Origin of the sequence: Pseudomonas sp. TWR1-1-4 (assembly GCF_049897165.1) — a bacterium.
GTDB lineage: Bacteria > Pseudomonadota > Gammaproteobacteria > Pseudomonadales > Pseudomonadaceae > Aquipseudomonas > Aquipseudomonas canadensis.
In genome coordinates this window covers 280,684-736,344 of record NZ_JAFCVS010000002.1, presented here as the reverse complement: position 1 = coordinate 736,344, position 455,661 = coordinate 280,684, and the positions used below count along the sequence as shown (strand labels likewise).

General features: G+C 60.0%; 403 protein-coding genes, 1 tRNA gene and 9 pseudogenes (1 of these 413 only partly in view). 190 read left to right on the top strand and 223 right to left on the bottom strand.

All coding sequences use genetic code 11. The features are described 5' to 3' along the window. The 3 genes from ACP7C6_RS08085 to ACP7C6_RS08075 all read right to left on the bottom strand — a co-directional run. Positions 1-1,078, bottom strand: partial view of a TonB-dependent siderophore receptor gene (locus ACP7C6_RS08085; RefSeq protein WP_426108588.1) — the 5' end (the start) only. 1,151 nt of this gene lie to the left of the window's left edge; the window shows 1,078 of its 2,229 coding nt (coding positions 1-1,078); the start codon lies at positions 1,076-1,078; its stop codon lies beyond the left edge, outside the window. Positions 1,079-1,192: 114 nt separating this feature from the next. Continuing rightward, entirely contained in the window at positions 1,193-2,941 is a 1,749-nt protein-coding gene (locus ACP7C6_RS08080) for a phosphoethanolamine transferase CptA (protein WP_028615893.1), read from the bottom strand. 160 nt (positions 2,942-3,101) lie between these two features. Beyond that, positions 3,102-3,281 (bottom strand): DUF6026 family protein, encoded by a 180-nt coding sequence (locus ACP7C6_RS08075; RefSeq protein WP_205032473.1) that lies wholly within the window; start codon positions 3,279-3,281, stop codon positions 3,102-3,104. Between the two features lie 270 nt (positions 3,282-3,551). On the opposite strand from ACP7C6_RS08075, the gene gnd reads away from it, so the two are divergent. From gnd to ACP7C6_RS08060, 3 genes are read left to right on the top strand one after another with little or no spacing between them, the layout of a single operon-like run. After that, positions 3,552-4,535, top strand: a complete 984-nt coding sequence (gene gnd, locus ACP7C6_RS08070) for a phosphogluconate dehydrogenase (NAD(+)-dependent, decarboxylating) (protein ID WP_021491799.1) — start codon at positions 3,552-3,554, stop codon at positions 4,533-4,535. Continuing rightward, positions 4,532-6,055, top strand: a complete 1,524-nt coding sequence (gene zwf, locus ACP7C6_RS08065; RefSeq protein WP_426108587.1) for a glucose-6-phosphate dehydrogenase — start codon at positions 4,532-4,534, stop codon at positions 6,053-6,055. Before gnd ends, zwf begins: the two co-directional genes overlap by 4 nt. After that, positions 6,052-6,876: an HAD family hydrolase gene (locus ACP7C6_RS08060; protein ID WP_236321061.1), complete on the top strand. Its 825-nt coding sequence runs from the start codon at positions 6,052-6,054 to the stop codon at positions 6,874-6,876. Before zwf ends, ACP7C6_RS08060 begins: the two co-directional genes overlap by 4 nt. A gap of 66 nt (positions 6,877-6,942) precedes the next feature. Here ACP7C6_RS08060 and ACP7C6_RS08055 read toward each other — a convergent pair whose 3' ends face one another. Further along, the gene (locus tag ACP7C6_RS08055) at positions 6,943-7,203 is read right to left on the bottom strand and encodes a hypothetical protein (RefSeq protein WP_028615896.1); all 261 of its coding nucleotides are present in this window, start codon (positions 7,201-7,203) and stop codon (positions 6,943-6,945) included. 342 nt (positions 7,204-7,545) lie between these two features. On the opposite strand from ACP7C6_RS08055, the gene ACP7C6_RS08050 reads away from it, so the two are divergent. Then, positions 7,546-8,871: a sigma-54 dependent transcriptional regulator gene (locus ACP7C6_RS08050; RefSeq protein WP_122685332.1), complete on the top strand. Its 1,326-nt coding sequence runs from the start codon at positions 7,546-7,548 to the stop codon at positions 8,869-8,871. Between the two features lie 85 nt (positions 8,872-8,956). Here the strand turns inward: ACP7C6_RS08050 and ACP7C6_RS08045 are convergent, their stop codons facing one another. The 7 genes from ACP7C6_RS08045 to ACP7C6_RS08015 form a co-directional block, all read right to left on the bottom strand. After that, positions 8,957-10,261: a hypothetical protein gene (locus tag ACP7C6_RS08045; protein WP_426108586.1), complete on the bottom strand. Its 1,305-nt coding sequence runs from the start codon at positions 10,259-10,261 to the stop codon at positions 8,957-8,959. 49 nt (positions 10,262-10,310) lie between these two features. Continuing rightward, positions 10,311-11,054 (bottom strand): hypothetical protein, encoded by a 744-nt coding sequence (locus tag ACP7C6_RS08040; protein WP_068937922.1) that lies wholly within the window; start codon positions 11,052-11,054, stop codon positions 10,311-10,313. A 38-nt stretch (positions 11,055-11,092) separates the two neighbouring features. Continuing rightward, the gene (locus ACP7C6_RS08035; protein ID WP_028615900.1) at positions 11,093-11,773 is read right to left on the bottom strand and encodes a C39 family peptidase; all 681 of its coding nucleotides are present in this window, start codon (positions 11,771-11,773) and stop codon (positions 11,093-11,095) included. 60 nt (positions 11,774-11,833) lie between these two features. After that, the gene (locus tag ACP7C6_RS08030; RefSeq protein ID WP_028615901.1) at positions 11,834-12,574 is read right to left on the bottom strand and encodes a hypothetical protein; all 741 of its coding nucleotides are present in this window, start codon (positions 12,572-12,574) and stop codon (positions 11,834-11,836) included. A 67-nt stretch (positions 12,575-12,641) separates the two neighbouring features. Continuing rightward, positions 12,642-13,193 carry a hypothetical protein gene (locus ACP7C6_RS08025; RefSeq protein WP_028615902.1) on the bottom strand — a complete coding sequence of 184 codons (552 nt, stop codon included), beginning with the start codon at positions 13,191-13,193 and terminating at the stop codon, positions 12,642-12,644. Next, positions 13,193-13,648 (bottom strand): hypothetical protein, encoded by a 456-nt coding sequence (locus tag ACP7C6_RS08020; protein ID WP_028615903.1) that lies wholly within the window; start codon positions 13,646-13,648, stop codon positions 13,193-13,195. The genes ACP7C6_RS08025 and ACP7C6_RS08020 overlap by 1 nt, the downstream gene beginning before the upstream one ends. Before the next feature lie 329 nt (positions 13,649-13,977). Next, positions 13,978-14,973 (bottom strand): FecR family protein, encoded by a 996-nt coding sequence (locus ACP7C6_RS08015; protein WP_122726151.1) that lies wholly within the window; start codon positions 14,971-14,973, stop codon positions 13,978-13,980. A 142-nt stretch (positions 14,974-15,115) separates the two neighbouring features. Between ACP7C6_RS08015 and ACP7C6_RS08010 the strand changes: the two genes are divergently transcribed. Further along, positions 15,116-15,385, top strand: coding sequence for a PepSY domain-containing protein (locus tag ACP7C6_RS08010; RefSeq protein WP_016979404.1), 270 nt, complete (start codon positions 15,116-15,118; stop codon positions 15,383-15,385). A gap of 55 nt (positions 15,386-15,440) precedes the next feature. On the opposite strand, the gene ACP7C6_RS08005 is transcribed toward ACP7C6_RS08010, so the two are convergent. Then, positions 15,441-20,516, bottom strand: a complete 5,076-nt coding sequence (locus tag ACP7C6_RS08005; RefSeq protein ID WP_426108585.1) for a dermonecrotic toxin domain-containing protein — start codon at positions 20,514-20,516, stop codon at positions 15,441-15,443. A 210-nt stretch (positions 20,517-20,726) separates the two neighbouring features. On the opposite strand from ACP7C6_RS08005, the gene ACP7C6_RS08000 reads away from it, so the two are divergent. After that, positions 20,727-21,764: an Ldh family oxidoreductase gene (locus ACP7C6_RS08000; RefSeq protein ID WP_426108584.1), complete on the top strand. Its 1,038-nt coding sequence runs from the start codon at positions 20,727-20,729 to the stop codon at positions 21,762-21,764. Positions 21,765-21,798: 34 nt separating this feature from the next. On the opposite strand, the gene ACP7C6_RS07995 is transcribed toward ACP7C6_RS08000, so the two are convergent. Continuing rightward, positions 21,799-22,119: a DUF883 family protein gene (locus tag ACP7C6_RS07995; RefSeq protein WP_016979401.1), complete on the bottom strand. Its 321-nt coding sequence runs from the start codon at positions 22,117-22,119 to the stop codon at positions 21,799-21,801. A gap of 163 nt (positions 22,120-22,282) precedes the next feature. Here ACP7C6_RS07995 and ACP7C6_RS07990 point away from each other — a divergent pair, with 163 nt between their 5' ends. Next, on the top strand, positions 22,283-22,537 hold the full coding sequence (locus ACP7C6_RS07990) for a hypothetical protein (protein ID WP_003190904.1): 255 nt from the start codon (positions 22,283-22,285) through the stop codon (positions 22,535-22,537). On the opposite strand, the gene ACP7C6_RS07985 is transcribed toward ACP7C6_RS07990, so the two are convergent. Continuing rightward, positions 22,530-23,423, bottom strand: a complete 894-nt coding sequence (locus ACP7C6_RS07985) for a LysR substrate-binding domain-containing protein (RefSeq protein WP_426108583.1) — start codon at positions 23,421-23,423, stop codon at positions 22,530-22,532. The two genes, ACP7C6_RS07990 and ACP7C6_RS07985, sit on opposite strands and share 8 nt — an antisense overlap. 82 nt (positions 23,424-23,505) lie before the next feature. Here ACP7C6_RS07985 and ACP7C6_RS07980 point away from each other — a divergent pair, with 82 nt between their 5' ends. Then, positions 23,506-24,432 (top strand): carbon-nitrogen hydrolase family protein, encoded by a 927-nt coding sequence (locus tag ACP7C6_RS07980; protein WP_068937918.1) that lies wholly within the window; start codon positions 23,506-23,508, stop codon positions 24,430-24,432. Between the two features lie 98 nt (positions 24,433-24,530). On the opposite strand, the gene ACP7C6_RS07975 is transcribed toward ACP7C6_RS07980, so the two are convergent. The 3 genes from ACP7C6_RS07975 to ACP7C6_RS07965 are packed head-to-tail and all read right to left on the bottom strand — an operon-like array spanning position 24,531 to position 26,983. Continuing rightward, positions 24,531-25,076 carry a GNAT family N-acetyltransferase gene (locus ACP7C6_RS07975; RefSeq protein WP_028615909.1) on the bottom strand — a complete coding sequence of 182 codons (546 nt, stop codon included), beginning with the start codon at positions 25,074-25,076 and terminating at the stop codon, positions 24,531-24,533. 5 nt (positions 25,077-25,081) lie between these two features. Then, positions 25,082-25,543 carry an LEA type 2 family protein gene (locus ACP7C6_RS07970; protein ID WP_426108582.1) on the bottom strand — a complete coding sequence of 154 codons (462 nt, stop codon included), beginning with the start codon at positions 25,541-25,543 and terminating at the stop codon, positions 25,082-25,084. Positions 25,544-25,555: 12 nt separating this feature from the next. Then, a complete protein-coding gene (locus ACP7C6_RS07965) occupies positions 25,556-26,983 on the bottom strand; it encodes a nucleobase:cation symporter-2 family protein (protein ID WP_028615910.1) in 1,428 nt (475 codons plus the stop codon). Positions 26,984-27,218: 235 nt separating this feature from the next. Between ACP7C6_RS07965 and ACP7C6_RS07960 the strand changes: the two genes are divergently transcribed. Beyond that, entirely contained in the window at positions 27,219-28,844 is a 1,626-nt protein-coding gene (locus ACP7C6_RS07960; RefSeq protein ID WP_028615911.1) for a methyl-accepting chemotaxis protein, read from the top strand. A 73-nt stretch (positions 28,845-28,917) separates the two neighbouring features. On the opposite strand, the gene ACP7C6_RS07955 is transcribed toward ACP7C6_RS07960, so the two are convergent. From ACP7C6_RS07955 to ACP7C6_RS07935, 5 genes are all read right to left on the bottom strand, one after another. Next, the gene (locus ACP7C6_RS07955) at positions 28,918-29,895 is read right to left on the bottom strand and encodes a 2-hydroxyacid dehydrogenase (protein WP_426108581.1); all 978 of its coding nucleotides are present in this window, start codon (positions 29,893-29,895) and stop codon (positions 28,918-28,920) included. Further along, a complete protein-coding gene (locus ACP7C6_RS07950; protein ID WP_028615913.1) occupies positions 29,892-31,184 on the bottom strand; it encodes an MFS transporter in 1,293 nt (430 codons plus the stop codon). Before ACP7C6_RS07950 ends, ACP7C6_RS07955 begins: the two co-directional genes overlap by 4 nt. Before the next feature lie 45 nt (positions 31,185-31,229). After that, on the bottom strand, positions 31,230-32,171 hold the full coding sequence (locus tag ACP7C6_RS07945; protein WP_028615914.1) for a sugar kinase: 942 nt from the start codon (positions 32,169-32,171) through the stop codon (positions 31,230-31,232). Beyond that, positions 32,164-32,946: a sugar phosphate isomerase/epimerase family protein gene (locus tag ACP7C6_RS07940; RefSeq protein WP_028615915.1), complete on the bottom strand. Its 783-nt coding sequence runs from the start codon at positions 32,944-32,946 to the stop codon at positions 32,164-32,166. The genes ACP7C6_RS07945 and ACP7C6_RS07940 overlap by 8 nt, the downstream gene beginning before the upstream one ends. A gap of 128 nt (positions 32,947-33,074) precedes the next feature. Continuing rightward, complete coding sequence (locus ACP7C6_RS07935) at positions 33,075-34,088, bottom strand: LacI family DNA-binding transcriptional regulator (protein WP_122685342.1); 1,014 nt, start codon at positions 34,086-34,088, stop codon at positions 33,075-33,077. Between the two features lie 246 nt (positions 34,089-34,334). On the opposite strand from ACP7C6_RS07935, the gene ACP7C6_RS07930 reads away from it, so the two are divergent. The 3 genes from ACP7C6_RS07930 to ACP7C6_RS07920 all read left to right on the top strand — a co-directional run bounded on the left by ACP7C6_RS07930 (position 34,335) and on the right by ACP7C6_RS07920 (position 40,319). Further along, the gene (locus ACP7C6_RS07930) at positions 34,335-35,618 is read left to right on the top strand and encodes a hypothetical protein (protein WP_426108580.1); all 1,284 of its coding nucleotides are present in this window, start codon (positions 34,335-34,337) and stop codon (positions 35,616-35,618) included. A 230-nt stretch (positions 35,619-35,848) separates the two neighbouring features. Continuing rightward, on the top strand, positions 35,849-37,831 hold the full coding sequence (locus ACP7C6_RS07925; protein ID WP_426108579.1) for a hypothetical protein: 1,983 nt from the start codon (positions 35,849-35,851) through the stop codon (positions 37,829-37,831). Between the two features lie 220 nt (positions 37,832-38,051). After that, complete coding sequence (locus tag ACP7C6_RS07920; protein ID WP_426108578.1) at positions 38,052-40,319, top strand: autotransporter outer membrane beta-barrel domain-containing protein; 2,268 nt, start codon at positions 38,052-38,054, stop codon at positions 40,317-40,319. Between the two features lie 55 nt (positions 40,320-40,374). On the opposite strand, the gene ACP7C6_RS07915 is transcribed toward ACP7C6_RS07920, so the two are convergent. The 4 genes from ACP7C6_RS07915 to ACP7C6_RS07900 form a co-directional block, all read right to left on the bottom strand. Continuing rightward, on the bottom strand, positions 40,375-40,836 hold the full coding sequence (locus ACP7C6_RS07915) for a hypothetical protein (RefSeq protein WP_426108577.1): 462 nt from the start codon (positions 40,834-40,836) through the stop codon (positions 40,375-40,377). Positions 40,837-41,041: 205 nt separating this feature from the next. After that, positions 41,042-41,683, bottom strand: coding sequence for a DUF1345 domain-containing protein (locus ACP7C6_RS07910; protein WP_028615921.1), 642 nt, complete (start codon positions 41,681-41,683; stop codon positions 41,042-41,044). A gap of 138 nt (positions 41,684-41,821) precedes the next feature. Next, the gene (locus ACP7C6_RS07905) at positions 41,822-44,920 is read right to left on the bottom strand and encodes an efflux RND transporter permease subunit (RefSeq protein WP_028615922.1); all 3,099 of its coding nucleotides are present in this window, start codon (positions 44,918-44,920) and stop codon (positions 41,822-41,824) included. 6 nt (positions 44,921-44,926) lie between these two features. Further along, the gene (locus tag ACP7C6_RS07900) at positions 44,927-46,069 is read right to left on the bottom strand and encodes an efflux RND transporter periplasmic adaptor subunit (protein ID WP_426108576.1); all 1,143 of its coding nucleotides are present in this window, start codon (positions 46,067-46,069) and stop codon (positions 44,927-44,929) included. Positions 46,070-46,354: 285 nt separating this feature from the next. Between ACP7C6_RS07900 and ACP7C6_RS07895 the strand changes: the two genes are divergently transcribed. Both ACP7C6_RS07895 and ACP7C6_RS07890 read left to right on the top strand, forming a co-directional pair. Continuing rightward, on the top strand, positions 46,355-47,056 hold the full coding sequence (locus tag ACP7C6_RS07895; RefSeq protein ID WP_010210801.1) for a response regulator transcription factor: 702 nt from the start codon (positions 46,355-46,357) through the stop codon (positions 47,054-47,056). 3 nt (positions 47,057-47,059) lie between these two features. Then, positions 47,060-48,361 (top strand): ATP-binding protein, encoded by a 1,302-nt coding sequence (locus ACP7C6_RS07890; protein WP_426108575.1) that lies wholly within the window; start codon positions 47,060-47,062, stop codon positions 48,359-48,361. Here ACP7C6_RS07890 and ACP7C6_RS07885 read toward each other — a convergent pair whose 3' ends face one another. The 3 genes from ACP7C6_RS07885 to ACP7C6_RS07875 are packed head-to-tail and all read right to left on the bottom strand — an operon-like array spanning position 48,362 to position 50,115. Beyond that, the gene (locus ACP7C6_RS07885) at positions 48,362-49,030 is read right to left on the bottom strand and encodes an anti-sigma factor (protein WP_028615924.1); all 669 of its coding nucleotides are present in this window, start codon (positions 49,028-49,030) and stop codon (positions 48,362-48,364) included. Continuing rightward, positions 49,027-49,542, bottom strand: a complete 516-nt coding sequence (locus ACP7C6_RS07880; protein ID WP_122726188.1) for a sigma-70 family RNA polymerase sigma factor — start codon at positions 49,540-49,542, stop codon at positions 49,027-49,029. Before ACP7C6_RS07880 ends, ACP7C6_RS07885 begins: the two co-directional genes overlap by 4 nt. Positions 49,543-49,593: 51 nt before the next feature. After that, a complete protein-coding gene (locus ACP7C6_RS07875; RefSeq protein ID WP_028615926.1) occupies positions 49,594-50,115 on the bottom strand; it encodes a DUF3455 domain-containing protein in 522 nt (173 codons plus the stop codon). A gap of 138 nt (positions 50,116-50,253) precedes the next feature. Here ACP7C6_RS07875 and ACP7C6_RS07870 point away from each other — a divergent pair, with 138 nt between their 5' ends. Both ACP7C6_RS07870 and ACP7C6_RS07865 read left to right on the top strand, forming a co-directional pair. Beyond that, positions 50,254-51,024 carry a class I SAM-dependent methyltransferase gene (locus tag ACP7C6_RS07870; RefSeq protein WP_426108574.1) on the top strand — a complete coding sequence of 257 codons (771 nt, stop codon included), beginning with the start codon at positions 50,254-50,256 and terminating at the stop codon, positions 51,022-51,024. A gap of 91 nt (positions 51,025-51,115) precedes the next feature. After that, a complete protein-coding gene (locus ACP7C6_RS07865; RefSeq protein ID WP_095015948.1) occupies positions 51,116-51,901 on the top strand; it encodes a sulfite exporter TauE/SafE family protein in 786 nt (261 codons plus the stop codon). A gap of 733 nt (positions 51,902-52,634) precedes the next feature. Here ACP7C6_RS07865 and ACP7C6_RS07860 read toward each other — a convergent pair. Next, positions 52,635-53,867 carry an acyl-CoA dehydrogenase family protein gene (locus tag ACP7C6_RS07860; protein WP_028615928.1) on the bottom strand — a complete coding sequence of 411 codons (1,233 nt, stop codon included), beginning with the start codon at positions 53,865-53,867 and terminating at the stop codon, positions 52,635-52,637. 255 nt (positions 53,868-54,122) lie between these two features. Between ACP7C6_RS07860 and sfnG the strand changes: the two genes are divergently transcribed. Next, entirely contained in the window at positions 54,123-55,247 is a 1,125-nt protein-coding gene (gene sfnG / locus ACP7C6_RS07855) for a dimethylsulfone monooxygenase SfnG (RefSeq protein ID WP_028615929.1), read from the top strand. 58 nt (positions 55,248-55,305) lie between these two features. On the opposite strand, the pseudogene ACP7C6_RS07850 reads toward sfnG, so the two are convergent. Next, a pseudogene (locus tag ACP7C6_RS07850) lies at positions 55,306-55,749 on the bottom strand (GNAT family N-acetyltransferase); the annotation flags it as partial. Positions 55,750-55,843: 94 nt separating this feature from the next. On the opposite strand from ACP7C6_RS07850, the gene ACP7C6_RS07845 reads away from it, so the two are divergent. Next, on the top strand, positions 55,844-57,430 hold the full coding sequence (locus tag ACP7C6_RS07845) for a RimK family protein (protein ID WP_426108573.1): 1,587 nt from the start codon (positions 55,844-55,846) through the stop codon (positions 57,428-57,430). 7 nt (positions 57,431-57,437) lie between these two features. Continuing rightward, positions 57,438-58,376, top strand: coding sequence for a magnesium transporter CorA family protein (locus ACP7C6_RS07840; RefSeq protein ID WP_028615931.1), 939 nt, complete (start codon positions 57,438-57,440; stop codon positions 58,374-58,376). A gap of 101 nt (positions 58,377-58,477) precedes the next feature. Here ACP7C6_RS07840 and map read toward each other — a convergent pair whose 3' ends face one another. Both map and ACP7C6_RS07830 read right to left on the bottom strand, forming a co-directional pair. Continuing rightward, entirely contained in the window at positions 58,478-59,233 is a 756-nt protein-coding gene (gene map, locus ACP7C6_RS07835) for a type I methionyl aminopeptidase (protein WP_122684135.1), read from the bottom strand. Beyond that, a complete protein-coding gene (locus ACP7C6_RS07830; protein ID WP_003190946.1) occupies positions 59,233-59,433 on the bottom strand; it encodes a ParD-like family protein in 201 nt (66 codons plus the stop codon). Before ACP7C6_RS07830 ends, map begins: the two co-directional genes overlap by 1 nt. A 252-nt stretch (positions 59,434-59,685) precedes the next feature. Here ACP7C6_RS07830 and ilvA point away from each other — a divergent pair. Together ilvA and ACP7C6_RS07820 are read left to right on the top strand one after the other, a co-directional pair. Continuing rightward, a pseudogene (ilvA, locus tag ACP7C6_RS07825) lies at positions 59,686-60,672 on the top strand (threonine ammonia-lyase, biosynthetic); the annotation flags it as partial. 258 nt (positions 60,673-60,930) lie between these two features. Continuing rightward, positions 60,931-61,197, top strand: coding sequence for a DUF1652 domain-containing protein (locus ACP7C6_RS07820; protein ID WP_028615933.1), 267 nt, complete (start codon positions 60,931-60,933; stop codon positions 61,195-61,197). A gap of 65 nt (positions 61,198-61,262) precedes the next feature. Here ACP7C6_RS07820 and ACP7C6_RS07815 read toward each other — a convergent pair whose 3' ends face one another. The 12 genes from ACP7C6_RS07815 to ACP7C6_RS07760 all read right to left on the bottom strand — a co-directional run bounded on the left by ACP7C6_RS07815 (position 61,263) and on the right by ACP7C6_RS07760 (position 81,842). Next, entirely contained in the window at positions 61,263-61,532 is a 270-nt protein-coding gene (locus ACP7C6_RS07815; protein ID WP_028615934.1) for a DUF2790 domain-containing protein, read from the bottom strand. A 90-nt stretch (positions 61,533-61,622) separates the two neighbouring features. Beyond that, positions 61,623-64,226: an autotransporter outer membrane beta-barrel domain-containing protein gene (locus tag ACP7C6_RS07810; protein ID WP_426108572.1), complete on the bottom strand. Its 2,604-nt coding sequence runs from the start codon at positions 64,224-64,226 to the stop codon at positions 61,623-61,625. A 143-nt stretch (positions 64,227-64,369) separates the two neighbouring features. Further along, positions 64,370-65,308, bottom strand: coding sequence for a carbohydrate kinase family protein (locus ACP7C6_RS07805; protein WP_426108571.1), 939 nt, complete (start codon positions 65,306-65,308; stop codon positions 64,370-64,372). 12 nt (positions 65,309-65,320) lie between these two features. Then, positions 65,321-66,802, bottom strand: a complete 1,482-nt coding sequence (gene xylB, locus ACP7C6_RS07800; RefSeq protein ID WP_426108570.1) for a xylulokinase — start codon at positions 66,800-66,802, stop codon at positions 65,321-65,323. A gap of 141 nt (positions 66,803-66,943) precedes the next feature. After that, complete coding sequence (locus ACP7C6_RS07795; protein WP_028615938.1) at positions 66,944-68,425, bottom strand: mannitol dehydrogenase family protein; 1,482 nt, start codon at positions 68,423-68,425, stop codon at positions 66,944-66,946. An 18-nt stretch (positions 68,426-68,443) separates the two neighbouring features. Continuing rightward, complete coding sequence (locus ACP7C6_RS07790; RefSeq protein ID WP_311892139.1) at positions 68,444-69,547, bottom strand: ABC transporter ATP-binding protein; 1,104 nt, start codon at positions 69,545-69,547, stop codon at positions 68,444-68,446. A gap of 22 nt (positions 69,548-69,569) precedes the next feature. Then, a complete protein-coding gene (locus ACP7C6_RS07785) occupies positions 69,570-70,400 on the bottom strand; it encodes a carbohydrate ABC transporter permease (RefSeq protein ID WP_003173672.1) in 831 nt (276 codons plus the stop codon). 10 nt (positions 70,401-70,410) lie between these two features. Further along, on the bottom strand, positions 70,411-71,301 hold the full coding sequence (locus tag ACP7C6_RS07780) for a carbohydrate ABC transporter permease (protein WP_032864136.1): 891 nt from the start codon (positions 71,299-71,301) through the stop codon (positions 70,411-70,413). A gap of 135 nt (positions 71,302-71,436) precedes the next feature. Next, positions 71,437-72,720 carry an ABC transporter substrate-binding protein gene (locus ACP7C6_RS07775; protein ID WP_426108610.1) on the bottom strand — a complete coding sequence of 428 codons (1,284 nt, stop codon included), beginning with the start codon at positions 72,718-72,720 and terminating at the stop codon, positions 71,437-71,439. A gap of 288 nt (positions 72,721-73,008) precedes the next feature. Then, on the bottom strand, positions 73,009-79,410 hold the full coding sequence (locus tag ACP7C6_RS07770; RefSeq protein WP_426108569.1) for a hypothetical protein: 6,402 nt from the start codon (positions 79,408-79,410) through the stop codon (positions 73,009-73,011). A 122-nt stretch (positions 79,411-79,532) separates the two neighbouring features. Then, positions 79,533-80,480, bottom strand: coding sequence for an AraC family transcriptional regulator (locus ACP7C6_RS07765; protein WP_068937896.1), 948 nt, complete (start codon positions 80,478-80,480; stop codon positions 79,533-79,535). Positions 80,481-80,552: 72 nt separating this feature from the next. Beyond that, positions 80,553-81,842: a glycosyltransferase gene (locus ACP7C6_RS07760; RefSeq protein WP_068937895.1), complete on the bottom strand. Its 1,290-nt coding sequence runs from the start codon at positions 81,840-81,842 to the stop codon at positions 80,553-80,555. Positions 81,843-82,000: 158 nt separating this feature from the next. Here ACP7C6_RS07760 and tpx point away from each other — a divergent pair, with 158 nt between their 5' ends. The 7 genes from tpx (at position 82,001) to ACP7C6_RS07725 (ending at position 95,016) form a co-directional block, all read left to right on the top strand. Beyond that, on the top strand, positions 82,001-82,501 hold the full coding sequence (tpx, locus tag ACP7C6_RS07755; RefSeq protein WP_028615942.1) for a thiol peroxidase: 501 nt from the start codon (positions 82,001-82,003) through the stop codon (positions 82,499-82,501). A 231-nt stretch (positions 82,502-82,732) separates the two neighbouring features. After that, on the top strand, positions 82,733-84,037 hold the full coding sequence (locus ACP7C6_RS07750) for an MdtA/MuxA family multidrug efflux RND transporter periplasmic adaptor subunit (protein WP_068937893.1): 1,305 nt from the start codon (positions 82,733-82,735) through the stop codon (positions 84,035-84,037). After that, positions 84,034-87,135: an MdtB/MuxB family multidrug efflux RND transporter permease subunit gene (locus ACP7C6_RS07745; protein ID WP_016980347.1), complete on the top strand. Its 3,102-nt coding sequence runs from the start codon at positions 84,034-84,036 to the stop codon at positions 87,133-87,135. The genes ACP7C6_RS07750 and ACP7C6_RS07745 overlap by 4 nt, the downstream gene beginning before the upstream one ends. Continuing rightward, positions 87,132-90,239 carry an efflux RND transporter permease subunit gene (locus ACP7C6_RS07740; RefSeq protein ID WP_028615944.1) on the top strand — a complete coding sequence of 1,036 codons (3,108 nt, stop codon included), beginning with the start codon at positions 87,132-87,134 and terminating at the stop codon, positions 90,237-90,239. The genes ACP7C6_RS07745 and ACP7C6_RS07740 overlap by 4 nt, the downstream gene beginning before the upstream one ends. Then, positions 90,236-91,816, top strand: a complete 1,581-nt coding sequence (locus tag ACP7C6_RS07735; protein ID WP_426108568.1) for an efflux transporter outer membrane subunit — start codon at positions 90,236-90,238, stop codon at positions 91,814-91,816. Before ACP7C6_RS07740 ends, ACP7C6_RS07735 begins: the two co-directional genes overlap by 4 nt. A gap of 302 nt (positions 91,817-92,118) precedes the next feature. Then, on the top strand, positions 92,119-94,215 hold the full coding sequence (locus ACP7C6_RS07730) for a putative bifunctional diguanylate cyclase/phosphodiesterase (RefSeq protein WP_426108567.1): 2,097 nt from the start codon (positions 92,119-92,121) through the stop codon (positions 94,213-94,215). 54 nt (positions 94,216-94,269) lie between these two features. Further along, positions 94,270-95,016 (top strand): SDR family oxidoreductase, encoded by a 747-nt coding sequence (locus ACP7C6_RS07725; protein WP_426108566.1) that lies wholly within the window; start codon positions 94,270-94,272, stop codon positions 95,014-95,016. Between the two features lie 8 nt (positions 95,017-95,024). On the opposite strand, the gene ACP7C6_RS07720 is transcribed toward ACP7C6_RS07725, so the two are convergent. From ACP7C6_RS07720 to ACP7C6_RS07705, 4 genes are all read right to left on the bottom strand, one after another. Further along, entirely contained in the window at positions 95,025-95,483 is a 459-nt protein-coding gene (locus ACP7C6_RS07720; protein ID WP_426108565.1) for a hypothetical protein, read from the bottom strand. A 68-nt stretch (positions 95,484-95,551) separates the two neighbouring features. Further along, positions 95,552-96,961, bottom strand: a complete 1,410-nt coding sequence (gene mapR, locus ACP7C6_RS07715) for a GntR family transcriptional regulator MpaR (RefSeq protein WP_426108564.1) — start codon at positions 96,959-96,961, stop codon at positions 95,552-95,554. Between the two features lie 97 nt (positions 96,962-97,058). Then, positions 97,059-98,468 carry a cytochrome c oxidase accessory protein CcoG gene (ccoG, locus tag ACP7C6_RS07710; protein WP_426108563.1) on the bottom strand — a complete coding sequence of 470 codons (1,410 nt, stop codon included), beginning with the start codon at positions 98,466-98,468 and terminating at the stop codon, positions 97,059-97,061. Positions 98,469-98,652: 184 nt separating this feature from the next. Beyond that, positions 98,653-98,892 carry a DUF3203 family protein gene (locus ACP7C6_RS07705; RefSeq protein ID WP_028615951.1) on the bottom strand — a complete coding sequence of 80 codons (240 nt, stop codon included), beginning with the start codon at positions 98,890-98,892 and terminating at the stop codon, positions 98,653-98,655. Between the two features lie 121 nt (positions 98,893-99,013). Here ACP7C6_RS07705 and ACP7C6_RS07700 point away from each other — a divergent pair, with 121 nt between their 5' ends. Continuing rightward, the gene (locus ACP7C6_RS07700; RefSeq protein ID WP_012723945.1) at positions 99,014-99,505 is read left to right on the top strand and encodes an MgtC/SapB family protein; all 492 of its coding nucleotides are present in this window, start codon (positions 99,014-99,016) and stop codon (positions 99,503-99,505) included. On the opposite strand, the gene ACP7C6_RS07695 is transcribed toward ACP7C6_RS07700, so the two are convergent. Then, complete coding sequence (locus ACP7C6_RS07695) at positions 99,483-99,659, bottom strand: hypothetical protein (protein WP_162834919.1); 177 nt, start codon at positions 99,657-99,659, stop codon at positions 99,483-99,485. The genes ACP7C6_RS07700 and ACP7C6_RS07695 overlap by 23 nt on opposite strands. Positions 99,660-99,863: 204 nt before the next feature. Here ACP7C6_RS07695 and ACP7C6_RS07690 point away from each other — a divergent pair, with 204 nt between their 5' ends. The 4 genes from ACP7C6_RS07690 (at position 99,864) to ACP7C6_RS07675 (ending at position 108,786) form a co-directional block, all read left to right on the top strand. After that, on the top strand, positions 99,864-101,852 hold the full coding sequence (locus tag ACP7C6_RS07690) for an alpha-1,4-glucan--maltose-1-phosphate maltosyltransferase (RefSeq protein ID WP_068937890.1): 1,989 nt from the start codon (positions 99,864-99,866) through the stop codon (positions 101,850-101,852). Between the two features lie 134 nt (positions 101,853-101,986). Beyond that, positions 101,987-105,334: a maltose alpha-D-glucosyltransferase gene (gene treS / locus ACP7C6_RS07685; RefSeq protein WP_068937889.1), complete on the top strand. Its 3,348-nt coding sequence runs from the start codon at positions 101,987-101,989 to the stop codon at positions 105,332-105,334. Further along, positions 105,331-107,568 (top strand): 1,4-alpha-glucan branching protein GlgB, encoded by a 2,238-nt coding sequence (gene glgB / locus ACP7C6_RS07680; RefSeq protein ID WP_426108562.1) that lies wholly within the window; start codon positions 105,331-105,333, stop codon positions 107,566-107,568. The genes treS and glgB overlap by 4 nt, the downstream gene beginning before the upstream one ends. A gap of 51 nt (positions 107,569-107,619) precedes the next feature. Beyond that, positions 107,620-108,786, top strand: a complete 1,167-nt coding sequence (locus ACP7C6_RS07675) for a diguanylate cyclase (protein WP_426108561.1) — start codon at positions 107,620-107,622, stop codon at positions 108,784-108,786. A gap of 196 nt (positions 108,787-108,982) precedes the next feature. Here the strand turns inward: ACP7C6_RS07675 and ACP7C6_RS07670 are convergent, their stop codons facing one another. The 3 genes from ACP7C6_RS07670 to ACP7C6_RS07660 form a co-directional block, all read right to left on the bottom strand. Further along, complete coding sequence (locus ACP7C6_RS07670) at positions 108,983-111,163, bottom strand: ATP-binding protein (RefSeq protein ID WP_028615956.1); 2,181 nt, start codon at positions 111,161-111,163, stop codon at positions 108,983-108,985. Between the two features lie 152 nt (positions 111,164-111,315). Then, a complete protein-coding gene (locus ACP7C6_RS07665) occupies positions 111,316-112,167 on the bottom strand; it encodes a CAP domain-containing protein (protein WP_028615957.1) in 852 nt (283 codons plus the stop codon). An 81-nt stretch (positions 112,168-112,248) separates the two neighbouring features. Further along, positions 112,249-113,463, bottom strand: a complete 1,215-nt coding sequence (locus tag ACP7C6_RS07660; RefSeq protein ID WP_426108560.1) for an MFS transporter — start codon at positions 113,461-113,463, stop codon at positions 112,249-112,251. 112 nt (positions 113,464-113,575) lie between these two features. On the opposite strand from ACP7C6_RS07660, the gene ACP7C6_RS07655 reads away from it, so the two are divergent. Further along, positions 113,576-114,484, top strand: a complete 909-nt coding sequence (locus tag ACP7C6_RS07655) for a LysR family transcriptional regulator (protein WP_068937885.1) — start codon at positions 113,576-113,578, stop codon at positions 114,482-114,484. A 20-nt stretch (positions 114,485-114,504) separates the two neighbouring features. Continuing rightward, positions 114,505-115,173, top strand: coding sequence for a GNAT family N-acetyltransferase (locus tag ACP7C6_RS07650; RefSeq protein ID WP_426108559.1), 669 nt, complete (start codon positions 114,505-114,507; stop codon positions 115,171-115,173). Positions 115,174-115,237: 64 nt separating this feature from the next. Here ACP7C6_RS07650 and ACP7C6_RS07645 read toward each other — a convergent pair whose 3' ends face one another. Further along, positions 115,238-115,831 (bottom strand): TetR/AcrR family transcriptional regulator, encoded by a 594-nt coding sequence (locus ACP7C6_RS07645; RefSeq protein WP_028615961.1) that lies wholly within the window; start codon positions 115,829-115,831, stop codon positions 115,238-115,240. Between the two features lie 69 nt (positions 115,832-115,900). Between ACP7C6_RS07645 and ACP7C6_RS07640 the strand changes: the two genes are divergently transcribed. Next, positions 115,901-116,500, top strand: a complete 600-nt coding sequence (locus ACP7C6_RS07640) for an NAD(P)H-dependent oxidoreductase (protein WP_028615962.1) — start codon at positions 115,901-115,903, stop codon at positions 116,498-116,500. Between the two features lies 1 nt (position 116,501). On the opposite strand, the gene ACP7C6_RS07635 is transcribed toward ACP7C6_RS07640, so the two are convergent. From ACP7C6_RS07635 to ACP7C6_RS07620, 4 genes are all read right to left on the bottom strand, one after another. Then, the gene (locus ACP7C6_RS07635; protein WP_028615963.1) at positions 116,502-116,891 is read right to left on the bottom strand and encodes a hypothetical protein; all 390 of its coding nucleotides are present in this window, start codon (positions 116,889-116,891) and stop codon (positions 116,502-116,504) included. Between the two features lie 32 nt (positions 116,892-116,923). Continuing rightward, positions 116,924-118,180: a 3-phosphoshikimate 1-carboxyvinyltransferase gene (aroA, locus tag ACP7C6_RS07630; protein WP_311892155.1), complete on the bottom strand. Its 1,257-nt coding sequence runs from the start codon at positions 118,178-118,180 to the stop codon at positions 116,924-116,926. 536 nt (positions 118,181-118,716) lie between these two features. After that, positions 118,717-119,271 (bottom strand): UPF0149 family protein, encoded by a 555-nt coding sequence (locus tag ACP7C6_RS07625; protein WP_236321826.1) that lies wholly within the window; start codon positions 119,269-119,271, stop codon positions 118,717-118,719. 98 nt (positions 119,272-119,369) lie between these two features. Next, entirely contained in the window at positions 119,370-120,617 is a 1,248-nt protein-coding gene (locus ACP7C6_RS07620) for a chloride channel protein (RefSeq protein WP_426108558.1), read from the bottom strand. 192 nt (positions 120,618-120,809) lie between these two features. On the opposite strand from ACP7C6_RS07620, the gene ACP7C6_RS07615 reads away from it, so the two are divergent. Both ACP7C6_RS07615 and nudC read left to right on the top strand, forming a co-directional pair. Next, a complete protein-coding gene (locus ACP7C6_RS07615) occupies positions 120,810-121,622 on the top strand; it encodes a crotonase/enoyl-CoA hydratase family protein (protein WP_426108557.1) in 813 nt (270 codons plus the stop codon). Positions 121,623-121,627: 5 nt separating this feature from the next. After that, complete coding sequence (gene nudC / locus ACP7C6_RS07610) at positions 121,628-122,461, top strand: NAD(+) diphosphatase (RefSeq protein WP_308908783.1); 834 nt, start codon at positions 121,628-121,630, stop codon at positions 122,459-122,461. Here the strand turns inward: nudC and ACP7C6_RS07605 are convergent. From ACP7C6_RS07605 to ACP7C6_RS07595, 3 genes are all read right to left on the bottom strand, one after another. Then, on the bottom strand, positions 122,429-123,208 hold the full coding sequence (locus tag ACP7C6_RS07605; protein ID WP_028615969.1) for a TSUP family transporter: 780 nt from the start codon (positions 123,206-123,208) through the stop codon (positions 122,429-122,431). The two genes, nudC and ACP7C6_RS07605, sit on opposite strands and share 33 nt — an antisense overlap. A 196-nt stretch (positions 123,209-123,404) precedes the next feature. Beyond that, positions 123,405-124,121 carry a phosphatidylcholine synthase gene (gene pcsA / locus ACP7C6_RS07600; protein ID WP_028615970.1) on the bottom strand — a complete coding sequence of 239 codons (717 nt, stop codon included), beginning with the start codon at positions 124,119-124,121 and terminating at the stop codon, positions 123,405-123,407. A 149-nt stretch (positions 124,122-124,270) separates the two neighbouring features. Beyond that, positions 124,271-125,185, bottom strand: coding sequence for a class I SAM-dependent methyltransferase (locus ACP7C6_RS07595; protein ID WP_426108556.1), 915 nt, complete (start codon positions 125,183-125,185; stop codon positions 124,271-124,273). Between the two features lie 191 nt (positions 125,186-125,376). On the opposite strand from ACP7C6_RS07595, the gene mdeB reads away from it, so the two are divergent. Next, the gene (mdeB, locus tag ACP7C6_RS07590; protein WP_426108555.1) at positions 125,377-128,043 is read left to right on the top strand and encodes an alpha-ketoglutarate dehydrogenase; all 2,667 of its coding nucleotides are present in this window, start codon (positions 125,377-125,379) and stop codon (positions 128,041-128,043) included. A gap of 49 nt (positions 128,044-128,092) precedes the next feature. Here mdeB and ACP7C6_RS07585 read toward each other — a convergent pair whose 3' ends face one another. Then, positions 128,093-128,581, bottom strand: coding sequence for a DUF1289 domain-containing protein (locus ACP7C6_RS07585; RefSeq protein ID WP_311892159.1), 489 nt, complete (start codon positions 128,579-128,581; stop codon positions 128,093-128,095). Positions 128,582-128,681: 100 nt separating this feature from the next. Then, positions 128,682-129,932, bottom strand: a complete 1,251-nt coding sequence (locus tag ACP7C6_RS07580) for a ribonucleotide-diphosphate reductase subunit beta (protein WP_005788524.1) — start codon at positions 129,930-129,932, stop codon at positions 128,682-128,684. 395 nt (positions 129,933-130,327) lie between these two features. Here ACP7C6_RS07580 and ACP7C6_RS07575 point away from each other — a divergent pair, with 395 nt between their 5' ends. Next, positions 130,328-130,984: a hypothetical protein gene (locus tag ACP7C6_RS07575; RefSeq protein WP_311892160.1), complete on the top strand. Its 657-nt coding sequence runs from the start codon at positions 130,328-130,330 to the stop codon at positions 130,982-130,984. A 33-nt stretch (positions 130,985-131,017) separates the two neighbouring features. Continuing rightward, complete coding sequence (locus ACP7C6_RS07570; protein WP_028615978.1) at positions 131,018-131,644, top strand: helix-turn-helix transcriptional regulator; 627 nt, start codon at positions 131,018-131,020, stop codon at positions 131,642-131,644. Here the strand turns inward: ACP7C6_RS07570 and ACP7C6_RS07565 are convergent. After that, positions 131,632-132,011, bottom strand: a pseudogene (locus ACP7C6_RS07565) (RidA family protein). The gene ACP7C6_RS07570 and the pseudogene ACP7C6_RS07565 sit on opposite strands and share 13 nt — an antisense overlap. After that, complete coding sequence (locus ACP7C6_RS07560; protein WP_311892162.1) at positions 132,008-132,973, bottom strand: threo-3-hydroxy-L-aspartate ammonia-lyase; 966 nt, start codon at positions 132,971-132,973, stop codon at positions 132,008-132,010. Before ACP7C6_RS07560 ends, ACP7C6_RS07565 begins: the two are co-directional and overlap by 4 nt. 112 nt (positions 132,974-133,085) lie before the next feature. Here ACP7C6_RS07560 and ACP7C6_RS07555 point away from each other — a divergent pair, with 112 nt between their 5' ends. The 3 genes from ACP7C6_RS07555 (at position 133,086) to ACP7C6_RS07545 (ending at position 135,228) form a co-directional block, all read left to right on the top strand. Further along, positions 133,086-133,703, top strand: coding sequence for an LpxA family transferase (locus ACP7C6_RS07555; protein WP_311892163.1), 618 nt, complete (start codon positions 133,086-133,088; stop codon positions 133,701-133,703). 92 nt (positions 133,704-133,795) lie between these two features. Then, positions 133,796-134,314: a sigma-70 family RNA polymerase sigma factor gene (locus tag ACP7C6_RS07550; protein ID WP_028616016.1), complete on the top strand. Its 519-nt coding sequence runs from the start codon at positions 133,796-133,798 to the stop codon at positions 134,312-134,314. Continuing rightward, the gene (locus ACP7C6_RS07545) at positions 134,311-135,228 is read left to right on the top strand and encodes a FecR domain-containing protein (protein WP_236321304.1); all 918 of its coding nucleotides are present in this window, start codon (positions 134,311-134,313) and stop codon (positions 135,226-135,228) included. The genes ACP7C6_RS07550 and ACP7C6_RS07545 overlap by 4 nt, the downstream gene beginning before the upstream one ends. Here ACP7C6_RS07545 and ACP7C6_RS07540 read toward each other — a convergent pair. Genes ACP7C6_RS07540 through ACP7C6_RS07530 form a run of 3 tightly spaced genes read right to left on the bottom strand, consistent with a single transcriptional unit; the run spans position 135,225 to position 137,726 of the window. Next, complete coding sequence (locus tag ACP7C6_RS07540; RefSeq protein ID WP_028616018.1) at positions 135,225-135,941, bottom strand: ABC transporter ATP-binding protein; 717 nt, start codon at positions 135,939-135,941, stop codon at positions 135,225-135,227. The genes ACP7C6_RS07545 and ACP7C6_RS07540 overlap by 4 nt on opposite strands. Then, complete coding sequence (locus ACP7C6_RS07535; RefSeq protein ID WP_028616019.1) at positions 135,938-136,759, bottom strand: ABC transporter permease; 822 nt, start codon at positions 136,757-136,759, stop codon at positions 135,938-135,940. Before ACP7C6_RS07535 ends, ACP7C6_RS07540 begins: the two co-directional genes overlap by 4 nt. Before the next feature lie 10 nt (positions 136,760-136,769). Next, positions 136,770-137,726 carry an aliphatic sulfonate ABC transporter substrate-binding protein gene (locus ACP7C6_RS07530; RefSeq protein ID WP_028616020.1) on the bottom strand — a complete coding sequence of 319 codons (957 nt, stop codon included), beginning with the start codon at positions 137,724-137,726 and terminating at the stop codon, positions 136,770-136,772. 318 nt (positions 137,727-138,044) lie between these two features. Between ACP7C6_RS07530 and ACP7C6_RS07525 the strand changes: the two genes are divergently transcribed. Next, positions 138,045-138,260, top strand: coding sequence for a TOBE domain-containing protein (locus ACP7C6_RS07525; protein WP_003173733.1), 216 nt, complete (start codon positions 138,045-138,047; stop codon positions 138,258-138,260). Positions 138,261-138,378: 118 nt separating this feature from the next. Here the strand turns inward: ACP7C6_RS07525 and ACP7C6_RS07520 are convergent, their stop codons facing one another. The 10 genes from ACP7C6_RS07520 to ACP7C6_RS07475 all read right to left on the bottom strand — a co-directional run bounded on the left by ACP7C6_RS07520 (position 138,379) and on the right by ACP7C6_RS07475 (position 150,936). Beyond that, on the bottom strand, positions 138,379-141,729 hold the full coding sequence (locus ACP7C6_RS07520) for a hypothetical protein (RefSeq protein WP_426108554.1): 3,351 nt from the start codon (positions 141,727-141,729) through the stop codon (positions 138,379-138,381). Positions 141,730-141,816: 87 nt separating this feature from the next. Next, positions 141,817-142,968 (bottom strand): MalY/PatB family protein, encoded by a 1,152-nt coding sequence (locus tag ACP7C6_RS07515; protein WP_236321547.1) that lies wholly within the window; start codon positions 142,966-142,968, stop codon positions 141,817-141,819. 59 nt (positions 142,969-143,027) lie between these two features. After that, complete coding sequence (locus ACP7C6_RS07510) at positions 143,028-143,621, bottom strand: FMN-dependent NADH-azoreductase (protein ID WP_426108553.1); 594 nt, start codon at positions 143,619-143,621, stop codon at positions 143,028-143,030. Further along, positions 143,618-144,058, bottom strand: coding sequence for a GNAT family N-acetyltransferase (locus ACP7C6_RS07505; protein WP_028616024.1), 441 nt, complete (start codon positions 144,056-144,058; stop codon positions 143,618-143,620). The genes ACP7C6_RS07510 and ACP7C6_RS07505 overlap by 4 nt, the downstream gene beginning before the upstream one ends. Before the next feature lie 735 nt (positions 144,059-144,793). Continuing rightward, positions 144,794-145,870: a nucleoside hydrolase gene (locus tag ACP7C6_RS07500; protein WP_426108552.1), complete on the bottom strand. Its 1,077-nt coding sequence runs from the start codon at positions 145,868-145,870 to the stop codon at positions 144,794-144,796. A gap of 26 nt (positions 145,871-145,896) precedes the next feature. Beyond that, on the bottom strand, positions 145,897-147,207 hold the full coding sequence (locus ACP7C6_RS07495) for an MFS transporter (RefSeq protein WP_311892167.1): 1,311 nt from the start codon (positions 147,205-147,207) through the stop codon (positions 145,897-145,899). 228 nt (positions 147,208-147,435) lie between these two features. Continuing rightward, entirely contained in the window at positions 147,436-148,068 is a 633-nt protein-coding gene (locus ACP7C6_RS07490; RefSeq protein WP_028616027.1) for an N-carbamoylsarcosine amidohydrolase, read from the bottom strand. A 173-nt stretch (positions 148,069-148,241) separates the two neighbouring features. Next, a complete protein-coding gene (locus tag ACP7C6_RS07485) occupies positions 148,242-148,994 on the bottom strand; it encodes a maleate cis-trans isomerase family protein (RefSeq protein ID WP_010210656.1) in 753 nt (250 codons plus the stop codon). Positions 148,995-149,008: 14 nt separating this feature from the next. Beyond that, positions 149,009-149,806: an alpha/beta fold hydrolase gene (locus tag ACP7C6_RS07480; RefSeq protein ID WP_426108551.1), complete on the bottom strand. Its 798-nt coding sequence runs from the start codon at positions 149,804-149,806 to the stop codon at positions 149,009-149,011. Next, positions 149,803-150,936, bottom strand: coding sequence for an FAD-dependent monooxygenase (locus ACP7C6_RS07475; protein ID WP_068933471.1), 1,134 nt, complete (start codon positions 150,934-150,936; stop codon positions 149,803-149,805). Before ACP7C6_RS07475 ends, ACP7C6_RS07480 begins: the two co-directional genes overlap by 4 nt. A 307-nt stretch (positions 150,937-151,243) precedes the next feature. Here ACP7C6_RS07475 and ACP7C6_RS07470 point away from each other — a divergent pair, with 307 nt between their 5' ends. From ACP7C6_RS07470 to ACP7C6_RS07455, 4 genes are all read left to right on the top strand, one after another. After that, complete coding sequence (locus ACP7C6_RS07470; protein ID WP_236321243.1) at positions 151,244-152,296, top strand: 2,5-dihydroxypyridine 5,6-dioxygenase; 1,053 nt, start codon at positions 151,244-151,246, stop codon at positions 152,294-152,296. A gap of 160 nt (positions 152,297-152,456) precedes the next feature. Then, on the top strand, positions 152,457-152,891 hold the full coding sequence (locus tag ACP7C6_RS07465) for a MarR family winged helix-turn-helix transcriptional regulator (RefSeq protein ID WP_016977981.1): 435 nt from the start codon (positions 152,457-152,459) through the stop codon (positions 152,889-152,891). Between the two features lie 329 nt (positions 152,892-153,220). Next, positions 153,221-153,703, top strand: a complete 483-nt coding sequence (locus tag ACP7C6_RS07460) for a (2Fe-2S)-binding protein (RefSeq protein ID WP_028616030.1) — start codon at positions 153,221-153,223, stop codon at positions 153,701-153,703. A 5-nt stretch (positions 153,704-153,708) separates the two neighbouring features. Continuing rightward, positions 153,709-157,236, top strand: coding sequence for a molybdopterin cofactor-binding domain-containing protein (locus ACP7C6_RS07455; RefSeq protein WP_426108550.1), 3,528 nt, complete (start codon positions 153,709-153,711; stop codon positions 157,234-157,236). A gap of 84 nt (positions 157,237-157,320) precedes the next feature. Here the strand turns inward: ACP7C6_RS07455 and ACP7C6_RS07450 are convergent, their stop codons facing one another. Next, positions 157,321-157,986 (bottom strand): TetR family transcriptional regulator, encoded by a 666-nt coding sequence (locus tag ACP7C6_RS07450; RefSeq protein ID WP_426108549.1) that lies wholly within the window; start codon positions 157,984-157,986, stop codon positions 157,321-157,323. Positions 157,987-158,147: 161 nt separating this feature from the next. On the opposite strand from ACP7C6_RS07450, the gene ggt reads away from it, so the two are divergent. Next, positions 158,148-159,872 carry a gamma-glutamyltransferase gene (ggt, locus tag ACP7C6_RS07445; RefSeq protein WP_095016062.1) on the top strand — a complete coding sequence of 575 codons (1,725 nt, stop codon included), beginning with the start codon at positions 158,148-158,150 and terminating at the stop codon, positions 159,870-159,872. A 136-nt stretch (positions 159,873-160,008) separates the two neighbouring features. Here the strand turns inward: ggt and ACP7C6_RS07440 are convergent, their stop codons facing one another. The 3 genes from ACP7C6_RS07440 to ACP7C6_RS07430 form a co-directional block, all read right to left on the bottom strand. Next, positions 160,009-160,527 carry an AAA family ATPase gene (locus ACP7C6_RS07440; RefSeq protein ID WP_028616034.1) on the bottom strand — a complete coding sequence of 173 codons (519 nt, stop codon included), beginning with the start codon at positions 160,525-160,527 and terminating at the stop codon, positions 160,009-160,011. After that, a complete protein-coding gene (gene pnuC, locus ACP7C6_RS07435) occupies positions 160,524-161,087 on the bottom strand; it encodes a nicotinamide riboside transporter PnuC (RefSeq protein ID WP_016977988.1) in 564 nt (187 codons plus the stop codon). Before pnuC (ACP7C6_RS07435) ends, ACP7C6_RS07440 begins: the two co-directional genes overlap by 4 nt. A 253-nt stretch (positions 161,088-161,340) precedes the next feature. After that, positions 161,341-162,975, bottom strand: coding sequence for a methyl-accepting chemotaxis protein (locus tag ACP7C6_RS07430; protein ID WP_426108548.1), 1,635 nt, complete (start codon positions 162,973-162,975; stop codon positions 161,341-161,343). Between the two features lie 218 nt (positions 162,976-163,193). On the opposite strand from ACP7C6_RS07430, the gene ACP7C6_RS07425 reads away from it, so the two are divergent. Further along, positions 163,194-164,024 carry an undecaprenyl-diphosphate phosphatase gene (locus tag ACP7C6_RS07425; RefSeq protein ID WP_028616036.1) on the top strand — a complete coding sequence of 277 codons (831 nt, stop codon included), beginning with the start codon at positions 163,194-163,196 and terminating at the stop codon, positions 164,022-164,024. Further along, entirely contained in the window at positions 164,021-164,437 is a 417-nt protein-coding gene (locus ACP7C6_RS07420) for a DUF1294 domain-containing protein (protein WP_426108547.1), read from the top strand. Before ACP7C6_RS07425 ends, ACP7C6_RS07420 begins: the two co-directional genes overlap by 4 nt. Positions 164,438-164,678: 241 nt before the next feature. Here ACP7C6_RS07420 and ACP7C6_RS07415 read toward each other — a convergent pair whose 3' ends face one another. Both ACP7C6_RS07415 and ACP7C6_RS07410 read right to left on the bottom strand, forming a co-directional pair. Next, the gene (locus ACP7C6_RS07415; protein WP_028616038.1) at positions 164,679-165,035 is read right to left on the bottom strand and encodes an MmcQ/YjbR family DNA-binding protein; all 357 of its coding nucleotides are present in this window, start codon (positions 165,033-165,035) and stop codon (positions 164,679-164,681) included. Next, the gene (locus ACP7C6_RS07410; protein WP_028616039.1) at positions 165,032-165,940 is read right to left on the bottom strand and encodes a LysR substrate-binding domain-containing protein; all 909 of its coding nucleotides are present in this window, start codon (positions 165,938-165,940) and stop codon (positions 165,032-165,034) included. The genes ACP7C6_RS07415 and ACP7C6_RS07410 overlap by 4 nt, the downstream gene beginning before the upstream one ends. A gap of 125 nt (positions 165,941-166,065) precedes the next feature. On the opposite strand from ACP7C6_RS07410, the gene ACP7C6_RS07405 reads away from it, so the two are divergent. Next, on the top strand, positions 166,066-166,677 hold the full coding sequence (locus ACP7C6_RS07405) for an FMN-dependent NADH-azoreductase (RefSeq protein WP_028616040.1): 612 nt from the start codon (positions 166,066-166,068) through the stop codon (positions 166,675-166,677). A 228-nt stretch (positions 166,678-166,905) separates the two neighbouring features. After that, positions 166,906-167,943, top strand: a complete 1,038-nt coding sequence (locus ACP7C6_RS07400) for an alpha/beta hydrolase family protein (RefSeq protein WP_028616041.1) — start codon at positions 166,906-166,908, stop codon at positions 167,941-167,943. Here ACP7C6_RS07400 and ACP7C6_RS07395 read toward each other — a convergent pair. The 6 genes from ACP7C6_RS07395 to ACP7C6_RS07370 all read right to left on the bottom strand — a co-directional run bounded on the left by ACP7C6_RS07395 (position 167,937) and on the right by ACP7C6_RS07370 (position 173,461). Then, positions 167,937-169,112, bottom strand: coding sequence for an MFS transporter (locus tag ACP7C6_RS07395; protein ID WP_122685200.1), 1,176 nt, complete (start codon positions 169,110-169,112; stop codon positions 167,937-167,939). The genes ACP7C6_RS07400 and ACP7C6_RS07395 overlap by 7 nt on opposite strands. A gap of 295 nt (positions 169,113-169,407) precedes the next feature. Continuing rightward, positions 169,408-170,994, bottom strand: coding sequence for an ABC-F family ATPase (locus ACP7C6_RS07390; RefSeq protein ID WP_028616043.1), 1,587 nt, complete (start codon positions 170,992-170,994; stop codon positions 169,408-169,410). A gap of 20 nt (positions 170,995-171,014) precedes the next feature. After that, positions 171,015-172,208: a tyrosine-type recombinase/integrase gene (locus ACP7C6_RS07385; RefSeq protein ID WP_426108546.1), complete on the bottom strand. Its 1,194-nt coding sequence runs from the start codon at positions 172,206-172,208 to the stop codon at positions 171,015-171,017. Between the two features lie 258 nt (positions 172,209-172,466). Next, positions 172,467-172,652 (bottom strand): hypothetical protein, encoded by a 186-nt coding sequence (locus ACP7C6_RS07380; protein ID WP_426108545.1) that lies wholly within the window; start codon positions 172,650-172,652, stop codon positions 172,467-172,469. A gap of 132 nt (positions 172,653-172,784) precedes the next feature. Beyond that, the gene (locus ACP7C6_RS07375; protein WP_426108544.1) at positions 172,785-173,000 is read right to left on the bottom strand and encodes a hypothetical protein; all 216 of its coding nucleotides are present in this window, start codon (positions 172,998-173,000) and stop codon (positions 172,785-172,787) included. Beyond that, the gene (locus ACP7C6_RS07370) at positions 172,997-173,461 is read right to left on the bottom strand and encodes a hypothetical protein (protein WP_426108609.1); all 465 of its coding nucleotides are present in this window, start codon (positions 173,459-173,461) and stop codon (positions 172,997-172,999) included. Before ACP7C6_RS07370 ends, ACP7C6_RS07375 begins: the two co-directional genes overlap by 4 nt. Positions 173,462-173,589: 128 nt before the next feature. Here ACP7C6_RS07370 and ACP7C6_RS07365 point away from each other — a divergent pair, with 128 nt between their 5' ends. Next, the gene (locus tag ACP7C6_RS07365; protein WP_426108543.1) at positions 173,590-174,630 is read left to right on the top strand and encodes a GTP pyrophosphokinase; all 1,041 of its coding nucleotides are present in this window, start codon (positions 173,590-173,592) and stop codon (positions 174,628-174,630) included. Between the two features lie 233 nt (positions 174,631-174,863). On the opposite strand, the pseudogene ACP7C6_RS07360 reads toward ACP7C6_RS07365, so the two are convergent. Then, a pseudogene (locus tag ACP7C6_RS07360) lies at positions 174,864-175,265 on the bottom strand (DNA cytosine methyltransferase); the annotation flags it as partial. Positions 175,266-175,315: 50 nt separating this feature from the next. Between ACP7C6_RS07360 and ACP7C6_RS07355 the strand changes: the two are divergent. Beyond that, positions 175,316-175,738: a hypothetical protein gene (locus tag ACP7C6_RS07355; protein WP_148852463.1), complete on the top strand. Its 423-nt coding sequence runs from the start codon at positions 175,316-175,318 to the stop codon at positions 175,736-175,738. Between the two features lie 22 nt (positions 175,739-175,760). Here ACP7C6_RS07355 and ACP7C6_RS07350 read toward each other — a convergent pair whose 3' ends face one another. Further along, entirely contained in the window at positions 175,761-175,886 is a 126-nt protein-coding gene (locus ACP7C6_RS07350; protein WP_426108542.1) for a hypothetical protein, read from the bottom strand. Between the two features lie 11 nt (positions 175,887-175,897). Beyond that, positions 175,898-176,149, bottom strand: a complete 252-nt coding sequence (locus ACP7C6_RS07345; RefSeq protein WP_426108541.1) for a hypothetical protein — start codon at positions 176,147-176,149, stop codon at positions 175,898-175,900. A 96-nt stretch (positions 176,150-176,245) separates the two neighbouring features. Between ACP7C6_RS07345 and ACP7C6_RS07340 the strand changes: the two genes are divergently transcribed. Further along, complete coding sequence (locus tag ACP7C6_RS07340) at positions 176,246-176,737, top strand: hypothetical protein (RefSeq protein ID WP_426108540.1); 492 nt, start codon at positions 176,246-176,248, stop codon at positions 176,735-176,737. Between the two features lie 89 nt (positions 176,738-176,826). Beyond that, positions 176,827-177,369 carry a hypothetical protein gene (locus ACP7C6_RS07335; protein WP_426108539.1) on the top strand — a complete coding sequence of 181 codons (543 nt, stop codon included), beginning with the start codon at positions 176,827-176,829 and terminating at the stop codon, positions 177,367-177,369. A gap of 171 nt (positions 177,370-177,540) precedes the next feature. Here ACP7C6_RS07335 and ACP7C6_RS07330 read toward each other — a convergent pair whose 3' ends face one another. Further along, entirely contained in the window at positions 177,541-177,741 is a 201-nt protein-coding gene (locus tag ACP7C6_RS07330; RefSeq protein WP_426108538.1) for a hypothetical protein, read from the bottom strand. A 159-nt stretch (positions 177,742-177,900) separates the two neighbouring features. On the opposite strand from ACP7C6_RS07330, the gene ACP7C6_RS07325 reads away from it, so the two are divergent. Together ACP7C6_RS07325 and ACP7C6_RS07320 are read left to right on the top strand one after the other, a co-directional pair. Further along, entirely contained in the window at positions 177,901-178,293 is a 393-nt protein-coding gene (locus tag ACP7C6_RS07325) for a hypothetical protein (RefSeq protein ID WP_426108537.1), read from the top strand. Between the two features lie 104 nt (positions 178,294-178,397). Continuing rightward, on the top strand, positions 178,398-178,652 hold the full coding sequence (locus ACP7C6_RS07320; RefSeq protein ID WP_426108611.1) for a hypothetical protein: 255 nt from the start codon (positions 178,398-178,400) through the stop codon (positions 178,650-178,652). A gap of 732 nt (positions 178,653-179,384) precedes the next feature. Here the strand turns inward: ACP7C6_RS07320 and ACP7C6_RS07315 are convergent. After that, a complete protein-coding gene (locus ACP7C6_RS07315; protein WP_426108536.1) occupies positions 179,385-181,526 on the bottom strand; it encodes a DNA cytosine methyltransferase in 2,142 nt (713 codons plus the stop codon). A gap of 82 nt (positions 181,527-181,608) precedes the next feature. Here ACP7C6_RS07315 and ACP7C6_RS07310 point away from each other — a divergent pair, with 82 nt between their 5' ends. Further along, positions 181,609-181,815 carry a hypothetical protein gene (locus ACP7C6_RS07310; RefSeq protein WP_426108535.1) on the top strand — a complete coding sequence of 69 codons (207 nt, stop codon included), beginning with the start codon at positions 181,609-181,611 and terminating at the stop codon, positions 181,813-181,815. Between the two features lie 19 nt (positions 181,816-181,834). On the opposite strand, the gene yejK is transcribed toward ACP7C6_RS07310, so the two are convergent. Further along, positions 181,835-182,842, bottom strand: coding sequence for a nucleoid-associated protein YejK (yejK, locus tag ACP7C6_RS07305; protein ID WP_426108534.1), 1,008 nt, complete (start codon positions 182,840-182,842; stop codon positions 181,835-181,837). 299 nt (positions 182,843-183,141) lie between these two features. On the opposite strand from yejK, the gene ACP7C6_RS07300 reads away from it, so the two are divergent. Next, positions 183,142-183,236: transfer RNA gene (locus ACP7C6_RS07300), tRNA-OTHER, on the top strand. On the opposite strand, the gene ACP7C6_RS07295 is transcribed toward ACP7C6_RS07300, so the two are convergent. From ACP7C6_RS07295 to ACP7C6_RS07280, 4 genes are all read right to left on the bottom strand, one after another. Next, positions 183,197-183,568: a hypothetical protein gene (locus ACP7C6_RS07295; RefSeq protein WP_426108533.1), complete on the bottom strand. Its 372-nt coding sequence runs from the start codon at positions 183,566-183,568 to the stop codon at positions 183,197-183,199. The two genes, ACP7C6_RS07300 and ACP7C6_RS07295, sit on opposite strands and share 40 nt — an antisense overlap. A 72-nt stretch (positions 183,569-183,640) precedes the next feature. Continuing rightward, positions 183,641-184,153 (bottom strand): hypothetical protein, encoded by a 513-nt coding sequence (locus tag ACP7C6_RS07290; RefSeq protein ID WP_426108532.1) that lies wholly within the window; start codon positions 184,151-184,153, stop codon positions 183,641-183,643. A gap of 7 nt (positions 184,154-184,160) precedes the next feature. Further along, a complete protein-coding gene (locus ACP7C6_RS07285; RefSeq protein ID WP_426108531.1) occupies positions 184,161-184,724 on the bottom strand; it encodes a siphovirus Gp157 family protein in 564 nt (187 codons plus the stop codon). After that, positions 184,721-185,446 (bottom strand): hypothetical protein, encoded by a 726-nt coding sequence (locus ACP7C6_RS07280; protein ID WP_426108530.1) that lies wholly within the window; start codon positions 185,444-185,446, stop codon positions 184,721-184,723. The genes ACP7C6_RS07285 and ACP7C6_RS07280 overlap by 4 nt, the downstream gene beginning before the upstream one ends. 123 nt (positions 185,447-185,569) lie before the next feature. Here ACP7C6_RS07280 and ykgO point away from each other — a divergent pair, with 123 nt between their 5' ends. Beyond that, a complete protein-coding gene (ykgO, locus tag ACP7C6_RS07275; RefSeq protein ID WP_017255737.1) occupies positions 185,570-185,725 on the top strand; it encodes a type B 50S ribosomal protein L36 in 156 nt (51 codons plus the stop codon). On the opposite strand, the gene ACP7C6_RS07270 is transcribed toward ykgO, so the two are convergent. The 12 genes from ACP7C6_RS07270 to ACP7C6_RS07215 all read right to left on the bottom strand — a co-directional run bounded on the left by ACP7C6_RS07270 (position 185,726) and on the right by ACP7C6_RS07215 (position 193,214). Next, the gene (locus tag ACP7C6_RS07270) at positions 185,726-185,917 is read right to left on the bottom strand and encodes a hypothetical protein (protein ID WP_044287521.1); all 192 of its coding nucleotides are present in this window, start codon (positions 185,915-185,917) and stop codon (positions 185,726-185,728) included. A 356-nt stretch (positions 185,918-186,273) separates the two neighbouring features. Further along, positions 186,274-186,489 (bottom strand): hypothetical protein, encoded by a 216-nt coding sequence (locus ACP7C6_RS07265; RefSeq protein WP_177049250.1) that lies wholly within the window; start codon positions 186,487-186,489, stop codon positions 186,274-186,276. Next, positions 186,486-186,923, bottom strand: coding sequence for a hypothetical protein (locus tag ACP7C6_RS07260; RefSeq protein WP_426108529.1), 438 nt, complete (start codon positions 186,921-186,923; stop codon positions 186,486-186,488). The genes ACP7C6_RS07265 and ACP7C6_RS07260 overlap by 4 nt, the downstream gene beginning before the upstream one ends. A 554-nt stretch (positions 186,924-187,477) precedes the next feature. Continuing rightward, positions 187,478-187,651 (bottom strand): hypothetical protein, encoded by a 174-nt coding sequence (locus ACP7C6_RS07255; RefSeq protein WP_426108528.1) that lies wholly within the window; start codon positions 187,649-187,651, stop codon positions 187,478-187,480. A gap of 705 nt (positions 187,652-188,356) precedes the next feature. After that, positions 188,357-188,608, bottom strand: coding sequence for a DUF1654 domain-containing protein (locus ACP7C6_RS07250; RefSeq protein WP_323986439.1), 252 nt, complete (start codon positions 188,606-188,608; stop codon positions 188,357-188,359). Positions 188,609-188,777: 169 nt separating this feature from the next. Next, entirely contained in the window at positions 188,778-189,188 is a 411-nt protein-coding gene (locus tag ACP7C6_RS07245; protein WP_426108527.1) for a VOC family protein, read from the bottom strand. Positions 189,189-189,422: 234 nt separating this feature from the next. After that, a complete protein-coding gene (locus ACP7C6_RS07240) occupies positions 189,423-189,896 on the bottom strand; it encodes a hypothetical protein (RefSeq protein WP_426108526.1) in 474 nt (157 codons plus the stop codon). A gap of 81 nt (positions 189,897-189,977) precedes the next feature. Continuing rightward, a complete protein-coding gene (locus ACP7C6_RS07235) occupies positions 189,978-190,304 on the bottom strand; it encodes a DUF2388 domain-containing protein (RefSeq protein WP_426108525.1) in 327 nt (108 codons plus the stop codon). Between the two features lie 149 nt (positions 190,305-190,453). Continuing rightward, entirely contained in the window at positions 190,454-190,798 is a 345-nt protein-coding gene (locus ACP7C6_RS07230) for a hypothetical protein (RefSeq protein WP_275622268.1), read from the bottom strand. 88 nt (positions 190,799-190,886) lie between these two features. Beyond that, positions 190,887-191,723: a DUF3037 domain-containing protein gene (locus ACP7C6_RS07225; protein ID WP_426108524.1), complete on the bottom strand. Its 837-nt coding sequence runs from the start codon at positions 191,721-191,723 to the stop codon at positions 190,887-190,889. Next, positions 191,720-192,463, bottom strand: a complete 744-nt coding sequence (locus tag ACP7C6_RS07220) for a HipA family kinase (protein ID WP_426108523.1) — start codon at positions 192,461-192,463, stop codon at positions 191,720-191,722. The genes ACP7C6_RS07225 and ACP7C6_RS07220 overlap by 4 nt, the downstream gene beginning before the upstream one ends. 82 nt (positions 192,464-192,545) lie before the next feature. After that, positions 192,546-193,214 carry a LexA family protein gene (locus ACP7C6_RS07215; protein WP_426108522.1) on the bottom strand — a complete coding sequence of 223 codons (669 nt, stop codon included), beginning with the start codon at positions 193,212-193,214 and terminating at the stop codon, positions 192,546-192,548. A gap of 87 nt (positions 193,215-193,301) precedes the next feature. On the opposite strand from ACP7C6_RS07215, the gene ACP7C6_RS07210 reads away from it, so the two are divergent. The 13 genes from ACP7C6_RS07210 to ACP7C6_RS07150 all read left to right on the top strand — a co-directional run bounded on the left by ACP7C6_RS07210 (position 193,302) and on the right by ACP7C6_RS07150 (position 199,902). Beyond that, complete coding sequence (locus ACP7C6_RS07210; RefSeq protein ID WP_003218319.1) at positions 193,302-193,517, top strand: YdaS family helix-turn-helix protein; 216 nt, start codon at positions 193,302-193,304, stop codon at positions 193,515-193,517. A gap of 54 nt (positions 193,518-193,571) precedes the next feature. Further along, positions 193,572-194,186, top strand: a complete 615-nt coding sequence (locus tag ACP7C6_RS07205) for a hypothetical protein (protein WP_426108521.1) — start codon at positions 193,572-193,574, stop codon at positions 194,184-194,186. 65 nt (positions 194,187-194,251) lie between these two features. Then, the gene (locus ACP7C6_RS07200; RefSeq protein ID WP_426108520.1) at positions 194,252-195,097 is read left to right on the top strand and encodes a replication protein; all 846 of its coding nucleotides are present in this window, start codon (positions 194,252-194,254) and stop codon (positions 195,095-195,097) included. After that, positions 195,087-195,896, top strand: coding sequence for an ATP-binding protein (locus ACP7C6_RS07195; protein WP_426108519.1), 810 nt, complete (start codon positions 195,087-195,089; stop codon positions 195,894-195,896). Before ACP7C6_RS07200 ends, ACP7C6_RS07195 begins: the two co-directional genes overlap by 11 nt. Beyond that, positions 195,896-196,366: a hypothetical protein gene (locus tag ACP7C6_RS07190; protein ID WP_426108518.1), complete on the top strand. Its 471-nt coding sequence runs from the start codon at positions 195,896-195,898 to the stop codon at positions 196,364-196,366. The genes ACP7C6_RS07195 and ACP7C6_RS07190 overlap by 1 nt, the downstream gene beginning before the upstream one ends. Beyond that, positions 196,363-196,938: a recombination protein NinG gene (locus tag ACP7C6_RS07185; protein ID WP_426108517.1), complete on the top strand. Its 576-nt coding sequence runs from the start codon at positions 196,363-196,365 to the stop codon at positions 196,936-196,938. Before ACP7C6_RS07190 ends, ACP7C6_RS07185 begins: the two co-directional genes overlap by 4 nt. Next, positions 196,935-197,480, top strand: a complete 546-nt coding sequence (locus tag ACP7C6_RS07180) for a hypothetical protein (RefSeq protein WP_426108516.1) — start codon at positions 196,935-196,937, stop codon at positions 197,478-197,480. The genes ACP7C6_RS07185 and ACP7C6_RS07180 overlap by 4 nt, the downstream gene beginning before the upstream one ends. Positions 197,481-197,737: 257 nt before the next feature. Further along, positions 197,738-198,250 carry an acyloxyacyl hydrolase gene (locus ACP7C6_RS07175; protein WP_032880685.1) on the top strand — a complete coding sequence of 171 codons (513 nt, stop codon included), beginning with the start codon at positions 197,738-197,740 and terminating at the stop codon, positions 198,248-198,250. Between the two features lie 79 nt (positions 198,251-198,329). Beyond that, the gene (locus ACP7C6_RS07170; protein ID WP_081044268.1) at positions 198,330-198,515 is read left to right on the top strand and encodes a zinc finger domain-containing protein; all 186 of its coding nucleotides are present in this window, start codon (positions 198,330-198,332) and stop codon (positions 198,513-198,515) included. Between the two features lie 10 nt (positions 198,516-198,525). Then, positions 198,526-198,858: a hypothetical protein gene (locus ACP7C6_RS07165; RefSeq protein ID WP_058423763.1), complete on the top strand. Its 333-nt coding sequence runs from the start codon at positions 198,526-198,528 to the stop codon at positions 198,856-198,858. A gap of 195 nt (positions 198,859-199,053) precedes the next feature. Further along, entirely contained in the window at positions 199,054-199,377 is a 324-nt protein-coding gene (locus ACP7C6_RS07160) for a phage holin, lambda family (protein ID WP_038861473.1), read from the top strand. Further along, the gene (locus ACP7C6_RS07155) at positions 199,374-199,760 is read left to right on the top strand and encodes a hypothetical protein (RefSeq protein WP_426108515.1); all 387 of its coding nucleotides are present in this window, start codon (positions 199,374-199,376) and stop codon (positions 199,758-199,760) included. Before ACP7C6_RS07160 ends, ACP7C6_RS07155 begins: the two co-directional genes overlap by 4 nt. Beyond that, positions 199,720-199,902 carry a hypothetical protein gene (locus tag ACP7C6_RS07150; protein WP_426108608.1) on the top strand — a complete coding sequence of 61 codons (183 nt, stop codon included), beginning with the start codon at positions 199,720-199,722 and terminating at the stop codon, positions 199,900-199,902. The genes ACP7C6_RS07155 and ACP7C6_RS07150 overlap by 41 nt, the downstream gene beginning before the upstream one ends. Positions 199,903-199,940: 38 nt before the next feature. Here the strand turns inward: ACP7C6_RS07150 and ACP7C6_RS07145 are convergent, their stop codons facing one another. Further along, positions 199,941-200,192 carry a YceK/YidQ family lipoprotein gene (locus tag ACP7C6_RS07145; RefSeq protein WP_426108607.1) on the bottom strand — a complete coding sequence of 84 codons (252 nt, stop codon included), beginning with the start codon at positions 200,190-200,192 and terminating at the stop codon, positions 199,941-199,943. 522 nt (positions 200,193-200,714) lie between these two features. Between ACP7C6_RS07145 and ACP7C6_RS07140 the strand changes: the two genes are divergently transcribed. Genes ACP7C6_RS07140 through ACP7C6_RS07120 form a run of 5 tightly spaced genes read left to right on the top strand, consistent with a single transcriptional unit; the run spans position 200,715 to position 205,594 of the window. Next, the gene (locus ACP7C6_RS07140) at positions 200,715-201,338 is read left to right on the top strand and encodes a putative metallopeptidase (protein ID WP_426108606.1); all 624 of its coding nucleotides are present in this window, start codon (positions 200,715-200,717) and stop codon (positions 201,336-201,338) included. Positions 201,339-201,369: 31 nt separating this feature from the next. Next, positions 201,370-201,831, top strand: a complete 462-nt coding sequence (locus ACP7C6_RS07135; protein ID WP_154845443.1) for a DUF2280 domain-containing protein — start codon at positions 201,370-201,372, stop codon at positions 201,829-201,831. Further along, on the top strand, positions 201,818-203,119 hold the full coding sequence (locus tag ACP7C6_RS07130; protein WP_323986406.1) for a terminase large subunit domain-containing protein: 1,302 nt from the start codon (positions 201,818-201,820) through the stop codon (positions 203,117-203,119). Before ACP7C6_RS07135 ends, ACP7C6_RS07130 begins: the two co-directional genes overlap by 14 nt. Next, complete coding sequence (locus tag ACP7C6_RS07125) at positions 203,116-204,534, top strand: DUF4055 domain-containing protein (RefSeq protein WP_426108514.1); 1,419 nt, start codon at positions 203,116-203,118, stop codon at positions 204,532-204,534. The genes ACP7C6_RS07130 and ACP7C6_RS07125 overlap by 4 nt, the downstream gene beginning before the upstream one ends. Further along, entirely contained in the window at positions 204,509-205,594 is a 1,086-nt protein-coding gene (locus ACP7C6_RS07120) for a minor capsid protein (RefSeq protein WP_426108513.1), read from the top strand. Before ACP7C6_RS07125 ends, ACP7C6_RS07120 begins: the two co-directional genes overlap by 26 nt. A gap of 1 nt (position 205,595) precedes the next feature. On the opposite strand, the gene ACP7C6_RS07115 is transcribed toward ACP7C6_RS07120, so the two are convergent. After that, positions 205,596-206,090, bottom strand: coding sequence for a hypothetical protein (locus ACP7C6_RS07115; protein ID WP_426108512.1), 495 nt, complete (start codon positions 206,088-206,090; stop codon positions 205,596-205,598). A gap of 129 nt (positions 206,091-206,219) precedes the next feature. Here ACP7C6_RS07115 and ACP7C6_RS07110 point away from each other — a divergent pair, with 129 nt between their 5' ends. The 15 genes from ACP7C6_RS07110 (at position 206,220) to ACP7C6_RS07040 (ending at position 217,146) form a co-directional block, all read left to right on the top strand. After that, positions 206,220-206,948: a hypothetical protein gene (locus tag ACP7C6_RS07110; RefSeq protein WP_426108511.1), complete on the top strand. Its 729-nt coding sequence runs from the start codon at positions 206,220-206,222 to the stop codon at positions 206,946-206,948. A 12-nt stretch (positions 206,949-206,960) separates the two neighbouring features. Continuing rightward, complete coding sequence (locus ACP7C6_RS07105) at positions 206,961-207,926, top strand: major capsid protein (protein WP_017528141.1); 966 nt, start codon at positions 206,961-206,963, stop codon at positions 207,924-207,926. 47 nt (positions 207,927-207,973) lie between these two features. After that, the gene (locus tag ACP7C6_RS07100; protein WP_426108510.1) at positions 207,974-208,555 is read left to right on the top strand and encodes a hypothetical protein; all 582 of its coding nucleotides are present in this window, start codon (positions 207,974-207,976) and stop codon (positions 208,553-208,555) included. 58 nt (positions 208,556-208,613) lie between these two features. After that, a complete protein-coding gene (locus ACP7C6_RS07095; RefSeq protein WP_122814723.1) occupies positions 208,614-209,117 on the top strand; it encodes a DnaT-like ssDNA-binding protein in 504 nt (167 codons plus the stop codon). Positions 209,118-209,154: 37 nt separating this feature from the next. Then, on the top strand, positions 209,155-209,319 hold the full coding sequence (locus ACP7C6_RS07090) for a hypothetical protein (protein ID WP_156046218.1): 165 nt from the start codon (positions 209,155-209,157) through the stop codon (positions 209,317-209,319). A gap of 61 nt (positions 209,320-209,380) precedes the next feature. Further along, a complete protein-coding gene (locus ACP7C6_RS07085) occupies positions 209,381-209,749 on the top strand; it encodes a hypothetical protein (protein WP_426108509.1) in 369 nt (122 codons plus the stop codon). After that, positions 209,746-210,342: a hypothetical protein gene (locus ACP7C6_RS07080; RefSeq protein ID WP_426108508.1), complete on the top strand. Its 597-nt coding sequence runs from the start codon at positions 209,746-209,748 to the stop codon at positions 210,340-210,342. The genes ACP7C6_RS07085 and ACP7C6_RS07080 overlap by 4 nt, the downstream gene beginning before the upstream one ends. Then, positions 210,339-210,767, top strand: coding sequence for a phage tail terminator-like protein (locus ACP7C6_RS07075; RefSeq protein WP_426108507.1), 429 nt, complete (start codon positions 210,339-210,341; stop codon positions 210,765-210,767). Before ACP7C6_RS07080 ends, ACP7C6_RS07075 begins: the two co-directional genes overlap by 4 nt. A gap of 39 nt (positions 210,768-210,806) precedes the next feature. Then, a complete protein-coding gene (locus ACP7C6_RS07070) occupies positions 210,807-211,466 on the top strand; it encodes a phage tail protein (RefSeq protein ID WP_426108506.1) in 660 nt (219 codons plus the stop codon). A gap of 9 nt (positions 211,467-211,475) precedes the next feature. Continuing rightward, positions 211,476-211,856, top strand: coding sequence for a phage tail assembly chaperone (locus tag ACP7C6_RS07065; protein ID WP_426108505.1), 381 nt, complete (start codon positions 211,476-211,478; stop codon positions 211,854-211,856). 17 nt (positions 211,857-211,873) lie between these two features. Continuing rightward, positions 211,874-212,179 carry a DUF1799 domain-containing protein gene (locus tag ACP7C6_RS07060; protein WP_426108504.1) on the top strand — a complete coding sequence of 102 codons (306 nt, stop codon included), beginning with the start codon at positions 211,874-211,876 and terminating at the stop codon, positions 212,177-212,179. 27 nt (positions 212,180-212,206) lie between these two features. Further along, on the top strand, positions 212,207-215,269 hold the full coding sequence (locus tag ACP7C6_RS07055; protein WP_426108503.1) for a phage tail tape measure protein: 3,063 nt from the start codon (positions 212,207-212,209) through the stop codon (positions 215,267-215,269). Next, the gene (locus ACP7C6_RS07050) at positions 215,269-215,607 is read left to right on the top strand and encodes a phage tail protein (protein WP_426108502.1); all 339 of its coding nucleotides are present in this window, start codon (positions 215,269-215,271) and stop codon (positions 215,605-215,607) included. The genes ACP7C6_RS07055 and ACP7C6_RS07050 overlap by 1 nt, the downstream gene beginning before the upstream one ends. A 10-nt stretch (positions 215,608-215,617) precedes the next feature. Then, complete coding sequence (locus ACP7C6_RS07045; protein ID WP_426108501.1) at positions 215,618-216,370, top strand: phage minor tail protein L; 753 nt, start codon at positions 215,618-215,620, stop codon at positions 216,368-216,370. Positions 216,371-216,372: 2 nt separating this feature from the next. Beyond that, positions 216,373-217,146 (top strand): C40 family peptidase, encoded by a 774-nt coding sequence (locus tag ACP7C6_RS07040; RefSeq protein ID WP_122555097.1) that lies wholly within the window; start codon positions 216,373-216,375, stop codon positions 217,144-217,146. On the opposite strand, the gene ACP7C6_RS07035 is transcribed toward ACP7C6_RS07040, so the two are convergent. Both ACP7C6_RS07035 and ACP7C6_RS07030 read right to left on the bottom strand, forming a co-directional pair. Then, on the bottom strand, positions 217,122-217,721 hold the full coding sequence (locus tag ACP7C6_RS07035) for a hypothetical protein (protein ID WP_426108500.1): 600 nt from the start codon (positions 217,719-217,721) through the stop codon (positions 217,122-217,124). The genes ACP7C6_RS07040 and ACP7C6_RS07035 overlap by 25 nt on opposite strands. 74 nt (positions 217,722-217,795) lie before the next feature. Further along, positions 217,796-218,572 (bottom strand): hypothetical protein, encoded by a 777-nt coding sequence (locus ACP7C6_RS07030; protein ID WP_426108499.1) that lies wholly within the window; start codon positions 218,570-218,572, stop codon positions 217,796-217,798. 66 nt (positions 218,573-218,638) lie between these two features. Between ACP7C6_RS07030 and ACP7C6_RS07025 the strand changes: the two genes are divergently transcribed. Both ACP7C6_RS07025 and ACP7C6_RS07020 read left to right on the top strand, forming a co-directional pair. Continuing rightward, a complete protein-coding gene (locus ACP7C6_RS07025) occupies positions 218,639-219,112 on the top strand; it encodes a hypothetical protein (protein ID WP_426108498.1) in 474 nt (157 codons plus the stop codon). A 131-nt stretch (positions 219,113-219,243) separates the two neighbouring features. Then, positions 219,244-219,699: a hypothetical protein gene (locus ACP7C6_RS07020; RefSeq protein WP_426108497.1), complete on the top strand. Its 456-nt coding sequence runs from the start codon at positions 219,244-219,246 to the stop codon at positions 219,697-219,699. A gap of 128 nt (positions 219,700-219,827) precedes the next feature. Here ACP7C6_RS07020 and ACP7C6_RS07015 read toward each other — a convergent pair whose 3' ends face one another. From ACP7C6_RS07015 to ACP7C6_RS06995, 5 genes are all read right to left on the bottom strand, one after another. Beyond that, entirely contained in the window at positions 219,828-220,955 is a 1,128-nt protein-coding gene (locus ACP7C6_RS07015; RefSeq protein WP_426108496.1) for a hypothetical protein, read from the bottom strand. 141 nt (positions 220,956-221,096) lie between these two features. Then, on the bottom strand, positions 221,097-221,360 hold the full coding sequence (locus ACP7C6_RS07010; RefSeq protein ID WP_426108495.1) for a hypothetical protein: 264 nt from the start codon (positions 221,358-221,360) through the stop codon (positions 221,097-221,099). Positions 221,361-221,404: 44 nt separating this feature from the next. Beyond that, on the bottom strand, positions 221,405-222,208 hold the full coding sequence (locus ACP7C6_RS07005) for a hypothetical protein (protein ID WP_426108494.1): 804 nt from the start codon (positions 222,206-222,208) through the stop codon (positions 221,405-221,407). A gap of 53 nt (positions 222,209-222,261) precedes the next feature. After that, positions 222,262-222,561 (bottom strand): hypothetical protein, encoded by a 300-nt coding sequence (locus ACP7C6_RS07000; protein ID WP_426108493.1) that lies wholly within the window; start codon positions 222,559-222,561, stop codon positions 222,262-222,264. Between the two features lie 60 nt (positions 222,562-222,621). After that, complete coding sequence (locus tag ACP7C6_RS06995) at positions 222,622-223,131, bottom strand: helix-turn-helix domain-containing protein (protein ID WP_426108492.1); 510 nt, start codon at positions 223,129-223,131, stop codon at positions 222,622-222,624. Between the two features lie 112 nt (positions 223,132-223,243). Between ACP7C6_RS06995 and ACP7C6_RS06990 the strand changes: the two genes are divergently transcribed. The 14 genes from ACP7C6_RS06990 (at position 223,244) to ACP7C6_RS06925 (ending at position 234,288) form a co-directional block, all read left to right on the top strand. Beyond that, positions 223,244-223,408 carry an Arc family DNA-binding protein gene (locus tag ACP7C6_RS06990; protein ID WP_426108491.1) on the top strand — a complete coding sequence of 55 codons (165 nt, stop codon included), beginning with the start codon at positions 223,244-223,246 and terminating at the stop codon, positions 223,406-223,408. Further along, positions 223,389-224,312 (top strand): BRO-N domain-containing protein, encoded by a 924-nt coding sequence (locus ACP7C6_RS06985; RefSeq protein ID WP_426108490.1) that lies wholly within the window; start codon positions 223,389-223,391, stop codon positions 224,310-224,312. Before ACP7C6_RS06990 ends, ACP7C6_RS06985 begins: the two co-directional genes overlap by 20 nt. Continuing rightward, the gene (locus tag ACP7C6_RS06980; protein ID WP_426108489.1) at positions 224,309-224,527 is read left to right on the top strand and encodes a hypothetical protein; all 219 of its coding nucleotides are present in this window, start codon (positions 224,309-224,311) and stop codon (positions 224,525-224,527) included. Before ACP7C6_RS06985 ends, ACP7C6_RS06980 begins: the two co-directional genes overlap by 4 nt. Next, the gene (locus ACP7C6_RS06975; protein ID WP_426108488.1) at positions 224,524-225,021 is read left to right on the top strand and encodes a KilA-N domain-containing protein; all 498 of its coding nucleotides are present in this window, start codon (positions 224,524-224,526) and stop codon (positions 225,019-225,021) included. Before ACP7C6_RS06980 ends, ACP7C6_RS06975 begins: the two co-directional genes overlap by 4 nt. A 75-nt stretch (positions 225,022-225,096) precedes the next feature. Then, a complete protein-coding gene (locus ACP7C6_RS06970) occupies positions 225,097-225,573 on the top strand; it encodes a hypothetical protein (RefSeq protein WP_426108487.1) in 477 nt (158 codons plus the stop codon). 480 nt (positions 225,574-226,053) lie between these two features. After that, the gene (locus tag ACP7C6_RS06965) at positions 226,054-226,656 is read left to right on the top strand and encodes a tail assembly protein (protein ID WP_339550717.1); all 603 of its coding nucleotides are present in this window, start codon (positions 226,054-226,056) and stop codon (positions 226,654-226,656) included. Positions 226,657-226,889: 233 nt separating this feature from the next. Further along, a complete protein-coding gene (locus tag ACP7C6_RS06960; protein WP_426108486.1) occupies positions 226,890-227,033 on the top strand; it encodes a hypothetical protein in 144 nt (47 codons plus the stop codon). A 60-nt stretch (positions 227,034-227,093) separates the two neighbouring features. Continuing rightward, positions 227,094-230,798 carry a TipJ family phage tail tip protein gene (gpJ, locus tag ACP7C6_RS06955; protein ID WP_426108485.1) on the top strand — a complete coding sequence of 1,235 codons (3,705 nt, stop codon included), beginning with the start codon at positions 227,094-227,096 and terminating at the stop codon, positions 230,796-230,798. Positions 230,799-231,337: 539 nt separating this feature from the next. Further along, on the top strand, positions 231,338-231,817 hold the full coding sequence (locus tag ACP7C6_RS06950; RefSeq protein ID WP_426108484.1) for a hypothetical protein: 480 nt from the start codon (positions 231,338-231,340) through the stop codon (positions 231,815-231,817). A gap of 594 nt (positions 231,818-232,411) precedes the next feature. Continuing rightward, positions 232,412-232,723: a hypothetical protein gene (locus ACP7C6_RS06945; RefSeq protein WP_426108483.1), complete on the top strand. Its 312-nt coding sequence runs from the start codon at positions 232,412-232,414 to the stop codon at positions 232,721-232,723. Beyond that, the gene (locus ACP7C6_RS06940; protein ID WP_426108482.1) at positions 232,723-233,082 is read left to right on the top strand and encodes a hypothetical protein; all 360 of its coding nucleotides are present in this window, start codon (positions 232,723-232,725) and stop codon (positions 233,080-233,082) included. The genes ACP7C6_RS06945 and ACP7C6_RS06940 overlap by 1 nt, the downstream gene beginning before the upstream one ends. Continuing rightward, positions 233,075-233,281 carry a hypothetical protein gene (locus ACP7C6_RS06935; RefSeq protein ID WP_426108481.1) on the top strand — a complete coding sequence of 69 codons (207 nt, stop codon included), beginning with the start codon at positions 233,075-233,077 and terminating at the stop codon, positions 233,279-233,281. Before ACP7C6_RS06940 ends, ACP7C6_RS06935 begins: the two co-directional genes overlap by 8 nt. Positions 233,282-233,341: 60 nt before the next feature. Further along, positions 233,342-233,767 (top strand): structural protein, encoded by a 426-nt coding sequence (locus ACP7C6_RS06930; RefSeq protein WP_426108480.1) that lies wholly within the window; start codon positions 233,342-233,344, stop codon positions 233,765-233,767. Next, positions 233,764-234,288, top strand: a complete 525-nt coding sequence (locus ACP7C6_RS06925) for a lysis protein (protein ID WP_426108479.1) — start codon at positions 233,764-233,766, stop codon at positions 234,286-234,288. Before ACP7C6_RS06930 ends, ACP7C6_RS06925 begins: the two co-directional genes overlap by 4 nt. 32 nt (positions 234,289-234,320) lie before the next feature. Here ACP7C6_RS06925 and ACP7C6_RS06920 read toward each other — a convergent pair whose 3' ends face one another. The 3 genes from ACP7C6_RS06920 to ACP7C6_RS06910 form a co-directional block, all read right to left on the bottom strand. After that, a complete protein-coding gene (locus tag ACP7C6_RS06920; RefSeq protein ID WP_426108478.1) occupies positions 234,321-234,833 on the bottom strand; it encodes a GAF domain-containing protein in 513 nt (170 codons plus the stop codon). Between the two features lie 88 nt (positions 234,834-234,921). Next, a complete protein-coding gene (locus tag ACP7C6_RS06915; protein WP_068936675.1) occupies positions 234,922-236,547 on the bottom strand; it encodes a methyl-accepting chemotaxis protein in 1,626 nt (541 codons plus the stop codon). A 372-nt stretch (positions 236,548-236,919) separates the two neighbouring features. Next, the gene (locus ACP7C6_RS06910) at positions 236,920-237,663 is read right to left on the bottom strand and encodes an SOS response-associated peptidase family protein (RefSeq protein WP_426108477.1); all 744 of its coding nucleotides are present in this window, start codon (positions 237,661-237,663) and stop codon (positions 236,920-236,922) included. An 82-nt stretch (positions 237,664-237,745) separates the two neighbouring features. On the opposite strand from ACP7C6_RS06910, the gene ACP7C6_RS06905 reads away from it, so the two are divergent. From ACP7C6_RS06905 to umuC, 3 genes are all read left to right on the top strand, one after another. Further along, positions 237,746-237,955: a hypothetical protein gene (locus tag ACP7C6_RS06905; protein ID WP_426108476.1), complete on the top strand. Its 210-nt coding sequence runs from the start codon at positions 237,746-237,748 to the stop codon at positions 237,953-237,955. A gap of 97 nt (positions 237,956-238,052) precedes the next feature. Further along, positions 238,053-238,478, top strand: a complete 426-nt coding sequence (locus ACP7C6_RS06900; protein WP_100490742.1) for a LexA family protein — start codon at positions 238,053-238,055, stop codon at positions 238,476-238,478. Continuing rightward, complete coding sequence (gene umuC / locus ACP7C6_RS06895) at positions 238,471-239,745, top strand: translesion error-prone DNA polymerase V subunit UmuC (protein ID WP_426108475.1); 1,275 nt, start codon at positions 238,471-238,473, stop codon at positions 239,743-239,745. Before ACP7C6_RS06900 ends, umuC begins: the two co-directional genes overlap by 8 nt. A 3-nt stretch (positions 239,746-239,748) precedes the next feature. Here the strand turns inward: umuC and ACP7C6_RS06890 are convergent, their stop codons facing one another. Both ACP7C6_RS06890 and ACP7C6_RS06885 read right to left on the bottom strand, forming a co-directional pair. Beyond that, on the bottom strand, positions 239,749-239,958 hold the full coding sequence (locus tag ACP7C6_RS06890) for a hypothetical protein (protein WP_426108474.1): 210 nt from the start codon (positions 239,956-239,958) through the stop codon (positions 239,749-239,751). A gap of 402 nt (positions 239,959-240,360) precedes the next feature. Then, on the bottom strand, positions 240,361-241,599 hold the full coding sequence (locus ACP7C6_RS06885) for an MFS transporter (protein WP_028616044.1): 1,239 nt from the start codon (positions 241,597-241,599) through the stop codon (positions 240,361-240,363). 154 nt (positions 241,600-241,753) lie between these two features. On the opposite strand from ACP7C6_RS06885, the gene ACP7C6_RS06880 reads away from it, so the two are divergent. Further along, positions 241,754-242,566, top strand: coding sequence for a class I SAM-dependent methyltransferase (locus tag ACP7C6_RS06880; RefSeq protein WP_068933462.1), 813 nt, complete (start codon positions 241,754-241,756; stop codon positions 242,564-242,566). A gap of 8 nt (positions 242,567-242,574) precedes the next feature. On the opposite strand, the gene ACP7C6_RS06875 is transcribed toward ACP7C6_RS06880, so the two are convergent. After that, entirely contained in the window at positions 242,575-242,961 is a 387-nt protein-coding gene (locus ACP7C6_RS06875) for a TIGR03067 domain-containing protein (protein ID WP_426108473.1), read from the bottom strand. A 292-nt stretch (positions 242,962-243,253) separates the two neighbouring features. Here ACP7C6_RS06875 and lpxO point away from each other — a divergent pair, with 292 nt between their 5' ends. Continuing rightward, positions 243,254-244,153 carry a lipid A hydroxylase LpxO gene (lpxO, locus tag ACP7C6_RS06870; protein WP_122726845.1) on the top strand — a complete coding sequence of 300 codons (900 nt, stop codon included), beginning with the start codon at positions 243,254-243,256 and terminating at the stop codon, positions 244,151-244,153. A gap of 21 nt (positions 244,154-244,174) precedes the next feature. On the opposite strand, the gene ligD is transcribed toward lpxO, so the two are convergent. Next, on the bottom strand, positions 244,175-246,634 hold the full coding sequence (gene ligD, locus ACP7C6_RS06865) for a DNA ligase D (RefSeq protein WP_426108472.1): 2,460 nt from the start codon (positions 246,632-246,634) through the stop codon (positions 244,175-244,177). Between the two features lie 3 nt (positions 246,635-246,637). Beyond that, complete coding sequence (locus ACP7C6_RS06860; protein ID WP_028616049.1) at positions 246,638-247,468, bottom strand: Ku protein; 831 nt, start codon at positions 247,466-247,468, stop codon at positions 246,638-246,640. Positions 247,469-247,652: 184 nt separating this feature from the next. Here ACP7C6_RS06860 and ACP7C6_RS06855 point away from each other — a divergent pair, with 184 nt between their 5' ends. Beyond that, a complete protein-coding gene (locus ACP7C6_RS06855) occupies positions 247,653-247,967 on the top strand; it encodes a hypothetical protein (RefSeq protein ID WP_426108471.1) in 315 nt (104 codons plus the stop codon). A gap of 12 nt (positions 247,968-247,979) precedes the next feature. Next, positions 247,980-249,137: a PQQ-dependent sugar dehydrogenase gene (locus tag ACP7C6_RS06850; protein ID WP_426108470.1), complete on the top strand. Its 1,158-nt coding sequence runs from the start codon at positions 247,980-247,982 to the stop codon at positions 249,135-249,137. A 91-nt stretch (positions 249,138-249,228) separates the two neighbouring features. On the opposite strand, the gene ACP7C6_RS06845 is transcribed toward ACP7C6_RS06850, so the two are convergent. Beyond that, positions 249,229-249,708, bottom strand: a complete 480-nt coding sequence (locus ACP7C6_RS06845; protein ID WP_028616052.1) for a DUF1348 family protein — start codon at positions 249,706-249,708, stop codon at positions 249,229-249,231. Positions 249,709-249,762: 54 nt separating this feature from the next. Beyond that, entirely contained in the window at positions 249,763-250,326 is a 564-nt protein-coding gene (locus tag ACP7C6_RS06840; RefSeq protein WP_426108605.1) for a TetR/AcrR family transcriptional regulator, read from the bottom strand. Between the two features lie 125 nt (positions 250,327-250,451). On the opposite strand from ACP7C6_RS06840, the gene pssA reads away from it, so the two are divergent. Then, entirely contained in the window at positions 250,452-251,795 is a 1,344-nt protein-coding gene (gene pssA / locus ACP7C6_RS06835) for a CDP-diacylglycerol--serine O-phosphatidyltransferase (RefSeq protein ID WP_311892212.1), read from the top strand. A 385-nt stretch (positions 251,796-252,180) separates the two neighbouring features. Further along, positions 252,181-255,639 carry a hypothetical protein gene (locus tag ACP7C6_RS06830; protein ID WP_426108469.1) on the top strand — a complete coding sequence of 1,153 codons (3,459 nt, stop codon included), beginning with the start codon at positions 252,181-252,183 and terminating at the stop codon, positions 255,637-255,639. Between the two features lie 44 nt (positions 255,640-255,683). Here ACP7C6_RS06830 and efeO (ACP7C6_RS06825) read toward each other — a convergent pair whose 3' ends face one another. Genes efeO (ACP7C6_RS06825) through efeU form a run of 4 tightly spaced genes read right to left on the bottom strand, consistent with a single transcriptional unit; the run spans position 255,684 to position 259,900 of the window. After that, positions 255,684-256,502, bottom strand: coding sequence for an iron uptake system protein EfeO (gene efeO / locus ACP7C6_RS06825; RefSeq protein ID WP_028616056.1), 819 nt, complete (start codon positions 256,500-256,502; stop codon positions 255,684-255,686). A 26-nt stretch (positions 256,503-256,528) separates the two neighbouring features. Beyond that, a complete protein-coding gene (gene efeB / locus ACP7C6_RS06820; protein ID WP_028616057.1) occupies positions 256,529-257,827 on the bottom strand; it encodes an iron uptake transporter deferrochelatase/peroxidase subunit in 1,299 nt (432 codons plus the stop codon). A 14-nt stretch (positions 257,828-257,841) separates the two neighbouring features. Continuing rightward, the gene (gene efeO / locus ACP7C6_RS06815; protein WP_236318960.1) at positions 257,842-259,044 is read right to left on the bottom strand and encodes an iron uptake system protein EfeO; all 1,203 of its coding nucleotides are present in this window, start codon (positions 259,042-259,044) and stop codon (positions 257,842-257,844) included. Between the two features lie 10 nt (positions 259,045-259,054). Continuing rightward, positions 259,055-259,900, bottom strand: a complete 846-nt coding sequence (gene efeU / locus ACP7C6_RS06810) for an iron uptake transporter permease EfeU (RefSeq protein ID WP_028616059.1) — start codon at positions 259,898-259,900, stop codon at positions 259,055-259,057. Positions 259,901-260,069: 169 nt separating this feature from the next. Here efeU and ACP7C6_RS06805 point away from each other — a divergent pair, with 169 nt between their 5' ends. Continuing rightward, positions 260,070-261,086, top strand: coding sequence for an AraC family transcriptional regulator (locus tag ACP7C6_RS06805; RefSeq protein WP_426108468.1), 1,017 nt, complete (start codon positions 260,070-260,072; stop codon positions 261,084-261,086). A gap of 117 nt (positions 261,087-261,203) precedes the next feature. On the opposite strand, the gene ACP7C6_RS06800 is transcribed toward ACP7C6_RS06805, so the two are convergent. The 14 genes from ACP7C6_RS06800 to ACP7C6_RS06735 form a co-directional block, all read right to left on the bottom strand. Continuing rightward, the gene (locus ACP7C6_RS06800) at positions 261,204-262,442 is read right to left on the bottom strand and encodes an MFS transporter (RefSeq protein ID WP_426108467.1); all 1,239 of its coding nucleotides are present in this window, start codon (positions 262,440-262,442) and stop codon (positions 261,204-261,206) included. Next, a complete protein-coding gene (locus ACP7C6_RS06795) occupies positions 262,439-263,419 on the bottom strand; it encodes a ThiF family adenylyltransferase (RefSeq protein WP_426108466.1) in 981 nt (326 codons plus the stop codon). Before ACP7C6_RS06795 ends, ACP7C6_RS06800 begins: the two co-directional genes overlap by 4 nt. Further along, the gene (locus tag ACP7C6_RS06790; protein ID WP_426108465.1) at positions 263,412-264,845 is read right to left on the bottom strand and encodes a hypothetical protein; all 1,434 of its coding nucleotides are present in this window, start codon (positions 264,843-264,845) and stop codon (positions 263,412-263,414) included. The genes ACP7C6_RS06795 and ACP7C6_RS06790 overlap by 8 nt, the downstream gene beginning before the upstream one ends. 39 nt (positions 264,846-264,884) lie before the next feature. Continuing rightward, a complete protein-coding gene (locus ACP7C6_RS06785; RefSeq protein WP_311892231.1) occupies positions 264,885-266,114 on the bottom strand; it encodes a hypothetical protein in 1,230 nt (409 codons plus the stop codon). A 165-nt stretch (positions 266,115-266,279) separates the two neighbouring features. Beyond that, positions 266,280-267,269 (bottom strand): cupin-like domain-containing protein, encoded by a 990-nt coding sequence (locus tag ACP7C6_RS06780; protein WP_426108464.1) that lies wholly within the window; start codon positions 267,267-267,269, stop codon positions 266,280-266,282. 90 nt (positions 267,270-267,359) lie between these two features. Next, the gene (locus ACP7C6_RS06775) at positions 267,360-267,500 is read right to left on the bottom strand and encodes a hypothetical protein (protein WP_311892235.1); all 141 of its coding nucleotides are present in this window, start codon (positions 267,498-267,500) and stop codon (positions 267,360-267,362) included. Between the two features lie 431 nt (positions 267,501-267,931). Then, positions 267,932-269,347 (bottom strand): efflux transporter outer membrane subunit, encoded by a 1,416-nt coding sequence (locus ACP7C6_RS06770; protein WP_028616061.1) that lies wholly within the window; start codon positions 269,345-269,347, stop codon positions 267,932-267,934. Then, entirely contained in the window at positions 269,344-272,523 is a 3,180-nt protein-coding gene (locus ACP7C6_RS06765) for an efflux RND transporter permease subunit (protein WP_426108463.1), read from the bottom strand. Before ACP7C6_RS06765 ends, ACP7C6_RS06770 begins: the two co-directional genes overlap by 4 nt. Before the next feature lie 15 nt (positions 272,524-272,538). After that, positions 272,539-273,780 (bottom strand): multidrug efflux RND transporter periplasmic adaptor subunit MexE, encoded by a 1,242-nt coding sequence (gene mexE / locus ACP7C6_RS06760; protein ID WP_122555266.1) that lies wholly within the window; start codon positions 273,778-273,780, stop codon positions 272,539-272,541. A gap of 232 nt (positions 273,781-274,012) precedes the next feature. Then, a complete protein-coding gene (locus ACP7C6_RS06755; RefSeq protein WP_122685181.1) occupies positions 274,013-275,626 on the bottom strand; it encodes a dipeptide ABC transporter ATP-binding protein in 1,614 nt (537 codons plus the stop codon). Beyond that, positions 275,623-276,522 (bottom strand): ABC transporter permease, encoded by a 900-nt coding sequence (locus ACP7C6_RS06750; RefSeq protein WP_068937488.1) that lies wholly within the window; start codon positions 276,520-276,522, stop codon positions 275,623-275,625. Before ACP7C6_RS06750 ends, ACP7C6_RS06755 begins: the two co-directional genes overlap by 4 nt. 3 nt (positions 276,523-276,525) lie before the next feature. Then, on the bottom strand, positions 276,526-277,476 hold the full coding sequence (locus ACP7C6_RS06745; RefSeq protein WP_122685179.1) for an ABC transporter permease: 951 nt from the start codon (positions 277,474-277,476) through the stop codon (positions 276,526-276,528). Continuing rightward, positions 277,473-279,083, bottom strand: coding sequence for an ABC transporter substrate-binding protein (locus ACP7C6_RS06740; protein WP_068937486.1), 1,611 nt, complete (start codon positions 279,081-279,083; stop codon positions 277,473-277,475). The genes ACP7C6_RS06745 and ACP7C6_RS06740 overlap by 4 nt, the downstream gene beginning before the upstream one ends. A 44-nt stretch (positions 279,084-279,127) precedes the next feature. After that, a complete protein-coding gene (locus ACP7C6_RS06735) occupies positions 279,128-281,548 on the bottom strand; it encodes a TonB-dependent receptor (protein ID WP_122685177.1) in 2,421 nt (806 codons plus the stop codon). A 241-nt stretch (positions 281,549-281,789) separates the two neighbouring features. On the opposite strand from ACP7C6_RS06735, the gene ACP7C6_RS06730 reads away from it, so the two are divergent. Next, positions 281,790-282,236 carry an anti-virulence regulator CigR family protein gene (locus ACP7C6_RS06730; protein WP_028616069.1) on the top strand — a complete coding sequence of 149 codons (447 nt, stop codon included), beginning with the start codon at positions 281,790-281,792 and terminating at the stop codon, positions 282,234-282,236. Here ACP7C6_RS06730 and ACP7C6_RS06725 read toward each other — a convergent pair. From ACP7C6_RS06725 to ACP7C6_RS06655, 15 genes are read right to left on the bottom strand one after another with little or no spacing between them, the layout of a single operon-like run. After that, positions 282,217-283,602 (bottom strand): isochorismate synthase, encoded by a 1,386-nt coding sequence (locus tag ACP7C6_RS06725; RefSeq protein WP_426108462.1) that lies wholly within the window; start codon positions 283,600-283,602, stop codon positions 282,217-282,219. The genes ACP7C6_RS06730 and ACP7C6_RS06725 overlap by 20 nt on opposite strands. Then, entirely contained in the window at positions 283,599-283,907 is a 309-nt protein-coding gene (locus ACP7C6_RS06720) for an isochorismate lyase (RefSeq protein ID WP_311892249.1), read from the bottom strand. Before ACP7C6_RS06720 ends, ACP7C6_RS06725 begins: the two co-directional genes overlap by 4 nt. Then, complete coding sequence (locus ACP7C6_RS06715) at positions 283,904-284,662, bottom strand: thioesterase II family protein (protein ID WP_426108461.1); 759 nt, start codon at positions 284,660-284,662, stop codon at positions 283,904-283,906. The genes ACP7C6_RS06720 and ACP7C6_RS06715 overlap by 4 nt, the downstream gene beginning before the upstream one ends. After that, positions 284,659-286,257, bottom strand: coding sequence for a (2,3-dihydroxybenzoyl)adenylate synthase (locus ACP7C6_RS06710; protein WP_426108460.1), 1,599 nt, complete (start codon positions 286,255-286,257; stop codon positions 284,659-284,661). Before ACP7C6_RS06710 ends, ACP7C6_RS06715 begins: the two co-directional genes overlap by 4 nt. Continuing rightward, a complete protein-coding gene (locus tag ACP7C6_RS06705) occupies positions 286,250-286,969 on the bottom strand; it encodes a VOC family protein (protein ID WP_028616073.1) in 720 nt (239 codons plus the stop codon). The genes ACP7C6_RS06710 and ACP7C6_RS06705 overlap by 8 nt, the downstream gene beginning before the upstream one ends. Further along, positions 286,966-288,111: a Gfo/Idh/MocA family oxidoreductase gene (locus ACP7C6_RS06700; RefSeq protein ID WP_426108459.1), complete on the bottom strand. Its 1,146-nt coding sequence runs from the start codon at positions 288,109-288,111 to the stop codon at positions 286,966-286,968. Before ACP7C6_RS06700 ends, ACP7C6_RS06705 begins: the two co-directional genes overlap by 4 nt. After that, complete coding sequence (locus tag ACP7C6_RS06695) at positions 288,108-289,286, bottom strand: cytochrome P450 (protein WP_426108458.1); 1,179 nt, start codon at positions 289,284-289,286, stop codon at positions 288,108-288,110. Before ACP7C6_RS06695 ends, ACP7C6_RS06700 begins: the two co-directional genes overlap by 4 nt. Next, positions 289,283-290,953 (bottom strand): methyltransferase, encoded by a 1,671-nt coding sequence (locus ACP7C6_RS06690; protein ID WP_426108457.1) that lies wholly within the window; start codon positions 290,951-290,953, stop codon positions 289,283-289,285. The genes ACP7C6_RS06695 and ACP7C6_RS06690 overlap by 4 nt, the downstream gene beginning before the upstream one ends. Then, positions 290,950-291,984 carry a class I SAM-dependent methyltransferase gene (locus ACP7C6_RS06685; RefSeq protein WP_426108456.1) on the bottom strand — a complete coding sequence of 345 codons (1,035 nt, stop codon included), beginning with the start codon at positions 291,982-291,984 and terminating at the stop codon, positions 290,950-290,952. Before ACP7C6_RS06685 ends, ACP7C6_RS06690 begins: the two co-directional genes overlap by 4 nt. Beyond that, a complete protein-coding gene (locus ACP7C6_RS06680; protein ID WP_153351213.1) occupies positions 291,981-293,084 on the bottom strand; it encodes a saccharopine dehydrogenase NADP-binding domain-containing protein in 1,104 nt (367 codons plus the stop codon). The genes ACP7C6_RS06685 and ACP7C6_RS06680 overlap by 4 nt, the downstream gene beginning before the upstream one ends. Beyond that, positions 293,078-294,823, bottom strand: coding sequence for an ABC transporter ATP-binding protein (locus ACP7C6_RS06675; protein WP_311892266.1), 1,746 nt, complete (start codon positions 294,821-294,823; stop codon positions 293,078-293,080). The genes ACP7C6_RS06680 and ACP7C6_RS06675 overlap by 7 nt, the downstream gene beginning before the upstream one ends. Beyond that, positions 294,820-296,553 carry an ABC transporter ATP-binding protein gene (locus tag ACP7C6_RS06670; protein WP_426108455.1) on the bottom strand — a complete coding sequence of 578 codons (1,734 nt, stop codon included), beginning with the start codon at positions 296,551-296,553 and terminating at the stop codon, positions 294,820-294,822. The genes ACP7C6_RS06675 and ACP7C6_RS06670 overlap by 4 nt, the downstream gene beginning before the upstream one ends. Beyond that, positions 296,550-302,006: an amino acid adenylation domain-containing protein gene (locus ACP7C6_RS06665; RefSeq protein WP_426108454.1), complete on the bottom strand. Its 5,457-nt coding sequence runs from the start codon at positions 302,004-302,006 to the stop codon at positions 296,550-296,552. Before ACP7C6_RS06665 ends, ACP7C6_RS06670 begins: the two co-directional genes overlap by 4 nt. A 38-nt stretch (positions 302,007-302,044) precedes the next feature. Continuing rightward, complete coding sequence (locus ACP7C6_RS06660) at positions 302,045-304,783, bottom strand: non-ribosomal peptide synthetase (protein ID WP_426108453.1); 2,739 nt, start codon at positions 304,781-304,783, stop codon at positions 302,045-302,047. A gap of 15 nt (positions 304,784-304,798) precedes the next feature. Then, on the bottom strand, positions 304,799-308,464 hold the full coding sequence (locus tag ACP7C6_RS06655; protein ID WP_426108452.1) for an amino acid adenylation domain-containing protein: 3,666 nt from the start codon (positions 308,462-308,464) through the stop codon (positions 304,799-304,801). A gap of 295 nt (positions 308,465-308,759) precedes the next feature. Here ACP7C6_RS06655 and ACP7C6_RS06650 point away from each other — a divergent pair, with 295 nt between their 5' ends. The 3 genes from ACP7C6_RS06650 to ACP7C6_RS06640 are packed head-to-tail and all read left to right on the top strand — an operon-like array spanning position 308,760 to position 314,875. Further along, complete coding sequence (locus ACP7C6_RS06650; protein ID WP_426108451.1) at positions 308,760-309,644, top strand: ABC transporter ATP-binding protein; 885 nt, start codon at positions 308,760-308,762, stop codon at positions 309,642-309,644. Further along, the gene (locus ACP7C6_RS06645) at positions 309,641-312,694 is read left to right on the top strand and encodes a hypothetical protein (RefSeq protein WP_426108450.1); all 3,054 of its coding nucleotides are present in this window, start codon (positions 309,641-309,643) and stop codon (positions 312,692-312,694) included. Before ACP7C6_RS06650 ends, ACP7C6_RS06645 begins: the two co-directional genes overlap by 4 nt. A gap of 33 nt (positions 312,695-312,727) precedes the next feature. Then, on the top strand, positions 312,728-314,875 hold the full coding sequence (locus tag ACP7C6_RS06640; RefSeq protein WP_426108449.1) for a TonB-dependent receptor: 2,148 nt from the start codon (positions 312,728-312,730) through the stop codon (positions 314,873-314,875). Positions 314,876-314,956: 81 nt separating this feature from the next. On the opposite strand, the gene ACP7C6_RS06635 is transcribed toward ACP7C6_RS06640, so the two are convergent. Continuing rightward, positions 314,957-315,415 carry an REP-associated tyrosine transposase gene (locus tag ACP7C6_RS06635; RefSeq protein WP_426108448.1) on the bottom strand — a complete coding sequence of 153 codons (459 nt, stop codon included), beginning with the start codon at positions 315,413-315,415 and terminating at the stop codon, positions 314,957-314,959. 204 nt (positions 315,416-315,619) lie between these two features. After that, the gene (locus ACP7C6_RS06630; protein WP_426108447.1) at positions 315,620-317,671 is read right to left on the bottom strand and encodes a TonB-dependent receptor; all 2,052 of its coding nucleotides are present in this window, start codon (positions 317,669-317,671) and stop codon (positions 315,620-315,622) included. 232 nt (positions 317,672-317,903) lie between these two features. Between ACP7C6_RS06630 and ACP7C6_RS06625 the strand changes: the two genes are divergently transcribed. Continuing rightward, entirely contained in the window at positions 317,904-318,893 is a 990-nt protein-coding gene (locus ACP7C6_RS06625; RefSeq protein ID WP_073859997.1) for a helix-turn-helix domain-containing protein, read from the top strand. 673 nt (positions 318,894-319,566) lie between these two features. Here the strand turns inward: ACP7C6_RS06625 and ACP7C6_RS06620 are convergent. Both ACP7C6_RS06620 and ACP7C6_RS06615 read right to left on the bottom strand, forming a co-directional pair. After that, positions 319,567-319,923, bottom strand: a complete 357-nt coding sequence (locus tag ACP7C6_RS06620; RefSeq protein WP_122815095.1) for a type II toxin-antitoxin system RelE/ParE family toxin — start codon at positions 319,921-319,923, stop codon at positions 319,567-319,569. A gap of 2 nt (positions 319,924-319,925) precedes the next feature. Beyond that, positions 319,926-320,216: a type II toxin-antitoxin system ParD family antitoxin gene (locus ACP7C6_RS06615; protein ID WP_305385314.1), complete on the bottom strand. Its 291-nt coding sequence runs from the start codon at positions 320,214-320,216 to the stop codon at positions 319,926-319,928. Positions 320,217-320,632: 416 nt separating this feature from the next. Here ACP7C6_RS06615 and ACP7C6_RS06610 point away from each other — a divergent pair, with 416 nt between their 5' ends. Together ACP7C6_RS06610 and ACP7C6_RS06605 are read left to right on the top strand one after the other, a co-directional pair. After that, the gene (locus tag ACP7C6_RS06610) at positions 320,633-321,574 is read left to right on the top strand and encodes an MFS transporter (RefSeq protein WP_250883723.1); all 942 of its coding nucleotides are present in this window, start codon (positions 320,633-320,635) and stop codon (positions 321,572-321,574) included. After that, positions 321,571-321,798: a hypothetical protein gene (locus tag ACP7C6_RS06605; RefSeq protein WP_250883722.1), complete on the top strand. Its 228-nt coding sequence runs from the start codon at positions 321,571-321,573 to the stop codon at positions 321,796-321,798. The genes ACP7C6_RS06610 and ACP7C6_RS06605 overlap by 4 nt, the downstream gene beginning before the upstream one ends. A 188-nt stretch (positions 321,799-321,986) precedes the next feature. Here the strand turns inward: ACP7C6_RS06605 and ACP7C6_RS06600 are convergent, their stop codons facing one another. The 15 genes from ACP7C6_RS06600 to ACP7C6_RS06530 form a co-directional block, all read right to left on the bottom strand. Next, positions 321,987-322,721 (bottom strand): UTRA domain-containing protein, encoded by a 735-nt coding sequence (locus tag ACP7C6_RS06600; RefSeq protein WP_426108446.1) that lies wholly within the window; start codon positions 322,719-322,721, stop codon positions 321,987-321,989. A gap of 81 nt (positions 322,722-322,802) precedes the next feature. Further along, positions 322,803-324,176 (bottom strand): LLM class flavin-dependent oxidoreductase, encoded by a 1,374-nt coding sequence (locus ACP7C6_RS06595; RefSeq protein WP_214498236.1) that lies wholly within the window; start codon positions 324,174-324,176, stop codon positions 322,803-322,805. Between the two features lie 27 nt (positions 324,177-324,203). Next, the gene (locus ACP7C6_RS06590) at positions 324,204-325,034 is read right to left on the bottom strand and encodes an amino acid ABC transporter permease (protein ID WP_185710955.1); all 831 of its coding nucleotides are present in this window, start codon (positions 325,032-325,034) and stop codon (positions 324,204-324,206) included. Further along, positions 325,031-325,849 (bottom strand): transporter substrate-binding domain-containing protein, encoded by an 819-nt coding sequence (locus ACP7C6_RS06585; protein ID WP_214498237.1) that lies wholly within the window; start codon positions 325,847-325,849, stop codon positions 325,031-325,033. Before ACP7C6_RS06585 ends, ACP7C6_RS06590 begins: the two co-directional genes overlap by 4 nt. A 62-nt stretch (positions 325,850-325,911) precedes the next feature. Next, entirely contained in the window at positions 325,912-326,505 is a 594-nt protein-coding gene (pnuC, locus tag ACP7C6_RS06580; RefSeq protein WP_305385327.1) for a nicotinamide riboside transporter PnuC, read from the bottom strand. Positions 326,506-326,520: 15 nt separating this feature from the next. After that, complete coding sequence (locus tag ACP7C6_RS06575) at positions 326,521-327,357, bottom strand: 5'-nucleotidase, lipoprotein e(P4) family (protein ID WP_214498239.1); 837 nt, start codon at positions 327,355-327,357, stop codon at positions 326,521-326,523. A 12-nt stretch (positions 327,358-327,369) separates the two neighbouring features. After that, entirely contained in the window at positions 327,370-329,517 is a 2,148-nt protein-coding gene (locus tag ACP7C6_RS06570) for a TonB-dependent siderophore receptor (protein WP_426108445.1), read from the bottom strand. A 125-nt stretch (positions 329,518-329,642) separates the two neighbouring features. Continuing rightward, positions 329,643-330,515, bottom strand: coding sequence for a sulfurtransferase (locus ACP7C6_RS06565; RefSeq protein ID WP_305385330.1), 873 nt, complete (start codon positions 330,513-330,515; stop codon positions 329,643-329,645). After that, positions 330,512-331,624 (bottom strand): phosphotransferase enzyme family protein, encoded by a 1,113-nt coding sequence (locus ACP7C6_RS06560; RefSeq protein ID WP_150675461.1) that lies wholly within the window; start codon positions 331,622-331,624, stop codon positions 330,512-330,514. The genes ACP7C6_RS06565 and ACP7C6_RS06560 overlap by 4 nt, the downstream gene beginning before the upstream one ends. Then, the gene (locus ACP7C6_RS06555) at positions 331,621-332,541 is read right to left on the bottom strand and encodes an ABC transporter substrate-binding protein (protein WP_150675462.1); all 921 of its coding nucleotides are present in this window, start codon (positions 332,539-332,541) and stop codon (positions 331,621-331,623) included. Before ACP7C6_RS06555 ends, ACP7C6_RS06560 begins: the two co-directional genes overlap by 4 nt. A 128-nt stretch (positions 332,542-332,669) precedes the next feature. Further along, complete coding sequence (locus ACP7C6_RS06550) at positions 332,670-333,992, bottom strand: amidohydrolase (RefSeq protein ID WP_426108444.1); 1,323 nt, start codon at positions 333,990-333,992, stop codon at positions 332,670-332,672. A 9-nt stretch (positions 333,993-334,001) separates the two neighbouring features. Beyond that, a complete protein-coding gene (locus ACP7C6_RS06545) occupies positions 334,002-335,186 on the bottom strand; it encodes an acyl-CoA dehydrogenase family protein (RefSeq protein WP_093545062.1) in 1,185 nt (394 codons plus the stop codon). Between the two features lie 20 nt (positions 335,187-335,206). Next, positions 335,207-336,520: an MFS transporter gene (locus ACP7C6_RS06540; RefSeq protein ID WP_426108443.1), complete on the bottom strand. Its 1,314-nt coding sequence runs from the start codon at positions 336,518-336,520 to the stop codon at positions 335,207-335,209. Further along, positions 336,520-339,045, bottom strand: a complete 2,526-nt coding sequence (locus tag ACP7C6_RS06535) for a TonB-dependent receptor plug domain-containing protein (RefSeq protein WP_426108442.1) — start codon at positions 339,043-339,045, stop codon at positions 336,520-336,522. The genes ACP7C6_RS06540 and ACP7C6_RS06535 overlap by 1 nt, the downstream gene beginning before the upstream one ends. A 105-nt stretch (positions 339,046-339,150) precedes the next feature. Next, complete coding sequence (locus ACP7C6_RS06530; RefSeq protein WP_305385338.1) at positions 339,151-339,852, bottom strand: enoyl-CoA hydratase/isomerase family protein; 702 nt, start codon at positions 339,850-339,852, stop codon at positions 339,151-339,153. 148 nt (positions 339,853-340,000) lie between these two features. Here ACP7C6_RS06530 and ACP7C6_RS06525 point away from each other — a divergent pair, with 148 nt between their 5' ends. Both ACP7C6_RS06525 and ACP7C6_RS06520 read left to right on the top strand, forming a co-directional pair. After that, positions 340,001-341,023: an alcohol dehydrogenase catalytic domain-containing protein gene (locus ACP7C6_RS06525; RefSeq protein ID WP_101272077.1), complete on the top strand. Its 1,023-nt coding sequence runs from the start codon at positions 340,001-340,003 to the stop codon at positions 341,021-341,023. Positions 341,024-341,025: 2 nt separating this feature from the next. After that, positions 341,026-342,504: a class I adenylate-forming enzyme family protein gene (locus ACP7C6_RS06520; protein WP_150675469.1), complete on the top strand. Its 1,479-nt coding sequence runs from the start codon at positions 341,026-341,028 to the stop codon at positions 342,502-342,504. Here ACP7C6_RS06520 and ACP7C6_RS06515 read toward each other — a convergent pair. The 3 genes from ACP7C6_RS06515 to ACP7C6_RS06505 form a co-directional block, all read right to left on the bottom strand. Further along, the gene (locus ACP7C6_RS06515) at positions 342,501-343,283 is read right to left on the bottom strand and encodes an IclR family transcriptional regulator (protein WP_012723440.1); all 783 of its coding nucleotides are present in this window, start codon (positions 343,281-343,283) and stop codon (positions 342,501-342,503) included. The two genes, ACP7C6_RS06520 and ACP7C6_RS06515, sit on opposite strands and share 4 nt — an antisense overlap. Before the next feature lie 102 nt (positions 343,284-343,385). Further along, positions 343,386-344,219 (bottom strand): CmcJ/NvfI family oxidoreductase, encoded by an 834-nt coding sequence (locus ACP7C6_RS06510; RefSeq protein ID WP_043205147.1) that lies wholly within the window; start codon positions 344,217-344,219, stop codon positions 343,386-343,388. Positions 344,220-344,234: 15 nt separating this feature from the next. Next, positions 344,235-344,963 carry an SDR family NAD(P)-dependent oxidoreductase gene (locus ACP7C6_RS06505; protein WP_093545079.1) on the bottom strand — a complete coding sequence of 243 codons (729 nt, stop codon included), beginning with the start codon at positions 344,961-344,963 and terminating at the stop codon, positions 344,235-344,237. 303 nt (positions 344,964-345,266) lie between these two features. Here ACP7C6_RS06505 and ACP7C6_RS06500 point away from each other — a divergent pair, with 303 nt between their 5' ends. Continuing rightward, positions 345,267-346,346 (top strand): sigma-54 interaction domain-containing protein, encoded by a 1,080-nt coding sequence (locus ACP7C6_RS06500; protein WP_214498248.1) that lies wholly within the window; start codon positions 345,267-345,269, stop codon positions 346,344-346,346. A gap of 7 nt (positions 346,347-346,353) precedes the next feature. On the opposite strand, the gene ACP7C6_RS06495 is transcribed toward ACP7C6_RS06500, so the two are convergent. Genes ACP7C6_RS06495 through ACP7C6_RS06465 form a run of 7 tightly spaced genes read right to left on the bottom strand, consistent with a single transcriptional unit; the run spans position 346,354 to position 355,166 of the window. Then, positions 346,354-347,490: an LLM class flavin-dependent oxidoreductase gene (locus ACP7C6_RS06495; RefSeq protein WP_150054153.1), complete on the bottom strand. Its 1,137-nt coding sequence runs from the start codon at positions 347,488-347,490 to the stop codon at positions 346,354-346,356. Further along, complete coding sequence (locus tag ACP7C6_RS06490; RefSeq protein ID WP_093545150.1) at positions 347,483-348,460, bottom strand: LLM class flavin-dependent oxidoreductase; 978 nt, start codon at positions 348,458-348,460, stop codon at positions 347,483-347,485. Before ACP7C6_RS06490 ends, ACP7C6_RS06495 begins: the two co-directional genes overlap by 8 nt. Positions 348,461-348,476: 16 nt before the next feature. Further along, a complete protein-coding gene (locus tag ACP7C6_RS06485; protein ID WP_426108441.1) occupies positions 348,477-349,454 on the bottom strand; it encodes an LLM class flavin-dependent oxidoreductase in 978 nt (325 codons plus the stop codon). Beyond that, positions 349,451-350,431 carry an LLM class flavin-dependent oxidoreductase gene (locus tag ACP7C6_RS06480; protein ID WP_426108440.1) on the bottom strand — a complete coding sequence of 327 codons (981 nt, stop codon included), beginning with the start codon at positions 350,429-350,431 and terminating at the stop codon, positions 349,451-349,453. The genes ACP7C6_RS06485 and ACP7C6_RS06480 overlap by 4 nt, the downstream gene beginning before the upstream one ends. Beyond that, a complete protein-coding gene (locus ACP7C6_RS06475; RefSeq protein WP_214498252.1) occupies positions 350,428-351,342 on the bottom strand; it encodes a 5'/3'-nucleotidase SurE in 915 nt (304 codons plus the stop codon). Before ACP7C6_RS06475 ends, ACP7C6_RS06480 begins: the two co-directional genes overlap by 4 nt. Next, positions 351,339-352,673 (bottom strand): LLM class flavin-dependent oxidoreductase, encoded by a 1,335-nt coding sequence (locus tag ACP7C6_RS06470; RefSeq protein WP_150675475.1) that lies wholly within the window; start codon positions 352,671-352,673, stop codon positions 351,339-351,341. The genes ACP7C6_RS06475 and ACP7C6_RS06470 overlap by 4 nt, the downstream gene beginning before the upstream one ends. Before the next feature lie 57 nt (positions 352,674-352,730). Beyond that, positions 352,731-355,166, bottom strand: coding sequence for a TonB-dependent receptor plug domain-containing protein (locus ACP7C6_RS06465; protein WP_426108439.1), 2,436 nt, complete (start codon positions 355,164-355,166; stop codon positions 352,731-352,733). 310 nt (positions 355,167-355,476) lie between these two features. Here ACP7C6_RS06465 and ACP7C6_RS06460 point away from each other — a divergent pair, with 310 nt between their 5' ends. Beyond that, on the top strand, positions 355,477-356,469 hold the full coding sequence (locus tag ACP7C6_RS06460) for a P1 family peptidase (protein WP_150054148.1): 993 nt from the start codon (positions 355,477-355,479) through the stop codon (positions 356,467-356,469). Between the two features lie 103 nt (positions 356,470-356,572). On the opposite strand, the gene ACP7C6_RS06455 is transcribed toward ACP7C6_RS06460, so the two are convergent. Continuing rightward, on the bottom strand, positions 356,573-357,913 hold the full coding sequence (locus tag ACP7C6_RS06455) for a tetratricopeptide repeat protein (protein ID WP_426108438.1): 1,341 nt from the start codon (positions 357,911-357,913) through the stop codon (positions 356,573-356,575). Between the two features lie 317 nt (positions 357,914-358,230). Between ACP7C6_RS06455 and ACP7C6_RS06450 the strand changes: the two genes are divergently transcribed. Genes ACP7C6_RS06450 through ACP7C6_RS06430 form a run of 5 tightly spaced genes read left to right on the top strand, consistent with a single transcriptional unit; the run spans position 358,231 to position 364,126 of the window. Next, positions 358,231-359,814, top strand: a complete 1,584-nt coding sequence (locus tag ACP7C6_RS06450) for an ABC transporter substrate-binding protein (protein WP_308908823.1) — start codon at positions 358,231-358,233, stop codon at positions 359,812-359,814. Continuing rightward, positions 359,811-360,788, top strand: coding sequence for an ABC transporter permease (locus tag ACP7C6_RS06445; protein WP_308908824.1), 978 nt, complete (start codon positions 359,811-359,813; stop codon positions 360,786-360,788). Before ACP7C6_RS06450 ends, ACP7C6_RS06445 begins: the two co-directional genes overlap by 4 nt. Further along, positions 360,788-361,615, top strand: a complete 828-nt coding sequence (locus ACP7C6_RS06440; RefSeq protein ID WP_012723455.1) for an ABC transporter permease — start codon at positions 360,788-360,790, stop codon at positions 361,613-361,615. The genes ACP7C6_RS06445 and ACP7C6_RS06440 overlap by 1 nt, the downstream gene beginning before the upstream one ends. Further along, positions 361,612-363,258 carry a dipeptide ABC transporter ATP-binding protein gene (locus ACP7C6_RS06435; RefSeq protein WP_426108437.1) on the top strand — a complete coding sequence of 549 codons (1,647 nt, stop codon included), beginning with the start codon at positions 361,612-361,614 and terminating at the stop codon, positions 363,256-363,258. The genes ACP7C6_RS06440 and ACP7C6_RS06435 overlap by 4 nt, the downstream gene beginning before the upstream one ends. Further along, on the top strand, positions 363,251-364,126 hold the full coding sequence (locus tag ACP7C6_RS06430; protein ID WP_426108436.1) for an alpha/beta fold hydrolase: 876 nt from the start codon (positions 363,251-363,253) through the stop codon (positions 364,124-364,126). The genes ACP7C6_RS06435 and ACP7C6_RS06430 overlap by 8 nt, the downstream gene beginning before the upstream one ends. Here ACP7C6_RS06430 and ACP7C6_RS06425 read toward each other — a convergent pair. Continuing rightward, positions 364,114-364,263: pseudogene (locus ACP7C6_RS06425) on the bottom strand (helix-turn-helix domain-containing protein); the annotation flags it as partial. The gene ACP7C6_RS06430 and the pseudogene ACP7C6_RS06425 sit on opposite strands and share 13 nt — an antisense overlap. 323 nt (positions 364,264-364,586) lie before the next feature. Here ACP7C6_RS06425 and ACP7C6_RS06420 point away from each other — a divergent pair. The 4 genes and pseudogenes from ACP7C6_RS06420 to ACP7C6_RS06405 all read left to right on the top strand — a co-directional run. Beyond that, positions 364,587-366,647, top strand: a complete 2,061-nt coding sequence (locus ACP7C6_RS06420; protein WP_426108604.1) for an ATP-binding cassette domain-containing protein — start codon at positions 364,587-364,589, stop codon at positions 366,645-366,647. A 14-nt stretch (positions 366,648-366,661) separates the two neighbouring features. Continuing rightward, on the top strand, positions 366,662-367,711 hold the full coding sequence (locus ACP7C6_RS06415) for a glycine betaine ABC transporter substrate-binding protein (protein WP_426108435.1): 1,050 nt from the start codon (positions 366,662-366,664) through the stop codon (positions 367,709-367,711). Continuing rightward, the gene (locus ACP7C6_RS06410) at positions 367,708-368,628 is read left to right on the top strand and encodes a homocysteine S-methyltransferase family protein (protein WP_012723460.1); all 921 of its coding nucleotides are present in this window, start codon (positions 367,708-367,710) and stop codon (positions 368,626-368,628) included. Before ACP7C6_RS06415 ends, ACP7C6_RS06410 begins: the two co-directional genes overlap by 4 nt. After that, a pseudogene (locus ACP7C6_RS06405) lies at positions 368,625-368,807 on the top strand (peptide-methionine (S)-S-oxide reductase); the annotation flags it as partial. The gene ACP7C6_RS06410 and the pseudogene ACP7C6_RS06405, both read left to right, overlap by 4 nt. 303 nt (positions 368,808-369,110) lie before the next feature. Here the strand turns inward: ACP7C6_RS06405 and ACP7C6_RS06400 are convergent. Together ACP7C6_RS06400 and ACP7C6_RS06395 are read right to left on the bottom strand one after the other, a co-directional pair. Continuing rightward, positions 369,111-370,379, bottom strand: coding sequence for a tyrosine-type recombinase/integrase (locus ACP7C6_RS06400; RefSeq protein ID WP_426108603.1), 1,269 nt, complete (start codon positions 370,377-370,379; stop codon positions 369,111-369,113). Positions 370,380-370,532: 153 nt separating this feature from the next. Beyond that, entirely contained in the window at positions 370,533-371,447 is a 915-nt protein-coding gene (locus tag ACP7C6_RS06395) for a LysR substrate-binding domain-containing protein (RefSeq protein WP_028616088.1), read from the bottom strand. Between the two features lie 247 nt (positions 371,448-371,694). Between ACP7C6_RS06395 and ACP7C6_RS06390 the strand changes: the two genes are divergently transcribed. From ACP7C6_RS06390 to pgm, 4 genes are all read left to right on the top strand, one after another. Beyond that, positions 371,695-372,717 carry a zinc-dependent alcohol dehydrogenase family protein gene (locus tag ACP7C6_RS06390; protein ID WP_236319943.1) on the top strand — a complete coding sequence of 341 codons (1,023 nt, stop codon included), beginning with the start codon at positions 371,695-371,697 and terminating at the stop codon, positions 372,715-372,717. 703 nt (positions 372,718-373,420) lie between these two features. Continuing rightward, positions 373,421-374,830, top strand: a complete 1,410-nt coding sequence (locus ACP7C6_RS06385) for a hypothetical protein (RefSeq protein ID WP_028616089.1) — start codon at positions 373,421-373,423, stop codon at positions 374,828-374,830. Then, entirely contained in the window at positions 374,827-376,233 is a 1,407-nt protein-coding gene (locus ACP7C6_RS06380; protein ID WP_068933235.1) for a PLP-dependent aminotransferase family protein, read from the top strand. Before ACP7C6_RS06385 ends, ACP7C6_RS06380 begins: the two co-directional genes overlap by 4 nt. Before the next feature lie 106 nt (positions 376,234-376,339). Continuing rightward, positions 376,340-377,983 carry a phosphoglucomutase (alpha-D-glucose-1,6-bisphosphate-dependent) gene (pgm, locus tag ACP7C6_RS06375; protein WP_426108434.1) on the top strand — a complete coding sequence of 548 codons (1,644 nt, stop codon included), beginning with the start codon at positions 376,340-376,342 and terminating at the stop codon, positions 377,981-377,983. 76 nt (positions 377,984-378,059) lie between these two features. Here pgm and ACP7C6_RS06370 read toward each other — a convergent pair whose 3' ends face one another. Then, positions 378,060-378,755, bottom strand: coding sequence for a pirin family protein (locus ACP7C6_RS06370; protein ID WP_028616091.1), 696 nt, complete (start codon positions 378,753-378,755; stop codon positions 378,060-378,062). Between the two features lie 218 nt (positions 378,756-378,973). Between ACP7C6_RS06370 and ACP7C6_RS06365 the strand changes: the two genes are divergently transcribed. After that, entirely contained in the window at positions 378,974-381,421 is a 2,448-nt protein-coding gene (locus ACP7C6_RS06365; RefSeq protein WP_426108433.1) for a UvrD-helicase domain-containing protein, read from the top strand. A 135-nt stretch (positions 381,422-381,556) separates the two neighbouring features. Here the strand turns inward: ACP7C6_RS06365 and ACP7C6_RS06360 are convergent, their stop codons facing one another. Then, positions 381,557-381,829: a DUF1652 domain-containing protein gene (locus ACP7C6_RS06360; RefSeq protein WP_014718395.1), complete on the bottom strand. Its 273-nt coding sequence runs from the start codon at positions 381,827-381,829 to the stop codon at positions 381,557-381,559. A gap of 257 nt (positions 381,830-382,086) precedes the next feature. Between ACP7C6_RS06360 and ACP7C6_RS06355 the strand changes: the two genes are divergently transcribed. From ACP7C6_RS06355 to ACP7C6_RS06340, 4 genes are read left to right on the top strand one after another with little or no spacing between them, the layout of a single operon-like run. After that, positions 382,087-382,896 (top strand): helix-turn-helix transcriptional regulator, encoded by an 810-nt coding sequence (locus ACP7C6_RS06355; RefSeq protein WP_122685123.1) that lies wholly within the window; start codon positions 382,087-382,089, stop codon positions 382,894-382,896. 49 nt (positions 382,897-382,945) lie between these two features. After that, positions 382,946-384,352, top strand: a complete 1,407-nt coding sequence (locus ACP7C6_RS06350) for an NAD(P)/FAD-dependent oxidoreductase (protein WP_068933227.1) — start codon at positions 382,946-382,948, stop codon at positions 384,350-384,352. A 27-nt stretch (positions 384,353-384,379) separates the two neighbouring features. Continuing rightward, a complete protein-coding gene (locus ACP7C6_RS06345) occupies positions 384,380-384,721 on the top strand; it encodes a cupin domain-containing protein (protein ID WP_122685122.1) in 342 nt (113 codons plus the stop codon). A 60-nt stretch (positions 384,722-384,781) separates the two neighbouring features. After that, entirely contained in the window at positions 384,782-385,861 is a 1,080-nt protein-coding gene (locus tag ACP7C6_RS06340; RefSeq protein WP_028616096.1) for a polyamine ABC transporter substrate-binding protein, read from the top strand. A 202-nt stretch (positions 385,862-386,063) separates the two neighbouring features. On the opposite strand, the gene ACP7C6_RS06335 is transcribed toward ACP7C6_RS06340, so the two are convergent. Continuing rightward, a complete protein-coding gene (locus ACP7C6_RS06335) occupies positions 386,064-386,849 on the bottom strand; it encodes a helix-turn-helix transcriptional regulator (protein WP_068933223.1) in 786 nt (261 codons plus the stop codon). 198 nt (positions 386,850-387,047) lie between these two features. Between ACP7C6_RS06335 and ACP7C6_RS06330 the strand changes: the two genes are divergently transcribed. The 10 genes from ACP7C6_RS06330 to ACP7C6_RS06285 all read left to right on the top strand — a co-directional run bounded on the left by ACP7C6_RS06330 (position 387,048) and on the right by ACP7C6_RS06285 (position 403,901). Further along, complete coding sequence (locus ACP7C6_RS06330; RefSeq protein ID WP_028616098.1) at positions 387,048-388,412, top strand: APC family permease; 1,365 nt, start codon at positions 387,048-387,050, stop codon at positions 388,410-388,412. Positions 388,413-388,421: 9 nt separating this feature from the next. Continuing rightward, positions 388,422-389,525, top strand: a complete 1,104-nt coding sequence (locus ACP7C6_RS06325; RefSeq protein WP_028616099.1) for a P1 family peptidase — start codon at positions 388,422-388,424, stop codon at positions 389,523-389,525. A gap of 365 nt (positions 389,526-389,890) precedes the next feature. After that, positions 389,891-391,339, top strand: coding sequence for a serralysin family metalloprotease (locus ACP7C6_RS06320; protein ID WP_068933220.1), 1,449 nt, complete (start codon positions 389,891-389,893; stop codon positions 391,337-391,339). A 49-nt stretch (positions 391,340-391,388) separates the two neighbouring features. Further along, a complete protein-coding gene (locus ACP7C6_RS06315) occupies positions 391,389-391,757 on the top strand; it encodes an AprI/Inh family metalloprotease inhibitor (RefSeq protein WP_426108432.1) in 369 nt (122 codons plus the stop codon). A 102-nt stretch (positions 391,758-391,859) separates the two neighbouring features. Then, positions 391,860-393,611: a type I secretion system permease/ATPase gene (locus ACP7C6_RS06310; protein WP_122685118.1), complete on the top strand. Its 1,752-nt coding sequence runs from the start codon at positions 391,860-391,862 to the stop codon at positions 393,609-393,611. Beyond that, a complete protein-coding gene (locus ACP7C6_RS06305; protein WP_028616103.1) occupies positions 393,608-394,921 on the top strand; it encodes an HlyD family type I secretion periplasmic adaptor subunit in 1,314 nt (437 codons plus the stop codon). The genes ACP7C6_RS06310 and ACP7C6_RS06305 overlap by 4 nt, the downstream gene beginning before the upstream one ends. A gap of 2 nt (positions 394,922-394,923) precedes the next feature. Then, positions 394,924-396,258: a TolC family outer membrane protein gene (locus tag ACP7C6_RS06300; RefSeq protein WP_028616104.1), complete on the top strand. Its 1,335-nt coding sequence runs from the start codon at positions 394,924-394,926 to the stop codon at positions 396,256-396,258. Between the two features lie 30 nt (positions 396,259-396,288). Beyond that, positions 396,289-399,246: an autotransporter domain-containing protein gene (locus ACP7C6_RS06295; RefSeq protein WP_426108431.1), complete on the top strand. Its 2,958-nt coding sequence runs from the start codon at positions 396,289-396,291 to the stop codon at positions 399,244-399,246. Between the two features lie 43 nt (positions 399,247-399,289). After that, on the top strand, positions 399,290-402,400 hold the full coding sequence (locus ACP7C6_RS06290; protein WP_426108430.1) for an autotransporter domain-containing protein: 3,111 nt from the start codon (positions 399,290-399,292) through the stop codon (positions 402,398-402,400). An 88-nt stretch (positions 402,401-402,488) separates the two neighbouring features. Beyond that, positions 402,489-403,901 (top strand): polyurethane esterase, encoded by a 1,413-nt coding sequence (locus ACP7C6_RS06285; RefSeq protein ID WP_236320951.1) that lies wholly within the window; start codon positions 402,489-402,491, stop codon positions 403,899-403,901. Between the two features lie 39 nt (positions 403,902-403,940). On the opposite strand, the gene ACP7C6_RS06280 is transcribed toward ACP7C6_RS06285, so the two are convergent. Then, positions 403,941-404,165 (bottom strand): YgdI/YgdR family lipoprotein, encoded by a 225-nt coding sequence (locus ACP7C6_RS06280; RefSeq protein ID WP_028616108.1) that lies wholly within the window; start codon positions 404,163-404,165, stop codon positions 403,941-403,943. A gap of 185 nt (positions 404,166-404,350) precedes the next feature. On the opposite strand from ACP7C6_RS06280, the gene ACP7C6_RS06275 reads away from it, so the two are divergent. The 3 genes from ACP7C6_RS06275 to ACP7C6_RS06265 all read left to right on the top strand — a co-directional run bounded on the left by ACP7C6_RS06275 (position 404,351) and on the right by ACP7C6_RS06265 (position 409,261). Then, positions 404,351-405,997, top strand: coding sequence for a VRR-NUC domain-containing protein (locus ACP7C6_RS06275; protein WP_323985809.1), 1,647 nt, complete (start codon positions 404,351-404,353; stop codon positions 405,995-405,997). After that, the gene (locus ACP7C6_RS06270; protein ID WP_122726976.1) at positions 405,994-408,249 is read left to right on the top strand and encodes an ATP-dependent DNA helicase; all 2,256 of its coding nucleotides are present in this window, start codon (positions 405,994-405,996) and stop codon (positions 408,247-408,249) included. The genes ACP7C6_RS06275 and ACP7C6_RS06270 overlap by 4 nt, the downstream gene beginning before the upstream one ends. Before the next feature lie 79 nt (positions 408,250-408,328). After that, positions 408,329-409,261, top strand: a complete 933-nt coding sequence (locus ACP7C6_RS06265) for an alpha/beta fold hydrolase (RefSeq protein WP_426108429.1) — start codon at positions 408,329-408,331, stop codon at positions 409,259-409,261. Here the strand turns inward: ACP7C6_RS06265 and ACP7C6_RS06260 are convergent. Both ACP7C6_RS06260 and ACP7C6_RS06255 read right to left on the bottom strand, forming a co-directional pair. After that, the gene (locus ACP7C6_RS06260; RefSeq protein ID WP_426108428.1) at positions 409,224-410,690 is read right to left on the bottom strand and encodes a sensor histidine kinase; all 1,467 of its coding nucleotides are present in this window, start codon (positions 410,688-410,690) and stop codon (positions 409,224-409,226) included. The two genes, ACP7C6_RS06265 and ACP7C6_RS06260, sit on opposite strands and share 38 nt — an antisense overlap. Further along, a complete protein-coding gene (locus ACP7C6_RS06255) occupies positions 410,687-411,397 on the bottom strand; it encodes a response regulator transcription factor (protein ID WP_028616113.1) in 711 nt (236 codons plus the stop codon). Before ACP7C6_RS06255 ends, ACP7C6_RS06260 begins: the two co-directional genes overlap by 4 nt. A 317-nt stretch (positions 411,398-411,714) precedes the next feature. Between ACP7C6_RS06255 and ACP7C6_RS06250 the strand changes: the two are divergent. The 3 genes and pseudogenes from ACP7C6_RS06250 to msrA all read left to right on the top strand — a co-directional run. Then, positions 411,715-411,816: pseudogene (locus ACP7C6_RS06250) on the top strand (peptide-methionine (R)-S-oxide reductase); the annotation flags it as partial. A gap of 32 nt (positions 411,817-411,848) precedes the next feature. Further along, a pseudogene (locus ACP7C6_RS06245) lies at positions 411,849-412,430 on the top strand (cytochrome c biogenesis CcdA family protein); the annotation flags it as partial. Between the two features lie 63 nt (positions 412,431-412,493). Further along, positions 412,494-413,189, top strand: a complete 696-nt coding sequence (gene msrA, locus ACP7C6_RS06240) for a peptide-methionine (S)-S-oxide reductase MsrA (RefSeq protein WP_028616115.1) — start codon at positions 412,494-412,496, stop codon at positions 413,187-413,189. Here msrA and ACP7C6_RS06235 read toward each other — a convergent pair whose 3' ends face one another. The 3 genes from ACP7C6_RS06235 to ACP7C6_RS06225 all read right to left on the bottom strand — a co-directional run bounded on the left by ACP7C6_RS06235 (position 413,190) and on the right by ACP7C6_RS06225 (position 416,089). Beyond that, a complete protein-coding gene (locus ACP7C6_RS06235) occupies positions 413,190-413,618 on the bottom strand; it encodes a nuclear transport factor 2 family protein (protein WP_068933196.1) in 429 nt (142 codons plus the stop codon). Between the two features lie 108 nt (positions 413,619-413,726). After that, positions 413,727-414,677, bottom strand: a complete 951-nt coding sequence (locus ACP7C6_RS06230; RefSeq protein WP_426108427.1) for an alpha-E domain-containing protein — start codon at positions 414,675-414,677, stop codon at positions 413,727-413,729. A gap of 2 nt (positions 414,678-414,679) precedes the next feature. Beyond that, complete coding sequence (locus ACP7C6_RS06225; RefSeq protein WP_068933194.1) at positions 414,680-416,089, bottom strand: circularly permuted type 2 ATP-grasp protein; 1,410 nt, start codon at positions 416,087-416,089, stop codon at positions 414,680-414,682. 521 nt (positions 416,090-416,610) lie between these two features. On the opposite strand from ACP7C6_RS06225, the gene ACP7C6_RS06220 reads away from it, so the two are divergent. The 3 genes from ACP7C6_RS06220 to ACP7C6_RS06210 all read left to right on the top strand — a co-directional run bounded on the left by ACP7C6_RS06220 (position 416,611) and on the right by ACP7C6_RS06210 (position 417,534). After that, positions 416,611-417,156 carry a hypothetical protein gene (locus ACP7C6_RS06220; RefSeq protein WP_028616118.1) on the top strand — a complete coding sequence of 182 codons (546 nt, stop codon included), beginning with the start codon at positions 416,611-416,613 and terminating at the stop codon, positions 417,154-417,156. Positions 417,157-417,226: 70 nt separating this feature from the next. Further along, positions 417,227-417,388, top strand: a complete 162-nt coding sequence (locus ACP7C6_RS06215; RefSeq protein ID WP_010210501.1) for a hypothetical protein — start codon at positions 417,227-417,229, stop codon at positions 417,386-417,388. A gap of 11 nt (positions 417,389-417,399) precedes the next feature. Next, on the top strand, positions 417,400-417,534 hold the full coding sequence (locus ACP7C6_RS06210) for a hypothetical protein (protein WP_256581760.1): 135 nt from the start codon (positions 417,400-417,402) through the stop codon (positions 417,532-417,534). Here the strand turns inward: ACP7C6_RS06210 and ACP7C6_RS06205 are convergent. Both ACP7C6_RS06205 and ACP7C6_RS06200 read right to left on the bottom strand, forming a co-directional pair. Continuing rightward, positions 417,525-418,877, bottom strand: coding sequence for a cation:proton antiporter (locus tag ACP7C6_RS06205; protein ID WP_028616119.1), 1,353 nt, complete (start codon positions 418,875-418,877; stop codon positions 417,525-417,527). The two genes, ACP7C6_RS06210 and ACP7C6_RS06205, sit on opposite strands and share 10 nt — an antisense overlap. Before the next feature lie 57 nt (positions 418,878-418,934). After that, positions 418,935-419,861 (bottom strand): LysR family transcriptional regulator, encoded by a 927-nt coding sequence (locus ACP7C6_RS06200; protein ID WP_028616120.1) that lies wholly within the window; start codon positions 419,859-419,861, stop codon positions 418,935-418,937. A gap of 113 nt (positions 419,862-419,974) precedes the next feature. On the opposite strand from ACP7C6_RS06200, the gene ACP7C6_RS06195 reads away from it, so the two are divergent. The 6 genes from ACP7C6_RS06195 (at position 419,975) to ACP7C6_RS06170 (ending at position 426,374) form a co-directional block, all read left to right on the top strand. After that, complete coding sequence (locus ACP7C6_RS06195) at positions 419,975-420,958, top strand: aldo/keto reductase (RefSeq protein WP_426108426.1); 984 nt, start codon at positions 419,975-419,977, stop codon at positions 420,956-420,958. Positions 420,959-421,095: 137 nt separating this feature from the next. Further along, on the top strand, positions 421,096-423,090 hold the full coding sequence (locus ACP7C6_RS06190) for an aminotransferase class I/II-fold pyridoxal phosphate-dependent enzyme (RefSeq protein ID WP_028616122.1): 1,995 nt from the start codon (positions 421,096-421,098) through the stop codon (positions 423,088-423,090). Positions 423,091-423,115: 25 nt separating this feature from the next. Then, entirely contained in the window at positions 423,116-423,970 is an 855-nt protein-coding gene (locus ACP7C6_RS06185; RefSeq protein WP_028616123.1) for a transporter substrate-binding domain-containing protein, read from the top strand. Continuing rightward, positions 423,970-424,674 (top strand): ABC transporter permease, encoded by a 705-nt coding sequence (locus ACP7C6_RS06180; protein ID WP_028616124.1) that lies wholly within the window; start codon positions 423,970-423,972, stop codon positions 424,672-424,674. Before ACP7C6_RS06185 ends, ACP7C6_RS06180 begins: the two co-directional genes overlap by 1 nt. A gap of 6 nt (positions 424,675-424,680) precedes the next feature. After that, a complete protein-coding gene (locus ACP7C6_RS06175) occupies positions 424,681-425,379 on the top strand; it encodes an ABC transporter permease (RefSeq protein WP_028616125.1) in 699 nt (232 codons plus the stop codon). Beyond that, a complete protein-coding gene (locus ACP7C6_RS06170; RefSeq protein WP_426108425.1) occupies positions 425,376-426,374 on the top strand; it encodes a DMT family transporter in 999 nt (332 codons plus the stop codon). The genes ACP7C6_RS06175 and ACP7C6_RS06170 overlap by 4 nt, the downstream gene beginning before the upstream one ends. Here ACP7C6_RS06170 and ACP7C6_RS06165 read toward each other — a convergent pair. Further along, positions 426,330-426,869: pseudogene (locus ACP7C6_RS06165) on the bottom strand (TetR/AcrR family transcriptional regulator); the annotation flags it as partial. The gene ACP7C6_RS06170 and the pseudogene ACP7C6_RS06165 overlap by 45 nt on opposite strands. Positions 426,870-426,959: 90 nt before the next feature. On the opposite strand from ACP7C6_RS06165, the gene ACP7C6_RS06160 reads away from it, so the two are divergent. After that, positions 426,960-427,958 (top strand): succinylglutamate desuccinylase, encoded by a 999-nt coding sequence (locus ACP7C6_RS06160; protein ID WP_426108424.1) that lies wholly within the window; start codon positions 426,960-426,962, stop codon positions 427,956-427,958. Here the strand turns inward: ACP7C6_RS06160 and ACP7C6_RS06155 are convergent. Then, positions 427,920-428,777, bottom strand: a complete 858-nt coding sequence (locus ACP7C6_RS06155) for an AraC family transcriptional regulator (RefSeq protein ID WP_068933187.1) — start codon at positions 428,775-428,777, stop codon at positions 427,920-427,922. The genes ACP7C6_RS06160 and ACP7C6_RS06155 overlap by 39 nt on opposite strands. Before the next feature lie 141 nt (positions 428,778-428,918). Between ACP7C6_RS06155 and ACP7C6_RS06150 the strand changes: the two genes are divergently transcribed. After that, a complete protein-coding gene (locus ACP7C6_RS06150) occupies positions 428,919-429,719 on the top strand; it encodes an alpha/beta hydrolase (protein WP_323985830.1) in 801 nt (266 codons plus the stop codon). 272 nt (positions 429,720-429,991) lie between these two features. Here ACP7C6_RS06150 and ACP7C6_RS06145 read toward each other — a convergent pair whose 3' ends face one another. From ACP7C6_RS06145 to ACP7C6_RS06135, 3 genes are read right to left on the bottom strand one after another with little or no spacing between them, the layout of a single operon-like run. Next, positions 429,992-431,200 (bottom strand): EAL domain-containing response regulator, encoded by a 1,209-nt coding sequence (locus tag ACP7C6_RS06145; RefSeq protein WP_122685091.1) that lies wholly within the window; start codon positions 431,198-431,200, stop codon positions 429,992-429,994. A gap of 9 nt (positions 431,201-431,209) precedes the next feature. After that, positions 431,210-431,593, bottom strand: a complete 384-nt coding sequence (locus tag ACP7C6_RS06140) for a response regulator (RefSeq protein ID WP_028616131.1) — start codon at positions 431,591-431,593, stop codon at positions 431,210-431,212. After that, positions 431,578-432,918, bottom strand: a complete 1,341-nt coding sequence (locus ACP7C6_RS06135) for a sensor histidine kinase (RefSeq protein WP_305385438.1) — start codon at positions 432,916-432,918, stop codon at positions 431,578-431,580. Before ACP7C6_RS06135 ends, ACP7C6_RS06140 begins: the two co-directional genes overlap by 16 nt. 281 nt (positions 432,919-433,199) lie before the next feature. Here ACP7C6_RS06135 and ACP7C6_RS06130 point away from each other — a divergent pair, with 281 nt between their 5' ends. Genes ACP7C6_RS06130 through xylB (ACP7C6_RS06110) form a run of 5 tightly spaced genes read left to right on the top strand, consistent with a single transcriptional unit; the run spans position 433,200 to position 439,161 of the window. Then, positions 433,200-434,732, top strand: a complete 1,533-nt coding sequence (locus ACP7C6_RS06130; RefSeq protein ID WP_028616133.1) for a sugar ABC transporter ATP-binding protein — start codon at positions 433,200-433,202, stop codon at positions 434,730-434,732. Continuing rightward, positions 434,725-435,702 (top strand): ABC transporter permease subunit, encoded by a 978-nt coding sequence (locus tag ACP7C6_RS06125; RefSeq protein WP_068933179.1) that lies wholly within the window; start codon positions 434,725-434,727, stop codon positions 435,700-435,702. The genes ACP7C6_RS06130 and ACP7C6_RS06125 overlap by 8 nt, the downstream gene beginning before the upstream one ends. Before the next feature lie 34 nt (positions 435,703-435,736). Continuing rightward, positions 435,737-436,669 carry an ABC transporter substrate-binding protein gene (locus ACP7C6_RS06120; RefSeq protein WP_308908851.1) on the top strand — a complete coding sequence of 311 codons (933 nt, stop codon included), beginning with the start codon at positions 435,737-435,739 and terminating at the stop codon, positions 436,667-436,669. A 22-nt stretch (positions 436,670-436,691) separates the two neighbouring features. Then, a complete protein-coding gene (locus ACP7C6_RS06115) occupies positions 436,692-437,693 on the top strand; it encodes a LacI family DNA-binding transcriptional regulator (RefSeq protein ID WP_426108423.1) in 1,002 nt (333 codons plus the stop codon). A gap of 7 nt (positions 437,694-437,700) precedes the next feature. Next, positions 437,701-439,161, top strand: coding sequence for a xylulokinase (gene xylB, locus ACP7C6_RS06110; protein WP_426108422.1), 1,461 nt, complete (start codon positions 437,701-437,703; stop codon positions 439,159-439,161). A gap of 222 nt (positions 439,162-439,383) precedes the next feature. Here the strand turns inward: xylB (ACP7C6_RS06110) and ACP7C6_RS06105 are convergent, their stop codons facing one another. Continuing rightward, a complete protein-coding gene (locus ACP7C6_RS06105; RefSeq protein WP_426108421.1) occupies positions 439,384-439,842 on the bottom strand; it encodes an REP-associated tyrosine transposase in 459 nt (152 codons plus the stop codon). 287 nt (positions 439,843-440,129) lie between these two features. Next, positions 440,130-440,570 carry an Lrp/AsnC family transcriptional regulator gene (locus ACP7C6_RS06100; RefSeq protein WP_028616139.1) on the bottom strand — a complete coding sequence of 147 codons (441 nt, stop codon included), beginning with the start codon at positions 440,568-440,570 and terminating at the stop codon, positions 440,130-440,132. A 109-nt stretch (positions 440,571-440,679) separates the two neighbouring features. Between ACP7C6_RS06100 and ACP7C6_RS06095 the strand changes: the two genes are divergently transcribed. After that, the gene (locus tag ACP7C6_RS06095; RefSeq protein WP_028616140.1) at positions 440,680-441,582 is read left to right on the top strand and encodes a DMT family transporter; all 903 of its coding nucleotides are present in this window, start codon (positions 440,680-440,682) and stop codon (positions 441,580-441,582) included. Here the strand turns inward: ACP7C6_RS06095 and ACP7C6_RS06090 are convergent. From ACP7C6_RS06090 to fabF, 3 genes are all read right to left on the bottom strand, one after another. Beyond that, complete coding sequence (locus tag ACP7C6_RS06090; RefSeq protein WP_426108420.1) at positions 441,560-443,539, bottom strand: peptidase U32 family protein; 1,980 nt, start codon at positions 443,537-443,539, stop codon at positions 441,560-441,562. The genes ACP7C6_RS06095 and ACP7C6_RS06090 overlap by 23 nt on opposite strands. 70 nt (positions 443,540-443,609) lie before the next feature. After that, positions 443,610-443,990 (bottom strand): RidA family protein, encoded by a 381-nt coding sequence (locus tag ACP7C6_RS06085; RefSeq protein WP_028616142.1) that lies wholly within the window; start codon positions 443,988-443,990, stop codon positions 443,610-443,612. A gap of 65 nt (positions 443,991-444,055) precedes the next feature. Beyond that, on the bottom strand, positions 444,056-445,324 hold the full coding sequence (fabF, locus tag ACP7C6_RS06080) for a beta-ketoacyl-ACP synthase II (RefSeq protein ID WP_426108419.1): 1,269 nt from the start codon (positions 445,322-445,324) through the stop codon (positions 444,056-444,058). Positions 445,325-445,431: 107 nt separating this feature from the next. Between fabF and ACP7C6_RS06075 the strand changes: the two genes are divergently transcribed. Further along, positions 445,432-445,920, top strand: coding sequence for a winged helix-turn-helix transcriptional regulator (locus tag ACP7C6_RS06075; RefSeq protein ID WP_028616144.1), 489 nt, complete (start codon positions 445,432-445,434; stop codon positions 445,918-445,920). A gap of 123 nt (positions 445,921-446,043) precedes the next feature. Then, on the top strand, positions 446,044-447,399 hold the full coding sequence (locus ACP7C6_RS06070) for a methyl-accepting chemotaxis protein (protein WP_311892362.1): 1,356 nt from the start codon (positions 446,044-446,046) through the stop codon (positions 447,397-447,399). Between the two features lie 46 nt (positions 447,400-447,445). On the opposite strand, the gene ACP7C6_RS06065 is transcribed toward ACP7C6_RS06070, so the two are convergent. Then, a complete protein-coding gene (locus ACP7C6_RS06065; RefSeq protein ID WP_426108418.1) occupies positions 447,446-448,768 on the bottom strand; it encodes an OprD family porin in 1,323 nt (440 codons plus the stop codon). Positions 448,769-449,156: 388 nt separating this feature from the next. Between ACP7C6_RS06065 and ACP7C6_RS06060 the strand changes: the two genes are divergently transcribed. Then, on the top strand, positions 449,157-450,071 hold the full coding sequence (locus ACP7C6_RS06060) for a LysR family transcriptional regulator (protein WP_099492049.1): 915 nt from the start codon (positions 449,157-449,159) through the stop codon (positions 450,069-450,071). Here the strand turns inward: ACP7C6_RS06060 and ACP7C6_RS06055 are convergent. Both ACP7C6_RS06055 and ACP7C6_RS06050 read right to left on the bottom strand, forming a co-directional pair. Next, positions 450,056-450,829 carry an SDR family NAD(P)-dependent oxidoreductase gene (locus tag ACP7C6_RS06055; RefSeq protein ID WP_426108417.1) on the bottom strand — a complete coding sequence of 258 codons (774 nt, stop codon included), beginning with the start codon at positions 450,827-450,829 and terminating at the stop codon, positions 450,056-450,058. The two genes, ACP7C6_RS06060 and ACP7C6_RS06055, sit on opposite strands and share 16 nt — an antisense overlap. Positions 450,830-451,014: 185 nt before the next feature. Next, complete coding sequence (locus tag ACP7C6_RS06050; RefSeq protein ID WP_426108416.1) at positions 451,015-451,884, bottom strand: isocitrate lyase/PEP mutase family protein; 870 nt, start codon at positions 451,882-451,884, stop codon at positions 451,015-451,017. A gap of 202 nt (positions 451,885-452,086) precedes the next feature. Here ACP7C6_RS06050 and ACP7C6_RS06045 point away from each other — a divergent pair, with 202 nt between their 5' ends. Then, positions 452,087-453,526 carry an ATPase domain-containing protein gene (locus tag ACP7C6_RS06045; RefSeq protein WP_323985848.1) on the top strand — a complete coding sequence of 480 codons (1,440 nt, stop codon included), beginning with the start codon at positions 452,087-452,089 and terminating at the stop codon, positions 453,524-453,526. A 23-nt stretch (positions 453,527-453,549) separates the two neighbouring features. Beyond that, positions 453,550-453,912, top strand: coding sequence for a response regulator (locus tag ACP7C6_RS06040; RefSeq protein ID WP_028616151.1), 363 nt, complete (start codon positions 453,550-453,552; stop codon positions 453,910-453,912). Positions 453,913-453,930: 18 nt separating this feature from the next. On the opposite strand, the gene ACP7C6_RS06035 is transcribed toward ACP7C6_RS06040, so the two are convergent. Next, positions 453,931-454,062, bottom strand: coding sequence for a DUF2256 domain-containing protein (locus ACP7C6_RS06035; protein ID WP_078048468.1), 132 nt, complete (start codon positions 454,060-454,062; stop codon positions 453,931-453,933). 85 nt (positions 454,063-454,147) lie between these two features. Here ACP7C6_RS06035 and ACP7C6_RS06030 point away from each other — a divergent pair, with 85 nt between their 5' ends. Beyond that, on the top strand, positions 454,148-454,759 hold the full coding sequence (locus ACP7C6_RS06030; RefSeq protein ID WP_426108415.1) for a dTMP kinase: 612 nt from the start codon (positions 454,148-454,150) through the stop codon (positions 454,757-454,759). 110 nt (positions 454,760-454,869) lie between these two features. On the opposite strand, the gene ACP7C6_RS06025 is transcribed toward ACP7C6_RS06030, so the two are convergent. After that, positions 454,870-455,619: an SDR family NAD(P)-dependent oxidoreductase gene (locus tag ACP7C6_RS06025; protein WP_426108414.1), complete on the bottom strand. Its 750-nt coding sequence runs from the start codon at positions 455,617-455,619 to the stop codon at positions 454,870-454,872. Between the last annotated feature and the right edge of the window lie 42 nt (positions 455,620-455,661).

The following is a 455,661-nucleotide window of genomic DNA, read 5'->3' as shown; positions in this document are numbered from 1 at the left end:
CCATCTTCGATGTGCCGACCATCTGGTTGGTCCAGGCGGTCATGCCGCTGCCGTCCGGATTCGGGAAACCCGCGCCGCCGTAATAGACCTTGCCATCAGTATCGCTTTGTCGGTGGGTGTAGGCGGCTTTCAGGCGCCAGTCCTCGGACAGTTTGTGATCGAGCGAGGCAAAGGTGGTCTTGTCCTTCAGCGGCCAGGAACTCCAGTCAGTGGCCATATTGGCGGAGCGCGACAAGCGAGCCTTGCCGCCAGCGCTGTTCCAATAGGGCAGTGTGCCCCATGAGGTGCCCTGCACATGTTTGTTCTGATAGTCGAAGCCTACGGCGACCACGGTATCGTCTGTCAGGTCGGCCTCGAGAATGCCGTAGCCGACTTCCCTTTGCAGGGCGTAATTATCGCGAAAGGATTGGCTGTCGCGGTAAGCCATCACCGTGCGTCCGCGCAGGCGTCCGTCAAATGCCAGCGGGCCGCCCACATCCAGATAGCTGTAGTAGTTGTCATGGCTGGCACCGCTCACGCCGGTCTTGGCTTGCCACTGTGACGTCGGGCGCTTGCGGATCATGTTGACCGTGGCCGAGGGATCGCCCGCACCCGTGGTCAGGCCGGTCGCACCGCGCACCACTTCGATACGGTCGTAGATGATGGTGTCGGAGTCGGACTTCATGCGCCCAAAGGTATTGAGCATGCCATCCACCTGGAAATTGTTGATGGAGTAGCCGCGCGACGAGTAGCCGGCGCGGTCCGAATCCAGGTGTTGGACCGTCACCCCGGTGGTCTGGCGCAGAGCATCGGTGAGTGTATTGAGATTGAAATCATCCATCTGCTGGCGAGTGATCACCGAGATCGATTGCGGGGTGTCCTTGACCGACAGGTTCAACCGGGTGGCGGTGCTCATGGAGCTGGTGGTGTAGGCCCCGGTGTGCTCGGTGGTGGCACCCAGGCCTTCAGCGGTGATGCTGGTGGAGCCGAGTTCGAGGGCTTTGTTTTCGGGGTCGGTTTCAGCCAGTAGATCCGGGCTCACGACCACACTGAAGAGGCCGAGGGTGAACGTCATGGAACGGGTGAAGGGCGCGAACATCGCGGAAGACTCCTTGTCGTCTTTGCAGCCTTCTCAGTAAGAGAAGGCCTTGGCTCAAAGACGAAAGGAGGCGAGGAACTTTAGGGCTAAACGAGAATGATTGTTATCTTTCTGTTACAAGGGCTCTTGAAGTACCACTTCGGTGGTGTTCTTTTTCGGTTTGATCAGGCTGAAGTCGATCAGGCCTTTCTGTTGACGCTCGTAGGGGTTGCCGATCATCAAGGGGCGAGGCTTGAAGCTGTCGCTGACCAGGCTCTTGCTACGGTCCCACTCATCAAAACTCAGGCCCGCCAGGTCGGCCCAGGTGTGGATCAGTTGGGAGCTGCTGTACGGGCGCTGCAGGTCGCCGGCAAAACTCCAATCGTGGGTTTCGCGCCATTTGGGGGAGGCATAGGCCATGAACGGGATGGTGTACATCGGCGCCGTCGGCTTGCCTTCGTTGCGTCCCAAGGTGCTGTGGCCGGCGGAGTCGAAGACGTCTTCGCCATGGTCCGACAGGTACAACAGGAAACCATTGGGGTCGGTCTTGGCGTAGTCCTTGATCAGGCTAGACACCACAAAGTCGTTGTACAGCACCGCATTGTCGTAGCTGTTGTAGGTCGGCAACTGCGCATCGCTGACGCCTTCAGGTACGCCTTGGCGATCAGTGAATTTGTCGAAGGTCGGCGGATAGCGGTACTGGTAGCTCATGTGAGTGCCCAAGAGGTGCACCACGATGAACTTGCGTTCGGTGGGATCAGCCAGCGCCTTGGAGAAGGGGGCAAGCACGTCACCGTCGTACTGGCGTGCGTTCTGGTTGCGGTTGTTGTTCAGGTACACCTGCTCGTCGGCCTGTTCGGAAAAGGTCGTGAGCATGGTGTTGCGTTTGGTCATGGTCTGCTGGTTGGTGATCCAGTAGGTCTTGTAGCCGGCCTGCTTCATCACGCTGACAATCGACGGGGTCTTGAGGTACAGATCCGGATTTTCTTCGTCGGCGAAGGTCAGCACCTGTTGCAACGCTTCGATGGTGTAGGGGCGTGGAGTGATGACGTTGTCGAACACAGCCAGTTGGTCGCGCAGCTTGTCCAGTTCGGGCGTGGTGTTGCGCGGGTAGCCGTAGAGGCTCATGCGCTGGCGGTTGGTGGATTCGCCGATCACCAATACCAATGTAGATGGCTGGCCGGCCATGCTGTCCTTGAGGTTTTTCAGGGGCGGGATCTGGCTGGCACTGGTGAGCATGCCTTGCATGTTGTCCAGTTGTTCGGTGTAGCGGCGATAGGCAACAATCATCTGCCATGGCACAGCAGGCTCGATGCGGGTTTCGAAACGATCGATGGCCTGTTCCATGTTGTCGCTGGTGGCGATCTGCTTGACCAGCGGATAACCCACCACAGCCAGCACGATGGCCGCCGCAGCCAGCATCGACTGACCGCGAGGCAGATAGACCGGGCGCAAACGGGTCCAGAGGAATACAGCGAAGGCGGTGTGAGCGATGAACGCCAGCACGATCCACCAGGCAAAATACTGGGTGGCGTATTCACCGGCTTCCGAGATGTTCGACTCGAACATGATGAAGATGACGCTTTGGGAAAATTCCTGCTGGTAGATGAAGAAATAACCCAGGCTGGCCATGGAACACGCCCACAACACGACGCCGATCAGCGCGGCGAGCAGGCGTGTACGGCGCGGGAACAGCAACATGGGCGCCAGCCACAGGGCGCTCATGAAGAAGGCTTGGCGAAAGCCACTGAAACCGGAGGTCCCGGTCAGTTGGATCAGCAGTTGGGTAATACCCGAGAAGTACCAGAAGAACAGAAACAGCCAACCAAGACCGGCCCAATCAAAGCCTTTCGCAGACGCAGTGCTGCGTTTGAACATCGCCATCCAGCGCTCCAACCCGATAATTTTTCAGTTGACGCGCAGAGGCGCACGCAACAGAGGCCGCCCTTGCATGGGGCGGCCCTTCGGGCGGGAGTATCGGGAGGTGCATGTGAAAACTTTGTGAGATTTTCGTAGACGTTATCTTACAAAGTGATGACCGGGCTTAGCAGAGGGCAGGCTGGGCGCTGGAGGGCTGGTCCAACTGAGCCTGGATGATATGCGAACGCAGGCGCAGGACTTCCTGCTGTAACTGTTCGCGTTCGTCTTTCAACTGGCGCAACTCGTCGCGTCGGATGGAGACGTAGAGGGTCTGTGGAGGACGGGTCATCTGTGCAGTGCTCATTGCTTACCTCGCAAATAGCCGGTGTGTCGCGGTGTGCCAGAACGCTTGAGTCGAGGTTCTCGGCAGCAGTCAGGGTAATTCTGAATTCTTTTTGCGAGCAATGGAACTTTTTTATTTTTGATGGTCGTGTGACTTTTTGTACCGTGATGCTCAATTGATGGCTACTTTTTTGTCATGAAACTACAGGGATCCGCTCTGGACTAACCCTCATTAGCCTCATTGCGCTATAAACTATGCACACATTTTTTTAGTAGTTAGGAGCATCAGCACATGCAACTGGGGATTATCGGACTAGGCCGCATGGGCGGGAATATTGCACGGCGCCTGATGCTCAATGGGCATACCACCGTTGTTTACGACCGTAACGAAGCCTTTGTAAAAGGCCTGAGCGAAGAGGGCGCCACCGGCGTTGCCGACCTCAAGGCCTTGGTGGCCGGGCTGCAAAAGCCGCGCACCGTGTGGGTGATGCTGCCAGCCGGCGCACCGACCGAAGACACCATCAATGAATTGAGCACGCTGCTGGAAGACGGTGACGCAATCATCGACGGCGGCAACACCAACTATAAGGACGACGTCCGCCGGGCCAAGGCCCTGGCGGAAAAAGGCCTGCACTATGTCGATGTCGGCACCTCCGGCGGCGTCTGGGGCTTGGAGCGTGGCTACTGCATGATGATCGGTGGCGACGCCGAGACCGTGCAGCGCCTCGACCCGATCTTCAAGAGCCTGGCCCCGGGCCTGGGCAACATCCCGCGTACCAAGGACCGTTCAGACAGCGCTGACCCGCGCGCCGAGCAGGGCTATATCCATGCCGGTCCTGCGGGTTCCGGGCATTTCGTCAAGATGATCCACAATGGCATCGAGTACGGGATGATGCAGGCGTTTGCCGAAGGTTTTGACATCCTCAAGACCAAGAACTCGGAGAACCTGCCGGAAGACCAGCGCTTCGACCTGAATGTGGCCGATATCGCTGAAGTCTGGCGCCGTGGCAGCGTGGTTTCGTCCTGGCTGCTCGACCTGACCGCGGATGCCCTGGCGACCGATCCGAAACTCGATGGTTACTCGGGTTCCGTGGCCGACAGTGGCGAAGGCCGCTGGACCATCGAAGCCGCCATGGAACAAGCCGTGCCGGTGCCAGTACTGTCTACCTCGCTGTTCGCACGCTTCCGCTCGCGCCAGCAAAGCACCTACGGCGACAAAATGCTCTCAGCCATGCGCTTCGGCTTTGGCGGCCACGTGGAGACTTCCAAAAAATGACCGCCAACGGCAAGAAACCCAAGGCCGAACCTGCTCCGCCCACCACACTGTTTCTGTTTGGTGCCCATGGTGATCTTGTCAAGCGCCTGCTCATGCCGGCGCTGTACAACCTCAGCCGGGATGGCCTTCTGGGCGATGGCCTGCGCATTGTCGGCGTTGATCACAACGCCATCAGTGATGCGGACTTCGCCAAGAAACTTGAAGACTTCATCCGCACCGAAGCGGCGAGCAAGGTCAAGGGCAATGGCGAAAACGCCCTGGACCCGCAGTTGTGGGCGCAATTGGCCAAAGGCATCAGCTACGTCGAGGGCGACTTCCTCGACGACAGCACCTATGCGGACATCGGCATGAAAATTGCCGACAGTGGCACCGGCAACGCCGTGTTCTACCTGGCCACTGCGCCGCGCTTCTTCAGTGACGTAGTGCAGCGCCTGGGCAGTGCCGGCCTGCTGACGGAAACCGACGACAGCTTCCGTCGCGTGGTCATCGAGAAGCCCTTCGGCTCAGACCTGGCTACCGCCGAGGCGCTGAATGCCAGCCTGCTCAAGGTGATGAGCGAGAAGCAGATCTATCGCATCGACCATTACCTGGGCAAGGAAACGGTACAGAACATCCTGATCAGCCGTTTCTCCAACGTGCTGTTCGAAGCCTTCTGGAACAATCATTACATCGACCACGTGCAAATCACCGCCGCTGAAACCGTCGGCGTTGAAACCCGTGGCAACTTCTTCGAGAAGACCGGCACCCTGCGCGACATGGTGCCCAATCACCTGTTCCAGTTGCTGGCGATGGTGGCGATGGAGCCGCCCGCTGCCTTTGGCGCCGATGCCGTACGCGGTGAAAAGGCCAAGGTGATTGGCGCGGTGCGCCCCTGGTCCCTCGAAGATGCGCGGGCCAACTCGGTACGCGGGCAGTACACCGCCGGTGAAATCGGCGGCAAGCAACTGCCGGGTTATCGCGAAGAAGCCAACGTAGCGCCCGACAGCAGCACCGAAACCTTCGTCGCCCTCAAGGTGATGATCGACAACTGGCGCTGGGTCGGTGTGCCGTTCTACCTGCGCACCGGCAAGCGTATGAGTGTGCGTGACACCGAGATCGTCATCTGCTTCAAGCCTGCCCCGTACGCGCAATTTCGCGATACCGAAGTGGATGAGCTAAAGCCCACCTACCTGAAAATCCAGATCCAGCCTAATGAAGGCATGTGGTTTGACCTGTTGGCGAAAAAGCCTGGGCCGACCCTGGACATGGCCAATATCCAGTTGGGTTTTGCCTACAAGGACTTCTTCGAAATGCAGCCATCGACGGGGTATGAAACCCTGATCTACGACTGCATGACCGGCGACCAGACCTTGTTCCAGCGTGCGGACAACATCGAGAACGGCTGGCGTGCGGTGCAGCCATTCCTGGATGCATGGAAGGAAGACGACGGAATCCAGGCCTATAAGGCCGGTGAAGATGGTCCGGCTGCCGCCGACGCCTTGCTGGCCCGTGACGGCCGTACCTGGCATAGCCTCGGATGAGTGACGCGGCGATTCATCCCGTCCGTTTTATTCTCAGTGATGTGGACGGCACCTTGCTGCATCCGGATCACAGGCTTAGCCCACGCACCATCGATGCTGTTCGTGCATTGCGTGAGGCGGAGGTGTTTTTCAGCCTGGCCAGTGGGCGGCCGCCCAAGGCCATGCTGCATCTGATCGAGACATTTGGTATTGATGTCCCGGTGGCAGGCTTTAATGGCGGCACCTTGATCAACCCGGACGGCAGCATTCTGGTTGCCCATCATCTGCCGGCTGAAGCGGCGCTGGTCACGCTGGCGCTGTTTTCAGCAGAGCCGGATGTGGAAGTCTGGGTGTTTGCCGACGGTGACTGGCTGCGCCGCGACCCGCCAGGGCCGATGATGAAGCGCGAAGCCGATGGCTTGGGCTATGGGCCGATTGTGGTAGAGAGTTTCGAACCCTACCTGGACCGTGTGGACAAAATCGTCGCGGCCAGCAACAACACGCAATTGCTGGTGGAGCTGGAAGCGCAGCTGCAGCCTAAGGTGCAGGGTCTGGCTCAGGTATCGCGTTCGCAACCGGTTTACCTGGACGTGACGGCGATGCTGGCCAACAAGGGCGAGGCCTTGAAGACCTTGGCGGCGCACCTTGGCGTTCCCATGGAACAGACGGCAGCTATCGGTGATGGCGGCAATGACCCGGCCATGTTTCATGTCGCCGGGTTGTCGATTGCCATGGGCCAGGCGGAAGAAGCCGTCAAGCGCCAGGCCAGCGTGGTAACGGGCAGTAATGTCGATGACGGCGCGGCAGAAGCAATCGAGCGGTTTATTCTGGCCGCTCAATAAGCTTTACGCGGACTAACACTGAACTTGCGCTTATCTAAACCGATAAGCGCAAGTTACAGTGCCGGATTACTTCGGCATCGCCCAGGATTGCAACTGGTGGCCATCTTTATCGAGCTCGGCGCGGGCTTGCAACAGCAAGTTTTCCAACTGCGCCGGGTCGCTATAGGTACTCGACGACAATTGTTTGCTGCCGATACGATTGTTGGTGCGGTCGATGACGCTCAGGCTGAGGGCGCCATTGCCGTCATGCCAGGCCACGCACTGAAAGGGCTGGAAGGCACGGTCTGCGATCAAAAGAGCTTCGTTGATGCGGAGCGGGGCGTTCATGTGGGGTTCTCTCTCATTGCCCATTCAAGTGAGTGCCGGCGGTTGGGCTGACCGTGCGGCGGGTTACTTGTACTGATGCACGATGGCGGGGTACGGGTCACATGTTAGAGCAACTATTTTCGATGTTTAGTGATTAATGTCATGTAAGCGGCTGTTTTGAAAGCTGAATGAAAGTTTCGGTGTCGCGTAACTTTTTTGCGTAAACACGCACAGATTGCTTTTTGCCGAGGCTTATAGCGAAACGGTACAAGGTCGGCGTCAAGACCTTGCTAGTGTTAGCGCCAGGCGTCACAAACCGTTGTTTCTAAATAACTTTAACAATTTTGACGCCAAGGAATAGTCATGGTCGTTACACCTGTGCAGCGTCGCTTGCTCGTGGTCGACCCCTGTGACGACTGCCATGGGCTATTGCCTGGTTTGCGTACCGCCGGGTGGGAGGTGGACAGCTGTACGCTGGAGGCCGTGGGCGACCGATCCTGCGATGTCGGGCTGCTGCGCCTGCAGCCCTACCACCTGGAGCGTCCGGAAGCGGTCAAGGAACTGATCGGCCGCAGCGGCACTGAATGGATCGCCGTACTCAGCCAGGACGTGCTCCGCCTGCAGAACGTGGGTGACTTCGTCTGCGAATGGTTTTTCGATTTCCATACCTTGCCCTTCGATGTGGCCCGTGTGCAGGTCACCCTGGGCCGCGCGTTCGGCATGGCACGCCTGCGGGGCAAGGGCCATATGCCGGTGGATGAGCCCGAGCACGAGTTGCTGGGGGACAGTCGACCGATCCGCGAACTGCGCAAGTTATTGTCCAAGCTTGCACCCACTGAATCTCCGGTGTTGATCCGCGGCGACAGCGGTACCGGTAAAGAATTGGTGGCCAAGACCCTGCATCGTCAATCCCAGCGTCACGCCAAGCCGTTTGTGGCGATCAATTGCGGGGCGATTCCTGAACACTTGATCCAATCGGAATTGTTCGGGCATGAAAAGGGCGCATTTACCGGCGCCCATCAGCGTAAGGTCGGGCGTATCGAGGCCGCCAACGGTGGCACGTTGTTCCTCGATGAAATCGGCGATTTACCGATGGAATTGCAGGCCAATCTGCTGCGGTTTCTGCAGGAGAAACAAATTGAACGCGTCGGCGGCAGCCAACCGATTCCCGTGGATGTGCGGGTATTGGCGGCCACTCACGTCGACCTGGAGGCAGCGGTAGAGAAGGGCACCTTTCGCGAAGATCTGTACTACCGCCTCAATGTCCTGCAAGTGGTCACGGCGCCGTTGCGTGATCGCCATGGCGACGTGGCGATGCTGGCCAATCACTTCTCACGTTTCTACAGCCAGGAGACCGGCCGCCGCCCGCGCAGCTTCAGCGCCGATGCGCTGGTGGCAATGGGTGAACACGCCTGGCCGGGTAACGTCCGCGAGCTGGCCAACCGCGTCCGTCGCGGCCTGGTGCTGGCCGAAGGGCGCCAGATAGAAGCCGTTGATCTGGGATTGCACGGCCAACAGGCAATTTCGCCGCCGATGGCTACACTGGAAGACTATAAACACCGCGCCGAGCGCCAGGCGCTGTGCGACGTGCTCAACCGGCACAGCGACAACCTGAGTGTTGCCGCGCGTGTCCTAGGGGTTTCCCGGCCCACGTTCTACCGGTTGCTGCACAAACACCAGATCCGCTAGGGCGGGTAAACCGAAAAGCCCCGCAACGACCCTTATCGTTGCGGGGCTTTTCCTTTTGCTGTCGGCAATTGTGATCTTGAGGCCGCTAGAAGTAGTAAGGGAATTTCAGGCTAAACGTAAAGTCCGGCGCATCATCCGTCATCCCGATCGCCAGGTTCGGCACAATCGTCAGATTATCCGACGCCGCAATCGTCATGCCCACGTTGAAGTAACCGGCGTTGGCATCGCTGGACACCACCGACTGCCAGTCCCCGCCATTGGGCTTGAGCTTGCTTTTACGCTGGATCAGGTCGGAGACCGAAAACGACATACTCATCTTCTCGTTCAGCGCAAAGGCCACGCCGACACCCAGTTGGAAGCTGTCACCCAGGCTGACTTTGCCGCCGACTTTCTGGTTGACGTCACTGCTGATGTCGTCGAACGACTCTTCGAAGTTGTGGGTGTAGGAGAACGAGCCAAACAGCACGGCGGGGTCGAAGGTCTTGACCAGCGAGATCCCCGGCGTGATCGACCAGACTCCATTACCCGTCGGCAGGTTTTCAGGCACGTACAGGTTGTCGTTGGCGGTTGAGCGCACCAGCTTGATGCCGAACGGTTCTTTGCCCGTCGGCGCCTTGACGCGCACCGACACCACAGCATCCGGCAGGGTGGGGGTTTCGTCGAGGAACTTGTAGGCCACACCGAAGTTGACGTCGCCGATGGTCGGGTCGCGGCTCACCGACTCTTCCGAGGTGGCGTTGGCGTTGTTACCCGCACCGCCGGACTGGTAAGTCGATTCGCGGTACACCACCGGCACGTTCACGTCGAACTGCCAGCGGTTGTCGACGTTGTAGCGACCGGTCAGGTCAAGCGTCCAGTTATCCGCCTTGATTCGATCCAGGTTGATATTGCCGAGGAAGATTGAGTCCAGCGCCAGGAAACCGTTGAGCGTGAGCTGGCGTGCATCGTAGCGCGCGTAGGTAATACCGGTTTCAAAGCTGAACTTGCCGTTGCCAAAGAAACCGCTGGCTTCGTTGTAGAGGTTGCTCACGCTCTGCGCCGGCGCCGAATCATCCTTCAGCGACTGGCCGTAAGAACTGCCGCCGCCGCCCGCACCACCGGATGCCGCTGCCGCGCCAGTACCGGCGACGGTGGCGCCGCTGGCTTTCTGGAAGTCCGCTGGGGATTTGGCCAGGCGTTTCGGTGGTGAGGCCGCCGGTTGATCTTCCACCTGACGCACCCGTTGCTCCAATACTGCCAAGGCTTTTTGCTGCACTTCGTAACGCTGCTTGAGTTCCAGAAGCTCCTGTTTGAGAGTCTCGATATCGGCGTCCGGCGCAGCATACAGAACGGATGCGGGCAAGAGCGTACTTAAACAGACCACCGCACGTAGTGATAACGATCGATGCATGAAATAAGCCGTCCTTTTCTAATGCGTAAGTGTCGAGGGTCAGCGTAGTTCAATAACCGAGAGTGCGTAGGCCTTTGAGTTGATCCAGATTGCAATTCAATGCCGGGTTGTTCAGCCCGTTATTCATCACCACATTGAGTTGCGTCATGTTGCTGACGAAGTTTCTGTCACCCGTCAATACGGTGCCTTGCAGCACCTGGCCGCCGCCAATCTGCTGGAGGCTATTGCCTTGGTTGTGGTTGCCCTGGATCGCCATCTGCAAGCCGCCATTGTTGGCCGACACACTCACCCGGCCTGCGGCGCTGTCACCGGTGACGGTGCCGCCGGCAACCAGCACTTTTCCGGATTGCACAGCGTTGGAGGGCGCGAAGCCGTTCTCGGTGACGTTAATGCCGACATTGTTGTAGGCGGTGTTGCCGTCGCCGGCAGCGCGCACGCTTTGGGTCACGCCTGTGCCGGTGCCCAGGCCGGCGCCTCCGCTGACGTTACCGGTGCCAGTGTTCGGAGGGGTGCCCGTACCTGCCGAACCGGTGGTCTGCACGTAAAATTGAGGGGTGATGGTGGAGGAGTCGACTTGCATGCTGGCCTTGCCGGTAATGGTGTCACCCACGGCATTGGTCCAGGTGCTGCTCATGACAATACCAAAGCTGATAATCCGCCCCGGCATCACATAACGACCCCGCAGCTCGGCCATTTCCGAGTCCTTGAGTTCGATCGGCTTGAATGCCGATGAAGCATAAGCGGGCATTGAGGCTGCCAGACACAAGACCGTCAGCCAACGGGAAGTGTTCATCTTTTGCTCCTGGAGCGTCCTGCCCCTTATTGCGCTTCTTAGAAGAAGTCGCTCTGGATGAAACCGAAGTCCATCAGCTCGGCATCGCCTACGGGCCTGAACTCATTCAACTGGTTCTTGGCGGTCAGCGGCATGGGTGGGTCGAGCAGGGCGTTGGCCTTGTCGTAACCTTCACCCAGCACGGCGAAGACGATGCCATTCCAACCTTTGATGAAGTCGTCATGTGAGTAGCGCTTGTGGCCCAGTACCGGGTCGCCGATATAGACCCAATCTTTGTCCGCGCGCTGAAGTACCACGAAATGCTTGTAGCCACGAATCTCCAGCAACACCACCACAGGGATCTTCACGGTAGCCAGCGTGTCTGGCCCGATCTTGTAGCCCCGGGCACGCATGCCGATGCTTTCGAGGTAGCGCTTCATGTCCAGCATGGAGAAGCCCTGGGTACGTACCAGGTCCTGGTCTGCATTGACCAGCATGCCTTTGATGACGTGGTCTTCGTCGACATCCAGCCAATAACCCTGGCGCAGAATGGTGGCGAGTGCCGCAGCACCGCAGCTGAAATCGGTTTTCTGTTCCACCAGGTTGGCGAACCGGCGTTCACGGATACTCTCGACCTTCTTGAAGATGACTGCACCGCCAGGCATGGCGGAGATCGCCATGGTGCCTGCCCAGGTCGGGCCGGTGAGCAGCATCAAGAGGGTGAGGGTCGCGAGGCGCATGATCGTCTGACCTGATGGACACTGAAATAAAAAGGGCCTTGTTGCCAAGGCCCCGTTGGATCAGAAGCGCACGCCGCTGCTGCAGACGCTGCAACCTTGGCCTACCGAGAGGCTGTTGCTGGCTTGGTTGCCTGCACCAGATTGCAGGTTCACACCGATGTTGCCGGAGTTGTTGTTGATCGAGTTGTCAGCACTGGCGTTGTTCGAAACGTATTGAGGTTTGCCGCCATGATGGCCGTACCCGGTGGCAGCGGTGTTGAGGTAGTTGTTGGCGAGCGAGTTTTGCTCGGTGTTGGCAGCCGCTGCGATGTTTTTGCCATCAGCGGTGGTGATTGCCAGGTTGTTTTTGCCTTGGTTGCCTTGACCGGCCTGGCCGTTGTAACCCACGTTGCCGGAGTTACGATTAACGGAGTTATCCAGGGAGGCGTTGTTTTGCGTGCCTTTGTTGACGAAGTTGTTCAGACCGCTGTTTTGATTCACATCGACTACGGCAAACACGGTCAAGAAGTCGCCTTTAGCGCTGGAGATGGCGCCAGAGTTGTCCGCTTGGTTACCACTGCCGGATTGAATGTTTACGCCGACGTTACCGCTGTTGCTGTTGACCGAGTTATCAGCTGAGCTGTTATTTTCGGTTTTTGTATCGTCGAATTTGTTGCCGGCGCTGTTCTGCACATCTGTCACCACGGAGGCAACCACACCGGTTGGTTGAGGCGCAGGGTGCCAGCCACCTGCTTGAGCAGCAGCAGCCATGAGTGCGGCGAGAGCGAAAACCATTGGTTTCAGGGCCATTTGAGGTTTCATGGTGTTTCTCCTTGCTTCTAATTAGTTGGTTAAGTGTTGGTACGGTCTAACTAGTGCTACCAAGCGGTTACTTGATAGTGATGCCCAGGGTGTTAGCCACTCGGTTCCCCACCCCGGCACTCTGGTTCACCTGAATCACTCCTCGGCTGCCGGTGAAGGCCTGGTCGCTTGTCACGACCTGGCGGCTGCCAGTGGTGGGGGTGAGCCCTGAGTCGGTTGCCAGCGTCGTCGTGTTCTGTTGCAACAGGACGCTGTCGTCGATGCTTTGCGGGCCAGGGTTGACGCTGATCCGCACGGCATTGACTAATTGGTTGTTGGCCCCGGCGGACTGGTTGATGCCCAACATGCCGTTGCCATTGCTGAAAGAAGTGCCCTCGATCGCCGCGTTGGCGTTCAGGGAAGGGTCGACGTTGCCGTCCATCCTTTGGATATTGCTGGTGGTGGCCTGGCCGCCGAGCGCGACGGCGCGGTTGTTGGCGGTTTGCTGCTGATTGCCCGCGGCCTGGTTGACCATCAGGTTGCCGCGGTAGTCTTTACCGCTGTTGTTGATCACTGCGGTGTTGTCCGCCATTACCGCGGTGCTGCCCAGCAGGGCCAACAGGAGAAGGGGACGGTTCATTATTTGCCCCCCATCATGCTGCCGATGTTGTTGAGGGGCGCAAGGCCACGCTGGATCGAGTCGCTGATCTGACCGCCCATGCTGCCGCTGCCACCCGAGCGGCTGGCGGCTGCGCCAGCGCCCAGGGTGGACATACTGTTTTGTGTGGCACTCAAGCCGGTGAGGTTGCCGTTGGGCTGCATGGCCCGAGTGATGCCCAAGCCGCTATTGATGTTTCCGAAGTCACGGTCACTCAACTCGCCCGACAGGGCGCCAATGATTTCTCGGCTGGGATTGGCATTGGCGGTCTGGGGATAAGGGTCGGGGCCAAAGGAGGCTCGGCCATACATGTGGCCTTGTACGTCTCGGCCCGTCACGATCACGCCGTCACCCGCCAGGGCTGGAACACTGATGCTGGCGCTTAGTACACAGCTGATCAGCAGTACCTGCATCGAACCTTGAGTGAGTGTCATCACGGCGGCATTCCTTATTCTTCGCGCTGACCCTAAACAGCGCTGTAAGGGATAGAGCAGAAGCCGTGCCGCTTTTTATTTTGTTTTGTTATTCAAGGTGTTGAAGATATTGATGGGCAAAGTGATCGCAACGCTGTTTCAGGCATGAAACAGCACCCCAGCCATTCGCACCTCTCCAGGCACTGCGCAAACGCTTCACTCGGTTGTATCAGCGCTGTAACACCACCGATGACGAAACGATGAATGCGCTACGCATGGGCGCCTCAGGGCAGGGGGGTGTTAAAAAAACGGACACTTCAGGCGTGGCGAAGCCCACAGCTGTGGGCAGCGGCTCAGCCTTTCGGCGTTTTACGCGGGATGGCGTTGAGTACGGGGTTGCCGTCCTGGTTCTGGGTCAGGTAGACCGGCAAAACCTTGGGCAGGGAGGGCACGAGGTTGTTGACCTCGTTGATGTTGTAGATGCCGCCGATGCGAATCGTGCCGGTGTTGGCGTCGGCCAGCATCACCGGTTTGCTCAGGTAGCGGTTGATCAGCGGCAACGCGTCGGCCAGGGCCAGGTTGTCGAGGATCAGCTTGCCTTGGCGCCAGGCCAGCGCGGTGTCGTTCGGCGTGATCGCCCTTACGCGTGGCGTGGCATCGCCTTGTTGGTAGTTGGCCTGCATGCCGGGGGTGAGCGGCACGCTGCCATGCACCTTGTCGCTGGATATCTGCACCGAGCCTTCGAGCAGCATCACGCGCACCTGGTCTTCATACTTCCACACGTTGAACTGAGTGCCCGTCACCCGCACCTGGCCTTCGCCAGCGTGCACGATAAAGGGGTGGGCGCTGTCATGGCTGACTTTGAAGAACGCTTCACCTTTTTTCAGCGTGATACGGCGCTGGTCCTTGTAGTTGCTGTAGACCAGTTCGGTGCCCAGGTTCAGCTCCACCTGGCTGCCATCACCCAAGGTGATCTGGCGCAGACCATTGGCGGCATCGTAGCGTTCATAGGAACTGGGCAGCCAGCCGGCTTCCCAACCGGTAAAGGCTGCCAAGGGTAGGACGGCCAGGCAGATCGCCGCTGCCACGGCGTAGGTGCGTAAGCGGCTGCGGGGTTTGAACGGCACCACGACCGGCGTGGGTTCGTTGCGGGGGAGGTGGTCGGCAACGTCCCAGATCTCCAGCATCGCCGCGTATTCAAAGGCATGCAGCGGGTGGGAGTCGTGCCATTGTGCAAAAGCCTGACGTTCACCCGTGGTGCAATCACCCGCGTGCAGGCGCATGCACCAATGCGCGGCAGCGTCGGTGATGGCGTCGTATTCGGCTTCTGAAAGGGACTTTTCGGTCATTGACTCATCCTGATTTCCCACATTCTAACCTCCGCACGCGGGCGGCGAGAACAGCCGTCATGGCGATTGCACATCAATTGGAACTTATTCTCGTTTGAGAGCACCTAAAAAATTCAGGACATTCCCACCATGGAGAACGAAAATGCTGAAGAAAACCTTAGTCGCGTTGTGTGCAACCACCGCTCTGCTCAGTGCTGGCGCCGCCCTGGCTGATAAACCGGGCGCGGGCTGGATTACCATTGAAAAGGCCATCGAAGTCGCCAAGACCAAGGCGGGCTACGTGGAAGTCTACGCTGCCGAAGCCGACGACAATGGCTATTGGGAAGTCAAAGGGCGCAAGTCCGATGGCACGGTCTATGAAGCGCGCATTGATGGCGCATCGGGCAATATCCTGCGCGATCAGAAAGACTGACGCTGCCTGCCGGGAGCCCGCTCGGGCTCCCTGCTCCCATGCGTTGCCGTGACATTCAAGGTGCGCCCTGTGCAGGGTCGAGTACGCGGCCCATTTCACAAATAAGCCTGGCAATGGAGTCGGCGTTGCGAAGAATCGTGTCGATGCGCTTGTCGGGTGATGCGGCATCCAAAAACGCATCACGGGCCGCGTCGAGAGTCGGGCGGGATGTAATTTCCTTGACGGCTTTGAAGGTGCGGTCCTCCGAGCTGTCGGAGTCCATGCTCTCCCATATACCTAGGAAAGAATTCCAGCGTGAGAACAGCCGATGACGTGGCGTACCCAATGACAATGCGTCGCGTTGGACACCCTGCAACCAGTTTTGTGCTGCCCTGCCTTTAGCCGTCAGGGTTTCGATCAGGTCCGCAAACGGCAGCCGGGCTTCTGTGCTCGCGATGTCTTCGGCGCGCCCGTAGATATGGGCGAATTCGTGAATCAGTGTGGCTGCTCGCGCATGGCCGTCAATGTCGAACGCTTCAGTCAATAGGTTCGCATACTCCTCCAGTTGTTGATCAAAGAACAACTCAGTAAAAAACACCTGCTTTGTCCTGTCGCTGGCGATGGTGAACGCAATCACCTTCTGGTTGGGATCACCGCTCGAGCCGACTACGAAACGTGAGGTGTCCCACCCGTCAAGGTCGGGATCTACCAAGGCTTTGCACAGAGGGATGAGGGTGTTTCGCACCTTTTGCAGAATGCCGTCATCCACACTGTTGACGTCAAACATCTGCTTCAGGAACCCCTCCAAGCGAGTGCCGGGAGTCAGGTGTCGCAGTTGCACCAGGTTATGCATCGCACGGAATGCATAAGTTCGCGCGATATCGAGTGCTTCGATAATCTGCCGGGCCTTGGTTGGGTAAAGCTGACGAATCTCGTCCATGCCGGTGGCGCCGATGTTCATTACCGTCTTGGCGGTATGCCGGGTGACATAATAATTGCCCAGCCGCGAGAGCGCTTTGCCGTACTGCAGTGTGTGGCTCTGTGGGGCCAACACCAGCTGTTTTTGGACAGTACTGGACACCAGGGGGCCGTCGTTGCTGGCAATCCGCAGCTGTTTGGCTTGCTCGATTGGATAGACCTTGCCCTCCACGGCTCCATAAAGCGTCTTGCCGTCGGCAGTGGCGTAGAGGCCTGTGCCTGGTCGCTTTTGCAAGTCTTTCAAAGATACCTGGCTGGCTTCCAGAGATTGCAGGCGAGTGCGTCTGGGGTCGGTTACGTCGATGTCCCGAGCGGTCGGCGCAACGGCGGTGTCGGAGGGGGGCAGGTCGCTTTCGTGCACCTCCTTGTACGCCGGGGGAGAAGGTTTGGGCACGGGTGTGCGAATCAGTCGCTCCAGCCCCGCCATCGTCGCAATACCGAAAATGAACGAACGCAATGCATCCCGCCAATGATGCTGTTGCAGGGCCTCGGCAGAGTCTTTGAACAGTCTATAGCTCTGCCAGATCAGAACCGGTATCCGCAGTTTCCCCGGCAAGAATTGCGCGGCGATCTGCACGCCGCTGCTCAAGAGACTTTTGATCGTGTTCCAGCGGCTCTGCTCGTCGGGGGCTTGCTGAGCTTTAAGCATTTGCCCCATCACCACCTGGTTGTCCTGATAAAACTGCTTGAAGGCGTGGCCTTTGATCGGTTGATTGGCCAAGGTGATTTCGGAGGTGGTACCTGCGGTGCTGGCCAGTAGATTTTTATATTTCGCCTTGTCAGCAACCGGTAGATGGGCAGTGATCCAGTCTTGCAGTTTGCCAGGTACATTCAGATGGCTGAGAAACTGCGCAAGGTTTTCAAACTCTATGAAGCACTGGCCTGGGTAGTAAGGCGCGTAGAGAATCAACGGCCCAGTGGCGCCTGCGCTGATCACGTAAAGCCCAAGCGCCTTGACGATGCTCGCGCCTGGTGTGGCGATCATCTCAAGGGGACGAATGGTCGCATTGGCACCTGCGATCGTGGCCCGTGCGATGGCGTCCGGCATGTCGACGACCTGCCGAATCAGGTTGTAGCCAGTCTCCGATAGCCGCTCTTGCAGTTTCAGTGCGTGGGCGTGTTGCAACAGCTGCCACGGTAATTGCCGGATAAAACGCAGCTCACGCAACAGTGCGCCTGGTTGGTCGGGGGCCAGTTTCTCTTTCAGGTAGTCGTGAGCGACCTGGGCGATGTTCAATTTGAGCAAGAGTTGCCGGATCGTCGATTCGGTCAGTCGCGTTGCGCCAGCCTCCACGATAAAGGAACTTACCTGCTCGTTGATGTGAGCCAGGGCGTAGTCGATAAGGTTCTGTCGTTGACCGCCCAAGGCGAGCCGTGGCGTGATAAAGACGTCTTGCGGGTCAACGGAATAACCCACCAGCATGTCGCTCAGCTTGTCGTGAGCCTGCTGGCGTAGCGATAAAAACTCATACAGATAGTCTTTTTCAGACTGGGTATTGAGGCGATATTGCTCAAGTAGCTCAGCATGGTGCTGCTGTTCAGCAGGGCTTGCCATGCCCAGCCAAACGGGTAGCGAGCGTTGCGCGACAAAATGATGGGCGAGCTGTGCAGCCCCTCCAAGGACAGGGCTAGGCATCACCGCCATAAGCTTCAATAGTGCTTTGCCGGTGGGTTTCCGTGCCAGCCAATGGGCCCGTTGGGCGATGTAGTGGTCGATCCAGGACTGCTGGCGGTTTTCGCTGATCGGTTCGGTGATCAGCCAGAATGCCCCCAGGGTGTAGTTGGTATGCGGCTGGCGTAGACGCGGATCAAGATTTTCCAACAGTGCCAAGCATGCGGTGGGGTCTTTCAGGCGCTCCTCAAGTTGCTGTTCTGCCACGGCTGGAGACACGAAGGTTTCCAGGCCCCAGGCCGGCGTCCAGAGAATCGCGTGGCCGGAATGGTGGTGATCCAGTCCGCCGCGCTCGGTGATCATCAAGCAATTGGCCAGGTTGTGACGCGGTTCTTCTTCATCGCGTTGGACAGTGATGCGATAGACATCCGGGATAAACCCTTCCAGGTCCTCCCGCCGACGACGGTCAGGGTTGAAGGGGTCAAACACGGCTTGAATGATGGCGTCGTCCCGGGCGTCCAGTGTCTTGTTGAGGCGTCGCAGGTAGGCCTGGTTGCGCATCGCGCTGGACATCATGGTCCCCATCTGCGGCAGCAGGTCCTGGAGGTGTTTGCGGGGGATGTCGTAGATGTCATGCTCTTTGTAATGAGCCAACACTTGATTGACGATCTGATTGAGCGTTTTGACGTCCACGTGAGACAGTTCTTGCCCATAGGCAGTGTGGTCTGGCTTGTAAACGCCGTAATGCCGGGTTTCAGGCACCGGGCCAACCCCTTCGGCCAGACGCTCGAGGAAGTGATCCTCCAGGCTTTGGCTTTCCAGTGGTGCCACAATAGGGTAGGGGGCCGCCTCTTCGGTGTAGCGATTGATGAACACCCGCACCGGGTCGAGTGCCTGTCGTTCGTGACTGGCCAAGGCATCGGCCAGCGGGGTCATGATGGACGGCAATGGTTTGATCAGATTTTCCAGCGCGAGTGGGATATCAATTAGCTGTTTATGCAGCTGCTCCGCTCGTTTAGCGGCGACCGAAATGGGCCGCAGAGGGTCAGCCAACACTGTGTGGGTGGTCCAGCGGTGTGCAGTGTCCAGCGTCAAGAGCTTGTCATCGACCATGAAGCGCACATCCATGGCGTGATCCAGCAGTGCCGACAGGTTGATGTCGCCGCGTTCACGGCGGAATTGGCCGAGGACGTAGATCAGGTTTTGCTGCTGTTTGTCGATGATGCCCTCCATCAGGTGTTCAAATACGTTTCCGTCAATCAGGTTGCCGCTGACTGATGGTTGGGTAAAACCGATAAATAACAGGCGCTCCTCCAGGGACAGGAAGTTGTAGGCATCGTCTTCGTAGGCGGGCGCCTTGACCATTGCCTTTAAGAACTGAATCAGGCCGTCGTGATCGGCCAGTACCTGCAACCCCTTGGGCGGCGAGTAAAACCAGGTATGCGCATTGGCAATCATCACCGAACTGGTTAGCTCAACGAAATGAGTCGGATGCTCCCAGAACCGCACCGTCTCGAAGCGTAATCCGTCACTGGCTTGAGTGCGCGGCGCGCCGTTTGGTCGATAGAGCGCGGCTAGTTGATCGGCTTGTTCAGGCGTAATGATTTCACTCTGGCGCTTGAGCAATAGATCGACTCGGGCCTTGTGCGCCATGGTTTGCGCCAGGAATGTGCGACGCGAGGCACCGTTTGGTAGCTCGGTGTTCCAGAACGTCTCAAGGGCATTTTGCAAGAACGACGATAATTGTTCTGATGCCTGTTTAAGGCCGTCTTCCCAGCCTGCTGCGTTGTTGGAGGCGGTGGTGGATTGGGGATGGAAGAACTCGCGGGTTTGCCCTACCGGCCAGGCTTGCTGACGGTAAAGCATCAAGAGCGCTTCGCTGATCGACAGCGAATTGATCCATTGCCGTGGTTCCCGTTCGGTGGGCGGCAATTTGAAAAAATTGACTTGGGTCCGGTTGGGGTCAAGCCTGGGGAAGAGTGGGTAAAACACGGATCTAAGCAGCGCTTGTAGCATTGTGTCGAGGTTGGGCAATTTCACCAGCTCGGCGAGCACGGCTTGCAGGTTGAGCGTTTGCTGGTGGTTCAGGGATTTTTTCTGTTCGTCGAATACATCGCCCTCAATATCCACGGGTGTCAGCACCAGGGGGGTGCCCAGCTTCAATCCCGAACGTATACCCAGAGCAATGAACTGCAAGAGCTCATCGGCTTTGGCCGGCGTTTTGAGGCGTTCAGTCAGCGCGCTGAGTAATAGTGCCCGACCGTCGAATTTTTCCAGTCCGCGATACGGCGTGTAGAGGAAGGCGCTTGTGTAGGTGCCGGTTGAACTCATCATGAAACTGCCGACCAGCTCCAGGGCCGCCGGGCTGTTTTTATTCAGCCAGAGCGATTGGGCGATCATGGGCGGAGTCTGCTTGCGCCGCACCTCATTGCTGCTCAAAGGCAGATTGCGCAGGAAACTCCTGTCGTTGGCATTGATGCCGAAGTGGCGTTCGCGTTCGCGTTCCTTCCAGCCACTGCGCAGGACTTCAGGAAAAAAATAGGGTGGTTGTACCTGACTCATTGGATAGACCCTCAAGGGCAAGGGGGCGGTGAGAACAGCCCCTCCGGGAAGTAGTGATCCTAGAGTCGTGATACCAGGGTTCGGCAGTAGATATGTCTGACACGCCGGGCTGCGTGTCGTGGTCGACAGTCACGCGCGAAACACTGTTTAATCGTCACTGCCGATTGTTCGTACGCAGTGCCCCTTCCAATAATTAAACGGGAGCTACCGATGTCTGCATCGCCTTTGGATCACGACGTTTCAACCACGCACCTGAGCTACGAGACATTGACGCTACTGTTGCAGCGCATCCTTCTGCGGCACGGCGCGTCTGAATCGGTGGCTCAGGTACTGGCCGAGAACTGCGCCAGCGCCGAGCGTGACGGGGCCCATAGTCACGGGGTGTTTCGCGTGCCTGGCTATGTGTCGACGTTGAACAGTGGTTGGGTCAACGGCAAGGCAGTGCCCATCGTTGAAGACGTTGCCAGCGGCTTTGTTCGGGTAGATGCGGCGAATGGTTTTGCCCAACCGGCTCTGGCTACGGCCCGCTCACTGCTGGTCGACAAGGCGCGCAGTGCCGGCATTGCGCTGCTGGCGATTCATAACTCCCATCACTTCGCCGCGTTGTGGCCGGACGTCGAGCCCTTTGCCGAAGAAGGCCTGGTGGCATTGAGCGTGGTCAATAGCATGACCTGTGTGGTGCCCCATGGCGCCGACCGGCCGTTGTTCGGCACCAACCCGATCGCGTTCGCTGCGCCACGGGCGGACGGTCCACCCATTGTGTTTGACCTCGCCACCAGCGCCATCGCCCACGGCGACGTGCAGATTGCCGCACGCAAAGGCGAGCGCCTGCCACCGGGCATGGGCGTCGACAGCCTGGGTCAGCCGACCCAGGACCCCAAGGCCATTCTTGAAGGCGGGGCGCTATTGCCATTTGGCGGGCACAAGGGCTCGGCGCTGTCGATGATGGTCGAGTTGCTGGCGGCGGCGTTGACGGGCGGTAACTTTTCGTTCGAGTTCAACTGGTCGGAGCATCCGGGGGCACGTACGCCCTGGACCGGCCAGTTGGTGATTGTGATCGACCCGAGCAAAACCGCCGGGCAAAGCTTTGCCGAGCGCAGCCAGGAACTGGTGCGGCAGATGCATGCAGCGGGGTTGCGGCGGTTGCCGGGGGATCGACGTCATCGCACGCGCGCGAAGTCCCAGCAGACAGGTATTGAAATGGACACGAAAGATCTTAGGCAGTTGCAGGCACTGGCGGAAGGTTAAACGGGGCTGCGCCTGTTGCGCAGCCCCGATTGTTTCAGTTGCGACGGCCGAGCAGCAGGCCTACGACCAGGCCGAAACCGGCAGAAATCGCCACGGTCTGCCATGGGTGGCCACCGATGTAGGTTTCGGTGGCATCGACCACAGGCTTGCTGCGCTCGCGCACATTGGACACCGAGTCCAACGCTTGCTTGAGTTTGATGGCGACCTGCTCGCGCAGGGTTTCACCTTCCTCGCCGACCAGGGAGGCGCTGCTCTTGAGCAGTTTGTCCGATTCTTCGATCAGCGCGGTGAGTTCGCTGAAGGCTTGGTCCTTGATTTGGTCTTCGACGGCTTGGGCAGCAGTTTTGCGGGCCATTGTGTGACTCCTTGCGAGTGAATGTGACAGTGAACAATGGAGTATCGGGCGTTGGCAAAAGTTGCAGTTTTTTTGCCGACCGGCCGTTTCGAGCAAAATCCGGATCAGGAAAATTCGACCTACAGTGTAAGATGTCGCCTATTTGTGCAGCAGGTAAATCAACATGAGCTTCAATCTGGCCAACAAGACCCTCGCCGAACGTGCCGAGCTGGAAGATGAAAAGTCCCGCCTCTATGACCTGTGGCAAACCAACCTGGGCAAGGCCAAGGGCGAAGCGGCCCGCTTGTTCGGTGAGCGCGCCAAGCGCAAGGGCAAGTGGGCCGAGTGGGTGCGCGCCGAACTCGACGGCATGTCGCCGCCGGAGTTTTCCAACATGGTACGCAGTGAGGTCAACAAGTTGATGGCGGCGGCTAAGTAAAGCTCGCCACAATCGCTTCACGCACTTTCAGCAGCAGCGGATCCAGCTGTGCTTGGGTGCGCCAGCCCAACTCCACCGGGTAGCGCGGCAGGGCCAGTGGGCAAGCCAGCACCCGCAACCCGGTCATCGCGCCGATGGCCTCGGCGGCGTGACCGGGAATGGTCGCCACCGCTTGGCTGCCCTTGAGCAGAAAAGGCAGCGCCGCGAAGTGGCTGGTGGACGCACACACTTGTCGGCTCAGCCCTTGCGCCGCTAAACCCTCATCGGTAATCCCTATGAATCCACCTGACGACACCAGCACGTGCTCGCGAGTGACGAAATCCTCCAGGCTGATGCTGGCCTGATCCGAATCCACCAGGCAGCGGTAATCGCCTTCTCCCAATACTTGGCGACTTAACCGGCCCTGGGCAAAGCCACCGGCTGTGATCGCAAGATCCAAGGTGCGGTCGAGCAGGGCGCCTGCGACGATCTGGCTATGGGTCTGGCGGAAAATCACCCGTAGTTTCGGTGCGCGCCGGGCGATCTCATCCATCAGCCTGCGGCCGTAGGCAATCTCGAAATCATCCGACAGCCCCAGCACTACGGAGCGCCCCTGATACTGCTGATTGTGCGGGTCGACCATGGCCAGGCTCTGCCGACAGCGATCCAGTGCTTCACTGATCAGCGGTTTCAATTGGTTGGCCCTCAGGGTCGGCGCCAGGCCACGCCCGGTGCGCACGAACAATTGATCGCCATACACCTCGCGCAAGCGCCGCAACCCCGCGCTGATGGCCGACTGCGTCACGCCCAGGCGCAAGGCCGCGCGGCTGGCGCTGGATTCGTCGTGCAGGGCTTCAAAGGTTTTCAACAGGTTCAGATCGACCTGGGCGATATTGATTTGGCTCATATCATTCAGCACTGAGGTGGGCTTTATTCATGATCGAGGCTGGCGGGAGAATGGGCAACCCCCATTACCTGGAGTGAACACGATGCCTGTTTCTACTGTGGCGGCCCTGCAAATCGGTTCCTTGCCTGATGGCAAGGGCGAAACCCTGGCGCAGATCCTCAGTTATGAAGACGAGATCCTGCGCAGCGGAGCGCAACTGGTGGTAATGCCCGAGGCGTTGCTGGGTGGCTATCCCAAAGGTGAGGGGTTTGGTACGCAGTTGGGGTATCGCCTGCCGGAGGGGCGCGAAGCCTTCGCGCGCTACTTTGCCAATGCTATCGATGTGCCGGGCCCTGAAACGCAGGCACTGGCCGGACTGTCGGCGCGCACGGGCGCTAGCCTTGTTCTTGGCGTGATCGAGCGCAGCGGTAGCACGCTGTATTGCACCGTGCTGTATTTCGAGCCGGCGGGTGGGCTGGTGGCCAAGCATCGCAAGCTTATGCCCACTGGTACAGAACGGCTGATCTGGGGCAAGGGCGACGGCTCGACCCTGCCGGTGATCGATACGGCAGTGGGGCGTGTCGGCGGCGCGGTGTGCTGGGAAAACATGATGCCGTTGCTGCGTACGGCAATGTATGCCAAGGGCGTGGAGGTCTGGTGTGCGCCGACGGTAGATGAGCGCGAGATGTGGCAGGTGAGCATGCGCCATGTGGCCCATGAGGGGCGCTGCTTTGTGGTGAGCGCGTGCCAGGTACAGGCGTCGCCGGCAGCGCTGGGGATTGAGGTCGCCAATTGGCCTGCCGAACGCCCGTTGATTGCGGGGGGCAGCGTGATTGTCGGGCCCATGGGCGACATTCTGGCGGGACCGTTGCTGGGAGAAGCCGGGCTGCTGACGGCGCAAATCAATACCGATGAATTGGTGCGCGCGCGGTATGACTATGACGTGGTGGGCCACTACGCCCGGCCGGATGTATTCGAGTTGGTGGTGGATGAGCGCGCCAAGCCAGGCGTGCGCTACATCACCGACTAAAACACGATAGCCCCTGTAGAGCCGGCTTGCCGGCGATAGCGTCGGTTCAGCCAGCCAATGCAGTGACTGATACACCGTTATCGCCGGCAAGCCGGCTCCTACAGAGGATGTGATGCCAGCCATTCTTCACGGGTCATTTCCCAGATGTCCCGTGGGAAAGTGCCTGCTACAAACGCTCCTTCATCCGTCCTGATCAAGCGCATCCCCGTGCGTTCTGAAATCCGCCGCGACCCCAGGTTGGGCGCAGCCTTGGGCACACGCATCAATGGCCGCTTGAGCACGCCGAACCAGTAATCGGTGACTGCGGCACTGGCTTCGGTCATCAGTCCCTGGCCCTGCCATTGCCGGCCCAGCCAAAACCCACGGTTGTCGTCCTCGGTATCCGTCAGGCAGATATTGCCGATCAGCGCGTCAGGCGCGCTTTTCAAACGGATCGACCAGTGCCATTCCTCGCCCCGTGCCATGGCCGGCAAGGCCACATGTTCAAGGAAGCTGTGCGCACCGTCGGCGGGGTAAGGCCAGGGCACCTCGGCGGTGAGATAGCGCACCACTTCCCAGTGGGGAAAGAGCTGCTGGATGACCTCGGCATCGTCCAGGGTCAGCGGGCGCAAGATCAAGCGTTCGGTGTAAAGCGTCGGTTGCATGGCGTTTACCAGGTGGCCGTATTCGGCAGGTCCAGTGTGCCACGGTCAACAAAGCGCATCGTGCCAAACAGCCCACCCGCCAGTTTGCCCCGCAGCACATAAGGCAGGTTGTTCAAACTCTGTTTTTGGCTCAGGCCCAGGGTTTGACGCAACACCGAAAACGCCGAAACACTTACCGGCACCATCAGCACGGTCTCGGAAAAGCGTGGGATGGAGCCGCGTTGATCACTCACCCCTGACGCCAGCGGCCGGCCATTGACCTCCAGGTCCAGGGCTACGCCGTTGTAGTCGATCGCGGTTTCATTGGGGTTCTGCACCCGCAGCTTCACGGCGAAGCGCACTTCCAGGTCCTGGCTCTGCAGGGGCTCGATGCCCACCACATTGATGTTCACCGGGTCACGGTTGGGGAACAGCGCGCAGGCGCTCAGGGTCAGCAGCAACAGCGATAGAACCATGAGCTTGCGCATATAAAAGTGCTCCTATTTCGTGACGTCCGGATCCTGCATCACTTTGAGGGTCGAGGACTCTGGATCAAATTCATCTTCTTCCAGCTCTATGAACTCTTCCGGCAGGAAAATGTTCAGCAGGATTGCACAGAAAGCCCCCACGGTGATCGGCGACTCGAAGATGTTGTGCAGCGCCTTGGGCAGGTCGCGCAACACTTCCGGCACGGCGGCCACGCCCAGGCCCATGCCCAGGGAAATCGCCACGATCAGCACATTGCGGCGGTGCAGCCCGGCTTCGGCGAGGATCTTGATGCCCGCCACGGCCACGGTGCCGAACATGATCAGGGTCGCGCCGCCCAGTACCGGCTTGGGCATCAGTTGCAGCACTGCGCCGATCATCGGGAACAGCCCCAGCAGCACCAGCAGACCGGCGATGAAGTACGCCACATAGCGGCTGGCCACGCCGGTCAACTGAATCACCCCGTTGTTTTGGGCGAAAGTCACCATCGGCAGGCTGTTGAAGGTGGCTGCCATCGCCGAGTTGAGGCCGTCGGCCAACAGGCCCGATTTGATGCGCTTGATGTACAGCGGGCCCTTGACCGGCTGCTGGGAAATCATCGAATTGGCGGTCAGGTCACCGGCCGCTTCCAGGGGCGAAATCAGGAAGATCACCGCCACCGGAATAAACGCCACCCAGTCGAACGAGAAACCGTATTTGAACGGCACCGGCACGCTGATCAAGGGCACCTGGGGCAATGCGGCCATGTCCACGCGTCCCATCAGCCAGGCCACGACAAAACCCAGGGTCAGGCCGATCACGATGGAGCCCAGGCGCAGGAACGGGTTGTTGAAGCGGTTGAGCACAACGATGGTCAGCAGTACCAGCGCTGCCAGGCCCATGTTGCTGGCGGCGCCGAGGTCGCTGGCGCCGAAACCGCCGGCCATGTCGGTGACCGCCACTTTGATCAGCGACAAACCCATCAAGGTAATGATGGTGCCCGTGACCACCGGGGTGATCAGTTTGCGCAGCTTGCCGATGAACTGGCTCAGCACCACCTCGATAAACGCGGCGAAAAAGCAAATGCCAAAGATCGTCGAGAGAATCTCATCGGTGCCGCCGCCCCGCGCCTTGACCATGAAGCCCGCGCTGAGAATTACGCTGATAAAGGAAAAGCTGGTGCCCTGAAGGCACAACAGCCCGGAACCGATCGGGCCAAACTTGCGCGCCTGCACAAAGGTGCCGAGCCCCGACACGAACAGCGCCATGCTTACCAGATACGGCACTTCGCTTTCCAGGCCCAGCACGCCACCGACGATCAGCGTGGGGGTGATGATCCCGACGAAACTCGCCAGCACGTGCTGCAACGCGGCAAAAATCGCCGCGGTGAAGTGTGGGCGGTCTTCCAGGCCGTAGATCAGGTCGGATTTATAGCGCGGGCGGGGGGCTTGAGCGTCAGACAAAATACGGGCTCGGGTCAGAAAATGGAGGCGCAGGATGCCAGAAAGCGCCGGTCGTCAGAAGTGTAAAAAAATATTTATGAATGACCTGCGGGAAACCCCAGGCCCTGCCGATACCGAGGATAGGCCCACATACCAACGACAACAGTGGTGACCACAGGTCGGAACGGCGCGTTGACGCCGACTGATCGTTTCGCGGCAGGGACGCTTGCAAACACTACTTCTGAGAGCACTCCCTATGTCCCTGCGCCAGTTGAACATTGCCCCTCGAGCGTTCCTCGGTTTTGCATTCATTGCGTTGTTAGTGGTTTTACTGGGGGTGTTTGCGGTCAACCGCATGGCACAGATTCGCCAATCCTCAGTGGAAATGACCGCGACCCAACTGCCCAGCGTGACCTCGCTGGGCATCATCACCGAGAACGTACTACGCCTGCGCATCCTGTCGTTCCGCGTGCTGGTCAACCGCGAGCCGGCCAGCCTGCAAGAGGCTGAAACCCGCATGGGCGTGCTCGCCGACAAGGTCAAGACGGCCCAAGCCAGCTACGCAGCTCTACCTGCCGGCCCGGAAGAAGCCGCGCTGTACAAAACCTTCGTGGTCACGCTGGACAACTACTTCAAGGCACAGGCCGACATGCTCGCGCTGTCCAAGCAGGGCAAAGTGGATGAGATGCGCGCACTGATCAACAGCCGCATCAAGGACGGCACCGACCAGATGGGCGAGCAACTGAACAAGCTCATCGCTATCAACGCGGCCGATGCCAAGACCGCTGACGCTGAAGCCGGGCAGAGTTATGACGGCGCCATTACGGGCGTCATTGCAGTTTCCGTGGCTGCCGCATTGCTCACCGTGCTGCTGGCGTGGTTGTTGACCCGCAGCATTGTCACGCCGCTGCGCAAAGCTGTGGAGGTTGCCGAAACCATCGCCGGTGGCAACCTGAGTAAAGCCATCGAAGATGACGGCAAGGACGAACCGGCGCGCTTGCTCGGCGCCTTGGCGGCCATGCAGGCCAACCTGCGCCAGACCATCCAGCAGATCGCCGGCTCGGCCACTCAGCTTGCCTCGGCAGCGGAAGAGTTGAGCGCGGTCACTGAAGAAGCCTCCAAAGGCTTGCAGCAACAGAACAATGAAATCGATCAGGCGGCCACGGCGGTCAACGAGATGACGGCGGCGGTGGAAGAAGTGGCGCGCAACGCAGTGTCCACCTCCGAAGCGTCCAGCCAGTCCAACCAGGCTGCCCGTGAAGGGCGCGACCGTGTGGTGGAAACCGTCGGCGCGATCCAGACCATGACCCAAGACGTACAAAACACCGCCGCGATGATTGAAGGCCTGGCCACCCAAGGCCGCGACATCGGCAAAGTGTTGGACGTGATCCGCGCGATTGCCGAGCAGACCAACCTGTTGGCGTTGAACGCAGCCATTGAAGCGGCCCGTGCCGGTGAAGCCGGACGTGGCTTTGCCGTGGTGGCAGACGAAGTGCGAGCGCTGGCCCATCGCACCGCGCAGTCGACCCAGGAAATCGAGAAAATGGTCGCCGGCATCCAGAACGGCACCGGTGAAGCCGTGCAATCGATGCAGCAAAGCAACCAGCGCACCCAAGACACCCTGGAAATGGCCCGCGCCGCCGGTGTGGCCCTGGAACAGATCACCCAATCCATCAGCCTGATCAACGAACGCAACCTGGTGATCGCCAGCGCGTCGGAAGAGCAGGCTCAAGTGTCCCGCGAAGTGGACCGCAACCTGGTGAACATCCGTGACCTGGCGACCCAGTCGGCGGCCGGTGCCAACCAGACCAGTGCGGCCAGCCACGAACTGTCGCGCCTTGCGGTGGACTTGAATGGGATGGTGGCGCGTTTTGTGATCTGAATGCGTCAGAAACCTGCTTTTAGTGGTGAGCGGGCTTGCCCCGCGCGAGGCAAGCCCGCTCACCACAGTAAAATCAGTTTTTCCACACTGCTGCATTCACCAGGTTTTTTGGTCGCTGGCCTGCCAACGCCTGCAACAGATTATCCACCGCACATTTGGCCATGGCCTCCCGCGTTTCATGGGTGGCCGAGCCGATATGCGGTGTCGCCACCACATTGTTCAAGCGCAACAACGGCGAGCCGTGATCCAGCGGCTCCTTTTCAAACACATCCAAACCCGCCGCCCGAATGGTGCGCTGCTGCAACGCTTCCACCAGCGCCGCTTCATCCACCACCTTGCCCCGCGAAATATTGATGAAGATCGTCTCCGGGCCCATGAGCGCAAATTGTTCTGCGCCAATCAACTTCTCGGTTTCGGCGGTAAGTGGCAAGGTCAGGCAAACAAAGTCGGCCTGTTGCAGCAAGTCATTCAAGCTGCGGTACTGCGCGCCGAAACGTGCCTCCACCGCCGGCTTGGGCGAGTGGCTGTGGTAGATCACCGGCATACCAAAACCAAAATGCCCACGCTGGGCCAAGGCTTCACCGATGCGGCCCATGCCGATGATGCCCAGGGTCTTGCCATGCACATCGCTGCCGAAATGCGCTGGGCCGATGTTTTTGTTCCATTGACCGGCGCGCACCATGTCGGCCAATTCGACCACACGCCGGGCGGTGGCGAGGATCAGCGCAAAACCGGTGTCGGCGGTGGTTTCGGTGAGCACGTCGGGGGTGTTGCTGAGCAGGATGCCGCGCGCAGTCAGGTAGTCGATGTCGTAGTTGTCGACGCCGACCGATACGCTGGCCACGGCCTCCAGCTGCGGCGCCAGATCAAGCAGCTTGGCATCCAGGCGCAGGCTGGCGCCGAGCAGGCCGTGGGCGCCGGGCAGGGCGTCGCGCAGCTTGGCCAGGCCAGTGTCATCCAGCGCTTCGACCAGCGTGACCTCGGCCTGTTCATGCAGGCGGGCCATCAGTGGCGCGGAGAGTTTTTTGTACAACACGACAGACTTTTTCATGCGGCTTTTACCTTCAATTCCAGATTGGGCGCCGGCGTGCGGTCACTCGCGCCGGGCTTGAGAAAAATCGTCAGTACCACCGACAGCAGCAACGCGCCGCTCATCAGCAGGTACGAAGCGCCGGGCGAACCGGTGCTGCTATTGAGGTAGCCCACCAGGTACGAGCCGCCGAATGAACCCAGGGCCCCCATGCTGTTGATCAGCGCCATGGCACCCCCGGCGACATTGGCCGGCAGGATCTCCGGGACAATCGCGAAAAACGGACCGTACGGCGCGTACATGCAGGCCCCGGCAATCACCAGCAAGGTGTAGGACCACCAGAAGTGTTCGGCGCCGAGCACGTAGGACGCGTAGAAAGCAATCGAGGCAATCAGCAGCGGCGGCCATACGAAACGCTTGCGCTTTTGCAGCTTGTCCGAGCCCCACGACACCACCAGCATGCCAATCACCGCCGCCAAATAAGGCAGCGCCGACAGCCAGCCGGCCTCGACCATGTCCATCTGCAAACCCTGCTTGAGGATCGACGGCAGCCACAGCACAAAGCCGTACACGCCAATGCTCCAGCAGAAAAATTGCAGGGCCAGGATGATCACTTTGGGCGAACGGAACGCCTCAGCGTAGTTCTTCACCGCCTTGATCCCGACTTGCTCGGCGGCCAGCGCGGTTTCCAGGTCCTGTTTCTCAGCGTCGCTCAGCCACTTGGCATCCTTTGGACGCTCATCGGCCAGCTTCCACCAGATAAAGGCCCACAGCACGGCCGGCAGGCCTTCGATGATAAACATCCAGCGCCAGCTGAAATGCTGCACCAGATAGCCCGACACCACCGACATCCACAGCATGGTCACTGGGTTGCCGAGGATCAGGAAGGTATTGGCGCGCGAGCGTTCGGCACGGGTAAACCAGTGGCACAGGTACACCAGCATCGCCGGCATCACGGCGGCTTCGACCACGCCGAGCATGAAGCGAATCACGATCAGCATGTAGGCGTTGGACACCACGCCGGTGAGGGTGGCGAGGCCGCCCCACAGGATCAGGCTGACGAAGATCAGCTTCTTGACACTGCGTTTCTGCGCGTAGATCGCCCCCGGCACCTGGAAGAAAAAGTAGCCAAGGAAAAACAGCGCGCCCAGCAATGACGACATGCCGGGAGTGATCATCAGGTCCTCGGCCATCCCGGAGGCGGCGGCGAAGCCGTAGTTGGCGCGGTCCAGGTAGGCCAGGCTGTAGGTGATAAAAACGATGGGCATGATGTACCACCAGCGGCGGGTGGCGAGCTTCACGGTTTGCATGGGGTTGCTCCTGAGCTTGTTGTAGTTGTGGCAACAGGTAGTGGGTTAGGCAACGGATCGGATCGGTAACTCTGAACGGGTGGGCAGGCCTTCCATATCGCCACGGCTTTGCACGGCGCGACTGCCGATCCAGTTACCGCGCTGTACCGCCTCGGGGAAGCTGAGGTTTTCCAGCAGGGCGCTGATCATGCCCACGGCAAAACCGTCGCCGGCACCGACCGTATCCACGACTTTTTCCACCCGCACGGCGGCGACAAAGCCCTGGTCCATCTGGGTGCGGTAGTAGGCGCCATCCGGGCCGAGCTTGATCGCCACGGCTTCGGCGCCCTGGTCGAGGTAGAACGCGGCGATGTCGGCCGGGTCATCGAAACCGGTGAGCAGGCGGCCTTCGCCCAAGCCTGGAAAGACCCAGTCGGCCAGGCCGGCGAGTGCGTTGATTTCGCGGATCATTGTCTGTTGGCTGGCCCACAACGACGGGCGCAGGTTGGGGTCGAACGACACGCTGCGCCCGGCCTTGCGCATCTGGGTCATCAGCTCGACGGACAACTCGCGCGTCGCCTCGGACAATGCGGGCGGAATGCCGGTGGCATGCAGATGGCGGGCTTGCAGCAGGGCAGGGCTGATGGCGGCGATAGACAACTGACTGGCCGCCGAACCCTTGCGGAAGTACTCCACCTGGGGATCATCGCCCGCTTCTTCACGAGACTTGAATTGAAAACCGGTGGGGTGTGCCGGATCGACCGCCACATGCCGGCAATCCAGGCCCTCCTGGGTCAAGGTGTCGACCACAAAGCGCCCGAGCGAATCATTGCCCACTCGGCTCAGCCAGGCGACGTTGAAACCCAGGCGCGACAAGCCGATGGCGACATTGCTGTCGGCACCCGCGATCCGTTTATGGAACTGAGCCACCTGGGCCAAATCGCCGGTCTGTTCGGCGACAAACATCGCCATGGTTTCACCAAACGAGAGGATATCGATCTCAGACATGCGCATGCTCCGAACGAGGTTGGCCCAGCAGGGTGAGGGTGGCGACCTGCTGCGCAGTGACCGCGACCAGGTCATCGCCTTGCAGCGGGAATTCCACGGCCCGGTTAATACCTGGAGTCATGTGCTTGAGCAGTTGTTCCCACAGATGCAGGTCGGTGGCGCCAGGCGGCAGGGCGACCAGCTTGCCGTCGGCACGCCGCGCCACCGCCTTGCAGTGCAGGTAATCCACATGCCGGCCCAGCAGGCGCGCGGCGGTGAGGGCGGATTGGTCTTGCCACTGCCAGTTGCCGATGTCGAAGGTCATCTTAACCGGCAGGCCCAGGCGTTCCACTTCGGTGAAAAAGCGCTGCATGGGTTCGATGCGGCCACCGTGCAGGGTCTGGTCGTTCTCTACCAGCAGGCGGACCGGGTGGCGGTTGAGCAGGGCGTGCAGGCTTTCCAGGTCGTTGGTGTCGGTGAAGTAGCCGAGGGAGACTTTCAGCCAGCGTGAGCCAAACGCCTGCGCCCGATCCAGGGTGGCCGCGAGTTCGGCATTCGCTTGGGCACGGCCGGCGACCCACAGTTCCAAAGGCGATGAGAACACCGACTTCAAATGCTGTTGCGCTGCTGCCTGGGCCAGTTCGGTGGGCTGTTCGTCCGTTAAAAGCTCTTCGCGCCATTCAATGCACTGGGCGCCGGCGGCGGCGAGGACTTCGACGAAACTAAGCTGGCCCTGCTGACGTACCAGCTCGGCGCCGTAGCTGGAAAGGCTGATGGAGACGGGGTATTTATGCATTGTTGTTTACCTCTGAAACCGGTTTCATTTTTATACGTAAACCAACATCTGTAGGAGCCGGCTTGCCGGCGATAGCGTCCTTGAAATGGACGCTTGCCTCAAGAACCCCATCGCCGGCAAGCCGGCTCCTACAAGGGGGTTGTGGAGCCTCGGATGATCAGTTGGGGCAGGAAGTCCAGGGTGCGTGTCGGCTCGGTATCGCCGCGCAAGCGCTTGAGCAGGCAGTCGAATGCGCTGGCGCCGATGGCTTCGGTGGGCTGGGCGAGGGCGGTGATGCCCGTGCCTACCAGCGGATACCACTCCAGGTCATCCAGGGCGATCAGGCCGATGTCATCGAACAAGTTGCAACCGAGGGTTTTCAGTGCGCGGGTGCAGGCCAACGCCGCGACACCGTTGGCGCAGAACAGCGCCTTGGGGCCAGGTTTTGCGAGAAAGGTTTTCAGGTGTTTTTGCAGCGTTTCATCCAACTCCAACACAGCGCCGGTCAATGCCGGGCGGCTAGCGATTTCAGCCTTGAAACTGTTCAGGCGCTCCAGGCGCGAACTAGTGCCATCGGTGGCTTCACTCACCATTAGCACATCGCGATAACCCTGTTGCTCCAGGTGCTCCACCGCCATACGCACTGCCGCCGGGTTGTCCAGGCCGACCAGGTCGCTGTGCAGCGGTTCGACCTTGCGGTCCACCAGCACCAGGGGCATTTCCCGTTGCAGTTCCAGCAGTTGGTCAAGGTGATGGCCGAGGGTGTTCACGATCAACCCTTCGATGTTGTACGAACGCAGCGCTGCCAAGTGCTGGCGTTCTTGCTCGTCATCACGGTCGGTGTTGCACACCACCAGGCTGTAGCCGTGTTGACGGCAAGCGGTTTCGACACCGTGCATCACGGCAATGGAATAGGGGTTGCGGATATCGGCCACCAACATGCCGATCAGGCGCGTGCGCCCACGTTTCAGGCCACGGGCCATCTGGTTGGGGCGGTAGCCGAGTTGTTCGATGGCTTGCTCGATGCGCAGGGCAATGGCATCGGAGAGCAGGGCGCGGTCGTCGCCGATAAAGCGCGACACGCTGGCTTTGGACACGCCGGCGTGTTGGGCCACGTCGAGCATGGTCACGCGGCTGCGTTGGGCGGCGGAAAATGAAGTCACGGTGGAGCCTTTCTTATTGGAATTCGGATTGCACTGAAACCGGTTTCAGAAGACACCAGCCATTGCTTGCAGTCAAGAGGAAATTCGCAGGATGACACCGTGTTCAGGTTGATGAGTCCGACGGGTGGCAATTGCACCTGTTAGTTCTGACAGTATCCGGGCGGGCGTTTCGGGTGTTCAATCGGCTTCAAGTTAACGGCATTACCGCATTAAGCGTGTTGGATGTTGGGTCCATTGGAGGGCGGCATGAGCAAGCCAAAATCGATAAAATCAAAGCCCAAAAAATCACAGGCGGGTAAGGGTGCTGCTGGTTCTGAGGCCGTCCTGGCTTTTGATGGCCCCCGGGTGGTTCGCGCGCTGCCAGATGGATTAGTGCCTGCGCAGTACTATTTCAACGATCTGGAGTGCGAAATCGTTACTCCATGGACCTTTCTGCCCGAAGCTGGCGAGACTCATTACGTCGTACCCGTATGGGATGACCACAGCGCCGCACCCGTCGACGTGCTACCGGCCTTGCGACTGGATGGCCCACTCACCGCTGGGGACTTTCCTTATCCATTTGAAATTCCCCAGGCTTTCCTGCTGAGAAGTGCGATTGTCGATCTCTCTTTTCGAATCCATCTCGACTCGCCAACCTCACCAAATTTCGATACTTCTTTGCCCACGCTGCTCAGAATAGACCGCGATGCGCCTGGGGTGGGAGGGCCGCTGCCACCCGCCATTTTTCCGGTTGATCCGATCACTGACGCTTACTTGGGCATGACGCCACTGGTGCCCATGGAAGTTCCCGGGGGTTATCTGGGACGTGAGATTGGTGATGAAATACTGATGTATTTTTCGGATATGAACACATTACCGACCGGTGCTCCCGCTGTGGTTTCCCCGCCGCTGATCAGTGCTACTGGGCAAATATTCGTGAATGTCCCCAATACGGTGTTCCAGAATTTCCCGGGTGCTGCTTTTATTTTTTGCTTCTACCGGCTGCGCGATCGCGCCGGTAATCTCAACCCAGAGTTTTCCCTGGTAGCGCAGGCCGCGCTGCGAGCGGGGCTGCCCGCCCCGACTTATATGCGGCCGCGCTTTCCGCAGGCTGACTCCGAACCGATAGCGAACCCGAACAGATTTATGACGTGCGCCTGCACACCCAAAATCTGGTTCGGCGTCGAAATTCGCATTGACCCGAATACAGGCCCGGGCACGGGTATCCAACACGGGGACTTGGTCGTGATGCACTTTCAGGGATACGGCCAGGCCCCCGATGTGAATCCACGTCCTGACATCGTCGATACACAAAGTCACATTTGGGACGGGGTGGCAGACGCCTTGGGTTACTCCTTCTGGATTCTCGATGTAGAACGTTTGATCCGCCCGCTCAAGGAAAATGCGGGGGGGGAGGCGAATTACAGGGTGTACAGGGGGGGGGGATTGATTGGCCGGTCTGCCTCCCGGTTCGCACGGTTTGACCGCGTAGTGTCGTCGGCGCCACCCACTCGCTATTGCTGGATTGACGGCAATGCGCCCGAGCCCTGACCCCGGGGCGCACACGCACAGCCTCCTGTGTGTTTAGCGCTATCGGGGCACCGAGGCGGATTTCATTGCAAGCATTTAGTGTTTTGGCTATGCCGCATATGAAGCGGTAGGGAGAGGTATTGCCGGGAAATGAGTTCGTTGGCACTTGAGGTCGGAGGTCGAACGCAGCCCGGCGGATGAGTGGTTTTTTGTAAGAAACCTATATTGGACGAACGTGGAGATCATCAAAAATGAGCAGCAATCCGAATGTGCCACTGACCCCCCGGGCAGCCCCAGCCGCTCCCACTATTGTGGGGGCATTGGATGATGCCACCGGGACGATTTTGGCCCGTAATGCGACGGCCGACCTCACTGTACGATGCAAAACTGGCGACATTTCAGATTACGATGATTTTATCCAAGTCGAAATGGCGGACGATTCGCAACCGATAAAGGTCTGGGTTGCTGTGACACCGCCGATGCAAATGAGTACGGACCCTGCTTTCCCTATCCCTGATAGGTTCAATATCACCGTACGCGCGCCAGCAGGTGGTTTCCGGCATGGTTTCTATCTGCTACGTAGCGTTCAATACCTCAACATCGGTGGTGTACCGGCAGCGATGGGAGAACCCTCGGACCCTGGTAATTTTACCGTTGACCTGCTTTCGCCCTATTCCGATGCCACCTTTCGTGATCAGCCCGATGCAGTAGGATGGCCCGCAACGCTTCCCGTAGGTGCGGTGATCGACAACGCATATTTGGTCATGCATGGCGGGGTGCAGTTCGGTATTCCCGATAACACCTTCGTGCCTGTCCCAGGCAGGTGGCAGGCCGGTGACTTCATTACCTTCTACTGGAGCCCGGTGATGTTCCCGCGCCCAGCGGACATCGTCAGCCCCCTCGGTGGGATTCCAATGCTGGAGACAGGCAATACGTTTTTCCTACCGGCAGCAATGATTGATTTGAGTGGGGACTACTACGCGTTCTACACCCTCACAGACCGGGCGGGTAACGTCAGTCGCCCTTCGTTCGTCGAAACTCGGCGCGTTGCCTTGATCGACGATCCGGAACGCGGAACCCCGCATTTACCGCTGGCACCTGTACCCGATCCTGGTGAAACAGACAACTTGATTGATATCAAGGATTACCTGCTTAACCCTGAAGTATGGGTCAGGACGTATAACAATCACGCCCCCTTGCTTGATCGGCTGGAAGTGAATATTGGTGGCCGGGGTTACAACGGTCTGGGAATGCCATTCACAACGTTCCCGCAGAAATTCGGTAATTTGCAGGCTGAATTCCGTGCCGCTTATACCCAGGCCATTGGGCCACAGCCGACGACCGTACAGTATCGGATTTCCCGCAATGGTACTTTTTTCCCTTCGTTCATTCACACGTTCATGCTCGATTTGTCGGTAGGCGGTCCCGTCAACCCTGGGGAGCCGGGTTCACCCAACCCCAACCTTAACCAGGCCCACGTATTCGGTGCTGGCTCGACGACTCCGGACGTATTGCTGCCTGCCCATGCTAATCAACCGGTACGCGTGGACATCGCGCCGTGGACCGTTGCAGAGTTGCCGCATCCGGGACAGTCGATCATCTTCCTCTGGGAGGATGAGCGGGTCGGACCGTTCCCTGTCAGCGCGACGGCCAATCCGATCTCGTTCTTTATTGACTGGGACGTAGTCGCCCGTCATGGCAACGACATGAAGACCATCAAGTATCTGGTCCTCGACCCGGCGACAACCAACGAAAACGAGTCGCCACCCACCACGGTCGATGTGCAGGGCGCCGTCGTCGTGGAGTTGGCGAAAGCACAGTATGTGGTTACGACTGCGGGTCGTTGGTTCTGTTCGGACTTGGAGACTCGGTCGCCCGGCACTCCGCCCGTGCTGTTTGGTAAGGTTCATGTGCCAGGCGATACACGCATGGCCGTCGGTGTGCCACTGACATTGACGTTGAGCCTTCACAATACCTACGCCGGCCTGCCAGCCGGGCCGTTCCCGTTGACGCTTACTCACCCGAGCTTGAGCCAAGCCGACATCGACAACGGGATCACGTTCGAAATTGACTACCAGCCTTACCTGGCTCAGGCCCCGAGGGGGACGTGCGTGGCGACCTATGAGACGGTTTTGAGCAATGGAGTGACCGGCCATGGTGAGCCATCGGATATACGTAGCACGCTGGCGAACACCCACTACTTCTGCGATGGGACCAATATTCCCTCACCTTGATCAAGCCTGAAAAGAATAGGGGAGCGCAGCTCCCCTTTTTTGCTTTGCGCAAGTATTTCCCCCTGCCCTGACCGCTGCCGGTTCACTCGCCTTAATAAGATAAATCCTACATAGATTGGGATGCTTTATCCGTACTCTCTGCGCCGCACAGGTAAGGCTCCATTCCTTGGGAACGAGCCAAACCGTTTTCATCGGCTCTACCCCCAGAGAGTGAACGACCATGCACGTACCAGCCCACTTCAAGCTCAAGCCCCTGAGCGCGATTATCAAAGTCCCGACCATGACCCTGCTTATGTTTGCAGCTGTTCATGGGGCTGCCCACGCCGATCATTTGATTGGCGAACAAAAGACCATTGACGCCAGTGAAACGTCCAAAGACTGGCAACTGGATCATAAGTCCGAACTGACCCTTAATGGCGCCGCTGCACAGAGTATCCTGGCCAATGATTCGGCGTTGATCGTGAACGCCGGCAGTCGAGTGAATGATATCCGCGCTACGCAAGGCTCGACTGTCAGTCTCACTGGTGCACATGTGGAGTCGAGCAACCCGTCGTTTGGCGCCGTACGCCTGGATGACAGCACCGCAACCATCACCGGCAGCACCCTGATCAGCCATACCAATTTTGGCTTGCAGGCGTTCCAGAGTGCCGGTTCGCTTAAGGGTGGGGTTGCTGAAGTGTTCAGCAGTGTCATCAAAGGCGCTACTGCCGGTGCGCTTGCGCAAGGTAACAGCGAGCTGCATTTCAACCAAAATACCTGGGTTGAAGGCACCGGTGCCGACAGTGCCGGCGTTCGACTGGACAGCGGCGCGCTCGTAACCGCCAGCCAAAGTACATTGATCGGTGGCAAGAACGGTGTACTCATGACGAACCTGTTGAACAGCGCTGAAACCGGCAAGCTGGTGCTGGACAACTCGCATGTCGAAGGCCGCACGGGTTCCGCGATTCTTGTAGAAGGCAGGCCGGGTCGTGTTCCGACGGTCGACATCGACGTACGCAATGGTTCGACCTTGACCGGTGGTAACGGCACGCTGTTGGAAGTGAACGGTGGCGCGACCGCCAATATGAATATCGATAACAGTCGTTTGAACGGCAATGTGATTGTCGAGGATGGCAGCACCGCGCATTTGAGCCTGCAGAACAATGCCGGCCTTACCGGCCAGTTGAAAAATGTCACCAGCCTGAACGTGGGCGATGCATCGTTTTGGGAGTTGACCGGCGACAGCCAGGTGGGCGCCTTGAACCTGGCTGGTGGCACGGTGAAGTTTGGTGCCACTGATGCGTTTTATCAGTTGGACCTGGACACCCTGGAAGGCAACGGCACCTTTGTCATGGGCACCGATTTTGCCCGTGGTATCACGGACTTTCTTAACATCGAAGGTGAGGCCAAGGGCAATCACAGCCTGTTGCTCGCTGCCAGCGGTGCGGAGCCGGTCAACCCCGAAGACATTCGCATCGTGCACACCGGTGGCGGCGACGCCCATTTCTCCCTGGTGGGCGATGTGGTCGACGTAGGTGCCTACTCTTACAGCTTGAAAAAGGAAGGGACCGACTGGTTCCTTGACCCGAACAATCGCGTAATCAGCCCTGGCACGCGTTCGGTAATGGCGCTGTTCAATACTGCACCTACCGTGTGGTACGGCGAGGCAACTTCACTGCGTACCCGTATGGGTGAATTGCGCTTCGAACCGGGCCAGTCGGGTCTGTGGATACGCGGTTATGGCAACAAATACAAAGTGTCTGACAGCACGGGCGTAGGCTACGACCAGACCCAACAGGGCTTTACCCTGGGCGCCGACATGCCGCTGGCCGATAGCCAGTGGTTGGTGGGTGTGATGGCCGGTCACAGCACATCTGACCTGAACCTCAAACGCGGTACGTCCGGTAACGTGAAAAGCTACTACCTGGGCGCTTATGCCACCTGGCTGGACGAGGAGAGTGGCCTGTATTTCGATGCGGTCGCCAAGGTCAACCGGTTCCACAACGAGTCCAAGGTCGGTTTGAGCGATGGCACCACGTCGAAAGGCAAGTACAACAACACCGGTGGAGGTTTGTCGGCTGAGTTCGGTCGCAACATCAAGCTCGATGACGGCTTCTTTGTTGAGCCGTATGCCCAGGTGTCGACCGTGGTGATCCAGGGTGCCAATTACAACCTGGACAATGGCCTGCAAGCCAAGGGTGAGCGTACTCGCTCGATCATGGCCAAGGCCGGTGCAACGGTTGGGCGTGATATCCAACTCGACAGTGGCAGCGTGGTCCAGCCCTACCTGCGGGCGGCAATGGTGCACGAGTTTGCCAACAACAATAAGGTGTCGGTGAACAACAATGTATTCAACAACGACCTATCTGGCTCGCGTGCCGAGTTCGGTGCGGGGGTGGCGGTGAAGCTGTCGAAGAACCTGCAACTGCATGCTGACCTTGAACACAGCAGCGGCGGCAAAGTTGAACAGCCTTGGGGTGCCAACGTGGGTGTTCGTTACACCTGGTAAATCCCGATCAGGAAAAAGCCCGTATCGCTAGATACGGGCTTTTTTGTTTGCTGGTTCAGGTGTGAATGTTGAAGTTAATGATCAAGTCGTGTTCCTGTCCGTTCGGGTCGGTATCGGTGCGAGCAACGGCGGCGCCTTGTACCTTGATAAGCTGCGGGGAGATTTGTTGAATGGACAAGGTGCCGGTCATGCCGCGAACAGCGTAGGATTCGGTCGCTGTCTTGACCGATAGCCAAATTCTGGTGGGGGTGAATTCACTCTGCGCCAAATTGAACGTCGTGCCGGGCGGCGTGTGATCCGCAAACTCAATGTCGATTTCCCGCACTGTATCCTGGCCCACGGTGTTGCGCCCGGTAATACGCAGAATGTGTTGGGAGGGGTCATTCACAATAGTGATGGTTTGGATGTCGATTGCCTGGCCATCCAGGAACACAGAGAAGGTTCCCTCTGCCTTAAGTGGCCAGGGGTACAATACGCTCTGTTGGCGGGGAGTCAGCGTTGCAGTTTGTGCTGGCATGATTGCGTCTCCATCTTTGATGAATAGGTCAAAACACTGAACGGTGCCTGGCTTTATCGACAACTGTCCTCGAATCAGCCAACGTACCTGGGTTTCAATTAGACGCGTTTTCTTGAATAAATCTACTGTCAGATATGACAGTTCGATAGATCGGTTCTTTATTTCTTTTAGGCTTAAGCAAGTGCTCAGCACGAGGGGGTATCGCTTAGCCGAAGAGCCCTGCCGCAATATTGATCGAGAATCCCAGGATCGCTGTATTGAACAGAAACCCGATCAACGACTGCCCCAGCACCACCTTGCGCATGCTTCGCGTGGCCACACCCACATCCGAAGTCTGCACCGCCACGCCGATGGTGAACGAGAAATACAGGAAGTCCCAGTAGTTGGGCGTCGTCAGGCCCTCGGCAAAACGCAGCGCCGGCTCCTTGCCGTCCCAGGTGTAATAAAGGCGCGCGTAATGCACGCTGAAGATCACTCCGATCAGCAACCACGAACCGATGACCGTCAGCCCGGTGAAACCGTAGTGCAGCAGGCGTTCCGAGGTGGCCAGGTCTTTGCTGCCCACCAGTTCGAAGGTGATGGTCGCCAGGCTGGCGAGGGCGGCGATGCACACCGTGAACAGCACCAGGCCGGCATTTTCATCTTCGATCTCGGCGATGCGTTTGACGTCTTCGGCTTTGGCGCGGCGGGTCAGCCACAGCATCAGCACCAGGTAGGTCCAAACCCCGGCGTTCCAACCTATGAGGATTTTGCTGATGAGGCTGTCGGCCGGCGCCAGGATGCCCAAGGTAATCCCGAACACGGCAGCAGCGGAGAGGCGAGGGTGGGTGCGGGCGAGGAAGGGCATGGAGGCTCACAGGCAGTTGTATGTGAACACCATAACCCTTGTAGGAGCTGGCTTGCCAGCGATCGCATCGACTCGGTGTGTCTGAAAGACCGAGGTGTCTGCGTCGCTGGCAAGCCAGCTCCTACGGTGGGGCGTTGATCAGTCTGTTTTGTGGCGTTTACGCACCAACTTCATCACGACCACAAAGAACACCGGCACAAACACCACCGCCAGCGTTGCCGTGATCATGCCGCCAATCACCCCCGTGCCAATCGCTTGCTGGCTGGCGGAACTGGCGCCCGTGGCAATCGCCAACGGCACCACGCCGAGGATGAACGCCAGGGACGTCATGATGATCGGTCGCAGACGCAAGCGTGCGGCTTTCAAGGTGGCGGTGACCAGGTCTTCACCCTGGTCATACAGGTCCTTGGCGAACTCGATGATCAGGATCGCGTTCTTCGCCGACAGGCCGATGATGGTGATCAGGCCGACCTTGAAGAACACATCGTTGGGCATGCCACGTAAGCCCACCGCGACGACCGCGCCGAGCACACCGAGCGGCACCACCAGCAACACCGAGGTCGGGATCGACCAGCTTTCATACAGCGCCGCCAGGCACAGAAACACGATCAGCAGCGACAAGCCCAACAGCAAGGGTGCTTGAGCGCCGGACAGACGTTCCTGCAACGACAAACCGGTCCACTCCTGGCCCAAACCTGCCGGCAACTGGCTGACCAGGCGCTGGATCTCCTCCATCGCCTCACCAGTGCTGTGTCCCGGTGCCGCTTCGCCGGAAATCGCGATGGCCGGGTAGCCGTTATAGCGCGTCAGCTGGGTCGGGCCCTGGGTCCATTTGGCTTCGACAAAGGACGACAGCGGCACCATCTTGCCAGCGTTGTTGCGCACGTTGATTTTCATCAAGTCCGCCACCTGGCTGCGTTGGTCGCCCTCGGCCTGCACCACCACCCGCTGCATGCGGCCCTGGTTGGGAAAGTCGTTGATATAGGCCGAACCGATGGCCGAGGACAGCACGTTGCCCACGTCCGCAAAGGACACGCCCAGTGCGTTGGCCTGCTTGCGGTCCACTTCCAGCTGCACTTGCGGTGCTTCGGCCAGGGCGCTTTCGCGCACGTTGGCCAGGATCGGGCTTTTCTCGGCGGCGGCCAGCAATTCAGTACGCGCCGCCATCAGTGCGGCATGGCCGACGCCACCCCGGTCTTGCAGGCGGAACTCGAAGCCGCTGGACGTGCCCAGGCCGTCCACCGGCGGCGGCAGGATCGCGTAGGCAACCGCGTCCTTGAGCTCGCTGAAGGCCATGTTGGCGCGGTCGGCAATCGACGAGGCCGAATCATCGCTGCTGCGTTGCGACCAATCCTTGAGCGTGGTAAACGCCAGCGCGGCGTTCTGCCCTGAACCGGAGAAACTGAAGCCCATGATCATGGTGGTGTCACCCACCCCAGGTTCCTCGGCGTTGTGCGCTTCGATCTGCTCGGCCACGTGCACCGTGCGGTTCTTGCTCGCACCCGGTGGCAACTGGATGTCGGTGATGGTGTAGCCCTGGTCTTCCACCGGCAGGAAGGAGGAAGGCAGGCGGCTGAACATCCAGCCCAGGCCCACCAGCAGCACCAGGTAGATCAACAGGTAACGCCCGCTGCGCTTGAGGGCATACGCCACCCAGCCTTCATAACGGTCGGTGAGGCTTTCAAAGCGCTGGTTGAACCAGCCAAAGAAACCGCCCTTGGCATGGTGTTCGCCTTTGGCGATCGGCTTGAGCAAGGTGGCGCACAGGGCCGGGGTCAAGGTCAGGGCGAGGAATGCCGAGAACAGGATCGAGGTGGCCATCGACAACGAGAACTGCTGGTAGATAACCCCCACGGAACCGGCCATGAACGCCATCGGCAGGAACACCGCCACCAGCACCAGGGTAATGCCGATGATGGCCCCGGTGATCTGGCCCATGGCTTTTTTCGTCGCTTCCTTGGGCGACAGACCCTCGGTGGCCATGATGCGTTCGACGTTCTCCACCACCACAATGGCGTCGTCCACCAGGATGCCGATGGCCAGTACCATGCCGAACATGGTCAGTACGTTGATCGAGAAGCCCAGCAACAGCATGGTGGCAAAAGTGCCCATCAGGGCAATCGGCACCACCAGCGTCGGGATCAAGGTGTAGCGCACGTTCTGCAGGAACAGGAACATCACCGCAAACACCAGTGCCATCGCTTCGAGCAGGGTGTAGACCACCTTGGTGATCGAGACCTTGACGAACGGCGAGGTGTCATACGGGATCTTGTACTCCACGTTGGCCGGGAAGTAGCGCGACAGCTCGTCCATCTTTGCCCGCACCAGGGTGGCGGTGCTCAGCGCATTGGCGCCGGGCGACAACTGCACGCTGACGGCGGTGGACGGCTTGCCGTTCAGGCGGGTGGAGAACTGGTATTCCTGGCTGCCGACTTCCACCCGCGCCACATCGCCGATGCGCACGGTCGAGCCGTCGGGGTTGGCCTTGAGCACGATGTCGGCAAATTCGGCTGGCGTTGAAAGCTGGCCCTTGACCAGGATCGCGGCGGTGATTTCCTGGGTGTTGGTGCCCGGCAAATCACCGATGCTGCCCGCCGAGACCTGGGCGTTCTGCGCGCTGATCGCGGCGTTCACGTCGGCCGGCGTCAGGTTGAAGCCGATCAATTTCTGCGGGTCGATCCAGATGCGCATGGCGCGCTCGGCACCATACAGCTGAGCTTTGCCCACACCGTCGAGACGCTTGAGTTCGTTCATCACGTTGCGCGCCAGGTAATCACTCAGCGCCACGTCATCGAGCTTGCCGTCGTTGGAGGTGAGGGTTACCAGCAGCAGGAAACCGGCGGAGACTTTCTCCACCTGCAAGCCTTGCTGGGTCACCGCTTGCGGCAGGCGCGGCTCGACCGCTTTGAGGCGGTTCTGCACGTCCACCTGGGCCATTTCCGGGTTGGTGCCCGGCTGGAAGGTGGCGGTGATGGTGGCCGAACCCAGGCTGCTCTGGGACTCGAAATACAGCAGGTGATCGGCGCCGTTGAGCTCCTGCTCGATCAGGCTCACCACGCTTTCATCCAGGGTCTGCGCCGACGCACCGGGGTACACCGCATAGATCTCGACTTTCGGCGGAGCCACGTTGGGGTACTGCGCCACCGGCAATTGCGGGATTGCCAGCAGGCCGGCCAGCAGGATAAACAGGGCGACCACCCAGGCGAAGATCGGGCGGTCAATAAAGAACTGCGGCATGGCGGGTTATTCCTTTACGAGCGGGCTGTCGTCCACTTCAACTTTTTCACCGGGGCGCGCGTGTTGCAGGCCTTCGACGATGATGCGGTCACCGGGCTTGAGGCCACTGCTGACGATCCAGCGGTCATTGATCACTGCACCCAGTTCTACCGGCTGCTGGCTCACGGTCTGCTCGGCGTCCAGCAGCAACACCATCGGGATACCGGCGCTGTCACGGGTGATGGCGCGTTGCGGCACGCTGATACCTTGCTTGTCGACAGCCTGTTCCAGGCGCACACGCACAAAACTGCCGGGCAGCAAGTCAAGGTCCGGGTTGGGGAACTCGCTGCGCAGGATGATCTGCCCGGTGCCGGGGTCGACGCTGATCTCGGCGAACAGTAACTTGCCCGGCAGCGGGTAGAGGCTGCCGTCGTCCTCGATCAGCGTGGCCTTGGCCTGGTCCTGGCCGACCTGCTTCAAACTGCCGGCACGGAAGGCGCGGCGCAGGTCGTTCAGCTCGCGGGTGGACTGGGTCAGGTCGGCGTGGATCGGGTCCAGTTGCTGGATTAGCGCCAGCGGCGTGGCCTCGTTCTGGCCGACCAGTGCGCCTTCGGTGACCAATGCGCGACCAATGCGACCGGAAATCGGCGCAGTCACGGTGGCGTAGCCCAGGTTCAAGCGGGAGCGTTCGACGGCAGCCTTGTTGGCGGCGACTTCGGCGTTAGTCTGGCGCACGGCGGCGCGGGCGTTATCGTAGTCCTGGCCGCTGATGGCATTGCCTTCCACCAATTGGCTGTAGCGCTGTTCCTGCAGGCGCGCCTTGAAGGCATCGGCCTCGGCCTTGCTCAGGTTGGCCTGGGCGCTGTCGAGGTCGGCCTTGAACGGCGCGGGGTCGATGCGAAACAGCACGTCGCCCTGTTTCACGTCATGGCCTTCCTTGAACACCCGTTGCATCACCACGCCTGCAACCCGTGCACGCACTTCGGCGATGCGCGGTGCGGCAATACGCCCGCTCAATTCGCTGGTAATGGCCAGGGGCTTTGCTTCAAGGGTTTCGACGCGCACTTTGGCCAGGGGCATTTGCGGCGCTTCGGCGGCGGAGTCGCCACATGCGCTCAGGGCCAGGGTGAGGGCCAGCAGGCAAAATGGCGCAAACAGATTCTTCGACATGCTCTTATCCCAATATTGACTGGCGCATCCTAAAGTCACCTGCGCCGTGGTGCTGTGAAGCTGTGTAGCTCGTCTGTGAAGAAATGTAAGGTGCGACCCATAGTCGGCAGAGGGCGTATATCCTTGCACGATCCTGCAAACACTGGAGATCAAATGTGGGAGCGGGCTTGCTCGCGAAGGCGGCGTATCAGCCAACAAATCTGTTAACTGAACCACCGCTTTCGCGAGCAAGCCCGCTCCCACATTGGATTTATGTACGACCATGTATTTTTTGGAAACACCTTAATGCCCAACATCCTCCTGGTGGAAGACGACGCCGCACTCTCCGAGCTGATTGCCAGCTACCTGGAACGCAATGGCTACCACGTCAGCGTGCTCAGCCGTGGTGACCACGTCCGTGAACGCGCGCGCCTGAACCCGCCGGACCTGGTGATCCTCGACCTGATGCTGCCAGGCCTCGACGGCCTGCAAGTCTGCCGCCTGCTACGCGCCGACTCGGCAGGGCTGCCGATCCTGATGCTCACCGCCCGCGATGACAGCCACGACCAGGTGCTGGGCCTGGAAATGGGCGCCGACGACTACGTGACCAAACCCTGTGAGCCACGGGTATTGCTGGCGCGGGTGCGTACGTTGTTAAGGCGCAGCAGTCTGTCCGAACCCCAGGTGGCCAATGATCAGATCATCATGGGCAACCTGTGCATCGACCTGTCGGAGCGCACGGTGACCTGGCGCGAGCAGCCGGTGGAGTTGTCCAGCGGCGAATATAACCTGTTGGTGGTGCTCGCCCGGCATGCCGGCGAAGTCCTCAGCCGTGACCAGATCCTGCAACGCCTGCGCGGTATCGAGTTCAATGGCACCGACCGCTCGGTGGATGTGGCCATCTCCAAGCTGCGCCGCAAGTTCGACGACAATGCCGGTGAAGCGCGCAAGATCAAGACGGTGTGGGGCAAGGGCTACCTCTTCAGCCGTTCCGAGTGGGAATGCTGAGCCATGTTCAGAGTACTGCTGCGGCTCTACCTGATCACCATCGTCACCTACAGTCTGGCGATCTACCTGATTCCCTCGCTGGTGATCCAGCTGTTCGAACACCGCTACATGAACTACAACATCGAGCAGACCCGCGGCCAGCAGAAACTGATCGTCAAGCAATACCTGCGGGCGCCGGTAGAGCGCTGGTCACAGGTGACCGAGCAACTGGGGCGCGATTTTGCACCGCTGAAAGTGCAATTACTGCTGCGCCAGGACGCCAGTTACACCCCGGCGGAAGAACAACTGCTGGAGCAGGGCAAGTCGGTCGTGCGCTTGGGGGAGTGGGGCTGGATGAGCGAAATCAGCTCGCCGGTCAACGAGCAGTTCGCAGTCAAGCTGACCATACCGCCCGACCCACTCGACATGAACGCACTGTACTGGGCGATCAATGTGTTGATCGTGGCTGCGTTACTGGCCTGTCTGCTGATGTGGCTGCGCCCCCACTGGCGTGATCTGGAACGCCTGAAAAACACCGCAGCCCAATTAGGCAAGGGCAATCTGAGCGAACGCACACACATTCCCCCAAGCTCCAACATCGGCAGCCTGGCCACGGTGTTCGACACCATGGCCGACGACATCGAACACCTGCTCAACCAGCAACGCGACCTGCTCAATGCGGTCTCCCACGAACTGCGCACGCCGCTGACGCGCCTGGATTTCGGCCTGGCCCTGGCATTGTCCGAAGACTTGCCCGAAGCCAGTCGCGAACGTCTGCAAAGCCTGGTGGCGCATATCCGCGAGCTGGATGAGCTGGTGCTGGAGTTGCTGTCCTACAGCCGCCTGCAAAACCCGGCGCAGTTGCCGGAGCGGGTCGAAGTGGTCCTCGATGAATTCATCGACAGCGTGCTCGGCAGCGTCGATGACGAATTGGAAAACCCCGAGATCGTCATCGACGTGGCGCTCGACTGCGCCGTGGAGCGCTTCAGCCTCGACCCACGCCTCACCGCCCGCGCGTTGCAGAACCTATTGCGCAATGCCACGCGTTACTGCGACAAGCGTATCCAGGTCGGCGTGAAAGTGTGTGCCAAGGGCTGTGAAATCTGGGTGGACGACGACGGGATCGGCATCCCTGTGGACCAGCGCGAGCGCATCTTCGAACCGTTCTACCGCCTGGACCGCAGCCGCGACCGCGCCACGGGTGGTTTCGGCCTGGGCCTGGCCATCAGCCGGCGCGCCCTGGAAGCGCAGGGCGGCAGCCTGACGGCGTTGGCTTCACCGCTGGGTGGTGCGCGGTTTCGCGTGTGGTTGCCCACCGTCGCCTGATCAGAGCACCTTCACCGCGCGGCCGATCGCCTGGATCGGCCCTGTGGGTTTGCCGGTCGGCGAGCCACGCGGGTCTTCCAGGGTCAGTTCGAACAGCTGGTTTTGCGTGAGCGGCGGCAGCTTGTCCAGCGGCACCGACAGCGTCTGGCCCGGTTTGACCAGGCCGAGGGACACTGGCCCTTGCCAGCCGTCGCCCTTGGTCCAGAACTGCAGGGCCTTGTCGGACGGCACTTCCATCACGCCCAACGGGATCAGCTGAATCTGCTGATCATGACTGGCCTGGATTACCCAGCCCGGTGCCTGGCTTTGCGGCGCGACCAGCACGACCACGAAGCTTGGGTCGGCAGTGGGCGGGCGGGTCAGTAGCAACCCGGCCAGTACCAGCGTGGTCAAAAGCCCGGCACCGGCCAGGCCGCGCCACACGGCCAGCAGGTCCCACCAGTGCGTGCGGGCAGTGGCGATGTTACGTTCGATACGCCGCCACAGCTCAGAGGAGGGCGGTACGGGTTCCGCCAAGGCGGTCAGCGGCAACAGGCGTTGCTCCCAGGCGTCCACTGCAGCGCGTAGTTCGGCATCGTGCTTGAGGCGTTGTTCGACGTCGGCGCGTTGTTCGCCGGGCAAGGTGCCCAGCACGTATTCGCTGGCCAGTTCGTCCAGTGGGTCGTTCATGCCATGCACTCCCGCAGCGCGGCGAGGCTACGTTTGATCCAGGCCTTGACGGTCCCCAACGGGGTGTCGAGTTTCTGGGCGATTTCACTGTGGGAATAACCGTCGACATAGGCATGCAGGATGCACGTGCGACGGGCCGGGTCGAGTTGCTCCAGGCAGGTGTGGACCTGTCCCGAGCGCGCGCTGAATTCAAAGGTTTCGGTTGCGGCGACTTGCTCGTGTTCGTCGCCCAAAGGCACTTCGCGGTAATGGTTACGCACCACGTTGAGCGCCAGGTGCCGGGTCACGCTGAACACCCAGCCACGGGCCGAGCCGCGACTGGGGTCAAAACTGCCGGCGCCTCGCCAGATCTTGATAAACGCATCATGCACAATATCTTCGGCCAGGGATTTGTCCCTGGCGATGCGCAACGCCACGCCGAGCAGATGGCTGCTTTCCTGCTCATACAGCTGGCGCAAGGCGCGTTGATCGCCACGGGCGCAAGCCTGCAGACAGGCTTCGTAATCAAACACGGATGGCTACCCCCCAATGATCGGCATGGGGGGCAGCGTAGACGACTTTACTCAGTTGGCCGCCCAGAAAATGTAATCCGCCTGGTACTTCACCACTTCCTGCTTGCCTTTGTTGGCTGCGGTGCACTCGCTGCTCGGCGCCACGCCGCCCTTGAGGGCCACGCGCTGGATGTAACTCACGCCGCTCATCGCGCCTTTGCCTTCAGCGGGGTTGGCCTTGACCAATTGATACGGCAAGTTGCCCGCACCGGATGGCGCCACGGCCAATTGGGTGCCGGTGATTTTCGAACCGTCCTTGGCCTGCCAGGTGGCCGGCGGGCCGAAGTAAGTACCGACTTGCTTGCCGCTGCGGTCATTCAACACGGCCTTGGGCCCGACGAAGGTCCACTCGGTCTGGCCGACGGCGTTGGCTTTGTCGCGGCACTCGTAGGTGATTTCGCCGACGCCGGTGGTTTCCATCGCCACCTTATGGCCGTCCGGCACCTTGATGCTGTCGGGCAAGCCGGTCTGGGCGAACGCTGCGGGGGTGGCAGCGAGCAGGGCGGTGAGGCAGAACAGTGCTTTAGCGTTCATGGGTACTTCTCCATTTCAGTCAAACAGCGGGGGTTCTGAAAGGACTACCCAGGGCCTGCGCGATTGGATGCAGCGATTAGAAAATAAAGGTGAGAGGGCGCACACTGTGCCCCCGCTTTACCCGAGGAGAGATTGGCAATGACTGGTGTTCACACGTCTGCTCAACAGGGTTTTTCGACCCAGGCCGTCACCTACGCCCAAGGTCGGCCGGATTATCCAAGACAACTTACGGGCTGGCTCGCCGACACACTGCACATCGACGCGCTATCCAGTGTGATCGATCTGGGCGCCGGCACTGGCAAATTCACCCGCTTGCTCAGCACCTTGGCGCCGACCTTGATTGCCGTCGAGCCGGTGGCGGCGATGGGCGCGCAGTTGACCAAGCTGCTGCCCGATGTGCGCCTGGTCAATGGCACGGCTGAATCCATCCCGCTGCCGGCCGCCAGCGCTGACGCGGTGGTGTGTGCCCAGGCGTTCCACTGGTTCTCCACCGAGGCCGCGCTGGCGGAAATCCATCGCGTGCTCAAGCCCGGCGGCCGACTGGGCCTGGTGTGGAATGTGCGGGATGAGTCGGTGGATTGGGTCGCCGCCATCACTGACATCATTACTCCGTACGAGGGGGATACGCCGCGTTTTCATACGGGGCGTTGGCGTGAGGCCTTCACTGGCGAGTATTTTTCCGAGCCTGAAATGACCTGTTTTCCCTACAGTCATGTGGGCAGCCCTCAGGAGGTGATCATGGATCGCTTTCTCTCCGTGAGCTTTATTGCTGCGCTGCCGGAGGCGTCCAAGGCTGTGGTGGCCGCGCAACTGCAGGCACTGATCGACACGCATCCTTCACTGAAGGGGCGCGACACCGTGGCGTTTCCGTATCAAACCCAAGCGTATGTCTGTCATCGACTGAGCTAAAAGGCATAAAGTCAGATCATATTGATATAAGTCGTTATAAGAAAAATCGCTATCCTGCGGCCAGAAATTTATAAGGCCGCAGGTAGCTGGAATGGATGTGGGTAATTTTGGTTTTGTGGTGGCGGGCCTGATCGTTGGTTTTATCGTGGGCATGACCGGTGTGGGTGGGGGGTCGCTGATGACCCCGATCCTGTTGTGGTTCGGTATCAACCCGGCCACCGCCGTGGGCACTGACCTGTTGTATGCCGCCATCACCAAATCCGGTGGCGTGCTGGTGCATAGCAAGAACAAGAATATCGATTGGACCATTACTGGCTGGCTGACCCTGGGCAGCGTGCCTGCGGTGCTGTTGACCTTGTGGTTTCTGGCCAGCCTGCATACTGATCCCAGTGTGATGAATGCGGTGATCAAGCAGGCGCTTGGGGTGGTGTTGCTGTTGACGGCCCTGGCGATTCTGTTCAAGAAGAGCTTGTTGGCGTTTGCCCAGCGGCATGCGGGAGACAGCTATCACATGAGCCCGCGCAATTTGAATGTGTTGACGGTGGTGACGGGGGCAATCCTCGGAACCATGGTGGCGCTGACGTCCATTGGTGCGGGTGCGTTGGGGACGGTGGCGTTGTTTATTTTGTATCCGTTTCTGGCGACGCGGCGGTTGGTGGGGACTGAGATTGCGCATGCGGTGCCGTTGACCCTGGTGGCGGGGTTGGGGCATGCCAGCATGGGGAATATGGACTGGCATTTGTTGGGGTTTTTGTTGATGGGGTCGTTGCCGGGGATCTATGTGGGTAGCCATATGACGGGCAAACTGCCTGATGGCGTGTTGCGGCCTTGCTTGGCGGTTATGTTGATGGCCATTGGTTATAAGTTGGCGTTTTGATTGGGGGCATATCCGTTGTTTGGGTGATGGCGGGTATTGGTTCCGCCCTTACGGCGGGTCACTTTTGAAAAGAGCCCAAAAGTAACCAAAAGGCTCTTGCCCCAACACTCGGCACCTCGCTTAGGCTCGGTGTGCCCTCACTCCGGCTTTGGAGCGTGGGCCGCCGCGATGGGCCATCCTTGGCCCAGCGCGGCTAACCCGGCGTCCTGCCGGGTTACCCACGCTCCAAAGCCTGCGTTCGGCCAGCGTGTTTGACGGGGCGCCTCAGATCAAGATCAAGAGCGACTCGCTTCGCATCGTGGATACGCGGTTCCTTGTAGGAGCCGGGGGGACGCCTAGTTCTTGCCGGCGAAAAACGTGAGACCGCCGCGTTTTGTCTGGTTCCCCGCGTCATCGTTGAAGACCATCGCCGGCAAGCCGGCTCCTACAGTGGACCGCGTTGCCCTTTGCCTTTGCTCTACACCACTCAAGCCGGCTGTCAGGCCGCTGTGCTTTTGCTTTTGATTTTGATCTTAGCCGCCCCGCGCCATGGATGGCGCGGGGCGGCGGCCCCCCAAATCACTGTCGGATTACGGGCACACCGAGCCTAGGCGAGGTGCCGAGTGTTGGGGCAAGAGCGTTTTGCTTACTTTTGACTGGGCCGGCATTCCGGCTTTTCAAAAGTGAGCCGCCGTAAGGGCGGAACCCATAGCAGCCGTTACCGCAGCAACGGATATACCCTCAAAACCCAGGCTCAACCCCGCCCATTCCCAATCTGCCAAACAAACGGTGGCTCCACCCCATTAACCACCCAATCCCCCACAATCCGAGCCTTATAAATCACCGGATTATGCGACGACACCGTCCGCGCATTCCGCCAATGCCGATCCAGCGCCTTACCCTGCCGCACATCCGAAGCCCCCAGTGCATTAAACAACTCACTGGTAGCCCGCTGAATCAACCCCGACACCACCACCTGCGCCGTAGCCGACTCAATCTCTGCAGCCACATTGGCTATACGCTCAGCAGCATCATCCCCCCCAAACCGCGCCAAATACGCCCGTTGCGCCGGCAGCGTCGCCCTCAGCGCACTCGCCTCAGCGGCATACACCAGCGCCGCCACTTCCCCCACCACCTGTTGAACCTGCGCATCCTGGCTCACATGCGCCGCATTGCCATGGCTGTAGATGCGCTTACGGCTGCGCACCTGATGCGCCACATCGCGCAAGGCCGCACGCCCAATCCCCGCCAAACTGGCGAGCAACACCAACTGATAGAACGCCGTCTGGTATTTAAACCGGCTGGCAAAGTCGATGACGTTTTCCGCATCCACCACCGCGTCGGTAAAGCGCGACGTGCCGCTGCCGGTGGTGCGCTGGCCAAAGCCGTCCCAGTCATCGCTGTGTACCACCCCAGGCTGACGGGCGCGGGTGGCGGCGATCACATCACCGCCGGTGTCGCTGCGTTGGGCATACACATCAATCCAGTCGGCAAAGATGCTGCCAGTGCTGTAGAACTTCTCTCCGTTGAGCTTCCAGCCATCGCCGTCAGGGCTGACCTGGGTGACCACATCGCCGATCGCCACGTTGCCAATCTCGGTCCAGGCGCAGCCGACGATATCGCCGTCCACGAACCGCTTGAACCACAGGTCCCGGCCGGCACTGGGCGGGGCGTTCAGACGATCTTCAGCAAATGCAAAGTGCCCGCGCAGGGCCTGGGGTACGTTGGAATCGGCTTCGGCCAATTCGATCAGCAGTTCAAACAGCTGCGGCAGGGAAGCACCGCCGCCGCCATATTCCACCGGCACGCGTACTGCGCCAAAGCCTGCTTCCTTGAGCCACTGGATCGGTTCATGGGGCAGGGTGCGCGACTGTTCGCGTTCTACAGCGCCGTCGGCGATGCGTTGGAAGATCGGGCGAAAGCGCGCGGCCAAGGTCGAATAGTCGACGCCAGTGGACAGCGGGTTGATGACGTGTTGTTCGGTCATGGGCAAGGTTCCTGGGCAGTGATCAATGCAGGGGAGATTGCATACTCCGTGCCGGGTATCGGCGCCCGTATTTACGGGCCAAAGCGTTCAGCCACTGTTGCCCTGGCAACAGCTGATCGACAAACCCGTACACTCTGCGACATCGACGCCCGCACGCAGTATTGCGCGCAACGCCCCTGGCCCGGGCGTTTTCACGGCCTGGCACGCTTGCTGCTCAAGCCCTGGGTACATCCCCTTTGTGCGAGGAAACGCGAGATGAGTCAGCAAGCCGTGAAATTTGCCTACTGGGTGCCCAACGTCAGTGGTGGGTTAGTGGTCAGTAAGATCGAACAACGTACCCACTGGGGCATCGACTACAACCGCAAACTGGCGCAACTGGCGGAGGCCGCCGGCTTCGAATACGGCCTCACCCAGATCCGCTTCACCGCGGGCTACGGTGCCGAAAACCAGCATGAGTCCGTAGCATTCAGCCATGCGCTGCTGGCCGCGACCACCACGCTCAAGGTGATCGCCGCGATCCTGCCAGGCCCCTGGCAACCGGCGTTGGCGGCCAAGCAACTGGCGACTATCGACCAGCTCACCAACGGCCGTATCGCAGTGAATATCGTCAGCGGCTGGTTCAAGGGCGAGTTCCAGGCCATCGGCGAACACTGGCTGGAGCACGATGAGCGTTATCGCCGTTCCGAAGAGTTCATCCGCGCCCTCAAAGGCATCTGGACCCAGGATGAATTCACCTTCAAGGGCGACTTCTACCGCTTCAACAACTACACCCTCAAGCCCAAGCCACTGGGCCAACCGGAGGTGTTCCAGGGCGGCAGCTCGCGGGCCGCGCGGGACATGGCGGCGCGGGTGTCGGACTGGTACTTCACCAACGGCAACACCCCGGAAGGCATCAAGGCCCAGGTCGATGACATTCGCGCGAAAGCGGCGGCGAACAACCATTCGGTCAAAGTCGGCGTCAACGCCTTCGTGATAGCCCGCGACACCGAGGAAGAAGCCCGCGCCGTGCTCGCGGAGATCATCGACAAGGCCGACCCGGAGGCGGTGAATGCCTTTGGCGATGCAGCGAAGCAAGCGGGCAAGGCATCGCCGGAAGGCGAGGGCAACTGGGCCAAGTCCAGCTTTGAAGACCTGGTGCAGTACAACGATGGCTTCAAGACCAACCTGATCGGCACGCCCCAACAGATTGCCGAGCGCATCGTCGCGCTCAAGGCGGTGGGGGTGGATCTGGTGCTGGCGGGGTTCCTGCACTTCCAGGAAGAAGTCGAGTACTTCGGCAAGCGTGTGTTGCCACTGGTGCGCGAGCTGGAAGCCAAGACCACTGTAGGAGCGAGCTTGCTCGCGAAAAACGTCAACGATGACGCGAGACTCCTGGTTTAACGCGGCGTCTGGTGGATCTTCGCGAGCAAGCTCGCTCCTACAGGATGCTGAGTCTGGACAAGGTCTTTTCTAACCGAAGGGCGGCGGTGTGGTCTTCGTAATAGGCGTCGATCAAGGCAAAGCGCCGATAACCGTTGCGCTCATAAAGGCTGAGAGCGTCGGGGTTGTCGGTGCGTACTTCCAGGCGTAGGCGCGTGCAACCCTGTGCCACGGCGAAAGCTTCAACGCGGCTCAGCAACTGTTTGCCCAGCCCCGTGCCACGCGCAGGTTCGGTAACGGCGATGGAATACAGACGCGCCAACGAGGTGCCACGGCGCAACAGCACCAGCGCATAACCGAGCAATTGCCCGTCATTGTCCGCCACCAGCAACTGGCCATGGGCGCGGCTGACCATCCACTGGAAACTGCGCTGTGACAGCCGGTCAGTGGTGAAGCAGTGCTGTTCCAGTGCCACTAATCCGGGCACATCCAAGAGGGTTGCAACGCGAAAGCAAAGAGCCATATGACCGCCGTAAAAGTTGCGTAACGAAACGGGACTTCTCTAAAAGATCGTGCTTAATAGAAAAGGTCGAGTTCTCTAAAGCGGATCAAATATTATGTCGGCGGTACAAGGTCATTGGCGTGAAGTATCCGAGCAAACCCTCGCGGCGACAATAACTAATAAAAGTTATTTTTCCGCACCACCGAAAGCTAGCAGTCAAGTCGTGATCATTGTCGAGCGCAAGGAAGATTGGGCCTCCTACTTTCCCAGCGAAGACATCGTCACCGCCCAGGAATACCTGGAACAGACCCGTGAAAACGAGAGTGGCAAGCGCGTACAGGTGATCAACCTGTGCCGCAGCTACAAGTACCTGGGGCACGGTTATTACTGCTCGCTGCTGGCCGAAGCCCGCGGGCACAAGGTGATTCCGTCGGTGCGCACCATCAGCGAACTGACGAAGAAGTCGCTGTACGGCCTGGCCTTGGACAACCTGGATAAAACCCTCGATAAAGCCTTGAGTCATCATCTTTACAGCAATACCGAAGGCTTTACCCTGACACTTTATTTTGGTCGGACCAATATAGAGCCGTTGCAAGATTTGGCCCGTCAGTTGTTTGAAGCCTTTCCGTGCCCGATCTTGTTAGTTGATTTTAAAAAGAATAACGGTTGGCACATTGAAGGCGTTAAATCGGGCGTGCTGCACAAGTTGCGCGACGATCAGGAAGATCAATTCGCCCACGCGCTGGACAACTTCAGCCGCAAGATCTGGCGCCAGCCGCGTTCACGTCGCCTGGCCCGTTATGACCTGGCCATCCTGCACGACCCTCAAGAGCAATTGCCGCCTTCCAATGCCAAGGCCCTGGATAATTTCATCCGCGTTGGCAGGGGCCTGGGCATCGATGTGGAGCTGATCGAGCGCAAGGACTATTCGCGCCTGGCCGAATACGACGCCTTGCTGATCCGCGAGACCACCAGCGTCGATAACCACACCTACCGCTTCGCCAAGAAAGCCGAAAGCGAAGGCCTGGTGGTGATGGACGACCCGGCGTCAATCCTGCGCTGCACCAACAAGGTCTACCTCACCGACCTGCTCAACAGTCACCAACTGGGCATGCCCGCCACCGAAATCCTCTACAAGGAGCGACCGGAAGACTTCGAACGGGTTGGCGAGCGCCTGGGGTTCCCGCTGGTGCTGAAGATCCCCGACGGCTGTTTTTCCCGCGGCGTGATCAAGGTCGAAAGCCAGGAAGCCTTGCTCAAGGCCACTGCCGAGTTGTTCGAACATTCGGTGCTGTTGCTGGCCCAGGAGTTCTTCTACACCGAGTACGACTGGCGCATCGGCATCCTTAATCGCAAGCCGATCTTTGCCTGCCAGTACTTCATGTCCAAGGGCCACTGGCAGATCTACAACCACAAGGCCATCGGCCAGGACATCAACGGTGAATGCCGTACCCTGGCGGTCCATGAAGCGCCCAAGGCGGTGGTGGAGCTGGCCGTGAAGACCGCCAACCTGATCGGCGATGGCCTCTACGGCGTCGACCTCAAGCAGTCCGGCGACAAGGTGGTGGTGATCGAAGTCAACGACAACCCGAACCTGGACGCAGGTATCGAAGATGCCTATTTGCAGGACGATCTGTATGGGTTGGTGCTGGAGGAGTTTGTGCGGCGCCTGGAGTTGAAGCGTCAGGGCCAGGTCTGGTGACCCGGCGATGATCCAGCGTTTTCAACTGACCGATGGCAAGCTGCACAGTGGGGAAAGTGATGATGCCCCGATCCAGTTGTTCAACAACCCTGACCTTGCCGAGCGCGAGTGGCTGCGCGACCACCACAAGCTCGACGAGCACGCCCTGGCCTCGGCGCTGGACCCCGATGAGGTCTCGCGCATCGAGTTTCACCCGGACAATCTGTTCCTGATCTGGAAACGCCCGGAAAACTACTCCGGTGGCGGCAACCTGGTGTTCGAGGTGTCGTCCTGCGGCCTGCTGTTTTCGCCTGGCCGCCTGCTGGTGATCGCCACCGACGAAACCCCGCTGACCGGCCTCGGCAAGCGCCGCCCGTTACACACGCCGCTGGATGTATTGCTCGACTTGTTGCTCAACAACATTCACCACTACCTGGGCCACCTCAAGGTGATCAAGCTGGTCGCACGGGAATTGCAGCAGCAGTTCAATGCGTCCATGAGCAACCACCACCTGATGCAGATGTTCAGCCTCAGCGAAAGCCTGATCTATTACATCAACGCGCTGCACAGCAACGGCGCGGTGCTGTCGCGGCTGCGCAATCATGCAGAAAAGGAACACTTCAGTGCGCAAATACTCGCGCTGATCGACGACCTGATCATCGAGAACCACCAGTGCTACAAACAGGCGGAGATCTATTCCAACGTGTTCTCCGGGCTGATCGACGCCCGCGGCAACCTGATGAACAACAGCATGAACAACCTGCTGCGCAAGCTCACGCTGATCAACGTGGTGTTCCTGCCGCTGAACCTGATTGCGAGCATTGGCGGCATGTCGGAGTTCAGCATGATGACGGCGGGGACGCCGTGGTGGGTGTCGTATCCGTTGTTTCTGGCGGCGATGGGGCTTGGGGCGGGCTTGATGGTGGTGGGGCTGAAGCGGATAGCGGGCGGCGCCAATGTCGTGTGAACACCGGTCCTTGTAGGAGCTGGCTTGCCGGCGATGCAGGCAACGCGGTGTTTCCGGCGATGCCATCGCCGGCAAGCCGGCTCCTACAGGGGTTGCGTCGTTCAGGCGCTGGGTTGCAAGGTCAAGACCTCGAACCCATCCGCCGTCACCGCCACGGTATGTTCCCACTGCGCCGACAGGCTGTTGTCCTTGGTCACCACCGTCCAGCCATCCTTGAGGCTGCGTACTTTCGAGCTGCCCTGGTTGAGCATCGGCTCCACGGTAAACACCATGCCTTCACGCAGTTCCAACCCGGTGCCGGGACGGCCAAAGTGCAGGACCTGTGGTTCTTCATGCATCTGTCGGCCAATGCCATGGCCGCAATACTCGCGGACCACGCTGTAGCCGTTGGCTTGCGCATGGCTCTGGATAGCGTGGCCAATATCGCCCAGGCGCGCGCCGGGCTTGACCTGGCGGATGCCGGCCCACATCGCTTCGAAGGTCTTCTCGACCAGGCGCTGGGCCTTGGGCGTAACGCTGCCGATCATGTACATCTTGCTGGAGTCGGCAATGAAGCCACCTTTTTCCAGGGTGATGTCGATGTTGATGATGTCGCCGTTCTTGAGGACGTCCTTGGCGCTGGGCATGCCATGACACACCACTTCGTTGATCGAGGTGTTGATGGAGAAGGGGTAGTCGTATTGCCCCAGGCTGGCGGGGCGGGCCTTGAGGTCGTTGCGGATGAAAGCTTCGACGGCGGCGTCCAGCTCCAGGGTGGAGCGGCCAACGGCGACAAACCCGTCAAGCATGGTAAAGACCTGAGCCAGCAGGCGCCCGGATTCACGCATCACGGCCAGTTGGGCGGCAGTCTTGATCATCAACTGCGCCCCCGGATCAGGTCGGGTTTGTCCAGCAACAGTTTGTTGATCAATTCATTGTAGGGCAGGTGAGGATTGAGCTCGGCGAGCAGGCCGATCTTGATCCAGAATTCGGCCTGGGCGTTGATGGAACGGTCCATCGCAGCGCTGGCCAGGCGCAGTTGTTCGTGCAGTTGGTCGGTGATCTTGACGATGCCCATCGGGTTCACTGTGCTAGGTTGATATACAAAGCGTATACGTTTCGTATGTTCCAAGTAAACCTTTTGTTGACTTGTCCGGCCGGGGACGGTTAATTTCGTGGCATGACCTTTCAACCTTTTCGCAGCCAGCCAAGCATTATTACCGCCATTCCTCATTTGGCGGGATAGCGCACGGCTGTACCCAAACCCGCCCTAGAGGCGGGTTTTGTTTTTCCGTCTCCTGGGCCTTGAACAAAAAGCCAGGAAACACCTATGAGCACCTGCACCGCCGACTCGGCACTCCTTGAGCATTACGTAAAAAAGATTCTCGCCGCGCCGGTCTACGACCTGGCAGTGCGCACGCCGTTGCAACCCGCACCTGCATTGTCAGCGTTGCTGGGCAACCAGGTGCTGCTCAAGCGCGAAGACTTGCAGCCAACGTTTTCCTTCAAGATCCGGGGCGCCTACAACAAACTGGTGCAGTTGAGCGACGAGCAAAAGGCGCGCGGCGTGGTCACCGCATCGGCTGGCAACCATGCCCAGGGCGTGGCGCTGGCAGCAAGGGAGTTGGGGATCCAGGCGCGGATCGTCATGCCCAGCACTACGCCAGAGTTGAAGGTGCTCGGCGTGCGTTCACGTGGCGCTGAAGCCGTGCTGCATGGCGAGAGTTTCCCCTTTGCCCTGGCCCACGCGCTGCAACTGGCTGAGTCATCCGGTTGCACCTTTGTCTCGCCCTTCGACGACCCGGATGTGATCGCCGGTCAGGGCACCGTCGCCATGGAAATTCTGCGTCAGCAACAGGGCCCGTTGGATGCGATCTTCGTACCGGTAGGCGGTGGTGGGCTGATTGCTGGGGTTGCCGCCTACGTCAAATACCTACGGCCCGAGGTGCGCATCATCGGCGTCGAGCCCGAGGGTTCAAGCTGTCTGTTGGCAGCGCTGCGTGCCGGCGAAAGGGTGGTGCTGCCCAGTGTCGACGGGTTTGCCGACGGCACGGCGGTAGCGCAGGTAGGGGCCTACGGGTTTGAAATCTGCCGGGATTGGGTGGATGACGTTATCACGGTCACCAACGACGAACTGTGCAGCGCCATCAAGCTGATCTACGACGACACGCGCTCAATCACCGAGCCTTCTGGCGCGTTGGCAGTGGCGGGCGTGCGCAAGTACGTCGCCCATCATGGCCTGCGCAAACAGACCTTGGTGGCGATCAATTCCGGAGCGAACATCAACTTCGATAGTTTGCGACATGTTGCCGAAAGGGTCGCCGCACAGGCCTGCAATGAATTTTGAGTCCAGAGTTAAACGTTTAATCGCTGAGGTTCGACGAAGATTCAAACCGCAGGCTTTTACTTATATATCTCGGCATGTGGCTTATGAGGAAAAGTTACAACGAAGGCCGATTTTGCCGAGTAGGCTTGGGTGTTACAAGCGTCTTCCAGGGCCGGCAAGGCGCGGCGGGCATGAGCTCGTCGGATACACAACAATCTGTTGGCAGTCTCAGAAAAGGAGAGGTTGACCATGCTTTCGGAATTAGAACTTCGCAGCATTATTGAAGGAAGTTTCCTGCCTAAACGGTGCGAATGCACCAAAGCCGAAGATGCTTCGCTGACGATCAAGGTTTACGACGACCGTGATCGTGACCGGGTCGATTTGGAAGTCAAAGGGATCAACGCGGACAAACTCGACAGCAGTCGAGCGATTTGCAACCTGATCGCCGGGTTGCGTGAGGACCTGAAACACGCACATACCCCCATCCTGCAACGCGTAGGAGGGCGCGCTTACTGAAAATGCTTGATGCTTGACCTGTGGGCCTGGTGATTGCCAGGCCCAATGCTGTTCAGGCCTGTCGATCAGTTCTGGAAATCGCAGGCTTCGGACATCTTCCGGTAGCTGACATCTTCCACTTTCCCGGCCTTGTCCAGGAACTTGATATCGGCCTTGATGACTTTGCAGTCATTGGTCGGGGTTTCGTTCATGGCCAATACCTTGGCGATATCCATCGGCATGCCGTACTGGTAAGGCACGGTTTTGACGGCGTTTGTCTGATCGTCAGCCTGGGCCAGGCCTGACACTGCTGCCAGTGCCAGGGTGCCGCCGAGCATAAACGTGCGCAGTTTCATGGTGGTTCTCCGCAAGTGGGTACAGCTTCACTCTCGACTCGCGGGATTAACCATCGATTAATGTTTGCCTGGCTGACAAAACCTTCATCTTTACCAACTCATCCGCACCCCGGCATTACCGCTGACACCCTCCATCGCGTTGCCGTCCAGGTTGGTGTTGTAGTCTGCGGCCAGGTAGACGCTCACCGAAGGCGACAGCCGAGCAACCGCGCCCACACCCACATCCGCCGTGGATGACTTGTGATCGCTCTTGATGCGGTCCACATCATCGTAGGTCACCGTGTCGCTGCCACCGAAGGTGCGCCAGGCATTGGCCCGAAGATAAGGTTCGACAGGCGTGTTATTCACCAGGTAGCGGCCCTTGAGGCGGGCGCCGAGGCGGCCGGTCCAGTAATCCTGGGAGTCGAATGACACCCTGGAAATACCGTCGTTCTGGCTGTCCAGGTCGATCGTCTGGCGGATTACCTGGACCTGCGGTTCCACGACCCAATGCTCGGATACGGCAATCGGGTAGCCGGCTTCGGCGGACAGCGCCAGGGCATGGCCCTTGGTGTCCATCTTTATGCCCCGCTCGGACTTGTTGTCGCCCTTCAGGCGCGTGCCCATCGCAACCAGATCCACATACCCGCCGGTCGGATCGGTGAGCGTCCAGTAGGCACCGAAGTTATCGCCATCGAGTTTGACCCGCCCGGAGCGATTGTTCTGCCAGCCCATCGAGAATCCTTTCACGTCCCCGCTCAGGCGACTCTGGCCGATAAACAGCCCGAAGCGCTGGATCTGCCCGCCGCTGGTTTCGGATGCATACAGGTCATGACCGACCTGATAGCCCTTGACCGAGCCGTCGAAGCTTGGCGCCACGGTGCCCGACCAGTGCTTGTTGAAGTCGCTGCCATAGGCACGCCCCCAGCCAGCCGGTACCGCGCCGCTTTCGGTCAGCAGGCTTTGCTCGCCTTGGCGATCATGAAAGGTGCCCAGCGCTTGCAGGGTCATCAACTGTGCGGCGGGCACCACCACCGAATACACCGGCACTTCCAAGCGGTACAGCGGGATGGGCTCGGCACCGGCAATGGCGGTCGGCAGCGCCGGGTTGCTCGCGGCGGATTCCGGCGAGTTGCCTGCTGCAACCTGGCTGGGCGGCGGGGCGGGGGGCTCGACCGGCGCGACGGGTTGCGAGGTCGGCGGTTCCACCGGCGGCTCGTCGGAGTCGACCACCGGCGGTGTCGCTGGAATCGGCGGTACGGGCACCACCACCGGTGGTGTCGGTGGCACGGGTGGCACCGCCGGCGGTTGCACGGCAACCACCGACGAGCGCAGGTACCAGTTGTTTTCGGTGCCGTACACCACGCCGCCCTTGAACAACAAATATTGATAGGGCCCGGCCGAGACCGAGCCCTTCAACGAGAAAGCATCGGTACTGCTCACCGCGCCGTTGAGCGCCTGCACCACCTCGATCCCGTTATTGCGGGTAAGGCCCCCGACGCCGCCGAGGTTGCTCACCGCCAATTCGGTATGACCGCTCAGCGTGCCACCGGATACCACCAGCTTGTCCGTCGCGGAGTTTTCATCGCCCAGCACGGTTTGCAGCCACAGCTTGCCGTTATTGCCCACGTAATTGCCATGCACCGTCAGTGCATCGTTGGCGGTGGCGCTGCCGGTGGTCATGTCGATCTTGCCGGCGTTGCTCAGCGTCGCCAGCTGGCCGGCGAGATAGGGCCGCACGCTGCCTTGGGTCACGGCCAGCGTACTGCTGCCGTCAATGTTGAAGGTGCCGGTATTGCTCGCGCTGTCACCCAGGAAAAAATCTCCCGCCAGGTCGAAGTGCGAACTGTTGTTGAGATTGACCGTTTCCCAGCCGATGTAGCGGGCCGCCGTGCTGGACGTCGTGCTGTCGAAGGTCAGTTGATCGTTGCCCAGGCCGCCGTCGATGGAGGGCGTGGCAGCCAGCAGGCTTTCGCTGAGGCCGCGCAGCAGCGCGGTGTCGTTGCCATCGCCCATCAGCACCGCCGATTTGATCTGGCCGGCATTGAGCCAGTTGAACGTGTCATTGCCGACGCTGGCACGGATCTCGCCATTGATCACGCCGCCGCTGACCGTGATGCTGTCGTCGCCGCCGCTGGTGCTGATATTGCCACCAATGCTGCCGCCCGAGATGTTGATCGTATCGATATCGAAACCGGTGACCAGGTTGCCCCGGATCATGCCGCCAGACATGTAATAGAAGTTCTTGTCGAGCTTCATGTCGACGCGGTCGATGATGCCACCGGTTTGCTCAGCCACGTCGCCGTCCTCGAACGCACCGACGATGGTGCCGCCCGTCATCCGGAAGGTGTCACGGCCGTCGCCCTGTGCCAGGGACTGGATTTGCCCGCCGGTCATGATGAAATCATCGCTGCCGGCGCCTTGCTGTAAAGCACCGGTGATCTGGCCGGAGTCGATCCGCACGGCGTCTGTCCCCGGACCGAAGATGACGCTGCCGTTGATGATGCCGCTGCTACCTTCAGGCAGGGTCAGGCGGTTATTGCCAAGGAGATCGGTCAGGCCGGCACTGGTGCCGCTGTCGCAAATAAATGTGTCGTTGCCCGGGCCGGGCGTGAGTGTGCAGGCAGCGTAGGATTGTGGTGGTGTGGTGTACTGCAGTGAGAGGAGGCCGACAGCTAAAACGGCGCGGGTTGAAAAACCGTTGCTCTTTTGCATGGGTCTGTCCTGCATGTGTTGTAATTACTGCTCCTGTTGTGGGTTTAGCACAGTTTTCCCACATGGCAATTTTTATATAAACGCGCGCAGGCCACGGAATACGTGGCCTGCGTGGTGGCACATTGGTCATGTTGCTGCCGGGTTCAGCTCACCTGGTGGCGGTAAGGCAGGTCCGGACCGGTCTTGGTGCAGGTCAACGCCGCAGCGCGGATTGCAAAACCCAGCATGGCGTCGATTTGCCCACGGGTGAGCTGTTGCAGGCCCTCTACCGAGTCACGCTGCTGCTCGGTCAACCAGGCAATCAACGCGGCCTGGAAGGTATCACCCGCCCCCACGGTATCGGCCATTACCACCTTGACTGCCGGCGCCGACCAGTGGCCATGCTGTCGGCTGAACACACTGGCGCCGTCGCCACCACGGGTGAGGAACACCAACTGGCAACGATGCTGCAGCCAGCCCTGCAGCACGCTTTCCGGCGACTGATCGGGGTAGAGCAAGTGCAGGTCTTCGTCGCTGACTTTGATCAGGTCGGCGTGTTTGACCAACTCGCCTACGCGGTCGCGCCACAGCTGGATATCCGGCTGCGGGTTGAGCCGCACGTTGGGGTCGAGGCTGATCAGGCGCTTGCCGCTTTCGCGCTTGACCAGGCTCAGCAAGGTGTCGCCGATCGGTTGCACCACCAGCGAGAACGAGCCGATATGCAGGCCACGGATGTCATCACCCAGCTCGGGCAGATGGCTGACGTCCAGCAGTCGGTCGGCGCAGCCTTCGCCACGGAAGTTGTACTGCGGTGAGCCATTGGCGCCCACGGCGACCATCGACAAGGTGGTCGGCGCGGCGAATTCCACCAGGAACCGCTCGCTGACGCCCTCATCCTTGAGCACCTGCAATAAGCGGCGGCCAAGGAAGTCGGTGGACAAGCCGCCGAACAAACCCGCCTCGATACCCAGGCGGCGCAAGCCTACCGCGACATTGAACGGCGAACCGCCGGCAATCGCCTTGTAATTGACTTTGGAAGCCTGCCCGCTGGCGTCTTCCCCGCTGAAAAAATCAAACAGCGCTTCACCACACACCAGATACATAGTCGTTCGCTCTTAAAGGGTTGCCACAAGCTGCTGGTAGCGCTCGTAGGCTTGTTGATACGCACTGACACTGGCCGCTACCGGCAGAGTACGGCTGGCCGGGTCGACGCTCACACATTTGTCGCACAGGCTGGCCAGTGACTCGCCGGACTGGCTCCACGCCGCCTGGATCGCCGCGCCCAGGGCGGCGGCTTCACTTTGTTCGGTGCAGACCACTTCGGTGTTCATGATATCGGCGACCATCTGCCGCCAGACCGGGCTTTTCGAACCGCCGCCGATCAAGCGGATGCTCTGGCTTTGCAGGCCGGTCTGGCGCAGCAGGTCCAGGCCGTAGCGCAGGCCGAAGGTGGTGCCTTCGACCACCGCGCGGCACAGGTTGGCGCGGGTCAGGTTGGTCATGGTCAAGCCGTGCAGGCTGCCGGTGGCGTGGGGCAGGGCGGGCACGCGTTCGCCGTTGAGAAACGGCAGCATGCTCACGCCGTCGGCGCCGATGGGCGCTTGCTCGACCAGGGCGTTGAACGCGGTCAGGTCCAGGTCGAACAGCTCGCGGATCACCCCAGTGGCGTTGGTCAGGTTCATGGTGCAGATCAACGGCAGCCAGCCGCCGCTGGATGAACAGAAGGTGGCCACCGAGGCTTGCGGGCTGACGCTGGGTTGGTCGGCAAAGGCATACACGGTGCCCGACGAGCCGAGGCTCATGGTGATCACGCCAGGGGCAATGTTGCCAGTGCCGATGGCGCCCATCATGTTGTCGCCACCGCCGCTGGAGACGATGGCGTTGGGGTTGATGCCCAGGCGTTCGGCAATCGCCGGAAGAATCGTGCCGACGCTTTGATCGGCCTCGATCAGTTGCGGCAAGGCGTTTTCAAGGCGTCCGCTCGGGTCGATGTGCTTGAGCAGCGCCACATCCCATTCGCGGGTGCGCACGTTGAAGTAGCCGGTGCCCGACGCATCACCATACTCGGCGACGGCGCGGCCGGTGAGCCAGTAATTGAGGTAGTCATGGGGCAGCAGGATATGCGCGATGCGCGCAAAGATGTCCGGGTGCTGCTCGCGGGTCCACAACAGCTTGGACACGGTGTAGCCCGGTGCAATCGCCACGCCGAGACGTTCCAGGGAACCGCGTTCACCACCCATGTGCTGCAAGAGTCGGTCGTTTTCCGGCGCGGTCTCGGTGTCGCACCAGAGTTTCGCCGGGCGCAGTACCTGGCCTTGGTTATCCAGCAGCACCAAACCATGTTGCTGGCCGGAAACGCCGATGCCGAGGATATCCTGGCCGTCCACGCCTGCCTGTTGCAGGGCGCGATGGGTGGCTTCGGTAAAGGCGTCCAGCCATTCCTGGGTGTGCTGCTCGCGACGGCCATTGGCGCCGCTGATCAGGGTGTGGGCCGCCGCGCCGAGGCCCAGTACCTTGCCGCTGGAGGCGTCGAGAACGATGGCCTTGGTACCTTGGGTGCCGCAGTCGATGCCGAGAAACAGGTTTTGCTGGGTCATGATGGGGTGCTCAGCAGTCTTATTTTTTGGAGTGTTAACCCGATCAAAAAGTGGGAGCGGGCTTGCTCGCGAATGCGGTGTTTCAGTCGATACATTTGTCTCTGACAGACCGCATTCGCGAGCAAGCCCGCTCCCAAAGTGTTAATTCGGTTTCTTCAGGAGGTTTTGCAGGGTTGCGGTGACTCCATTGTCACGCAGGCTTGCATAGCACCGCTCGAACGCTGCCACAAACTCAGGCGAATTGGGAATAGCCTTGCCAAAAATCTCTTCCACCCCCAGCAGCCGTTTGCTGATCAACGCCTCATCACTCACCAGCCCCTGGCAAAACTCCGCACGCGGGTCGGGAATCTTGTAGTTCACGCCATTCTCGTCCACACCCTTGAGGTACAGCGCCCACGCCGCTACTACCAGCGCCGCACGCTCAGTCTCGCGGCCATCGGCAATCAGGCGATTGATGGTCGGTACGGTGAATTTGGGAAACTTCGATGAGCCATCCGAGCACACGCGCTCCAGTTGGTCGGCGATCGCCTGGTTGGAGAAGCGATCCACCAGCGTCTGCTTGTAGTCCGTCAGGTCGATGCCCGGCACTGGCGCCAGGTTTGGCGTGACGTCCAAGTCCATGTAGGCGCGCATGTAGGCGACAAACACCGGGTCGTTCATGGTCTCGTGCACAAACCGATAACCCTTGAGAAACCCCAGGTAGGTCAGTGCCAGGTGGCTGCCGTTGAGCAGGCCGATCTTCATTTCTTCATACGGCGTGACGTCATCGGTGAACTGCACGCCGACCGTTTCCCAGGCCGGGCGACCGTTGACGAACTTGTCCTCCAGCACCCATTGCACAAAAGGTTCGCACACCACCGGCCAGGCATCGTCAATGCCGTGGTCATCATGCAATTGCAGGCGGTGCGCGGTGCTGGTCATCGGTGTGATGCGGTCGACCATGGCGTTCGGAAAGCTCACGTTGGCCTTGATCCAGTCGTGCAGCTCGGCATTGTGCAAGGCAGCGAAGGCCAGCAGTGCCTTGCGCGTCACGGCGCCGTTATGTGGCAGGTTATCGCAGGACATTACGGTAAACGCCGGTGTGCCCGCAGCGCGACGCTGGGTCAGGGCGGCGCAGATGAAGCCGAACACGGTCTTTGGCGCACGCGGGTGCGCCAGATCATGCTGGATCTGCGGCAGGTGAGCCATGAATTCACCGTTGCTGTCGTCGATGCAGTAGCCGCCTTCGGTGATGGTCAACGAGACGATACGGATCGCCGGGTCAGCCAGCTTGTCGATCAGCGCCTGGGCGCCGTCTTCGGCGAGCAACATGTCACTGATCGAGCCGATCACACGCACTTCGGTGTCGTCGGTATCGCCCAGCTCATACAAGGTGAACAAGTAGTCCTGGCCGGCCAGGTCGTCGCGGGCCTTGCGGTCTTCGGCACGCAGGCCGACGCCGCAGATGCTCCAGTCCAGGCCGATGCCGGTGTTCATCAGCGCGTCGGTGTAATACGCCTGATGCGCGCGATGGAAACCGCCGACGCCAATATGGGCGATGCCCTGCGTGGTACTGGCAATCGCGTAGGCCGGCAGTTTCACATGCGGCGCTAACTGGGTGAGGTTCTGTTTATTCAGTTTCATCAGCAAAGTCTCGCGAATTCAGGCGGCGGCGCGCAGTGGGCGGGCCACGGCTACACCGTCGGTGTCGAACAGGTGGCAGTGCGCCGGGTCCAGGTGCAGGTGCAGCGTCTCGCCGTACTGGCTGGCCATGTCGCCGCGAATCCGCATGGTCAGGGGCTCGCCGTTGGCGGTGATGACGTGGCAGAAAGTGTCGCTGCCCAGGCGCTCGCCGACGTCGGCGGTGACGGTCAGGGTGGCTTGGCCCGGGGAAGCAATTTCCAGATGTTCCGGACGAATGCCCAGGGTCACTGCACTGCCCACGCTCAAGGTGGCGCCACTCAGCGGCAGGTTGATCAACGTGCCAGCGTCCAACTGCACTTCGCAGCCTTGGCTTTCAACACGGGTGACCTTGCCTTTGAGGAAACCCATCTTCGGCGTGCCGAGGAAACCCGCCACAAACAGGTTGGCCGGTTGGTGGTACAACTCCAGCGGCGAGCCGACTTGCTCGATACGACCACTGTTCAGCACCACGACCTTGTCGGCCAGGGTCATGGCTTCAACCTGGTCGTGGGTTACGTAGATCATGGTCGCTTGCAGCTCTTTATGCAGGCGCGCCAGTTCCAGGCGCATCTGCACGCGCAGGGCGGCGTCGAGGTTGGACAGCGGTTCGTCGAACAGGAAGATCTTCGGGTTACGCACAATCGCGCGGCCGATGGCCACACGCTGACGCTGGCCGCCGGACAGCTGCTTGGGCTTGCGCTCCAGCAGCGGGCCCAGCTCCAGGATGCGCGCCGCTTCGCTGACCTTGCTCTCCACCAGCTTCTTGTCGACACCGGCCAGGTCCAGGGCAAACGACATGTTCTTGCGCACACTCATGTGCGGGTACAGCGCGTAGGTCTGGAACACCATCGCCAGGTCACGCTTGGCCGGGGTCACTTCGGTGATATCGCGGCCGTCCAGTTCGATGGTGCCTTCGCTGACTTCTTCCAGGCCGGCGATCAGGCGCAGCAGGGTGGACTTACCGCAGCCCGACGGGCCGACGAAGACCACGAATTCCTTGTCGTTCACTTCAAGGTCGATGCCCTTGATGATGGAAAAGCCTTCGAAGCCTTTTTGCAGATTCTTGATTTTCAGGTTGGCCATGATGAGCCTCCGCTAGGAATTATTATTTAACGGCGCCAAAGGACAAACCGCGCACCAGCTGTTTCTGACTGATCCAGCCAAAGATCAGGATCGGCGCGCAGGCCAAGGTCGACACGGCGGACAATTTGGCCCAGAACAAGCCTTCGGGGCTGGAGTAGGAGGCGATCAACGCGGTCAGCGGCGCAGCGGCGGAAGAGGTCAGATTCAGCGACCAGAACGCCTCGTTCCAGCACAGGATCAGCGACAGCAACACGGTAGACGCCAGGCCGCCCTTGGCAATCGGCAACAGTACGCGGACCATCTCTTGCCACAGGGTCGCGCCATCCAGGCGCGCGGCTTCGAGGATGTCCTTGGGGATGTCCTTGAAGTAGGTGTAAACCATCCACACCACAATCGGCAGGTTGATCAGGGTGTAGATGATGATCAGCGCAATACGCGTATCCAGCAGGCCAAAGCTCTTGGCCAACAGGTAGATCGGCATCAGTACGCCCACCGGCGGCAGCATCTTGGTGGACAGCATCCACAGCAGCGTGCCTTTGGTGCGCTGGGTTTCGTAGAACGCCATGGAGTAGGCCGCTGGCACCGAGATCAGTAGGCAAAGCGCCGTTGCGCTGAAGGAAATCAGTACCGAGTTCCACGCGTAGCTGAAGTAATTGCTGCGCTCGTTGATGTGCAGGTAATTCTCCAGCGTCGGCGTGAAGATGAACTGCGGCGGCGTGGCGAACGCGTCGATTTCGGTCTTGAAGCTGGTCAGCACCATCCAGAAGATCGGGAAGAAGATCAGGATCGCGATGGCCCAGGCCAATGTGCCGAGCAACAGGCTTTGCAGGCGGCGGGATTGTTGAAGCGTCATGGCGCGGCCCTCAAGGCTTGTCAGTCAGGTTTTTGCCGATCATCCGCACCAGGATGATCGCCGCGATATTGGCGATGACCACGGCAATCAAGCCGCCGGCCGACGCCATGCCCACGTCGAACTGCACCAGCGCCTGGTTGTAGATCAGGTAGGCGAGGTTGGTCGAGGCGTAGCCGGGGCCACCGTTGGTGGTGGTGAAGATTTCAGCGAACACCGAGAGCAGGAAGATCGTCTCGATCATCACCACCACGGCAATCGGGCGGGCCAGGTGGGGCAGGGTCAGGTGCCAGAAAATCGCGATGGCGCCGGCACCGTCCAGGCGCGCGGCTTCCTTTTGTTCCTGGTCGAGGGACTGCATGGCGGTCATCAGCAGCAGAATCGCGAAGGGCAGCCACTGCCACGACACAATGATGATGATCGACAGCAACGGGTAGTGCGCCAGCCAGTCCACGGGTTCTGCGCCGAAGAATTTCCACACGGCGGCGAGAATCCCCGAGACCGGGTGGAAAATCAGGTTCTTCCAGATCAGCGCGCCCACGGTGGGCATGATGAAGAACGGCGAAATCAGCAACACTCGCACCAAGCCACGGCCGAAGAACTCACTGGCCTCCAGCAGGGCGCTGATCAGCACACCGAACACCACGCTGATCAGCAACACGCTGCCCACCAGCAACAAGGTATTGGTGGCGCCGGGCAGGAAGCCCGAATCGGTGATGAAGTAGGTGAAGTTCTCCAACCCCACGAATTGGTTTTCGCCGGGGTAGAGCAGGTTGTAGCGGATCAGCGAAAAGTACAGGGTCATGCCCAGCGGCACGATCATCCACAGCAGCAGCAAGGCCACCGAGGGGCTGACAAGGAACCAGCCGGGGTTGGCCAGGCGGTTTTTGGCGGGTGTATTCATGGTAATCAAGACCGATTAGAGGCAGGTGCGCAAAACCCCTATAGGAGCGAGCTTGCTCGCGAAGGCATTCCAGGCCCAGTGCGGCTTCGGATGTACCTTTTTCGCGAGCAAGCTCGCTCCTACAGGTCAGGGAGGTTACTTGGGATAACCGGCCCGCTTCATTTCACGCTCGGTGGTGGTCTGCGCGGCGGTCAATGCAGCATCCACTGTCTGCTGACCCGTCAGCGCGCCCGAGAAGAACTTGCCGACCTGCGTCCCGATCGCCTGGAACTCAGGAATGGTCACCAACTGGATACCGATATACGGCACCGGCTTGAGCGTCGGTTGGGTCGGGTCTGCGACTTTCAGCGATTCGAGGGTCACCTTGGCAAACGGCGCGGCCTTCATGTACTCGTCGCTGTAGGTTGATTTGCGCGTGCCTGGCGGCACGTTGGCAACACCGTCGGTCTTGGCGACCAAGGCGCCGTATTCTTTAGAGGTCGCCCAGCTGGTGAACACCTTGGCGGCGTCCTTGGCCTTGGAGCTGGTAGGGATCGCCAGGCTCCAGGAGTACAGCCACGAAGTGCCTTTGTCGGTCTTCTCGTGCGGGGCAAAGGTAAAGCCGACATGCTCAGCCACTTTGCTTTGGGTCTTGTCGGTGACGAATGAGCCCGCCACGCTGGCGTCGACCCAGATCGCGCACTTACCGCTGTTGAACAGCGCCAGGTTTTCGTTGAAACCGTTGCTGGAAGCACCCGGCGGGCCGGATTTCTTCATGTTGTCGACGTAGAAGTTCAGCGCGTCTTTCCATTCTGGACCGTTGAATTCCGGCTGCCACTTCTCATCGAACCAGCGCGCACCGTAGCCGTTGGCCAGGGTGGTGATCAGCGCCATGTTCTCGCCCCAACCGGCTTTGCCGCGCAGGCACAGGCCGTACTGCTCTTTGGCCTTGTCGGTGAGTTTGCTGGCGAATTCGCCGATCTGGGTCCAGGTCGGGTGTTCGGGCATGGTCAGCCCGGCGTCCTTGAACAGGTCGGTGCGGTAATAGGTGATCGAGCTTTCGGCGTAGAAGGGCAGGGCGTACAGCGAGCCCTTGACGGACAAACCGTCACGCACCGAAGGGAATACATCATCGAGGTCGTAGGACGCCGGCAGGTCCTTCATCGGTTCCAGCCAACCTTTGGCACCCCACAGTGCAGCTTCGTACATGCCGATGGTCAACACGTCGAACTGCCCGCCCTGTGTGGCAATGTCGGTGGTGAGGCGTTGGCGCAGCACGTTTTCTTCGAGCACCACCCAGTTCAGCTTGATCTCCGGATGCTCGGTCTCGAAGGTTTTCGAGAGCTTCTGCATACGGATCATGTCGCTGTTGTTGACGGTGGCAATGGTCAGGGTCTGCGCGCCAAGGCTGACGGCGCTGAGGGTCATGCAGGTCATCATGCAGGTAGAGACAAGCAGGGCTTTTGCTGTGAACTTCATCGCGCACTCCATTTCCGCGCCCACGGGGCTACAGAAGGACAGTTATTGTTGTTGTGTCTTCCCACAGGGAGTCAGGAAGAGTGTGCGTTGATTACAGCCTTCTAATTGCGCTGTGACAAATCCTTGGGAACACTGGGACTGATACTTTTTTGCACTGTCTTTGGGGGTGGCTGAAACTTTCACTGCCCGGCCTGGGCGAAAATCGCTGCACTGCAACTGCGTGCGCTTTTCGCCCGGCGCAGCACGGGCTTAGGGGTTGATATAACCGTGAGGATACGGCGTCTTCGGTTTCGTGATAAGGGCACCCATCCAGTCTTTGTCCAGTGGGCTTATGGTCTTGTTGCCGTCCACTATTTTTATGCCATCACGCTCCCATTGCGTCATGACCGCTTTCAATTTTTGCGTGTACTCACGAGCGGGGCTGGCAATGCCTGCCCACGGGTCGACAACCCAGGCATCTGTCCACTCAGGTTCCGAGAAGTCGACCGTTGCTGCAGGTAGCCCGGAGGGGCCGCCCACCACAGTGAATGCGTGAGCATCTGAGGCTGCCCATTCGTAGGCATTGCCACCACTCTTTTTGATGATGTCCCTCGAAAGCAGGGCCATTTCTCCGCAATTGCCGGCGCCGGCTTTCAAAATCATGTCAGAGCGATTCCGCGCACTGCTGGGAATGCTTCGACGCAACCATTCGACGGTCTGGCTGGCTGCGTCTGCTCGTGCAATATCCGATGCTGAGCGTATCCGGTTGCCTGGGCCTAGCCCGGTGGCCGTCATGGAACGGGTTACCGTGTCTTTTACCTGCTGCGCCAGGAGTGTGTTTTGCTGCTCGGCTGTTAACGTCGAGAAGTTCGCAGGCGTTGTCAGAGCGGTTACTTGATTTGGCTTCAGGGCGATATTCGCCTTGCCAATCGCTTCGCTACGTTGCAACTGATAGAGCACCTCGCGCTGCTGCTCCTTCGTCATGTTTTTAACGAAAGCACCTAACTCATCGACATCTTTTTTCTGGTAACCCGAACGTTTCAACTCTGCCAGCGCCGAGTCCAGTTTGGGCAGGGCGATGAATTCGGCATCCAGTGGTGTTCTGGACACGCCTTGGCGGGTGCTGAATTTATTCCGATAGCCATTTACGAGTGATAGGTCGTTGGGTGTGGTTTTAAAGAATGTGAGTTCACCGGATGCCGTGGTATTCAGTTTCGCGTAATAAAACTGCGCGGTGTCCGCCTCGATCACCAGGTACTTTTCGGTGTCACCGAGCGTTCGACCGTTAACGATGACCGCGCGAACTTCGCGCTTGTCGTCACTGATATCGCTGATGCTGTTGAGCTTGATAACACGCGTTTCCTGGTTCAGTGCTTCGTTGGTTTGCCCAACGTAAAGGCCAAACTGTGGATCATGTTTGATGCTGCCGGTTATCAGCGATTTGTAGGTGATGGGCTTGTTGTCCAGCGTCGGGTGAAGTTGAGGCCCTGTTTCGCTTTCAATCACTTGGTAGCGGCGTCGTTCGAAGACGACAAATTGATCCTTTCTGAAAAGCTTCGACGGTGAGGGGAACAAGCGCACGTGCTCAAGTGCTTGTAGCTCCTGAGTCAATTCGTTGGGAGTGTTCCCAATGATTTTGGAGAAGCACGTGTCATTGGCACCGCGTTTGGCTCTGCCGCCAACAGACGGTGCCTCACAGATCGCTTCGACCTTATCCAAGGGCTTAAAGTGGTCGGCCGACTCCAAGTCGGTGAGCACATTGGGATTTCGGGCATCGTAACGGTAGACCTTGCCCTCATTGACCAGGTCGAAGCCATTGGCGCGAGGCAGGGTATATGCATCGGCGGCCAGGGGCTTTTCAGTTACCAGGGCTTGAGTGCCGCTTGAGAAAGTCTCTTGGCGCACGGGGGCTGATGTATCCGAGATAAAACCCTCCAGGGCGGGGCCATAAGCCGCCTGTGTCTTGGCGTCGTAGGCGTACCATTTACCGTCCTGGAATACTGTGGTGACCTTGACTTGGATCCGGGTGTCGGAACGTATGACTCTGCCGTCGGCCATGTCTGCCGTTTGCTCTGCAATGCGGCCATCCTGCATGCGGCTCAATGAGTTGATCGAATTCGAGGTGCTGGCGGCGGTTACATCCTTGAGTGCAATGCTTTCGGCTTCTTTTGCTCCGAACTTCTCGACAAACTTGCCAGAAACCTTGGCAGTGGCCCACGCAACACCTGTTTTTGCTAGCGTCCATATTTTCCCAGCGCCTTCAGTGGCCACGTAGAGCGCGATATCAATGAGTAGATCACCTGCCGCTTTGGCGTATTCACCGTGGTAAATATCTTCAAGGCTGCTGCCGCCTGGAAGGGCACGTAGAAGGCCTTTGAAGAAGTCGCTGGGTTCTACTCCCTGTTCAACTGCATTGTGCAACCCACGGTGGATAGCGATGAAGGTACTTTTGCGCAGGTAGGCCGTGTCAACCAGTACCTTGGCGAGGTCCTCCATCCTCTCGCCGTCGTAAACGGAGGACGTGTCACTTGCAGGGCGTTCAAGGAAGAGCCTTTCACGCAACTCAGGGCGTTTGTCTTCGTCAGCACGCTCGATGAGGATGAATTGCTCGCTTTCCCTCAATACAACATTGGAGGTGACACCCTGTTTGGGCTCTGTCCCGTTTTTGAGCGCGTCCATGTCGATGGCAAGGCTGACTTTTTTGTCTGGCGGCGTTGATGGATCAATGTCGGGAATTCTGACGATTTGCCCAGTTGCCGGATAGACCGCGAAATCCCTCCTCGCGCCTTCGTAGACGGAGGTTATGATGATGCCACTGGCGGCACCTTCCACTTGCAGAAGTTCCACCGCTCCAAAGTTAAGGCTATTGCGCTCTTCCTGCGGCAACTTGCTGAGCATATCTTTGAACAGGGAAATCGTACTGGCCCTGCGCTGGGTGAAGTCTGACTGGATGGCTTTGTCGAATTGCTCGTTGATATCCGGCAACTCATGTGCCTTTTCGCGCAGGTCTTCGAAGTTCAGACCTGGTTGGTGTGTACTCCAACTTTCACCCAGACGGCCAGCCTCATAGACCTCGACGATGCTTGCGTTAATGCCGGAAAAGAGCCCGCCCGCTACCTTTTCCCATAGGATCGGGCGCTCAAAATCGATGGCTGAGCCAAATTTCTCTTTCAGTGCCGCCAGGGCCATGGCCCTTCTGCTTGGTGGTTCGAAGGATCGCAGGTAACGCTTGGCTTGCGAGGTCTCCTTGATCTGTGTATTGAGTTTTTCCTGGCTGTCGTTCAGTTGTTCGAGGCTGTATTCGTCGTTGTCATTTTTCACAAGATGGTTATTGATGACTGCCCAATCAATCACCGGGTTCAGTTGGGCGATGGCCTGTAAGCGGTTTTCATCTGCTGAAATGGGCTTGATCTTATGAAAGTCCATGACCTGCTGGTAAGTCATGTTTGCGCTGGCACCAGCACCTAGCAGTTCGATTCGATTCACCGCCGTTGAAAAGCTGAGCCATTCCGTGGAGCCGAGCTTCAGCGTCGAGGGTAAGTCTTTTACCAACAGATGTGGCGCCGCGCCTGACATTAACAAGCGTGTGACTGCCGGGAGGAGGTTTGCCGGGATCTGCTTGGTTTTAGCCAAATTTTGGCTGAACCACTCATGCATCTTGTCGGCGCCGTAGCCCCATCTCCCAGGCCACATGAAGTCGAAACCTGCGACGATATTACGCTGGGTGCCGGCCGTTGGATCAAGCTCCAACACAAGGGCGGTCAATAGCCATTGCTTAAGGCTGGTTGGGGTGGCAGCACCCTTCATTGCGGTTTGCAGGTTCGCGGCGAGTTCTTGGGCGATGTCACTGGCGAGGAGCTGTTGCAGTGCTTGATCAGGGTCGCTGCTCAGGTGGGAAACGCCGGAACTCAAGAAGCTGAGAAGGGTGTCGTGGTTGCCAATAGCCGTTTTGACAAACCTACTCACGGCGTCGCGTTGCTCGGCACTCAACGGTAAGTCCGTGGACAAGAAGCCCCATTGGTTGCCTAAGGGAGGTGCCTGCGGGATCTCGGTTTGCAACGCCTGCAACAAGTTATCGACCTGTGCGGCCCACGTCGCGCCGTACCAGCCGTGGTCTGACAGAAACTTCTGGAGTGTCGTGGTGCCCTTGGGCTGGTGGCTGGAGTCCGGATCCACCGTAAAGCCTGTTGTGGCGTCGTTATCAACATTCCCGAATTTAAGCTGATGGATCAGCGCATACCTATCATTGCTGTCGCCTAACGCGGTTTTGCGCTGGTTCAGCCAGTTCACGATTTTTCGTGGGTTTTCAGGTGGCGTTGGAAACTCCAATGTTCGGCCCATCAGCTCCGTGTGTCGCGTGAACGCCTCGCTGCCGTAGTCGGTACTGATGGAATAGAAATTGGCCACCCACTCAAAGGATGCGCTGCTGTCGTTGGCCTGAGCCAGCGTGATCGGTTTTCCGTGTGCGGTGAATGCCTCGGCAGCGGTCAACACTGGCGTGAGCACGTCAAAATGCGCTTCCGGGTATTTTTTCGTGAAGTCAGTGGCGGTAAAACGCTGCTCAACACCACCGACCTTGCCGATCAGCGCGCGGTCCGTTGGGTCAAAGCGCAAGGAACTCAGGTCAATGCCCTGTTTCGCGGCCCACTCGGTAAAACCGCTGCTCTTCAGGGCTTTGTCCAAGTAAGCCCGCCATTGTCCGAACAGGCTGTTGGCCGGGATCGGTGCAATCTTTTTTGATGCAGGAGGGGTCGGGTCGCTCTTGATCTCAAGCATCACGCGATGCGTAGTGCCGACCAGTTCGGCTTCGGCACGGGCCAAGGTGTCTTCTGGCGTGTCGGGGCCTGGTGCCGCGTTTACGGGCGGTGCGGGGTTGGTCTGTGGCACGTTGGCCTTGGCCGCTGCCGCCAAGGTTTCAAGCGGCGTAAGGTGCAGTGGTGTTCCAGTGAGTTGCAATATGACGGCCTGCTGCGCCTCGCGTACGCTCTGCGAGCGGGCATCGTCAGTGGGTGTACCAACCAATGCCTTGAAGCCGTCGACTTGAGTGATTTTGGCACTTCTGCGCAGACTCGCTTCGCGCCCTCTTCGCGCCCAGCCAGGGTTAGGGAAGTCATTTCGAGGCAGTTCTTCTTCTGCGTAAAAATGGAGCACCTCTGAAACCTCTGCAGAGCGTGCGCTGGGGTAGTAGACGTAGTCGCCTGAGCCTGTCGCCATACGTTCTACCGCCGGTTGTACTTGCGGCCAGACGTCGGACCAACCGGATAGGTCGTTCAAAACGAAGGTGGTTTCGACGCCATTGACTTTGCCTATTAAGGTTCCGTCCTCCGAATTGATCCGGACGCTCGACACGTCAAGGTTTTGTTCCTTTGCGAACGCCGTAAAGGCAACGCCGTTCAGCGCATCCTTGAGGTTTTTACGTACGAGGTTGAAGGTCGAGTACTCGGGCAGTTCTTCAATCGTGATCCCGAAGAACTTGCCAATCGCTTGGCTGCTCAGGCGGGCCAGGGCCTGATCGGCGTCCTTGATTTTTTGTGCCGCCGACGCGGGCTCGAAATCTGCCAGTAGTCGGTTCAACCGGGAAGGTGGCAGGTTTGCAAGCTGTTGTTTGGCGTCCCTTTGGCGCTGCTGGACTGGGACGTATTGAGCCGCGTAGTAGCTGTCGGTATTACTTATCGAACTGAAGTTTCTCTCTCTCATCAGCCGATCAATCGCCATTAGCATGTCGTCACTGTTGAAGCGGCTGTTGCGCTCCAGATAAAAGCCTGCGATGTCCCCCGCTGGTGCGTGCCCTCGGTCGCGGAACGCGATGTCTCCGCGCATTTTGTTCGACGCGGTCAAAACGGCAGATGAAGCGTTCGTCCATTCGGGATCTTGAGTCAGAGAGAAACTGAAGGTTTGATTGTGTCTGCGCCCAGTCAGGTCTCCATTGGCCTTGATGACAAGACTTGAAATATCAATACCTTTGGTTTGGGCAAAGGTCTTGAAAGGCTCCGCGTCGAGTGCGTCAGCCAGTTCGTTCCAGGCAAGGCCGAACGTTGAGCTGGGCGGGATGGCAATTGGGGCTGCACTAGCGAGGCTGTATGGGGTCGCATTCACCCGAATGCGGATCAGATGATTGGCGAAGTTAATCGCCAGTTGGCTGTCGCTGTCTTCAATCAAGGCATTGGCGAACTGCTGGACCGCAGTGTCGCCTGCGTTTTGCGCAGGGGCGGCATTTCCCAGTTCTCGGCGCACTCGAGAAAAACCATGGGCTTTGTTAGGCATGGCGCGCGACGGGTTTTGGAGTATTTCGTCAATAAGCTGGGTGTAAGTTTTTTGCGGATTGAGCGCGCTTGGCTGGTTCAGGAGCCGCTCGACTTCATTGTGCAGCACTGCTTCGTCTGTGAGTGACTTACCGGTGCCCTGTACCAACTGACTGATCTGTTCGGCTAGACTTGGCTGCTCTTCTGTCACCGTGTAGCTGAGCAGATCAAGGAGCCGCTGCGGCGCGTGTTTGGGCATATTTTCGGCGTATTCGGGTTGCGAGCGCTCCATTTGCCCGTTTTGACGTGCCTGAAAAAGTCCGACGACTTTGGCGGCCGCCGGGTTTTCAGGTGCCGCCTGCAGGCTTTGTCTTGTAGGTTCCGTGGGCGTAACAGAGGTGGTTACGCGAGAGCGGTGAACTCTGGTCATTAGTCGAGCGCCTTATGCCTGCATGTGAAAAATACGCCACCCAACGAATAAAAAAGAAGCGTTGGGAGTGTTCACTCTGTGGCTTGGCTATTTACAAGGTTCCATTGCGTGAAGGCAGCGATCTAAAGGCCTGATCTGTAGCCGTTTGCTTGTGTCGTAAGATGCTGGCCGCGGTTTTCTTCGGTGAGCCGTTGCACTGCCAGGCGCCGGTAGTGGGAGGGTGTCATGCCCTTGAGTTGCTGAAAGCGCCGGTTGAAGTTGGAGATGTTATTGAAGCCCGATTCGAAGCACACATCGGTCACAGCCTTGTCGCCGTCGGCCAGCAACTCGCAGGACTTGCTGATGCGCAGCCGATTGACGAATTCGATAAACGTGCGTCCGGTGGCCTGTTTGAATACCCGCGAAAAGTACGTGGGCTTCATCCCCAGATACTCCGCCACTTCTTCAAGTGGCAACTCGCGCGCGTAGTGGGCAAAGATATAGTCCACTGCGCGGTTGGTACGGTCGATGCTGTGTTCATCGGCCAGTTGCGGCGTGGTCACTCCGGAGAGCAATTGGTAGTCCTCACACGCACTCAACACGTCCAGCAGGATAAAGAAGTGCCCCAGGCGCGCCATGCCCTGGGTGTCCTCTATGCGCTGCATCAAGGTCATGGCCTGGGCGATGGTTTTTTTGCAGCGGAATTCGATGCCGTACTGCGCGCGCTCCAGCAGCGGCGCCAGGGTCTTGAGTTCGGCGAAGATGTGGCTGCCTTGCTCGAACAGCTCATCAGTGAAATTCACCAGCATGTCACGCTTGGGCACCACCTCGTTTTCCTCCACCTGGCTGATCCAGTTGTGGGGCAGGTTGGGACCCGTGAGAAACAGGCTTTCCGGGTAAAAGTTGCCGATGTAGTCGCCGATGAACACCTTGCCGGAGCTGGCCACGATCAGGTGCAGCTCATATTCTTTGTGGAAGTGCCAGCGCACCAGCGGGCAGGGGAAACCGTGCTGGCGATAGATGATGGACAGGCCGTTGTGGTCGTCCATCAGTTCGTAGGAAGGGTCGGTGATACGCGTTGCTCGGGTCATGCTGCCGTCGCTTTATTGTGGTTGCTGCGTAGGATAATGCCCCGTCGCGCGCGCCCTCGCCAGCGCTGGTGTTTATAAGGGGCGGTTTTTCGCCTCGATCCACTGGGACATGTACTGCGTACTTTTATGGGCGTGGTGGCGCAGCATGCTGCCAGTGAAGTTGTCCCGGCGGTGGGCAGCCAGGTTGCCGCGACAGTGTTCCAGGCACGCCACCAACGCCGGCCCGTGGGTGGCCGCGTTGTAGCGGCGTGCCAGCAACCGGCGGCCGTCTTCCTGGGCCTGGGTCCAACGTTCACGATCCTGATACAGCGCCACGGCGGCGGCGGCCAGGGCGGGGGCGCTGTGTTCGATCATGCCAGGCCACGGCTGATCATCACCCATGGCTTCGGCGCCGATGGGCGTGGTGATGTTCGGTGTGCCGCAGAGCATCGCGTCCGCCAGTTTGCCCTTGATGCCGGCGCCGAAGCGCAGGGGCGCCAGGCAGATACGCGCGGCGGTCATGACTTGCAGGGCATCTTCGGCCCAATTCATCACATGAAAACCCTGCGCCGGGTTGTGCAATGCCGTGGCCTTGGGCGGGGTATAGGACCCGTAGATATGCAGCTGCGCGCCGGGCAATTGCTGGCGAATCAGCGGCCACAGGCTGTTTTTCATCCATAACACCGCATCCCAGTTGGGCGCGTGGCGGAAGTTGCCGATGCTGAGGAAGTGCGCACGGTCTTCAAACGGCACGAAGGGCTCGGTCGGTGGCTGCAACATCAGCGGGCACCAGTGGAGCAGGGCGGCGGGTACCTTGAATTGCTCGGTGAGCAGTTGCGCTTCCACGTCCGAGATCATCAGGCTGATGTCACAGCGGTAGATCGCTGCAATTTCGCGCTTGGCGATGTCCGTATCGGCCATCAGCTGGAATTCATCGTCCAGCGCTGGCGCGAACAGGGCGCTGAAATCCTCGCTGTGGGGATGGGCTTTGAGGTGATCCTTCAGTCGCTGCTGGCGCGCGTCGCGCAGACTCTGCAGGTCACAGGTTTCCAGCACCCGCAGGGCATCGGGACAGTGCTTCTCGACACGCCAGCCGAACTGCTCCTCCATCATGAAACGGTCGAACAGCACGATATCCGGCGCCAGTTCGCGGACAAAATCATCGAAGCTGCTGTTATTGAGTTCTATGGCACATTCGGCGATGCCCAGTGCAGTCAAATCGGCCTTGTGTTCGCCAATAGTGGCGGGGCTACTGAAGGTGATATCCCAACCTTGCGTAAGAAAACTCTCAAGAATTTGCATCATATGCCCGCCTGCGGCCGAGGAACGGGGTTCCGGCCAGACGTATCCAATGACCAGGACTTTGGTGGCAGGGGCATTCATCGACATCGTTTTCCTTGAGGGGCAGGGCGCAAAGCGCGCAATTAAACCATAACCGACGACATGACAATTTATGTTTGGCGGTAGGTAGCGAACGTACTTTGTGGTTAACTTCGGCCTCTCGAATTCGTTAAACCCAAATCAGCATAAGGATTCCGTTCATGGCTCAAGTCACCCTTCGTGGTAACCCTGTCCAGGTTGAAGGCGAATTGCCGAAAACCGGCACCCAAGCCCCTGATTTCACCCTGACTGCCGGCGATCTGTCGGACGCGACCCTGGCGACCTTCGCCGGCAAGCGCAAAGTGCTGAACATCTTCCCAAGCGTTGACACCCCGACCTGCGCGACCTCGGTTCGCAAGTTTAATGCCCAGGCCAACGAGTTGAACAACGCCGTTGTATTGTGCATCTCCACCGACCTGCCATTCGCCCAAGCGCGTTTCTGCGGCTCCGAAGGTCTGGAAAACGTGAAGAACCTGTCCGACTTCCGTGATTCGGATTTCGCAGTGGACTACGGTGTTTCGATTGCTGATGGCCCGCTCAGAGGCCTGACCGCACGCGCCGTTGTCGTGCTGGACGAAAATGACAATGTGCTGCACAGCGAACTGGTCAGCGAAATCGGCCAAGAGCCAAACTACGAAGCAGCCCTGGCTGTTTTGAAGTAACTGTTTCGGTACGTTACTGTCGTTTTGCAGTAACACGCTTGATGCATGATTGCGGCCTGGCCTAGTCCAGGCCGTTTTTATTGGTAGCTCAGATGCTTAGCGAAACGGCCGATGAACTAAGGTCAGAAGTTAAAAGTTGTAAGCCCAAGGTAAATAGCCGGTAAAGGCGCTTTTCTAAATGCGCCCCAGTGCTTATCTTTCAGCCTCCCAAAGAAGAAGCTCTCGCGCCCAATGGTTGATCACTCCATGCAATCCTCCCCCCGTAAGTCCCGCCGCTGGCTGTTCGGCCTGCTTGTGCTGCTGGTTATCGCCGGCCTGTGCTGGAAGTTCTGGCCCGCCAGCCACAAGGATGCCGCCGCGCAGGCGCCAGCCGGACGTGCCGGCAAGTCGGGGATGATGCGCCCGGGTTTCGGTGGCTCTACCGGTCCGGTGCCAGTGCGCGTGGCGCCTGCGGTACTGGGCGAATTCCCGGTGTACTACAAGGCCTTGGGCACCGTCACCGCGCTCAACACCATCAATGTGCGCAGCCGGGTGGGCGGTGAGTTGGTAAAGATCGCCTTTGAAGAAGGCCAGATGGTCAAGGCCGGTGACCTGCTCGCCGAGATCGACCCGCGCAGTTACCAGAACGCCTTGCTCCAGGCTCAGGGTACGCTGATGCAGAACCAGGCCCAGTTGAAAAACGCCCAGGTCGACGTGCAGCGTTACCGCGACCTGTACGCCCAGGACAGTATCGCCAAGCAGACCCTGGACACCGCCGAAGCGCTGGTCCTGCAATACCAGGGCACGGTCAAGACCAACCAGGGTGCGGTGGATGACGCCAAGCTCAACCTCGAATTCACCAAGATCCGAGCGCCGATCAGTGGCCGCGTCGGCCTGCGCCAGGTGGACGTTGGCAACCTGGTGGCAGCCAACGACACCACGTTCCTCGCCGTGATTACCCAGACCCAGCCAATCAGCGTGGCCTTCACCCTGCCGGAAAATACCCTGGAAACCGTACTCACCCGCTACCACGCCGGCAACAAACTGCCCGTGGAAGCCTGGGACCGTGGCGACGTGAAGCAACAGGCGACCGGCGTGCTGCAGAGCCTGGACAACCAGATCGACGTCACCACTGGCACCCTGAAATTCAAGGCGCGTTTCGATAACAAGGACCAGGCGCTGTTCCCCAACCAGTTCGTCAATGTGCACCTGCTGGCCGATACCCTGCACAACGTGGTGCTGGCGCCGTCGGCGGCGATCCAGTTCGGCAACACCGGCACTTTTGTCTACGTGCTCGACGGTGACAAGAAGGTCAAGGTGCAGCCCCTGGTAGTTGGTGACACAGATGGCGACAACACCGTGATCAAAGAAGGTCTCAAGGCCGGCGATCGCGTGGTGCTGGAAGGCACAGACCGCTTGAAGGACGGCAGTGAAATCGAGGTGGTCAACGACAGCAGCGAAGTGCCGACCACCCCGACCGAGCACTTGCAAGGCAAACCCGCGGCGAAAGGGGAGACCGGCACCACTGCCGGCAAGGCGCAAAAGGTCGGTTCATGAACCTGTCGCGGCTGTTTATCCTTCGCCCGGTCGCCACCACGCTGAGCATGCTGGCCATTGTGTTGGCCGGCATCATTTCGTATCGCTTGCTGCCGGTGTCGGCCTTGCCCCAGGTGGATTACCCGACGATCCGCGTGATGACCCTTTACCCCGGCGCCAGCCCCGACGTGATGACCAGTGCGGTCACCGCGCCGCTGGAACGCCAGTTCGGGCAAATGCCCGGCCTTACGCAGATGGCCTCCACCAGCTCCGGCGGTGCGTCGGTGCTGACCCTGCGTTTCAACCTTGACATCAACATGGATGTCGCCGAGCAGCAGGTGCAGGCCGCGATCAACGCCGCGACCAACCTGTTGCCCAAGGACCTGCCGGCGCCGCCGGTGTACAACAAGGTCAACCCGGCCGATACCCCGGTACTGACCTTGGCAATCACCTCCAAGACCATGCTGCTGCCCAAACTCAATGACCTGGTCGACACGCGCATGGCGCAGAAAATCGCGCAGATCAGCGGCGTCGGCATGGTCAGCATCGCAGGCGGCCAACGCCAGGCCGTGCGCATCAAGGTCAACCCCGAGGCCCTGGCGGCCAATGGCTTGAACCTGTCGGACGTGCGTACCCTGATTGCCGCGTCCAACGTCAACCAGCCCAAGGGTAATTTCGACGGCCCCACCCGCGTGTCGATGCTCGACGCCAACGACCAATTGGTCTCGCCCCAGCAATACGCCGAACTGATCCTGGCCTACAACAATGGCGCGCCGCTGCGCCTGAAAGACGTGGCCCAGATCGTCGACGGCGCCGAAAACGAACGCCTTGCCGCCTGGGCCAACGAAAACCAGGCTGTGCTGCTGAATATCCAGCGCCAGCCGGGGGCCAACGTGATCGAGGTGGTGGACCGCATCAAGGCGCTGTTACCGAGCATCACTGACAACCTGCCGGCCGGCCTCGACGTGACGGTACTCACCGACCGTACCCAGACCATCCGCGCCTCGGTCAAAGACGTGCAGCACGAATTGCTCATCGCCATTGCCCTGGTGGTGATGGTGACGTTCCTGTTCCTGCGCCGGGTCAGCGCCACGATCATTCCCTCCATAGCCGTGCCGCTGTCCCTGGTGGGCACCTTTGGCGTGATGTACTTGGCGGGGTTCTCCATCAATAACCTCACGCTCATGGCGCTGACCATTGCCACCGGGTTTGTGGTGGACGATGCCATCGTGATGCTGGAGAACATCTCCCGTTATATCGAGGAAGGCGAAACCCCGCTGGCCGCCGCGCTCAAGGGCGCCAAGCAGATCGGCTTCACCTTGATTTCCCTGACCCTGTCGCTGATCGCCGTACTGATCCCGCTGTTATTCATGGCAGACGTGGTCGGGCGCCTGTTCCGCGAATTCGCCATCACCCTGGCGGTGGCGATCCTGATTTCCCTGGTGGTGTCCCTGACCCTCACGCCGATGATGTGCGCACGCTTGCTCAAGCGTGAGCCCAAGGAGGAAGAGCAAAGCCGCTTCTACAAGGCCAGCGGCGCCTGGATCGATTGGTTGATCGCGCGTTATGGCAGCATGCTGCAGTGGGTGCTCAAGCATCAGCCGCTGACCCTGTTGGTGGCCATCGCGACCCTGGGCCTGACCGTGTTCCTGTATCTGATCGTGCCCAAGGGTTTCTTCCCGGTGCAGGACACCGGCGTGATCCAGGGCATTTCGGAAGCGCCACAGTCGATTTCATTTGCCGCCATGAGCCAGCGCCAGCAGGATCTGGCGAAGATCATCCTCGCCGATCCCGCTGTGGAAAGCCTGTCTTCCTATATTGGTGTGGACGGCGATAACGCCACCCTCAACAGCGGGCGCCTGCTGATCAACCTCAAGGCCCACGGCCAGCGCGACCTGAGCGCGGCCCAGGTGATCACCCGTTTGCAGCCGGAAATCGACAAGCTGGTGGGTATCCGCCTGTTCATGCAGCCGGTGCAGGATTTGACCATCGAAGACCGCGTGAGCCGCACCCAGTACCAATTCAGCATGTCCTCGCCGGACGCCGAGTTGCTGGCACTGTGGAGTGACAAACTGGTCCACGCGTTGAGCCAGTTGCCCGAACTCACTGACGTCGCCAGCGACCTGCAGGACAAGGGCTTGCAGGTGTACCTGGTGATCGACCGCGACGCGGCTTCGCGCCTGGGCGTCAGCGTATCGACCATTACCGACGCGTTGTATGACGCCTTCGGCCAGCGGCAGATCTCCACCATCTACACCCAGGCCAGCCAGTACCGCGTGGTGTTGCAGGCCCAGTCCGGCGAAACCCTCGGCCCGGATGCGCTGAACCAGATCCACGTGAAAACCACCGACGGCGGCCAGGTGCGCCTGTCCAGCCTGGCCCGTGTGGAACAGCGCCAGGCGCAATTGGCGATTGCGCATATCGGCCAGTTCCCGGCAGTGATGATGTCGTTCAACCTGGCCCCCGGCGTTGCGCTGGGCAAAGGCGTGGAGCTGATCAACCAGACCCAGAAAGACATCGGCATGCCGGTGGGCGTGCAGACTCAGTTCCAGGGCGCGGCCCAGGCCTTCGAAGCCTCGCTGTCGAGCACTTTGCTGCTGATCCTGGCGGCGGTGGTCACCATGTACATCGTGCTGGGTGTGCTCTACGAGAGCTATATCCACCCGATCACCATTCTCTCGACCTTGCCGTCGGCGGCGGTGGGGGCCTTGCTGGCGTTGCTGCTCAGCGGCAATGACCTGGGCATGATCGCGATCATCGGCATCATCTTGCTGATCGGTATCGTCAAGAAGAACGCGATCATGATGATCGACTTCGCCCTCGACGCCGAACGCAACCAGGGCCTTGACCCGCAGACCGCGATCTACCAGGCGGCGCTGCTGCGCTTCCGGCCCATCCTGATGACCACGCTGGCCGCATTGTTCGGCGCGGTGCCGTTGATGCTCGCCACCGGTTCCGGTGCGGAATTGCGTCAGCCGCTGGGGTTGGTGATGGTGGGTGGCCTGCTGGTGAGCCAGGTGCTCACCCTGTTCACCACGCCGGTGATCTACCTGTATTTCGACCGCCTCGGCCGCCGCTGGCGCAAAGAGCCGCAAAGCCTGGAGCCGGTTGAGTCATGAACCTGTCCGGACCCTTCATCCGCCGGCCGGTCGCGACCATGCTGCTGAGCCTGGCGATCCTGTTGCTGGGCGGCGTGAGCTTCAACCTGTTGCCGGTGTCGCCGCTGCCGCAGATCGACTTCCCGGTGATCGTGGTGTCGGCCAGCTTGCCCGGTGCCAGCCCCGAGGTGATGGCGTCTACGGTGGCGACGCCGCTGGAGCGCTCGTTCGGCGCGATTGCCGGCATCACCACCATGAGCAGTTCGTCGAGCCAGGGCTCTACGCGGGTGATCCTGGCGTTTGACTCCGACCGCGATATCAACGGCGCGGCGCGGGAAGTGCAGGCGGCGATCAATGCCTCGCGCAACCTGCTGCCCAGCGGTATGCGCAGCATGCCCACCTACAAGAAGATCAACCCGTCCCAGGCGCCGATCATGGTGCTGTCGCTGACCTCGGATGTGTTGCAAAAGGGCCAACTGTACGACCTGGCCTCGACCATTCTGTCGCAGAGCCTGTCCCAGGTGCCTGGCGTTGGGGAAGTGCAGATCGGCGGCAGTTCCTTGCCAGCGGTGCGCATCGAGCTCGAACCCAAGGCCCTCGACCAGTACGGCGTGGCCCTCGACGATGTGCGCAACACCATCGCCAACGCTAATCAGCGCCGGCCCAAGGGTTCCCTGGAAGACAGCCAGCGCAACTGGCAGATCCAGGCCAATGACCAGTTGGAAAAGGCCAAGGACTACGAGCCGCTGCTGATCCGCTACCAGAACGGCGCGGCCCTGCGCCTGGGCGACGTGGCCAAGATCAGTGACGGCGTGGAAGACCGCTACAACAGCGGTTTCTTCAACAACGAACCGGCGGTGCTGCTGGTGATCAACCGCCAGTCTGGCGCCAACATCATCGAGACGGTCCGGCAGATCAAGGCGCAGTTACCGGCGTTGCAGGCGGTGCTGCCGTCCAGCGTCAAGCTGAGCCTGGCCATGGACCGCTCGCCGGTGATCACCGCGACCTTGCACGAAGCCGAGATGACCTTGCTCATCGCCGTGGGCCTGGTGATCCTGGTGGTGTACCTGTTCCTCGGTAACTTCCGCGCCTCGCTGATCCCCACCCTGGCGGTGCCGGTCTCACTGGTGGGCACTTTTGCGGTGATGTACCTGTACGGGTTCTCGCTGAACAACTTTTCGTTGATGGCGTTGATCCTGGCCACCGGTTTGGTGGTGGACGATGCCATCGTGGTGCTGGAGAACATTTCGCGGCATATCGACGAAGGCGTGCCGCCAATGAAGGCGGCGTACCTGGGGGCCCAGGAAGTCGGCTTTACCTTGCTGTCGATGAACGTGTCGCTGGTGGCGGTGTTCCTGTCCATCCTGTTCATGGGTGGGATTGTCACCAACCTGTTCCGCGAGTTTTCCATCACCCTGTCGGCCGCGATCATTGTTTCGCTGATTGTCTCGCTGACCCTCACCCCGATGCTCTGCGCGCGTTGGCTCAAGCCCCATGTCAAAACCCAGATGACCGGGCTGCAGCGCTGGAGCCAGAAGATCAACGACCGCATGGTCGCCGGCTACGCCACCAGCCTGGACTGGGTGTTGCGCCATCGTCGCCTGACCCTGCTCAGCCTGTTGCTGACCATCGGCATGAACGTGGCGCTGTACGTGGTGGTGCCAAAAACCTTTATGCCGCAGCAGGACACCGGCCAGTTGATCGGTTTTGTACGCGGTGACGACGGCCTGTCGTTCAGTGTGATGCAGCCGAAAATGGAAACCTTCCGCAAGGCGGTGCTCAAGGACCCGGCGGTGCTCAGCGTGGCCGGCTTCATCGGCGGCAACAACGGCACCAACAATGCGGTGATGCTGGTGCGCTTGAAGCCCATCAGCGAGCGCAAGATTTCCGCCCAGGCGGTGATCGAGCGCCTGCGCAAGGAGGTGCCGCTGGTGCCGGGCGGGCGGTTGTTCCTGATGGCCGACCAGGACCTGCAATTCGGCGGCAGCCGCGACCAGACCAGCGCGCAGTATTCCTACATCCTGCAAAGCGGCGACCTGGCGGCATTGCGCCTTTGGTATCCGAAAGTAGTCGCCGCCTTGCGCGAGTTGCCCGAACTGACCGCCATCGACGCCCGTGAAGGCCGGGGCGCGGCGCAGGTCACGCTGATTGTCGACCGCGACCAGGCCAAGCGCCTGGGCATCGACATGAATATGGTCACGGCGGTGCTCAACAACGCCTACAGCCAGCGGCAGATTTCCACCATCTATGACAGCCTCAACCAGTACCAGGTGGTGATGGAGGTCAATCCCAAATATGCCCAGGACCCGATCACGCTCAACCAGATGCAGGTGATTACCTCCACGGGCGCACGGGTGCCGCTGTCGACCATTGCCCATTATGAGAACAGCCTGGCCGACGACCGCGTCAGCCACGAAGGCCAGTTCGCCTCGGAGAACATCGCGTTCGACATGGCCCCCGGCGTGACGGTGGAGCAGGGCACCGCCGCTATCGAACGGGCGATTGCCAAGGTCGGCTTGCCCGAAGACGTGATCGCCAAGATGGCCGGTACCGCCGATGCCTTTGCAGCCACGCAGAAGGGCCAGCCGTTCATGATCCTCGGCGCGCTGGTGGCGGTGTACCTGGTGCTGGGCATTCTGTATGAAAGCTATATTCACCCGCTGACTATCCTCTCGACCTTGCCGTCGGCCGGTGTCGGCGCGATGCTCGCGATCTACCTGACCGGGGGCGAATTCAGTCTGATTTCCTTGCTGGGGCTGTTCCTGCTGATCGGCGTGGTGAAGAAAAACGCGATCCTGATGATCGACCTGGCCTTGCAGTTGGAACGCCACGATGGCATGAACCCGCTGGAATCAATCCGCAGCGCCTGCCTGTTGCGTTTGCGCCCGATCCTGATGACCACCTTGGCAGCCATCCTCGGCGCCTTGCCGTTGCTGCTGGGGGCGGGCGATGGTGCGGAAATGCGCCGTCCGTTGGGCCTGACGATTATCGGCGGCCTGGTGTTCAGCCAGGTCCTGACCCTTTACACCACCCCGGTGGTCTACCTCTATCTCGACCGCGCGCGCCATCGCTTCAACAAATGGCGCGGCGTGCGTACCGATGCTGCCCTGGACACTGCGCTATGACCGATTCAACTCACGCCAATGCACCACGTCCGCGCGATTCAACGACTCCCGGCGTACCGCATTCCCCTGCAGGAGCCGGCTTGCCGGCGATAAACGCCCAGGCACCACGTACCTCCCGGTTGGGCGCGTTATCGTTGGCGACCTTCGCGAGCAAGCTCGCACCTACAGTGGGGTTGGCGTTGTTGCTCAGCGCCTGCGCCGTTGGCCCGGACTACCACCGGCCAGAGGTCATCGAACCGGCGCAATTCAAGGAAGCCCAAGGCTGGCGCCAAGCCACCCCAAGCGACTCCCTGGCCCGTGGCGCCTGGTGGGAACTGTACGGCGACCGTCAGCTCAACGACCTGGTAGTACGCCTGAACACGTCCAACCAAACCGTAGCCCAGGCCGAAGCACGCTTCCGTCAGGCCCAGGCCCTGGTGCGCAGCTCCCGGGGCGCGTTTTACCCGACTGTCGACCTGAGCGTCGGGAAGACCCGCGCCAGCCAGGGCACCGGCAGCAGCAACGCGAGCCTGAGCAGCTCCAGCAGCGGCATCCGCGACACCCTCAATGCCCAGTTGGGCGTGAGCTGGGAAGCGGACATCTGGGGCAAATTGCGCCGTGGCCTGGAAGCCAATGAAGCCAGCGCCGAAGCCAGCTCGGCGGATTTGGCGGCGATGCGCCTGAGCCAACAATCGGAACTGGTGCAAAGCTACCTGCAACTGCGCGTCATGGATGAACAGACGCGCTTGCTGCAAGCCACGCTGGAGACCTATCAGCGCTCCCTGCAAATGACCGAAAACCAATACCGTGCCGGGGTTTCCGGCAAGGACGCGGTGGCCCAGGCACAAACCCAGCTCAAGACCACCCAGGCCAGCCTGATCGACCTGATCTGGCAGCGCGCCCAGCTGGAAAACGCGATTGCAGTGTTGATCGGCGAAGCGCCGGCCAACTTCAACCTGGCGGTGAGCAAGGACATCCCGGCACTGCCGCAGATTCCAGTGAGCCTGCCATCGCAACTGCTGGAGCGCCGCCCGGACATCGCCTCGGCCGAACGCTCGGTGATTGCCGCCAACGCCAACATCGGCGTGGCCAAGGCCGCCTACTACCCGGACCTGAGCCTTAGCCTGGCCGGTGGTTACTCCAGCAGCACCTACGCCGACTGGATCAGCCTGCCGAACCGCTTCTGGTCGGTGGGGCCAAAACTGGCCATGACGTTGTTTGACGGTGGCCAACGGTCAGCGGAAGTCGACCGCACCATCGCCAGCTACGACGAGACTGTCGCCAAGTACCGCCAGACCGTGCTGGATGGTTTCCGTGAAGTGGAAAACTACATGGTGCAGCTCAAGGTGCTGGAAGACGAGGCGGTGGTCAGCAATGAAGCACTGGACGCCGCCCGTGAATCGTTACGTCTGACCCAGAACCAATACAAGGCGGGGCTGATTGCCTACCTGGATGTGGTCACCACGCAAGCCACAGCCCTGAGCAACGAACGCACCGTATTGACGTTGCTGCAGACACGCCTGGTGGCCAGTGTGCAATTGATCGCGGCATTGGGCGGTGGCTGGGACGGGCAGACGCCGATTGCCGAGAAAGACTGACTCTGCAACGCCGATCATCTGTAGGAGCCGGCTTGCCGGCGATCGCGGTGGGTCAGTGTGCATCTTAGCGCCTGATCCGACGCCATCGCCGGCAAGCCGGCTTCTACAGGGGGGGTGAAGGTCGACCTCCGCGCAGTGCAAAGGCGCGGTCGTCGAGGGTATTTTGAGCCAGTAGATTGGCGTCAAAATGCCACTAATGGCCCTCTGATAATTAATCAACTGCTCAAGAATTATTCTCGCTACAATCGCCCGCTTTGCCACCTGGCACGGGCGTCTCAGGCCCGCTGCGCACGAGAAGTCCCATGCTCATCGGTAGTTATTCACCCTCACTGGTCGTGATCTCACTGTTCGTTGCGATCCTGGCTTCCTACACCGCACTGGATCTCTCCGGTCGCATCGCTACCGCCAAAGGTCGTACCGTTTATCTATGGATAGCCGGCGGCGCCATGGCGATGGGTGTGGGGGTGTGGTCGATGCATTTCATCGGCATGCTGGCGCTGCGCTTGCCGTTTGCCCTGGGCTTCGATTTGGGCATCACCGCGCTGTCGTTGTTGATCGCGGTGTTGTCGAGCGGCTTTGCCTTGTGGTTGATCAGCCAGCCGCGTTTGCCTGCCTTGCAACTGGGGTTTGGCGCGCTGGTCATGGGCACCGGCATCGCGTGCATGCATTACACCGGCATGGCCGCGATGCGCATGACCCCAGGCATCGACTATGACCCCACCTTGTTTGGCGCGTCGTTGTTGATCGCCGTGGTCGCGTCTGGCGCGGCACTGTGGATCGCCCACAATTTGCGCCGTAACACACCGTACGTGCGGCTTTTACGAGGTGGCGCAGCGGTGGTAATGGGCTTTGCCATTGTCGGCATGCATTACACCGGCATGGCCGCGGCACGTTTCGCCGATGACAGTTTCTGCGGTGCCGCGCTGAACGGCCTGAGCGGCAAGGGCCTGGATAACCTGGTGCTGGTCACGACCCTGGCGGTGCTGGCCATCGCCTTGCTCACCTCGCTGCTCGACGCCCGCCTGGAAGCTCGCACCGCCGTGCTGGCCGATTCCCTGACCCAAGCCAACCAGGAACTGACCCACCTGGCCCTGCACGACATGCTCACTGGCCTGCCGAATCGCACGTTGCTGGCCGATCGCATTCAACAGGCCATGCAAGCGGTGAAAGAGCAGGGCGGTTGCTTTGCGCTGATGTTTATCGACCTCGACGGCTTCAAGCCGGTCAACGATGCCTTTGGTCATCATATGGGTGACCAATTGTTGCGTGAAGTCGGCCTGCGCCTGCGCGAAGACTTGCGCAGCCAGGACACCTTGGCGCGCATCGGCGGCGATGAGTTTGTGTTGCTGGTGCAACTGAGCCAGCCGGACGATGCCCTTGGTCTTGCCGAACGCCAGGTGATCTTGATCAACCGCGCCTTCCAGGTGGCCGAGCATGAGCTGAAGATCTCTGCCAGCGTCGGCATCGCAATGTTCCCGGGTAACGGTAGCAACCCTCAGGAATTGCTGATGAACGCCGACGCCGCGATGTACCACGCCAAAGGCATGGGCAAGAACGGCTACAGCTTCTTTGACGTGTCGATGAACAACAACGCACGCAAGCAATTGCAGCTGTTGCAGGACTTGCGCAATGCGGTGGAACAGGAGCAATTGCGCCTGTACTACCAACCCAAGTTCGACGCGGTCAGCGGCATCCCGGTCGGCGCCGAAGCCTTGCTACGCTGGGAACACCCGCAGCAGGGGTTGCTGCTACCGGCGACGTTTATCGAACTGGCGGAAAAGACCGGCTTGATCATTCCGATTGGGGAGTGGGTGCTCAACGAAGCCTGCCGTCAAATGAGTCTGTGGTACGTTCAGGGCTACGAACATTGGCGCATCGCCGTGAATCTGTCGGCCTTGCAGTTCTGCCACGCCGGGTTGGTCAAGAGCGTGGCGGCGGCCCTTGAGCGGCACCAACTGCCGGCCAACAGCCTGACCCTGGAAATCACTGAAACCACGGCCATGAGCGACGCCGACGCGAGCATGACGGTGTTGCAGCAGCTGTCGGACATGGGCGTCGACTTGTCCATCGATGACTTCGGTACCGGTTATTCCAGCCTGATGTACCTCAAGCGCCTGCCGGCCAACGAACTGAAGATCGACCGAGGCTTTGTGCGCGACCTGGAACACGACAGCGACGACGCCGCCATCGTCTCGGCCATCGTCGCCCTTGGCCAGGCCCTAGGGTTACGGATTGTTGCCGAGGGTGTCGAGACGGATGTGCAGCAGAATTTCCTGACACGGCTTGGGTGTAATTCCCTGCAGGGTTACCTGCTGGGCCACCCGTTGCCAGCAGAGGGCTTCATGGCAGATATCCAACGCGCCGAAGAAGCCGTTGCGCCTGACAAAAGCCGCGCGTGACAGGTATTCTTGGATCCAACCCTAAACATCAGGTTGAATCAGGAGACCGCACGCATGGACAAAGTCGTCATCATCACCGGGGGCAGTCGTGGGATTGGCGCTGAGACGGCCTTGCTGGCCGCTCGCCAGGGCTATCGCATCTGCATCAACTACCAGTCCGACGAAGAGGCGGCCCACCGCGTACTCGAACAAGTGCGTGCGCTGGGCGCCCAAGCCATTGCCGTGCGGGCAGATGTGAGCATCGAGGATGAAGTGATCGCGTTGTTCCACCGTGTAGACGCCGAGCTGGGCCGTGTGACCGCACTGGTCAACAATGCGGGCACGGTGGGGCACAAGTCCCGCGTTGACGAGATGTCCGAGTTCCGCATCCTGAAAATCATGAAGACCAACGTGCTCGGCCCGATCCTGTGCGCCAAGCATGCGGTGCTGCGCATGTCGCCCAAGCATGGCGGGCAGGGCGGCAGTATCGTCAACGTGTCGTCGGTGGCGGCTCGCTTGGGTTCGCCAGGTGAATATGTCGACTACGCAGCTTCCAAAGGTGCACTCGACACCTTCACCCTCGGTTTGTCAAAAGAGGTGGCGGGTGAGGGCATTCGCGTCAATGCCGTGCGCCCTGGCTATATATTCACCGACTTTCATGCCCTGAGCGGTGATCCGGAGAGGGTCAGCAAGCTTGAGTCCGGTATTCCCATGGCCCGGGGTGGGCGCCCGGATGAAGTGGCCGAGGCGATCATCTGGTTACTGTCGGACAAGGCTTCCTACGCCACTGGCACATTCCTCGATCTGGGCGGCGGTCGCTAGACGTCGGTTCAGGTGCGCAGATGGCGCAGCACTGGATAACCCTTGTCGGAAAACGCCTTGAGTAGGCTGGCTTCCGAGTTATCCAGCCGGCTGCAGCCGTTGCTGGCGAAACCGTCGATTTTCCCGTTGCGGCTGTGGCTGCCGTTCAAGTAACGGTCGTCGAGGTTGTCGATAAAACGCAAGACTTTATCCAGGTCGTATATCGCGTTCGCCCGGACCTCTGGGTTGGCGCTGTCCCAATCACCCACGTTTCGTTTCAAATCATCGATCAGGAGGTAATTGTCACGGTTGTCCAGGAAGCTTTTCAACACGGGGCTTTGTTCGATGATCCTGTCGGCCGAGCGATGGTCGCCGACAGGGCGGCCCATGGGGCCGTTCATCTCGCGCACTTGTTTCTGTTCGTCTGCACGCATGTAGTTTGGGGGTGCCGGAAGCGGTGTGAGGTAGGAAGCGCTCGCTGTTAGCATGGGAAAACTCCAGGTTGGGAACAGGAAAAAGTTTCCTTGTGTGGCCTCCTGATGGATTCGGTTCCGATTCAAAACGAGCGCACGATTCTTCCCAGTGTTTCCATGGCTTTCTCCGACGCCTCGTTCCACGGGCTGCCGTAATTCAAGCGAATGCAGTTCCTGAAGCGCTGGGTCGCCGAGAAGATCGGCCCCGGCGCGATGCTGATGCCCTGCGCCAACGCCATCTGGAACAACTTCAACGAATCCGTCTGCTCCGGCAGCTCCAGCCACAGGAAATACCCGCCGGCCGGTTGGCTGACCCGGGTCTGTGCCGGAAAATAGCGGGCGATCGCGGCCAGCATGGCGCTTTGCTGTTCTTCCAGGGCATAGCGCAGTTTGCGCAGGTGCCGGTCATAACCGCCGTGCTGCAAGTAATCGGCAATCGCCGCCTTGGCCGGCATTGACGGACAGAGCGAGGTCATCAGCTTCAGCCGCTCAACCTTCTGCGCAAAGCGGCCGGCTGCCACCCAGCCTACGCGATAGCCCGGGGCCAGGCTTTTGGCGAAGGAGCCGCAATGCATCACCAAGCCTTCGGTATCGAACGCCTTGGCGGGTTTCGGCGCCTGTTGGCCGTAATAGAGTTCGGCGTACACATCGTCTTCGATCAAGGGCACCTGATGGCCGCGCAACAGTTCCACCAGGGCCTGTTTCTTGGCTTCCGGCAGGGTCGCGCCCATGGGGTTCTGGAAGCTGGTCATGGTCCAGCAGGCCTTGATCGGGTAGCGCTCAAGGCTTTGCGCGAGAGAGTTGAGGTCGATGCCGTCGCGCGGGTGCACCGGAATTTCCACTGCCTTGAGTTTCAAACGCTCCAGCACTTGCAGGCACGCGTAGAACGCCGGGGCTTCGATGGCCACTAGGTCACCCGGTTCGGTGACCGCCTGCAGGCACAGGTTCAAGGCCTCCAAAGCGCCGTTGGTGATCAGCAGTTCTTCCATCGGTAGCATCAGGCCGCTGACCATGTAGCGCAGGGCAATCTGCCGGCGCAGTTGCGGGTTGCCCGGCGACATGTCGGTGACCACCAGTCGCGGGTCCATTTCGCGGCTGGCGCTGGCCAGGGAGCGTGCCAGGCGCGGCAGCGGAAACAGCATGGGGCTGGGAAACGCCGAGCCGAACGGTACGGTGTTCGGGTCTTTGATCGAGTCGAGTACCGAGAACACCAGTTCGCTCACATCCACTTCGGTGGACTCATGTACCTGCTCGCTCACCACCGGCTCGGAAAATGGGCTGGGCGCATGGGTATTGACGAAGTAACCGGAGCGCGGTCGCGCGCGGATCAGGCCTCGGCGCTCCAGCAGGTAATAGGCCTGGAACACCGTGGACGGGCTGACGCCGTAGGTCTGGCTGGCGTAGCGTACCGACGGCACCCGCTGGCCGGGGCCAAGTACGCCGGAGCGAATCAGTTCTGCAATGTCGTCGGCGAATTTTTCGTAGCGTTTCATGGGGGCCTTAACAGTTTTTTCAGACTTGGCAGCGATTAAATTGTGGGAGCGAGCAAGCCCGCTCCCACATTTGGATCTCCACATATTCAGACAGATTTCAGCGGTTCAGCGGCGCCACGAAGCGGCTATCAGCGGCGCTGTAGATCCACGGCTCATCCACATCCGTGACCTTGAAACGCAAGGTCTGCGAACTGCTCGCCGGTTTATCCGCCAGCAATACCACCGACACCGGCACATCGGTGATTTCCCCAGGCGCAAGGCTGATCTCGCTCTTGCCTTGCAACTGGAAGCCGTCGGCGTCCATCAGTTCCAGGCGATAGTCCTGGCGCTGCTGGGTCTTGTTGATCACCTTGAGGCTGTAGATGTTCTCGATCAGACCCTGGGCGTTTTCACGGAACATGCCACGGTCCTTGGTCACGTCCAGCGACACCATCGGCCGCTCTACCAACGCCACTACCAACGCAGCAATCATCACCAACAGCACGGCACTGTAGCCGATCAGGCGCGGCCTTAGCAGGTGCGTCTTGCCGCCTTGGAGTTGATGTTCGCTGGTGTAGCTCACCAGGCCACGCGGGTAGCCCATCTTGTCCATGATCGAATCGCAGGCGTCGATGCACGCCGCGCAGCCAATGCACTCCATTTGCAGGCCGTCGCGGATGTCGATGCCGGTGGGGCAGACCTGCACGCACAACTGGCAGTCGATGCAGTCGCCCAGGCCGACGTCGGCAGGTTTGACTTCACGTTTGCGCGGGCCACGGCTTTCGCCGCGCGCCACGTCGTAGGAAATGGTCAGGGTGTCTTTGTCGAACATCACGCTCTGGAACCGCGCATACGGGCACATGTGCATGCACACCGCTTCGCGCAGCCAACCGGCGTTGATGTAGGTGGCGCCGGTAAAGAACAGTACCCAGAACAGGCTGACGCCGCCCATCTGCCAGGTCAGCAGTTCGGTCGCCAGAGGGCGGATCGGCGTGAAATAACCGACAAACGTCAGGCCGGTCAGCACGCTGATCCCCAGCCACAAGGTGTGCTTGGCCGAGCGTCGCGCCAGCTTGTTCAGGCTCCAGGGCGCGGCGTGCAGCTTGATACGCTGGTTGCGTTCGCCTTCGGTGACTTTTTCGCACCACATGAACAGCCAGGTAAACGAGCTTTGCGGGCAGGTGTAGCCGCACCACACGCGGCCGGCAAACACGGTGATCGCAAACAGGCCGAAGGCGCAGATGATCAACAGTGCCGACAACAGGATGAAATCCTGCGGCCAGAAAGTCGCGCCAAAGATATGGAATTTGCTTTCAGCCAGGTCCCACAGCACCGCCTGCCGATCGTCCCAGTTCAGCCACACCGTGCCGAAAAACGCCAGGAACAGGAAGGCTGCACCGCTCACGCGCAAGGTACGGAACAGGCCGGTGAAACTGCGGGTATGAATCAGGTTGTCGCTGGATTTGGCCTTCACCTTCTTTGGGTGTGTGGGCTCAAAAATTTCCACGGTTGGGATGTGTTCGCTCATGGTCGTTCGCTCATCAGCCTCCATCAGGCGGATGAACTATGCGCGTGACGCTGTTTGCATAACAGACTCAGCTACGGCGATAAAAAGCGGATCAGATGGGGCGGGGGAACAGCAGTGCGACAATGTGCTGCACCCCATGGCGCCAGGGGCGCAGCGTTATTTCGACGGCGCTGACACAGATCAATTAAATCAGCGAACCAGGTTCTTCGACCTTCACATGCTGACGCCCATCGTGGGCACCCGCCACTGTCAGGGCGTCCGCCTCGGCCTCAGTGATATAGATCCGTTCGGCGGCCAGTTCCACGTAGGACATCGACTTGTCGAGGTCAGTAACAATATTGACCCGGGTCGCTGGCACGCTCTGTTCCTGGCCATTGTCATCAAGCGTGAAGTAGCACAGTTGGTTTTCGATACGAATGGGCATGCCGTTCTCCTTATCTGTGGGCGATATAAGGTTAGGACCCAGCGATGTGTGGGGGTTCCAGGCAACTGACTGGCGGTCGCTGCTGTCCATCCATTACCAATAATGACAAAGGACAGCATCCATGGACGCCTGGTGGCATGAAGTGTGGCAAACCCTGCAAGCCGAGTTCGCCGACATCGGCGACGCCAAGCAACTCACCCAGATCACCGTGCGCCTGCTGATCGCCGCCATCCTGGGCGGCATCCTCGGCTTTGAGCGAGAGAGCAAGGGCAAGGCCGCCGGGGTGCGCACCCATATGCTGGTGGCGTTGGGCGCTGCATTGTTCGTGATGGTGCCGCAAATGTCCGGCAATCAGGCGGATGCCATGAGCCGGGTGGTGCAGGGGGTGATTGCGGGGATCGGCTTTCTGGGCGCCGGTACGATCATCAAGGGCAAGGATGATGAAGAAGGCCACGTCAAAGGCCTGACCACCGCTGCCGGTTTGTGGATGACCGCTGCGATTGGGGTCTCAGCCGGTTTGGGCCGGGAATCGACAGCGGTGCTGAGTACCTTGCTGGCATTGGCGGTGTTCAGCGTCATGCCAAAAATCGTCAAGCGTTTCGAGAAGGACTGACAATCACGGGCGGCATGGTCGTCGGCGGTTCCTCTACCGGTGGCGGCTCATTTTCGGGCGGTTCTTTTTCCGGAATCGGTTCCGGTTGGGTCGGTGGCAGCGTGGGTTTGTCGATATTCGGGTCCGGCGTTTCCGCTGGGATCGGGATATTCATCGGTGTGGCCTCCTTTGTGCTTTGCTCTATCGGTGGACAGCCGCCGGGGCGAATTGATTCCCCGCTCAATGGCAGTACATCCAGCTGAACTTTTATCGCGGGCCCGGGCTCGGACCTATGACGGCCTTGCTCAGGGAGAGCAGCGTCGTATCAGAATTCGGATCAAGCAATGAGCGTCCATAGGGCGTAAGGGGAAGATGCTCGATGACTGCTGAAACACTGACTCCAGATGAATCCTTGTTACCGTTGTCCCAGGCCTTGTTGCTGCCCAGGATCGCCATCGAAAGCACCACCCCCGTGATTGACGGCGGCGAATTCGCCGTAAAAGCCGTGGTGGGCCAGCGCGTCAATGTCACCAGCAAAGTCTTCGCCGACGGCCATGACAAGCTCGCTGTCCTCATCCGCTGGCGCCCGCTGCAGGACGAAAGCTGGCACAGCGTGGTCATGACCGACGTGGGCAACAACGGCTGGGAGGGCGCGTTTACCGTGGCCCAGCAAGGCCCTCACGAATACTGCATCGAAGCCTGGATCGATACCTTTGCCAGCTTTTGCTACGAGTTGCGCAAAAAACATGAGGCCGGCGTGCCGGTCAGCCTGGAGTTGCAGGAAGGCCGCAGCCTGGTGTTGCAGGCCGCCGAGCGCAGTGACAATGAGCTACGTGACCGTCTGATGCTGTTGCACCACGAACTCTCCGGCCTGCTGGAAACCGAGCAGGTTGCGCAGTTCCTGCACGAAGACAGTGCACACCTGATGACCCAGGCCGATCATCGCGCCTATCTGAGCATCAGCACGGTGTACCCCATCGATGTGGAGCGCGAAGCGGCGCTCTTTGCCAGTTGGTACGAGCTGTTCCCGCGCTCGATCACCGATGATCCCGCGCGCCACGGCACCTTTAATGACGTGCACTCGCGCCTGTCGATGATCCATGACATGGGTTTTGACGTGCTGTATTTCCCGCCAATTCACCCCATCGGCCGCAGCCACCGCAAAGGCAAGAACAATTCCCTGACCGCCGGCCCGGAGGATCCGGGCAGCCCCTATGCCATCGGCAGCGAAGACGGCGGCCATGAGGCGATTCATCCGCAACTGGGCAGCCGCGACGACTTTCGCCGCCTGGTCCAGGCGGCCGCCGAGCATGGTCTGGAAATCGCCTTGGACTTCGCCATCCAGTGCTCCCAGGACCATCCATGGCTCAAGGAGCATCCGGGCTGGTTCAATTGGCGCCCGGACGGCACGATCAAATACGCGGAGAACCCGCCGAAGAAGTACCAAGACATCGTCAATGTCGACTTCTACGCCGCGGACGCAATCCCAAGCCTGTGGACCGAGCTGCGCGACATCGTCGTGGGCTGGGTGGAAGAGGGCGTGAAGACCTTTCGCGTCGACAACCCCCACACCAAGCCGCTGCCGTTCTGGCAATGGCTGATCAGCGATGTGCGCGCCAAGCACCCCGAGGTGATATTCCTTGCCGAAGCATTCACCACGCCGGCGATGATGGCGCGCCTGGGCAAGGTCGGCTATTCCCAGAGCTACACCTATTTCACCTGGCGCAATACCAAGGCCGAGTTGAGCGAATACCTGACGCAGTTGAATGAGTCGCCGTGGCGCGAATGCTACCGGCCGAATTTCTTCGTGAATACGCCGGACATCAACCCGGCCTTCCTGCACGAATCCGGCCGTCCCGGCTTTTTGATCCGTGCCGCGCTGGCCACCATGGGTTCAGGCCTGTGGGGCATGTATTCCGGCTTCGAACTCTGCGAAGCGGCCCCGGTGCCGGGCAAAGAAGAATACCTGGACTCGGAGAAATACGAGATTCGTCCACGGGACTTCACCGCGCCCGGCAACATCATTGCCGAGATCGCCCAGCTCAACCGTATCCGTCGGCAGAACCCGGCCTTGCAGACGCATCTGGGGCTCAAGCTCTACAACGCCTGGAACGACAACATCCTGTATTTCGGCAAGCGCAGCGAGGATGGCAGCAACTTCATTCTGGTTGCAGTGAACCTTGATCCCTTCAATGCCCAGGAAGCCCATTTCGAGCTACCACTGTGGGAGTTGGGCCTGCCGGACGACGCCCAGACCCAGGGCGAAGACTTGATGAACGGCCATCGCTGGACCTGGTATGGCAAAAGCCAGTGGATGCGGCTGGAGCCGCAGATGCCGTTTGGGATCTGGCGTATTACCACTTCTTGAAACCGGACCTGTAGGAGCCGGCTTGCCGGCGATAAGGCCCCTGGCGTCGCTGCATGGCTCAAGTACGCCATCGCCGGCAAGCCGGCTCCTACAGTGACCGCGTTTCTCCCGTTCGAATATTCCAGGAGTTTCCAATGGCGAAGAAGCCCAACGCTGCCACCTTCATCAAAGACCCGCTCTGGTACAAGGACGCGGTGATCTACCAGGTTCATGTCAAATCCTATTTCGACTCCAATAACGACGGTATCGGTGATTTCCCGGGCCTGATCGCCAAGCTCGACTACATCGCCGACCTGGGCGTGAACACCATCTGGCTGCTGCCGTTCTACCCCTCGCCACGTCGCGACGATGGCTATGACATTGCCGAATACCGTGGTGTGCACAGCGACTACGGGACCATGGCCGACGCCAAGCGCTTCATCGCCGAAGCGCACAAGCGCGGGCTGCGGGTGATCACCGAATTGGTGATCAACCACACCTCCGACCAGCACCCCTGGTTCCAACGCGCGCGCAAGGCCAAGCCAGGCTCGGCGGCGCGGGACTTCTATGTGTGGTCGGATGACGACCAGAAATACGACGGCACGCGCATCATCTTCCTCGACACCGAGAAGTCGAACTGGACCTGGGACCCGGTCGCCGGCCAATACTTCTGGCACCGCTTCTATTCCCACCAGCCCGACCTCAACTTTGACAACCCCCAGGTGATGAAAGCTGTGTTGTCGGTGATGCGTTACTGGCTGGACATGGGCATCGACGGCCTGCGCCTCGACGCCATCCCGTACCTGATCGAGCGTGATGGCACCAACAACGAAAACCTGCCTGAGACTCACGACGTGCTCAAGCAGATCCGCGCCGAAATCGATGCCCATTACCCCGACCGCATGCTGCTGGCCGAAGCCAACCAGTGGCCGGAAGACACCCAACTCTACTTTGGTGACAAGAAGGGCGATGACGGCGACGAATGTCACATGGCCTTCCACTTCCCGCTGATGCCGCGCATGTACATGGCCCTGGCCCAGGAAGATCGCTTCCCGATCACCGACATCCTGCGCCAGACCCCGGAGATTCCCGCCAACTGCCAATGGGCGATTTTCCTGCGCAATCACGATGAACTGACCCTGGAAATGGTCACCGACAAAGAACGCGATTACCTGTGGAACTACTACGCCGCCGACCGGCGCGCGCGCATCAATCTCGGCATTCGCCGCCGTCTGGCGCCGCTGATGGAGCGTGATCGCCGGCGTGTCGAGCTGCTCAACAGCCTACTCTTGTCGATGCCTGGCACGCCGACCCTGTATTACGGCGATGAAATCGGCATGGGCGATAACATCTACCTCGGCGACCGCGATGGCGTGCGTACGCCGATGCAATGGTCCATCGACCGCAACGGCGGCTTCTCCCGTGCCGACCCGGCCAGCCTGGTGTTACCGCCGATCATGGACCCGCAATACGGCTATCAGTCGGTGAATGTCGAGACCCAGGCCCAGGACCCGCATTCGTTGCTGAACTGGACCCGGCGCATGCTGGCGGTGCGCAAACAATCCAAGGCGTTCGGCCGTGGCAGCTTGAAAATGCTCTCGCCGAGCAATCGCCGCATCCTGGCCTATACCCGTGAGTTCACCGGTGAAGACGGGCGCAACGAGATCATCCTCTGCGTGGCCAACGTGTCGCGCAGTGCCCAGGCGGCCGAGTTGGACCTGTCGGCGTTTGCGGGCATGGTGCCGGTGGAGATGCTCGGCGGTAATGCCTTCCCGCCCATCGGCCAGCTGAATTTCCTGCTGACCCTGGCGCCTTACGGCTTTTATTGGTTTGTGCTGGCGCCGGAAAACCAGATGCCCAGCTGGCATGTGGAACCGGCCCAGAGCATGCCTGACTTCACCACCCTGGTATTGAAAAAGCGCATGGAAGAATTGCTCGAAGAACCTTGCCGCGCCTCCCTGGAACAGACCGCACTGCCGGCTTGGTTGCCCAAGCGCCGCTGGTTCGCGGGCAAGGACACGGCCATCGACAGTGTGCGCATTGCCTACGGTGTGCGCTTTGGCGATCCCCAGCATCCAGTGTTGCTCAGCGAGCTTGAAGTGACGGCCGGTGGCCAGGTCAGCCGTTATCAGTTGCCGTTCGGCTTCCTCGGTGAAGACCAGTTCACCAGCGCCTTGCCGCAGCAATTGGCCTTGGCCCGTGTACGCCGAGTGCGTCAGGTGGGGTTGGTAACCGATGCCTTCAGCCTCGAACACTTTATCCGCGCCGTCATCCAGGGTTTGCAGGCGGGTACCGTGCTCAACACCAACGAAGGCGAACTGCGCTTTGCCGCAACGCCGCACCTGGCCAAGCTGCAGCTGACGGATGAGTCCGAAGTGCGGTACCTGTCGGCCGAACAGTCCAACAGCTCGGTGGTGGTGGGCGAGAGCCTGGTGCTCAAGCTGATCCGCAAAGTCGCCTCCGGCGTGCACCCGGAACTGGAAATGAGCGCCTACCTGACCGAAGCCGGCTACCCGAATATCTCGCCGCTACTGGGCTCGATGATTCGCCACGACGCCGAAGGCCAGGACAACCTGCTGATGATTGCCCAAGGCTACCTGAGCAACCAGGGTGACGCCTGGAGCTGGACCCAGAACAACCTGGAACGGGCTATCCGCGACGAACTGGCCGAAGCCATCTCCGAGCAGGAACAGCACTACAACGCCCTCGGCGAGCTGGCGGATTTTGCCGGGTTGCTCGGCCAACGCCTGGGTGAAATGCACCTGGTGCTCGGCGCGAAAACCAGCAACAAGGACTTCAAGCCCGAAGCCACCACGGCCAAGGACACCCAGGCCTGGGCGAAAGATGTCGGCGCGCAGTTGGACCGCGCGTTGCAACTGCTCAAACTTCATCAAAGCCAGTTGAACCCCACGGATCAAGCGCTGGTCAGTGAATTGCTGGCGCAGAAAAAAGCCATTGCCAGCCATGTGCAGGCCTTGGCGAAAGCCACGGCTGGCGGGTTGCGTATTCGGGTTCACGGTGATTTGCACCTGGGCCAAGTGCTGGTGGTGAAGGGCGATGCCTACCTGATCGATTTCGAAGGCGAACCGGCAAGGCCATTGCATGAACGACGCGGCAAGCACAGCCCGTATAAAGATGTGAGCGGCGTGTTGCGCTCCTTCGACTACGCGGCAGCCATGGCCTTGAATGTACAAGGGGTGGACCATTCGCCCGAAGCGGACCAGGCGCGCAAACGCGTGACTGACCGTTACCTCAAAGAAGCACGCCAGGCCTTTATCCAGGCTTATCAGTCCGCTACGTCTACACTGGCGCATGACTGGCAGGATGCCAAAGGGCAGGACGCAGCGCTGACATTGTTCAGCCTGGAGAAGGCTGCGTATGAAGTGGCCTACGAAGCGGAAAACCGCCCGACTTGGTTGCCGGTGCCCTTGCAAGGGTTGCACGGACTGTTGAGCGGGCTTGCACCTATATCGAAAACTGCACGCGGTGGGGAGACGTCATGAGCTTTACAAATAAAGAACCGCTGCAACCGAAGTTGACTGCATTGCCGGCGTCCAAGGACGTCGAAGCGCTGGTACGCGCCGAGCACCATGACCCGTTCTCGATTCTCGGGCCACACGATGATGAGCACGGCGGCCAGTTTATCCGCGCGTTCCTGCCGGAGGCCTTGAGCGTCCAGGTGCTGGCGCGCGACAGCGGCGAGCCGATCGGCAGCCTGGACGCGAGCCAGGTCCCGGGGTTGTTTGTCGGGCAATTCAAGACCCGGCAGCCGTACCTGTTGAAAATCCAGTGGGCCGGCGGTGAACAGATCACCGAAGACCCTTACAGCTTCCAACAACTGTTGCTCGGTGAAATGGACCTGTACCTGTTCGCTGAAGGCAATCACCGCGATCTCGGCAGTTGCCTGGGGGCCCAGGTGACCAGCGTCGATGGCGTTGAGGGTGTGCGCTTCGCCGTGTGGGCACCGAATGCGCGGCGGGTCTCGGTGGTGGGCGACTTCAATATCTGGGACGGTCGCCGGCATCCGATGCGCCTGCGCCATCCTTCCGGCGTGTGGGAGATCTTTATCCCACGTCTGCAGCCGGGTGCGGCCTACAAGTACGAAGTACTCGGCGCCAATGGGATCCTGCCGCTCAAGGCCGACCCCGTGGCGTTGGCCACTCAACTGCCCCCCGACACGGCTTCGAAGGTTGCCGAGCCCTTGCAGGTGGACTGGCAGGACCACGAATGGATGCAATCGCGAGTCGAGAAGCAGAAGACTACCGCACCGCTGTCGATCTATGAGTTGCACGTGGGTTCCTGGCAGGTCGAGCTGGACGAGGCGGGCGAAGTGGCACGCCAGTACAACTGGCGCGAATTGGCTGAGCGCCTGATTCCCTATGTGCAGCAGTTGGGCTTCACCCATATTGAGCTGATGCCGATCATGGAGCACCCGTTCGGCGGCTCCTGGGGCTACCAGGCCTTGTCACAGTTCGCACCGACGGCACGCTTCGGTTCGCCGCAGGATTTCGCCTATTTCGTCAACGCCCTGCATCAGGCCGATATCGGCGTGATCCTTGACTGGGTGCCGGCGCATTTCCCCACCGACACCCACGGCCTGGCGCAATTCGACGGCACGGCGCTGTACGAATATGCCAACCCGCTGGAAGGGTTCCATCAGGATTGGGACACGCTGATCTACAATCTAGGCCGCACAGAAGTGCATGGCTTCATGTTGGCGTCGGCGTTGCATTGGCTCAAACACTTCCATATCGATGGCCTGCGCGTGGACGCCGTGGCTTCGATGCTCTACCGCGACTACTCACGTAAAGCCGGCGAATGGGTGCCGAATCGCCATGGCGGTCGCGAAAACCTGGAAGCCATCGACTTCCTGCGTCACCTCAACGATGTGGTCGCTATCGAGGCACCCGGTGCCCTGGTAATCGCCGAGGAATCCACCGCCTGGCCCGGCGTCAGCCAGCCCACACAGCAAGGCGGCCTGGGCTTCAACTACAAATGGAACATGGGCTGGATGCACGATTCCCTGCATTACATCCAGCAGGATCCGGTGTACCGCGCCCACCATCACAACGAGCTGAGCTTTGGCCTGGTGTATGCCTGGTCCGAACGTTTCATCCTGCCGATCTCCCATGATGAAGTGGTGCACGGCAAGCATTCGCTGATCGACAAGATGCCTGGCGACCGTTGGCAGAAGTTCGCCAACTTGCGCGCTTACCTGGCGTTCATGTGGATGCACCCCGGCAAAAAGCTGTTGTTCATGGGCTGCGAATTCGGCCAATGGCGCGAGTGGAATCATGATCAGCAATTGGATTGGTACCTGCTGCAGTACGCCGAACACAAAGGCGTGCAGAAGCTGGTGGGCGACCTCAATCGCCTGTACCGCGAGGAGCCGGCCCTGCATGAGCAGGACGACGCGCCCCAAGGCTTCCAGTGGCTGATCGGTGACGACGCGATCAACAGCGTCTACGCCTGGCTGCGCTGGAGCAAGGACGGCAAGCCGGTGTTGGTGGTGGCCAACTTCACCCCGGTGCCACGCGAGGGTTACGCCGTCGGCGTGCCGTTTGGTGGGCGCTGGAGTGAAGTGATCAACAGTGACGCGGACATGTACGCAGGCTCCAATTACGGTAATGGGGGCGAGGTGTTTACCCAGGATGAACCCAAGCACGGGCAGCCGGTGTCACTGTCGTTGAATCTGCCGCCACTGGGCGTGCTGATTCTGCGGCCGGAATCGCTTTAAAGGCTCTAGCGTGCTGGATTCTGTTGTCCGCACTACTGGCAGGGTGCCACAATGACGCCTTTGTCGTGGCAGTCGAATCAGGCGAAACTCATGAATGGCCTTGGGCGTGGGCAGGACCAGGATTGCTTTATAGAGGAGCAGGTGCGGACCGACCGTTTGCACCAGCTGTTCCGGCAGTCATTTGCTGCGATTTTCGGCAGTTACCTGGCCGCGGTGATGCTGTGCTGGTTGTGCTGGGATCGGTTTGACCATCAGGTCATCCTGGTCTGGCTGGCGGTATTGGCGGTGACTTCCCTGGTTCGTATCCAGATGTTCATGGAGTGGTTTCGCTGTCCCAATGCCGAGCGTACGCCGGACCGTTGGGAGCGCCGTTACTGGGTTACGCTGATGCTGTCTGCCGCAACCTGGGGAATCGGTGCGTTGGCGGTCATGCCCACCGATGATCGATTGTCCCAGGTGCTGGTGATGCTGTTTACGGTGGGCATGTCGGTCAGCGCCGTGTCCTGTTACTCGGCTTATCGCTACATGACCTTGGCCTCCATGGCTGTGGTGCTATTGCCGTGCACCGTGTGGCTGCTGTTCCAACCATCCTCGATGCAAGTGGGCATCGCCATTGCGGTGCTAGTGTTCTCCACCTTTGTGGTCAGCGCCACGCGCAAGCTGTCGGATGCCTTGGAAAAGGCCTTTCGCCTGACCCGTCAGATGGAGCGGGCCCACAACATCTCCACCCGCACCGCACAGACCGACGAACTCACCGGCCTGATGAACCGTCGTGCCTTTTTCGAACGTGCCCAGGTCTTGTACGCACAATGCCGTCACGATCAACAGCCATTGTGTGCATTGATGATGGACATGGACCACTTCAAGGAAATCAACGATACCTACGGCCACCAGGCCGGTGACCAGGTGCTACGCCAGATTGGTGGGGTGATCAGTGCCTCGTTCCGCCAGGCCGACGTGTACGGGCGCCTGGGCGGCGAGGAATTTGCGGTGTTGCTGCCCAATACGTCGCTGGAAACCGCGCGGGACATTGCCGAGCAGTTGATCAAGGCCATCTCAGGCCTGGCCTCCGAGCCGGTGCATGGTCTGAGCGCCAGCCTCGGCGTGGCCTCCACCCATACTCAGGACCAAGACCTGCACGGCTTGATGAACACAGCTGACAAGGCGCTGTATCGTGCCAAGGCCCAGGGGCGTAATCAGGTGGCGGTGGCCGAGTAGGGCGCTGAATTGTGGTTTTGGTTGTGCTGTGGTTGTGGTGAGCTGGCTTCTGTGGTGAGCGGGCTTGTCCCGCGCTGGGCTGCGAAGCAGCCCCAACAAGATCACCGCATTTTTTTCAGACACACCTTGGCGTTTGGTTTTAGGGCCGCTTCGCAGCCCAGCGCGGGACAAGCCCGCGCACCACAGAAGCCAGCTCTTAGGACATCGCCTTGGCAAGCGCCCGGGCAACCTGGTCGGCGGAGTAGGGCTTGGGCAGGAACTCGAACCCTTCATAACCACTTTCGGCCAGTTCCTCGCTGTAGCCGGAGGTGAGCACCACCGGTAAATCCGGGCGCCGTTGGCGCAATACTTTAGCCATCGCTACGCCCGTCATGCCGGGCATCACCACATCCGAAAAAATCCCATCGAACGCCAGGGCGTCCGCACCGGCCAATGCGAGCGCCTGCTCCGCATCGGTGGCCCAGGTGGTCTGGTAACCCAGGTCCTGCAGGATCTGGTTGGCGAAGCGGCCCACTTCGAGGTTGTCTTCCACGATCAGGATATGGCGCAGCGTTATGTCCTGGCCCGGCAGGGGGTCCTGCAGGCTTTGCTCGTGTGATATCACCTGCGCCGCCACCTCTGGCAGGTACAGGGTAAACTGCGTGCCCTGGCCCGGATGGCTCGCCACATCGACGTTGCCGCCGGACTGCTTGGCAAAGCCGAACACCTGGGACAACCCCAGGCCAGTGCCTTTGCCGACGGCCTTGGTGGTGAAGAACGGTTCGAAAATGCGTTCCAGCGTCTCGCCGGGAATGCCGCTGCCGGTGTCGGCCAGGGCGATGCTCACAAAGGGTTGGCGGCTTTCCTCGTCGCCACGGATGCGCGGCATGGTGTCCACCGTGGCCACGCGCAAGGTGAGGGTGCCTTGCCCGTCCATGGCGTCCCGTGCATTCAGGGCGATATTGATCAACGCGGTTTCAAACTGGCTGGCGTCGACACGTACGTGGCAAGGACGCTCGGGCAATTGCACCTGCACATGGATACGTGCGCCGGTGACGCTTTCGAGCATTTCGCCGATGTTCTTGACCCGCAGACCTACATCGAAGACTTCCGGGTTGAGTGGCTGGCGTCGGGCGAAAGCGAGCAGTTGGCTGGTGAGTTTGCTGGCGCGCTCGACGGTGTCGGAAACGGCGCTCATATAGCGTTGGCGCCGCTCCTCGGACAAGCCCGGTTGGCGCAGGAAGTCCACCGACGAGCGGATGATGGTCAGCAAGTTGTTGAAGTCATGGGCCACGCCGCCGGTCAATTGGCCGATGGCTTCCAGCTTCTGGGACTGGTGCAACGCCGCTTCCGCCTGGGTGAGGGCGAGGGTGCGCTCGTGCACCCGTTGTTCCAGGGTGGCATTCAGCTCGGTGAACGCCGCCAGGCCCTCGCGTACGGCGGCGTCGGCGCGCACCCGCTCGATATGCGCCCAGGAACGCTCGGTGACTTCCCCGACCAGCGCCAGGTCGTAGGGCGCCCAGACGCGTGCTGTCTTGTGGTGCACTGCCATCAACGCGGTCAGGCGGCCGTCCTTGATCAGTGGGAAGCATACGGTCGCCAGTGCGCCCAGGGCTTGGTAGCTGGCGGCTACCTCCGGCGGAAATTCGACGCGGTTGTCCTGCACCACCAGCGGTTCTCCGGCACGTAGTTGCTGCACGGCCCGCGCGCCGAAGGACGCCAGGCTGTAGCGCCCGACGATGCTCGGCGAGCCGGGCGCCGCCCAGTTGCCGCGAATGGTAAAGCCGTCTTCATCGGCGTCCATGTCGGCATAGGCGCAATTGGAGACGTGCAGGTGCTCGGCCAACAGGCGCGTGGTGGTGGACATGATGCTTTCGGCGTCGGTGGCATTGGCCACGGCACTGCCCACGGCGTCCAACACCGCCAGGCGGCGGTTGAGGAACACAGTGGCGGTGGTTTCGGTGACGGTATCCAGCATCCCGACAACCTTGCCATCTGGGTCGCGGATGGGGCTGTAGCAAAAGGTGAAATAGGCTTGTTCAAGGCCAGCGCCGCGCTCTATCAGCAGGGGGAAATTTTCGATATAGGTGGCATGCCCCTCAAACGCCGCATTGGCGATGGGACTCACGTCGGCCCAGACTTCATGCCACACCTCACTGAATGGACGACCGAGTGCAAAAGGTTTGTCGCCAAGGATCGGAATGAACGCGTCGTTGTACAACGTGGTCAGGTGAGGCCCCCAAATGATTGATTGTGGGAAGCTCGACGCAAGACACAGCGCCACGGTGGTCTTGAGCACATCCGGCCACTGCTCCAGTGGTCCCAGGGGTGTGCTGGCCCAATCGTATTGGCGAACCTGCTCAGCCATGTCGCTGCTGCTTTGCAGCCAATTCATCATTGCGATAACACCTTGTCTGCCACGGTCTGTTCACTGCCTGGAAGGGACGGCCCAACAAGCAACAGACCGGAATGCCCGCTGGCAGTTCAGCGGGATTATCGCGGTGATAGCAATTTGATGCACTGTCCGTTTGAGGGGATGTGCAGGTGGGCCTACTGGGCGCCAAAAACCCCCGTCCAGTAAATCCCCGCATCACTTTTCGGGTCCATGGCATAGGCCGCACCCAACTCGCGAAATTGCGGGTTCATCAGGTTGGCGCAATGGCCCGGACTGGCGAGCCAACCGTCGACAACCTTGCGTGGTGTGTCCAGGCCGGCGGCGATGTTTTCGCCGATGTTCTTCGCAATGTACCCAGCCAGTTCAGCGCGGTCGCCGGGCGTGCGGCCGTCGTGGTCGAGGTGATCGAAGAAATTGCCGTTGGCCATGTTGCGCGTGTGGCTGTTGGCGGCGCCGGCCAGGTCGTCATTCCAGGACAACGGCGTGGTAGCCGTGAACGCCTGGGTGCCGCACTGGCGTGGTTGTGAGCGCGCGGTGTTGATCAGGTTGAGCAGTTGCTTGCCTTCGGTCTGCCAATCGCCCAGGCCACTGGTGAGCAGCGGGCGGGCGAGCACGATGCGCCAGTCCTGGCCGCTGTTGCTCACGCCGATATCGACAAATTGCGGGTCCAGCACCACGCGGCAGAAACTTTCGCGCACCGCCTTCATGGCTGCCTGGGCATCCTTGGGCCCCGACAGGCTGATGGCCTGCACATTGACCATCGGGTACGCGGCCCGCGCCAGCGCCTGCTGCAGGTCGCCCACGTTGGTGGCCGGCAGCACCAGCCGGGTGTCGCTGGCCAATGGCGGCAGTTCCTGAGAACCCTGGTCGCCGCAGCGTTGCACCTGGCTGCGGTATTGGTTGATCTGTTGTACCAACTGACTTTCTTCATTCGCCATCGCGCTGGCGCAGAACACCGTAGTGGCGGCCAGCGTCGTAAGACCCATCATCAATGACAGAACGCGCATGGACGTTACCCTTGAGCTTGAAAGTGCCCATGATGCGCGATGTAACCCGGTCTGGTGCAACGCCTTTTTTGTTTTTTTGCCTCAATGGGTGTTCTGCAGGGGGTTGAAGGCACTGAATCGGCGCCATGCCATCACCCATGCCAGCAGGATCAAGGCCAGTGCGACGCCGAACGTTGCATGCATGCCATAGGCCACGGATTGGGGGAGCGCACGGGTAACATCCGGGCTGGCCCAGGCGAACACCGCGCCCAGCGCCCAGGCGCCGACAATCAGCCCGAGGTTGCGTGACAGGTTCAACAGGCCCGAGACCGTGCCACGCCGCGCGGCCTCCACGTCGCTCATCACAGCGGTGTTGTTGGCGGCCTGGAACAGGCTGTAACCCGTGGTCAGGATCACCAATGCGCTCAGGTAAGCGAACAGACCCGAAGTGCAGGACAACAGCAGCGCGCCACAGGCCATCAGGCCCAGGCCGGCCAATGTCATGCGCGGGCTGCCAAGGCGGTCGGTGAGCCTGCCGGCGGGGACGCCGCTGATGGCCGCGACACAGGGCCCGACCGCCATGGCCAGGCCCATCCATTCGGGATCGAGTCCCAGGCCTCGGGACAGATAGAACGGTCCGACCACAAACGTGGCCATGATCACGGCGGCGACCAGGGCACTCATGGCCAGGCCGGTGAGCAGCGACGCATCTTTTAATGATGCCCGGAAACTTGAGCCATCGCGGGATGCCACGCGGGGCCGGTCAATCGGCAGATAGCGGTAGCCAAGGGCGACGGCCACCCCTCCCAATGGCATGCCTATCAGGAAAATCGCCCGCCAGCCCCACATACTCAGTAACACACCGCCAACACTGGGGCCCATTGCAGTGCCGACGGCGGACATCGTGCCCAGCAAACCCATCACGCGGCCGGTACGCTCCTTGGAAACAGTGTCTGCGACCATGCCGAGGGCCATCGCCATCATCACGGCTGCGCCGAGGCCTTGCAGTACGCGTGCTGCAACCAGCCACGCAAGGGACGGCGCCAAGCCGCACAACCCGCACGCCACGGCGAACAGCAGCAACCCGGCAAGCAACAATCGCCGCCGCCCGAACCGGTCTCCCAGGCGTCCGGCACTCACAATCACCGCCGTGATCGCCAACAGGTAAGCCAGCACCACCCACTGCACCGCGTGGAAAGAGGCATCAAACGCCCGCGTCAGGCTGGGCAGGCCGACATTGGCGATGCTGGTGCCCAGCGAGGCCAGCAACATGGACAGGCACAGGCTGATGAGGCTGCCGCGTGAACGGGTAGACATGGCAAATCCTTGAGTAATGGCAACTGTCACAAATCTACGGCGTCGCCTAACATGGCGGAAGATGCATGGATTTCAGTTAATAGATGCATACAACGCCTTATAAGGAACGCGGATGCCCGATCTCAATCTGCTGATCACCTTGGATGTGCTGCTCGCCGAAGGCAGTGTCGCGGCTGCGGCCAAACGCCTGCGCCTGAGCCCTTCGGCCATGAGCCGCGCCCTGGCCCGATTGCGCGAGACCACCGGCGATCCTTTGCTGGTACGCGCCGGTCGCGGCCTGGTGCCCACGCCCAGGGCGGTGGCGTTGCGTGAGCAGGTAAGCCGCTTGGTGCAAGAGGCCAATGCCGTGCTGCGTCCCGTGCAATCCCTGGACATGGCCCAGGTGGCGCGTACGTTCACCCTGCGCACCAGCGAAGAGTTCGTCGAAAATTTCGGCCCGGCATTGCTGGCGCGTATCGCTGAGCACGCGCCCGGTGTGCGCCTGCGCTTCATCAACAAAACCGACAAGGACAGCACCTTGCTGCGTGAGGGGCGCGTCGACCTGGAAACCGGCGTGGTCGACCCAACCGCCAGCCCGGAAGTGCTGACCCAGGCGCTGTTTCGCGATCGCTTGGTGGGTGTGGTACGCAGTGGCCATCCTCTCAGCCGAGGTGACGTCAGCGTTGAACGTTACGCCGCAGGCCGGCACGTCTACGTCTCCCGACGCGGTCAGGACCGCGGCCAGATCGACGACATGCTCGAAGCCCAAGGCCTCACGCGACAGATCAATACCGTCGTCGCCGGTTTTGCCACAGCCATCGCTCTAGCCCGCGACACCGACCTGATCGCCAGCGTGCCGGAACGCTATACCGCCCACCAACGCGAGGGCTTATGCAGCTTTGCATTGCCGCTGGCGTTGCCCACCTTCACCGTGTCGATGCTCTGGCACCCCAGGCTGGACGCTGACCTGGCCCATCGCTGGTTGCGCGGATGTTTGCGTGAGGTGTGCGGGCTGCAACAGGTACAATCGCCGCTGCCTTGACGCTAAACCCAGGAATTTGCATGTTCAGCCTTACCCGCTACACCACACCGTGCCCCGAGCCCATCAATGCTCAGATCCTGCAGATGGTGGTGGACAACCTCACCGACATCAGCAGCGTGGCGCTGCCGCCGAGCAACCTGCTGTACAACATCTACCAGTACGCCATTGGCTTTGAGGTGCACCTGTACCTGGAAGCGTTGAACGGTGCCAAAGGCATTGCCGTCGAATTGGTGGTGGCGATGGAAGAGGAAAAGCTGATCGGCTTTTGCCTGTACCTGCCGGTGAAGGATGACCCAGAAGCCTGCGGTATCGCGTTTATGGCCGTGCAGGTTGGCCACCGGCGCCAGGGTGTGGCACGCGCAATGATGGGTGATGTGCTGAGCCGATATCCCCATGCGGAGCTGGCGTGCTCAGTGGAAAAAGTGCCGGCGTTCGAGGGCATGGGTTTTCATGTGCGCGGCGCGCGGGGCACCCAGGTGCTGATGAACACACGGGACTACGGCACGGACGGCTTGATGGGCGTGCTGGATGTGGCGGCGATCTACAGCTCATTGGAGGTGCGGCAGATTCATACCTATCTGCTGCAAAAACATGGCAAGCGCGCCATGGTGGATGCCGAGAAACAGCGGGATCGGCATCTTGATCAACTGGCGCACAAGGTGCAGGTGTTTATACAGAATCGGGGCTGAAGCACACGCCGTACTCAGGTAAACACCCGTCGCGCTGGTTTATTCCTCATCCGTCAAAAATCATTTAATCGCGGCCGCGATTGACCATCGCCAGAATGGTTGCCAATAACTCCTGCTGCGCCTCTTCGCGGCTGATCTCACCGCTGGCCGCCGCCTGGGACAGCGCCTCCGCCGCCCCCAACATGCCGCGCAGTCCCGCCTGGGATATGCGGCCAAAGGGCGACAGCGCGTCACGGCATTTATCGAGGAAGATCGCCTCGTACTGGCGCTTGAGGGCTTCCAGTTCCGGCGAACTGCTGAGGGCCGCAATCACCCCTGGGATTTCCCGACCCTGCAACAGCACGCAATCCACATAGGACGCGGCGATCACCCAGGCACGGTCGTCAAGGGTTGCGTTGCTGGCCGCGATGGCGCTGGCAAAGACCTGGTCCTGACGCGCATCGAAATCTTCATACAACGCGGCCAGCAACCCGGCGCGGGTGACGAAGTGGTCATAGACCACCGGTTTGGTCACCCCCGCCAACTCCGCCAGGCGGCCGAGTGTGAGGGCTTCGGTGCCTTCATCGCGCACCAGTTGCCACGCTACGTCCAGCAGTTGGCGCAGGCGATCTTCGCGAGACAGGCGACGACGAGGAGCGGGGGACGCTGTGCTTGACATGCTTATATACCAAAAGTAACTTACTAAACGTAACTTAAGCCCAGCGTAACCTCTCAGGGAGTCAATGTCATGCACGCACTCATCGTTGTTGCTCACCACGACCCGCAATCCCTCACCCACAGCGTGGCCGCCCAAGTCGCCGCCGGCCTTGCTGCGTCGGGCCACACCTTCGAAATGGCCGACATCGCCGCCGAAGGGTTCGACCCGCGCTATAACGCAGCCGACCATCGGGTACACCGCATGCGCGCCACGCCACCGGCGGACGTACTGGCTGAACAAGCCCGTATCGACCGCGCCGATGCGCTGGTGCTGGCATTCCCTATCTACTGGTGGTCCATGCCGGGCCTGCTCAAAGGCTGGATCGACCGCGTGTTCATCAACGGTTGGGCGATCGATTACGGTCCCGATACGCCGGTGGTGAAGAAATTGCGCCACTTGCAGGTACACCTGCTGGCCCTGGGCGCTGCCGACGACGGCGCGTTTGATCGGCACGGCTACGCCAAGGCCATGCGCACGCAAATTGACTACGGGATCTTCGATTACTGCGGCGCGCAGGTGGTCACGTCAGCGCTGTTGCTGGATTCGGAAAGCGGCGGGGCGCAGGCGCATCTGGAGACGGCCCGGGCCTTGGGCGAGGGACTGTTTGAGACCGAGACAGTCGCCGATTGATTCAACCTTCGCGAAACAAATCGTGGGCGTCGAGCAGGCGGTAAGCGATTTCCGGCTGATTCTCCAGGCCTCGACGGATCGCGGCCGGGATCGATTGGCGAGTCTTGCGGCACAGGCCCGGTAGCTCGTCGATGACGATCTGGATGCCACGCATGCTCTTGACCTCGGTGTGACCCGGCGCGATATGCACGCGGATGCCCAATTGCTGGTACATCAGCTGTTGCATGCGTTCCAGGTCTTGCAGGCTCTTGAGGTGTTCAAGGCGGTCGAGCAGCTTCTTTTCTTCCTGGCGCGTCAGGTTAAGGATACGCAGGTCGGCGCCTGGTGCTTGCAGCAGCTCTTCGCGGTCGCAGACGCAGGCGCCGGGTGGGCAGGGTTGGCGGATTGTCATGTGCAGTGCCTCCCCATTCCGACGCCGAGCCCTCAGTAGCTCAACTGAACCCCAAGACTGCCCAGGGCCTTCCAGTAATCAGGATAGGTCTTGGCGACGCAGTCCGGGTCCTGAATGCGAATCCCCGAGACCTTCAGCCCGGCCAGGGCAAAGCACATGGCGATGCGGTGGTCGGCGTGGGTGTCGATCAGCGCGTTGCAGGCGGTGCCGGCCAGGGCGGGGTCGCTGGCTACCAGCAGGTCGTCGCCTTCGATGGTCGCCAGGCCAGGGCGGATCTCGTTGAGGCCGTCATGCAGCGCCTGTACGCGGTCGCATTCCTTGACCCGCAGGTTGGCCAGTTCAGTGAAACGCACAGGTGTGTTGTTGAACGCCGCGAGCACTGCCAGGGTGGGGATGGCGTCTTGCATTTGCGAACCGACCACCGTGGCCTGCATGTTCGGGAACTGCGCGATCACGGCCTGGGCCTTGGCGTCCGGCTGGGTGAAATCCTGCGCGGCCACGCCGATGTCGATGCGGCCACCGGTCAACACTTCAGCGGCCCACAGGTAGGTGGCGGCAGAGGCGTCAGGTTCGATCAGGTAGTCGTGGGCGGTGTAGCCGGTCGGGGCCACGCGCCAGGTGGTATCGTCGACTGCTTCGACTTTGGCACCGAAGGCGCGCATGCAGTCCAGGGTCAGGTCCACGTAGCCACGGGCACCGATGTCCTTGCCGGTCAGCGCCACTTCAATCGGCGCTTCGCCACAGGCCGCGAGCATCAGCAAGGCTGACACGTACTGGCTGGAAAGGCCGCCGTCGATCTCGAAACGCTTGGCTTTGATCTTGCCGACGCCGTGCACGGTGACGGGTGGGCAACCGGTGGGGCTGTCGACCTGGATGCCGTTCTGGCCGAGGGTTGCCAGCAGCGGGCCGATCGGGCGTTTTTGCATGTAGTCGTCGCCGTCCAGCACCACGATGCCTTCCACGGTGGCCACGGCGGCAGTGAGGAAGCGCATGGCGGTGCCGGCGTTGCCGAGGAACAGTGGCTGTGGCGGCAGTTGCAGTTTGCCTTGGCCGGTGACGACGAAGGTGGTGTCGTCGGGTTCGTCGATGGTCACGCCCATTTGGCGCAGGGCTACGGACATGTGGCGGGTGTCGTCGCTCTTGAGTGCGCCGCTGAGGCGGCTGGTGCCTTTGGCCAGTGCGGCGAGCAGGAGGGCGCGGTTGGTAATGGATTTGGAGCCGGGGGGCGCGACCTTGCCATTGAGGGGGACGTTGGGCGGGGTGACGGTCACGGTTTTCTGCGAACTCAAGGTACAGGGCTCCTGATTCAAGGCACGGACGGCGGGCGGAGTTGAATAATCGGGTATAGATGTGGTGCTTGTCGAGCTTGGGGTCATGGGCGCTGATATTTACTGGGTGTATATCGTTCCAACTGTGGGAGCTGGCTTGCCTGCGATGGCGTTTGTTCGGTGTACATATCCGTTATTTGGGTAGCGGCGGCTTAGGGTTCCGCCCTTACGGCGGCTCACTTTTGAACAGCGCAAAAGTAAGCAAAATGCTCTTGCCCCAACACTCGGCACCTCGCTTAGGCTCGGTGTGCCGTAACGAAGGCTTGAATCCGTGGGCCGCCGCGATGGGCCATCCTTGGCCCAGCGCGGCTAACCCGGCGTCCTGCCGGGTTACCCACGGATTCAAGCCTGCGTTCGGCCAGCGTGTTTGACGGGGCGCCTAAGATCAAAATCAAGATCAAGATCAAGAGCGACTCGCTTCGCATCGTGGATACGCTTTTCGTTTTCTGTAGGAGCCGGCTTGCCGGCGATGCAGGCGCCTCGGTCCCTGCAGGCTGTTATCGCTTCGCCAACCAGTAATCATGCAGTGCGCGCGCTGCCGGTTCGATTTCGCCGACGCGTTGCTGGTGTGCTTGCACATCGAGGTCGGCCGGGAGTTCGAAGTTGTCTTGTTCGGCGCACCAGGAGATTTTTTCCAGCCGTGCAGCCTGTTCTGCCGGCAGTTCCGGCCAGTTGCCGATGGCGGCGCCGCGGATGTAGCCAAAGCACCATTCTTCGGCAAGGGTCACGGTGTGGCCTTGGTGTTCGGTTTCGTCGAAGCGGGCGTTGAAGCCGGCGGCGTCGGTCGCCAGTTGTGCGGCCAGGGTGTTGAGGTGGCGCACGCACAGTTCGAGGAAGCTTTGCGCTTCGTCCATGTTGTCCCATTCCGGGTTCTGGCCGCCCCAGATCGCGGGGAACCACTCGGCCACGTCCACCTGGGCTGGGCTGGAGACCAGCGCGGTGAAGTAGCCGTCGAGTTCGGCCAGGTTCAGCACCGAGTGGTCGTCACCGTACTTGAGCAGGGTGTTTTCGATGAATTCGAATTCGGCGGCGGTGAGGGGTTGGGCGTGCATGGGGCATATCCTTTAAACGTCGAGCGCCGGGAATGGGGCGGCTTAAAGCGCGAAGGATGGCGTGTGTGCCGGGTTTTATCCAGCTTTTTGCAGCGTTTTTACCCGCGCCGTTGGCACAGCTTGCTCACACACATCGAACCCACCACGGCCAGGATGATCGGCACCATGAAGTCGTGGTCGATGCGAGTGAACTCCGCCACCAGCACAATCGCAGTCAACGGCATGTTCATGCTGGCGGCCAGGAAGGCAGCGGCGCCGATGATTGCGAATGCGCCCAGGGGCACGCCGGGCCAGACCAGGCTCCAGGCGCCGCCGAGGATGATTGCCAGTAAGGCGCCATTGGCCAGGCCTGGGGTGAGCAAGCCGCCTTCGGCGCCGGCGCGCAAGCTGCTGGTGGTGATCAGTACTTTGACCACCAGCAACAACGCCGCCAGGCCTATCGTCAGTTCATTGTCGAAACCCAGCTGCGCCGGGCCTTTGCCATTGCCGAGGATTTGCGGCAACAGCATCGCCAAACCGCCGATCAGGGTGAAGTTGATCAATGACAGCACCGGCAGGCGCCAGCCCCTGGCGGCATTCGCTCGCGCCTTGCCGGTGAGTCGCGTGAAACCGTACGCCGCCACGCCGAAGATCGGGCCGCAGACCACCGCCCAGGCAATCAGGGCAGGGTTCAACACGAAGTGCGGGACTGCATATTGCGATTGCGCACCCAACCCGATCCACGCCACCGAGGCTGCAATCGCTGAAGTCGCCAACGCAATCACCGCCGCCGGCCAACTGAACGCGCCCACCAGCACTTCCAGCACGAACACCGCGCCACCCAGCGGTACGTTGTACACCGCGGCCAACCCGGCACCGGCACCGCAGGCGACGATCAGGCGATGCATCTGCGGGTCGAGTCCAGCGCGCAGGGACAACCAGGTGGCGGCCAACGCCCCGACTTCCCGCGGCGCCACTTCACGCCCCAGGGGCGAACCCAGGGCCACGCTGATGATCTGCAGCAAGGCGTGGGCGAGGGTGGTCTTGGGTGGCATGATCGGCATCTTCTCCGACACCGCTTGCTTGATGCTCACCAGCGGCCTGCCGTAACGATAAATCGCCCACCAGCCCAATCCCGCCACCAGGCCGCACACCACCAGCACCAGCAGCCGCCGCTCAGGCGGCGCCGCCGTCACGCCCAGCAGGAAGGTTTCATGGCTGACCAGGCTGTCAAGGCTATAACCGTAGGCCAGGTGCTGGATACCATGCAGCAGCAACGCCAGCAACATCCCGCCCAATCCGGCGCCGATGCCGGTCAGCACGACCACCAGAGCGAGAATCAAGGATGAGCGAAACGGGGTCGGCATAGGCAGCTCCAGGCAATGGCCCTGATTGTATAGCCGATAAATCGGCTGCCCTGGATGAAATGTATTGGCGCTGCATGAACCGCACGCCCACAACATTCCATTACCTTTGCCCGTCCCGTTTTTGGCCGATGTGCCGTCACGTTCCCTTGTTATAGTTCGGGCCTTATCACTCGCCAGTCAGGGATCACTGCCATGTCCGAATACCAAGCTTTCGTCGTCGAACTCACCGGCAACGTTGCCCATGTGCAGATCAACCGCCCGGAAAAGATCAACGCGATGAACGCGGCGTTCTGGACCGAAATCATCGACATTTTCCAGTGGGTCGAAGACACCGACGCCGTGCGCGCCGTGGTGCTGAGTGGTGCCGGGAAGCATTTCTCTTCCGGCATCGACCTGATGATGCTGGCCTCGGTGGCCAATGAATTCGGTAAGGACGTGGGCCGCAATGCACGCTTGCTGCGCCGCAAGATCCTTGAGCTGCAAGCCTCGTTCACTGCGGTCGACAACTGTCGCAAGCCGGTGTTGGCGGCGATCCAGGGTTACTGCATCGGTGGCGCAATCGACCTGATCAGCGCCTGTGACATGCGCTACGCCGCCGAAGACGCGCAATTTTCCATCAAGGAAATCGACATCGGCATGGCCGCTGACGTCGGCACCCTGCAGCGCCTGCCGCGTATCATCGGCGATGGGATGCTCCGTGAGCTGGCCTACACCGGCCGCCAGTTCGGCGCCGAGGAAGCGCGCAGCATCGGCCTGGTCAATCGCGTCTATCCCGATCAGGACAGCCTGTTGGCCGGGGTAATGGAGATTGCCCATGAAATCGCCGCCAAGTCGCCGATTGCCGTGGCCGGCACCAAGGCCATGATCAGCTACATGCGTGACCATACGGTCAATGACGGCTTGGAATACGTTGCCACCTGGAACTCGGCTATGTTGCAATCCAACGACCTGCGCGTGGCCATCGCGGCCCACATGAGTAAGCAGAAACCCGAATTCGTGGATTGACTGACATGACCCCAGGCTGGATTACCACAACGCTGCTGGACAACGACACCCCTGGCGGCTGGGCCGTCGCCCGCAGCCGCGACGGCTTTTTGCATGACACCAACGGCCCGTTGTTCCCCCGGGAATGGCTCAAGCGTCAGGACCTGTCGGTGTTTGCCGAGCACGGCATTGGCCACCTTGACGGCGAGCCGGTGTACCTGCTGGAACTCAATGCACCTGCTGAAGTGACGGGTTGCAGTTGGCAGGGGTTGCGCGGTTTCATGCTGCAAGGCGATCACACCCTTTACAAGGTGCTGGGCTACGCAGCGCAGATCGGCACTTGGGCGCGGGAACACCGGTTTTGTGGGAGTTGCGGCCAGGCCATGGTCCAGGTACCACGAGAGCGCGCGATGTACTGCCGGGCCTGTGACCTGCGCAGCTACCCGCGTATCTCGCCGAGCATGATCGTGTTGGTGACCCGTGGTGACGAGATCCTGCTGGCGCGTTCGCCACGCTTTGTCACGGGGGTGTACAGCACATTGGCGGGGTTTGCCGAACCGGGTGAGTCGGCCGAAGACTGCCTGATCCGCGAAGTGCGCGAGGAAGTGCAGGTGGAGGTCAAGAACATCCAGTACATGGGTAGCCAGTGCTGGCCGTTCCCCCATTCGATGATGCTGGGCTTTCATGCCGAGTACGCCGGGGGCGATATCGTGCCCCAGGCTGATGAGATCGAAGACGCGCAGTGGTTCAACATCCACGACTTGCCGCCGTTGCCGGCGTCACGTTCGATTGCGCGTTACTTGATCGACCTGTATTTGGCCCGCCGACTAGGTCACGCTGAACCAGTGCTGCCAGGCTAGGCGCACCGTCAGGCCGAGGACCACGGTGATGAACACCGGGCGAATGAATTTGGCGCCGCCGCTGATCGCGCTGCGTGCGCCAAAGAATGCGCCACACATCACCGACACGCCCATGGCCAGGCCGACGATCCAGTCCACCGAACCATTGATGATGAACACCGTCAGCGCCCCCGCGTTGCTGACGAAGTTCATGCTGCGCGCCACACCGCTGGCTTTCACCAGGTCGATGGGGTGCAACAGCATCGTGCTCACGGTCCAGAACGCCCCGGTGCCGGGGCCGGCCACGCCATCGTAGAAGCCCAGGCCGAAGCCCTGGGTGGATTGCCATTTCTTCTTGATCGGTGCATCGGCGTCCACTGGCGCCTTGGGCGTGCCGCCGAACAACAGGTACACGCCACAGGCGAACACGATCACCGGCAGCATCTTGTTCAGGGTTTCAGCCGGCAGGTAGTGGGCGACCACGGCGCCGGTCAGCGCACCGATCAGCGTGCCGACAATGGCATGCACCCACTGGCGCGGATGGAACAGCTTGCGCCGATAGAAGGTGAAACTGGCGGTGGCCGAACCGAAGGTGGAACTGAGCTTGTTGGTGCCCAGTACCAGATGCGGCGGCATGCCGGCGGTGAGCAGGGCGGGCGTGGTGAGCAAGCCCCCGCCGCCGGCGATGGCATCGATGAAGCCGGCGATAAAAGCGACCGCCGCCAGGATGGCGAGGGTGGTGAGGTCTACGCTGAGTTCGAAGGGCATGGGCTGGGCTTATTATTGGCAGGGTGCGCAGCGAAGGGGCTGGGCGAACGGCCGCCATCTTACTCGCGGGGAGTCTGCAAATCCAAATGTGGGAGGGGGCTTGCCCCCGATGGCAGTGCTCCAGCTGACTCATCTTTAGCTGACCCACCGCTATCGGGGGCAAGCCCCCTCCCACATTTGAAGAGTGTTCACCGGGTCATTTGTGTGTTCCCAACCACTCCAGTGCCGTGCGCCAGATACAAATCCCCAGGAAATACGCCGACATCACCGACCACAAGCCAAACGTCCACGGGTTGGTGTTCGGGTAATCCATCACCATCAAGAAGCTGCACAGCAACCAGATCGTGGTTACTGCAATATTGATCGGCATGAACCGCTTCACCCGGAACGGGTGCAGGAATTTCATCGGCGTCACGGTCAGCAGGGCCAGGCCGATCACGGTGAGCAAGGTGACCCAGGCTTCCGGCTGGATGATATAGACGCACAAGGCCACCACATTCCACGCGGCGGGGAAGCCGACGAAGTAGTTGTCCTTGCTCTTCATATTGACGTTGCAAAAGCAGAACAGCGACGACACCAGGATCACCGACACGGTAAACAGGTGGGTAAAGTCCGGCAGGTCGATATAGCGATAGATAAACAGGGCGGGGATAAACACGTAGGTGAGGTAATCGATCACCAGGTCCAACACCGAGCCGTCGAAGCTCGGCAGTACCGTGCTCACATTCACTCGTCGCGCCAGTGAGCCATCAACCCCGTCCACTACCAGCGCCAGGCCCAGCCACAGCAGGCAGGCCTTGGGTGAGTTTTCCAGCAGCGCCAGGGTGGCCAGGAAGGCCAATACCACACCGGTGGCGGTAAAGCCGTGGGCGCCCCAGGCTTTGAGTCTGGCTACATGCAGGGTCGATATCACGGGCGGTTCTCCAAAAGGTGAAACAGGGCAGCCGACGACGTGACGCCGTCGAGTCTGGCCGGGGAATGCAGGTATCGACCGGGAAGGGGGTAAGAAGGTTCACCACCCCGGTGTATCACTTAGCGTAGCAAGCGTAAGACATTTCGGCATCAGCCCTGGCGGAATACCAACGCCTTTAAGCCACTTTGCGCATCAATATCAGGAAATTCCGGCAGGTTTTGCAACCGCTCGACAAAACGCAGGCCCGGTGCTTCGCGGGTGACGCCGTCGATCAGGAAGTCTTCACCGAAGGCCGGGTCGTTCATGCACGCCAGTACGGTGCCCTGTGGCGTGAGCAGATCCGGCAGGCGGCGCAGTACGCGCTGGTAGTCCTTGGTCAACAGGAAGCTGCCTTTCTGAAACGACGGCGGATCGATGATCACTAAGTCGTAGGGGCCGTTGTTTGTGACCTTGGCCCAGGACTTGAACAGGTCGTGGCCCAGGAAGCTGACGTTGCTCAGGTCATGACCATTCAGGCGATGGTTGTCGCGGCCACGGCTCAGGGCGCCACGGGCCATGTCGAGGTTCACCACGTGGTCGGCGCCACCTTCGATGGCCGCCACCGAGAAGCCACAGGTGTAGGCAAACAGGTTGAGCACGCGCTGGCCCTTGGCCTGCTCACGCACCCAGTTGCGGCCGTAGCGCATGTCGAGGAACAGCCCGCTATTCTGTTTTTTACCCAGGTCGATCAGGTAGCGCAGGCCACCTTCGGTGATGGTCAACTCGTCGATAGGGTTGCCCGACAGCCATTCGGTGGTGCTTTGCGGCAGGTAACGGTGTTGCAGCGCGATGGTGTAGGTGCCGAACTCGGTTTGCAGCAGGTGCTTCAAGGCTTCTAGTTGTGCCGCGTCCGGTTCTTTGAACAACGCCACCAGCAGCACGCCTTGCAACCAGTCCACCGTCAGTTGCTCCAGGCCCGGCCAGCAACGGCCACGGCCGTGGAACAGGCGGCGAGTTTCAGCCGGTGGGGTCGCCAGGGCGGTGAGCAGGTGGGTGTGCAGGGTGGCGAGTGCGTCTGGGGTCATCGTTAAACGTCGGTCGTTGAGCGGGCGGCATTTTAAACACAATTGCGGGCTTTCGTCCTGCTTGAGCATAACGTGCTGCCAGAAGCAAAATTGGCAGTGATTCATGCTCAAAATTCAACGTCGAGCGCCTGATAACAGGCAAAAAATCCTCCAGCACCGACATAAACTGGAAAAAAAGCCCGGAGGTGCCCATGAACGGTTTCACGAATGCGGTGATTGATCAGCAAGAGTTGGATGAGTGGCGCGACGCCCTGGCGTCCCTGGTCACGCACGCCGGCCCGGCGCGGGCTCGGCAGATCCTCGACTTGCTGGCGCAGGATGCCAGTGCGCCGCATATCGATTGGAAACCGCACCACGGCACGGCCTACATCAATAGCATCAGCGTCGAGCAGCAACCGGCATTTCCCGGCGACCTCGCTACCGAAGAACGTCTGGCCTCGCTGGTGCGCTGGAACGCGTTGGCCATGGTGGTGCGGGCCAACCAGGCCTACGGCGAGCTGGGTGGCCATATCGCCAGTTACGCCAGCGCGGCGGACTTGTTCGAAGTCGGCTTCAACCACTTTTTTCGCGCCCGTAACGAGGGCTTCGGCGGCGATCTGGTGTTCTATCAGCCGCATTCCGCGCCAGGCATCTATGCACGCGCGTTCCTTGAAGGGCGTTTGAGCGAAGACGACTTGGCGCACTATCGCCAGGAAATAGGTGGGCCCGCGCAGGGCGCACGCGGCCTGTCCAGCTACCCGCACCCGTGGCTGATGCCCGACTTCTGGCAGTTCCCCACCGGTTCCATGGGCATCGGCCCCATCAGTTCAATCTTCCAGGCGCGCTTCATGCGCTACTTGCAGCACCGCAACTTGCAGGACACCACCGACCGTCACGTCTGGGGCGTCTTCGGCGACGGCGAGATGGACGAGCCGGAAAGCATGTCGGCCCTGACCCTGGCCGCTCGCGAAGGCCTGGACAACCTGACCTGGGTGGTCAACTGCAACCTGCAACGCCTCGACGGGCCGGTGCGCGGCAACGGGCGCATCATCGATGAGCTGGAGGCCTTGTTTGCCGGCGCCGGCTGGAACGTGATCAAGTTGGTGTGGGGCTCGGACTGGGATGCGTTACTGGCCAAGGACGCTGACGGTTCGCTGGTCAACATTTTGTCCAACACGGTTGACGGTCAATTTCAGACTTTCGCCGCCAAGGATGGCGCCTACAACCGCGAACACTTCTTCGGCCAGAGCGAGTCCCTGGCCCGGCTGGTCGAGGGCATGAGCGATGAGCAGATCGACCGCCTCAAGCGCGGCGGCCACGACATGGTGAAGATCCACGCCGCCTACCACGCCGCACGGCGGGTCAAAGGCAAACCCACGGTGATCCTGGCCCAGACCAAAAAGGGCTTTGGCATGGGCGAGGCCGGGCAGGGCAAGATGACCACCCACCAGCAGAAGAAGTTGGACCGCGATGCGTTGATCGCCTTCCGCAATCGCTTCCAATTGCCGCTGACCGATGAACAGACCGAATCCCTGAGCTTTTTCAAACCGGCCGAGGACAGCCTGGAGTTGCGCTATCTGCACCAGCGTCGCACGGCGTTGGGCGGCTACGTGCCTAGTCGCAGCCAGGTCGCCGCCCCGGTCAGCGTGCCGGCCGTATCGGGTTATGCCGCCTTCGCCACGGCTGCCGACGGCAAGGAAATGTCCACCACCATGGCCTTCGTGCGCATGTTGACCAACCTGCTCAAGGACAAGGCGCTGGGGCCGCGCATCGTGCCTATCGTGGCAGATGAAGCGCGCACGTTCGGCATGGCCAACCTGTTCAAGCAGATCGGCATTTATTCCAGTGTCGGCCAGCGCTACGAACCGGAAGACATCGGCTCGATCCTCAGCTACCGCGAAGCCACCGACGGGCAGATCCTGGAGGAGGGCATCAGTGAAGCCAGCGCCATCAGTTCCTGGGTTGCGGCGGCCACCAGCTATTCGGTGCATGGCCTGCGCATGTTGCCGTTCTATATCTATTACTCGATGTTCGGCTTCCAGCGCGTCGGCGACCTGATCTGGGCCGCCGCTGACCAACGTGCCCGTGGCTTCCTGCTCGGCGCCACCGCCGGACGCACCACCCTGGGTGGCGAGGGCTTGCAGCACCAGGACGGCAGCAGCCACCTCACCGCTGCCACCGTGCCCAACTGCCGCGCCTACGACCCGGCGTTCGCCGGGGAATTCGCGGTGATCCTCGACCACGGCATGCGCCAGATGCTCGAACACTATGTGGACGAGTTCTACTACGTGACCCTGATGAACGAAAACTACCCGCAGCCCAGCCTGCCGGAAGGGGTTGAAGCGGCGATCATCAAAGGCATGTACCGCCTGCAAGGCGCGGCCGATGCCCAGGTGCGCCTGCTCGGGGCTGGCACGCTGGTACGCGAGGCGCAAGCGGCGGCACAGTTGCTGGCGGATGATTGGCAGGTGACGAGCGACGTGTTCAGCGTCACCAGTTTCAGCGAGCTGGCGCGGGATGCGCGGGAGGTGGAACGCTGGAACCGCTTGCATCCGCAGGCCGTTGCGCGGATCAGCCATGTGAATGAATGCTTGCCCAAAGGCGTGCCGGTGATTGCGGTGACTGACTATGTGCGGGCAGTACCGCAGATGATTGGCGCTTACCTGGATTCCAGCTACACGGTACTGGGTACCGACGGCTTTGGGCGCAGTGATACGCGGGCGGCGCTGCGGGATTTCTTTGAGGTGGACCGCCATCACATTGTGCTGGCGGCGCTGACGGCGTTGGTGGAGCAAGGGAGCGTAGAAGCCAGCGTGTGTCAGCAGGCGATTGAACGGTATGGCCTGCAAACAGAACGCGAAGCCTCCTGGGCCCACTGAACCTGTAGGAGCCCGGCAAGCCGGGCTCCTACAGGTTCAGTGGCGTTGGTTAGAGGGTGGCGATCAGCGCAGGGCCGAATGCTTCCTTGAGGAACCCCGGTGCGATATACCGCTCGTAATGCGCCTCGGACAGCAGGAAAAACTCCCGGTCAATCGCATCCCGCAGATCCGCCAGGCTGCGCTCGCGAAACTCCGGCAGCAACGCCAGCCCATACGCGTCCAGCTTGGAAATCACCCGCGCACCCCGGGCAATCAGCTGATACGCCCAGCAATACGCCGACTGATGCGGCATGAAACGGATCTTGCGAGTCTCAAGCTGCTGGCGCAGCAGGTGCGCATCAAACACCTCCAACTTGCTGGCCATGACCTGTACCAGCAATTGCTCCAGGCGCAGCCAAACCGCCTGTTTCTCGTCGGCGTTGTAGCCGTTCCACTGGATCACTTCATGGTGGTAACGCTTGCAGCCCCGACAGACCAGGTCCCCGTAAACGGTGGAACACAGGCCGACGCAGGGGGTCTTGATGGTTTGATTGGGCATAAAAACTATTTAACGGGTATCAACACCAAACCTGTAGGAGCCGGCTTGCCGGCGAAGGCGCCCGCATGATCGCCATCGCCGGCAAGCCAGCTCCTACACGTTAGTCCCAGCTCAGCGCGCCGCCAGTCTGGTACTCGATCACACGGGTCTCGAAGAAGTTCTTCTCTTTCTTCAAGTCCATGATCTCGCTCATCCACGGGAACGGGTTGGTGGTGCCTGGATACTCTTCCTTCAAGCCAATCTGCGACAGACGACGGTTGGCAATGAACTTGAGGTAGTCCTCCATCATCGCCGCGTTCATGCCCAGCACACCGCGTGGCATGGTGTCGCGCGCGTATTCGATCTCCAGCTGAGTCCCTTGCAGGATCATCTGGGTCGCTTCTTCCTTCATCTCGGCATCCCACAGGTGTGGGTTTTCGATTTTGATCTGGTTGATCACGTCGATACCGAAGTTCAGGTGCATCGATTCGTCACGCAGGATGTACTGGAACTGCTCGGCGACGCCGGTCATTTTGTTGCGACGGCCCATGGACAGGATCTGGGTGAAGCCGCAATAGAAGAAGATGCCTTCCAGCACGCAGTAGTAGGCGACCAGGTTGCGCAGCAGCTCTTTGTCGGTCTCGACGGTGCCGGTTTCGAACTTCGGATCGGAGATCGAACGGGTGTACTTCAGGCCCCAGGCGGCTTTCTTAGCGACCGATGGAATCTCGTGGTACATGTTGAAGATCTCGCCTTCATCCATGGCCAGGGATTCGATGCAGTACTGGTAGGCGTGGGTGTGGATCGCTTCTTCGAAGGCCTGGCGCAGGATGTACTGGCGGCACTCCGGGTTGGTGATCAGGCGGTACACGGCCAGCACCAGGTTGTTGGCCACCAGGGAGTCGGCGGTGGAGAAGAAGCCCAGGTTGCGCATGACGATACGACGTTCGTCGTCGGTCAGGCCTTCGGGATTTTTCCACAGCGCGATGTCGGCGGTCATGTTGACCTCTTGCGGCATCCAGTGGTTGGCGCAGCCGTCGAGGTACTTCTGCCAGGCCCAGTCATACTTGAAGGGTACGAGCTGGTTGAGGTCGGCGCGGCAGTTGATCATGCGCTTTTCGTCAACGGCGACGCGGGCGGCGGAGCCTTCCAGCTCGGCGAGGCCTTCGGCGACGTCGAGTTTGTCGAGGGCGGCCTTGGCGCGGATGATCGCGGCGGAGTCGTTGGCGGTCACGTTACGCGCTTCCAGCGCGGCGGCGGCGCCGGCACCGTCGAGGCGGTCCATGTTGGCTTCGCTGGCGTGGCCGGCGTTGGCGCCCTTGATCACCGCTGCACCGGTGTCTTCGTTGTCGACTTCATCCCAACTCAGCATGGAAATGCTCCTTCCTGGTATTCGAAAAATAAGTGTTTTTGCAGGCTTCAAGGCATTGAAATACTGCGCATAGTGTGGTCGGTGAATACCGGTGCCGCACACTATGTAGTGGTCTGTTTTGTTTGTGGGCACACTATATGGTGTGTAAGAGGGATGGTCAACGCACAAGACGGGCGCCATCGTCGCAGGGGTATGAGCAGAATTCACAGCCCATGGGTTTCACGAGTCCGTGCGCGGCGGAAATGGCGCAGAAGGCACCGATATGATTGTGCAAGTCGCCTGAGCTACCGGCATTGGTGGCAAAGTGATATCTTTTATCCTTTAAACCAACGACTTAGCGCTTTCTGCCCAGGGTGGTAGTTAAGGCTCGGTCGCGAGAAAGGGATATCAGCCTCATGAGTCAAAGTCCATCGACGTCGCCACCGGTTCAACCGCTCTACCGCTGGCCTGTGATTATCGGTGCGACTATCGCCATTTGGGGGGGATGTACCCTCGTCGCTTCGTTCTTTGGCCTCAGGTTTGGTTCGGCGGATTCATTTATCCCGCCTCAGGAACTGCGGGAGAAATACATTTCGCGAGTTGAGCTGGCAGAGTCCTACCTGGCGCTTAGCAAGCTATCGACGGACTACTTGAGCAAGAGCGACGTTGAGAAAAACTATGTGCACGCAGACAAGATAAATAGCCTGTATGTGCCAAAGGCCGAACACCAGCAACTGCAGAAAAGGTTGGATGATCTGATTGAGCGGATCAGCGCGGTGCCTACTCCTTTCAAGCCGCTGACCAAGGAAATGACCGAACGGGGTGTGTGGAATGATGAGCGGCTGGGCGTCAGCATTCGGATGGCTGGTTTTTTCGGTTTTGCGTCTGCCTATGAAGTTCGTTTTCTGCTTACTTTGCCCGACTCGGCTGAACATATAGAAGTGATAACGGCACCGGGGCCGCTTCCCTTCTGGACATTTCGTAAACATAACCGAGAGTTCAAACTGTCGGTAGTCAAGGGAATACCGACGACCTTTGTCATCAAGGAGATCAGCGCGGATATTCGGCAGTAGACGCCCTGTCCAGGACTGGATATGTTGTCTTGCATGAAAAACACCTCTCCCAACGATACTCACCTGATCAGCCAACTCGAACAGATTGCCGAAGGCTTGAGCAAGACCTTCAGCCCGTTCTGCGAAGTGGTGCTGCACGACTTGCGCGACCCGCAGCACTCGATCCTGGCCATCCATAACAACCTGTCCGGACGCGCGTCGGGAGACCCGACCACCGAGTTGGGCCTGGCGCGGATTGCCGACCCGGACTACCCGCAAGTCATCGCCAACTACCAGAACCAGTTCAGCGACGGCCGCCAGGTCAAAAGCACCTCGATCGGCATCAAGGGTGCGAGCGGCGAGTACGTCGCGGCCTTGTGCATGAACGTCGATCTCTCATTGTTCCGTGGCTTGCAGGGCATGCTGGAACAGTTCGGTTCGGTCAGCGGCGACAAGCTCATCGAATCCCTGGACCCTTCCGGCGCCGATGTCATCCGTGCGCGTATCGACCAGTTTGCCGCCCGCCTGGCCACCACCCCGCGTGCATTGAAGACGGCGGACCGGCGTGTGTTGATGCAGGAACTCAAAGACTCGGGTTGCCTGGACATTCGCCGGGCCATGGAAACCGTGGCGTCTCACCTGGGCGTGTCGCGCGCGGCGGTCTACACCTACGCCAAGTAACGCGCCACGGCTTCAATCTCCACGAGGTACCCGTGATGCAACTCGGGCACCGGCACCACCGCGCGGGCAGGGCGGTGGTCGCCCAGCGCGGCGGCGTACACGCTATCGAACGCCGGCCAGTGTTCGACGCCGGCCACGTACACCGTGACCTTGACCAGATCCTCTGGCGCCGCGCCGGCCGCTTTCAAGATCTCCAGTAGATTGTTCAGGGTTATCTGCGCCTGTTCGGCAAACGACGCCGACAGGTTGTGCTGCCCATCCGCACTGATCGGCAATTGCCCGGAGATGTACAGCGTGTCGCCGTGGCGGACGGCTTGCGCGTATGGCCTGCGGGTCTGGCCGCATTCGCTGTCTGGATGATCTTCATGACGCCTCGCTCAGCAGCGCGGCATACTTCTGGATATCGACGTTGCCACCGGTGACGATAATACCCACGCGCTGACCCTTGAACCGGTCACCCTCATTGAGCAATGCCGCCAGCCCCAGGCAGCCGGTAGGCTCGACCACCAATTTCATGCGCTGCATGAAGAACTTCATCGCTCCAACCAGCTCGGCATCCGTCACGGTGAGGATGTCGTTCACTCTGTCGCGGATGATCGGGAAGGTGTAGTCGCCCAAGTGCTGGGTCTGCGCACCATCGGCAATGGTTGCCGGGGTGTCGATATGCACGATGCTGCCGCTGCGAAATGAGCGCTGGCCGTCATTACCGGCTTCGGGCTCGACGCCATACAGCAGGCAGTCAGGCGCCAGGGCGCGGGTGCTCAGTGCGGTGCCCGAGAGCATTCCGCCGCCGCCAAGGCCGACGAACAAAGCATCCAGCGGGCCGGTGGATTCCAGCAACTCCTTGGCGGCCGTGCCTTGTCCGGCAAGGATGTGCGGGTGGTCATAGGGCGGGATCAGGGTCAGGCCGTGTTCAGTCGCCAGGTCACGGCCGATCTGCTCGCGGTCTTCGGTGAAGCGGTCATACAGCACCACGCGGGCGCCATATTCGCGGGTGGCCGCGACCTTGGCGGCAGGCGCATCGGTGGGCATCACGATGGTCGCCGGTATGCCCAGCAACTGCGCCGCCAGGGCAATCCCCTGGGCGTGGTTGCCGGAGGAAAACGCCACCACACCGGCCTTGCGCTGCTGATCATCGAAGCGCGACAACGCGTTGAAGGCGCCGCGAAACTTGAAGGAACCCGCCCTTTGCAGGTTTTCACACTTGATGAATACCTGGGCACCGGTCAGCGCGTCGAGGGTGCGCGACGTGAATACCGGCGTGGTGTGGGCAATGCCTTCCAGGCGTTGGGCAGCGTCGATGACGTCGTGGTAAGTGGGCGATGGCATGGGCGGACCTCGTTATCGTGTCTGGATAAAATATCCATATCAAGACAAATAGTAAAGGTTCGTTTGTCCATGCTAGCTTTTCCGTCTTCTCTGACCGTTAGAGGATTAAACGTTGATCCGACTCACCGACTACATCGCCCCTATCTCTGACTCCCGCCTTGCGCCGTGGGCCGACCTGGCGCCTTGGGCACTGGTCAGTCAGGCGCCCGCCATCGTTCGCCAATTGTTGGCCGAACTGCCGGCCGACGAGTACGTCATTCAGGATGAAATTGCCATCCACCGTACTGCCACGATCGAGGCGGGTGCCTTGCTCAAGCCGCCGCTGATCATCGGTGCCCACTGTTTTGTCGCCAGCGGCTCGCTGCTGCGTGGCGGTTGCTGGCTGGATGAACACTGCATCATCGGCCCCGGCGCTGAGTTGAAGACGTCCTTCGTGTTCAGCGGCAGCAAGCTGGCGCACTTCAACTTTGTCGGTGATTCGGTGTTGGGGCAGGGGATCAATCTGGAAGCGGGGAGCATCGTCGCCAACTACCGCAATGAGCGCGATGACAAGGAAGTACAGGTGCGGGTCGGCGGCGTATTGCAGCGCACCGGTTGCGATAAGTTTGGCGGGTTGCTCGGTGACCAATGCCGGATCGGCGCCAATGCGGTGTTGGCGCCGGGAGCCGTGCTCAAGCCTGCCAGCGTGGTAGGCCGCGGGCAGGTGTTTGACGCAGAGGCGTCCGAATAAACACAACGTTGAAAAGACCATGGTGTGTCGGCACGATATTAAATAGAATGAATCTCATTTGAGACTCACTCGCGCCGCGCAGGTCGCTTGCCATGAATGATGCTGTTGTTCCGACCCACGCCCCCGAACTGACGCTGTCGAGCCTGTACCGTGACCACCGTAGCTGGCTGGAAAGCTGGTTGCGTCGGCGTCTGGGCAATGCCTGGGATGCGGCCGACCTGAGCCAGGATACCTTCTTGCGCGTGCTGGCCAGCGCCCAGCCGATTGCACAGATGCAGGAGCCGCGCGCCTACCTGGTGACCGTCGGCAAGCGTCTATTAGTGAATTTTCATCAGCGGCGCAGCCTTGAACAGGCCTATCTGAATGCCTTGGCGAGCCTCCCGGAAACCTGCGTGCCGTCGCCTGAACAGCGCTGGCTGGTGCTGGAAACCTTGCAAGCCCTGGATGAATTGCTGGATGGCTTGCCGGTGCTGGTCCGCCGCGCCTTCCTGTGGAGCCAACTGGAAGGGCTGGGTTACCGGGAGATTGCCGAGCGCCTCGACGTGTCAGAGCGCACGGTCAAACGCTACATGGCCCAGGCCTACGAACATTGCCTGCTGGTGGACCTGTGAGCCGCGACGTTGCCCGCGCCGCCGCGCAATGGTTGGCGCTGCTGGAGTCCGGCGCGGCCACTGAGCGTGATTACGCCGCATTGCAGCATTGGCGTGACAGCCACCCCCAGCATGAACAGACCTGGCAAAAAGCCCAGACCCTGCGCCAGCGTTTCAGCGACTTGCCCCAGGCCTTGGCGATGGCCAGCCTCGACCGTCCGCAACCGGGACGCCGTGCCGTGCTCAAGCGTGCGCTGGGTATCGCTGCGCTGGTGCCGACCGCTTGGTTGGTCAGCCGCCAATTGCCCATCGAGGCCTGGCGTGCCGACGTACACACCGCCACCGGCGAGCGTAAGCGCATGGGGCTGGCCGATGGCGCCAGCTTGCAGCTCAATACGGCGACGGCGGTAGACGTGGACCTGGCGCAGCGCCGCATCAGTCTGGTGGAGGGCGAGCTGGCGCTGGATGTGCCAGGCACGGCGGCGATGACCGTGCAGACGCGCTACGGCGAGCTGCGCGTCAGTCAGGCTGAAGTGTGTGTACGGCAGCTGGCCGCCGGTTGTCTGGTGTCGGTGCTTGAAGGCTCCGTCCAGGTGCGCGACTTGAACGGGCAGATGGCGACTTTGCAAGGTGGGCAGCAAGCGCCGCTCAAAGCCAGCGGACTAGGGGCCTGGGTGCCTTTCGATGTGTTGCAACTAGGCTGGCGCGATGGCGTGCTGACCGCGCAGAACCAGGCGCTGGGTGACTTCCTGCGGGAGCTGGAGCGTTATCGGTCGGGTGTGTTGCGGTGGGAGCCGAGCCTGGAGTCGTTGCGGGTCACCGGCAGTTTCCGCCTGGACGACACCGACCGCATCCTCAACCTGCTGGCCTCGACCCTGGGGCTGGAGGTGCAGGCGCGGACGCGGTATTGGGTGACCTTGCGCAAGGTCGTCTAGATCACGTGGGCACGTTGCAGCTCAGTCAGGGATTGCGCCTTGAGCTGCGCCAGCAACGGATCACGCCGGTCACGCGGGTGCGGCAGGTTCACCGCCAATTCCTGGCGAATGCTGCTCGGTCGGTTGTCCATCACCAGCACCCGGTCACTCAGGTACAGTGCCTCGTCCACATCATGGGTCACCAGCAACAAGGCGATGGCATGATGTTCGGCCAGTTGCAGCAGCAAATCCTGCAGCTTCATACGGGTAAACGCATCGACTGCGCTGAACGGCTCATCCAGCAGTAACACCTGCGGCCGTGAATACAGGCCCCGCGCAATCGCTACACGTTGCGCCATGCCGCCGGACAACGCCTTGGGCAGCGCCTGGGCAAAACCCTTCAGGCCGACTTCCTCGATCAACTGCGCGACCCAGGCCTTGTCGTAGTGGCTGTCATCGCTGAAGCCGATGTTCTGTTCCACCGTGAGCCAGGGCATCAGCCGGGGTTCCTGGAACACAAAGGCTACTTCGCCATCGGGGCTGCGCAGTTCGCCCTGGAAATCCTGTTCCAGGCCGGCGACGATGCGCAGCAAGGTGCTTTTGCCGCAGCCGCTTGGCCCGAGCAGGCTCACGGCTTCGCGTGGTTGCAGCACCAGGCGCACGTCTTTCAACACGGTGGTGCTGGTGAAACTTTTACGCGCGACGTGAATATCCAACAGCGGTTTTACGCTCATTGTCCTGCTCCCTGGAACGTGTCACGCCAGGCCAGGCAACGCCTCTCCAGCGTCGCAAGCAGGCCATCGCTGACCTTGCCCAACAGCGCCAACACGATAATCGCCGCCAGCACGATATCCGGCCGCGAGGTTTCCCGCCCATCACTGAGCAGGTAACCCAGCCCCTTAGTGGCCGCAATCAACTCAGCCGCCACCAGGAACATCCAGGCCAGGCTCAAGCCACTGCGCAACCCGGTGAACAGGCCCGGCAGCGCGGCGGGCAGCAGGATTCGACGCACCAGCCGCCGCCGGCTGAAACCGTACATTTGCCCGACTTCCACCAGCTTGCGGTCGATATCACGAATGGCCGCGACGCCGTTGAGGTACACCGGAAAAAATGCGCCAATCGCGATCAGCACAATCTTCGACGTTTCGTCGATGCCCAGCCACAGCAGCAACAGCGGTACCCAAGCCAGGCTCGGGATCGAACGTAGCCCTGCAAAGGTCGGTTCGAGGTAGGCCTCCGCCTCACGACTCAAGCCGACCCAGGCGGCAAACACCAAGGCCAGGCTGGCGCCAATGGCGAAGCCCAGCAGCACCCGGCCGAGGCTGGCGCTGATGTGTTTCCACAATGCGCCTTCGGCCAGGTCGGTGAGGGTCACCGCGATCTCGCTGGGTGCCGGCATCTGGTACGACGGCAGCCAACCCACGCGCACCACCACCTCCAGCACCAGCAGGATCAGCACCGGCAACACCAGGCCCTTGAGCCGCCGCGGCCAAGCGCTGCGGTTGATCACCACCGGTGCGGCAAGGGGCAATGCTTGGGTTTTGCTGGTCATCACGGGCTCCTTAATGGCCGAACGAGGTGTCGATCAACTGGTCGATCACCTGGTCCACATTCACGCCTTTGCGCACCAGTTCTTCGGACACCAGGATCGGCGCGGCCGCCTTCGACGCCACTACATCCTTGCTGCTCAGGAACGGCGTGCTCAGGTCGGTGCGCGAGAGTTGCAGCTTGGCCACTTCCAGCGGCAGGCCGGACTCGTCGGCCAGCAGTTTGGCGAATTCACCCGGGTGCTTCACCGCCCAATCCCGAGCCTTTTCATAGGCGCCGAGCACCTTGGTGATGGTCTGCGGATGCGCCTTGGCGAACTTCTCGGTGACGCTGACCACGCCGTAGCTGTTGAAGTCTTTATTGCGGTACAGCAGGCGCGAACCGGCCTGGATTTCACTGGCGGCCATGTGCGGGTCCAGACCGGCCCAGGCGTCCACGTCACCTTTTTCCAGCGCAGTGCGGCCGTCCGGATGTTGCAGGTGCACCAGTTCTACGTCGTCCTTTTTCAGCCCGGCCTGTTGCAGGCTGCGCAGGGTGAAGAGGTACGGGTCGGTGCCTTTGGTGGCGGCAATTTTCTTGCCCTTGAGGTCGGTGACGCTGTTGAGCGGCGAGTCTTTGCGCACCACCAACGCGGTCCATTCGGCGCGGCTGTACACGTACACCGATTTGATCGGGCTGCCGTTGGCGCGACTCAATACTGCCGACAAGCTGGCCGACGAGGCAAAGTCCACACCGCCACTGTTGAGGTACTCCAGCGAACGGTTGCTGCCCTGGCTCAACACCCAGCCCACCTTGGATTGCGGCAAGGCTTGTTCCAGCCAGCCGAAGTGCTTGAGCACCAGGCTCACGGGCGAGTAATAGGCGTAGTCGAGGTTGACTTCGGCGGGATCGGTGTCGGCGGCGTGGACCAGGGTTGGCAGGCACAGTGCGAGGGCACAGGCGCCGAATAAGCGTTGGGTGAAGGCTTTCATGGAACAGCTCCGGCAAGGCGTTGAGAGAAGGCTTTTCTTATATTCAGAAAATTTGGTTTGCATGCTCCATCATGCTTTATAGGAATATGCAGTCTCTGTGCCATGTGCCTGGAAGGCGTATTTGCGGGGGCGTAGGGGCTGAATGCTGTGGTGGCAGAGAGCAGATTGTTGAAGCACTGTTGGCTGGGCAACAGTTTTTATATATCTGTATCGAATAAATAAAGAGTTATATATTCCTTTTAATGTTCGCGTCGATGGCGCATTTTGAGGGCCTGCGCATTCGTGCGGATTGACCCAACAGCCAAAAGGAAAGCCGACATGACCATTAAAGCGATCAACGTGCGCAACCAGTTCAAGGGCGTGATCAAGGAAATCCTGCTGGGGGAAGTGGTGTCGGAAATCGACGTGCAGACCGCGTCAGGCATTGTCACTTCGGTGATCACCACCCGCTCGGTGCGTGACTTGGAATTGAAAGTGGGCAGTGAAGTGATTGCCTTTGTGAAGTCCACCGAAGTGTCCATCGCCAAACTGTGAACCCAATCCCAATGTGGGAGCGGGCGTGCTCGCGAAAGCGCTATATCAGTGATGAATGTATCGACTGACACTCCGCATTCGCGAGCAAGCCCGCTCCCACATTTTGCTTTGCGTACACTCAGGCTATTTTCGGGCCTGAACCGCCGGGTGGATGAGGCTGCGGTCTTTCCGGCGGGGCATCGCTGGGCAGATTCTTCGGTTTCTCGTTCGGGTCTTTGTAATCCTTGTGCAAGCCCCCATCCAGCCGATTGCTCGACGAGCCGCCTTTTTGCGGGGTCTCGTCGAAGTGTTCCCATTCCGACTGCTGGAAACGGAAGATACTGTCGTCGGTCGGCGCGTCACGGCCACCGTAATGGTGGATCTCGTAGTGGGCGTATTCGACCTTGTCAGCCCAGTTGTCCTGCAATAGACCGTCGCCGGCCAGGTCGCGGTACCAGTCGTTTTCCTTCTCGGTAGCCTTCTGCTTTTTGTTGTGGTCGACGAAGTAGCCAATGATCCCGCCGACCACCGCCAACACCACACCCACCAGGAACAACGGCCCGGTCAATGCCGCCGCCGTGCCCGCGCCAAACAGCGCCGCAGCCCCCAGCACGCCCGCCGAGGCACCGAATGCACCGCCGGCCACTTGCAGGCCACCGGCCGCCTGGGCCAGGGGATCCTTATCCTTCACGCCGCTCTTGATCGCCAGCGCGCCCAACACGATGTCGGCAAAGCCACCGGCAATGTCCGTGGCGGGGCCGAGTACCTTGATCACGGACCCGGCGATTTTCGCCGATTTGGACGCGCCCAGCTTGGCCGCGCCCGCAGCCGCGAGGCCGTCATCCAAGTGCGTGGCCAGGCCTTCGGTGGCCTCGGTGACGGCCTTGTCGCCGTCGCCGAACATCTTGGCGATGCCGTCGTATTGGCTGTCCGGCACAGCATCGAGGGCAGTGGCGATCTTGGATTTGACGTCGGAGGGCAATTCACTGACGCGAAACTCGAAGTTCGGCTCCTGCATGCCGGTCTTGCCCCAGATCTCAGGCAGCGTCTTGTCCAGCCCCAGAAAGTCCACCAGCCCACCTTTGCCCAAGGCTTCGCCGATCTTGTCGCCCAGGCGCACGAAGTGGCTGGAGCCGCCGGCAAAGCTCAGGAAGTCCTTGGCGATGGTCATGCGTTGCGCCGGGGTTTCACCGAGCTTGCCGCCTTTGCCCACCAGTTGGTAAATCCCGGAGAACAGGCTCACACCGGCACCCAGGGAACCGAGGATGCCCTTGCTGTTGAGGGTGTTGAACACCTCGCCGAGCATGCCGCGATCGGCCACCGGAATGTAGGGTTTGCTCAAGGCGGTTTTCAGATCGGCTTCGCTGATCGCACCGTTTTTCTGGTACACGGCACCCAGTTCTTCCAGGGCCTTGGTGACGGCGGCGGATTTTTCCTTGCCTTGCAGGCCCTCGTTGAGGAATTTTTCCAGGGTTTCCTGGGTGCGGCGCGGCAAGTCCAGCACGTTGCCCTTGAGCACGCCTTTGAGCAGGCCGAACAGGTCCTTGGTCGCCAGTTCCTTGTTCTCGTCGGAGATCTTGCTCGGGTCCGACAGGATCGCATTGAGGTCGGTGGTCAAACCATCGGCCTGGATGTTCTGCGCAGCTTTGCTCGCGGCTTCCGGGTCGAACAGCGACAACGACGTCAGGGTATCGCTGAGGTCTTTCTGCGCCTCGTAGGTCTTGCCCTGGCTCTGCAGGTCCTTGAGGTACAGCACGTAATCCGGGTTGGAAGTGAGGTCCAGCAGCTTCTGCTTGATCTCGTCCTTGTTCGGCAGCTTGTTGATCGCCTCGTCCATTTTCGACTTGTAGTCAGCCTGCACGGTCGGGTCGTTGAACAGCTCGCCGATCTGCTTTTGCACGGCCTTGCCGTCGATGATGTCGTGCATGTCGGCCGAGGTCAGCTCGGTCTGCTTGTCATCGAACTCGCGCCAGGTGGTGTTGAACGGGCGCTTGGCCTCTTCGTAGCCGGTGATGCCGTGGCCGTTCTGATAGGCCGCCTGGGCTTCGAGGGCCCGGACCAGCTTGGCACGCGGGTCGTCTTTGGGGATCGAGCCGTTTTTCACGCCTTCGCGGTAGGTGTCGATCAGTTGGGTGGTGGCCAACTCGCTGACGCTGAGGGTGGGCGACTTGTCGTCCTTCTCATCGGCATGCACGCCTGTGTCGAGGTTCAGCACATCCAGCTCATCGGCCTTGGGCAGGTTGTGCTTGGCGCGGGTGTCGTCCACCGAGCTGGCGCTCCAGGCTTCCCACTTGGCCGCCACGTCGTCGTAGAGCTGCGGGCTGAGTTCCTTGGAAACGATGACCTTGCCTTCGCTGGTTTCATAGCGGATCAGGCCGTCGCCCAGTTCATCCGGGGAGCCGAAGGTGATGTCGGTGTTCTTCAGGAAGTCATTCGGCCCGGCCAGCTTGTAGCCTTCGCCTTCGCTGGTGTGGATCTTGGCCCAGGTGTCATTGGCGGTGGCGACGCTTTTGAACAGCTCGGGGCTGACGTCGGCCGATACCACAACCTTGGTGCCGTCATGCAGTTCGTAGGTGAGGAGGTTGTCTTTCTGGTCGTTGTTCCAGTTGAAATTCTTGTAATCGTTGAGGCCCGGCACCGGCGTATTGGCGTCGGCCAGCACTGCACCGTTGTTCAGCTCGCCTTCCACCACGGCTTTCTTGCCAGGGTCGGTGTAGACCTCGTGCAGGCCGGCCAGGTAGTCGAACAGTTTGGGGTTGTCGTCGCGGGCTACCACCATTTTTTGGCCATTGCTTTCGAAGCGGATCAGCCCCGGACCGACTTCATCGACCGGGCCAACCGCCGTGCCGCCGTAGGGTGGCCACACTTCATTGTCGCTGGCGCGCTTGTAGCCGGCGTCTTCGCTGCTGGACAGGCCGGTGAAGCTGGCATAGGCGTCCTTGGCTTTCTGGAACGCCTCGGGGTTGTCGCGCTGGCTGATGACGACCTTGGTACCGTCCTGGGTCTCGTAGCGGATCACCCCCGGGCCGGTTTCATCGGGTGGGCCGAGGGATTTGTAGTCCGCGAGCTTCGCCGGGGCGCTGCCGTCGGCGCCGAGGCTCTGGTAGCCGGCATTCTGGCTGGCGACCACGCCGGAGAGGGATTTGAAGTCGGTACTGACCTGCTTGAACAACTCGGGGCTGTCTTGCTCGCTGACGATGACTTTCTTGCCGTCCTGGGTCTCATAACGAATCAGCCCCGGGCCGACTTCATCGGGTGGGCCGATGGCCTTGTAGTCGGCGAGGGCAGGAGGTGGTGTTGCATCCTTGGCGGCCAGTTCGTAGCCGTCCTTCTTACTGGCATCCAACCCGGACGGCGTCTTGTCGTGGGCCTCTACCTTCTTGTTATTGGCGCTGTTCTTGAGCAGCACATGGAACTGCGCGCCGGACTTCGGCGGCGTGCGGGGAAGGGCTTTGGGGTCGGACGAGCGATCGAGGGGCTGGGTCGTCATGCCATGGAACTCCTGCTGTAGCCGATTGTGGCGGTCGGCAAAAACAGTAACAGCAGGGGTTCGGCACTCGTTGCGAAAAGTTGTGAATTAGGCCTGACGGTTACGCAGGGCACGCTCCATGCGGTGCAGGCCTTCTTCCAGCATGGCCCGTGGGCAGCCGAAGTTCAGGCGCACGAATTGCTGGCTGTCGTCACCGAACTCGATACCGGCGCTCAAGCCGACCTTGGCTTGCTCCAGGAAGAACTGCTGCGGGTCATCCAGACCCAGGGCGCTGCAATCCAGCCAAGCCAGGTAGGTGCCTTGTGGCGCGTGCATCACCACACCAGGCAGGCGGGTTTGCACGGCGTCGAGCAGGTAGTCACGGTTGCTTTGCAGGTACTGCATCAGCGCGTCGAGCCAGTCACTGCACTGGCTGTAGGCCGCGCGGGTGGCTTCCAGGCCCAGGGGGCTGACGCTGTCGACCATGCCGCAACGGGCATTGTTGAAGCGCTCGCGGATCTCGGCGTTCTGGATCACCGCGAAGCAGGTCTTCAGGCCGGCGACGTTGTAGGCCTTGCTCGCCGACATCAGGGTAATGGTGCGCTGGGCGATCTCGGGGCTGAGGCTGGCGGTGGGAATGTGACGGCGGCCGTCGAAGCACAGTTCGGCATGGATCTCGTCGGAGATGATCAGCGCGCCGTGTTCCAGGCAGGCGTTGGCCACGGCCAGCAGTTCTTCGCGAGGGAAGACTTTGCCGATGGGGTTATGCGGGTTGCTCAGCAACAGCGCGCCGGCGCCGTTGAGCGCCTGGCGCATCGCGGGCATTGGCGTCAGGTATTCGCCGTTCAACAGCTCGAACGGTACTTCGATGCGCGGCAGGTTCCAGTGGCCCGGTGCCAGGCGGATCGGCCGGTAGTTGGGGGTTTGCAGCACCACAGGCTGGCCCGGCTGGACAAACGCGTGCAGCGCCATGTTGAAGCCGGGCTCGACGCCGGGCAGAAACAGCAGCTCATCCGGTTGCACACGCCAGGCGTACTTGGCCCACAGGTCGGCGATGATCGCCTCGCGCACATCCGGCCCGGCGACGCTGTAGCCCAGCACCTGCTGGTCGAGGCGCGCGTGCAGGGCTTGCAGGACGGCGGGCGGGGCGGCGATGTCCATGTCGGCGATCCACATCGGCAACACGTCTTGCGGGTAACGGTTCCACTTGGTGCTGCCGGTGCCGAGGCGGGGGTGGATCGTGTCGAAATCAAAGCTCATGGGGGGCTCGTATCAGGAAGTCAGGCGCAAGAATGGCGCTGATTCTAGCGCCATTATTTTTATAGGCCAGAGCTGATTGCCACCGCGAGTTGCCGGTGCGCTTGTTCCAGGGCGCGGTTGACCGCTTCTTCACCGCGCACCATGGCCGGCAGGTAGACGAAATCCACCGAGTGGATGCCCACCGTCGACAGGATAGCGGTCATGTACGGGGTCAGGAAGTCCGGCTCATGGCCCTTGCGGGCGTTTCCTGAACTGACCAGGACAAAGGTGCGCCGGTCCTGCAGCAAGCCGACTTTGGCGAACTGTTCATTCACCGTAAAACTGCGCTGGATGCGCACCACATGGTCGATCCAGGCCTTGAGTGCCGCCGGCACGGTGAAATTATGCACGGGGGTGCATAGGATCAGCAGGTCACAGGCTTCCAATTCGACGATCAACTGTTCCGAGAGTGCCGTGGCGCTGCTGGTGATTGCGCCGGGGGTGGTCAGCGCGTTGGCATATTCACGGGTCAAGGGCGGCAGTGCCTGGGCGCCGTAGTCACGCTCGGTCACCTCGGCGTCGGGGACCAGGTCGCGCAACAAGGCGCGGGCCAGTTTGAAGGTCTGCGCGGCTTTGCCGTGGGGGCTGAAACTGAGGAGCAGGGCGCGGGTCATTGGCTCAGGTCCTGGGAAAAGTGCATGCCCAGGGGCAACAGGCCCTGGCGGAAATAGAAGCGTTGGGCCAGGGCCATGTGCATGCCGGTGTCCAGTACCAGCCAGCGGTAGCCTCGGGCGCGGGTTTCTTCGCGTACGCGGTCCAGCAGTTGTTCGCCCAGGCGGCGTCGTTGTTGCGTGGCGTCTATCACCAGGTCATCCACGTAGATGAAGCGGCCATACAGGGTGTTTTCGGTCAAGCGATAGCCGGCCAGGCCTATTACCTTGCCGTGCTCTTTTGCTGCCAGCAGGTGATAGCCGTTTTGCCGTTGGCGGTGGATTTGTTCGGCGAATGCGGTGGCGTCGGTGAGGTGGGGGCGCAGTTGGTGCATGACTGGGAAGCTGGCGATGAGGTCGGCGTCGGATGCCAGGTGGACGAATTCGGTGTGGTCATTCATGGTGGGGGCTTTTGTGTGGTTAGGGATATGCCATTGTTGTGGGTATGGTTGGCTAGGGACAGGGGCATGATTGGACACGTGGGTTGGGGCATGATCAGGGAGTGTGTCGTGCGTGGGGGTTATTGTTGAGTACATATCCGTTGCTGCGGTCACGGTTGCTATTGGTTCCGCTCTTACAGCGGGTCACTTTTTGAAGAGCGCAAAAAGTAACCAAAAACGCTTCGCCCCAACACTCGGCACCTCGCCTAGGCTCGGTGTGCCGTAACGAAGGCTTGAATCCGTGGGCCGCCGCGATGGGCCATCCTTGGCCCAGCGCGGCTAACCCGGCGTCCTGCCGGGTTACCCACGGACTCAAGCCTGCGTTCGGCCAGCGTGTTTGACGGGGCGCCTAAGATCAAGATCAAAAGCGACTCGCTTCGCATCGTGGATACGCTGTTCACTGTAGGAGCCGGCTTGCCGGCGAAAAACGTGAGAACGCCGCGTTCATTCTGGTTTCCCGCGTCATCGTTAACGACCATCGCAGGCAAGCCAGCTCCTACAGAAACCGCGTTTGCCTTTGCTTCACACCACTCCCCGACTCCCCCGAATCTAATCATAAGCCTTCCTGGCAATCGGATTCGCCGTATTCGGCCAAACCCAAAGGCAATACGTCACCTCCGGCAACCCATCGCGGGTTTGCGCTGGCGGGTTGAGGCAGCAAAAGCGCTCCCACCTTGCGTGGGAGCGCTTGGCCGGTCAGTGCTTGACCGGCGTTGGCAAGGTCACCAGGTTGACGTAGCCATCCCAGAATTTCTTCTGGTCCACGCCGAACACCACCTTGGCTTTCTGCGTGCCCACAGGGGCGCCTTTCTGGTAGCCCAGTGCGCGGCCGTAGTCGGCGCCAAAGGTGGCATCCACATCCACCCACAGTTCCCGTGATTCGGTGACGATACCCGGATTGACCAGATACAGCGCCGGCAAGCTGTCCCAGGTAAAGCTGTGGTAGCTCGGGTCCTTGTCGAACAAGGGGCCGAACTCGTGCTTGTACAGATCGGCAATCGCGCCTTTCTGGGCAATCACGCGCTGGTACACCGTTTTGTCGAAGGTGACTTTCTCGCACACATCATTGGGGAAAATCACGTGTTCGATCGGCGAGCGCAATACGATCTTCGCGGCCTCCGGGTCGAACCACCAGTTGAATTCCGCCGCTGGCGTGGTGTTGCCCGGAATCTCCAGGGCACCGCCCATGTACACAATGCGCTTGATCAACGGCACGATATCCGGCGCCGAACGTATCGCCAGGGCGATGTTGGTCAGCGGCCCCACGGCCAGAATTGTTACCTGGTGCGGGTTGGCGCGCACGCTGTCGACGATGAACTGCGCGGCGGTTTCCTTGCGCAATTGGGTGTGTGTCGCCAGGCCATCGGGTGGTGCGATCAACTGCTTGGGCGAAGTAGGACGGGGGGTCTTGAATGCCCCCGGCCAGCCGGAGCCGAACAGCGCCTTTTCCGCCTCGTAGGTGGCGTAGTCATGCAGCAGCGGGTAGGCGGCGCCGGAGTAGACGCCGACCTCTTTCTCCACGCCCATGCGTTCCACGGCCTTTAGTGCATCGACCTGCTCCTGGTCGACCCAGGCGTTGCCGCTGACCAGGGTCATGCCCAGCAGTTCGATGCGTTTTTGCGCGTGGAGCTGGGCGAGCATGATGAAGGCCTGGCCGTCATCGTTGAGCACGTTGAAGTCGGTATCAAAGATGACTTTCTCCGCGGCCTGGGCGGTGCCGGCACACAGGGCGACGGCAACAAGCAGTGCGCAGCTTTTCAGGAAACCTTGCATGGTGATTCATCCGAAAATTATTGTTGTTAACGGTTCACCAGTTTCGCCGGCAAGGCGATGACCAGGAAGCTGCTGAGGATCAGGCAGCCGGCGAAAAACCACAAGGCACCCGCGCTGCTGCCTGTGACGTCGATCGCAACGCCCATCAACGAGTTGCTCACCAAGCCTGCGATATTCGCCACCGAACAGGCCAAAGCAAAGCCGGTGGCTGCCGCGGTGCCTTTGAGAAAGGTCGCCGGCAGGCTGAAGAACACCGGCACCGCGCCGATGATCGCCGCCGAAGCAATCGCAAACAGCGCTACCGTGGCCGCCACGTTATGGGTGAAGAACGTGCTCGTGGCCATGGCCGCCGCGCCGATGAAAAACGGCACGATGATGTGCCAGCGGCGTTCGCGGTGCTTGTCGGAGCTGGCGCCGATCAGCAGCATGCCGAGCAGGGCGGCGACGCTCGGTAGTGCAGTGAGCACGCCGATATGGAAGGTGTCGGTGACCCCGGCGTTGCGGATGAACGTCGGCATCCAGAAGCCCATGGCGTAGGCGCTGAGCAGGATCGAGAAGTCGATACCGCCAAGCATCCAGACCTTGAGGTTGAAGAAGCCGTCACGGAAACTGTGCTTGCTGGCGGTGCCGTCGGCGTCGTCCTTGCGCAACTCGGTTTCCAGCAGGGCCTTTTCCTCGTCCGACAGCCATTTGGCTTGCTGGTAGGTGTTGGGCAGGGCCCAGAAGGTCAGCACGCCCAGCAACACGCTGGGCACCGCTTCGATCAGGAACAGCCACTGCCAGCCACGCAGGCCACCCATATGATCGAAGTGGCCCATGATCCAGCCGGACAGCGGGCCGCCGATCACGCTGGAGAGCGGCAGGCCGATCATGAACAACGCAATGATGCGCCCGCGTCGGTGGGTGGGAAACCAGGTGGTCAGGTAGTACAGCACGCCCGGCAGAAAGCCCGCCTCGGCGGCGCCGAGCAGGAAACGCAGGATGTAGAACTGGGTCGTGGAGGTGACCAGCATGGTGCAGGCAGAGAGCAGGCCCCAAGTGATCATGATCCGCGCGATCCAGATCTTCGCGCCGACCCGCTCCAGAACCAGGTTGCTTGGCACCTCAAAGATGATATAGCCGACAAAGAACAGCCCGGCGCCGAGGCCGAACGCGGTTTCGCTGAACTGCAACTGGTCGAGCATCTGCAACTTGGCGAAGCCGATGTTGATGCGGTCCAGGTAGGCGGCCAGGTAGCAGAAGCACAGGAAGGGAATCAGCTTCCAGGTGATCTTGTGGTAAAGCGTGTTGACGGGGTCTGCGACCGTGGTCGCGGGCGCTGCATTCGCAATGGGCATCGGGTGTCTCCTGGCGGTGACTTATGGTTTTTATACAGCCGCTTTTGTTCCAGCACTTCGGAGTGCTGTAGAAGCGACTTCCAAAGGCAGTGTCAGAAGACTGAGTCGGTCCTGCTGGAGGTGATCAAGTGTGGGAGCGAGCAAGCCCGCTCCCACATTGGATTGCATTCCAAAGTGGACGCTCAGTTTTTTCAAGACCGTGCTCTTTGGCACGGTTCTCATGAATCCTTATTGCTCCCTGAACTTACGCATTGCCTCCTGCTTACTCACCACGTCGCCATACTTGCTGTCGATATCGAACAGGTTGGCCTCATGGGGCGCCGGGTGTCGATCGCCGACGCATTCGCGCACGACGATGGTGCGAAACCCGTGCTGCACCGCATCCACCGCCGTGGCGCGGATGCAACCGCTGGTGGAACAGCCGGCCAGCACGACGGTGTCGATGCCCTGGGCATGCAGCATCGGCGCCAGGCTGCTGCCGAAAAACGCACTGGCGTACTGTTTGGTAATGACGACTTCCTCGGCCAGCGGCAACACCTCGGCACAGAAGGCCGCGAGTGGGTTGCCTTCGACCATGTCTTTCATCACCGGGGCTTTTTTCACCCAGATCCCGCCATCGACGAAATGGCCGGGATGGTAGCGGATATTGGTGTGGACTACCGCAATCCCGTGTTGGCGTGCGGTGGCGAGCAGCTCGACGCTTTGCGCCACGGCCGTGACCACGCCGGGCGCGAACAGCGGCGCGCCTTCGGTGGTGTAGCCCTGCATGAAGTCGATCATCAGCAGTGCGGCCTTTTTGCCAAAGCCGATGCGGTTGCCCCACACGCCCTGGTAGTTGGCGTCGGCGGATTGTTCACTCATCTTTCAACCCCTCATTCATGTCTGTCGTGAGCGCTCTTTTTTGTGGTGAGCGGGCTTGCCCCGCGCTGGGCTGCGCAGCAGCCCCTAAAAAGCCGGGAGCGCTTCGCACTCCAGCGCGAGCAAGCTCGCTCACCACAGAAGCCCGCTCACCACAAAGGGACTTTCCGCGCCCGTTAATAAGCACCGGAAAGCAGGGCGCCGGCCCCTGGTACGATGGGCTCCAGGTCCAATGCCTTAAGCATCGCGTAAGTGGTAGCAATGGCGGCGGTCAGCACCGGTTTGCCGGTTTGTGCCTCGACCTTGGCCACTACCGGCAGGGACTGCATTTGCACGCAGGCCGACAGCACGATCACGTCGACGCCTTCCAGGTTCATGCCGGCGACGATGGCTGGCAGGTTGGCCGGGTCGTGGCGGGCTACTTCAAGGTTGTCGGGGATCTCCAGGGCACGCCAATCGACGACTTCAAAGCCTTCTTCACGGATGTAGTTCACCACCAGCTCAGTCAGCGGTTTCATGTACGGCGCGACGATGGCGATGCGCTTGGCGCCCATCACTTTGAGGCCTTCGATCAACGCGCCGGCGCTGGTGATCACGGGCGCGTTGGCGTCGTTGTCGGCAGTAGCTTTGCGCAAGCGCTGTTCGGAGTTGCGGTGGTAGCCCAAGCCCATGGCCATGATCGCCACCAGGCACGCATAACCCAGCACATCGACTTTGGCGTCGGACAGCTCGACGGCGCAACGGTCGGATTCGCCGTCCATGGCCGCCAGTTCTTCCTTGCGCACTTGCTTCATGCGCATGCGGCTGGAGTGAAAGGTGAAGCGCTCGGGGCGAATCGCTTGGCGCGCGGTGAGCATCGCCGGGATCTCGGTTTCCATGGTGGTGTTGGAGCTCGGCACGATCTGGCCGATGCGGTAAGGCTTCTGCATGGTGGTCTCCGTTCTTATTGTGTGAGGAAGTCGCCGAGGGCGATGAAGAAGCCGTCGAGGTCATCCCACGGGATCATGTGGCCGGCGTTCGGCACGCCGGCGACTTGGATGCTCGGCTGCAGCGCCTGAATCTCGGCAATGTCCTCATCGAGGATCACGCCGCCGCGCCCGGCCACCATCAACAGGGCCGGGGCCTTGAGGTGGGGCAGGTCCTGATGGAAATCCACTTCGTGGAAGTCATTGAAGGCACGCACGATGGCGGGCTCGTAGCAGGTGTGCAGCCATTCGGCGCGCAGTTGCAGTTGTTCCTGGGTCCAGGTGGCGCAGAAGGCGCGCATCGCCTCCGCGTCCATGCCGGCCAGGGATTGGCGGATCGAATCGACGTACCACGGCAGCTTGCTCGGGTATTCACGTCGGCCCGGGCCGGAGACCGGTGGGTCGATCAGCACCACGCGCTTCACGCCTTGAGGGTGTTTGACTGCACTGCGCACGGCAAAGCGTGCACCCATGGAGTGGCCCATCAGGTGGTAGCTGCCCAGGTTCAATGCGTTGGCAAAGGCAGCGATGTCCTCGGCGCAGGCGTCCGCGCTGTAATCCAGCTCGGGACCGGTCGAAGACAGGCCGCGACCGCGCACATCCAGCACATAGGTGTCGAACTGCGCGCCGAGGCGCTCGGCGACAAAGCCCCAGGTGATGGCCGGGCTGGTGATGCCGGGGATCAGGATCAGCGCCGGGCCTTTGCCGCCGTAACGCAGGTAGTGTTGGCGAATGCCGTTGGCCTGCACGTTGCCGCCATAGAGAAAAGTGCTCACGCGGCCACTCCTGATTTGAGTTCCTGGGCGTACAGGTCATAGCCGTAGACCCAGGCCGGATCTTCCTGGGTGCGCAGCCAGGTGTTGGCGTTGGACACGGCCTGCACGCGGGATGCGCGCTCCTTGCGGTTGGCTTCGTAGAGCTGGAACGCGGTGCGGTAGTCGCTGATGCCGGTTTCCTGCAGGCAACGGGTGAGCATGGCGGCGTCTTCGATGGCCATGCCGGCGCCCTGGGCCATGTGCGGTTTCATCGGGTGGCAGGCATCGCCGAGGAGTACCAGGCGGCCACGGCTCCACAACGGCAGCGGGTTGCGGTTGCGCAGCGGCCATTTGGTCACGCTTTCTGTGGACTCGATCAGGGCCTGGACGGTGGGATGGTAGCCCTTGAAGGCGTCGAACATCTCTTCGCGGCTGCTGTCGACGAACGCGCCCTGGAAGTCCCATTCGGCATGGGGCACACCGGTCACGTAGTAGTACTCGTCGCGCTTGCCGGTGGTGTAGTAGACCATCATGTGGCGGTCTTCGGTCCACCACTTGATGCAGTCTTCGAACTTCAGGTCGTACTTGGCGAGCTGGTCACCCCGGATCAGCGCACGGTGTGCGACCCAGCCGCTGTACAGCGGTTTTTCCACACCGAGCAGTTCTTCGCGGATCTTGGAGTTGATGCCGTCGGCACCGATCACGATGTCGGCGTAGGTCACTTGGCCGTCGGCGAAGGTCAGGCGCACCTGGGTGTCGGTTTCTTCAAGGGTTTCCAGGCGCTTGTTGAAGTGCAAGGTGCCGGGCTTGAGGGTGGACATCTGCAGCGCATGCAGGTCGCCACGGTGCACGGTGATGTAGGACGCGCCGTAGCCGGTGAGCGGGATGCGCGAGAGGTAGTCGCCAGTTTCGCCGCAACGGCTAAACCAATGCTCGGGGTGCGAGCCCATCAGGTCCAGCTGCTTTTCGATGCCCATGCGGCGGAAGATTTTCATGATGTTGGGGCCCATGTGGATCCCTGCGCCCAATCGGGAAAACTCCGGCGCCTGTTCGTAGACGTCCACGTCGAAGCCGGCTTGCTGCAACAGGGTGGCCGCGGCGGCACCGCCCAGGCCTGCGCCGACGATGGCGATTTTCTGAGTGCTTCCCATGGGGCGTGTTCCTCTCTCTTTTTGATTTTTGGCGGTGTCTGTCCGCAAGGTTTTTAAAGTGTATACGCTCATTTTTTAAAATGGGAAGCCTGTGTTTGCAAATTTATTTTTTGGCCGTATTTGTCCTGTGTAACGTGTTGTGATTAGTAAATGCTGGGCTTGTTTCGATAGGTAACGTTTTTGTGTGCCGCTTGCAGTCTGCCGCTAATTCGGGTCTTATCGTTATGAAATGGCGTATACGCTATAAAAATGCACTAGAGTGAAGCGCAGTGCCTGAACTTGGTGCAGGCCCACAGGAGACAGGAAAATGCCGGTAAGCGATTGCGAACTGACCCAGATGTTTGAACACGTGTTGACGCTGTCCAAGGTCGACCCGACCCAGAGCGTTGCCGTGCTCAAGAGCCATTACTCCGACCCGCGCACCGTGCGTGCGGCGATGGACGCTGCGCAGCGCCTGGGGGCCAAGGTGTATGCGGTGGAGTTGCCGTCGTTCAATCATCCCAGGGCGATGGGCAACGACATGACCGCCTACTGCGGCGACACCGCGCTTACCGGCAATATCGCCGCCCAGCGTGCCCTGGAGGCCGCCGACCTGATCGTCGACACCATGATGCTGCTGCACTCGCCGGAGCAGGAGCAGATCCTCAAGACCGGCACGCGCATTCTGCTGGCGGTGGAGCCGCCGGAAGTGCTGGCGCGCATGCTGCCGACCGAAGAAGACAAAGTGCGCGTGCTGGCGGCCGAGCAGTTGCTGAAAAAGGCCCGTTCGATCCACGTGAAATCCCGCGCCGGCAGTGACTTCCGCGCCGCCTTGGGGCAGTACCCGTCGGTGACCGAATACGGTTTTGCCGATGAGCCGGGGCGCTGGGATCATTGGCCGAGTGGTTTCCTGTTCTCCTGGCCCAACGAAGAAACCGCCGAAGGCGTGCTGGTGCTGGACATCGGCGACATCCTGCTGCCGTTCAAGACCTACACCCGCGAGAAGATCACCCTGGAGATCGAGAAGGGCTTCATCACCAAGATCCACGGGGGATTCGAGGCCGAGTACCTGCGTGACTACATGAAGTACTTCAACGACCCTGAGGTGTACGGCATCTCCCATATCGGCTGGGGCCTGCAGCCACGGGCGCAGTGGACGGCGATGGGCTTGCATGACAAGAACGACGGCATGTGCATGGACGCACGGGCGTTCTATGGCAATTTCCTGTTCTCCACCGGGCCGAATACCGAAGTGGGCGGGACGCGCAAGACGCCGTGCCATATGGATATTCCGCTGCGTAATTGCGACGTGTACCTGGATGATGATGCGGTGGTCATCGCCGGTGATGTGGTTGCGCCGCCAGCCTCCCTGGCCCGCTGACATCCCCCTGTAGGAGCCGGCTTGCCGGCGATGGCGTCCCTGAGCCTAGCGCAAGATTCAAGAGCCTCATCGCCGGCAAGCCGGCTCCTACATGGGTAGGTGTTTGCGGCACATCCCGTTATCATGCCTCCCCATTGTCAGTCACCCACCGAGCCCCGCCGTGCCAGATTCCTACGTCTTTTCTGAACAAGTCGGCCACCTGTTGCGCAAGGCCTACCAGCGCCACTTGGCGATCTTTCAGCAGAATGTCGGCGACTCCCAGCTCACCGCCGTGCAGTTCGTCACCCTGTGCGCGTTGCGCGATCACGGTGCAAGCTCGCTGACCGAACTGGTCAAGGCGACGGCCGTGGACCAGGCGACCATTCGCGGCATCGTCGAGCGACTCAAGGCCAAGGAACTGATCAGCCTGGAACCGGACCCGCAGGACAAGCGCAAAGTGGTGGTCGACCTGTCCCCGGCAGGCGCCGAACTGGTCGCCCAGACTGCGCCGCGCGCCGCGCAGATCAGCGAATTGACCCTGAGCAATCTCAACCCGGCCGAACGGGTTGCGGTGCTGTTCCTGTTGCGCAAAATGATCGACGACCCGCAGGAATAATTGTTGCAGGAGACTTGTTGTAGTGAGCGGGCTTGCCCCGCGCTGGGTGGCGCAGCCGCCCCAATAATGCCACCGCGTCCTTCCAGATGATTTGCGGTGCCTGGTTTCAGGGACGCTTCGCGCCCCAGCGCGGGGCAAGCCCGCTCACCACAACAAGCCCAATCACCACAACAAGCCCGCCCATCCCCCCCCTTTGGCATCGATCTTGCTCTGAGTTCATGTAGTAGCCACTTCATCCATCAAGTGTGTCGTGAGACCCCAGGTCCACGACGCTTTTTTTTGACTATTTGATGTAGTGCCTACTTCACCAACTGTTACGGGCGAAGCGAATGATCAGCCAGCACATCACGGTAACGCTTGAGGTCAATGGGCAAAAAAGCGACGTCAGCGCCATGGCGGACACGCCGCTGTTGCTGGTGCTGCGCAATGACCTGGAACTCAATGGCCCCAAATACGGCTGCGGCCTGGGGGAGTGCGGTGCGTGCACCGTGATCATCGATGGGGTGGCGGCCCGTTCCTGTGTGTTTCCGTTGTCGGGTGCCGCAGGCCGCGAGATTGTCACCCTGGAAGGCCTGGGCACGCGCCAGGCGCCGCACCCGGTGCAACAAGCCTTTATCGACGAGCAGGCCGCGCAATGTGGCTACTGCCTCAACGGCATGATCATGACCACCAAGGCCTTGCTCGACCGTAACCCCAACCCCAGCGAAGCCGAGGTGCGCAACGAGCTGTCGGGCAACCTCTGCCGTTGCGGCACCCATATCGAAATCCTGCGCGCCGTGCTACGTGCGGCCCGCCTGATGACCGTGGATTGATGACCATGACCGACACCCCCCTTTCCCGTGACCAGTGGCTGGCCAAGGCTGGCGTTTTGTTGATCGTCGATGATGTGTTGCCGCCTTCGGGGCCGGTGGCCAAGGGCGGCTCGCCCACTGTGAAACCCAAGGAGCTTGGGCTGTTTATTGCGGTAAACGATGATGGTCTGGTGTACGCGTTCAATGGCCATGTGGACCTGGGCACTGGCATTCGCACGTCGCTGGCGCAGATCGTCGCCGAAGAGCTCGACCTGGCGATGGAGCAGGTGAAGATGGTGCTCGGCGACACCGAGCGTGTGCCCAACCAAGGGGCGACCATCGCCAGCGCAACTTTGCAAATATCCGCAGTGCCCCTGCGTAATGCCGCAGCCGAAGCGCGGCGGTTCCTGTTGGCGCGGGCGGCGGGGCGCCTGGGTGTGAGCACGGCCAGTCTGAAGGTCGACGCCGGCGTCATTCACGCGGCAGATGGGCGCTCCACCACATATGCCGAACTGGTCAGCGGCCAGCATGACCAACTGCGTATCAGCGGTGATGCACCACTGAAGGCCATCGAGGACTATCGCCTGGTGGGCAAGGGCGCCGCTCGGGTGGACATCCCCGGCAAAGCCACTGGCGAGCTGACGTATGTGCATGACATGCGTGTGCCGGGCATGCTGCATGGCCGGGTGATTCGCCCGCCGTATGCAGGGCTTGATTGCGGCGACTTTGTCGGCAACAGCTTGTTGAGTGTGGATGAAGCGTCTATCGCGCATATCCCCGGTATTGTTGCGGTGGTGGTGATCCGGGATTTTGTCGGCGTGGTGGCGCTGCGTGAAGAGCAGGCCGTCAAGGCTGCCAGCGAGTTGCAGGTGCACTGGAAACCCTGGCACCACGCGTTACCGGACATGAGCGATGTCGAACAGGCGATCCGCGACAATCCCCGCGTACGCCGCACCGTGCTTGACCAGGGCAATGTCGACGAAGCCCTGGCAGGCGCCAGCCAACGCATGCCGCGCAGTTATCTCTGGCCGTACCAGATGCACGGTTCGATCGGTCCCTCCTGCGGCGTGGCGGATTATTCGCCAGCCGGCAGCCGGGTGTGGTCAGGCAGCCAGAATCCGCACCTGCTGAGGGCCGACCTGGCATGGCTGCTGGAGTGCGATGAAGCGCTGATCGATGTGATACGCATGGAGGCCGCCGGTTGTTATGGGCGCAATTGCGCGGATGACGTCTGCGCCGATGCCTTGCTGTTGTCCCGTGCGGTGGGCAAGCCGGTGCGCGTGCAATTGACCCGCGAGCAGGAACACCTGTGGGAGCCAAAGGGCACGGCGCAACTGATGGATGTCGACGGCGGCCTCAACGCCGATGGCAGCATCGCCGCCTACGACTTTGAAACCAGCTACCCCTCCAATGGCGCGCCGACCCTGGCGCTGTTGCTGACCGGCCGCGTCGAGCCGGTGGCGGCGATGTTCGAGATGGGCGACCGCACCTCGATCCCGCCCTATGACATCGACAACCTTCGCGTGACCATCAACGACATGGCGCCCATCGTGCGCGCCTCGTGGATGCGCGGCGTGTCGGCCTTGCCTAACACCTTTGCCCACGAGTCCTACATCGACGAACTGGCTTTCGCCGCCGGCGTCGACCCGGTGGAATACCGGCTGCGTTACCTCAAGGACGAGCGCGCCATTGACCTGGTGAAATCCACCGCCGAGCGCGCCAACTGGGTGCCGCGCACGGCGCCGATGCAAACCGCGAACGAGGATCACCTGTTGCGTGGCCGTGGCTTCGCCTATGCGCGCTATATCCATAGCAAATTCCCTGGTTTCGGTGCGGCCTGGGCGGCGTGGGTAGCGGATGTGGCCATCGACAAACAGACCGGCGATGTGTCGGTGACCCGCGTGGTGATCGGGCATGACTCGGGGATGATGATCAACCCGGCCGGGGTGCAGCACCAGATTCACGGCAATGTGATCCAGTCCACCAGCCGTGTGTTGAAGGAGCGGGTGACCTTTGAAGAGTCGACGGTGGCGAGCAAGGAGTGGGGCGGTTATCCGATCCTGACCTTCCCCGAAGTGCCAAAGATCGACGTGATGATGATGCCGCGCCAGGACCAGCCACCCATGGGTGCCGGTGAGTCGGCGTCGGTACCCAGTGCGGCGGCGATTGCCAATGCGATCTATGACGCCACCGGCATCCGCTTTCGCGAACTGCCGATCACCCCGGAGCGGGTGCTGGCGGCATTGAACGCGGGCAGCTTGGGCGAGCCTGCCAAGTCGCCGGAGAAACGCCGCAAGTGGTGGTTTGGTGCACTGTTCGGCACGTTGGGTGCGTTGCTGGCGACGGCCTGGCCGTTCCACAGTGAAATCGCGCCAATTGCACCCCCCAGCGTCGGCACCTGGTCCAAGGCCACCTTGGAGCGCGGGCGGTTGTTGGCGGCGGTGGGCGACTGCGCGGTGTGCCACACGGCCCCCGGTGGCGCGACCAATGCCGGTGGGCTGGCGATGCAGACGCCGTTCGGCACGCTGTACAGCAGCAATATCACGCCGGATGTGCAGACGGGCATCGGCGCCTGGTCCTACCCGGCGTTCGAGCGGGCGATGCGGGACGGCATTGGTCGTGACGGGCGCAATCTGTATCCGGCGTTTCCCTATACGGCGTTTCGCAATATCAACGACGCGGACATGCAGGCCCTGTATGCCTATTTGATGTCCCAGGCCCCGGTGAGCCAGGCGCCGACGCCGAATGCGATGCGCTTTCCGTTCAATCTTCGGCCGTTGATGGCGGGCTGGAATGCCCTGAATTTGCGGCGTGGTGAAATCACGCCGCAGCCTGAACGCGGTGAGCAATGGAATCGCGGTAATTATCTGGTCAACGGCCTGGGCCACTGCGCCGCGTGCCATTCGCCGCGCAACCTGATGGGGGCGGAGAAGGGCGGTAAGGCGTTCCTGGCGGGCGGCAGGGTCGATGGCTGGGAGGCGCCGGCGTTGACGGGGCTGTCGAAGGCGCCGACGCCGTGGACCGAAGACCAATTGTTTACTTACCTGAGCACCGGCTATTCCGATGCCCACGGCGTGGCCGCAGGCCCGATGGGGCCGGTGGTGAGTGAGTTGGCGAAATTGCCCAAGGCGGACATTCGTGCGATGGCGGTGTACCTGGCGTCACTTAACAGCGAAGCGGCGGCCGAGGCCCAGGTGGCCGCTGCCGCTACCGTTCCAAATCCCAATGGCCGGCGGGTGTTCGAGGGATCATGCAAGGCCTGCCATGCCGACGGCCTGGGGCCGAAATTGTTTGGGGTAAGCCCGTCGTTGGCAACCAATACCAATGTGCACAGTGATCAGCCGGATAATTTGATCAAAGTGATTTTGCAAGGTATCAGCACGCCGGCGACCAAGGATCTGGGGTATATGCCGGGGTTCAAGGACAGTTTGTCGAATAGCCAGGTGGCGGATTTGGCGGCGTACCTGCGCGGGCAATTCGCGCCAAATGCGCCGCAGTGGAAGGGTCTGGAACAGAAGGTGGCCCACCTGCGCGCGAACCCCGGTACGCATTAACCTTGTAGGAGCCCGGCTTGCCGGCGATGGGGTCCTTTGATCGGGCGTTAAGTTTGACGGCCCCATCGCCGGCAAGCCGGGCTCCTACAGGGGGGCTGCATTGCTGTCGGAGGGTGGGGTGACCCCACGCACCACCAAATCACTGATAAACCCCAGCCAATCCTGCTGCTGCCCCTTGTCCGACAGGTCTTCCCCAAGAAACGAACTCAGCGTGTGCCGGTTGGAGTTATAGAAGTAGCACAGCGAAGCAATCATCAAGTACACGTGCTTGAGGTCCACATCCTGGCGAAACATGCCCTGGGCCTGGCCGGCTTCGATGATCGGCTTAAGCACGCCCACGGCTTCCCCCGACAACCTGCGCATCTCGCCAGACTGCTGGGCATGTTTGCCCTGATGCAGGTTCTCGATGCTCAGGATCGCTACGAATTCCGGGTGCTTGACGTAGTAGTTCCAGATAAACGCCACCAAGTCACGCAGGGCCTGCTCCGGTGCGTCGAGGTTCAGCTTGAGCTTGCTTTCGGCTTTGTTGAATTGCTCGTAGGTGTGCTCCAGCACGCAGACGAACAGGTGTTCCTTGCTGCCGAAATAGTAATAAAGCATGCGGTCGTTGGAGTCGGCTTCCTTCGAGATGGTGTCGACGCGCCCGCCGGAATAACCGTCGCGGGTGAACACCTTGACCGCCGCCTGGAGGATGCGCGCGCGGGTCTGGTCGGCCTGTTGGGCGCGGATGCCGGTCTTCTTGATCGCCATGTCAAAGGGGCCTTGCAAGACAGTCTGGGCGCGAAATATAGCATGGGCTTTTTCGCGTCCGTTCTATGACCGACAAGTTCTGTAATAAAAACGCCATTGCGCTGGGGATTAAATTCGCGAAGGGCTATTTTGGTGCGTCTCAATAACTAGAGTAGCCATGGATGAAATACCAACCCTTCAGCCGTACCCTGATTGCCACCGCCCTGGTGTTGACGGTCAGTGGTGTACACGCCGCTTCCCAGGCCCCGGTGGCCGGTGAAAATGGCATGGTGGTGACGGCTCAGCATTTGGCAACTCATGTCGGCGTGGATGTGCTCAAGGCCGGCGGCAATGCGGTCGATGCGGCGGTGGCCGTGGGCTACGCACTGGCCGTGGTGTACCCGGCGGCGGGTAACCTGGGCGGCGGTGGCTTTATGACCGTGCAACTGGCGGACGGGCGCAAGACCTTCCTCGACTTCCGCGAGAAAGCCCCGCTGGCGGCCACCGCCAACATGTACCTGGACAAAGACGGCAATGTCATTGAGGGCCTCAGCGCCAAGGGCCACCTGGCCGTTGGTGTGCCCGGCACCGTCTCGGGCATGGAACTGGCCCTGAGCAAATACGGCACCCTCAAGCGCGCCCAAGTCATCGCCCCGGCGATCAAACTGGCGGAGAACGGCTTCGAGCTGGAGCAGGGCGATATCGACCTGTTGCACACCGCCACCGGCGAGTTCGAAAAAGACAAGGACATGCGCGGGATCTTCTTGCACAACGGCCAGCCGATGCAGGTCGGCCAGAAGCTGGTGCAGAAAGACCTGGCCAAGACCCTCAAGGAAATCTCGGCCAAGGGCAGCGACGGTTTCTATAAAGGCTGGGTGGCCAAGGCCCTGGTGGACTCCAGCCAGGCCGGCAAGGGCATCATCACCCAGGCTGACCTCGACAAGTACAAGACCCGCGAACTGGCGCCCATCGAGTGCGACTACCGTGGCTACCACGTGGTCTCGGCACCGCCTCCAAGCTCCGGCGGCGTAGTGATCTGCCAGATCATGAACATCCTCGAAGGTTACCCGATGGCCGACCTCGGCTATCACTCGGCCCAGGGCCTGCACTACCAGATTGAAGCCATGCGCCACGCCTACGTGGACCGCAACAGCTACCTCGGCGACCCGGACTTCGTGAAGAACCCGATCGAGCACCTGCTGGACAAAAACTACGCGGCGAAACTGCGCGACGCCATCGAACCGCAAAAAGCCGGTGACTCCCAGGCGATCAAGCCGGGCGTGTCGCCCCATGAAGGCAATAACACCACCCACTATTCCATCGTCGACAAGTGGGGCAACGCGGTCTCGGTCACCTACACCCTCAACGACTGGTTCGGTGCGGGCGTAATGGCGAGCAAGACCGGGGTGATCCTCAACGATGAAATGGACGACTTCACCGTCAAGGTCGGCGTGCCGAACATGTACGGTCTGGTCCAGGGTGAAGCCAACGCCATCGCTCCAGGCAAGGCGCCGCTGTCGTCGATGAGCCCGACCATCGTGACCAAGGATGGCAAGGCCGTGATGGTGGTCGGTACGCCGGGTGGCAGTCGCATCATTACCGCGACCTTGCTGACCATCCTGAATGTCATCGACTACAAGATGAACATTCAGGAAGCCGTGGATGCGCCGCGTTTCCACCAGCAATGGATGCCGGAAACCACTAACCTCGAAACCTTTGCGGTGAGCCCGGACACCCAGAAGATCCTTGAAAGCTGGGGCCACAAGTTTGCCGGGCCTCAGGATGCCAACCACCTGGCGGCGATCCTGGTCGGTGCGCCGTCCCTGGGTGGCAAGCCTGTGGGTAACAACCGCTTCTATGGCGCGAATGACCCGCGTCGCAACACGGGTCTGTCCCTGGGCTACTGAGCACCGCTGTAGTGAGCGGGCTTGTCCCGCGTTGGGTTGCGTAGCGGCCCCAATAAAAACACCGCGGTCTGCCAGTCAGAACGCGGTGTTTGGTTTTAGGGCGGCTTCGCCCCCCAGCGCGGGACAAGCCCGCTCACTACAATAATTCTTCTACGGACTTGAAGGCCGCGACTCGGCGTTCTTCCCAATTCCCCTTGATCACCACGACTGCCTGCAGATGCTGCTGCATCCACGCGAGGCTTTGCTGGAAAAACGTCTGGCGATCCGCCAGTTGCGGCTGGCAGCGCTGGCCGTCGGCCGTCCATTCCACATCATCTGGTGACAACAGCAAGTGCAGGTCGTAATGACGGGCCAGCAGTTCGCTGTCGAGCCAGGTCGGGTAGTCGCCGAACAGGGTCTGGCTCCAGAGCTTGTTGGTCAACAGATGGGTATCGAGGATCAACAGTTCTGGCCGCTGGGCGCGGGCGGCATCTTCCCAGGCCAGTTGGCCACGGGCGATGGCCGGGATGTCGGCCAGGGTGGTGTCGCGTTGGTGGTGATCGATGAAATAACGCACGTATTCACCCACCATCAACCCGCCGAAATGCGCCTGCAGTTCCGCCGCCAGCCAGCTTTTTCCGCTGGATTCGGGGCCCGCCAGTACCACCACCTTCATGCGTGCAACGCCGGGTCGGCGCGCCATTCGCGCCAGCCTTGCACGGCAATCACGGTGAATAGCGCGTAGAGCGCGGCGGTAAGGTAGAGACCTTTGTAGAGAAACAGTCCGACGAAGATCACATCCACGGCGATCCACAGTGGCCAGCACTGCACGCGTTTCTGCGCCATCCACATCTGCGCCACCAGGCTGAAGCCGGTGAGGGCGGCGTCGAGCCAGGGCTGGGCGGCATCCGTCCAGTGCGCCATGGCTGCGCCGAGCAACAGGCTGCCAACTGCGCCCACCGCCAGGCTGGCCATGATCGCGGGCACGCCGAGGCTGCTGACCTGGCGCCCTTGCTTGACCTCGCCGGCACGTGTCCACTGCCACCAGCCGTAGACTTGCAAGGCGGCATAGACCACCTGCAACAGCATGTCGGAATAGAGTTTCACGTCGAAAAACACCCAAGTGTAGAGCAACACCATCACCAGGCCGATGGGCCAGCACCAGGGGTTTTGCTTGACGGTCAGCCACACGGCAATCACCCCGAGGGCGGCGGCGAACAGTTCAAGCCCGGACATGGTGGTTCCTTGGGAGAGTGCAAGAGGGCGGTGATTGTAACCAAAGAAGATTGGCGTAGGAATTAACTGCTGTGGTTGTGGTGAGCGGGCTTGCCCCGCGCTGGGCTGCGGAGCAGCCCTAAAACCAGTCGCCGCAGTCTGTCAGCCAAAATGCGGCGTATTTATTGGGGCCGCTCCGCAGCCCAGCGCGGGGCAAGCCCGCTCACCACAGACCATAACAAGCCTTGCCACCACAAGCCCGCCCACCACAGGGTCAGACCTTGAATTGGCGCAGCAGGCCGTCGAGTTGTTCGCTCAGGCCACGTAAATGCGCACTCGCCACACTCGACTGTTCTGCCGCCAACGCCGTGCTGTGGGACAAGCCCGCGGCTTGGGTGACGTTTTGGTTGATGTCCTCCACCACGTGGGCCTGTTGCAGGGTGGCGCTGGCAATCGAGGCATTGAGGCCGTTGAGGTTGCGCAGCGCCTGGCCGATGGCGGTCAGGCTGGCTCCGGCCTGGCCGGCTTGTTCGATGGTCAGTTGCGAGGCGCTGTGACTGTCGCTGATCACCTTGACCGCGGCTTCCGAGTGGCCTTGCAGGCGTTCGATCATGACCTGGATTTCGGCAGTGGATTTTTGCGTGCGCTGGGCCAAAAGCCGCACTTCATCGGCCACCACGGCGAAGCCACGTCCTTGTTCACCGGCGCGGGCTGCTTCAATCGCGGCGTTGAGGGCCAGCAGGTTGGTCTGGTCGGCAATCGAGCGGATCACTTCAAGCACGCTGCCGATCTGGGTACTTTCCGCAGACAGGGTGCGAATCACTTCCACTGCCTGGCTGATGGTGCTGGAGAGCTGGTCAATCTGCTGCAGGCTGCCGTCGATATTCACTTGGCCTTGCTGCGCCTGAGCCTGGGCGTCGCGCATTTCGCTGGCGGCGTGTTCGGCGTTCCTGGCCACGTCCTGCACGCCGTAGGTGACTTCGTTGATGGCGGTGGCCACCAGTTCCATCTGCTGGGATTGTTGCTGGCTGCGGTCATGGGCCTGGGTCGCGTTGCTGCCCAGTTCTTGGGAAGACTGGCCCAGTGCATTGGCGCACACCTGCAATTGGCTCACCACCTGGCGCAGCTTGGCGGTGAAGCTGTTGAAATGCCGGGACAGTTGGGTGACTTCGTCCTGGCCGTGCGTATCGAGGCTGCGGGTCAGGTCGCTTTCGCCGCTGGCGATGTTGCCCATGGCGTTCACCGCGTCCTGCAACGGCCGCACAATACTGCGGGCGATCAGTGAGACCAGCAGCGCCATCACCAGTGCGATCCCCAGGCCGATGAACGAGGCTTTCCAGACCTGGCCGCTGAACTCGGCCTGCACATCGTCGACGTACACACCGGAGCCGATGATCCAGCCCCACGGTTCGAACAGTTGGATATACGAGGTCTTGGCCACCGGCGCTTCGGCGCCCGGTTTTGGCCAACGATAGTTAACGATGCCGGCGCCCTTGGCCTTGGCGAGGATCACGAACTCGTTGAACACGGCAAACCCGTCAGGGTCGCGGATGGCCGAGAGGTTCTGGCCGTCGAGCTTGGGGTTGGCCGGGTGCATGATCATCACGGGCGTGAGGTCATTGATCCAGAAATAGTCGTCATGGTCGTAACGCAAGCCACGCACGGCGCTCAAGGCTTGCTTCTGGGCGGCTTCGCGGGTCATCACGCCCGTGGTTTCGAGGCCATGATAAAACGTCAGGATCCCACTGGCGGTCTGGACCACGTGCTGGGTCTGCTGGCTCTTGGCCTGGTACAGGTCGTCATGAATCTGCTTGAGCATCAGCAAACCCAAGGCCAGCAGCATCAGCACGGCGACTATCAGGATCAGCCACAGGCGCCGGCTGATCGACATATTGCGCAAACTGTTCATCGTCCTGTCACTCCGTGCTTTTATAATTGTGGGTGCTGCATCGACTTTTCCGCCTTGTCTGATAGGCTTTCGGCCTGTATTCGGAAAACCTGAGTACTGTCTGATTTTTCACAAGATTTTTGCAGGTCGGGGTTGAAACTCAACACCGCGTCTTGTCGTCAGTGAACCATTAAAAAGATTAACGAGGCTTGCCATAGCGCAAGACCTTTGGGGGAAGCATGGATTTTTGGACCGCCATACAGGCTTTGATTCTTGGCGTTGTGGAGGGGCTGACCGAGTTCCTGCCCATTTCCAGCACCGGCCACCAGATTATCGTCGCCGACTTGCTCGACTTTACCGGCGATCGCTTCAATGCGTTCAACATCATTATCCAGCTCGGCGCGATCCTGGCGGTGGTGTGGGAGTTTCGCGGCAAGATTTTCGAAGTGGTCAGCGGCCTGCCGACCCAGCGCAAGGCCCAGCGGTTTACCGTCAACCTGCTGATCGCCTTCCTGCCGGCGGTGGTGCTGGGGGTGATTTTCGCCGACCTGATTCACCACTACCTGTTCAACCCGATCACCGTAGCCACGGCGCTGGTGGTGGGTGGCGTCATCATGTTGTGGGCCGAGCGCCGCGAGCATGAAGTGCATGCCGAAACCGTCGATGACATCACTTGGAAAGACGCGCTCAAGGTCGGCATGACCCAGTGCCTGGCGATGATCCCAGGGACTTCGCGTTCCGGCTCGACCATCATTGGTGGCTTGCTATTTGGGCTGTCGCGCAAGACCGCCACCGAGTTCTCGTTCTTCCTGGCCATGCCGACCATGGTCGGTGCGGCGGTGTATTCGGGCTACAAGTACCGTGACCTGTTCCAGCCTGCGGACTTGCCGGTGTTCGCCATTGGCTTTGTGACCTCGTTCATCTTCGCGATGATCGCAGTGAAGGGCTTGCTCAAATTCATTGCCAGCCACAGCTACGCGGTGTTTGCGTGGTACCGCATTGCGTTCGGTTTGCTGATCCTGGCGACCTGGCAGTTCGGTTGGATCGACTGGGCGGCCGCCAAGGCATGATGATCCAGCACCCCCGCCTGAAGGCGGCGATCTTCGTGCTGCTGTGCGCAGCGCCGTTGCTGGGCTCAGTGCTGCTGTGCGCAGCGCCGTTGCTGGGCTCAGTGCTGGTGTGGCAGCGCGGCGAGACTGTGATTCCGCTGGCGGCTTATGGCGTGGTCAGCGTGATCGCGTTCTTCCTTTACTGGAGCGACAAGCGCAAGGCGCGCACCGACAGTTGGCGCACCCCGGAAAATATCCTGCACGCCGTGGAACTGGCGGGCGGCTGGCCGGGGGCGTTGATTGCGCAGCAGGTGTTTCGGCACAAGACGCGCAAGGTGTCTTACCAGGTGTTGTTTTGGGTGATTGTGTTGTTGCATGAGGTGTTCTGGCTGGATCAGTTGGTCCTGGGGGGCACTCTATGGTCATTCCTCTAGTTGGCGTAGGTATCCGCACAACTCCGTAGCAACCATTGCTAACCACAATGCGGAGCGAGCGGCTCTTGATCTTGCTTTTGATCTTAGGCGCCCCGTTAAACACGCTGGCCCAAATCCCTGTCGGATTACGGGCATACCGACGCGGGCAAGCCCGCTCCCACATTTTGACCGCTGTGCAACAGTTGGAAAGCGATCGCCTGTCAGGCCCCTTACCCACAGGCACAGCGCCGCATCCAAACATCTATGCGTCCAGGCGCAACCCGACCTGCGTACGCTTGGGCAACTTGCTGACGACAAGCTGGTGGGAACGTCGCAACAACCCACGCAACTCCTCAGCACCCAACGGATAGGGCGTATTCATAATGACCCACTGCGCCCGCGCCAGGTACGGCGCCGGGTGAATGCCTGGGCGGTCCACATGGCCGAGGAACAACTCCTTGTCGACCTTGAACGCCAACGACTCTCCCCGCAGGTTCTGCAGGGCAAACATCTTGTTGCCCGCAATCGAAAATACGCGCACACCGCCCCATTTATAGTCCTCCCGTGCGCCGGGCAGGCTTAGGCAGAACGCGGCGACTTGTTCTTCGGTCATCTTCATAGCAGGCGGTCTCCGCAACCTTTGAAACCTTCTTCCAGATAATCGATCCAGGCACGAATGGCCGGCAACACGCCACGACGATGCGGGTACACCGCCTGTAACCAGCCGCCGGGCAAGGACCACTCCGGCAGCAGTTGCACCAACCGGCCGCTGGCCAATTCCTCTTCGCAATACATCATCGGCAGTACGGTAAAACCCAGACCCATGATGGCGCTTGCCTTGCGCACGATGAAATCGTCGATACCCAGCCGTGCTTCCATCGCCAGGTCGTGGGTGTTGCCCTGGGGGTCGAGAATGCGTTGATGCACCAGGCGATCCGCCTCCAGCGCACCCAGGATGGGTAGCTGCTTGAGATCCTCAAGGGTGGTCACCTGACGGCCGTGCATGAGCACTGGGCTGGCCACCAGCACGGTCTGGGCCTGGCGCAGGCGCTTGGTCACCAGCAACGGGTCCTCATCACCCAGCTCGCGCACCCGCAGGGCGACATCGATGCCTTCAGCGACCAAATCGACACGGCGGTTGACCAGGGTCATCTCCAATTGCACCTGGGGATGAGCCGCCAGAAACCCTGCCACCAATTCCGGCAGGATGTGCTGGGCCATGCCCACCGGGCAACTGACACGCAGCCGTCCACGGGGCTCGCTGGACATGCTGGCGACCGCCTCATCGGCCATTTCCGCTTCCAGCAGCATGGCCTGGCAATGGCGCAGGTAGCGCTCCCCGACGGCGGTGAGGGTGAGTTGACGGGTAGTGCGTTGCAGTAGTCGCGCGCCGAGGCGTTCTTCCAGCTCGGCGATGCGCCGCGACAGCCGTGACTTGGGAATCCCCAGTAGCCGGCCGGCGGCGGCGAAGCCACCGGCTTCCACCACTTTGGCGAAATAGTAGAGGTCGTTGAGGTCTTGCATGGGGCGGCCTATTGTCCTGTCAGTGGGACGAACTATCGCATTTCAGATGTCTTATCGGCTATTGGTTTCATACGTAGTATCACCTCCATCTGATCGGCACTGACGATCCTAACTGGAGATTCCCCATGAAACTGTTGCATATCGATTCCAGCATCCTCGGCGACAACTCGGCGTCCCGTCAGCTCAGCGCTGGTGTGGTCAAGGCTTGGCAAGCGGCTGAGCCGGGCGTGGAAGTGACCTACCGTGACGTGGCCGCCGAAGGCTTCAACCACTTCTCCGGCGCGACCCTGGGCGCCCTGGGCACTCCGGCTGATCAGCGTAGCGCTGCGCAGCAACATGAAGCTGAGCTCAGCGCCAAGACCCTGGCTGAATTCCTCGCCGCCGACGCGGTGGTCATCGCCGCCCCAATGTACAACTTCACCATCCCGACTCAACTGAAGGCCTGGATCGACCGCATTGCCGTCGCCGGCCAGACGTTCCGTTACTCCGAAGCCGGCCCCGAAGGCCTGTGCGGCAACAAGAAAGTCATCGTTGTGTCGACGTCGGGCGGCCTGCACGCCGGCCAAGCGACCGGCGTGGCCCATGAAGATTATCTGAAAGTGCTGCTGGGCTTCCTCGGCATCACCGACATCGAGTTCGTCCGCGCCCACGGCCTGGCGTATGGCGACGAGTTCCGCAGCAAGTCCCTGAGCGACGCCAACGCACTCATCAACGAACAATTGTTCGCGGCTGCGTAAAGCTTAGGTAAAACCGTGCCGTTCCCCGTTTCATTCTGAAACGGGACGTCTAAACTCTGTATTCTGATCGCCTCAAAACGATCGGACTACGGAGTTTTTTCGTTTACCCGCTGTCATTACTTTGGCCCAGGTTATGCACGCATGGGTTTATCACCCGGTCGAGCGCCTTGAACCATGGACTTTTCAATCCGACATGCCGGTCTTTATGCAGCAAAGGTGGACATCCTCATGATGCGTCTTTGTGCTGTTATGGTTCTTTCCTTGCTCGGTGGCCTGGTTTCAGTGCACGCCGCACCTGCGCCGCACCCGCATTGGAGTGTGGGCTTCCATCGCATGACTTTCCTTGATCCGCTGGATTTGCAGCCGATGAAGGCCATCGCCTTCTATCCCTCCACCGGGCTTGAGCACAGCACACCGCTGGGCGCCTATCGCGTCGCCGCCACGGAAGATTCCAAGATTGCCATCGGCCGTTTCCCGATGCTGATGCTGTCCCACGGCAACACCGGCACGCCGCTGGCCTTGCACGACCTGGCCACCTCGCTGGCGCGCAAAGGCTTTGTGGTGGTGGCAGTGCTGCATCCTGGCGACAACTACAAAGACCACAGCCGCCTGGGCACGGTGAGTAACCTGTATGGCCGGCCGATCCAGATTTCCGAAGCGATCACCGCCACCTTGGGCGACCCGATGCTATCGCCGTTCGTCAATGTCGATCAGGTGGGCGTGATCGGTTATTCAGCGGGCGGCGAAACTGCGTTGATCCTGGCGGGTGCCAAGCCGGACTTCGACCGCCTGCGCCGCTACTGCCAGGAACGCCCGGAAGACCGTGACGCCTGCACCACCAAAGGCGAACTGGTGGTGGACCGCGACGACCTGCAACCGCAATCCGATCCGCGTATTCATGCGTTGATGTTGATGGCTCCGTTGAGCCTGATGTTCGGCCGTCACACCCTGGCCGACGTGCATGTGCCGGTGCTGCTCTACAGCGGCGACGGCGACAAGCTGGTGGCCGTGGACAAGAACGCTGCGGCGCTGGCGCGCAAACTGCCGGAACCGCCGGACTTCAAGCTATTGGCCGGGGCAGGGCACTTCGTGTTCATGGCGCCGTGTGACAGCGATCAGTTGGCGGCCATGCCCGCGATTTGCACCGATGCCGATGGTGTCGACCGCGAAGGTATTCACCGTGACCTGATTTCCGAGGCGGGACGATTTTTCAGCCACACACTCGGCCAATCCACCCGCGCCGGGATGCAGACGGCAGATCAGTAAGCGCGACGCTTGAGCAGAACGGTCACGCCCAAGGCAGTCACCGACAACAGCGCGGCGCAGAAGAAGATCCAACCATAGCCGAGGTTCAGTGCCACGGCGCCCATCAACGGTCCTGCAATCGCCAGGGCCAAATCAAAGAACACCGCGTAAGCACTCAGGCCTGCACCACGGCTGCTATTGGGCACCTGCTTGATGGCTTCTACGCCGAGCGCCGGGTACACCAGCGACAAGCCAAAACCGGTCAGCCCTGCGCCAATCAACGCCACGCCCGTCGATGGCGCCAGCCATAGCAGCGTCAGGCCAAGGGTCTCGATGGTCATGCAGGCGATTGCGGCACGAAAGCCGCCAAACCGGCTGATGGCAGAGATAAACACCAGCCGCGACAGGATAAAGCACACGCCAAACACTGTCAGGCAGTACGCCGCACCGGCCCAGCCGCGATTGAGGTAGTACAGCGTAATAAAGGTGGTGAGGGTGCCGTAGCCAATGGAGGCCAGACACAGGCTGGCGCCAAAGGGCGCGATACGCCCGAACACCGCCCAGAACGGTAAACGCTCACCGCGCACTACCGGCACTGAGGGTTTATTGCGGATCAGTACCAGGCCGAGCGCGGACAATACGGCCAGCGCAATGCCGAGGCTGTTGTAGCTGTATTCAGCCACCATCACCACGCCGAGCGGCGCACCAATGGCGATGGCGCCGTAGGACGCGATGCCGTTCCAGGATATCGAGCGCGCCGTGTGTTCGGCACCTACCGCGCCCATGCACCAACTGATGGTGCCCACGCCGATCAGCCCTTGGGCCACGCCCAGCAACAGTCGGCCGACGATCAGAATGCCCAGGCTCAAGGTGGGCATGCTCTGTAGCAATGTCGCGAAGAACGTCAGCACACCGCTGACCAGAATTCCCGCCAACCCCCACACAATCGCGCGCTTGGTGCCGACGTTGTCCGACATGCGCCCGGCCATGGGCCGACTGAGCAAGGTCGCCAGGTATTGCGAGCCGATCGTGACCCCGGCCACTACGGCGCTGAAACCCAGTTGCTCATGCACATAGCCCGGAATCACTGCGATCGGCAGGCCGATGCAGATAAACGCGATGAAGGTATAGAAGACGATGGAGACGATCTGCAAGGTGATCGACAGGGAGCTGGGGGTGGCGGCAGGCATGGGCACTCGTTCGCGGGCGGGCGGTGAGGGCATCATGGCAAGGGCCCAAGGGAAAAGAAAGCAGGCTAACTACTTTGTCTGATGAGCAGGCGCGTTGTGGTGAGCGGGCTTGCTGTGGTGAGCGGGCTTGTCGAATCGTCGCACCGCCCGCGCTGGGCTGCGAAGCGGCCCCAACAGAAAACACCGCGTTCTGTCGGACAGAACGCGGTGTTCTTTTTTAGGGCCGCTTCGCGCCCCAGCGCGGGCGGTGCGACGATTCGACAAGCCCGCTCACCACAGCTATTGGAGGGGTGTTTTAGAACACCACGCCTTGGCTACGCAGGTAATCATCATAGGTGCCGCTGAAGTCGATCACGCCTGTGGCGCTCAGCTCGATGATGCGGGTGGCCAGGGACGATACGAACTCACGGTCGTGGCTGACGAAGATCAGCGTGCCCGGGTAGTTCTCCAGCGCCAGGTTCAGCGCCTCGATGGACTCCATGTCCAAGTGGTTGGTCGGTTCGTCCATGATCAGCACGTTCGGCTTTTGCAGGATCAGCTTGCCGAACAGCATGCGGCCTTGCTCACCACCGGAAATCACCTTCACCGACTTCTGGATCTCGTCGTTGGAGAACAGCATGCGACCCAGGGTGCCACGGATCATTTGCTCGCCTTGGGTCCACTGGCCCATCCAGTCGAACAGGGTCACGTCGTCTTCGAAGTCGTGGGCATGGTCCTGGGCGTAGTAGCCCAGTTCTGCAGCGTCGGTCCACTTGATGCTGCCGGCGTCCGGGGTCAACTCGTTAACCAGGGTGCGCAGCAGGGTGGTCTTGCCGATACCGTTCGGGCCGATGATCGCCACGCGCTCGCCGGCTTCAACCTGGAAGCTGAAGTCTTTGAACAGCGGCTTGCCGTCGAAGCCTTTGGCCATTTTTTCGACCATGACTGCCTGACGGTGCAGCTTTTTGTTCTGCTCGAAACGGATGAACGGGCTCACGCGGCTCGATGGCTTGACTTCGGCCAACTGGATCTTGTCGATCGCCTTGGCACGGGAAGTGGCCTGCTTGGCTTTCGAGGCGTTGGCCGAGAAGCGGCTGACGAAGGATTGCAGTTCGGAGATCTGCGCCTTCTTCTTGGCGTTGTCCGACAGCAGTTGCTCGCGGGACTGGGTCGCTACGGTCATGTACTCGTCGTAGTTGCCGGGGAACAGGCGCAGCTCGCCGTAGTCCAGGTCAGCCATGTGGGTGCACACGCTGTTCAGGAAGTGACGGTCGTGAGAGATGATGATCATCAGGCTGGAACGCTGGGTCAGGATGTTTTCCAGCCAGCGAATGGTGTTGATGTCCAAGTGGTTGGTCGGTTCGTCGAGCAACAGCACTTCAGGATCGGAGAACAGCGCCTGGGCCAGCAATACACGAAGTTTCCAGCCTGGGGACACTTCGCTCATCGGGCCGAAGTGTTGCTCCAACGGGATACCCAGGCCCAGCAGCAGCTCACCGGCACGGGATTCGGCGGTGTAGCCGTCCATCTCGGCGAACTCGGTTTCCAGCTCGGCCACGGCCATGCCGTCTTCTTCGCTCATTTCCGGCAGCGAGTAGATGCGGTCGCGCTCGGCCTTGACCTTCCACAGCTCTTCGTGACCCATGATCACGGTGTCGAGCACGGTGAATTCTTCGTAGGCGAACTGGTCCTGGCGCAGTTTACCCAAGCGTACGTTCGGCTCCAGCATGACCTGGCCGCCGGACGGATCGAGGTCGCCGCCGAGGATTTTCATGAAGGTCGACTTGCCGCAACCGTTGGCACCGATCAAACCATAACGGTTGCCGGCGCCGAACTTGACCGAGACGTTCTCGAAGAGCGGCTTGGCGCCGAACTGCATGGTGATGTTAGCTGTGGAGATCAATTACTTTACCTATCAATAGCTTAGAGTGCGCTTATTTGAACTGGGACCAATTTGGGACCAATTTGGAGCTTTTCCATTTCGCCCCAATCTGAGCTTGAGTTGATCCAACGCGCATAAGTCGAGAGCAGCATCTGCACGCTATGGCCGAGCTGCTGGGAGATGAAGGCGGGGTTCATGCCAGACATAATGCATATTGTCGCATAGGTGTGACGACAGTTGTATGGCGGCCGACGACGGATATTCAGCGCCTTCAATGTCGGAACCCATTGCTTGTGCAGGTCAGACGTCTGCTTCACGTACTCCGAGTTCTTCGAGGGCGGGAAAATGAAAGGCGTTTCAAGCACCTTTCCCTTGCCCTTTTTCCGACGCTCTGCGTATTCCTTGGCGAACGCCAAGGCGTGCAAAGCGCGGTCATTCAGCAAAACAAAGCGGTCTCCGCCTGTTTTCGTGCGCTCGACCACTTCCCCCAAGGCGATCCCGCGACACACGTGGGCTGTCTTCTTCTCTTCGTCTATCGCGTCCCAGCGCATCGCGAGGGCCTCGGAAAGACGCATTCCTGTAAAAAATACAAACTCAAAAAATGCCGCATAGATCGTGCTGGGCCAGTGATCGTGCTCGTACATCTTGGCGATGATCTGGTTCGCCTCCTCCAGGGTGAACGGATCGATCTCCTTTTTGCTGCGTTTGGGCAATTCGAGGATCGCCGCCGGGTTCTTCGGGATCAGTTCCTCAGACATCGCTGAGTTCAGGATGGTCGATAGCTTCGAGATCGCGTTGCGCTTCACTCCGGGCGACTTCCATTCTCTGGAAGCCATGACCCGGCGGAGTAGGGTGGTGGTGATCAGATCAATCCTCACCAGAGCAAGGCCGGGCATCCAGTAACGGTTCAGCGCGCCCTTGTAGTTCCCCTTGGTGCCGGCCACCACCTCCCGACTGTCCAGCCAGAGCTGGGCATACTCGCCGAAGTTGATCTTGCCGCCGGCGACGTTGCTGGAACTGGGGAACAGCTCGGCGTACTTGTCGTCATCGAGCAGCCCCAGCCTGATCAGGCCTTTTACTTGATCAACAACCTGTGAGGCAGACTTGATTCCTTTCTGTGTCGGGGGATAGGGGAGCGTTTCACTGCGCCGGCTGCCGTTCCACATAAAGCGGATGCGGATCGATCCGTGGTGGAGGTCCATTCCTGCGGGCAAACCCATTGGCTTTCGAGCCATTCGTAATATCTCCTGATGCTGTACAAGACCCGGCTGCCCTGTTTGTTCCAGACGCCGAGGGGGATTTGGTTGCGAGCGCGCTTTGAGCGCAGGGCGGCGAGAGTGGTGCCGAGGATCTCGGCCATCTGCGCCTCCGGCACCTTGTCGCCGGTAACGCCGTCGTTGAGCTGTTCTGCTGCTGACATTGGGTGCTCCGCGCCGCGCTGGGCGGCAGAAGGTGGCCCGCCGCTCACCGGCAGGCATGTAGGGGGATTAGGGTTACATCAACGCCACCAGGCACGCCGCTGCGATTTGCCGCCGCAGTTCCTGGCGTTGTTGAAGGCTGACCAAATCGCACTTGTATAGGCGGTTGGTCCATCTGTCGCATTCCCGGAGGAAGCGATTCCTGGATTTGCGGCTGGTCACTGGTGCAATGGCGACAATTGCTTCTGCGAACTCTCTCATGAGGCTCTCCTTGTTAGGTGAGCCTTGATGGTCGGCGCGTTGAACTGTCGGCTTCCCGACTATTTGCAGTTGAAATTACTCCTAACCTTGGCCCCTTGTAGATGAACCCGTAGGCGGACCAGAGGGTGGCGATCATGGCGTTACCTCGACCAGTTTCCATTTGGTGTTGTTCGTCTGGCTGTGATCCGACTCGACCAGGCCTTCGCGCTTCATCACCTCCAGTTCCCGGCGGATTTGCTTGGTGGTGAACGGCTCAATGTGAAACCGGATCCACCAAGTGCAGAACCAGTTATCCCGGGTATCGTCCGGGCCGCTCATGTAGATGATGATCCGCTGGCGTAGGCTCATGGCGTCACCCGATGGCCGAGCATCACGTCGGCGACAATTTCCCAGAGTTGGGCTGGTGACCACTGGTAGCGATCGAAGTCCGTGTCTGGCTGAGCGCTGAAAGTGCAGGTGGAGTGGGCGCCGGCCGGGTACTCGCCTCGCTTCGTCATGATGGTCGCTACCCGACTATCCCCGCCCGGTGTCGTGGCGTGGTAGTCGTAGGCGATCGTGTTGTAGTCATTGCGCGCCGCAACCTTGAACTCGCCGTCGATAACCAGATTGGCCCGGCCATCGGGTGTCCATGGCCGCCCGCCGCCGGCAGTGCGCGAATCTTCATGCAGAAAAAGCATGTAGGCCCCGTCGTCGCATCGCTCCATCTTGAAGCAGTGATTCAACTCAGGGTGCCAGACATGCAGGCGCTGATTGCCTTCCAGCTGGACCTGCACGAAGTCCAGGCCGTGCAGGGTGATCTTGTCGGTCATTACGTTGTCGATGATGCTCACGGGCACACTCGTCCTTGCCGCTTTAGCGGCTGACTTTGAAGGAAGGATGTTTTATAGTTAAAGTGAATTGTCGTGCCGATTACCCCATTAAGAAAAGGATGTCTTCTTTGAACTCGGTAGATTTAAGAAATTGGCTAGCGGAAACCCTCCCTAAGCATGAGCTCTTAGCGCGTTCTGTATCCTCTATCGTGGAGAATCTTTTAAAAAGCAACGGAGTTGATTATCTCGCTGTCACCGGCAGAGTAAAAGATTGTGAAAGTGTAGTTAATAAAGTTAAAAGAAAAGGGTATAAGGATCCGGTTAAGCAACTAACTGATTTGACTGGCATTAGGATTATTGTGTTTTTTGAGTCGCAAGTTTCTCGTGTTGCAGAATTGATAGGCGAAGCATTTAAAGTAGATCTTGAAAATTCCAGCATTAAGGATGCGTCTCTTTTGGTCAATCAGATGGGGTATCGATCATCGCATTATGTGTGTGATTTAGGTCCTATACGAAAGGACCTTCCGGAGTACGAAGGGTTAGATGGCCTAAAGTTTGAATTTCAAGTTAGAACTGTTCTTCAACACGCATGGGCTGAGCTTGCTCATGATAGGAACTATAAATTTTCAGGAAAACTGCCTCCCGCTGCTGAAAGGAAGCTTTATTTGTACGCAGGCATGCTGGAACTTGCTGATCGTGGGTTTGATGAGCTGTCGAGTGAAATTGATAGCTACATTAGAGACGTTCAGAGGGGTGTGGTTGCTGGCGATTTGGATATGGAAATAAACTCTATTAACCTAGGGGAGTTTATTGATGAATGGACTAGAGTTAATAGATATCCTTTGGAACATCTTGATTTGAAAGAAGGATTGGGTGATTTGATTGAGGAGCTTCGATTGTTTGGGGTGTCCACTCTCGCGGAATTAAATGAAATTATTCCTGGTGACTATGCTAGTAAATCTAATGAATTGGGAGTGACTACTACTATTTATGGTGTGGTTCGTGATTGGATGCTGATTTCCGACTGGCGGCGCTACCTCGCCAATGTGCCGTTAGTATGGGCGCTCAGCCTCAACGAAGATGTTTTGGTTCAGACTTATTTGCCTGAGGACGAACACAACGTATTCAAGGAGGCCTTTCGAGACCATGATGAAGATAGAGTCGTGTAAACAAAAGCTGTGCAAAGTGCTTTGCAAATTAGAGGCCTGCCCATTGTTTGTTCGGCGCCGTTTTACTGTTTTCGATTGCTTTATCACGCGACCATTTGGGCGCTGCTCGCCGCGCTATGAGATGTGATTTTAGTGGTCTAGAAAACCTTGGCGCCGCTCCTGATCGATAACGCTGTTAGGCGGACGCCCTCAAATTCCATTTCGTATGCCTCTCTCTCATCTAGATGGCCGCCCCCTTTGTCAAAGGGGACGCCAGGGACGTTTTCCCAGAAAATATCGCAGGCGGGCTTTAACTGGCCAGCGCGAACATAGTCAACTGCATCTGCAAACTCCACGTATTTGATGGTGAGGGCGCCGCGTGGGTCTGTGAGGCCTTCGCGCATACCGGCCACGCTGAACGCCTGGCACGGGGTGCCGCCGACCAGCACGTCCGACGCCGGGATCTTGCCGGCCAGCACCAGGGCGGCCAGCTTGGTCATGTCGCCGTGGTTCGGCACGCTGGGGTAGTGATGGGCCAGGACCGCCGAGGGGAATGGCTCAATCTCGGCGAACCAGGCGGCGCGCATGCCCAGCGGGTGCCAGGCCTGCGTTGCGGCTTCGATGCCACTGCACACGCATCCATAAGTGATGGGCATGATGGCTCATCGCCGGTATATTGCGACATTAGGTTTCTGGAGGGGTAGGGATGTCTGTTTGGGAATGGCTTAAGGATTACAACGGGACCGTCGCAGTTCTGATTTCCTTAATCACGGCTGGTTTTGCTCTGTATCACTACATCGGCATCAAGAGGTCGGAGGATGAGGCCCGCCGCTTCTCCACTTATCACGGCCTTATTCAGGACCTCAATATCGGCAAAGACAATGAAGCTCAATATGTAGACCGGCAGATGGCAATTATCTTTGAATTGCGAAACTTTCCGGAGTACTACCCTGTAACTCTTCGTATATTGAAACGCTCCCTACCTCGCTGGAGAGCATTTGCAATAACTGCATCAAATCCCCTGTCACCATATTTGGTGCCAGAAGAGGTTTTACTAACCATCAAGTACATCAACCGCGTGATTGAGGAGAGGAGCTATCTCTGCACTCCTGAAGAAGACCGCCAGTAGCCGGTACCTATCCGCCTTTTAATTAGGCTGCCTGAATCTCCTGCTTTGGCGGCCACTCCGAAGACCCAACGCGTGGCGCCTTCGTCTTCGGGTTGATGATCGGCTTGCCTTTGGCATCCACCAGTACGGCCTTGGCCCTGATCTGCATGTCGCGGCACCTCAGGGTCTTGCGAGCCAACTCAATGAATTGCTCGGCGTACTGCGGAGCGTCGAACAGCGGCGAGAGCTGGCGAACCGTACCCCCCCCATGATCTTTTCGGTGCGCTTTGCGACCAGCTCGAGCCATTCCGCTTCCGGGATCGGCTCGACGCCGCCCGGCATCTTAGCGTTCTTGCGGGTGCCAGCCGTCTTCTTGCGGGCCTTGGTCTTGGCGACATCGAGGGTCATTCCAAACACTGCAAAGGTACTCATGGGTTATCTCCAAGCGTGCGCCTGCCTCGCCGGCTGGCGTGATTCGTTGATATGGGGTATTAGGTAGGGTTATGTGAGCGCTATTAGGGACAAGTCATGCAGGCACCAACGGATAATTTGTATAAGTTTCTCTCGATTGTAGGGATGATATGTTTTGTCTTTTTCTTTTTTGATTTGAATAAGAGATCAGATGATCTTGAATTGAAAATTGATAGTTTAACCATTCAGCAGGTCGAGTTCTTAGCGACTCTAGACGCGATTAAGACAGATTCAAATCGCCTTTCCAAGGTGATTGCTAACCTGAATTCTGGAACAACAACACTTAAAGATCTAATGGTGGCTATGCCGAGCCTAGAGGCAACTAGAGATAAAATACAGTCAAGATTTGATGAGGCAAAATTAGTGAATGCAAAACTCAATGCTAATTTGGAGTTGGTCAAAAGCTATTTTGAAAAGCTTAAAAATCTGGCTTATCTATACGGCTGGCTGCAGTGCGTTTCATTAATAGTTGCATTTGTTGGTATGCTTTTGTGGTATTACAGAACCCAAAGATATCTAGACTTAAAGGACAAGCAGTCTGTCATTTGATTGGGTGTCATCGCGGAAACAATGATCGTATGTTCATACTAATTTATTTTGCGGCACCGGCATGGAGCCGGATAAAGAAGGACTAAAGCGTGGATCAATCCCTTTTAATTCCATTGGTAGGCGTATTAGTTGCAGCAGTGATTGCTGCTGCGACCTCCCTAGTCGTTTCCATACTTTCAAAGGATCAGAAAACGTCAGAGTTTCGCCAGTCTTGGATCGATGCATTCAGAGAGGACGCAGCTAACCTTGCGGGGCACTGGTCAACAATGATCGCTGCATTGGAGATCAAAAAAGAAGCCAAGGAAGACATCAAAGCGTTCCTGGCGTCTCGTCACGACGATGTCATCAATGTAGAGGTTCGCATTACGAGAATGAGGCTGAGGCTCAACCCTAAGGAGCACGCACACCTCATTAGCCTGCTGCATCACCTCGGCAATGGAAAAATGTCTCTCCGTGAAGAAATGGACGCGACTATGGAGTCGATCGTCGTAGAGGTACAAAAGGTTTTGAGGCGTGAGTGGAAGCGTGTGAAGCGCGGAGAGATATCTTTCATACTCCTAAAGTGGTTTTCACTTTTCGCCATTATTGGGGGCACATACGCGGCGTATTTCTTGATGGCGCATCACGTGTAAAATGGAACTACCTCATCATCTGGCTCGGGGTGAGCGAACATTCCGTACTCATCGCGCACGACCGGGGCTGGCTGGATCAACTTGATTTCTTCAGGCATGACTTCGTCCTTGCCGCTATAGCGGCTGACTTTGAAGGGGGGATGGGGAGGGGTGGAACGAAAGAGCGAGGCGCTAATTCCAGCGAACGTCGAGTTCTGAAATTTGCTGCTGCAGCTGCTCTATGAGTTCAAACCAAGAATCGAAACCATTTGATTCGTTCTGGACCAGGAACAGGTAATAACCTCCGGTTTCACCTGCGCGGTGATCCTGAATTTCTATCGTCCAACCGGCGTATTCGCCAGTCAATACTGTTCCAGTACGAATGATCTGCATGTGTTGGTCGGAATCCAGTGAATGTTTGAAATGGCAGCTGTACTTTTTACATCAGCTTGAAAAATGTTGGTACTGCGGCATTCTCCCTCGTTACCAGATCATGGGCATTCACAACCGTCATGCCGCTGGCTCCTCCTGATAGGTAAGGGAATTAACTGAATGGAAATCGAAAATGGCGTTCTGGGATTATTGAAACGCTACCGGTACTTGATACTACTGTTGATGGTTGCCGCCTCGCTGGTGAGCGCGACTTCAAGATTCGTGGGGGACTGGAGAAATTTCTGGACCGTGCTGATGCTGCAAGCCTGGTTTGGTCAAGCTGTGTTCGCTTATCTTCGTGGTGGCTGGGTTGCGATCGGGCCTGGAGGGCTCTCCAAAGACGCGTCGCCTACGTGGAGGGCCGTTTTGGCCGGTGTTGCGTTTGCAATCTATCTGATCGGCTTTGGAATCGATGGTTTTCCGAAGAAGGAGTCTGTCCACGACAGGCGGCCCTCCGACTGGACCATGCCTACTCGAGAAGAGATTGGACGATCTTCTGAGAAAACTAGATAGCACTACTTTGTTAGGTACGGAGAGTCCTTGCCGGGCCATGCCCGGGCGGTGGAGGATGGTGAGGGATCAGCTACAGTTCAGCGATCAGCCAAACGGAGGTGGTGATGGACAACTACGTGTGCGTGATCTGTGGCGGCAAAGGTAAGGAGATGAATACCGCTGGTGAGTTCAGAGATGTTGAGTGTCCCGAATGCGGGAAGTACCTGATGTCGAGAACTGTACTTAAACAAATGCAGATCCTGAAAAAACGCTTAAACATACCTGCTACAAGGGCGTGCATAAATGGGTTCATCGCAGCTGGTAAGCCTGCCGTGATTTCTGTAGCCGAGGTGGCGGTCTACCAGCTCTTCGCGACCTAACCCGACAGGGGCACGCTTTATTCACGGCTACGATGCCGCTGCACAAGCTCCCGTAGGTAAGGTCCGAGGTGCGCTGGGCGCGGGTGATGAGCCAGGCGGCAACCGCCGGGCGCACAAGCAGCTTGGCGACAATGCGCCAGAACAAGTTGATCACGGGGAGTCCTTGCCGGGCCATGCCCGGGTGTTGGATGGCAGACAAAGAGCAGTTAAAGTTCAGCGATTACCGGGGAGGGTAATCATGGGCTGCTGCATATGCGGATATAACGTTGTGCCGATAGTGCTGCCGGACACTGAGGAGTATTCGTGCCCAGCGTGCGGGCGGTGCCGAATTACCGGATCTGCAATTGAGCTGCTTAAGCTGCATCCCTGGAAGTTCGATATATACCTGTCACGGCGGTGGATAGCTGATCAGCAAGAGGTTGGCACCACTCCATTAATCGACTCGGATATTGTCACCAGGCTTGTGTACGTCTAAGCGGTATCCGGTAGGCAATGGTGTGCTTCCTTAGACATTGCTTGTCTCGCTGGGCTGTGTTCGGGCGGTGGAGTGGATTGATTTGAACTGCTGATTCCACCAGGTGCCGAAACAGCTCCAACCTAGAGGACGTAGCGATGACTGAAGAAAAGAATAAAGAGCCCGAGCAAGAAACCCCGGCGCATTCCACTGAGGAGGAGCGGGAGCGCCTGAAGGACTTCAACAAGGACGGTATTCCCCCCGGTTCGAGCTGACCATCAAGCTGCCCGCGCTTGGCGTTGCTCAGTGCGCCACGGGTCGTTGGCGCGTGCCAGTGCAGCCATCGGCGGCGGGCTGACGCTGTTGCCGCACATGTGCACCTGCTGAGTCTTGGTGAAAGGTTTGCCGTCGGCACCGTGGCTGATGATGTAGTCGGCTGGGAAGCCCTGGGCCTTGTACAGCTCGGCCGGTTTCAGCATCCGCAGGCAGATGTCGACGATCACGTAGGGCGTGCCCTTGACCATCACGGTGACCATTGCCAGGCGGTCTTTGGTGGTGATCGTCGGCACCGGCGAGTCGCAAGCGCTGATGTTCTCGGTGCCGTAGTAGCTGATCAGGAAGGCGGCAACCCGCAGGGCACCGACTTCATGCTCTGGCGATAGGGTGAGCGATACCAGTGAACTCTTGCCCCCAGCACCGGCAGTAATGGTTGGTGCTGGATCGTCCAAGCCCTGACCCACGCTGCCGCCGAATGCACGTTCCATGAAAGCGCTGACCAACCCGTGGTGCTGGCCGCCGGCACTGATGGTGTGCAGGGGGGCGTTCGCGTCCCGTGCATCACAGTTGCCGCGCATGTGCACCAGGTGTGCCGTCGTGAGGGCGTGATGCTGCCCGGTCGTTACCGTCGGCACGGGGCAGTCAAGGGCAGACGGCGCGTGGCCGGTGGTGTTCGTCACCAGGGTGGCCGTCATCAACTGCTGCTGGCTGCCGGTGTTGGTCACCGTGGTCATCGGGTCCTCGATGCTCTTTGCGCCGGTGGTGTTGAAGCCGCCATTCATTTGGGCCATGAACACCGTGGATATCCCCATAGCGTGAGCGGCCCCCGCCGGACGCTGATAGTTACCGCCGCTGGTGATGGTGGGCAGTGGTTTGTCCAGCGCCTTGCCCGCGTCATTGAAGCGGAACTTCACAAGGTGTGCCGCTGCGATCGCGCGGTGGTTCTGGGTCATCAGCGTGCCCACCGGCTGATCCATGCCCACCGGCTTGCCGGAGTACTCTGGCCCGGCGGCTCCAACCATCAACGGGCTGATCAGCGTAAGCTCGCCGCGATTTGCGCAGGTCAGTGTCGGTAACGGGGCGAGCGGGTCGTTGATGCGGTCGCTACCCTGGTGCGTTGCCGGGGCGATCACAGGGCTGACCACCGAGAAGGCGCCGCCCTTCGGATAAGAGGTGACGGTGCGCAGCGGCTCGTCGGCAGACTGCACTGTCTCGCCCGACCAGTTGGCAATCGGCACAATGAACGGCGACGCGCTGTCGATGACGAACTTCTTCATGCCCTTGGCAACACGGCGCAGGGTGGCGGGCGCCAGGTCCTTCTTGCGGCCAAAAATGCTTTTGCCCAGGTCAGTGAAGTCGATGCAATCAGCGGCCGTCTTCCACTTCTGCTGGCCCTTGGCCGGGTTCTTGGCGTGGGTTGGCTCAGGCCACACAATCGGCTGGCCGTCGCACCGGGCAATCATAAACAGACGCTCCCGGCTGGTCGGCGCGCCGAAGTCGCAGGCCTTGATGATCTTCCACTCAACGACATAGCCCATGCCTTCCAACAAGGCTACGAAGTGTCGCCAAGTGCGGCCGCGCTGTTTCGGATCTGGGATCAGGAATTGCTGGCCCACCGGTACGACTTCGCCAGGAGCAGCAATAGTGCCGTCCAGCTTGACCACGCGGCCTGTGGCCTTGTCCCTCTTGGCGATCAGCCGGCCCCACTGCAGGATCTGCTTCACGTTCTCCAGGCTGATCACCCGGGGTCGTTTCTTGCCTCCCCACTTTAGGCCGATCCAGGACAGGTTGCGGATCTCGCGCTTGCGCGGCTGGCCGCCCGCGGCCTGGGAGTGGTGCGTGCAGTCCGGCGACATGTGGAACCAGCCCACGGCCTTGCCGCCGCATTCGGTGTCCGGGTCACCATCGAACACGTCGGTGGTGAAGTGCTTGGCGCCTGGGTGATTGACGGTGTGCATGCTGATCGCTTGCGGGCTGTGATTCTTCGCCACGTTTACCGTGCGGCCCAGGCCCATTTCCAGCCCGGTGCCGGCGCCGCCGCCACCACAGAAGAAGTCGACAACGATCTCATCGTCCTGAGGGTTGAAGCCGAGTCCGTATTGGGTTTTGAAATCGAAGGGGTGTTTCTTCTGTTGTGCGGACATAGGGGATCCTCGCCGGCTGGCGTGATTCGTTGATATGGGGTATTACGGGTGACCGGCATGGAGCCGGATCAAGGAGAGGTCAATGAGACATTCAAGCTTCGGGGATGCCTATAGAGGGCAGAAGTTCATCATCCGTATATCTGCCGAGGAAAATGGCTTTACTACTGAACTTCAGGTCGGTGAATTGCCCAGCCACAAAGACAGTGACAACCTCTGGAGTACTCGTGACGAGGCGATCAACGCAGGCATCAAGGAGGCTAGGGACATCATCGACAAGATGACTCCCTAGTATCGATGCTTGGTCGGTTTCAGGCGCTAGCGCGCCTGAGCTGATCGGTGAGTTGGGTCGGAAGGCCCTTTATAACCAAGGAGCCGCCGGCCTCGTCAAAGTTAATCTTGTCGCCCAGCAGGTGCGCCTCGAAGCTGATCGACATGCCTTCAGCCCGCCCGGTGAAACGCCGGAATTTGTTGAGCGTCTTCTTGTCCGGTGGCAAGGTCTCTGAAAGCTCGTAGTCCTTGGCCTTGATGAAGTCGTAGAAGCTGCGCGGCTGGTCTTCGTCGATCAGTCCTGACAGCTCGTCGAGGGTGATTGGCTCGCCAAGTTTGGCCTGGGCCATTGAGTAGCTGACCAGCGTGTGCGTCTTCTCACGGGCTGACTCTTCTGGCAGATCCTCGCTTTCAACAAAGTCACTGAACGCCTTCAGCAGAGTGCGCGTTTCGCTCGGCCCGTCGATCCCTTCCTGGCAGCCAATGAAGTCGCGGAAATAATCGTTAAGCTTCCGTCCCTGCTTGCCCTTCAGGTACGAGATGTACTGCTTCGACTGGCGGTTGTTCTGCCATTCGCTGATGTTGATGCGCGCGGCCAGGCGGATGTGATCCAGGTTCAGGCGCTTCACCGTCATCAGGGCCAGTTCTTCGGTCATGGTCACCGCTTCGGTTTCCTGCACAAGGGCAATCACCAGGTAATCGGTCATGCCTTGCTGATAGTGGCAGAAGAGGGCGTGCCCACCAGTGGTGAGGTTTGACTCTTCCATCAGCTTGGTCAGGTGCTCTACGGCCGTGACGCTGAACGACAGGAAGTCGGTGACGCCGGCCAAGTACTTCCCCAGCCAGCCGCTCAAGGGGTACGCGCCTGACTCTTGGTGGAAGAACCCCCAGCCCTTGCCGGCGGTGGCGTTGTAGCTTTCGTTGAGCTGGCTCATCAGGTCGTCCCGGGCCTGGCTTTCGACCTGCTCGGATGCGCCTAGGAACAGGACGGCCGGGCTACCGTCGGGCTTCTTATCGATCTTGTGGATGACGCTATGGCGTACAGGCATTTCGTTTACCTCGGGTAAGCGCCGCCCTCCGTACCCGGTGGTGGCATGATATTGATTAATATGGTGTTTGACGTGTAAGCTCGCAGCCATTACAGAAATCGTTGAAGAACGATTTTTAACGAGCACGGAGTAACGGCTAGCGTAAAAGAAAGACTCTTCAGCAGTTTGGCAATCGCATCGGACCTGGTGACGTTAGGCGGCGCTGTAATTTCACTTGCAGCCCCATTTTTAACCAATATCGATCTGGGAGTAGTACTGATGGTCACAACAGCAGCAGTTGAATTGGGCGGGGCGGTTCTGGGAACGATCGAAGTTCAAATTGCGAAGAGTACAACGAGTAATGCTAGTTTCCGGTCAGCACCGCTGGGGGTTCAACTCCCTCGCGTTCCCGCCAATTTTTGATTCAGGTGTGATGATTTCGTCGCCTGGGTCTTTGCGAATTTCGCTCAAGCTTTGATTGTGAAATTCACGCGCCACGTTTTCGCTAATCACGATTTCGTGGCGCGGATACCGCAAGAACTTGATCAGCTCGTCGTCAGTCATCAAGTCCAGTTTCATGATGACGATCTGCAAGACCTCGCTGATGATCGACACCTGGCCGCGAAGCCGGATACGCTCCATGGCCTGCTCGATACCCGGCCTGACCTTGTGCCGCAATTCCTTCTCGGCGACCGCCAGGCGCTTCTGCGCAGCCTTGGCCGATCGTTCCTGCACAGTCTTGGCCATGGCCTACCTCTTCTATTCCGCTGGCCGGCAGTGCGAGCCAGGTTTGACGTTTGCGTTGCTGGACTCGTTTCTTCATCTGAATGCAGGCTTCAGCTTTGGATAGTCGATTCCGTAGTCTTCGATCAGCCTGTAAAGCAGGTTGTAGCTGATCTTCAGCGTGTTACAGCACTGCTGCCGACTGATCCCCTCCGCAATGCATTCTTTGATGCGAACGACCAGGAAGGCATCCCTTATTGAGTCGATCCGGTTTGGTGGGCTGGGCTGCATGGGCCGGATGGGAAACTTGATTCCGTACCGGCCAGCTATTCCCTTAAGGACGCCGAGGGTTATTCCTTCCTTCGCGCAGATATCACGACGGCTCATCGTTGCCGCCATTTCCTTGATTCTCGATACCTGCAATTCGGTTTCGGTCTTGACTGCCGGCCGGTGAAAAGTGGGTGGTTGCTTCGGGCCTGGAGTTCGAGGCGCGAGCTGACACTGAGTATCGATCTTGCCGCCGGCCGCCAGGTACTGGTCAACCTGGGCGGCCAGTTCGTCCGATGCTGGGCGTAGCGCCTCGACCAGGCTTAGGTGGTTGCTGATCATGATTACCTCACTTGATGCGGATCGAACTGTCGCCGCGCTCCAGATGAGCCCAGGCCGGTTCCGGTAGGAGTTCGTGTTCTGCGTCTTCGCCAGCGTCCATGCGCGTGCGCACTTCGGCATTGTGGTCGCGGACTTCCTTGAGCCTGGCTGCAATCGCGCGCTTGTCTGGAGAGAACACGGTTTTGGTGGCGATGAAGTCGTCCGGGATATCGTCTTCTTTATCGACGATGACTTTTTCGGGCGCCAAGGCCAGCGTGATAGTGAACAGGGGGCGCTTAATCGTCTTGATATCGGCGGCTTCCATGTTGTTGCGCAGGTACTCATCCAGTTTTCCGACTGTGTTCGTTCTCACGCGCTTGAGCTCATTCAGCCGGTCAACTTCTTTTTCGATTGCATCGATATCGCCCTGAATATTGCGGCTTAGCATGACAACGCTTTCTGCCTTGTCACTGAACTCGCCCTGGATCTCGTCCATGGCGTGCTGCAGTGCCTCTTTCAGCCCCTCGTCGTCGGTGTCAGCCATTGCTTGAAGTTCGGCTAGCTTGCCGGTGAGTGTGTAAAGCTGGGTCATGCAGCAGCCTCCTTATCGGCGTCGGTGATTCGTTTCCATTCCAGCGAGATACGCTCGGCACCCTTGGTGTCCTTGCGCAGAGTGAGTTTACGTACCGCAACGTCATGGATCTTTTTCAGCTCTTGGGGAGACTGGGCGCCGGCCATCGTGTCGATAACCGATTTGATGTAGTCCAAGCGCTCCTGCTGCTGACGAGCCCTCTCGGCTTCCTGGTCTTCGGCGTGTTCAATCAGCTCTTCGTCCTTCAGTTGATTGACGTACTCCGCGTCGTCAAACATTCCCAGGAAAACGTCGGCGCTGAAGCCGAGCATCGATAGCGATTTCTTGATTGCATCGGTCAGCGACTTCTTTGGCGCCTCGCCATCGGTTGTCGTACCGAACTTCGATTTGTAGAGGTAGCGAGTGCATCCGTATTGCTCAATCTCGCCGCGCTTTCCGTCCAGTTCGAACCAAAAGCGAATCTTGATGGTGTGGTTGAGCTCACGACCTAGCACAAGGCGTTTGTCGCCTTCGCCACTGAACATTTCTGAGCCTTCGTCGAAACGCTCCTCCATGACCGTCCAACCAAACCCAATTCCGACCGGGCCGAACACTTCGGTGGCCTTCATGATCATCGCCGTACCGTTGAGGCTGGTGATCTTCTGGCCGCCAACCTCGGCAGCTTTGGTGTAGCGGGTATCGGTCGTGCTGACCTTTTCCCAGATCTGCATGTTCGTCGACATGGGGATTCCTTGCCGCGATGCTCGCAGCGATGAAAGGGGTAGGGGAAATAAGAGTTGATAAACGTTCTTATTCGTATTTATGATACGTAATAACGTATCAACTCAATGCAAGGAGCCTCACCTATGAAAGTGCTGTCCTCACTCAAAGAAGCTAAAAACCGTCATCGCGACTGCCAGATCGTGAAGCGCCGGGGCCGGATCTACGTGATCTGCAAATCCAATCCCAAATTCAAAGCGCGGCAGGGCAGTGCGAAGAACAAGAACAAAGGGAAAGGTTGATCAACTCTGCTGCTCAACCCTATAGCGCAGGACCTGGAGGACGCGACCGCCGTAACCAGGTTCAGCGTATTGCTCAATTGGTGCACCGTAGAAGCCGCGGCGCTCTGCCAAGCTGTACGCCTCGCGTAGGTTGTGAGCGCTGATATCCTCAAGCTGCTCGTCGATCAGTGATTGGACTGGTGCAGTAGTCATGGCCTTCTCCTTGTATATGCTCCGCTGATTCTGATGTGCCCGCGAATGGTTTTTCGACGAGTGACGTGTCTAGATCAATGGTTCCAAGGGCATTAGGGGTTGTCACCTCAGAATTTGGTGTTTACTCTGAAAATGTTCGAATTGTTACGAATAATTTCGGAGGCGCCTGTTTGTTTGGCGCGATACTTCAGGACGAGGAACGAAAAATGTTTTCACACGAAGGTCCCGCACTAGAGCTGATGGTGTTGGTTTTTTGTCTGGCTGGGCTGCTTCTGGTTGCTTGGTTAATTCACCATCTGTACGAGCGTAAAAACGGGAAAGGCGTTAAAAAACAACAAAATCGTAACGCAGGTCGTTCAACTTAGGATCGTTGCAGTTCTATCCATTTGAGCCAGCCGCTTCCGGCTGGCTTTCAGCAACCAGGCGCTGTAGTGGTGAAATTCATCCGCTGTGAAGGTGCCGCTGGTGAAGTGACACACTATTAGTTTTTCAACCAGTGCCTCTGCAAAAACTGTGGAGTCGGGATGATCCAAAGCGAGCAGGGCGGTCGAAACTTCGACGTGCGGGCTCATAGCTCGTAATCCACGTCGTCTTCGGCTTCCTCACGCTCTGCTGCTACCGCATCGGCGGCGTAAGGCCTTAGCAGGTCCATGGCGAACCCTTCGACTGTCTCGACTGGGCGCTCATTGCTAAGCAGGTCCGACGCATGATTACGTGCCTCGCCCTGGCTGCCCAGGATCGCCGATAGGAAGAGGCGGGCAAACGAGTCTCGCTCATCCAGACCATCAATCTGGCGCTGATTCAGGATGCCTTGCAGGTAGGTGCAGAATCTGTCGAACGTCACCACCTGTGGCTTGCCGTGTCGGCGCTTCCACTTGATATCCATCCCGCGCACCACTCGTTCCGCTGAGTGGTCCAGCCACTCCTGCTCCTGGCTCACCTCGCTGACCTCTGGAGGCAACTGAGCGTCGTAACCCTCCTGGCATATCTTCAATGCTGCGTTCATGTTCGCCTCCAGGTTGGCGGATATAGATCCAACAAAATTCGGCTGCACTCTTTCGCTCCGCTGACTGCCGTTGGGCGCGGAGGGGAGTGCATGCGAGTGTTGTCTGGGTAATGCAGAGGGGATGCTGCGAGGAGGTGCCAACGGCCGGCGATCGAGCCAGGCCGTCAGCAAAATGGACCTTTACTCTACTGAGCAGATCCAGCGGTGATTTTGCCGATACGGGGCACGGATGAAGTGGACATCAGAAACTAGTTTCAGGCCGCGCTCCCGGAGTGCCTCTGTCAGTTGTACGAGTGTCTCTGCTTGGATAGTCATTGCTGTTACCTCGTCAGATTTACTACGTTCATAATTCTTGACCGGAGGGACAACGGGCTAATTCAAATTTTCTACAGCGCTGATTGATGCATCCGCATCGGGGTGTGAACTGCATGACGTTTGTCTGCCTTTGCTCTCGCGCTGGCTGGCGGTACTCAGTTCACACTCCGATGCAGCCTGGTGCTGGGGAGTACCAGGGCTTCGGGCAGTTAACGACAGGCTGGCGTGGCGCTGGTTGTTCAGGCTGGATTCCAATCAAGAAAATCGACTTTCTCCAGCGAGCGATCTGCATCAGTTGCGTAACGGTATTGGTGGCCATCTTCTTCGCACTCTCGCAACACCGAGGCTGTTTGGTCCTCGTCGGAGCACATAACGCAGTAAGAAGTAGCGCCTGTTCCGATCACGATATTCATCGCTGTTACTCCCGTTGATTTCCAATGCCGCCTCATAGAAGCGGCATCAGGAATCTGTGGTGCCCAGGCCCGCTACTGGCGACGGCCTGGGTTTGTTGCATCAGCGGTGACTCCCTCTACGCTAGGGCGGCGCCGCGTATCCCGCTGCTGATTGCAGGTCTGCAGTTCGTCATGGTTGCGGGCTTCGAGCTTCCTACTCACAGCGTCAAACAGCATCTGTTCGCCGTGGATCACAGGTCCTTACAACATGCACGCTACAGCTCTGAATGCCCTGGCTGAGTGGGGCAGGGTGCATGAGGTCCGGCGCGCCCAGCCGAAGCTATCGGGCTCGCTAATTCAAATCTTTTGGTGCTGGCCGTGACCCGCTACTGGCGTCGGTCACCGGCTTAAATCAAATGTTCTTCCAGCCGCGGGCCTTTCGGTTTGTTCTCCCGCTGGATAACTGTTCTTGGCGCTTTACGCTGCACGCCCGGGTCAGTTGCCAACCCTCTGAACCGTTTAGGCCGGTTCATCGCTGCCTTTGAATCTGGGCCGGTGGTGATCCGGCAAGGGGGTGTCGCTAAAGAACGGTGCAGCTTTCGCTGCTGGCGATTCGCTGTGGCGTCTCGACGGATGCAAATATAGGCAATCCCATATTTATCGTCAATGGGTATTCCCATATATTTTATTGGAGGCGATAAAAAACCCGCTCACTGGCGGGCTCATTTAAGAATCGCAGTACTCGCGCCAGCCGATCCTGACGGCGTCGCCATCCAGTTGCTCGATCCTGATGCCGGCTGTGTCGCTGATATCTTGAATGACCTGGTGCCAGGCTTCAGGGCTCTCGTCGGCGCGCCTGGAAACCTCGACCAGCTGAATCCTCTGGACTCGGGGAGAGGCAATGATGCCTTGCAGGCGGCGGCCAACAAGCTCGTAGCAATTTTTCGGTATGGGTGTGGGGTAGGGTGCCTGGTTCATGCCTCGCTCCTTGCGAATACTGGATGTATACACAGTATTAGCGCTGACATATCTTGGCAAGAGGGTGGCAAGAAGTTTCATGCATAAATGCATATTTTATGGTGAGTGCATTCCGTTAGGTATGAAAAAGCCCGCGTTGGCGGGCTTCAAGCGAATAGGTGAGCGGCGGTTACCCCGCCAAGTCCAAGTCTCCACGATGAGCGATATGTACCTTGTTGCCATCTGGATCACGTAGGTACGCACCGTAGTAACCGTCACCATAGTGGGGGCGTTGGCCAGGTTCACCTTCATCAGATCCGCCCGCAAGAAGCCCAGCTGCATAGGCGCTGTCTACCGCATTTTGAGATGGTGCGGTGAAAGCCACCATGCTGCCATTCCCTGCTCCGGCTTCATTGCGGTCATAGGGGCTGTACACATAAAAACGAGGGAGAAGGCTTTCTGGCTTAATCCAGCATGCCGAAGGTGGTCCGCCATCAGGCGTTACAGGCCTGCGGCAGAGCCCCAGGGGGATTAGCACTGCATCATAGAAGGTCGAGGCCTTATCAAGATCGTTTGTCCCAACGGTTACGTGACTGAACATCCTGTATTCCTACTTACGAAGGCGAGGCGTTATCGTGTCATTTTGACGGTGGGCGTGTATAGCGGTCGTCGGGTAAGTCGGGGAGGGCGAGTGTCGGCCCTCCAAATCGCAGGCAAAGAAAAGCCCGCGATGGGGAGTGGCGGGCTTAAAGGGATGATCGCTAGGAGCTGTGGTAACCATAGGCGCCCGACTGTGAAAGGGGTGTGAAAGGCAGTGGCTCATTAGCCGTGCGCATCATTTATGGAAAATTATCTGTTGTCGGTACCCGTTCTCCCCCATCGGTAAAGGGTACCTGCTCTCATCTGTCAGTGAGCGCAATCGCTGTGAGTGTGTAGATTGACTGAAAAGTACCTGGCACTCAGCGGCATCAAAAAATCGTCTGAGCAATGGAAGGACCAAATGGGTAAGTGGCTTGTCAATTTTCAATGAAACCGTAACCAAATCAAGTTGATCGGTCAGGTCTCGATACAGGTCTATGACCATTAGGCTCTCGCTCACGGCAGACGAATAGACATGAACGTCACCAGCACCAATAGGTGTGTCTTCGAAGTAGTGGTTGTACAGCTCGGCAATGTCTAGCTCGATTCCAGCGGAGCTCAAAGCGGCTTCTAAATCCGCATTGGGTGAGTGCTCGTCCCCTCCCCATGAAACTAAATCGGGCATTGATACGCAGATGTCGAACTCGTTGGCGTAGACGATGGAAGGCATTGGTGGCTGACCCGGATGATGAATTTGGCGGTTGCGCCGGAGGCAAGAATCACGACGCTGAGGATAGGTTAAAGGTCTGTATCAGTATGAAGTCGCGATCGCCTGGGCGAGCTGCATATCGGACATGAGGGGCGATCTATAGCTCAATCGGTAGTGCCGGCACGCTTGCTCAAACTGGGCGCCGCGAATTTCGCCGTCCGAACCTATGTAGGCAAGGGCGTCGGTCTTGGCTGACTTGAAAACCTTCGGCGGTTCGGTCGTGAGGGATGTGGTCGCCCCAATTAAAATGGTTGGCGCGGAAATTGTGAGAAATATCGCGGCAGCGATAGGGTTGGCGCCATCACCTGATACGGCCTGCGTGCTGACCGATGCCAGTAGGGCTATCGCCAGGGTCTTCCATGAGTCCATTCTTCGATGCTTCCATTGCGATCAGAGGGCGCCACCATAGCAGGGCAGGGTACTAGCCAGAAATAAGAAGCCCGGCGCTGGGCCGGGCTCGATGATGGCCGCTTATGCTGCTACCGCCAGGGTATCGGCTCTCACAAGCACCAGGATATTCACAAGGCGGCCTTCAGAAGGACTTTGCATTCGGCGTCGTATTTTTCACGCAGCTTGGCAGTACTAGCTGGCGTCATCGGACCTGGTGTTTCTTTGTGCAATTCCACCATTTTTTGCGCAACTTCTTCCTGGGCCTGCGGGGTGTAGCCAGCGTGCACCAATAGTACATAGGAGGCTCTTGAGGACTGACTGCGGCTTATGTCTGGCTGGTCACCAGCTACTGAAAGCACTTCGTAGTAGGCCGCGCAGTGGATGTCTCTTTCTTTTTTGGTGTCGGCTTGGGCTGTTAAGGACGTGCAGGTGAAGATGGCGCATAAGGCCATTGGCATCGAGGATAGGCGCATGAAAAACGAGTCCATTCGAGAGGGGAGCAGATTTTATCAGCTCAAGGTGGAGAAACAATAAGCCCGGCGCTTGGCCGGGCTTAGGTTTTCAGTGAAGCGTATCGGGAATGCCTTGCTTGATTTGGTCAATTATTACTGACTTTCCCTCCGCCGAGCTGGTGACGCGTATACCCGGAAAGGTCTTCAGCTCTTCAGCGATTTCGCGATACGCCTTAAGTAGCTTCGGCTTGCCTTCTTCAGGTGGTCCCGCAATAAAAAGGGTATCTTTTGCGAGTTGCCCTGCAGCACTCAAACGTCTTATTTTCGAAATCCATGCGTCGCCATGCTCAATGATTTTAGAAGACTCATCGTGCCCCAGGTGGATAGGCTTCAGGGCCTGCACAGGCTCGGTACCAATCATCAGCACAAACGGAAATTTTACGGGGTAATCAGCATTACCTAACTTCTGCTCGCTGTAGCGCTGTTTTAAGTTGGAGGCTGCGAGCAGCTTTCCAAGCTGGCGCTCTAATACCGTTTCCTGATACTCCTTTGTTGCAAAGCTGTGGTTTACGTAATGGTCGAATAGAGTAGCAAGCGCTTGGTCCGCGTTATCTGTGGCCATCGTGCCGGGATCGCTAAACCTCATCATCGTTTCACGAGGATGGATCAGGTGCTTGAAGGTTGAGAGTAGCAGCGAGATATCTTCACGATTAACGGTGAGAAAGCCACTAAGGCGTGCTAGTTCTACATCAATTTCCCTGCGAGCCCTGACGAATATTTTTGCCTCGAGACTGGGGAAAAAATTTGTGATTCGCTGTCTTTTTTTCTCAATTTTGAAGCGAAAGTCACCATTATTGGCAATCAGCACGATTCCAATATTCACGAATTCGCCTGTTTCAGGGTAAGGCAAAAACCTCAGAATTGAATAGTTGCATATGTACTTCATAGCGCTCCCCAGAACCGCTCGTCCTTGAACACTTCCAGCATTTGCAGTCTTTCCGCCAGTGTGGGCTCTGTTTCGTCGATGTGGTCGCGATCTCGATACAGCCAATCGTCTGGCAAAAGGGCCGTGATCGTACCCCAGTTCTTCATAGCCTCGCCAAGCATTTGCTCGCAGTCCTGACGAACGACCAAATCCCTGAAGAATGACCGACACTCTCGAAAAACGTGCCCCTCCATAAATGCATCGCAGTCAAACGTTCTGTCAAACGCAAGATTGTGATCGATTACGGCGAGATCTCCGTTTGAGTTCAGGATGAGGTTGACGTTCCCGCCGCGATCCCCAAGGCACCGATCCTCGTTACGGATCCACCAATCAAATAGAAGAATTCGTCTTCTGAGGTCTACGGGAGTTCGATTGATATTGCTGAGACTGAAGTCAGTGGCGTTTTCTACTGCGAGAGAGGCAAATGCAAGCCCTCCTCCAAGATCCCCAACGTTAGGGATTGCACTGAATGCAATGAGGTCTTGTGGAATGTGCATCAAGCGCCAAGGAGGTATTGGTAGGTTTAGCGCCTTGCCAAGCTCAGCGCCAATCGCCTCTGAGATCAGAGCAAATCCACCGGCCTTATCGAGACCTTTCACGAAGTATGGAAGACCATCGTCCCCGCGCACAATGAAAGGCTTTATAGAATATCCCTGATGACTCTGCCGGACGATTTCAATCGCTGTAATGCTCTCAGGCATTCTTATTCTTCCATGTTCGATACACAGTGCGTGTCCGGTTTTGCTGGCCGCTTTGCCTGCGTGCTTCCGCAGTGGCCCGCTTTCAATAAAACTTTTGTAGCGCCTGCACAACCACGCCCACGATCCGGCAGTTCTCGTCGACGGCCTCGATGGGGTAGCTCGGGTTCAGCGGCTTCAGGAACAGCCGTCCGCCGTCGCTGACCAGCTTCTTGAATGTGGCTTCGTTGCTGTCCGGCAGCTTGGCCACCACCAGCTTACCTGGTGCAACTTCAGCCTCAGTGTCCACCAGGATCAGCGTGCCTTCGGTGATGCTCTGGCCGGCAGGCGCTGTCATCGAGTCACCTTTGACCGTCAGCCAGAACGCAGGTCCTTTGGAGTCGTACTCCGAAAACTCGTAGGTGTCCGAGATTCCGGCCGGGTAGGGCTCCACTGCTTCCGCCCAGGCGCCGGCTGCAACCCAACTCACTACCGGGTAGCGGAATGATTTGGTAGGTTGCGCGGCGGGGGAGACGTTCGATTCACCAGAGCTGGACGTCGACCCGGGCGCCAACATTGGCCCAATCTCGTCTGAGAGCCATTTAGCGCTCACCCCGCATGCGTCGGCGATCTTTACGACGTGCGCGGTAGCTTTCGATTTTCCACGCTCAAGGTCAGAAATTGACGTCTGCGTGATACCAGCTTTAGCGGCCAATTCGCCCTGGTTGAGCTTGGCGTGCCGGCGCGCTGCCTTTAAACGATCTTTGAATTCCATCCGGCGAGTATTACGGGTGCTCCCATATCCTTGCAAATCGGTATTCCCATAAACTACCATATGGGTATTCCCGTATGGAGGGGCAGCATGAACACTATTTATAAGGACCTCGTTGCCTTCTTCGGCACTCAGGAGGTCACGGCTGAAAAGCTCAAGGTTGATCAAAGCACCGTTTCCGGTTGGGTTCGCGAGAAGCACGGCATGTCTCCAGTGGTTGCCAAGCGAGCGGAGGCGTTGACCGGAGGTGCATTCAAAAAAGAATCCCTTTGTCCGTCGTTTCCATGGGCCGAGATGGCCGCCTAAGCGACTTCCCTGTCCGCCGTTCCATTGAAGCCAGATTAGAAGAGAGCAGTCCCCATGCAAACGTCCAGTTCCAGACACACCGTACAAACCCGTGATCAGGTACTGGTCGCCCACGCTGCAAACCAGATCGCTCGCACAAGCTTGAGCCAGGACGACTTCGCTCAGGCGCTGAGCCGTGAGCTGTACCTGTCGATCCCTGACCGCGCCAAAGAAAAGGTCGTCCCTGATTTCAATTCGCCCGGACTGACCGGCGACGTGAGTGAGTTCGTGAAGGCGACAGGCCGCTGGCTTAAGCGCGTACAGCGCTGGCTGAACGGCGATCAGGAAATGCCGTCCTGGCTCGAAGAGTCTTGGGTCAACGCCCTTGAGCCTGAGTACCGCGATCACTGCCTGAACGAACTGGCGAGCCGTCACGGCTTGACCGGTGCCCGCCAGATGACCAGCGACCAATGCGCGAACAGAAGCTTCGGCGCACTGATCCGCGCCCTGGGCGATGTGATCGACACCGGCAGCGAAGTTTTCGACGACCAGGTGATGTGCGAACTGGATCTGCCGCACTTGCCGGCGTTTGCCAAGCAGTGCCGCCAGGTTGAAGCGAAGGCGGGGGAGCTGGGGCGCCGTGCCGAGCAGTTGCTCGCGGCGGCCCGGCCACTGAAATCCATAGCCTGAATCACAGGCACAAAAAAGCCGACGTACGAGGTCGGCTTCTTCAACAGCTTTAAGCGAGAGAAATCATGCCAAACATTGTTCCGATACACAACCCTCGGGGGTTCACCCGAATGGACAACCAGATGATGGATGGCTTGATGGCCATCGATTTGTCGGCGCGCGAGATGAAGATAGTTCTGTATGTGGCAAAGGCCACCTTGAACTTCAGCACGGGCGCCCATCGCATCCCTGCGGTCGATATTGCCAAGGCTACTCATATCCATCCTGACACGGTGTCGAAGGCTATCTCTGGGCTGCTGCGCCGTCGCGTGCTGTACCGTGAAGGCGGTGCGCGCGGCGACATCGGAGTTAGCGACCCAAAAGAGTGGATCTTCGTAGTAGAGCCGAAACAGACCATATCGTCTGATTCGGCTCAAGTGGTCCGAATCGGCTCAGCCGCGAAACAGACCAAAACCGACGACTCCCTTCTTTATACAAAGAAAGAACCCCTATTAACTCTTTCTTCGAAAGAGATTAATCCGCCCCAACCAAAAACCGAACCGGCGAAGGTTGATCGCAAGGCTCCATTCGGCATGGCGCAGTTGCTGGCCGACAACCCGCACAGCATCCCTGAGCAATTGCTGGCCGACTGGCTCACCCAGCGAAAGGCCAAGCGCGCTGCCGTAACCGCAACTGTCTGGTCAACAGTGAACTCCGAGCTGGCCAAGTGCGCCGAAGCCGGGATCACCGCCGACGACGCAATCACCGAGGCGCTGAATTCCGGCTGGCAGGGTTTCAAGGCCTCCTGGGTGATCAAGCGATTGGCTGAGTCCGCACCACCACAGGCGCCACAATCTCGCCACACCGGGTTTGCAGAGCGCAACTACACCGATGGACTGATCCAGCGTGAGGACGGTTCCTATGCGATCTGAGTCCGCTGAGAAACCCGCTCCTGAGCTACCGCCAGGAACACGCATCCAGCCAGGCGACTGCGAGATTCACGGTGCTTTCGAGCAAAAGGTATTCCCTGTGCTGGGCAAGGAGCTGAAGAGCGCCTGCCCTGAGTGCAGCCGACTCGCGCGCGAGAAGACCGAGGCCGCCGAGTTGGCTAACAAGGCAATGGAGCTGCGTATGGCCATGGAGCGCAAGCTCGGTGCGGCACTGATCCCCAAGCGTTTCGCCAGTAAAACTCTGGATGGGTACATCGCCACCACAGCCGAACAGCGCAAGGCGTTGAATACCTGCCGCCGATATGCCGCGGAGTTCAAGCAGATCGCCGAGGCCGGTCGATGCTTGTTGCTGCTGGGCAAGCCTGGTACCGGCAAGACGCATCTGTCGGTCGCGATCGCCAACGAGATCATGGCCAGGTCCAGCGCCACGGCTGTGTACCGCACCATAGGTTCCGTGCTGCAGGCCATCCGTGCCACCTACGACCGCACCAGCGACCAGAGCGAAAGCCAGATCCTCTCGAGCCTGATCAGCCCCACGCTGCTGGTGCTGGACGAAATCGGCGTCAGCAAGGAGAAGCCCAGCGACTTCGAGCTGACCACCCTGTTCGCAATCATCAACGGTCGGTACGAGCAGATGCGCCCCACGGTAATCGTTTCCAACCTCGAGGCCAGCCAGTTGCCCACCGCCATGGGTGACCGATGCATTGACCGGCTTCGGGAGGGTGAGGTGATCGTGGTCCCGTTCGATTGGGAATCTCAGCGCGGCAAGGAGGGCTTCTGATGTCCGACAAAATCTCAGTCAACTGCCAGGCCAAGCTCTCCGAGGTCATCACCAAAATCAGCGCCATGTACAAAGACAAGAAGTTTGTCGTGGTGACCCTGCGCGCGGGTAAGGACCGAACGCTTGACCAAAACCGGCTGTGGTTTGGGATGTACAAGCGCATCGCAGAAATGACTCAGATCGGCGACCCGGCCGATGCCCGCCGTTACTGCAAGCTGCACTTCGGCGTGCAGATCCTGCTGAACGAGGACGCTGGCTTTCAGGCCGAGTGGTACCGGGCCATGCGCCATCTGCCCTACGAAACGAAGCTGGCCATGATGGGCGAGTGCCATTTGTTCGGCCCCGACGGTTTCCCAGTGACCAGCCTGTTCAATCGCGCCCAGGGCATCAATTACACCGACCGCATCGCCGCCTATTTCACCGGCCAAGGTGTGGTTTTCACTGATCTACTCAGCAAGGAGGCTGCATGATCGCCAAGCAACCCAAACCGAAGAAGTGCAAGAACCCGGCATGCGGCATCAGCTTCCCGCCGCAGCGCCAGGGCCAGGCTGTATGCAGCCCGAAGTGCGGCCTGGCCATCAAGGACGTGAACCAGGCCAAAGCGCGTAAGTCGCTTGCCGATATTGGCCGCAAGGAGCTGCGCGCGGCGAAGGTGAAGATCAAGTCGCGCGCCCAGCACATGAAAGAGGCGCAGACCGCCTTCAATGCCTGGATTCGCGAGCGGGATATCGGCCTGCCGTGCGTAAGTTGCGGCCGGCACCACAACGGCCAATGGCACGCCGGGCACTACCGCTCTGTCGGTGGCAACCCAGAGCTTCGCTTCGAGCCGCTGAACGTCTGGCGCCAGTGCGCGCCGTGCAACAACCACAAATCGGGCGACATCGTGAATTACCGGCTGGAGCTGGTGAGGCGCATCGGCGCCGACAAAGTGGATTGGCTGGAAGGGCCTCATGATCCCCAGCGCTACACCATCGAGCAGTTGCAAGCCATCAAGGCCAACTACCGAGCCAAAATCCGTGAACTGAAGAGGGCTGCAGCATGACCTATCGCAACGTTGTTTCAGCAGTAGTTCGAGCTCTTGCGGCCGAGACCATCAGTTCGGCCGGTGGCTGCGACTTTGAGCCGAAGGTGCAGTGCGCCAAGCAGAAGGGGGAGATCGTCGGCAAGGAGGCTATGTTTCTGCAGGATTGCTGGGTGTTCGGACGGCTGCACAAGGCGCTGACCCCGGCGCACTGGCGGGCCCTGGTGGCGAAGTACTCGACGCATGTTGAGCGCAAGCATGCAGCCATTTCTGAGCTGACCCGATCTGTACGGTCACCGGCACCATCGCGATTCGTGCACTGCGCCGTGGTGACCTGGGCACTGCCCATGCTTCCTGGAGTGGACGGTAAGCGCTCCACCAACGTGCTGCCGGCCGGCTGGTATGAGATGGACAACTGGTCGGATGAGCCGCATCCGATCAAAACCCAGGAGCGGTGGCGGCGCGACATTCGCAAAGTCCTCAATCGAGAAGTGGACGAGGCTCTAGTTTGCGCTCAAACGCTACTGGACACAGAAGATCTCATCGATACACAAGCCGCTTGACACCAAATGATCCAGTGAGCCAATATATATTCATCCTGTCATTCCTGCGTTTGTAGGATTGAATAGAAAGCCCGGCCATCGCGTCGGGTTTTTTATTGCCTGTAATATTTTCAAATTAATGCGTATAGGTGCATTCGGCCAAAATGTATGTGAAAAATGACTGGTTGAAAAATTATTGAACGTTTTGGAAGCGACCATCCTCTGAGGGTCTCCAAAATCCGTAATTACCTGATTTTTCAATACTAATTGGTCATAAAATGAAGAAAATAGTACTCGCTGCACTCGTGCTTTCCTTTACAACCCTGAGTGTGCAGGCTGCTGAAATATCTGGCGCTATCGGTGCGACTAGTCAGAGTGGCTTGACTGCCCGAGCGGCGCTGGGTTTTGGTTGGGATAAGGCCTGGTTGCAAAGTTCGACAGGCAAACTGACAGGTTATTGGGATCTGGGTTACACGTATTGGGAATCGGGCAAAGAAGCAGGTGCCCGTCATTCTGTTTCCTTCTCGCCAGTTTTCGTTTACGAGTTTGGCCAGGGCGAGATCAAGCCATTCATCGAAGCTGGTGTCGGTGTCGCGATGTTTTCGGGCACGACCGCTGGCGATCAAAAATTTGGATCCTCCTTCAACTTTGAAGATCGGATCGGCGCAGGCTTGAAATTCGGCGATACGCAGCGAGTCGGAATCCGCGCTACTCATTATTCAAATGCGGGCATCAAACAGCCAAACGACGGCATTGAGTCTTACGCGCTTTTCTACAGCCATTCGATCTAAATAGCACACAGAAACCCAGCCATCGCGCTGGGTTTTTTATTGCCCATGGAAAGGGCGATTCAGCAAAAGGAATTTGCAGATGTTGAAAGAATTCAGATGCGGTAACTGCAAAAGACTTCTCGCCCGAACGGGTGGGTTTACAGAACTCCAGATCAAATGTTCCCGATGCGGGACGTTGAATCATGTGAAGGCCACGAGCCTCGAGCAATCGCCTTTGAGCGACATGAAAGCGGAATCCTCCGCAACAAATCATTCGACTCAATAGGTGAACAGAAATGCCTGTACGCGAACTTGGTAAAAAATTCAAAAACCAGACCATCAACGGGATGACTAATCCCATCACGGTGCTGATCTCTCCAGCAGATAATGTGAATGGCGTCATCCTTCGATCTTTCTACGGTGCCGGCACCATGGCTTTTGGGCCAAAGGTTCCTACCGTCAAAGATCGGGACGATAGTGTTCTGCAGGAAGTTGCCCCAAACGTCCTCGCCTACAACGATTTGGCCGTACCGGCTGGGCTTGGTGTCTATATCTACAACATTCAGAACTACGTTCTGCCAACCAAACTGTCGTGGGACACCCTGAACGCAGACGGTACCGTTGCATAGGCCGCGCTGAAGGACATAGCCCTGATCTCGTACTGGGCTTTTAGGCAATACCGCGCGGCATAGGCCGCGCAACTATTCAAGGCCTCGCCATCGTGCGGGGCCTTTCCGTTTTCGGCTCCTCCACACCCATCGCTCCGAGCTGGGAGTGCTGTGTGAGCCGGATTTATCAATCTCCCCAAGGGGGAGGCAACCCGGATGCCAAACATGCCTGACAAGCCAGACACATGGGCCAAGCTCTGGCTGGCGTTGAGCAATCCGCTAATGGCGGGCGTCATCATGGCCATCACCGTTTGCTTGCTTCGCGTCATCTACGACGGAAAAGAAACCAGCGTGCGCCGGATCATTTTTGAGGCGCTGATTTGCGGATCGCTGAGTCTCGTCGCGTCCAGCGTTATTGAGTGGATGGCCTGGCCTTCAAGCTTATCGATTGCCGCCGGAGGGACTATTGGGTTCCTCGGCGTCACCGCCATACGTGAATTGGTGACCCGTTTCCTGGGCCGCAAGGCGGATGCCGCATGAAGGCCTTCGCTGCAGCAATCATCATCGCCCTGGTAGGCCTGCTCCTCATTGGGATCCAGCAGTCGCGCGTCGTCGCCCTTCGCGGGGAGGTGGCATTCGAAGCCAGCGAAAAGAAAAAGGCGGTCGACGCGAACGTCGAAAGCCAGGCTACGATCACCACCCTGCGCGCCGAAGCACAGCGCAACGCCGATTACCAGAAAGACCTGAACAAGCGGTTACAGGCCAGCCAAGCCAAAGCCAGAAAGGCGGATAAGAACTTTGAAGAACTCAAACGCAACAGCAAGCCTGTTCGTGATTGGGCTGCTCAGCCTCTGCCTGACGGCCTGCGCGGGAAAGCCGCCACTGGTAACAAAGACAGCGGCGGTAAGAGTCGAGCCCCCTGAGCTGGTGCCATGCAAGCGGGTGGCTGACGAAGACCTCGCCGACAACGGCCAGCTGTGGGAATTGAAGAACCAAGCCATCAACCTGCTCGACACCTGCGCAGACCAGGTGGACGCGCAGATCAAACGTAGTCAGAGCAAGTAGATCGCGCATCCTTCACATGGAAGTAGTCAGTTCGCGTGCTACTCGAACCGAGCCTTCTTGATATCGCCATGCTTGTTCTGAAGATAAATGGAATAAGGCAGTAAGACTGTGTCTGCAACAGCTGAGAGTCCCATGTCGAGAACAATCAGTGCGGGAGCAGGGTATCCATCGAAGCCAGTGCTTCGCCGTTGTTCCGCGTCTAGTGTGCAGTAATCAAACACCGTACCGCTGTAGATTCGGGGAACCGAGTCACAACGGGAATGCCAGCGAGCCAGCTTATTACTAGCCACTGCATCATCTCGGAACGTCGTATTGATCGTTCCACATCCCGACGCTGAAGCGGCCGAAAGTATCAACAGAATCCATCTGAATTTCACTGAGTCGACTCCTTTGAAAGGATTTCGATTGTAGCCGAGTTGGTGAAGTCACGGAGTCATAGTCGATGAATCGCGACACGTTTCGCGAGAGTGGAAATTGTGTCGCGACACGGAGAAGGGCATGACCGGAAAGATTCTTGAGTTTAAGCCGCAAGAGGCGCCGCATTCTGCCGGCGAGGCCATCTGCTCGAACTGTAAGCATGAGTGGGTGGCTGTAGCGCCCGCTGGATGTCGCAATCTCGAATGCCCGTCCTGCAGCTCTCACCGTGGAGTATTCTAATGGCCGTATGGCCCGAGCGAGAGAGAAGAGGGCTACCAGTGCAACTGTGGCTCCGACGACTTCTTCATCATGCGTCGGGGCACCCAAGCGAACGGCGCTGTGTTCTGCCGGGGCTGTGGTACAGAGGCCACTGGCTGGTTTAAGTAGAGGTGAGTATGGGCAGGCCAATGCCTCCGGAGTCTTTGCTCGACCTGTCTGAGCTATCGAACTTCGGTATTCGCCTGGTTCCTGCTCCCGAGGTCTGGGAGTGGCTCCAAGCCGAGATCCTCGCCGACACCGGTAGCATCCACAACCCAGACCATGCCCATCTACTGGATGTAGGCATCCGGGTCATGTGGGCGTCGTCTAGCTTCGAGAAGCAGGGAAGGACAGTCCTGGGCCAGGCCGAGCAGGTAGCGTTCCGCGCGGGTGGCTGGCAGAAAGCCCGAATGGAGCAACAGATGCACGATTGGTTCGGCGATGTGCCGGCCTTCATCATCACCTTGGCCGCTGACTACTGCGCCCAGTGCAGCGACCTTGAGTTCTGCGCCCTGATCGAACACGAGCTGTATCACCTGGCTCACGCGACCGACAAGTACGGTCAACCAGCATTCACCCAAGACGGTGCACCGAAGATCAAGCTGCAGAGCCACGACGTCGAAGAGTTCGTCGGTGTGGTCCGCCGCTACGGTGCAAGCCCTGACGTTCAAGCGTTGGTGGATGCTGCAAACAGTCCTGCTGAGGTGGGGAAATTGAACATTGCGAGGGCCTGCGGAACCTGTCTGCTCAGATCGGCCTGAAATTTGACAGGCATTAGACGGAATCCAATTTATGGCAAACCTGAATAGTGAGGTGAAAGGCTTCATCGTTCAGGCCTTGGCGTGCTTTGACACCCCCTCTCAGGTGGTAGAGGCCGTCAAACAAGAATTCGGCATTGAGATCTCCCGTCAGCTTTGTGAATCGCATGATGCGACCAAGCGGGCGAGCAAGACCCTCGCGGCCAAATGGGTGACCCTGTTTCACGACACCCGCAAGCGATTCAGGGAGGAGACGGCCGAGATACCAATCGCCAACCGTTCTCACCGACTTCGCACGCTTGGGCGCATGGCTGAGAAAGCCGAAAGCATGAAGAACATTGCACTCACTGCCCAGCTATTGGAGCAGGCAGCCAAAGAGTGTGGCGACATCTACGTCAACCGAGCCCGGAAGGAAGAGGCGGGCGACGAACCGGTGATCCCGACCCGTATCCAGGTCGACGTGGTGGATGCGAGGAAGCCGAATGCCGAGCCTTAACGTTCCCCAGGCTCAGTTCCTCACACTGCCCCACAAGTTCCGCGCGTTCGTTGCCGGGTTCGGCTCGGGCAAGACCTGGGTGGGCTGCTCAGCCCTGAGCAAGCATTTCATGGAGTGGCCCGGCGTCAACGCTGGTTACTTCGCACCGACTTACCCGCAGATCCGCGACATCTTCTATCCGACCATGGATGAGGTGGCATATGACTGGGGGCTGAAGACCAAGATCAACCAAGCGAACCATGAGGTTCATATCTACAGCGGCCGGCAGTATCGCGGCACTGTGATTTGCCGGTCGATGGAGAAGCCGCAGACGATTGTCGGTTTCAAGATCGGCCATGCCCTGGTGGATGAGCTGGACGTGCTGACAGCCATCAAGGCACAGCAGGCCTGGCGCAAGATCATCGCCCGGATGCGCTACAACTTGCCCGGGCTGAAGAACGGGGTGGATGTCACCACGACGCCGGAAGGCTTCAAGTTCGTCTTCCTGCAGTTCGTGAAGCAGCTGCGCGACAAGCCGTCGCTCAAGGAGATGTACGGCCTGGTGCAGGCCAGCACGTTCGACAACGAGCTGAACTTGCCGGATGACTACATCGCCTCCCTGATGGAGTCGTATCCGCCGCAGCTGATCATGGCGTACCTCAAAGGCCAGTTCGTCAACCTGACGTCCGGCACGATCTACACCGCCTACGACCGCAAGCTAAACGGATGCTTCGACACCGTGCAGCCTGGCGAGCCGCTGTTCATCGGCATGGACTTCAACGTCGGCAAGATGGCTGCGATCACACACGTCAAACGTGACCAGGGGCTGCCCAGGGCCGTGGATGAACTGATCGACGGCTACGACACGCCCGACATGATCCGCCGCATCAAAGAGCGCTACTGGCAGCACGACGGCAACGACTTCAAGAAGACCTGCGAGATCAGGATCTACCCGGATGCCTCGGGCGATTCGCGCAAATCCGTGAACGCCAGTATCACCGACCTGGCCATGCTCAAGCAGGCCGGGTTCTCGGTCATCGCTCCAGCGGCAAACCCGCCCGTGAAAGATCGAATCAACGCAATGAACGCCGTCTTCTGCAATGCGCAGGGCGAGCGCCGCTACCTGATCAATTCGCTCACCTGCCCGACCTATGCCGATGGCCTGGAGCAACAGGTGTGGGGCGCGAACGGGGAGCCAGATAAAACCGCCGGCATCGATCACGCGAACGACGCCGGCGGCTACTTCATCCACCGCGAGTACCCGATCATCAAACCGGTCACCGCTATCAAAATGGGATACGCCCGATGAGCAACGACGTCTCCTTTAAGCGGGCGGAATACACGGCAGTGATGGACCGCTGGGTGACCGTTCGCGACGTTTGCGCGGGCCAGCACCGGGTAGTCGATCGACTGCCGTATATCAACGCGCATGACAAGTCGCCGGAGAACGAAGATCGGAACCGGGCATACCGCGAGCGGGCGGTGTTCAAGAACGCCACCGGGCACACCCGTAACGGGCTGCTGGGCCTAGCCTTCCACAAAGATCCGACGCTGGCGGTCCCGAAGAAGCTGGAGTACCTGCAGGACAACGCCAATGGCTCCGGGGTGAGCATTTACCAGCACTCGCAGGGCACGCTTGAGAAGGTGCTTGAAGCTGGCCGCCACGGCCTATACGTCGACTATCACCAGGATGACGGCATTGGCGGTCACTCGGTGATCCTGTCCTATTGCGCCGAAGACATCATCAACTGGCGCACGGGCATGGTGAACGGTCACAGCGTGCTGACGCTGGTGGTATTGCGCGAGTCTCCGGAGATTCCTGATGGCTTCGGTTACAAGACAGCTGAGCAGTACCGGGAACTTGCGCTTGAGGATGACGGTTTCGTTTGTCGTGTTTGGCGCCGGTCCGGGCCGAAAGGTGGCGGGCCGCTGGCGGTCATCGAAGAGTTCAGGCCGGAAGGCGTCACCGGGCGTCTCAAGGAGATCCCTTTCACCTTCGTCGGCGCGCAGAACAACGACCCAAGTATCGACGAGTCACCGCTGTACGACATCGCCATGATCAACCTGGGCCATTACCGGAACAGTGCCGATTACGAAGACAGCGTCTTCTGGTGTGGCCAGGCCCAGCCGTGGATTTCTGGATTGGACGAGCAGTGGCGCGACTGGATGGAGAAGAACGGCGTTTATGTTGGCTCCAGGGCTCCCATGATGCTGCCGGCGGGTGGTGCATTCGGCTACGCGCAACCGGCGCCGAACACGCTGGTCAAGGAGGCAATGGCCGATAAGAACCAGATGATGATCGAACTGGGTGCCCGGATGGTGGTGGCGTCACTGGCCACCAAGACCGCAACAGAGTCCCGCGGCGATCAATCGGCATCTACCTCTGTGCTGGCTGGCTGTGTGGCGAACGTCAGTGAGGCCTATACCCGGGCGATCATGTGGTGCTGCGCCTACATGGGCATCGCTGACAAGAAGGTCGCCTACCATGTGAATCAAGAGTTCGTCGAGTTGACGGCTGATCCGCAGATGATCACAGCCTTGGTTGGCTTGTGGCAGAACGGCGGCTTTGCGAAAGCTGACCTTCGGGCCTACCTGCGCAAGCTGGGCCTGATCGCACCAGAGCGTACTGACCTGCAGATCGACGGCGAACTGGAAGAGCAGGGCGATGGGCTAGGCTTGGACGACAAGGAAAAACCAAATGGCGGCAAACCAAGCAATCCTTGACGCCACGATCCGGCACGCGGTTTTCCTCGAAAAGCTGAAGGCAGGGGAGGTGGGCAAGTTTGCTCCTTTCCTCAAGGAGATTGACCGCTCAATTCGCGACCGACTCACTCAGTCGGATCTGACCGAGTACAACGTCAAGCGCCTGGAAGTTCTGCTGAACGAGGTGGATAGCCTGTTGCTGGGCATCTTCGACCGCTACAGCGCGCAACTGAACCTCGACCTGGTGGACATCGCCAACTACGAGGCCGAATTTGAGGCGACCAGCCTTGCCAGGTCGGCGCCGGTTGGCGTTTCGCTGGATGTGGTCGCGCCGACGGCCGCTGCAATTCGCACCGCGGTGCTGACGAACCCGCTCAGTGTGCGCGGCACCGGCGGCGGGAAGCTGTTGAAAGCCTTCATCAAGAGCTGGACTGGCGCAGAGCGTGAGCGCGTCACGGGCACCATCCGGCAGGGCTTCTTCGAAGGGCAGACGAACTTTCAGATCATCCGCAACATTCGCGGTACCAAGGCGGCAGGGTACAAAGACGGCATCCTGGCCACCACCAACCGCAATGCCAGTACGGTCGTGCACACAGCTATTCAGCATGTGTCGTCCCAGGCTCGCATGGAGGTCGCGAAGGCCAACACGGATATCGTGCAAGAGATCCAAATGGTGGCCACGCTGGACAGCAAGACCAGCCAGCAATGCCGCTCGATGGACAAGCGCAAGTTTCCAGTGGATTCCGGCCCAAGGCCGCCATTTCACCCGAACTGCCGCACCACCTTCATCCTGCTGACCAAGCTCAGCGCGATGTTCGCCAAGGGCGCTACGCGGGCTTCGGTGGGCGCAGATGGCGGCAAGCAGGTAAGTGCCGACCTCAACTACTACCACTGGCTTCAGCTTCAGCCCGCAGCGTTTCAGGACGTTGCCATTGGGCCGGTGCGAGCGAAGTTGTTTCGTGAGGGCGGCCTGACCGTTGAGCGTTTCGCAGAGCTGCAGCTTGATCGCAACTTCGCGCCGCTGACCTTGGTGCAGATGAAGAGCCTAGAGCCGATGGCGTTCGAACATGCTGGAATCTAGGCTATTCACACGCTCGACGCTGTTTATCAAGTGAATTCAGCGCATCGTAATAAGCAGTGTGCCACTTTCCAAAGGAGTCATTGATAGTACCCATTGCTGCGTCTTCGTCGAGCTTATGCATGGACGCAAGCGCTCCAGCCCTTACGGAGTTGGAGATCATCATTGATCTAAGACCTAGCTCCGGTGGGGCATAGGCGGACATAACGATACCCGCCTTGATTAGTGGGCCCGCGTTTTCAGCCAACTCTTGCGGTGTAGAGGTTTTCGGGAAGATCGTGTAGTTGAGCATGTCTCCCAATGCTGCGAGAAAGTTCTCACCTTTTTCTCGAAGAAGTTTTTCTTGTGTGTCGATACGCTGAATGCAAGCGTTTTTTTGACTTAGAGATGCCGTTTGATAACTCGTCAACCAAGTGAAAGTACCAGTGGCAAATACGCCAATTAGGGTGCATGCGACGGGAAAGATAATGCTGAATTTGCTTGTGCTGGCTTCGCTCATTGGCTTCCTATCCGATAAGTCACTTTTCTAGAGGAAAGTGAGACCAAAATTCTAAATGAATATGCCCGCCTCACGCGGGCTTTTTTATGCCTGCAAAGTGGGCGAAACATACCCAAGGGGTGCATCAACGTGGCAGAAGAAAACGAAATCGACCTGGACAATCCGGCAATCAAGGCCGCTATCGCGACTGCCGTTGAAGCATCCGTTTCCGGTTTGAAAACCAAGAACTCGGAGCTGCTGGGCAAGCTGAAGGAAACCTCCGGCAAGTTGACCCAGTTCGAAACCCAGTTTGAAGGCATCGACATCGACGCCGTCAAAGGTCTGCTCAGTCGGGCTGGACAAGACGAAGAAACCAAGCTGCTGACCGAGGGCAAGGTGGACGAGGTCTTCAACCGCCGCACTGAGCGCCTGCGCGGTGACTACGACAAGCAGTTGAAGGCCATCAGCGAGCGCGCTGAGAAGGCTGAATCTTTCGCTGCCAAGTTCCAGGGCAAAGTCCTGGGCGACTCGGTACGCGGCGCAGCACTTAAGGCCGGCGCGCTGCCGGAAGCAACAGACGACATCATCCTGCGCGCCAAAGGCGTGTTCACCCTCAACGAAGATGGCGATGCGGTCGCCGTTGATGAATCTAGCCAGGTCATCCTCGGTAAAGACGGCAAGACCCCTCTGACTCCGCTCGAATGGGCGGAATCTCTGCGCGAAAGCGCACCTCATCTGTGGCCAAGGGCCTCAGGGACATTTGCCCCGGGCGGGGGTGGCGGCAAGGCTGCATTCAAGCGCTCCGAAATGACCTCCGAGCAAAAGCGTGACTTCCAGCGCAAGCACGGCCAAACCGCATACCTCGCATTGCCCAAATAAGGGGATTAACCCATGGCTACAACCGTTAACAGCGACCTGATCATCTATAACGATGAGGCGCAAACTGCATACCTGGAGCGTGTCCAGGACAACCTGGATGTGTTCAACGCATCGTCCAACGGCGCGATGGTGCTGGATAACGAGCTGATCGAAGGCGACTTCCGTAAGCGTGCGCTCTACAAGCTGAACGGCTCGCTGGAACACCGCGACGTCAACTCTGAAGGCAAGGTGACTGCCAAGAAGATCAGCGCCGGCGAAGCTGTCGGCGTCAAGGCTCCGTGGAAATACGGTCCATACCAGACCACTGAAGAGGCGTTCAAGCGCCGCGGTCGTCCGGTCGAGGAGTTCTCCCAGATCGTCGGTGCTGACGTTGCTGACGCTACCCTGGAAGGCTTCATCCAGTACGCAACTGCTGGCCTGCGTGCCGCCATCGGCTCCAACGCTGACATGGTGGTTTCGGCCAACATCGAAACCGATGGCAAGAAGACGCTGACTCGCGGTATGCGCAAGTTCGGCGACAAGTTCGGCCGTATTGCTCTGTGGGTCATGCACTCCAGCGCCTACTTCGACATCGTCGATGAAGCCATCACCAACAAGATCTACGAAGAAGCTGGCGTCGTGATCTACGGCGGCCTGCCGGGCACCCTGGGCAAGCCGGTACTGGTGACCGATACCGCGCCGGCGGACGTGATCTTCGGCCTGCTGCCAAACGCTGTAACCATCACCGAGTCGCAGGCGCCGGGCTTCCGTTCCTATGAAGTGAACGATGAAGAAAACCTGAGCATCGGCTACCGCGCGGAAGGCACCGTGAACATCGATGTGCTGGGTTATAGCTGGAAAGCCACCACTGGCGGTTCCAACCCAACCCTGGCTGCCGTCGGCTCCGCTGCCAACTGGGTCAAGCACGCGGGCAGTAACAAGGTCACCGCCGGCGTGATGATCCAGCTGACTGCAACGCCTCCTGCAACTGGCGGCTAAGCCAAAAACTCAACGCGCGGTCAGCGATGGCCGCCTTGGAGAAACACATGGAATTGACTTACAGCAACCAGCTCAACGGCTTCGATCCGGAGAAGCGCTACCGCAATCCGGAACACTTCGATAAGCCTGAAGCCGGTGTGACCAGCGTGTTGGTGATTGGAGATTGGCCAAGCGTGGTCAATGCGTACGAAGCAGTCGGCATCGATGTGTTGGTGAAGGAGGCCAAGCGGGTGCAGCTTGTTGGCGCGGCAGACCAGGCCGAATTGGTAAAAGGCATCGCAGCTTTGCGTGCTGAACATGGATCGATCCAGATCCTTATTGACGGTCTGGAAGCAGGCGAGATTCACCGTCCCGAGTCTGGAGAGCTGGCGCTGCGCTTGTTCGAAGTGCTGGGCATCATCCATGCTTCGGTAGGTGAGTTGACCATCGAGCGTGACGGCCTGCTGCTGACGGTCGATGCGCTGCGCGGTGAGATCGAATCGCTCAAGAAGGGCGCTGCCGCACCTGGTGATGAGGTCGGTGAAGTCACGGCGCTCAAAACAAAGCTCGACGAAGCCAACGTCCAGTACCGGGCCAACGCCTCGAAAGAATCCCTGGAAAAGCTCGTCGCTGAGCTGCCCAAGGAGTAATACTGCTGGTTGTCGGCGATCCGGCGGCCAATCTTCAAACCATCCAGCGAGTTGACGCATGACACTCATCATCGAGGACGGCACAGGCAAGCCTGACGCCGAAAGCTATGCGAGCGCTGAGGACCTTGCCCTGTATGCCGTGAAATTCGGCACGGTCATTCCCGCAGGTGTTCCCGAGCAGGAAGCGTTGTTGCGCCGGGCGGCTTTGGCGATGGATGGCATGACCTGGAAGGGGCGCAAGACCAACAGCGATCAGGGCTTGTCCTGGCCGCGCCGGGAGGTGCTACTGGATCACGAAATCAAGCCGAACAACTACCTGCCGGCGCGGATTCAGTATGGGCAAATGGCCTTGGCTGCAGAGATTCATCAGGACGATATCGACCCGGTGGAGAAGCGCAAAGGCGCTGTGCTGCTGGATCGTGTTGAGGGGGCGGTGACGCGGCAGTATGCGGCGATCCCGTCGACCAGTAACCGGTTGCTGCCTGCTGCGCCGGACCGGCCGAGCGCCACGCAGTTTGCGGATTACCTACAAATGCGTGGCTTGTTTGCTGTGAGAGCGTAGTGCTAGTGTTCTGCTTCCATTTACAGGAAGTAATGACATGTCTCCGAACTTAGAAGAAAAGCGAATTTTTTGGACTCAGGCTTATCTAGCTGCTATCGCAGGGCTCTCTGGAAGCTCGCAGGATCTTGAAGTCGCCAAGCGTGCGGTTCAAGTTGCGGATGAAGCGCTCAAAGCTTATGTGTCGAAAATGTCCCACTTTTGACTTGAGTCCAAAAGCAAAAAAGCCCAGCCATCGCGCTGGGCTTTTCACATCCGGAGCCCCCATGGCCTTCTACGACGAAATGGCCGTGATGGCTCTGGAGATGATCACAGAGTTCGGCCAGCCTGTGACCATCAGCAAAACTGAGCCGGGCGAGTATGACCCGGAGACGGGCGGCGACGCGCCGGGCGCAACAGTCGAGCAAATCGCCCAGGGCATCCTGCTCGACTTCACCGGTATCGAATTCCAGAGCAACAGCCTCATCAGGCAGGGCGACAAGAAGCTCAAGATCGCGGCGCGGGATTTGGTCTGGGTGCCGGGTCTGCTCGACATGGTCGTTGCCCAGGGACGCATCTGGTCAATCGTGCCGCCGCTGAAAGAGATAAACCCGGCAGGCACGCCAATCCTGTATGAGTTGCAGGTGCGATCGTGAGCCGGGCAGGCGCCGGACAGTCCGGTAACTTCGCCCTTAGCCTGGCTGAGTTCGCCGCGCAGACCAGTGAAGCCATCGACGCCAGCTTCCGCGAAATCATCATTGAGGTCGGCAGCAGCCTGATACGTATGTCCCCCGTGGGTAACCCGGAGATCTGGGCACAGAACGCCGTTGCGACCGAGTACAACAAGGCCGTTGACGATCACAACAGCGCGCTGCGCAGTGACCCGGCCACCCTCACGAAGGGCGGCAGGCTCAAAAAGGGCCGCAAGCTCAACGACGGCATGGACGTCAAGGCTCCAGAGGGCTACGTCGGTGGCCGGTTCCGTGCGAACTGGCACATCTCGCTCGACGTGGTCGAGAACGTCACCTTTGACGAGGTAGACCCGAGCGGCGCCGAAACCACTGCGGCGCTGGTTGCTGCGATGAGTGACTTCACCGCCGGCCAGATGGCCTACATCATCAACAACTTGCCCTACGCGATACCGCTGGAGTTCGGCCATTCGACCCAGGCCCCCAGCGGCATGGTCCGGGTAACCGTAGCTCGCTTCCAGCAGATCGTGCTGGAGGCCATCAGGAACAACCAGGTATGAGTCACGCACGAGCCCGTCAGGCCATCGAAACGAAGCTGGCTGCATGGGCGGCTGCGCGCCCGATACGAGTGGCCTACCCAAACCAGCCTTTTACACCAAGCGCTTCTGAAACGTATCTGCGAGCCTTCCAACTGCCGGCCAGCACAACCTGCCGCTATCTCGGCGGGGAGGCTTACGAGTACGCCGGTGTTTATCAGGTCAGCATCGTCTGCCCCTCTGCGCAGGCCATGGCCACCGCCGAAGCGCTTATTGACGAACTGACCCGGATGTTTCGCGTCGACACGCCACTGGCCCGCAATGGCTTCGAGGGCTTGATCACCGAGCCAGTAGATCAAGGCCCAACTATTACCGAGTCGGCGACCTACACGGTCCCGGCTAGCTTCACCTATCTGGGTGTCGCAGACCAACCGCCCGCTGGGGCATAACCTACCGCCGTCAGGCGGGCACTCAAGAGGAAATACACCATGGCCGCACGCTTCCCGCTGCCGAACGGCGCTGTGCTGGAGATCGCCAGCGTTTTGGGACCTGCTGTCCCATTCACCGCCTTGACCAATGCCAAAGCTCCAGTCGCTGCATCTGTTGGACACAGCATTGAAATGGGCGACATCTTGCTGGTCAATTCAGGCTGGGCGCTCATCAATGATCGCGCTGTAAAAGCATCCGGGATTACTGCCGATGCCTTTTCCTTGGCTGGCCTCAATACCACCAACACCGACAAGTACACCGTCGGCGCAGGTGCCGGCTCAGTGATTCCTGTATCCGGCTGGACGCAGATCTCGAAGGTCACGTCCTTCACATCTTCCGGCGGCGAGCAGCAGTATCAAACTGTCGGCTACCTGGAGGATGACGACGACAAGCAGTTCCCCACCAACCGCAACCCCACAACGATCACTATCGTGGTGGAGGATCAACCCACGGCGCAGTACGTCGAAACCGTCGAAGGCTACGACGACACCAAGGAGCTGGCGGTGGTCCGCATGAAACTGCGTAACGGCGATCAGATCCTCTATCCGGGCTATGTGAGCATCACACCCGACCCGACCATGGAGCGCAACAACGTCATGACGCGCACCATCAGTATCGGGCTTTCCGCTCGTTCGCTTCGCTACCTGGCTGGCGCATAAGGACTTCTCATGGCAAAGATCAGGATCGCCCAGAACCCAACATTCAAGGCATTCGTGTTGATCCCGGTAGTTGGGGAGGAGCCCGAGAAAATCGAGTTCACCTTCAAATATCGGGATCGCCCGGGACTTGCAGCCCTGTTCGATGATTGGAGCGCAAAGGGAAAGGAGATGCGCGCCAGTTTCGGTGAAGGCACCACTCTGTCTGATGTCGTTTCGGCCGAGACCGAGCTTCAGGTGCAGCAGATCAAAGATCTCGTTGTTGGCTGGGGCTTTGATGACGAGTTCGACGACAAGAGCATCCAGGCTCTTGTTAAATCGTGCTATGGCACCGCTGAAGCGGTCGTGAGCGCCTATCAGAGCGCTTTTAGCCAGGCCCGCCTGGGAAACTGATATCGGCAGCCAAAGCCATGTACGAAAGTGGCCCATCTGCTGAGCAGTTGGGTGTTCTCGGGCTGACGGCTGCCGACCTTGATGATGAAGATGTCGAGGTCTGGCCCTGCAACTGGCCGGCCTTCCTGCTTTTCAACCGCATGTCCACCCAGTGGCGAGCAGGCTCCGGCGGCGCTATCGGCCTCGACTACAGCAGCATCCGCGACGTGGCGGGCTTCCTCGGCATCAAGAAAAAGAAAATCGCTGAAATCTTCCCTGACCTTCAGGTGCTGGAAGGCGAAGCCCTGCGCGTTATGGCGGAGGAAAGGGAAAACAGCCCGTAACCACGGGCACTTATTCAAGGTGAGTCGATGAACATTGCAGAACTCGGCGTCAAGATCGACTCGGCCGATGCAGTCCAGGCGAAAACGGACCTGGATGAAATGGCGAACGCCGGCGGCCGGGCCGAGAAGTCCGCCTTTTCGCTGATGAACGAGATGCAGGCCCTGGAAAAGTCGCTGTCTACCAGCGCCAAAAGTACCCAGGACCTGGCAAAGCAGCGTGACGCCCTGGCGAAGCTTACCAAGACCGGCGCCTATGGTGAGGCCGAGGCGGCGAAGATCTCGGCACAGCTCGACAAACAGCAGGTGGCACTCGCCAAGTCGGCGATGGACGAGCAAAAGGCCCTGAACAGCCTGCTGGGTGCCATTGACCCAGCTCGCGCTGCACTCGCCAAACTGGACACGCAGGTCGAGCAGCTTGGTAAACACCTGGATGCCGGGCGGATCAGCCAGGACCAATACAACAGCGCTCTGGGCAAGATCGACAAGGATTACGCCAAGCTCGAAAAGACCACCACCGGTTTCGACAAACTGCGTCTCGGCACCCGCCAGGCTCAGGAAAACGTAGTTCAGCTCGGTAATGCGTTGTCGTCGGGTGACTGGGGTAGCGGCGTTCGCGCAGTAGCTCAGTTGGGTGCCGGAGCTGGTGCCGGCGCTGCCGGCCTACTCGCCATCCTGGCGCCGCTGGCCTTGGCTACCGCAGCCGTGGGCGGCCTGGCATATGCCTACCACAAAGGCAGCGAAGAGCAGGACAGCTACAACAAGTCGCTCATCCTGACCGGCAACTACGCGGGCTTAAGTGCTGGTCAGTTGGGCGATATGGCGCGCCAGGTCAGCGCAACAGTAGGAACAACCGGCCAGGCCGCAGCTGTCCTGGCGTTGCTGGCGGATAACGGAAAGATCGCCGGCGAGAGTTTTGCTGGCATTACCCAGGCCGCCGTTTCGATGCAGGAGGCGACCGGTAAAGCCGTCAGCGAGACGGTATCCGAGTTCGTCAAACTTGCTGACGATCCGGTAAAGGCATCCGCAGCGCTGAACGAGCAGTACCATTACCTAACTGCCTCGGTTTACTCCCAAATCGTCGCTCTGGAGAAGCAAGGCGATCACGCCGCAGCGGTAAAGCTCGCAACCGATACTTATGCTGAAGCAATAAACGAGCGCACTCCAAAGATTCTGGCGAACCTAAGTCTTTGGGAAAAGGCGTACAACGCAGTCGCGCGCGCTGCTGACGGCATCAAAAATATCGGCCGACGCGACATCAATTCGGACATCGAAAGCGCGAAAGCTGACCTTCTTGAAGCGCAGAGCATGGACGGTTTGTTCCAGAACAAGAAGTCCAAGGATGCACTGATAGAGTTCCGGCAGAACCGTCTGAACATGCTGGAGGACGAGAAAGCGGCCCAGGCCGATATCGCTAAGTGGGAGGGTGAGCAGGCCAAGGCCCAGGGCGAAGCAGTGTCGTCCATGGCAAAGATTGATGCTCTGACGAAATCATCCTGGACGAATGAGCAGAAACGAGCCGATGCGCTCAAGGACTACAAAAAACAACTCGACGATATCCGCAAGGTTGCGCCGAATGATCCGCGCCTGGCCCAGGCGACGGTCGACAAAAACATCGCCAACATCAACGACAAGTTCAAGGACCCGAAAACCGCCGGTACCCAAGTCGACCTGACCAGCTTCAACAACGCCAAGAACGAACTGGCGGCCATCACAGACACGTACAAAAACTACCAGAAGGAACTGGAAGCGGCGCAGAAGGCAGGCTTGCTATCCGAGGCTGACTACCTGCTACGGCGCCAGGCGCTGATCGGCAACCAGCTAGACCAGACCACGGCAGCTTACGAGGTCGAGATTTCAGCGCTGGAAGCCGCCAAGGGCAAGAAGACAACGTCAGCCGCTCAAAGCATCCAGTTGGACCAGAAAATCGCTGACGCGCGCGCAGGGATGGTGAAGGCGCAGAAAGACGCGGACAGCCAGCTTGAAGTGCTGGCGACCAATGAAGCCGGGCGACTCGCCAAGCAGGAGCGGGCGATAAGTTCGTACGTGCAGGCGCTGGGGCAACAACAGAGGGCCTTGGAGTTGGCCGGCCAACGCGCCGTGCTGGGTATTGGCCAGGGAGACCGCCAGAACGCGCTGAATGGGGAACTTAACAGCCAGCAAGACCGGTTTGCTCAGCAGTCACTGGAGTTGGAAAACCAGCGCTCCGACCCCTCGCGCAACATGTCTGACGAAGAGTTCACCCGCAAATCGCAGGCGCTCGCCGATGCGAACAAAAAGGCGACCGACCAGATCCGGCAAAACTACGCGGATGTGGAGGCCGCCCAAGGCGACTGGACGAAAGGCGCGACGGCAGCCTGGGAAAACTACCTGGACTCGGCGCAGAACATCGCGGGCCAGACCAAAAGCCTGTTCGGCAATGCCTTCAGTTCCATGGAGGACTCGCTGGTCAACTTCGCCATTACGGGCAAGGCATCGTTTGCTGACTTCACCAAGTCCATCCTTGCGGACATGGCGCGCATTGCTACACGTCAGGCCAGTTCGGCATTGCTGGGTAGTTTGGTGGGGGCGGCAGCAAGCTACTTCGGTGGCAGTGCGGCCGGCGGCGGTAATGGTCTCGCGGCAGGTTCCGCTGGCGCAGCGTCGTCGAATCTCGGCGCCTCGGCGGCTGGTTACTCCAACACCTACTTCCCACAAGCCAACGGCGGCGCATGGTCGGGCGGCGTGCAGCTGTTCGCCGATGGCGGCGCCTTCACGAACTCCATCGTCAGCAAGCCCACAGCGTTCGGCATGGCCAATGGCAAGACCGGCGTCATGGGCGAGGCTGGGGAGGAGGCAATTATGCCCCTGACCCGGACGTCGAGCGGCAAGCTCGGGGTAATGGCCATGGGCGGCGGTGAGGCTGGCGGAACGCAGATCAATGTCGAGGTGCATATCGATGGCGACGGCAACGCTACCTCCTCGGCTGATGCACCTGGCTATGACCTCTTCGGCAAGGAGCTGGCGACGTTCGTAGAGCAGAAATATCAGGAACTGCGCTCTAAGGATATGCGCCAGGGCGGCGTCATCAACAAAGCAATTAAGGGGCGCTGATGGCTATCGAGCGATTCATCTGGGCAACGGAGAAGGGCGCGGAGGGTGATATCACCCAGCGCGTCCGCTCCAAGCAGTTTGGCGATGGCTACGAGCAGTCGGTCGAGGATGGCCTCAACAACCGGTCCCAATCCTGGCCCGTAACCTTCACGGGGTTGAAGGGGCGTATCAAGGACATCATGGACTTCCTCGACCGCCACAAGGGGGCTAAGGGCTTCCTCTGGGAGCCCCCCCTGGGTGAGCTTGGCCTCTACAAGTGCAACGGCTACAAGCCTGTGCACCGTGGCGGCCAGGTCTACGCCATCACCGCGACCTTCGAACAAACCTTTCACCCCTGAGTAACCGCCCATGGCACTGATCACGGACATCCAGAAACTGGAGCCCGGCGGCGAAATTCGCCTGTTTGAAATCGACGGGACTGAGTACGGCGCCGATTACCTTCGCTTCCACGGTCACGCCATCCCGCACACGCCAGAGGAATTGCTGGCCTATGAGGGCTCGGAAGAGGACCTGCCCGCCAAGTCGATTATCTGGCAGGGCCAGGAGTACGCGGCCTGGCCTGTTCAGATTGAAGGCATTTCTTCTAGCAGCGACGGCACCGCCTCTCGGCCGACTTTCGCCGCAGGCAACGTCAACGGGCGCGTAACGGCGTTGTGTCTGGCCTTCGAGGACATGCTCAAGTTCAAGCTGACGGTTCGCGAAACCCTGGCCCAGTACTTGGATGCAGCGAACTTCCCAGAGGGCAACCCCACTGCTGATCCGACTCAGGAAGCGCTGGAGATCTGGTACATCGACCAGAAAACCAGCGAGGACGGTGAGGCGGTTGTCTGGGAGCTGTCTTCGCCGGGCGAGATCGACAACCACGGACTTCCCGGCCGACAGATGACGACTTTCTGCCATTGGGCAATGACCAACGGTTACCGGGGTCCTGACTGCGGATACACCGGCGCGGCCATGTTCGACGATGAGGACAACCCTACGGACGATCCAGCCAAGGATCAATGCAAGGGCTGTCTGTCGTCTTGCAAGCTGCGCTTCGGCGAGAACGAAGAATTAGGATTTGGGGGATTCCCCGCTGTGTCCATGATCGCTCGGAGCTGACCATGCTTAAACACATCATTGCGGCAATCCAGGCGCACGCAGCAGCCCAGTACCCGAAAGAGTGCTGCGGCCTGCTGGTGGCCGTCGGCCGGGCGCAGAAGTACTTCCCGTGCAGGAACATCGCGACGGAGCCGAGCGAAGAGTTTCGACTTGATCCTGAAGACTACGCTGCGGCGGAAGATCTGGGCGAGGTGATCGGCATTGTCCACTCGCACCCGGACGCAACCAGCAGGCCGTCACCGCATGACCTGGCCATGTGCGAGGCTACGGCCTTGCCCTGGCACATCCTGTCGTGGCCAGAGGGTGACTTGCGCACGATCACCCCGACCGGCAGCACGCCGCTGCTCAGGCGCCCGTTTGTACACGGTGCCTGGGACTGCTGGCAGGTCTGCGCTGACTGGTACCAGCGCGAATGGGGGATTGAGTTCGAAGCCTTCCAGCGCGTCGATGGCTGGTGGGAGAGCGCGGAAAACGCCAGTTTGTACGAGCAGCACTACGAGGCTGCCGGCTTTGTGCGAGTCGACCGGCCGCAGCGCGGCGACCTGATCGTCATGCATGTTGGGCGGACTGTTCACCCGAACCACGCCGGGATTTACCTCGGCACCGACCCAGTGCTGCCTTTAGAGGAGTCGGACACCTTCGGGCCGGGGCCTTTCCTGCTGCATCACCTGTACGGCAGGCCGTCCGAAATCATCGTCTATGGCGGCCCATGGCATGACCGCACATGCCTGATCCTCAGGCACAACGAAGCTCAGTCCAAACTGCCTAGCGAATAGATCGAAAATCCGTTTTTCGTTAGATGAGTGACCTCTGCCGTGCCGCCTATGTAAACGCGATCCCCGTGCTTTTCGTCCTCCTGTCGCGATTGTGCACGCATGATTTGGGGCGCACACGCAGGGAACGAATTCCAGTCTATTGCCGCTTTGTCTATAAGCTCTGGCTTTACGCCAAGCCCATAATCCAAATGCTCGGATTTGAAGTCCGACCCAGAACGGTAAGCGAATCCATGGACTTTTCCAGAGTCGTCGGAAATCCCGAAGTGATAGATCGTTGCAGATTGGTTGCCGAGGGCGGGGAGATGGCGATTCAGTTCGCTCCAGAGGGCCTGAAGCTCTTGGGGCGCATGAGTATCGACCGCATCTACATCGAGGGCAAAACCTTGGTTATTCACAAGGCCGATCCATCGGCTGAAAAGAAGGGCCGATCCGGTAGCGGCAATGATCATGCGCATATGAGGGATCGAGATGGCTTTGCTGGCGAATCCTGGTGGCGTGTCGACGGAATAATGTAAAAGCGTATCTGTGGCCACAATTGCTTCGTTTTCATCCGTGTAGAACAATAGCGACGACATAGGTCCGTCCTAGCTGACATTTAGGGCAAAATACTTGGCTGGGCTCCTACCATTAAGTCGCTCAGCTGTTGTGCTTAGATCATTGCGGGAAGTCCTGCCCTGCTCGCGCTGAACTCCCTCTCTAGATAATCTCCCGCTCTTAATGAGGAGGCGATATCAAGGAAAAAATAGGAAGCGTTGTGTAAATCATGAGTTCGAAGTGATAAGCCCCAGACATCCATTTTTAGCCCACGGTGTCTAAGCTCGATGATAATTGACTGCATCCTTTGGCCCAGCTTTCCTCGTACTCTTTCCTCTTCCCTTGATTCTGCCTGACGAGCCTTTACCCAAGAGTCATGAATGTCTTGTTCGTCACGAATGCCCCAATGATTTTCCGCCCTCAGGCGTTCGATCTGAGATGCGCTCTCATATAACTCACCCCCTAGGACTTCGCATTTTTTCGCCAAAGCCTCGTCGGCATCTTTATTTCGGTGGCGCTGACGACGTTTCTTTAGCCACTGACCTAGCAAAGGCCAGTCCCAAGCTGAAAAAATTGCGGCTCCAGCAACAAAACCGATACCGAATCCGCTCGTTAAGTAATTCAGGAAGGCACTCAGATAAGCAAGTCCAGCACCAATGTTCTGGCCGTTTGCGTTTCCGTCTAGCCACTTGTTGAATGCCCAGCTAGCTACTTGCAATGCCAGCCAAACCAGCACTGCCCACGAAAAAGCCCTCCATCTTGTCATTATTTTTTCAAATCTTATGTCAGCGAATGATGCCGGAACGCTACTATTTATCCTTCCCATAGCGCCACTGGCATTCCATCCACGCTGGATGCCTGGACAGGTGGGTGCATGGGATAGGGAAAACATGGCGCTTCCGCTCACACCCGCTACGATCTTGTTGTGGCAATAAGCCATATAGGGGAGGGTGAGGGTATGGAACGGGTACTAATTTTCTCGGTGATAGCAGTTTTGGTTGGGTGCTCAGGTAAAGTTATCACTCATACTTCTTGTAGCGATAACATCTGTAAAGGCGTCCCGTTTTACACGATGAAGGAAGTAACTGATCGTTATTTCTATGACCGCATTCTTGATGCGGATGGCAAAGCCATAAGAGTAGCTGGAAAGCCCAGTGGACAAGACTGCACTCCTGTGGAGGTTGAGGAGCGGAAGCTTGTGGTTTCGAGTACCGCAAACTATATATATTACGATGCAGGTATTTTTGAGACTTCAAAGTTTTCCGTTGATTTAAATACTAATGGCACAATTTCTAAGGTCTCCACGGAGTCAACTCCAGCAATCAAGGAGACTGCTGAAGCGATCGCGGCATTAGCAACGGCATATAGAACAGTCAAGCCAGTGAAGTCGGGGTTTGTCGGCGAACTGGCATGCACCTCAAGGGCTCCTTAGTTACATGGCTTATGCCCAGCCCCGCGCTGGGCTTTTTGCATCTGCCTCGCTCAGTGCTAACGTCCCGCCAAACCAAAGAGGGAACGACATGCGGATTTTGATAGCGGCGATGGCAGTTTCGGAGCGTTAAGATGGGGTTCGCAGCAACGCTATGGGAGTGGTATGGGCAGGGGGAGTACAGACGGGTACTCGCCGCTAGTGAAGCGTTTCCTGCCCTTGAGTTCTTGGCGATGAGTGCAGATGAGCAGCGAGAAACAATTCCGGACTGCCCTGCATGCGAAGCCTGGTCTATGGCAATGCTGCCTTTAAACGATCCCCTTATCGCCTGTGACAGTGCGTTGCCAGACGATGTTAGAGGCGGTTTGCACCGCATCTGGCAGCTTTGCAATGGCCTGACTGAAGACTCATTTCATTGTGGCGATCGGTTGATATTCGATCATCAAGATTGGCAGCCCATCCGTGATTCAGCCACTGATCTGCTCGGGCTGATGGAGCATCCGGAGATAAGCCCTTTTCTGAATGATCTGACAGTTGATTGCCATAACGAGGTCAATGGGTACGTTGCAGCTCAGCCCGAACGTTCTTAACAGGAACGAAACAAACCAAGCCCCGCGCTGGGCTTTTTTTCATCTACTGCCCGTGAAGTGCATGCATGGCCAGCATCAGGACGCTTAATGACCTGCTGTAGTCTGGTTTAGACACTAATCTCGCTGTTTTATAGGTATACAGGACTTATATTTGAGTGCGTCACCAGAATTTTTTTTATCTCTGATATTTCCTGAGCTGCGTTCCTCCACTCGACGTCGCCTAAGTTCCTAATTTCACGAGCAATAATTTGCCCATAATGTTGTGCAGAAGATATTTGAAGGTGTTCGCAGATAACTTTAACCGAGGAAAAATTTTTGTTGATGTATTCGTGGAGTTCTTTTAGGTGTGGTTGCGTTTCGGTGATTTGCCGGATTCGATACAATCCTATTGCTCCGCGGCCTTCTTCGGTTAAGGTGAATGAAATGTCGTCTTCAGCTGAGATTTTTATAAGCGCATTAACCAAGTGGAGTTCGTTTTCAGGGAAGTAGGATGGTGAGGATGTGTCATTGCCAGAGAAAAATAGAATTTGGTCAATTATATTTTGTAATTTTCTAATTTGGATCTCGAAATTATGAATATATATCCCGGATTTTTGGGAGTCTATTATTAGCTCTCCACCTAATATTTCTGAATTGCTAGAGTATATGTTTAGATTTTTTGTTATCTGAAATATTGATTTGGCAATATTGGAGCTTGAAGTAAATTCCTGAGCATGTATAAGCTGGTATTGAATTTTTGCTAACGTGCTGACGCAGGAAAATAGAGGGTTTGAGTTCTCTCCTGTGTGTTCTAGATCTACGAAAAATTCGCAATGAGTCGGTCGATTTTTCTGAAAAATAGAATGGTAAAGTTTTTCTATGTCACGGAAAAGAATATTATTTTTATTTCCCTCTTTCTCTAAGGTTTCAATAAAGTGTGCTCGATGGTTTTTGTACTGCTCAAAGGTTAAGGAAGCTATCTGCTTCTGTATAACGGCGACCTGGCGAAGTTGAAAGTTTTTAGAGTTTTTCTCGGATTTTGCTTGCGTTCTCTCATTTGCCTTTTGTTGTTTATAAAGAAAAATAAGAGTTAGGGATGTTGCGAGGCCTCCTAAGAGTGTAAAGGCGCCACCTAGCACTGAGCCAAAATTACCCCAGTCGGAAGGGCTGGATGAAATTTCTCCGCTTAAGTGAAAGCTGTAAGTACAAAGTATCCCTATTGGTATTAGTAGGCTTGTGGCTAGTATTACTAAAATAATGTTCTCTATTCTTTTCATGGCTGCCGACTTAGTTTGTTGGTGGTTTTCATTTTTTAACCTCGCGTTAGTGCTAAACGAAGATGTGTTCCTCAAAATAGTAAAAACATTTCTTTGCTAACTATATTTTATTGATGTTCCAGCGAGACTTAACTGCCCAGTTTACTCTTGAATTTCTGCAGCTTGCGGATCAAGAATCTCAAGTAGCATCTTGTCGTGCTCCGCGCGGGTAGCCCTGTAAAACATGCACCGGTCCAGAAGGATCCTCTTCATAATCCGGGCTGAAGCTAGGTGCCTGGGCTCGACAGAGAGCGTCGCGGTCTTGCCGCTGCGGCTGTCGGTCACTTCAAGCTGGTAGCGCACAACCAGGCCATCTTCTCGCTTGGTGTGGCCCAGGCATTTGAAGGTGAGGGTGGGCTCGGACACGATGTCCTCCGAATGAATTGAATGTCGATGGATTTTTTATCTCGCTAATCTTTAGGCAAAGGAGGGCTCTGGAGTGCGGTCAGCAGTTGTCCGAAGGTTTTTCGCCGATTGGGGTGGTTACTGCCGTCAGATGGCTTGCCTACCGACGGACAGAACTCTTTCTGCCATACGACTGCTGCGTTGTGATTACGTAGGCGCTTTTCAAACAGGTCCAGAAGCTGGGCGTCTGTTAGGACGGTTTTGCGCACGCAGTCGAGATACTTGGTTCTTTCTTCGCGTAAGTAGCGAATCTCTTCGTTTAACGCTAATGCAGACCTCTCGCAATCTGGCACGGCTATACCTTCGAAGTCTGGCAGCATTACGAGGGATTTGGCTTCAGTGCTGCTTGGTTTTAGCAGAGCCGAAAAGCGAGCGTGAGACTCCTCAAATAGAGCCTGATACTCAGCTCCCTTTTGGGCGAAATCTTTATTAATCATAAGCTGATTTTTGGCGCTTTCGAGCGACGTTTCGATAACGAGTCGCTCTTGGTGAATTGCTACATTCAGCGGCCGTACTGCTTGCATCACAAACTGACGCACCGTCAGCTTATCGTTAATTGAGGCTGCGTATTCGCTGATCTTTTCTAGCTGAGTGGATGGTTCTTTTTCGGTCGTTGGCGTTGCAGAGCTGCACAGCCAGTAGCTACCCCAGATCGTCAGTAACTGCAGCGCGGTAAGCGGAGATGTGTAGACAAAGGCCAGAGTGAATAATGTCCACGCAATACATGCGAGAAGCAACACACGGGACCCAAAGCGGGAGCTGACGAATATACTTGTGGTGACGATAAGCTGAAAAATTGCAATCGACATGCGCCTCTCCTTGGCAGCGGAAAAAAGCCCGGCGGGCCGGGCTAGGCTTTCGATTACTTGAAGTTACGCTCGTAAAGCAATTGGCTGCACCGCCGTGCGACGTATAGAAAATACCAACTGCTCACTGCTAGGCCGCCCAAGAAGAGAAACGCCAGAATGGCCTCGAGAGGGAGTCCGTGTATCTGTGAAAGATCGACCAGTTCCGGCGCTACCTTCTTAACAACCATCCCATAGAACAAGCCTACCATGAAGCTTGGTACGCCTATGAGGGCTAGCGCCCAGTCGTTAAGTTCGGTCCAGGTTTTCTTTGGGCGATTACGCCATGCGGTTGAAATAGATTTGAGCATTTTCATAGCGACTACTCAGTGTTGGTGACTTCAAAGAAGCGCGGCGGGCCGGGCTGGGGGTGTTGCTTACGAATCGGGATCTTCATTAGGGTCTACAAGCTTCATTTTGGTGCCAAACAAGATTCGGGCGAACACGTTGTAGAAACCTGCTGTGGCTATGTCGCCAGACTCCGTGGCTTTTTTGGCCATCTGGATGAAGTTTTTCTCAGCTTTGTCCATGACGTATTTTTCAAAGGGAATTCCTGCTTCCTCAGCATCTGCCCTTATCTTTTGAATTTCCTCTCCATCCATTGCCGCTAGCTCATCAAACATTTGCTGTCGGAGTTTGAATGACGGATCGCTTGTTTCGCGCTCATCCACAACGACTTGAAGGATTTGATCCGGGCTCAGTTCCGCGACTGTAACGCCAAGGGCCGTAGCTAACTTAAAGAGGACGGTTCTTCTAGGGTTTGCCTGGCCAGATTCGTAGCGAGAAATCTGCGACGGGGTAATGCCAATGGCATCCGCAAGCTGTTGCTGCGTAAAGTTTTTTTCACCTCGGAGTGAGATGAGCCGATTAGCAAAATCAGTCGACATGTTGACCCCCTTATATGTCTCTAGAAGCGTACAGCAAACGCACAAAAAGCAAAAATTGTTTGACGAAGTCACAAAAAGCACTAAACTCACAAAACGCAAATAAGGAGACGTTATGAAAGCCCTGAAAATTACTACCGCTGTACGGATGCTGTGCGAAATGCGAGAGAAGCTTGAGATGATGGCGGCTGAAAACGGCCGTAGCCTCAGCGGCGAAATCGTATTCCGGCTGAGAAAGTCCCTTGAGCAGGAGCAGGACGATGAAAAACAGCAGGCATAAAAAAACCCCAGCGCTGGCAGGCGACGGGGCTTTGGTTAACGAGATCAACTTCGAGGAAGAAATCGTCATGAGCGATATTAGCACAGCTACATCCAATGTCATCCCTTTCAAATTTGGCAAGCAACAGGTACGGACGCTGCTGATTAATGATCAGCCGTGGTTCGTTGCCGCCGATGTGTCGTCTGCACTGGAATACCGTATTGCTGGTGACATGTGTCGAAACTTGGACGAAGACGAAAAGGGTACGCAGATTGTGCGTACCCCTGGCGGCGACCAAGAAATGCTGGTCATAAACGAATCCGGCCTTTATTCGGCAATCCTGCGCAGTCGTAAGGCGGAAGCCAAGCGCTTCAAAAAATGGGTGACCGCTGAGGTTCTTCCTGCGATCCGTAAGCACGGCCGGTATGAAGACACCCAGAGCGTTATGACGCCTATGGTTGATGAACTTCTCGGCAAGGTCGGAGCCCTTCGGCTTGGCAACGTCATGCGATGCCGTGTTGCCAAACTTGATGCTGAGCATCAGCGCAGCGCTACTGCCAAGCTGGCATCCGCACTTCACGCTCGCTTCGATGTTCCGCGCATGGAGCTGATCCCCGCCGACCAAATGGATGCAGCCTGCAATTTCGTCGCGAGCTACGCGATCGAGGGCGAATACTTACCGAAGGGCGGTAACCAATCTGTCGTCATCCCGACCGACCTTTCGGAAAACCAGCGTTACCTTGTTTTCACTGACGGTTCTGGCAAGCGTCAGGTTCAGCCTGTCCCGTTCGACGCTTGCGTGATGTCGCCGACTCAGTTCCTGGCGGCCGTCACTGGATCGAATGGTCTTCATGTGCCACCTGCGACGCTGTTCGACTTTGCCCTAGCGGCGATGGAGAAAGTGAAGTGGAGGGTGGCAGCATGAACTTCACCTTTAAAGCTGGCGGTCGCGCCTTGATCCTGACACCGGAGCGGCCAAATTTGGTCGGTCGCTCCGGCCAGTTGATCCGCAAGATCGAAGAAAACTGGCTGATGCTGGTCGAGGGCAAGCGCTACTCGGTCAGCGAGAAAAGCCTGATGCCGCTCGACGGCTTCAATCCTGGTGCAGCAGCCTCGGTCGAGTGGAGGAAAATAGCATGAGCAATATCGTTCCGTTTGATTACGAAGGTCATCCGGTGCAACTCAGCGCGGATGGCTGGCTGAATGCGACAGCGATATCAAAGAACTTTGGCAAAAGGCCAAGTCACTGGCTCGCGCTCCCGACCACGTCTGAATACCTGGAGGCTCTGGCCAAACGACTATGTGTCGGATCCTCTGACACATTAATTCGTCGGAAGATGGGGCGAAACGGTGGGGTATGGTTGCACCCCAAGTTGGCTGTCGCATTTGCGCGGTGGTTGTCCGCCGACTTCTCGGTGTGGTGCGACTTGCAAATCGACGCGCTTCTCCATGGCGACGTGGATGTTCGTAAGCGCTTCGACTCCGCATGTCTCGCGCTTGAGCGGGGCCAGCAGCTCGCGAGCCTAAGTGGAAAAGAGCTTTCGGGCTGGCGGTGGGCCAAGCCCGGCCTGGAGCATAACGTCGACTATTGGAGGGAGCAGCTTCAACTAACACTGCAGCTCGACGCAGCGTAACCCTTCTCACGAACCCGAAGAACCCCGCCCGTGCGGGGCTTTCGTCGTACCAAAATCAGATTAAAGGGATTCAAAATGGATTACAGCAAGATCGAAGCTAAAGAACGCATCAAGCTAGCAGTGAAGGCTATGGCCAAGCAGGATCTTGCTGAAGTGAAGTTGCTTTCTGATTCTGCTCCCGTCGAGTCAGTGTTGGTTTCCGAACTGGTGTTCTCCAAGGCGCTTCAAGGGCTGATTCAGAGCGTCACTTCTTTCGAAATGGAGATGAGAGGGCTTGCGCTCACGTTCGCTTGCTACAGAGGAGATGATCGAGGGATGGTCCTTGGCGACTGCGTCGACCAAGCAACAGCAGCTAAGAAAGCCTGGGCCGACTTTTCTGCGGATAAGGGTTTCTCTTCGCAGGAACTGATGGCCATTATTGGTGGGCACCATCAAATGGTGCATAACCTTTTCGATACGAACCTTGAGCCTAAGCCCGGATTGGTCGAGCATTGGAGGTCATTGCTTGAGTTCTGCTTTGCCGGCCATATGGAAGTGAAGGGCCTCCATTGATTTGACGGTCAGCAGGCGCATGTTAGTTTGTCTTCTTTCATCACTATTGAAGGGCGACTGTCATGCGTTTTGTTGGAGTTCTTGCATTGCTTTTTACTGCGCTGCTAGGTGGTTGCTCGAGCGTGGCAGAGACCCGAGAAAATCCACCGATCCTTCAACTCTCCTCAGCCCACAAGGCCAAGGACGTAGCGGAGTGCATTCGTGACGGATGGCAGGGAACTACGGTATTAGGCGCTGGTATTGGAGGTATTTTGCAAACGTCCGGTGATCGCTACACGATCCTTGCGCCGGATGCTCAGTCGCCTTTGCATCTGGTCGATGTAATTCCGAATAAGGGCGGCTCAAGTATCCGCTATCACTTTTACAGAACTTGGCAATCTCCATTAGAGAGAGTCACTGATGTAGTGAGGTCCTGTGCCAAATAGGCGGGATAACCAAGAAGCCACCTTCGGGTGGTTTTTTATTACCTGGAGAAAAGCTATGCCTGCATTGGCTATTGAATATTCACCGCTAGAAACTATTCGTCTTGGTGGAATGCTGCGTCAGTTTGGCAAGGAGTACAGGTTATCGGTGCGCACGCCTGCCGAGGCCATAAAGGCGTTATGCGTTCAAATTCCTGGTTTTGAGAGATTCATCTCTAATGCTAAATCCAGAGGCTTGGAGTTCGCCGTTTTTCGAGGAAAGAAAAACATCGGAGAGGGCGAACTCTGCTTTCAGGGCAAAGGAGAAATCAGGATCGTCCCCGTCATTACGGGCTCCAAGCGTGCGGGCTTGCTGCAAACCATTATTGGGGTGGTAATCGTTGCATTGGCGTGGTGGAACCCACTTGGCTGGTCAGCAGCTACGGCTCTTGCGGTAGGAATGGGGGGCGGTTCAATGGCCATTGGGGGCGCGATTCAAATGCTCAGTCCACAAGCTGGCGGCCTCAAGATGAGCGCTGCGCAAGAGAACACGCCTGGCTACGCCTTCGGAAGCGCCAAGAACACCACGGCATCCGGTAATCCGGTACCGCTCTGCATCGGCGAGCGCCGCTGGGGCGGGGCAATCATCAGTGCCGCGATTTACGCCGAAGATCAGATGTAGCTGTTATGTCTCCCTTATTGGGAAGACTGCTAAAGGAGCGTGAGGGTAATTGGGCACCTAATGACTACAGAAACCCTCACTAAGGCTACGCAGCATCAAATAGTCGGGAAACCGACACCCAGAGCCGCAGATGATCGAGAGATCGCCGGGCCAGAAAAGCAAAACCCCCGGACGTTCGCAGCGTACCGGGGGTTTTTATTTCAACCCCATGACCATTCCATGAGGAGAACTATTTGAAGAATACCAAAGGGGAGCTAACCGTGACAGGAAAGATGACGGAAGGCGGCGCCAACGTTGCTGGTGTCATGTTGGCATTTGGCGCAATGGCGCTGATGATCGGCGGCGCGGCTGCTTTAGTGCTGCATGCGATTCACTAACACTTCGAAGAATTGAGCACATGACCGCTTTAGGCGGTTTTTTATTGCCTGGAGGAAAGCATGGGCGCAGCACGCAAGATTGAAATCCACGGCGCCAAGGGCGGAGAAGACAAACCAAAAACGCCAACGGAAGCCCCGGACAGTCTGCGCTCAGTCGCTATTGCCAAGATGCTCATCGCTATCGGTGAGGGTGAGTTCGAAGGCACGCCTACGGCGCGCGACATCTATCTCGACAACACCCCACTGCAAGACCCCCAGGGCAACATGAACTTCCCGAACGTGAAGTGGGAATGGCGCACCGGTGCGGTGGACCAGACCTATATCCAGGGGATCCCGTCGGTCGAGAACGAAACCACAATCAGCACTGAGCTACGCAGCGGCACGCCATGGGTCCGGGCGATCAGCAACACCCAGCTTTCCGCCGTGCGCGTGCGCTTCGCCTGGCCGGCGCTCCAGTCTGTGGATGCCGGCGGGAACATCAATGGGTACCGGATCGAGTACAAGGTTGAACTGGCAACCGACGGCGGTGCTTACCAGCAGGTGCTTAGCGAAGCTGTCGACGGCAAGGCCACCAGCGTGTACGAGCGCACCCGCCGCATCGATTTGCCGAAGGCTACTTCTGGCTGGCTGATGCGCATTACGCGACTGACGATCAACCAGAACAACAACAAAATCTCCGACACGATGCAGATCGCCGGCTTCACGGAGGTGATCGACGCCAAGTTGCGGTACCCGAACACCGCACTGCTCTACATCGAGTTTTCGGCCGAGCAGTTCCGCAGCATTCCAGCGGTAACAGTCGGCTGCAAGGCTCGTAAATGGCAGGTCCCCAGTAACTATGACCCCGTTTCGCGGACATACAGCGGTATCTGGGATGGGACGCTGAAAGAGGCATACACCAATAACCCAGTCTGGGCGACCTACGGAACCACTACCGTCGACCGCTTCGGCCTTGGCCGCCGCATAAAGCCGTGGATGGTCGATAAATGGGAGCTCTACAGGATCTCCCAGTATGCGGACCAGTTGGTGCCCGACGGTAAAGGTGGCATGGAGCCGCGCTTCATCTGCAACCTGAACCTGCAAAGCAAGGCTGATGCCTGGTCGCTTCTGCGCGATATCTCGGCGATCTACCGGGGCATGACTTACTGGGCTCAGGGCCAAGTGTTCACCCTGTCGGATATGCCGCGCGCTATCGACTACGACTTTGCCTATACCGGCGCGAACGTCATCACTGAGGGGCGTCAGCCGTTCACCTATTCGAGCGCATCGGAGCGTACTCGCTACAGCAGGGCGTTGGTCAGCTACGACAACCCGGCGAACAACTACGACACAGACGTCACTGCCGTGACTGACCAGAAGCTGCAGCGGCGCTACGGCGATAACCCGCTTGAAATCAGCGCGATCGGCTGCACGCGTGAGTCGGAGGCCCAGCGCCGCGGCAAGTGGGCGTTGCTCACCAACTCCAAGGACCGGGCGGTAACGTTCCGTGTCGGCCTGGACGGTCGTATCCCGCTGCCTGGCTACGTAATCCCTATCGCTGATGAGCTGTTGGCCGGCCGGCCCGTGGGCGGGCGCATCTCGGCGGTGAACGGAAAGGTCATCACCTTGGACCGCGACACCAAGGCCAAGCCCGGTGACCGCCTGATCCTCAACTTGCCCGACGGCAAGTGCGAGGGGCGCACCGTGCAGTTGGTTAGCGGCCGGCAACTCACGGTCACCACGGCGTACTCCGTGGCGCCTGAGCGTGAACTGGTGTGGGCGCTCGACGCTGATGACCTGGCCATCCCGCTGTACCGGGTGACCAGCGTTTCCCGGCCAGAGCCTGGCGTGTTTGAAATCTCGGCCGTGCAGTACGACCCCAGCAAATTTGCTCACATCGACACCGGCGCGCGCCTGGAAGAAAGGCCGATCAGCGTAATCCCGATCACCGTAGTTCCGGCGCCGGCCAGCGTCACGCTGACGTCGAGCTACGCCGTGAACCAGGGCATCGCGATCAGTACCATGAATATCTCATGGCCTGCCGTGGCTGGCGCTGTCGCTTATGACGTGGAGTGGCGCAAGGACAGCGGCAACTGGATCAAGGTGCAGCGGACGGGCTCGACGAGTATTGACGTCACCGGTATTTACTCGGGCGCCTACCTGGCCCGTGTTCGGTCGGTGAGCGCCTTCGAGATATCTTCGATCTGGAAAAGCTCCAACCTAACCAACCTAGAAGGGAAGGTCGGCCTGCCGCCTGCGGTTTCGTTCCTAACCACCACCAGCCTGGTCTATGGCATTGGCATTCAATGGGGCTTTCCACCTGGTGCGGAGGACACGCAACGATCGGAGCTTTGGTATAGCCAGTCACCGAATCTGGCCACCGCGAAAAAGCTGAGTGACTTCAGCTACCCGCAGGCCAAGCATGAGATGCAGAACATCCTGGCGGGTGCGAGCCTTTACTTCTGGGCCCGCCTGGTGGACCGCACCGGCAACGTTGGGCCGTTCTGGCCTATTCCCGGTGCAGTGAATGGCCGGGCCAGCTCGGACCAGACTGAATACGACAAGTACTTCGCCGGGAAGATCGGCAAGGGTGCGTTGTATCAGAGCTTGCGTGAAGAAATTGATCTGATCACTGGCAATGGACCTGGCTCGGTCAACGATCGGCTGGAGAAGGCCAAGCAGGAGCTGGAAGACCTGATCTCGGAAGTGGTCGACGCATTGGAATATGTTCCATCCAGGACCTACGCCAAGGGCGACATGGTCCGGGTGGGACAGCAGTTGTTTCAGGCGACCATCGCGGTACCGGTCAATACGACGCCGCCGAACGCGAAATACTGGTTCAACTTGGGCACCATCGCCGAAACCAACGCAGCCATGGCCCTGGAGATTAGCAAGAACAAGGCCGCTATCACCGAGGTCGACGGGAAGGTCGCAGCAACCGCCGAGAAATTGGATGGGGTTTATGCTTTGGTGAAGTCCGACTCTGCAGGTTCGGAGGAGGGCAGTGCCGGCGACAGCACTTCGTCCGCCGGCGCCTGGTCTTTGATGTCTGTTATTGCTGAGCGAGATTTTGCTCAGTCACAGCGGACCGACATTGTTGAGGCCAAGGTGGGGAAGAACGCTGCCAGCATTCTTGATGTTGCTACCACCGCCGCAACGGCTACCTCTGCCCTTGCTCAGAAAGTCACGACAATAGGGGCGAAGGTCGACAGCAATGAGGCCGCTTTCAAGTTAGAGGCCACTGCATTGGCCAATGCGGACAAGGCGCTGGGCGAGAAAATCGAAACGGTACAAGTCGCATCAGGCGATAACTCTGCCGCTATCGAGGTGGTCAGTAAGGCTCAGGCCACCACTGACGGGAAGGTTTCGTCGATGGTGACCTTCAAGGCAGAGACGATTGTTGGGGGCAAAAAAGTCGCATCGGGGTTTGCGTTCGGATCGGATGGAGAGCAGGCGGAGTTCCTCATATTCGCGCAGCGATTTGCGGTGGTCGATGAGGTCAGCGGTCAGCTGGTGCCAATGTTCGTGGTGCAGAACAACCAGGTAGTCCTCAATCAAGCAATCATCAGCATGGCCTTCATCCGGGAAATCATTCTGGGTATGACGCTGAGGTCTGAGGCTGTCGACTCTAAGGGGCGTCCGCTGCTGGAGATCAACGTCAAGGCGGGGACGTTCACGCTGCGAAGCGCAGGCACGACGGGTTCCACCTTGCTCAACAACGACGGCCTCACGGTCTTCGATGCGAATGATGTTGATCGGGTAACGGTGGGGAGGCTTTCAGTATGACTTATGGCATGCGTGTAAAGGGCGAGGATGGCGCGGTCCAGCTTGATGAAAACTCGTTTACTTGCAGAGTCGTTTATAGCGCGATAGTAAATCCTGCGACGTCGCCAACAGGGTCTTTCTTTGATGTGGTAGTGGCCGGAGTAACGCCTGCAAATGCTGCTGTTTTTTGCATGCCGGCCGGACCAATTAACTATAGTACTGATAGTCAATTAGAGCCCGAGGTGGTCAACGGTGGCGTAAGAGTTTGGCGAGTAATGAAGGGGTATTCGTACCCTGCTAGCTGGGTCAGCCAGACCGCTATGATTCTTATTGTAGTGAGGTTTAAATAAGTGGAGGACTCTTTTGGTTTGACGTTTCAAAACTCGGCAGATAACAGGGTTGTCATTGATTCTGAGTTCACGCGCCTGTCTGTTATATGCAAAGGACGGTACGCCAATAACTCTGGGCTCTACGCCGTAACATATTTCCCGTTCACGATAACATCGCAGTGGCCTCCCTTTGTCTTTATAAGGCCCGACTCCGCTGGCGGGCAGATAGGCATGACTCAGGCTGAGGTTTTAGGCAGCTCGGGTGCGTGGACTGGCTTTAAGGTGCGGGCATACGATAACAATAGTATTCGGCCAAATGGCCGGTATTTCGCTGCGGGGTTCGGTGCCGAGATTTTAAGCGATTATGGACTTAGGCTGCGAGATGGAGGGAGAACGGTATTGTTTGACAGCGGCACTCCAACTGCTTTATTTGCAAACTATAATTCCTCTTGGGCTTACGCTGGGAGCGGTACTACCGCTCAGGGGCAGAGTATTGTGTACTTTGCTGCACCCTTCACCATGACAGAAAACGAGTTTATTTTAATCAACACATTGAGCATGCCTGTTATTCGGTCATTACCGCAACAAAGTGATCTACAAATGATTTGGGATTACCCCAACAGTCGTATGCTTGCGGCCGTAATCTATATTCCTGGATACAACACTACTTCTCTGGGGATAACAACTATGACCGCCAAGATGGTGATGTAGGAGAAGCGCATGGCAAGACAAGAAATCATCCTCGGCACGCCGCCGCAAGGACTTGGCGGTGATCCGCCGAGAGTGGCCAGCATGAAGATCAACGCGATGACCCAGGAACTTTACGATAGCCTTCCGACAAATGCTGCTCCGTTGGCTGTAAGCAGGGGAGGCACGGGGGGCAAGACGGCTCCCGAGGCAAGGTTGTCTCTCGGCCTTGTGCCTGCTGCGTCTAACGTTGATATCTCCGCCGGCTGTCTTCTTGTGCCGGGCTCTGGTGGCGTCCTGGGCCCACCGGTTGCAATCACAAACGCCAACGGGGTCACCTTCCTTGGGGGGACTCGGGGCGTTTTCAGCGGCACGGACGACCAGTGCGCGGCCGCGAACTATCCGAGCCTTGGGGGCGGCTCAGTTCAGCGCCGATGGTACATTCAGACCGACCTACTCGACGGGACAAGCTGCATTCAAACGGCCACTGAAAGCATCGGTGCAGGAACGATTCCGGGTCGCAAGTTCACTCGAACGCTCCAGGGCGGTTGGCGCCCATGGGTAGAGGATGCAACCCTATCCAACGCTACATTGGATCCGCAGACCGCAGGAGGGCTGATGAGCCGTACCGTCGTTGGCGGGGTGGCGATTCAGAAGTTTGCGAGTGGCGCCATGCGAATGATGAGCACCATAACTTCAAGCCAGGTCATAGCCGCAAACAGCATTGGCGCAATTATACAGTCCATGCCTGCCGGATTTCAGGCCATAGACGGCCTGTCAGTGACAGCTCAGCCCGCGACAAGCGTCGACGCTTACGGCGTTATTTTCCCAGTCGCGACTTCGGTGACTTCGTTCACGGCCTATGTTCGAAACGGCGCCACTGCTCAAACATTCACGCTGCGCTACATAGCTGAAGGGAGGTGGAAATAATGCGAATCACTCTATGGCCAGACCTCGTTGACTGGCCCATCAAGGCGTCGGTGAGCGGCGATGTAATCAAAATCAACGGCGAGAATGTTGACCTTTCCGGCATCCCTGAAGGATATCGGTTGCCCGGTGCAGCAGTTGGCAATAAATGGTTTGTCGAATCAGATTACGTAGAGCGTGTAGACGGAGAGCTTCGTATCACCATTCGCCTACCCGTCCAATGGGACAGTCCTGAAGAGCTCAGAAACCCAGCCACGCCGCTGGTATTGAGCGTGCTCAATGGGCAGGTCAGCTTTCCGGATACTTCGCCGCCTGCCATAGAGATTGAACAAACACCCTTGGAGAGCCAACTGAATGATTGACTTGAGCAAGCTGGAAAAGATCAAGACTCCCGCCGATATCGCGCAAGAAGTTTCAGCTGAAGAGGCGCGCCGCTATCTGCGGGATACCGACTGGTACGTCCTTCGCCAGATAGAGACGGGGCAGGCTGTCCCTGACGATATCAAGTTGGGCCGCAAAGCCGCCCGAGACACCATCAGCGCTGTAGCCGCTGACGCCTGACTCATTGATGCCCGAACACACCAGCCGCCTTGAGCGGTTTTTTTTCGCCTGGAGAAAAGTATGCCGAATGCCGAAACCCGCGGGGTGCGCAACCGAAACCCCGGCAACATCGACTACAACCCGGCCAATCAATGGCAGGGCCAGCTCAAGCCAGATCCTGCCGTCGAGAAGCGCTTTGCTCGGTTCGATACGGCGGAGAACGGCATCCGTGCCCTGGGGAAAGTGCTGCTGACCTACCAGCGGAAGCACGGCCTGAAGACGGTGAAGGCGATCATAAGCCGGTGGGCGCCGTCGGTGGAGAACGACACCGACGCCTACGTGCGCGCCGTCGAGGCGAACACCGGCACCCGGCCAGGTGCTGAGGTTGACCTGACCCGGCCGGCGGTGATGGCTGGCTTCGTAAAGGCGATCATTCATCATGAGAATGCTGGGTATGCCTACCCAGTGGCGGTGCTGGCCGAAGGCGTGCGGAGGGCGCTGGCATGACGCCGGTGCAGAAGCTGGCCGGTCTGGTGGTGCTGATCCTGGTGCTGATGGCCGCCGCCGCCGGCGCCACCTGGCAGATACAAGACTTGCGGATGGACGAGAAGCTCGCGAAGCAGAGCGCGGTGCACCAGAAAGCCCTTGATGCCATCACCAGCGAGGCATGGCGCCAGCAAAATGCCGAGCAAGATAAGCGCTTGGCCACCGAGCAGAGAGCGAGCGCTGCCGACCAACAACACTCCCTGGAGCTTTCCAATGAACAACGCAAGCAGGCTCTTCTGCGCGATCGCCTTGCCACTGCTGATGTGCGGCTGTCAGTCCTTCTCGACGCCACGGATTCAGCCATTGGCTGCAGCGTGCCTGCCACCCCCAGCGCCGTCGGCGTGGTTCATGCAGCCCGTCGAGCCCAACTTGACCCAGCGCATGCTCAACGAATTATCGCCATAACTGATGAAGGTGATAACGGCTTGATAGCGTTACGAGCATGCCAAGATTACGTCCGAGCTATCAAACACTCATATTGAAACTCAAAAGCTCGAATGTGAGATAAGGCGTATTATTCGGATTCATTCAGCAGCGGGGGGGTAGTGAAAAAAACGCATCCGATCAACGTTGCAAATAAAGCTAACGTCTCTTCCAACTCAGGGTCTTCAAATAATATCGAGCACGAATCTAGCGCGCATAGAGCCCCATAAAGCTGCCCATCGGGAAGGAAGATGGGAACACCTGCATAGCTTTCTATCGCATACCGTTTAACCACCGCACGACTTGAATATCTGCCGTCTTCGCTGATTTTAGGAATAAAAAGTGCCTTAGGATCTCTGCGGAGCTCGCTGCAAAGCGTGATTTCCAGCTCTAGCGTATCACCAGCCTCTATCCCCATATGCATCGGGTCGTAAGCTGAGCATACGACCCAGTCTGTTTCGGTGAACTTCGCGATCCCGGCAAATCGCATTCGGGTCAGGCGTGTTACAAGCTTTAAAATGCTAGTGATAGCTTCAATCTCAGCCAACGCTGAACGCTCGTCTAAATTCAGCACAGAGTGCAAGCTGATTTCGGGCTTATTCATATTCCACCTGTGCTGTATTTGATTGGGCGCGCGGCATTGGCGTCTGAGAGATCCTTCTACCAACCGAAAATTGTGGTTGGCCGACTTACTACGTCCTGAATCGAAGAACCAAATCGTTTAGGTTAACGGCTAAGCGAGAAAGCTCGTTGCTCGCTGTAAGCGTCTGGCGGGTGCCTTCACTACTCTGCACTGCAAGGTCGCGGATGCTTATCAGGCTACGATCAACATCCCGCGCGACGTGAGCTTGTTCCTCGGATGCGGTTGCAATTTGGATATTCCGATCGTTAATTTCGAGCACGGAATCAATAATTTGCCGCAGCGACTGGCCCGCTTGTTCTGCAGTATCTCGCGTGCTGTAGACCTCGGATGTACTCTTTTGCATAGATTCGACCGCGGCAGAAGAGCCTGCTTGAATCGTGGATATCATCTGTTCAATTTCTTGCGTCGATGTTTGCGTTCGGTGTGCCAGCGCACGAACTTCATCTGCCACTACTGCGAAACCGCGACCCTGTTCTCCTGCACGAGCCGCTTCTATTGCGGCGTTCAAAGCGAGTAGGTTGGTTTGCTCAGCAATCGCCCTGATCACGCTCAGAACTTTACTAATGTCTTGAGCCTGGTCTGCGAGCTCTTTCACCTGATCTGATGACACCTCAACCAAGCCTGTCAAGCCGCGCATCGCTGTCAAGGTCTCAGTGACTTTTTGATTGCCGAGATCTGCAGATATGCTTGATTGCATCGCTGCTTCAGATGTGGAATTGGCGTTACGTGCAACCTCTTCAACAGCCGCACTCATTTCATTTACCGCGGTAGCAGCTTGCTCGATTTCGCTATTTTGCTGCTGAAGTGTGCGATCAGCGCTTTCAGTGATCGAGGTCATTTCGACGGCCGCGGTACTCAGTTGGGTTGAAGCTCCCGAGATTTCTAAAATTGTGTGTCGCAAATTTTTCTGCATAAGATTCAGCGCATGCATCAATCGCGAAGCTTCATCTGAACCTGTTACATCAAGATCGTGGGTAAGGTCGCCAGCAGCGATCTTTTCCGCCAATTTAAGTGATGAACTGATTGGACTTACGATGCTCCTAGTGAACAAGATCGCCAGTGCTATGGTTAAGACAAATGCAACGATCAGCACTGCTACCAGGACTCTTACGCTATGGTTATATACGTCGGTCGCGTCTACTCCAGACACCACGGCTTGGCGTGCATTTTGCTCTCGCAGTAGTGCCAGCTGTTCTTGATAGGCCGTAGCTCTTTGTGCCTGCTCTGTGTTGGCAAAATTCACAGCCTGATCATGATCAGATGAATCCAAAGCGATTACTTTTTTGAGGCCGTCGACGTAAGCATTCATAGCCTGGTTGGCTTTCGCGAACTGGATTTCGTCCTGCTCTCCAGACATCAAATGTGCACGATAGAAATCAGTCTTCACCTGAAGTGTCTGTATAGCTTCTTCGACCTTTGACAGCGAGAAATCATGCACCTCTGCCGTGGTACTTGAGAGCATGCGGATACTTTCAAGACGGGCGTGGAGGAGGGCGATCTGAATATCGTCAATGACCTGAATGCTTGGAAGGGAGTTTTGCTCAATGGCCTGTTCTGTAGCGCGTAGCCGATCAATTTGCAGATAAGAGAAGCCCGCCAAGCTGATCAGTAGGAATGTGATTAAGCCAAAACAGACGAAAGCTCGCCGCGCGATACTCAAGGATCTCAATTTCATTTAGGCCTCCGAGGGCCGGATTTAGTAGCGTGGCATTTCCACGTAATTTCAAGGATCACGAACGCAGGCAGCATTTTCATGCGGCACAGTGACTTCCAGCTGCAGCTTGCAGGCATATACCTGAAACGAGGTATGCAATAAAATGTATTAGAATGATAGATGTGCTAAATAATTGCGCGCTAAGTAATTTTGTGTGCGCTCGCTATGTGCGGTTCACCATTTTTTTGGCTACGGCACGTCGGGGCGTGCCATGCTAAAAGCGAGCATTTACAAGCACAGCACATGGCAGGACTCTCCAGACATGCTGTCGTATTGGGGGCGTTTGGATTTGGACAGAGCACTATGGACAAGCGGCTTGCAGGTCTTTCATTTCTACTTACCCTTGGTTGGGTGACCGCTGTCGTGTTCGTCATGTGGTTTTTCAGCGGATAGATCCAGTTCAATAAGCTCTGAGCCCTGGTTCCTAACGTTGCCCACAGCCTTGCTAACAGGGAACCACTCAAACTCTTCAGTGGGCTGGCATAGGTCCTTTGCGATTTCTTCCGCGCGTGCAGGCGAAATATCAGGATCAAGCCATTCGTTGGCGTGCTCCGGAGTAAGAACCAATGGGCGGCGGTCGTGAATATCAACCATGCCCTGATCGCTGGCAGCAGTGATGATGACGAAACCGTCACCTTCGTGCGGGTCAAGGCCTAGGTGTACCTGGGCAAGTGCTCCGAAGAACATCGGTTTTCTGCTTTTGAGCCGAATGAAATATGGCTGCTTCTTTTTCGGATCGTCCGGGTCTTTGACCCACTCATACCAGCCTTCGCTAGGCACAATCGCACGGCCAGTCGGCCAAAGCTGTTTGAAAAATTTACCAGTCGTGACGGTTTCTACCCGAGCATTTATCGGGTCAGGCCGTTTGCCTTTGGCCCAGAAGGGCGCCCACCCCCAATGCACAGCGTCAATGTGCAACCCATCCTCTTTGCTGTGCAGCAGTTGCACACGCGTCGACGGTGCGACGTTGAACCGGTTTATAGGTTCTGCGTCGTAGCCACTGAAAAGCTCGATCTGAGGGCTCAGCTCCTCGATATAGATCGCCATCCCCTCGTACTGCACGAATCGGCCACACATAGACTTCTCCACACGTCGGGTGCCTGGAACGGTTCACTGCCGCCCATCTCTACACGGTAGACGTTTACGTGTGCGATTCGTCATGACCTTCGATATTCGACAGATAAGCGAACTTAGAGCATGGCTTGCCCTTGATGATGACCCGGCGTTTGTCAGCGGGACGCCTGAGTACAGGTACGAGACCCGCCTGGCCATGACTGACGACCTCAAAAGTCGCGGAATTATCGACACTGGGGAGTGGCTCATGCTGGTGGAGGAAGCTAGTACCTCCTACACCGAAGAGGTAGCTTGAAGCGCCCGCTTGTCAGATATTTCTTACACGAAATTGACCGCAAACCCTTCTACGATATTAACTGTACGTCCGTACAGTGTTTGTATAAGGCAGCACCATGAGCTTCAACATCCTGGGTCCAATTGCCAGCGGCGGCGTAAAACTGCCTTTTTGCTCGTTTCACGTACCGGCCGGTTTTCCGTCCCCTGCGGCCGACCATATCGAGCAGCATATTTCCTTGGATGAAGTACTCAACATCAGGGCTCCGCATGTCTACCTGGTGATGATCACCGGCGAAAGCATGCAGGGCGCCGGAATATTTGAGGGTGACCTGGCGGTGGTGGACCGATCCATTGAGCCGGCCCACGGCCATATCGTGGTGGCGTTGCTCAACAATGACCCTATGTGCAAGCGCCTGTGCAAGCGTGGCAAGGAAGTGATCTTGCTATCCGAAAACCCTAAGTACCCGGCACGCTATGTGTTGGAAGGCGACGAGCTGTCTATCTGGGGTGTGATTACCAGCACAGTACGCAGCCATGTCTAATCCGCCGGTATTCGCGCTGATCGACTGCAACAGCTTCTACGCCAGTTGCGAGCGAGTGTTCAGGCCCGACCTGGCCAAGACGCCTATCGTGGTGCTCAGCAACAACGATGGCTGTGTCATTGCCCGAAGCTACGACGCTAAGCCTTTCATTAAGATGGGCGAACCGTATTTCCAGATCAAGCACAAGCTCCAGCAGAACGGCATTGTCCCGTTTTCGTCAAACTACGCCCTGTACGGGGACATGAGTGAGCGGGTCATGACGCTGATCGAGAGTATGGTGCCCGCCGTCGAGATCTATAGCATCGACGAAGCCTTCGCCGACCTCACTGGGATCGGTGAACTTGACGCGCTCGGCAGACAGATCCGAGCCCAAGTACTTCGTTGTACCGGCATTCCCGTTGGTGTCGGCATCGCCAGTACAAAGACCCTAGCCAAGCTGGCAAACCATACGGCTAAACGCTTGCAGGCTCAGACCGGCGGAGTCGTAAACATTACTGACCCAATAAAGCGTGATTGGGTTCTGCGCAATACGGGCGTATCTGAAGTTTGGGGGGGTGGCCGGAAGATGAAGCTTCACCTTGACGCCCTGGGCATTAAGTCCGCAATGGACCTGGCGAAAGCCGATCCTTGGACGCTTCGTAAGAAATTCAGCGTTGTCATCGAGAAGACGGCGCGCGAGCTTGCCGGTACCTCATGTCTGGAACTGGATGAGCCCGATCTGCCAAAGCAAGAAATTTGCTGCAGTCGGATGTTCGGCAAGCGGCTGACAGAGCTGGCACCTATCAAAGAGGCGGTGGCCACCTACATGATGCGGGCCTCTGAAAAGCTCCGCGCCCAGAACTCGCTCTGCAAGAAGGTCCGCGTCTGCATACGCACCGGCATGTTCAACCCGGACGAGGCGAAGTATGCGAACGGGGTGGTGGTGGATATGCCGTATCCAACCGATGACGTTCGGCTACTCACCAAAGCTGCCGTTGATGCGCTCGACCGCATATTCCGGCCAGGATTCAAGTACAGCAAGGCCGAGGTGATGCTGCTGAACCTCTACCAGCCTGGCGAGTACACCGATGATCTGTTCGCGGTTTCGCAGCCTGCAGAAGCCACGCGGGTAATGTCGGTGCTGGATCAGATCAATGATCGTTGGGGAAGGGGAACACTGCGGTCTGCCAGCGTGCCTACCAATCCTGATTGGGCTATGCGGCGCGAGATGATGAGCCAGAGCTACACCACAAAGCTTGACCAGCTGTGGACGATTGCCTGCAAGTAGCAATCACTCAGGCGACATCAGAACGCCCAGTGTCAGTTTGATGAACTCTTCGTTCTCGTCGATGGTGTGCAGGGCGCCCCGGATGTTCTCGGCGACTTCAGCGGAGCCGCGCTGCTCCACCCAATTTGTTAACTCCATGATGGATGCCTCTAGGGCTAGCTGATTCTCATAAAACTTGGAGAGCAGTGAAGGTAGAAGGTCTGAATTTGGCATGCTTGTTCCTCTTTTGAGTGAACAGCTTAGCAGCCGGCGGAAGCTTGGGATTTGATGTAGGTCGGCAGGACGCCAGAGGAGGGTTATGCAGTTTCGGCATGGGACGAAATTTGCCCGTTGGGACCAGTTTTGGGACCAACGGGTGCATTTGGGGGCGTTATGGTTGATCACTCATGACGACTTGGCCCAGTAAACACTGATCACCAGTAATCATCAGAATGCGTTTCATACCGCATGGTGATGTTAGCTGTGGAGATCAATTACTTTACCTATCAATGGGTTGCGAGCGTGGCGGCAGGAGCCTTCAGGCATGCGTCAACAGCGACATCAAGGCGCGAAACCCGGTCGCTGAGCAGAAAATTTTGGATGTGTGTTGGAATTTGGCGCGCATTGTCGCATATGTCAGGCGACAGTTGTATGTCCGGCGAAGGATGGTTTCGCCAAGGTCTCCGGCATCGCCAGCCACAGCAGCGCCAACGCCAGCGCCGCCACGCCGGCCAGAGTCAGGAAGGCCGCGTTGTAGCCGGCCTGTTGCACCACGAAACCGGCCAGGCTGCTGCTCAATGCCGCACCCAGGCCGAAGACGGTGGAGAGGGCGCCCAGGCTGACGTTGAAACGTCCGGTGCCCTGGGTCAGGTCCTTGACGATCACCGGGAATAGCGCACCGAAGATCCCGGCGCCGATGCCGTCGAGCATCTGCACGGCCACCAGCCAGTACGGATCGCTGGACAGCGTGTAGAGCACGCCACGCAGCGGCAGGATCATGAAGCCAGCCATCAGCAAGGGTTTGCGTCCCCATGTGTCGGCCTTGAGCCCGACTAGCCAAGCCATCGGGACCATCACCAATTGCGCCGCGACGATGCATGCCGACGTCAGCGGCGTAGCCATCTGCAGGTTGATCTGCGAGAGTTTCTGGCTGACCAGCGGCAGCATCGCGGCGTTGGCCAGGTGGAACAGAGCGCAGCAGATGGCGAACAGCAACAGTGGGCGGTTGGCGAGCAACACGCGGATACCAGAGGGTTGTTCGTGGTCGGTGTGATGCTCCGGGTCAAAACCCCGGGCGACTTCATGGTCAATCGCTTCGGCCGACACGCAACTGATCGCGATGACGCTGGCCACCGCCATAAACGCCATCAGGTAGAACACCACCACCGGTCCAAACAGATAAGCCAAGCCACCGGCCAACAGCGCCGCCACGGCATTGCCGGCGTGGTTGAAGGTTTCGTTGCGCCCGGTACGGCGGGTGAACGCGCGTGGCCCGGTGATGCCCAGGGAGATCGCGCTGATGGCCGGTGCGAACACGGACGCGGCGACGGCGCTGGCGGCTTGGGTCAACGCCACCAGGCTGAAGGAACTGACAAAGGGCAGCAGCAGGCAGCTGCCTGTCACCACGATGGCGGCCAATGCGACTACCGCGCGCTTGCTGCGGGTGCGGTCGATCAGTGCACCCGCCGGTCCTTGGGTGAGTAGGGCAGCGATGCCTGCCAGGGTCATGACCACGCCGATGCTGGCCGGGTCCCATTTGTGTACGGCCAGCAAATAAATGGCCAGATAGGGGCCGAGGCCGTCGCGCACATCCGCCAGGAAGAAGTTCAGGCTGTCCAAGGACAAGGTGTTGCGCAGATCGGAGTGTTTGGCCACGGCGCGGTCTTCGAAGATGGCGTTCAAGGGCTGAACACGCATTGCGTTAATGACCTGTAGAGCCTGCGTTAAGTTTCGTGCGCTTCTCGGGTTTTAATCCGAGGGCACTTGGCTTATTTTCTGACACCCGCTTTCGTGAATACTTGGAGAAGCAATGGACATGCCTTCAGCTCAACAGGCGATTGCCAGCAACAAGGACGCCTGGGACCAATCCGCCAACTTGCACAAAACCACTGACACCTGGAGCGCGTTGCTCAACAGTGTCGGCGCGGCTGACTTTTCTTGCCTGGACCCCACGCTGACCGGCGTGCTGCAGGAAGTGGGGGTGGACGGTAAGGATGTGGTGCAACTGTGCTGCAACAATGGCCGCGAAAGCCTTTCGCTGTATGGCCTGGGCGCGCGTTCAGTGGTGGGCGTCGATCAATCCCGTGCGTTTCTGCAACAGGCCCGTGAACTGGCCGAGGTCTCACCGCACAACCCTGAGTTCATAGAAAGTGATATCCACCAGTTGCCGCAAGAGTTGCAGGCGCGCTTCGATATCGCTTTGGTGACCATTGGCGTGTTGGGCTGGATGCCGGATGTGGGGCAATTCATGCGCCATGTCGCCAGCACCTTGAAGCCAGGTGGCACCTTGGTGATGTATGAAACCCATCCGTTCCTGGAGGTGTTTGATCCACGGGCGCCGAACCCTTTCCTGCCGGCCAGTTCCTACTTTCAGCGCGAGCCGTTTGTGCTGCAGGAGTCAATTGTCTACGAAGGCCAGGGCGAGGTTGCTGGGCCGACTTCTTATTGGTACGTGCACACGTTGGGCGACGTGATCACTGCCGCGATCTGCGCACAGTTGCAGATCAGCCACCTGCAGGAGTATCCGCATTCCAACCGTGAAGAGGTGTACGACCAGTACGAGCAGCAGCCTGCGCAATTGCCGATGTGTTTTACGTTGACTGCCACCAAACGTGCCGATTGAAGGACTTTTCAGGAGCGTCGCAGGAACGTGCGCATGGTTTGCCCTGGGCCCGTACTGAAAATGGTCGGCCTGGGCATACCTTCGTCGGCTGCAATGAATGCAAATTCATCACCGTCAAGGCGATAGCTGGCGGGCAAGTGTTTGCCTGCGTCATCTCCCATGGAGTCAATCCAGGTAATGCTCTTTGGCACGGTGCTGCTGTCCAGGAAAAAACGTCCTGCCAGCAACACCTCGCCGCTGACAGTCTTCACTTCGAAGCAGTCGCCGCTGATCGTGGTGATCGCGCCAGGCGCGCTGTGGGCATCGATGGGATTGAGCACGCCGCTGTCTTCGAGTGACGTCTGCTCCCACGCACCTTGGAGGGCTTGAAAGTCCGGGTCTGCAAGGGATGACATACAAATTCCATTTTGCTGAAGGATAAATCGTCGATGGCGACGCCAAAGCGGCGCCCTTTTTATCATTTGAGTGCTGATTGCGCATCACATTCACAAGACAGCTTTTCACAATTCCTAGTTAACTTTTAGTTACAACCTGTGGCTAAATAACTAGCAAAGGGCCACGAACCGGGTTGTCACTGAGCCGGTCGAGCCGATTGTGTGAATCGTGATTTCAGGTGCTGCTATTCAACCTCGGCCGTTGTGGGCACGCAGGAGCAGCCTGTTCTCTTCTGACATGTGACGAAATCTCTTGAAACTCATCATTGTTGTTCTCTACGTTGCCTCGATTGCGTATGTACACCTGCGTGGCCGGGTACGGCACAAGCTGGGCCGCCAGCTCAGTGATCATTCGACCTTCCTGGCGCCGATCAACTGCTTTCTCTACCTCTTCTCCAAGCTGCCCAGCCGGCCGTATCTGTCGCCCAGCGATTTCCCTGACCTGAGCCCGCTCCAGGAACACTGGGAAGAAATCCGCCTGGAAGGGCAGAACTTGATGCGTGCCGGCGAGATCAAGCGCTCGGACCAATACAACGACGTGGGTTTCAACTCGTTCTTCAAGTCCGGCTGGAAGCGTTTCTACCTGAAATGGTATGGCGACAGCCATCCGTCAGCGATGAAGCTGTGCCCGCGCACCACTGAGTTGGTACAAAGCATCGGTTCGATCAAGGCCGCGATGTTCGCCGAACTGCCACCCGGTTCCAAATTGGTACGCCATCGTGATCCGTATGCCGGTTCGTACCGCTATCACCTGGGCCTGGATACCCCGAATGACCCCGGCTGCTACATCAACGTGGACGGCGAAAACTACTACTGGCGTGACGGTGAGCCGGTGATGTTTGACGAGACCTACATCCACTACGCCGAAAACACCACGCAGCAGAACCGCATCATTCTGTTCTGCGACGTCGAGCGCCCGATGAAGTACCGATGGGCCGCTGCGTTCAACCGCTGGTTCAGCCGTAACGTGATGGCGGCTGCAGGTTCGCCCAACGATGACGGTGACAAGACCGGTGGGCTCAACCGCGCGTTCACGCGCCTGTACAAGATTCGTCTGCGTGGTAAAGAGCTGAAAAAGCGCAATCGTACGCGCTACTACCTGGAAAAATGGGCGATCTTTGCTGGGTTGGCGGCGATTTTCCTGCTGATCTGAGTTTCGCTGTGCGGGCGCCTTTCACTTCGGTGGATGGGCGCCCAGTTTGTCCCACATCTTTTTGCTGATCTTCTGTCGATTGGCATACCCCGCCCAGGGATCCGTTTTCAAAGCGTCCAAGCGCTGCTGCAGATTGGCGACTGTCCATTGCTGCGCACCGCGTAACCCCTTCAACTCCTCACGACTGATCGGCACCGACACCGGCAAGCCTGGCCGTGCTCGCACGGAATACGCGGCTACGGTGCTGGCTCCCCGTGCATTGCGCAGGTAATCGATAAAGATCTTGCCGACCCGGTTCTTGGGCCCCGATGTCGCGGTAAAGCGTTCCGGCAATTGCTCGGTCATGAACTGGGCGATGGCCTTGGCGAACGCTTTTACGGTGTCCCAATTGTCTCGGCGCGCCAACGGCACGATCAGGTGCAGGCCTTTGCCGCCGCTGGTCTTGACGAATGCTTGCAGTCCCAACTCATCCAGTACCGACAGGGTCAGTTGCGCGGCTTCGAGCATGGTTTTCCAAGGCAACGCCGGGTCCGGGTCGAGATCGAGTACAAACAGGTCCGGGGTTTCGATCTTGTCCGAGGTGGCGCCCCAGGTATGAAACTCTACGCCGCCCATTTGCACCGAGCCTATCAGGGCGCCGACGCTGTCGATTTCCATCAGCCGCGCATGGCCGGGATCAAGTGCCTGTTCCAGTTGCTTGATGTTGGGGATGGCCAGGCGCTCCGAGTGTTTCTGGAAGAATTGCTCGCCCTCGATACCCTCCGGCGCTCTCAGCAGGGACACCGGCCGGTGGCGTAAAAAGGGCAGAATCCACTGGCTGATGCTGTCGTAGAACTGCGCCAGTTGCTGTTTTTGTGTACCACTTTGTTTGTCGATCACACGGTCTGGATGGGTGATGTTGACATCACCGCGGGTCTTTTTGGCGGGTTTCATGGATCTGGCCGTTCGCGGTTGTTCATGCACGATCTGCGCTGCGGGTTTGTCGGTGCGCAGCCCGACGAACGCGGCTTGGCGGACCACGCCCTCGCGTGTCCACTCGGCAAACTGCACCTCACCGACCAACGTGGGCGCTACCCAATGCACGCCACGTGCTTGGGTGCTGGTCAGCGGTTTCTCAAGCGGCGATGTCTTGCGCTCCAACGGTGTGAGTTGCGCATAAATAGTCTTGAGCGACGCTTGATCAAAACCCGTGCCTACGCGGCCTGCGTACACCAGGCCAGTCTCATCATTTACCGCCAGCAATAACGCGCCGAACCCCGTGCGTGAGCCTTGGGGGCGGGTATAACCGACAATCACAAACTCCTGGCGCAACCGGCATTTGAGTTTGATCCAGTCGGCATTGCGACTGGATACGTACGGACTGCCCAGGCGCTTGCCGATCACGCCTTCGAGGGCCAAGTCGCAGGCGCTTTCAAAGATGTCGCGATGATGCGCGGTAAATGCCTCGGAAAACCGCAGCAATTGGCTGCGGCTAGCGGCCAGCGCGACTTTGAGGGCGGCGCGGCGATCCTCCACCGGCGTCTGGCGCTGGTCCTGGCCATTGAGAAAGGGCGCGTCGAACAGGTAGTAAACGATGTCCAAACTGCGGCCGATATCAAACGCATTTTGCAGCGCCTGGAAGTCCGGCAGGCCATCGCCATTGAGGCTGACCACCTCGCCATCCAGCCAACTGTCCTTGAGCTTCAGAGCCTGCAAGGCCTTGACCTGGCGGGGCAGACGGTCGGTCCAGTCGTGTCCGTTGCGGGTAAACAGTCGCACTTCACCCTCGTGAATGCGAGCGAGCATGCGGTAGCCGTCGAATTTGATCTCGTATTGCCAATCACCTTCGGGGGCGCGATCCACCAGGGTGGCCAATTGCGGATTGAATTGCTCGGGGAGGGCGGCTTTTCTGACGTTGGCCTGAGCCTTGGGTTTACCCACCGAGGCATCGCTGAGCACACTGTTCGGCTGGGCCTGGACGATATCGTAGTCGTCGGCCGCACGCGCCTGCTGGTCCTTTTCCTTGATCAGCAGCCATTGTTCCTTGTCGCCGCTGCCTTTCAAGCGGGTACGCACCAGCGCCCAGTCGCCGGAGAGTTTCTCGCCTACCAGGGTGAATTTGAGCTTGCCGGCCGCGTAGGCCTTGCGGGGTTCGTCATGGGGCTGCCAAATGCCACGGTCCCACACGATGACGTCACCGGCGCCGTATTGACCGGCGGGAATGCTGCCTTCAAAGCCGCCGTAGCTCAGGGGATGATCTTCGACGTGAACGGCCAGACGCTTCTGACTGGGATCCAGGCTCGGCCCTTTGGGCACGGCCCAACTGAGCAGCACGCCGTCGAGTTCCAGACGAAAGTCATAGTGCAGGTTGCGTGCGTCATGCTTCTGGATCACGAAGGACAGCGCCGAGGCTTTGCGCTTGCGTGCGGGCGAGTTGCCTGCGGGTTCGCCGGTAATGCCGAAATCACGCTTGCGGTTGTAGTCGCTGAGGGGCTTGGGCATGACTCAGGAGGCCTTGGTGGATTTTTTCGTGGCAGGCTTCTTCGCGGGTTTGCCGGCCAGGCTGCGCTTGAGCAGTTCCGTCAGGTCGATCACATCGGCGGACTTGCGCTCTTCGCTGTCCCTGGTCTCCACATCCTCGATCTTGCCGGCCTTGGCCTTCTTGGCCACCAGTGCCATGATTTTTTCCTGGAAGCTGTCGCGGTAGTCGTCCGGCTGCCAGTCGGCGCTCATGTCGTCCACCAGGCGCTTGGCCATGTCCAATTCGCCCTTGGCCAGGCTCGGTTTGGTCACGTCACTGCCCAGCTCCAGTTCGTCCAGGCTGCGCACCTCGGCGGGCCAGCGCAGCATCACCAGCACCAGCGCCGAGTCCAGGGGCATCAACGCCGCCAGGTGCTGCTTGGTGTGCAGCACCACATTGGCCAGGGCGACCTTGCGGGTTTTTCTAAGGGTTTCCCTTAGCAATGCGTAGACCTTGCCGCCACGCTTGTCCGGTGCGAGGAAGTAGGGGGTATCGATGTTCTGCAACGGGATCTGGTCGCTGGCGACAAACGCGATGATCTCGATGGTCTGGGTCGATTTGGGGTGGGCCGAGCGGATTTCTTCTTCGCTGAGCACCACATAGCGGCCTTTCTCGAACGCAACGCCTTTTACGATGTTGTCCTTTGTCACTTCTTTACCGGTGGTCTTGTTGATGCGCTTGTAACCCACCGGGTCCATGCTGCGCTTGTCCAGCCAGTCAAAGTCAACGCCTTGAGAGGAGGTGGCCGAAACCAGTGAGACCGGGATATGCACCAGGCCAAAGCTGATGGCGCCTTTCCAGATTGCCCGTGGCATAGGTGCGATTCCTTACGAAGAGGCTGTGTTCTGGTGACTCGGATGATGTGGGAAAAGTTTCCCCAAGCAGATGCGCGGACAGATCGTGTTACACCTGATGAGAAACTATTTAGTGTCGAAAGCCGAACCCAAGGCGTAGCGTGTTATCGAAAGCTCGTACTCCTCGCCCCAGAGAGGCTTTGTCATGAACAGTTGTACGCGTCACGTAGCAGCGCTGTTGTTGGGTCTGGCCCTTATGCCTGTGGCCCAGGCGCAAAACCTGCCCGGCAACAACAACGGCAACAACGGCCCGATCCACCGGGCCAATCCCAACAGCATGCAGGGCACCCAGCCGAATGTGCCGGCCGTTCGCGGTATCCAGACCGGGCCGACCACGCGCACACCGACCCTGGAAAACGGCGGCATCGGCAACAGCTATCCAAAACGCGACGCTGCCCCCAGCCGCCCGGCCACCGAAACCAAAGCCCCCACTTATGATGCCAACGGCAATCGCCGGTAAGGATCTCGCCTTATGTTTCTACGCAAAAGCCTGCTAGCCGCCCTTTGCGCCACCACGCTGCTGCCGTTGACAGCCATTTACGCCGCCGACGTCCAGCAGTTCCCCAGCGAACAGGGGAGCATCACTGCGACGCCAATCGCCAAAGGCCTGGACCACCCATGGGCGGTGGCCTTTTTGCCGGACCAGCAAGGCTTCCTGGTGACCGAGCGTCCTGGCCACCTGCGCTTTGTCAGCCCCGACGGCAAGCTGTCCGCGCCACTGAAGGGCGTGCCGGAAGTCTGGGCCAAAGGGCAGGGTGGTCTGCTGGATGTGGTGTTGTCGCCGGACTTCAAAGAGGACCGCATGGTCTACCTGTCCTACGCGGAAGGCGGGGGCAAAGGCGGTACCGCCGGCACAGCAGTGGGCCGTGGGCGCCTGGCGGCAGACCTCACTGGCTTGACCGACTTCAAGGTGATCTTGCGCCAGGAGCCCAAGCTGTCGACCGGTAACCACTTCGGCTCGCGCCTGGCGTTCGACCGCGATGGCTACCTGTTCGTGACCCTGGGTGAAAACAACGATCGCCCGACGGCCCAGGATCTGGACAAGTTGCAAGGCAAGGTCGTACGCATCTACCCGGACGGCCGCGTGCCGGATGACAACCCCTTCGTCGGTCAGCAAGGCGTGCGCCCGGAGATATGGTCCTATGGCCAGCGTAACCCTCAGGGGCTGGCGCTGAATCCTTGGAGTGGCACGATCTGGGAAAACGAGCACGGGCCGCGCGGAGGGGATGAGATCAACATCATCGAGCGCGGCAAGAACTACGGTTGGCCATTGGCAACCCACGGCATCAACTACTCCCTGACACCGATTCCCGAAGCCAAGGGCAAAACGGTGGAAGGCACAGTGCCGCCCCATCATGTGTGGGAAAAGTCGCCGGGTATCAGTGGCATGGCGTTTTACGATGCGGATCGCTTCAAGCCCTGGCAGCACAACGTGTTTATCGGTGCGCTGGTCAGCCAGGAGTTGATCCGCTTGCAGTTTGATGGCGACAAGGTGATCCACGAGGAGCGCTTGCTCGGTGGATTGAAAGCGCGGATTCGTGATGTACGGCAAGGGCCAGATGGCTTTTTGTATGTGCTGACGGACGAGGATGATGGCGTGTTATATCGACTTGGCCTGAACCAGGATTGACGCTCCATACAATCCGTAGGCGCCCGGCTTGCCGGCGATGGCAAGTTTGATACCGTCATCGCCGGCAAGCTGGGCTCCTACAAGGGAGGGGTCATAGGCCTAGTTCAGACAACCCCGGATGATCATCCGGGCGTCGACCCAGCGGCCAGTGGAACTTGCGCTCGCTTTCCTTGATCGGCAGATCGTTGATGCAGGCAAAACGATTAGCCATCAAGCCGTTCTCGTCGAATTCCCAGTTTTCATTGCCGTAGGAACGGAACCAGTTGCCCGAATCGTCGTGCCACTCATAGGCATAACGCACCGCGATGCGGTTATCGGTGAATGCCCACAACTCCTTGATCAGGCGGTAGTCCAGTTCCTTAGCCCATTTGCGGGTGAGGAAACCTTTGGCTTCTTCGCGGTTATGCGCGAATTCGGCGCGGTTACGCCATTTTGTGTCCAGCGTGTAGGCCAGGGACACCCGCTGCGGATCACGGGAGTTCCAGCCGTCTTCGGCCAGACGGACTTTCTCGATCGCCGACGCGCGCGTGAACGGCGGCAGGGGCGGACGTGTTTCTACAGTCGATGACATTGGGCAGTTCCTCAATGAATAAGGATGTATCGGAAGTTGCGCCTACTTGCGGGTTCAAAGTCCCAATAACGTTTGCGCCATGCATTGCGCATTATCGGCAGCTGTTGAATCGCCCATCACCAGGGCAACGGTAATGGCGCCATCGATCAGGATCAGCAGTTGCGCGGCCTGCCGCTCGGGATCGGGGGTGCCATGTGCTTGACACAGTTCAAGTGCGTACTCGAACAGTTTTTGTTTGTGCGCCTTGGCCAGCAGGCGCACCGGGTCGTGCGGATCACCGGTTTCGCCACTGGTGTTGATGAACGCGCAGCCCCGGAAGTCGGCAGTGCCGAACCAGTCCTTGAGCGCGCTGAACAGCGCCAGCAGGCGGTCTCCGGTATCTTCGCGGCGTTCCACTTCAGTGCGCAGCCACTGCATCCAGCGTTCATCGCGACGTTGCAGCGCGGCAATCACCAGCTCGTCTTTATTGGCGAAGTAGCGGTAAATACTTTTTCTCGACACGCCGGCGGTTTTCACCAGGAAGTCCATGCCGGTGGCGGCGATGCCATGGCGATAGATCAACTTTTCAGTGACGTCGAGGATAATGTCGCGGGTGTCATTACGGGTCATGTCGTTCATGCCGAGAACAGTAGAACGATCGTTCTTCTTGGTCAATTAAAATTTTTCCATGCGCCGCAGCGAGACCTGAGCACCCCCATGGTGTAAGCTCGGGGCCTCTTCGGATTCGACCCATTGCGAGCCTTATGCCGTCGTTCTTCAAACGCTCCCTGTTGCCCAAACTGCGCGGTTTCCCCCTCACTCCCGATGCCCTTGAGGTGCTGTCCGGTGCCGACGCCTATCGTCGTTGCCTGCTGGAGAAGATTGCCCAGGCCACCCGGCGCATCTATATCGTCGCACTGTACTTGCAGCAGGACGAAGCGGGGCAGGAGATCTACGACGCCCTGCACGCCGCCAAGGCTGCGCGGCCGGAATTGGACATCGTGGTGGTGGTCGACTGGTTGCGCGCCCAGCGCGGCTTGATCGGTGCCGGCAAGCAGCCGGGCAACAGCGCCTGGTACCAGGCGATGACTCAAAGCCATAGCAGCGAAGTGCCGGTGTATGGCGTGCCGGTGCAAACCCGCGAGTTGTTCGGTGTGTTGCACCTCAAGGGCTTCGTGATTGACGACACAGTGCTGTACAGCGGCGCCAGCCTGAACAACGTGTACCTGCACAAATTCGACAAGTACCGCTTCGACCGCTATCACTTGATCCACAGCAAAGCGCTCGCCGACTCGATGCAGCACCTGGTTGAGCACGGCCTGGTGGCGTCCAAGGCGGTCAATCGTCTGGACCTGCCCAATCCGCCCACCACCCGCAGCCTGCGCAACGACATCGGCGATTTGCGCAGCCGCCTGAAACACGCGGCTTACGACACCACGGCCGGGCAACTGCCCAATGGTCACCTCTCAGTCAGCCCTTTGCTCGGGGTCGGCAAGAACAACCCCCTGAACCGCGTGATTCTCGAACTGATCGCCAGCGCCCAACATCAGCTGACTATCTGCACCCCGTACTTCAACCTGCCGCTGCCGGTAACCCGCGAAATCAACCGCGCGCTGGCGCGTGGGGTGAAGATCGACATCGTCGTCGGCGACAAGACCGCCAACGACTTCTACATCCCGCCCAGCGAGCCGTTCAAGGTCATTGCGGCGCTGCCTTACCTCTACGAAATCAGCCTGCGCCGCTTTGCCAAGCGCCATCAGCCGATGATCGACAGCGGCCAGTTGAACCTGCACCTATGGCGCGACGGCGATAACACTTACCACCTCAAGGGGATGTGGGTCGACCAGCGCTACACCTTGCTTACCGGCAACAACCTCAACCCGCGCGCGTTCCGTCTCGACCTGGAAAACGCCTTGTTGATCGATGATCCCAAGAGCGAGTGGCTGGCGCCGCGACGCACCGAGCTGGCGCAGATTTTCCAGCATACCACGCGTATCGAGGGGTACCAGGATCTGCAAACGCTGCTGGACTATCCAGAGGCGGTCGGCAAGTTTCTTCGTCGGGTCAGCCGGGTGCGGATCGAGCGGCTGTTGTACCGGATTCTATGAGCTTCCTACAGTCCTCTGAGCTGTTTTTCTCATCGTTCCGGAAAAGTCTGGAGGCTAGGCTGCCGATGGATTTCTTACTCTCTCTAAACCGTTCATGGACTTACGGTTTCATCCTTTAAGGTGCAATTGAGAGAACATACCCATGTTGGCAAGTCCTGCGTTGACCCGAGTGCCTGCGGCCCAAATCCCTGTTTATCCCGGCGCTACCATCGTTGCTGAGGAAGCGATAGGCCCTCAATCTCCCGTACCAGAGGCCCCCGGGCGACGTCTACGGCGTCAGTCGGGCAGCGTAGAGCAACAACACTCTACGCCCGGCTGGACCTTGCCTGCCGCACCTCCCGCTAACTCTGGACGGGCATCTGCAGATACCGCGCTGGGTAAACGCTTGCTGGCCTCCATGGAGGGCGGTTATTCCACAGTAGAAGCCCCGGCGGACAGCTCCTTGGCGCCTGCACTCGACATTTACGCAAAAGTACTGGCTCATCCGCAGTTACAGGCATGGTTCGCCAGCAAAGGTCTGCAAATGTCTACCTTGACACTGCACCGCGACAGTATCAGCGGTTATGTCTACCGTGACGGTGTCCGTACGGCCGTAACATTCAGCACCACGGACAGCTCCGGATGGGGGCAGGCCAGCGTGAGGCTGCGCAGCATCAAAGATGTGTTGGACCCGGCCGACGAGGGGCTTCCTTACTTGCAGGCAGGTGAATCCTGGGTGCCCCATTCCTTGGTCTTGCAGGTCTTTGGCTTGCAACTTCCCGTCTTTACAGAGGACCGGGATGAGTTGTTGGCATCCTTGCGTACCTCCGGGCTGGTGATGCCTGCGCAGCAGTATCAGCAGCTCAGCGTCAGTCTTGAGCGCGTCCGGCAATCCGTTGGTGATCTGGATGAGCGCGCCTTCCTGGCGGACCAATTAGACAGCGCCGTCAAGGACCTGCCTGACGATACTCCTTATGACTGGTCAACCCAGCCGGCGCAGTTGTCGGTGAGCACGCCACTGGCGGCGGGAGATGAGCTTGCACAGGCCCGGTTGAAACGCTTCAGTGAATCGCCGGCCGTGCAGGCATTGATCAAAGACCTGATATGGCCGGGCCAACCGTTTCGTGTGTCCGAGGGGCGGTTCGAGCACAAGACCCCGGCAGGGGAGTGGATTGATCTCACCGCGTACATCACCCATGTTGCCGAACTTGACCAGGAATTTCGCCCGTTGGTCACCCTGAGCCACACCTGGGGGAACGCCTTGTACTCCACGCCTTACTGCGATATCCGCCAGTACCTGGATCACAAAGGGTTGGGTTCACCGCGCACCGCCGGTGAGACACGCAACGTGGTCCAGTGGTTACGCACCGCGACCTTGCCCCCCGTGCCGCCGTTGGGAAATTATGCCGCGCTGATGGCAAGGGAGTGGTCGCCTGGCCAATTGACTTCGGACGATAAAGCCATCCTTAAGGCCAGCGCCAGCCAGCGTTTTGGCGGCGAAGTTCCTCAGGGTTTTTACGATCTCAGCGAAATATCCGTGCAGGCATTGCGAGACAACCCTACTGAGCAGCTGGAAAAACTGCTGAACGGACGCGACGCCTTGGCCTTTGGCGAATCCTTGGCACGCGACTTGATATGGATGGATTCGCCGTTGCCCAAAGCGGTGAGCCAACAGTTGGTTCTCGCTGCGCTCGCACTGCACTCGGACGCCGAGGCACCCGCGAAGCCAGGCTTCATCGCTGGCTACAATGTTTATCAACCCGCGAATATGGGGCGCTCCTTCAGCGCGGTACGCCGCGATGTTGAACAGCACCTGCAAGACACACAAGGGCTCGATCCAAAACTCGCCGTGCTGGTGGCCCACATCGGCCTGGCGCAGGCCGCTCCCGAGTTTCTGGTGAGGGATGTACCTCCATCCATCCGCGTCGGTACGCCTGCATGGGTGGAGCTACGCCTAGGGGCTGCGATGGCGGATCGCATAGCGCCCGGGACATCCCGTGGAATGACTGAAGAGCACGTCAGCGAGCTGACCACGCTGGCGCCTACCAGCGAGGCGCAGGCGTCATTGATGCAACTGCATGCGATGAAATTATTGCTGGATTGGGCGGTGCTCAACGGGGTCATTCCAGCGCTGATTGACGGGGAACACCCTCCAGAGGCGCTCAAGACCGCCAGCGAAGCGTTTTTCAAACAGCGCGAAGAGGTTAACACCGCCTTGAGCGCGGTGACGGCGATGCCGGATCGCAAAGCCATGGCAATCCAGGAGTTGCTAAAGGTATTTCCAGATTTCACGGCCAGCCAGTTGGAAGCGATGAAGGTAGTGATCGCCGACAGTGATGTACTGCGGAACATGCGCGTCTCCGAGCCGCGTACGCGTTCTCTGGTTGAAACGTACATGACCGGCGACTTGACGACGGGTAAGTGGGTGCTGACCCACGATATGCCGCAAACTGCGGTTCGTCCCCGGACTTCTCCCTATCAGCGGAGCCATGAAGTCATAGCGCCCCAAGAGAAACGCGATGCGTTGGATGCACGAATCCGCAAGTTGCCGATGCTGGACACCCTGCTGCAAACAGCGGTCAATGAGCACCGACAATCGCTCCAGACCGTCTATACCACGCGGCTCAAGCTGATGTTCTCCGAACTTTCATTGGAGGATCGCCAAATGTTGGAGCTGGGGACGGTCCAGTTGTACGGCATACGCGGGGAAACCGGGTTGCCCCCGGCCACGGAGACAGCCGCAGATCGGGCTGCGACTCGGGGTCGGCAAGGTACGCTGTTGCGCGCCGAACTGGATGGCAAGGTGAATTATTACGAAGTGTTTGCGAACGGCACGATCGTCAAGCGCACCAATCTGCCAAAACAACTCAAATTGGGCGATGCCTCGGGTGGCAAATCCAACCCTATGGGCTTGAGTGGCATTTATGTGACCGCGTTTACGGGCGGATTCAGCCTGGGCGTGGACTATGAAGCCTACGCTAAAGGCACTGAAGCGAAGCCTGGTAGCACGTCCAAAGTCATTGTTGGAAAACTCGGTGGGCCTATCGCTGGCCGTTCACTTGCGGCCGGTGAGGCACTGGAAACCTACGTACCTGGCACTTATGCATCGTCGAAGATACACAGTATTGCGTCGCGTATTGCCGAGCTCAATTTCTATGAGGCCGATGACGCCATGCTTGCCCGGGCCAAAGGGAGTTTGCCCCTGGAAAAGCAACGCGAGGCGCTGGGGGCTGAAAAAGCAATTTTGCTCGGGCTGGTGCCATTTGTGGGCGCCTACCAGGAGTTTGCCACCGGCAATATCGGCAAGGGATTGTTCAACCTGGGGCTGGACCTGGTCGGGCTGGCCCTGGGCGCGGGAGGTCGGGCACGGGCGTTGATACGCGCGGGCAGATCAATCACGCACAACCCGCTGGGTGGCGCCCTTCGAAAGCTGGGCAGCGTAGTGCATCCCCTCGCGCCAAAAGTCGCCTGGGCTAAACCCGTGGAGAGCTTCGGTGATCGGGCATTCAACTTCATCAAGGCGTCGGCGCTTTTCACCAGTGCAGCCATGAACCCGGCGGATGGATATGGGCAACTGGTCAACTCTGCGCTCAAAGGCTTGATCAAACTACCGTTGCTGGCCAGTGGTGCGACGAGGCTTGGCAACGCGGCTCCTCATCTGATAACCGTCGAGGAGAAGTTGAGAAGTTTCTGGCTTGCTGGCGCATGGGACTCTAAAGCGCCGACTGCGTCGGCCGGTTCGTCCGGTGTGTATCAGGGGGTGCCGGTGTCGGCGCAACGACACGGGGGCGATTGGTACGCGATCGATCCAAAAACGAATCAACCGTTTGGTACGCCATTGCGTGATTTCAGGCTGGGCGCTTGAGCCGCGTAGCGCTCGCCCGCCAGCGTGGGCGAGCGCTACGACGGTCAGTTCAGGCCTAGCTTGCCACGCAGGGTCGACAGGTCTTCAGCCAGGGTATTGACTGGCCCCACCAAGGCCTTGCGGTCATTGTCCTTCACCTTGTCATAGGTCTCGAAACCACCGTCCTTGGTCTTGTACTTGGCCAGGATCTTGTCCACGGTGGCGAAGTTCTTGTCGACCTTGGCCAGGAAGGCCTTGTCTTGCTTCTCGATCTGGCCACGGAACAGGTCGACGATTTTCTTCGCGCCGTCGATATTGCCCTGGAAGTCATACAGGTCGGTGTGGCTGTAGCGGTCTTCTTCGCCGGAGATCTTGGTGGCGGCGACTTCTTCCAGCAATGCTGCGGCACCGCCCACGACTTTCTCAGGCGGGAAGGTCAGACCATCGACGCGGGTCTTGAGGTCGTTGACGTCGGTGTTGAGCTTGGCGGTCAGCGCTTCCAGGCCCTTGGTGGTGTTCTGCGAGAACAGCGCGTATTCGATACGGTGGAAGCCGGTGAAGTCTTCGGCGGTCACGCCTTTTTCATGGTCGTCGACGCGGGAGTCGATGGACGCATCAAGGTCGCTGAACAGCTCGGCGATCGGCTCGATGGACTCATAGTGCACGCGGGTCGGTGCGTAGAGCTTCTTGGCGGTGGCCAGGTCGCCTTTGTTGATGGCGTCAGTGAAGGCCTGGGTCTGGGTGACCAGCTCGCCGATTTCTTCGGTGACGTAGATTTTGTAGTCCGACACCGGCCCTACCAGGTCCAGCGGCGCGGTAGCGGCGAAGGCTGCCAGCGGCGAAAGGGTCAGCAATAACGACAACGCGATAGACGACTTTTTCATGGGACGATTTCCGCTCTGGGTTTGTTTTAGGTCTGGGCAGTGGTTTGAGGGTGCGTTGCAGTCAGCAGCGTGCGCCCGATGAAATCCTTCGGCCCCGTGACGCCCGGCAAGGTGAAGAAGTACCCGCCACCGACTGGCTTTAGGTATTCCTCCAGGGGCTCGCCATTGAGCCGGGTTTGCACGCTGATAAAGCCTTTCTCCAGGTCAGCCTGGTAGCAGATGAACAACAGCCCCATGTCCAGCTGACCGTTTTTGTTGACGCCGTTGGAGTAGTTGAACGGCCGGCGCAGGATCAGGTTGGCCTGAGTCTGCGGGGTGCGCGGGTTGGCCAGGCGGATGTGGGCATCGAGCTTGGTCACTTTGCCTTCGGGGTCCTTGCTGTAGTCGGGCACCTGGGTCTCTTTGTCGCCGTCCATGGGCGCACCGGTCGGCTTGATGCGGCCGATGATGCTCTCCTGTTCTTGCAGCGGGGTACGGTCCCAGCGCTCGACGAAGTTGCGGATGATGCGCACGGCCTGATAACTGCCGTTGGCCGCCCAGGCCGGTTCGTCGCTGCCCGGTTGTACCCACACAATCTGGTCCATGGCCTTGGCATCGTTGGAGTTCGGGTTGGCCGAACCGTCACGAAAACCCAGGAAGTTGCGCGCGCTTTGCGCAGGCTCGCCGGGTTTGCTCGGTGCCTGGGGCGGCACGCTGCCTTCCTGCTTCCAGCGCACCAGCAGCAAGTCCGGAAGATTCTTCACGATGTCGCGCAGGGCGTGGATATTGGTGTCCGGCGTGTTGGAGCTGAATTGCAGGCTCAGGTCGCCGTGGCACTGCGCCGGTTCCAGTGCATCGTTGGGGAAGCCAACCATGCGGCTCAGGCGCTTGGGCTTGACTGCGGTGAGGCCGAAGCGCTCATCGAACAGTGATTCTCCGACGGACACGGTAATGGTCAGGTTGTCCGGCGTGACCACCGGGCCGAGGATGCCGGAGTCGGTCGGCGGCAGTTTCGGGTCGACTTGCGGCACGGTGCCGCCGGTCATCAGGAAGGCGATGCGTTCGTTCAAGGTGCGGAACAGGCGCTCCAGGTCTTCACGATCACTGGCCAGTACGTCGAACGCCACGAGCATGCCGCAGGCTGGGCGCGGCGTGACGATACCGCTCTGGTGCTTGCCAAAAAAATCGTGGTGGTCCTGGGTCTTGTCGCTGCGCGGTGCGGTGGTGACTTGTTCGGCGGCCATGGCCGGGCAGGTCAGGGTGCTGCCGGCAATGGCGGCGCCGGTGGCGGCCATGCCCAGCAGGACACGGCGGCGAGTAAGGTCAAATTGTTCTGAATCACTCATGTTTGCGGTCGTCTTCACTGCAGGCCGGAGAGGCCAAGGGCGGGGTCGATTCCATCGAGTGCAGCGGCCAGAGCCTTGGCCTTGTCGGCGATCTGCTTGCGCTGATCGGCGGTTACGCTGTCGTAGCGGCGGTACTGGCCGTCGACTTTCAATTCGTTGAGTTGGCTGTCGAAGGCCGTGAGAGCGCTGTCGACTTTAGGCAGCAGGTCTGCGGCAGACTTGGTCAGCAAAGGGCGCATCAGGTCGACGACTTTGTGGGCGGCCTCCAGGTTGGCGGCGAAACCATTCAGGTCGACGTGGCTGTAGCGCTCTTCTTCACCGCTGATGGCACGTACATCGGCCAGGCTGTTGAGGTTGCGCACCACAATGCTGACCAACTGCTCCGGCGGCAGCGACTGGGCGAGCAGTTGTTGCTTGAGGGTGGTGACGTCGTTCAGCAGGCGCTGAGCAACCGGCGCCAAGCCATCGAGACTGCGTTGCTGGAACAGGCTGTATTCCAGGCGATGGAAGCCGCTGAAGGCCGGGTCCTGCTCGCGCTTTTCAAAGTAGTCGGCGCGGGCGTTGATCGCGTTGTCCAGCTCGGCCAGGCGTTGCGATGCGGGGGCCAGGCGTTGGTAAGCCTCGCGCGCCGGAACATAGAGCGCTTGAGCCTGGGCCAGTTCGCCGGCGTCGACGGCCTGTTGCAAGGCGGTGACGGCCTTGATCAATGCGCTGCCTTGGCTGCTCAGGTACACGCGGAATTCCGACAGTGGCCCGATAAACGCCACCATCGACGGCTTGGCCTTGGCTTGCGCATCGGACTCGGCGGTCGGCGTTACGTGCAAGGTGCCGCGCGGGTTGCTCAGCAGGCCGCAGGTGATCGCGTAGTCGCCGGGCAGCAGGTTAGCGTTGATCACCTGGCTCAGGCCGGGGGCGATATTTTCGCGCTCTTCGACCACTAGCACGCCGTCGAGGATTTCCCATTCCACCGCACGGTCGGAGCGGTTGATGATGCGAAAGCTGGCGCGGCCGGCGGGCACGGTCAGCTCATTCGGTTCGCAGGCGTGGCCATGGATGGTCACGGCGATTTCATTGTGGTTGGTCTGGCGCTTGCTGGCCGCCAGTTGCGAGGCGTAATAGAACAGGCCTCCGGCGGCGATCATCACGACCACCGAGCCCGCCACGGCCCAGCGCAGGGCGCGGGGTGGCGAGGACGGTTGAGGAGTAGGGTTGGACAAGAGGCGGTCCTTACTGGTTGGCAACAGAAGAAGGTGAGGCGGCAGGCTTGGACGGTGCGGTGGGCAGGAAGAACATCACCAGGGCTACCACCAGGTAAATCAGGTAGGCGCCGAGGGTGCTGATGGTGGGCGCTTCCTGATAGCCGAACATCCCGGCCAGCACCGAACCCAGTGGGCTGTCCATGGGTAGCGCGGCGCTGAAGTCGAACAGCACGGTTTGCAGGTGATTCCATACCCCCGCTTCGTGCAGGGCTTGCACCGAATTGGCCAGGATGCCGGCGGCCACCACGAGGATAAACAAGCCGGTCCAGCGGAAAAACGCGCCCAGGTTCAGGCGCATGCTGCCGGTGTAGATCAGGAAACCGACGATGATCGCCAGGATCAAGCCGAGCAGGGCGCCAATCGGTGCGCCTGGGCCTTCACTCTGTTGGAACACGGCCAGCAGGAAGAACACGGTTTCCAGGCCTTCGCGGGCCACGGCGAAAAACACCATGAGAATCAGTGCGGTGACCTGGTGCTTGGAACCGGCCAACGCGTGATCGAGAGATTCGTGCAGGGAATGCTTGATGGAACGCGCCACCTTGCGCATCCAGAACACCATGGAGCTGAGGATGCCCACGGCGACCAGGCCGACGATGCCTTCGAACAATTCCTGTTGTTTTTGCGGGAACTCGGCGCTGACCAGTTCCAGGCCACCACCGACCAACAGGGCCAGTGCGGCGGCGAGAAATACACCGATCCATACGGCCGGCATCCACTGGCCACGGCCGGTCTGTTGCAGGTAGCTGGCGATAATGCCAACGATCAATGCGGCTTCAATGCCTTCGCGCAGCATGATGAGGAAAGGAACGAGCATTCGGCACCGCGTGACAACTAGATAGGGTGCTAAGTTGTAACATAATGATACTCATTGCTAAACAACAATTCTTGACGTTTGCTGAACAGTGGCTGAACGGTGGTGGCAAAGCGCATCCGCCCTTATGATGCGTGCCATTCTTTGCGCAGCTCTGGATATGCGGCCCACCATGTCGGAAAAAGACACCATCTCTATTCACCTTGTGCGCGAAGCCTTGCTGCAAAGCTGCGCGCCTGGGGCGACGAGTGCCGAAGTGCTGCACAAAGCCGGGATTGACCCGCAGTGGCTGGCCGAGCCTGCCGCGCGGGTTTCGGCCACCACCTACGCACGGCTGTGGCGTCTTTTGGCACGGCGCACCGATGATGAGTTCTTCGGTATGGACCCGCGCAAGCTCAGGTCCGGCAGCCTGGCGTTTCTCTGCCGCGCTGCAATGGCGCAGCCAACGCTTGCCACCGCCCTGGAGGCCGGGCTGGAGTTCCTGTCACTGATGCTGGAGCGACTGCCCGCTGAGTTGGTGCGTCAACAAAGTCTGGCGGAGATCGTATTGGTCGAGCCCGAGGCTGAACCTAATCGGGCCTTCACCTACTTCACTTACTGGATGATCGTCCACGGTGTCGCATGCTGGTTGGCAGGGCGACGGATTCCAATCCTGGCGATTGAGCTGCGCTGCGCAAAGCCGGAATTCTGTCACGACTACCAGGTGATGTTTTCCGACAACCTGCGTTTCGACCGACCCCGCACGCGGATGATCTTCTCTGCCGACTGCCTGGACCTGCCGATCAAGCGCACCCCGGAAGAACTCAAGCGTTTCCTGGCCCATGCACCGGCCAATATCCTGGTCAAGTACCGCGACCCTGACAGTCTCGCCACACGGATCAAACACGATTTGCGCCAAATGCCCCCCGAAACCTGGCCGGAAACCGAAGGCCTCGCGGTCAGCCTGTGCATCTCGGCCTCAACCTTGCGCCGTCGTCTTGCGGAGGAAGGGCAGACCTATCAGGGGCTGAAGGACAGTGTGCGTAAGGAATTGGCGATTGTGTGGTTGGCGGAGCCGCAGATCAGCTTTGCCGAGATTGCGGCGCGGCTGGGGTTTGCCGATACCAGTTCGTTCTACAAAGCATTTCGCAAATGGGCGGGGTCGAATCCCGGCCATTATCGTAGTTTGATTGTTGATGATCCTACATAACGCGTAAGGGCGCGGATGAAATACATTTTAATAATCAGCTGTCACCGGGGAAGTTTGAATAGGGTTACGCACCTAGCATGCGGAATGTTTAGTAAGCCCACACTGGTCCAAGCGTGTTTATTCAAATATTTTTTGTCCGCCTAACATCAATGTTGCGCTCACACACAGAAAACCGATAAAACAGCAAGCTGCAACTATAATTAAAGTTGGCGAAAAACCGTAAGCCTCTAGTAACCCGCCGAACGCAGTATAGGAGATGCCAATGATAACTGAATTAACTAAATTCGCAGCAGAGATGCAAGATGCTCGTATATGTGAATCAATGTTGCTGTGAATATATGTTTCATATGAGGTTTCATATATGGCGGGTATCGACATAATTAGCAAGAAACTTATAGTTGAGGTAATTATTCCGATATTTAATGATAGAGTAAAAAGAAGGAGCGAAACAATCGCTGTGGTAGTAAAAGCAATGATTCCGAGAGAGAATCTAGAGCAAATAAAACCAGCAATGATGAATATCACCGCCGATATCGCTTCTACTGCAGCATAAATGCCAGCAATTAATGAGACCCCCAAACCCTGCATGGAAAAAAATGGCTGACCATAGATGAACAAGGGGATGGTTGAAAGCTCGAATAAAGCATATCCAATAAATAAAGGTATGAGTAAAGCGCCTCTTTTAGAACGGAAAAAAATTATTAGCGAACTGAAAATCGGCTTTGCATCATCATTGCCGACGTTGCTTTTTTCGTTGTGGTCTAGTGGCGTTGATGGGGGCGTCATTTCAGGGATTAATGTTACAATAAAAGCTCCGATAAGTTTTGAGGCCGCAAAGGAAATGTAAACAATGTCCCAGGACCAAGTGTCTTGTAATACGCCACCAAGAAGCATAGAAAAACCTAATGAAATTGCACCAATAGCGCGGGCATGTGATAATATTTTAGGGTAGTATTCAGTTCGATGCTCGGCTAATAAGTTGTCATACAATAATGCTCTGTCTGAACCGGAGGCCATAGCAATACTGGCGCCGAATAAGCAAAAAACAATTGCGAAAGGAATGAAAGAAGAAAATAGCAAAAAGCCAACGCCGCTGATCGATAGCCCTAAAAAACCGATGATAAGAGAAAGCTTTCGACCATATCTATCCGCAAGCAAACCAGATGGAATTTCTAGAGCTACGCAAGAAAAGAATAAAAAAGATTGAAGGATACCTATCTCTCCTTGTGTGATGCCTAGCTGTAGCAGGTAAAGCACGAACAAACTTCTCTGAACATCCAGATTCATAAATATCGATAGGGTATAATATAGGTTGTCATTTTTGTTTTTTAATGAATTAAACAGGTTGGTTTTCATTTAAATTCCTGTTTTTTGGTAAGCGCAAAGGTTTTGAAGTCTAAATTTAAAATGCATGACTCTGTCTTTGAAGGACCGGTTTTTGCCAAATGCTGAAAAGCTTCCCAAGCGATGAGGTTTGCAATAATCGAATTTGTTATTCCATTGGACGGAAACCGTGCAGGAACGATTATTTTTTCACAAGCGCGGCGTACCTCTCTAATCCAGCTTAGATAGGCTGCAAATGAGGAGCTATCTTTAAGAAGCGGCCCAATTATACCGTTGCTAACACCAACGGCACCAAACAGTGCTGATGTGACTGCTTTCAACGCTGCGTTAGCTACGTAATTTTGAATGGCTCCTTTGGGTTCATCAGCACAACAAATTATTAAATCAGCCCCTTTGGCTAACTTTGCCAGCTGGCCACTGGAAGTTATCTCGGCTATTATGGGTTTGGCATCGAGGACTATTTGATTCTCTATCAATCGCTTCGCAAGTATATCTGCCTTGTATTGTCCTATATCGCGCGCGCTAAAAACAAATTGACGATTAAGATTGCTCTGGCTCACTTTGTCGAAATCAATCAAGGTAAAAGAACCAACACCGGAGCCTGCGAGGCTTTGTGCAATTAATGATCCAGTACCGCCGCATCCAACAATTACTATTGAGGAGTTTTTTAACCGTTGACTCACGTCTTGATTGGGTGCAACAGCTTCATTCCAAAGCCAATGCATCGTTTGCAGTGGAGTAGTTCCGCAGGGCGGGGCAGCATGAATGAGATTAGCGTCTTTCAATCGTCGAAGAAGATTTTTTTGTGGCTCATTGTCAAACTCGAACACCACACCTTTTGTACTAAGCAGATGAAGCAGTTTCACAACATCAGGGTTATGGGATTTGATGATTTTTATACCATTCTCAGTGATGAGTTTAACTTGATCCTCATCACTGAGAATGACAACGTCACTGCGTAATATCCAATGGTTGCTATTTTTAAGCACTGGAAGAATCCTTTGTCATATTCATATCATTTATGTTTTTCGCAAACATAGCCATTGGTCTGTAAACCGTTTCGGCCAACAGCATAGGTAAAGCGTCTCTACTAGATTTGGAGTACAGCTTTAGAAAAATAGATTTAATAAGTTTTATGGATTCAACGGAGGTGTCCAAGCCAGTCACTTTTCTTTGAAATACAGTCAGACGCAAACTTTTTTCACTCGCGGCATCGACCAGTAGTGTCTTCAGTAATGTCCTCTCATTACTTGTAAGTTGTTGCCAGAGTTGACTGCACTCTTTGAGGAGGTGGAGCGATTTCTTTTTGTTTTTTTGTCGTGGTTCAACGAAAGCTTGAAGCAATGTCTCCGCGTGGCTCATTATTTCAAATGGGCTATTAACCCGTTGATAGCCTGCGAGAACAGGAAAAGAGTAATATATAGAAAATGCAGACCATGATAATAGTGTTTTTGTATTTGAGTCAGGAATGATATCTAATGCTTTAGTCAATCCAATGCCACGATACTGTGGATGTACAATAACTCGAAATGATTGTAATATGTTTTTATTGATCTCTGAGAATTCAGAAAATACTTCAAAGGCTTTTGGCCAAGGACGAATACACAAATTTACGCCGACCAACACCCCTTTAGCGTAAGCAGTCACAACATGGTCAACTAAAGGCGCTAAAATATCGATGTCATTCGGATTGTCATTTTCATAATGATAGCGTGAAAGTTTTTTATAGTCGTCTATAGTACCTTTCTTGATTGTTATTTCTAATCTTTCTAATATGTTCGTGTTTTTTGTTTCTCTACTTGAAATGCGATGTTTTCCATCTGTGCAAAGCTCAGTATGAACATCAGGTCTTAAATAATCGGCAATGTCCTCATGACAGGTTGCGATAAATGCACTTTGTCTGCTGGTGCGGAGGATTTTTCCTAAGTTTATAGCGACTATTTGAGCAGTACGTCTATCCAGCCGTGTAGTGAACTCGTCAAGGACTAGAGGCCCCGCTCCGTGGAGTAAAGCTGACGCAATAAGGAAGCGCTCTTTTTGTCCATCTGAAAGGTGAGAATAAGGAGCTATCAGGATGCGCGGCTCTCCCAATCCGAATTTTGAAAGATAGCGGATAACTTCGCCGGCATCGTCGTAAGGTATAATTTCCGCTATCGACTTCTCTTTATCAACATGGCTTGGTGTTCGTTTTATGGCTGAAAACTGTCGAGAAATATCTTTTAATAGCAAGCTTTTACCCACCCCACTTGCTCCTGTTATTAGAGTGATTCCGTTTCGAGGGATGTCTAGATTTGATAACGACTCCTTCCACCCATCTTCAGACAGGCCAAAAGTTTTAATTATGTCTTGGCATACTTTGCTTGAGCTATTCGGTGGTGGAGTATATATGTCTACTTTTGTATTTATAATATTCATAGAGTAGTTCATCTCAGTGTATTAACTATAATAGGCTTATCAGTTTTTAAGGTTGACATTGCTAAGGCATATGCTCGGGATGGAACCAATTGTCACGCTTGGACACAAGTCGTCTAACAAGTCATTAAGCAATTGTTGGTGCGCATTACTGAATATCGGGGAGCTTAATGTGTCGATATATAGTTTTTGGAGGTGCGGCGCACTTCTCCAAACTGGACATAATATTAGCGATGCATATCTGCCCCAAGCGTCATCGGTGGGGCCGGAAACGATCATTAGTCGCATAGAAGCTTTAACTTTAGGGTTTGAATAGCTATCAGATACGGGAGTGCAGCGTATACCATTTTTATGAAGGATAGTCGCAATAGACCAAGCTACTGTGGCGTTGGGATAATAATCGGAGAATGCTAGAGTAAGGCCACTTCTCGACGCTATAGGCGACCAATCGAGGTCTACCAAATTTTTCAACGGCAACGGATCATCAGATGGTGTAGAAACTTTTGCCCAACCTACATGTTCTGCACAGTTAATTTCTTTTAAAATATCTTTAATTTCTTGGCGAAGCGGTTTTTTGTTGCCTTCAACAAGCTCGCCTGAAAATACAAGAATACCTCTTAGCGATGTTTTCTTAATAATACGCAGTCCGTTGACTGTGCTTGAGTTAAATGGGGTGGCGGTATCTGCAGTTTGATTAATAATTCCTTTTTCGTAAAGAGTGATATTTTCTTCAGGATTGCGCACAACTTCTACAAGAATAGTGGGAAGAGTATTGTAAGGGCAAAAAGCTTCCCACCGGTTAGGAGCGATTTCAGAGATTTGTCGTGCTCCTGGCCATTCATCAGTACGAAATGGTATCCATGCGGGAGATGATAATAATCCTTCAAAAGCCGGGACTTTATTTTGAAATCTAATAATCGCATCTCCATCTTGTGTTAACGCTAAATTTGCATCGCGTAAGATTAGATGACGGATAATCAAATCATGCTTGGCCAGATAATTAAGCCCATTCAAATAATCCGTTCCTGAAATATCGCGCCGGCTGAAGTTTCTACTGACTTTGGGAGAAAGAATGTACGTACATCCATTATCCTCAATACTTATGTTACATCCGCCTTCCACACTTACGTTTGGGAGTGGTGCAGACAACGGTGAGCGTGGAGGAAGCGCTCCCAAACTTGCTATTTGCAGAGCTCCGTAGTTGCGAGGAGATCGTAATGGTCCAGGCGGTGCATCTACAGCAATTCTAATCAATTTATCATGCTCCGCCACATGGCCTCCTTACGCCCTGATAGAAGTTTTCGTAAAAACGCTAGATAGTGATATTTTTATGGGTCGAGTTATTCTGTGTTAATTTTATGAAAAAATATGCTGCTTGGAGCAGTGCGAAAATATTTGATTTGTGCACTGTCAATCACCGACTAATGAGTGCTCTTGTTATTCGGTGTCAGAATTTTGCATGCAATATGTTTTTAAGTGCTCTTGAGACTTCTTGGCTGATTTTTTAAGAAAGGCAATGTATTTTTTCTCGTGCTCAATAAAGCCGCCAATCTTATGGGATGGCAGGGGAGGCATTATTGTTTTTGCTCTCAGTAATTCTTGCCTGGCGGCCGTTCCTAAATCATCAATTTTTCTTAACATGGGTAGTACGAGCGCACGCATTTGCTGTTCAAAGAGCGGAAATCTATGAGTGTCTACATGTAAGTTTTGAACAGCGATAGTGAATCCGCGATTGATTACGTTATGCCACCATCCCGGGGGGATATAAATGGCATCACCCGCCGATATCGTACCTTCGAAAATATCGGCACCTTGCTCCAATACGTCACTAGCAATTCCAGAATTAAATAAATCTTGTCCATTCGAAACTGCGAATGTATGAGAGGGTGACACCAAACGTGCTTTTTTTTCGCCCACAATCATGGTTAATACAGAGTTCACAAAAAAAGAATCTGTGTGGAGAGGGCTTGATACCTGTTGGTAGCCGATAAGTAAATTCGTCGGCGGTATTGAAATCGAAGAAGGCAGTTTGTATAACCAGTTGTCAGGGAAGCAGGGCAGCGTCATGTCTATATCATCTAGAAGTTCAGGGAACTCTGTGTGATAGATCCATCCTCCCAAATAGGGTGGCTCATCGACTTCATCTGAAAGATAATTTTCCTGTGCTAACTTTAAATAGGTTTTCAAAAGCATTTTATATTGATTATTATAAAGTTCTTGCTTTTTTGTCTTGTAGTAGCAGACAGGAACCTCAACATGCCCGTAAGTATTTATGAAGTACTCGGCAGACCACCGTTTAATTGCAGGCCAATCCTTACCCATTCCTTTTAGAATCACTGGCGTTTCATTCATCAGATAGTTTTCTTGAAATAGCCTCGTATCGTCGGCATCAATCTCATCAAGAAAAATTATATTTTTGTTTGGCAAATGGATAATCCTCGTTGATGAGTTGCTATCGGTTTTTGAAAAAAGGTCAAACTAATGAATGACCTTTTTTCTGAGCTTCCTAGCGGGCTGTTAACAACGGCTAAAAACGGCTTGAAGCATCAGTTCATCATCTGCCAAGTCTAAGAAGAAAGATATATCTTCACTTTCATTGGTTACGGCAAAAACAATATCTGTTTCAACTTCAGAATCGATCACTTCATCGTTTTTCATTTTGTATTCTCGCTTTGGGTTTGTGAGTAATAACTGCTTTGGATTAAGCAGTAACTGACTAATCCCACATTCCGAACTCTCTAAAGCTGCGCGCAGCTACTCATTGTTGAGAGAAGCGCCTCGGAATTGCTGAATCAATCAGCGCCTCTTGAGTAAAGGTCATATCGCGAGCATTACGCAAATAGATATTTCATGGTTCTCCGTCTCAGAGCCTTCGAAAATAGAGGAAATGGCCGCTGCTACAAAAAAAATTAATTCTGATTGTCAGGCATAGTGCAATGTTAGGATATTTCCCACGGAGAACTACTTTTTTGTCTTACAGAGGTAACTTTCAACATTTTAGGACGTTCCACACAAAAAAAGCCCCGTGACCGAATGGATCACGGGGCAAAAAATTGGCTGGATGCGACCAACCAAAGGAGCTCTTTACATCACTTGGCGCTGGCGACCACCGTATCCGGCTGCCAGCCACCGCCCAACGCCTTGTAGATCGCGACAATGCCGCGATACAGATCCACTTCGGCCTGGGCCTGGGAGTCTTCGGCGGCCAGGCGCTCACGTTGCGCGTCGAGCAATACCAAGAAGTCCACGGTGCCTTCGCGGTAGCGGATCGCGGCCAGGTCGGCGGCGGCGCGGCTGGATTCGCTTTGGCGGATCAGCGAAACCAAACGTTGCTGGCGCTTGCCGTAGTCGCTGAAGGCGTTCTCGGACTCTTCCAGCGCCAACAGCACTTGCTGCTCGTAGGTCGCGAGGGCGCCATCCGCCTCGGCATCGGCGCCGCGCAAACGGGCGCGCACGCTGCCAAGGTCGAAGGCTGCCCAGGTGATGCTTGGGCCCAGGGCCCAGGCGTTCGCGGCGGACGAGCCGATCTGCGAACCACGCCCAGCGGTGAAGCCGAGGAAGCCGCTGAGGCTGACCCGTGGGAACAGGTCGGCCTTGGCCACGCCGATACGCGCGGTGGCGGCGGCCAGTTTGCGTTCGGCGCTGAGGATGTCCGGGCGACGTTGCAGCAGTTGCCCTGGATCGCCGATCGGCAACGCTTTGGCAATCGCCGGCAGGTCTTTAGGGCCCAGGTCGACGGTCAGCTTGTCCGGACGCTGGCCGAGGAGGGTGGCGATGCGGTTACGCTCGCGCACTTGTTCGGCCTGTAGTTGCGGCACGCTGGCTTCGACTGCGGCGAGGCGTGCGTCGGCACGCTCCACGTCGAGTTGGTCGCCCACACCGGCATCCCGCAGGCTGACCGTGATGGTGCGCGATTCCTGCTGGTTCTTCAGGTTGTCCAGGGCAATGCGTTCACGCAGTTGCACGCCACGCAATTGGCCATAGGCGTCCACCAGTTCGGCAATCATGGTGACTTGCAGCTGGTACAAGTCAGCCTCGGCGGCTTGCTGGTCGGCGTCGGTGGCTTCCAGGTTGCGCTGGATGCGGCCGAACAGGTCCAGTTCCCAGGCCATGTCCAGGCCGAGGTCGTAACGCTCGGTCTTGACGCGGCTAGTGGTCTGGCCCGGGATCTGGCCTTTGCCCTGGTCACTGCTGACCCGGCTGGTGATGGTCGGCATGGCGTCATTGCTGGCGTCATCGCGGATCGCACGGGCCGCCCGCAGGCGGGCAAAGGCGACGCGTAGATCACGGTTGCCCTGCAGCGACTGGGTCACCAACTGGTTGAGGGTCGGGTCTTCGAACTGCTGCCACCAGATGCCTTCGAACTTGGCGTGGTCATACTGCTTGGCATCGGCAGCGGCCGTGATGTTGGCCGCCTCCGGGGTCTGGGCTTTGTAGTCCGGGCCTACGGCACAGGCGCTCAGCGCCAGTACCAGCAAGCTCGGCAGGAATACTTTCACACTCATTGCTGTGTCTCCAGCTTCAAGGCCTTGGCCGCTTTGCGTGCCTCTTGGCGCTCCACATAGCGACGGATCAGTACGTAGAACACTGGCGTCAGCAACAGACCGAAGAAGGTCACACCGATCATCCCGGAGAACACCGCCACGCCCATGGCATGACGCATCTCGGCACCCGCACCGCTGGACAACACCAGTGGCACCACACCCATGATGAAGGCGAACGAGGTCATCAGGATCGGCCGCAGACGCAGACGGCAGGCTTCCAGTACCGCAGCGAGCGGGTCGAGGCCTTCTGCCTGTTTGTCCTTGGCGAACTCGACGATCAGAATCGCGTTCTTACACGCCAGGCCCACCAGTACGATCAAGCCGATCTGGGTGAATATGTTGTTGTCGCCACCCGAGATGATCACCCCGGTAATCGCCGACAGCAGGGTCATCGGTACGATCAGGATCACCGCCAATGGCAGGCTCCAGCTTTCGTATTGGGCGGCCAGTACCAGGAACGCCAGCAGTACGCAGAGCGGGAACACGAACAGTGCGGTGTTGCCCGAGAGGATTTGCTGATAAGTCAGGTCGGTCCACTCGTAGGTCATGCCGTTGGGTAGTTCTTCTTTCAGCAGTTTCTCGATCGCCGCTTCAGCCTGGCCCGAGCTGTAGCCCGGTGCAGCGTTGCCGTTGATTTCTGCGGTGATGAAGCCGTTGTAGTGCATCACGCGGTCCGGCCCGGAGGTGTCGCTGACCTTGATGAAGGTCGCCAGCGGGATCATCTCGCCTTTGTTGTTGCGCACTTTCAACTGGCCGATCTGGTCTTCGTCCAGGCGGAACTGCTGCTCAGCCTGCACGTTGACCTGGTAGGTCCGGCCGAAGCGGTTGAAGTCGTTGGCATACAACGAGCCCAGGTAGATCTGCAGGGTGTCGAAGATGTCGCTGATCGCCACGCCGTGGGTCTTGGCCTTTTCACGGTCGATGGCGGCATCGACCTGGGGCACGTTGACCGTGTAGCTGGTGAACAGGCCGAACAGTTCTGGCGTGGTGCGGCTCTTGGTGATGATGTTCTGCACTTCTTTGTACAGCTCGTCGTAACCCAGGTTGCCACGGTCTTCGATCTGCAGGCGGAAACCACCAATCGTACCCAGGCCCTGTACCGGCGGCGGTGGGAAGATCGCCATGTAGGCTTCCTGGATGCTGCTGTACTTGCCGTTCAGTGCACCGGCAATCGCTCCGGCAGACATGCTCGGGTCTTTACGCTCGTCGAACGGTTTCAAGGTCACGAACACGATGCCGCTGTTCGGGCTGTTGGTGAAACCGTTGATCGACAGGCCTGGGAAGGCCACAGCGGCTTCCACGCCCGGCTGTTTCAGCGCGATGTCGGACATGCGCTTGATCACGTCTTCGGTGCGGTCCAGGCTTGCGGCGTCGGGCAATTGGGCGAAGGCCACCAGGTATTGCTTATCCTGGGCCGGTACGAAACCGGTCGGGGTGTGGGCAAAGCCCAGCCAGGTCAGGACCATCAGGCCGGCGTACAGGAACAGCGCGATACCACTGCCACGGATCACGCGGCGCACGGTGCCGACATAACCATGGCTGGCCTTTTCAAAGAAGCGGTTGAACGGTTTGAACAACCAGCCGCCCAGCAACTTGTCGAGGAACTTGGAGAAACCATCCTTCGGCGCGTTGTGGCTCTTGAGCAATACCGCAGCCAGGGCAGGGGACAGGGTCAGTGAGTTGAACGCCGAGATCACCGTCGAGATCGCAATGGTCAAGGCGAACTGCTTATAGAACTGCCCGGTCAAGCCGCTGATGAAGGCCGCAGGTACGAACACCGCACACAGCACCAACGCGGTGGCGATGATCGGGCCGGTCACTTCGCTCATGGCTTTTTCAGTGGCCGGGAACGGTTCCAATCCCAGCTCGATGTTCCGCTCGACGTTCTCCACCACCACGATGGCGTCGTCCACCACGATACCGATCGCCAGTACCAGGCCGAACAGCGACAGCGCGTTGAGCGAGAAGCCGAACAGGTGCATCACCGCAAACGTACCGATCAACGATACCGGCACCGCCACCAAGGGAATGATCGAGGCGCGCCAGGTCTGCAGGAACAGGATCACCACCAGCACCACCAGGATCAACGCTTCGAACAGGGTGTGCACCACCGCTTCGATGGAGCCGCGCACGAAGATGGTCGGGTCATAGACGATGCTGTAGTCCATGCCTTGCGGGAAGCTCTTTTTCAGCTCCTCCATTTTGCCGCGCACTTCGTTGGAGATCTCGATGGCGTTGGAGCCAGGGCGCTGGAAGATCGGGATCGCCACGGCCGGCTGGTTGTTCAGCAACGAACGCAGGGCGTATTGGCTGGAGCCCAGCTCCACCCGTGCGATGTCTTTGAGGCGGGTGATTTCACCGTTATCGCCGGAGCGAATAATGATGTTCTCGAACTCTTCCTCGGTCACCAGGCGACCTTGGGTGTTCACCGACAACTGGAACGCAGTGGCGGTCGGGGCAGGTTGTGCACCCAGGGCACCGGCGGCGACCTGGCGGTTCTGCTCACGGATTGCCGTCACCACGTCAGTGGCCGTCAGGTTGCGCGAAGCGGTCTTGTTCGGGTCCAGCCAAACACGCAGGGAGTAGTCGCCCATACCGAACAGCTGCACATCACCGACGCCGCCCAGACGCGCCAACTCATCCTTCACATTGAGCAAGGCGTAGTTGGACAGGTACAGCATGTCGTAGCGCTGATCCGGGGAGGTCAAGTGCACCACCATGGTCAGGTCGGGGGAGGCCTTGTCCACGGTGATACCGATGCGCGTCACTTCCTCAGGCAGTTTCGGCTGAGTCCGGGTCACGCGGTTTTGCACTTGCACCTGCGCGTTGTCCAGGTCGGTGCCCAAGGCGAAGGTGATGGTCAGGGTCAGCTTGCCGTCGGCGGTCGACTGCGAGGACATGTACAGCATGTTCTCGACGCCGGTGATGGCTTGCTCCAGCGGCGCGGCGACGGTTTCACCGATGACCTTGGGGTTGGCGCCCGGGAAGTTGGCGCGCACCACGACAGTCGGCGGCACCACTTCCGGGTATTCGCTAATCGGCAGTTGGAACAGCGAAATTGCACCGGCGATCAGGATCAGCAGCGAAAGCACCGCTGCGAAGATCGGCCGCGAAATGAAGAACTTGGAAAAATTCATCTTGAGTCGTATCCCTTAACCGCGTGGAGTCGCAGCGCTGGCAAGTTTCGGCGCGGCTTTATCCGGCGCCACTTGTTCCAGGTTGCTGGCTTCAAGCGCTTGTCGTTGTTGGGCCAAGGCGGCGAGGGTTTCCTTGCTGGCCATCGGAATGGTTTCCGGAGCGACCGGCGATCCTGGGCGCACGCGTTGCAGGCCCTTGACGATAATGGTGTCTTCTTTGTTGAGGCCGCTGCGCACGATGCGCAAGCCTTCGATTTTCGGCCCCAGTTCTACCGAGCGATACGCCGGCTTGTCGCCTTCCATCACCAATACGAACTTCTTGCCGAGGTCGGTGCCGACGGCTTCGTCGTTGATCAACACGGCGGAGTAGGTGCCGCTGCCGACCAGCTTCAGGCGGGCGTACAGGCCAGGGGTGTATTCGCCCTTGCTGTTATCGAACACGGCGCGACCACGGATGGTGCCGGTGGCCGGGTTGACCTGGTTGTCGACGAAGTTCATCTGGCCCAGGTGCGGGTTGCCGGTTTCGTTGGACAGGCCCAGGTACACCGGGGTGGTCGCACCGCGACGGCCTTGGCGAGCCAGTTCGGTGTACTTGAGGAACACGCGTTCATCGGCATCGAAGTAGGCGTAGACCTTGTCGGTGGAGACCACACTGGTCAGCGCGGTGACATCAGCGGTCACCAGGTTGCCGGCGGTGATTTCGGCACGGCTGACACGGCCGCTGATCGGCGACGTGACGCGGGTGAAGCTCAGGTTCAGCTTGGCCAGGTCCAACTGCGCCTGGATCCCGGCGACAGCGGCGCGGGCTTCCTGAGCGGCGGTGGTGCGCGAGTCGGCCAGTTCGGCGGAAATCGCATTGCTCTGGCGCAGGCGTTCGCCACGCTGGGCTTCGTTATCGCTACGGGTGGCGGCGGCGCGGGTTTGTTGCAACTGAGCTTCAAGGCGACGCACTTCAGCCTGGAACGGTCGCGGGTCGATCTGGAACAGCAGGTCGCCTTTCTTGACCAAAGCGCCTTCGGTGAAAGCGACTTGGTCAATCTGGCCAGAGACCCGAGGACGGATCTGCACGGTTTCCGGGGCTTCCAGACGACCGGTGAACTCATCCCACTCGTTGACCGGTTGTTCCAGCACCTTGGCCACGCTGACTTTGGCAGCTGGCATGGCGGCCGCTTGTTCCGGGGTCTTGCCGCACGCGCTCATCACCACCACGGCCAAAATCGCCAGGGGGAAGCGCAAATGTTTGAGTGACTGTTCCATGAGGTGCATCCGCCAATGTATTTGAGATGGGCGGATCATGCGCGGCGATGTGCTATGTCACGAATCGAATGAAGCAAAGGTAACTATCATTCGGAATGATATAAGCGCGAGATTAGCCCTCTAGCATGGGGGTTTCGTTAGGAGGCTATCAATGGGCTTGATGGCAAAGGACTGTTGCAAGGACTGCAAGGAACTCGCGCGCTCGCCGGTGTTCTCGCGAGCGCGTCCTTGATTATGCCGCCCTTGTGGCGACGTGTCGGCCAGGGATCGCAGCAATCAATTCACGGGTGTATTCGTTGGCGGGGTGGTTGAAGATCCGCTCCACGCTGCCTTGTTCGACTACCTTGCCATTGCGCAACACCAGCACCTCATGGGCAAAGTTGGCCACCACCGAGAGATCATGGGACACCAGCACATACGCAATGCCCATCTCCCGTTGCAACTCTTCCAGCAAATCAAGAATGTGCGCCTGCACGGATACATCGAGCGCACTCACCGGCTCATCCAGCAGCAACAGGTCCGGCTTCAACGCCAGGGCCCGGGCGATGGCGACGCGTTGGCATTGGCCGCCGGACAGTTCGCGCGGCAGGCGGTCAAGGTAGCTGGCTGGCAGGTGAACGCGGGAAATCAATTCGCGGGCGGCCTGTTCCAGCGCGGGCCCTTTGAGCAGCCCGAACGACACCAACGGCTCGACGATGCTATCGAACACCGTGAAACGCGGGTCCAGCGCGGCAAATGGGTTTTGTTGCACCAGTTGCAGGCGCTGGCGCAGCGGGCGGAAGTCGCGCCAGCTCAGGTGCGTGACATCCTGTTGTTCGAACCAGACCTGGCCTTGGCTCGGTTTCTCAAGGCCCAGGGCGATGCGCAATGCGGTGCTTTTGCCCGAGCCTGATTCGCCGACGATGGCCAAGGTCTGGCCGGGGTATACCTCCAGGCTCAGGTTTTCCAGGGCCACGAATGTGTTGTCTTCACCCTTGACCTTGGGCAAGGCGAACGTCTTGCCGACGTTTTTGAGGCTCAGGATGGGCTCTATCATCGGGTCGATATGAATCAGCGGTTCCCGCCGCTTTGCGAAAGCAGGAGCGGCGGCGATCAGTGCGCGGGTGTAGTCGTGCTGCGGCGCGTCGAGAATCTGCCGCGGCGCGCCCTGTTCGACCAGTTCGCCTTGTTGCATCACCAGGATCCGGTCGGCGCGGTCGCTGGCCACGCCCAGGTCGTGGGTGATGATCAGCAGCGAAATCCCACGCTCGCTGACCAGGCGTTGCAGGTGGTCGAGGATCTTGCGCTGCACGGTGACGTCGAGGGCGCTGGTGGGCTCGTCGGCGATGATCAGGCGCGGGTTGCCGGCCAGGGCAATGGCGATCAACACGCGTTGGCGCATGCCGCCGGACAGTTCATGGGGATACTGGCGTGCGCGCAGCACGGGGTTGTCGATACCCACCTGTTGCAGCAGCTCGACAATGTCTGCATCCACAGCGGGGTAGCGTTTGCCCTTAGCCAGAATCAGCGCCTCGGCGATTTGCTGGCCCACGCGCAGCGTGGGGTTGAGGCTGACCATCGGGTCCTGGGGCACCAGGCCGATGGTGCGGCCGCGCAAGGCACGCTTTTGGCGTTCGCTGGCGTGGGTCAGGTCTTGGCCGTCTACCCACAGTTGGCCGGCGGTGATCTGCGCACTGTCCGGCAATAAACCCAGGATAGCGTTGGCCAGGGTCGATTTACCCGAGCCGGACTCGCCGACAATCGCCACGGTCTCGCCCTGGGCGACGCGCAAGGACAGGCGATTGACCGCCGTGTTGCCGTGCCGATAGCGGACACTGAGTTGGCGAATATCCACTAAAGCATTCATCGCTGGGTTTCCTCGAAGGTGCGGGCGATATGGTTGAGACTGAACACCACGGCCACCAGGAACAGGCCTGGTAGCAGGGACACCCACGGGGCGGTGATCAGGAAGTGTCGGCCGTTGGCAATCAGCGTGCCCCATTCGGCGGCGGGCGGCGCGGCGCCGAAACCGAGAAAGCTAAGGCCGGCGGTGGCGAGGATGGCGGCGCCAAAGTCCAGGGTTGCCAGCACCGCCACCGGCCCCCAGGCATTGGGCAGGATGTGTCGCAGCAGGGTGCGTCCCCAACTTGCGCCGCCCAGGCGCGCGGCCTCGACGTACGGCAGCGTCTTGACCCGCAGCACCTCAGCGCGGGTAGTACGGGCGAACCCTGGAACAATGCCGATACCCACGGCAATCGCCACTGGTACCGTGCCGAAGCCGATGGCTGTGACAATCGCCAGGGCCAGCAGCAGGCCGGGCAAGGCCAACAGCACATCGACGAAGCGCATGATCACTGCGTCAACGCGGCCACCGGCAAAGCCCGACAGAATGCCCAGGCCCAGGCCACCCAAGAGGGCGATGCCCACGGCTAGAAACGCCGCCAGCACCGAGAGGCTTGAGCCAAACACCACGCGGGTATAGAGGTCGCGTCCCAGCTCATCGGTGCCAAACCAGTGGATCAAATTCGGCGCACGCAGCTTGTCGACGGGCGACGTGGCGTAGGGGTCGAAACTGCTCAACAGGTGCGGTGCGATGGCCGCCACCAATGAAAACACCACGACCAGCAGCGCCAGACTAAACCCCGGCCGCCGCAACAGGGGCAGCAGCGTCGCCGTCACGCGTTGCAGGCGGCTGCGGCGGCGCCACAGCCCAGGGCTGGCGGACATGGTTTTGCGGCCCAGGTTCTGCTCAAGCATGTTCATGGTCTAGGACACCTTTGGCGTGTGGGTGATGCGCGGGTCGAACCACGGGTAGAGCAGGTCGACTAGCAGGTTCACCAGTACAAAGGCCGCTGCCGACACCGAAACGATCGCCAGCACCACCGGAATGTCCTGGCGCAGCACGGCCTCCTGGGCCAGCCGGCCAATGCCTGAGCGCGCAAAGATGGTCTCCACCAACACCGCACCGGACACCGTATTGCCGACCTGCAAGCCGATCAGGGTCAGGATCGGCAGCGCGGCATTCTTGAACCCATGCCGCGCCTGCACCTGCCCACGACTCAGGCCCTTGGCGTAGGCGGTGGCGATATAGGACTCTCGCCAGACACCCTGGAAACTGCGTTGCAACACTTGGGCATACACCGCCGCACTGGGAATTGCCAAGGTGATGGCAGGCAACACCAGACTTTCAACGCCCTTGCTACCGGTTGCGGGAAACCAGCCCAGACCGAACGCAAACACCTGAATCAGCAACAACCCCATCCAGAACACCGGCACTGAAAAGCCCAGCGATGGCAGGCGTGCCAGTGCCTTTTTCAACGGTTGCCAACGAAGGTAGGCGGTCAGATAGGCCAGGCCGATTCCGCCGAGCAGCGACAGCACAATGGCCAGGCCTGCCAGGGATAAGGTTTGCGGCAAACGTTCGGCCAGCAGTTCCGCGACCGGCCGGTTCAATGAAAGTGACTGCCCGAAGTCCCCCCGCAGCGCTCCCAGCAGCAGGTCGAAATACTGCTCGAACAAACCCTTGTCCAGGCCGTAATAGGCCCGCGCCTTGGCCAGGTCTTCCACCGACAGCGAGTCGGCTTCCATACCCGATGCACTGAGCATGATCGACAAGGTGTCACCCGGCAGCAGATAAAGGATGAAATACGTGATGCTGTAGGCACCCCACAGCACCAGTAAGGCTTGTCCGACCCGGCCGATCAGATAACGGCTCATGGCGTGCCGATCTCGATATCACCCAACAGCGCAAAACCCTCGGCGGTCCAGCGGAAGTTTTTCACCTTGGGCGAGGTTGCCGCCTGCCACACGCGCTCGTAGATCGGGAACGCCGAGCTTTCGTCAATCAGCAGGTCTTGTAGATCACCATAGGCGGCTGCGCGCTGCGGGCTCTGGGTGGCGGTGATGCCGGCATCAAACAACGCCTTGGCTTTATCCAGTACCGCCGGTTCGAAGGTATTGGTCGCCACGGTGGAACTGTTGGCGCTGCGCGGATCGAGGATGGTTTGCAGGATGATCGGGTCGGCGCGGGTCATGTAGTTGATGGTCAGGTCGTAGTTGCCGGCGGAGTTATTGGCGACCCATTCGGCGCGGGTGACCACGCTGAGTTTCAACTCGATGCCGACCTTGCGCAGTTGGTCCTGGATCAGCACGTCGCCAGCGGTCTCGGCCGGGCTGATGTTGTAGCTCAGGCTCAGGCGCTTGCCGTTTTTCTGCCGGTAGCCGTCCGCGCCCTTGGCCCAGCCGGCCTGGTCGAGCAGGCGCTCTGCACCGGCCGGGTCATAACCGAGCTTGGCGGCCTGGCTTTTGACATACGGCGTGGTCACATCAAACACGCTGTCTACCACCGGGAATTCGGCGTTGTACACCGTGCTGGCGTAGCTCTTGCGATCAATCGACTTTTGCACGGCCAGGCGCACTTGTTTGTCAGCCAGCAGGCGCTCGCCACGGGTGTTGGGGAAGAGGTTGAGCGCAGGGCCCGGCAACGATCGGCTCTGGATCGTCGCGCCCTTGGACTGAAACAGCTTCAGGTCAACTTCGGAGAACGGGTTGCGCGGCCACAGGATGTCGGCCTTGCCTTGCAGGAACAGGCCGTTTCGTACGCTTTCCTCGGGGATGTAGCTGATGTCTACCGCGTCCAGGTGCGCTTCGCCCTGGTTTTTCATATTGGCCGAAGCCCAGGCGTAGCCCTTGCGTTTGGTCAAATGTGCGCCGACTTCCGGCGTGTAGCTGGCCAATACGAACGGCCCGGTGCCGATGATCTTGCCCAGGGAGCGCTCTTTCACCGTCAGTGCGTAGGAGGCGGGCGCGAGGATCGCCAGGTTGGTGGTGGAAGTCGCCTGCAGGAAACCCGCGTTGGGCTTGGACAGCACCAGCTTGACGGTGAAGTCATCGACCACTTCGGCATGGTCGTAACCTGCCAGGTAGGTGGCGCCGAAGGTGGCGGGTAGCTCGGTGGCGAGTGCTTTGTCGCTGTCGAACGCGATTTTCACCGCCTTGGCATCGAAGCGCTCGCCATTGCTGAAGGTGACGTCCTCACGCAGGTGGAAGGTATAGGTCAGCGCGTCGTCACTGACTTCCCAACGTTTGGCCAGCCAGGGGATGATTTTGCCGGTCTCCGGGTCCTGGTCGGTCAAAGACTCGGCGACATTGCGCAACAGCACGCGGTGTTCCAACCAATACACCTGGAACGGGTCGACGCTGACTAGGGTGGTGTTGTCGCCAAAAAACGCGATGTTCAGGGTCTTGCCCGCCTGGGTGTCAGTCCCGGGCGAGCAGGCAGCGAGGCTCAGCGCCAAGGCGCAGGGGGCCAACAGACGGCTCATCAAGTTGGAGGTATTCAATGGGGTGCCCTCAGGTGGCGTTTGGATCAGAAGTCGTAGGCGAGCTTGGTGTACCAGTAGCCGCCGCCGGGGTAGAACGGCGGGTTGCCATAGGCGGCCAGGCCGAGGTTGCTGTACACCGCGTGCTTGTCGGGGCGTACGTCGAAGATGTTGGTGCCGCCGATGCTGACGGTGAGGCTGTCGACGAAGGTGTAGCTGATGTCCAGATCGGTGATCCACTTGGCGCCGAAGCTGCGGTCGCCGCTCGGGTTGACCGCCAATGTCTTGACCGCGCCGTAACGGGCGGTTTGCAGGTTGACCGCCAAGTCCTCGACCTTCCAGTTGGCGCCCAGGATCCACTTGGTCTTGGGTGATGCATCGGTGAGATCGCCTTCACGGTCACGGCCCACCAGGGTCACGCCTGAACCGGCCAGCGCACCCGGCGTGTCACGTGTGCCTTCGATGGTGGTCTTGTTCCAGTTGAATCCCAGGCTCCAGCGCACATCGCCCCAGGCGTCCAGTGGCGTGGTGTGGTCGGCGACCACGTCCAGGCCCTTGGTGTGGGTGTCGAACGCGTTGGTGTAGTAGTTGACCCAGGTGCCAGTGGGCACGCCTTGGGCGGCGAGGATGGCGTTGATCGCGCCGTTACCACGGTCGTAGATATTGCTGGTCAGGGCGATGCGGTCGTCGATGTCGATCAGGTAGGCATCGGCGGTGATGCTGGTGCGTGGCGCCGGTTGCCAGGTCAGGCCCAACCCGAGGTTGCGCGACTTCTCCGGCTTGAGGTCATCACCACCGAGGGCTTTGGCCAGGTTGCTGCCGGACGGGGTCAGGCGGGTTACGGCTGGCACCACGTTGCCGTTCGCATCGATGGCCACACGGTTATCGGCCACGGTGTAGCCGATCTGGGTCAGGGACGGTGCACGGAAACCGGTGCCCACGGTGCCGCGCACGGCCACGGTGTCGGTCAATTCATAGCGTGAGTTCAGTTTCAGGCCGAAGGTGTTGCCCGAGTCATCGTCGTAATGTTCCACACGGCCGGCGACGTCGAGGAACCAACGGTCGGTCAGGTCGAAACCCAGGTCCAGGTAACCTGCGTAGTTATTGCGGATCAGGCTCACTTCGTCTTCCGGGCGAATCGTCACGGCGGCCTGCGCGCCGGAAGCGGCGGGGTAGGTGCCGGTGATATAGGCCTCGCGGTCGCCGGCGAACGTACTGAAATGCTCCCAACGATGCTCCAGGCCCGCCGAGACCTGCACCGGCGGCGTCAGGTTGAACAGGCTGTCGTAGCGGCGGGTGAAGTCCAGGTTGTTGACCCATTGCTCGAAGCGGAAGGTCGCCAGGTTATCGAACTTGGTCGGTGACGCTGTGCCCAGCGATGGGTTGATGTTGAGGTCGCTGGAGTGGTGCACGTTGTTGCGTCCGTAGGTGGTGCTGAGGTCCCAGTTCCAGTCGGCCACCAACCCCTTGCCGCCGAACAGCAGTTGGTAGTCGCGGTCCTTGATGTTGTTGAGCGGGAAGTAACCGTCCGGAAAAACCTCGGGCACTGCGGCCGTGCCGGTGGGCAGGCGAAAGTAGTTGGCGGCCTCGGCATCGCGTTCGCCGTAGGTGGAGAACGAATACAGCGTCAGGTCTTCCAGCGGCAGTTCGGCGTTATAGGCCAGGTTGAAGGCCTTGAGATCCGGGTCGCCGTTCTTGATCGCGACGCGATCCCAGGCGGCTTCCTTGGCCGGGTCGCTGAACGCCCGCACGCTGCTGTCCGCCTTGTCGTTCCAGGAAGCGCTGCCGCGTTTGCGCGCATCCGCCGAGAAGTGGAAAAAGCCGCCCTGGCCCAGTTCGAAGCCTTGGTCACCCGCGACCTTGATGGTCTCGCCCTGGCCGGAATACAGCTGGCCGTAACTGGTCTCCAGGTGGCCGCCGCTCTTGGTGTTCTTGAGGATGATGTTGATCACGCCCGCCACCGCGTCGGAGCCGTATTGAGCGGCAGCGCTGTCTTTGAGCACTTCGATATGGTCCACCGCGCTGACCGGGATCAGGTCGATGTCCACCGCATTCGCGCCACTGTTGTCGATCGAGCCGCGCTGTCCCGTCGCGCCGTTGTGGCGGCGCTTGCCGTTGACCAGCACCAGCGTGTAGGCCGGGCCGAGGCTGCGGTTGCTCAGGGGACGTGTCACTGAGTTGTAGCCGGCGATGTTGGTGCCGAAGTTGAACGATGGCAGCAGCTTGGCAATTGCCTCGGACAGCTCGGCGCGACCGGTCTTGAGCAGTTGGTCGCTGTTGATCACATCGATGGGCGCTGGGCTGTCGGCCACCGTGCGCTCCTGGCCGCGCAGGCCGGTGGAGATCACCGTCACGGTGTCGAGCTTGGCGTCTTCAGCGAAGGCGGGCGCCGCTGCCATCAGCATGGAGCTGGCCAAGAGTGACAGGTGAAATTTGTTAAGGGAGGTGGGGAGTGCGATGTCTGGCATGTAGGCGACCTGGGGGATAGGGAATACGTCCTCCGCCAGGTATGGGGTCGGTCTGTAGAGCGAAGATAATCCTATAAAAAACCTGAGTGAAAGGCTATTTTGGAATAAGCTAATTATCAGTTAATATTATTTAATTTAACCATATGATTAACTGTTTTTATTATGTCTTAGGGCGGGCACAGGGTTCATAGGTAAATATCGTCTACATTCCTAGGGTAGTTCCCATCTGGAGAAGACGACCATGTTCAAATCTCGCATGCTGGCAGTTGCATTGACCGGCACTGTTTTGCTTATGGGCTCGGTGGCGACTGTAGCCGACCCTGGCAACGGCAAGGGTCAAGGCCACGCAAAGGGCAACGCACAAGGGGGCCAAGGTCATAAGGGCAAGGGCTCCGACGTAGATGATTGGCGGCGCGGCCCCAGCATCGACCGGGGCAGCATCCTGGGTGTGGTCGGAGGCTATCGTGACTATTGGAGCCCAGCCCCATCACTGCCGCCTGGGATACAGAAGAATCTGGCGCGAGGAAAACCTATGCCTCCGGGCATTGCCAAGAAGTTGGATGGTCGCTTGCTGGGCAGGTTGCCACATTACGACGGCTATGAGTGGCGGCAGGCGGGTACGGATTTGATCCTCGTCGCCATTGCTTCCGGCCTCATTTATGAGGTGCTCAATGGTGCTTTCGATTAGCGTCGGGGTGGCGATCAGACAACAATGCCTGCTCCATGCTGGCAAGCTTGATTTGGGTTTCCTCATATTCATTGGCAGGCGAGGAGCCCTCGACAATCCCGCACCCTGCGAACAAATGACAGTGGTTTGCAGTGATCAGCGCCGAGCGCAGAGCGACCAGGAAATCCCCATTGCCCTGTGAGTCCAACCAACCCACCGGCGCCGCATACCAGCCTCGGTCGAAGCCTTCGTTGCTGCGGATGAAATCCATGGCGGTCGTACTTGGCAATCCACCCACCGCTGGCGTTGGATGCAGTGCGTGGATACCGTCCAGCAAACGCTTGTCCGGGTTGAGTTGCGCCATGATCGGCGTGCTCAGGTGCTGCACGTTGGCCAGCTTGAGCAAGTGGGGGGATGACGCGGCCTGGAGGTTGCTGACCTTGCCGTCCAGGGCTTGGGTAATGGTCTGTACCACCAGTCGGTGTTCATGTTGCTCCTTGGGATCGGCCAATAGCCGTTCACCGATAACGTGATCCTCGTCGGCCGTAATGCCTCGCCGCGCGCTGCCTGCCAGGGCGTGGGTGGTCAGGCGACCCGCCTGACAACTGAGCAGTCGTTCGGGGGTGGCGCCCATGAAGCAATGCTCGCCACGGTGCAGCGCGAACAGGTGGGAGGCGTTGCGTCGTGCATGCAGGCGCTGCATCACTGAACCACTGTCGAGGGGCGCGTCCAACTGGTACTCGATATGCCGCGCCAACACTACTTTGCTCAAGTCGCCGCCTGAAATGGCCTGCAACGCCGTTTCAACCTTCCTCTGCCACTGGTGTGAGGGCAGCGCGTTGCGTTCGATGACGTCCGGCGCAGTGGCCGTCGCGGAGGGCGGGTTGAGCAGTTGCGCATAGGCCGCGATGCTGTCGCGGGCCAATGCCTGCGGGTCGCTGTCGGGTTGGACCAGTTGCTGGCAGCGTAGCCAGCAGCCGTCGGTGTCTTCGCTGAGCAGCCAATGGGCCAGATGAAAACTGGCGTCAGCGAAGGCGGCCCAATGTGGTGCGCACGGCCGTTGTTCATCGAAGCGCATGCCGCCCAGCAGCAAGGGTGCCTTGGGCCCGTCGATCACCGCGTCGGCGCACAGGGCGAACCACTGCCGGTCGACGTCTAGCATGCGCTGGGGGCCGCTGGCCTCGATCTGCCAGGCGCAGCCCAGGCCGAATAGTGTCAGGTCTGGCGAGTGCGCGCGCCAGAAGAAACCCTGCCGGTGGGCTTCGTAAAGGGCCAGGGCCTCCAGCGTCGGTGCGGGGTGTGAAGATACGGCGATGACTGGCCGTTGATACGCGACCGCACGCTGGTGCGCGGTCTGGAATACCTTGAGCAACGCGTCCAGGTTCATACTACCTTGCTCTTTTTGTGCAACCAGAAGGCGGTCTGCTCGGCGATGTACCAGTGGATGATCTGGTTGAACAACCCCTCGATAAACTCTCCGTCCAATCCAGCCTCCTGCGCCCATTGCCGACGTTGCGGCAGCATCGCCGCGACACGTTCCGGGGCGGCGATGCTGGCCTGGTCGGGCTTGAACGCGGAGGCGGCCTTGACGTACTGCATGCGCAGGCCGAGGGTCTCGATTATCTGCTGGTCGAGGCTGTCGATGGCTTCACGAATGTCCGAAAGGCCAGTGCAGTGTTCCGGGGTTTTCATACCGAGTCTCCCTGTAGGTAGGCAGTGCGTTGCAACAGGTGATGGATCACCGGTCGCGGCTGATGCTTGAGGTAAAAGTGGTCGCCGTCGAACAGGCGGATATCCGGGGTGTGGTCGCTGAGGTCAGCCCAGGCACGGGCCTGCTCAAGGCTCACTTCTGCGTCATCGCGGGCCAGCAGCACGTCGAGTGGCGCCGACAAGCGGGTAAGCTGCTGGGGGCGCCAGGTTTCGATGGCCTGGTAGTCGCTGCGCAGGGTTGGCAGGAACAACGCACGCAATTGGGGATTGGCCCACAGGCCGGCGGCGTCGGCGTCCTGGCGCAGGATGTCGGCGATCAGCGCGGCGTCGTCCTGGCGGTGCAGGTCACTGTCTGGTTGCCGGTGTGGCGGCGCGTGACCCGAGACGAACAGATGGGCGGCGCCAGAGCCCGCCGCTTGCAGGCGCACTGCCACGGCGTAGGCGAGGGCGGCGCCCATGCTGTGACCGAACAGCAGCAAAGGCCGGGCGGGCAACGTTTGCAGTGCTGCGCCAATGTGCCCGGCGAGACTATCCAGGCAGCGGATATGCGTTTCGTTGAAACGCTCTTCGCGTCCCGGAGATTGCACGGCCAGCAGGTCGATATCCCCCGGTAGGTGCGCCAGCCACGGACGGAAAAAACTCGCGCTGCCCCCGGCATGGGCCAGGCACACTAGGCGTGCCCGCGCCTGTTGGCTTTCTCGCAGCACACGCAGCCATGGCGATGCAGTGCCGCTCATAGCGCCAGCACCTGTTCTGCCAAGGCCTTGCGGTTGACCTTGCCGAGGCGCGTCAACGGGAACTCGCGCAGCACCTGCAAGCGATCTGGCAACTTGTAGGCGGCCAGCCCACGTTCGCGCAGCCAGGCGTTGATCGAGGCCAGGTCGGGTCGCTCGCCGTGGGCCAGCACACAGGCGCAGGTACGTTCGCCGAGCAAATCGTCGGCCAGCGCCACCAGCGCTACATCGCGAATCAACGGATGGCCGAGCAGCAGGTTCTCGATCTCTTCCACGGGGATTTTCTCGCCCCCGCGATTGATCACATCCTTGCTGCGACCCTCGACAATCAAATGCCCTTCGGGCAGGCGCCGCACCAGGTCGCCGCTGCGGTAAAAACCGTCGGCGGTAAACGCGCGCTGGTTCTGCTCGGCGGCGTTGTAATAGCCGCGAATGGTGTAAGGGCCGCGCACCAGCAATTCACCGACGGTGCCGGGGGCGACCGGCTGGTCGTCGGCGTCGACGATGCGGATCTCGTCGTCGGCGGTCAGCGGCAACCCCTGGGTGTCGAACACCCGCGCCTGCGGATCATCCAGTGGCGTGAAGCACAGCAAGCCCTCGGCCATGCCGTACACCTGTTGCAGGCCGCAGCCCAAGACCGGGCGGATGCGTGCGGCGATCTCGGCCTTGAGCCGGGCGCCGCCGACCTGCAGCCATTGCAGGCTGCTCAGGTCGTCATCGGACCATTGCGCGACTTCCAGCCACAGCATCACCAGCGGTGGGATCAGGGCCGTGTGGGTGATGCGTTCGCGTTCGATCAGCTCAAAGGCGGTGTCCGGGCTCGGTTCCGGCGCCAACACCAGGGTAGCGCCGACACTGAACACGCCCAAAGCACCGGGAGAGGCGAGGGGGAAGTTGTGCGCCACCGGCAGTGCGGCGAGGTATCGGGTATCGGCATCGAACCCACACGCCTGGGCGGCCAGGCGCGCATTGCACGCGTAGTCGTCATGGGTGCGCGGGATCAGTTTGGGCAGGCCGGTGGTGCCGCCAGACAACAGCAGCACCGCCACCTCCCGCGAATCCGGCGCAGGCAGTTCGCGCGGACTGGCCACGCACTGCGCCAGCGGCACGAATTCCTCGGCGGCACCGACCACCCACACCTGTTGCAGGCTCGGCACTTGCTGGCGCAGCGTGCGCGCCAACGGGCGATAGTCAAAGCCCAGATGCTGATCGACAATCACATAGGCCACTGCCTGGCTGAGGTGTGCCAGGTGCGCCAGTTCATGTTCGCGATGGGCCGGCAGCGCAAACACCGGGATCACGCCCAGGCGCAGCAGGGCGAAGGTCAGGCTGAAGAATTCGGCGATATTCGGCAACTGCACCAGCACCCGCTGGCCAGCCACCAGCCCGCGCTCGGCAAGGCCGGCGGCCAGGCGGTCGGCCTCATGATCGAGCTCGGCGTAGCTCCAGCGCCGCGAGCCGTCTACCAGCGCCTCCTTGTCTGGCGTGCGCCGGGCCTGCTCGCGCAGCAGTTCGCCCAAGGGCACGCCGCGCCAGTAGCCTTGCTCGCGGTAGCGGCGAATAAAGTCGTCGGGCCAGTCAGTGCATCCATCAAGCATGGCAATCTCCTTGGGCAGTCGGGCAGCCCAGCAACTGGGCACCGTGCAGATTCAGCGGGTGCGCAAGGCCGGTGACTTGCACCGCCTGTACGCCGGTGTGCGTGGCCGGTTGCAGGCGCAGCAGCGGATCATCGCCAGCCAGCAGGTGAAGGGCGGCGTGATCGTCGGGGTGTACGCCCAAGTGAATCGCGGCCAACCCGGTAGCGCCATTGGGGTGGACCCTGTGCGCCGGGTGCTGGGACGGTGAGTAGGGCGTGACCAGGAACGGCAAGCGATCATGGCGCGGGTACACGAAACGAAAGCGCGTCTGACTGCCATCGACGCAGGTGCGCCGCCAATTCACCGTACGTCCCATGCTCACGCCGCAAGCCGCCAGGCCCTTGAGGCGTGGCGCCAGGACCGGGTCTTCGCACAGCAGGGCCAGGTCGCAGAAGCCTTCGCCCTGTGCGGCCCAACGCAACATGCGCCGCCCGGCCCCCCGGCCGGCCAGGCAGTCAATGGGCCACTTGAACAGCCAGGCATGGCGCGGCGTGGTCAGCAGTTCGATGATCGGCCCCTGGCTGAACCAGATGTGCGCGTGTTGTGCGCTGGCTTCAGCGGTGGCGTAAGTGACCTCAAAGCCGGCGGCGCGAAAATTCGCCACGGCCTGATGCAAGTCGCGCACCCACAGCAGCACATGGCTGCAGGCGGAAGAGGATAGGGCAGTGTTCAAAACGGCAGGGCTCCCAGCAGTTGGGCGGTGTCGTCACCGCAAGGGGGTTGTACGGCGTCGGCACGGGCATGGAGTTCGGCCAGTGACAGCGCACGCGGCACCCTGGGCTCGATCAGTTCGGGCATGCCGATCAGGCCGTTCATTTCGCGCCAGGCCATGGACACCTCGGTGGCCCACACGCCGCTGCGCAGGCGGCGTGCGGGGTCGTCGATGTCGCGACACAGTTCACCCAGCGCAAGGCTGACCGCGTCGGGCCAGAGCTGGTTGAACACCTGGTGGTAGCTCGCTGGAATCTGCGGGTCGAGCACCACCATTGTCGGGCCGGCCAGGCGTTCGCTGCCGGGGCCGGCCATGATCAGGCGGTCGGTGTTGTCCCGTGGGGCATGCAGGCGCGGGTTCCACAGCACCGGGCCATGGGTGTCGCCCAGGCTCAGCACGCCGGCTTCGCAGCCCACTTCGAGGCGATGCAACAGGAAGGAATGGTTGTCCGGATCCCGGGGGTGCACCTGGTTCTGGATGCGCAGGCTGATTGGCACCCCGTTGAAACTCGCGTTGAGCCGCGTGAAAGGCTGCGCCCCGACCCCGGCGGCAGGCGCTGCGAACATCCAGGGCCGCAGGCCACCGGCCAGGCGCCCGAGAATGTCCAGCAGCGGGTAGGCCACCTGGCTGTTGCAGGCCGCGTCTATGTACGCCAGCCCCTGCTGTTCGCGCAGGTACTCGGCCACGGCGAGAAAACGCCGGATCGCGAGGATATTCGGGTACAGCGTGTTCACCGCGTAGGCTGCCTGGCCTTGACGAGCGGCCTGCATGCACGCCGCGATTTCGCGGTGGTGCACCGGGTGTTCCTGCAGCACGTGGATGCCGCGTCGCAGCAGTTGCTGGGCCAGCTCGCTGCCGGCACCGCCTGTGGCGCCGGAGCGCACCACCACGCAGGCGATGTCGACGTCATCCGGTACTTGCTCCACCGCCTCGTACAACGGTACGCCGTAGTGCGCGGCGCAGGCGCGCGAGTAGGCATTGCCGCGTGACAGGATGCCCACCAGTTCATAGTCGGCCTGGGCGCGTGCCAGCGCTTGCAGGTAGATACGGCCAAACGCAGTGCCGGCGACGATCACGCGTTTGCGTGCAGTCGGGCGGCTCATGACCAGGTCACCGGCAGGCAGTGGGCGCCGCGAAAGAACGTCGCGGTTTTCCATTGCACGTCGCCACAGCGCTGCAGGCTGGGCAGGCGCACCACCAGGGCGTGCAGCGCCTCCTGCAATTCGACCCGCGCCAGGGCTGAGCCGATGCAGTGATGCAGGCCGTGCCCGAAGCCGAAATGGCCGCTGGCATCCCGTTGCAGGTCCAGCGCCTGTGGGTTTTCAAAGCGGGCCGGGTCATGGTTGGCGGCGCCGATCGAGGCGAACACCGCGTCGCCCTGGCGCACCAGGGTTTCACCGACCTGAATGTCTTCCAGCGCGTAGTGCACAAACATCGCCGCCGAGGCCAGCGGGATGTAGCGCAGCAGCTCTTCGACCGCCTGCGGTATCTGCTCGGGATCGGCCTTGAGCTGTTGCCACTGCGCGGGGTTGTCCAGCAGCACCTGGATAAAGTTGGGGATCTGCGAGGCACTGCCTTCGTAACCGGCGACCAGGATCGCAATGCACAACAGCAGCAATTGCTCCTCGTTGAGGGACTCGCCTTTTTCGTCGGCCTGGGTCAGGGCGGTCATGAAGTCATCCCGTGGCGCGCGTCGACGTTCGGCCACCAGGCCTTTGATGTATACGGCCAGCTCGCCCAAGTGACGCTGGGTCTGATCCGCGTCTTCAGGGCGGGTCGACAGCAGGGAGTCGTTCCACACCTTGAAACGGTCACGGTCCTGCACCGGCACACCCAGCAGCTCGCAGATCAGCGCCAGCGGCAACGGCAAGGCATAGTCGTTGACCAGATCGGCCGGCGGGCCGGCGGCGAGCATGCGGTCGATCAACTGATGGGCGTAGTCGCGGGCGTGGGGACGCAGGGCTTCGACGCGGCGGCGGGTGAAAGCCTGGGCGGCGCGCGAGCGGATTCGCGTGAGTTGCGGCGGACCCATCATCACGATGCCACCGGCGATGCGTGGGAAGGCACGCGGGCTATCGTCGCGGCGGAACGCTTCGCTGCGGCTGAAGCGCCGGTCGCCGAGCACCAGGCGTACGTCGTCATAGCGAGTGGCAAGCCAGGCGGGGGCGCCGATGGGCATCTGGATGCGCAACAGCCCCGGTGCCTGTTGGGCATGGCGATAGGGTTGCGCCAGCTTGAGGTCGGTGAAGCGGTTGAACGGGTAGGCCAGCGGGGTCATGGCAAGTCCTTGGCGGTGCTGAGGTCGGGCAAATGGTCGAGCAGCTCAAGCTGCAATTCGGGGTCTTCCAGATGGGCCGCCAGTGCGGCGCGGCTCAGGCGTTGGGCAGGGACCTGGGCCACGAATACGCGATGGCCCAGGCGCGCCAGCGGGTGTGTGGCGGCGGGCAGGCTGCGGTTGCCGTGGAATCCGGCCCGCGCCAATGCGCTTTGCCACTGCGACAGGTCGAGGAAGGTGGCGCTGCTGAGCTGGCGTTCGTCGCTGGCCTGGTTGAGCATGAAAGCCTGGGAGGCCATCACCCAGAATTCCTCTTGGGTCGGTTCGCTGAACACCAGCCAGCCGCCCGGCTTGAGCAAGGCGAGCAGGGTGGCCAGGGACCGCTCGGTGTCGCGGGCTGCATTCAGTACGCCCCCGGCAACGATCAGGTCCCAGCTCTGGCTGGGGTAACCCTGGGCCAGGGCCGGGCGGTCGATATCGAACACGCCGTGACGCACCCATGGCCAGTCCTTGAGCCGCTCGGCGGCTTGCTCGCTGAAGTAGCGCGATACGTCAGTGCACAGATAGTCCACGCTGGCATTCGCCAAGGCGGGCAACACCGCTTGGGTGGTGGACCCGGTGCCCGCGCCGACTTCCAGCACGCGCAGCGGCACACAGGCCGGCTGGCGTGCGGCCCAGGCGCCGATCCAGTGCGCGACGGCGCGGTGCTGGTATTGCGCTGCGAGGCTCTCGCGGTACAGCGCCGCCGCACGTTCGGTGCGGCCTTCGGGAAACAGCAGGTGCACCGCCGCACACTCACCGCGCATCAACAACGGCAACTGCCGCGCATTTTCCCGCGCATAGTCGAGGGTGCCGCTGCCGCCTGTGTTGCGCGCCCACTCCACGCTCAACTGCGCCCAGATAGCTTCCAGGGCGATATCGCTCCAGGCAGTCGTGTCGAGGGTGGGCTGCAACCGATCGGCGACGCGTTGCAACAGGCCTTGGGACTGCAGCACATCCAGCCAGCGCGCAATCAACGGCCGGTGACCAGGGGCAATGCCCGCCAGTGCCAGGCTGTGGGCCACGTCATTAAGCGGTGCCGGCAGCAACCCACACTGCTCAAGCCCATTGAGCATGGAGAGGAGCGCGGCGTGACCCAGTCGATCATTAAGTCGCACCGCCTCCACCAGTTGCGCGGGTTCAAAGGCTTGGTCGAGGGCGGCCTCGGTTGCGGCCAGGTGATCGTCCACCGGCCTACTCGGGCAGGGACGCGGCACCACGAACAGCGTCTGGCCGTGCAGGGCAACGGCACTGACTTGCGGATGGCCCAAAGCGCGCTCACGCCAGCGTTGATGCGCCAGCTTGACGCTGGCCAAGTCGTGCCATTGCTCCGTGAAACCTTGCACGCGGCAATCGAGTTGCGCCGCCGCACGCTCTGCGAGCTGCCAGTCACCCGGGCGGTGGCTGACGAACAGCACCTGTTGCAGGTGGCTCAAATCACTCAACGCCAATGCGGGGAAATCCAGCAGGCGCTCCAGCTGTTCGGCGCTCATCATCACCACAGCCGGGCGTTGGCGCTCAAGCAAGGCCAACAGCCGGGCCGGCGCCAATTGATGAACGCCCAGGTCGGTAAACGCAGGCAGTTGCCAGGGCGCAGTGGGCAGGTCGATCAGCAGGGTGTCGACGTTCATCGGGAAACTCCGGTGGCATGGAACAGACGTTGCCCGGCGGCGGCCAGCGGGTCGATCGCCGCGGGCCACAGGTCGAGCAACTCAAAGCCCGCGACGTGCAAGGCCTGGCGCCAGACTTCGGGTGGCATGAACACCTCATCGGTGGCCCGTAGCGGCGCGCCGGCCGGCGGAGACAGCAACAGGTGCATGAAGGTCAGCATCGCCGGGTTGTCGGCGATGGATTCGCTGAACAGCAAGGTGCCGCCGTCGCGCAGGCAAGCGCGGATTCGCGCCAGGCTGCGCGGCAGGTCGCAGGCGTTGTGCAGCACGTTGCCGGCGATCACCAGGTCCTGGCTACGGGGCGCGATGCCTTGCTCGCTGAAGTCGCGGTCCAGGTCGAGCAGGCCCAATTGCATACCGGGCTCCAGGCGGAATGCGCGCTGAGCCACGCCGGTGAACAGTGAGCTGATATCAGTGAAGCGATAAGCTTTTTCACGGTTCTCCAGGGCTGCCAGCACGGCACGCGTTGTACAGCCGGCCCCGCCGCCGAGCTCCAGCACCTGCAACACGTCGTCGGCGGCGCTGGCTTCCCGCGCACGGGCCGCGAGTGCCTGGTTGATCGCGGCGGTGAAGTGGTTGTGCTGGTACGCACCGAGTACCGCCACCGGGTCCCCGGCGAGCAGCAGCAACGGCGCCAGGGCGATGCGGTCGCGCAGCAACTCGGGCAGGCACTCGATGACCTGGGCATGGAGTTGCGCCATGCTCGACGGGAAACCCAGCTCGGCATACAACCCTGGCAAATCGCCGATGGCGGCTTGAGGCGGCGTGCCATTCCAGGCCAACCGCTCGCCGTCTACCTGCACGGCTTCGGTACGCGACAACGCCGCGAGCCAGCGCCGCACGATCCAGGCGTGGCGCGGTGCGGTGCCGAGCGCTTGGTTAAGCTGTGCGGCGGTTCGCCAGACCTGCATCGGCAAGGCCTGGGTACGCAAGAGCACGTCGGCCATGACACCCAGGCTCAGTTGTTCCAGTGCGTTAAGGGCGGTGTTCATAGGCAACCTTCTTCGGCGTGTTGCAGGTGTGCGAGTGGGTGGTCCAGCAGGGTCAGTGCGCGGATCGCCTGAGTACGTTGCAGGCGCTCAAGGCTGGCGGCGGGCGGCAACGCGTACGCGGCGTCATGGCAGCCTGGGCGGATTTCGCCTTCGAGCACACTCACCACCGTGACTGCCGCCATGGCGCCGGTCAGAGGCGCATTGCCCGCGCCGCTGACGACCAAGCTGCGGGTGTACGCCTGGTCGTCGCAGAGGCCATCGAGTTGCAGCAACAACGTGACAAAGGAAGGCTGGCCACTGAGGTCCAGCTGGCTGGCCGTACATAAGCGTTGCACCGCTTCGGCACGCGACAGGCTGTGCGCCTGGTCGAGGACCTTGAGTACATGGCCGTCGGTCATCACGTTGAACCACTGGCCTGTTTCCAGGCGCAGGTCCCTGGCCAAGCGTTCGCCTTCCCGGTTCAGGTAGGGCAGCACATGCACCGGCCCGGGGAAACACGGCAGCAGCACATCGCGCCTGCGTCGCAGTGCGCGGCTGCAACGGCCGTTGTGCCAGGCCGCCAAGGGCTCGCTGGTGCCGTCTACCGCCCCTTGCAGGAAGTCGTCGGCGGCGACTGCAGTGAAGTGGTCACGCAGACCGAAATAGCTGTTCAGCCCCAGCACCCGTGTAAACCCCTGCAGCGCCAGCCAGCGTGGCAGCAAGCCGGTGAGGCCCGGTTGCAGACCCGCACCAAGCACCGCGCTGCGCCCGCGCCATAAAGCCGGGTCGAGCTGGATATCGCCCGCAGCGTCGACGTAATGCGCATCGGCGTTCAAGGCGGCCTGCGCGACACGGTCCGCCACGCGCCAGGCGGGGCCGGCGCAGTTGAGCAAGACGTCGCAGCCACGGGCAAACCTGGCCAGGGCTGGCGTGTCGTTGAAATCCACGGCCGTCCATTGCAGGCGTGCTTCGGGCCATTGTTGCTGGAGCAGCGCCAGGCAGCGCGCGCCGTTGTGCGCGTCACGCCCGCCCAGGCGCAGGTCCTGCAGGCCCAGGCTTAACAAGGCCTGTGCGCTGGCCACGCCGACGTCGCCACTGGCGCCCAGCACCCCGATCAGCATGGCTTGGCCTGCGCATTCAGGCGCCAGCCACCGGCGCGCTGACGGTCATGCCAGAACCCGGCGTAACGACCGTTGAGGCTGAGCAGGTGCGCGTGGGTGCCTGACTCCACCAGGCGACCTTCGTCCAGGACCAGGATCTGGTCGGCGGCCATGATGGTCGGCAAACGATGGGCGATCACCAGCACGGTCGAGTGTTGCATCAGGCGTTGAATCGCGGCCTGTACAAAGGCTTCGTTGTGTGGGTCGAGCGCGGCGGTGGCTTCGTCCAGCAGCACGATGGGCGCACGCTTGAGCAAGGCGCGCGCCAGGGACACGCGTTGGCGCTCACCGCCGGACAACGATGCGCCACCTTCGCCCACCGGTGTGTTCCAGCCTTGCGGCAGGCGGGCGACGATTTCATCGACACCGGCCAGTCGTGCCGCTTCGGCGACGTCGCGGGCACTGGCGTCCGGGCTACCGACGCGGATATTCGCTTCCAGGCTGTCGTCGAACAGGTACACGTCCTGCATCACCAGCGACAGTTGCGCCATCAGCGCCGCGTTGGACAGCTCGCGCACGTCCACGCCGCCGACCTTGACGCTACCCGCCGTGGTATCGAAAAAACGCATCAACAGGCGGGTGACGGTGGTCTTGCCCGAGCCCGACGCGCCGACAATCGCGGTCATCGAATGCGCCGGTGCGCTGAAGGTCAGGTCGCGCAACACCGTCGGGCCACTCGGGTAGGCGAAGCTCACATGTTCGAAGGCCAGGCTGCCGGGCGCTGACAGGGGCAGGCTGACGGCGGGTTCGGGCAACGGCGGCTCACGTAGGATACTCGCCAATTGATCCAGGTCGTTGCCGGCCATGCGCAACAGGCCGCTGCGTGCTGCGGCTTCGGCCAATGGCCCCACGAATCGTGCTGCCAGGGCGAGCAGGGCCACCAACTGGATCGCATCGATTTCACCATGAGCCGCCAGTGCAATGCCCACGCCGACCAGAAGCGCAAAGGCCAGCTGCACGGTCAAACCACCGGCGAGCAGCTTGGGAAAGGTCTGCGACAGCATCGAACCACCCGCCAGCTTTTGCGCCTGATTGGCCGCCTGTAACGGCGCGTAGCCGTCCTGGGTGCGGCCAAATGCGCGCAGCACTTGCTGATAGCGGGCGAACTCCACCACCCGGTTGCCAGCCAGTGTCGCGGCGGCTTCCACTCGCGCATCGTTGCTGCCGATGGCGGCGGCCGACCAGTGATGGGTGAAGTAGATCAGCGGCGCACACAACACAGCCGTCAGGCCCAGGCGCCAGTCGAACACGAACAGCGTCAGCGCCACGGTGGCCGGCACCACCACCCCCGACACCACCGGCCCCAGGTAATGGGCAAACAAACCGGTGACCATCAACGTACCGCTGGTAGCGCTGCGTGACAGACGCCCGACCTTTTCCGAGTTGAACCAGCCCAACGGCAGGCTGACCAGATGCTGGCCGAGGCGATCATGCAAGGTCGTCAGCACCAGCAAGGCCAGGGCGAAGCCCTTCATGGCCTGCTGGTAGTGGGCGATGCAGGTCAGCACCACCATGGCCGCCAGGCCCGCCAGCCAGGCGGTGGCCGTGGGCAGGTCGCCAGCGAACAACGCGTGCAGGATCGGCACCAGCAGCGCCACGGCGAGGCCTTGCAGCACGGCGCTGGTCACCAGCCACGCTAGGTAACGGTAGAGGCGCGGGGCATGGGCCGGGCCCAGTAAGGTCACAAGGCTGCGAATCACAGGGACATCTCCACGGCAGGGGTTTCGGTGCCGGCTCGCCATAGTCGGGCATAGGCGCCATTGGCGTTCAGCAGGTGTTCATGGCGGCCGCTTTCCAGCACGCGGCCCTGATCGAGGACGACGATCTGATCGACCCCGCTGATGCTCGCGAGGCGATGGGCAATCACCAGCACCGTGCGGCCACGTGCCAAGGCAGACAGCGCATCCTGGATCAATGCTTCGGACTCGGGATCGGCGTGGGAGGTGGCTTCATCGAGGATCAGCACTGGCGTGTCGGCCAGCAGCGTGCGGGCGATGGACACGCGCTGCGCCTCGCCACCGGAGAAGATCGCATCGTCGCCGATCACCGATTGATAACCCCGGGGCAAGGCCTGGATACGCGCATGGATCTGCGCCGAGCGCGCTGCCGCCTCGACCTCTGCATCGCTGGCATCCGGGCGGCCCAGGCGCAGGTTGTCGGCGACGGTGCCGTGCACCAGTTGGGCGTCCTGCAACACGAAGCCCACGTGTTGATACAACTGGCGCGGATCGATCTCGCGCACATCGGCGCCGCCCACACAGATACGGCCGGCGTTGACGTCATGAAAACGTGGCACCAGCTTGGCCAGTGTCGACTTGCCGGCGCCGGACGCGCCGACCAATGCGGTCACGCTGCCGGCCGGGCAGTGCAGGTCGACGCCCTTGAGGATCAGGTGCTCGGCGTCGTAGCCGAACTGCACCTGTTCAAAGCGGATGTCGCTGCCCTGGGGTTGGACGCAGGCCTTGGGCGTAGGCAATTCCTCAACGTCCAGCAGCGCTTCGATGCGATCCGCTGCCGCCAGGGCCGTACGCTGGGCCGTGAGGCTCTGGTTGATCACCAGCAACGACTGCGGGATGACCACCGCCACCAGGGTTTCGGCAAACAGTTCCAGCGGTGTGATCCAACCGTGCGCCAGCAACAGGCTACCCACCCCCAGGCTCACCAGCAGGATCACCGGCACACTCAAGGCCATCGAGGAAAAGGCTTCCAGGCGCAGCAGCGGCTTGACCCAGCCGGCGTACTGCTCGCTGAACTGGTTGACCGCCTGCTGATAGCTACGGTGCGCCTGGCCGATCTGGCCGAACGCCTTGACCACCGCAATGCCGTGCACGAATTCGACAATGGCCGCGCTGACCCGGGTCATGCTCTTGTCCAGCAACTGCATCTTGGCGCCAAAACCGCGCATCATCAGGGTGTAGGCCACCGCGTAGATGGGCAGTGTCAGCACCGCCAGCAGTGCCAGCCGCCAGTTCAGCGTCGCCAGCCACAGCAGGCCCGCCAGCGGCGTGACGATGGCTGCGGTGAGTTCCACCGCGTGGTGGGCGACCAAGTGGTGCAGGTCTTCGAGGTCGTCCTGCACCACCTTGCGCACGGCGCCGGAGGTGGTGTCGGTGTACCAGCCCAACGGCACGCGCCCGAGCTTGCGCACCATGGCTTCGCGCAAGCGCGATTGCAGCCGGTGGTCAGCCACATGGGTCAACCACAGCGCCACGCCACTGGCCATCCACCCCACACTCAGGGCGATCACCACCAGCGCGGCCCACAGCCACAGGGTCTTGCTGTCGGCGCTGCCGGCCAACAGCAAGCGGCCCAGTTCGGTGAGGCCGATAAAGGGCACCAGGTTGACCAATGCGCCGAGGGCGGCGAACGCCACACCAAGACGGATGAGGCGATTGACCGGGCGTTTCAGAGTATCCAAGGCAGTGGTCATGAGTTTTTCCGAAGGGCCTCAAGCAGGTGCGCAGTAACGGTGTGGACGTGGGGCGGTTCGATCACGCTGAAGTGGTTGCCAGGCACGTCGATCAGCTCGAAGCGGCCCAGGCACGCGTCTTCCCAGAACGGCGCGGCCAAATGCCCGACGCCGCCGGTAATGCCGAACGATTGCTGCTCCAGGCAGCGCAGGTAGGTCATGTTGCCGAGGAACGGCGGCGGGTCGAACCGCGCCGCCCGCATGCTGTGGCGGCACACACGAAACAGCGTCGGTACCAGTTCGGGGCCGATCGGCACCCCGGCCTGGCCCGAGGCCAGGCGTGCGTATTCGGCCAGGCGCTCCTCCTGGCTGCGCGCCGATTGCTGTTGGACCGCCAGCGCCAGCGCGTCCAGCCCCGGATCGCCGCTCAACGCCGCCATGGCCCCGGCCGGCACGCGGCGGTTGTCGCGCGCCATCAACAAGTCGATGGCGCGGTACACGTCGTAGTCTTCGATGTGCGCGCCGAACACGGTTTTCACTGGGTCCAGGTTCAGGTTGGGCACGAAGATCGCCTCGTAGGCCAGCTCTTCGTCGGTGTCGATGAACATCGGGATGCTGTCGATCAGGCTCATGTCGACCACCTCCATGCCGCGTTCGAGCAAGCGCCGGGCAACCTCAGTGGCCAGCAGCCCGCCGAGGCAGTAGCCGATCAGCTGAAAACGTTGATGACCGTCGGCAATCAAGCGCTCGGCGTAGTCCTCGGCCACGCGCTCGATCAGGCGTTTGGGCTCCAGCGCCAGGTACTGTTCGGTGTCAGCCACGGCGAAGCCAATCACCGGACCGGCCTGCTGGTCGGCAAGGGCGCGGCCCAGGTGCTGGAAGTAATCCAGGGTGCCGAGAGCGGCGTGGAACATCACCCGGACCGGGCCGACGTCACCCCCGCCAAATGGCACCACCAGCGCGTTGCTGCTTGACGAGCGTTGCGCTTCACCGCTGGCGGCAATCGCGCCCGGCGTGGCTTCGCCCTGATTGAGCAAGCGCGCGAGGGCGGCGACATTCGGCTCGTTGAGCATCTGGCGCAGCAAGGTGTCGTAGCTCAGGCGTTGGGCCTGGGGCAGTTGCTCACGCAGTTGGCCAGCGACGCGGGCGAGGATCAGCGAGTCGGCGCCTTTTTCATAGAAGCTGTCCTCGACGCCGATCTGCGCCAGCCCCAGGGCGTCGGCCCACAGGCGGCACAACTCGGCGCTGAGCGGATCGCTCGGCGCTTCCTGGCTGCTGGAGGCCTGGGCATCGGCGGCAGGGCGCCAGCCGGCCAAGGTCTTGCGGTCGACCTTGCCATTGGCGGTCAGCGGCAAGCGGTCGAGTACCTGCAGGTGCGCTGGCAGCATGTAGTCCGGCAGGCGCTGGGCCAGGGCGCGGCGCAGGCTGTCGACACTCAGGCGCTGCACGCCGGCCTTGAAGCGCGCAGCGAATACCTGCATGCCGAGGGCGGCCAGCGGATGATCGGCCTGGGGCAGGGCAGGCAGGCATTCGCCACCGAAGGCCTTGACCCGCGCCCGCCAGATATCGGCGTCACGCAGGCCACTGCGGCCCTGGTCGTGGTCGCCATTGGCCGGCGTCATCATGAAGCCCTGTGTCAGCAGGATCGGCGGCCATTCGCCGGTCGGTTCGCTGAACACCAGCCAGCCGCCAGGGCTGAGCAACTCGGTGATCTGGCCGAGGGCATTGTCGATGTCCTTGACGCTGTTGAGCATGCCTGCACACAGCACGATATCCACGCTGTTGCTGGCCAAACCCTGGGGGCGGATGTCCTGGTCGATGTCCAACACGCCATAGCGCACCCAGGCCTGTTCAGCAAAGCGTTGCTTGGCCGCCGGCAGGAAAAACGCGGTCATGTCGGTAAACAGGTAGTCGACTTCCAGCCCATCGAGCAGGCCGATGACCGGCGCGCTGGTAGCGCCAGTACCCGCGCCGATTTCGAGGATGCGCAGCGGGCCGTCGCCTTGATGGTGGGTGGCCAGGCGGTTGATCAGCGCCGCGATGCTGTGGTTGTTGTAGCGCGACACGGCATCCCCGCCGTACAGCTGCAAGGCCAAGTCCAGTTGGCCTTGGGGGAACAGCAAGTCGAACGGGTTGACCTCGCCCTTGAGCAACTGCGGCAATTGCCACACATGGTTGAGCTGGTAGTCGAGCAGCGCCTGGCTGCACAGCCCCGAGGCGACCGCTTGTTCCACCCGGCCCCACGCCAGCGCCGGGTTGGGCGCGGGTTGCGCGAGGCGGTAGTGCGAGTGGGTGTAGTGCAGCAGACCAGCCTCGCACAGCGCGCCCAACCAGCGGCGAACCAGCCAATGGTGGCGCGGCTCGGCCTGCAAGGCGTGCAGGATTGTGGCGGCGTCCGGTTCGGCCCGTTCGCCGCTGAACAGTCCGGCCTTGAGCAACACCTCCAGCATCGAACTCAATGCGGCGGCACTCAGGTCAGCCTGGTACTCGCGCACCTGTTGCGCATCGAAACTGCCCACCTGGCTGTCGGCATAACGTTTGACCGCCGTGAGCAACGGCGCGCCTGGCAGCGGCTCGGGTTCGGCGCGTGCGGCGGTGACGAACGCCAAGAGGTCGCCACTGACCAGGCTCACCGCACTGTCCACGCCAGGGGTGGCGAGCAGTGCGGCCTCGACCTCACCGAGTTCCACCCGATGGCCGCGGATTTTCACCTGGCCGTCTTCACGGCCCAGGAATTCCAGCTCACCCCCCGGCAAATAGCGGCCACGGTCACCGGTGCGGTACAGGCGCTGACCGTCGAGCGGGTGAGCAAAGAAACGTGCGTCGCTCAATGTCGGATCGCCCAGGTAGCCCTGGGCCAGGCCGACACCGGTGATATACAGGTCGCCCGGCACCCAGGTCGGCGCATCGCGCCAGTGGCTGTCGAGTACCCGAAAGCCCTGGTTGGCCAGCGGCAGGCCGTAGGGAATGCTGCGCCACGCCGGGTCGATGGCGCCGATGGGGTGCAGGTTCGACCAGATCGAGGCTTCGGTGGCGCCGCCCAGGCCCACCAGTTTCAGGTGGGGCAGCAACGCCAGGAGTTGCGGTGGCAGGTTCAGCGGGATCCAGTCACCGGACAGCAAGGCCAGGCGCAGACTGTCCAGTGGGCGGGGTTCGGCGTGCAGGTAGTCGGCGAGCATGTGCAGTTGTGCCGGCACTGAGTTCCACAGCGTGACCTGATGACGCTGCACCAGTTCGGCCCAGTGCGACGGGTCGGCGCCACGTGCCGGGTCGGGCAGCACCAGGGTTGCGCCCATGGCGAGGGGCCCGAACAGGTCATACACCGACAGGTCGAAACTCAACTGCGCCAGGCCCAGTACGCGGTCATCGGCGTTGACGTCGAAGCGTCGGTTGATGTCTTGCACGGTATTGAGCGCGGCGCGATGGCTGATCATCACGCCCTTGGGTTCGCCGGTGGAACCGGAGGTGTAGATCACGTAGGCGAGGTCATCGGGGCCGCCCTCGATCAGCTCGAAATCCGCGCCCGCGGAGGGCAACCGGTCTACGGCGTGCCATTGCAGTGTCTCGGGCAACGGCGTGTTCGGCTGCGCCAGGGAATGCCCCAGCACATGCCGCACCTTGGCGCTTAGCAGTACGCGGTCGCGGCGTGCGACCGGGGCGTTGCTGTCCAGGGGCAGATAGGCCGCGCCGGCGAGCAACACGCCGTAGGCCGCCACCACCTGGTCGAGACCTTTGGGCATCAGGATCGCCACCGGTTCCTGCGCGTCGCACCCGGCCTCACGCAGGGTGGCGGCCACGGCCAGTGCGCGTTCGGCAAGGGCGGCGTAGGTCAGGCTGCCACTGGCATCGATCACCGCCAGGGCGTGAGGATGTTCCCAAGCCATGGCCAGCAGGCCGTCATGCAGGCGACCGGTGGGCAACGGGGCGGCGGTGGCATTCGCCGCCAGGCGTTCACGCTGTTGCCAGGCCGGCAGCGGCACTTGCACCGGATGTTCCCAGGCGGCCGGATCGAGGGCGAGCAACTGCAGTTCGGCGACAAAGGCCTGTTGCATGTCGTCCACCAGGCCGTCGGGGAATACGCCTTGGCGCACGTCCCAATGGATGTGCAGACCGTTGGCGTCATCCATCACTTGGCAATCGAGGCTGACTTGCGGCGTCTGGGTGATGCCGTGGCCCACCCGGCGTTGACTGGCCGGCGATGCCTCGATCCCCAGGCCGATGGCGCTGGTGAAGACCACCGGCATGGCCGCCGCTTCACGCCCACGACGGCGACCGATTTCGCGCATGACCTGGATGCCGGAAAATAGCCGGTGCTCCAGGTCGGCAAACAACTGGCTGCCCAACTGGCGTGCCTGGGCGGTGAAGTCCAGCCCTTCGGGATCGTTGACCTGCAACAGGCTGACCGAGGTGAAGTCGCCCACCAGGCGATCCACCTGCGGGTGCAGTGGCAGGCGGTTGAGCAATGTCAGGTTGAGGCTGAAGGCAGGCTGCTGGCTCCAGCGTTGCAACGTGGCGACGTAGGCCGCCAGCACCACGATGGACGGGGTAAGACCGCGTTCGCTGGCAGCGCTTTTCAGGGCGGCCCATGGCTGCGACTCAAGCTGCGCCGAGTGCCGTTGGAAACGGGGCACGCGGGTGTCTTCGCCGCTCAGGGGCGTCGGCAGTTGTGGGGCGGCGGGCAATGCGTCGATGCGGGCCAGCCAGTAGTCACGGTCACGTTGGTGGCGGCTGCCTTCGAGCAAACCGCGCTCGGCCAGTAGATAGTCGCGGAAGGTGATGTCCAGGGCTGGCAACGTTGCCAGTGGATCCTGTAGCAACAGCTCCAGCTCATTGAACAGCAGCTGCGCGCTGGCCCAGTCGGCAATCAGGGAGTCCATGGAGAAGTGCAGTGTGTCGCCGTTGTCGCTGCGGCTCATACGCAGTTCGAACAGCGGCCAGACCTCGGTGGGGTAGAGCTTCTGCTCCATGGCCTGGCGAATCTGTTGCACCGCGTGCTGGTGCTGCTCGCGGGTGGCGCCACGCAGATCGGCGATGGCCAGAGGATAGTGGTCGACGTCGGGCAGCACACGCTGCGAACCTTCGCTGGCGATCACCGCTCGCAGCATGTCGTGGCGGGCGATCAGGCGGTTCCAGGCCTGTTCCACCTGCTGCGGGTCCAGGGTTGGCCAGCTCAGTTCCAGGTAGCCATGGCAGGCGACATTGCCGTAGCCGAAGGACGATTGGCGGCCCAGCAGGTAGGCATTCTGCACATCGGTGAGGGGGAAGGGCGTGTGGTGCTGCGCCGGATCGGCCTGCACGAGCGGGCGTTCCTGTGTCTCCAGCAGATGCAGGATCTGTTGCTTGTGTTCGCGCAGTTGCGCCAGGCGTTCGGTGTCGAGCAGGCCCTGGGGCGCGCGGAATTTCAGTTGGCCATCCTGGGGCCAGAGTTCGACGCCCAGGGACTTGAGTTCGCTTAGCAGTTTGGCGGCGGGCATGGGGACAGCTCCTGGAAAAAAGGGTGGTTGCGCGGGCATCAGATAACGCCTTCTTCAACGGTGTGCGGGGTGGGTAGGCGTTCGAGGGTCTGCGCCACTTCCAGCAGACTGGCGGCACCGAATAACTGGCCCATGGGCAGTTCCACGCCCAGACGGCTGCGCAGCATTTCGAGAAAGCGCGTGGCCAGCAGGCTGTCGCCGCCCAGGCGGAAAAAGTTGTCGTGGCGCGAGACGCTCGGCACCTTGAGCAAGTGCTGCCAGAGCTCGGCGATCACCTGTTCGCCGGCGCTCAGTGGTTGCTCATCCATTGCGTCCCGTGGCTGGGCAGCGGCGCTCAAGGGGGCGAGCAGCGCACGACGGTCGACCTTGCCATTGCTGCTCAACGGCAGGCGTTCCAGCACCAGGATCTGTTCCGGGCGCATGTAGGCCGGCAGGCACTGCTCCAGATGCTGTGCGAGCACCTCGGCGCAGGTGCTGGCCGTAACGGCGGCCATCAGTCGGTGGTCGGCGACCAGCGCCACGGCGCTGTTCACACAGGGGTGACGCGCCAGGGCGGCTTCGATTTCGCCCAGTTCGATGCGATGGCCACGGACCTTCACCTGGCTGTCGGCGCGCCCGAGAAACTCCAACAGGCCATCGGGGTGGTAGCGGCCGAGGTCACCGGTGCGGTACCAGCCATCGACAAAACGCTCGGCATTCAGCTGCGGCGCGTGGCGATAACCACGCGCGACGCCGGCACCGCCGATCCACAGTTCCCCCGTGACCCAGTCCGGGCAGTCACGGCCCAGGGCATCGACTACCCGGTAGGCCTGGTTGGCCAGCGGCACGCCGTAGGGGATCGAACGCCAGCCCGGCATTGCCTGGCGTACTTCAAAGTGGTTCGACCAGATCGCCGCTTCGGTCGCACCGCCGAGGGCGATAAAGCGGCAACCGTGGGCCTGCTCTCGCAGGCGTTGCGGCAGATCAAGGCCTATCCAGTCGCCGGACAGCAGAGCGACCCTCAGGTCCAGGGGCTGGCGGTCTTGAGCGTTGGCTTCCAGCAGCATGTCGAGCAGCGCCGGCACGCTGTTCCACAGGGTCACGCGGTGCTGTTGCAATGCCTTGAGCCAGGCGCGGGCATCGCGGCGCTGGTCTTCGTCGATCAGCACCACCGCGGCGCCCACCGAGAGCAGGCCGAACAGGTCATACACCGACAAGTCGAAGTCCAGCGCCGACAGTGCCAGGCCCCGGTCGGCGGCTTGGACGCCATAACAGCGGTTGATTTCGGCCACGGTATTCATCGCCGCGCGGTGGGTGATTTCCACGCCCTTGGGCTGGCCGGTGGAGCCGGAGGTGTAGATTACATAGGCCAGTTCACCCGCTGCGAGAGGCCGTGGAGCCGCCAGCGGTTCGGCCTTCAACGCGGTGGAGGGCTTGACGTGCTTGACGCCGGGCAGTTGCGGGTCGTGCTCGGCGAGTATCAGGGTCACGCCGGCCTGTTGCAGGATGCGCTGGCAACGCTGCAACGGCTGATCGACACCCACCGGCAGATAGGCGGCGCCGGCCGCCAGAATGCCCAGCACACAGGCTACCTGCTGCGGCCCTTTGGCCAGGGACACGGCCACCAGGTCGCCGGGTGCGACACCTGCGTCCATCAGACTGTGGGCGATACGCAGCGCGCGGTCGGCCAGTTCGCCGTACTTCAGCGTGCCGTGTTCACCCCATAACAAGGCGGGGCGCTGCGGAGCGTGGCGCGCCTGTTCAAAGAAACCCTGGTGCAGCGTCGGGTCGCCCGGCACGCAGTCGACCGGGGCGTTGAGTTGGGCACGCCGTTGCGCTTGGACCTGGGGCAGCAGGTCGGGTGGCGCGCTGTCCCAGGTGTGCTCGGCCAACCAGTTGAGGCTCTGCAGGTAAGCGTCAAACATCGCTTCAACCAGGCCTTCGGGAAACAGGCCGACCACACGGTCCCAGTTAAGGGCAATGCCACCGTTGGCTTCGACGACCTGGTGGTCGAGCCACACTTGCGGGGTTTGTGTCAGGCCGAACACTTGGTGGGCAAACGGGCCGTCCACCGGCGCCGCCGTGCCATCCGGGACGCCCAGGGCGCTGGTGAACACCACCGGCATGCTCACCTGTTGCTCGCCATTGCCCCGGGCCAGCTGGCGCAGCAGGCTGACCGAACCCACGCAGCGATGCTCCAACGCCTCGCCCAGGGATTGTTGCGTACGCCGTGCACGGTCAACCCAGCGATCACCCGCCACGGGCACATACCCGAGCAGGGTCAGCGATGTGAAGTCGCCCATTACCTGGTCGATCTGAGGGTGTACGGGGCGGCGATCGAACAGTGTGAGGTTGAGGCTCAGGTCCGGGCGTGCACTCCAGCGGCCGAGGGTTTCGGCAAAAGCGCAGAGCAGTACCGCCGAGGCGGTGAGCCCCTGTTGCTGGGCCTTGGACAGGATCGCTTGCCAGGCGCTGGCATCAATCTGCCCTTGCAGGCGTTCAAAGCGTGGTCGGCCCAGGCTGGCGGGGTCGGCGGCCAGCGGCAACTGCGGATGCGGCGGTAATTCGGGCAGGCGTTCCTGCCAGAAGCGCTGCGCGGCGTGCAGCTCTTCAGGTGCTGCGGCGCACTGCAGTTGGTAATCGCGAAACGACAGATCCAACGGGGCCAGCGCTATGTCGGGCTCGCGGTACAACGCATCGAGTTCGGTGTAGAAACGCAGGATGCTCAGGGCGTCGAGGATCAAATTGTCCAGGCTGATCGCCAGGCGTGTGTGCCGGCCGTGGGGCACCGTTTGCACATCGAACAGCGGCCATTAGTGAGGGGCGAACACGCGATGGGCACAGTGTTCACGCAGCTCTTCCAGGCTGGCGTGGCCCTGGCCGATCACGAAGGCCGGCACTTGTTGCAGGATACGCGCCTGGCCACTGTGATCGAACACAGCGCGCAGCATTTCGTGGCGTTCGATCAAGCACTGCAAGGCGTGTTGCAGGCGTGGCAGGTCAAGGTCCTCGACGTCGTATTCACGGTAGAAGTGGCAACTCACGCCCCCTAGCACCAGGCTGGGGTCGCGGCCCAGCCAATAGGCCTGCTGCACCTCAGTCATAGGGAAGGGCGCGTGGCGTTGCGCCAGGTCTGCAACAACGGTGTGTGCGGGTTCGGCCTGTGCCTGTTGATGCAGGTCGACACAAAACTGCGCCAGTACCGGCTTGGCAAAAACCTGGGCGATACGTGCACCGCCCAGCCCTTGTTCGGCGAGCAGGCGCACCAGGCGGGTGGCGCTCAGGGAGTCGCCGCCCAGGGCAAAGAAGCTGTGTTCGCGGCACACCTCACCACAGCCAAGCAACTGCTGCCAGGCGCGGGCCACCTGTTGTTCGATAACGCCGCAGGGCGCCGTCAGGTTGGCCTGCTGCACCGGGCTATGCTCGGCAAGCCACGCGTGCAAGGCCTTGCGGTCGACCTTGCCGTTGCCGGTCAAGGGCAGCTGCGCGCAGCCAAGGATCAGCGAGGGAATCATATACGCCGGCAGGCGCTCGGCCAGGCCCGGCAGGTCGATCTGCACAGGCTGCATGGCGCCGTGCGCCAGACGGACCACCGCCGCCAATTGCTGGCCGGTCAGCAACACGACCGCGTGCTCCACGCCTGGGCAGGCCAGCAGCGCCTGCTCGACTTCGCCGGCCTCGATGCGGTAGCCATGTAGCTTGAGCTGAAAGTCGCTACGCCCGAGGAACTCCACAGTGCCGTCGGGGTGGTAGCGCGCCCGGTCGCCTGTGCGGTACCAGCGCAGGCCTTGATAATCGACAAAACGTGCGGCGCTGCGTACGCGGTCGCCGCGATAACCCTGGGCCACCCCGGCGCCGCCGATCCACAGCTCCCCGGCCACCCAGTCCGGGCAGTCATGGCCCTGGTGGTCGACGATGCGCAGGCTGACGTTGTCCAGCGGTTTGCCGTAAGGCAGGCAGTGCCAAGCCAATGGCTGGCCGGGTAGGGCTTCGAACAGCGTCGAGTGGATCGCCGCTTCGGTGGCGCCGCCCAAGGCCATGAAGCGACAGCCCGGCGCCTGGGCCCACAACCGTGGCGCCAGGTCCGGGGCGACTTTGTCACCGCCGAGCAACACCGCACGCAGCGGCAGGCGCGCGTCGGCCGGGGCGCAACCGAGCAACATGTCCAGCAACGCCGGCACGCAGTTGAGCACGCTGGCGCGGTGCTGCAAGGCCAGTTCACGCCAGCGCGGGGCATCGCGCTGCGCTTCGGGCTCGATGCCAATCACCGCCGCGCCGGTGGACAGCGCAGCAAACAGGTCGAACACCGACAGGTCGAACTCCAGCGCAGAGAGCGCGAGGATGCGGTCATCGGCGGTCAGTTGGAGGCGTCGTTGCAGGTCTTCCACCGTGTTGGCGGCGGCCAGGTGGCTGATTTCCACGCCCTTGGGTTCGCCAGTGGAACCGGAGGTATAGAGGATGTAGGCCAGGTCGCTGACCGCACCGGGCCGGGACGCGTCCAGCGCGGGGCCCGCAGGTGGCAGGGCCTTGAGCAGCAACCGCGCATCTGAGCTTTCGCAGATTTTCTGGCAGCGTGCGTCGGGCTGGTCGATGCCGATCGGCAGGTACGTGGCGCTGCAGGCGAGGATGCCCAGTACCGCGATGACTTGCTCGGGGCCCTTGGGCAGTTGCAGCGCCACGACATCGCCGCGCTGGATGCCTTGGTCTTCCAGGTACGCTGCAACTTGCAGGGCCCGCTCGGCCAGCTCGCCATAGCCGATGACGGTAGAGTGGCCCTGCAGCAGCGCGGGCAAGGTGGGCGTCAGGCGTGCCTGGGCAAAAAAAGCCTCATGCAGGCGCTTGACGGGCAGGGCAGCAGGCTGGCCTTGCATGGTTTGGCGCAGGGCCAGTTGCTCGGCGGGGATCAGCGCAGGCGGCGCCTGATGCCAGGCGTCCGGGTCAAAACACAGGCGTTGCAGCAGGTCGGTATAGGCCTTGAACACGCCATCCAGCACACCGTCGGCGAACAGCCCTTCACGCGCATCGAGGTTGACCAGGATGCCGCCGTCCAGCTCGGTGACTTGCGCATCGAGCCACACCTGCGGGCCTTGGGAAATGATCCAGGCCGGCTGGCCGAAGCTGGCCTGTACGCCCTCGGCGAACAGCTCACCCAGGCCCAGTGCGCTGGTGTATACAACGGGAGCCAGCACTTGTTCACCGCGTTGGCGGGACAGTTCACGCAACACCTCCAGGCCGGAAAACGCGCTGTGTGCGACATCGCTGTGGAAGCGGCGTTGCAGGGTGGTGGCGCGTGCGGCAAACGTGCCGGCGACCCGGCCGTCCCAGGCCAGCAGGATCGACGAAGTGAAATCCCCGACCAGGCGATCAACGTCGGCATGCAGCGGCGTGCGGTTGAATAGCGGTAGGTTGAGCAGCAACTCGGGGGTATCGCACCAAGCACCAAGAGCTTCACTGAACACCGCTGCCAACGCCATGGCCGGCGTGAGCCCATGCTCCCGCGCCTGGCGTTCGAATGCCTGGCGTTCTGACGGCGGCAGCCAATGGTGACGGCGGCAGACCTGGCGGTCATCGCCCTGGGGCTTGATCGGCAGGCTCGGCGCACCGGGCAATTGATCGAGGCGCTGCAACCAGTAGTCGCGCGCCTGTTGGTGACGATCCCGCTGCTCGGTGCTGGCCTGTTCCTGGCGCAGGTCAGCCAGGTAGCGGGCAAAGGTGTAGTCCAGCGCGGGTAGGGGATGTTGGCGGTACAACAGCACCAGGTCGCCGAGCAGGGTGCGCAGGCTCAAGGCATCGGCGGCGAGCATGTCGAGGTTCAGGTGCAGGCGGGTGCCGTCGGGCAACAACGACAGCTGGATATCCAGCACCTGGCCTTGCTCCACGGCCAACTTGCGATGGGACAGCTCGGCGCGCAAGGCTGCCAGCCGTTGTTGCACCTGTTCGGCGCCGGCCTGGCGCAGGTCATGCACCGTGAGCCCCGGCCACGGGCTGTGCGCGAGGACCAACTGGCGGCCGTCATCGAGAAACTGCGCCCGCAACATCGGGTGCCGCGCGAGCAGGGCACGCACCGCGGCTTCCAACCGTATCGGGTCAACGTCGTGGCCATCGAACTCGTTATAGAAGTGCGCGGCCACGCCACCCAGCGCTTGGCCAGGGGCGCGACCGATCCAGTAAGCGTGCTGCATCGGCGCCAGTTCGAACGGCAGCCCGTCATCGGTAGCGGTGCTGACCGGCGCGGGGGCCGTGGGGGCGGTGTCAAGCAGGGCCAGCCAGCTACATAGGCGTGGGTCCGCCACCAAGTCGGCGAAACGCGCGGCCAGGCCCTGGCGCCGCCATTGGCCGGCAAGACGGATCAGGGTGACGGAGTCCAGGCCCCATTCGATCAGGTTGGCCTCCAGGGGCACCTGGTCGGCGGGCAGTCCAAGGGCGTCGGACAGGGATTGGCGCAGCAGTGTTGCGGTTGAGGTGCTGGGAGTGGCCATGGCTCAACGTCTTCTCATCGCTAGGGCCCGGGCCGGGGTTGGCCCAGGCGCTGGGGGCAGGCAAATGCATGGGGGGAGATGCTAGTCATTCTCATTTTGGCGACTACCCGGATCGAATCGTTTTTGCCCCGTATCCGTTTGCCCAGTGCCGATTGCACGGGCGCAGTTGCGGGACATGGCGCCGATACGCCGCGCGATGCGGTTGGAAAATGACTTGAATCGGGTAGAGCCCGGCCCACGGCCTTGACTACCGTCGCTCGCCGCCCTCTTGCAGGGCCTCTTCATGGAGTTGCGGATGTCTGTCGATTCGGGTTTACAAGTGCGCGGCCTGCGCAAGCGCTACAACAATGGCGTCGAAGCGCTGCGCGGCGTGGACCTGAGTGTTGGCCCCGGGATGTATGGCTTGCTCGGTCCCAACGGCGCCGGCAAGAGCAGCCTGATGCGCACCCTGGCGACCCTGCAGCTGCCGGACGCCGGCAGCATTCACCTGGACGGCGTGGACGTTCTACGCGGCCCCGACCATCTGCGTCGCCGCCTGGGTTACCTGCCGCAGCAACTGGGCGCGTACCCCGGCGTGAGTGCGCGGGATTTGCTCGACCGGTTCGCCTGGCTCAAGGGCCGTACCGATAACCGCCAGCGCCGCGAGGAAATCGAGGCCCTGCTGGATAAGGTCAACTTGCAGCAGGCGGCCCACCGTGCGTTGGCGACCTATTCGGGCGGCATGTTGCGCCGGTTCGGTATCGCCATGGCACTGGTGGGCTCGCCGCGCTTAGTGATCGTCGATGAGCCAACGGCGGGCCTCGACCCGGCCGAACGCAACCGTTTTCATCGAGTGCTGGCGGATGTCGCCGCCGAATCCATCGTGCTGCTCTCGACCCATATCGTCGAAGACGTCGAGAACCTGTGCAGCCGCCTGGCGGTGTTGGCCGGCGGGCAGATTATTGCCGAAGGTCGCCCGGCCGACTTGCTCGCTGCCGAACAGGGCCGCTTGTGGGAAGCGCCGTTCAGCCGTGGTGAATCGTTGCCCGAAGCATTGCATGTGGCCGCCAGCCCGCAAGGCAGTCGCGTGATCGTGCACGGCGAGCGTCCGGCAGACTCGCGTTTCAGCCCCCACGCGCCGCGCCTGGAGGATATCTATTACCTGGCGCTGGCCCAGGCCGGCGAGGCGGTGGACGCATGAATACCTTCGCCTTGCTGGTGCGTGAAGCCTGGGTGGAAGTCCGCGCCGGGCTGCGCAGTGGCATTCCCTTGTTGGTGTTTCTTGGCCTCACCGGCTACCTGCTGATGTCCCTGACGAATGCCGACTATGTGCAGAAAATGGGCGCCAGCGACATCGCCCGCAATGCACCCAGCCTGATTTACTTGATGTCGTGCGGTTGCATGTTCTTCCTGTTTTTTGCCTGGGCCTGGGTGTTTGCGCAGCCGGCCCTGCGCGACCGCAAGGCGCAGTTGGAAGAGGTGCTGCTGGCCTTGCCGCTGTCGCTGCCGGCGCTACTGTGGGGGCGTTTTATCGGCGCGGCGCTGGTGGGTGGGTTGCTCGCCAGTGCGTTGATTGTTGGCTTTCTGGTCAGCCCGGTATTGGGCTGGCTCGGTTGGGTACCAGCGGCGAGTATCGGTGCGCCGGTGTGGTCGGCGTTGGCCTTTGCCTGGGTTGCCTTGTTGTTGCCGGTGAGTACGGGGATCGGTGCGTTGTATTACCTGCTGGCGTTGCGCAGCCGTGGCCTGGCTGCGCCCTTTGCCCTGGCGACGGTATTGATGCTGCTGTGGATGTTTGCGGTGGTCGTACTCAAGGGCGGGCATATCAACCCGCTGTTGGCGGCCAGCCTGGACCCGTCGCTATTTACCTTTGCCCAGGCCCAGGTCGAAACCTGGAGCGCCGCGCAGAAGTCGCAGTCGCTGCTGGCGCTGACGCCAGGGTTCTGGCTCAACCGCGCATTGTGGTGTGTGTTGCCGCTGCTGGTGCTGGCCGTGGTGTTGGCGCGCACCACGCGCCAGGGCCTGATGGGCCGGCGCAGCGGTGCGGTGCTGGCGGAACCGCCGATGCTGCGCAGCCGTGACGTGCAATTGCCGGGTCCGTTGACGGCCAGTCGTTGGACGCACGCGTTGTGGCATGAAGCGCGCTGGCAGGTACGCCAGTTGTTTGCACGGCGGATCTGGTGGGTGGCGCTCGGCTTGCTGCTGGTGATGGGCGTGCTCAGTGGTTTTGTCCACGGCGTGTGGCATGCGCGCGGGCCGATGGTGCCACGGGCGGATCTGACCCTGCCGCTGTTGTCGAGCGCGTTGTTCCTGGTGATCGCCTTTATTATCGCGGCGCTGGTGGGCTTGGTGTGTCGGCGTGATGACGTCGAAGGCCTCGGGGCGATGTTGCAGGCGACCCCCGCACCGACCTGGCTGCGATTGTTCGGCCGTACGGCCTGTGTGTTGTTGGCGACCCTGACCTTGGCGCTGGTGCCAGGCATTGCCAGCCTGCTGATCAGCGCCATCGCTGCGCCCGATAGCATGGCGCCGGGCTTTGTACTGGTCTACCAAGCGCTGGTGTTCGCGCCGCCGCTGCTGGAACTGGCCGCGCTGACGGTGCTGGTGCACGCGTTGATTCGCCGCTCGGGGCTCGCGTACGCCACGTCGATGCTGCTGACGTTTTTCCTGGTGCTCAACCACGAATTGGGGCTGGTCAGCTACCCCGCCTATGCGATAGGGATACCGGCGCATGTGGCGTTGTCGCAACTCGCCGGCTGGGCGCCCTGGTTACCGTATCTCGGCACCCTGGCAGGCTGGAAACTTGCAGGTTGCGCGGTGATGGTCGGCGTGGCGTCACTGGTGTTGCCTCGCGGTCCCGAGCGCCGCCGTTTCGCTGACGTGCGCCAGCCGTTGCCGCTCGCCGTGTTGGCCCTGGGCGCCTTGAGTCTGCTGGGCAGTGGCGTGGCTTTGCACCATCACCTGGTGGAGCAGGGCGACTACCAATCGGTGGCCGAGGAGCGTGTTGAACGCGCCGCCTGGGAACAGCGCTGGCTGCCGGGCGCAACGGCTTGGCAGGTGGCGGGTGGGCGCGTGCAGCTGCGCGTGGATTCTGCTGCGCGTCAGGTTGAGGGCCAGTGGACGCTGGACGCCGTGGTGGCCAACCAACTGGATGCCGAGTTGCCGCCAGGCTTGCAGGTGACGGCAGTCAGCGTGATGGGGCAACCGGTCACGTTCGAACAGGCGACCGAGCACCTGCGCGTGCCCCTGGCACCTTGTGCGACGAACGCCTGCACTGTGGCATTGAATTGGACGGTCAGCGCCAACGGCTGGCCGTCGGAAGGCGAAGCGTTCTGGTTGGGGCCGCAGGGTGTGTGGCTGCAAGCGCGCCGCGTTATGCCGCGCCTGGGGCTGGACAGTGAGCGGCTGCTGCGTGCGCCGGTGCAACGCAGCGAGGTCGGTTTGGCAGCCGACGTGCCCACCTTGGCGGCAGGTTCCGCCGTCGCTGTGGAGGCCATCGCGCCGGCGGGCGACTGGCAATGGCACGTTGAGATTGATGGACAGGACTTCAACGGCCACAGCGCGGCGCCCTTGGATTTTGCCTACAGCTTGCAGGCAAAGGCGGATGCCAGTCGCCAGCAAACGGCTGTTGAAGTGCGCGAAGACCTGGACCTGATGAGCGCCTGTGTGGCGCGACGCCTGGGCAGTCGCCCGGTGGTGGAGGGCGTGAGCCAGTGGCCGACCGGCATGGGCGACAGCCGCTTGAGCCACGGTCAGCTGTTGCTCGCCCAATCGCCGGATTGGGACGTGGCCGCGACCGGCGTCGGGCGTTCGGCACGCCGTGCGCATATTGCCGAGTTGCTTGCCCGCCGGGTGTTGATTGACGCCAGCGACCTGCGCCAAGTGCCGGGTTACCTGTGGTTGAGCCAGGGCGTGGCGGGCGCGATCGGCTTGCTGTGTGTGGCGGATGTAGACGGTCCTGAGGCGCGCGCGGCACTGGTGAAACTCATGGCCGATGACCTGACCCGCGCGCTGGGCAATGACGGCGAACCCGTCGGCACCCTGGCTGATGCCCGCGAGCAGGGTTGGGCCGCCACTTATGCAGCGCTGGCGAGCCTGGCATGGACCACCGAACAAAACCCCGAACAACTGACGGCAATGACCGCCGCCATCCGAAACGGCCAGGGATGGCCGGCTGCGATCCAGCCCTTGTTGGGCGCGCCTGATCCTCACGCGATTGCCGCTGCGCTTGAGCGCTGGGGCCCTGCGCAATGAATTCGAACCATCCCTGCCTTTTGGAGCTTTGTCATGTCATCTGCACTGTTTATCCAGCCGCTGCGTCGTCCCCTCGGCTGGCGGGCCAACGTCTTGACCCAGGCCATGGCGCTGGGCTTGTCCAGCCAGATGTGCACGGCCTATGCCGCTGACTATCAGCCGCAGGCCTCCGCGGAGGCCATCGAACTGGCACCGCTGACGGTCAGCGCGCGCTTGAGTCAGGAGAGTGCCAAGGACATCCCCTTTGGCCTTTCGGTAATCGATGGGAAAACCCTCGAGACCCGGCGCCTGCGCACCCTGGAAGACGCGCTGCGCACCACGCCGGGGGTGGATGTGAACTCCTGGGGCGGCGCCAATGACGCCAATGTGCGTATCCGTGGTGTCGGTTCACTGAACCAGATGAGCATGGATGACGGTTCGGTGGTGTTGAATGTGGACGGCGTGCCGATGTCAGTGCGCAATGCCGCGCTGGCGACGCTCGACGTGCAGCAGGTGGAGGTGCTCAAGGGCCCGCAGGGCACCTTGCTGGGGCGCAACAGCGAGGCGGGCGCGATCAACGTCACCACCCGCAAACCGACGCGCGAGCTGGAGGGGTATGTGCGCGGCGAAGTGGGCAACCAAGGCCAGTTCATGACGGAAGGCGCCGTGGGCGGGCCGTTGACCGACTCGCTGGCCGGGCGTATCGCGGTGCGCCGCAGCGGCTTTGATAACTGGGTCGATGACCAACAGGACGGCGACCCGCTGACCAAACCCCGTGACTTGGCCCTGCGCGGCAGCCTGCTGTGGGACAACGACCAGGGCACCACCGGCCTTTTGACCGCCGAGCGCCAGCGCGCCGAGCACTATGCGGGCCTGGAACTGCTGCGTCCGTTTGGCAATCGCCCGAGCCTGGACTACACGCCAGGTACCTTTGATGGCAACCAGAAGACCAACGAGCGTTACTCCTTCGAACTCAACCACGACATGGCGCAGTCGCGCATCACCTCGATCAGCGCCTACACCAGCACCGACTTCAATGCCGTCAAAGGCTACGATCGCAACATCACGCGGGCGTTGTACGGTTCCCCGTTCGAATACCTGATCGAAGACTCGGCCCATGAGCGGGTATGGAGCCAGGACCTGCGCCTGGGATCACTGGCGGATGCCGATGTGTTTTGGGTGACGGGTCTCAACCTGTCGCGCTCCGAACGCAGTTTCGATTCCAACAACTTCACCAATGGCGCGCAACAGTTGCGCGACTTCAGCACCAACAGCTACGCGGCCTATGGCGAGGTGACGTACCCGATTGCCGAAGACTGGAAACTCACCACCGGCCTGCGCCACACCTGGGACCGCAAGACCTATGGTGCCGATTATTCCAGTGGCGGCGCGCAGATCAGCGACAGCCGGCGTTTGCAGGACAACTACAGCACCGGACGCGTGGCGCTGAGCTACGCGCTGACGCCGCAGACCAACGTGTACGCGGTGCTGTCACGGGGCTATAAGTCGGCGGGGTTCAACGACTACGCCACGTCGATCAAGGACAGCGAGCCCTACAAGGCCGCCAAGGTGAATTCCGCCGAACTGGGCTTCAAACATGAAAGTGCCGGGGGCGACCTGAGCCTGGAAGGGGCGTTGTTCATCACGCGCGTGCAGGACGACCACCTGCTGGGCTACGACTTCAACACCCTGGCGGTCAGCGCAGTGAACGCCGACACCCGCAGCAAGGGCGCCGAGTTGTCGACCACCTGGCATGTCACCGATGAACTGACCTTGGGCAGTGCCGTGAGCTACACCAATGCGGTGGTGACGTCGGATGCGCCGGGTGTGTCCGGCGGTGACGTGGCGGCGGGCAGTCGCGTGCCGGATGTGCCGCTGTGGAGCGGCAACTTCAGCGTCGCCTGGCAAAAGAACCTGGGGGCCTTGCTCGGGTTGCCGGCGCCGCGCCTGAACACCTTGCTCAATTACCGCGTACAGAAAAACCGTCCGGCCGACCCGCAGAACCACTACGACCTCAAGGGCTACGCCAAGCTGGACCTGCACCTGGGCCTGGAGAGTGGCGGCTCAGAGATCTACCTGTGGGTCGACAACCTGCTGGATGCACGCTACGACCTGTACGGCTCGTACTCCACCGACCAGGTACTGACCGGCATGCCGGGACGCGGGCGTTCGGCAGGCGTGGGGTATAGCTACCAGTTCTGACCGACCTGTAGGAGCGAACTTGCTCGCGAAGAGCGCCCAGGCACCGAGATATATCAGGTTGTCCGGCTAGCAAGCTCGCGCCTACAGCCAGATCGCATCCCACAATGGGTACTGACCGATGTGCTCGACTAGGCCAGCGCGCAAAGGATTGGCGATGATATAGCGGGCCATGGCTTTCAGGTCGTCTTCGCGACGCAATGCCCGATCAAAGTAGCCCTTCTGCCAAAGCGCTCCATGGAAGCCCTTCACGGCATTGATCGTTCGTGCACTTCGCGATTTGGTTATTCGCATCAACCTCGGCAAATCACCGTTGTGCAACTCCACCAGCCAGTGAAAATGATCCGGCATGATGACCCAGGCCAGTGAAGTTGCCTCGCCGTCTACTTGGGCTCGCCTGAATTCGCTGACCAGTAGTCGACCGATGCGCCAATCCTGAAAGATTCGTTGTCGTTGGTGGGTAACAGCGGTAAGCAGGTAAATACGGCCAGTTTTGGAGTAGCGTCCTAAGCGCAGGCGATGTGCGTTTTGCTGGGTGGACATTCCTTCGTCCTCTTCTGTGGATGGAAGAGAAACGGTAGGAGCCATCAGCGTCTATTGCCGTTTAACAGTAGTACCAGATATGTCCCGACCCTGTAGGAGCGAGCTTGCTCGCGAAGAGCGTCAACGATGACGCACGCATCCAGAACAAATGCGGTGCCTGAGCGTTCTTCGCGAGCAAGCTCGCTCCTACAGTGAGGGGTGGGGTCAGAACTGATAGGTGTAGCCTACGCCCAAGGTACGGCGGCGTGCCGGTGCACCGTAGGCCACCGGGTCACTGTAGAAACCGTAGGTGTCGTAAGTCTGGTTCAGCAGGTTGTCGGCGAAGGCATAGACTTCGCCGTATTTGCTGTCGAGGCCCGCGCGCAGGTCGAGTTTCTCGTAGTTGTCCAGGTTGAAGTGGTTTTGCGGGTCGGCTGCGCGCTCGCCCACCAAGTGATAGTTCAGGCGGGTGTTGAGGGTGGTTTCACCGAGGCTGGCGAAGGTGCCCAGCGGGTGTTTCCAGCTGGCGTTGAAGTTGCCGCTCCAGCGCGGAACATCCGGGGTGCGGTTGCCGGCAGCGACGTCACCGGCCTGGATGCCTTGCACGCCGCTGGTGATCTTGGCATCCAGGTAGGTGGCGCTGGCGGCCAGGGTCAGGCCGTAATCGAAACGCCAGCTGCCTTCCAATTCGGCACCACGGGTGCGGGTGTCGGCGTTGAAGGCATTGGTGGCGAAGGTTGCTGCGTCGTAGCCGAGCAGGTGATCGTCGTGCACACGGGTAAAGAACAGCGCACCGTTGAGGCTGCCGCGACGGTCTTCGGTTTCACTCTTGAAGCCCAGCTCCACGGCTTTGCTGACAGCGGCCTTGTAGGGTTCGCTGTCGGTGACCTGTGAGGCATAGTCATTGAAACCACCGGATTTATAGCCCCGCGCGAGTTGCACGTAGACGTTGGTTTGCGGCGTGAGGGCGTAGCTCAGGGCGACGCGGCCGGTGCCATAGTCGTCGGTCAGCTTGCGGGAGTCTTGCACCGCACTGCTGCCGGAGAAGTACTGACCGTCGTAGGTCTTGCGGTCCCAGGAGTGGCGATAGCCGGTGGTGAGTTTCAGGCGCTCGGTGAGGGGGAAGGTGACTTCGCCGTAGCCGGCGTAGGTGGTGGTGGTGAAGTCACGGTATTTGGCGCCGGAGGTGCCGTAGGTGTTGCGTGGCGTGTCGTAGCTGCGCTCGTTGCGGCTGGCGGCGAGGCCTGCCACCCAGAACACGTCGGAGTCGGGCAGCGAGCTCAGGTGCAGGTCCTGGCTCCAGCTGCGCTCGAAGGATTTGTCCACCACCCAGAATTCGCCAGGGGTTCCGTACAGGGCGCCCATGAGTTTGCTGTCGTAGGCGATCAAACCTTCGAAGTCGGCGGTGGACGTGGCGGTGGTGGAGGTCAGGCGACTGTTGGCGAAGTCGTGATCGACCTTGAGCGTATAGCGCTCGGTAGTCTTGTAGTTGTCGTCGAACAGGCCTGGCGTCAGGTTCAGGCTGGGGTCGCTGCCGTAAGGGCGCAACACCAGCGAGTTCGTGGCGCGCTCGGTTTTCTGGCGTTCGGCGCTGACCAACACATGGGTGTCATCGTTAAGGTCCCAGAGCAGGCTGCCTCGGTAGGCTTCGTTACGCGGCTTGGTGATGGAGTGGTTAGTCTGGTCGTTGTCGATCCAGCTGTCATAGCCGGCACGACGCACAGCCAGGCGACCGCTGAGGCTGTCGCTGATCGGCCCGCCGATGGCGCCTTCGGTGAGGAACTGGCCTTCCTGGCCGACTTCGCCACGCACATAACCCTCAAGTTCGCGGGTAGGTTGGCGCGTGGTGATATTCACCGCGCCCGCCTGGCCAATCGCACCGGACAACGTGCCCTGAGGCCCCTTGAGCACTTCAATGCGCTCGACGTCGAGGGTGCCGAAACCGAGGCTGCGCGACGACACTGGAACGCCATCGATATTGAACGCCACTGAGCTGTCATCCATCGACATCTGGTAGAGCGAGCCGACGCCACGGATCAGCACGTTGAAGTCATTCGGGCCTCCGGAGGAGTTGACGCTCACGCCGGACGTGTTGCGCAGCGCGCTTTCCAGTGTGTCGAGGCGCTGGGTGCGCAGTTGCTCGCCGCTGATCACGCTGAGGCTGATTGGGACTTCTTTCGGGTCTTCCTGCTCCATGCGCGCAGTCACCGTCGAGACCGGCAGTTGCACGGGCTCGGCGGTGGCGGCGAGCGCGGAATTGGCAAGTGTGAAGCTCATGGCTATTGTTATAGTATTACGTTTGTAGCAAGATTGGCGGGTAGCCGTCGTGTTGCATCGTGCAGACATGATGGGACCTTGACTGAGGATTCTGATCGGCGCGCGTTGCGGGGTGGCAGCGGCGATTTGGCGGAGTCTTTGCGGCGCGCCAGATGCTAATAATTATCAATTGCACACATCTACCCCGATGTGATCTGATTCGAGCCGTATCCGGTCAGCCAGGAGATTTACGATGTCAGCCGTTCAAGGAGGCGCAGGGGAGCCGATGCCGGTCTCGCGAATCATTACGGGAGGATATGGAAGCGACCTCGGGCCAGGGGCGCACTGTCGCGTCACCCGCGTGTCGCTGCAGGACGGGCTGGACATCGTGCGGTGGCAAAGCACGTTCGAACAGCCGATCGAGTTGCCCTTGCAGGACGACAGCGATTGCATCCATTTCAGTTTCACCAACCTGCTCAAGGGCAAGGCCTCGTGCAGCTTTCAAGAGGGGCGTCGGCAACGGCGCTATGCGATTGACGAGGGCGCCGGCAGCATCAGCTTTGGTCGTTGCCGCCATGGTCTTTATCATCAGCACGGCGAGATCGATAACATCACGGTGATGATTCGCCCTGAAGTGCTTGAGCAGTGGGAGCTGAAACTCGACCCACTGCTGAACAAAGCATTGGCCTGTGACCATTGCTTTCTCGATGGACATCGCAGTGGCGAAATGAGCGCGACTGCGCACCTGCTCGGTACCGCCATGGACCAGGGTGCCGGATTGCCCCCGGCCCAGCCGCGCAGCAGTCTGTGGCTTTACGGGCAGAGCGTTACGCTAGTGAGCTTGTTCCTGGAAGTACGCCAGGACGCCGAGTGTACCTGCCGCGTCAGTAACACCGATCGCCAACGGCTGGTGCGTGCCCGTGAGCGTCTGCTTGAAGACCTGGGCAAGGCGCCGAGCCTGTCTGAGTTGGCGCGTGAGTCCGGGTTGAGCCAACCCAAACTGACACGCGGGTTTCGGCAACTGTTCTTCAACAGTGTCTACGGCGTATTCCAGCAAGCACGCATGATCCAGGCACGCAGCCGCTTGATGAGCGGTGATGACTCCGTGATGCGCATCGCCTCGGACCTGGGCTACGCCAATGCCAGTCATTTTGCGACAGCGTTTCGTAAGCAGTTCGGAATCAACCCGTCGACGCTCAAGAATGGCGGGAGAAGCAAATCACTGGGTATTAATGCGTCGTAAATGAAGATGTGCCTAAGCGCACTGATTTCGTTTGACGCACGGGCGGATGCGGCATGGAGCTGAAGTCAAGCATTCGCTAGAGGCTATCGGGATCCCCAAAAAACATTTTGACTGGGCTCTAGGCCGGTAGTTACAGCTTGAAAAAAACGAATTATGCCCCCAGTTATGCCCCCAATTGCGTCGAGTGTTCGAGCGATCGCGAATGGCGATTTCTGACGCGGACCTGGGTGGTCGTGGCTGGCATTCAGTGCACCCCCGTATACTGGATGACCAAACCGAATCGGGCAAATCCTTGATGGTTCGATGATTCGATATCCTTAATCGGAGTTGTCGGGCTGTCCTTCAGCACCTGTCCTGAAATTGGCATCGCCAGATAGTCATGCTCTGCGCGATGTTCCAATGGCGCTGGTCGCCAGAGGGATCGATGCGAGTATCCATCGGAAGTTGGGGCCCAATGCCAGGCGTCTAAATACGCAATCGGCGTTAAAAAAGCGGGGCAAAGTTGAGTATCGTGTTTGTGGTCGTAGACCTCGATAGTGCACTAGGGCCTAAAACCCTGTGCTCCAATTGACCGTTGAGTCGGCTGGCAGCGCGGGGGTTGAGGTTGAGATCTAGAGGGGGCGTCTCACCTTTGTTGTTCCTGGCCAGTCATGTCTGTGTCCTGGATCGCTGATCAGTCATTAGGCAAGTGCAATTGCACGTCCATGGCGTCATGAAGGAGTCGGACGACCTCGATCACCTCTTCATTTGCCACGCGATAGAACACGACGTGGCGTGGGCTTTTGACCGTCCCATGAGGGTGTTTAGCTTGCTGGCGTGAATATACGAGGTGATAGCTGCGAAGGCCCGGTGCAAGCTCATCGCGCTCGTGGCTGCCAATGCGATAAGGCGTGCTGGCAAGAGCTTGCAGCGCCGCGAGGATCAGCGCCTGGTAGCGATGGCGTGCTTGATCGCCGAACTGCGTTTGGGAGAGCCTGAGGATGTCAACAATGTCGGCACGAGCCGCATTGGAAATCCGATACTGCGACATGCTCAGTGTTTCTCTTTCGTCGGGATTGTTGCCTCCAGGCTCAAGCCCTCGAGGTAGTGCGCCAGATCCCCTTCGTTGAGCTCAGTGGAGCGCCCGCGCTTAAGGTCCATGATGCCGATCGATGTAGCCTGACGCAGGGCCTCAATTTTGGCGGTGTCTTCGGCGATGCGCTGCTCCAGTAAACGCAAACCTTCTCGCATTACTTCACTGGCATTCTGATAACGGCCGGACTGTACCAGGTCATGTATGACCTGTTCCTGGTGAGGGGTGAGCACAACGTTTCTCGTTGCCATATTGAACTCCAGCTTTCAGCGAGTAGTGTCTTTCGGTAATTGGCATATTATGCCATTTAACTTTCCGGTACATGGTTTAAGGCTTGGGTCTGCCAAACTGGGTTGTATGGTTGCTTTTTGGGATGTTTCGATCCTTAGTCTCGACGAGACGTGGCAAATTGCCCGTACAACACGGCCACCAGTCTGCAGTGGCCGCCGGCGTGTACTCAGGCATCATCTGGGCCGTTGGAAACCTTGACCGCGGGACCTTTGAGCCGGAACAGAAGCGAGTGCTGGAATGCTCTGCCTTTTCGAAGACAACCTCACCGACTGGTCGCCTCCAGACACCATCAATGCCTTGTTCCACGAGCCTGAAGGTGAACTTTGCCCGTGGCAGTTTGAGCACTTTACCGCTGTCCAACTAAGGTCGGTCACGAATGGAAAATCTAAGTATTGAGTACACCGACAAACAACGCTGGTTTGCCTTTACCAAGATAAACACCCTCTCGGCCCTGTCGCAGATCGTACAGATCGGTACAGTCACTCCGCTGCTGTCACTTTCGCTTGAGCAGCTAGGGGTCGAACCGGCAAAGATCGGGGTGATTGTCAGCGCCTCGTGGTTGGCGATCCTGCTGCTCTACAAATGGCTTCCGCGTCTGCTGGCCCATCTGGGGCTGGTCAAGACGAATGTCCTCAGCGCAACGCTAACGATTGCTGCGCTGATCGGTATGACCCTGACAACCCATTTGGCACTGGTTTTTTCGCTGAATTTCGTGCTTGGTATCGGGTTGATTCTGCGCTGGATCGCCTGCGATACGTGGATTGTCGCGGTTGCATCGAAAGACGAGCGCGGTCGGGCGATCGGCATACATGAGACCTTGATGGGCCTGGGTATTGCTGTCGGTCCGCTGCTGTTGGTTGTACTCGGCGTCGGGAGTGCCGCGCCTTACTACGCATGTATCGTGATCGTGTTGTTGTCCGGCGCGCTGGAATTAGCCCTCAAGGACTACGATACGCGACCGCAAACCCCGGCAGAAAATCGCCATGGCAAGTTGTTCAGCATCATTCCAACGGCACTGTGTGGCGCGTTTATCGCGGGCTTTTCGGAAACCTCATCCGTATCGTTCCTTGCAGGCTACAGCCTCTCGGCCGGTTATCTGTTGACCGCCGCCGCCCTGCTGATATCGGCGTTCGGAATTGGCGGCACCATCCTGCAACTGCCAATCGGCTGGATGGCCGACCGCAGTTCATACAAAGTCGGCCAATTAGTCTGCGGCTTGATACTGTTGCTGGGCACCCTGGCCATTCCGTTCAGCCAGCCGCTTCCTTGGCTAGCGACGATGTCATATTCCTCTGGGGCGGCGCCATTGGTGGCATGAACACCTTGGCTGTGATCGAGGTGGGAGACCAGGTCGGCGAACATCAAGTGTCCACCGCCATGACGGCTATTGCGATGTTCTACACCTTGGGCAGCGTATTAGGTCCCATTGCCACGGGCGCCACAGTTTCCTATGTCAGTGAGCACGGATTGATGATCTCGGTGGGGATAGTCGGTTTGCTGTTCATTGCAATGTTGGTTTTGCGCAGGGTTCCCCATGCATGAACGTGCAGCACCTCAATGATGAGGACTTACGCGTACACAAGACCTGGCTGTGGTACGGGCGCTGGCCCCTGATTTGATCGTGATCAAGGACGCCGTGGTGCTGGGGAGGCAGCGAGTACCCGAGCAGTTGTTCGACGCGCCGAAGCAACCCTATCACGGGACTTGTCAGCGGCGTCTGTGTTGACGTCTCAGTGAGTTCCCGGATACCGAGTCTCCATCACAATCGACAACGCATCCGGGCGCCAGAATTCCTGGTCGAATTCCACCGGCCGGTTGTCCTCGCCGAAGTTCAAGCGTTCCAGGTACACGCTGGTGGAGCCCGGCGACAGTTGCAGTAACTCGGCTTGTTCTTCGTTCACCGTGCCGATGTGCATCTCCAGCTCACACCGCGACTGCACCCGCGCAAAACGCTCGCGCAGCAGTTGGGTCAGCGAGGTATTGAGGTCGGTTTCGAGCAGGCCAGGGCACCAACTGGCGAGCAGCGCGTTGAACTCCAGCAGCACCGGGCGGCGGTCGATCCAGCGTCGGCGTTGCAGGAAGAACACCGGCTCGTCCGCCGAGGCCAGGCCCATGCGCTTGGCCAACCAGGGGCCGGCGGGGCGCAGTTCGGCGTGCAGGCATTCGGTGCGCGGGGTGCGGCCCTGGGCGCTGACGTAATCCATGAAGCCGCTGATACGCGTGGGGTCGTAGCGGATGCGCTGGGGGCTGACGAACCAGCCCCGGCGGTTTTCGCGGTACACCAGGCCTTCGGCTTCCAGTTGCTGCAACGCTTGGCGCAGGGTGACGCGGGTGCAGCCGAAGCGTTCGATCATGTCCCGTTCGGAGGGGAATTTCTCATCGGCCTGGGGCACGCCTGCGGCGATGTCATGGGCGATCTGTTCGCGGATGCGCTGGTAGTGCGGGGAAATGGGGTCGAAAGGCATCCTGGGGTTCCGTGAGCAGGCATGACGTGGGGGTGACTCTACCGTTCCTGTTGGCGCAGGTCACCTTCTCCCACGCAGGGGCTATGCAAAGCGGAATGACGCGCCATGGGCCGAGGCCGGCAACCGGTCACTGCCATCGGCGCGCAGGCGCGAGCGCAAGGTGCCGCTTTGCGCCGTGGTGCGGTACAGGCCACGTTTTTGCAGGGCCGGGATCACCAGTTCGACAAAGTCGTTCAAGGAGCCTGGGCTGATCAGCGGGTTGAGCATGTAGCCGCTGGTGCCGGAGATGCGGGCGTGCTCCTCGATCTTTTCCGCGATCTGCTCCGGGGTGCCCACCAGGATCAGGTCGCTGCCCCGGGTGACATTGGCGAAGCGCTGGCGCACCTCGCCGGCAGTGAGCGGCTTGCCGCTGCCATCGGGCTTCATGATGTAGGAGGTCATGCCTTCGGTGTGGGTCGACAGCGCCTCGTTGTCTGCATAGCGGTTGATGTCGATGCCGGTGTCACCGGCGTAGCTCACCAACTGCGCTTGCAGGTGATAGTTGCTTTGCAGGGTGTCGTATTTTTTCTGCGCCTCGATGGCCGTGGGAGCAGTGACGATGCGCAACACGGTCAGCGATTTCACGTCGGCCGCCTGACGGCCTCGGGCCTCGGCCTGGCCCCAGATATCTTCCAGGCCCTGGCGGATTTCCAGCGGGTTGGACTTGGCGATAAACACCAACTCCGCGTGCTTGGCGGCGAATTGTCGACCACGCCCCGACCAACCGGCCTGGATCAGCAACGGCGTGCGTTGCGGCGACGGCGACGTAAGGTGCGGCCCAGCCACCCGGTAATGTTCACCGGCATGCTGGATAGGCCGCACGCGCGCGCCGTCCGCGTAGGTGTGCGCGAGTTTGTCGGCGATCACTGCATCATCGGCCCAGCTGCCTTCCCAGAGCTTGTACACCACGTCGAGAAACTCTTCGGCGCGCTCATAACGGTCGTCGTGCTTGATCATCTGCTCCAGGCCGAAATTGCGCGCAGCACTGGACAGGTACGAGGTGACGATGTTCCAGCCGATGCGCCCGTCCGACAGGTGATCGAGGGTGCTGAAACGCCGGGCGTGGGTGAACGGGTGCTCGTAGGTGGTGGTAACGGTGACGCCAAACGCGAGTTTTTCGGTGAGGGCCACCAGCGCTGGAATAATCGTCAGCGGGTCATTGGCCGGGGCTTCCACCGCCCATTTCAACGCCATGGCTTCGGAGCCGCCGAACACATCGTAAAAGCCCAGCACGTCACCGAAGAACATCAGGTCGAGGTTGGCTTCATCTGCCGTGCGGGCCAGGTTCGACCAGTATTTGAGGGTATTGATGCCCAGCCGCTCATCCGCCGGGTGGGTCCACAGGCTGGGCGCACCGCCGCAGCCGACGCTGGCTTGTTCATAAAGGCCGAATAACAACGGGGTGGGATCGGACATGGTGCTTCCTGCAGGTAAAGAGTAGGGCTAGCGCCCGTGGAGATAAGCCTTGCCGTAGTGCCGTTCCAGCCGGGCCTGGATCAGTTCCAGACCGATCGACAGCAACCAGTAGATGACGGCAGCGGTGGTGAGCATTTCGATATAGCGGTAAGACGAGCGGCCATAGGATTGCGCCAAAAACATTACTTCCCACACGCCCATCACCGAGACCAGGGAGGAGTCCTTGAGCATCGAGATGAACTGGCTGGTGGTGGGCGGAATGATGGTGCGCATGGCCTGGGGCAGGACGATCTGCCAGAACGTTACCGCCCGGCCCATGCCGAGAGCGGCGGCTGCGTTGCGTTGGCCTTGGGACACACCCAGGATGCCGGCGCGGAAGATCTCGCTGAGGTACGCGCCGTAGTTCAGCGACAACGCGATGATCCCGGCACTGATGGCGCCCGGCACCACCCCCAATTGAGGCAGGCCCAGGTAGATCAGCAAGATCTGGATCAGCAGTGGCGTGCCGCGAAAAAACGAAGCGTAGAAGCTGGCGATACCGAACGCCACCGCGCTGCTCGACAACCGCGCCAGGGCGGTGGCAAAACCCAGCGCCACCGACAACCAGATCGAGCAGAAACACAGGAACAGCGTCAGCGCCGCGCCTTGCAGGAAACCTTGGGGCGACAGGTGCAGCCCCACCAGGTTTTGCCACTTGGCGGCGACGATGGCGAACTGCAGGTCGAAGCTCATGAACAGGCCGGCGAACAGGCACAGCATCACGCCCCAGGTCAGCCACAGGCGTACTTTGAACGACAGCAGCGTGCGCTTGACCGGTGGTGGTTTCACAACGGCAGGTGGGGTGGGGAATACACTCATTGGGTAATGTCTGAGCCGATCCATTTCTGGGAGATCTTCGCCAGCGTGCCGTCACTTTTCAGCTCGGCAAGGATCTGGGTCAGCTTGGCATCCCACGCCGGATCGCCTTTCTCGGTGGCCACGACATTGGGCTCGGCGTACAGCACGTCACCAGTGATCTTGAAGCGCGGGTCGTGGTCAATGCGTTCCTTGGCGGTGACCAGGTTGGTGACCATGGCATCCAGGCGTTTGCCGGTGCCCAGGGCCAGGTCCTGGAAGGCGATGGTTTCGTTGTCGTAGGGCACGGCTTGTACGGCCTTGAACGGGTACACGATGGGCTTGCTCGCGCCTTCGATCACCAGGTCTTTGGCCAGGTAGGCCTCGTAGGTGGACGCACTGCCCACCCCGACTTTTTTGCCGGTCAGGTCGGCCGGTGACTTGATGCTGTTGTCGGTTACATTGACCACCACCACGGCAGGCGAGGCGTAGTACTCGAACGGGAAATTGAACACCTGGCCGCGTGCGGCACTGGGGGTCATAGAGCAGATGCACACGTCGTAACGGCCGTTCCAGCGGCCCGCTGCGATGACTTCCCAGGACGGGGTTTCCAGTTTGAGTTTCACGCCGAGTTTGGCGGCCACGGCCTTGGTGACATCAACGTCAAAACCATCCAACTGGTTTTGTTCGTTGAGGAAGGAGAACGGTGGGTAGTTCTCCATCAACACGCCGACCAACTGCTTGGATTGGGTGATGCGGTCCAAGGTTTGCCCGGCGAACACGGCCGGGCTGGCCAGGAGAAGGGTGACGCTGAGGGCGGCGGCAGTGCGTAAGTTCATAAAAGCATCCAGGCGAGTTTTGTTATATTTAAACGCGATAGATGCCCTAATGTTTAATGATATTAAACGCTGTAAACCGACGCTTTGGTTATATGTTCCTGTTGTTGCAAATCCCGGTGCCAGGCGCGCAAACCATAGGCCGCCAGCACCACGAATCCGGCGTACAGCGCGGCGGTCAGCTGCAGGTCTTTGTACAGGAACAGGCCCACATAGGCCGCATCCACCACTATCCACAGCCACCAACTGACCACGTATTTGCGCGCCGCCCACAGGCTGGCCACCAGGCTGAAGGCGGTGAGCAGCGAGTCGAGCCAGGGCAGGGCGGCGTCGGTGAAGTGGTGCATCACGGAGCCCAGGGCCACGGCGCCGACTAGCCCCGCCAACAGATGCCGCCACGCCTCCTGAGGCGGCAGGCGCTCTACACGCACCTTGCCCGCGTCAATGCGCCCAGTGCTCCAGCGCCACCAGCCATAACCTTGCAGTACGGCAAACACCAGTTGCAGCAGCATGTCCGAATACAGCTTCACGTCGAAGAAGATCCAGGCATACAACAACACCGCGACCACGCTGACCGGCCAGCACCAGCGCACCCGCTGTGCGGTGAGCCAGACCCCGGCGATGTTGAAGAACACGGCGACGATTTCGAGTGGCGACATAGGGTTCTCTCGGAACTAGTTTTCCAGATGCAGCGCCTGTTGCTTGAGCTGGCGCTTGCGTTCGAAGGGCAGTTTTTCCTGGTCGCCATAGGGCGCGCTGTACCAGTTGCCGTAGGTGGGGTTGGGCAACAGGAACCAGCGTTGGCCAAGCCAGGCCAGGTACGGCGCGGCGGCCTTGCGTTGATCAGCCAGGGTGTTGTGTTCAGCTTGCACGAAGTCACCGAAGGAATCGCCCGCCAGCATCAGCACACGGGCATGGCTGGCCACCCATTGACGCCGGCAGTTCTTGCCGTAGCCGGCCTGTTCGCAATGGCCGGTGGGCGTACTGGCAGCCAGCACCTGTTCGTTGCTCGCCACCGGAAAGCCGCGCAGGCGCAGGTTGTTGACCGTGGCCTGGACGTGGCTGTGTTCGCGGTTGGTGATGTAGTAGACGCTGACGCCTTTTTTATCGGCCGCCTGCAGGAACTCGACGGCTCCGGGCAGGGCCTGGGCCTTGGCCTGGTCGACCCAGGTGTTCCAGCGGTCGTAGGAGTAGACCTGGTTGCTGAGAATGTCCCGGGCGTTGAGCGGCACGTTGTCGAGCACGGTTTCGTCGATATCGACCACCACCGCCGGCGGCAGCCCGCTGAGGTTGCGGGGTGGCAAGGGCAGGGCGTCCCAGGTCGGGTCGGCCAGGGCGACGTCCAGCTGACGGGTGGCGCTGGCGAAGATTTGGCGGTAAATCAGCTCGTGCTCGATGGAGGTCTGGGTCCACAGCACCGCGTCCAGTTGGTCGTTGGCGGGCGGTTGCTGCTGGCAGCCGACGATGGCGGTGGAGAGCAGGCACACACTGGCAAACATCAGATTACGCATGAACACTCAGCGTCAAAAATTGACGGTGGCAGACAGCCGCGCAGTGCGTGGCGCGCCCAGGAACAAGTAGCCATCGCCTGCGGATTCACCCACATCCCGCCAGTAGCGTTTGTCGAACAGGTTGTCGACGGTCAGGCGCAGAACAGTAGCGTAATCGCCGACCTTGGTGGTGTAGCGGCCGCCCACATCGAACACCGCGTAGTCGTCGACCTTCACCGTGGCCTCGCGGTTGGCGTATTTATTCGCGCTGTATTGCACCCCGCCGAGCAGGGCCAGGCCGGGTACGCCGGGGATGCTGTAGTCGCCGTGCAGGCTGGTGCGTAGCTTGGGCACGTTGATCGCCTGATGGCCGTCATAGTCATCGGTGCCGCTACCGCTGACCTGGGCGCGGATCGCCGCGACGCTGGCCGACACTTGCAGGTCGGAGGTCACACGGCCGTTGGCGGACAGTTCGATGCCGACGTTCTTCTGCTTGCCTTGCTGCACAAAGGTGATCGTGCCGTCGTCGTTGGGGCGGTTGTATTGCAGATCCTGGGTGATCTGGAACAGTGCGGCCGTCAGGCTCAGGCGCTGGAAGTCACGCTTGATCCCGACTTCCAGCTGGCGCGAGGTGGTGGGTGGCAACACCTCATCGGAGTTGTTGCTGAACCACGCCGCCTCGCCACCCAGGGACAGGCCCTTGCTGTAGCTGGCGTACAACGACGTGTCCGGGCGCGGCTTGTAGATCAACGCCACCTGGGGCAGGAACACGCTGCGCTGGGTATGGCGGGTGGTGGCGCCGGCCTGGTTGTAGGTCTCTTCGTCGAGACGCACCTGGCGCCCGCCGAGGATGGTTTGCCATTGCTCGTTGAAGCTGATGCGGTCGCTGGCGAACAGGCCGTACTGGCGGCTGTCGAGGCGCCGGTAGGTGTGGCCCAGCGGGCCGTCGTAGGGTTCCAGCACGGGTGACGGCTGATAGATATTGCCTTCGCCGATGTACTCGTTGACCGATTGGCGCCGGTCCACCATGCGGCGGAATGCGCTGGTGCCAACGGTCAGGTCATGCTTGAGAAAGCCGGTGTCGAACTGGCCGTTGAGCGCGGCCTGGGCTTCCTCATTGCTACGCGTGTCATCGGGGCTGCGGTAGTCGGAGATGTCGTAGTCGCCCTCGGCGCTGAAGTGGTTGGGCACCGCGGTGCCTGCGCAACTGGCGGCGCCGTAGCAGCCCCAGGCGAAGGTGTTGTAGTCGTCGATCACCACGCGGCTGCGGGATGCGCTGAAGCTGGCTTTCCACGCGTCGTTGAAGCGGTACTCGAACAGCCCGTCGAGGTTCAGCGACTGGATACCCACCGGGTTCGACCAGCTCTGGTACGCCAGCAGATCCTTGGGCGAGACATGATGCGGCACCTCGGTCCCCCCGAGCAATTGATAGCCCGGCACCGAGCGCTGCTCGCGGTTCTGGTACTCGGCGTTGAGTTGCAGCAAGGCGTTGGGGCTGATGTTCCAGTCCAGCGCCAGGGAGGCGAAATCGCGCTTGCCGTCGGCGTGGTCGACGTAGGAGCGAATATCTTCATGGGCCAGGTTGATGCGCACGCCCACCTGCTGTTCGGTGCCAAGCCAGCCGCCGATATCGGTGGCCAGGTAGCGCTCGCCCTGTTCGTTGGTAGACACGGTGACCGAGCGCACATTCTCCGGGCGTTTGCTCACGTAGTTGACCAGGCCGCCGGGCTCCGAGACGCCGCTCTGCAAACCGGCCAGGCCCTTGAGCACTTCTACCTGCTGCTTGTTCTCCAGCGCCACGTTTTGCTCGCCGGTGATGGTGCGACCGTTGATCTTGTAGCTGCTGGCCGGGTTCAGGGCAAAGCCGCGTATCACGAAATTCTCGTAGTAGCCGACGGGGGCATAGCTGTCGCCGACCGAGGCGTCATTCTTCAAGACCTCGCTGAGCAGGCGCGCCTGCTGGTCTTTCAAGCGGCCTTCGGTGATCACCGAGACGGACGCCGGGGTGTCCAGCAACGGCGCGTTGTCGAAGCCGGCCACGGCGGCTTTTTTGGCCTGGTAGTCGGTGGCCTCCTGGCCGACCACGGTGACGGTGTCCAGGGTCGTGTCCTGGGCGTGAGCCGCCGCAGCGGCGAGGGTGATGCTCAAGGCGAGCAGGGTGTGACGGTAAGGTGTAGCCATGAAAAGAGCGCTCCAAAGGCCTGCCGCCGCTGCCGTACGCTTTTATCGGACAACAGGGTGCCCAGCGCTGCGCAACGAGGGGTTGCCAGTACGAAATGAAAAAGCCGAGTTCGCCGCAGAGGGCGTCAGGCCGGAGCTGCTCCGGTAGTCATTGGTAAGCGTGCGTCGGCGGCCCATTCCTGCAGGGAGCCGTCGTAGAGTGTGATGTCCTGGCGCCCCAGCAGGGTCAGGGCCAGGGCGTTGGCGGCGGCCGAGATACCGCCGCCGCAATACAACACCAGGGGGCCTTCGCTGTGCAGCAGCGTGGGGCCGATAGCCAGGGCCAGGGCATCCTTGGGCAGGTAGCGGCCATGGGCGTCGAACAGGTTGCGCGCCGGCAGGTTACGGCTGCCGGGGATATGCCCGCGCCGGGCGTAACGGGTGGCGGCGCTGCCGTCGAAGAGTGCCGCGCCCAGGGCGCAGATCAAGACCCCGGGCGCTTGCCCGGCGACGATGGCTTCGACGCCGACGCGGTCGATCCACGCCTGCGGGCGCCGGTTGATCGGCCAAGGTTGCACCGCAGCAATCGATGCCTCAGGTCCACCGTGTTCGGGCAAACCCGCTTGGCGCCAGGCGTTGAATCCGCCATCGAGTACCGACGCTTCGATGCCCACGCCGCGCAGCATCCACCACAGACGGGCGGCCCAGAAACCGTCGGCGCGATCGTAGATTACCAAGGTTTTATCCACCCCCGCGCCGAGCGCTGCCAAGCCTTGCACCAGCGCGTCGGGCGCTGGCAAGGCAAAGCTGAAACTGGCCTGGGTATCTGCCAGTGCCGTCAACAAATCAGCGTGCCGCGAGCCGGGAATATGCGCTTGCAACCAGCCGTCATAACCGCTGGCAACCCGATAGTCACCGTCGAATTGCGGCGACGGCAGCAGCACCGTGGCGTCCAGCACCACCAGCGCCGGGTCGGCCAGATGTGCCTGTAACCATTGGGCATCGACCAGCAGGCTCATACGCTTTGGCGCCGGATATGCTCAAGCAGGCGTTGCCCCTCGGCACCCGCAAACCAGCGCAGATGACCGAGCAGGTAGGCGTAGTAGGCCACGTCGGCGCTGGCGCTGGAACCGACCACGTCTTGGTAATACGCCACCTCGGACAGGGCGAAATCCACATGCACCAGCGGCAGCAAGGCGCTGAGTGTGTGTAGGTCGTGTGCACTCAACGGGCGCACCTGGTGATAACCATTGAGCAGGGCATCAACGCTGTCGAGGTCGGCGCTGGCCGTGCCGCCGCTGTCCAGGTCCAGCCAGGGCACGGCGTTGCGTTCGATGGCGGTGGCCAGGTCGAAGAGCGCGAACGTGCGGTCGGCCAGGCCGAAATCCAGCACGCTGGAGACGCTGCCGTCTGCATTCCACAACAGGTTGGAGGCGTGCCAGTCGTTGTGGGTCCAGAGCGGTGGCTGGTTGCGTAATAAGGGCTGTAGCGCTTGGTGCCATGGCAGCAGCAGCTCGCTGAGCTGGGCGTGCCAATCCTTGTCGGCGAGGTAGGCGTTGTGGCGGTTGGCGATGGCGTGCAGCGGTGCCTCGTGCTCGATCAGCCGCGCATTGGCCAGCAGCACGGCGGTGCGGCGTGGCGGCGCTGCGTAGTGTTCGGCGGCTTGATGCAAACGGGCCAGGGCCTGGCCGGCGGCGAGGGCATGTTGATGGTGCTGGAACGGCGACCACGACAGCGCGTCGCGGTACAGATCCAGACCCTCGGCCAGGTGGTGCACTTCATAGGTCCACTCGCCTAGCACGGTGGCCGTCGCCCCGTGGCGGTTCGGCACCACCGCTGCCACCGGCGCGCCCTGGCGATACAGGTGGGCGATCAGCTGGTGTTCTTCTTCCAGCCACGCGGCCTGGCGCACCTGCTGGTGATGGCGTTTGACGAACAGCGTCGCATCGGCGGTGGTGATCAAGCCGGCAGCGGAAAATGGCCGCGGGCTGTGCCAGTGCAGGCTGTGCAGCGGGCCGAGTTGCGGGTAGTCACGCAGCAGGTGTTCGATGTCGGTTTCGTGCAGGGCCGGCCAATCCGCAGTGACAGGCTCCAGCCCCAGGCCATGGGCGGTACGTTGCGGGTTCATGGGCGCGCCTCGGGCAGGTAGGCGTTGCTGGTCGCGCCTTGCCATACCTGCGGGTTGTCGAGCACCGCGTGGTGGTGCAACCACTCGGCGTAAGGCGCGATCAGCGCCTGGCGTTGCTCGCCCCAGCGGCCTTGGTGCAGCCAGGTGGGGGCGATTTTATGCAGCGAGGCACTTAGCAGTTCTGCCGGGAAATACGGCGTGGTGTGTTCATACGCGCTGAGGGCAATCGACGGTTCCTGGGCTACGGCCAGGTAACCGCGGGCGGTGGCGGCGAGAAAGTCGCGCACCACTTCGGGCTTGTCCGCCAACGTGCGTTCGTGGGCGCCGAGCAGGTAGCTGTGATAGACCGGCGCGCCGATCTCGTCCACCGGCAACACCACGCGGCGCGCCGCCTCGATGGGGCTGTGCATCAGTGCTTCCCAGGCCCAGTAACCACCGAAACTGGCGTCGGCGACGCCTTCTGCCAATTGTTCGGGGCGCAACTCGCGCACACCGCTGTCCACCAGGATCACGCCATCGGGGTCGCCGCCGTCGCGGCTGACCAAGTGACGCACCATGGCCAGGCCGCGCGGCGTGGGGTTAAGCGCGAGGCGCTTGCCCACCAGGTCGCGGGGGCGACGGATGCCGGAATCGGTGAGGGTCTGGATGGACTCCAGCCCGGCATGGTTGATCGCCGCGATGCCTTGCAACGCCTGACCCAGGCCACGGCGTACCAGCAGGCGGTTGCTGGGGAATACGCCGAAGTCGGCGGCGCCAGTCAGCAGGTGCTCCAGGGTGTCGCCACGGTAGGGGTCGTGCACCACCAGTTCTACATCCAGGCCCAACTCCGCATACCAGCCGCGCTCCCGTGCCAGGTACAAACCCGCCGAATTCGGCCATGGGTGAAAGTACTCCAGCATTACCTTTACCGACACCATCGCGTGTTACTCCAGCCCAACGTCCTTTGATGGGAGCGATTTATAAGCGAGTAATCTGGTATATACCAATATCCTTTGTTGCTATGGATATAACCGCCGCGCGCGGTCTGAATTCGACGTTCTGGACCTTAGGGCGTCAACCGAGGAGCGTCCATCATGTAGCTCAACGTCATCCGACTCAGTGCCCGGATCCCCACTGCCAGGCTCGGGTCATCCACCTGGAAGCCCGGCGAATGGGTAGGCCACACGGTTTTGCCCTCCAGCGCGGGGGGTGTCACGCCCATACGCATGAAAACTCCCGGAACCTGGCGGGCGTATTCAGCGAAGTCATCGGCACCGTAGGTACCGTTGTCGATCCGCACCGGCGTGGTCGACACCTGTTGCAGCACCGGCATCAACTGGTCAACCAATGCAGTGTTGTTGTAGCCAGCGCGGTAATTCCCCGGCAGGTAGTCCACCTTGGTGGTGGCCCCCGAGGCTTCAGCGATGTGCTCGGCGGTGCGGGTCATGCGCTGCAACACGTCCTCACGCTGTTCATCGCTGACGGTGCGAATCGAACCTTCCAGGCGCACTTCGGCGGGGATGATGTTGTGGCGGTCACCGGCCTCGATACGCCCTACGGAAATCACCGGCGCCGGCAACAGGCTGAGGTTGGATTGGCGACTGGGAATGGTCTGCCAGGCCAGGATCACCTGGGCGGCGACGGGCACAGGGTCGATGCCGGTCCAGGGGAAGGCCGCATGGGTCTGGCGGCCGATGATGCGCGCGACAAAGGTGTCGGCCGCCGCCGTGGTGCGTTGCCGGCTGAGCGTGAAAGTCCCCGCCGTGCCCGCCGTTACGTGGATGCCGAAAATGACCGCTGGCGCCGGATTTTGCAGCGCGCCTTCCTTGATCATCAATTGCGCGCCACCTTGTTCGCCCAGCGGCGGCCCTTCCTCGGCCGGCTGGAAAATCAGCTTGAGCGTGCCCGGCAATTGCTCGCGATGGGCCGCCAAAACCTCGGCAACCCCCAGCGCCATCGCCATATGTGCATCATGACCACAGGCGTGCATCACGCCGACGTCCTTGCCTCTGCTGCGAAAGTCTGCGCCTTCATCTTTGCTGCGCACGGTCGACGCAAACGGCAGGCCGGTTTGCTCGGTGAGCGGCAGCGCGTCCAGTTCGGCGCGAATCGCGACCACCGGGCCAGGTTTGCCGCCACGCAAAATGCCGATGACACCGGTATGCGCGATGCCGGTCTGCACCTCTAGCCCCAGTTCCCGTAGGCGTTGGGCGATGCGCTCGGCGGTGTGGAACTCGCGATTGCCCAGCTCGGGTTGTTGGTGAATCGCGTGACGCAGCTCTATCACGCCGGGCAATGCCTGGCTGATCTGCGCGTCCAGGTCGTCCCAAGGCTCGGCGGCCGACACGGAACCGGACAGAAGCAGCAGGGAAATCGGTAGCTTCAACATATCCAGGGCTCAATAAGTAAACGCAATCGGCGGTGCTTTCGCGTTCAGCAAATAATCGCCAATTGCCTTGTACTTGTACGCCAGGGCGTCATGGGTGGTGTGGGTGCGTGCGTTACGCCAGTGACGGTCGAAGTTGTAGCGCGACTGGGTGGTGGCTGCGCCGCCGACTTCATACAGGCGTTCGCACACGAAGAGGGCGGCGCGGGTTGAGGCGATTTTGGCTTCGGCCACGGCAATCGAAGACTTGACCAAAATAGCTTCCAATTCCTCACCCTGCGCCAACCCCTGCAACTGCGTGCGCGCGGCCAGGTCGACCGCCCCGGCGGCTTTCTCCACCAGCGCTTCGGCGCCATGGATGCGCGCGGCCAGATCACCGAGGGTGTGCAGGATGTACGGGTCGTGGCGCGCCTGGTCCACGCCACTTTCGCGCACCGGTCGCGAGCCCGTGCGCGCCCACGCTACCGCGTCATCCAAGGCCGCCAGGCCGATGCCGACATCGAGGGCACAGTGGATCAATTGCGCACTGGCGCCGACATAGTTGCGGCGTTGATACCACTGCGCCAACGGGATCACTTGCTCGGGGCGCACCGGCACATTTTCCAGCAGGGTACTGCCGCTGGCGGTGACGCGCTGGCCCATGCCGTCCCAATCATCCAGCAGCGTAATGCCCGCAGTGTCGGCGGGCAGCATCACGTAGATCGCGTTGCCGGCCTCGTCCACGGCCTGGATCTTCAGCAGGTCGGCAAACAGGCAACCGGTGCTGTAGAACTTGCTGCCATTGAGCACCAGTTGATCGCCGCGACGCTCCAGGCGCGTGTGGATTTCACCGCGAAAGGTGCCGCTGCGTTCGGCAATCGCGCCAGATGACAACTGGCGCTCGGCAAAGGCACCGAGGTACTCACGCTGCTGTTCGGGGTTGGCGATCAGGCGCAGGTGCTCGACCGTGGCGAAATGCGGAAACAGCGCCTGGGCCACACTCGGATCGGCCTTGGCCAGGGTGATGAAAATCTGTGCCACCTGCAGTTGGCTGACGTCGCCGCCGCCCAGCTCAGTGGGGACCCGGGCGGCGCCCAGGCCGGATTCGCGGATCAGGTCGAGCTGCGCATACGGCAGGATTCTGCCGGCGTCGCGGTCGGCGGCACCGGGTTGGATCTGCGCGGCGAGTTGGTGGGCGAGGGCAAGGTAATCGGTCATGGAAAGGTCCATCAAAGAGGTCAGGAAGCGTCGCGCAGAGCACTACGCGGTACGCCGAGCAACAGGATCAAGGTGCCGCACGCCACCAGCGCCGCCACGATATAAAGCGCCAGGCTGATGCTGCCGGTGGAGGTCTTGATCGCACCGATCATGATCGGCGTGAGCAGGCTGCTGATCTGCCCGCAGCAATTGACCAGCGCTAGGCCGGCGGCCTTGGCGTGATCCGACAGGTAGTACGTGGGGATGGTCCAGAAAATCGCCGTGGCCACCAGGTAGCCGCTGGTCATCAGGGTCAGTACGGCGATTGCCGAGTACGGGCTGAACAGAAAGTTGGGCAGCACCAGCATTGCCAGCGCCGCCGTGAGGCCGCCCAGCGCGAAGTGCCAGCGCCGCTCCTGATTCACATCCGAATGGCGGCACGCCCACAGCATCACGCACACGCCGACCACATAGGGCAAAGCCGAGAGCAAGCCCAGTTGCCCAAGGTTGCTCACGCCGGAATCGCGAATGATCGACGGTGCCCAGATATTGGTGACGTTGCCGGTGCACATGATGGTCAGGCAGTAGGCCAGGGTGATGAACCACACCTTGCGGTCCTTCAGCGCCTCGACGAAGCGCGTATGCCCGCCGGGTTTGCGCTGCAGCCGTTCACGCGCCAGGGCTTGCTCGATGGCGTGTTTCTCCGCGTCGCTCAGCCACTTGGCCGAGGCTGGTTTGTCGTCCAGCCAGTACCAGGCGAACAACCCCGCGAGCACCGGCGGAATGCCGGTGATCACGAACAGCCATTGCCAGCCGGTGAAGCCGCCGACCCCGGCGAAGTGCCCCATGATCGACGTCGACAGCGGCCCGCCGATGATCCCGCACACCGCAATTGCCATGATGAACCGCGAGGTGATGCGCGCACGGTGGCTGGCCGGGAACCAGTAGGTGAGGTACAGGATCACCCCTGGGAAGAATCCGGCTTCGGCGGCGCCCAGCAACACCCGCAGCACATAGAACTGCGCCGGGGTCTGGGCAAACGCGGTGGCGATGGTCACCAGCCCCCACAGCACCATGATGCGCATCATGGTTTTTTTCGCGCCGATCGTTTCCAGCAGCAGGTTGCTCGGGATCTCGAACAGCAGGTAACCGATGGAGAACACCCCGACGATGATGCCGAACGTGGCGTCGCTGATGTTCAGGTCGGTCTTGAACTGCAAATGCGCAAAGCTGATGTTGACCCGGTCCAGCCAGTTGAGCACGAAGCACAGGAACAGGAACGGCATGATCCGCCACGCCAGTTTGCGGTACAGGCGTTGGTCGAAGGTCGCCTGCGGGCGTTCGAAGTTCGTCATCACCAGCTCACGTCGACTTTAGCGAAGTAATAAGCACCTTCCAGGCCGTAGGGCGAGTACCAGCTATAGGTCGGGTTGTCGGTGGGGAAGAAGTAGAAGCGCTTGGCCTCGTCATTCAGTTGCTGGGGGCGGCGGTCGAAGATGTTTTCGCCGCCGACGGTGACTTTCACCGCGTCGCTCAGCCAGTAGCCCAGGCTCAAGTCAGTGATGAATGCAGGGCGGATCACCTCATCGCGACTGGCGGAAATCTGGTTGCGCCCGGTGACCTTGGAATAGCGGGTTTCCTTGAGATTCACCTCAAAATCCCCCAGTTGCCAGGCGGCATTCAGCGACGTGGTGTTTTTCGGGTAGGCCGAGGTCAGGTTGCCCTGGCGGTCACGGCCCATCACGCTGACGCCGGTGCCGGCCAGTGCTGCGGGCTCCTTGATCTTCTCGATGGTTTGCAGGCTCTGATTGCTGAGCAAGGTCCATTTGGTCTTGCCGTAGCGGCCCAGGTCATAGCGGTAGTCGGCCACCAGGTCGATGCCACGGGTGCGGGTATCGGCCAGGTTGCCGAAGTACGAGACGATCTGGTTCGGGTTCAGGCCCTGGGCGGCCAGCACGTTGGAGACCGCCGTGCCTTGCAGGTTACTGGTCTGCAGGATGCGATCCTTGATGTCGATCTGGTACAGGTCGACCGTAATGTCCAGGTTCTCGGTCGGTGTGGCGACAAAGCCGAGGCTGTAGTTCATCGAGCGTTCAGGCTTGAGCTCCTTGGCGCCCAGGGCCTGGCCGGCGGCGTCGTTGACGGTGACGTAGCGCGTGGTGGCCTGCTCCAGTTGCCCGGAGAGCGGGCTGGTGCGCCAGGCGGTCAGCGACGACGAATAGAACTGCTGTTGCAGGGACGGCGCGCGGAAGCCGTTGCTCACGGTGCCGCGCACGGCGAATTGCGGGGTGAACGCGTAACGCGTGGAGAACTTGCCACTGCCGGTGTCGCCGAAATCACTGTAGTGCTCGAAACGCCCGGCCAGGCTCACGTCCCATTGGTCGGTCAGGCTTTGGCTGAAGTCGACGTAGCCTGCGGTGTTGGTGCGTGAGTAGTTGTGCGCGTCGGCCGGGGTGAAGCCCACCAGCCCAGGCGCGCCGGGGTTGGGGCGTTGGCCGGCGAGCGGGCTGCCAGCGGGGAAGACGTAGCCGCCATCGGCGTAAGAGGCGTATTCGCCGGCCTGGATTTCGAAACCGTCACGGCGGAACTCAAGGCCGGTCGACACGTTCAGCGGCTTGGCAAACAGCCCGGTATCGAACGCACGGGTCAGGTCGAGGTTATTGGTCCATTGGCTAGCGATCAGGTTGCCGCCGTCCATATCCTGAGGGCTGTTTGGTCCCAGGGAAGGGTTCAGCGAGCGTTCGTTGCGGGTGTTGGCGTTGTTGTAGCCGTAGCTGGTGCTCAGGTCCCAAGCCCAGCCCAGCAGGTCGTCGTTGCGCACGCCGAACACGCTTTGGAAGTCGTCTTCTTCCACCACGAAACGCGGCGAAAAACCGTCCGGGTACACCGAGACAATGTTCTGTGGCGAGTTGGCGGTGCGGTAGGTGCCCCAACTGGTGGAGTTGCGGTGGCTGAGGGTGGAGAACGAATACAGCGTGTAATCCTCGTTCAGCGGCAGCTCGGCGTTGTAGCCGAAGTTATAGGTTTGCGAACGGGGCTGGCCCAGTTGCTGGCGGTAGCGGCTTTCGCTGGTTTCGCGCGGGTCGGGCTGGCCGTTCTGGCGGAAATAGATGCTGGTGCGGTCCGGTACGGCACCGGCCACGTTGGAGCTTTCCTGGAGGCCGATATCGGCGCTGAGGCTGAAAAAGCCGTCATTGGGCAGCTCGAAGCCCTGGTTGATCTGGCCCTGTCCCCGCGCACCGAAATTGCCCTTGCCGCCCACACGGTTGGCGTACTGCCCATAGAGGGCGCTGCCACTGCCGCCGGAGCGGTTGGTCTTGAGGATGATGTTGATCACCCCGGCAATCGCGTCCGAACCGTATTGCGCCGCCGCGCCGTCGCGCAGCACTTCCACGTGGTCCACCGCGGCGATGGGGATCAGGTCGAGGTCGGCGGGCGACTGGCCGCTTGAGGTGGCGGCGGTCTGCACAAAGATCAGCGACGTATTGTGGCGGCGCTTGCCGTTGACCAGCACCAGCACATGGTTACCGCCCAGGCCGCGCAAAGTCGCGGACTTGACCGACAACCCGGTGCCGCCGGTAAACCCTGCAGCATTGGTGTAGGACGGCACACTGGCGGCCAGGGCGTCGCGCAGGTTCTGTTTACCGGAGCGGGCGAGGTCGTCGGCGCTGATCACATCGATCGGCGCCAGGCTCTTGGCGACAGTGCGACCGCTGTCCCGGGCACCGGTGACCACCACGGTTTGCAGGGCGGTGTCACTGGCCGCCGACGGACGTGACGGGTTCTCTTCAGCGTGGGCTGCCGGCTGGGCGCACAGCCCGAGGATGCCGGCGGTCAGCAGGCTGAACCTGGGACGAAAGCGAGTGTATGGGCGAGACATGGTGAGGCTCCGATGGTTAGGTGCCGCTTTCCATTCCTGGTGGTGGGAGTTCCTGACAGTACTGGGGAGGCTTATGTGTTGGCTGTTTCTAGTTATGGGTTGAGGTCAACGCCCCAGCATCACGTCCTGGCGGGCCTGGTCGACCAGTGCCATCTGCCGCGTCAGTCGGGCTTTGCGTTCGGCCAGCAGCAAGGTCTTGGTCCATTCCACGGCCTTAGAGGAATGGCTGGCCAGGCGTGCGGCCAGTTCCAGCGCGCTGGCGTAGGCGTCGTCCACCACTTGGTTGACCAGGCCGATGGCCAAAGCCTCTTGGGCATCGAATTTGCGCGCGCTGAGCATGATGTCCAGGGCCGCTGCTTCGCCTATCAGGCTGGGCAGGGTGATCGCACTGAAGCCGGACAACATGCCGTGCTGCACTTCGGGGAAGTGAAAGCGCGTGTCGTGCCGCGCAATACGGAAATCGCAATGAATCGCCAGGCTGATGCCCAGGCCCAGGGTGTAGCCGTGCAACGCGGCAATCACCGGCTTGCTCAAATCGTTGCCGACACCGGGCAGGGCACGGGCCAGGACTTCGCTGCTGACGGTCTCGCCGGTGGCGTCGATCTCCTTGAGGTCGGAGCCGGCGCAAAACGCCCGCTCGCCGGCACCGCGCAGCACGATGGCGCGCACGGCGGTGTCTTGCTGCGCGCGCTGCCAAACCTCGGCCAGGACGTGCTTGGCCTGGCTGTCCAGTGCGTTGAGGCGCTCCTGGCGGTTGAGGGTGACCACCAGGATTCCTTCGCCAATATTTTGATACTCGACTGTCATGGGGGGCTTTTTATCCGGTGTGAAAGAAAGACGCGATTGCCCCTTGAGGTCCGCGTCAAAGTGAGGAAAACTTAATGGATGTGCACAATGCAAACAAGATGTTTGTTATATGAACATATTCTTATCGGGTCAGAAACGGTTATAAAAAATGAAAGCCATAGTTCTAAAAGCCTTCGGCGGGCCGGAGCAATTGCAGCTCGAGGAGGTGCCTACGCCTCAGGTGGGTGCGGCTGAAGTGCTGGTCAAAGTAGCGGCTGCAGGGGTTTGCCATCACGACGTGCTGCATCGCGCCGGGCACTTGCCAGGGGCGCACACGGGCGTGGTGCTCGGCCATGAAGTGGCGGGTGAAGTGGTTGAGGTCGGCGCCAACGTGCATCAACTGGCGGTGGGTGCCCGTGTCGTGGTCTATCAGCGCCGTTTTTGCGGCCAGTGCCGCGACTGCCTGCGCGGGCGCCAGGACCTGTGCCGCGCCTTGGGCCTGCCATCGGTGGATACCGAGGGTGCCTACGCCGAATACCTGCGGGTGCCGGCGATTTCCGCCATCGAACTGCCCGACGGGTTGGACTACGTGCAGGCCGCCTTGGCGTCCTGCCCGATTGGCACCAGCGTGCGCGCCCTGCTCGGCGAGGCGGCGCTTAAACCTGGCGAAAGCGTGTTGATCAACGGCGCCAGCGGTGGCCTGGGCGCCCATCAGATTCAATTGGCCAAAGCCTTTGGCGCACGGGTGATCGCCGTGACGGGCAGCGCCGACAAGCGCGACTTTCTCCACCGCCTGGGGGCCGACGAGGTGATCGTCAGTGCCGGCAGCTACAGCGCCGAGGTGTGGAAACTCACCGGCAAACGCGGCGTGGACGTGGCCATGGAAAACCTCGGCAGCACGTTGGAAGACACCCTGCGCAGCATGGCCCTCGGCGGGCGCGTGGTGGTGTTGGGTAACGTCGCACCGGCCAGCGTGCCGATCAACCCCGGCTTGTTGATTGGCCGTCGCCTGCGGGTGCAGGGTTCGGGCAGCGCGACGCTGGAAGAAGTGCGCCTGGCACTCGCTTTGATCAAGGGCGGGCAGGTCAAGCCGCTGATCGACCGCGTGCTGCCGTTTCACCAGGTGGCCGAGGCCCATGCGCTGTTGGAATCGCGCCAGGTCAGCGGGCGCATTGTGTTGAGTGGGTGGTAAACATGGATATCAGTACGCTGCTCAGCCAGGCCGCCTGTAAATGGCCGGACCAGATCGCACTGCACGAACCGGCCAGTGCGCGCACCTTGACCTTCGCCGAGCTGGATCGCGCCCTCAGCGGCGTCGGCCAGGCCCTGGACCACTTGCAGATCGCGCCTAGTGCGCGGGTCGCGCTGCTCGCCGACGCGAGCCTCGACTACTTGCTGGCCGACTACGGCTGCATGGCCAGCGGCCGTGTGCGCGTGCCGCTGGATCCGGCCCTGGCGCTTGATGAACTGCTTGCTCAGCTACAGGACGCGGGCGCTGCCTTGCTGCTGTTTTCCGAGCAGTACGCCGGTGTGGCGCAAGGCTTGGGCATCCGTTGCGTGCCGCTGCACACCGTCACCGAATCCAACCCCGTCGACAACCTCCCACGCCCAGCGCAATCACCCCAGGCGCTGGCCTCGCTCAACTACACCGGCGGCACCACCGGCACGCCCAAGGCGGTGATGCATCGGCATGCCAGCTTGTGCGCGGTGTTGCAGAACATCGTCATGGGCCGCGGCGCCGTGGTCGGCGATGTACTGCTCAACGTCCGCCCGCTATGGCCGATTGCAGCGGTGGCGGTGCTGGCCCATTTGCTCATCGGCGGCCGAGTGGTGTTGGGTGGTCGCTTCGACGGCAAGGCATTCATCGCTCAGCTTACTGAGTACCAGGTGGCGTTCAGCTCTCTTGTGCCTACGCAATTACTGCGTCTGTTGCGCGAAACCGGCCCTGCAGCGGCCGATCTTCCGGTATTCAAGAGCCTCGATATCGGCGCTGCCGCGTTGACCGGCGACGTGCTGGAAGGCTCATGCAGTTTGTTCAGTGAACGCATCGGCGTGCTCTACGGCATGACCGAAGCGCCCTGGAGTTGCTACCTCTCGCCCGCGCAAATGTCGGCGGTGCGCGCGGCCGGCGACAGTGGCGAAGGTGTGGTGGGCCGACCGTTGTTCAGCGCCGCGATCCGTATCGATCAACCGGACGCAAACGGTGTGGGCGAGATTCTGCTCGGCGGCCCGCAATTGATGAGTGGCTACTGGCAACTTGAAGCGCTCAGTGCTAAGACCCTGGACAACGGCTGGCTGCGCAGCGGTGACCTAGGGCGCATTGGCGCCGATGGGCTGCTGCGAGTGCTGGGGCGTTGCAAGGACATCATCCGCAGCGGCGGCAAATCCGTGCAGCCCGGTGAAGTCGAACAGAACCTGCTGAGCCATCCCGGCGTGCAGGACGCCCACGTGTTTGGCCTGGAGGACCTGGAGTGGGGCGAGCAAGTATGCGCAGCCGTGGTATTGGAGGGTTCGCAAGAGCTATCGGCACAGCAGTTGATGGACCACTGCCGCGCCGGTTTGTCGCGCTACAAGGTGCCGCGCCGCATTTACTTCATCGACGAACTACCGCGCTCCCACTACGGCAAGGTGCAGAAAAACCGCCTGCTCGCCGCACTGGGCCTCAAGCCCTAAAGGTTGCCCAACTGCGCCGCGATACCTTCACAGGCGCGGCGCACGTGGCTGGCCAGGGAAGAGCCGGGGTGGGTTTCGTCTTCCATCTCAAGCCCGGCAACGACGACCGCGCCAATGGCTTGCCCGGCTTCCACGCGAATCGGAAACGCCACCGAAGACAGGCCCGGCTTGAACTCGCCGTGGCCGAAGGCGAAGTCCTGCTGGCTACGAATTTGCTCCAGTGCCGGCAGGGCTTTGGCGTAACGCGCTTCGCCGAGGATTGCCTGTGCGGCCGTCTCGCTGTAGGTGGCGAGTACCGCACGCCCGCTGGGGCTGCCGTCGATGGGGAATTGGTCGGCCAGGTCGACAATCACGTTGAGCGGCGTGGTCGGTGTCCACATCCGCTCGATCAACACCACTTGGTCACCCACCGGCACCGACAACGACACAATCGCCTGGCGCTCGCCGATCACCCGTTGCAACTCGATGGCGTAGGGCAGGGCGATCTTGCGCAGGTTCAGGCGGTTCAGGTACGCCGCCGAGTAGATCAGGCATTCCGGGCCGATGCGATAGGTGCCGCCCTGGGATTCGATCAGGCTCCAGTGGGTCAGGGTCTTGAGCAGGCGATGAATGGTGGTGCGGTCTATACCGGTCAGTCGCGCCAGGTCCAGCGCGCTGGCGCCATGCTTGAGGCCCGACAGGGTGCGCAACAGTACGATCGAACGGTCGATAACCTGAACGCGCCCACCGGCGTTTTCCTTACTGCTGGTGGGCGGGGGAGGAGCTGAAGAAATATCCATGGTGGCAGCGGCTTCCGAAATCATTTTGTTCGGCAAGCGCGGATCGCAGGCTTGGCCGGTGACCAAGGTTAGCCGCGATCCGTTGCTGGGTGAAGCCTTGATTTACGTGTCGAAGAACACCAGTGCGCGCAATTCGATGCTGCGCCGTGGCGGCGCGTCCTTTGGCGTGGTGGGGTCATCAAACGCGGTGTGTGCACTCAGCCTGGCTACATCCCGCCGCGAATCGTGGATCTTCAACAGTAAGGCCTCGTCTGGTCGCAACTGCGGATAGTAAAACCAGCGGTGAGCCGGGTTAGCCTTGACCGAAAACGTTTCGCCGACCTTGTCGCGATACACCAGGTCGCTGGGCAACAAATCGCTATCGACCATGCTACGCGCATCGCACAAGGCAAGGGGCGTGCTCAGCACTGTCGCGCCGATGGGCCGCCACACATTGATGATCGCAAAGCGTTTGAGCAGGCGCTGTTCGGCTTCGTCTGGGTCGAGGTGGTCGCGCACACGGCGAATCGCCGAGCGTTCGGTCTGGTCGTTGTGCACGTAGCGCACCGGCTCGCGCAGGCCACGCGCCTCACGGCCAGGGTCATCGACGCGAATCGTATGGTCGAAAATCACCACCTTTATCGCACCAGTCTGCTGTTTGAGCAGGGCTTCGGTTTCCGGGTAGTAATGCAGGCGCACCTGTTCGTCATCCTCCAGGTTGACCACTGCGCTGGCGTGCTCGACCTTCTCGAAGCCCTCACGCTGCAGGCTCGCAGATGTATCCAGCAACCGCGCGTTATGGATGGTCACCTGGGTAGGGTCAAGTACGCCGCTGCGCTGGGCCGCGCCATCGGGTGGCGGGTAGGTGTAGTTCACCGGGCGCTCGCCGGTGTCTTTCAGGTAATTGAGCACGCCGAGCACGGAGGCGGGCGCGAGTTGTGTCTGATGGGTTCCCATAACCATCTCCCGGTGTCAGAACGGTTCCTTGAATGGCCGCAAGTCCAGCTCCTGGGTCCAGGCGCTGCGCGGTTGGGTGTGCAGATACCAATAGGCGTCGGCGATGTCTTCGAGCCGCAATGCGCCGTCCTCGCCCAGCTTGGTCAGGTAGTCGGGCGCACGGCTTTTCACGCGCTCGCCATCGATGGAACCGTCGATGACCACATGGGCGACATGCACATTCTGTGGGCCGAATTCCCGCGCAAACGACTGGCTTACCGAGCGCAGCCCGGCCTTGCCTGCCGCAAACGCGGTGTACGGCGGCTTGCCGCGCAGTGAGGCGGTGGCGCCGGTAAATAACAGGCTGCCGCCACCATTGGCGAGCAAGGTGCGGGTGGCTTCGCGGGCGAATAAAAAGCCCCCCAATGTCGAGGCGCGCCAGGTTTGCTCGAACAACTCGGCGCTCAACTCGAGCGCCGGCTTGGACACCGAATTGCCCACGTTGAAGATCGCCGCCCTGAGTGTGCCGAGCTCATTGACCTGGGCGATGGCGGCGAGCACGTCGGCTTCGATACCCAAGTCGGCCACGATTGCATTGGCTTTGCCGCCGTTCGCTTCTATATCAGCCACCACCGTCTGCAACTTGTCCTGGCTCCTGCCGCTGACCGCTACGCGGTAGTCCTCGCGGGCAAAACGCCTTGCTAAGGCTGCACCCAGCCCGGCAACCGCGCCGACCCCGGCAATCCACACCACTGATTCAGCCATGCGCCACATCCTCCAATGGGGTAAGTGGCTACCAATCTACCCATGGCCGAGCGTGAGGAATAAGAACATCGACAGCTAAGGTTATGCTCGTCTTTTCAGGCATAGGGGATCAGAGGGTTGGCCTGCAATTAAGCCCCCTGGATCCTTTCTTATCGTTCGCCCATGTAAGCGATTGGTTTATGGCCGGTCGAATTGCATTCTTGTTGCGAGGTTATATCCTCATGTTTTTTTAATATTTCTTGTTATATGGCGCGAGCAGTAAAGTGCTGTTGACTCCTTCATGGCCGCCATTGGAAATTGTCTATGAACATCCCGCGCGGACACCCCAGCCCGATTTTGACATTGCCTCAGGGCGATAAAGATCCTCTTTCAATCCGAGCGAAAGCGCTGGTATTTGCCGACCCCCGGTCTCGGCAGTTGCTGGAGTATCTGCAGCGGGTGGCGCCCAGTGACGCGCCAGTGTTGATCAATGGAGAGACGGGCACCGGTAAGGAGTTGGTGGCGCGCTACATCCATTCGAGCAGTGGCCGCACTGGCGCTTTTATTGCGGTCAACTGCGGTGCGATCAGTGAGACCTTGGCTGAAAGCGAGTTTTTTGGCCACGAGGCCGGTTCCTTCTCAGGAGCTGTCGGTCGACGAGCTGGCTGGTTCGAGGAGGCAGATGGAGGGACGCTGTTTCTCGATGAGATTGGTGATCTGCCGCTGCCTTTGCAAGTTAAATTGCTGCGTGTTCTACAGGAACAGGAGGTGGTTCGGGTCGGCTCGCGCAAACCGATCAAGATCAACATCCGATTGGTGACGGCTACCAACGTCAATTTGGAACAGGCCATTGAAGCTGGCAATTTTCGGCTCGATCTGTTCTATCGAATAAACGTCGCCCAAGTGGAAGTTCTGCCGTTAAGGGCACGTCCCTTGGACATTCTGCCGTTGGTGGAACACTTCAGGAAACTCTACAGCGCCCGCCTTAAAATCAATGAGCCTATGCTTTCGGAGTCGGCTACTCAGGCGCTGCTCGATTATCCCTGGCCGGGGAATATCCGAGAGCTCGAGAACGTTGTTCACTTGGCTTTACTGGTGGCCGGCGACAGACCGGTCCGCCCCGAGCACTTGAAGTTCTCGGCAGGCCTTAGTGCATTGCAAGGCGCAAGTTCCAACGGGGTGCAAAAGCTTCCTCAGGAAGTGCTTCGCGAACAGTTTTTGCGATTGTTCGATGTTCCAGGTGATTCGCTCTTGCACGATATTGAGGAGTTGATGGTGCGCGAGGCTTTTGCCTACTGCGGTTTCAACCAGTTACGCACCGCGCAACTACTGGGTATTACCCGCAACGCCATGCGCACCTTACTGGTCAATCACGGCATGCTCAAAGGTCGAGCAAAACCCTGATCTGCGTTCAACCTTGTTTGACCTGGCTGGGTGGGTTACCTATGCGGCGTAGCTGAGGCAGCAACTGCGCGCCCAGGTGAATCGCTTCCTCCAAATGGGGAAAACCCGACAGAATAAAACTGTCCACCCCCAACTGGTGGTACTCCTCGATTCGCTCTGCCACCTGCGCATAACTGCCGACCAACGCTGTTCCTGCGCCGCCGCGTACCAAGCCTACCCCGGCCCAAAGATTGGCTGACACCTCAAGTTCCCGAGCGCCGCGCCCACGGCCCTGCATCAACTGCGTCTGCCTGCTTTGCCCCACCGACTCATATGCCGCCATCTGCCGTTGTGCATGGTCAATGGTATCCGTTGGGATTTCTTCCAGCAGCCGTTCCACGTGGGCCCACGCCGCGTCGTCAGTGACAGCGGCGAACACGTGCAGACGTAGACCGAAGCGCAGAGTACGGCCTTGGGCGGCAGCCAGGTCACGCATGCGTTGGATGCGTTCGGCGATCATGACCGGCGGTTCGCACCACATCAGATATGTTTGCCCATGGGCCGCACCGACACGCTCGGCGGCTTCGGAGGCGCCGCCAAAGTAAATTGGCGGTACGTGTGCGCCTGGCGCAATCGGCGTTTGAATGCCACTGCGGTAGTAACGTCCCTGATGCGCGGGCGGTTGGGCTGCCCACACGGACTGGAACACCTGCAGAAATTCTGCGGTGCGTGCGTAACGTTCATCGTGTTCGAGAAAATCCCCGAGGGAGCGCTGTTCAAAACGGCTGGAGCCGGTCACCACATGCAACGCCAGACGATTCTCGCTGAGCAGTTGCAACGTCGCCGCGCGGTGGGCGGTATAGGCTGGAAGCTCGGTGCCCGGTCGCAGCGTCAGGAGGAATTTCAGGCGGCGCACTTCCTGGGCCAGCACCGCAGTGATCAGCCATGGGTCTTCAAACCCGGCAGCGGTGGGCACCATGATGCCGTCGAAGCCGGCCTGCTCGGTGGCGCGTACGATCTGGCGCAGGTAGTTCAGCGTCGGTGCACGCTCGCCTTGCTGGAACAATCCGACCTTTGGCAAGCCGCTGCTGGTGAGGTGACGGCCATCGCCATTGGTGGGTAAAAACCAGTCCAGTTGGATCGGTGGGCGTAAATCATCAGTCATGGTGCAGGCGCTCCTTGCGCAAACCCTGTTGGAAAAGCAACGGTAAAACCTGTTCGCCAAAGCGCAGCACTTCGCTGACTGACGGCCCGCCCTCCAGGATCAGGTGATTCAAGCCAATTCCGTGCAGTTCTTGCAGGCGTGTAGCGACTTGTTGCGGGGTGCCCACCAGGATCAGCGGTTGGCCGGCTTCCCTTTGCAGCAGGTTGGGATGCACTTCCCACTGGCGCAGCGGGTGGCGTGCACGGGGCAGGGTGGCCAGGGGTTCTTCGGGCAATTGGGGAGCCGATAATAAAGCGGCGGCGGTCTCCCAGGCGAGGTCTTCGCTGTCGCCGAGGATCAACCCAAATGTGCAGGCAAAGTCGAGCGTAGGTTGGACCTGTCGCCAGTGCTGTATCTCCTGGGCCAGTCGTTGTGGATGGCCAGGCGCTAACAGGCAGGTCTGGGCATGTGCCGCCACCAGCGCATGGCTCTGGGTGTCGTCCAGTAGCAACGATGGGGCGGGTATTTCGCGGCGGGTGAAGCCGGCGTTCTCCAGTTGGAAATAACGGCCCTGATAGTCGAACCCGCCGGTGTTGGAAGCCAGCAGTCGTTGCAACAGTTCCAGATATTCGCCAATGCGTTCGCTGCGTTGGTCGCGGTTGAGCCACTCCCCAAAGGCACTGTGTTCGCTATTGGGTAAATGTAGCCGCACACGGTGGCCGCTGATCGACTGCAGGCTTTGCAGGGTAGTGGCCAGCGCGGCTGGAAGCATCACTTCCGGCGGCACACTCACCGACAACTGCACGCTGCGTGTATGCGCACACAAGGCTGCCGCCACGCCCAGGCTGTCGGCACATAACACGCCGCCGGGAATCCAAAGGCCATCGAGCCCGGCGTATTCCACAGCCTGGGCCAATTGAACCCATTGTCCCGGCCGCGCCGCCCAGTCTGGGGTACACAAGGGCATCAACCAGCTGAATTCCAGGGGCATGCATAAGCTCCATTATTCATGGTTTTTTCCAACCCAAGGCCGGGGCGATATCCTGGGCCAGGATTTCCAAACGTTTGAGTATTTGTGCCTGGGTCGAGCTTTCGGCCTGAACCACAGCAATCATGTAGTCAGCATAAGGCAGCAGCGACGGGTCCTGTTGCAAGCTTTCGATCACTTCATCGGGATGGCCGTGGTGCACGTTCATCAAGCGCAGGTGTTCCTGCAAATCCAAGGCTTCGTCGATCAGGCCCTCACGTCGCAGGCGCGGGATATGCCGCTCGATATCCACCGACAGTTCGGCCTGGGCGCTGGCGCGGTCGATGGCGGGGAAAATCGCACGCACCACGCCGATACGCGGTGCGCGGTCAGTGCGGGACCAGGCTTGCAGGTAGGCGTCCGCCAAAGGCTTTTGCACGGTGAGCGGATCATGGGTGGCGGTGCCCAGCAGCAGTCCATTGCCTTGTCGGGCGGTATAGACCGCGCCGTCAGTGCTGCCGTGGGAATGCCAAAGGCGTTCGCCCAGACCGATGGCAGGCGGTTGCAACGTCAATTCGGCGGTCAGCGGTTTACCTTCCAGAAGGCGCTGTAAACGTTGCTGGCGCTCGGCAAAATCCGCCTGGCGCCGGCTTGGGTCGCGATCAAAAGCGCTGAAGTTATCGAGGTTGGCGCCACCACTGCCCAGGCCCAATTGCACCCGCCCGCTGCTCAGAGCATCCAGCACACAGGCGTCTTCGGCCAGGCGGATCGGGTCTTCGAATGGCAACACAATCACCCCGGTGCCCAGTTCGATATGCCGCGTGCGTTCGGCAACGGCCGCCAGCAGCACCAAGGGTGAAGGAAGACGACCAAAGCCATTGCTCAAGTGGTGCTGGGCAATCCAGCCACCGTCGAAGCCGAGGGCTTCAGCCACTTCGAATTGTTCGATCAGGTCGCGGTAGACCTGCTGCGGGTCATCACCAAAAGCGTGGCTGAGGAACCCCAATTTGAACGTCATGAGGAGGCTCCTGTGGGCTGCCAGCCCAGTGCTGGTGCGATGTGTTGGCGGATGATCTCCAGCGCACGGATCGCCTCGCGCAACGGCGTGCTGGTGGTTTGGACTTGAAGGATCAGTTGGTCGTGGGCTGTCAATGGCGGGCCTTGCTGCAATTGCTCGATTATCTGCTCCACCGGGCCGTGCAACACACCGAGGCGCTTGAGGGTGGTGTCGAAGTCAGCGTCCGGCATGCCCTTGAGTACGCCGATTTTTTGCTGGCGTTGCACATAGGCCTGGATATCGCGGCGTGTGGCATCGTCCGGTGCGGCGAGCAACGCCTGCACCCGTGCGACGCGGGCGGGCGTGCCGTTGTCGCCGGTCCAGGCGTTGCGGTAGCGGTTCACCAGTTCAACACCGGCTTGGGCAGGCAAATGCGGATTGGGTGCCATGATCAGGCCGTGGCCACGCTCGGCGACCTGTTCTACCCGCGAAGTGGCTTCCCACAGGCGATGTCTCAAGCCGTTGGCGCGTGGCAACAGGCGTGAGCCGCTGTCGGTCAGCGGCATATTGCCCAGGGCGTTGCGCAGTTGTTGCAGGTGCTGTTCGTAGTCACGATGGCGCGCCTCATGTTCGCGGCCAAACGCCAGGAATGTCTCGGGATCGAAACCCGCGCCAAGGCCCAGTTCCAGCCGGCCATTGCTCAGCACATCCAGCACGGCCGCATCTTCGGCCAGGCGCAGCGGCACTTCCTGGGGCAGTACGACAATCCCGGTGCCCAGGCTGATATGTCGCGTGCGCTGGGCAATGGCGGCCAATAACACCAGCGGCGCGGGCAGGCGCCCGTGTTCACTGGCGAAGTGGTGCTGCGCCACCCAGCCGCTGTCGAAACCCAGTTCTTCAGCGACTCTGAACAGTTCCAGGGTGTCGCGATATACCCTCGGATCAAATTGCGGGCTATAGACCCGGCTCAAAAAGCCCAGGGAAAAACCGCCACTCATGGCTTCATCTCACGGGCCAATTGCATTTGCAACGCGGGTCCGGCGTTGATGGATTCCGGCAGGCCACTGAACGGGCTGATGGTCAGGTAGCCCTTGTTCAGCCACACCGCCTCATCGTTTTGCTGCGCGGCAGTCGCGGCGGGGCTGTATTGGAAGCCGATGCCCGGTTTGCCCGGCAGGTTGAATTGCTTGAGGTCATCGGTGTAGCGCGCTTCGAAGCCCACGTAACTGCCCACACGGGTGAGTTTCACGCCCTTGATCTGCGTGTCCTTGGGCAGGTTCATATTCAAGCCCAGTCCCAGCGGTAGCAGGGCTCCGTCGGGTTGGCGATGCCGGTCGAGGGTGGCGACCAGTTTTGCCACCAATTGGGCGGCGCGCTGTGGGTCTTGCTCCTTCAGGTCGGTGCTCACCGCCAATGCCGGAATACCCGATTGCAACGCCACGCTGGCCGCATTGAAGGTGCCGGAAGCCATATTGATCGCCCCAAGATTATTGCCGGGGTTGGGGCCGACGATCACCAGGTCGGGGTGGGGCAGCACCTTGTCCAGGCCCATCAGCAGGGCCATCACCGGCGTGCCGCTGATTTCGATCTGGACCTCTTTGCCGGCGCATTCGGGACTCTGGCACACGCCTTTATCGGAGGTGCTGATGTAGTAGCTGTCGGGGTAGGCTGGGTCGGTGTCGTGGCCGACCGTGACTTCGCGTCCGAAAAAGAACGCGCCGCCGCGTGCACTCTGGTCACTTTGCGGCGCGGCAATCTTCACGGTGTGCCCCTGGGCTTTCAGCACGGTGTAGAGTGCGCGAATGTTCGGATGCTGATAGCCGTCGTCATTGCTCAGCAAGATGTTCAAGGCGAAGGCTTTGGGGGCGATCAAGCTGGCGAAGGCGAGCATCCAGGCGCTGCGTTTCATGCCCTCTCTCCCGTAAAGCGGTTGTCCGGGCGCGGCAGGCCGAGGTTTTCGCGCAGGGTGGTGCCCTCGTATTCCTGGCGAAACAGCCCACGCGCCTGCAGCAACGGAATCACCTGATCGACGAACACGTCGATGGCGCCAGGGAAGTAGGGGAAGAACACATTGAAGCCATCGCAGGCGCGTGCCTGGAACCATGTCTCGAAGTGATCGGCCACGTCCTCGGCGGTGCCTATCACCGGGTTGCCGCCCGCCAGGCGCAGGTACAGTTGGCGGATGCTGAGGTTTTCCGTGCGCGCCAGTTCCAGCACCTTGTCGCGACGGCTGCCACGTTGGCCCACCGGTGTATCCGGCAACGGGCCGTCAAGGTCATGGCCGGACAGGTCGATGTCATCGCCGAGGGTATCGGCCAGCAGGCGCAGGCCCAGCACTGGGTCGATCAGGGCCTGGAATTCCTTGAACAACGCCTGGGCCTGTTCGCGGGTGTCGGCGATAAATGGCGTGACGCCGGGCAGGATCTTGACGTGGTCCGGGTTACGACCCAGGGCGGCGGCACGGGCCTTGATGTCCTGGTAGAACGCCTGGGCGTCTTGCCGATGATGGGCGTGGGCAAAAATCAGCTCGGCCACACGGGCGGCGAGCTGTTTGCCCGGCTCCGATGCACCGGCCTGCACCAGCACCGGGTGGCCCTGGGGCGGGCGCGCCACATTCAGTGGGCCGCGCACGGAGAAATGCTCGCCGCGGTGGTTGAGGGTGTGCAGTTTGGTCGGGTCGAAATACTCGCCGCTGGCCTTGTCGCGGGTGAAGGCGTCGTCGTCCCAGCTGTCCCACAGGCCCTTGACCACGTCGTGGAACTCTTCGGCGCGCTGGTAGCGGTCGCCGTGGTCCACATGGTGTTCGCGGCCGAAATTCCAGGCTTCATCGGAGACGACCGAGGTCACCAGGTTCCAGGCGGCGCGGCCTTTGGACAGGTGGTCCAGGGAGGCGAACTTGCGCGCGATATGGTACGGCTCGTTGTAGGTGGTGGTCGCGGTGGCGATCAGGCCGATCTTGTGTGTGACGGCCGCCAAGGCCGACATCAAGGTCAGCGGTTCGAAGTGCTCGGCACGGGCGGTACGGCTGAGCGCGTCGTGATGATGCCCCCACAGCGCAACCACGTCGGCGATGAACAGGGCGTCGAACTTGCCGCGTTCGGCGGTTTGGGCGATGTGCTTGAAGTGCTCGAAATCCAGGCTCGCATCGGCCTGGGCCAGTGGGTGGCGCCAGGCGGCGACGTGATGGCCGCTGTTGGCGAGGAAGGCCCCCAGTTTGAGTTGATCGGTACGGCGGGTCATGGACAGGCTCCCATTTGAGTCAGGCAAGGGGCCGGCGAACCGGCCCGTGGAGCAGGATCAGAAGTTGTAGGTCACGCCGGTGTACCAATAGCCGCCGGTGGTGCCGTACGGCGAGAAGTTGCCGTAGGGGAATGCGCCGGAGCTGCTGGCCAGCTTTGTGCGCTCCGGGTACTGGTTGAACAGGTTGTTGGCACCGGCATTCAGAGTGATCGCTGGCGTCAGGTGGTAGTCGATGTTCAGGTCGGTGATCCACGCTGGCGAGAACGTGCGGTCGAAGGCTTCGGCGGTACCGTACTGGGTGTACTCACCGTAGCGGGTCAGGTTGAGGCCGATCTCGAACTTGTCGACGGTCCAGGCGGTGCCCAGCAGCAGTTTGGATTGCGGCAAACCGTACTTGAGGTTGCCCTGGCGCTGACGGTCATAACCACCGGTTGGGCCGAGGGCTTGTTGGGCCACGCTGGAGGCGTGGATGTCGTCGATCTGCGTGGTGTTCCAGTTGAAGCCCAAGGTGTAGCGCAGGTTGCCGTAGGCACCGATGCTCTGGCGGTAGTCGCCGACGAGGTCGACGCCACGTGTGGTGGTATCGAGGGCGTTAGTGAAATAGGTAACCGCCTGGTTCGGGTTGAGGCCCGCTGCGGCGAGGATCGCGCTGATTTGCGGTGTGCCGCCCAGGTAGCCGGTTTGCGCGATGCGGTCCTTGATTTTGATCTGGTAGGCATCCAGGGTGATGCTGGTGGCGTCCGTCGGTTGCAGGGTCAGGCCCAGGCTGAAGTTGGTGGACTTCTCGGGTTTGAGCGTCTCGGCACCAAGCGCCTTGGCCACGTCGGAGTCGACCGCCACGTTACGGTAGTCGAACAGCTGGCCGTTGACGCTGGTTTGCGAGGTGGAGCTATAGATTTGCTGGGCCAATGACGGCGCGCGGAAACCGGTGCTGAAGGTGCCGCGTACTGCCAGGATCGGTGTGAGTTGGTAGCGGGTGGAGAACTTGCCGTTAGTCGTGGTGCCCGAGCCATCGTTGTAGTGCTCGTAGCGACCGGCCAGGTCGACGTGCCATTTATCGGTGAAGTCCTGGCCGATCTCGCCATACCCGGCGAGGCTGGTGCGGCCTTTTTGCGCAGCATCCTGCGGGGTGGTACCGGCACCGGAGATGGTGCCCGGTGCGATCAGGCCACCGCTGGCTCCGGTGGTGAAAGGGCCGCTGGCGTACGAGGCGAGGTCACCCTTGCCGATCTTGTAGTTCTCGTAGCGTTGCTCCAGGCCCCAGGAAATCTGCGTGGGTTTGTGCAGGCCGAGGTCAAATGCGCGGGTCAGATCGAGGTTGTTGGTCCATTGGCTGAAGGTCTTGACGCCGGTGTCCACCGAGGTCGGCGAGTCCGGGCCGTAGCTCAGGTTGTAGGTGTGACGCAGGGTCGCTTCGGCGTGGTCCTGGCCATAGGTGCTGGACAGGTCATAGTCCCAGCCGGCGAGTTCGCCCTTGCCGCCAAACGCTACCTGGAAGTCATTTTCGATAAAACGCAGGGTGTCTTCGATGCCTTCGGGGAAGGGGGTGCGGATGCCATCGAAACTGGCGGGCTGGTGGAAAGCCAGCGGTTTTTCCGAGTTGCGGCGGGTGTAGGTGGAGAATGAGTAGAGCGTGAGGGCATCGTCCACCGGCAGCTCGGCGTTGTAGCCGAAACTGAAGTTGCGTGCCTCGGGCAGGCCGGTGCCGTAGTAGGTGTGTTGCAGGCTGGTGTTGCCGGCCGAGTCGGTATACGGCGCGTTGTCGGAGCGGTCGGAGATCTTCTGTTTCTTCACGTCCAGGGCGAGGTTGATAAAGCCGTCATTGGGCAACGCCAGGCCGATATTGCCGGTTTGCCGCGCGGTTTCGCCGTCGCCGTTCTCATAGTTCTGGCCGTAGCTGGTGGACAGGCTGCCGCCGTGGTCGGTCTGCTTGAGCACGATGTTCACCACTCCACCGATCGCATCCGAACCGTACTGGGCCGAGGCGCCGTCGCGCAGCACTTCGACGTGATCCACCAGGGCGGTGGGGATCATGTCCAGGTCGACTGGTTGCGAGCCAGAGTTGAGGTAGGTGCCGTTGTTGAGCAGCGCGCTGTTATGGCGGCGCTTGCCGTTGACCAGTACTAGCACCTGGTCGCCATTGAGGCCACGCAGGCTGATCGGGCGCACCACCGAGGTTGAGCCGAAGCCCGACGACGCCGGCTGGTTGAGGGACGGCAGCACTCTGCTCAAGGCGCGGGTCAGGTCGCCCTGGCCGGTAGCGAGCAGTTGTTTGGACGAGATCACATCCACCGGTGCGGTGCTCTCGGCCAGGGTGCGCGCCTGGCCACGGTTGCCGATCACCACAACGGTGTCCAAGGGGTTATCGCTAGCCGGCGCGTCGGCGGCAAGAGTCAGGCTGCTGTAGCTGGCGGCTTCGTACAGGGCAATAAACAACAACGTGTGGGCGAAGGCCTTACTGGGTCGGCGACCTGTGGCGCGTGATGCATTCATGATGGGAAATACTCCAGTGGTTTAAGGTGTTGGGCCTTGATAGAGGACGGCTTGTTGAGTTCAAGCTCTGGTGGGAAGGCTGGAGAGCAAGGGCTGTGCCATCTGTTAAAATTGTTTAAAAACATAGGCTTATTGCGTAGTAAGCGGGGGTGTTGGTGTTTTTTTAACAAGCCGAAGGGCAGGGTGTTGGTTTTTGTGCAGGGGCTGTCATCGGCAACCGGGTATTGAGCCGTAAGGCTTGGGTGGTTGTGCTTGGCACACGACTTGCTCTCCCCACGCAACACCCTGAACCCAAGGAAGCTATTTCTGTATGCCTAGACCCGGCCCGCGCAATGCCCTCACCGATATCCCAGGCCTCACGGTCGGCCACGCCACGGACCTGCGCGTCGACACCGGCGTCACAGTGATTCGTCCCAATGGTTTCTGGACTGCCAGCATCGACATTCGCGGCGGTGGCCCTGGCGGGCGTGAAACCGCCGCCTTGGAGCCGGAAAACATGGTCGGTCAACTCCACGCTCTGGTTTTCGCCGGCGGCTCGGTGTTCGGCCTGGGCGCGGCGGATGCCGTGGCGGCAAAACTGTCTCAGGACGAGGTGGGCCTGCACTTGAAACCCGGCGCCCCGGCAATCCCCATAGTGCCCGCCGCCGTGTTGCACGACCTGGCCAACGGCGGCGACAAGGACTGGGGCCTGGACCCGCCTTACCGACGCCTGGGCTTTGAAGCGCTGGCCAATGCTGGAGAAGATTTCGAGTTGGGCTCGGTGGGCGCCGGCCGTGGCGCCATGGCCGGTGTATTGAAAGGCGGGCTGGGTACCGCCTCGCTGGACCTGGGTGACGGATTGATCGTCGCCGCACTGGTCGTCGCCAACCCCATTGGCTCGGTGTACATGCCCGACGGTAAAACGTTCTGGGCCTGGCCCTGGGAAGTCGCGGGGGAATTCGGTGGCCGGCGGCCTGAAGCCGAGATGGACTGCAGCGACCCGATGCCGGAGTTGTCACGCCTGGATTCGATGGGCCGCCTGCAAGCCGGGGCCAACACGACGCTGGTGGTGGTCGCCAGTACCGCTCGGCTCACTGTGGCTGAGTGCAAGCGCGTGGCGATCATGGCTCAGGACGGAATTGCCCGTGCGGTGCGTCCGGCGCATTTGCCGTTTGATGGGGACACTGTATTTGCCTTGGCGTCGGCGGCGGTTGAGTTGACCGATGGCCCACGGCGGCAGGTGGAGATTGGTTGTATTGGCTCGGCGGCTGCGGATTGCGTGGCGCGGGCGATCGCCAGAGGGGTGTTCAGTGCCAGGGGCTAGCCACTATCCACTGTAGGAACCGGCTCGCCGGCGACGGCGGCGGTTTAGCTTGCGCCTGTATTAACTGACAGACCGCTAACGCCGACAAGCCGGCTCCTGCTGCTCAGGTGAAAGGTGATAGGCGCGTCTGTGCCTTTGCCGCCAGCTCCGGCAACTTCAACGCCTCATACACCCGTACCAAACTCCGATTCGTCGGCACATCCCACCCGTCATACCGGCGCCGCAATTCCAGTGTCTGCTGCGCCCCCAACCAATCCCCGGCCTTCACGCGTGCATCCAGCTCCACCAGGGCAAACAGATCGCGCTGTGCGTGGCTGCCACCAATCTCATTCAGCCGGGGAAGGGCGATCGTCAGTTGCGCCAGCGACTGTTGCCAGTCGCCACGTGCATGGGCCAATAAGCCCTTCGCCAACGGCAGGGTCACTTCGCCCCACACCGGCCGTGCGTCAAAGCTGTACTGGCGCAACGTCGCCAGCAACCTATCCGCCTCCGGCTTGCCCGCCCGGGCCAAGCCATACAGGTACTGCACGCTCAGGAACGGCTGTACCGTATCGCAGACCCGGCGTTGCAGGTACGGTGCCAGCGCCTGCCAGCGCTCGCCCACATCGATGCCGGCCAGTTCCAATCGCGCGAGCAAGGACACGGCGCCGACCTGGTCCTGGGAGTATTCCGGGAGAATGCCCCACACGTGTTGGTCGTAAATCTCCAGCACGCGCTGATTCTCGCCCCGCGCCAGGTAGAACAACGCCAGGTGCCACCAGTTGTGGGTGTACATGAACGAGTTCAAACCGTCCCAGTGATGGGTCACGCTTTCCAGGAATACCGTGCCTTCCTCGATACGTCCCTGGGTCAGCATCACATGGGCCAGGGCGTGCTGGGCCCAAGGCTCCGAGGGTTGCAGGCGCAAGGCTTGCAGCGCGCTGGCTTCGGCGTCTTCAAGCAGGTGGCATTGCTCGTAGGCGAAGGCCAGCAGACCGTGGCTGTGGGCAATATCGGGTGCGCCAGCGGTGGCCTTTAGGCCGATGCGCAACAGGGCGGGCCAGTTGCCGCGGTTGAATTCCAGGTACTGGTTGAGCTTGGCGGCGAATAGGTCGCGGGGGTAGCGGTCGAGCAGGTTTTCGCTCAAATGCAGGACCTGATCGAGGTCGTCCTTGATCCAGGCTTGCAGCACGCCAAGGTACAGCTCAGCGCGCGGGTGAGCGGCGTGCGCCGCACGTTGGTGGTATTGTTCCGCCAGTGCCGGGCCCTCGGGCGACTCGCTGAACATCAGCAGCAAGCCGGCAAACGCATTAGCCAGCGCGGAGCCGGGATCGGCATCGGCGGTGGCAAGGATGCGTTCGGCACGGGGCTGGTAGCCGAGGAAGCCGCCTATGAAGTCGTCCAGCCCTTGGCGGGTGGTGGGGTCGGTGGTGTCGATGGGGTTGCCCAGGTAATCCAGTGACATAGTGGCGAGGCTCGTTTATTCAGATGACGGTTACAGGGGCAAACCTTGTGCCATCGACCAGCGATGAACCCCTGTGGGAGGGGGCTTGCCCCCGATAGCGGCGTGTCAGTTGGCTCATTCATTGATGACCGACCGGTATCGGGGGCAAGCCCCCTCCCGCATTTGAAATGCTTTGCTGCTGCTTTTTGCACACTCAGGCGCAGCTCTGTGGTTTTTTCATCAGCGCGATCACCACCAACCCCAGCAATACCCGCCCAACCGGCCATGGCACAACGCTTGCAAAACCCTCGTTATATTTTTCAATTCGAGGAGACTCCATGCGCTCATTCTCTTTCCGCCGTGCCCTCACGTCCGTGGCACTGTGCACCACGTTGTTGGCCGGCCAGGCTCAAGCGCAACCCCAGGAGGGCGGGGTGCTCAACCTGGTGGCCCAGCCGGAGCCGCCCTCGCTGATGCACGGCGTAGTCAGCCATGTGTCGACCCAATACGTGAGCGGCAAGGTGCTCCAGGGCCTGCTCACCTTCGACACACACCTTGCGCCCAAACCGGTATTGGCCAAAGCCTGGACTATCTCCCCTGACGGCCTCACCTATACCTTCGACTTGCAGGACGGCGTGCACTGGCACGACGGTCCAGCGTTCACCGCCGATGACGTGGTGTTCAGCTTCCAGACCTTCTACCCCGAGGTGGACAAGCGCCTTGGCGGTATCATCACCGAGTACGTCGAGAGCATCACCGCCAGAGGTACGCTGCAGGTGGTCTTCCACCTGAAGAAACCTTTCGCACCGTTGCTTTCGGCCTTGGGCAGCGGCTTGCGCCCGGTGGTGCCGAAGCACCTTTACGAGAACACCGACTTTCGTAACAACCCCTATAACCTAAAACCGGTGGGTACCGGGCCGTTTGTGTTCGTCGAGTGGAAACGAGGCGCCTATATCAAACTGGCTAAGAACCCCAACTACTGGAAAAAGGGCCTGCCGCACCTCGACAGCATCATCTTCCACGTCATTCCTGATGCCTCTTCGCGTGCCGCCGCGTTCGAGCGTAACGACGTGCAAGTGCTGCGCAGCGGCGATGCGGATTACTCAGACCTTAAGCGCCTAACCGCCTTGCCCGATGTGCAGTCGTCGGAGAAGGGCTGGGAGTTGTACTCGGGTCTGGCCTTCCTGCAAATCAACACGCGCAAGCCACCGTTGAACAACCCCAAGGTGCGCCAGGCGATCCTGTATGCGCTGAACCGACAGTTCATCGTCGATAACATCTTCTTCGGCTCGGGCAAGGTCGCCCAGGGGCCGTTTGTGTCCAGCTCGCCTTACCACGATCCCCAGTTGCCGCAGTACGCCTATGATGTGAAAAAGGCCAAAGCGCTGATTGCCGAATCCGGCGTTGATGTCGGCGCGGTGCGCATTCGCCTGCTCAATGGCGAGAAGGGTGGTGCCTGGGAGCGCCTGGCCGAATACACCAAGCAGTCCTTGCAGCCCCTGGGTTTCAAGGTGCAGGTGGTTACATCCGACGCGGCGACCTGGTTCCAGCGCGTGAGCGACTGGGACTTCGACCTGACCTACAATTTTATCTTCCAGATCGGCGATCCCTACCTGACCAGCGCCTATCTGTTCCGCTCCGACTACATACTCAAAACTTCTCCGTTCGCCAACGTCAGCGGCTACAACAGCGCAGAGGCCGATGCCTTGTGGGCGAAAGTCGCCGATACCCCGGAAGGCCCGGAGCGCAAACAGCTCTACAGCCAGCTGGAGAACCTGCTGAACACCGACCTGCCCATCGCACCGATCTTCGAAATGCGTTACCCGACGCTGTTTCACAAACAGGTGAAAAACCTGCTGCAGACCGCTACCAGCCTTAATGAGGACTACGAGAGCGTGTACCTCGAGGCCCTGACGCCATGAACGGCGTGTTGTATTTCAGCGGGCGGCTCGTCAAGGCGTTGCTGATGGTGGTGGCGGTGCTGGTGCTGAGTTTCCTGCTGATTCGACTGGCGCCGGGCGATCCTGCATTGCTGTTGGCCGGAGAGGCAGGAGTGGACGATGTGCAGTTTATCGAGCAACTGCGCCAGACCATGGGCCTGGATAAACCGTTGCTCCAGCAGTTGCTGATATACCTGGGCAATATCGCCCACCTGGACCTGGGTTATTCCTACCGAAATCAGACCTCGGTGTGGTCGCTGATCGCCGAGCGGTTGCCGGCGACGCTGGCATTGATGGGCTCGGCCTTTGTAGTTTCTTCCGTGCTCGGCGTGACCTTAGGTGTGCTGGCGGCGCGGGCACGGCAGAAGCGGCATTGGCTGGACGGCGTGATCTCCCATGGTGCTTTGTTGCTGTACGCGATGCCGCCGTTCTGGCTGGCGATGCTGATGATTTTGCTGTTCTCCGTCAGTCTGGATTGGTTGCCGGCGTTCGGTATGGAGACCGTGGGCCGGGACTTCTTGCTGCTGGATCGCCTGCGGCATCTGTTGTTGCCGTGCCTATCCCTGAGCGTGCTGTTTCTGGCTCTGTATATCCACCTCACCCGAGCCGCCGTGCTCGATGCTCTTGGTCAGGAATACGTACGCACTGCCCACGCCAAAGGCCTGTATCCACGGCGGATTCTGTATGTACATGTGTTGCGCAATGCACTGCTGCCGGTGGTGACTTTCGCTGGTTTGCAACTCGGCCAACTGGCCAGCGGTGCGTTACTGGTGGAGGTGGTGTACTCCTGGCCTGGCATTGGCCGCTTGATGTATGACTCATTGGCCCAGCGTGACTACGGTGTGTTGATGGGCGGCTTTCTGGTGATCTCGATTTTGGTGGTGGGCTTCAATGTGTTGACCGATGTGATTTGCCGTTTGCTCGACCCACGTATTGGCGCTGGAGGACAGGGCTGATGGCGGTGCTCACACGCTTTATTCACCAGCCGTCGGCGCTGGCCGGCGCGGTGTTTTTGCTGGTGTTAGCAGCACTAGCGACTGCCGCACCGTGGCTCACCAGTAGCTCGCCCTGGGAAATGAACACCCAACCGATGCTACCGCCGTTCCACGATTCGGCGCACTGGCTGGGCAGCGATATGCTTGGCCGCGACCTCGGCAGCGGCTTGCTCTACGGCGCCCGTGTGTCCCTGGCCGTGGGGGTGTTGACCAGTCTGGCGACCTTGCTGGTGGGGCTGCTCGTCGGCGCTGTCGCCGGTTATTTCGGTGGATGGCTCGACGGCGCGCTGATGCGGATAGCCGAGTTCTTTCAGATCATTCCGCAGTTAGTGTTGGCGGTGATCCTGGTGGCGGTGCTGGAGCCGTCCCTGGGTTCCATCGTGCTGGCGATTTCGCTGGTAGCGTGGCCGGGCGTCGCGCGGCTAGTGCGCAGCGAATTCCTTACCCTGCGACAACGTGAGTTTGTGCAGGCGGCGCGGGTGCTGGGGCAATCGCCATTAGGCATCATCAGCCAACAAATCCTGCCCAATGCCTTGGCGCCGTTGTTGGTGACCATGACCTTTGTGATGGCCACTGCAGTTCTCACCGAAGCCGCGTTAGCGTTTCTCGGCCTGAGCGACCCTGAGGCCATGAGCTGGGGTTACATGATCAACGCATCACGTGGGCTGCTGCGGGATGCCTGGTGGATGAGTTTCTTGCCGGGGGTGGCGATTGTGCTGTGCGTGCTGGCCGTGAACCGGGTGGGCGAAGGCCTGCGCGTGGCCTTTGAACCGGGGAGGTCACTATGACGTTGCTCAGTGTGGAAAACCTGCGTATCGCCTTGCCGGCCGGTGCCGACCGCAGTCACGCGCTGTATGACCTGTCGCTGCAATTGCGCAGCGGCGAATGCCTATGTGTAGTGGGCGAGTCCGGCTCGGGCAAGTCGATGTTGGCCAAGGCATTGTTGCGCCAGTTACCGACGCCGCTGAGCGTGGAAAGCGGGCGACTGGTGTTTCGTGATGAAGACCTGGCGAAGCTCAGTGAAACCGCGATGCGCCAGCTGCGCGGGCGAGATATAAGCATGGTGTTCCAGGAGCCCATGAGCGCGCTGAACCCGCTGCTGCGCGTGGGTGAGCAGATCGATGAAACCCTGCGCGCCCACGGGGTGAAATCGGCCCAGGAGCGTCGCCGACGGGTTGTGGAATTGCTGGGTTATGTCGGCCTGCCCGAGCCTGAACGCCTGCGCCTGGTCTATCCCTTTGAGCTCTCCGGTGGCCAGCGTCAGCGCGTGGTCATCGCCATGGCGTTGGCGTTCGATCCCTCGTTACTGATCGCCGACGAACCGACCTCGGCGCTGGATGTGACCACCCAGGCGCAGATCATCGATCTGTTACGCAAGATTCAACAGGATAAGGGCATGTCGCTGTTGTTCATCACCCATGATTTCGCCGTGGTCGAGGCCATTGCCGACCGCGTGCTGGTGCTGGAAAAAGGTCAACTGGTGGAGCAGGGCAGCGCCCATCAAGTATTGCGCAAGCCTCAGGCGCTTTATACCCAGCAACTGCTGGCAGCGGTCTCGGCGCAACCTCGGGCCCCGCGCACAACGGTGGACGGGAGTGTGGTGCTCAAGGCCGAGCAACTCAATAAAGTGTTTCGCAGCAACAGCGGTTGGTGGCGCAAGCGTGCTACCCAGGCCCTGGCGCAGGTTCAGCTGACCCTGCGCGAGGGTGAAACCCTCGGCATTGTTGGGGAGTCGGGCTCGGGGAAATCCACTCTGGGCCGTTGCCTTGTTCGGCTGCTACGTGCTGACAGTGGTCAAATTCAATGGCTGGGGCAGGATGTAACGGCGCTGTCCGAAGGGCGTTTGCGAGCATTGCGTAGCGATGTGCAGATGATTTTCCAGGACCCGTTTGCCTCGCTCAATCCGCGCCAGACCGTCGGTCGTATCGTCATGACCGGCCCGCAGGTACAGGGGCACTCAAAGGCCGAGGCCGAGCGGCGCACGCGCTCATTTTTGGCGTTGGTTGGGCTACCCGCCACGGCGTTCGAGCGCTATCCCCATGAGTTCTCCGGTGGCCAGCGCCAACGTATCGGTATCGCCCGTGCCTTGGCTGTGGAGCCGAAAATACTCATCGCGGACGAATGCGTTTCCGCTCTGGATGCGCTGATCCAGGTACAGATTCTCGAGTTGCTTGAAGACCTGCAACGTCGGCTCAAGCTGAGCATTGTGTTCATCACCCACGATTTGCGAGTGGCCGCCAGACTGTGTGATCGCATTGCCGTGATGCAGGGCGGGCATGTGGTGGAGCAGGGGGAAGCGGCAACGCTACTGGTCCATCCGCAACATGCTTATACCCAGACCTTATTGCGTGGCTTCTCCAGAACCCTCCTCCCTTCGACAGTCACTCCTCAAAACCTTGAATTCAAAGAGGCTTGTCCCACTCATGACTGATTTACACGCATTTTCTGATTTACCTCTGGTGCGGGGCGAGCGGGTGGAAATCCGTCCAGGACGGTACCTGAGCATCGCTTATCAACCAGGCACGCATCAGGCAGATACAGTCTTGTTCTTCGGGCATGGTGGTGGTGGTCACAAGGATCAATGGCGCGAGTTATGGCAGTCGTTGTCCGATCAGGGATACAGCCTGGTGGCGTGGGACCTGTTGGGGCACGGCGATAGTGAAAAGCCGCGCCAGCCGCAGGCCTATGCCTGGTCGGAACTGGTGGCAGATCAGCTGGAAATACTGAGCCGCTACGCTGCACGTCGGAATATCCTGGTTGCACATTCCTTTGGTACCGGACTGGGGTTGAGTGCCTTGCTGGAGCTTCCACGCAGGTTGCCGCAGGTGACCATAGATGGCGCCCTGTTGCTAGGCACACAACTGCATCGCCCGTTGAGCCGTGGTGGTCTGATGTCTCTGCCTGCCTGGGTGTTGGAGCTGCTGCGGCCGTTGCTGGCCAAGGGCTTTCGTCAGCGTGCGTGGCACTCCGCAGCCGATCCCCGGCTGGTCGCCTACGAGGAAAGCTTGACCCGTCGCAATCGTCTGTATGTGTTCAAGTCTCTACTGCAAAACGCCCAATGGCCCGACGCCGATGCCCTGGCCCGACTGACGTTGCCGACTTATGTGTTAGCGGGAGACAGCGACGGGCTGACGCCCTCCAGTGGGGGTGAAGCGCTCGCCCGACAGCTGCCAACGGGTAGCTTTGAGGTGTTGGAGCGGTGTGGTCATCAATTGATGTTGGAGCGGCCTGCGCAGGTGCTGGCGGCGTTCCAGAGGCTGATGAAAAAACTTGATCAGCGTCCAGGTTCGTCCGGTTGAGCTGGCTTCAGTTGATAAAGCGCGCAGCTGAGAAATGCACCGTTGGCGCTGACCAGGCGTTTACTCCGGCTCGCCGACAACACGGCCACGCCTTCGAAAGCCCAATGCTCGAGAAAGGCGGTCTCCGACACTTTTATAACTATAAATTCATATTTTTTACTTATTGATACCTTTTAGTTATTTTTATTTTAATAATCAGACGCAGATAGCCGGCGTGAGAAGGCTTAAGTTAATTCCAAAAAGATATTTATTTGTTCTTTTTAAGATCGATTAGCTTTATGTCTGTGGAAAGCGTTGCGCTCCCTGCGCGGCGCTTTTTTTGCTTCAGGACACGGTGTTCGGATCATGGCCTGAGGCTCAGCCAATTTTCTACTCTGGGGCGAGCGCGTTGCCCGCATCCAGGGGTCGCTTGCCCGGAGCTCCTGTGACACTTATTCAAACCTCTTTGGCAACTGCCCGGATCGACTCATCTCAACAGCGTGCGCAACCCTCCAGCGATCACGCCAATGAGGCCGATGTTGTGCTTGAGTTGCGAGACGTCACCAAAGCCTATCTGCGCAAAGGTTCGTCAGTGCTGCCGGCCGTCAGCAATGTCAGTTTGAAGGTGCGGCGCGGTGAAGTTCTGTGCCTGATGGGCACATCAGGAAGCGGGAAATCCACGCTGCTGCGGCATATCAATCGCTTGATTGAGCCCTCGAGCGGCGATGTCTTGATCGAAGGGCAGACCATCAGCGGTTTGAGCCACAAAGCTTTGCGCGACTTGAGATCGCGCCGCATCGGGATGGTGTTCCAGCATTTTGGCCTGTTGCCCCATCGTACGGTGCTGGACAACGTCGCGCTGCCCCTCGAATTGCGTGGTGAACCCGAGTCGATTCGTCATGCTGCGGCTATTCTGCAGTTGCGGGCGGTAGGTCTGGAGGGGTGGGGCGAACATTATCCCCATGAGTTGTCCGGTGGCATGCAGCAACGGGTTGGCCTGGCACGCGCATTGGTGACTGATCCCGACATTCTACTGATGGACGAGCCGTTCAGTGCGCTGGATCCGACCATTCGACGCGATCTGCAAAGTCATTTCCTGGCACTGGTGCATGAGCGCGGTATCAGCACATTGCTGGTCACCCATGACCCGGCCGAAGCCATACGCCTTGCTGACCGCATCGCAGTGCTGCGCCGAGGACGGCTGGTACAATTGGGCACGCCCAAACAGTTGCTCGAGCATCCGGTTGACGCCGAAGTTGCGGACTTTTTCCGGGACTTCAATTCAACCCATACACCCCTTCACAGCGTCGACAGCGTTGGCCTTCAGCCCCCAGAAACCGCTCCTCGTGGGCCGCACGTCCAGCCCGGCCTGCGCGGGTGGCAGGCATTGTTGCTGGGGCCTGCAGCGCTTGCTGCGAGAGGCAAGGGCGGTTTGTTTTGGCTCGGCTTCGCCGTTGAGCTCGCAGCGCTGGCGGCACTGGCTCAGGGCATTGCCAGTTCATCATGGCTGGCGATTCTGGCGGCGGTGATGGTGTTCGCGGCCAGTCGTTTCACAGCGCTCTCGTTGAGCCGCCAGCCTGTGCTACGCAACGTATCGGGTTGGGGGCTGCCTTTGGCTGTGCTGGTGGTCAGTCAGGCACTGGTGATCTGGCGCGTCGTCACACCTGACGCCACTGGTGTGTTGCTGCAGTTCCCGGTCAATCGCCAGGCCTTGCTGCTGGCGGCACAGAGCATTGATGAATTCATTGGCTGGTCGCAGGTGACGTTCGAGGGTGCATTCGTCGGCGTGATCGTTGCCGTTCGCACCGTCATCGAAGGCATTGAAAACCTCCTAGGTTGGTTGCCATGGCCGGTTTCGGCACTGACGCTGGTGTTTCTGGCGTGGCGTTCAGCTGGCTTGCCGCTGGCACTGACCAGCAGCGCAGCCTTGTTGTACATCGGCCTGTTTGGCTTTTGGGAGCGAACCATTGCCACGCTGGCGCTGGTCGGTTCTTCGGTACTGATTGCCCTGGTCATTGGCGTACCCACCGGCATCCTGCTGGCGAAGCGTCCGCTTTTACGGCGGGTGATTACGCCCCTGCTGGACGTCATGCAGACCCTGCCGACGTTTGTGTACCTGATTCCTGCCGTGGCGTTCTTTTCTGTCGGCAAGACCCCCGCCGTGATCGCGACCGTGATTTTCGCCCTGGCGCCGATGATTCGTCTGACGTCGCTGGGTATCCAGGAAGTTGCGAAGGATGCTGTCGAAGCGGCGGTGGCACACGGTGCCAGTCCTTGGCAGACCCTGATCAAGGTGCAACTGCCCTTGGCTCGCCGCTCGCTGTTATTGGGGATCAACCAGACCATCGTCATGAGCTTGTCGATGGTGGTGGTCGCTGCCCTGATCGGCGCCGGCGGCCTGGGTTATGACGTGATGACGGCGCTGCGCAACATCAAGGGCGGCGAAGGCGTGCTCGCCGGCGTGGCGATCGTCCTGTGTGCACTGATCCCTGACCGAATCATTCAATCGAGCTTGCGCAAGCAAGACCACCGGCACAACTAACTGAGAGATTTATCGTGAAGACACATCTGTCGCGTACCTTCGGTGCGGCCGCATTGCTGGCATCCTTGATTCTCCCGGCCACCGTCTTCGCCAAGGACAAAATTGTCATTGGCGAGCAGAACTGGACGGGGGCTATCGCCATTCAACACATCCTTGGTGAGGTAATCAAAAGCCGACTGGATGGCGATGTGTCGTATCTGGCCGGGGATGTCGCGGTGCTGTTCAGCGCAGCCGCCAAAGGCGACGGTTCGGTCGACGTACTGACCGATATCTGGCTGCCTAACCAGTCGGCAGCCTGGGCTAAATACGTCACGGGCGGCACCCGGTCCTTGGTGCCGAACACTCATCCGTATGCGGGCGAACAAGGGTTTTACATTCCCGGTTATTTGCAGGACAAGTACGGGGTCAAATCCATCTACGACCTGAAAAAACCTGAAGTGGCCAAGCTCTTTGAGCCACTGGGCGGCGGTAAGGCTGAGTTGCTGGTGGGGCCGGCGGGCTGGGAGTCGACTTACATCGGCCAGATCAAGGCCAAGGATTACGGGTTTGCCGATAAATTCGAGTCGGTGTCCACCGAAGCCTCGGTGACCTACGCCAAACTCGCCTCGGCTTACAAGGCGCAACGTGGCGTGGTGTTCTATGCTTACACCCCGGACTGGATCTTTTCGGCCTTTGACCTGCGTCGCCTGGAAGAGCCGGCATTCGACGGTTACGCCCAGGACAACAAAAAAGATGACCCGCTTTACAAGGCTGATGGTTGCTGGAAATTCATCAGTCCGACCGTCGACCCGGACTGGCTGAACAAGAGTCAGATCACCTGCGCCTTCCCTGATGCCAAGGTACATATCCTGGCGTCCGCTGCCTTGCAGAAACGCTCACCGAAAATTGCCGAGTTCCTGCGTAATGTCGCGATCGAACCTGCGCAACTCAATGAGCTGATCCTGAAGATCGAAAAGGAAAAACAGCCAGTGGACGTCGCGGCCAAGGCGTGGGTACAGGTGAACAGTGCCACGGTTGATCAATGGCTCGCCGCCTCGGCGCCGAAAGTGAGCGCGATCCAATGAGCCAGGCGTCCTTGCGTTTGCTCGATGGTGGCATGGGCCGCGAATTGCAGCGTATCGGGGCACCGTTTCGCCAGCCGGAATGGTCGGCCCTCGCGTTGATCGAGGCGCCTGACTATGTGCTGCAGGCTCATCAGGCATTTATTGAGGCCGGTGCGCGAATCATCACCACTAACAGCTACGCGGTGGTGCCGTTTCACATCGGTGATGAGCGCTTTGCCGAGCAGGGCCGTGCGCTGGCCGAGCGGGCCGGACGCCTGGCTCGTCAGGCGGCGGCCGGCAGCACCGAACCGGTCATGGTGGCCGGATCGTTGCCGCCGGCGCTAGGGTCTTATCGACCTGACTTGTTTGATCATCAACGTTCGGTCGTGATCCATCGCGAGCTCATCGCCGGATTGCAGGCGCACGTTGATGTGTGGCTGGCGGAAACCCAGAGTTCCATCGCTGAAGTCCGGGCAGTCGTCGAGGCGCTTGGCGCAGAATCGAAACCGCTTTGGCTGTCGTTCACGCTGCTTGATGAAGCCGGCGAGCCACCGCGATTGCGTTCCTCGGAGTCAGTCGCCCAGGCGGTACACGTAGCGGTCGAATTGGGGGCGAGGGCGGTGCTGTTCAATTGCAGCCAGCCGGAAGTCATGGCAGCGGCGCTGGCGGTGGCCGGGGATGTCCTTCTGCGTCTCGATCAAAGCATCGAGCTGGGGGTTTACGCAAACGCGTTTCCGCCTGTCAGCACAGAGGCAAAGGCCAACAGCACGCTGCTGGAGATTCGCCGCGACCTGGGCCCTGAATCCTACCTGCACTGGTCCAGAACCTGGGTAGCGGCGGGTGCCAGTATTGTCGGTGGATGCTGCGGTATCGGGCCTGAACATATTGCGCAGTTGCATGCGCATCTGCTGCCAAACGAAGTGGTTGTCAGCGCATGACTGATTTTCGCCAAGACGTGATTGTTGAGCAGGCGACGTTCGGTGCCGGCTGTTTTTGGAGGGCTGAAGCGGCATTCAGATCGTTGCCGGGCGTGCTCGACACGCGGGTGATTTCCGACTGCTGTCTGATCGAACATGTCTGGACACTGCACGATCCAACCTCATTTGATCGCCGGGGCGCGGATGTTGAATCGCCCTTGCCCTCGTAGACATTTTCCGGCGTCAAGGTAAGGCAGTTTCGAAGGCATCAGGACTTGCACCATCGGTTTGATGATCTGTCGCCCAACTGGCTGTGGGTAGAATCCAGGAGCCTTGCTTAGAGTTACCCCTTTTTTTGCTCTTGAAACACCCTAAAAACAAGTCCAGAATTATGTCTTTTCTTGCGCCGGCAAGAAAAGAAACCCCTTAGATTTCAATGGGTTGGACGCTAGATGCGAGTCTCGTTTCCCGCTCCAATCTCCTGATTTGTATTCGCTGTATCGTCAATCTGTGGTTATTCGCGCCGCGTTTTGACGCAACTGATCTAGGTAGTTCGCCCATTGTTGGGCAGCCTCTCGGCGTTGCGCCAGCAATTGAGCCCGTGCATACACAGCCCCGAGCGCACCCGGCATTCGGTGGGATAAAGACAGTTCAAGCACGATAGGATCTATACCCAAATGCTCGTGGGCTATGGTCCGGTAGGTGGCGCGAAAGCCGTGGGCAGTAATGTTGTACTCCGGCCAGATACGCTGAAAGGACTTGAGCATGGAGGTCGGGTTTATGGGGCGTCCCGGATAGACCGGCGAGACGAACACCCAGCCTTTGCCTTCTTCATCCACCACGCGGGTTTTATGTAGCTCGCGTAACAGAACCAAGGCTTGTTCAGGCAACGGCACAATGTGTTTGCTCTTGTCCAGATGCTTGGTCTTGCTCACCACATAACGCCAATCGGCGCCCACCAAGTCGACATCTTCCCAGCGCATCTGCACCAGTTCGCCTGGTCGGACCGGCAACATGACCAGCAGGCGCATTGCGGTGGCAACGCTGCCGTCGTTGCAGTCATCAAGGCGTAGAAGAAACCTGCCCAGGTCGAATGGCCTTTCGATCGCCGGGTTGCTGGTCACGATGTGGCGGATCTTCAACTCCTCGATGTTGCTGAGCGCCACGTTGCGCTCCACCCAGCCGCGACCTTCGGCAAAGCCCAGAACGGCACGTATGATGGTGCGCACGCGCCGGGCCATGGCCATGGTGCGCTGGCGACGCAACTCAGTGATGATCGTAGTGATGTGCTCCAACTTGATCTCGCTGATCGGTTTTTTGCCAATGGCAGGCAAGATGTGGTTGTTCAGCGCTCCGTTAAACCCCGAGATGGATTTTGTCACCAGTTCGGCAGACTTGAATGCCAACCATTGCTCGGCCACGTAAGTGAAGGTGCGCTCTTCATTGAGCAACTGTGCCTCGATCTTGGCGTTCTTGGCCTTGAGCGGGGCGGTGTGGTTAGCCACGTCGCGGCGTGCGCCGCGGGCAATGTCGCGCGCCTCCTTGAGGCTAATGTCGGGGTAAGCGCCGATGGAGAAGCGGTTTTCCTTCCCATTCAGCCGATACTTCAATCGCCAAACCTTGGAAGGGGATTTGCCGACCTTGCTCGACGCCCTCACCTCCAAGTAGAGGCCAGGAACTTCGCCATCGGCGTGTTTGCCAGGTTCGGTCAGTGAGCGGATCAAGGCATCGCTGAGTTTTCGTTTGAAAACAACCTCATTATCTGGGGGCATCGGTGGGGGCATCCTTTTTGAGGAACCGAAATTTGCCCCCAATTATGCCCCCATGAGTCGTGGAATCCATTGGATTTAGACAGGCGGCAATGGACTGAAATTACCAATAACTACTTGTTATAAAACAGTTTTATGGGATTTACTGGAATTCCATTACAGGCTATCGGGGTCCCCAAAAAACATCTGAATCCGCGACCTTAACCACCGCTCCCCCGGGTCATTATCCTGCGACCCACGCCACGCCATATGCAGCTCAAAGCTACGCACTGGCAACGGCGGATCTTCTGCTCGCAAGCCACCGGCTGAGGTCAGCGCCTCGGCCGCATAGTCCGGCACGGTCGCCAGAATATCCGTGCCTGCCAGCAAGGTACCCAATCCGTTGAACTGCGGCACGGCCAATACCACGTGGCGTTTGCGGTCGAGTTTTTCCAGTTCTTCATCGATGAAGCCGCTCAGGTCGCCTGCGAAGGACACTAGGGCGTGGGGGCGGGCGCAGAAGTCGTCGAGGCTCAGGGAGCCCGGCACGCTGTCGGCGCGCAGCAGTTTCGGCAGGCTGCGGCGCAGTACTTTGCGCTTGGCGTTGGCCGGGAGGTCGGCGGTGTAGCTGACGCCGATGGAGATCTCGCCGGAGGCCAGCAGGCCTGGCATAAGGATGTAGTTGACGCGGCGTACTACCAGGACGATGCCGGGGGCCTCGGCGCGCAGGCGTTTGAGCAGTTGCGGCAGCAGGGCGAATTCGACGTCGTCGGACAGGCCGATGCGGAATACGGCGGTGCTGGTAGCCGGGTCGAATTCGGCGGCGCGGCTGACGGCGGTGGAAATCGAGTCCAGGGCCGGAGAGAGCAGGGCAAAGATTTCTACCGCCCGGGCCGATGGTTCCATGCTGCGGCCGGTGCGCACGAACAGGGGGTCGTCAAACAGCCCGCGCAGGCGCGACAACGCCGCGCTGATGGCCGGCTGGCCGAGGAACAGTTTCTCGGCTGCGCGGGTCACACTGCGCTCATGCATCAAGGTTTCGAATACGATCAAGAGGTTAAGGTCGACACGACGCAGGTCGTTACGGTTCATCTTGTGTCCTGGAAGAGTCAGCAAACTTGACGAGAGCGGCCATATGTAAACAATGGCCGGCATGAATCTTACGGGGAAAGGCTGGTACTCTGCACAGGATAATTGAGTTTTCCTACGATAGCTGAGGTCTATTCCTCACATGCGGAATCAATGACAGGCATGTCGACTATTAATGGCGACCGGTGGTCTTACCCGGAAAGCCCAGATAGAGTTCATGGCATTAGAGGTTACTTTGACGAGGTTTGCGATGTCCCGCACGATCCGTTTTCACAAGTTTGGTCCGGCCGAGGTGCTCAAATGCGAAGAGCATGCAGCCGCGCAGCCCGCACCGGGCGAAGTGCAGGTGCGTGTCGAAGCGATTGGCATCAGCTGGTACGACATTCTGTGGCGCCAGAACCTGGCGTCTTCCCATGCACGTTTGCCGTCCGGCCTCGGCCATGAGATGGCCGGAGTCGTGGTCGCTGTCGGCGATGGCGTGGATGATTTGGCAGTGGGCGACAAGGTGGCCAGTTTTCCGGCCGAGAGTCCCAATGATTACCCGGTGTATGGCGAACAGATCGTCCTGCCCCGTTCGGCCCTGACCCGTTATCCGGATGTCTTGAGTCCTATCGAGGCCAGCGTGCACTACACGCCGTTGCTGATTGCCTACTTTGCCTACGTGGATCTGGCACGGGTCAAGCCTGGGCAATTTGCGCTGGTGACTGATGCCAGCCACTGCGCCGGCCCTTCCTTTGTACAACTGGGCAAAGCCCTGGGTGTACGAGTGATTGCCGCCACCAAAGACAGCGATGAGCGTGAATACCTGCTATCCCTGGGTGCGGAAAAGGTCATCGTCACCGAAGAGCAGGACCTGTTGATGCAAATCAACAAGATCACCGACAACCGTGGAGTTGATGTCGTGTTCGACGGTTTGGGCGGCCCGCAGATGTCGCTGCTCGGTGATGTCCTCGCACCGCGTGGCAGCCTGGTGCTTTACGGCTTGCAGGGCGGCAACCAGACGCCATTTCCAGCCTGTGCAGCGTTCCAGAAGAACATTCAGTTCTTTGTGCACTGTATTGGCAATTTCACCGGCAAGCCTGAGCTGGGCATTATCCAAGACCAGGTCGCCTTGCAGCGAGCGCTCCGGGATATCAACCAACTGACCGCCGACCGTGTGCTGGTACCGCTGAAAACCACGGTGTTTCCGTTCAATCAGTTCGTGGAAGCACACCGTTACATGGATGAATGCCCTTGCCGCGAACGCGTTGCGTTGCAGGTTGAAGCTGTTTAGGGTGTAGGAATATTCTCAAAAAGGGTGTTTCTTACACCTGTCATAGGTGGCAAAAGCGCCATTTGACGGGAGTGAAACGGTGGTGCCCGACAGCAGCCAGACTGGCACGTTAACCCCTAAAACCTGATCTTTTCACCGACGCCGCCCTGAATTCCAGTGCGGCGTTTTTGTATGCGCGTGTTTTACAGGTCTGTTGTTATTCATCTGCACTGGTTTTCAGCAGCGTTCTGTATCTATTAATCATTATTCCAGCACTGATAATTGCGCCTTCACTTTCATCTCAAGGATTGAGCAATGATTGAATATCCAGTGCCGCTATTGCGAGTTGAAACTGATCTCGCGCAAAGCGCAGGATGCCAGGCGGATACAGGTGCCTATGTAAATCCTCAACAAAATAAGTTGGAAAGTTGGTTGCGGTTATTTGTAAGACGCTTCCCTAGGTGGTTGCCAATATGGGTGTAAGAATTTGTCGGAAATATCCTAGGATCGCAACCCTGCTTGTCAGAGGCCAGTACACACGGCGCTTTTGGCGCTTGCAGGGCGCAACTCTAATACGACGGGACTGATGTCATATTGTTGTGTGGTGCTAGTGTTTGGTCATTGGCGCGCAAAGCTGCGCGCGAATTTTTTACACGCCTTATAGGTCGAGCAAATACTGCAAGCAGTTGCTTGAAACTAATATCCAAACTCAGGTAATAGAATGATGAGCACTATTCACGAACAGGCTATGACTTATGTTTATCAGCAAGTGCTACAACGCTTGATCGGGCACTTTGCTCGTGAAGAACGCACGGCACTCCAGTTGTTGGTCCAGCGAATCGTGGTGGCGGCAGGCGGCATGGAGCAAGTAGGGGGTTACAAAGTGCTGGTGGCCCACGGCGGCGGCAAAGTGAGTAGCTACACATTGGCCTTGCTGCGGGCCGCGCAATTGACCATCGCTGGCCGAGCCCCGCGAACTTTTCAGTTGCGGGTTGCGACATTGCGGCATTCAGGAATGACCGAGGGCATGCTTGAGGATATTAATCAGGCCTACAGTCGGCTGTTTCTCCACGATGATCCAAGGGTTGAGCTGCTGATGGTGGAAAACCAGGAAGTTTTGCCCTTCAATCATCTGCGGCCCGCATCTAACTTGGGACGAGAAATCAGCCAGCGCAATATGTTGATGGTCGGCCACCTGAGTTCTGGCGACTGCCGCGCCACGTTGTGCAGTGATACCTACCTGGCGCTTGGGGATTTCTACCAGCGCGTCACCTCCTGGAATGGCGGAGTGCATGCGTTGGTCAGCGGTGACTCGCCACGCAAGCAGGCTCAGCTTCTCGCCTGGCTCAAGAACACAGTGCTCGGTGCGGGTATTGCGATACCGGAGATTTGGCCGTCGTCGCTCACCGGGCTGTTCGCACGCATGGACGAAATGAGTACCGATTATTACCGTGATCTATACGCAGACCATTATGTGCCGAGTGAAAACCCCAGCAAGACAAGCCATCGTCACTTGGCCTACATCGGTATCGCCGATTTGCTGGACGATGTAGACCTGCCATCCTCGTCCATGCTCAACGTGTTCATGGCCTTCACGCCTGACCCGCAGGGTTTTCACTTCAGCCATCCCACCTATTCGAACCCGCAGTTGATGGCACACCTGCGTGGGCTGCAGGCCCAATGCCTGCGTGACCTGGAATATGAGGAAGGGGTGCAGGGTTTTATCCAGCAAGCTGCACAATACATGCCCGAGGCATTGCTCACGCAGATGAACGTCAGTGAACGGCGCATCCTGTCGAGCACCTACGCCCAGCAGTACTTCGGCTTGGACGAGACTCAGTTGGTGTGCCTGCTGTTTTCCCCGTTTATCCATCATGGTGAACGGCTGGAAGGCTATTTGCGACAATGTCACCCAGGCATGCTGGTGGCCTTGCCGGAAATGCACAAAGTGCTGCAGGGCAAGCCGTCTGCCGACATGCTGCAACAATGGCTTACCGATACCAGCGGTTTACCCATGCCTTTGTTGCAGCAACTCTATCGCAAACGTCCGTCAGGCTACTCGAGTGGCAAACTGCGCAGTGCTGGCGCCATGGCCCATGGCAGCGCGCAAGCCTGTCTATCGTCCGGGCGATGACGCTGCGCGGCGAACGACAAGCGGATTTCGCGTATCAGGCGGTCTATCGCTACATGATCAACCTGATCAACGAAGTCAGTACCGACGCACGGGTAAAACTGCCCTCCCTGCGGCAATTGGCAGGACGCTTGAACGTGTCGATCTCGACGGTTCAGTACGCCTACGCGTTGCTTGAAAAAGAGGGCAGGGTCTATTCGGTAGCCAAATCCGGTTATTACGCCTGGCCACTCTCCACAAATCCGCTGGCAGGCGCCAGCGGTGACCTGCTTGACCGACTCTACGCAGCGGCGCGGCGCCCCGGCATGGTGGTGCTCAGCGGAGATGAGCCCGCGCTGCTGGCTTCGCTGGATGGCACCCTGTTGCGCCTGGAGCGTGAGCTGGTCCGCCAGTATCCGCGCCATCCGCAACCCTGGTCTCAGCCTTGCGGTGTCTGGGAGCTGCGCGCAGCGTTGGCGGCGCGTTATACGTCGTCGCCGACCCGCTGCTGGCAAGCCGACGATGTTTACATCGGTGCCGACTTGCGCGGTGTACTGGACATCCTCATTGAAGTCTTGGGCTTGAGGGGGACGTCGGTGATTGTTGAATCGCCTTGCGATTGGCTGGTACTGCGCCTGCTTCAGGATGCTGGCGTGCATATTGTCGAGCTGCCCTGGACGCCAGAAGGACGCCTGGATCTGGTAAATCTTGATCAGTTGTTATGTGCCAAGTCGGTGCATCTGGTGGTGCTGTCATCAAGGGTCAGCGTGCCGGCTGGCGTTTCAATGCCGCCCCAAGATCGCCTGGCCATTGCGCGAATGCTGGAGCAGCACGGCTGCTGGCTGCTGGAAAACGACACCTTTGGCGAGTTGGGTTTCGACGAGCCACAGACCGCATTGCGCGAGCTGGTGAACCCTGAACGGCTGATAGTGTTTTCCTCGTTCGAGAAAGTGTTGGGTTCGGAGGCGCCCTATGGCTATCTGCTGTCTCGGCGTATGAACAGCGAATTGCAGCGTCATTTCCTGTTGCGCTGCTTTCGTTTGTCGCCGATCCGCCAGCGCGCCATTGCGCGCCTTTATCACAGTGGGCGAATCGACCAGCACCTGCGTGGACTACGCCTTCAATTGCGCGAGCAGGCGGACGAAATGTGCGAGCGTCTGGATCGGCATCTGGGAGACCAATTGACCTACCGTGCGCCCGCTGCCGGCGCGGCGTTCTGGCTGGCCTCCACGAGGACAGTAGATATGCGCCAGGTGTTCCAGCGGCTACTTTCCCAGCAAGTGGTGATTGCCCCCGGCGAACTGTTCAGCGTCAACGGCCTGCATCAGCAGCATTTGCGCCTGAGCCATACCTTTCAGTCGCAACCGGACCTGGATATTGTCCTGACGGCGCTAAGCGAAGCGTTGCGTCAGGCCCAGTTGGGATAAATGCGTGAAGTTTCTCTGGCTATTGTAGGATCGATTACATCGCGCAGCAGTCCAACTCCCAGTAAACTGCCGTTTTATCCTGAATTCTTCTTTCCGAGGTTTATGCATGACAATCAGTCCTTTTGCGGGCAAGCCGGCGCCAGCTCAACTGCTGGTGGATATCCCGCGACTGGTCACGGCCTACTACACGGGCCAGCCTGATGCAGCAATCTCCACTCAGCGCGTAGCGTTCGGTACTTCCGGGCACCGTGGCAGCTCGTTTGAATTGAGTTTCAACGAATGGCACGTGCTCGCCATCAGCCAGGCCATCTGCCTGTACCGCGAAGCGCAGGGCATCAACGGTCCGTTGTTCGTCGGTCTGGACACCCACGCGCTGTCGACACCTGCCGGTGCCAGCGCCTTGGAAGTCCTGGCGGCCAATGGCGTGCATGTGATGTTGGCCGAAGGCGACGAATACACGCCAACGCCTGCTGTTTCCCACGCCATCATCTGCTACAACCGTGGCCGCACCACCGGCCTGGCCGACGGCATTGTTATCACCCCGTCGCACAACCCGCCGCAGAGTGGCGGCTATAAATACAACCCTCCTAATGGCGGACCGGCTGATACTCACGTCACCAAGTGGATCGAAGCCAAGGCCAACGAACTGCTGGCCAACAAACTGGCCGGAGTCAAACGCATCACCCACGCCCAGGCGCTCAAGGCCGACACCACCCACCGCCATGACTACCTCAACAGCTATGTGGCTGACCTGGTCAATGTGATCGACATGGACGCTATCCGCAGCGCCGACCTGCGCCTGGGCGTGGATCCGCTGGGCGGAGCAGGAGTACGCTACTGGTCGGCGATTGCCGAGCATTACCGCCTGAACCTGGACGTGGTGAATACTGAAGTCGACTCCACCTTCCGTTTCATGAGCGTCGACTGGGATGGCCAGATCCGCATGGACCCTTCCTCCAGCTACGCCATGCAAGGCTTGATCGGTCTTAAGGAACGTTTCGACGTGGCCTTCGCCTGTGACCCGGATCACGACCGCCACGGCATCGTCACCCCGTCCGGTGGCTTGCTTGCGCCCAACAACTACCTGGCGGTGTCCATCGACTACCTGTTCCAGAACCGTCCTGACTGGCGCGCAGACGCCGCCGTGGGCAAGACCGTGGTCAGCAGCGGCTTGATCGATCGCGTCGCCGCACGCATGGGCCGTCGTCTGTATGAAGTGCCCGTAGGCTTCAAGTGGTTTGCTGATGGCTTGTTCGAAGGTTTGTTGGGCTTTGGTGGCGAAGAAAGCGCCGGTGCTTCGTTCCTGCGCAAGGACGGCACTGTATGGAGTACTGACAAGGATGGCCTGATCCCGGCGTTGCTGGCTGCAGAAATGACTTCGCGCACAGGCCAGGACCCAAGCCAGATCTACCGCGGCCTGACGGATGCCCTGGGCGAGCCGTTCGCGATTCGTGTGGACGCCAAGGCCACTCCGGCGCAGAAAGCCTTGCTTGGCAAGTTGTCGCCGGACCAGGTGACCTCTACCGAATTGGCCGGGGAAAGCATCCAGCAGATTCTCAGTCACGCGCCGGGCAACAACCAGGCGATCGGTGGGTTGAAGGTGATGACCGAAAACGGTTGGTTCGCCGCACGGCCATCGGGCACCGAGGATATCTACAAGATCTACGCCGAGAGCTTTATCGGTGAGGATCACCTCAAGCAATTGGTGGAAGAGGCGCAGGTGCTGGTAGACGGTGCTATCAGCCAATAACCGATAGTAGGAGCCCGGCTTGCCGGCGATGGCCTTCGTTTGAGCGCTATCGCCGGCAAGCCGGGCTCCTGCAAAGTCAAGCGAGGTCAACCAAGACAATCTCGCTGTCTTCAACCGCCGTCACCCGCAACACCTGCTCATCTTCAATCGCTACACCATCTCGAGCTTGTGCACGCAAGCCGTTGACTTCAATGGCGCCAGTCGCCGGCACCAGATAAGCCCGACGCCCGCTGTCCAGCCGGTACTCGGCACTTTCCCCAGCCTTCAGGTTCGCCGCGACCAGCCGTGCATCAGCACGAATGCGCAGGCTCTCGGTGTCCCCAGCCTTGCCACTCGCCAGCGTTACAAAACCTTCGCGATGACCCTTGGGGAACGGCTTGGCGCCCCAGGAAGGCGGTAAACCAGCCTCGTTCGGAATGATCCAGATCTGGAAAATCTTAGTCGGCATGTCTTCCAGGTTGTACTCGCTGTGGGCGATCCCGGTGCCTGCGCTCATCACTTGCACATCACCCGCCTCGGTGCGGCCCTTGTTGCCAAGGTTGTCGGCATGGCTGATCGCGCCTTCACGCACATAAGTGATGATCTCCATATCGCGATGCGGGTGCTGCGGGAAACCAGTACCCGGCGCGATGATGTCGTCATTCCATACGCGCAGGTTGCCCCAGTGCATGCGCTTGGGGTCGTGGTACTCGGCAAACGAAAAGTGGTGATGAGCGTCAAGCCAGCCGTGGTGGGCGCCGCCCAGGGAGTTGAAAGGTCGAAGTTCAAGCATGATCGTCTCCTGTGGATTGCCCTATGATCCTGCAGCTCATGATCGATAAAAAGCGTAAAAACTGCCTGATTCCTATCAGTCGATTAGATTGATTAGTGGCGTTTTGACTTTCAGTTCACCGTCTAACTGCATGACCGCAAAGCAATTGGCTGGAACTGAGCGACGATTCCGGCGACCATGGCGCACTTGTTTGAACCCAATTCATCGCAGGAGTCCGCGTGCCGCAACAAAAGCCTGATCTTCCTCCCGAACTGCGCCCTTTGGCTGAAATGCCGTTATTCAAACGCTTGGCTGCGCGCCTGTTTGGCCATGGCTTGACCCGTTTGCGCGCCCAGCATCGGTTTTCGTGGTTGCACGGACAGGCCGACGGTTTTCGCAGTGGGCATGAGGCGGGCGTGGAGTACGGCTATCGCGAAGGCAAAGCCGACGGCATCGAAGAAGGTCGCCAGGTGCTGTTGATTCGCGATTTCCGTCCGGATGAGCACCGTGCGCCGGGCGTGGATGACAACCTGTTCGATGATTGGCGCCTGCCGCTCACCACCGAGCTGAAGAAACGCATTAAGGTCGATGTCGCGCGATTGCTGCCGGCTCATGCCCAGCCGAGCGCGGCGCAATGGAAGATGATTTTCAGCGAGACGCCCTCGACCTCAGTGATCGCGGGGGCCGGGGCCGGCAAATCCACGTCGCTGGTACTGCGCATTTTGCTGCTCACCCATTACCTGGGCTTTGAGCTGAGCTCGATGACGGTGGTGACCTTCACCCGTGAATCGCGCAAGGACTTCATCAACAAGCTCATGGAAATTCTCAACCTCTGGGGCCAACCCCTTGGTATGAAAGAAGCGCAAGCCGTGGTGCGTACCTTTCACTCGCGCATCCTGCCCATGGTGCGCAGCCTGCCGGGCTTCGAGCGCTTGCAAGCCTTCGAAAACCTGAATGCCGGTGTTGAAGACGCCGACAGCAATCCTTTTGACCTGCGTATCAACGATGCCCAGCGCCAGCAGATGAATGCCTGCTTTCACCGGCTACAGGGGCAGCACCCGCGATTCCGTGAGCTGATTGCGCCGCTGGCGCGGCACGGGCTGCAGCTCAAGGAGCTGGAGCGTGACCATCCCGATGTGCAAAAACGGGTGGCAGTGACCGAACTGGCGGCCAAACGCGATGAAGAACTCTGCGATGTGATCGAGGACCTATGGTTTCGTGCAGGCGCCTGGCCGATCAAGGGGATCGAACCTAACCGCCAGACCGTTGAAATCAACGGCGCGCAATTTCATTGTCATGGCTACATTCCTGAGCTGGATGCCTGGGTGGTGCTGGGCTTCGACTCGCGGGAAAACGCGCAGACCAGCCGACCTCACTCAAAGCTGTCGGTGCGCGCAGAATGGGCGGTAAAGCGCACCTTGTTTCAAGCTTTCTGTCGTAAGCCATTGATATGGCTAGATAGTTACGAGTCGTCGAAGCGCCTGCTGAGCAGTTTGGCCGGTGATGCTATGGCCGGCCCCGGCTTTGATTACAAGGTCAAAGGCGAGTTGGCATCAGCGCCGCTGCTGGACAGTTTCGTGATGGCCGCCGGATTTATCGAGAACCTTGGTCTGGACGTACCCACCGCGGTCGGGCAGATGAGCTTTGCCAAGGATGATCCGGACCGCTTCTTCTTCGAAGCCCTGAGCATCTTCTGGAAAGCCCTGGAAGATCACTTGCTGGACCAATCCCCCCCGATCATGACCTATAACCGGATGTTCTCGCTGTTCGGAGAGAACACCCCGGAAAACCTCAAGCTGCTCAGCGATCCGCTGCTGCGCCCCTTGTCGCACGTGATGATTGACGAGTTCCAGGACGTTTCGCCGCAGATCGTCTCATGGATCCGTGCCAGCCTGCGCGAGATCCGCAGCCGTGGTCCGGCCATGCATGTGGGGCGCGGCGCCCAACGTTCATCGTTGTTGTGTGTGGGAGATGACTGGCAGTCGATCTATGGCTGGCGCGGCAGTTCACCCAAGTACTTCATGGAATTCGACAGGGAGTTCCCATCGCCATCGACCACCCGCGTGATGCTGGCCGAGAACTACCGCAGTCATCAGCACATCATTGATGCGGCCGAGCATATCGTGCGCGCGGCGCCGGCGATTGCTGGCAAGAAAGCCAAGGCGAGTGGCGCGCCCAAGGCGTTGGTACCAGTCGCGGTGCTGGAGCGGGACGATGCGGCATTGGGGCGACGGTTGTCGGAGCATTATCAGAAGGGTGATTCGATCTTGATGCTTTATCGAAAAAGTAGCGATAAGTTACTGATTCAAGAGCATATTCAATCGGTAGTTAATGTGGATTCTAGCTTGCCGCCCCAGGCGCGCAGGCTGAAACAATTGACCTATCACAGCGCCAAGGGCCTGCAGGCTGACGCGGTGTTTCTGCTTGGGGATTGTCAGCATGTCACTAGCTCGCCGTATAAAAACCAGGTGTACCGGATGGCGGGCCTGGGCAAGGCTGGCGACAGCGAGCCCTATGACAATGCGCAAAAGGACGAAGTGTTGCGCCTGGCTTATGTGGGGATTACCCGCGCCGTGAGCCATTGCTATTGGTACGTGGAAAAATCCGAAGGTCAGGCCCTGAATGTGCCCAAGGCGTCGGAGCGGGTGGATGGCAAAAAAGCCTTCTTTGATGATCAGCGCATCTGAAGGCGCGCCGGACCTAATGTAGGAGCGGGCTTGCCCGCGAATGCGGTGTATCAGCAACGCATCCAGTGACTGACACTCCGCTTTCGCGGGCAAGCCCGCGCCCACATTGGAAACTCATTGCTTGATGGGTTTGGGTCATGCCCTTAGTGACACCGGCGGCACAAACGACTCCAGCTCATCCTCCACGGCCTCGATGATGCGCTCCACATCGGCGGCATTCATCACGGTAGCGCAGGGAATGCCGGCGATGGCGATCAGCGTCTCGCCACTGGCGCGGTCGAACAATCGCGCGATCATACTGCCAGGCGCATCCATGCTGCCCTCGAAACCCATTGGGTGAAAATGCCAACGCATCAGCTGGCAGGCGTTGGGGAACGTCACTTTGTTCATGTTGCCCACCTTGTTCATTGAGCGCTTCCTTTAGCTCGCGGCAGGGGCCAAGACCTTCACTGGTCATGGCGTCGCAGAACTTAAAAATAGCATCCGTTCGCAACGGCAAGGTGACTTTTTGAGCCCCGTTCGGCGGTTGTCTTTCATAAGTTTGATGTAGGTCATGTCCCACTGGAGGCTGGGCAATAGGCCACTAGTCAGAAGTGCCAATTGGCCATTGAAGCTCCCGGCAAAATTCGGCAATCTCCAAGGTCTACCCGCCGCAGAGCCCCTCTATGCCCGACATCGCTCCAGACGATGAGCCCCAGCAATCCCACGCCACCCGCGATTTGGTGCTGCGCCACCACCTGTGTTGGCGCCATCGGGATCTGGAGGGCGTGATGTCCTACTACCATCCGGACATCCAGTACCACGACTTTTTCCAGAACCGAGTCGTCGGTCACGCGCAGTTGCGTGATTACCTGCGAGCCAGCATGCCGCGCGAGGCCGATGAAGCCATTGAGCATACCGACCGCATCCGCGCTGATGGCGATACGGCCTTCATCCAGTACTGCATCACCTTGCGTGGTGGCCATGGCTTGGTGTCATTTCGCACCACCGAAGCCATCACGGTGCGCGACGGGCTGATCTGGCGGGTCAATGAATACGCCTCCCTGGTGCATGAGCAACCCGTCCAGGCTGCGCGGCCTTCGGTCAGCCGTTTAGGCTTGTCACCCCAGCAATTGGGGCATATGGCCAATGACCTGCAGCAGTATTTCGAACGCAAGCAACCGTACCTGGACCCGGAGCTGGACTTGCAGCGGGTGGCCAAGGAGTGTGGCTACAGTCGCAATCAGATTTCCTATTTGCTGAACCAGGTGCTGGGGCAAAGCTTCTATCGCTACGTCAACCAGGCCAGGCTCCACCACTTGCTGGCCGCACTGGACAACGCCTTGCCGCCGATAAAGGTCGACGACCTGGCGTTTGCCGCCGGTTTCAACTCGCTCTCGGCGTTCTACAGTGCGTTTCGCCAGCACACAGGGCAGTCACCCAAGGCCTACGTCAAACAAATTTCCCTGCGTGCACGCGCGCAAGACAGCCCATAACGCCGCGCTCTAGGATCCACCCTATCGAAACGAGGTAGGGGAGCCCGGCATGCCGGCATGGCGCAACATCAGCTTATGGATGGACCAGTTGGATGACCCGCTGCATGCGCGGCCGTCGCTGGAACAGGACCTGGACGTCAACGTGGCCATCATCGGCGCCGGTTATACCGGGCTGTGGACCGCGTATTACCTGAAACGCCAGGCGCCCGAACTGAACATCGCGATCATCGAAGCGCAAACCGCCGGCTTCGGCGCTTCCGGCCGCAATGGTGGCTGGCTGATGGGCAACCTGCTGGGCGAGGACCGCCTGTTGGCCGGCCTTAACCCCGAACAACGGCGCGCCTCGTTTGACCTGCTGCACGCCATCCCGGATGAGGTGGCCCAGGTACTCGCGCGTGAGGGCATCGACTGCGACTACCGCAAGGGCGGCGCGCTGTACTGCGCCGCGCGTTACCCCGAGCAGGAGGGCAGCCTGCGTCGCTACCTGGACAAACTCTACGCCCAGGGCCTGACCGAAGCCGACTATCGCTGGCTCAGCCCACAGCAACTGGCCGAACAGATTCGCATCGCCAAGCCTTATGGCGGTATCTACGCGCCCCACGTGGCGACCATCAACCCGGCCAAGCTGGTGCGTGGCCTGGCGCGGGTGGTGGAAAGCATGGGCGTGGCGATCTACGAAAACAGCCCAGTGACTCAGTGGCAATCCGGCGGCCTGCGCACGGCGAAGGCCGGTGTCCGTGCAGCCTGGGTGGTGCCGGCAGTGGAGGGCTATGCCAACACCTTGCCGCCTTTGGGCCGTTATCAACTGCCGGTGCAAAGCCTGATCGTCGCCACCGAGCCGTTGCCGGCCAGTGCCTGGGATGAAATCGGCCTGAGCCACGGCCAAGCCTTCGGCGAAAGCAGTCGGCAGGTCACGTACGGCCAGCGTTCTGCGGACAACCGACTGGTGTTCGGTGCCCGTGGCGGTTACCAGTTCGCCGGGAAACTGCGCCACAACTTCGATCTGACCGACAGCGAAGTGGAGCTGCGTCGCTACCTGTTCGGTGAGCTTTTCCCACAGCTCAAGCACGTGAAGATTACCCATTCATGGGGCGGCAACCTGGGCATGTCGCGCAGTTTCCGACCGCACATGCTGTGTGACCACAAGACCGGCATCGCACTGTCCGGTGGTTATGGCGGGGAGGGCGTTGGCGCCACCAACCTCGGCGGCCGCACCCTGGCCGACCTGATCCTGGGCCGCGACACGCCGTTGACCCATCAACCCTGGGTGATCCGCGAACGCGGCCTGGACGCGCTCAAGCCCTGGGAGCCCGAACCCTGCCGCTGGCTGGGCTACAACGCGATCATTCGCAGTTTCGTCCATGAAGACCAGGTGTTGGCCAATCCCAACACCGCCCCTTGGCGCCGCAAGTTGGCGACCGGCGTGGCCGGGTTCATGGAAGGTTTCATGCACTAAGTCGTTTCACTCACACGGGAAAATCCCATGAGCATCACGCAATTCAAAGACACGCTGAACGCCCACCTGCCGGACTCGTCGCCCGTCACCGTGCCGCTGGGTGAACCCATCGCCGTGGCCTCGACCCTGAGCGTCGAACGCAACGATGGCGTCGAAACCGGCATCTGGGAGTGCACCCCAGGCGTCTGGCGTCGGCAGATCAAATCCCAGGAGTTTTGCCACTTCATACAGGGCCGCTGCACCTTCACCCCAGACAACGGTGAAATCGTCCACATACAAGCCGGTGATGCACTGATGTTGCCGGCCAACAGCACCGGCATCTGGGACATCCAGGAAACCGTGCGCAAGACCTACGTATTGATCCTGTAACGCTTTGATTCTTGATCGCCTGCCATAAAAACAGCCCTAAAACCGCCAGGAAATCGAACCATGAAAGCCATTGCCCTGTTGCCCTTGATGTTGGTCGCCTCTATCAGCCAGGCCGCCGAGACGGTGAAAATCTACAACTGGTCGGACTACATTGCGCCGGACACCACCAAGAACTTCCAGAAAGAAACCGGCATTGGTTTCACCTACGACGTGTATGACAGCAATGAAACCCTCGACGGCAAGTTGATGACCGGTAAATCCGGCTACGACGTGGTGTTTCCGTCCAACCACTTCATGGCCCGGCAAATCCAGGGCGGCGCGCTGAAGAAGCTCGACAAGAGTCAGTTGCCCAACTGGAAGAACCTCAACCCGGTGCTGCTCAAGGCCCTGGAAAACAACGATCCGGGCAATGCCCACGGTTTCCCGTACCTGTGGGGCAGCACCGGCATCGGCTACAACATCGATAAGGTCAAGGCGGTACTGGGCGACAACGCACCGGTCGACTCCTGGGACCTGATCTTCAAGCCGGAGAACATGGCCAAGCTGCAGAAATGCGGCGTGGCCATTCTGGACAACGGCCCGGAACTGCTGCCGGCTGCGCTGAACTACCTGGGCTTGCCGCACCACAGCAAGAAACCTGAGGACTACAAGAAGGCTGAAGACTTGCTGATGAAAGTGCGTCCTTATGTCGCGTACTTTCACTCCTCGAAATACACCGCAGACCTGGCCAACGGCGATATCTGCGTGGCGGTGGGCTTCTCCGGCGACATCCTGCAGGCCGAAAGCCGTGCCAAGGAAGCCAAAAACGGCGTGAACATCGGTTACAACATTCCCAAGGAAGGCGCCGCGATCTGGTTCGACATGGTCGCCATGCCTGCCGACGCACCGAATGAAAAAGCCGGGTATGCCTTCATGAATTACCTGCTGCGCCCGGAAGTGATGGCCAGCATCACGAACTATGTGCATTACGCCAACGGTAACCAAGCCGCCGACAGCCTGGTAGACCCAGCCATCAAGTCTGACACCAAGGTGTATCCGAGCCCGGAAATGATGGGCAAATTGTTCGCGTTGGAAGCGATGCCGTTGAATATCGACCGGGTGCGTACGCGCGTGTGGAATACCATCCGCACCGGGCGCTGAACACCTGTTATAAATTGTGGTGAGCGGGCTTGTGTGGTGAGCGGGCTTGTCCCGCGCTGGGGCGCGAAGCGGCCCTAAGTTCAGGCACCGCTGTGTTTCAGTAAGACTGAGGTGTACCGTTTGGGGCGGCTTCGCCCCCCCCAGCGCGGGACAAGCCCGCTCACCACAACAAGCCCGCTCGCAACAGCAGCCCAAACACGGCTCAAGGGTTTTCCAGATCATGACCCAACGACTGGATAAACAACGAAAACAGCTCCGGCTGTGACGAGATATCCAGCTTCGCGTACAAATGCCGACGATGCACCTTCACTGTATCCGGCGAGATGTTCAGCCGCTCGGCCATGGCCTTGGATGAAAACCCGCGCAACACCAGGCGGGCGATCTCCAGCTCGCGGTCCGAGAGCACGCCGCAACCGAACTGACTCAACGCATCCCTGATCTGACTGTCCATCGCCGGCGCACGCTGGGTGCTTTGCTGCCAGTGCTGTTGCATCAGCGGTAATACCCAGGCGGCCACAGTGGTCATCAGCCCGGTTTCTTCAAAACTGAAGCGTCGTTGCATGCCCAGCGACAGCGATAACGTCCCCGCGCCCGGCAATTGCAAGATGAACTGCACCTCGTCTTCCAGCACGTTGTCATGGAAGTAATTGAGGAAGTATTCACTCTGGCGAAAATGATCCGGCGCCACTTCCTCCAGGCGGTACACGCCGCTGGCATAGCCCTCGCGACAGGCCTGGAAAAACGGGTCGAGCAAATACAAGCCATTGAGGTACACCAGCATCGACGCTGGTTTGCTGCTGGGTTGGGCGTCGTATTCTTCGAGGGCCTGGGGCGGGCCATCCACCGGGTAGTAGATCGCCAGGGCGTTATCAAAGGGCAGGCACTGATGCAGCAACAACACAAGCTGTTTCCAGAAGCGCTCGGTGCCGATGTGCGCGACGGTGCGGCCCAAGCCGGCGTGCATGCCGACTTCTCGAAACAGGCTCATATGACAGGCTCCCACCGCAAAAGATCGGCCAAGGGTTCGGCTTTTGCCGGGTGGCGTCAAGGGGAGTACGCCAATAGGGGAATTGGCCGACATGAGCGTCGTATTTATTGTCCTCATCATTCAGCGGGAAACATATCCCGCAATTATCAGACGTTTCGTTTCTGCCTCACACCAAGAACAACGACAGAGGATAACGATATGAGCACTTCCCCCACGCCCGACGGCGTGCTGAAACCCACCTTGAGTGTCTTCGATGTGGTCGCCATTACCGTGTCGGCGGTGACGCCGGCCAGTTCCGTATTTGTGATCGCGCCCTTTGCCATCCAACAGGCCGGTAGCGGCGTGTTCCTGGCGTTTGTGATGGCGGGTTTGCTCGCGTTGATGTTTGCCTTTTGCTACGCCGAACTGGGCCGCGCCCACAACAGCGCAGGGGGCGAGTATGTGTACGCCAAGCGCGTATTTGGTGGCATGGCGGGCTATGCGACGTTCCTGACCGTGCTGGTGATGTTGCTGTTTATCCCGCCAGTTCTCGCCACGGGCGCGGCAACCTATCTGAATAACGCCCTTGGCACGAAGTTCGATTCCCAGACCGTCGCGTTGGTGATTGTGGTGTGCAGTTACGCCTTGGGCATTCTCAATATCAAGCTGAATGCCTGGATCACCGGCACCTGCCTGTTACTGGAAGTCGCGGCGTTGCTGGTGATCGTCGTCATTGGTTTCGGCAACCCGGTACAGCCGGCCAGCGTGCTGTTCCAGCCGCAAATCGTCGAAAACGGCGTGCTGCACCTGGCGCCCTGGGCCCTGGTGATCGGCGCGGTGGGCATCGGCCTGTTTTCCTACAACGGCTATGGCCCAGCAGTGTTGCTGGCTGAAGACATGAAATGCGGCGGCAAAGGCGTGCACAAGGCAGTGCTGTGGTCCTTGGGCTTGGTGGTGATCATCGAACTGGTGCCGATCACCGCGCTGTTGATCGGTGCGCCATCGCTCAGTGAGATGATCAGCAGCCCGGACCCCATCGGTTACCTGTTGACCAGCCATGGCAATGAAACCCTCTCGCGGCTGGTCAGTGCCGGGATCTTCCTGTCGGTGTTCAATGCGATTGTCGCGATCGTGATCCAGATTGGCCGCGTGGTGTTCAGCAGCGGACGCGACGCGCTGTGGACGCCAAGCATCAACAAACTCTTTACACGTATTCACCCACGCTGGGATTCGCCCTGGTTGGCTACGCTGTTCCTGGCGATTCCTTCAGCATTGTTGAGTTTCAGCTCCAACCTGGCCGACCTGACTTCGTTCAGCGTGTTGCTGATCATGCTGGTGTACCTGGTGGTGGCGTTGAGTGCGTTGATGAGCCGGGTGCTGCTGCGTGATCGCGAGCATCCCTATCGCATGCCGCTGTGGCCGCTGCCGGCGTTGGTTGCGGTACTGGGCGCGGGTTATCTGTTGGTCACGCTGGTGGCGGCGGCCTCGATCCGCGACATCATGATCATCATCGGCTTGCTGGCCCTGTCGGTGATTCTGTATTGCATCAGTGGCCGGTCGAGTCCGGTCTTCCAGAAATTGTAAGGAGTGGTTATGCGCGCACGTCAATTGGGCATCACGTTGGGGCTGGGCACGCCCGGTGAGTGGAACGCCATCACCGATGTGCCAGGTGTCCGGGTCGGGCACAGCACGATCAAGACACTTATCGACGGCAAGCACGTGCGTACTGGCGTCAGCGTGATCCAACCGCGTGCTGGCGAGGCACGCCAGCAACCGTGCTTTGCCGGCTATCACGTGCTCAATGGCAATGGCGACGCCACCGGCCTTGAGTGGATCAGCGAAGCGGGGCTGTTGACCACGCCGCTGGCCATCACCAACACCCACAGCATCGGCATTGTGCGCGACAGCCTGATCGCCCTGGAGCGCGAGCGCCTGGCGGACCCGGCGGTGTACTGGTGCATGCCGGTGGTGATGGAAACCTATGACGGCCTGCTCAATGACATCTGGGGCCAGCATGTCGGCCCCGAGCATGTGCGCGAAGCCGTGGACAACGCCGAAACCGGCCCGGTGCAGGAAGGCGCAGTCGGCGGCGGCACCGGCATGATCTGCCATGAATTCAAAGGCGGCATCGGCACGGCCTCGCGGCGCCTGCCGGCGGAACAGGGTGGCTGGACTGTCGGCGTGCTGGTGCAGGCCAACCATGGCAAGCGCCAGGAACTGCGGGTGGATGGCTACCCGGTGGGGCGCCAGTTGATGGAAATTTCTTCGCCCTTTGCCGAGCAAGGCACGCCGGGCATGGGCTCGATCGTGGTAATCCTGGCCACCGACGCGCCGCTGTTGCCGCACCAATGCCAGCGCCTGGCGCAGCGCGCGTCCATCGGTATCGCCCGCACTGGCGGCGGCACCGAAGATTCCAGCGGTGACCTGTTCCTGGCCTTTGCCACCGGTAACCAGGATCTGCCGCCAGCGGATTATGGGCGCAAGGGCCTGCCGTTCAGCAGCCCCTTGCAGATGGTCAACAACGACCATATTTCGCCGCTGTTCAGCGCGGCGGCTGAGGCGGTGGAAGAGGCGATCATCAACGCGATCCTGGCTGGGGAGAGCATGCTCACCGATCAAGGTGTCCTGGTGCCCGGACTGGAAGGTGAAACGCTATTGGCGGTATTGCACAAGACGGGCTGGAGTGTGTCCCGGTAATAGGGGGCACGCCAAGTTATTAATACAAGTAGTGGCTGTTTAATGTTGCCAATGACACCCTGCCAATATATTGGATCCATTAACTAACGGCGCCGCTAAATTTGAGCGGCGTTAGTGCTATTTAATATTTAAATAATCGCGCTGCTTTTTTCAGGGCGAAAGCCAATACCGGCCAACAAACACGGCGCTGAACTTGTTTCAGTTGTTTGCTTGCCCGGTTTTAGTGCGGGAAAAGATGTAGACGAAAGATTTCAAGTTGTGTCAGTTTTCTTACGCCTTCAAAAGAGGCGAGTGATAGGACGATCTCGCCCGCGAGGTTCCTATCGAACAAAGACTGATGCACTTGCAAACAAGGAAGTACGTTTATGTCAAAAGTAAAAGACAAAGCTATCGTGTCGGCGGCGCAAGCCAGCACCGCTTACTCGCAAATCGATAGCTTCAGCCATCTGTACGACCGTGGCGGCAACCTCACGGTCAACGGTAAACCCTCGTTTTCCGTGGACCAGGCGGCTGACCACCTGTTGCGTGAAAATGCGGCCTATCGCGACGTGGATGGCAACGGCAAGATCGATCTGACTTACACCTTTCTCACCTCGGCGTCCTCGGCAACCATGAACAAACATGGCATCACCGGGTTCAGCCAGTTCAACACCCAGCAGAAAGCACAGGCCGTATTGGCCATGCAATCCTGGGCGGATGTGGCCAATGTGACCTTCACCGAGAAAGCCTCGGGCGGTGACTTCCACATGACCTTCGGCAACTACAGCGGAGGCCAGGACGGCGCGGCCGCGTTTGCTTACCTGCCGGGCACCAACGACAAGTATCACCAAAGTGGCCTGGACGGCACCTCATGGTACCTGACCAACAGCAGCTACACGCCAAACAAGACGCCGGACCTGAACAACTACGGCCGGCAGACCCTGACCCACGAAATCGGGCATACACTGGGCCTGGACCACCCTGGCGACTACAACGCCGGGACCGGCAACCCTTCCTACAAAGACGCGGACTATGGACAGGACACGCGTGGCTACAGCGTCATGAGTTACTGGAGCGAGAGCAACACTAACCAGAACTTCAGCAAGGGCGGCGTCGAAGCTTACGCGTCCGGCCCGCTGATCGACGACATCGCAGCGATCCAGAAGCTCTACGGCGCCAACTACAACACCCGCGCCGGCGACACCACCTACGGCTTCAACTCCAACACCGGGCGTGATTTCCTCAGCGCCACCTCGAACGCCGACAAGCTGGTGTTCTCGGTGTGGGACGGTGGTGGCAATGACACCTTGGACTTCTCCGGTTTTACCCAGAACCAGAAGATCAACCTCAATGAAACGTCGTTCTCTGACGTTGGCGGCCTGGTGGGCAACGTGTCCATCGCCAAGGGCGTGACCGTCGAGAACGCTTTCGGCGGCGCCGGCAATGACTTGATCATCGGCAACAACGCGGCCAACGTGATCAAGGGTGGGGCCGGCAACGACCTCATCTACGGTGGCGGCGGTGCGGACCAACTGTGGGGCGGCGCGGGCAACGACACCTTTGTGTTTGGTGCCAGTTCCGATTCCAAGCCAGGCGCTGCGGACAAGATCTTTGACTTCACCTCCGGTTCGGACAAGATCGACCTGTCGGGCATTACCAAGGGTGCAGGCCTGACCTTCGTCAATGCCTTCACCGGGCATGCCGGCGATGCTGTACTGAGCTATGCCGCAGGCACCAACCTGGGCACCTTGGCAGTAGACTTCTCCGGGCACGGCGTGGCGGACTTCCTCGTCACCACCGTCGGCCAGGCAGCCGTCAGCGACATCGTGGCGTAATGCACGGGCGCGGCGTTTCGGCGCCGCGCTTTACCGATGGAGCGTGAAGATGCAGCGTTTTTTCACAGTGATCACCCGCGTGTTGCAGGTGATGTTCGTGTCGGCAGGAGCCCACGTCATGGCGAGCAGTCTTGTATTACCCACCACCGCCCAGTTGGCCGGGCATTGGCAGTTGCACCAAAAGGATAAGGTGTGCGCACTTGACCTGCTGGAGCAGGCGAATGCCTTGGACGGCGACCTCGATTGTGTCGCGCAATGGCTCGGTGAGAAACCCCTGACCTGGACACCCACACCGGATGGTATCTGGCTGATGAACGCCGAAGGCAGCGGGATAACCCATCTCAATCGGGAGCAGGCGGACGAGTATAAAGGCCGCACGCCTACGGGCCTGGAAGTTGTATTGCAACGCACACCTTAGTTGTCGTTATAACTATATAACTGAATTTATTAGTTGACCGCTCCGTTGTTTGGGGTTGGGGAAACTATTGCGCGAAATTTGTTTCAGGGAAGATCAGAAACCATGGCGAAGTCCCATGCCGTCGCGCCCTTATTCAAGGCGCTGGGTGAATACAAAAGCATGTTGATCAGTGTTGGCTGTTTCACAGCATTGATTAACCTGCTGATGCTGGTGCCGTCGATTTACATGCTGCAAGTGTATGACCGCGTGCTGTCCTCCCAGAATGAAACCACCCTGGTGATGCTGACCCTGATGGTCGTGGGCTTCTTTGCGTTTATTGGCACGCTTGAGGTCATTCGCAGTTTTATCGTGATCCGCATCGGCAGCCAGTTGGAGCGGCGTTTCAACTTGCGCGTGTACAAGGCCGCGTTCGAGCGCAACCTGCAACGCGGGCAGGGGCATGCTGGGCAGGCGTTGGGCGACTTGACTCATATCCGCCAATTCATCACGGGGCCAGCGTTGTTCGCGTTTTTCGACGCGCCGTGGTTTCCCATTTATCTGTTTGTGATCTTCCTGTTCAACGTGTGGCTCGGTGTGCTGGCCACCGCGGGCGCGGTGCTGTTGATCGCCCTCGCATGCCTGAATGAATACCTGACCAAAAAGCCGTTGGGCGAGGCCAGTGGTTATTCCCAGCAGTCCACGCAACTGGCGACCAGCCACTTGCACAATGCCGAGACGATCCAGGCCATGGGCATGCTTGGTGCGCTGCGCCAGCGCTGGTTTGCGGTGCACTCGCAGTTTCTCGGCTTGCAAAACCAGGCCAGTGATACCGGCTCCGTGGTGACTTCCCTGAGCAAATCCCTGCGGTTGTGCCTGCAATCCTTGGTGCTGGGCCTGGGGGCCTTGTTAGTGATCAAGGGGGACATGACCGCCGGGATGATGATCGCCGGTTCCATTCTGATGGGCCGGGTGCTCAGCCCCATCGACCAGTTGATTGCGGTGTGGAAGCAATGGAGTTCGGCCAAGCTGGCCTACCAGCGGCTGGATGATCTGTTGCGCGAATTTCCGCCGGAAGTCGAGCAGATGAAGCTGCCGCCGCCCAAAGGCCAGGTCAGCTTTGAACAGGTCAGTGCAGGCCCGCCTGGGCGGCGGATGGCGACCTTGCATCAAGTCAGTTTCAACCTGGGCGCGGGTGAAGTGCTCGGTGTGCTCGGCGCCTCGGGCTCCGGTAAATCCACCCTGGCCCGTGTGCTGGTGGGCGTCTGGCCGACGCTGGCCGGAACGGTGCGCCTGGATGGCGCGGACATTCATCGCTGGGAACGCGACGACCTCGGCCCGCACATTGGCTATCTGCCCCAGGACATCGAGCTGTTCAGCGGCAGCATTGCCGACAATATTGCGCGCTTTCGCGAAGCCGACCCCGAGCAGGTGGTGCAGGCGGCGCAGCAGGCTGGCGTGCATGAACTGATCCTGCGCTTGCCCCAGGGCTACGACACGGTGCTGGGTGACAACGGCGGCGGCCTGTCCGGCGGCCAGAAACAACGGGTGGCGTTGGCCCGCGCCCTGTACGGCGGGCCGCGCCTGATCGTGCTGGATGAGCCCAATTCCAATCTCGACACCGTCGGCGAAGCTGCGCTGGCCAGTGCCATCGTGCAGATGAAAGCCCAGGGCAGCAGTGTGGTGCTGGTCACCCATCGTTCGTCAGCGCTGGCCCAGGCCGACAAGTTGCTGGTGCTCAGCGAAGGGCATTTGCAGGCGTTCGGGCCGAGCCAGGAAGTGCTGCGGGCGTTGTCCGGACAGCAAGAGCCGCCCAAGGAGAGACCGGGCGTGAGTTTCAGTCGTCAGTACCAGGCCGGAAGGAATCCAGGCGCATGAGCAACATCACTGTTGAACCACGCTTTAAAGAACACGACGCTAATTTCTTCGCACGCATGGGCTGGTTGCTGACGGTGGTCGGGGCTGGCGGCTTTTTCCTGTGGGCCAGCCTCGCGCCATTGGACCAGGGTATTCCGGTGCAAGGCACGGTGGTGGTGTCGGGCAAGCGTAAGGCGGTGCAAACCCTCAGCCCCGGCGTGGTCAGCCGGATTCTGGTGAAGGAGGGCGAGTGGGTGAAGCAAGGCCAGCCGCTGTTTCGTCTCGACCAGACTCAGCACCAGGCCGACGTGCAGTCCCTGCAAGCCCAGTACCGCATGGCCTGGGCCAGTGTGGCGCGCTGGCAGAGTGAACGTGACAATCAGTCCAGCATCACCTTTCCCACCGAACTCAGCGCCAATCCCGACCCGGCCCTGGCGTTGGTGCTGGAAGGTCAGCGCCAACTGTTCAGCAGCCGTCGCGAAGCCTTTGCCCGTGAACAGGCCGGTATCCGCGCCAATATCGACGGCGCCACCGCGCAGTTGGGCGGCATGCGCCGCGCCCGCAGCGATTTGACCGCCCAGGCGCAGTCCCTGCGTGATCAACTGAGCAATCTGCAACCCTTGGCCGACAACGGCTACATCCCGCGCAACCGGCTGATGGACTACCAACGGCAGTTGTCCCAAGTGCAACAGGATCTGGCGCAAAACACCGGCGAAAGTGGCCGGGTAGAGCAGGGCATCCTCGAGTCACGGCTGAAACTGCAACAGCACAGTGAGGAATACCAGAAGGAAGTACGCAGTCAGTTGGCCGACGCACAACTGCGCAGCCTGACTCTGGAACAACAACTCACCTCGGCCGGGTTCGACCTGCAACACAGCGAAATCAACGCCCCGGCGGATGGCATCGCGGTCAATCTCAGCGTGCATACCGAGGGCGCCGTGGTCCGCGCGGGTGAAACCCTGCTGGAGATCGTGCCCCAAGACACGCGCCTGGAAGTGGAAGGGCGTTTGCCGGTGCATTTGGTCGACAAGGTCGGCACGCACCTGCCGGTCGACATTCTGTTCACCGCCTTCAACCAAAGCCGCACACCGCGTGTGCCGGGGGAGGTCAGCCTGCTTTCCGCCGACCAGATGCTCGATGAAAAAACCGGCGCGGCCTACTACGTGCTGCGCACTACGGTGAGCGAAGCGGCGTTGGAAAAACTCCACGGGCTGGTGATCAAGCCGGGCATGCCCGCCGAGATGTTCGTGCGCACCGGCGAGCGCTCGCTGCTCAATTACCTGTTCAAGCCGCTGCTCGACCGCGCCGGCTCCGCGTTGACCGAGGAATAGACATGAAGCACGTGTTTATCGCCTTGCTGTTGACCAGCGCGAGTGCCCAGGCCGCCATGGGGCCGTTCGATGTGTACGAGCAGGCTTTGCGTAACGATCCGGTGTTCCTCGGTGCCATCAAGGAGCGCGACGCCGGCCTGGAAAACCGCGCCATCGGCCGCGCCGGTCTGCTGCCCAGGCTGTCGTACAACTACAACAAGGGGCGCAACAATTCCGAGGCCCACTTGCCCGATGGGCGCGGCGGTAGCTATCGCGACGACCGCAACTACAACAGTTATGGCTCCACCTTCAGCTTGCAACAGCCGCTGTTCGACTACGAGGCCTACGCCAACTACCGCAAAGGCGTGGCCCAGGCGCTGTTTGCCGATGAAAGCTTTCGCGACAAGAGCCAGGCACTGCTGGTGCGGGTGCTGACGTATTACACCCAGGCATTGTTCGCCCAGGACCAGATCGACATCGCCCGCGCAAAGAAGAAGGCGTTCGAGCAGCAATTCCAGCAGAACCAGCATCTGTTTCAGCAAGGCGAGGGCACACGCACGGATATTCTGGAAGCCGAATCCCGCTACGAATTGGCCACCGCCGAAGAGATTCAGGCCTTGGATGAACAGGACGCGTCCCTGCGGGAGCTGGGCGCATTGATTGGCGTGCAGAGCGTCAACATCCACGACTTGGCCCCGCTGAACCAGGGCTTTGCCGCTTTCACCCTGACCCCGGCCAACTATGACACCTGGCACGAACTGGCGATCAGCAACAACCCCACGCTGGCCTCGCAGCGCCAGGCCCTGGAAGTGGCGCGTTATGAAGTGGAGCGCAACCGCGCCGGGCATTTGCCCAAGGTCACGGCCTATGCCAGCTCGCGTCAGCAGGAATCCGACAGCGGCAACACCTACAACCAGCGCTACGACACCAACACCATCGGCGTTGAAGTCAGCGTGCCGCTGTATGCCGGTGGCGGCATCTCGGCCTCCACCCGCCAGGCCAGTCGTGCCATGGAGCAGGCCGAGTACGAACTGGAAGGCAAAACCCGCGAAACCCTGATCGAGCTGCGCCGGCAGTTCAGTGCCTGTTTGTCGGGGGTGAGCAAGCTGCGTGCGTACCAGAAGGCGCTGGTGTCGGCCGAGGCGTTGGTGGTGTCGACCCAGCAAAGCATCCTCGGTGGCGAGCGGGTCAACCTCGATGCACTCAACGCCGAGCAGCAGCTTTACAGCACCCGCCGCGACCTGGCGCAAGCGCGCTATGACTACCTGATGGCCTGGACCAAGTTGCATTACTACGCCGGCAACCTGCGGGACACCGACCTGGCGAAGGTCGATGAGGCGTTCGGCCCCCTGAAGTAAGCCTCCATAACAACAATAAGGATGGTTTCGATGATCACCGATTCACCCCGTTTCAAACCGTTTACCGCCGGTTCCTTGCTGCTGTTGTCCGTTGCGGCGCAGGCGGCCTATACCGAGACCGGTCAACCGGGGAACGCCGCCAGTTGGCGCTCCACCGAGTTCCAGAGTGACTGGGGGCTTGGGCGCATGAAGGCCGATGAAGCCTACGCCGCCGGCATCACCGGCAGCGGGGTAAAGATCGGTGCGCTGGACTCAGGCTTCGATCCCAATCACCCGGAAGCTTCCAAAGACCGCTATCACGCGGTCACCGCCAGCGGCAGTTACGTGGACGGCGTTCCCTTCAACACCACGGGTGCGCTTAACCCCAACAACGACTCTCACGGCACCCATGTCACCGGTACCATGGGCGCCGCCCGCGATGGCGTGGGCATGCACGGCGTGGCGTACAACGCGCAACTCTACGTGGGCAATACCAACGCCAACGACAGCTTCCTGTTTGGCCCGACACCCGACCCCAAATACTTCAAGGCGGTGTACAGCGCCTTGGTGGACTCCGGTGTGCGGGCGATCAACAACAGCTGGGGCAGCCAGCCCAAGGACGTCAGTTACCGGACCCTTGCCGACCTGCACGCGGCCTACGCCCAGCACTACAACCAGGGCACCTGGCTGGATGCGGCGGCGGACGTGGCCAAGGCCGGTGTGATCAATGTCTTCAGCGCCGGCAACAGTGGTTACGCGAATGCCAGCGTGCGCTCGGCGTTGCCGTATTTCCAGCCGGAACTGGAAGGGCACTGGCTGGCGGTGTCGGGGCTGGACAAGGCCAACAACCAGAAATACAACCAGTGCGGCATTGCCAAATACTGGTGCATTTCCACCCCCGGTGCGTTGATCAACAGCACCATTCCCGACGGCGGCTACGGCGTGAAGTCCGGCACCTCGATGTCGGCGCCCCATGCGACCGGCGCGTTGGCACTGGTGATGGAGCGCTACCCCTATATGACCAACGAGCAGGCGTTGCAGGTGTTGTTGACCACCGCCACGCAGCTCGATGGTTCCATCACCCAGGCGCCCACCACCAGCGTAGGCTGGGGCGTACCGGACCTGGGGCGGGCGATGCACGGCCCGGGGCAGTTACTCGGACCGATGAACGTCAGCCTCGCGGCCGGGCAGGGCGATGTCTGGAGTAACGGCATCTCCGACCAGGCCTTGCTGCAGCGCCAGGCCGAAGACACTGCCGAGCACGGCGCCTGGCAGCAGACCCTGATCGACAAGGGCTGGCAAAACGGCGTGGGCGCCGGCGCCAGCCAGCAGGACCAGACGGACTACGCCATCGGCACGGCACGCGATCAGGCGGCCGCGACGCGGATCTATGAAGGCAGCCTGATCAAGTCCGGCGCAGGTACGCTGGTACTCAGTGGCGCCAGCACCTATCGCGGGGCGACCATTGTCAACGGCGGGCTGCTGGCGGTGAACGGGTCGCTGACGTCTGCGGTGACCGTCAACAGCAACGGCACCCTGGGCGGCTCCGGTCGGATTGCCGCGCTGTCGGTCAACCAAGGCGGCCGTGTGGCTCCCGGCAATTCCGTAGGCACCTTGCAGGTGGCGGGCGACGTGAACCTGGGGGCAGGTTCGACGTATGCGGTGGAACTTACACCTACCAGCAGCGACCGTATCGTCGCCGGCGGCAAGGCGATCCTGGGCGGCGGCAACGTCACCCTGGCGTTGGAAAACAGCCCGACCCTGCTCAGCGGCGCACAGGCACAAAGCCTTATCGGTCGCCAGTACAGCATCCTCCAGGCGGCTGGCGGCATCCAGGGTCAGTTTGGCCAGGTGTTGCCCGACTATCTATTCCTTGGCGGCACCCTCGCTTATGCCACCGACAGCGTGCAGTTGGACGTGGTCCGCAATGACGCCACCTTCGCCAGCGTCGCGGCGACGCGCAACCAACGCAACGTAGCCGCGGCCGCCGAGCAATTGGGCGCGGGCAACCCGGTGTACGAAAGCCTGCTGCAGTCGGAGTCCATTGCGGTTGCGCAACACGGCTTGCAGCAGTTGTCCGGTGAAGTCTACCCGGCGATCGGCGCCATGCTCATCAACGACAGCCTGCAACTGCGCGACGCGGTGGGCGAGCGTTTGCGCCAGGTGCCGGTCGCCGCTGACAGCAACCTGTGGCTCAAGGCACTCGGCGCCTGGGGCAAGACCGACAGCCGCAGTGAGACGGCGGGTTCCACCACCTCCCTCGGTGGTCTGTTGGGCGGCGTCGATGGCGCGCTGGACGAGCAAACGCGTGTGGGCCTGGTCGCCGGTTACAGCGACAGCTCATTGAATATGGGCAGCGGCACGCATTCCTCGGCATCCATCGACAGTTATCACTTCGGTGCGTACGCCGGGCGCGAGCTGGGCGATTGGCGCGTCAGTGCCGGTGGCGCCTACAGCTGGCATCGCGGTGACGTGAAGCGCGACCTGCAATACGGCGCTGTCAGTGGCAAACAAAAATCCAAGCTGGAGGCGCGCACGGTGCAACTGTTCACCGAGGCGGCCTACCGGATCAACCTGCAATCTTTGGCACTGGAGCCCTTCGCCAACCTGGCCTATGTGCACCTGGACAGTGATGGGTTCCATGAAAAAGGCGATGCCGCGGCCCTGGAACGTGGCAGCGATCAGCGGGACGCCGTGCTCAGCACGCTTGGCGTGCGTGCCCTGAAAACCGTTGCCCTCAATGACCACCAGCAGCTGCAGCTCTCCGGTTCGCTGGGGTGGCAGCACAGCCTCACCGCCGTTGAATCCGAAGAGCACTTGGCGTTTGTCGCAGGCGGGCCGTCATTTGCCGTGCGCAGTTCGCCGTTGCTGCGCGATGCCGCGCTGGTCGGTGTGCAGGCCAGCCTGGCGCTGAGCCCGGCCACACGGGTCAACCTTGATTACAGCGGCCAATGGGGTGGCCGGGAGAAAACCCAAGGGGTGGGGCTGAGCCTCAACTGGCAGTTCTGAAGCGATTTACACATGTGCAATAAGAAAACTAAGGAAGGTCACCGTGAAAACACGCAAGTCAGGGTTAACTACCGCCATCCACACCGCCTTGGGCTACCCGCCCAAGGCCAGCCGCAGCGCGCCATACGGTGCGTTGCTGTGTTGCCTGGCAAGCCTGGGAACCGCCCAGGCCGCACCCTATGTGGAAACCGGCAAACTGGGCGATGCCGCCAGTTGGCGCAGCAATGAGTTCAAGGCCGACTGGGGCCTGGGCGCCGTGCATGCCGATACCGCGTACGCCGCCGGGTACACCGGCAAGGGCGTCAAGCTGGGGATCTTCGACCAACCGGTGTACGCCCAGCACCCGGAGTTCGCCAGCCCTGGCAAGGTGGTGACGATTGTCACCGAGGGCATCCGTCAGTACACCGACCCGTACATCCCGGTGAAGGCCGGCGATGCGTTTCGTTACGACGGCACGCCTTCGCTCGGTTCGAACGGCAAGCTGGGCAACCATGGCACCCATGTCGGCGGGATTGCAGCGGGTAACCGCGATGGCGGACCGATGCACGGCGTGGCCTTCGATGCGCAAATCATCAGCGCCGAGAACGGTGACCCGGGCCCGGAAGACGGCATCATCCTCGGCAACGATGGCGCAGTGTACAAGGCCGGCTGGGACGCATTGGTCGCCAGCGGCGCGCGGATCATCAACAACAGCTGGGGCATCGGCATTGGTGAGCAGTATGCGAAGGGCGGGCGCGACCCAGCGTTTCCAAATTTCACGGTCAACGAAGCACAGGCACAATTCAACAACATCCGGCCGATCCTCGGAACCATTGCTGGTGGCGCCTACCAGGGCGCGATCGATGCGGCCCGCAGCGGCGTGCTGACGATCTTCGCCGCTGGCAACGACTACAACCGCAACAATCCGGACGCGATTTCCGGGCTGGCGTACTTTGTGCCAGAGATTGCGCCCAACTGGCTCTCCGCCGCGGCGTTGCAGCAGAACCCGGACACCACGAGCGCCGATCCGTATGTGATCAGTACGTTCTCCTCACGTTGCGGCTATGCGGCGAGTTTCTGCGTGTCGGCGCCCGGCACCAAGATCTACAGTTCTGTCATCAATGGCACCAGCCTGGACAACCTCACCACCGACTATGCCAACTTCAACGGCACGTCCATGGCCGCGCCCCACGTGGCCGGCAGTTCGGCCGTGCTGATGCAGCGTTTTCCGTACATGAGCGGCGACCAGATCTCGACACTGCTCAAGACCACCGCTACGGACCTCGGCGCGCCGGGCATCGACTCGTTGTACGGCTGGGGCATGATCAACCTGGGCAAGGCGATCAACGGTCCGGGAATGTTTGTCACGGCCGAAGACATTCCGGCCGAGTTCCGCATTGACGGCGCTTATGGCAGCGGACAGTTTGTCGCGGATTTACCGGGCGTGGGCGCGGTGGTCGATGCCGGCAAGCCGACTCAGCGAATCTGCAACGATGTGCATTGCGGGCTGGACTTGTGGAGCAATGACATCTCCGGGCACGGCGGCCTGACCAAACAGGGCATTGGCACGCTGGTACTCACCGGCGCCAACACCTACAGCGGCCCGACCTTGGTCAATCAAGGCTTGCTGGCCATCAATGGCTCGCTTACTTCGCAGGTGACCGTCAGCCAGAGCGGGGTAGTCGGGGGGGCCGGCCGCATCGGTTCGTTGCTGGCGAAAAACGGCGGCACCGTGGCACCGGGCAACTCCATCGGCACTTTGAACGTCGCAGGGGATGTGACGTTTGAGGCCGGGTCGACCTATGCCGTGGAGCTGTCGCCTACCAGCAGCGACCGCATTGTGGCGGGAGGCACTGCCACCTTGAACGGGGGCACGGTGACCCTCGCGCTGGAAAACAGCCCGACGCTGCTCAGTGGCGCACAGGCGCAAAGCCTGATCGGGCGCCAGTACAATATCCTGCAAGCCGCCGGTGGCATTACCGGCAGCTTTGGTGCGGTGCTGCCCAACTACCTGTTCCTCGGCGGCAACCTGAACTACGCGGCCAACGGCGTGCAACTGGACGTGGCACGTAACGCCAACAGTTTTGCCAGCGTGGGCGCCACCGACAACCAGCGCGCCGTGGCCGCTGCCGCCGAGCAATTGGGCGCCGGCAACGCGGTGTATGAAAGCCTGCTGTTGGCGCCGAATGCGGCGTCGGCACAAGGTGCTTTCCAACAACTGTCGGGGGAGATCTACCCGGCCCTGGAAACCGCTTTGGTGAATGACAGCCGCTATGTGCGCGAAGCCGTGGGCGAACGCCTGCGCAATGGCGAGATGGGGGTATCCAGCGAGACGCTCGACAGTCGTGGCAACGTATGGGTCAAGGCCCTGGGCGCTTGGGGCAAGACCGACAGCCGCAGCGATACAGCCGGCTACACCACGTCCATCGGCGGCATGCTCGCCGGGGTGGACGGTGCACTGGACGAGTCCACGCGCATCGGCCTGGTCGCGGGTTACAGCGACACGTCACTGAATATGGGTAGCGGCACGCATTCCCGTGCTTCGGTCGACAGCTACCACTTCGGCGCCTATGCCGGGCATGAGATCGGCGCCTGGCGCCTGAGCGGTGGCGCCACTTACAGTTGGCACCGCGCAGACGTGAAACGCGACCTGCAATACGGCAATGTCTCCGGCAAACAGAAAGCCAAGGTTGATGCACGCAGCACCCAGGTATTCACCGAAGCGGCCTACCGCATCAACCTGCAACCGTTGGCCCTGGAACCGTTCGCCAACCTGGCCTACGTGCACCTGGACAGCGATGGCTTTACCGAAAAAGGCGACGCTGCGGCGCTGAAAAGTCGTGACGACACACGCGACCAGGTGTCGAGCACGCTGGGTCTGCGTGCCTTGAAAACCTTCAATGTGAATGACCACCAACAGTTGGAGGTATCCGGCACCCTGGGCTGGCAGCACACCCTCAGCAGCACCGATGCCGAGCAACACTTGGCATTTGCCTCGGGCGGCCCGTCGTTTACGGTGGAAAGTGCGCCGATGGTGCGTGACGCGGCGCTGGTTGGCGCACGGGTCAGCCTTGCGCTGAGCAAGGATGCGCGGGTCAACTTTGACTACAACGGCCTGCTGGCCAGCAAAGAAAAAGTCCATGGCGTGGGCTTGAGCCTGGATTGGGCGTTCTGATGGTTTAGCGACCTTTGCGGGTGTCGGCGCCACCGGTGCCCGCAGGTTTGGCTTTCTCTACAACTCCAACAAAAGAGAGGCACTACCAATGGGTATCTTTGACTATAAAAACCTCGGCACCGAGGGCTCCAAAGCGTTGTTCGCCGATGCCATGGCGATCACGTTGTATTCCTACCACAACCTGGATAACGGCTTTGCCGTGGGTTACCAGCACAACGGCCTGGGGTTGGGCTTGCCGGCGACGCTGGTCGGCGCGTTGCTGGGCAGCACAGACTCCCAGGGCGTGATCCCCGGCATTCCATGGAACCCGGATTCGGAAAAAGCCGCGCTGGACGCGGTACAAAACGCCGGTTGGACGCCGATCAGTGCGAGCACCTTGGGTTACGGTGGCAAAGTCGATGCGCGAGGCACCTTCTTTGGCGAAAAGGTGGGCTACACCACGGCCCAGGTCGAGGTGCTGGGCAAATACGATGACGCCGGCAAGTTGCTGGAAATCGGCATTGGTTTTCGCGGCACCTCGGGGCCTCGGGAAACCTTGATCAGCGATTCCATCGGTGACCTGGTCAGCGACCTGCTGGCAGCGCTCGGCCCCAAGGACTACGCGAAAAATTACACCGGGGAAGCCTTCGGTGTTTTGCTCAAAAATGTGGCCGACTACGCCAGTTCCCATGGCCTGAGCGGCAAGGATGTGGTGGTCAGCGGCCACAGCCTGGGCGGGCTGGCGGTCAATAGCATGGCCGATCTCAGCAACAACAAGTGGTCGGGGTTCTACACGGACGCCAATTATGTGGCCTATGCCTCGCCCACCCAGAGCGCCGGCGACAAGGTGCTGAACATTGGCTACGAGAATGACCCGGTGTTCCGTGCGCTGGAGGGTTCGTCCTTCAACCTGTCGTCCCTGGGCGTGCACGACAAACCCCATGAGTCGACCACCGACAATATCGTCAGCTTCAACGACCACTACGCCTCGACGCTGTGGAATGTGCTGCCGTTTTCCATTGTCAATCTTCCGACCTGGGTTTCGCACCTGCCCACCGGTTACGGCGATGGCATGACGCGGGTGCTTGAGTCAGGCTTCTACGAGCAGATGACCCGCGACTCCACCGTGATCGTCGCCAACCTGTCCGACCCGGCGCGGGCCAACACCTGGGTGCAGGATCTCAACCGCAATGCCGAGCCGCACAAGGGCAACACCTTCATCATCGGCAGCGACGGCAATGACCTGATCCAGGGCGGTAAGGGCGCGGATTTTATCGAGGGCGGCAAGGGCAATGACACGATCCGCGATAACAGCGGGCACAACACCTTTCTGTTCAGCGGGCATTTTGGCCAGGACCGGGTGATTGGCTATCAATCGACGGACAAGCTGGTGTTCAAGGATGTGCAGGGGAGTGTGGACTACCGTGAGCACGGTGGGGATACGGTGATCAGTGTTGGCGGGGATTCGGTGACGCTGGTGGGCGTGAGTGGCTGGTCGGGGGAGGGGATGGTTATCGCGTAAGGGAGGCGTGTGGGGGCCTGGCCCCCACACCATTATTCATTAGTCTTCCTTGCGCACGGTGGCCACGTCAGCCGCCTTGACCCGTACATGCTTGCCAGCAATATCAGTGAATTCGTAGAAGCCATCGGCAGTCTTGGTTTTTGGGGTGTCCTTGGTCAAATACTGTGTGCCATTTTGCAGCGTCACTACGGTTTGCGTCGCGCAACCGGCCAATACCAGAAAAGTGAGTGCAACCAGTGGCAGACCCAAATTCTTCATGTTCATAACCCTTACCTTAACCTTGAAAAGTCCCACGCCAGAGGCGCGGGCGACAAATGTTACGCCATCGACTTCACCATCTGATCACTTTTATGCAAAAAGTTGCAGGCACCATTTATCTATTAGCGATTGCAACCTCGCCTTGGCGACGGCACTCTGTATGCATAACCAGTATTTGATCGCTGTACACCATGGCCAATACCCTCGAAGACCCGCTCTATTACCTGCATAACTTCCGCCAGGTCCTGCATTGGCTGGGGCAACGCTATGCCGATCTGCTCGATGCAGACGAACAGCATTTCATTCAGCAATTTGACAGGTTGCCGCAGGCGTCTCAGGCGCTTTTGGTGCGCATGGTGATGCGCAAGGGGGTGCACTTTCGGGCGAGCAAACTCAATTACGTGGAGATCGGCTGCACGCACACCGCTGCTGCGCCATTGCTTGCATTGGGCTGGGTCGACAACAAATCCATGCTGGCTTTTGAAACGCTGTTTGGCTTGCTGCAAAAAGGCGAGATATTCGGCGCGTTCAAGCCGTGGATCGACCAGCCCAGGGGCAGGAAGTCCGATTGGTTGGAAGGGCTGGCGGCACAATTCACCGACAGCCGCAGTTTTGCCGGTTGGTGCCCGGACCTTACCGACACGCTCTTGAGCCTTACTGTGATGGAATTGTGTGATCGCCTGCGCCTGATGTTCTTCGGCAACCTGCATCAGGATTGGTCGGAATTCGTGCTGGCTGACCTGGGCATCTACACCTACGAAAAAGTCGAGTTCTGCGCAGAGTCCCGTGGCCTGCGCAGCCGGGATGATGTGCATGGCTTTCTGTTCCTGCACCAGTGCCAGCAGGCCTTTGAAACCGGTGAAGCGCTGGAGGCGGTGCTGGCCCGGGTCGCAACCCTGAGTACCGACAACCCCTGGCTGGAAAAACGCCGGGCCAAGTTGTTGTTCCAGGTCGGTCAATATTGCGAGCGCATTGCCGAATTGGCGTTGGCGGAACAGATTTACCGCAGCTGTGCCTATCCCGGTGCCCGCTCACGATTGATCCGGGTATTGGAACGTCAAGAGGACTACGGCCAAGCCATGGCCCTGGCGAGCGCCGCCCAACAGGCGCCGGAAAGCGCCGCCGAGCAGCAGCACTTATTGCGTGTCGTGCCACGCCTGCGCCGCAAACTGGGTGAACCGGCCTTGCCGAAAGTGAAGCCACGCCCGGTCGTGCGCCTGGACCTTGCCCTTGCGCTACCCGAACCGCTGATGTCGGTGGAGTATTGCGTGCAGGCTCACCTCAGCGAGCCCGATGGGCCGGTGCACTACGTTGAAAACGGGCTGATCAATTCACTGTTCGGGCTGCTGTGCTGGGACGTGATCTTTACACCGCTGCCGGGTTCATTTTTCCACCCGTTCCAACGCGGTCCCGCAGACCTGCACAGCGAAGACTTCCATCAGCGCCGTGCACCGCTGTTCGCTGCGTGTTTCGAGCAATTACAGGACGAACGCTACAAAACCACCATTCGCCAGCGTTACAGCGACAAGTGGGGGATCCAGTCACCTTTCGTGTTCTGGAACCTGCTCAGCGAAGACCTCTTGGAGCAGGCCCTGGCCTGCCTGCCCGCCGAACACCTGCGCTATTGGTTTGAACGGCTGCTACTGGACATCCGTGCCAACCGCGCCGGTATGCCCGACCTGATCCAGTTCTGGCCGGCGCAAAAAACCTACCGCATGATCGAGGTCAAGGGCCCCGGTGATCGCCTGCAGGACAACCAGCTGCGTTGGCTGGAATTCTGTGGCGAATACCAGATGCCGGTGACCGTCTGCTATGTGCGCTGGGCAGAATCCGCTTGAGCTACAGCGTTGCCGTGCGGGCGCTGTGCGAGTTCACGGCCAAGGTCGGTGACCTCGACCTGCGCTTCACACCGTCGCCCAGCGCCCAAGAAGGCATTGCCGGCCACCGCACCGTCGCCTCACGGCGCAGCGCGCACTACCAGAATGAAGTCGCGCTTGAAGGCGAGTACCAGCAGCTCAAGGTGCGGGGCAGGGCGGACGGCTATGACCCGGACGCCAACCGCCTGGAAGAGGTGAAGACCTATCGCGGCGACCTCGACGCCCAGCCCGCCAACCACCGGCAACTGCACTGGGCCCAGGTCAAAGTGTATGGCTGGCTGATGTGCCAGAAGCTCAACCTGTCAGAGATCAACCTGGCGCTGGTGTACTTCGATATCGTCGGTGAAGGCGAGACGGTGCTCGACCAACGCTTTCAAGCCACCGAACTGGAAACCTTCTTCAACCAGCAATGCGCGCTGTTTCTCGGCTGGGCCGAGCAGGAAATGGCGCACCGCGAAGCGCGCAACAGCGCCGCGCAAACCCTGGCGTTTCCCCATGCCGGTTTCCGTCCTGGCCAGCGCTCGCTTGCCGAGTCGGTGTACAAGGCGGTCAGCACCGGCCGTTGTCTGATGGCCCAGGCGCCGACCGGCATCGGCAAAACCATCGGTACGATCTTCCCTTTGCTCAAGGCCTTGGCGCCCCAGCAACTGGACAAACTGTTCTTTCTCACCGCCAAGACCCCCGGCCGTAAGCTCGCCCTGGATGCTGCCCAAGTGCTGCATGCCAGCAGCCCTGGCCTGCCTTTGCGTGTGCTGGAGTTGGTGGCGCGGGACAAAGCCTGCGAGCACCTGGAAAAAGCCTGTCACGGCGATTCCTGCCCGTTGGCCAGGGGCTTCTACGACCGTCTGCCCGCCGCACGCATCGCGGCTTCCAAGGTGCGCCTGCTGGACCAGCGCACTCTGCGCAATGTGGCCCTGGCCCATGACGTTTGCCCGTATTACCTGAGCCAGGAAATGGCGCGTTGGGCCGACCTGGTGGTCGCCGACTACAATTACTTCTTCGATTTCGGCGCCATGCTGTTCGGCCTGGCCCAGCTCAACCAGTGGCGCGCGGCGGTGCTGGTGGACGAGGCGCACAACCTGGTCGATCGGGCCCGCTCGATGTACAGCGCCAGCCTTGACCAGTACCACCTCAAGACCCTGCGCGATACAGCCCCCGAACCCTTGAAGAAACCCTTGCAGCGCCTCAACCGTGAGTGGAACGCGCTGCACAAGGACCAACTTGCGCCGTACCAGGCCTACACCGCTCGCCCCGAGAAACTGTTGCAGGCCTTGAGCCTGTGCGCCAGCACCATGGGCGAGTACTTCAACGATCACCCCGAGTCTCTCAGCGGCGACCTGCAAAGCTTCTATTTCGAGGTGCTGCAATTCGGCAAGGTCGCCGAATTGTTCAACGAACACTTCATTTTCGATATCAGCAAGCGGCAGTTCAGCGGCAAACGCAGCAGCTCGACCCTGTGCCTGCGTAACGTGGTGCCTGCCGAGTTCATCCGTCCACGGCTGACGGCCGCCCGCAGCAGCGTGCTGTTTTCCGCGACCCTGAGCCCACGGCATTACTACGCCGACTTGCTGGGTCTGCCCGCTGATACGGCGTGGATCGATGTGGAGTCGCCGTTCAAGGCTGAGCAATTGCAGGTACGCATCGTCGATGCAATCTCCACGCGCTTCGTGCATCGCGAGGCCTCGCTGGAGCCTATCGTCGAGCTGATCGCCCGCCAGTACACCCAGCAGCCTGGCAATTACCTGGCGTTCTTCAGCAGTTTCGATTATCTGCAACAAGTGGCGCAGTTGCTGGCCGAGAAACATCCGGCCATTACGCTGTGGCAACAGTCACGCGGCATGGCTGAGGCCGAGCGCCAGGCTTTTCTCGACCAATTCACCGAACACAGCCAGGGCATCGGGTTTGCCGTGCTCGGCGGTGCATTCGGTGAGGGCATCGACTTGCCCGGCACCCGCTTGATCGGTGCATTCATTGCCACCCTTGGCTTGCCCCAGTTGAACCCGATCAATGAACAGATGAAAGTGCGCATGGGCGCGATCTTCGGTGCGGGCTACGACTACACCTACCTGTACCCTGGTATCCAGAAAGTCGTGCAGGCGGCGGGTCGGGTGATCCGCAGCCAGCAGGACCAGGGTGTGGTGATGCTGATCGATGACCGATTTGGCGAGGCTCGGGTACGTCAATTGTTGCCGCGCTGGTGGGCGGTGGCTTGAGTCATTCCTGTCGTCAATGATGCTGGCGGCTTGAGCAGCCATGGTCCACGCTGGGAAAAACCTGCAAAAGGCCATGCCCATGCGCCAGCTCCTCATCAGCGTCAACGGTATTGAGTTAAGTGTTTATAGTGCGGGGCCCGAACAGGGCGCGCCGATCTGGCTGCTTCACGGTTTCCCGGAATGCTGGCACTCGTGGCGCGAGCAAATTCCCGCGCTTGTGGCGGCGGGTTATCGGGTGTTTGCCCCGCAAATGCGCGGTTACGGGCGCAGCAGTTCACCGGCTGAAATTGCCGACTATGACCTGTTGACGCTGTGTGGCGATATCCAGCAGGCCATGAACCACTTCGGCCATACGCAGGTGGTGATGGTCGGCCATGACTGGGGCGCCGTGGTGGCTTGGCATCTGGCCTTGCTTGAGCCTGAGCGTGTCACACGCCTGATCACGATGTCCGTGCCTTTCGCTGGGCGCGCCCGTCGACCGGTGATCGAAATCATGCGCGAGCTGTACGCTGACCGCTTCAACTACATCCTGTATTTCCAGGTGCCGGGCGTTGCCGAGCAGGAGTTGGATGCGGATATCGAGCGCACATTGCGCCTGTTCATGCAGGATCAGGACGTGTTTCTGCAACAGAAGCCGGCGACCGCGACCTTGCTCGAAGGTGTTTCAGCGCCCGGAGCATTGCCGCTGTGGTGCTCCCAGGAGGACCTGGACGTTTATGTGGAAACCTTCGCCGAGCACGGTTTTCGTGGCCCACTGAACTGGTATCGCAACTTCGAACGCAACTGGCAACGCACCGAGTCCCTCGCTGGGCAGAAAGTGCTGCAGCCCACACTGTTCCTGATCGGCGACCGCGACCCGGTCGGGGTCTTCGAAGCCCACACAATCAAACGCATGCCGGATTCAGTGCCGCAGCTTGAGCAGCATGTGTTGGCGAACTGTGGTCACTGGATCCAGAACGAACAAGCCCAACAGGTCAACGCCCTGATGCTCGGCTTTCTAAGGAAAAGGTAAAGGTTGCTCCTCGACCCGGTTGATCCACCAGGCAAATGCTGCGCCCATGCAATTGCAGGATGCGGTGCACGATGCGCAGGCCCAGGCCGCCGTCACGACGGGCGCCGCCGATGGTGAAGGCGCGCAGGAACAAGCCTTCGCGCAGTTCGGCGTCGATGCCTGGGCCGCTGTCGCTGACCGTGACGGCGACGGCCTGGGTTTCAGGCGCGAGCGTCACCTCGATTTCGCCGTTCAGCGGTGTATGGCGCAGGGCGTTATCCAGCAGGTTGGTCAGTACGCGTTCAATCAGGCCCAAGTCCGCCAGCACCGTAGGCACCTGCGGCGGCAACGTCGCGGTGAGGGTGATGCCGCGTGCTTCGGCGGTCAGTTCGAATTTCTGGAAGATGTCCTGCACCAAGTCCGGTAATGAAAACCCTTCGATCACCGGCTGGACAAAGCCATGCTCCAAGCGCACCAGCTCCAGCAATGACTGGGCCAGACCGCCAACCTTGCGGCTTTGGTCCAGGGCAATGCCGAGGTAACGGCGGCGTTCTTCGGGGCTGAGGCTGGCATCCTTGAGCGCCAGGGTTTCCAGATAGCCATGCAGCGAGGCCAATGGCGTGCGCAGGTCGTGGGAGATATTGGCGACCATTTCGCGGCGTTCCTGGTCCTGATGGGTGATGGCGCGCCACTGTTCGCCCAGACGGTTTTCCATTTGCGCGAAGGCGTGATCGAGCACGGCAATTTCATCGCCGCTGGTGAGTTCCGGCACAACGGGTTCAGCCGCTTTGGGTGCACCATTGATGTCGAATTGGCCGACTTTATTGGTCAACTGGCGCAGCGGTCGGGTGATCCAGGTGAACGCAATCAGCCCGGCCAGCAAGCAGAGCAGGGCGACCAGGCCTATGGACCACAGCGCGATCTTCAATGCCATGCCGGTGGCATCCTTGGCGTCATACACGTCATGAGCCTCACCGAGCAGCACGACATAGAGGAAGCCGGTCTGCTGGCCGCCAGCCATGAGTGGTGCGGCGCTGAACACCTTGCGGCCATCGAGGCTGCGCGGGTCATCACCGAGGATCGGCAGCATGAATCCGGCCAGGAAGCGCCGCACGGGCGCGAGGTCGACTCGATCGCGCAGCAGATGACCACTGGGCGCGGCGTTACCGACCACACGGCCATCGATGTCGAGCAGGTAAACCTCGACACTCGGGTTGACCAGCATCAACTGACTGAACAGGTTGCGCACCGCGTCCGGCTTGAGGCCATCGGCGTCCATCAACTGCGTGTCGCGGGCAATGTGCGCCGCCAGGTCGCGGGACAGGCCTTGCACCACCTCCAGTTCATGCATGCGGTTGGAGCGCACCTGCAACCAGGCCGAGGTGCCGCTGCAAATCAGCAGCAATACGGCGAACACCACCGACAGGCGTTGGGTCAGGGTCAGCTTCATGGTGGGCTCTCGGCAAACTTGTAGCCACGGCCCCACACCGTAAGGATGCGCGCCGGGTTGGCCGGGTCGGTTTCGACCTTGGCGCGCAGGCGGTTGATGTGGGTGTTTACCGTGTGTTCATAACCTTCATGGCTGTAGCCCCACACCGCATTGAGCAGGTCCATGCGTGAGAACACCTTGCCTGGTTGACGGGCGAAGAAGTACAGCAGGTCGAATTCCCGTGGCGTGAGGTCCAGGCGCTGGCCTTGCAGGGTAGCGTCACGGGTCAGCGGGTTGATGAACAATTGGCCGAGATCAAGGCTGCCGGCGTCCATCTTCAGGTTGCGCGCCATGGCGTCGACCCGGCGTAACAGCGCCTTTACGCGAGCAACCAGTTCCGGCATGGAAAAGGGTTTGGCGAGGTAGTCATCTGCGCCCAACTCCAGGCCGAGGATGCGGTGCAATTCGCTGGAGCGCGCGCTGGTGATGATGATGGGGGTGTAGCGCGTCATGGCGCGGGCGCGGCGGCAGATCTCTAGGCCGTCGACGCCGGGCAGCATCAAGTCGAGGATCAGCGCATCCCAACCGCCTTGCTCCAACAGGCGCAGACCTTCGGTGCCGTCGGCGCTGTGGACGACGTGGAACTGTTCGTCACGCAGGTGCAGGCAGATCAGGTCGGCGATATGGGCATCGTCCTCGACCACCAGCACACGTTTTGGCTGATCCATGTAAGAGAAACCTTCGCTTGTAGTCCGCGCATTGTGCGGGTTTCGCAACAGTGTAGTTATCACGAATTGTTTAACTCTGCGTGAGGATTCCGCGACCGGCCAGGGTTCAGGATGAAGTCATTGATTTGGCGAAGCGCATGTTGTGGTGAGCGAGCTTGCTCGCGCTGGGCTGCGCAGCGGCCCCTAAAAAAAGCGGGAGCGCTGCGCACTCCAGCGCGGGGCAAGCCCGCTCACCACAGGTTCATCGCTAGTCATCAGGCCAATGTGTTTAGGAGAACTCTATGTACTCACGCCGACAATTACTCCTGTACACCAGTCGCGGTGGCGGTCACCTAGGGCACGTGTTCGATGACGGCCCGCCACCCACCGGCCTGCGCTACTGCATGAACGGCGCCGCCATGACGTTCACGGCGACTTAAGCCGATGTCTTTCTCCTATAAGGTTCCCTGCCATGTGGCTGCTGGTTCTCGCGTACCTGGGCGGCGTGCTGACAATCGTCAGCCCGTGCATCCTGCCTGTTCTGCCTTTTGTCTTCGCTCGCACCGGGCAGCCGTTTTTGCGCAGTGGCTTGCCGCTGTTAGCGGGGATGGCGGTGACATTCGCCCTGGTGGCACCGCTCGCAGCGGTGGGCGGCGGCTGGGTGGTGCAAGTCAATCAATACGGTCGCTGGCTCGCGTTGCTGTGCGTTGCGCTGTTCGGCTTAACGCTATTGTTGCCGCAGCTGTCGGAACGCCTGACGCGTCCGTTGGTGGCCGCCGGCAGTCGTTTGTCGCAAGCCGCCGGGGCCGATGCCAGGCCGGGTCCGGGCGCATCGTTGCTGATCGGCGTCGCCACCGGGTTGCTGTGGGCACCGTGCGCCGGGCCGATCCTGGGGCTAGTGCTTACCGGCGCCGCGTTGCAGGGCGCCAGCATCGGCACTACCTTGCTCTTGCTGGCTTACGCCGCCGGGGCTGCCACCTCCCTCGGCGCAGGTGAATGGCTGCGCCGGGGCCTGGGCGCGTTGATGCTGGCCGGGGGCGCAATCCTCACCATCGAATTCCTCGACCCCAACGTGTCGGCGTATGCCTTCATCTTTGGTTAACCCGGAGTGCCTGCCATGAATGTATTCAAATACCTGCCCGCACTGGCCTTCGCCGCCTTCGTCGGCCAAAGCTCAGCCTTCTCCTTCGGCGCCTCCGACGATGCCGTTGTCATCGCGCCACCGGCCCTTGACCTGCCTGCAACCTCAGGCAACCTGCAAACCGCCGTGTTCGCCGGCGGCTGCTTCTGGGGCGTGCAGGGAGTATTCCAGCACGTGCAAGGGGTGAAAAATGCCGTCTCCGGCTACGACGGTGGGGCGGCGAGTACCGCGCAATATGAAGCCGTCAGTGAAGGCGATACCGGCCACGCCGAGTCCGTGTCCGTCACCTACGACCCGAGTAAAGTCAGCTACGGCAAACTGCTGCAGATCTACTTCTCGGTCGCCCACGACCCCACCGAACTCAACCGCCAGGGGCCGGACACCGGCACCCAATACCGATCTGCAATCTTCGCGCAGAACGCCGAGCAGCAAAACGTCGCCCAGGCCTACATCGCACAACTGGATGAGGCCAACGCTTTCGGCAAACCCATCGTCACTAAAATCGAGATGGGCAAGGTGTTCTACCCGGCGGAGTCCTACCATCAGGACTTTCTCACCGAAAACCCGTCTTACCCCTACATCGTGATCAACGACCTGCCGAAAGTGGCGCAACTGAAAAAGCTGTTTCCGGCGCAATACAGCGCCGAGCCGGTGCTGGTGAAAAACCAGTAATCAGCCTTTGGCTTTGGCCAGGTAAGGCGCCAGGCGTCGGCCCATTTCCTCACCCAGGGCTTGCAGCCCGCTCAACGGGCGGATCATCACTTCAAACTCGATGATCTGCCCGTGTTCGTTGAAGCGGATCAGGTCGATGCCCTTGAGCTGCTTGTCGCCCACGCGCGCGCTGAATTCCAGCACCACACTCAGGCCATCGCCGGTGGCGAGTTCACGGTGATAGGTGAAGTCTTCGAAGACGTTGATCACCGTATTGAGGATCATCGACACCACCGGCGCGCCAGGGTAGGGCGTATGAGCCATAGGCGAGCGGAAGACGGCGTCGGGCGCCAACAGTTCGGGCAGGGCCTTGAGGTCACGATTGGCTAACATCGCGTGCCAGCGTTGCAGGGTGTGTGCAGCCGCAGGGTTGAGCGTGAGTTCGGACATGTTCTGTACCTGTTCTTATGGTGGGAAGGCATTTCACCTGCCCAACATAAGAGCGGTATCCAAATAGGGTCAATCACCCTAACTTACAGATAAGTGACCTAAACGCACTTAGACCACCTCCAGGTACGAGCTGTGAATCGCCCGCGCCAGCTCGCGCACGGTGTCGATAAAGTCCGTTAGACGGGCGTGCAATCCCTCCTCAAGAATCTCATCGATCCCGGTGTACCTCAGCCGCGCCTCGAACTCCGCCGCCAGGCGCTGTGCCGTGCGCCCATAGCTGCCGGGAAGGTCTGCCAGGATATGGCTCAGTTCTTCGATGCAGGCATGCAACGAACGCGGCACATCACTGCGCAACAGCAGCAACTCGGACACGGAGCGGGCATTCAGCGCGTTTGGGTACAACTCGGTATACGCCTCGAATGAGGACAAAGCGCGGAGCAGGGCGCTCCACTGGTAATAACCGCGTGCCGACAAGTCGCTGACTTCTTCCGACTCCTCGCCAAACATTTCGTAGCGCGCATCCAGCAAGCGCAAGGTGTTGTCGGCGCGCTCGACAAAGGTACCCAGGCGGATAAACCGATAGGCGTCATTGCGCATGATCGTCCCCGACGTCGCTCCCCGGAACAGGTGCGAGCGCTGCTTGACCCAATCACAGAAGTGGCTGATGCCATGCCGCGCCAGGCCGCCGGCGGCGATGCTGCGCATTTCGAGCCACGTGGCGTTGAGGTTTTCCCACATATCGGCGGTGATGCGCCCGCGTACCGCATGGGCATTGCCGCGAGCGGCACGCAGGCAGTTGTAGATGCTCGCGGGGTTCTCTTCGTCGAGGGCGAAAAAGTGCAGCATGCGCTCGGCGTCCAGCTGTTTATGACGTTCCAGGTAGCTGTCCAGGGTGCCGCTGCTGAGCAACGACATCGCCAGTTCATCCAACCCGTCACTGCGCCCGGCCTGGGGCATCAACGACAGGGAATAACTGACTTCGAGCATGCGCGCCAGGTTCTCGGCGCGTTCCAGGTAACGGGACATCCAGTACAGATCTGCGGCGGTTCTACTCAACATACTCAGCCCTCCACCACCCAGGTGTCCTTGGTTCCGCCGCCTTGCGACGAGTTGACGATCAACGAGCCTTCCTTCAGCGCCACGCGGGTGAGGCCGCCGGGGACCAGGCGGGTTTCCTTGCCCGAGAGCACAAAGGGCCGCAGGTCGATATGCCGTGGGGCGATGCCGTTTTCGACAAAGGTGGGGCAGGTGGACAGGCTCAGGGTCGGCTGGGCGATGTAGGCGTGGGGCCTGGCCTTGATGCGTTGGCGGAAATCCTCGATCTCGGCTGCGCTGGAGGCCGGGCCGACCAGCATGCCGTAGCCGCCGGAGCCCTGGGTTTCCTTGACCACCAGTTCCGCCAGGTTGGCCAGCACGTGGGACAGTTCATCCGGCTTGCGGCACTGGAAAGTCGGTACGTTCTGTAACACCGGTTCTTCATCCAGGTAGAAACGGATCATTTCCGGCACATAGGGGTAGATCGATTTGTCGTCGGCCACGCCGGTGCCAATGGCGTTGGCCAGCACCACATTGCCGGCGCAATAGGCGGCGACCAGGCCGGGAACGCCGAGCATCGACTCAGGGTTGAAGGCCTTGGGGTCGAGGAAGGCGTCGTCGATACGCCGGTAGATCACATCTACCGGCTTGGGGCCGTCGGTGGTGCGCATGAACACCTTGAGGTCCTGCACGAACAGGTCCGCGCCCTCTACCAACTCAACGCCCATTTCACGGGCCAGAAACGCATGTTCAAAGAACGCGCTGTTGAAGCGGCCTGGCGTCAGCACCACCACGTTAGGGTTGTCCAGGCGGCTTGAGCTTTTCAGGGTCTTGAGCAGCAGGTTGGGGTAGTGGTCCACCGGCGCGATACGTTGCTTGGCGAACACCTCGGGGAAGAGGCGCATCATCATCTTGCGGTCTTCGAGCATATAGCTCACGCCGCTGGGGGTGCGCAGGTTGTCTTCAAGCACGTAGTAGGTGCCGTCACCGTCGCGCACCAGGTCCACGCCGGAAATGTGCGAATAGATGTCGCGGTGCAGGTCCAGGCCGACCATGGCTTTCTGGTAACCCTCGTTGCCCAGCACCTGGTCCGCTGGAATGATCCCGGCCTTGATGATGCGCTGGTCGTGGTAGATGTCGGCGAGGAACATGTTCAGCGCGTTGACGCGCTGGATACAGCCGCGTTCGATTACGCTCCATTCGCTGGCGGGGATGCTGCGCGGGATGATGTCGAAGGGGATCAGGCGCTCGGTGTCTTGCTCGTCGCCATACAAGGTGAAGGTGATCCCGGCGCGATGGAACAGTAAATCGGCTTCACGGCGACGTTGGGCCAGCAGTTCCGGCGGCGTGTTGGCCAGCCAGCGGGAAAAATCCTGGTAATGCGCACGGCATACGCCGTTTGCGTCATTCATTTCATCAAAGAAAGATCGAGCCATTCCAGTACCTTGTCAGTGCCGAGGGGAACAGGGGTGGCACTGCCGTTTCAAAAAACGCATTTTTTATGAGCCCGTGGCGGTGGGTGCCAATGGACCTGGTCCTTACTTTCTTATGGGGTCGGCTCTGGGTCGGGGGGTAACCAATGCTCCTGTATCCGGGCAGATGAATGGATAAAGCAATGCTTGTGCCGGAAACCCTATTCAAGCTGTCGAGCTGAGAGGCTTTTGTAGTGAGCGGGCTTGCCCCGCGCTGGAGTGCGCAGCGCTCCCGCTTATTTTGGGGCCGCTGCGCAGCCCAGCGCGGGGCAAGCCCGCTCACCACAGAAGCCCGCTCACCACAGAAGCCCGCTCACCACAAAAGCCAGGCCACCACAAAAGCCAGATCACCCCCAAAAGCCAGTCCAGCACTGAACCCCGCTCAACACAGTGCACTCCATGCTCCGACTTGGTGCATGAACCAACTTGAACTTCACCCGCCCCCGATTCTTCTAACGGGACACGAACCCGCATGGAGCACCGCCGTGCCCAGAATCATCTCACCGCAAACCCCGGAATCGAGCCTGCCCGATCACAGCGAGCACAACGCCAAGATCTTCGGCTCGCCCAAAGACCGCCTCGACTTTTACCGGCGCGAAATCCAGTACGAAACCACCATCCTTGCCAACCGTACCGACGCCTACCTCACCGCGCAGTCGTTCCTGGTGATCGCCTTTGTGTCGGGCATGGGCAACCTCAACCCCGAGTGGGGCAAGTTGTTCACCGTGGTGGTGCCGATTTTCCTCGCTGTGTTGGGCATCCTCAGCTCCCTCAACGCATGGCCTGGGATCCGTGCGGCGTATGACATCATCGATCACTGGCACTTCAAGCAAAGCGAGCTATTGCGCAGCGAGCCGGTGATGGGCATGGCGTACGACGAGTCGCCGCTGTTTTCCGAAATGGAGTCGTCGCACAAGGGTTATCGCAAGTCGTTGCTGTTTTCCATGCGCGCGCCCTGGTTATTCATGGTGTTCTGGGTGCTGCTCGCTGCGTACGCGTTTTACATCCAGGTCGACAACCCCGGGTCCTAAGCCGATGGAACTTCATCACCCTGGGCATGACCTTAACTCTACCCAGGCGACATTTTCCGAGAGGTAAGCCATGAGCACAGACAAACAACCCGCCACCGGTGCCGATGCGCCCAAAGACCCGGTGCCAGCAAAAGATCCCAAGGCCAAGGAAAACGACTACAGTCCAGACTTCAAGCCCAAGCCTGAGCCCAAGCCTGAAACCGATGCCGATATCGACACCCAAGGCGGTTAGAGGAGACGGTCATGTCCAAAGAACTTGATGAAGAACTCAACGACCCCGGTAATGAAGACCCCGGGTCATTGATGGACGATGCAGAAGTGCCGCTCAACGATCTGGATGAAGCGGCGGATGTGGGTAACACCGAGCGTCAAGACTGAGTATTCACCCGGGCACGTCGTTCATACCACACCAGCATAGGCTGGGTACTCAGGCCATGAACGACGATGCTCAGGGCGATCACCGACAAGGTCAGGTTCACCGCCACGGCGCTGCTGGTGCCAATCAGTCCGTGATTGAGCGCGTAAAACAGGTAGTAAATGCTGCCGATCCCGCGAATGCCGAACCATCCCATCAGGCTGCGCTGCTGACGATCAATCAGGCGTCCCCACGGCATCGCCAGCACACTGATCGGCCGAATCACGCAAAACAACAGCGCCGCCATCGGCAATGCGCGCCAATCCCAGTGGCTTATCAGCACGATCCCCAGTACCGTCACCAGGAACACCTCCATCGAGCGTTCCACCAGGCTGCCGAATGACAGCATGTCGCCCATCATGACGCCGGCGGCGATCTGGGTGTCCTTCAGTTCGCTCACATCCCCTTGCAACGCGCGGTCTGGCTCGATTTCCAAATGGCCCACCACCGGCAACGCCAGATGCTCCGACGGCGTTTTTGAGTTTCCGGTGGAGCGGAATTCCGCCTGGCGCAAACCAAGCCCGGCCGCAAACACGGACAGAAAGCCATAACCGCCCACTGCCTCGGCGACCACGTAGGCCAGCGCAATCAGAGCGAGGGTCAGGTAGTCATTGGGCGAGAGCGTGCTGTCACTGTTGGTGATGCGCAGCCACAACGTCGCGCGGCCGATGCCCCGGCCCATCCAGTAGCCGATCAACAACCCGGCCGGCACCGCCCACAACAAGTTCTTCAATACCCAACCGCCTAGCCAATCGCCGTCAAACCCGCCGTGTTGCATGAACAGCAGGGCAAAAATCACAAAGGGAAAGGCGGTGCCATCGTTCAAGCCCGCTTCGCCGGACAATCCGAAGCGCAGCGGGTCGTAATCCTGAGCGTTATTGACCTGCACCAGGCCTGCCAGCACCGGATCCGTTGGCGCCAGTATCGCGCCCACCAGCAGCGACACGCCCCACGACAGCGTAAACAGGTAATGCAGCGCGAGGCTGATCCCCAGGATGGTCAGCAGCATCACCGGCCCGGCCATGCCAAACGCGATGCGCCAGGTACGGTGCTTGAGCGGCAAGCGCAGTTTCAAGCCGCTGACAAACAGCGAAAACAGCACGGCGACTTCCGTGAGGTGCTCCATCCAGCGTGCGGAGTGCTGGATGTCCAGGTGCAGCAGGTCTACGCCAAGGGGGCCAATTCCCACGCCCAGCAGTAGGCACACCGCCGAGGTCGTGACCGGCATCCAGCGCAGAAAGGAAGAGGTGAGGGCGAGCGTGAGCAACACGGCGCCCAGTACGGCCATCCACAAAATAAAAGTCATCGAACGTGTACCGGGCCGTGGTCTGTTCAGCTTGGAGGACTGCGGCGCGTCACCGGTTCAATGTGATTGGATCAATTGCGAACCGATGGTCTTCAGGCGAATCATGTCCATCAATTGCCGCAACCCCGGCTGTGACTGGCGCCGGCTGGGGTAATACATGCACAACGGCTCGCCCATGCAGGCCCAGTCCGGCATGACTTCCAGCAGGCGCCCCTCCTTGAGTTCCTGCTCCACGCGGTTGGACAGGCAGTAGGCAATCCCCACCCCTTGCAACGCGGCATTGACGATTGTTTCAGTGTCGGCCGCGCTGAAGTGGCCGGGCACGTCGATGCGTTGTTGCCGTGCGCCGTTGCCCAATTCCCATTTGTAGGTGGTCTTGTCCCCCAGGTACATGCGGATGCAACTGTGTTGCAGCAGGTCTTTGGGCTCCTGCGGCGTTCCGCTTCGAGCAAGATAGGCGGGGGAGGCGACCATGATCCAGCGCAGTTCGCCGGTCAGCGGCACGGCGACCATGTCTTGGGGCACGGTGGCACCGTAGCGGATACCCGCGTCGTAACCTTCAGCGATGATATCGATCATCTGGTCCTGCACGATCAGGTCCAGGCGCAGTTGCGGGTAGGCAGCGCAAAAATCCCCAAGAATCGGCGCCAACAGCAAGACCGCCGCGTCCCGTGGCACATTCAGGCGCAGCCGGCCGATCGGTGCCTCGCGGTACAGCTCCAGGGTGTCGAGGCCGTCCTTGATGGTGGCAAACCCCTGAATGAGTTTTTCCGCCAGTAGCGTGCCGGCATCGGTGGGTTCCACCGCGCGGCTGGTGCGGTAGAGCAGCTTCACGCCCAGGCGGGTTTCCAGGTTGCGCATGGTGTGGCTCAACGCCGAGGTGGTCACGCCCAGTTCATGGGCGGCGTGGCGGAAGCTGCGGCGGCGGATGATCGCCATGAACACGTTGAGATCAGCCAATTCGGAACGGTTGAAAGCAGCCATTTCAAGTCTCTTGCGCAGGAATTCGGCTGCATGCGGCGTTGAGCCCGATTCAACCGTGGATGACTTAGAGTAATTGTTTTTCTAAGCATTATTGCGCGCCATGGGATTTTTTTATGCACGTTGAGACCATCAGAATTGCCGGCATCGACCAAGCGGTCTCGCGGATTGCCCTCGGCACCTGGTCCATGGGCGGGCACCTGTGGGGTGGGGCGGACAATGAACAAGCCATCCGCACCCTGCGCCATGCCCTGGCAATCGGTATCAACCTGATCGACACCGCGCCGGTGTACGGCTTTGGCCTGTCCGAAGAGCTGATCGGCAAAGCCCTGCGTGGCGTGCGCCACAGCGCGGTGATCGCGACCAAGGCCGGGCTGCAATGGGACACCGGCACTTCCCGGCGCAACGCCACGGCCCAGCGCATCCGCAAGGAAGTCGAAGACTCCCTGGTACGCCTGCAAACTGACTACATCGACCTTTACCAGATCCACTGGCCCGACCCGCTGGTGGCCCAGGAAGAAACCGCCGATGAGCTGGAACGCCTGCGCCGCGAAGGCAAGATCCTCGCGGTCGGCGTGAGTAACTATTCCTCCGCGCAGATGGACGATTTCAGCCAGTACACCGCACTCGCCACGGTGCAGCCGCCCTATAACCTGTTCGAACGGGCCATCGACAGCGACATACTGCCTTACGCCAAGCAGCATTCCCTGGTGGTTTTGGCTTACGGTCCGCTGTGCCGGGGGTTGCTCAGCGGCAGCATGCACTCGGCGACGGGCTTTACCGGCGATGATGTGCGCACGCTCGACCCCAAGTTCAAGGCGCCGCGTTTCGAGCAATACCTGGCCGCCGTGGCCGCGCTGGATATGTATGCCCGCGAATGCCACGGCAAATCGGTACTGGCCCTGGCCCTGCGCTGGGTGCTCGACCAAGGCCCGACCATCGCCCTGTGGGGCGCACGGCGGCCGGAGCAGTTGAAGGGCTACGAAGAAGCCTTCGGCTGGCACCTCACGCCCGAAGACCTGACGCATATCGACCGTATCCTGGCCAGCACGATAAAAGATCCGATCGGCCCGGAATTTATGGCCCCGCCCAAGCGTTAACGACCTCTTTGAACCATAAACGACACGGCCGCAAACTTACCCATTGAACGACTGTTCAGTTTGAACTATGTTGACCGCATCCACCCGTTTCCACCCGACGGGTTCGCGCTGTTTCTTCTTGAACAAGAGGCTCTGGCATGCGGTTTTCCCCCTTCGTCGAACGAATTGCAGGGCAGGGCGTAGCTGCCTGGGACATCCACCACGCCGCGTTCCAGGCGGCCAGCCAGGGCGAAGACATCATCATCCTCAGCGTTGGCGATCCGGATTTCGCCACGCCATCCTTCATTACCGACGCCGCGGTGAGTGCCTTGCGCGACGGTGACACCCACTACACCGAAATCCCCGGTCGCCCGGCATTGCGCGATGCAATAGCTGCACGCTACAGCCAGACGCTGGGCCGTCCACTGACTGCCGAAAACGTCATCACCGTGGCCGGTGCCCAGAACGCCTTGTTCGTGACCTCCCTGTGTCTGCTTCAGGCCGGCGATGAAGTGCTGGTGCTCGACCCGATGTACGTCACCTACGAAGCCACACTCAAGGCCAGCGGTGCGACACTGGTCCGTGTGCCCTGTTCGCCGGAATCCGGCTTTCGCCTCGACGCCCAGTTGCTCGGCGCAGCCATCACACCGCGTACGCGGGCGATTTTCTTCTCCAACCCGAACAACCCCACCGGCGTGGTACTCAACCCGCATGAGCTGCAAGCCATTGCCGACCTGGCGATTGCCCACGACCTGTGGGTGGTGGTCGATGAGGTCTATGAAAGCCTGGTGTTCGACGGCGAATACCACAGCCTCGCAGCGCTGCCGGGCATGGCCGAGCGATGCGTGGTGATTGGCAGTCTGTCCAAGTCCCATGCCATGACCGGCTGGCGCATCGGCTGGCTCATCGCCACGCCGCAAATGGTCGCGCATGCGGAAACCCTGGTGCTTAGCATGCTCTACGGGTTGCCGGGCTTCGTGATGGAAGCCGCCACCGCTGCCGTGCTGGCCCATGACGAGGTGACCCAGGGCATGCGCGAAATTTATCGGCGCCGGCGCGACCTGGTGGTGTCGGGGCTGAGTGGGTGCCCTGGCATCCAGGTGCAGGCACCGCAAGCCGGGATGTTTGTGCTGGTGGATGTGCGCGGCACCGGCCTGGGCTCCCTCGACTTTGCCTGGCGCCTGTTCCGTGAAGCCGGGGTTTCGGTACTCGACGCCGCCGCGTTTGGCGAGCCGGCCCAGGGTTTCGTGCGCTTGTCGTTCACCCTGGGAGAAGAGCGCCTGCGTGAAGCCTGCCAACGCATCGTGCGGTTTGTCGCCAAGCTGGCCGGTGAACCGCGTACCGCGGCGGCGCCCAGGATCGAAGTGGTGCAGCCGGCCGCAGCCAAAAAGATGATCGAGGTCATCGACCTGCACAAGCGCTTCGGCAATATCGAAGTGCTCAAGGGCATTTCCCTCACGGCCCACGAGGGCGATGTGATCTCGCTGATCGGCGCCAGCGGCTCGGGAAAAAGCACCTTGCTGCGCTGCATCAACATGCTCGAAGTGCCGGACCAGGGCAGCATTCATGTGGACGGCGAAAGCATCAAGCTCAACTACGGCCGGCCCGGCGCGCCTCTGGTGGCGGACGCCAAACAGCTGGTACGCATCCGTTCGACCCTGGGCATGGTGTTCCAGAACTTCAACCTGTGGCCACATCGCACGGTCCTGGAAAACCTTATTGAAGCCCCCACCCAGGTCCTGCGCGAAAGCCGCACCGAAGCCATCGAACGCGCCGAAGCCTTGCTCGACCGCGTCGGCCTGGCCGCCAAGCGCGACGAATACCCGGCGTTCCTGTCCGGCGGCCAGCAACAGCGGGTGGCGATTGCCCGAGCGCTGGCCATGCGTCCCAAAGTCATGTTGTTCGACGAGCCCACCTCGGCCCTTGATCCGGAACTGGTGGGTGAAGTGCTGCGGGTGATCCGCTCCCTGGCCGAGGAAGGCCGCACCATGATCCTGGTCACCCATGAAATGGCGTTCGCCCGGGATGTGTCGTCGAAAGTGGCGTTTCTGCACCAAGGCATGATCGAAGAAACCGGCTCGCCGGATGCGGTGTTTATCGACCCACGCAGTGAACGTTGCCGACAGTTCGTCAACGCGCATCAAACTCGCTAACTCCATAAAAAGACGGGGCAAAATCATGAAATCCAAGCGTATGGCAACGTGGTTGAGCAGTGCAGTGTTGGTGTTGACCGCGGGTTTCACCTGGGCGGCGGAAAAGCCCATCGTGTTTGCGGTGGCCGCAGAACCCTATCCGCCATTCACCGTTAAAGGTGGCAACGGCCAATGGTCCGGCTTTGAAGTGGACTTGATCCACAAACTCTGCGAAGGCATGAAAGCCGAGTGCCAGATCAAGGAAGTGGCGTGGGACGGCATCATTCCTTCTTTGCTGGCGAAGAAGATCGACGTGATTTTCTCGTCGATGTCGGTGACCGATGAGCGCGAAAAACAGATCGCCTTCAGCCGTGCCTATTACGATTCCCTGTTAGGCGTCGCCGGGCCGAAAGGCAGCGAAGTCGAGATTTCCCCGGCGGGCCTCAAGGGCAAGTTGATCGGCGTGCAGATCTCCACGGTCAGCGCCAACTACTTGAAGAAGTACTACGAAAACATCGCTGACCTGAAGTACTACGACACCCAGGAATCGGCCAACGCCGACCTGATCGCCGGGCGTATCGACTACATGATGGCCGACGACACCGCCATCGCGATGATGGTCAAGACCCCGGAAGCCAGCGGCCTGGCGCATATCGCCAGCGTGCCTTACGACCCGATCATCGGCCGTGGCGTCGGCGCCGGCCTGCGCAAGGAAGACACTGCGCTCAAGGCCCGGCTGGATAAAGCCATTGGTGAATTGCTGGTGAGCAAGGACTACGACGACCTGTCGCAGCACTATTTCGGCCTGTCGGTCAGCCCGTGCAAGCGCGGTGACACCCCGGCGTTTGTCAGCAAGACCTGTGACAGCCCGTATCAACACGTCGCCCAGAAGACCGAATAATGCTCGACCTCTTAAGCTTCGGTGAACAAGGGTGGGGCAATGCGTTGCTCAAAGGGTTATGGATGACCCTGCAAATCTCCGCCGGTTCGTTTGCGGTGGGTTTGTTGATCGGCCTGGTGGTGGCCTGCGCCAAGCTCAGTGCGCCACGCCCGATTGCGCTGCTGATGCGCGGCTACACCACGGTGTTTCGTGCGGTGCCGGAGCTGCTGCTGATCCTGCTGCTGTATTACGCCGGTTCCATGGGCCTCAATGCGCTGATGTTGTGGATGGGCTTCGAGCAGATGAACATCAGCGGCCCGCTGGTGGCGATCCTGGTGTTGGGCCTGGTGCAGGGCGCTTACGCTTCGGAGATTTTTCGCGCGGCAATCCTGGCAATTCCCCACGGCCAGATCGAAGCGGCACGGGCATTTGGCTTGAGCGGGTTTGGCCTGTTCCGCCGGGTGACCTTGCCGATCATGGCGCCATTCGCCCTGGCCGGTATGTCCAACCTGTGGATCAACCTGATCAAGGACAGCGCCTTGATCAGCGTGGTCGGCACCAACGAGTTGTTGTACACCGCCAAGCAGGCGGCGGGCTCGACCCGTCAGTATTTGCTGTTCTACCTCACGGCCGCCGCCTTGTATTACCTGGTGACGCTGGCTTCCAACTACCTGTCCGGGCGCCTGGAGCGACGTATCCGTCGCTGGATGCCGGTTGTCGAGTGAGCGACCATGCCTGAATGGATAAGTTACTACGCCGGCCTTATCGCCAAAGGCTTGCAGACCACCTTGTCGCTGCTGGTGATTTCGGCGGTGTTGGGTTTTGCCTTGGCGGTGCTGGTGGCGCTGGCGCGCTTGTCGCGGCGCAAATGGCTGGCCCGTGGCGCGCTGGCCTACACCAGCGTGTTGCGCGGCACGCCGCTGCTGATCCAGATCTACATTTTCTACTACGGGCTGGGCAGCCTGTTTGCGCAGTTTCCAATGATTCGCGGCAGCTTTCTGTGGCCGTACTTGCGTGACGGCTACTGGTACATCGTGTTTGCCCTGGTGTTGTCGGTGGGTGCCTACGTCGGCGAAGTGATTCGCGGTGGCCTGCTGGCGGTGCCCAAGGGCGAAATGGAAGCCGCCTCGGCATTCGGCATGACGCCACGCCAGGCCTTGTTGCGCGTGCGTTTGCCACGGGCGATGCGCCTATTGTTGCCGACCTTGGCGGGGGAGACGGTGATGTTGCTTAAATCCACCGCGCTGGCCTCGACCATTGCCGTGGTCGACCTGTTGGGCGCGGCCAACGTGGTCCGCGCGCAGACCTTGCAGATCTACCAGCCGCTGCTGCTGGTGGCGGCGGTCTACCTGTGCCTGACCTTTCTCATCGAAGGTGTCTACGCCATCGCCGAACGGCGCGGCACGCCGCTGCGCAGGTCGGCCGGATGAAACAGGACCGCTCGTTGCAAGGGATTGCCCTGTGTTCGCTGGCCTATTTGTTCCTGGCGCTGCAGGACGCGGTGGTCAAGTGGCTGGTGGCCGATTACTCGGTGTTCACCATTCTGTTCTGGCGCAGCCTGGTGGTGGTTGTCGCATGCTTGATCGCCGGGCGCATGGGCCTGATGCGCAGTGCCTGGACGTCAGTCAGCCGGCGCCTGCTGATCATTCGTGGACTGTTGTCGTTGCTCGCGTGGTTGTTGTATTACACGGCGGCCAAGGACCTGAGTCTGGCAGAAATGACCACGCTGTACTTCTCTGCGCCGATCATGGTCACGCTGTTGGCCGCGCTGATCCTCAAGGAGCGCGCCAGCCGGGGACAGTGGATCGCGTTGATCATCGGGTTTGCCGGGGTGGTCATTGCGTGCCGTCCCACGCATATGCTCGACCCGTGGCCCATCGCCCTGACCTTGGGCGCGGCGCTGTGCTGGGCGTTTACCTATATCCAGTTGCGTCAGGTCGACCCGAGCAGCTCGGTGCTGGAGCAAATGCTGATCACCAACGTCGTGTTTGTGATGTGCATGGGCGTGACCTTGCCCTGGACTCACACACCGGCACCCACGCCAGCCTGGCTGGGCATGCTGGCGGCAGGTTTGGTCGGGGGCATCGGTCAATTCCTGCTGTTTGCCAGTTTCCGTCGCGCCACGGCGACGTTACTCGCGCCATTCGAGTACACCGGGCTGATCTGGGCGTTCCTCCTGTCGAGCCTGGTGTGGGGCACGTTGATGGATGGCTCGCTGATCATCGGCGCGGTGTTGATTGCCATCAGCGGCACCCTGGCCATGCTCAGCGCGCGGCATCCCGTGTCACAGGACGTGGTCGGCGCCGAATGCACCGTGACGCAACCCTTGTACCCAGCAGCGGCAGATGTGCAGCCCGTTGTCGGGGCTGAAGGTGCCGGGGTTGAGGCAGCCCTCGAGCCAAAGTCCGTCGAGCATCGCCGATAAACCGATGGCGGCCAGGTGGCTGTCGTGGATCACCAGGTTTTCACTGCGGGCCAGATCGTCCAGCAGTTGTTGGATCAACGCCAGGTAGGCGTGGTAGCTGTTTTCGTGGGACTGGTTCACATGGGGCGAATGGCGGATCAGGCTCCAGAACACTACCCACACGCCGAGCAGATCGGGGTCCATGACCCGGGGCGAGAATGAGGCGCTGAGGAATGCATCCAGGCGCGCGGCAGGGCCTTCTGCCTGTTCCACTTGCGCCCAGAGGGCACTGGTCAGCTCGTTGGCCAGCTTATGGTAAGTCTCGGCGATCAGTGCATCGATGCTGCCGAAATGGTGGTTGAGCAACCCCACCGACACTCCGGCCTCGGAGGCGATACGGCGCACGGAAATCCCCGCATGCCCATCGCGGGCCAGACAGGTGAGGGTGGCAGCAATCAGCAGGTCCCGGCGTTCGTCGGGGTCGGCACGGCGCAGTTTGGGAAGCTCGGGGGTCATGGGCAGGCCTTGGGTGAAACAGCACAGTGCTCAGGTTAGTTGAACATGTGTTCAATCTCTACCGATTAATTGATCAGAGGAGGGCAAGGCATGGCAAAAGACCTTTCGTGGCAGGTCACCGGCGATTCCGGCAATGTGTTGCATATCGGGGCCTGGCGTTTCGAAGGCGACGGCAGCGGGCCGAAGGTACATCTACAGGCCGGTGTACACGCCGACGAAATCGCCGGGATGCTGGTGCTGCATCAACTGCTGCCGCGCTTGCAGGCGTGCGCCGCGCAGGGCCGACTCAAGGGCACGGTCACGGTAGTGCCCCAAGCCAATCCCTTTGGTATCGGCCAGTTCCGCCAGGGGCGCTTGCTCGGTCGGTTCCACGAAGCCACCGGACAGAACTTCAACCGAGCCTTCGATTGTTCGCTGGCCATGGAGCGCCCGGCGAGCAACCTGGCGCAATGGCAGAAACGCTTGGTGCAACTGGCCGCCGATGCCGACCTGATACTGGACCTGCACACCGACGACGAGGGGTTGCCCTATCTCTACATCCACCGCAGCTTCTGGCCCGAGCAAGGCCTGGCACTGGCGGCGGCGTTGCAGGTGGACCTGGTGATTGTCTGGGATGAAGGTGGCGATGGCTCCTTTGAAGAAACCGTCATCAACCACGCTTCGCCGCAACTGGCGGCAACTATTGAATTGCGCGGGCAGGCGGACGTCAGTGATGCCCTGGCGCAACAGGACGCCGATGGGCTGTGGGCGTGGTTGTGCATCAATGGCGTGATCGACGAGGTGGCCAACATTGCCGAATGGCAAGGCGAGGTGGTCGACATGGGCTGTATGGAGACCGTCCTTGCACCCTGCGCGGGTGTGCTGGTGTTCGAAAAGGGCTTGGGCGACGACCTGGAAGAAGGCCAGCGTTTCGCGCGGATTATCGGCCGACCCGGTGACCCGGCCTCCGAAGTGACCCTGCACGCCGCTCAGGCCGGGCGCATGGTCACCGCCCACCGTGAACGCCTGGTGGCGCAGGGCTCGGTGGTCGCCAAGTTCACCGGCACACGGTTATCCGACAGCTACAGCGGCGGCGTGCTGGACCCGTAGCGGCGCCTGCAACTGCAGCCACTCCCGCGGGCTGGTGCCGATCTTGCGCCGGAACGCACGGGCCAGCGCCGAAGGGCTTTCGTAACCGACTTCATCGGCGATCAGGGCAATGGGGCGACCTTCACGCAGACGTTTCTGCGCCAGGCTCACGCGCCAGCTCAGCACATAGTCGGCCGGCGTTTGCCCCACCACCTTATGGAAGTGCGCAGCGAAACTGGCCCGGGACATGTTCGACTCCACCGCCATTTCCTGCACAGTCCATGGGCGTTCGGGATTGTTGTGCAGCAGGGTCATGGCCCGCGCCAGGCGCAGGTCCGCCAGGCCCGACATCATGCCGGTAGTCATGCTGTGATAGGCCATCATGTGGCGCAGGAACTGAATCACCATCAACTCGAACAGCCGGTTCATCACCGCCTCGCGTCCGCAGTGTTCGGCGAAGGCTTCATCGAACAGCCACTCCAGCGTGCCGGCGATCATCGGAATCTGCTTGAGTGGCATCACAATGGTATCGGTCAGCGCCACGGACAACGGGTTATCGATCCCCCCATCAAAGCGCAGCGAAGCCGCCACCACCTGGGCGCAATCGGCTTTGGCCGCCACCAGCCGATGGGGCAGGGGGCGCGGCACCAGCACCAGGCTGGGCTCGGGGATACGCAGGGTGCCGTCGGGCATTTCCAGGCTGGCCTGGCCGTCCTTGAGCAGATAGACCCGGCCGCGCTGCTGCAAATCGCGGGTGTCGAGGGCACCGTGCAACGGCCCGCTGTGAAAGGTTTCGGCACCGATGCCGAAGTGCACCAGCAGTGTGGACAAACGATCCATGGCTCACCTGATTTCAATAAGCGATCTTTTAGACGATCTGCGCCATATCGTCGACTATTAGCCTCCATTTGTAAAACACGTTTCGGCATCATGGCCTCACGTTCAACGCCTTGAGCGCCCAACCCCACGGAGCAAACGTTCATGAAAACCTTCAAGTTCTCCCGCGTCGCCGCCGCCCTGATCACCGGCGCACTTGCCTTCGGTGTCGCCACCACCAGCTTCGCTGCCCCACAGAAAGCCACCGTGGTACTGGTGCATGGCGCGTTTGCCGACGCCTCCAGCTGGAACGGCGTGATCGCCGGGCTCAAGGCCGAAGGCTACCCGGTGGTCGCTGTGGCCAACCCGCTGCGCAGCGTCAAGACCGACTCAGACTACGTGGCCGACATCGTCGAACACACCCAAGGCCCGGTTATCCTGGTCGGCCATTCCTACGGCGGCTCGGTGATCTCCAACGCCGTGCACGGCAGCAGCAAGGTCAAGGCGCTGGTCTACGTTGCCGCGTTTGCCCCGGAAAAAGGCGAGACCGCGTTTGAGCTGTCCGGCCGTTACCCTGGCGGCACCCTCGGCCCGACCCTGGATAAACCCGTGGTCTCCAAAGACGGGGTGACCGACCTGTACATCCAGCAAGACAAGTTCAACAGCCAGTTCGCCGCCGACGTGGCGCCCAAGGAAGCTCAGTTGATGGCAGCCGGGCAACGCCCGATCACCGAAGCCGCGCTGAAGGAACCGTCGGGTGACCCGGCCTGGAAAACTGTGCCGTCCTACTTCATATACGGCTCAGCGGACAAAAATATTCCCGAGGCCGCGCTTAAATTCATGGCTGACCGTGCGGGCTCCAAGGAAACCGTGGACGTCAAGGGGGCTTCCCACGTGGTGATGGTGTCGAACCCGGCGCGGGTGGTGGCGATCATCAACGACGCGGCCAAGGCCAACGCGCAGTAACCGGCGAGGCTCAGTGCGGTCTCTGTGGTGAGCGGGCTTGCCCCGCGCTGGGCTGCGAAGCCGCCCCAAAACCGGATACCCGTTTATACCTGGAGAAACGCGGTGTCTTTATGGGGGCTGCTACGCAGCCCAGCGCGGGGCAAGCCCGCTCACCACGGGAAGCCCACTCACCATGAGTAAACCTACTCACCACAAAGGGTTTCACTGCCAACCGTTGGCGGGGTCACTCAGCGACCCACCGAGGATTGATCGAGTGCCTGCGCGAGGAGCTTTCACGGAGTCTCTGAACGCTCCAGCAGCAGCCGCTCCAAGGTTGCCACCGGCAACGGCCGGCTGAACAGGTAGCCTTGGATCTGATCGCAGCCGGCGTCCTTCAGGAACGCCAATTGCGCCTGGGTTTCCACACCTTCGGCGACCACCCGCAGGTTGAGGCTGTGGGCGAGTTCAATGATGGTGCGGGTAATCGCGGCGTCCTGGGGGTTGCTGGTGACTTCGCGGATAAACGCGATGTCGATCTTCAGTGTATCGATGGGAAAACGCCGCAGGTACGCCAGGCTTGAATAGCCGGTGCCAAAGTCGTCGATGGAGATTTTCACGCCCATGGTGTGCAAGCGTTGCAGGCTGGCGATGGTGTGCTGGGTGTTCTCCATCAACGAGCCTTCGGTCAGTTCCACTTCCAGCCAGTGCGGCTCGACGCCGGTTTGCGCCAGGATGTGCGCGATATCGGCAATCAGGTCGCCCTCTATGAGTTGATGGCCGGAAACGTTGACCGATACCTCCACAGCGCCAATGGCAGTGCGTTGCCAGGCGCCAATCTGTTGGCAAACGGCTTCGATCACCCAGCGTCCCACCGCTACGATCAGGCCGAGGCTCTCCAACACGGGTACGAACACCGCTGGGGACACGGCGCCATGCCCCGGTCGGTCCCAACGTAGCAGGGCCTCAAGCGCGCAAAGCTGGCCCGTCGCAAGCTCGACTTTGGGCTGGTAATGCACGATGAATTCATTGCGCTGCACGGCCTGGCGCAGGGCGTTTTCCAGGTCCCGACGGTCGACGTCGGGTTGCAGGGCTTGGCGTATATTATCCGCCCGCTCGCCATGAGCGGTGAGCCGCAGCAGGTTGCGCACGCGCAAGGACAGTTCGATACGCTCGATCGGTTTGCTGAGGAACTCTTCGGCACCGCTTTCCAGGCCGCTGACGCGCGCGCCAGCATCACTGAGTGCCGATAGCATGATGATCGGAATACCCGCCGTGGCGTCGTCACTTTTCAGTTGGCTGGCCACCTCATACCCATCCATCCCCGGCATCATGATGTCCAGCAAGATAAGGTCGGGCGCCTGTTGCGCCACCACCTGCAGCGCCTCTTCACCGCTGCTCGCGCAGACCGTCTGGTAGCCCTCGTGTTGCAGCAAGGTCTCCAGGAGCTTGCGCACCTGGGGCTCATCATCGACGATCAACAACGTTGCGGGTTGGCTGGCCATGGAGCGGACTCATGTGAGGGGACTGTTGGGCTTTTGCAGCAAGGTGTCGATCACTTGGTATAACTCTTTGTAACGCAGCGGCTTGATGATATAGGCGTCGCAACCGGCCAGCCGAGTCTTCTCGCGGTCTTCCTTCATCGCCATGGCTGTCAGGGCGATCACTGGGATATGCGCGGTCAGCGGGTCTTGTTTAATCAATGCCGTGGCCGCCAGACCGTCCATGCCCGGCAGTTGAATGTCCATCAGGATCAAGGCCGGTTGCTGTTCGCGGGCCAGGGTCAGGCCAGTCTCGGCGTCAGGTGCCCACAGCGATGTGTGGCCGGCGTTCACCAGCAGCAGACGCGCCAGGCGCATATTGGCCTCATTGTCTTCAACGATCAGGATCTCGGCCACGACGCCTCCGGCTCACGATGCAGCGGCAACCATGCGACAAACCGAGCGCCACAGCCTTCACGGCTGGCCACCGCGACACTGCCACCGTGTAGCTCGGCCAGTTGCTTGACCATCGCCAGCCCCAGTCCCGTGCCTTCGAATTTGCGTGCCAGGCTGCTGTCGATCTGGCTGAACGCCTTGAACAGCTTGCCCATGTCGTCCTCGGCAATGCCGATACCGGTATCGCTGACGCTCAACTCAAGGAATTGTGGGTACTGGCTTTCGGGCAAGGCAAAGCGGTACACCGGCCAGTCGCCAGGAATCTGACCGACCTGCTCGCGGCTGACCTGGCGCACCGTCAGCGTCACCGAGCTGCCGTGTTCGCTGAATTTCACCGCATTGGCCAGCAGGTTGTAGACGATCTGCTTGGTCTTGCGCAGGTCCAGTTTCAGGTGGCCGAGGTTGTCGGGGCATTCCAGCTTCAATTGGATACGTTGCAGTGCGGCCTTTTCCCGCACGATCAGCAGGCTGTTGGCCAAAAGGCCCGCCAACTCAACGCTTTCCAACTCCAGTTCCATCATCCCGGCCTCGACTTTGGACAGGTCGAGAATGTCGTTGATCAACGAGAGCAAGTGTTGGCCGCTGGTGAAAATGTCGCCGATGTATTCGCGCTGGGTCGCGCTCATTTCACCGACCAAGCCGTCCTTGAGCGCCTCGGAAAAACCGATCACCGCATTCAACGGCGTGCGCAGTTCGTGGGACATGGTGGCGAGGAACTCGGACTTCATGTGGCTGGCGTGTTCCAGCTCCAGGTTCTTTTCTTCCAGCGCACGCTCGAAGCCTTTGCGCTCGGCTTCTTCCTGCTTGCGCGCGGTGTTGTCGGTGCCGATCAGCAAGTAGCCAATGATGGTGTCATGCCGGTTGCGCAGGGCGGTCACCGAAACCATGGCCGACAGGCGACTGCCGTCCTGGCGGATGTAGGTCAGCTCGTAGATGTCTTCGATGCCGCGGGAAGCCTTGAACACCAGGGCTTCGAAACCCGGCGTAATGGGCGTGTCCAGTTCCAGGCTGAGGGCAGCGGCGCGGGTGATCAACTCGACGGGGTCGGAGATGTCGGCTGGGGTGATGCGGTTGACCACGTCGGCGGCGGCATAGCCAAGCATGCGTTCGGCGCCGACGTTGAAGATCTGGATCACGCCTTTTTCATCGGTGGCGATGCTGGAGAAGTAGGCGCTGTTGAAGATGGCGTCTTGCAGCGCGCCGGTCTTGAGCAGGGTTTTCTGCCGTTTGAACTCGACGATCTTTTCGGCGCGCGATTGCGGCTGTTCGGGTAACGGTTTGTCCATCGCTTGGGCTTTCCGTGACGTTCAGGCCCGCCATCGTCAACCGACAATGGCGCAGAGCATGCTCGCAGAAGATCGCTGGAGGGCGATGAGGAGGAGATGAGGTCCTTGGACAATAGCAGACAAACGGTAAAATCGATGCTTTGTGTGCCTATTCAACAAACTGGCTTGATGAAACGTTTCTTCAAGCACAAAAACACTCAAGCAAGCGCTTGCGTAAAGAAATGTTTCTACATTAGAGTCGGCTCACTGAAGACAAAAATAATAAAACCAGGAGCTCATTCATGAGCCTTGAACCCTTGCTTGAAATGCAGGGCATCAGCAAAACCTTCAACGGTTTGCGCGTGCTCAAGAATGTCGGCCTGAAGGTCTACCCCGGCGAAATCCACGCCTTGATGGGGGAGAACGGCGCCGGCAAGTCCACACTGATGAAAATCCTCTCCGGCGCCTATCAAGCCGACCCCGGCGGTGAAATCCGCATTGCCGGTCAACGCGTTCCGACCTTCGACCCCGCCACCGCAAAAGCCCTCGGCATCGCTGTCATCTATCAAGAACTGAGCCTGTGCCCCAACCTGAGCGTGGCCGAGAACATCTACCTGGGCCGCGAACTGCGGCGTGGCTGGACCATCGACCGCAAGGGCATGGAAGCGGGGTGCATCGAGGTGCTGCAACGCCTCGGCGCCGAATTCACCCCGGCGACACGGGTCAGCAGCCTGTCGATTGCCGAGCGCCAGTTGGTGGAGATCGCCCGCGCCCTGCACGCCCACGCCAAGATCCTGGTGATGGACGAGCCCACCACGCCGTTGTCCTCCCGCGAAACCGACCGGTTGTTCGCGCTGATCAAGCAACTGCGCGGCCAGGGCCTGGCAATCATCTATATCAGCCACCGCATGGCCGAGATCTACGAGTTATCGGATCGCGTTTCGGTGTTGCGTGACGGCCAATACATCGGCGAGCTGACCCGCGACGCGCTGTCGGCCGAAGTGCTGGTAAAAATGATGGTGGGCCGCGACCTGTCGGGTTTCTACAAAAAGGAACACGCCGCGTATAACCCCGGCAACGTGGTGATGCGTGTGCGTGACATGGCCGACGGCAAGCGCGTGCGCCAGTGCAGCTTTGACCTGCATGCCGGCGAGGTGCTGGGCATTGCCGGGCTGGTCGGGGCGGGGCGCACCGAGCTGGCGCGGCTGATCTTTGCGGCCGACCCCCGGACCTCGGGCACCTTGGAAGTGGTCGGCAAGACTGTCACCCAACTACGCACCCCGGCGGATGCGATCCGCGCAGGCGTGGTCTACCTCACCGAAGACCGCAAGGCCCAGGGCCTGTTCCTCGACATGAGCGTGGCGGACAACATCAACGTCTGCGCCTGTGTGCCGGATGCGCATGCCGGTGGCGTGCTGGATCGCGGGCATGCCTTGCAGCGTTCGAATGACGCGATCAAATCGCTGTCGATTCGCGTGGCCTCGGGCAAGGTCAATGTCGGCGCGCTGTCCGGCGGCAATCAGCAGAAAGTGCTGTTGGCGCGACTGCTGGAGGTGAAGCCTCACGTGCTGATCCTCGACGAACCCACACGCGGCGTCGACATCGGCTCCAAGTCCGAGATCTACCGCATCATCAATCAATTGGCCCAGGCCGGTGTCGGCATTGTGGTGATCTCCAGCGAGCTGCCGGAAATCATCGGCACTTGCGACCGCGTGCTGATCATGCGCGAAGGCCAGCTCGTCGCTGAAGTCGGCGGCGCCTCCGGCCAGGCTATTTCCCAAGAACGCATTATTGACCTCGCCACCGGTGGCGATCAGGTGGTTGCCCATGGCTGAGTTGAATATCGCAACAACAGGTAAAGCGGAACGCGCGCGCGAGTTGATGCGCACGGTCGGTATGTTGCCCGTGCTGATCCTGCTGCTGGTGGGCTTCGCCCTGGCCAGTGAGAACTTCCTGACGGTGCAGAACCTGTCGATCATCACCCAGCAGGCGTCGGTGAACGTGGTGCTGGCCGCGGGCATGACCTTTGTGATCCTCACCGCCGGCATCGACTTGTCGGTAGGCGCGATCCTGGCCGCTTCGGCGGTGGTGGCGCTGCAGGCGTCGATGTCACCGCAGTTCGGCATGTTCGGGATTGCTGCCGGTATTGGCTTTGGCTTGCTGCTGGGCTTGGTTAATGGTGGGTTGATCGCTTTCATGCGCCTGCCGCCGTTTATTGTCACCCTCGGCGCGCTGACGGCCATGCGTGGTCTGGCGCGGCTATTGGCGGATGACAAAACCGTATTCAACCCGGACCTGCCGTTTGCCTTTATCGGCAATGACTCGGTACTCGGCGTGCCCTGGCTGGTGATCATTGCCGTGGCCGTGGTGGCGCTGTCGTGGTTCATCCTGCGCCGAACAGTGATGGGCGTGCAGATCTACTCGGTGGGCGGCAACCCGGAAGCGGCGCGACTGTCGGGGATCAAAGTGTGGAAGGTGCTGCTGTTTGTCTACGCCATGTCCGGTGCGCTGGCCGGATTGGGCGCGGTGATGAGCGCTTCGCGGTTGTTTGCCGCCAATGGCCTGCAACTGGGGCAATCCTATGAGTTGGACGCGATTGCGGCGGTGATCCTTGGCGGCACCAGTTTTACCGGCGGCGTCGGCACCATCGGTGGCACGTTGATTGGTGCGCTGATCATCGCGGTGCTGACCAACGGCCTGGTGCTGTTGGGGGTGTCGGATATCTGGCAATACATCATCAAGGGCATCGTGATCATTGGCGCCGTGGCGCTGGATCGTTATCGCCAGTCCGGTGCGCGGACCTGAGTTCACTCCTATAACAATCACAAGAGAGACCCGCATGAACCTTAAACGTATCTTTCCCGTCATTGCCTTGGCTGCCTTGATGTCCCAAGCCGTCGAAGCCCGTGAGTTGAAGGCCCTCGGCATCAGCATGGGCTCGCTGGGCAACCCGTATTTCGTGACCCTGGCCGACGGCGCCACCGCCCGCGCCAAAGAGTTGAACCCCAGCGTCAAGGTCACCTCGGTGTCGGCCGACTATGACCTGAGCAAGCAGTTTTCGCAGATCGATAACTTCATTTCGTCCAAGGTCGACCTGATCCTGATCAACGCCGTCGACCCCTCTGCTATGGCCTCGGCGATCAAGAAAGCCCGTGACGCCGGCATCGTCGTCGTAGCCGTGGATGTGGACGCCAAGGGCGTGAACGCGACCGTGCAGACCGACAACGTCGAAGCCGGCAAGCTGGCCTGCCAATACCTGGTGGACAAGCTTTCCGGCAAGGGCAATGTGATCATCCAGAACGGCCCGCAAGTCACCGCCGTGACCGACCGCGTCAAAGGCTGCAAGGCCGCGCTGGCCGCCGCGCCGGATATCAAGGTGCTGTCCGACGACCAGGACGGCAAAGGCTCCCGCGAAGGCGGCTTGAACGTGATGCAGGGTTACCTCACGCGCTTCCCGAAAATCGACGGTCTGTTCGCGATCAATGACCCACAAGCCATCGGCAGCGACCTGGCGGCCAAGCAGCTCAAGCGCAGCGGCATCATCATCACCTCGGTGGACGGCGCGCCGGATATCGAGAATGCCTTGAAGACCGAGACGCAGATCCAGGCGTCGTCCAGCCAGGACCCCTGGGCCATGGCGCAGACCGCAGTGAACGTGGGCAATGACATTCTCAATGACAAAGCCCCGGCCGAAGCGGTTACCCTGCTCACGCCAAAGCTGATCACCCGTGACAACGTCGCTACGTACAGCGGTTGGTCGAGCAAACATTGATCCACTGAGAAGGAACAGCGTCGTGGTCACCATGGATGACGTGGCAAGCAGGGCGGGGGTGTCGACGTCGACGGTGTCCCACGTGTTGAACGGCACCCGCAAGGTCAGCCCGGCCACTGTGCTGGCGGTGCAGCAGGCGATCCAGGCGCTGGGCTACATCCCCAACACCCTGGCGCGCTCGCTGGCCCGGTCGAGCACCAACACGATTGGCGTGGCGATCTCGGCGCTGTCCAACCACTACTTCAGCGAAACGGTGCACGCGATTGAAACCGCGTGCGCCCTGCACGGCTACATGATGCTGTTTGTCGACACCCATGACGATCCGGAGCAGGAGCTGCGGGTGGTCACGGCGCTGCATCATCGGCGGGTTGATGGGATTGTGCTGGCGCCTTCCAACGGCTCCAAGGCCCTGGAGTATCTGCGCGCCAACGAGATTCCAGCGGTGCTGGTGGACCGCATGATGAGTGAGCACTTCGATCAGGTTGGGGTGGAGAATGCCCAGCCTACCCAGGTGCTGGTTGAACACCTTATCGCCCATGGCCATCGCCGGATCGGCTTTATCGCCGGGCGTGAAGGTTTCAGCACCACCGATGAGCGTGTCGCCGGTTACCGCGCCGCATTGCAGGGGGCGGGCCTGACGTTTGATCCGGATCTGCTGGTCAATGGCGGCTCCAATACTGAGCCGGCGCGCCAGGCCACGGTGCAGTTGCTGGGCTTGGCGTTACCGCCGACGGCGATCATGGCCGGCAACAACCTGATGACCCTCGGCGCCATGCAGGCCCTGCGTGACGCGAAGATCGACGTGCCTGCGCGCATGGCGCTGGTGGGGTTTGATGATTTCGACTGGGCGGATTTTTTCGTGCCGCGGCTGACACTGATCGCGCAGCCGGTGCAGGCACTCGGCGCCCAGGCGGTGAACCTGTTATTGCAACGCATGGCTTCACCCGGCGCACCGACCCAGAGTGTGCGCCTGGCGCCGACCCTGCAATGGCGTAATTCATGTGGCTGTAATAGATTGGAATGACCCCCGTATGAGCAGTCCCGTTTCCCTCGGCATCGACCTCGGCACCTCGGAACTCAAGGCCATTCTCATGGACCTCGACGGTACAGTGCTGGCCCATGCCGGCGTGCGCTTGAGTGTGTCGCGGCGCCACAGCGGCTGGTCCGAGCAAGACCCGCTGGATTGGTGGCAGGCGTGTTTGCAGGCACTGGAGCAATTGCGTACTCATGACGCCTTTGCCCGCGTGGCCTGTATCGGCCTGTCCGGGCAGATGCACGGTGCGGTGTTACTGGGGGCGGACAACCGCGTGTTGTACCCGGCGATCCTGTGGGATGACTCCCGCGCCGTCGCCGAGGCCGAGCAGCTGGGCCCTGAGTTCGCCGACATCACCGGCAGCCTGCCCATGGCCGGGCTGACGGCGCCGAAACTGCTGTGGCTGCAACGCCATGAGCCCGAGGTGTTCAAGGCCATTGATTGCGTACTGTCGCCCAAGGATTACCTGCGCTTGCGCTTGAGTGGCGAGCGCATCAGCGAGATGTCCGACGCTGCGGGGACGTTGTGGCTGGATGTGGCGCAACGTGAGTGGTTCGCGCCGATGCTGCGCGCAACGGGACTCGCGCCGGAACAAATGCCAAGGCTGGTTGAAGGCGGTGCTGCAAGTGCTTGTTTGACTGCGATGGACATTGGATTGTCAGCTGACGTCGTGATCGCTGGCGGCGGCGGCGACAACCCGGTAGCGGCTGTCGGTATCGGTGCGATCAACGCTGGCGACGGCTTCATCACCCTCGGCACCAGCGCTGCCATCGTCGCAATTACCGACCACGCCGCCGGCAACCCGGCCAGCGCCGTGCACAGCTTCTGCCATGCGCTGCCGAACCGTTGGTACACCATGGGCGCCATGCTGGCCGGGGCGAGTTGCCTGCGCTGGGTTACGCGGCTGACGGGTATGCCGGATGAACAGAACCTGCTGGACCAGGTGCAGGCACAATTGCCGATCGAACAACCCGTGCCACTCAGCACGCCGTTGTTTCTGCCGTACCTTGCCGGAGAGCGCACACCCCACAACGACCCGCTGCTGCGCGGCGGTTTCATGGGCCTGGGCCATGACTGCACACCCGCGATGCTCGGTTATGCAGTCATGGAAGGCGTAGGGTTCGGCTTGCTGGATGCGCTGCGCGCCGTGCAATCGGCCGGCGCCGACATAGGCGCCTGCGCCTTGGTCGGCGGCGGTGCGCGCAGTGAATACTGGGCGCAGCTGCTGGCCAACATCCTTCAGCGGGAGATCTTCACGTTGCACGGCAGTGAGTTGAGTGCCTGCATCGGCGCCGCGAAGCTGGGATTTCTGTCGATCGGGCAGGGGGAAGGGTTGTTGCAGGCGGGGATGGCAGTGAAGGCTCGATATTTGCCGGATGCCAAGCAGCAGGCGGTACTGCAAGTGCGATATCGCAAGTTCCAAGGCTTGCTTACTGCGGCGAAAACGCTGCACGACTGACGGCTGCTCTCTCTGTGGAGCAGGCTTCCTGTGGTGAGCAGTCTCCCTGTGGCGAGCAGGCTTGCCCTGCGTTGGGGCGCGAAGCGGCCCCTGCCAAAGCCACAGCGGTGCGTCAGGAAAACCGCGCTGCCTGGACTTAGGGCTGCTTCGCAGCCCAACGCGGGGCAAGCCCGCTCGCCACAACAGGCCGGCTCAGCACAGAAAGCTAGGTCTTCAAACACTTCATAACCAGGCCGCATCCCACAACGGATAATCACCAATGTGCTCAACCAACCCCGCGCGTAATGGGTTGGCAATGATGTAACGAGCCATCTTCAACAGGTCCTCATCCGTGCGTACAGCCCGGTCGTGGTAACCACGTTGCCAGAACTTGTCCCGGCTGCCACGGGCGTTGTTAATGCTCAAGGTGCTGCGTGACTTGGTCTGCCGCATCACATCAGGAAGCGTTGCGTTATTGAGGTCAAACAACCAGTGAAAATGGTCTGGCATGACTACCCAGGCGAGGGAGTTCACTAGACCCGCGTCATGGGCTCGCTTGAACTCAGCGACTAATAACCGACCTAGCTTGAAATCGTTGAATATGGGCTGGCGTCGATGCACCACAGCAGTGACCAGATAAGATCGGCCTGACTCTGAATAGCGACCACGACGTAAAAGATGAGAGTTTGGCTGGCGAGGCAATCCGTTGCTCCTTTGAATGGATAGGGATTTTTCACGCTAGCAGCGCAGATGACTCCGTCGCGTTGAGCTCAGTGTCTTTGTGTTACACCCGTTCTGTGGTGAACGGGCTTCCTGTGGTGCACGGGCTTGTTGTGGTGAGCGGGCTTGCCCCGCGTTGGGGCGCGAAGCGGCCCCTATCAAGACCACCGCAGTGTTTCAGGCAAAACCGCGTTGCCTGGACTTGGGGCCGCTTCGCAGCCCAACGCAGGACAAGCCTGCTCGCCACAGGAAATCTGTTTCTTTATTCATCAGTCCCCCAGCGGCGGCAGCCGTCGTTTCACCGGGGTTTTCTTGACTATCGCGGTGTTGGTCTCGGCGTAGGCATTCAGCTTATCGAGCAGGCTGTCCAGATGATCCATGGTGCGCACATGCAGCCGTGCGATGAAGCAGTCCTCGCCGGTCACCTTGTCGCACTCGGTGAACTCGGGAATCGCCTGGATCTGCCGCTCCACCTCCTGCAATTTGCCGGGCAACGGACGGATGCGCACGATGGCTTGCAGCAGGTAGCCAAAGTGCCTGGGGTCGATGTCGACGGTGTAATGGGTCAGCACGCCGCGCTCTTCGAGACGACGCAAACGTTCGCCGACACTGGGCGAAGACAACCCGGTAATGCCGGCCAGGGCCTTGAGGGATAGGCGCGAGTCATCCATCAAGGCGGCGATGAGTTGCTGGTCGATGGTGTCAATCATGGTGTTCACCTAATAAGTAAAGGCAATCCAGCGGTTTGGCCTTTTTTAGGCGCTGGAGCCGCTGCTGAGCAGATTGCCATAATTGAGCCTCACTTGAGGAGCTTCAATCATGGACACATCCATCCGTCGCGGGTCGTGGGAAATGATCGCCGCCATGCTGATCTCGGGCACCATTGGCTGGTTTGTACTGGTCTCTGGCGTGTCAGTGATCGAAGTGGTGTTCTGGCGCTGCGTGATCGGCGGGCTGACGCTGTTGCTGGTCTGTGCACTGCTGGGTTATTTGCGCCTGGACCTGCTGACCTGGGCCAAGCTAGGCCTGGCGATGCTCAGTGGCGTGGCGATTGTTGGCAATTGGTTGCTGCTGTTCGAATCCTATTCCCGCGCGTCGATTGCCATCAGCACGGCGGTGTACAACGTGCAGCCGTTCATGCTGGTGATGCTGGCGGCGCTGTTCCTGGGGGAAAGGATTACCGTGCAGAAACTGGCGTGGTTGAGTGTGGCGTTCCTGGGGATGCTGGCGATTGTCACCGCTCATGGCGATCACAAAACCGGCGACGATTACCTGGGCGGTATCGCCTTGGCGCTGGGCGCGGCGTTCCTGTATGCGATTGCGGCGCTGATCATCAAGCGTTTGAAAGAAGTACCGCCGCATTTGATGGCGTTGATCCAGGTGACCACCGGCGCGCTGTTACTCGCGCCGATGGTGCCTTGGAATAGTCTGCCGGCCACCCCCAATGCCTGGGCGGCATTGGTGACGCTGGGTGTGGTGCATACCGGTTTGATGTACGTGTTGCTGTACGGCGCGATCCAGAAACTGCCCACGGCCATTACCGGCGCGCTGTCGTTCATCTACCCGATTGCGGCGATCTTCGTCGATTGGATCGCCTTCGGACACCGCCTGGGTTGGCTGCAATGGCTGGGTGTGGCGGCGATCCTGCTGGCGGCCGCGGGGTTACAGCGGGGCTGGTGGTGGCCCCGCTCTCAGAGGGTCAGTGCGTACCCTGGAAAATGATGTTTTCCGGGTTGAAGTGCTCCACTGCGCTGCCTGGCTGCGGCAAACCAAGGATGTGGCCCTTGATCTTGCCCACCACGTGCATTTCGCACGGCTTGCAGTCGAACTTCAGGGTCAGCACTTCATCGCCATGGATCAACTGCATCGGCGCGACCTTGGTCTTCACGCCCGTGACACCTTTGGCCTGTTTAGGGCACAGGTTGAACGAGAAGCGCAGGCAGTGCTTGGTGATCATCACCGGCACTTCGCCGGTTTCTTCGTGTGCTTCGAAGGCGGCGTCGATCAGCTTCACCCCATGACGGTGGTAGAAGTCGCGGGCTTTCTGGTTGTAGACGTTGGCGAGGAACGACAAATGCGCATCCGGGTAGACCGGCGGCGGGGTGGTTTCGGCTTTGCGTCCACCGCGCGGATGAGCGGCCACACGGGCAGCGGTCAGCGCTTCGATCACTTCGCGGCGCAAGGCCTTGAGCTGTGAGTTGGGGATGAAAAACGCCTGCGGCGCATCCAGTTGGATGTCGGTCGCATGGTATTCGGTGGTGCCCAGTTGGCCGAGCAGGTCGCGCAGGGTATCCAGCGCCTGTTCCGGCTTGTTGGCTACGCCGAACGGGCCGGGCAGGATGACGCTGGCACTGATGCCTTCTTCGCTGGTGGCGGTGACTTCCAGCTGTGCTTCGCGCAGACGAGCAGCCCAGGTCAGGCCGATACGGCGCTCGGATGAAGTCTTGAGCAGCGCCTGTTGCCAGTTGTGGTCGAGGTTACGGTTCAACGGGTGGTTCGGGCGCAGTTGGTGCAGGCCGGCCGGAATTTCGTTCGGCTCGACGCGGTAGCGGTAGCGCTTCTCGCCATCTTCCTCGAACTCGCCTTTAGGCTCGGCGATGTTGGCACGGAAACCCACCACTTCGCGCTTGATCAGCACGTTAAGACCGTCGCCATTGGACAGCGGCTCATGGGTGACCACTTGTAGGTCACGCTTGCCGGCTTTTTCCACTACACCCACCGGCAGGCCGGTGAAGGTCGGGGTGTCGAAGGCGCCGATGTCGACCTTGCGGTCGGTGACGAAGTAGTCAGTGCTGCCGCGGTGGAAGGTTTTTTCCGGGTCCGGCAGGAAGAAGTGCGCGGTACGGCCGCTGGACGCGCGCGCCAGGTCCGGTCGGTCTTCAAGCACATCATCCAGGCGCTGGCGGTAATAGGCGGTGATGTTTTTCACGTAGCCCATGTCCTTGTAGCGGCCCTCGATCTTGAACGAACGCACGCCGGCTTCGACCAGTGCGCGAATGTTGGCGCTCTGGTTGTTGTCTTTCATCGACAGCAGGTGCTTTTCAAAGGCCACGACGCGGCCCTGGTCATCTTTCAAGGTGTACGGCAAACGGCAGGCCTGGGAGCAATCACCCCGGTTGGCGCTGCGGCCATTCTGTGCGTGAGAGATGTTGCACTGCCCGGAGAACGCCACGCACAGGGCGCCGTGGATGAAGAACTCGATGGCGGCATCGGTTTCGTCAGCAATGGCACGGATTTCCTGCAGGTTCAGCTCACGGGCCAATACCAGTTGCGAGAAACCGGCCTGGTCGAGGAACTTGGCGCGGCCCAGGGTGCGAATGTCGGTCTGGGTGCTGGCGTGCAGCTCGATGGGCGGAATATCCAGCTCCATCACGCCCAGGTCTTGCACGATCAATGCGTCGACGCCGGCATCGTAGAGCTGATGGATCAGCTTGCGCGCGGGTTCCAGTTCGTTGTCATGCAGGATGGTGTTGATGGTGGTGAAGACGCGCGCGTGATAACGACGGGCGAATTCCACCAGGGACGCGATATCGCTCACGTCGTTACAGGCGTTATGGCGCGCGCCGAAGCTCGGGCCGCCAATGTACACGGCGTCGGCGCCATGCAGGATCGCCTCGCGCGCGATGGCGACATCGCGGGCAGGGCTGAGCAATTCCAGGTGATGCTTGGGCAAGGACATAGTTTTTTTAGTCAGGCTTGTCACGGTTGAGGCGCGCATTGTAGCTGTGAAATGCCTGACCGGCACCCACTCAGGCTTGAGCGGCCATCGCGGTGACTTCCACGCGCATGCCGTCTACCGCCAACGCGGCAACGCCAACCGCCGCACGCACGGGCCAGGGCTTGGCAAAGAAGCGTTTGTAGACCTCGTTGAAGGCGGCACGATCAGCCATATCCGTCAGATAAATGGTCAGGTGCATCACCCGGTCCATGGAGCTACCGGCCTTTTCCAGGGCGACTTTCAAGGCTTGCAGGGTGCATTCGCTTTGCAGGGTGATATCGCCCAGTTCCAGGCTGCCATCGGCGCGGGTCGGGATCTGGGTGGACACCAGGATGCCGTTGAAGCCAATCACATCCGAAGAAATCGAGTCGGCATCGGGATCCGGGGTGTAGTGCAGGTCGTGGTTAGCCATGGGCGCCTCTCGTTGGCAGGTGCAGAAAGGCGCCCATGGTCCCCGAAAAATACCGCAGGGGCAAACTACGCCCAGCGGCGGAACAGCACGCTGGCATTCACGCCGCCAAAGCCGAAGCCGTTGGATAGCGCGTATTCAATGGGCATCGGCCGGGCTGCACCGCGCAGCAGGTCCAGGCCATCCGCAAGCGCGTCGGGGATTTCCAGGTTGAGGGTGACCGGGGCGACCTGATCGCGCAGGGCGAGTACGGTGAAGATGGCTTCGATACCGCCCGCAGCGCCCAACAGGTGACCGGTGGCGGATTTGGTCGAGCTGATCGCCGGGCTGCCGTTAGCGCCAAATACCGTCCTGATCGCCGCCAGTTCGCCTTTATCGCCCACTGGTGTGGAAGTAGCGTGAGCGTTCAAGTACTGCACCTGGGCCGCCTCGATTCCTGCCTGGCGCAAGGCTTGCTGCATGGCACGTCGCGCACCATCGCCATCTTCCGGGCCGGCCGTCATGTGATAGGCGTCGGCACTGGTGCCGTAGCCCACCAACTCCGCAATCGGCTGCGCGCCACGGGCCAGGGCGTGTTCGAGTGCTTCGATGACCAGGATGCCAGCGCCTTCGCCCATGACAAAACCGTCGCGCGCCTGGTCGAATGGCCGCGAAGCCCGCTCAGGGCTGTCATTGAAGTCGCTGGACAGGGCTCGCGCTGCCGCAAAACCGGCCAGACTGACCCGGTGAATCGCCGCTTCGGCGCCGCCGCACACCGCTACATCGACTTCACCGGCACGAATCATCCGCGCCGCATCACCGATAGCCTGCACACCCGCGGCACAGGCGGTCACCGGCGCACCCAACGGGCCTTTCAAACCGTAATTGATCGACACATGCCCGGCGGCCATGTTGCTCAAGAAGGACGGGATGGTAAACGGGGACAATCGGCGCGGGCCTTTGCTGTCAGTGGTGCGCACTGCATCGGCAATCGCCGGGAAACCGCCGACGCCAGACGCAATGATGGTCGCCGTGCGTTCCTGTTGTTCCACTGTGTTCGGCGCCCAGCCGGCCTGCTTCAAGGCTTCATCCGCCGCCGCCAGTGCGAACAGGATAAAGCGGTCCATCTTGCGTTGTTCCTTGGCTGCCAGCAGGCGATCCGGGTCAAATCCGGTTTCAGGGTCCTGCACGCTGCTTTGTACCTGGCCACCGATACTGACGGCCAAGTCACCGATCAACTCTTCCGGCAGGCGACGAATGCCCGATTGCCCGGCCAACAGGCGGCGCCAGGTAGATTCCACGTCAGCGCCCAACGGCGTCAGCGCGCCCATACCTGTCACAACAATGCGTTTACTCATGATCAATCGACTCCGGTTGCGGTGAGGGAACAGACCCTATGGACGTCACTATCATCATGAAAGTAACATGGCGTCACACACATTTGCACTGACCCACAGGAATCCCCATGCAACGCAAGTCCCTCATCAGCGACGAATGCCCCATCGCCCGCAGCCTTGAGCGGGTAGGGGAGTGGTGGAGCATTCTGATCATGCGCGACGCCTTGCACGGCCTGCGCCGCTTCGACGAGTTCTCGCGCAGCCTGGGCATCGCGCCGAATATGTTGACGCGCCGCCTCAACGCGTTGGTGGAGGCGGGCATGCTCGAACGCCAGGCCTACAGCGAGCGTCCGCCGCGCTACGAATATGTGCCGACGGAAAAGGGCGAGGATTTCCGCATGGTGCTGATGTCGCTGGTGGCCTGGGGCAATCGGCATTACGCCGAGGAGGGTACCAGTGTCGAGTTGGTGGAGCGTGGGACGGGCAGGCCGGTACAACCAATGCTCGCAAGTGCCGAGGGGCAGGTCGTGCCGATGGATCAGTGCGTTTTGCAGGCTGGCCCTGCTGCGAGCAGCGGCATGCGAGAGCGGTTGTCACTGCCCGACGCAAAGCCCTGAGTAACGGGGCCTCCAGCAATAATCTGGCGCCAAAAAATAAACATTTATGCCGCATAAAGTCGCGTATTTCCCAGCCGATAGCCAATCAAGAGATCGGTTTTTCCGCACGGCTGAGGGTACGTCATGTTCAATAAAGCACTCAAAACAGAACTGGCGGCCAGGACGGCCGAATCCACTGAGTACAAAGGACTGATTGTCGCGCTGGAACGCTCCATGGCCGTGGTCGAATTCGATCTCAATGGCAAGGTATTGCGCGCCAACGATAATTTTCTCAAGACCCTGGGCTACAGCGCGGATCAATTGGTCGGCAAATCCCACCGCGACTTTTGCTTGCCGGCGCTGACCAGTAGTTCGGCCTATAGCCAATTCTGGAGTGATTTGAAAGCCGGCAAGTTCGTTTCAGGCACCTTCAAACGGGTTCATGCCAACGGCAAGACCATCTGGCTGGAAGCGAGTTACAACCCGGTCCTGGATGAACGCGGACAAGTGCTGAAAGTGGTCAAGTACGCCTTGGACGTCACCGATAAAGTGGAGGTGGAAGCGGCCACCTCCAGCAAACTGGTCGCCCTGGACCGGGCCATGGCCGTGATCGAGTTCGACCTTGGCGGCCAAGTATTGGACGCGAATACAAACTTCTTGAACGTGATGGGGTATTCGCTGCCGGAAATCAAAGGCAAACACCACCGCTTGTTTTGCGAGCCGACCCTGATCAACAGCCACGAATACAACGATTTCTGGCGTCGCCTGAACAATGGCGAATTCTTTACCGGGCAATTCAAGCGCCTGGGCAAACATGGCCGGGTGGTGTGGTTGGAAGCCAGTTACAATCCTGTCTACGACGGCGACGGCAAGCTGATCAAGATCGTCAAGTTCGCCAGCGACATCACCGAGCGCGTGGAAAAATTCGAAGAAGACTCCCGTGGTGCGTCGCGGGCCTACCATATTTCCTCCGAGACCGAGCGTTTTGCCGAACATGGCACCCAGGTGATCCAGGAGACTGCCAGCGAAATGCGCCGCATCGCCGACAGCATCGGCGCCTCTGCGCGGCTGGTGGGGCAACTGGGCGATCGTTCCGAGCAGATCACTGCCATCGTCAACACCATTCGTGGGATTGCCGACCAGACCAACCTGTTGGCCCTCAACGCAGCGATTGAGGCAGCGCGTGCGGGGGATCAAGGGCGAGGCTTTGCGGTGGTAGCCGATGAAGTCCGGCAACTGGCCGGGCGGACCAGCCGCTCGACCGCGGAAATTGCCGAGATGATCGGCATGATCCTCTCGGAAACCCGTGACGCAGTGACCAGCATGAACGCCACCCAGGAGGGCGCGCAACGCGGCGTCAGCTTGGCTGATCAGGCGGGTTCGGTGATCTTGCAGATTCGCACCAGTACCAGTGACGCGGTGGAGGCGGTGAGTATGTTCGCGTCGAAGCTGGATGAGTCGGAAGTCATTCCCAAGACCGCAGTGGGTTGGGTGGGCTGATGCAGCCCAGTGGTGAGGGAGCTTGCCCCCTCACCACAAAGGCCACTTACAGCAGCGTAAACGGATAGTCGACGATCAACCGCAGCTCATTGAGATCACCATCGCGCTGGTCGGCGTTTGAGGCCACGATCGCATCACGCAGGCGCAACGACAGGTTTTTCGCCGGACCGCTCTGGATCACGTACTTGGCTTCCACATCCGTCTCGTGGTGGGCGCCATCGGCACCGTAGTCGCCTACGTAGGCGCTGTGGTCCGGTGTGTGGGTGCCATTGATGTCGGAACCGTTGATGTAGCGCGCCATGAAACTCAGCCCCGGCACGCCATAACTGGCCACGTTGAGGTCATAACGGATACCCCACGACTGCTCGCCCGGGCCGTTGAAGTCGCCCCATTGCACCGAGTTGGCCAGGTACACCGAATCACCGCCTTCGCCCGCACCGTTGTTGCCAGTGCCGATGTAGTCGAACGGCGTGTCGCCATGCACTTTCTGGAACGACAGCGTCAGCGTGTGCGCCTGCAGGAACGAGTAGGCTGCCGCCACCGAGTAGGTGGTGTTGTTGATCGCCCCGGCCTTGGCGCTGCCCGTGTCGAGGGTGCGGTACAGGTTGCCGTCCAGCGCCAGGGACTGGTCATGCGCCAGCGCAATCACATAGTTGAGGTTGGTGTAGTACTGGCGCCAGATGTCTTCCAGCTCGCCGGCATACAGCGTGGCGCTCAGGGACGGGGTAAAGGTGTATTTGCCGCCGACAAAGCTTGCGCTGTTGGCGGCGATGTTGGCGTAGGTCGCATAGATATCGTGGTCATGGTTGCTGGTCATGCCGCTGTTGGTGCTGGTGAAGTGCCCGGCTTCCAGGTCCAGGCCGGCGATTTCGCTGCTGGTCAGGTCGAAACCGGTGGCGGTCTGCGGCAACAGGCGCGTGCCACCGGTGGCGAAGACGGGCGCGGTGGGCTGCATGTCACCAAATTTGAGTTGGGTCTTGGACACTTTGATTTTCACGGCGGCGCCGACCGAGCCGTAGGCGTCTTCGGGATCGCCGTGCCGGTCGGTCGGCAGGTTGCCGGTGCCCGCGTATTCATGGGTGGCATCCAGTTTCAGCCCGCCGTAGGCATAGGCATCCACCCCGAAACCAATGGTGCCTTGGGTAAAGCCCGAGGCGTAGTTGAGTATTGCGCCTTGGGTCCAGTCGCGGTTATCAGCCCGACCGCCTTCACGGTTGCGGTTCATGTAGTAGTTGCGCAGCAGCCCGGTGATGCTGCTGCCCTCGATAAACCCCTTGGCATCTGCCTGGTCGCTGACGGACTCTGCAAAGGCCATTTGGCTGATACCGGCACACACCGCCAGTGCTAACAGGCTCGACTGTTTAATCATGTTGTGACTTCCCCGGAATAATGAACGCGCGCACAGAAACACCGCACTTATTGGATGGTGCATAACGTGGTATGGGCAGATGTTTGCAGGTGAGCTGTTACGGTTTTTTATTGTGTTCGGCATGGTTGCCGAGGTTGATTCTAAGCCCAGTCTGCGCGGCCTGTAGCGGTCTTCCGGATGAAACTCGATTAATTAAACTTCACGGTATTTAACCCGGCGCGGGTGTAGCGTTGGGCCTGTCTTAGCCGCTCTGCTTCGACAAAATCCTTTGGTTGCCGCCGCAGACTCTGCGGCGGATTTTTTTGCGTGGGCAGTATTTTCAGTGGGCGGCTTAGTTGAACTCACTTATGCTGCGCAACACTGTTGGCTTAACCCGTCGAGACGCTGCATGAGCCTGAAATCCACCCACTTGCCGGCGCTGATCGCGTTCGAATGTGTGGCCCGTCATCTGAATTTCGCGCGGGCGGCAGCCGAGATGGAGGTCACGCCGACGGCCATGTCCAAGACCATCAAGCAGCTTGAAGCGCAATTGGGTGTGCGCCTGTTCAACCGCACCACCCGCAGCGTGGCACTGACCGAGTCCGGCAGCCAGCTGCTCGACACCCTGGCACCGGCACTGGAGCAGATTCGCTTCTCAGTGCAGCAAGTGCACGACACCGCCAGCCGCCCTTACGGCGCGTTGAAGATCAACAGTTCCTACGTGGCCTATGCCTCGCTGATCGAGCCGCATGTGGCGGCATTCCTCACGCAGTACCCGGATATCACCTTGGATATCGCCCTCGATAATGGCTTGAGCGACATCATTGGCGAAGGTTTCGATGCCGGCATTCGCCTGGGCCAGGCCTTGCAGCGCGACATGATCGCCGTGCCGCTGGGCACGTCGCAGCCGATGGTGGCCGTGGCGGCGCCCGCGTACCTGGCGCGCTCGGCACCGCTGGACACACCCGAAGACCTGCTGGCCCACGACTGCATCCACCAGCGCCTGAGCAGCCGCGGGCCGTACATGGATTGGACGTTTCGCATCGGCAAGGCCACTGTCGCGATTGAGGTGAAGGGGCGCCTGGTGCTGGATGAAATGCGCACCACCTTGTCGGCTGCGCGCCTGGGTTGCGGCGTGGCCCTGGTGTTCCGCCCGTTTGCCCAGGCGGATATCGCCAGCGGTGCACTGGTGGCGTTGCTGGAACACTACGCGGCGCCCGCCGAGACCTTCCACCTGTATTACGCCAACCGTGCGCAAATGCCCGGAAAGCTCCGGGCATTTATCGACTTCTTCCAGACCCGTAACCGTCAGGCCACCGAGTAGCCGCCATCTGCCAACAAGGCGTGGCCGGACACGTAGCTGGCATCTTCCGACCCTAGGAACGCCACCACCGTCGCCATCTCTTCGGCGGTGCCAAACCGGCTGGCCGGGGTGCTGGCGGCGAAAGCGTGCTGGGCGTCCACCGACGGCCAGATCCCGCGATGGTGGAACGGCGTCTCGATCAGGCCCGGGCACAGCGCATTGACCCGCACGCCCTGCTTGAACCATTCGAGGGACGCGGTCTTGGTCATACCGACAATGGCGTGCTTGGTGCCGATATACAGCGCGGCATTCTCGAAACCGATCACGCCGCCCATGGACGCGTTATTGATGATGCTGCCAAAACCCTGTTCGAGCATTACCTTGGCTTGGTACTTCATGCAGTTGAAAACCCCGCGCACATTCGGCTCGAACACCAGGTCGAAGCGTGCATTGTCCTGTTCGACCAGCGGCGCGAACACGCCTTCGGTGCCGGCATTGTTGAAGGCGATGTCCAGCTTGCCATAGGTGTCCACGGCAAATTTGACCATGGCGATGATGTCGGCTTCGCGGGTCACGTCGACGACGATGGAGGACGCGGTGCCGCCATTGGCAGTGATCTCGGCAACCACGTCGTCCAGCTCGCTCTGACGGCGGGCAGCAGCCACGATCTTCGCGCCGCGCTGGGCCAGGACGACAGCGGCCGCGCGACCAATGCCGGAACTGGCGCCGGTGATCAGCGCGACTTTGCCTTCGAGTTGACGGGTGTTGGAAAGGGTCATGGGAAGCTCCGTTTGTGTGCTGCGCAAGGCGGTATGCTTGCGCTTTGGAGCACAGGTTACGGCGCGTGATTAGCCCTGATAATCCATGCAAATACACACGAGTTATGTGCTATGGGTTCACAGTGCTCAACGACGCATAATGGCTGGAGGAGGAGGGTGTTGCACCCCTCGTCCCGGCTTGCGTATTACTCTTTGACGTCCATGAACTCTTCAGCCCAGGCCACGTAGTTTTCAGGCAAGGTATAGGTGTGCGTCAACTCGGTAGCACTGAGGTTATCGGTGCTGTGGGTCAACCGGCGCTGTGCACGCAGGCTGTCATAGGTCGCCTTGATCGCGGCAAAGTAGGCGCCATGGCCGGCAACCACCACACGTACACCGAGGCTGGCCAGACGCTTGGCGTCATTGAGCTTAGGATTGCCATACGTCACCAGCATCAGCGGCACGGTCAGGTTCTCGGCGATCTTCTCCAGGTGCTCGAAGTCAGCCACACCCACCATGCAAATCCCATCGGCACCGGCTTTCTGATACGCCAGGGTGCGCTCGATCACAGCCTCGGTCGGCAACACACCGGCGTTGGTGCGGGCAATGATCGACAACTCTGGATCAACACGGGCTTCCAGCGCCGCGCGGACCTTGCCGATGCCTTCTTCAATGGAAATCAGGTCGGTGGACTTGCGCCCGAATTGCGCGGGCAGCAACGTGTCTTCAATGGTCAACGCGGCCACACCGGCACGCTCAAGCTCTTCGACAGTGCGCATCACGTTCAGCGCGTTACCGTAGCCATGGTCGGCATCGGCGATGAACGGCAACTGGGCAACACGGCCAATACGGGTGGCTTGCTCAACGAACTCACTCAGGGTGATCAACGCGAAATCGGGCGCGGCCAGTACCTGCAACGAAGCAACGGAGCCACCGAGGATGCCGACTTCGAAACCCAGGTCAGCGGCAATACGCGCGGACATCGGGTCAAAGACGGACGCGGTTTCAACGCAGGTTGGGGTAGCAAGCAATTCACGGAATTTGCGGCGCAGGGCTGAGTGAGAAATCTTTGGCATGGGCTTTCCTGGTTCTGGTCATCGTCTTGTGACGATCAATGTCTATTCGTGGTGGAGCGAGATTAACATGCAGAAGAGCGGGGGATGATGACGTTTCAGCATTAGGGTTATGGAGAGGCGGGAATGGCTCCAGAGCAAAAATGGGGTTAGCATTCCGCTTCACTCGGCTTAAACAGCCTGTTTTTCAGATCAGGGTCGTATCGTGGAAAAGCTAAAACGCCTTCAAAGTGGAATCGAAGGGCTAGACGCTCTGCTCAAGGGTGGGCTGGTAGCAGGCGCTTCATACATCATCCAAGGGCGCCCAGGGTCTGGAAAAACGATCCTTGCCAACCAGCTTGGGTTCCATCATGCGAACAATGGAGGAAGGGTTCTGGTCGCCACGCTGCTGGCCGAATCACACGACCGACTTTTTCAATTCCTTTCGACTCTGAGCTTCTTCGACGCCTCCAAGGTTGGCGCCGAAATCCAATTTGTCAGTGCGTTTGACACGTTGGAAAACGACGGACTGGACGAGGTGGTGAAACTGCTGCGGCGCGAGATAAGCCGTCAAAAAGCCACAGTGATGGTAGTAGACGGCTTGCTCAATGCGCGCTCCAAAGCAGATTCGCACATCGATACCAAGAAGTTCATTTCCGAGTTGCAAGGGCACGCCGCTTTCGCAGGTTGCACAGTGCTGTTTCTCACCAGTTCCCGTCTGGACGACGGCAGCCCTGAGCACACCATGGTTGATGGGGTGATTGAAATGGGCGAGGAGCTGTTCGGCACTCGGTCAGTGCGTCGAATTCAGCTTCGTAAAACTCGCGGCAGCTCAGCAATGACCGGTCTTCACGAGTGTGAAATTACCGAAAATGGCTTGGTGGTTTACCCGCGACTCGAAAGTCTCTACAGCCACCCGTCGTCTCCCGACAGCGCCGACATGACCCGTATCGCCAGTGGGATTGAATCACTGGACGACATCCTAGGCGGGGGGCTGCACAGTTCCAGCGTGACTCTAGTAATCGGCCCTTCCGGTATTGGTAAAACCACCCTTGGCCTCAAATTTCTGGCTGAGTCGACTGTGGAAGCACCGGGCCTGCATTTTGGCTTCTACGAAAGCCCGGAACGGTTGCGACTCAAAGGCCAATCACTCGGTATCGATATAAAGGGCATGGAAGGCAGCGGCGCCTTGAGCATTGCCTGGCAGCCTACTACTGAGGGGTTGCTGGATGGGTTGGGCACACGGCTACTGGGTCTCGTAGAAGAGAAGGGCATCAAGCGCGTGTTTCTCGATAGCCTTAGCGGTATGACGCGAGTCTCGACGAATCCCGCACGGATTACTGACTTCTTCAGTGCACTGATGAACGAGCTGCGATCCAGGGGCGTTACGGTATTTGCCTCCTGGGAAATGCGCGATCTATTTGGTTCAGAGGTCAGCGCACCAAACTCTGACCTGTCTAGCATCGTCGACAACCTGATGCTGATGCGGTTTTCTGAGAATCACTCTGAACTAAGCCGGACGCTATCCATTCTTAAGGTAAGAGACAGCTCTTACGATCCCTCACGATTTGAGGTCATCATCCGTGATTATGATGTTTTCCTGAAAAAGGCTTCAAGACATGAACCATCGGTCCCCGCTGAGTCATCGCCCGGTTCAATTTCTTAAGCTTTTGTGTGGGTTGAATTAACATGACCACCATCCTGGTCGTCGACGACGAGTATTTGATCGCTGACATCCTTAGCTTCGCGCTGGAGGATGAGGGGTACATGGTCGTAACGGCGAGCAATGGTCGAAAAGGACTTGAGGTTCTCGATAGAGAACGGCCTGCTTTGATCATTACCGACTATATGATGCCGGTCATGGACGGCGAGGAATTCGCCACCGCCATTCGAGCGCTGCCTTCGGCAAATCAATTGCCGATCATCTTGATAAGCGGTGCTCAGGCGCATATCGGAATAGAGAGATCGGATCTTTTTGATGCTGTATTGGCCAAACCCTTCAACATCGACTTGATCATCGCCGAAGTCAAAAAGCTCCTGGCAGCTGATTAGTCAGCTGCTGGAGCAGGGTCAGCTTTTGCTGCGCCGGCAACGCTCCGAGCAGTAACGCACTTCATCCCAGCAGCGTGCCCATTTCTTCCTCCACGTGAAGGGAAGTCCACAGGTCACGCAGGTTTTTACGGGAAGCTCACTCTTTTTCACAGATATAACTACCGGCTGGGTCGATCACTCAATCACGTCGACAAGAAGAGGCGTGGTTATCATTATCCTGATCATTGTGTGACAAATGAATATTCCGTTTTTTGTTTCCCTGGATGGGCCCAAAGGCACCGGCAAAACTACGCTGTTGGAGGCCGTAACGGCAACGCTGAGGGCGCATAACAAGAAAGTCATCCGACTTTGCGAGAGAAAAAGCGATCCCTACAGAAGGGAAACGATGGCCCTGGTTAACGAACTTGCCAGAAATCCCTCGCGGGATCTGGAATGGGCTGTGTGCGAGCGTTTTGCCGAGAGTCGCAGCTGGATATCCCGGAACGTACTGACTCAGCAGCCGTTGGACAGCATTATCCTGATTGATCGCTGGTATCCGTCCGATGCTGCGTTTCGACACACCATCTTGTTTGCAGAGATTCTCCAGTTGAACCGGGAGCGGGACGTGCGAGTGCCGGATGTGCATGTCGGCGTTGTCACCGCGCCGGATATTTCGTGGGCAAGGGCAGCTGCACGGTCGCGAGGATTGGGCGGTACGGTAATCCAGAAGTATGCAGAGCATGTTGCATGCACAGAGATGTTCGAGCAGGCGGTTGCGGATCATGGCTGGGTGATGTGCCGGAATGAAGGTGCGATCGAAGACGCAGTGAAGCAGGTGGTTGCTGAGATCTACAAAGTCGCTGGGTGACACGCATAGCGTAATATATCATTTAACATAATATACATTATGCGTAATATCATAATGCGCAATCAGGGGCAGTGCCCATCACATTTCAACAGGCAAAACCCCTATCTCACTCAAACCTGAGCAAAGCCACCATCGACAAACATCTCACTGCCGGTCATGAAGCTGCTTTCATCCGATGCCAGGAACAACGCTGCCGCCGCAACTTCCTCAGGCTTGCCAATACGGTTCAATGGAACCTGCGCGGTCATGTCGTCAATGATTGCGTCTTTCTGTCCAGTACCTGAAAGCGCCAGGTCCAGACCCGGTGTCGAGATCGGCCCTGGTGAGAGTACGTTGACACGAATGCCTGTACCTTTGAGATCCAGCGCCCAGCTCCTGGCAAAGTTACGCAGCGCCGCTTTTGTTGCGCTGTACACACTGAACGCCGGTGTGCCCATGGTGCCTGTGGTCGAACCCGTGAGGATCACCGAGCTGCCGGCGCTCATCAGTGGCAAGGCTTTTTGTACGGTGAACAGCGTGCCTTTGACGTTGATGCCGAAGGTACGGTCAAACGATTCCTCGGTGATCGAGCCGATCGGTTGGAAATCCCCCAGGCCTGCGTTTGCGAACAGCACGTCGACCCGGCCTTTTGCTGCTTTGACCTGGGTGAACACGCGATCAAGGTCGTCCAGTTTTGAAATGTCGCCTTGTATGGCGATAGCTTGAGGACCAATCAGTTGCAGCGCCTTGTCCAGTTCCTCTTGTCGACGTCCTACAATGACGACGTGTGCGCCTTCCGCCGCAAAGCGAATGGCGGTTGCCAGGCCGATGCCGCTGTTGCCGCCGGTAATGACTGCGATTTTTCCGATGAGCCTGCTCATGGTGAACTCCGATGAATAAGGTTGAGGCCCAACTGTAGATCT

What these genes read in the sequence shown, in the direction of transcription:
- ACP7C6_RS06480 (WP_426108440.1), bottom strand. Translation starts at nt 350,431, where the DNA reads ATGAGTGGCGGTTTTTCCCTGGGCTTTTTGAGCCGGGTCTATAGCCCG.
- ACP7C6_RS07385 (WP_426108546.1), bottom strand. Translation starts at nt 172,208, where the DNA reads ATGGCTCGAAAGCCAATGGGTTTGCCCGCAGGAATGGACCTCCACCAC.
- ACP7C6_RS06150 (WP_323985830.1), top strand. Translation starts at nt 428,919, where the DNA reads ATGAAAACCTTCAAGTTCTCCCGCGTCGCCGCCGCCCTGATCACCGGC.
- ACP7C6_RS07530 (WP_028616020.1), bottom strand. Translation starts at nt 137,726, where the DNA reads ATGAAAGCCTTCACCCAACGCTTATTCGGCGCCTGTGCCCTCGCACTG.
- ACP7C6_RS06175 (WP_028616125.1), top strand. Translation starts at nt 424,681, where the DNA reads ATGCCTGAATGGATAAGTTACTACGCCGGCCTTATCGCCAAAGGCTTG.
- ACP7C6_RS07665 (WP_028615957.1), bottom strand. Translation starts at nt 112,167, where the DNA reads ATGCGCGTTCTGTCATTGATGATGGGTCTTACGACGCTGGCCGCCACT.
- ACP7C6_RS07570 (WP_028615978.1), top strand. Translation starts at nt 131,018, where the DNA reads ATGAAAAACACCTCTCCCAACGATACTCACCTGATCAGCCAACTCGAA.
- ACP7C6_RS07720 (WP_426108565.1), bottom strand. Translation starts at nt 95,483, where the DNA reads ATGCTAACAGCGAGCGCTTCCTACCTCACACCGCTTCCGGCACCCCCA.
- ACP7C6_RS07675 (WP_426108561.1), top strand. Translation starts at nt 107,620, where the DNA reads ATGACGCCTTTGTCGTGGCAGTCGAATCAGGCGAAACTCATGAATGGC.
- ACP7C6_RS06630 (WP_426108447.1), bottom strand. Translation starts at nt 317,671, where the DNA reads ATGAGCTTCACACTTGCCAATTCCGCGCTCGCCGCCACCGCCGAGCCC.
- ACP7C6_RS06090 (WP_426108420.1), bottom strand. Translation starts at nt 443,539, where the DNA reads ATGTCCTTGCCCAAGCATCACCTGGAATTGCTCAGCCCTGCCCGCGAT.
- gnd (WP_021491799.1), top strand. Translation starts at nt 3,552, where the DNA reads ATGCAACTGGGGATTATCGGACTAGGCCGCATGGGCGGGAATATTGCA.
- ACP7C6_RS07170 (WP_081044268.1), top strand. Translation starts at nt 198,330, where the DNA reads ATGTTGAAAGAATTCAGATGCGGTAACTGCAAAAGACTTCTCGCCCGA.
- ACP7C6_RS07820 (WP_028615933.1), top strand. Translation starts at nt 60,931, where the DNA reads ATGCTTTCGGAATTAGAACTTCGCAGCATTATTGAAGGAAGTTTCCTG.
- ACP7C6_RS06595 (WP_214498236.1), bottom strand. Translation starts at nt 324,176, where the DNA reads ATGTCCGATCCCACCCCGTTGTTATTCGGCCTTTATGAACAAGCCAGC.
- ACP7C6_RS07230 (WP_275622268.1), bottom strand. Translation starts at nt 190,798, where the DNA reads ATGCGCCTATCCTCGATGCCAATGGCCTTATGCGCCATCTTCACCTGC.
- ACP7C6_RS06655 (WP_426108452.1), bottom strand. Translation starts at nt 308,464, where the DNA reads ATGGCCACTCCCAGCACCTCAACCGCAACACTGCTGCGCCAATCCCTG.
- ACP7C6_RS07740 (WP_028615944.1), top strand. Translation starts at nt 87,132, where the DNA reads ATGAACCTGTCCGGACCCTTCATCCGCCGGCCGGTCGCGACCATGCTG.
- ACP7C6_RS06600 (WP_426108446.1), bottom strand. Translation starts at nt 322,721, where the DNA reads ATGCCTTTCGACCCCATTTCCCCGCACTACCAGCGCATCCGCGAACAG.
- ACP7C6_RS07990 (WP_003190904.1), top strand. Translation starts at nt 22,283, where the DNA reads ATGAGCTTCAATCTGGCCAACAAGACCCTCGCCGAACGTGCCGAGCTG.
- ACP7C6_RS07520 (WP_426108554.1), bottom strand. Translation starts at nt 141,729, where the DNA reads ATGACGACCCAGCCCCTCGATCGCTCGTCCGACCCCAAAGCCCTTCCC.
- ACP7C6_RS06625 (WP_073859997.1), top strand. Translation starts at nt 317,904, where the DNA reads ATGTCAGCCGTTCAAGGAGGCGCAGGGGAGCCGATGCCGGTCTCGCGA.
- ACP7C6_RS07265 (WP_177049250.1), bottom strand. Translation starts at nt 186,489, where the DNA reads ATGAGCCCGCACGTCGAAGTTTCGACCGCCCTGCTCGCTTTGGATCAT.
- ACP7C6_RS07355 (WP_148852463.1), top strand. Translation starts at nt 175,316, where the DNA reads ATGTCTGTTTGGGAATGGCTTAAGGATTACAACGGGACCGTCGCAGTT.
- ACP7C6_RS07330 (WP_426108538.1), bottom strand. Translation starts at nt 177,741, where the DNA reads ATGCAGATCATTCGTACTGGAACAGTATTGACTGGCGAATACGCCGGT.
- ACP7C6_RS07980 (WP_068937918.1), top strand. Translation starts at nt 23,506, where the DNA reads ATGCCTGTTTCTACTGTGGCGGCCCTGCAAATCGGTTCCTTGCCTGAT.
- ACP7C6_RS07705 (WP_028615951.1), bottom strand. Translation starts at nt 98,892, where the DNA reads ATGCCCATTCGTATCGAAAACCAACTGTGCTACTTCACGCTTGATGAC.
- ACP7C6_RS06445 (WP_308908824.1), top strand. Translation starts at nt 359,811, where the DNA reads ATGAACGGCGTGTTGTATTTCAGCGGGCGGCTCGTCAAGGCGTTGCTG.
- ACP7C6_RS07690 (WP_068937890.1), top strand. Translation starts at nt 99,864, where the DNA reads ATGACTGCTGAAACACTGACTCCAGATGAATCCTTGTTACCGTTGTCC.
- ggt (WP_095016062.1), top strand. Translation starts at nt 158,148, where the DNA reads ATGAAATACCAACCCTTCAGCCGTACCCTGATTGCCACCGCCCTGGTG.
- ACP7C6_RS07945 (WP_028615914.1), bottom strand. Translation starts at nt 32,171, where the DNA reads ATGTCTGAGATCGATATCCTCTCGTTTGGTGAAACCATGGCGATGTTT.
- ACP7C6_RS06130 (WP_028616133.1), top strand. Translation starts at nt 433,200, where the DNA reads ATGAGCCTTGAACCCTTGCTTGAAATGCAGGGCATCAGCAAAACCTTC.
- ACP7C6_RS07260 (WP_426108529.1), bottom strand. Translation starts at nt 186,923, where the DNA reads ATGAACGCAGCATTGAAGATATGCCAGGAGGGTTACGACGCTCAGTTG.
- ACP7C6_RS08060 (WP_236321061.1), top strand. Translation starts at nt 6,052, where the DNA reads ATGAGTGACGCGGCGATTCATCCCGTCCGTTTTATTCTCAGTGATGTG.
- ACP7C6_RS07670 (WP_028615956.1), bottom strand. Translation starts at nt 111,163, where the DNA reads ATGATGAATTGGCTGCAAAGCAGCAGCGACATGGCTGAGCAGGTTCGC.
- ACP7C6_RS07795 (WP_028615938.1), bottom strand. Translation starts at nt 68,425, where the DNA reads ATGAAACTGAATAAACAGAACCTCACCCAGTTAGCGCCGCATGTGAAA.
- ACP7C6_RS07495 (WP_311892167.1), bottom strand. Translation starts at nt 147,207, where the DNA reads ATGCCCATTGCGAATGCAGCGCCCGCGACCACGGTCGCAGACCCCGTC.
- ACP7C6_RS07025 (WP_426108498.1), top strand. Translation starts at nt 218,639, where the DNA reads ATGGAACGGGTACTAATTTTCTCGGTGATAGCAGTTTTGGTTGGGTGC.
- ACP7C6_RS06120 (WP_308908851.1), top strand. Translation starts at nt 435,737, where the DNA reads ATGAACCTTAAACGTATCTTTCCCGTCATTGCCTTGGCTGCCTTGATG.
- ACP7C6_RS06325 (WP_028616099.1), top strand. Translation starts at nt 388,422, where the DNA reads ATGCGCGCACGTCAATTGGGCATCACGTTGGGGCTGGGCACGCCCGGT.
- ACP7C6_RS06060 (WP_099492049.1), top strand. Translation starts at nt 449,157, where the DNA reads ATGAGCCTGAAATCCACCCACTTGCCGGCGCTGATCGCGTTCGAATGT.
- sfnG (WP_028615929.1), top strand. Translation starts at nt 54,123, where the DNA reads ATGAGTCAGCAAGCCGTGAAATTTGCCTACTGGGTGCCCAACGTCAGT.
- ACP7C6_RS07760 (WP_068937895.1), bottom strand. Translation starts at nt 81,842, where the DNA reads ATGAATGCCCCTGCCACCAAAGTCCTGGTCATTGGATACGTCTGGCCG.
- ACP7C6_RS06965 (WP_339550717.1), top strand. Translation starts at nt 226,054, where the DNA reads ATGCCTGCATTGGCTATTGAATATTCACCGCTAGAAACTATTCGTCTT.
- ACP7C6_RS07130 (WP_323986406.1), top strand. Translation starts at nt 201,818, where the DNA reads ATGCCGAGCCTTAACGTTCCCCAGGCTCAGTTCCTCACACTGCCCCAC.
- ACP7C6_RS06495 (WP_150054153.1), bottom strand. Translation starts at nt 347,490, where the DNA reads ATGACTGATGATTTACGCCCACCGATCCAACTGGACTGGTTTTTACCC.
- ACP7C6_RS08005 (WP_426108585.1), bottom strand. Translation starts at nt 20,516, where the DNA reads ATGAGTCAGGTACAACCACCCTATTTTTTTCCTGAAGTCCTGCGCAGT.
- ACP7C6_RS06500 (WP_214498248.1), top strand. Translation starts at nt 345,267, where the DNA reads ATGAACATCCCGCGCGGACACCCCAGCCCGATTTTGACATTGCCTCAG.
- ACP7C6_RS06335 (WP_068933223.1), bottom strand. Translation starts at nt 386,849, where the DNA reads ATGAGCCTGTTTCGAGAAGTCGGCATGCACGCCGGCTTGGGCCGCACC.
- ACP7C6_RS06450 (WP_308908823.1), top strand. Translation starts at nt 358,231, where the DNA reads ATGCGCTCATTCTCTTTCCGCCGTGCCCTCACGTCCGTGGCACTGTGC.
- ACP7C6_RS06640 (WP_426108449.1), top strand. Translation starts at nt 312,728, where the DNA reads ATGTCATCTGCACTGTTTATCCAGCCGCTGCGTCGTCCCCTCGGCTGG.
- ACP7C6_RS07075 (WP_426108507.1), top strand. Translation starts at nt 210,339, where the DNA reads ATGAGTCACGCACGAGCCCGTCAGGCCATCGAAACGAAGCTGGCTGCA.
- ACP7C6_RS07470 (WP_236321243.1), top strand. Translation starts at nt 151,244, where the DNA reads ATGCCGGTAAGCGATTGCGAACTGACCCAGATGTTTGAACACGTGTTG.
- ACP7C6_RS07775 (WP_426108610.1), bottom strand. Translation starts at nt 72,720, where the DNA reads ATGATGACCTGCATGACCCTCAGCGCCGTCAGCCTTGGCGCGCAGACC.
- ACP7C6_RS06040 (WP_028616151.1), top strand. Translation starts at nt 453,550, where the DNA reads ATGACCACCATCCTGGTCGTCGACGACGAGTATTTGATCGCTGACATC.
- ACP7C6_RS06520 (WP_150675469.1), top strand. Translation starts at nt 341,026, where the DNA reads ATGGATATCAGTACGCTGCTCAGCCAGGCCGCCTGTAAATGGCCGGAC.
- ACP7C6_RS06990 (WP_426108491.1), top strand. Translation starts at nt 223,244, where the DNA reads ATGAAAGCCCTGAAAATTACTACCGCTGTACGGATGCTGTGCGAAATG.
- ACP7C6_RS08045 (WP_426108586.1), bottom strand. Translation starts at nt 10,261, where the DNA reads ATGCATCGATCGTTATCACTACGTGCGGTGGTCTGTTTAAGTACGCTC.
- ACP7C6_RS06315 (WP_426108432.1), top strand. Translation starts at nt 391,389, where the DNA reads ATGCAGCGTTTTTTCACAGTGATCACCCGCGTGTTGCAGGTGATGTTC.
- ACP7C6_RS06410 (WP_012723460.1), top strand. Translation starts at nt 367,708, where the DNA reads ATGAGCCAGGCGTCCTTGCGTTTGCTCGATGGTGGCATGGGCCGCGAA.
- ACP7C6_RS07325 (WP_426108537.1), top strand. Translation starts at nt 177,901, where the DNA reads ATGGAAATCGAAAATGGCGTTCTGGGATTATTGAAACGCTACCGGTAC.
- ACP7C6_RS07270 (WP_044287521.1), bottom strand. Translation starts at nt 185,917, where the DNA reads ATGACTACTGCACCAGTCCAATCACTGATCGACGAGCAGCTTGAGGAT.
- ACP7C6_RS07640 (WP_028615962.1), top strand. Translation starts at nt 115,901, where the DNA reads ATGCACGCACTCATCGTTGTTGCTCACCACGACCCGCAATCCCTCACC.
- ACP7C6_RS06695 (WP_426108458.1), bottom strand. Translation starts at nt 289,286, where the DNA reads ATGACCCCGCTGGCCTACCCGTTCAACCGCTTCACCGACCTCAAGCTG.
- ACP7C6_RS06700 (WP_426108459.1), bottom strand. Translation starts at nt 288,111, where the DNA reads ATGAGCCGCCCGACTGCACGCAAACGCGTGATCGTCGCCGGCACTGCG.
- ACP7C6_RS08050 (WP_122685332.1), top strand. Translation starts at nt 7,546, where the DNA reads ATGGTCGTTACACCTGTGCAGCGTCGCTTGCTCGTGGTCGACCCCTGT.
- ACP7C6_RS06075 (WP_028616144.1), top strand. Translation starts at nt 445,432, where the DNA reads ATGCAACGCAAGTCCCTCATCAGCGACGAATGCCCCATCGCCCGCAGC.
- ACP7C6_RS07210 (WP_003218319.1), top strand. Translation starts at nt 193,302, where the DNA reads ATGAACACTATTTATAAGGACCTCGTTGCCTTCTTCGGCACTCAGGAG.
- ACP7C6_RS07450 (WP_426108549.1), bottom strand. Translation starts at nt 157,986, where the DNA reads ATGGCGATCAAGAAGACCGGCATCCGCGCCCAACAGGCCGACCAGACC.
- ACP7C6_RS06550 (WP_426108444.1), bottom strand. Translation starts at nt 333,992, where the DNA reads ATGTTGAAGCTACCGATTTCCCTGCTGCTTCTGTCCGGTTCCGTGTCG.
- ACP7C6_RS07340 (WP_426108540.1), top strand. Translation starts at nt 176,246, where the DNA reads ATGCAGGCACCAACGGATAATTTGTATAAGTTTCTCTCGATTGTAGGG.
- ACP7C6_RS07830 (WP_003190946.1), bottom strand. Translation starts at nt 59,433, where the DNA reads ATGGGCATCGTCAAGATCACCGACCAACTGCACGAACAACTGCGCCTG.
- ACP7C6_RS06665 (WP_426108454.1), bottom strand. Translation starts at nt 302,006, where the DNA reads ATGCCCGCCGCCAAACTGCTAAGCGAACTCAAGTCCCTGGGCGTCGAA.
- ACP7C6_RS07195 (WP_426108519.1), top strand. Translation starts at nt 195,087, where the DNA reads ATGCGATCTGAGTCCGCTGAGAAACCCGCTCCTGAGCTACCGCCAGGA.
- ACP7C6_RS06980 (WP_426108489.1), top strand. Translation starts at nt 224,309, where the DNA reads ATGAACTTCACCTTTAAAGCTGGCGGTCGCGCCTTGATCCTGACACCG.
- ACP7C6_RS07190 (WP_426108518.1), top strand. Translation starts at nt 195,896, where the DNA reads ATGTCCGACAAAATCTCAGTCAACTGCCAGGCCAAGCTCTCCGAGGTC.
- ACP7C6_RS08035 (WP_028615900.1), bottom strand. Translation starts at nt 11,773, where the DNA reads ATGCGCCTCGCGACCCTCACCCTCTTGATGCTGCTCACCGGCCCGACC.
- ACP7C6_RS06340 (WP_028616096.1), top strand. Translation starts at nt 384,782, where the DNA reads ATGAAAGCCATTGCCCTGTTGCCCTTGATGTTGGTCGCCTCTATCAGC.
- ACP7C6_RS07525 (WP_003173733.1), top strand. Translation starts at nt 138,045, where the DNA reads ATGACCATTAAAGCGATCAACGTGCGCAACCAGTTCAAGGGCGTGATC.
- ACP7C6_RS07915 (WP_426108577.1), bottom strand. Translation starts at nt 40,836, where the DNA reads ATGCCAGCACAAACTGCAACGCTGACTCCCCGCCAACAGAGCGTATTG.
- ACP7C6_RS06530 (WP_305385338.1), bottom strand. Translation starts at nt 339,852, where the DNA reads ATGACAGTCGAGTATCAAAATATTGGCGAAGGAATCCTGGTGGTCACC.
- ACP7C6_RS07950 (WP_028615913.1), bottom strand. Translation starts at nt 31,184, where the DNA reads ATGCAAACCGTGAAGCTCGCCACCCGCCGCTGGTGGTACATCATGCCC.
- ACP7C6_RS08015 (WP_122726151.1), bottom strand. Translation starts at nt 14,973, where the DNA reads ATGACCGAAAAGTCCCTTTCAGAAGCCGAATACGACGCCATCACCGAC.
- ACP7C6_RS07125 (WP_426108514.1), top strand. Translation starts at nt 203,116, where the DNA reads ATGAGCAACGACGTCTCCTTTAAGCGGGCGGAATACACGGCAGTGATG.
- ykgO (WP_017255737.1), top strand. Translation starts at nt 185,570, where the DNA reads ATGAAAGTGCTGTCCTCACTCAAAGAAGCTAAAAACCGTCATCGCGAC.
- ACP7C6_RS07770 (WP_426108569.1), bottom strand. Translation starts at nt 79,410, where the DNA reads ATGACCAGAGTTCACCGCTCTCGCGTAACCACCTCTGTTACGCCCACG.
- ACP7C6_RS07280 (WP_426108530.1), bottom strand. Translation starts at nt 185,446, where the DNA reads ATGTCGACGAACATGCAGATCTGGGAAAAGGTCAGCACGACCGATACC.
- ACP7C6_RS06070 (WP_311892362.1), top strand. Translation starts at nt 446,044, where the DNA reads ATGTTCAATAAAGCACTCAAAACAGAACTGGCGGCCAGGACGGCCGAA.
- ACP7C6_RS06985 (WP_426108490.1), top strand. Translation starts at nt 223,389, where the DNA reads ATGAAAAACAGCAGGCATAAAAAAACCCCAGCGCTGGCAGGCGACGGG.
- ACP7C6_RS07745 (WP_016980347.1), top strand. Translation starts at nt 84,034, where the DNA reads ATGAACCTGTCGCGGCTGTTTATCCTTCGCCCGGTCGCCACCACGCTG.
- ACP7C6_RS07140 (WP_426108606.1), top strand. Translation starts at nt 200,715, where the DNA reads ATGGGCAGGCCAATGCCTCCGGAGTCTTTGCTCGACCTGTCTGAGCTA.
- ACP7C6_RS06380 (WP_068933235.1), top strand. Translation starts at nt 374,827, where the DNA reads ATGACGCTGCGCGGCGAACGACAAGCGGATTTCGCGTATCAGGCGGTC.
- msrA (WP_028616115.1), top strand. Translation starts at nt 412,494, where the DNA reads ATGAATGTATTCAAATACCTGCCCGCACTGGCCTTCGCCGCCTTCGTC.
- zwf (WP_426108587.1), top strand. Translation starts at nt 4,532, where the DNA reads ATGACCGCCAACGGCAAGAAACCCAAGGCCGAACCTGCTCCGCCCACC.
- ACP7C6_RS07635 (WP_028615963.1), bottom strand. Translation starts at nt 116,891, where the DNA reads ATGACAATCCGCCAACCCTGCCCACCCGGCGCCTGCGTCTGCGACCGC.
- nudC (WP_308908783.1), top strand. Translation starts at nt 121,628, where the DNA reads ATGACCCCAGGCTGGATTACCACAACGCTGCTGGACAACGACACCCCT.
- ACP7C6_RS07895 (WP_010210801.1), top strand. Translation starts at nt 46,355, where the DNA reads ATGCCCAACATCCTCCTGGTGGAAGACGACGCCGCACTCTCCGAGCTG.
- ACP7C6_RS06610 (WP_250883723.1), top strand. Translation starts at nt 320,633, where the DNA reads ATGGAAAATCTAAGTATTGAGTACACCGACAAACAACGCTGGTTTGCC.
- ACP7C6_RS06485 (WP_426108441.1), bottom strand. Translation starts at nt 349,454, where the DNA reads ATGACGTTCAAATTGGGGTTCCTCAGCCACGCTTTTGGTGATGACCCG.
- ACP7C6_RS06545 (WP_093545062.1), bottom strand. Translation starts at nt 335,186, where the DNA reads ATGACCGATTACCTTGCCCTCGCCCACCAACTCGCCGCGCAGATCCAA.
- ACP7C6_RS07165 (WP_058423763.1), top strand. Translation starts at nt 198,526, where the DNA reads ATGCCTGTACGCGAACTTGGTAAAAAATTCAAAAACCAGACCATCAAC.
- ACP7C6_RS06300 (WP_028616104.1), top strand. Translation starts at nt 394,924, where the DNA reads ATGAAGCACGTGTTTATCGCCTTGCTGTTGACCAGCGCGAGTGCCCAG.
- ACP7C6_RS07910 (WP_028615921.1), bottom strand. Translation starts at nt 41,683, where the DNA reads ATGCCCTTCCTCGCCCGCACCCACCCTCGCCTCTCCGCTGCTGCCGTG.
- ACP7C6_RS06850 (WP_426108470.1), top strand. Translation starts at nt 247,980, where the DNA reads ATGTTTCTACGCAAAAGCCTGCTAGCCGCCCTTTGCGCCACCACGCTG.
- ACP7C6_RS06925 (WP_426108479.1), top strand. Translation starts at nt 233,764, where the DNA reads ATGACGCCGGTGCAGAAGCTGGCCGGTCTGGTGGTGCTGATCCTGGTG.
- ACP7C6_RS06505 (WP_093545079.1), bottom strand. Translation starts at nt 344,963, where the DNA reads ATGGCTGAATCAGTGGTGTGGATTGCCGGGGTCGGCGCGGTTGCCGGG.
- ACP7C6_RS07120 (WP_426108513.1), top strand. Translation starts at nt 204,509, where the DNA reads ATGGCGGCAAACCAAGCAATCCTTGACGCCACGATCCGGCACGCGGTT.
- ACP7C6_RS06170 (WP_426108425.1), top strand. Translation starts at nt 425,376, where the DNA reads ATGAAACAGGACCGCTCGTTGCAAGGGATTGCCCTGTGTTCGCTGGCC.
- ACP7C6_RS07585 (WP_311892159.1), bottom strand. Translation starts at nt 128,581, where the DNA reads ATGCCCAATCAAACCATCAAGACCCCCTGCGTCGGCCTGTGTTCCACC.
- ACP7C6_RS07615 (WP_426108557.1), top strand. Translation starts at nt 120,810, where the DNA reads ATGTCCGAATACCAAGCTTTCGTCGTCGAACTCACCGGCAACGTTGCC.
- ACP7C6_RS06585 (WP_214498237.1), bottom strand. Translation starts at nt 325,849, where the DNA reads ATGAACTTACGCACTGCCGCCGCCCTCAGCGTCACCCTTCTCCTGGCC.
- ACP7C6_RS06460 (WP_150054148.1), top strand. Translation starts at nt 355,477, where the DNA reads ATGCCTAGACCCGGCCCGCGCAATGCCCTCACCGATATCCCAGGCCTC.
- ACP7C6_RS07005 (WP_426108494.1), bottom strand. Translation starts at nt 222,208, where the DNA reads ATGTCGATTGCAATTTTTCAGCTTATCGTCACCACAAGTATATTCGTC.
- ACP7C6_RS07655 (WP_068937885.1), top strand. Translation starts at nt 113,576, where the DNA reads ATGCCCGATCTCAATCTGCTGATCACCTTGGATGTGCTGCTCGCCGAA.
- ACP7C6_RS06230 (WP_426108427.1), bottom strand. Translation starts at nt 414,677, where the DNA reads ATGTTGAGTAGAACCGCCGCAGATCTGTACTGGATGTCCCGTTACCTG.
- ACP7C6_RS06790 (WP_426108465.1), bottom strand. Translation starts at nt 264,845, where the DNA reads ATGAATATTATAAATACAAAAGTAGACATATATACTCCACCACCGAAT.
- ACP7C6_RS06860 (WP_028616049.1), bottom strand. Translation starts at nt 247,468, where the DNA reads ATGCCACGGGCAATCTGGAAAGGCGCCATCAGCTTTGGCCTGGTGCAT.
- ACP7C6_RS06620 (WP_122815095.1), bottom strand. Translation starts at nt 319,923, where the DNA reads ATGTCGCAGTATCGGATTTCCAATGCGGCTCGTGCCGACATTGTTGAC.
- ACP7C6_RS07155 (WP_426108515.1), top strand. Translation starts at nt 199,374, where the DNA reads ATGAAGGCCTTCGCTGCAGCAATCATCATCGCCCTGGTAGGCCTGCTC.
- ACP7C6_RS08055 (WP_028615896.1), bottom strand. Translation starts at nt 7,203, where the DNA reads ATGAACGCCCCGCTCCGCATCAACGAAGCTCTTTTGATCGCAGACCGT.
- ACP7C6_RS07900 (WP_426108576.1), bottom strand. Translation starts at nt 46,069, where the DNA reads ATGTCGAAGAATCTGTTTGCGCCATTTTGCCTGCTGGCCCTCACCCTG.
- ACP7C6_RS07245 (WP_426108527.1), bottom strand. Translation starts at nt 189,188, where the DNA reads ATGTTCAGTCACGTAACCGTTGGGACAAACGATCTTGATAAGGCCTCG.
- ACP7C6_RS07750 (WP_068937893.1), top strand. Translation starts at nt 82,733, where the DNA reads ATGGTTGATCACTCCATGCAATCCTCCCCCCGTAAGTCCCGCCGCTGG.
- ACP7C6_RS06145 (WP_122685091.1), bottom strand. Translation starts at nt 431,200, where the DNA reads ATGGCCAGCCAACCCGCAACGTTGTTGATCGTCGATGATGAGCCCCAG.
- ACP7C6_RS07045 (WP_426108501.1), top strand. Translation starts at nt 215,618, where the DNA reads ATGGCACTGATCACGGACATCCAGAAACTGGAGCCCGGCGGCGAAATT.
- ACP7C6_RS07095 (WP_122814723.1), top strand. Translation starts at nt 208,614, where the DNA reads ATGACACTCATCATCGAGGACGGCACAGGCAAGCCTGACGCCGAAAGC.
- ACP7C6_RS06680 (WP_153351213.1), bottom strand. Translation starts at nt 293,084, where the DNA reads ATGCTGATCGGGGTGCTGGGCGCCAGTGGCGACGTCGGCGTGGCCAGC.
- ACP7C6_RS07395 (WP_122685200.1), bottom strand. Translation starts at nt 169,112, where the DNA reads ATGCCTGCCGCCACCCCCAGCTCCCTGTCGATCACCTTGCAGATCGTC.
- ACP7C6_RS06200 (WP_028616120.1), bottom strand. Translation starts at nt 419,861, where the DNA reads ATGGCTGCTTTCAACCGTTCCGAATTGGCTGATCTCAACGTGTTCATG.
- ACP7C6_RS07030 (WP_426108499.1), bottom strand. Translation starts at nt 218,572, where the DNA reads ATGTTTTCCCTATCCCATGCACCCACCTGTCCAGGCATCCAGCGTGGA.
- ACP7C6_RS08075 (WP_205032473.1), bottom strand. Translation starts at nt 3,281, where the DNA reads ATGAGCACTGCACAGATGACCCGTCCTCCACAGACCCTCTACGTCTCC.
- ACP7C6_RS07440 (WP_028616034.1), bottom strand. Translation starts at nt 160,527, where the DNA reads ATGAAGGTGGTGGTACTGGCGGGCCCCGAATCCAGCGGAAAAAGCTGG.
- ACP7C6_RS07840 (WP_028615931.1), top strand. Translation starts at nt 57,438, where the DNA reads ATGATCCAGCGTTTTCAACTGACCGATGGCAAGCTGCACAGTGGGGAA.
- ACP7C6_RS06970 (WP_426108487.1), top strand. Translation starts at nt 225,097, where the DNA reads ATGGATTACAGCAAGATCGAAGCTAAAGAACGCATCAAGCTAGCAGTG.
- ACP7C6_RS06920 (WP_426108478.1), bottom strand. Translation starts at nt 234,833, where the DNA reads ATGAATAAGCCCGAAATCAGCTTGCACTCTGTGCTGAATTTAGACGAG.
- ACP7C6_RS07035 (WP_426108500.1), bottom strand. Translation starts at nt 217,721, where the DNA reads ATGTCGTCGCTATTGTTCTACACGGATGAAAACGAAGCAATTGTGGCC.
- ACP7C6_RS07865 (WP_095015948.1), top strand. Translation starts at nt 51,116, where the DNA reads ATGGATGTGGGTAATTTTGGTTTTGTGGTGGCGGGCCTGATCGTTGGT.
- ACP7C6_RS07605 (WP_028615969.1), bottom strand. Translation starts at nt 123,208, where the DNA reads ATGCCCTTCGAACTCAGCGTAGACCTCACCACCCTCGCCATCCTGGCG.
- xylB (WP_426108570.1), bottom strand. Translation starts at nt 66,802, where the DNA reads ATGACCCAGCAAAACCTGTTTCTCGGCATCGACTGCGGCACCCAAGGT.
- ACP7C6_RS06915 (WP_068936675.1), bottom strand. Translation starts at nt 236,547, where the DNA reads ATGAAATTGAGATCCTTGAGTATCGCGCGGCGAGCTTTCGTCTGTTTT.
- ACP7C6_RS06330 (WP_028616098.1), top strand. Translation starts at nt 387,048, where the DNA reads ATGAGCACTTCCCCCACGCCCGACGGCGTGCTGAAACCCACCTTGAGT.
- ACP7C6_RS06515 (WP_012723440.1), bottom strand. Translation starts at nt 343,283, where the DNA reads ATGGATATTTCTTCAGCTCCTCCCCCGCCCACCAGCAGTAAGGAAAAC.
- ACP7C6_RS07975 (WP_028615909.1), bottom strand. Translation starts at nt 25,076, where the DNA reads ATGCAACCGACGCTTTACACCGAACGCTTGATCTTGCGCCCGCTGACC.
- ACP7C6_RS06735 (WP_122685177.1), bottom strand. Translation starts at nt 281,548, where the DNA reads ATGCCAGACATCGCACTCCCCACCTCCCTTAACAAATTTCACCTGTCA.
- ACP7C6_RS07050 (WP_426108502.1), top strand. Translation starts at nt 215,269, where the DNA reads ATGGCTATCGAGCGATTCATCTGGGCAACGGAGAAGGGCGCGGAGGGT.
- ACP7C6_RS07065 (WP_426108505.1), top strand. Translation starts at nt 211,476, where the DNA reads ATGGCAAAGATCAGGATCGCCCAGAACCCAACATTCAAGGCATTCGTG.
- ACP7C6_RS06510 (WP_043205147.1), bottom strand. Translation starts at nt 344,219, where the DNA reads ATGGGAACCCATCAGACACAACTCGCGCCCGCCTCCGTGCTCGGCGTG.
- ACP7C6_RS06275 (WP_323985809.1), top strand. Translation starts at nt 404,351, where the DNA reads ATGGCCAATACCCTCGAAGACCCGCTCTATTACCTGCATAACTTCCGC.
- ACP7C6_RS06615 (WP_305385314.1), bottom strand. Translation starts at nt 320,216, where the DNA reads ATGGCAACGAGAAACGTTGTGCTCACCCCTCACCAGGAACAGGTCATA.
- ACP7C6_RS08025 (WP_028615902.1), bottom strand. Translation starts at nt 13,193, where the DNA reads ATGAACCGTCCCCTTCTCCTGTTGGCCCTGCTGGGCAGCACCGCGGTA.
- ACP7C6_RS06265 (WP_426108429.1), top strand. Translation starts at nt 408,329, where the DNA reads ATGCGCCAGCTCCTCATCAGCGTCAACGGTATTGAGTTAAGTGTTTAT.
- ACP7C6_RS07810 (WP_426108572.1), bottom strand. Translation starts at nt 64,226, where the DNA reads ATGCAAAAGAGCAACGGTTTTTCAACCCGCGCCGTTTTAGCTGTCGGC.
- ACP7C6_RS06225 (WP_068933194.1), bottom strand. Translation starts at nt 416,089, where the DNA reads ATGGCTCGATCTTTCTTTGATGAAATGAATGACGCAAACGGCGTATGC.
- ACP7C6_RS06540 (WP_426108443.1), bottom strand. Translation starts at nt 336,520, where the DNA reads ATGACGAACTTCGAACGCCCGCAGGCGACCTTCGACCAACGCCTGTAC.
- ACP7C6_RS06935 (WP_426108481.1), top strand. Translation starts at nt 233,075, where the DNA reads ATGATTGACTTGAGCAAGCTGGAAAAGATCAAGACTCCCGCCGATATC.
- ACP7C6_RS06400 (WP_426108603.1), bottom strand. Translation starts at nt 370,379, where the DNA reads ATGCCCCCAGATAATGAGGTTGTTTTCAAACGAAAACTCAGCGATGCC.
- ACP7C6_RS06725 (WP_426108462.1), bottom strand. Translation starts at nt 283,602, where the DNA reads ATGAACCTGGACGCGTTGCTCAAGGTATTCCAGACCGCGCACCAGCGT.
- ACP7C6_RS07160 (WP_038861473.1), top strand. Translation starts at nt 199,054, where the DNA reads ATGCCAAACATGCCTGACAAGCCAGACACATGGGCCAAGCTCTGGCTG.
- map (WP_122684135.1), bottom strand. Translation starts at nt 59,233, where the DNA reads ATGATCAAGACTGCCGCCCAACTGGCCGTGATGCGTGAATCCGGGCGC.
- ACP7C6_RS07310 (WP_426108535.1), top strand. Translation starts at nt 181,609, where the DNA reads ATGAGACATTCAAGCTTCGGGGATGCCTATAGAGGGCAGAAGTTCATC.
- ACP7C6_RS06295 (WP_426108431.1), top strand. Translation starts at nt 396,289, where the DNA reads ATGATCACCGATTCACCCCGTTTCAAACCGTTTACCGCCGGTTCCTTG.
- ACP7C6_RS06055 (WP_426108417.1), bottom strand. Translation starts at nt 450,829, where the DNA reads ATGACCCTTTCCAACACCCGTCAACTCGAAGGCAAAGTCGCGCTGATC.
- ACP7C6_RS07905 (WP_028615922.1), bottom strand. Translation starts at nt 44,920, where the DNA reads ATGCCGCAGTTCTTTATTGACCGCCCGATCTTCGCCTGGGTGGTCGCC.
- ACP7C6_RS07405 (WP_028616040.1), top strand. Translation starts at nt 166,066, where the DNA reads ATGAAACTGTTGCATATCGATTCCAGCATCCTCGGCGACAACTCGGCG.
- ACP7C6_RS07575 (WP_311892160.1), top strand. Translation starts at nt 130,328, where the DNA reads ATGAGTCAAAGTCCATCGACGTCGCCACCGGTTCAACCGCTCTACCGC.
- ACP7C6_RS06765 (WP_426108463.1), bottom strand. Translation starts at nt 272,523, where the DNA reads ATGAATTTTTCCAAGTTCTTCATTTCGCGGCCGATCTTCGCAGCGGTG.
- gpJ (WP_426108485.1), top strand. Translation starts at nt 227,094, where the DNA reads ATGGGCGCAGCACGCAAGATTGAAATCCACGGCGCCAAGGGCGGAGAA.
- ACP7C6_RS06755 (WP_122685181.1), bottom strand. Translation starts at nt 275,626, where the DNA reads ATGAATGCTTTAGTGGATATTCGCCAACTCAGTGTCCGCTATCGGCAC.
- fabF (WP_426108419.1), bottom strand. Translation starts at nt 445,324, where the DNA reads ATGAGTAAACGCATTGTTGTGACAGGTATGGGCGCGCTGACGCCGTTG.
- ACP7C6_RS07240 (WP_426108526.1), bottom strand. Translation starts at nt 189,896, where the DNA reads ATGCCTTCCATCGTCTACGCCAACGAGTTCGACATCTGCGTATCAATG.
- ACP7C6_RS06305 (WP_028616103.1), top strand. Translation starts at nt 393,608, where the DNA reads ATGAGCAACATCACTGTTGAACCACGCTTTAAAGAACACGACGCTAAT.
- ACP7C6_RS06385 (WP_028616089.1), top strand. Translation starts at nt 373,421, where the DNA reads ATGAGCACTATTCACGAACAGGCTATGACTTATGTTTATCAGCAAGTG.
- ACP7C6_RS07215 (WP_426108522.1), bottom strand. Translation starts at nt 193,214, where the DNA reads ATGGAATTCAAAGATCGTTTAAAGGCAGCGCGCCGGCACGCCAAGCTC.
- ACP7C6_RS07415 (WP_028616038.1), bottom strand. Translation starts at nt 165,035, where the DNA reads ATGAAGATGACCGAAGAACAAGTCGCCGCGTTCTGCCTAAGCCTGCCC.
- ACP7C6_RS06930 (WP_426108480.1), top strand. Translation starts at nt 233,342, where the DNA reads ATGCCGAATGCCGAAACCCGCGGGGTGCGCAACCGAAACCCCGGCAAC.
- ACP7C6_RS06940 (WP_426108482.1), top strand. Translation starts at nt 232,723, where the DNA reads ATGCGAATCACTCTATGGCCAGACCTCGTTGACTGGCCCATCAAGGCG.
- ACP7C6_RS07505 (WP_028616024.1), bottom strand. Translation starts at nt 144,058, where the DNA reads ATGAATGACCACACCGAATTCGTCCACCTGGCATCCGACGCCGACCTC.
- mapR (WP_426108564.1), bottom strand. Translation starts at nt 96,961, where the DNA reads ATGAAACGCTACGAAAAATTCGCCGACGACATTGCAGAACTGATTCGC.
- ACP7C6_RS07925 (WP_426108579.1), top strand. Translation starts at nt 35,849, where the DNA reads ATGAGCAGCAATCCGAATGTGCCACTGACCCCCCGGGCAGCCCCAGCC.
- ACP7C6_RS07765 (WP_068937896.1), bottom strand. Translation starts at nt 80,480, where the DNA reads ATGACCCGAGCAACGCGTATCACCGACCCTTCCTACGAACTGATGGAC.
- ACP7C6_RS06670 (WP_426108455.1), bottom strand. Translation starts at nt 296,553, where the DNA reads ATGACCACTGCCTTGGATACTCTGAAACGCCCGGTCAATCGCCTCATC.
- ACP7C6_RS06440 (WP_012723455.1), top strand. Translation starts at nt 360,788, where the DNA reads ATGGCGGTGCTCACACGCTTTATTCACCAGCCGTCGGCGCTGGCCGGC.
- ACP7C6_RS07890 (WP_426108575.1), top strand. Translation starts at nt 47,060, where the DNA reads ATGTTCAGAGTACTGCTGCGGCTCTACCTGATCACCATCGTCACCTAC.
- ACP7C6_RS06260 (WP_426108428.1), bottom strand. Translation starts at nt 410,690, where the DNA reads ATGAAGCTGACCCTGACCCAACGCCTGTCGGTGGTGTTCGCCGTATTG.
- ACP7C6_RS07845 (WP_426108573.1), top strand. Translation starts at nt 55,844, where the DNA reads ATGTCGGCGGTACAAGGTCATTGGCGTGAAGTATCCGAGCAAACCCTC.
- ACP7C6_RS06605 (WP_250883722.1), top strand. Translation starts at nt 321,571, where the DNA reads ATGAACACCTTGGCTGTGATCGAGGTGGGAGACCAGGTCGGCGAACAT.
- ACP7C6_RS06025 (WP_426108414.1), bottom strand. Translation starts at nt 455,619, where the DNA reads ATGAGCAGGCTCATCGGAAAAATCGCAGTCATTACCGGCGGCAACAGC.
- ACP7C6_RS07070 (WP_426108506.1), top strand. Translation starts at nt 210,807, where the DNA reads ATGGCCGCACGCTTCCCGCTGCCGAACGGCGCTGTGCTGGAGATCGCC.
- ACP7C6_RS06690 (WP_426108457.1), bottom strand. Translation starts at nt 290,953, where the DNA reads ATGAACGTCGACACCCTGCTGATCGACCTGCCCACTGCGCCCTGGCAA.
- ACP7C6_RS06215 (WP_010210501.1), top strand. Translation starts at nt 417,227, where the DNA reads ATGAGCACAGACAAACAACCCGCCACCGGTGCCGATGCGCCCAAAGAC.
- ACP7C6_RS07410 (WP_028616039.1), bottom strand. Translation starts at nt 165,940, where the DNA reads ATGCAAGACCTCAACGACCTCTACTATTTCGCCAAAGTGGTGGAAGCC.
- ACP7C6_RS06190 (WP_028616122.1), top strand. Translation starts at nt 421,096, where the DNA reads ATGCGGTTTTCCCCCTTCGTCGAACGAATTGCAGGGCAGGGCGTAGCT.
- ACP7C6_RS07595 (WP_426108556.1), bottom strand. Translation starts at nt 125,185, where the DNA reads ATGACCCCAGACGCACTCGCCACCCTGCACACCCACCTGCTCACCGCC.
- ACP7C6_RS06710 (WP_426108460.1), bottom strand. Translation starts at nt 286,257, where the DNA reads ATGCTTGATGGATGCACTGACTGGCCCGACGACTTTATTCGCCGCTAC.
- ACP7C6_RS07700 (WP_012723945.1), top strand. Translation starts at nt 99,014, where the DNA reads ATGGACGCCTGGTGGCATGAAGTGTGGCAAACCCTGCAAGCCGAGTTC.
- ACP7C6_RS07285 (WP_426108531.1), bottom strand. Translation starts at nt 184,724, where the DNA reads ATGACCCAGCTTTACACACTCACCGGCAAGCTAGCCGAACTTCAAGCA.
- ACP7C6_RS07380 (WP_426108545.1), bottom strand. Translation starts at nt 172,652, where the DNA reads ATGAGAGAGTTCGCAGAAGCAATTGTCGCCATTGCACCAGTGACCAGC.
- ACP7C6_RS06875 (WP_426108473.1), bottom strand. Translation starts at nt 242,961, where the DNA reads ATGTCATCCCTTGCAGACCCGGACTTTCAAGCCCTCCAAGGTGCGTGG.
- ACP7C6_RS06900 (WP_100490742.1), top strand. Translation starts at nt 238,053, where the DNA reads ATGAGCTTCAACATCCTGGGTCCAATTGCCAGCGGCGGCGTAAAACTG.
- ACP7C6_RS06560 (WP_150675461.1), bottom strand. Translation starts at nt 331,624, where the DNA reads ATGAACCCGCAACGTACCGCCCATGGCCTGGGGCTGGAGCCTGTCACT.
- ACP7C6_RS06945 (WP_426108483.1), top strand. Translation starts at nt 232,412, where the DNA reads ATGAGCCGTACCGTCGTTGGCGGGGTGGCGATTCAGAAGTTTGCGAGT.
- pnuC (WP_016977988.1), bottom strand. Translation starts at nt 161,087, where the DNA reads ATGTCCGGGCTTGAACTGTTCGCCGCCGCCCTCGGGGTGATTGCCGTG.
- ACP7C6_RS07100 (WP_426108510.1), top strand. Translation starts at nt 207,974, where the DNA reads ATGGAATTGACTTACAGCAACCAGCTCAACGGCTTCGATCCGGAGAAG.
- mdeB (WP_426108555.1), top strand. Translation starts at nt 125,377, where the DNA reads ATGAACGGTTTCACGAATGCGGTGATTGATCAGCAAGAGTTGGATGAG.
- ACP7C6_RS07985 (WP_426108583.1), bottom strand. Translation starts at nt 23,423, where the DNA reads ATGAGCCAAATCAATATCGCCCAGGTCGATCTGAACCTGTTGAAAACC.
- ACP7C6_RS06030 (WP_426108415.1), top strand. Translation starts at nt 454,148, where the DNA reads ATGAATATTCCGTTTTTTGTTTCCCTGGATGGGCCCAAAGGCACCGGC.
- ACP7C6_RS07175 (WP_032880685.1), top strand. Translation starts at nt 197,738, where the DNA reads ATGAAGAAAATAGTACTCGCTGCACTCGTGCTTTCCTTTACAACCCTG.
- ACP7C6_RS07940 (WP_028615915.1), bottom strand. Translation starts at nt 32,946, where the DNA reads ATGCATAAATACCCCGTCTCCATCAGCCTTTCCAGCTACGGCGCCGAG.
- ACP7C6_RS07995 (WP_016979401.1), bottom strand. Translation starts at nt 22,119, where the DNA reads ATGGCCCGCAAAACTGCTGCCCAAGCCGTCGAAGACCAAATCAAGGAC.
- ACP7C6_RS06100 (WP_028616139.1), bottom strand. Translation starts at nt 440,570, where the DNA reads ATGATTGACACCATCGACCAGCAACTCATCGCCGCCTTGATGGATGAC.
- ACP7C6_RS07805 (WP_426108571.1), bottom strand. Translation starts at nt 65,308, where the DNA reads ATGTATCTGGTGTGTGGTGAAGCGCTGTTTGATTTTTTCAGCGGGGAA.
- ACP7C6_RS07250 (WP_323986439.1), bottom strand. Translation starts at nt 188,608, where the DNA reads ATGAACCAGGCACCCTACCCCACACCCATACCGAAAAATTGCTACGAG.
- ACP7C6_RS07370 (WP_426108609.1), bottom strand. Translation starts at nt 173,461, where the DNA reads ATGACCGACAAGATCACCCTGCACGGCCTGGACTTCGTGCAGGTCCAG.
- ACP7C6_RS07695 (WP_162834919.1), bottom strand. Translation starts at nt 99,659, where the DNA reads ATGAATATCCCGATCCCAGCGGAAACGCCGGACCCGAATATCGACAAA.
- ACP7C6_RS06195 (WP_426108426.1), top strand. Translation starts at nt 419,975, where the DNA reads ATGCACGTTGAGACCATCAGAATTGCCGGCATCGACCAAGCGGTCTCG.
- ACP7C6_RS06910 (WP_426108477.1), bottom strand. Translation starts at nt 237,663, where the DNA reads ATGTGTGGCCGATTCGTGCAGTACGAGGGGATGGCGATCTATATCGAG.
- ACP7C6_RS06590 (WP_185710955.1), bottom strand. Translation starts at nt 325,034, where the DNA reads ATGAGTGTATTCCCCACCCCACCTGCCGTTGTGAAACCACCACCGGTC.
- ACP7C6_RS06855 (WP_426108471.1), top strand. Translation starts at nt 247,653, where the DNA reads ATGAACAGTTGTACGCGTCACGTAGCAGCGCTGTTGTTGGGTCTGGCC.
- ACP7C6_RS07400 (WP_028616041.1), top strand. Translation starts at nt 166,906, where the DNA reads ATGATGCGTCTTTGTGCTGTTATGGTTCTTTCCTTGCTCGGTGGCCTG.
- ACP7C6_RS06430 (WP_426108436.1), top strand. Translation starts at nt 363,251, where the DNA reads ATGACTGATTTACACGCATTTTCTGATTTACCTCTGGTGCGGGGCGAG.
- ACP7C6_RS06800 (WP_426108467.1), bottom strand. Translation starts at nt 262,442, where the DNA reads ATGAAAACCAACCTGTTTAATTCATTAAAAAACAAAAATGACAACCTA.
- ACP7C6_RS06770 (WP_028616061.1), bottom strand. Translation starts at nt 269,347, where the DNA reads ATGAGTGTGAAAGTATTCCTGCCGAGCTTGCTGGTACTGGCGCTGAGC.
- ACP7C6_RS06095 (WP_028616140.1), top strand. Translation starts at nt 440,680, where the DNA reads ATGGACACATCCATCCGTCGCGGGTCGTGGGAAATGATCGCCGCCATG.
- ACP7C6_RS07290 (WP_426108532.1), bottom strand. Translation starts at nt 184,153, where the DNA reads ATGATCAGCAACCACCTAAGCCTGGTCGAGGCGCTACGCCCAGCATCG.
- ACP7C6_RS07885 (WP_028615924.1), bottom strand. Translation starts at nt 49,030, where the DNA reads ATGAACGACCCACTGGACGAACTGGCCAGCGAATACGTGCTGGGCACC.
- ACP7C6_RS07180 (WP_426108516.1), top strand. Translation starts at nt 196,935, where the DNA reads ATGACCTATCGCAACGTTGTTTCAGCAGTAGTTCGAGCTCTTGCGGCC.
- ACP7C6_RS06255 (WP_028616113.1), bottom strand. Translation starts at nt 411,397, where the DNA reads ATGGATCAGCCAAAACGTGTGCTGGTGGTCGAGGACGATGCCCATATC.
- ACP7C6_RS07475 (WP_068933471.1), bottom strand. Translation starts at nt 150,936, where the DNA reads ATGGGAAGCACTCAGAAAATCGCCATCGTCGGCGCAGGCCTGGGCGGT.
- ACP7C6_RS07460 (WP_028616030.1), top strand. Translation starts at nt 153,221, where the DNA reads ATGATCAGCCAGCACATCACGGTAACGCTTGAGGTCAATGGGCAAAAA.
- ACP7C6_RS07730 (WP_426108567.1), top strand. Translation starts at nt 92,119, where the DNA reads ATGCTCATCGGTAGTTATTCACCCTCACTGGTCGTGATCTCACTGTTC.
- ACP7C6_RS06950 (WP_426108484.1), top strand. Translation starts at nt 231,338, where the DNA reads ATGACTCAGGCTGAGGTTTTAGGCAGCTCGGGTGCGTGGACTGGCTTT.
- efeU (WP_028616059.1), bottom strand. Translation starts at nt 259,900, where the DNA reads ATGCTCGTTCCTTTCCTCATCATGCTGCGCGAAGGCATTGAAGCCGCA.
- ACP7C6_RS07875 (WP_028615926.1), bottom strand. Translation starts at nt 50,115, where the DNA reads ATGAACGCTAAAGCACTGTTCTGCCTCACCGCCCTGCTCGCTGCCACC.
- ACP7C6_RS06575 (WP_214498239.1), bottom strand. Translation starts at nt 327,357, where the DNA reads ATGCGTAATCTGATGTTTGCCAGTGTGTGCCTGCTCTCCACCGCCATC.
- ACP7C6_RS07200 (WP_426108520.1), top strand. Translation starts at nt 194,252, where the DNA reads ATGCCAAACATTGTTCCGATACACAACCCTCGGGGGTTCACCCGAATG.
- ACP7C6_RS07225 (WP_426108524.1), bottom strand. Translation starts at nt 191,723, where the DNA reads ATGAAGTACATATGCAACTATTCAATTCTGAGGTTTTTGCCTTACCCT.
- efeB (WP_028616057.1), bottom strand. Translation starts at nt 257,827, where the DNA reads ATGAGTGATTCAGAACAATTTGACCTTACTCGCCGCCGTGTCCTGCTG.
- ACP7C6_RS06235 (WP_068933196.1), bottom strand. Translation starts at nt 413,618, where the DNA reads ATGTCCGAACTCACGCTCAACCCTGCGGCTGCACACACCCTGCAACGC.
- ACP7C6_RS06475 (WP_214498252.1), bottom strand. Translation starts at nt 351,342, where the DNA reads ATGAAACGCAGCGCCTGGATGCTCGCCTTCGCCAGCTTGATCGCCCCC.
- ACP7C6_RS06355 (WP_122685123.1), top strand. Translation starts at nt 382,087, where the DNA reads ATGCCCGACATCGCTCCAGACGATGAGCCCCAGCAATCCCACGCCACC.
- ACP7C6_RS06280 (WP_028616108.1), bottom strand. Translation starts at nt 404,165, where the DNA reads ATGAACATGAAGAATTTGGGTCTGCCACTGGTTGCACTCACTTTTCTG.
- mexE (WP_122555266.1), bottom strand. Translation starts at nt 273,780, where the DNA reads ATGGAACAGTCACTCAAACATTTGCGCTTCCCCCTGGCGATTTTGGCC.
- ACP7C6_RS06345 (WP_122685122.1), top strand. Translation starts at nt 384,380, where the DNA reads ATGAGCATCACGCAATTCAAAGACACGCTGAACGCCCACCTGCCGGAC.
- ACP7C6_RS07040 (WP_122555097.1), top strand. Translation starts at nt 216,373, where the DNA reads ATGCTTAAACACATCATTGCGGCAATCCAGGCGCACGCAGCAGCCCAG.
- ACP7C6_RS07780 (WP_032864136.1), bottom strand. Translation starts at nt 71,301, where the DNA reads ATGAATACACCCGCCAAAAACCGCCTGGCCAACCCCGGCTGGTTCCTT.
- ACP7C6_RS06185 (WP_028616123.1), top strand. Translation starts at nt 423,116, where the DNA reads ATGAAATCCAAGCGTATGGCAACGTGGTTGAGCAGTGCAGTGTTGGTG.
- ACP7C6_RS06570 (WP_426108445.1), bottom strand. Translation starts at nt 329,517, where the DNA reads ATGGCTACACCTTACCGTCACACCCTGCTCGCCTTGAGCATCACCCTC.
- ACP7C6_RS07960 (WP_028615911.1), top strand. Translation starts at nt 27,219, where the DNA reads ATGTCCCTGCGCCAGTTGAACATTGCCCCTCGAGCGTTCCTCGGTTTT.
- ACP7C6_RS06310 (WP_122685118.1), top strand. Translation starts at nt 391,860, where the DNA reads ATGGCGAAGTCCCATGCCGTCGCGCCCTTATTCAAGGCGCTGGGTGAA.
- efeO (WP_028616056.1), bottom strand. Translation starts at nt 256,502, where the DNA reads ATGAAAAAGTCGTCTATCGCGTTGTCGTTATTGCTGACCCTTTCGCCG.
- ACP7C6_RS07235 (WP_426108525.1), bottom strand. Translation starts at nt 190,304, where the DNA reads ATGGACTCATGGAAGACCCTGGCGATAGCCCTACTGGCATCGGTCAGC.
- ACP7C6_RS06745 (WP_122685179.1), bottom strand. Translation starts at nt 277,476, where the DNA reads ATGAGCCGTTATCTGATCGGCCGGGTCGGACAAGCCTTACTGGTGCTG.
- ACP7C6_RS07185 (WP_426108517.1), top strand. Translation starts at nt 196,363, where the DNA reads ATGATCGCCAAGCAACCCAAACCGAAGAAGTGCAAGAACCCGGCATGC.
- xylB (WP_426108422.1), top strand. Translation starts at nt 437,701, where the DNA reads ATGAGCAGTCCCGTTTCCCTCGGCATCGACCTCGGCACCTCGGAACTC.
- ACP7C6_RS06715 (WP_426108461.1), bottom strand. Translation starts at nt 284,662, where the DNA reads ATGAGCGGCACTGCATCGCCATGGCTGCGTGTGCTGCGAGAAAGCCAA.
- ACP7C6_RS07785 (WP_003173672.1), bottom strand. Translation starts at nt 70,400, where the DNA reads ATGACGCTTCAACAATCCCGCCGCCTGCAAAGCCTGTTGCTCGGCACA.
- ACP7C6_RS08080 (WP_028615893.1), bottom strand. Translation starts at nt 2,941, where the DNA reads ATGGCGATGTTCAAACGCAGCACTGCGTCTGCGAAAGGCTTTGATTGG.
- ACP7C6_RS07015 (WP_426108496.1), bottom strand. Translation starts at nt 220,955, where the DNA reads ATGAAAAGAATAGAGAACATTATTTTAGTAATACTAGCCACAAGCCTA.
- ACP7C6_RS06470 (WP_150675475.1), bottom strand. Translation starts at nt 352,673, where the DNA reads ATGACCCGCCGTACCGATCAACTCAAACTGGGGGCCTTCCTCGCCAAC.
- ACP7C6_RS07620 (WP_426108558.1), bottom strand. Translation starts at nt 120,617, where the DNA reads ATGCCGACCCCGTTTCGCTCATCCTTGATTCTCGCTCTGGTGGTCGTG.
- ACP7C6_RS06720 (WP_311892249.1), bottom strand. Translation starts at nt 283,907, where the DNA reads ATGAAAACCCCGGAACACTGCACTGGCCTTTCGGACATTCGTGAAGCC.
- ACP7C6_RS07540 (WP_028616018.1), bottom strand. Translation starts at nt 135,941, where the DNA reads ATGAGCGTAAAACCGCTGTTGGATATTCACGTCGCGCGTAAAAGTTTC.
- ACP7C6_RS06805 (WP_426108468.1), top strand. Translation starts at nt 260,070, where the DNA reads ATGTCGGAAAAAGACACCATCTCTATTCACCTTGTGCGCGAAGCCTTG.
- ACP7C6_RS07220 (WP_426108523.1), bottom strand. Translation starts at nt 192,463, where the DNA reads ATGCCTGAGAGCATTACAGCGATTGAAATCGTCCGGCAGAGTCATCAG.
- ACP7C6_RS06740 (WP_068937486.1), bottom strand. Translation starts at nt 279,083, where the DNA reads ATGAGCCGTCTGTTGGCCCCCTGCGCCTTGGCGCTGAGCCTCGCTGCC.
- ACP7C6_RS07815 (WP_028615934.1), bottom strand. Translation starts at nt 61,532, where the DNA reads ATGAAACTGCGCACGTTTATGCTCGGCGGCACCCTGGCACTGGCAGCA.
- umuC (WP_426108475.1), top strand. Translation starts at nt 238,471, where the DNA reads ATGTCTAATCCGCCGGTATTCGCGCTGATCGACTGCAACAGCTTCTAC.
- ACP7C6_RS06320 (WP_068933220.1), top strand. Translation starts at nt 389,891, where the DNA reads ATGTCAAAAGTAAAAGACAAAGCTATCGTGTCGGCGGCGCAAGCCAGC.
- yejK (WP_426108534.1), bottom strand. Translation starts at nt 182,842, where the DNA reads ATGCCTGTACGCCATAGCGTCATCCACAAGATCGATAAGAAGCCCGAC.
- ACP7C6_RS06535 (WP_426108442.1), bottom strand. Translation starts at nt 339,045, where the DNA reads ATGTCTCGCCCATACACTCGCTTTCGTCCCAGGTTCAGCCTGCTGACC.
- ACP7C6_RS06890 (WP_426108474.1), bottom strand. Translation starts at nt 239,958, where the DNA reads ATGCCAAATTCAGACCTTCTACCTTCACTGCTCTCCAAGTTTTATGAG.
- ACP7C6_RS06995 (WP_426108492.1), bottom strand. Translation starts at nt 223,131, where the DNA reads ATGTCGACTGATTTTGCTAATCGGCTCATCTCACTCCGAGGTGAAAAA.
- pgm (WP_426108434.1), top strand. Translation starts at nt 376,340, where the DNA reads ATGACAATCAGTCCTTTTGCGGGCAAGCCGGCGCCAGCTCAACTGCTG.
- ACP7C6_RS06635 (WP_426108448.1), bottom strand. Translation starts at nt 315,415, where the DNA reads ATGTCCACCCAGCAAAACGCACATCGCCTGCGCTTAGGACGCTACTCC.
- ACP7C6_RS06160 (WP_426108424.1), top strand. Translation starts at nt 426,960, where the DNA reads ATGGCAAAAGACCTTTCGTGGCAGGTCACCGGCGATTCCGGCAATGTG.
- ACP7C6_RS06565 (WP_305385330.1), bottom strand. Translation starts at nt 330,515, where the DNA reads ATGAGCCTGCTGGTCGATGCCCAATGGTTACAGGCACATCTGGCCGAC.
- ACP7C6_RS06125 (WP_068933179.1), top strand. Translation starts at nt 434,725, where the DNA reads ATGGCTGAGTTGAATATCGCAACAACAGGTAAAGCGGAACGCGCGCGC.
- ACP7C6_RS07315 (WP_426108536.1), bottom strand. Translation starts at nt 181,526, where the DNA reads ATGTCCGCACAACAGAAGAAACACCCCTTCGATTTCAAAACCCAATAC.
- ACP7C6_RS07500 (WP_426108552.1), bottom strand. Translation starts at nt 145,870, where the DNA reads ATGCAAGGTTTCCTGAAAAGCTGCGCACTGCTTGTTGCCGTCGCCCTG.
- ACP7C6_RS06065 (WP_426108418.1), bottom strand. Translation starts at nt 448,768, where the DNA reads ATGATTAAACAGTCGAGCCTGTTAGCACTGGCGGTGTGTGCCGGTATC.
- ACP7C6_RS06205 (WP_028616119.1), bottom strand. Translation starts at nt 418,877, where the DNA reads ATGACTTTTATTTTGTGGATGGCCGTACTGGGCGCCGTGTTGCTCACG.
- ACP7C6_RS07970 (WP_426108582.1), bottom strand. Translation starts at nt 25,543, where the DNA reads ATGCGCAAGCTCATGGTTCTATCGCTGTTGCTGCTGACCCTGAGCGCC.
- ACP7C6_RS06395 (WP_028616088.1), bottom strand. Translation starts at nt 371,447, where the DNA reads ATGAACCGTAACGACCTGCGTCGTGTCGACCTTAACCTCTTGATCGTA.
- pssA (WP_311892212.1), top strand. Translation starts at nt 250,452, where the DNA reads ATGCCGTCGTTCTTCAAACGCTCCCTGTTGCCCAAACTGCGCGGTTTC.
- ACP7C6_RS07115 (WP_426108512.1), bottom strand. Translation starts at nt 206,090, where the DNA reads ATGAGCGAAGCCAGCACAAGCAAATTCAGCATTATCTTTCCCGTCGCA.
- ACP7C6_RS06465 (WP_426108439.1), bottom strand. Translation starts at nt 355,166, where the DNA reads ATGAATGCATCACGCGCCACAGGTCGCCGACCCAGTAAGGCCTTCGCC.
- pnuC (WP_305385327.1), bottom strand. Translation starts at nt 326,505, where the DNA reads ATGTCGCCACTCGAAATCGTCGCCGTGTTCTTCAACATCGCCGGGGTC.
- ACP7C6_RS07490 (WP_028616027.1), bottom strand. Translation starts at nt 148,068, where the DNA reads ATGAGTGAACAATCCGCCGACGCCAACTACCAGGGCGTGTGGGGCAAC.
- ACP7C6_RS06210 (WP_256581760.1), top strand. Translation starts at nt 417,400, where the DNA reads ATGTCCAAAGAACTTGATGAAGAACTCAACGACCCCGGTAATGAAGAC.
- ACP7C6_RS07660 (WP_426108560.1), bottom strand. Translation starts at nt 113,463, where the DNA reads ATGTCTACCCGTTCACGCGGCAGCCTCATCAGCCTGTGCCTGTCCATG.
- ACP7C6_RS07430 (WP_426108548.1), bottom strand. Translation starts at nt 162,975, where the DNA reads ATGAACAGTTTGCGCAATATGTCGATCAGCCGGCGCCTGTGGCTGATC.
- ACP7C6_RS07135 (WP_154845443.1), top strand. Translation starts at nt 201,370, where the DNA reads ATGGCAAACCTGAATAGTGAGGTGAAAGGCTTCATCGTTCAGGCCTTG.
- ACP7C6_RS07870 (WP_426108574.1), top strand. Translation starts at nt 50,254, where the DNA reads ATGACTGGTGTTCACACGTCTGCTCAACAGGGTTTTTCGACCCAGGCC.
- ACP7C6_RS06135 (WP_305385438.1), bottom strand. Translation starts at nt 432,918, where the DNA reads ATGGACAAACCGTTACCCGAACAGCCGCAATCGCGCGCCGAAAAGATC.
- ACP7C6_RS07510 (WP_426108553.1), bottom strand. Translation starts at nt 143,621, where the DNA reads ATGACCCGCGCCCTGCTCCTCAGTTTCAGCCCCCACGGCAAAGCCGCG.
- ACP7C6_RS08040 (WP_068937922.1), bottom strand. Translation starts at nt 11,054, where the DNA reads ATGAACACTTCCCGTTGGCTGACGGTCTTGTGTCTGGCAGCCTCAATG.
- ACP7C6_RS08010 (WP_016979404.1), top strand. Translation starts at nt 15,116, where the DNA reads ATGCTGAAGAAAACCTTAGTCGCGTTGTGTGCAACCACCGCTCTGCTC.
- ccoG (WP_426108563.1), bottom strand. Translation starts at nt 98,468, where the DNA reads ATGAGCGAACACATCCCAACCGTGGAAATTTTTGAGCCCACACACCCA.
- ACP7C6_RS07255 (WP_426108528.1), bottom strand. Translation starts at nt 187,651, where the DNA reads ATGAATATCGTGATCGGAACAGGCGCTACTTCTTACTGCGTTATGTGC.
- ACP7C6_RS07550 (WP_028616016.1), top strand. Translation starts at nt 133,796, where the DNA reads ATGAATGATGCTGTTGTTCCGACCCACGCCCCCGAACTGACGCTGTCG.
- ACP7C6_RS06555 (WP_150675462.1), bottom strand. Translation starts at nt 332,541, where the DNA reads ATGGTGTCGGTAAAGGTAATGCTGGAGTACTTTCACCCATGGCCGAAT.
- ACP7C6_RS08000 (WP_426108584.1), top strand. Translation starts at nt 20,727, where the DNA reads ATGTCTGCATCGCCTTTGGATCACGACGTTTCAACCACGCACCTGAGC.
- ACP7C6_RS06645 (WP_426108450.1), top strand. Translation starts at nt 309,641, where the DNA reads ATGAATACCTTCGCCTTGCTGGTGCGTGAAGCCTGGGTGGAAGTCCGC.
- ACP7C6_RS07205 (WP_426108521.1), top strand. Translation starts at nt 193,572, where the DNA reads ATGCAAACGTCCAGTTCCAGACACACCGTACAAACCCGTGATCAGGTA.
- ACP7C6_RS07320 (WP_426108611.1), top strand. Translation starts at nt 178,398, where the DNA reads ATGGACAACTACGTGTGCGTGATCTGTGGCGGCAAAGGTAAGGAGATG.
- ACP7C6_RS07085 (WP_426108509.1), top strand. Translation starts at nt 209,381, where the DNA reads ATGGCCTTCTACGACGAAATGGCCGTGATGGCTCTGGAGATGATCACA.
- ACP7C6_RS07650 (WP_426108559.1), top strand. Translation starts at nt 114,505, where the DNA reads ATGTTCAGCCTTACCCGCTACACCACACCGTGCCCCGAGCCCATCAAT.
- ACP7C6_RS07920 (WP_426108578.1), top strand. Translation starts at nt 38,052, where the DNA reads ATGCACGTACCAGCCCACTTCAAGCTCAAGCCCCTGAGCGCGATTATC.
- ACP7C6_RS07735 (WP_426108568.1), top strand. Translation starts at nt 90,236, where the DNA reads ATGACCGATTCAACTCACGCCAATGCACCACGTCCGCGCGATTCAACG.
- ACP7C6_RS07345 (WP_426108541.1), bottom strand. Translation starts at nt 176,149, where the DNA reads ATGAGTACCTTTGCAGTGTTTGGAATGACCCTCGATGTCGCCAAGACC.
- ACP7C6_RS07060 (WP_426108504.1), top strand. Translation starts at nt 211,874, where the DNA reads ATGTACGAAAGTGGCCCATCTGCTGAGCAGTTGGGTGTTCTCGGGCTG.
- ACP7C6_RS06285 (WP_236320951.1), top strand. Translation starts at nt 402,489, where the DNA reads ATGGGTATCTTTGACTATAAAAACCTCGGCACCGAGGGCTCCAAAGCG.
- ACP7C6_RS06975 (WP_426108488.1), top strand. Translation starts at nt 224,524, where the DNA reads ATGAGCAATATCGTTCCGTTTGATTACGAAGGTCATCCGGTGCAACTC.
- ACP7C6_RS06155 (WP_068933187.1), bottom strand. Translation starts at nt 428,777, where the DNA reads ATGGATCGTTTGTCCACACTGCTGGTGCACTTCGGCATCGGTGCCGAA.
- ACP7C6_RS07375 (WP_426108544.1), bottom strand. Translation starts at nt 173,000, where the DNA reads ATGAGCCTACGCCAGCGGATCATCATCTACATGAGCGGCCCGGACGAT.
- ACP7C6_RS06050 (WP_426108416.1), bottom strand. Translation starts at nt 451,884, where the DNA reads ATGCCAAAGATTTCTCACTCAGCCCTGCGCCGCAAATTCCGTGAATTG.
- ACP7C6_RS06840 (WP_426108605.1), bottom strand. Translation starts at nt 250,326, where the DNA reads ATGAACGACATGACCCGTAATGACACCCGCGACATTATCCTCGACGTC.
- ACP7C6_RS06455 (WP_426108438.1), bottom strand. Translation starts at nt 357,913, where the DNA reads ATGTCACTGGATTACCTGGGCAACCCCATCGACACCACCGACCCCACC.
- ACP7C6_RS06685 (WP_426108456.1), bottom strand. Translation starts at nt 291,984, where the DNA reads ATGAACACCGCCCTTAACGCACTGGAACAACTGAGCCTGGGTGTCATG.
- ACP7C6_RS06905 (WP_426108476.1), top strand. Translation starts at nt 237,746, where the DNA reads ATGACCTTCGATATTCGACAGATAAGCGAACTTAGAGCATGGCTTGCC.
- ACP7C6_RS07020 (WP_426108497.1), top strand. Translation starts at nt 219,244, where the DNA reads ATGGGGTTCGCAGCAACGCTATGGGAGTGGTATGGGCAGGGGGAGTAC.
- ACP7C6_RS06350 (WP_068933227.1), top strand. Translation starts at nt 382,946, where the DNA reads ATGCCGGCATGGCGCAACATCAGCTTATGGATGGACCAGTTGGATGAC.
- ACP7C6_RS07485 (WP_010210656.1), bottom strand. Translation starts at nt 148,994, where the DNA reads ATGCAGAAGCCTTACCGCATCGGCCAGATCGTGCCGAGCTCCAACACC.
- tpx (WP_028615942.1), top strand. Translation starts at nt 82,001, where the DNA reads ATGGCTCAAGTCACCCTTCGTGGTAACCCTGTCCAGGTTGAAGGCGAA.
- ACP7C6_RS07455 (WP_426108550.1), top strand. Translation starts at nt 153,709, where the DNA reads ATGACCGACACCCCCCTTTCCCGTGACCAGTGGCTGGCCAAGGCTGGC.
- ACP7C6_RS07350 (WP_426108542.1), bottom strand. Translation starts at nt 175,886, where the DNA reads ATGCAGATCAGGGCCAAGGCCGTACTGGTGGATGCCAAAGGCAAGCCG.
- ACP7C6_RS06775 (WP_311892235.1), bottom strand. Translation starts at nt 267,500, where the DNA reads ATGAAAAACGATGAAGTGATCGATTCTGAAGTTGAAACAGATATTGTT.
- ACP7C6_RS07580 (WP_005788524.1), bottom strand. Translation starts at nt 129,932, where the DNA reads ATGCTGAGTTGGGATGAAGTCGACAACGAAGACACCGGTGCAGCGGTG.
- ACP7C6_RS07425 (WP_028616036.1), top strand. Translation starts at nt 163,194, where the DNA reads ATGGATTTTTGGACCGCCATACAGGCTTTGATTCTTGGCGTTGTGGAG.
- ACP7C6_RS06370 (WP_028616091.1), bottom strand. Translation starts at nt 378,755, where the DNA reads ATGCTTGAACTTCGACCTTTCAACTCCCTGGGCGGCGCCCACCACGGC.
- treS (WP_068937889.1), top strand. Translation starts at nt 101,987, where the DNA reads ATGGCGAAGAAGCCCAACGCTGCCACCTTCATCAAAGACCCGCTCTGG.
- ACP7C6_RS07930 (WP_426108580.1), top strand. Translation starts at nt 34,335, where the DNA reads ATGAGCAAGCCAAAATCGATAAAATCAAAGCCCAAAAAATCACAGGCG.
- ACP7C6_RS07645 (WP_028615961.1), bottom strand. Translation starts at nt 115,831, where the DNA reads ATGTCAAGCACAGCGTCCCCCGCTCCTCGTCGTCGCCTGTCTCGCGAA.
- ACP7C6_RS06085 (WP_028616142.1), bottom strand. Translation starts at nt 443,990, where the DNA reads ATGGCTAACCACGACCTGCACTACACCCCGGATCCCGATGCCGACTCG.
- ACP7C6_RS06435 (WP_426108437.1), top strand. Translation starts at nt 361,612, where the DNA reads ATGACGTTGCTCAGTGTGGAAAACCTGCGTATCGCCTTGCCGGCCGGT.
- ACP7C6_RS07860 (WP_028615928.1), bottom strand. Translation starts at nt 53,867, where the DNA reads ATGACCGAACAACACGTCATCAACCCGCTGTCCACTGGCGTCGACTAT.
- ACP7C6_RS06390 (WP_236319943.1), top strand. Translation starts at nt 371,695, where the DNA reads ATGTCCCGCACGATCCGTTTTCACAAGTTTGGTCCGGCCGAGGTGCTC.
- ACP7C6_RS07000 (WP_426108493.1), bottom strand. Translation starts at nt 222,561, where the DNA reads ATGAAAATGCTCAAATCTATTTCAACCGCATGGCGTAATCGCCCAAAG.
- glgB (WP_426108562.1), top strand. Translation starts at nt 105,331, where the DNA reads ATGAGCTTTACAAATAAAGAACCGCTGCAACCGAAGTTGACTGCATTG.
- ACP7C6_RS07090 (WP_156046218.1), top strand. Translation starts at nt 209,155, where the DNA reads ATGTCTCCGAACTTAGAAGAAAAGCGAATTTTTTGGACTCAGGCTTAT.
- ACP7C6_RS07515 (WP_236321547.1), bottom strand. Translation starts at nt 142,968, where the DNA reads ATGAGCTTTGATTTCGACACGATCCACCCCCGCCTCGGCACCGGCAGC.
- ligD (WP_426108472.1), bottom strand. Translation starts at nt 246,634, where the DNA reads ATGCCCAAGCCCCTCAGCGACTACAACCGCAAGCGTGATTTCGGCATT.
- ACP7C6_RS07535 (WP_028616019.1), bottom strand. Translation starts at nt 136,759, where the DNA reads ATGACCAGCAAAACCCAAGCATTGCCCCTTGCCGCACCGGTGGTGATC.
- ACP7C6_RS07725 (WP_426108566.1), top strand. Translation starts at nt 94,270, where the DNA reads ATGGACAAAGTCGTCATCATCACCGGGGGCAGTCGTGGGATTGGCGCT.
- ACP7C6_RS07295 (WP_426108533.1), bottom strand. Translation starts at nt 183,568, where the DNA reads ATGGCCAAGACTGTGCAGGAACGATCGGCCAAGGCTGCGCAGAAGCGC.
- ACP7C6_RS07105 (WP_017528141.1), top strand. Translation starts at nt 206,961, where the DNA reads ATGGCTACAACCGTTAACAGCGACCTGATCATCTATAACGATGAGGCG.
- ACP7C6_RS07790 (WP_311892139.1), bottom strand. Translation starts at nt 69,547, where the DNA reads ATGGCCAACCTGAAAATCAAGAATCTGCAAAAAGGCTTCGAAGGCTTT.
- ACP7C6_RS07055 (WP_426108503.1), top strand. Translation starts at nt 212,207, where the DNA reads ATGAACATTGCAGAACTCGGCGTCAAGATCGACTCGGCCGATGCAGTC.
- ACP7C6_RS06490 (WP_093545150.1), bottom strand. Translation starts at nt 348,460, where the DNA reads ATGCCCCTGGAATTCAGCTGGTTGATGCCCTTGTGTACCCCAGACTGG.
- ACP7C6_RS07420 (WP_426108547.1), top strand. Translation starts at nt 164,021, where the DNA reads ATGATGATCCAGCACCCCCGCCTGAAGGCGGCGATCTTCGTGCTGCTG.
- ACP7C6_RS07560 (WP_311892162.1), bottom strand. Translation starts at nt 132,973, where the DNA reads ATGCCATCGCCCACTTACCACGACGTCATCGACGCTGCCCAACGCCTG.
- ACP7C6_RS06650 (WP_426108451.1), top strand. Translation starts at nt 308,760, where the DNA reads ATGTCTGTCGATTCGGGTTTACAAGTGCGCGGCCTGCGCAAGCGCTAC.
- ACP7C6_RS07625 (WP_236321826.1), bottom strand. Translation starts at nt 119,271, where the DNA reads ATGCACGCCCAACCCCTCACCGCCGCCGAATTCGAATTCATCGAAAAC.
- ACP7C6_RS06180 (WP_028616124.1), top strand. Translation starts at nt 423,970, where the DNA reads ATGCTCGACCTCTTAAGCTTCGGTGAACAAGGGTGGGGCAATGCGTTG.
- ACP7C6_RS06750 (WP_068937488.1), bottom strand. Translation starts at nt 276,522, where the DNA reads ATGAACATGCTTGAGCAGAACCTGGGCCGCAAAACCATGTCCGCCAGC.
- ACP7C6_RS06845 (WP_028616052.1), bottom strand. Translation starts at nt 249,708, where the DNA reads ATGTCATCGACTGTAGAAACACGTCCGCCCCTGCCGCCGTTCACGCGC.
- ACP7C6_RS06525 (WP_101272077.1), top strand. Translation starts at nt 340,001, where the DNA reads ATGAAAGCCATAGTTCTAAAAGCCTTCGGCGGGCCGGAGCAATTGCAG.
- ACP7C6_RS08030 (WP_028615901.1), bottom strand. Translation starts at nt 12,574, where the DNA reads ATGAAACCTCAAATGGCCCTGAAACCAATGGTTTTCGCTCTCGCCGCA.
- ACP7C6_RS06880 (WP_068933462.1), top strand. Translation starts at nt 241,754, where the DNA reads ATGGACATGCCTTCAGCTCAACAGGCGATTGCCAGCAACAAGGACGCC.
- ACP7C6_RS07955 (WP_426108581.1), bottom strand. Translation starts at nt 29,895, where the DNA reads ATGAAAAAGTCTGTCGTGTTGTACAAAAAACTCTCCGCGCCACTGATG.
- ACP7C6_RS06360 (WP_014718395.1), bottom strand. Translation starts at nt 381,829, where the DNA reads ATGAACAAGGTGGGCAACATGAACAAAGTGACGTTCCCCAACGCCTGC.
- ACP7C6_RS06730 (WP_028616069.1), top strand. Translation starts at nt 281,790, where the DNA reads ATGTTCAAATCTCGCATGCTGGCAGTTGCATTGACCGGCACTGTTTTG.